Source organism: Streptomyces sp. NBC_01003 (assembly GCF_045162695.1).
GTDB lineage: Bacteria > Actinomycetota > Actinomycetes > Streptomycetales > Streptomycetaceae > Streptomyces.
Window position 1 is genome coordinate 9,667,083 of sequence record NZ_CP108707.1, and the last position, 454,252, is coordinate 10,121,334.

Sequence of the window (454,252 nt, forward strand, 5' to 3'; positions counted from 1 at the left end):
GACAGTGTTCGATCGCATGGAATGTTCGTTACTGTAGTTGTCATGATTCATTCGCTTCGAAACGCTCGAATAGCGACCTTTGCGTATTTCGTGCTCTGCGGCACCGTGATGGGTACCTGGGTGGTGAACATCCCCGCCATCGAGGAGCGCGTGGGCATCAGCCACGCGACGCTCGGGGCACTCCTGGTGTTGTTGGGCCTCGGCGCCTTCATCGGCATGCAGGTGGCCGGGCGCCTGACCGACCGCCTCGGAGCGCGCGTCGTCGTCCCCGCCACCGGTGCACTGTGCAGCGCGAGCCTGGTGCTGCCCGGCCTTTCGCGAGAGCCGTGGACTCTGGCAGGTGCCCTGCTGGTCCTCGGTTTCTGCAACGGCTGCCTGGACGTGAGCATGAACGCCCACGCTGTGCAGGTGGAGAAGGCGTACGGCCGACCTGTCATGTCGGCTTTCCACGCCACGTTCTCGGTCGGCGGCGTCCTCGCCGCGGTCGCCGGAGCGGCTACGGCGGGCGCCGGCCTGAACCCTGCCGCGGGCATGGCCGCCATGGGGGCCCTGGGTATCGTGACCGCCCTGGTGTCGGCACGCACCCTGCTGCCGGCCGCCCTCACGGCTGCCGACACCGACGCGGTGGAGGAGGCCGGGCAAGCGCCGGCCGCCAAGCGCCGGAGCGCCGGCGGACGTATCTGGCTCCTCGCCGCCCTGGCTCTGATGGTCATGCTGTGCGAGGGAGCCGCCAATGACTGGAGCGCCCTGCACCTGGAGGACGTTCTCGGCGCATCCGCGAGTACGGCAGCCTTCGCGTACGGCACCTTCGCGGCGACCATGACCATCGGCCGGCTCCTCGCCGACCGCCTCGTCACCCGCTTCGGGGCCATGGCAATCCTCCGTTACGGCGCGGCCGCGGCCGCCGTCGGCATCACGGTCGTGGCTCTGTCACCGTGGATGTGGGCCGCGTTCGCAGGCTGGGCGCTATTCGGTCTGGGGCTGTCCGGCTGTGTCCCGCAACTGTTCAGCGCGGCCGGGCACGCCGATCCCTCCGCTGCAGGGGCCAACGTCTCCCGCGTCGCCGGGCTGGGCTATGTCGGCATGCTCGCCGGCCCCGCCGTCATCGGCTGGCTGACCCACCTCGTCGCCTTGAACCACGCCTTCGTACTGCTGACGCTGCTGTGTGCGATCACCGCCGTGGCCGCCGGGGTCCTGCGCACCGGATCCGAGCGCCCGCGCGAGGCGGCAGCGAGCAGCAACTGAACGCCCCTCGGGATCCGAAGGAACTCACGACCATGTCCACCGACCGGAGCATCGTGCTGTTCGACCTATTCGGGGTCATCGCCCGCCACCAACGCCCGGGCGCCCTGGAAGAGATGGCCGCCCGCTGCCACGCACCCACCGACGCCTTCACCACGGCCTATTGGGCTTGTCGCCCGACCTACGACGCCGGTCAGCAGTCCGCGCACGAGTACTGGAACGCCGTACTGCGATGGCTGTCGCGGTCCGCCGATGCCGGCACGATCGAGGAACTGCGCCTCACCGACATTGACAGCTGGTCACGCGTCGACACCCGGATGGTCGCCTACGTCCGGTCTCTGCGCGGCGTCGCCGAGGTCGCCCTGCTGTCCAACATCCCCTGCGACCACGCGGACGCCTTCCTCGCCGCGCAGCCCTGGCTGCACGATCTGGATCACGTCGCCTTCTCCGGGAAGATCAAAGCGGCGAAACCGGACCCGGCAGCCTTCCGACACTGCGCCGTCGCCATGCGAGCCGCCCCGGCCGACTTCCTCTTCGTCGACGACCGAGAGGAGAACGTACGCGCCGCACAGGCCACCGGTATGAACGGGCACGTCTTCACCGATCGCGACGAGCTGGCAGCCGTCATCGACCACTGGTTGACGACTCGACGACCTACGGGGAAATGACACCTGACATGAGGGCGGGACTTCAGGAGTGCGCCGACTTCGGCCCGATTGCCCATAGACCCAGCGCAGGGATACGGCGTGGCCGGTGGGTGCCCCTGCCCATACACCTCACCACACATGCTCCCGGAACCCCGGCCGCCATCGGCCGACTGCCGGATGCCCCACGCTCGACCGTGTCGAGAGGACCCGGACGCGGGTGGCGGAGCGAGGCAGGTGGGGCGAGGATGGCGCGGAAGGGAGTCCCAGGAAGGTGGTGCGCGCATGGCGGAAGAAGCCGGTGGACCGGCGGCTGACGCGTTCCTCTACGGCTCCCCGATGGCCTTCTGCCTGGAGCAGGTCGCGCGGTCCACCCGCGAGGGGATCCCTGCGCCGCCCGCCGCCCCGTTCGACGCCTTCAGCCACGCCACGGCGCCGGCCGGACCGCGGGACGCGTTCGTCAGGGACAACAACGACACGCTCTACTCCTCGACACAGCTGGACCTCAACGGCGGTCTGCTGCTGCGGCTCCGTGACACGGCCGGGCGTTACTGCGTGATGCAGTTCGTCGACACCTGGATCGACCACTTCGCCTACCTCGGCCACCGTGCCACCGGAACCGGAACAGGCACCTTCCTGCCCGTCCCGCGTGAGTCCCAACCGCGCCCGGAAGCCCTCGACGGCTCGTGCACCCTGCCGCCCCTCAACACCGCTCAACCGGCGTGAAACAGTCGGACAGGAGGGACGCACGTGGTTGACGCCGACCCCCACCGCGGCACGGAAGCATCGGACTCGGCCGTGCTGGAAGCACTGTTCACACAAGCACCGCTCGGCCTCTTCCTTCTCGACGAACAGCTGCGGGTGCGTCGCTACAACACATCGTCCCGTGGCCTGCGTGGCATCTCTGCCGAGCGGGTACTCGGGCGGACGTTCGGAGAGGTCAGTTCGGGCCTCGACACCACGGAGCTCGCCGCCCTCGCTCGGGAAACGCTCCGCACGGGTCAGTCCGTGCTGTGGCACACCCTGAAGGGCACGCCGGCCACCCGACCGGACGAGGACTTGACGGTCTCGGTGTCCATGTACCAGGTGGACGACGCGGCCAACGGGCAGCCCGGTGTGCTCCTGGTGGTCGAGGACGTGACCGAACGTGAGGCGGCCCGGGCGCGGCTCGATCTCCTCTACGACACTCGCCGGACCGTCGGCACGACGCTGGATGCGACGACTACCGCCCGCGAACTGGCGAGCGCGGTGGTGCCGGCCCTCGCCGACGCCGTGACCGTGCACATCCTGGATGGGGTACTGCGCGGTGAGCCTCGCCGTCGGGGACGGGTCGACGCCGCAGAGCCGCTGCGCCGGGTGGCCTTCCTGAACGGGCCCGACACACACGCCGGCGGAAGGGACACGATCCTTGAGACGCTGCCCCTGGCCACCCCCTTCACTCGGAGCCTCGAGGACGCCACGCCCCGCCTGGTCACGCACCTGGACGCCGAGGGGGTCTGGTCCCCCGAGCTGTCCGAGCACGCCGACGCACTTGCCGCCGCGGGCGTCCACTCGTTGATGGCCGTGCCCCTCGTCGTACCCGATGCCGTGCTCGGTGTCGTCACGCTCTACCGCTCGGAGCGGCCCCAGGCGTACACACAGCAGGATCTCGATCTGGCGGTGCAGGTCGCCTCCCGGGCCGCCCTCGGCATCGACCACGCGTCGAGTTACACACGTGAGCGGAACACAGCCATGGCTCTCCAGCGGCATCTGCTGCCGAGCCGTATGCCGGAGTTGACGACTGTCGAGACGGCGCATCTGTCCTTGTCCTTGACGGCCGGCGGGGACTGGTTCGACGTGATCGAACTGTCCGGAGCCCGCGTCGGCCTCGTCGTCGGCGACGTCGTGGGACACGGGATCGAGGTCGCTGCCATGATGGGGCGACTCCGTACCGCCCTGCGCACGCTCGCCGAACTCGACCTGGAGCCGGACGAGTTGCTGACCCACCTCGACGAGATCGCTGCCCGGCTCGCCAGCGAGAACGTCGACGCCAATGGGTTGGGCCACGATGAGGACATCCCTACCGGCGGACGGGTCGCCACCTGCGCGTACGCCGTTTACGACCCGGTGAAGCGCCGGCTGACCCTCGCCTCCGCCGGGCACCCCGCCCCGCTGATCGTCTCGCCGGCCGGAGAGGTCACCACTGTGGAGGCCGACGCGGGCGCCGCGCTCGGCACGGCCCACGGCACATACGAGACAGCCACGTACGACCTCGACGACGGCGCCGTCCTCTGCATGTACACCGACGGACTGCTCGCGGGCGGTGACGAGGCGGCCGACACGCTCCGGCGGATTCTCGCCCACCAGGACCGCGCGCTGCCCGAGATGGCCGACGCGATCGCCTACGCCCTGACCGACGAGCAGGCCGAGGACGACGCCGTGCTGCTCCTCGCACGCGCCCACGGTCTCGCCGATGACCAGGTGGCCCAGTGGGACCTGCCGTCCGACCCGTCGGTGGTCGCCACGGCGAGGTCCCTGGGCGAACGGCAGCTGGCCGGCTGGGGGCTGGAGGACATCGCGTTCGAAACCGAACTGATCATCAGCGAACTGGTGACGAATGCCATCCGATACGGCGAGGGCCCGGTGCGTCTCCGGCTCATCCGCGACCGGCACCTGACGTGCGAGGTCACCGACGGAGCCAGTACCTCGCCACACATGCGCCGCGCCCACGACACCGACGAGGGCGGTCGCGGACTGTATCTCGTGATGACCATGAGCCACCGCTGGGGCACGCGCTACGCCGCGCGAGGCAAGACGGTCTGGGCGCAGCAAACCCTTCCCGCCCGGACCGACGAGGGCGCTCGATCGGCACAGTGAAGCAGCCGACCGCCATGCAGCTCCGCACGGCCAACGGCCTCATTGCACTGCTGACCGCAACGTCCCTGCCCCGATGACCCGCAGGCCTCCTGAACCGATCGGGTCACGGACCCAGTTCTCCGCAGTGATCGCCAAGCCAGGCATCAAGACCGCGACGGCCAGTAATGCGGGTGGCGATGCGGCGGCGCACTACAGCCGGCGGGGTGCCGCGCTCGGGCGTGGACACGGACACGATCGCGCCATCCCCAGAACTGGATCACGCTACGTCGTCGCACGACGTCTGCGACGGTCACCAGAGCGGACCCGCGACCCGGCCGGAGGGTGCGCTCCGATCTGCGAAAAGCGCGGTGGCGCTGGATGAGCTGCCGGACGGGTGCGCCCTGCGCTCGTACTACGCTGCCAAGGTGACGAACCCCAGCGAGCCCCAGGACCCGCAGTCGGCCGCGCGGGGCTCGGCCGTGGTGCGGGGCGGCCGCACGAGCTCCGATGGCAGCGGCGCTGTCGGCCAGGGCCGCCCGGCGAACCAGGGGCGGCGGGTCGCGGCTCGCAACCGTTCCGCTCTCATCGTCGCAGCCCGCGAGGTCTTCGCCGAGCAGGGCCTGAACGCCCCGCTGTCCGCCGTCGCGCGCCGCGCGGGGGTGGGGCAGGGCAGTCTCTACCGGCACTTCGCCGACCGCTTCGCGCTGGCCTCCGCCGTCCTGGACGAGAACGTCCAGCAGATCGAGCGGGCCGGGGCCGAGCCGGGCGCGAGCCTCAAGGGCGTTCTGGGCGTGGTCACTTGGCACCTGACCCGCTCGACGGCATTCGTCGACCTGCTGCGCGTGCGCGGGGACGGCGAGCAGGCCCGCGCGCTGGCCGAGCGCGTCCGCACTGTCCTGGCCCGGTGCCTGCCCGCCGGGCATCGCCTGTCCGCCGACGACGTCATGCTCGCCGTCGCGATGGTCTCCGGCGCCGTCAGCGGCCCCACCCCGGCGGAACGAGCGCGCGTCGCCGTTGCGGCTTGGGGACTGCTCGGCGTCGAGGTGGGGCCATTGCGGCCTTGCGAGGCGGTCGTGGACGTGTGACCGTCAGCCGCCGTTGGACTGGCGGATGCCCTTGGCCAGTGCGGTGAACGTGAAGACGTACCCGCCGTCGGGGCCGCTGACGGTCATATAGGCCTTCGTGCCGCCCGGAGCGATCGCGACGTTGGTCGCCGATTTGAGACCCTCGGCGTCCTTGGCAGGGACCTCGGCGGTGGCCAGACGCGCCCCGTACTTGCTGTAGACGGCGATGGCGGGTCGGCCGTGCAGCGCCTGGTAGAGGTTGCCGTCGGCGTCCACGGCGATGGAGTCGGTCTGGGCCAGGCCGCCGTCGACATGGATGGCCTCGTGCCGGGAGGTCACAGCGGCCTTGCCGGCATCGAGCAACAGGTAGGAGATGGTGTCCTCGGCGAGCTCGCTGATCCACAGGCCGTGCAGGCCGGGGTCGAACATGACTCCATTGGGCTGGGCGAGCCCGTCGGCCAGGACGCTGCTCTTCGTGCCGTCGCGGTCGATGCGCACGATGCGGCCGTCGGTCTCGTCCGGCTCCGTGCCGTGCGCGTCGCTCACGTACAGATTGCCCTCGTCGTCGAAGGCGATGTCGTCAGGGGTCATCTTGGAGCCGTCGACCGCACCGGAGAAGAACGTGCGCGGATCCGAGCCGTCCGGCGCGAGGCTGACGATCGAACCGGTGGCGAAGTCGGTCAGGTACAGGCGGCCGTCGTGCGGGCTTGTCTGCGCGGAGGTGTAGGCGCCGGTCCTGTCGGTGTAGACGCCCTTGTGCTCACCGGTGGCCACATCGACGGAGATGAGCTTGGGCTCGCCCGGGGGCGCGGTGACGTCCACGACGTACAGCCGGCCGTCCTCGTACAGGACGGGGCCCTCCAGCAGAGTCATGCCGGTGGCTTCGTGCACGTCGGTCACGTGCGCGAGCTGGGTGGCACGGATGTTCCTGCCCTCGCCGGGCGGCATGGGGTTCTTCGAGGCCGGGGCGCCGCCGGTCTGAGTGCCGCAGCCGGTCAGTGCCAGCAAGCCGACGGCGGCCAGACCCGCCAGGGCGCGGGGCGTGCGGTACGTGGTCATGCGGTGATGTGCTCCTTCCTGTCATCCGGGAGATCCGGACGTCGTGACGTGCAGGAGGCGTACTCCCGGCCGTGGTGCGGGTGTTCAGCAACTGGGCTCTCCCGCCGGGAAGTTCGGCACGAGGGGGGACGACCCGGCCGGGCAGCTGTCAGGCGGCGGACCAGCCGCCGTCGGAGGGCAGGATCGCGCCGTTGATGTTCACCGCGTCCTTGCTGAGGAGGAAAGTGATCGAGGCGGCCAGCTCCTCGGCCATGGCCAGGCCGGGGATCGCGACGCGCATCTTCGCGGTCCGGGACGAGCCGTACGGGGCGGCGGCGGGGACGTGGATTCCGGTGGCCACCGCGCCCGGTGCGACGGCGTTGACCTGCACGCCGGTGCCCGCGTACTGGTAGGCCGACGATTTCGTCAGGCCCACCAGCGCGTGCTTGGAGGTGGTGTAGGCGGCACCGGCCGCCGAGCCGCGCAGGGCGGCTTCGGACACGATGTTGACGATCCGGCCGCCGCCGGCGGCGAGCATGCCGGGCACGACGGCGCGCATCAGGCGCATGGGTCCCTCGACGTTGATGCGCATGACGCGATCCCAGATCGTGTCGTCGACCTCATGCACGGCGGCGTCGTCGTCCATCACGCCCGCGACGTTCGCCAACGCGTCCACGCGACCGCCGGCGGCGGCCAGGACGGCGTCGGCGGACGTGGGCGAGGTGATGTCGGCGGTGACCGGCGCGACCGCCTCTCCCAGGTCGGCCGTCAGGGCCGCGAGGCCGTCGGCGGAGACGTCGACGGCGATCACGCGGCCGCCCTCGCGCACGACGCGCGACGCGACGGCCTTGCCTATGCCGGAGGCGGCGCCGGTGACGACGACGGTCTGGCCGCTGAAGCGACCGTGCGTGATCTGTTCGGTCCACGGTTCGGGGGCTGCGATCTCGACGCCCAGGTCGGGTTCAACGGCCACTGCGGTGCCGGCCGGGGGAGCGGTGGGCAGGCCCTCGGGGACCCGGCCGGTCTCAGCGGCGGTGACCAACGCGCCCACGAGCTCCGGCGGGAACTTCCCGCCGGACACCTTCACAAGCTGCTCCAGCGGCACGCCGAGAGCGGGGGCCAGGGCCTGCTCGCTCTGCCCCTGGGAGGCCAGCAGACCTCGCAGGACCTGCCCGGCGGCGTGATCCGCCAGCCAGTCGCGCAGAGGGGAAGCGGGGGTGAGGTTCGACATCGCGGGCCCTTCGTGTCGTGGGGCTGGGGCGGGGCTGTTCGAGACAAAACCCGCACCGCAACCGGACAATGCTGTCCGGTTCTTGGGTTACGGTACCGGTGCCCTCGCGGGACGCCCCACGAGGGCACCGCCCCATCCCGCGCGGCTACTTGCGCACCTCCCCCACGAGAGGAATCCGCCACATGCCCCTGCCTCAGTGCGACACCCCACCCACCCCGCAGGAGACCGCTGACCTGCGCGAGCGCTATCGCGTCGAGCGGGAGCGCCGCGTGCGCCCCGAAGGCCCGGGCCAATACCGGTCCACGGCCGCGGAGTTCGGCTACTTCGCCGCCGATCCGTACGTCGACGAAGTGGCGGAGCGCGAGCCGCTGCGCGACGTGGTGGACGTCGCGATAGTCGGTGGCGGTTTCGGCGGGATCCTGGCGGGCGCGCGCCTGCGCGGCCAGGGCGTGGCTCGCGTGCGCGTCATCGACAAGGGCGGTGACTTCGGAGGCACTTGGTACTGGAACCGCTACCCGGGCATCCACTGCGACGTCGAGTCGCACGTCTACCTGCCGATGCTCGACGAGACCGGATACGTGCCCGAGTGGAAGTACGCGCCGGGAGAGGAGATCCGCCGGCACGCGATGCGCATCGCCGAGCAGTTCGGCCTGTACGAGGACGCTCTCTTCTCCACCGCCGTCACCTCACTGGCCTGGGACGAGAGTGCCCAGCAATGGGTGGTCGCCACCGATCGCGGCGACAAGTTCCGCGCCACCTACGTCATCACGGCAACGGGCACGCTCACGGAGCCCAAGCTGCCCGGCATCCCCGGCATCGAGGACTATCGAGGCCACACCTTCCACACCTCCCGCTGGGACTACGGATACACCGGCGGCAGTCCCGAGGGAGGCATGACGGGCCTGGCCGGCAAGAGGGTCGCTGTCGTCGGCACCGGAGCCACCGGCGTGCAGGTCATTCCGATGCTGGCCGAGGACGCCGGGCATCTGTACGTCTTCCAGCGCACCCCCTCCGCCGTGGACGTGCGCGGTCAGCGGCGCATGACACCTCAGGATGTCGGCGCGGACCGCCCGGGATGGGCGGCCGAACGCCGGGAGAACTTCCTGCGGATCGTCTCCGGGGAGGGTGCCGGGCAGGACCTGGTCGCCGACCGCTGGACGGAATCGGCCGGCCTGCTGGAGAAGCTCCTGCCCAGCTTCCGCCGCGACGGCGAGCCGGACTTCGAAGCCGCCTACGAGGCCGCCGACCACGCCACGATGAACCAGGTCCGCGAGCGGGTGGCCGCCGAGGTCACCGACCCCGCCACGGCCGCGGCACTCAAGCCCTGGTACCGATACGCGTGCAAGCGTCCCACGTTCTCCGACAAGTACCTGCACGCGTTCAACCGGGACAACGTCACTCTCGTGGACACCGCCGACGCCCATGGCATCGAGCGCATGACGGAGCGCGGCGTTGTCGTCGGCGGGGTGGAGTACGAGGTCGACTGCCTGGTGTTCGCCACGGGGTTCTCCGTGGGAGTTTCCGGCATCACCTCAGGGAACCTGCCCGTGACCGGCCGGGAGGGGGTTCAGCTTCTGCACGCGCGGGCTCAGCAGGGCCCACGTACTCTGCACGGCTTCACCAGCAACGGGTTTCCGAACCTGATCCAGATGGGCTCGTTGCAGAACGCCAGCAGCGTGAACTTCACGCACATCCTGGACGAACAGGCCGTGCACGCCGCTGCGCTGGTCACCGCCGCGGAGGAGAAGAGCGCCGTCGTGGAGCCCACTCCCGAGGGAGAGGCCGCCTGGACAGACGTCTGCGCCAAGGGCGCCCCCGACCATGAGTGGTTCCATGCCGACTGCACCCCCGGCTACTACAACCGCGAGGGCCGCGGGCGCCCCAACGGTCCCACCGCCTACCCGCACGGCGCCGTCGCTTTCCATGACCTCCTGCGCCGCTGGCGTGAGGAGAACATCACCGAGGCACTCCAGGCCAAGGCCACCGCCTCGATCTGATGCGTCGACCGGTAGGGGCGGCGCCCCTCACCGTGCGGGAGTGAGTCCTGTTGCCAGGTCTCGTGCTCAGCCGAACCCCCCGAGCGGTGTTGGGTGTTCTGGTCGCCCGCGTACGCTCCGCGTCCGGGCGGCACGGATCGTGTCCGTGGCCCGGGGATGCGGGGAGCCCTCACGCCCCGGGGCGTCCGGTCCGGCCTGGGCGGTCCGATGCCCGTACCCATCGCTGTGGTGGTACGGGGCGGTGTCGTCCGTCGCCGGATCGGGTGCCCCAGGGCGCGCCTTCTGATCGCCATGGCGGCTGCTTCGTGGCGGGTGGGTTTGCGTTTGCTGCTGGTCAGGGGCTTTTGCCAGTGCTGGGCGCCCCCTTCCGAGGTGTAGGCGGGGTCGACGGCCACGAGAGGGATGCCGAGTTCGGCTGCCATGGAAACCAGCCGGGTTCTGCAGGGTGGGTTTCGGCGTCGCCCGTGTAGTGGTTGGCGGTGTGAAGGCCGGGTACTCGGGGTGCACGTGAAGGATGGCGAGACGGAGAGTCGCCCGGCGGCGTACGTGGTGCTCCTCGATTCCGGTGAGGAGGCAGTGCCCGAGATCAACCAATTCTTGCCCAGTCCCTGCTGGCGGCGGTCTGCCGGTGATCGCGTCGGGTGATCTGTCTCCTCGGCCCGACCGGCACCGCCGTGTCCGGCCTCAGCCTCTCGAGCCACGAGAGGCCATGCCCGCCCGGTATCCAGCGGCCTCCGGAGCCGAGGACGGGAAGCGGCCTCCGTAACCCAGGACGGGAAGGAGAATCCGAACGATGGCGCGGATTTTCGTTGATGGCGATGACTTGGTTGTGTATCTGTCATGGCGGGAAAGGGCAGCCGCCCGCCACGGCAATGTGCGCGCGCCGCTGACCGCGGTGATCCGGGTGACCGTCGAACCCGACTGGTGGCGGGCTCTGCGTGGTGTCCCCCATAGAGGCGTATGGATCCCAGGGACCTGGTGCATCGGCACGCGCAGCCACCAAGCCGGGATGGATTTCGTGGCCATACGGTCCGGCAGGCCGGTCGTGTGTGTCGAACTGCGGACCTCTTCCCCTGCTTCCTTCAGCCTCCTCGGCGTCTCTGTTGCCACCCTCGCGGAAGCCACGAACACGGCACAGTCAATCCGCGGAAAGGCACCAGAGATCGACACATCCACGCCTTGGCGGCAGCCGCTTCCGGTCCCCGGGGAGAACTCGGCCTGAGCAGCCGATCGCCGGTTGCCGAAGAGGCGTCGCCGACGAGCATGTCGAAGGTCAGCTCATAGCGGCGATCCCGCGCCGGCCGCCGCACCACGGCTTCCTCAACCGCATCACGGTCTGACCGGGCCAGTAACGCCGTCGCCCGGACTGAGGTGGCCGCTCACCGGGAGCCGGTCTTGCGGCCCACGCCCCCGTAGAACCCGATCCCCTCGGATCCGGCCGGCGGCGGGATGTCCGGGCGCCAGAACGGGGCCTGGGCCAGGCCGGGTTCGACCAGTTCGAAGCCGGTGAAGAAGCGCTCGACCTCGGCGCGGGACCGCAGGTTCAAGGTGGCTGTGGCCTTGCTGTAGACGGCCTGAGCCGCACTGCGGTCGGCGAAGTCGCCCGTGGCGTGGGAGAGGACGAGGAAGCTGCCGGGTGCCAGGGCGTCGCGCAAGGTGGCGACGATCCGCTCGGGCTCGTCCGCGTCGGTGAGGAAGTGCACGACGGCGACGAGAAGCAGGGCGACCGGCTCGTCGAAATCGATGACCTGACGGACGCCCGGGTGGTCGACGACGGAGCGCGGGTCGCGCAGATCGGCCAGGGCGATGCCGGTGGCGCTGGAGCCACTGAGCAGGGCGCCCGCGTGTGCGCTCACGATCGGATCGTTGTCGACGTACGCGACCCGCACGTCGGGCGCGACGGCCTGCGCGGTCTCGTGCACGTTCGGCGACGTGGGCAGGCCCGTGCCGATGTCGAGGATCTGGCGGACACCGCTGTCCACGACGTGCCGGACGGCGCGCCCCAGGAAGGCGCGGTTGGCCCGCAGGCCGATGCGTACCTCGGGCGCGGCGGCGGCGAGTTCGTCACCGGCCCGCTGGTCCACCTCGTAGTGGTCCTTGCCGCCGAGCAAGTAGTCGTAGATCCGGGCGGGATGCGGCTTGCTGGTGTCGATCTCCCCGGCGCGGAAGCCGTCCTGTGTCACGCTGAGCCCCTCCCGGCCTCGATGATCCCCCAGCCTGCCACATCAACCGCCGTACTCCTGACGGTAGTTGTTCTGGTCGTCACAGCACGCGGCGAACACTCCGTTCCCACTACTCTTTGATGCTGCCCTCGGTCATGCCTGTGCGCCAGTACCGCTGCAGCACGAGCATCGCCGCGGCGAGCGGGATGACGGAGACGAAGGCGCCGCCGATGGTGTACTGCATGAGCTCCGGCACCCGGTCGGCAGCTGTCTTCCACGTGGTGAGGCCGAGGGTGACCGGGTACTTCCGGTCGTCGGAGAGCATCACCAGGGGCAGGAAGTAGTTGTTCCAGATGCCCACGAACTGGAACAGGAAGACCGTGACCAGGGCCGGCGACATGATGCGCAGGACGAGCCCGAAGAAGATCCGGCCCTCGCGCGCCCCGTCCACCCGGGCGGCTTCCAGGAGAGTGTCCGGCACCGCCGACTCGGCGTAGATCCGGCAGAGGTAGACGCCGAACGGCGAGGCGAGGCTGGGCAGGAGGACCGCCCAGTACGTGTCGACCAGGCCGATCTTGCTGAACACGAGATAGAGGGGAAGGGCAAGCGTGCTCTGGGGGAGCAGCACCCCCGCCAGGACCGTCTTGAACACCGCCTCCCGGCCGGCGAACCGGTACTTGGCGAGTGCGAACCCGGCCGCGGCGGCGAGCAGCGTCGCCACGGCCCCGCCGACCCCCGCGTACAGCGCGGAGTTGAGCACCCAGCGAAGGTAGACGTGGTCGTCGTAGGTGAAGACCTTGGTCAGGTTGTCCAGCAGCTGGGCGTGGTCGAACCAGAGGCCGGAGCTGCCATAGACCCGGTCGGTGGACTTCGTGGCCGCGATGACGAGCCAGTACACCGGCAGCAGGAAGTAGCAGGCCGCGACCGCGAGAGAGGCGACCAGCAGGATCCGGCCGGGGCGCAGGGTGCGGCGGGGCAGGGCCGGGGCGGCGGGGACGGGGGGCGTGTCGACCCTGGGCAGGTCCGTGGTGGTCGTGGCGCTCAACGTCCGCTCCTTTCCTTGCGGGTGACCAGGCTGAGGAACGTGAACGACAGGGCGCAGGCGACGAGGGCGAGGATCACGGACTTCGCGGCGGCGAGATAGATATTGGCGTTGGCGAAGGCGTCGTTGTACGCGCTGAGGTTCGGCGTGTAATCGTTCGTGACAGCGGGCGCCTGCAGCTTGATGACGAGCGGCTCGGCGAACAGCTGCAGCGTGCCGATGATCGAGAACACGCAGGTGAGGACGAGGGCCGGACGGATCAGCGGGAGCTTGATGTGCAAGGCCGTCTGCAGGGGACCGGCCCCGTCGATCTGCGCTGCCTCGTACAGCTCTTGCGGGACGGACTTCAGCTGGGCGACGATGATCAGCATGTTGTAACCCGCGAACTCCCAGATCACGATGTTCGCGATCGACCACAGCACGCCGTGGTAGCCGAGGAAGTCGGGAGCCGCGTCGCCGAGTGCGTCGGTGATGGGGCTGATTCCGGGGACGTAGAGGAAGCCCCACAGGATGGTGGCGATGACGCCCGGCACGCCGTACGGCAGGAAGAACGAGGCGCGTAGCACGCCCGACCAGCGGCGGCCGACCTGCTCCAGCATCAGTGCCAGTGACGTGGCGAGGAACAGCATCAGCGGTACCTGCACGATGCCGAAGAGCAGCACGCGGCCGAACGACTCGAGGAACGCGCCCTGTTGGAGGGCCAGGACATAGTTGTCGAGACCCGCGAAGCCGACCGTGGGCGCGCCCAGGCCCATCGGGCCGTGCCGGTCGACCTTGAGCAGGCTCTGGTAGATCGCATAGCCGATGGGCACGACGAAGACGAAGGCGAAGACCGCGAGGAAGGGACCGAGGAATGCCCAGGCGGCGCGGTCGGGGCGGGACGACCGGTTCTTCGCGGCCCGCAGGGGAGTGGTGTTCGTCATCGGGCGCTCCTCGCCTTGAGGCCCTTGGCCCGGAGGTCGTCGACGACCTTGCCCTGCGCGTCCTTGAGCGCGTCCACGAGGGTGCCGCCGGTGGCGATCGCCCGGGCGATGCCGTCCTGAATGTGTGCGAAGGACTGGCTGGTGGTCGGCGACCACTGCCAGGAGGTGTCGACGTTGCGGTCGGAGGTCTGGAACACCTCGTTGTAGACCTGGCCGCCGAAGAACGGGTCCGGTTTGCCGAGGGCCGTCTTCTTGAGGTCGATACGGGCCGCGGGCCAGCCGTATCCGGCGGCCACGAGCAGGTCGATGCTGCGCGGGTCGGTGTTCAGCCAGTGCGCGAACTCGAGGGCCTCGACGGGATGCCGGGTGCCCTGCAGGATCGCGGTGGAGGAGCCGCCGTAGTTGCTCGACGCGTGCGCGCCCGCCTCCCACTGCGGCAGGCCCGTGACCCGCCACTTGCCCTTGGTGCCGGGCGCGTTGCCGCGCAGCAGCGCGTCGCCCCACTGGGCGGAGATCCAGGCGGCGAGCTGCCCCGTCTGGATTGCCCGGTACCAGGGCGCCTGCGTGTCCGGCATGATCGTGACGAGGTCGTCCCGGATGACGCCGTCCCAGAAGTCGGCGACTTCGAGGGACTCCTTGCTGTCGATGTCGACGATCCATGTGTCGGTGTCCGGGTCCGTGCGGATCCAGTGCGCGCCGCGCTGCCACACGAGGGTGGAGAACCAGGAGGCGGTGGCGGGAGCGAAGGAGCAGATCCGTGCCCCGCCGCCGCGCATCCTGATGATGCGTGCCGCTTGCCGGAACTCGTCCCAGGTGCCCGGGACATCGGCGTCCCAGCGTTCGAAGAGGTCCTTGCGGTAGTAGAAGCCCATCGGCCCGGACGCCTGCGGGACCGCGTACACCTTGCCGCCGAACACCCCTTGGTTCCATTGCCAGTCGACGTAGCTGCCCTTGAGTCTGTCGGCGCCGTACCCGCTGAGGTCCGTGAGGCCGTTGACGAGCATGAACTCGGGCAGCGCGTAGTACTCGACCTGGGCCAGGTCCGGCGGATTGCCCGCCTTCAACGCCGCGTGCATCTTCTGGTACCCGCCGGACGTGTTGGCCGGGACGATCTGCACTTGGACCTGGACGTCCGGGTGGGTCCGGTTCCAGAGGGCGACGGACTTCTGCAACGGGACCCAGGTCCACAGGACGAGCCGGACCTTCCCGCCGGGGCGGCGCCGGGTCTCCGCGCTGAGCCGGGCGGCGCCCGGTGACTCGCCGCAGGCGGCGAGCGCGGGCGCGCCGGCAGCGGCCGCGGCGCCCCACGCCAGGACCTTCCTTCGAGAGGGCATCCGACCTCCTTGTCCGTGCCTTGGCCCGCGCCCCGGCAGGGGCGCGGCGGTGCACTCGCAGGCGCTCCGCCTTGGGCGCCGATGCTGTCGACGGCCTCAACTATCAATTAATTACGAAGTATTGTGAAGGCTCGTGACGGGACGAGACCCGCAGCAGCCCCGAAGTCGATCCCAAACAGCTCCCGAACAAACCGCAGACAGATCCCAAACAAATCTCAAACAAATCCCAAACGGAAGGAGCTGCTTCATGGCACCCCCTGGTACAGCAGACCGCTTCACCGGGCGCACCGCGGTCGTCACCGGCGCCGCAGCGGGTATCGGCGCGGCCACCGCGCGCCGCCTTGCCGACGAGGGAGCCGCTGTCGTGATCGCCGACGTCGATGAGACGCAGGGCGCCCTCGTCGCCAAGGAGATCCGGGAGTGCGGTGGCCGGGCGGCCTTCGTCCGCGCCGATGTCGCCGACGAGGAGAGCTGGGAGCAAGTCCTCGCCGCTGCCCACACGTTCGGTCCGGTCGGTGTCTTGGTCAGCAACGCGGTGAAGGTCGAGGTTGCCCCGGTGCACGAAACATCTTCCGCTTCCTGGAACCGGCAGCTGTCCGTAGGCCTGACTGCCGCCTTCCTCGGCGTGCGCACCTGCCTGGATGACCTGCGGGAGGAGCGTGGCGCCATCGTCCTCGTCTCGTCCGTCCACGCCCACCACGGCATCCCCGGTCACCCCGCCTACGCGGCGGCCAAGGGTGGACTGCTCTCCCTGAGCGGTCAACTCGCTGTCGAGTACGGGCCGGAGGTGCGGGTCAACACGGTGCTGCCGGGGCCGATCCTCACCGGCCTGTGGGAGCGGGTACCCGACGACGAGCGTGTGGCCAGTGCCGCCGAGACCGCGGCCGGCCGCCTCGGCGACCCGGTAGAGGTCGCCTCCGCCATCGCATTCCTCGCCTCGCCGGAGGCGTCGTACGTCACAGGCTCCAGCCTCCACGTCGACGGTGGCTGGAGCGTCGTCAAGTCCTCGGCGTGACCGGGCGTGTTCCTGGTACGCGAGCCGTCTTCCCGGTGCGAGAGGGTGTGTTCCCGGCGGGACCGGGATACTCGGCGACGCCGTCCACCCACGACAGATCGGCAGGCAGACATGTCGGGCTATGCGCGGCGCGGGGTTCACGGTCAGACCGTGGAGGCCATCGCCCACCGGGTGTTCAGCGGCCGGATCGGCGAGGGGGACACGCTCGACCTCGGCGCGCTCCAGGCCGAACTCGGCGTCAGTCTCACCGCGTTGCGAGAATCGCTGAAGGTGCTCGCGGCCAAGGGGATGGTGGACGCGCGGCAGAAGCGCGGCACCTTCGTCCGGCCCCGCGCGGACTGGCATCTGCTCGACGGAGACGTTCTGCGCTGGCAGTTCGAGTTCGCCGGACCGCCGGCGGCCGGCGCCGCGCATCCGTTGCTGCGGGATCTCGGCGAGGTCCGTGCGATCGTCGAGCCTGCCGCGGTCCGGCTCGCCGCCCAGCGCCGCACGGAACAGGACATCGCGGCGCTGCAGACGGCGCTCGACGCGATGGCGCAGGCGGCGGACGGCGGCGCCGACGCGGTACAGGCCGACCTCGCCTTCCACCGCGCGCTCCTCGCGGCCTCCCACAACGAACTGCTCGAACGCATGGAGATGGTCATATCCAGCGGCCTGGCCGTCCGCGATCGCCTCGTCCACGGCTCCGACCGCCCCGAGGATCCGGTCCCCAGCCACCGCGCCGTGCTCGACGCCGTCAGGGCGCAGGATCCCGACGCGGCCGAGTCGGCCATGCGCACCCTGCTCGACCAGGCCGTCCGGGACCTGGGCAAGGTCCAGGACGGGCACGGCCCCGGCCTGGACTGAGCGGACGGCTCCGCCGCCTCGCGGTCGGTCAGCACCTGGAACAGCAACTCGGGGCCATGCCGGTCGTCTCGACCAGCGGTCCGTCGACCGCCTCGCGTCCCCCGACGGCAGCGGGCCCGTCAGCGGTTTCCCCGGCCTGGTGCAGGACGTGCTCGCCGGAGCCCTGCCCGCGGCCCTCGCCGAAACCGTCGGCGCGCGGCTGTCCGGCCGTGCCGGACAGGTCCGGTCGGCCGCCCGGGGCACTGGATGCGAGCTGCTCTCGCCGTGGGCCGCACCCACCCTCCTCGCCCCCATGGCCCGCGACGCGCCGCCGAGCGAGACCGGCCTGTGGTTCAGCGTGTTCGAACCGGGCGCGGGCTGGGGATCCGACACGCAGTTCACTGCCCGCTACGCCTCCGAGACCCCCGCCCTGGCCGTCTTCCGCGAGGACCTGTACTGCGTCTACCAGGGCCGGGGCGACAACCCCGACCTGTGGTGGACCGCGCACCGCGCGGACGGCAGCTGGTACGAGGACCAGCCCTTCCCCGCCCACCACACCCTGGGCAGCCCGGCTCTGGCCGAGTTCCAGGACCGGCTGTACTGCGCGCACCGCGGTGGCTCGGGCGACTGGAGCATCGCGCTGACCGCATACGACGGCACCACTTGGACCCCGGACCAGCCGGTCCCGAACGCCGAGAGCGTCTACGGCCCGGCGCTCGCCGTTTTCCGCGAGGCCCTCCACCTCGCCTTTGCCGACGCCGCCCAGCGCATCATGGTCACCACCAGCCGGGACGGCCGCACCTGGACCCCACCCGAACCAGTCCCCGGCTGCGCCACCACGAGGTCGCCGGCCCTCGCCGTGTACGACGGCGCTCTGCACCTGCTGCACGGCAACCCCAAGGACGGGGCGATCCACTGGACCCGGCTGCGTGACACCACCTGGAGCTCCGAGGGCGCACTGCCCGGGCAGCGTACCCGGAGCAACATCGGCCTCGCCGTCTTCGACGGCAAGCTGATGTGCGTCCACCGCGACCCCGCCCGGCAGCAGCTGCGGTGGTCCGTCTTCGACGGCGCCGGGTGGAGCACGGACACCGAACTACCCGGCCACAGCAGCAAATACGGTGCAGCACTGGCCGTGCACCGGGGGCCGACCGGCATCCGCGACCAACTCCTGTGCGTCCACCGGGGCCACGCCCAGCGCTTCGTCACAGCGACCGGGGAGCTGCTGATCGACGAGGACCCGGCCGGTCTGCACGAACTCGACGATCCGAACTCCGTCGCCGACTGAGACCGGCCCCACGGCGACTGGCATCGTCCTGGCGGAGGCCCGGACCACCATCCCGCGCCGCCATACCGGATTCACCCGCGCGAGCCTGCGGATCGTCCCTGAAACGGGTCGTTACGCCGTCCCTACGGCCAACTGCGTGCACCCCACCCGCGAGGACCGCGGTTTCGCGGCGCTGGGGCGGGCGTTCCACGAAACGGGCGGGTGAGGGCGTCCCTGGTCCTGTACGGGCGGCCTTCACGGAAGACGGCCCTGCCCGTGGGTGGCACATACCGACGGGCGCAGGGGCGAAGTTTCACAGGAGCGTAGCGGAGCTCCTGGCGCCCCGGAGGAGCTCACCTTCGTCGACGGCTGCCGACACCGCACCCCCTCAGCCGATGCGGCCCATGTCCGATGCCGGGACCAAATCGCCGGGTTTGTGCCATATTGCGCACATGCCGTCAACGAAAGGGTTGTAATGAAGTTCGCAGTCATCGGTGGCACCGGACTGATCGGTTCGCAGGTCGTCAAGGATCTGAACGCCGCCGGGCACCAGGCGGTACCGCACTCGAAGTCCACCGGAGCCGACGTCATCACCGGCCAGGGACTGGACGAGGCCGTGGCCGGAGCCGACGTCGTCATCAACCTCACGAACTCCCCGACCTTCGACGAAGCCTCCCCGGCCTTCTTCCAGACCTCCATGGACAACCTTCTGGCCGCGGCCCACAAGGGCGGCGTCGGCCATTTCGTCATCCTCTCGATCGTCGGCACCGACCAGGTCCCGGAGCTGGACTACTACCGGGCCAAGACGCTCCAGGAGAACATCCTCGCGAACGGGCCGGTCCCCTTCTCGATCGTCCGAGCGACGCAGTTCATGGACTTCATGGACGCCGTCATGTCCTGGACCACCGACGGCGACACCGTCCGGCTGCCCGCCACGCCGATCCAGCCGATCGCCTCAAAGGACGTGGCCGACGCGGTGGCGGAGGTGGCCGCGGGCGCCCCGCTGAACGGCATCCGCAACATCGCCGGTCCCGAGATCTTCACCCTGGACGAACTGGGCCGGATCACCCTGTCCCGCAAGGACGACAGCCGCACCGTCGTCACCGACCCCACCGCGGGTATGTTCGCCGCCGTCAAGGGTGACGTCCTCACCGACAAGAACGCCCACCTCGCCCCCACCCGCTACACCGACTGGCTCTCCTGACTCGCTCGCGCTTTACCGGGCGCGCGGGCCGCAGATGAACAAGCCCTGGCAGCCGTGGACGACGGCAAGAACTCGGCGCGGCGGCCAGGAGACAGTGGGGTCGGCCATTGCATGCTGCGGTGTCAACGCCTGCTGTCCGGAACGGACTGGAGGGTGACGCGACCGAGGTGGGCCGAGCCGGCAGACGGTCTACCGGTGCTTTGTCCAAACGACCGCGAGGCGTGGGAGGACTCCGGTACCAAAGCTGCCGTCGGCAACACGATGACCATCGCGGACGGCGGCTACCCGGGCACAAGGACTTGTGCCCACACCGGCCTGAAGATTGTTTACAGGCAAGCCTTAAGGCTGCGCCCGGCTATTTCTTGCCCTTCTCGTCGTTTTCCTTGAAGCAGACGACGAACCAGTTACCGGAGCCTGACTGGGTGAGTGAGCCGGTCGTGCCGGGGACATCGGAGCAGGAGAAGGTATCGACGACTCCGTCCTTGTCCATCTTCAGGACCTTGTAGTCGGCGTGCGGGTCAGTGCAGTCGAGCTTCTTGGTCTTCGCTTCCTTGTCCGTCCCGATGTTCTGGAAGCAGTCACCGGCCTTGAGTGTCGCGGACTGGTCCTTCGTGTCGTACGGGCCCAAGGCCCAGAACGTCACCATGCCCGCGAGCGCAAGGACCAGACCGAGGAAGATCAGTCGGTTGCGTCGTATCTGCGCCGAGGTGTACGAGGCGTTCGGGCCGCCCAGGGGCGGTATTTGGGACACGGGTAGTTCCTCAGGCCGTGGGGGCTTGCGCAGGCGACCACAAATTTAACCAAGCTGCCTGTACTCGTCGTTCGCCGCCCCCTGTTGGTCCTGCCGGTCGACATCGGGGCTTGCTGTCAACGGGCGCGGGGACACGGCTGGCAGCAAGCGCGAGCCCATGTTGAGCACGTCTTCGCGCGTATCAGTTGGAAGATCAACGGGACTAGCCTCTCTCGAACCCGTGTAGCCGTCCGGTGCTGACCAGGAACTTCTGCCCGGGCCTGCGGCGTTGGGCGCGCCGCCAGGAGAACCATCGCACCGGTCCGGCACCAGCCATGCCCGCCTGTGCCCCCCGACCGCCTGGGTGACGCTCCCGCCCACCAGTTGCCAAGTCACCGACCAGCGCTACTGTCACCCCGACACCAGATCAAGCCCGAGCGCCCCGCGGACACGGAGACCGGGACGAGCAGCTCATCCCACCGGCAGGTGTGCGACCACGGGGCAGCAGATGTTGCCCCGTCCGCAGCACAGCCATCCTCGTGCAGTCGGCTCACATCACCAGGCAAGCGCCGCGTACAGCGACGCCAGTACGGCTCTTCGAACCTGGTGTCATCCGGATCGCAAACAGGTCGTGGTTGCAAACTCGGGCGAACATTCAGTGCCAACTGTCGCAGCCCTAGTAGGACTCCGTTAGGTCTTTCGGTCGGTCGTGTTCAGGAGCATGGTGAGTGTGTGGACGCACATGAAGTGAACCGTGCTCGGGCGAAGTTGGCGTTATTCGTGGCTGATGTGTTCGCGTCGGTGCCGCGCAAGGATCAGCGGGCGAAGGGTGACTGCTATCTGCGGGGACTGATGACGGACGGTCGCCGCAAGTCCATCCAGGCCATGGCGGAGCGGCTGCCGGACGGCAATGAACAGAACCTGCAGCAGTTCGTGAACCAGTCGACCTGGGATCCGGTGCCGGTGCGGCGGCGGATCGCCGAGCGGTTGGTGCCGCTGATCGGCCCGGATGCCTGGGCGGTCGATGATGTGTCGTTTCCCAAGGACGGACGGATGTCGGTCGCTGTCGCGCACCAGTACTGCGGGGCTCTGGGCAAGCAGGCGAACTGTCAGGTCGCGGTGAGTGTGCACGCGGTCTCCGATGTCGCGTCCTGTCCGCTGCAGTGGCGGTTGTTCGTGCCCCAGGAGTGGGCGGACGATGCCGGACGGCGGCAGAAGACCGGGATACCGCAGGAGGCCGGGCACTGGGAGAAGTGGCGGCTGGCCCTGGACACCTTCGACGAGCTGGCCGGGTGGGGGCTGGTGCCGCCGGTGGTGGTGGCCGACGCCGGCTACGGGCAGAACGCCGACTTCCGCGACGGCCTGAGCGAGCGGGGCATCAAATATGTCGTGGCGGTCCGTTCGGACGTGACCGTCCATCCGCACGACGCGCAGCCCACCGCCCCGGCGTGGTCCGGCAACGGCCGCAAGCCGCAGCCCCGCTACCGTGACAAGGCGTCCTCGGTGGCCGCGCTGGCGGCCGGCCATGGGCGGCAGGCGTTCACCGAGGTGACCTGGCGGGAAGGCTCCCGCGGGCCGATGCGCTCGCGCTTTGTGGCGCTGCGGGTGCGGCCGGCCGGGGTCAGGGCCCGCCGTCTGGCCCAGGCCGCCGCCACCGCCGAACACGGCTACTGGGACGGTGTTCTGCCCGAAGTGACGCTGCTGGTCGAATGGCCCGAGGACGCCCAAGAACCCACCGGCTACTGGCTGTCCAGCCTGCCCGCCGACGCCCCGCTTGCTGAACTGGTCCGCCTGGCCAAGATCCGCTGGCGCATCGAGCACGACTACCGGGAACTCAAGCACGGCCTCGGCCTGGACCACTTCGAGGGACGTTCCTGGGCCGGGTGGCATCACCACGTCACCCTGGTCACCGCCGCCCACGCGTTCCTCACCGAACAGCGCCTGGCCCCAAAAGCCGATACAGCGGACTCAGCCTCTACCAGATCCTCGACGCCATCCAGGACCTGCTGAACTGCTGGACCGGCACCTGCACCACCTGCCACCGCCCCTTGCCCAGAACATCCACCGCCAGCCAGAACCCAAGATCCAGAGCGACCTAACGGAGTCCTACTAGTAGCCGTTCTTGAGCGGTACCCGGAGTCGGCGCTCGCCGCGTTGGCGACCGGCAGGTCGAACTGCCTGGCAGTTGCGGTGCCGGATCGGCCGATCACGCGCTGGTCTGATCACATGGCAGGTGGACACGGCCTGTTCACTTGGCTGATCATGGTCTGATGTCGCTCCGTACGTATGAGGCCGATCTGTTCGAGAGTTCCCGGGGTCGGCTGGAGGCGATCGCCTATCGGCTGCTCGGGTCGGCCGGTGATGCCGAGGACGCGGTGCAGGACACGTTTCTGCGCTGGCACGCCGCGGACCGGGAGTTGATCGTGACACCCGAGGCGTGGCTGACGAAGGTGCTCGCCAATCTCTGCCTCAATCAGCTCACTTCGGCGCGGGTCCGGCGGGAGACCTATGTGGGGCAGTGGCTCCCGGAGCCGGTGCTGGCCGGAGACCCGATGCTCGGGCCGGCCGACACCGCCGAACAGCGCGAGTCGGTCTCCCTCGCGATGCTCACCCTCATGGAGCGGCTGTCGCCCAATGAGCGCGCGGTGTACGTACTGCGCGAGGCGTTCGGCCACCCGCACCGCGAAGTCGCGGAGATCCTCGACCTCACCGAGGCGAACTGCCAGCAGATCCACCGGCGTGCCAAGCAGCACCTCACCGCCGAGCGGGCCCGCACCGAGGTCGACGCGGACGCCGCGCGCAAGGCGGTCGAGGAGTTCCTCGCCGCGGCCCTCAGCGGCGACACCGAACCGCTGATCCGGCTGCTCACCGCCGACGCGGTCAGCGTCGCCGACGGCGGCGCCAAGGTCCAGGCCCGCAGGACCCCGGTCATCGGCGCGCTCGGGATCGCGCGCTACCTGCGGGGTCTGTTCCGGCCCGGCGCCGCCAAGCGGGCCGCGGTCGGTGGCAGCGCGGCGGCGCACGCCGCCGTCGTCAACGGCGGCCCCGCGCTGCTGATCACGGCCGGCGAGCGCGTCGTCGGCGTGATCTGCCTCCACGCGACCCCTGACGGCGTCGGGGCGCTCCACATCCAGGTCAACCCCGACAAACTGGAACGCTTCACCAGCCGGTGGGCGGCCGCCGGCGCCCACCGCCCGCTCAGGGAGATCTGGTGACCCACGTCACAGGCAATACCTGTCAGGGATCGCGTGGCTGTCCGGTTCAGGAGGTGAGTCCAACCGGATAGGGAGCGAACCATGAAGCACCGCATTGTCGTCCTCGGGGCCGGATACGCCGGAGCCATCACCGCCGGTCGCCTCGCCAAGCGGCTGCACCGCGACGACGTCGAGATCACCCTCGTCAACGGCGACGCCGAGTTCGTCGAGCGCGTACGTCTGCACCAGCTCGCCAGCGGGCAGGACCTGCCGAGTCGGCCGCTCCGCAACGTCTACGCGGGCACCGGTGTGCGGGTCCGGCAGGCATGGGTCACCGCGGTCGACGTGGACCGCAAGACCGTCGATGTCGCAGGCGGGCACGGCGCCGAGACCCTCGACTACGACACCCTCGTGTACGCCCTGGGGAGCACCGGTACTGACCACGGCGTCCCCGGTGTCGCCGAGTACGCCCACAGCGTCGCCGGGAAGCAGGACGCGCTGCGGCTGCGCGTGCGCCTGGGCGAGTTGGCGGCGGGCGGGACCGTGCTGGTCGCGGGCGGCGGCCTGACCGGCATCGAGGCGGCCGCCGAGATCGCGGAGGCACGCCCGGACCTCAAGGTCGCCATCGCCGCCCGCGGCGGCGTCGGCGACTGGCTCAGCGACAAAGCCCAGCGCCACCTGCGCGACGTCTTCGACCGGCTCGGCATCACGGTCCACGAACGGGCCGACATCACGCGCGTCCGGGCGACCGGGGTAGTCACCGGTGCGGCCGGGGAGATCCCGGCCCAAGTGACCGTGTGGACAGCGGGCTTCACCGTGCACCCGATCGCGGCCGCCAGCACGCTGGAGGTGTCCGACACCGGGCGCATCGTCGTCGACGGCACCATGCGCTCGGTCTCGCACTCCGATGTGTACGCCGTCGGCGACGCCGCGTTGGCCGAAGGGGCGGGCGGCAAGCCGTTGCGGATGTCCTGTGCCACGGCGACCCCGATGGCATGGCAGGCCGCCGACGCCCTCGCCGCCCGCCTGACCGGCCGCAAGGTTCCCGAGGCATCGATCGGCTACAACGCCCAGTGCGTCAGCCTCGGACGCAGCGCGGGAATCCTCCAACGTGTGACCGCCGACGACCAGATGACGTCGAGCGTCTTCACGGGTCGGGCCGGCGCCCGCATCAAGGAGCTCATCTGCGCGGGCGCGGCCTGGAGCGTCTCGCACCCGACCATGATGCTGCCGAGCCGCCGCCGCCACCTCGCGGTGGCCGTCGAAACGGAACCCCGACCCGTCACCCTGTGAGAGGCCGGGTGGTGCGCGGCGTCGAACGCGACCGGGTTGGATGGCAGGGCTACTGGATTGGATGGCAAGGGACATTGGCCCTGATGTCCCTTCCCGAAAGATCTGGCCCCGTCTCAAGTGACCTGGCCTGATTCGCCTGTGGTCTCAGGTGACCTGGTTCGCCAGTCGTCTCGTGACAGTGCATCGTGTTCGAGAGCCCCGAAGGTCGATCAGTGGGGGCACGTGTCGCCGCGTCGTTCTGGCATTCATCCTCTGGCGTTGGTGACCCCCAAGCCGTCCATGTAGTCGCGGACCCGCGTGATCAGTCCGCTGTGGACGCGGAGTATCAGGAGACCGGGGACGGTGAAGGTGGTGGGGCTCGTCGGCAGAGTTCCCACCACGACATGCTCGGCGATGATCACTTCCGGATCGGCGGTCTCGTATGCCGCGATCTTCCTGATCTCCTTCACCTGGGCGGGACTGGCGCCCCAGGCCGCCCGGTATCCCGCACGCACGGCCTCGCGCCCCTCGTAGCGTGGGGGAAAACCGGGAGAGGTGAACGGGAACTCGTGCACCGCGTCCACGGCATACAGATCGGCGAGATCGTCTGCGGACTTGTCGAGCATGGCCTGGTAGTAGCAGGCCAGCACCTCGCAAGGGGTGCGGACAGCAGGTGTCTCCAGATTCGACACAGGGGTCACTCCGTTCGCTCAACAGTTGTTGACTCACTCTCCGTTGGTCCAGCTGGAGGTTCGGTGGCGGAGAGAGCCGGGCCGAGGTTTCCCACGGCAGACGAGTGGGGCGACTCCAGGATGGCACCGGGCACTGACATCGTTCCCCGGACAGCCGTGTGGTCCAGCCTCTTCACAGGAGAAGGTCGAGCCACAGTCCGGCAGTTCGTGCACGACGCGGGGTCGTGCACGCCGTCACGCCGGGAACGACTTGTAGCCTGCCACGCCGCACGGTGTCGCGGGGTGAGTCGGTGCTTCCCTTCCCGCCGGGCGGGTGTCGGTGCTGGCTACGGTCCGCCTCGTGCCGGTGGTGTTTCTGACTGGGCAGCACGGCCATCGCCTGCAATAGAACTTCGCGCGTGCCGCCGTCCGGATGGTGAGGTGGCACGGTGACCAACCACGATGAGGAGGCGGCCGTCAGGCCGTTGGCACTGGCTTGGGTGAGCCGGCACCTGGAGGTCGGCGAACGGATAGTCAGAACTGAGGCGCTGCACGGCGGCATCACTGCCGACATGCGGAGGCTGACCATCGGCACACGGGACGGAGGCACCCGTGACCTGGTGCTGCGGACCTTCGTCAACATGGAGCACGCCGAGGACTGGCTGAACAGGGAGGCCGGCGCCCTGACCCTGCTCCCGGGGACCGGCGTGCCGGCTCCTGGAATGGTCGCGGTTGATCCGACCGCCGCGCATTGCGAGTATCCGTCGCTCCTGATGACGCATCTGGTGGGCCGGACGGTCCTCGACGATGAGGGATTGGAGACGCGTGTCCCTCTGCTGGCGCGTCAACTCGTGGCGATCCACACTTTGCGACCTGCCGAGCGGCCCCGGGGGTATGTGGCGTTGATGACCGGCGACACCGTCGTGACTCCGAAGGGCGCCGATGCGGCGGCATGGGCCGCGGCGATCGACGTGGTCCGCAAGCCCGCGCCGCCCTATGAAGGACGATTCCTGCACCGGGACTTCCACCCCGGCAACGTGCTGTTCGACGTGCCGCCCTCAAGGCCGGCAGGTGCCCGGATCACCGGCGTCGTCGACTGGGCGGCTACCTCCTGGGGCCCGGCGGATCTCGATGTGGCGCACTGCTCCACCAATCTTGCGCTGCTCCACGGTCCGGCGTGGGGTCTGCGGTTCGCTGAGGCGTATGAGGAGGCCGGCGGGGTGCTGGCCGCGACCGCGAGCGAGCGGTTGTACTGGCGGGTGAGGGACGGGCTGGCGTGCTCGGAAGAAGTGCAGTTGGTGTCGCAGCCATGGCGGGAGGCAGGGAGGACAGAGCTGACGACGCGAGCTGTGGAGGAGCGGCTGGATGCCTATGTGACCGCCCTGATGGACGCCCTGGGCTGAGCCATGGCGGTCCGGGGCGCGACCCCGACCTCATCGTTCGCAGCTCAACCAAGTGGGGAATCGAGTAGACCCTGGGGAATTTCGGATTTCGGGAATCCCCATCAGACCGCCACGACGGCGCATCAGATCATGCTGCCTGGCTGTATCTTCCACACGCTCACTGGATCGCCCCCGCGTCTCGCGCATCCGGCGATCGCGCCCGCGACAGTCTCACAACGTCCGCAGTGCCGGCGATTTCGCCGCCGCATCCTGCCCGCCGAGGCCGACCTGCCCACCCGCACCGCGCGCAGGATCTTCTACGAGCACGGCGTCGATGAACTCGTCCAGTGGGCGCTCGTCGGGGTCAGTGGGCTTTGACCTCGTCGACGTCCAGGCCGCGGTCGACGCCGTGGGGGACGACGTTCTGCCCAGGCTCGAGATGCAGGCGCGTGCCATCGAGATAGACCTCGACCTTGTCCGCTTCGAATGACACGAGGTCGCTGATCCGGTCGACCTCCTGGTAGGCGTTGGTGTACGACCAGGCGGCGTGACGCGCGTCGCCGATGTCGTAGTAGTTGCACAGGCCCTTGTAGGGGCAGAAGGTCTGGCCGTCGACGGGGTGCAGCTGGGTCTGGTCGACGTCGGCGCGCGGGACGTACCAGCGCGGGGCGAATCCGGACTCGAAGAGCACGAGGGGGTGCTCGGAGCGGGCGATGCGGGTGTCGCCGAGGCGGACTTCCAGGGTGCGGGAGGTGTTGCGGATGTCGATGCGGTGGTACGGGTCCGCGGCGTGTCCCAGGATGCGTTCGTCCTCCTCGTAGAAGGCGTCCATCGCCCGCCAGGCGAAGGCGATGCGGCCCTGGAGGTCGGCGGCGTACCCGGGCAACGCGGTGAACTTCCAGGCGGCGCCTTCGGTGGTGCGCTCTCCGGCGTGCACGGCGTACCAGGCGGTGTCGCCGAGGTCCTTGTGGTGGGTGACCTTGCTACTCGGGATCAGGGACTGCTCGTCGACGTCCTCGCGAGGGAAGTAGGCGACGGGGTACCGGCCCGGCTCGTGGAGAACGATCACGTTCTCGCTGTCCGCGATCCAGGCGTCGTTGAACTTCACGCGCATGCGGCGGCGCAGGCGCTCGGCGAACAGGAGGCGTTCGGGGAGCGGTTCGGAGGTGAGGAAGTGTCCGATCGCGCCGGCGGAGAGAGGGCCTTGCTGCCAGGACAGTCCCATGGCGGATTCCTTCCGGGTGCGGGGGGTGGGCGGTGCGCGGGTGGACGCACCTATTACGGGGCGGTTGTTGTTGACGGTCAGGGCGTGACGGCGCAGCGGGAGACGTGGGCCTCGGGGCGACGGAAGCAGGCCCAGACGGCCTTGCCCTTGCCGGTGAGGGCCCGCACTCCCCATTCGTTGCAGACCTCCTGGACGATGCGTATACCTCGCCCGGCTTCCCCGCTCAGTGAGACAGGCGGGATGCGGACGCGGAAGTAGCGCGCACTGTCGTGGACTGCGACGTGGAGGCAGTGTGAGTGCCGGATGAGGCGCACCGGGTAGGCGCAGCCGTCCGGGCTTCCGTGCTGTACGGCATGACCGGCCAGTTCCGAGACACGGGCCCGGATGTCGCCGCCGCGCTGGCACCCGCCCCAGCTGTCGAGGGCAGCCTGCATCGCGAAGTCGCGGGCGGTGCGCCCGGTCTGCGGGCCGGCGCTGAAGGTGTGTCGGGTGAGGTGTCGCATGGTGGGTCCATTGCCGACTGCGGTGGGGGAGGGCTGTGCGATCCGCTGCCGACTGCGGCGGGGGAGGGCTGTGCGATCCGCGGCCGCCACAGCCGCCCCGACACTCTGCGCATCAGGCGAGGACGCGGGCCAGGAAGTCGCGGATGTGCTCGGTGATGGTCCCGAGGTGGCTCTCCAGGGCGAAGTGCCCGGACTCGAGCAGGTGGATCTCCGCGTCGGGGAGGTCCTGGGCGAACGCCTCCGCGCCCGCGGGGCCGAAGATCTCGTCGTTCGCGCCCCAGACCGCCAGCAGCGGGACCTGGGAGTCGCGGAAGTACCCATGGACCTGCGGGTAGAGGTCCACGTTGGTGGGGTAGTCGCGGAAGAGCTGAAGCTGGATCTCGTCGTTACCGGGGCGGTCCAGCAGCGCCTGGTCGTGGACCCAGTTGTCGGGGCTGATCAGGCTGGGGTCGGCGACACCGTTCACGTATTGCCAGCGGGTGATCTCGGGGGTCAGGGCGCCGCGCATGGGGGCTTCGGTGTCCGGTCCCGGGGCCTGGGCGTAGGCGAAGACGCCGTCCCAGAAGGGCTTGACGAAGCCCTCGTCGTAGGCGTTGCCGTTCTGGGTGATGATCGCGGTGATGCGGTCCGGGGACTGGAGGGCGAGCCGCCAGCCGATGGGAGCGCCGTAGTCCTGCACGTACATCGCGAATCGGTCGATGCCCAACTGCTGGAGCAGGCCGGAGGTGACCTCGGTGAGGGCGTCGAAGGTGTACGGGAAGTCCTGCAGGGCGGGCATCGCGGACTGGCCGAACCCGATGTGGTCGGGGGCGATCAGGTGGTAGCGGTCGGCGAGTGCCGGGATCAGGTGACGGAACATGTGCGAGCTGGTCGGGAAGCCGTGCAGGAGCACGACTACGGGTGCCTGGGGGTTGCCGGCCTCCCGGTAGAAGACCTCAAGGCCGTTGACGGTGGCGGTGCGGTGGTGGACTGCGGAGACCATGTCCCTAACCTCTCTATCTATCTTCACTGGTTACATATAGAGTCGAGCACCTGAAATCTAACCTGTCAAGATGCTTTTATGGGTTAGATTGAGATTGTGTTCGGGGGCGCAGCCGCACCGGGGCGGCGGAAGGTCGGCCCGTCTTCAGCCTCCGCCCGTGAACGGCCATCAGCCAGCGCACCGCCCACCTCAAGCCGGCTCAGGGAGCCGATGTCCGGCGGCCTGCGCAGTGAGCGCGCACGTATAACCTGCCAGGTGAACCAATTCGGTTAGGAGGTGCGATGGTGACCGACCAAGAGCAGCAAGACGCACTGCTGGAGCTCCTCAACGGCACGCCGGTGGTCAAAGGCGTCGTCCAGGACCAGCTGGCAGATCCGGAAGAGGCCAGATCCTGGCAGCAGGCCCACGGCGGCAGCGGAAGCGCGGACGAGCTGCGCAACCTCGTGCAGGCACGCGATGCCCTTCAGGACGTGGTGCGCGGCAGCCGGCCCGCCACGTCGCTGGCCCCGCTCCTGAAAGGCGTCACCTCCCGCCCGCACCTCTCGCCTGAAGGAGTGTCGTGGGCCCTGGACGCCCCCGCGGAGCGTCGGATGGCGGTGGAAGCGGTCATGGCGTGGAGCGCGGTGCAGCAGACAATGCCCGGACGGCTACGACCGTGTGCCAACCCGGAATGCCGGCGGTTCCTCATCGACCGCAGCAAGACCAACAAGGCCCGCTGGTGCTCGATGGCCGTCTGCGGTAACCGTATGAAGGCACGGCGCCACTACCAGCGCACCCGCGACGCCACAGCCGAGTAACACCTCCGGCAGGCGTTCGGTGCCGGTGAACAGTCCCGATCCGCGATCCTCCCGGAAGGCTCGCCGGGGAGGCCATCGGCGGTCACGACGGACGTGCCACCAGATGACATTGAACAAAATGGCCACGAGTTCGAAGGCGGCGCCAAACAGGACGACAGCGGTGCGCTGCCCGTGTCCGTCGCGGAACGTCTCGGCCAGCACGGAGGCGTCGAACGGCAGGAACGCGACGTCCATCAGCAGCACGGTGTTGAGGAAGAGCACCACTCGGTCGGCGCTGCGGATGTGGTCGAACATGATGTGATGGTTGGCCCACACCTGCCCGATCAGCAGGAAGGCAAGGACATAGGCCAGGTAGGACGGCCAGAGCGCGGCAAGGCCGTGCAACAGGCTGCGGGTGTCGTGCGGCGGGCGGATCTCCAGGACGAGCAGCGTGATGGCGATGGCGATGACGCCATCGCTGAACGCAACCACCCGGGCAGGATCGCGCTCGACACCGAAGGACGTCGCCCCGCCTCCTGGCCCAGGCGTAGTCGCGTAGTCGCGGAGCTCCGGACGCCGGAGTCGAAGCGGCCCTGCCACGTGTCGAGAGGCACCCTGTGCCTGATCTCTCCGACATCCACGCCGAGCCCCACCAGCTCGGACCGCGCAGCTTCAAGATCAGAGACCACCAGGTGCAGGCCCTTCACCGAGCCAGGCTCGGCTTCGGAGAGACCCACTCGATCTGCACCGAGCACGCGGAGCCGGGAGGCGTCAGCTGCACGACACGGAAATCGGGGCTGGGCCCGTAGTCCACGCGCAGGTCGAAAACCAGACGCTCGGTACAGAAGGCCAAAGAGCGGTCGACATCGCTCACGGGCAAGATGGCGACCTCGAGCATGTACTCCATGTGATCACTCTGGTGAGTGCAGCACGACAGCCGCGCCACCTTGCGAGCACGCACGACACGAATGATCCGACCAGGAACAACGAACGGACATGGCTTTCCGGGCCGGTACCTCCGTTCGAAGGATCTCAGCGAATGCACCAGGATTCATGATCACGGAAACGCGGCGGCGCCGACACGAGAACTAGGATCGGCCCTGGCGCACAGATCACAGCGCCATGATGGGCTGCCCGAGCCGGCCACCCCGCAGGAGGTCCGCAATGGCGACGCTGCTGTCCGTCAATACAGGTATGCCCAAAGACGTGTCCTGGCAGGGCAGGACCGTCCACACCGGAGCATGGAAGGCCCCCGTCCGAGGCCCCCGCATGGTCCGGCGGCTGAACGTCGATGGAGACGGTCAAGGAGACCTGGCTGGGCACGGCGGTGAAATTCGAGCCGTCCTCGTCTACCAGCTGCAGTCCTACCAGTACTGGCAGAAGCACCTCGGCCGCGACGACCTGACCTTCGGGGTCTTCGGGGAGAACTTCACCGTCGACGGTCTGCTCGACGACGAAGTGTGCATCGGCGACCGGTACCGTATCGGCGAAGCCGAATTCGAAGTCACCCAGCCCCGCGTCACCTGCTATCGCGTCGGCATGCGTCTGGGCGAACCCACCATGGCCTCCCTCCTGGTCGCCCACCACCGCCCCGGCTTCTACCTGCGTGTGATCAACGAAGGACGCGTCCAGGCCGGCGATGAAATCACCTTGACCCGCAAGGGCCCTGAAGAACTCAGCGTCGCCGACACCGACGCACTGCTCTACCTCCCCGACCGCGACCCCGCCAAGCTGCGCAAAGCACTGAACATCCCCGCACTCAGCCCCGGCTGGCAGCAGTCCTTCCGTGAACTCGCCGCCGCCCAGCAGCCCCAACAGGAACCGGGATGGCCAGGCGAACGCGCCAGCACTCAGCAACCCAGAGAAGAACCGGGATGGCCCGGCTTCAAGACCATGCGCGTCGCCCGCGTCGTCCCCGAAACCCCCACCATCTCGTCGATCTACCTCACCACCACCGACGGCAGCCCCCTACCCGAGGCACGCCCAGGCCAGTACCTCTCCATCCGCCTCACCGTCGGCGAAGCAGCCCCCGCAGTGCGCAGCTACTCCCTGTCCTGCGCGCCCACAGTCGGCACCTACCGCATCAGCGTCAAGCACGAGCCCCACGGGAAAGTCAGCAGCTACATCCATGCCACGCTGCACCCCGGTGACATCGTGGACATCGCCAGCCCCCGCGGAACCTTCGTACTCGAAGAAGGCACCCGCCCGGTCGTCCTTCTCTCCGCAGGGATCGGTGCCACTCCCGTGCTCGCCATGCTCCACCAACTCGCCGCCACACGAGACCCACGCCCCACCTGGTGGATCCACACCGCCCACGACCGCACCCACCACGCCTTCGCGGAAGAGGCCAAGGCGCTTCTGGCCCAACTCCCCAACGCCCACGAGCACATCTACTACACCGCCGAAAACCCACATCGCGACGAGCCCCACATCAGCCATGGCCGCCCGACCGCCCAATCACTCAGCGCCATGGGCATCCCCGCGGACGCCGACGCCTACCTCTGCGGACCACCCGCCTTCATGGACGACCTCGGCGGCTTCCTACGCGATCACGGTCTGCGCCCCGAACAGATCCATACGGAACAGTTCAGCGCTCTCCCCGCCATCAACCCTGGCGTCACACCCACCGCGGCGATCCGGCCGCACCAACCACCCGGTCCCAGGGGCACCGGCCCCCTCATCACCTTCGCCCGCAGCGGCATCACCGCTCCATGGTCACCCGCTCACGCATCCCTCCTCGATTTCGCCGAAGCCTGCGACGTTCCCACCCGCTGGTCCTGCCGCACCGGCGTCTGCCACACCTGCATCACCCACCTCGTTGCAGGCGACATCACCTACACCACTCCACCTCTCGAACTCCCCGAGCCCAGCACCATCCTCGTCTGTTGCAGCCAACCGACCACCGAAGTCGTCCTCGACCTCTGATCGGCCGTCAACGGCCCGTCACCAGGATTGCGGAAACCACACATGTGCCAACGCAAGAACACCGCCGGGAGACAGCTCAGCCACCCGGTCGACGGCTTCGTCGATCGCGCGGATCTGGGTGTGGGAGGTGGCGAGGCGAGTGGGGAGGGCCCTCGATCGCGGCGGTGAATGTCGGGCGGGTCGGGGAGTGCTGAGGGCGCGACGGAGGCTGCACGGTCAGGGGGTTGAGCAGCAGCCGGCAGTGGCACGCTGTCCGTCCAGATGTGCCGGGGTCGCGAAGTCGCCGTGCTCGCGGCGGCCTTCGCCGGTGCAGTCGGGTCTACGGAGCGCTGCGCGCGGCCTTGGCCCGCTCACGCACCTGGTCCGGATAGCGCTCCGTGAAGCGGACCGCAAGGATCAGCAGGACCACCGGGATGATCCAGTTGAACCAGTCGGCACCGGACGTCGTGTGCACTGCGACCAGTCCGAGTGCGGCCATGGCGACGAAGACGCCGCCCCAGACCAGGGTGAGCATCCGGTTCACGTGCCGGAAGAGGGGAGTGCCCCAGACCTCCGGGGGTGTGGACTCCCGAGCGTACTGCTCGGTGAACGGCACGAATGCCAGCGATCCCAGGGCCACCACCGCGATGACCGAACTGGACAGGACCTGGGCGTACGTCTCCAGCCAGAGCATGTCCTTGCGGTCGAGAAGGAGTGCCAGCACGGCGATGACGCCGAAGAAGAGGATGCCGGCGACCTCCAGTGCCTTGAAGGAACCCCGGCGCAGATCCGGCAGGTTCAGCACCACTGCGGCGACGAGGGCCGCCAGCGCGGCGTACTCCCAGGTGCTGGGAGACGCGACGACGTCGAAGATGATCCACGGGGCGAACGCGAATAGCAGATTCCCGGTCCGACGCCCGGAATTCGCTTTCTCCACCGTGCACCTCCGGTGTCTGGCCCGAAGCGGCACGGGGCCGCCTCTCCATGGTGATACCGAGCCGCGACGCCCGCACCATCTCACCCACGCGTTGCAGCAGGTCCGCTCCGGCGATCGAATGGAAGATCACGGTCAGCGGGGTCAGCGGGGTCAGCGGGGTCAGCGGGGTCAGCGGAGCCGACGCCGGATCTCTCTGACCTCCGGCGATGTCGGCGGTGTTCAGCTGGTCTCTTCATTGCTGGCGCCGACCAGTGTTTCCCAGGAGTGGCGGACGCGGGCGCCGTGATCGCGAAGCTATCTGATGTTGCGATGCCGCAGCTCTGACTCTTGGCCCCGGACATGCCCCTTGAGCTGGGGTTGGTGCAATCCAAAGCCCTTTCCTGGAACCGAAGTTGCTGAGACGGAACCCGGACATTCGCAGGATCATTTCAGGATCGACCCGGCCTAGTGTCATCGGTGTCAGCAGGAAACACCGCAACCCGACAGCCGCTGGAGATCATGATGCGTTCGCGTCTCGCCGCCCGTTCCGCCCGTCTCGTCCTGGCCGCCGCGGCCGTGACGGCCCTCGCCGCCACCACCACCGCCTGCGACAACGACGACGCCGCGGACGCCGGCAGCTCCGCGGCCCCGTCCGCCGTCGCCTCCGCCGGCAGCGGCGGGAGCGGCAGCTCCTCCAGCGACAGCCCCTCCGCCAGCGGCTCCTCCACCGGCGGCTCCAACTCCAGTGGCTCCGACTCCAGTGGCTCCACGGACAAGACCGACTCCGACGACGGCAAGAAGGGCGGCTACGGACAGTCCTGCGGCACCAACGACCTGGACTTCACGGTCACCTCGGAGTCCCAGGCCGGCGGCTACTACCTCGTCACCGCCAAGGCCAAGTCCGGCATCACCTGCTACCTGGATGTCAACACGCCCAGTGTGTCCTTCGGCTCCGGAGCCGAAGGCGTTGCCTCCCCCGTCGGACAGGGCGGCGAAGACCCCATCAAGCTCACCGGCTCCGCCGTCGCGTACACCGGTATCAGCCCCAAGACCACCAACAGCAACGACGGCAAGGAATTCGAGAACGTCATCATCGCCACCACCGACGACGACCCCGACCCCGCCGAACTCAAGCTCCCCGACACCGCCAACGTCGACAAGCCCATCGTCACCAACTGGTCCACCAACCGCGCCGAGACCGTCCCCGTCATCGTCTGACGAACCGGACCGGGACCGTCGACGTCGCGCTCTGCACCACGACGTCCGTCGACGCGGTCATCCCCGAGCACACCTAGGTGTTCGAACGCTCCTGGTAGTGGATCACGAGGGCCCGGCGCCACTGCCGGGACGCTGAGAGACTGACAGGTCAGCGAGGGCCATCGGCGCAGCGAGTGGAATTCTGCGTGGGTCGGATGGAGCGTGGCGCGGGAGATGATGTCGAACCCGGCTCGTTCCAGCATGCCTTCCATGATCCAGACGTGTGTAGAGAACTCCTCACGGATGTGGGCTTCGAAGTCGTCGCTGGTGAAGCCTTCTCCTTTGGGGCGGCCGGCAGTGTCGATCCATCGCTGCAAGTGCGTTTCGGCGGTGGCCGGTTCAAAGCTGAAGATGACGTCCCACGGGTAGAAGGTGCCGCCGGGGCGGAGCATCCCGGCTGCGTCGAGGAGTGCCTACTGTTTCCGGAATCGACGCCGTCGGCGTGCGTGAGGCAGTTCGACGACCTGCCTCACGGCGTCGAGATCCTGCTCGCCAGGGAAGTCTTCGGCGACGTCGAGCTCTCCGGTGGGCAGTGGCAGCGCCTGGGCTGCTCCCGCACACACTCGTGTGATAACGATGCAGGGCGTGTCTGCGGGCACCTTGAGCTCCTCAAACGACACGGGTTCTATGACATGGCGCGGTGTGGTCCACAGGTGCCTTGCGCAGGATCTCGGCCCTCTGCTTCTGCGTCAGCTCGCGGTGTACCAAGGCGGAACAGCCGGCGATCTTCTGAAAGAGGACCTCGGCCGGGATCGCGGGTAGATCGCCGAAGAGTGGGTGGTTGTCGCCGGCGCCTTCGCCGAGCCGGGCGTGAAGTTGGCCGCGATCCGCCGGAGCGGGTGAACATCACCCGTCAGGACCACTGGCTGGGGCGGCTGCACTGAAGACGACGCTCCGCGGTCGCACGACGAACCCGCACCTGAGTCCGTACCAGCACAACCCTGAGGGCCTTTCGGATGTCCCACAGGTGAACTCCACACCTCGGACCTCTTGGAGCCCACGTGCGCACACGGATACGGAAGTACGCCACAGCAGCCACCCTTGTCGCTGCGGCTGCTGCCGGGCTACCCTTCCCGGCTTCGGCCTCTGTTCCCGCGCAGACCGATGGCGACTTCAACGGGGACGGGTACGCGGACCTCGCCGTGGGCGTGCCCGACGGCACGGTCGGCGGCAAGGCGAGAGCCGGCTACGTCAACATCGTCTGGGGCGGCCCGAAGGGAATCGGCGCTCACGGCAGCATCCGCATCAGCCAGGCCACCCCCGAGGTTCCCGGGACACCGGAGACGGGCGATCGCTTCGGGGGCTCCGTGGCTCTCGTGGACACCAGCGGCGACGGCATCGCGGAACTCCTCGTCGGCGCCCCCGGCGAGGACGTCACCGGCCGGGGCACGGACGCGGGCTCGGTCACCGCGGTGGGCGGCGCCAGGGGCGGTCCGGGCCCGGGCTCCGTCGTCCTCAACGGCCCCTCGGCGTCGGCGGCGTTCGGCCTGGCGGTCGCCTCGGCCGACCTGACCGGCGACGGCAACAAGGAGATCGTGATCGGCGGCACGGACAAGGTCGTCGCTCGTGTCGCCCAGGGCGAAGACAGCATGGTCACCACCGTCGTCACCGCCCCCATGGGTGGCCACGCCCCCATTCTCGCCACCGGCGACTTCACCGAGGACGGCACGGCGGACCTCGCGGTCGGGTACTGGACGAAGACCCCGTTCACCCAGTCCCACGTGCGCCTGTGGACCTGGGACGCGACCGAGCAGGCCATGGCCAACACCTGGAACACCGACAATGCCGGCGTCTCCGCCCTCGCCGCGGGCGACTTCGACGGCGACGGCCACGACGACCTGGCTCTCGGCGAGTGCCGTGAGATCGCCGACGAGAACATCGACGACCCGTGCGGCCCCGAGGAACTGGCCAAGGGCGGCGGCATCCACGTCCACTACGGCAACGCAACGCCCGGCAGCTTCGGGTTCCGTCGGCAGACCCTCAACCAGGACACGGTCGGCGTGGCGGGCGTCGCGGAGATCGGTGACCACTTCGGCGCCGCCCTTGCCGTCGCCGACATCGACAACGACGGCCGCGACGACCTGATCGCCGGCGCCCCCGGCGAGGCGATCGGTACCCGCTCGGGCGCGGGCGCCGCGACCATCCTGCTCGGCGGCCCGACCGGCCTCGTCGACGCGCGGGGCGAAGGCCACTCCGTCGGGGTCCAGCAGGACACGCCGGGAGTGCCGGGTGTCGCGGAAGCCGCCGACGCGTTCGGTGCCGCCGTCGCCACCGGCGACTACGACCGCGACGGCAGGGCGGACGTGGCGGTCGGCTCTCCGGGCGAGAACGCAGCCTCGGGCGGCGTGTGGCTGCTGCCCCGGGGGAGCGTCAACGGCTCCTCCGCGTTCACGCCCGCCGAGCTGGGCCTGCCCTCCCCGTCGAGCGCGCTCGCGTACGGCAGGTACCTCGGCGACCAGTGACGTCCACCGGACCCGTCCGGAGGCCGGTCGGTCGCCGGACGGGTCCGGTCGCGATTCACTGTCGACCAGCCAGTGATGTGCGGTCCGAGGCGAGTTCTTCAAGGCCGTTCCGGAGGGCATGCTGCCGACAGGCCTTTGTGCGTCGTTGCGCAGGGGTGCGGGGCAGCGGCGGGCAGGAGGGCACCTCCACCTTGCCCGGCTGCAGCCGATGTACTGCAGAAGCAGCAACGGGGCCAGGACGCCGGCTGGTCGGATCCCGGCAAGGCGGCCCGCAGGTGTCCAGTCGCCGTTCGGCAGAACGGGCAGGGGGATGGCAAGGCCGCCCGCAGTTCTGCATGGCTCGGAACAGGCTTGCCGGGTCCTCCCGACAGCCCCACTCCTGGTTCTCCCAGCAAATTCATTCGTTGCGGCACGACAGCCCCCACAGACCCCGCCCGTGATCACCGTGATCCGGTGTCTGTGGGATCTTCACCTTCCGTACAGGAGTGAGAGGCAAGAGCTGCAGCGTGGGTCTCTTGGACCCCCAGTTGGTTCCCCAGGGGTTGTCTCCAAATGTCACGCCCGCATCAGACTCTGCCGTGAGTGGCGTGGGTGAACTGTCGTGTGCGTGCGGGCGTATCCGGGTGCGTGCGGGTGTATCCGGGTGTGGCCGGCCGGTGGGTGGGGAACGGCTGTCGGGTCCAGAGCAGCAGTAGATGCCACTCACCTGGAGATCCGCATGACCCTCGGTTCCGACGCGCGGCAATGTCCATTCGACTTTGCCGAGGCCCTCGAGTTCGATCCGGTGCTCAGACAGCTCATGAACGAGGGGCCTGTCTCCCGGATCCGGCTGCCGTACGGCGAGGGCACGGCATGGCTCGTCACCGGTTATGACGACGTCCGGACGGTGACTACCGACCGGCGTTTCAGCCGTCATGCTGTCGCCGGCCGTGACTTCCCGCGCATGACACCCGAGCCGATCGTCCAGTCCGAGGCGATCAATCTCATGGACCCCCCGGCCGGCAGCCGCCTGCGCAGCCTTGTGTCGAAGGGCTTCGCCCCGGCTCACATCGAACGCATGAGGCTGCGCACTCAGAATGTCGTCGACGAGCTGCTCGACCAGATGGCCGGACGCGGTACACCCGCCGACATCATGGAGCACCTTGCCGGACCACTGCCTCTGATCACGATCTGTGAGGTTCTGGAGATCCCCGAGGCGGACCATGCACAGCTGCGCGCCCACGCCCGGACGATGATGGATGTCGGGGCCGGAAACCGGGACGCCGCGGTACGGGCGAAGGCCGAGTTGCGCGCCTACTTTGCGACACTGACCGCGCAGCGCCGCAAGAATCCCGGTGACGACCTGATCAGCGTGCTGGCGACGGCCCGCGACGGCGACGAGATCCTCAATGATGAGGAGTTGGCCGTCATGGCCATGGTCCTGCTGATCACAGGGCAGGATACGACGACGTACGAGATCGGCAACCTGACCTACCTGTTGCTCACCCGGCCCGATCTGCTCGCGACCGTGCGCGAGCGCCCCGAGTTGCTGCCCGGGGCGATCAACGAACTGCTGCGCTTCATCCCCTTCCGCAAGGGGGTCGGTATCCCCCGGGTGGCCATGGAAGACGTGCTCCTGAGTGGGGTGGCGATTCAGGCGGGCGACATCGTGCACGTCTCCTACCTGACCGCAAACCGGGATCCACGTAAGTTCGACCGCCCCGACGAGGTAGACCTGGAACGTTCCGGCCCGCCTCACATGACCTTCGGCTGGGGCGCCCATCACTGCCTGGGTGCACCGCTCGCCGCCGCCGAAATCGAAATCGCCCTCGGAACTCTCTTTGAGCGCTTCCCTCGCCTCGCACTGGCAAAGCCCGCCGAAGAACTGCAATGGAACGCGACATCGATCTGGCGCTATCCAGTCGCCTTGCCCGTCACCTGGTGACAGGCCGGCACATGACCGCGGGACCGAGCGGGGACACCTCTCGCGCGTAACACTGCGCTCCCCGCTCGGCGCGACCGCGACCATGATCGGCACCAGGGGGGCAGTGGCCCCACGCGGTCGTCCGCAGCCGACGAAGGACGGCGGCTTCACCCTGCTCACGCCGACTGCGGGGAGCAGCGGTCCGACGTGCGGCGGTGATCCATCTGGCGTACGTTGGGATGCGCTGGCCAACTCCAGCGGCGGCGACTCTGTCAGGCCTTGCCGCCCGGCCGGGACGCATTTGGTGACGGTCCGGTCGACCGCGTTCCCCTCAGGTATTCCACGTGCGCGCCGTCTTTGAGCGCCCGGGGCAGCAGGGGCTCCCTTCGAAGCGCTGAACCGCAGGACCGGTCCCGGCCGCGCCCGGGGCCACCAACTGCAAGGAGTCACTCCCATGGCAGTTCTGTGCAAGCCGGCAATCGCGATACCCGAACACGTCATCACCAATGAGGAAACCCTCGAACTCGCGCGGAGGCTGCACCACGACCATCCGCAACTCGACCTGGCGCTGAGCCTGATCGAGAACACCGGGGTGCAGAAACGGCATCTGATCCAGCCCATCGATGTGGTCCTCAAGCATCCGGGACTGGATGCGCGCAGCACCATCTACGAGAGGGAGTCCAAGGCCCGCGTCCCGCAGGTGGTTCAGCGTGCACTGGACCAGGCTCAACTCGAGCCCCTGGACATCGACTTGATCATCTACGTGTCCTGCACCGGCTTCATGATGCCCTCGCTGACCGCGTGGCTCATCAACACCATGGGCTTCAAACCGCAGACACGACAGCTGCCCATCGCCCAACTCGGTTGCGCTGCAGGCGGAGCGGCCGTGAACCGGGCGCACGACTTCTGCACGGCATACCCCGACGCCAATGTCCTGATCGTGGCCTGCGAGTTCTGCTCACTGTGCTATCAGCCGGGCGACATCGGTGTGGGATCGCTGCTCTCCAACGGCCTGTTCGGTGACGGCATCGCCGCCGTTGTCGTCCGGGGCAACGGCGGCACCGGAATGCGCCTGGAGCGCAACGGCTCGTACCTCATACCCCACACCGAGGACTGGATCTCCTACGCGGTCCGCTCGACCGGTTTCCACTTCCAGCTCGACAAGCGGGTACCGAAGACGATGGAGCCCCTCAGCCCCGCGTTGCGCGCGCTGGCGGAAGAGCACCAATGGAACGTCGGCAAACTGGACTTCTACATCGTCCACGCCGGCGGGCCGCGCATCCTGGACGACCTGAGCCGCTGCCTCGACATACCGCCCGAAGCGTTCCGCTTCAGTCGGGCCACACTCACCGAGTACGGAAACATCGCCAGCGCTGTCGTCCTCGACGCCCTCGACCGCATGTTTGACGAGCAGTCGGCACTCGAGGGCCACCAAGGCCTGATAGCCGGTTTCGGTCCCGGCATCACCGCCGAGATCGCCCTGGGCACCTGGGCAACGGACAGGTAGGGCGCTGCTGCCTGACCCCTCAGCCGAGGAGCACACGAGGCGCTGGACCAGCCGGGCACCCCGTCGGCCGCCTGCCGACGGGGTGCCCGGCGGCCGTCCCTGGACGCCGAATTCTGGGTGCCCTGGTCGGCCGTTGTCGCCGGCTGCCGGACTTCACAGATGTGCCTCGGCGGCGTCGAGATCCCCCGCGCGCCGGGCGCCGAGTGCCAGGACGAGTTCGGCCGTCTGCTCCGCCGGCCGGCTGCCCTGCTCGATCGCGATCCGCAGCGCACGCCGGTGGAACTCCCCGGCTTCCTCGTACCGCTCGGTGAGCAGGGCGATCCGGCCGAGGCCCGAGAGCTGACGTGACTCCTCCGACCACATCTCCAGGGACCGCGCCAGGCGCAGGCCTTCGCGGTGCAACTGGGCCGAGAGGTTGTAGTCCCCGTTCACCTCAGCGTGCACATCAAGGGTCTCCGCCGTCTTCAACTGCCCCCAGACGGCGACGTGGTCCCCGGGCTTCACAGGTGGACGAGCAGGTGGCGGGGGCCGCGGAGCATGGCGTTCTGCCGGTAGGGGGGCGGGTCCTGGACAAGGTGTGCCGTGCTGAGGTGGGGGATCAGCGCGCCGAGCGCGGCCTCGGCCTCGGCACGGGCGAGTGGTGCGCCGTAGCAGAAGTGGATGCCGCTGCCGAAGCCGAAGTGCTCGTTGTCCGGGCGGGAGGGGTCGAACCGGTCGGGCTCGCGGAAGCGTCGGGGGTCGCGGCTGCCCGAGGCCAGCCCCAGGACGATGGATGTGCCGGCGGCGATCTTGGTGCCGGCGACGTCGACTAGGGGGAACCGCTCGCGCATATGGACCGGGGGCTCGTAACGCAGCAGTTCCTCCACCGCTCGCGGCAGCAGGCCGGGGTCTTCGCGCAGACGGTCCAGTTGGTTGGGGTGACGCAGCAGGGTGAGCACACCATTGGTGATCAGATTGACCGTGGTCTCGTGTCCGGCGAGGAACAACAGGACGGTGGTGGCCGCCAGTTCCTCTTCGGTGAGCCGCAAGGCGGGGTCCGGTTCGTTGATGAAGTCGGAGATCATGTCGCCGGTAGGCCGGCCACGACGCTCCTCGGCGAGGGCGACCAGGTTTCGGTGGTGTCACTTTCGGGCCCGATGGCTGCGCCCGCGATGATCGCGACGGTCCATGCGTGGAACAGGTGCTCGTCCTCGGGCGGGACGCCGAGCAGGCGGCAGATCACGGTGATGGGCAGCGGGTAGGCGAAGTCGTCGACGACATCGATCTGCAGGCCCTCCTGGAGATCTTCCGCCAGATCCTTCGTGAGCTGGACGATCTCGCCGCGCAAGGCAGCGACCCGGCCCGGGCTGTGCGGCGGACCGAACGGTCGCATGGCCGCGTTGCGCAGCCTGTGGTGCTCGGGGTCGTCGAGTGCCACGAAGGGCGGCTGCAGGTGCACCTCGTAGGGAGAAGGTGTGGTGCGGGAGCGCGGATCGGCACTCATCCGAGGATCGTGCAGCAGCGCGGCGACCTGGTGGTACGTGCTCCGACCATATAGCTGCCATCCGCCTGCTGTACCACGGGACCGGCCTCGCGGAGTTCGGCGTACAGCGGATAGGGATTGGGGCGGTTGGCGTAGTCGGTGATCCGGGCCAGCAGGGTGTCGGAGGCCATGGTGGCTCCTCGTGGTGGGGCGGGACGTGGGTCAGCCGGGGTGCACCAGCGTCAGCCGGCGGTCGGGCAGGTATCCGGTGAGCGCCACGGTGGGGCCGTGGGAGAGTACGGAAGGATCCGGCACATCGGAGGGGATCGGTACGTCGGCCGCGATCGCGCGGTCCGCCGCGCCGGGTGGGGGCGGGAACGGCGCGGCCGTCTCGATCAGGTGCCGGTAGTAGTCCAGTGACTTGGCCATGTCGACGGTGACCGCGGCGGTGACCCGCCCCTTGTAGCCGTAGACCATTGCCAGGCGGCGCGCCTCCAGGGAGCCTTGGGCGATGACCACGTGGTCGGAGTAGGTGGGCACGCCCACCGATTTGATGTTGAGCCCGAACTGGGTCGACCAGAACGTCGGGATGGCCAGGTGCGGGCGCCGCAACGGCCCCGGACTGACCATGTTGTGGGCCGCCACCTCGGCCTGTTCGACCGCGTTTCCCCAGTGTTCCAGGGAGAGCATCTGGTAGCCGAACAGCGGGTGCGGGAAGCGGGACACATCGCCGGCTACGAAGACGTCGTCGGTGACGATTCCGTACATGTCGAAGGCCCGGCAGCCGGCGTCGCAGGCGAGCCCGCGCGGGCCCGCCGCCAGCCCGGAGTCCGCCAGCCACTCGACGTTGCGGATCGCGCCCAGCGCCACGACGCACACGTCGGCGTCGACGCGGCTGCCGTCGGACAGCTCCGCGCCGGTGAAGCTGCCGTTCCCGTGCAGGGCCGTGACCGTCACCCCGGTGCGCAGGTCGACGCCGTGGTTGCGCTGCATGGCGGCCGCGAGTTTCGCGAGGGTGCCACCCAGCGCTCCCACCAGGGGTGCGGGGCCGCGTTCGGCGACCGTGACCTCCAGCCCCCGTTCCCGGCAGGCGGAGGCGATCTCCGAGCCGGTGAAGCCGCCGCCGATCACCAGCACGCGCTCCGGCCCGGCGGCCAGCCGCTCGGCCAGCCCTGCGCCGTCCTCGCGGGTGCGCAGGGTGAACACCCCGTCCAGGGCGCCCTCCTCCACGTTGGGCCAGGGCCGCGCGCGGGTTCCGGTGGCGATCAGCAGCCGGTCGTACGGCAGCGACTCGCCGTCCTCCAGCAGCACCTGTTTCGCGAGTGGGTCCACGCCGGTGGCGCGCACGCCCAGCCTCCACTCGGCGTCCGGGTCCCGGCGCATCGGCAGCCCGGTGGTGTCCGCCGCCGCCCGCCCGAGCAGCACCTGCTTGGACAGGGGTGGCCGGTCATAGGGCGGGTGGGGCTCGTCCCCGACCACGGTCAGTGAGCCGGTGAAACCCTCCTCGCGCAGCGCTTCCGCGGCCCTGAGCCCGGCCAGCGACGCTCCGACGATGACGATGCGGCCGTCCTTGAGGTCACCGGGCACCGCCGCTCACCTCTTCCCCGAGGAGGATCGCCTGCACCGGGCACGCCGCCGCGGCCTGGCGCACGTGCCCGACCTGGTCGTCGGGGACGGCCGTGGCGTACAGCAGCCCCTCCTCGCCGTGCAGCTCGAACACCTCCGGCGCGAGAAAGACGCACTGTGCGTAGCCCTGGCAACGTGTGAGGTCCACAACGGCCTGCATCCCCGCCACTCCCTCCGTTGTTTCACCCCTCCTTCCAGCATGGGGCCAGACCTGGGGGCCCGCACGCCAGCCTTCCCGGGGGCGGAAATCGGCCCGTGGAGGCATGCTCGCAGCGCTGCCCCGATCAGTGAGACTGATCCGGCACCGGTCGAGGAGACCGCCGAGAACGCCGCGGCGGACACCCCGACAGGGCGGCGTGCCTGAAGGTTCGACGGCCGGTCGAGCTCGGCCGCGAAGAAGGCGGAGGCAGCCTTGAGGCTCTCGCTGACGCGCCGCAGTTCACCGTACTCAGCCCCGAGCCACTTGATCGCCGGGACCGGAGCGGCCCGACATCAATGAGCAGATGTTCGCCACCCTTTGCTGGAGGGCATGCCCGGCCTGGCCGTCACAGGCCACGTTCAGGCCGACGTCACGCTGACCAAGCACGAGGACAACGCCGAACCGTCGCTGGACATCCTCGCGACCCCCGACGGACAGCGCCTGGTCGCGGCGGAGTTCACGATCCTCAGCACCGACGCCACCTACGACGACCCCGGCAACCTGGGGGCGAAGGTCATCGACTCGACCGGGAAGGTGTACGCCGGTAAGTCCGGCGACCCCACCGTCGGTGAGTCCCTGGACCTCGCCCTGACCCTCCAGCCGGGCGAGAAGACCACCGGCTGGGTGATCTCCAACGTGCCGCAGGACTCGAGGATCACGGCCGTGACGTGCCGGACGGACTCGCTCGCTCCTGCAGACCAACGGAGAGCACACGGCCAGGTGGAACCTCGCCGCCTGAGGTGATCGCGTACCGAGCACCGTCTGCTTCCGTTGGAGTGAAGAAGTGGATGAGCAGTCGATGAGCCGCTGCCCTCGACGCCTCGACACGTAATGGTTCCTCTGAGGCAATCAGGAGCGAAGAGAACAGGGTTGTGCATATGAGGCGTATCGGAACAGTCCTGGGCGCTGCCGCGCTCACCATGCTGACCATTCCGGCGAACGCTCACGCCGCAGCAGTCGCCTGCGGCGGTGGTGTGTCGACCGGCCGGGTGGCCGTCAACGGCTGCATCAGCGCCCAACGCGGAAAGGAAGGCCGAATTTACACTCGGGAGATCACGGCGCACATCAAGGCGCGCAACACGGGGCCGAGGGCGGTGAACGTCTCCTACGAGGCGTTCTTTCGTGTCGTCGACGGTGGTTACTGGGTGAAGTTGGGCAGCGGTCGCACCTATGTCCCGGCGGGTGGGACCGTCGAGCCCACGGAGGTGGGAAGCTCGACTCGGGTGTGCGCGCCCGGTGTGAAGGTCGAGATTCGCGTACACGCCCGTGCCGACGGGGCAGCCTGGAGCGGCTGGTCCACCGCCGGCACGGCGCAGTGCCAGACCTGAGCGGCTGAACATGCGATGCCCGAAGGCCGGGGGTTGATCCCGGGGAAGCTTCACCCGAAGTGCGCGCTGGTCCCGGCGGGCCGCAGTTCGTCTCGCCGGACCGGGTGAGGAGCGTCCGGCGGGGCGACGGACATCTTGAGGGCGACGCACCGGCTGGGACAGTCCACCTCGATCACCGGCGTCCCCGCCCGCGTGTGGCGGCACATCGAGAACCGACGACTGGCCGACATCACCGACCGCGCCGGCATCCCAGCCGGCGCCACCTCACCGGTAGGACCGACGTCGAAATCCGCTGCCACCACGAGTACTTCACCGACGAACGGCCCGCCGATTCGACTGCACGGCCTTCGATCTACGGTTCGCGGCTTTCGCCCTCGCTCGCCGTAGGCAGGAGCGCCGCGGCGGGGTGAGTGCGGTGCGGCCATCGAGGCGTGAGCTCTGGGCAGTCCCTCAGGGTTTCGGCCTGGTCGGGTGGCGTCCGATTTGTGCTTCAGTGAGGCGGCCTTCAACAAGATCAAGACGGTTCACGTAACCGCCATGCCATAGGAGGGCGGCGGCGTCCTCGTCGCGGTGCGAAGCCGCGCCCGCCCGCCCTTCGTCCCGGCCCTTGCTTCACCTATCGAAAATCGATAGATTCTCATCGTAACTCGATGGAAGGGTGGGTCGTGGGAAAGCTGACAGTGCGTGCGCTGCGCGCCGTGCTCGTGGTGGTGCTGACCGGCACCGTGTTCGTACAGGCATCGATGGTGTGGGTGTTGGTCAGCGGGAGTGACCCGGAGGACGGGTCGCTCCCGCTGACCCCACTACGCGTGATCACGATCCTGGGCATGGTGTCGGCCCAGGTCGCCCTGGTCTGCGTATGGCGGCTGGTGACGATGGTGCGACGCGGAACCGTGTTCTCCCACGCCGCCTTCCGGTACGTGGACGCCGTGATCGGCGCGATCGTGGCGGCTGCCCTTTTGTGGTTCGCGGTCACGGTCCTCAATGCGCCGGGCCAGCGGGACGACCCGGGCGTCACCGTCATCATGGGCGGGGTTGCCCTGGCCATCCTGGGGGTCGCGCTCATCGTGCTCGTGCTGCGGATGCTGCTCGCCCAGGCCGTCGCGCGCGACGGCGAAGCGGCGCAGATGCAGGCCGAGTTGGACGAGGTGATCTGATGGCGATCGCCGTCGACATCGACGTGATGCTGGCCAGGCGGAAGATGTCCGTGGGCGAACTCGCGGAGCGCGTAGGGATCACGCCCGCCAACCTGGCGGTACTCAAGAACGGCCGCGCCAAGGCGGTGCGCTTCGCGACGCTCGCCGCGCTGTGCGAGGTGCTCAAGTGCCAGCCGGGGGACCTGCTGCGATGGGAGGCCGAGGACGCCGCGGGCGGATGACGTGCCCCGGGGCGGGCGTGAATGCGCCCGCCCGGCACCACCGGCCCGTGACACGGCACGTGGACCGCATGGACGTGGACGCCGAGACCGTGCGGCCGCTGCTCTGGGCCTTATGTGCCCTGGTGTTGGGGCTGTCCGCAGCTGACGAAAATCGGGTGACCTTGGCGCACCATCTGAGTAAAGTCGGGCAATGCCCGAGCTGCAGCGGCTGCATGCCGACCACGCCTCGGCGGTCCTGGCCTTCGAGCTGGCGAACCGCGCCTACTTCGCTGCCTCGGTCTCCGACCGCGGCGACAACTTCTTCGACCAGTTCACCGACCGGTACAAGGCCTCGCTGGCCGAGCAGGAGGCCGGCATCTGCGCCTTCTACGTGCTCGTCGCCGAGGACGGCTCGGTACTCGGCAGGTTCAACCTGTACGACTTGGAGGACGGCACTGCCAGACTCGGCTACCGGGTCGCGCAGCACGTCGCCGGACGCGGCGTGGCGACCGCGACCGTCCGGGAGCTGTGCCGGCTCGCGGCGACCCAGCACGGGCTGCGCACACTGCGGGCGGCCACGGCCCGCCAGAACGCCGCGTCCCAGAAGGTGCTGACCAAAGCCGAGTTCGTCCCTGTCGGCCCGGCCGACCCCGCCCACCTCGGTGGTCAGCCAGGCACCTGGTATCAGCGCGACCTGGTGCTCCAGCCGCACAGCACGAACTGACTGGGGGATCGACCGCGGGAAGGCGGCGGCCACTGCTGACCATCGGTATGCGAAGACTGAGATCTTGCGATGGCCGCTGGTCACAACGGAGACCCTGCCTGGTGGCAGGAGGCGCTCGAGGTCCTGATGGGCGGGATGGCCGGCCGGTTCTCGCAGGTGGAGCTCCGGCGCCGGGTGAGGGGCTGGGTGCTGGGGCTGCTGTCGGACCTGCCGCGCAAGAACTGCTGGACGATTGCGGAGTGGGCCGGTGAGACGACCTCGCACGGCATGTGTCACCTGCTGTGCCGGGCCTCATGGGATGCCGACGCCGTGCGTGACGATGTGCGTGAGTACGTCGTCAATCATCTCGACGACGCGGCGGCGGTGCTGGTTGTGGACGAGACCGGCGACGAGGTCTCCGGCGGCAACCCGAAACTGTGGGCGGCCCCGGAAGAACGCGGCCTGGGCTACGTGCCTACGGTGGTCTGCTCGGCCGAAGTCACCACCAGGGCAGGGACATTTCGCGCGGACGCTGGCCGCGAAGCTCCCAGGGGGCCTGGCAGAAGCTGTCGGCCGGACCGGGCGGGGAGGGCCACCGCTACCACGCCGGGGCCGTCATCGACCTGGCCGACCCTGCGCCGGGACACCGTCAGTTGCTGATCAGACGCAGCCACACCACCGGCCAACTCGCCTATCACCGCTGCCATTCCACCGTGCCGGTCCCGCTGCGCAGCCTGGTCAGGGCGGCCGGCTCCCGGTGCCGCATGTGCGCTGTCGCCCGACTTCACCTGTCGGATCAGGGTGCGATGAGAAGGCGTTCGATGAGGTGGTCGCGGAGGGTGAATGCGTAGCGCAGGTCGACGGTGCCACCGGGGAAGTCGCCTTCGAGGTGGTGCGTGGCGGTGTAGTGGGTGGCGTCTGTCTTCTGCGTGCCGGTGAGTTCGATGGTGTAGGTGAACTCGGTGGCGGACCGGCTCAGCCACTGCTCGATCGCCTCGGTGCCCCGGTAGGTGGTGCCGTCGTCGGTGACGGTGGCGTCGGGGGTGAAGGACGAGAGGGCGGTGGCAGTGTCGTGGGCCCGGTGGGCGTCGAGGTAGCGGGTGATCGTCTCGGGCAGGGCGTCGGGGGTGAGCGCCGTGTGGGTCTGGTGGTCGTGCATGGCGGGTCCTCGGAGTGGTGGCGGGTTCAGACGGTAGGGGTGGTGCCGCCGTCGATGACGTGTTCGGTGCCGACGATGGACGAGGCGCGGTCGGAGACGAGGAAGGCGACGAGTTCGGCGACTTCCTCGGGCCGGTTGGGGCGGCCGAGGGGGATGCCGCCGAGGGAGTCCATGAGCCGGTCCAGCGCCGCTCCCTGCGTGATCTCGGCTTCCGCGGCGATCCGGGCGACCAGATTGTCGGCGGCGGTGGTCTGGATGAATCCCGGTGAGACGGTGTTGACGCGCACCCCGTGGGGGGCGACCTCGTTGGCCAGGCCCTTGCTGTAGGTGGTCAGCGCGGCCTTGGCGGCGGCGTAGCCCAGGGTGCCGTTCCACAGGGGCATGCGGCGCTGGATCGAGGTGAGGTGGACGACCGCGCCCTTGCCGGCCGTGATCATGCCGGGCAGGAGGCCGCGGTCCAGGCGGACGGCGGCCAGCAGGTTGGTGTTCAGCTCCCGGACCCAGTCGTCCTCGCCGAGCATCGCGAAGCCTCCGGCGGGCGCCTGGGAGCCGCCGAGTGTGTGGACCAGGATGTCGACGCCGCCCACCCGGGCCTCCACCTCGGCGACGACGTGGCCGGCGCCGTCCGGGCTGGACAGGTCGGCGGCGATGAACGTCTTCTCCTCTACGTCGGCGGGGCGGCTGCGGGCGGTGACGAGGACCGTCGCCCCCGCCTGCGAGAGCCGCCGGGCGATGGCTGCTCCGGCGCCCTTGGTGCCGCCGGTGACGAGAGCGCGCCGGCCTTCGAGGGATTCGCTGGGCGTTGTGGTCACGATGGCTTCCGTTCCCGGGGGCGGTCGGGCGAGCGCCGCCGCCCTCTGTCAGTGCTAAAATAGAAGTCAGTTACTTCGACTTTAGCACCTACCAGGGAGAGTGCCGCGATGGCGAGCCGGATCAGGCTGGAGGACCGGGAGTGCCCGCTGTCTACGACGGTGCAGCACGTCGGCGAATGGTGGACGCTGCTACTCCTCCATGACGCCTTCGACGGCTACACCCGCTTCGACCAGTTCCAGGAGAACCTGGGTATCTCCTCCAGCATGCTCACCACCCGCCTGAAGACCCTCGTCACGGACGGGCTGCTGGAGCGCCGGCCTTATCAGACCAACCCCGTACGCCACGAGTACGTACTGACGCCCCTGGGGCGGTCCCTGCGTCCCGTGATCGTCGCCCTGGCCGCGTGGGGCAACTCCCGCCTCGCACCGGAGGAGCGCAGCATGATCCTCGTCGACGCCGGCAGTGGAGAGCCGGTCGAGCCCGTGGTCGTCGACGCCGGAACCGGCCGCCGGCTCGACGACAGCGACGCGTACGTCTTCACGGCAGGCCCCGCGGCCAGCGACGCCATGCGCGACCGCTATACGAACCGACCGACGGGTCCAGCCGACATCGCTCCCGCCACTTAGCACTGCGAAAGGGGCTTGCCTCCAGGACGCCCACAAGGTCGTCGCCACTCTGCGCACGCTCTCATGAATCCACCCGGTCAAGATCACTCGGACGGGCACCCCGTTCGACCGGAACCGGCCTCGTACGCCATGGAGATTCGGCATCAGGCGGTGAGCATGTGCTCGCTCAGCTCCCAGAGCCGCCGGGCGGACTTCGGGTCGATGGAGTGGGACGCGACTTCGGACGGGATGCTGTCCGCCGTGAGGGGCTTGGGCTCGTCGTCGAGCCGTGAGATGTCGCTGTCCTTGAGGTAGACACCGCCGATGTCGGCCAGCAGGGGACTGGTCGCCGCGAACACGATGGTGGCGGCACCCTGCTGCAGGGTCTTCTTTCCCACCTCGGGGTCGATGATCGGCTGACCGGCCTCGTCGATGAGCCCCATGGCCCGCAAACCCTCCTGGCCCGCCGAGCTGTTGAGGCTCGTGCCGACCACCACGCCCGGGTGGGTGGCGTAGCCGCGGATCCCGTCCTTGGCCCATCGGCGGTCCAGCTCGACGGCGAAGAGCACGTTGGCGGTCTTGGACTGGGCGTAGGCCGCGGTGGGTCCGTAGCCGTCGGCGAAGTGCAGGTCGTCCCACCGGATGTCGGAGAACCGCTGGGCTCCGGAGGTCACGTTGACGACGCGGGCGCCGTGCGCGGCGCGCAGCGCGGGCAGCAGGCGAAGCGTCAGCTGGAAGTGGCCCAGATGGTTGGTCGCGAACTGCGCCTCGTAGCCGCGCGCATCCAGTTCGCGTTGCGCGGGAGCCGGCAGGCCCGCGCAGTTGACGAGGATGTGGAGCGGGCGGTGGGTGCCGAGTCGGCGTTCGGCGAACGCGTCGATCGAGGCCGGATCCATCAGGTCGAGGCGGCCGACCTCGACGCCCTCGATGTCTGCCAGCGCTTCCTGTGCGCGCTGCGGATCGCGCGAGCCCACGGTCACGGATGCGCCGGCGTTGACCAGTACGCGGGTGGCCTCGCGGCCGAGACCGGCATGGCCGCCGGTGATGATCACGTTCTTGCCGGTCAGGTCGATGCCGGCGGCGACCTCTTCGGCTGTCGACGCGGCGGTGAATCCCGACCCGATGGGGTGCTGATTGTGTGTCATGAGAGGTCCTCTGTTCCGTCGTCGTCTGGTGGCGTGTGACGGCCGATGCGCTCGCTGTGTGTCGACTGCCGGGCCCGGTGGGTGTCGGCATGCGGCTCGCTCGGCGCCTGCCGGCTCACTTGGCTTCGGCGTGTGTGATGGCGTGGGGGCCGCGGGTCGGTTCGTCGTGCGCCGCCTGCCAGGCGTTGTCGTCGCGGTGGAACCGGTGAGCAGGCAGGAGGCGGCGCAGAGTTCGTCCGAGTACGAAGTGCACCACGGGGCTGCGGGAGAGTACGGGGCGGACAGGCCGGCCGCGCCGGTGAAGGACATGGATGCGTTCATCCTGTGCCTTTCCCGTCAGGAGCCTGTGCCGCTGTGTCATGGGTGTGGCGGCATGGGAGGCGGTCAGGCGCGTCCGGCTCCGACTGAAATGGAAGCGGAACATCGCTCCATTTAGAATACGGAGCATTGTTCCGGATCGCAAGCGGGGTGACGATCCGTGTCGGTAATGGCCGGAGGGAGGAGGGGCGTGGTGCACGCTGCGGGACAGTCGCGGTTTTGGGATCTCGTGCCCGGGCTTCGGGTCGGCTCGTGCCGTCAGGGGTCGGATCGGCGCGTGAGCGAGTGAGCCGCGTCGCGCGGCGGTGCGCCAGATCGCTTTGCCCGGGGGCGTGCTGTGCAGAAGGGGGCTGCATGCCGAGCAGTCGACGGATCGTGACGGGAGCGGTCGGTGACGTTCTCGTGCGCGAGGTGCACGAGCGCCTCGCCGTCGCGTACGGCCAGATGGGCGGCTTCCGCGAACTCGCGGGAGGGCTGGCGCAGTTGGGCCTGGGCGGCCGGGAACGGGTCGCAGCTGCCGGGCGCTGCCCGCGTGTGCGGAGCATGCCCGGGGATGGGGCACGTGGCGCGGCGTGAGAGGAGGCCGGGCCGGTCGGCGATCGGAGGCGGCGTCCAATTCCCGTTGGATGGCGGGCAGTTCGAGAAGGGCGAGCCTGCGTTCCGGTGGTCCGTGCTGGGGGCGCTCGTCGCCCGTTTCCACTGCGTTGCGTCGCGTCTCGATGGGCGGGACACGGCACCGACTGGGTGGGGTGGGCGCCCCTATGTGTTCGGTCAAGGTGGTGCGTCAGGATGGCGGCATGACGATCTGGTTCCGCACCTACAACGCCGCGGGTCCCATGGACAACTGGCAGGACCAGCCCGAGGCAGCCGAGATCTCCGCGGAGGAGTTCGAGCGGCTGTGGACCGAAGCAAGGCGGGCTCTCGGCAATTCAGCCTGACCTGGCGGGTTGGGGTTCGTGGAAGGCTCCGTCACGGAGCATCGCGAAGAGGACGTCGGCCCGGCGCCTGGCAATGCAGAGCAGGGCCTGGGTGCGGCGCTTGCCCTGGGCGATCTTCCTGTCGTAGTGGGCCCGAGGTGCCGGGTCGCCCAGGGCGGCGAACGCGGAGAGGAAGAGAGCCCGTTCGAGCTGCTTGTTTCCCCTTGAGCTGCTCGATTCCCCGCCGGGACGGCTGTTCACCGCGGAGCGATGAGCCCGAATTTCGGGTCGCCCGGGCGAGAGGTGGGCGACGTCAATAGGCCGGGGCCCCAAAGGAATTACGGAGTCGCGTCGAGCTCCACGCCCAGGTCCTGCGCCGTGTTCCAGAACTCGGGGCCCGCCTTCTGGAGCCGGGCCGCCGCGTGTTCGAGGTGGCGGCGGGCGGCCGTGCGGGCCGCTTTGGCGTTGCCCTGCTCGATGGCGGCCAGGATGGCGTGGTGCTCCTCGCGGACCGCGTCGAAGAAGTCGCCCCGGCGGGCCTCGTTGGCGCGGGTGACGCGGATGCCGCTGCGGGAGACCTCGCCGAGGTAGCGGACGGTGGAGACCAGGACCGCGTTGCCGGTCGACTCCGCGATGGAGCGGTGGAAGGCCAGGTCCTCGTCGACGCCGTCGCCGCCGGCCGCGACCGCCGCGTCGATCGCGTCGAGGGCCTGGCGCATCCGGGCGTGGTCGGCGGCGGTGGCGCGGGTGGCGGCGAGCTCGGCAGCCTCGCCCTCCATGGCGCGGCGGACCTCGACGATCTGCAGCACCTTCGCCTTGGTGTCGGTGGTGCTGGTGGTGTCGGCTTCGAGGTCGAGTGGCCGGGTGCGCCGGGGCAGGACGAAGACGCCCCGCCCCTGGCGCGGTTCGACCAGGCCCGCGTTGGCCAGCCGGGACACGGCCTCGCGGATCACGGTGCGGCTGACGCCGAGCTGCTTGACCAGCTCCACCTCGGTCGGCAGTTTGTCGCCCGTGGTCAGCCGCCCGGACTCGATCTCGTCCGCGAGCATCGCGGCGACGCGGTCCGCGAGCCGGACGGGCCCGTCCACCTTGGTAAACATGCTCGTCAGTCTATCGGCGTGGGCTTCGCCGCCGCGGCGGTGACGGCCTGCGCGTGGTCGGCGACGTACTGGTGGACCACCGCCGCGAAGTCCGCGTCGGGCTCAAGGCCGAGCCAGGCAGCGCGGGTGTTGTCGAAGGCGGCCGGCCAGGAGCCGACGATGGCCTCGACGGCCGGGTCCGGCGCGACCTTCACCAGGTCGGCGACGGCGTTCCCGGCGACCTGACGCAGCGTTTCGAGCATCTCGGCGACCGTGACCGTGAGGGCCGGGAGGTTGACCGGGAGGCCGCCGGACAGCTGCCCGGGGCCCTCGCCGCGCTCGGCCTGGGCCACGCGCAGAATGCCCTCGACCGTGCGGCGGGGGGAGGCGAGGGCGACCCGCAGGTCCGGGCTGACCGGGCAGATCGCCTCGAGGCCGGCCAGCGGCTCGCGGACGATGCCGGACAGGAAACCGGAGGCTGCTGCGTTCGGCTTGCCGGGGCGCACCGAGACCGTCATCAGGCGGGTGACGCGGCCGTCGAGGAAGCCGCGGCGGGTGTACTCGGCTATCAGCTGCTCGCAGATCCGCTTCTGGACGCCGTAGCTGGACTGCGGCGTGGGCAGCGTCGACTCGCTGACGACCTGCGGCAGCGCCAGCGCGGGGTCCGAGCCGTAGACGGCGACGCTGCTCGCGAAGACCACCCGTACCTTCGGAAGACCTGCGGCCGACTGGGCGCGCGCCGCCTGAAGGAGGGCGCGGGTCGTATCCAGGTTGGCGCCCATGCCGAGGTCGAAGTCGACCTCGCACTCGGCGGAGACCGCGGCAGCGAGGTGGATGACCACGTCCACGGGCTGCGCGAACAGGTCGCCGAGGCGCTCGGTCAGGTCGCCCTGGACCACGTCCACGAGCGGGTCGGCGGCCAGCGGCGACTCCTGCGGTACGAAGAGGTCGGCGAGGACGAGGCGGGTGATGGGAGCGCCCTCGAACGTGCCCTGCTCCAGCAGGGCCTCGGCCACCTGGCGGCCCAGGAAGCCGAAGCCACCCGTGATGACGATCCTCATGCGTTGTCTCCTTGGAACTTGTGTCGCCAGCCGAGACCCTCGCTCGTGCCGGCCTTGGGGAAGTACTCGCAGCCGATCCAGCCGTCGAAGCCCAACTCGTCGACGACGGACATGAGATGACGGAGGTTCAGTTCTCCGGCATCGGGCTCGTGACGGTCGGGCACGCCCGCGATCTGAAGGTGGGCGACGCGGCCGGTGGGCAGGTCGCGGCGGAGTGTGGCGGTGAGGTCGCCCTCGACGATCTGGCAGTGGTACAGGTCGAGCTGGACCTTCAGGTTGGGGGCTCCCACCTCCTGGACGACGGCGTGGGCGTCGGCCTGCCGGCTGAGGAAGTAGCCCGGCATGTCGCGGCCGTTGATCGGCTCGATCAGGATGTCGACGCCCGCCGCCGCGGCCTGCTCGGCGGCGTACGCGAGGTTGGACAGGTACGTCGCGCGGTACGGCGCCGGGTCGGCGCTCTGCGGGACCAGGCCCGCCATCACGTGCACGCGCGGGCAGTCGAGCGCGGCGGCGTACTCCAACGCCCGCTCGACGCCGTCGCGCACCTCCATCTCGCGTCCGGGCAGGGCCGCGATCCCGCGTTCACCCGCGTCCCAGTTGCCGGGCGGCGCGTTGAACAGCACCTGCCGCAGGGCGTGCACGTCGAGACGGCGCCGCAGCTCGGTCGCCTCGTACGCGTACGGGAAGAGGTACTCGACGGCCTCGAAGCCGTCCGCCGCGGCCGCGGCGAAGCGGTCGGGGAAGTCGTGCTCGGGATACAGGGTGGACAGGTTCGCGGCGAACCTCGGCATGGTGACTCCGTAAGGTGTGAGGCAGGCTCGGTCAGCGGTTGACGACGCTCTTCTTGGTGGCGAGGACGGCCGCGGCGCCGATGATCAGGCCCAGCGCCAGGACGTACATCGGGACCGCCGTCGAGTCGGTGGCGTCCTTGAGCGAGCCGATCATGTACGGGCTGACGAAGCCGGCCAGGTTGCCCACCGAGTTGATGACGGCGAGCCCGGCGGCGGCCGCGGTGCCGCTGAGGAAGGCGGTCGGCAGCGACCAGAACAGCGGCGCGCAGGTCAGCACGCCCGCGGCGGCGATCGACAGCGCGACCAGAGACAGGGCGGTCGACCCGGTCCAGCTCGCGGCCAGCGAGAAGCCGACGGCGCCCATCAGGCTCGGGATGATCAGGTGCCAGCGGCGCTCGCGCCGCTTGTCGGCGGAACGGCCGAAGAGGTTCATCGCCACGAGCGCGGCCAGGTACGGCACGGCGCTGAGCGCGCCGATCGCGAAGCCGCCCTCGATGCCGGTGGACTCGACGAAGGTGGGCATCCAGAACGTGAGCGCGTACTGGCCCATCACGAAGAAGAAGTAGATGAGGCACATGAGCCACACCTTGGGGTCGCGGAACGCGTCCCATGTCTTGCCGTGCTCGCTGTGGTGCTTGGTGTCCTCGGCGAGCGCGCGCTCGATCGTGCTCTTCTCCTCGTCGCTCAGCCACTTCGCGTCGCGCACACTGTTGTCCAGGTAGAACAGCGTCATCACGCCGACCGCGATGGCGGGCAGCGCCTCGATGAGGAACAGCCACTGCCAGCCGTTCCAGCCGCCGGTGCCCTCGAAGACGTCCATGATCCAGCCCGAGAGCGGGTTGCCGAAGATGCCCGCCACGGGGATGGCCGACATGAACAGCGCGATCACCCGGGCCCGCCGCGCGGACGGGAACCAGTACGTGCAGTAGAGGATCACGCCCGGGTAGAACCCGGCCTCGGCGGCGCCCAGCAGGAACCGGAGCACGTAGAACGTCGCCTCGTTGTTGACGAAGACGAACAGCGCCGAGACCACGCCCCAGCTGATCATGATCCGGGCGATCCAGGTGCGGGCGCCGACCTTCTGCAGCATCAGGTTCGAGGGGACTTCGAACAGGAAGTAGCCGATGAAGAACAGGCCGGCGCCGAGGCCGTACGCCGCCTCGCTGAAGCCGAGGTCCTCGGACATCTGCAGCTTGGCGAAGCCGACGTTGACCCGGTCCAGGTACGAGACGACGTAGCAGAGAATCAGGAAGGGGACGATGCGCCGGATGACCTTGCGGAACACGGCGTTCTCGCGGGTCAGTTCGGGGCTTTCGGCCGTGGGGACGGTCGTAGGCATGAGGGGCACTTCCTTGTGCGGCTCAGGGTTTTTCGAGCGGATGGGAACGGGGCGGGGTTCTACCAGGAGGCGCCGAAGGCGGTCCTCAGTTCGGCGATGGCGTCGTCGGGGAGCGGCTCCGGCCTGCGGTCGGTCGTCAGCCAGAGGCGCGCGGTCTCCTCCAGCTCCTCCAGTACGGCCAGTGCGGACGCGGCGTCCGGGCCCCAGACGACGGGGCCGAGCCGGTCGAGGAGCACGGCCCGGATCGGAGTGCCGTTCGCCGCACGGGAGTTGATGCGGTCCGTGACCAGGTCGGCGACGCGCGGGTCACCGGGACGGTGGTACGGGACCAGCGGGACGTGGCCCACCTTCATCACGTAGTACGGGGTGAGGGGCGGGAGCACGTCGTCCTGCTGCCACACGCCGGCCAGCGTCAGCGCGACCAGGTGCGTGGAGTGAGTGTGGATGACGAACCGGGCCGTGGGGTCGGCCGCGTAGATGCGCCGGTGCAGTGTGAGCGTCTTGCTGGCGCGGTCGCCCGCGAGCTGCTCGCCGGCAGCGTCGACCTGCGCGAGCCGGTCGGCGTCGAGGAAGCCGAGGGCCGCATCGGTCGGCGTGATCAGGTGGCCGTGGCCGTCGTCGAGCTTCGCGCTGATGTTGCCGGCGCTGGCGTGGACGTAGCCGCGGCCGAACAGGCTGGTGCCGACGCGGACGATCTCGGCGCGGGCGGCAGCCGCCTTGAGGTCCTGTGTCTTGAGGCCCTGAGTCACTTGGACTCCTCGTTCAGGCGGGCGAAGGCTGCGGTGAAGAAGTCCGGGCCGCCGAAGTTGCCCGACTTGAGCGTGATGTGGAGGGTGTCGCCACCGGGCAGCGGCGCCGCGCACCACGGCACACCCGGGTCGATCTGCCCGCCGATGCGCAGGCCCGTGAGGCCGAGCGCCTGCACGACGGCGCCGGAGGTCTCGCCGCCCGCGACCACGAGCTGTCGTACGCCGCGCTGGATGAGTCCCTGGGCGACGCGGGCGAGCGTCTGCTCGACCAGCTCACCCGCCTCGGCGGCGCCGAGCCGACCCTGGACGGAGCGGACCGTGTCCGGCGACTCGGTCGAGTAGACGAGCACGGGCCCGTCGGCGAGGTGCTTGTCGGCGAAGGCGAGCGCCTCGGCGGCGACGTCCTCGCCGGCGGCGATCCGAAGGGGGTCGACGCTGAACGCGGGGCGGCCGGTGCTGAGGAACTCCCGTACCTGGCCGTTCGTGGCGGCGGACACCGAACCGGCGACGACGGCCTGCCGGCCGGAGGCAGGGGGCAGCTGGGCGGCGGCCGGGGACGGTTCGAACCCCCAGTTCGCGGGCAGCCCGATCGCCAAGCCTGAACCGGCGGTCACCAGCGGCAGCTCCTTGACCGCCGCACCGAGCCGTAGGAGATCGTCGTTGGACACGGCGTCGACGATCGCGGCGCCGACCCCGTCCGCCCGCAGTTGCGTGATCCGGGCCCGGACCGCGTCAGCGCCTTCCGCCACCACCTTGTGGTCGATGAGGCCGACCGGCCGCGTCGTCTGCGCGTCGAGCACGGACACCAGGTTGGAGTCGGTCATCGGCGTGAGCGGGTGGTGGCGCATGCCGGACTCGCCGAGCAGGACGTCGCCGACGAAGAGGTGGCCCTTGAAGACGGTGCGACCGTTGTCGGGGAACGCGGGCGTCGCGACGGTGAAGTCGGTGCCGAGGGCGTCCATCAGGGCCTCGGTGACCTGGCCGATGTTGCCGGCCGGCGTCGAGTCGAAGGTGGAGCAGTACTTGAAGTAGATCTGCTCGGCGCCCGCGGCGCGCAGCCATTCCAGGGCGCGAAGGGACGCCTCGACAGCCTCGGCCGCCGGGACCGTACGCGACTTGAGGGCGATGACCACCGCGTCCGCGTCGACCGTGGGATCAGTCGTGGGGTCGGTGCCTTCGGCCGGAACGTCGATCAGCTGGAGTACGCGCATGCCCGCGCGCACCAGGTTGTTGGCCAGGTCGGTGGCGCCGGTGAAGTCGTCGGCGATGCACCCGAGGCGGACGCTCACGTCAGTCCTCCTTCTTGGGCTGGTTGGTCGGCTGGGGCTGGTTCGCGGGCTGCGGCAGGTCGATGCCGGGGAAGATCTTGATGACCGCGCTGTCGTCCTCACCGCCGAGCCCGGAGGCGGAGGCCTGCAGGAACATCTGGTGGGCGGTGGCGGACAGCGGCAGCGGGAACTTCTGCGGTCGGGCCGAATCCAGGACGAGCCCCAGGTCCTTGACGAAGATGTCGACGGCGGACAGCGGCGTGTAGTCGCCCGCCAGCACATGTGCCATACGGTTTTCGAACATCCATGAGTTGCCGGCGCTGTGCGTGATGACCTCGTAGAGCGCCTCGGCCGGAACGCCGGCCTTGATCCCCAGAGCCATCGCCTCGGCCGCCGCGGCGATGTGCACGCCCGCGAGCAGCTGATTCACGATCTTGACCTTCGAGCCAAGACCGGCGTGGTCGCCGAGACGGTACACGGTGGCGCTCATGGCTTCGAGTGCCGGGTCGGCGACGGCGTACGCCGCGACGGAACCCGACGTCATCATCGTCAGCTCACCGGCGGCCGCGCGGACGGCCCCGCCGGAGATGGGCGCGTCCAGGTAGAGCACGCCCAACTCGCCCAGGCGGCGCTCCAGTTCGGCCGACCAGTCCGGGTCGACCGTGGAGCACATCACGTAGACGGATCCGGGGCGCAGCCGCTCGGCCGCCGCTCCGGCGCCGAAGAGGACCGACTCGACCTGCGCCGCGTTGACCACGACGCCGATCAGGACGTCCACCTCGGCCGCCAGCTCGGCGGGCGACGCGAACGCCGTCCCGCCGTCCCGGGCGAACCCGGCGGCAACCTCCGGCCGCAGGTCGTGGACCCCCACGTGGTGTCCGGCGGTGCGCAGGCTGCGGGCCATGCCCAGGCCCATGGCCCCGAGCCCCACCACACCCACGCGCGGCCGCGCCGGCCGCTGCTGGTCGTTCATGTCCGCCCTCGTCATCGTTGACTCGTCGACTCGTACGTGTGTCGTTGTGCTGCTCCAGTCGCAAGCAGCGATCGGGTCATATGATGACCTGCGGACATCGCGGAGTACAGAGTGATGCCGGTCACACCCAGGGCGCCGCCCCTGCTGATACCAGGTTCGGCACCGGCAGGGGCGGCGTGGGCGATAGACGGGGCGGCCGCCGCAGGCGGGCCGTGCCGTCAGCGCACCCCCCCGGTACGAACACAAGGCTGACGGGGCCGATCAGCGCGGCAAGGGAGCCCGCGACGAACAAGGCCGTGCAGCTGCGCCCACCACCACCGCCGATCGCGAGCAGCAGCGGCGCCACGGTGGACGCCGCCTTCGCCACGAAGCACCTGTGGGTCACCCGCTCCGACCCCGCCGAGCGCTATCCGGCCGGCGACTTCGTCAACCAGCACCCCGGCGGCGCGGGCCTGCCCGCCTACACCGCCGCGGACCGCGACATCGACGGCTGGACCCGCACCGTGTGGCACACTCCGGCCTCACCCACGCGCCGCGCCCCGGGGACTGGCCGATCATGCCGGTCGACCACACGGGCTTCACACTCAAGCCGTTCGGCTTCTTCGACCGCAACCTCACGCCGGACGTACCGCCCTCTACCGGCGGCCACAGGTCCTGTGAGGCGGGCGGGACGGGCAGCTGAGCCGGCTGAAGTGCTGTGGCTGACGGGCCTGTTGGGCTGCGCCCTGCGCCCTGCGCCCTGCGCCTGGCAGCCCACGCCCGCGGTCCGCGCCGGGGGTGGCTGTCCGGACGCGCTCGTCGGCGACACGCTGCTGAACACGTTCGTCGGATTCCAGAGGGCGGACGTGCCGGCGTACCCGGGCATGCCGGCGGCACGGCAGACGGAGATTCTGGACGGGTTGTCGGGGACGTGGACGGGGTGTCGAGGAGCCGGTTCTGCAACTGACCGGTGAACGGTTCCTCCGGTGTCGGGCAGGTCACCCCGAGCCGCCGCTGGACCGAACGGCGGCTGTGCCCTCCAACCGCCATCGTGCCCCATCGGTCACATGCCGGATGGCCCGGACAACGCCGACACACCATCACTCGCCCCGGGCCTGCCCGGCATGCCTCCGCCTGGGTTCACCGACCGGCGCTGGTCGTGGGAGAGAACCTGGTCAGCGACCACACGATGAGGAGATCGAGGGCCATGACGGTGATGGACCAAGCGGGGTAGTACGGAATGAACATGAATTGGGTGATCAGGCTGATCGCCGCCGCGGCGATGCCGGCCCCGCGCCCCCAGGTCTTGCCGGCCGCAACCCCTAGGCCGGCGACGACGAGGGCCACGCCGATCACAAGATGAATCCAGCCCCACGCGGTCAGATCAAACCGGTAGGTGTACCGAGACGCAGCGAACACGGTATCGCCTGCGATGCCGGATGCGCCCAGCAGAATGCTGAGCGGCCCGCTCACCAACAGGGTCACCACGGCGAACAAGGTCGCTCCGGTGATCGTTTCGCTGCCGGCGGGGCTCTCCGGTCCTCGCGGCACCTTGTTGGGCGTTGCTGCCATGCCGTGGCCTTCCTGTCCGGCGCGGCGACTGACGGACACCGCCCGTGCGAGGCCGGCCGCGCTCCCGTGCCATCTTCGCCTCAGTCCTGCGCCGTCGCGACTGCAAGCCGCCATGCGGGGACCTCGGGCTCCTACCGCCGGTGCTCGGCCGCGGGCGGGAGCCGGAAGCGGCCAAGGCAGGCGTGGCCGGTTCGGGCTCTTCGACCTCGGCGAATATGTGGTCGACCGTGACGACGGAGGCGCTTGCCTTGGCCCTTGCCAGGTGACGCGTGGTGATGACGTGGTTCCGGGTGGTTTCCGGGCCATTTCGGATACGGCGTGGAGCGGGGGCGCTCGGCGGGCGACGGACGGCGAGATACGACGGGTCGGCGACGGCGACGGCGACGGCGCCGACGACGCCCGTCACCGTCAGCGCTCCGGTATCTGGATCTACGTAGGCGAGGACGATCCCGCGCCCACCTGCCGTGATGGCGAGCGGATGCAGGCCCGCCCCATGCCCTTGTCATCCACACACGGCCTCAGCCCTGTCGCACGCGTGGCGATTCCGGCTGCGGTCTCGTGGCTGCTGCTCCGGGCGACGCGGACGCCCTCGCGTATTCACCAGTTCGGGCAGTGGGCGCCATGCGCTGCCGCCCAGTCCTGTGGCAGGGACGCGTCGGCGGGGTCAGGCTGGGAGCAGGGGGCCGAGTCATTCATGGGAGGCGCCGTGCGCAACCTGGTCGTCGTGGGGGTGGATGGCTCGCGGTCCAGCCTCGCAGCGGTGGAGGTGGCGGCTCGAGAGGCGCGATGGCGGCGTGCCGAGCTTCGAGTCGTGTATGGCCTCTGGCCAGTGATCACGCCCGGGCCCGTGCCGACGGCCGCGGCGCCCTTCGGCCCACCCGAGGGAGTGTTGCCGGACGAGGTCGAGAGCGCGCTGACCGAGGCGCTGCATCGTGCCGGCAGCGTGGCACCTCAGGTGGAGATCACCCATGACGTGGTGGCCGGCGAGGCGCTGACGGTGCTGGAGGTTCAGTCGCGTGATGCGGATCTGGTGGTCGTCGGATCCCGGGGCAGGGGAGGCTTCGTCGGGATGCTGCTGGGATCGACGGCGGTCTACCTGACGGCCCACGGCCACTGTCCGGTGATGGTGGTGCGCGGGGAACCGGACGCCGCGGGGCCGATCGTGCTGGGCGTCGACGGGTCGCGGGCCGGCGAGGAAGCGGTCGATTTCGCGTTCGCCGAGGCCGCGCTGAGGGGTGCTGAAATCGTCGCCCTGCACGCATGGACGCCGGACAATGTGCCCCTGCCGCTGGCTCCGCCGCAGTTGGCGGACGTCCCCCAGGCGGGCGCGGTCGCCGAGAACGAGGAACGTCTGCTGGCCCAGGCACTCGCGGGTCGTCAGGAGAAGTATCCGCAGGTCCCGGTCAAGCACGAACTGGTGCTCGGCGTGACCCACGAGGCGTTGATCGAGGCGAGCAGGACCGCCCAGCTCGTGGTCGTCGGGGCCAGGGGGCGGGGTGGCTTCACCGGGCTGCTCCTGGGATCGGTCAGCCAGGCACTGCTGCAACAGGCTCACTGCCCTGTCACGGTCGTCCGCGGCAAGGAGTGACGCGCTTTCCCTGAATCGGCCCATCGCCATGGGCCTGTGTCGCGGAGGCAGGCTGGTATGGAGCGGATGACGAGCGCGCGGGCACGGGTCGTGGCGTGCCGGGTCGGCGACGGCGCGAGTCTCGCTGCGGCGGGCGGGCCCCAGGAGGTGGCGCGGGAGGCGGAGCCGCCGGCCATGAGCCAACCCAGCAGGGCGTACCGGTTCGCGTCCCGGTTTCTGGGGTGTGCGGTTGCGCAATACGGCTCGGTGCAGGCCGACTTGGTCACCATCGCCTGCCAGCATCAGCTGCCTCTGATGTCCGTGGAGGTCGACCGCTCCACGATGGTGCCCGAACGAGTCGTGGCCAAGATCCGCCGCTACCAGCAGCATGTCGAGCGCCGAGACCGGCAGGGGCGCCTGTGGTGGTGACCTCGCCGATACTTGTCCGAGGAGCAGACCTGGCGGTCAACCGACTTCTGGGCGGGTCCGTTCACGCCTGGTGAGCATGGTCGGAGCGAGATGTCGTCGGAGATGGTGTGGACGGTGACTTCGGTGCCGTAGACCGGGACGTCCTGATGGTCCAGCTGCCTTGCGGGTCGACCAGGCTCTCGATGATGGGAGACGACCCGTTCAGCCCTTCGCTGCCCGGTCTGTCCGATTGATCGGAGGTATTGAGGAGGATTCTCTGCCTTCGCTCTGGCGCTGCCCGGGCTGACTCAGTAACCTCCCCTCCAGTTCACGTGGTCTACACCACGAGCCTCGGAGGTGGCCAAGTGCCGCGCAGGGCAAGTCGGTTGATAAGCGCGGCTGCGGCCGCCCTCGCGGTCATCGGGGCGCTGTCGGCCCCCGGCGGTGCCTCCGCGGCAGCTCCTGCGGAGGTCGCTGCCGCCCCCGCCGTGGTACCACCCTTGCAGAACTGGTCGGGTGGAAGCGGCCAGTTCACGCTCACCCGGCAGTCCCGGATCGTCGTTGACGGTGCGCCCGGCTCCCGGCTGGTCGCCGACGCGCGTACGTTCGCCGACGACCTGGCCGCACTGGGCGTCCGGCGACTGCCGGTCGTCGTCGCCGGTGGCACGGCGCGCAAGGGCGACATCGAGGTCACAACGCGGGACAACGTCGGCGAGGGGTTCGCAATCGACGTGACCCGGGACTCTGTCCGCCTCTCCGGTGACGGCCCGGCCGGTGCTTTCTATGCGGAGCAGTCGGTCGAGCAGATGCTGAAGACCTCCGATGACCATGCCTCGCTCCCGGTCGGCGCCACCCGAGACACCCCCGCGCAGCGGACCCGGGGCCTCATGATCGACACCGCTCGCACGTACTGGTCGGTGGAGTCCATCAAGCAGACGATCCGTCAGTTGGCGTGGACGAAGTTCAACACCCTGCACTGGCACCTGACCGACTCGGAGTTCTTCCGGCTCGACCTGCCCGGCTACGAGGGGCTCGCGGCGGCGCAGTCGTACACCCCCGCCGATCTCCGCGCCGTGCAGGACTACGCGGCCCGCTTTCACGTCACCGTGCTCCCGGAGTTCGACATCCCGGCGCACGCCACCGCCATGTCGAAGTACCGGCCGAGCCTGCGCTGGGACTGCGCGTCCATGAATGCGATCATCGACACCGCCCGGGTCGACCCCGGGTTCACCATCGACATCACCAAACCGCAGAACGTGGCCTGGCTCGACGGGCTCGCCGAGAAGATCGTGAACCTCTTCGACTCACCGGTCATCCACCTCGGAGGCGACGAGACACCACGCGCCGCCACGCAGGACAAGTGCCCCGAACTCGCCGCGTACGCAAAGGCGCAGGGCTATTCCAAGACACAGGACGTCTTCCTCGCGTACGAGAACCACCTCAACGCGCTGCTCGCCCGGCACGGCAAGAAGATGCAGATCTGGGGGTGGTGGCCGCAGGCCGGGGGAGCGGGCTCGGTCACCGTCGACAAGGACATCCGCATCCAGGCGTGGCTGGGCGATGAGCAGACGTTCATCGACCAGGGCTACGACGTCGTGGTGAGCAACGAGTTCTCGCGCCTGTACGTCGTCCCCAAGGCCATGCCGGGCACGGCCAACGGCCAGTACATCCCGGACGACGACGCGCTCTACCGCACGTACGCCGTGAGCACCTCGGACCGGGTGCAGGGCCTTGAGATGGCGCAGTGGGGCGACCGCCAGTACACGGCGCCGGAGGCGTACTCGCTGACGTATCTGCGGCGTCCGCTGCAGATCCTCGCCTCCACCGCGTGGGGCAGTCCGCGCAGGGCGGGCTATCTCGACTACGAGGCGATGGCCGACACCGTCGGGACCGCTCCCGGCGTCGCCGAGCCCACGGACCCCGACGCGCGGCCGGTGAGCGCCACGGCGTACGGGCCCGCGGGTGTGGCGAACGCCGCCGACGGCGACCCGACCACCGCGTTCGCCGCGGATACCGCGGGGGCGGCCGTCGGCCTCGATCTCGGGGAACACGGCGCGGTGCGCCCGGCCGCGGTGCGGTTGCTGCCCCGCAGTACCTCGACAGCCGACCTCTCCTCGCTGGTCGGAGCCAGGATCGAGGGCTGCTCCGCCGGGCCGGACAGCGGGTGCGCGACGCTGACGAGTGTGGAGTGGACGCCTACCCGCGATTGGCAGACGCTGCCCGTGGACACCGCGCACGCCTACCGGTGGGTGCGCCTCGTCGGCGCCGCGAAGGCGAAGCCGGTCCTGGCCGAACTGGAGGTTCTCGCCGCCCCTCAGGACGTACACGTCACGGTGAGAGCACCGCGCGACCTGTCCCAGGGCGACCGCAGCGTCGTCGAGGCCGAGGTGACGAACACGACAGGCCGGGCCCTTCCCCGAGTCGAGGTGCGCCTGACTGCGCAACACACGCGCGACAACACTGCCCTGGCTCACGTGATTCCGGCGCGGCACGTCACCGTACCGCCGCATCAGCGCCGCACCGTGCGGTTCACCGTCACGCTCGACGAGGCCGCGCACGCGGGCCCCTACCGTCTCGTGGCGACGGCCGACTTCGCCGTCGGCGAGGGTGGCCGAAGGGTGCGGGGCTCGGCGCTGTCTGCGCTGCCGCTGCGGGACCTGACCGAGGCCTACGACAACATCGGCATCACGCAGGACGGCAACCCGCAGCGCGGCGACATCGACGGTGCGCAGTCGAGCCTGTCCGCCGAGGGCCTCGCGGCGGCGGGCGTCGAGCGGGGCGGCACGGTCTCGGCTGATGGATTCGCCTTCGTCCTGCCGTCGCCGGATGCCACCGACCGGGACAACGCCGTGGCCGACGGTCAGCGCATCCCGCTTACCGGCCACGCGGCCCGTGTCGGTCTCCTGGTCACCGGAACGTACGGGACGGCCGCGGGAATCACCGGCAAGGTCACGCTCGCCTACGCCGACGGCACCACCGCCACCAGCGAGGTGACTGTGCCCGACTGGGGCGCCGCGACGGGTTCGGCCGCCGTGATCGCCGCCGACGCGGGAAGGGTCAACGGCAGCGGCCGAGCCCAGACCACCCGCCCGGCTCGGTTGTACGCCGTCCACGTCGACGCCGACCCGGCCAAGCGCCTTGTCTCCGTCACACTGCCCACCGCGTCGGGACCTCTCGGCGCCAAGGCTCCGCTGATCCACGTGTTCGCCCTCGCCATCGACGACCGGCAAAGGACCTCCTGATGCGTCACCGCCTCATGCCAAGTCTGAGACGCGCAAGGACCGTTGTGCCCCTGGCCCTTGCCGCCGTCCTCGCGGGCGTCCTGCTTCCCGCGGGCGCCGCCACGGCCGGTGAACCGCCCGCCGTCGTACTGCACGCGGCCCCTGGCGGGGGCGGGAGCGCATGCTCGTCCAGACATCCGTGTTCGGTGGAGGGCGCCAAGGACCGGGTGCGGCATCTGCTGCGGTCGGGGCGGGCACGCGACGTCGTGGTGGAACTGGCCGACGGGACGTATCGCCTCGACAAGCCCCTGGAATTCGGGCCCGATGACTCCGGCCGCGGCGCCCACCGGGTCACATGGACGGCGGCACACGGTGCGCATCCGGTGCTCAGCGGAGCGCTCAAGGTCACACACTGGACGCTGCGCGACAAGGACAAGAACATCTGGGAGACTCCGCTGCCCAAGGGCCTCGACACCCGTCAGGTCTACGTCGACGGCAAGCGTGCGCCCATTTCCCAGGTGACCCCGGCCGACCTGAATCTGTCCCTCTCCGCGGCGAGCGGCGGCTACACCACCACACCCGCCACCTGGGGCCAGGACCTGCTCAACGCCGTCGGCGCGGACGCACTGCGCAGGGTCGAGTTCGTCTACACCGGCGGCAACGGCCCCTGGACGCAGTCGCGCTGCCGCATCGAGTCGGCGGAGGTCTCAACTCTCCTGATGCAGCAGCCCTGTTGGGGCAACGTCATGAAGCGGCCGACGTTCACCCAGGCGTCGGGTTCACTGCCGTCGATGAAGGCGGGCACGGCGCCGACCCGCATCGAGAACGGCTATCCGTTCCTGCATCCCGGGCAGTGGTACGTGGACCAGGAGCGCGGCGTCCTCGACTACATCCCCGCCGCCGGTGCCGACATCCACTCCCTCGACGTGGAAGTGCCCCGTCTCAGCACGCTGGTGAAGGGTGTCGGCACGCTCGACGCACCGGTGCGCAACCTCACCCTCTCCGGCCTCGACTTCGCGTACGCCACCTGGCTGGAGCCGAGCAGCCCCGCCGGATTCGCGGACGTACAGGACAACTTGCGACTCACCGGGGACGACCCCACCCGGCCGCAGGGCACCTGCACCTTCGGCACGCCACCGGGCACGTGCCCGTTCGGCGCGCTCACCCGGCAACCCGGCAATGTGCAGTTCACCGCCGCCCACAACATCGTCCTGCGCGGCAACACCTTCACCCACCTCGGCGCGGCCGGACTCGTCCTGGAACACGGCAGCCGCGACAACACCGTCGAAGGCAACACCTTCGCCGACATCTCAGGGAACGGCATCATCCTCGGCAGCACCACCGACCCCCATCCCTCCGATGCCGGCGCCGACGACCGTGAGATCAACTCGGGCAACACCCTGGCGAACAACCTCATCCACCACACCGGCGCCGACTACCCGAGCGCGGCCGGCATCACCCTCTTCTTCACCCAGCACACCCAGGTCACCCACAACGAACTGCGTGACCTGCCCTACACCGGCATCTCCGCAGGAGTCATCCAGGGCCACGTCGACAACGCCGCACACCCTGAGAACACCACCAACATCAACAGCGGCAACACCATCAGCCACAACCTGATCCACCGTTACATGCAGGTCCTCAAGGACGGCGGTGCGGTGTACGTCGAGGGGCATCAGGGCCAGACCGTCAAAGCCGCCGACGGTTCGGTGGACCGGGCCGCGAGCATCGCGCACGGCCTGACCGTGGCGGGCAATGTCGCCTACGACCAGGGCAACGTCAACTTCACCTGGTACGACGACGCCGGGGCTCAGTGGTTGAAGTGGACCGGGAACCTGGAGTGGGGCGCCAAACAGGCGCAGGGCGGCTGCCAGACCACCGGCCGTCTCGACTACGTCGGCAACGTCCAGTCCGGCCTGACCGGCGAGTTCCACTGCTCACCGCCCGTACCCGTGGACACCCGCATCGAAGGCAACCGGGCCATCCCCAGCGCGCCCGACGCCGCCGACCTGCCCGCCGACACCGTCGCACAGGCCGGGCTGACCGGCCGCTGGCAGCGCCTGACGACATCGACGCTGCCCGGCGTCGGCTACGCCCACAAGGCGACGGACGGAGGGGATGTCCTGGTGGCAGGCCATGGCTTCGGCCCCGGCACCCGGGTCGACTTCGACGGCGTACCCGCTGCACGGATCACCGTCCTGTCCAACGGTGTGCTCCACGCGGAACCACCGTCAGCCACCGACCCGGTTCGGGTGACGGTGACCACGCATGCCGGCAGCGTCACGGCCGTGCTGTCGTGACAGGCACCCGGAATGTGTCCTGAAAGGGACGCCGGCCGATCCATCGATTCATGGGGCGAGGGCCGGATCTCCGCCCGTGCCTCGCAGGGCTCCAGAGCCGAAACCCAGGAGGACAGCATGAAAGACAACGGGATGTCACGCCGCAGCCTCATCCGCACCGTGGGCGCGGCCGGGGCCGTCGCCGCACTGCCGGGAACCCTTGGCTACGCCGCCGACTCTGCCGTCGCAAGTGCCCGCCCAGCACTCGTCGACCCGGCGACCCCGCTCGACGCGCAACCACGTGTCGGGCCCTCTGCAACACGGGCCGCGTCGACACTCGTCTTCAGCGACGAGTTCACCGGCACCGGCGTGGACACCAACAAGTGGAACATTCTCGACGTCGACCGCGGCGACTACTGGTACAAGGCCTCCAACGTCCGGGTGACGAACAGCGCGCTCGCCATCGACATCAGCAACGTCGGCGACGGTACCTACGGCGGCGGCCGCATCGACAGCCAGGGCCAGTTCGACTTCACGTTCGGCACCATCGAGTACAGCATCCACATCCCCCCGACTCAGGGGCACTTGGCCGCCGCGTGGCTGCAGGCCAGCAATGGGGTGACCCCCGGCGGCGTGGCGGACGGCACGGCGCGGGACGGCGCCGAGATCGACATCATGGAGACCTTCAGCACAGCCAACCAGTACGGCGTCACCGTCCACTGGGACGGATACGGAGCCGACCACCAGCAGTCCGGCACCAACGTCAGCGCCCCCGGCCTGCACGACACCAACTGGTACCACACCGTCACCCTGGACTGGACATCCACTCGGATGACGTTCAGCTACGACGGCACCGTGGTCCGCACCGTCACCGACCCCAACCTGATCAGCCAGGTTCGAGAGTTTCCCATCGCGTCCCACGAGGTCATCCCGTACGCCCAGGGCAACATTGCGGACGCCCCGCTGGACTACACCTCCACCATGTATGTGGACTACATCCGCGTCTGGCAGTAGTCACTCAGCCGATGACGAAAGTGAGTCAAGACGACTCGGTCACGAAGGAGGAAGCTTCGCCTCCGGCGCCGAACTCGACGGTGACGACGCCCGGTTGAGCACCTGGGAGGTGCTGGGCGAACTGGTCCGACCCGCGCCTGCGCGGCCACGCCACCTGGTCATTATCCTGTGCGGAGGACTTCGGGCGGCTCCACCGAGTCGAAGCGCTTCGACAGGCTTATGGACAGGCGGCCGTCGATCCCCATAGGGTCGACAGGTCGAACGGTCACAGGCAACCCGTGCCTGTCGAAGCGCTTCACTTCGGCGTCCCCTCGTCACGGCTCAGGAGAACGACATGGTCACGCTTGCAGAGGTCGCCCGGCACGCCGGAGTCTCCGCCAGCACCGTGAGCTACGTCCTCAGCGGCAAGCGGTCCATCTCCGCGGCCACCCGCGAGCGCGTCGAGAGCAGCGTCCGCAAGCTGGGGTACCACCCGAACGCGGGAGCCCGGGCGCTGGCCAGCAGCAAGTCGAACATCATCGCCCTGATGGTGCCGCTGCGCACCGACATGTACGTGCCGGTGATGATGGAGATCGCGATGGCCGTCGCCACCGCCGCCCGCACCCACGGCTACGACATCCTGTTGCTCACCGGTGAGGAGGGCGCCGAGGCGGTGCGCCGCATAGAAGGCAGCGCGCTCGCCGACGCCATGATCGTGATGGACGTCGAGCTGGACGACGAGAGGCTGCCGCTGCTGCGTGCCGCGAACCGGCCCGCCGTCCTCATCGGTCTGCCGTCCGACACCGCCGGACTGAATTGTGTGGACCTCGACTTCGCCGCCGCCGGAGCGGCGTGCGCCGAGCACCTCGCCGACCTCGGGCACCGTGAGATCGCCGTCATCGGCGAGGCCGCCGCCGTGTACGAGCGGCACACCGGATTCGCCGAGCGGACCCTGACGGGCCTGCGGGAGCGCAGCGCCGAGCTGGGCCTGCGGCTGCTCCACCGCCCCTGCGAGGGCAGCTACGCCTCGGTCTCGGCAACGTTGTCGCGGGTCTTCGACGAGCGCCCCGGCACGACCGCGTTCGTCGTACAGAACGAGGCGGCCACGGACCCGCTGCTCGCCCTGCTTCGCCAGTCGGGCCGTGCCGTCCCCGAGGACGTCTCCGTCGTCGCTGTCTGCCCCGAGCAGGTCGCCGCGCATGCGTCGGTGCCGCTCACCTCGGTCGCGGTGCCCGCGCAGGAGATGGGGCGGCGCGCCGTGGAGCAGGTCATCGCGAAGATCGAGGGGCGCGGCTCGGACGAGGAAGTCGTGCTGCTGGCACCGGAGTTGACGGTGCGCGAGAGCGCGGCCCAGGCGCCCGCCGGAGCCTGAGCCGCGCGTCCCGCTGCGTGCGGGATCAGCTGCTGGAGACCTTGAAGCTGTTGGTGGTGAAGTCCAGACCGCCGGCCGACAACGTGATCTCGTAGCCGAACTGCACGTCACCGATGGTCTCGTCGCCCCACCAGCCCTTGGTGTCCTTGATCCACTTGAGGATCGGCAGGATGCTCACCGTGCCGGACGTCGAGTCCGAGGTGCGAAGGAACGAGTAGACCTCGTTGGCCCCGTTGTTGCCCTTGTAGACGGTCCAGGTGTGCCCGCCGAGCGTGACGTTGCCCTGCGAGGTGCCGAGCGGCCCGACGGCACCGTTGTAGTTGACCCAGAGCATGACCTCGTAGTCGTAGTCGCTGTCCCAGATGTCGTACGACGTGTTGTACGCGCCCGACGACGGCACCGTCACGTTGTAGCTGCTGGTGAGGGAGGACAGCGAACTGATCGACTTGTTCACGACCTTCTTCGCGTTCGGGTAGGACTTGATGCCGCCCGTGTTCGGGTGGTCCGCCCAAACGCCCCAGTTCGACGAGGAGTTGGCCCAGATCGTCTGTGCACCCGCGCCCGAGCCCCAGATGTTGTTGTAGAGGGTGTAGCCGTCCGAGGTGGTGTAGTTGCCCCACTGGTCGGAGGAGGACCAGATCGCCGCCTGTGCGGGGGAGGTGGCGAGGGCGAGCAGTGCACCGCCCGCGAGGACGGAGCCGAGGAGCGTGCGGCGGCGCAGGGAGTGTCTTGCGGTGGGTGCCATGGTGTCCCTTCCATGGTCGGAGGAGCCCGGTGGGCCCCGGTGGGGGGAACTAGCGCGTACTCATGGTGAGTTCGCGGTCCTCGCCGGCGATCAGGCGCAGCGGCCCGTCACCACCGGCCGGGGTCTTGAGATCGATGTGCGCGTCATGCTCCGGGCGTACGACGGCCGTGCAGCCGCCGCCCGCCCACGTCAGGTCGACGCGGGCGCCGAACCGGGTGCGCAGGCCGCGCACGGAGCCGCGCCGCCAGGCCGCCGGCAGCGCGGGCAACAGCACAAGGCGGTCGGGCGTGGACTGCACGAGCGCGTCGGTGAGCAGCGCCGGCAAGGTGTGCGCGGCGTCGGCGTTGTAGACGTCGCGGTCCGGGTAGTGCGAGCTCATCAGGGAGTGGTGGAAGTAGTCGCCGGTCAGGACCTGGCGCAGCGCCGCGGCCACCCGGTGAGGGTCGCGCAGTCGGGCCGCGATCAGGGCATGGTGCAGATGGCCGTGTGCCGAGTGGTTCTCGGCGCCGCGCAGTTCGAGCGCGCGGTGCGCCGCCTTCGCCAGCTCCGGGGTGTCGTAGGGGGTGATGTCGTGGTGCGGCCACACCGGGTAGAGGTGGCTGAGGTGCCGGTGGTCGTAGGAGTCATCCAGGCCGGGCCAGGCCCATTCGGCAAGCGCGCCGTCGGAGTTGACCCGGTAGTCGGGCAGCCGGTCCGCGAGCGCGTTCCAGCGGTCGCCGTCAGGTCCCGGGTGCCAGGTGGCGGCGGTGCGCAGGGCATGCCGGGCCGCCGCGATGTCCATCGTGGCGTTGAGCGTGCCCCAGCTCGCGTTCGCGGGCCGGTTCTCCGGCGAGTACGACGGCACGACCACGAGGCGGCCGTCCGGTCCTGTGCGGGTGAGGAAGTCCTCGTAGAACAGGGCGAGTTCGCTGAGGGCGGCGGCCAGCCACGCGGGCCGCACCCCGGCCGTCTCGGCCTGCTCGACGAGCGGGGTGAGCAGCCAGTCGGCGCCTGCCGTCCACAGGTGCATCGGCCACTCCCGCTGGAAGTGGTACGTGTGCCCCGACTCGCCGTCGGTGTGTGCGGGCGCGACGATCCCCCGCGCCCCGAAGATCTCCCGTGCGTTGTCCCGCCAGTCAGCCAACTGCCCTTGAATCAGGGCACTTTGCGCCTGCGTCACCTCGGGCAGGTCGCAGGCCGCCGCGGACGCCGTCTGGAGATTGAGGTTGGCGTCCGTGGTGAACGCCCCCGACCAGGCCGTGCCCCACTCGCCGGTCCACAGCCCGGTGAGCCGCGGCGGCAGCGCGCCGGACGCGCTCAGCAGGTGGTAGCGGCCCGCCGCGAACAGCCGCTCCAGCAGGGCCGGGCTGTCGATCCGTTCGAGCAACTCCGAGCCGGGCAGGCCGCGTTCGGAGCGTGGCGCGTCGAGGGTGAACGTGACCCGTTCATAAGCGGCGCGGTGCGGGGCCTCGTGCCGGGCGAGCAGGGTCTCGTAGGTCTCCTCCAGGTCCGGGGCCGCCAGTGAGGCGAGCGCCGCCGCCTCGGCGCTCGCGTCCAGCTCCCCGAGATGCCGCCGCACCCGCGTGAGCAGCAGCAGCCCATCGGCGCCCTCGATTCGTAGCCCCGCGGTGCCCACCGAGCGCCGCCCGCCGTGCGCCAGCGCGACCGTCACCCCGGTGTACGCCAGATCGCTGTCCGGGTAGCGGCAGCGGAGTGTCAACTGGGCGCCCTGGGGCGTCAGGACGACGCTGTGGCCGACCCCGAGCCCGCCAGGCACACCGGCGAGGCGGGGGTCCAGGGACACGTCGCCGTCCAGCCCGGGCCCGGTGACGTACTGCACGACGACATCGTCGGCCCGCGACACGAACACCCGCCCGCGCCACCCGCTGCACTGCGCCTCGGCCACCCCCGTCGCGAAGGCGACCGCGCGCCGGTAGCCGCGCCACACCACGCTGTCCCGCACGAACCGCACCTGGAACGCCGGATGGAACGCCTGCACCCAGCGCAGCGCTCGGCCGTCCGTGAACCGCTCGGCCGCCGTGACGTCGCCGGCAAGCAACTGTTCCTGGATATACGGGAGGTGAGCGGCGAGCGCAGGCGGCCGTGGACGCGGGCCGCCGTCCGGACGGACCAGCGCGTGATGAGTGACGATCACCCGGTCGTCGTGCGGGTCACCGAACACAAGAGCGCCGTGGGTGCCGTTGCCGCTGAGGAAGGCGTCCTCCCAGCGCGTGGCCGGCGCCCGCTCCCAGGTGCCGTGCGGATGGTCAGCCGGCACCGTGCCCCCGCCTCGTCGTCCCGAAAGCGAGAACCGCGACACCGAACCGCCCCAGAGTCACCGAGCCGTGGTGCTCGGCGCCCGTCAGCAGATCCCGGTACGTCGTGTCGTCCGGCAATGCGACAGTCACCTCGTCCCGTCCATGGTGCAGTAGGAACAGCAGCTCGCCGCGGCGTACGGCCTCCACACCTGCGGGGAGGCCGGACAGCGGAGGCCGTACGCCCGCCTCGGCCGCCACGTCCTCGAGCAGTGAGCGCAGCGCCGGGGGTTCGGGAAGCGTCGACAGGTACCGGGCCCGGTCGCGCCGCAGCACGGCCGGCAGCCCGTCGAGCTCGCCACCGCGGTACACGGCACCGACCTCGGTGCCGGGTTCGGCCGTCAGCTCCTCCGACCACAGGGTGCCGGTGAACTCCCCGCAGTCCACGGTCTCGTCGGGATCAAGCGGCCACCACTCGTGCACCGTCCGGATCCCGAACAGCGCGCGCAGCCGCGCGTCCATGCCGCCGGGCCGCACCCGGTCGTCCGCGTCGGCGACCCCGGTGAAGAACCCGGACACGAGCGTGCCACCGCCGCGTACATAGGCCACGAGATTCTCGATCGCCGCGTCCGTGAGCAGGTAGAGGTGCGGCACGACCACCAACTTGTAGGCGGACAGGTCGTGTTCGGGGTGCGCGAAGTCGGTGGCGAGGTGTGCCTCCCACAGGGCACGGTGCCAGGCCCGCACCACGTCCTCGTACGCGACGTGTGCCGACGGCCTGCCGTCCTGGCAGTCGGCCCACCAGGAGTGCCAGTCGTGCAGCACGGCGACATCGGCGGCAATTCGTGTGCCCGGTACCCGCAGTCCCAGCTCTGCCAGGTCCGCGCCGATCTGCTTCACCTCGGCGAACGCACGGCCCTCCTCGCCCGCGTGGCCGAGCATCCCCGAGTGGAACTTCTCGGCGCCTTGCCGGGACTGCCGCCACTGGAAGTAGCAGACGGCGTCGGCGCCGCGCGCCACCGTCTGCAGCGACCAGAGCCGGTTGAGGCCGCGCGGCTTGGGGTGGTTCACGCCGCGCCAGTTGACCGGCCCCGCCGCCTGCTCCATCACCATCCAGGGGCCGCGTGCCTGGCTGCGCGTCATATCGGCGATCATCGCGTTGTACTGACCGCCCAGCGGGTCCCGCGGATCCGGGTACACGTCGACCGACACCACGTCCTCCCGCTCCGCCCACGCCCACGCGTCCTGGCCGATCCAGAACGGCATGAAGTTGGTGGTGACAGGGACGCCGGCGGGGGAGTGCCGTCGGACGATGTCTCGCTCGGCCGTGTAGCACTCCAGCAGCGCGTCCGAGGTGAAGCGGCGGAAGTCGAGGACCTGTGTCGGATTGTGCAGGTACTGGGCGTGGCGCGGCGGGATCACATCCGCCCACGTCTCCAGGTGCTGACTCCAAAAGGCCGTGCCCCAGGCCTTGTTGAGAGCGTCGAGGGTGCCGTACTTCGCGCGCAGCCAGTCGCGGAAGGCGTGCGCCGCCTCGTCGCCGTAGTCGAACGTGCAGTACTCGTTGTTGATGTGCCACATCCGCAGGGCGGGGTGGTGGCCATAGCGGATCGCGAGGTCCTCGGTGATCGCGGCGGCATGGCGGCGGTATGCGCTGGAGGAGTGGGCGAACTGCTGGCGTGAGCCCCACCACACGGTCTGCCCGTTCTCGTCGCGCGGCAGCGTCTCCGGGTGCAGCCGCCCCAGCCACGGCGGCGGTGACGCGGTCGGCGTCGCCAGGACGACACCGATGCCGTGCGCGTGCATCAGGTCCATCAGCCGGTCCAGCCAGCCGAACTCCCTTGCCCCCGGCGTAGGTTCGAGCTTCGCCCAGGAGAAGACGCCGAGCGTCACCGAGGTGACACCGGCCTCCTTCATCAGCCGGACGTCGTCGGCCCACACCTCCTCGGGCCACTGCTCGGGGTTGTAGTCGCCGCCGTACAGCAGGCGGCCGTCGTGTGCGATGGTCACCCCTTCACCGCCCCCGTGAGCATGCCCTTCTTGAAGTGGCGCTGGACGAACGGCGAGGCGATGGCGACCGGGATCAGGGCGAGCACCATGACGGCCATCTGCAGTCCGAGCGCGGAGAGTTCACCTGTGCGGACCGCTTGCTGCAGGCCGGTCGGTGCCTCGGTGTGTTTCTGGACCAGCTGGATGAGGACGTTCTGCAGTGGCATCATCTGCTGGTCGGTGAGGTAGATGGAGGCGTTGAACCAGGCGCTCCAGTACCCCACCGCGTAGAACAGGGAGATCACGGCGAGCACGGCCCGTGACAGCGGCATGATGATGGTGAGCAGGATGCACAGGTCGCTCGCTCCGTCGATGCGGGCGGACTCGGAGAGTTCGGGGGAGATCCCCATGAAGAACCCGCGCAGGACCAGGATGTTGAAGACGCTGACGGCACTCGGCAGGATCAGCGACAGATAGGTGTCCGTGAGGCCGAGCGACTGCACCAGCAGATACGTCGGGATGAGTCCCGCTCCGAAGAACATGGTCGCCATCAGGATCATGAGGATGACCCGGTGCCCGAGACTCCCCGGCCGCGACAGACCGTAGGCCGCGAGGACGGAGACCGTCATCGAGAACAGGGTGCCGACGAGGGTGACGCCGAACGACACCATGAGGGCCCGGCTCACCTGCCCGCCGCCGAGCAGCTCCGTGTAGTTGACGAAGGTGATGCCCTCGGGGACGACGACGAGACCGCCGGCGCGGTCGATCACGGGCTTCGGGGAGAGGCTGGTGACGATCACGATCCACAGGGGGGCGAGCACCGCGAGGCAGCACAGAGCGAGGAAGCCGCCTTTCATGGTGAGCCCGGTCCTGCTCGGCGCCTCTTGCCACGCGGGGCGAGGCGGGGCCTGCAAGCTGCGGATCAGCTGCGTGTTGAGGCTCATTTCCGGTACACCCCCTGCTCACCGAGCAGATGAGCGAACTTGTTCGCACCGAGCACCAGACAGATGCCGATGACCCCCTTGATCAGCCCGACCGCGGCCGCGTAACTGAAATCGCCGAACTGGATACCGACGTTCCACACGTAGGTGTCGAGGACCTCGCTGGCCCCGCGGCCGACCGCGTCGCGCTGGAGCAGGAACTGCTCGAAGCCGACGGAGAGCGCGTCGCCCACCCGCAGGACCAGGAGAAGCGCGATCACCGGGCGCAGCGCGGGCAGCGTCACGTGCCACATTCGGCGCCGGCGCCCCGCGCCGTCCATGGCGGCGGCCTCGTACAGGTCGGTGGAGACGGCGGCGAGCGCGGCGAGGAACACGATGATCCCCCAGCCCGCGTCCTTCCACACGGACTGCGCGGTCACCAGGAACTTGAACAGGGACGCGTTCGTCATCAGGTCGAAGCCGCCCCAGCCGTGCTGCTCCATGGTCTGCGCGATGATGCCCGCGCCACCGAAGATCTGCTGGAAGACGGTGACGACGAGGACCCACGAGAAGAAGTGCGGCAGATACATGATCGCCTGCGCCACGGCCCGCACCCGGGGCCGGATCACGCTGTTGATGAGCAGCGCGAGGGCGATGGGGATCGGGAAGAACAGCACCAGTTGGAGCAGGAACAGCACGATGGTGTTCTTCACCGCGGTCCAGAACTCGGGGTCGTCGAGCATGCGGGAGAACTGCTCGATGCCGACCCAGGGGCTGTGGAAGATCGCGGTGATGCCGTTGCTGGAGGCGTAGGGGTCGTAGTCCTGGAAGGCGACCACGTTGCCGAGCAGCGGTACGTAGTTGAAGAGCAGGAGCAGTCCGATGGCGGGCAGCGTCATCAGGATGAGCGCGCGGTCGCGGCGCAGCCGGACCCGCCACGGGACCTTGCCGGCCGCGCGCTTCTCGGGAACCGCCTTCGCGGCGAGGGCGGCCGCCGGTTCCTCGACGGGCGCCGCGGGACGTGTCCCGTCGGGCCTGCTCCCGGCCGTGAGAGACATCAGTTGCCGCTGCCGTTCTTTTCGATGAGCTTCTTGTACCAGTCGCGCAGCTTCTCGCCGCCGCCGGACTTCCAGGTGGAGATGGCCTGCTGCAGGTCGGACAGCTTCTTGTTGCCGCGCACGTAGTCGATCTCCAGCTGCTCGAACGGCGAGGCCAGGTTCGCGTAGCGGGACGGTTCGACGATGTTCATGCCGTACGTGGAGGTCTTCTTCGTGAACGCGCCCATCCGCTGCTCCCACTCCACCTGCTTGCGGGTGACGTCGGGGAGGTCGGGGTGGGCCAGGTAGGGGGCGGGGGCGGCTAGCATCACCCAGGCGTTGATGGCCTCCTGGTTGCCCTGGTCCGTCTTGACGGGCAGGCCGTCCTCGACCGTGTAGTGGGTGCCCTCGACGCCGTAGTCGACGAGCATCCGCTCCTTCGTGCCGTAGGGCGCCGCCGCGAAGTTGGCGGCGGCCAGAGCGTTCTCGACCGTGGCCTTGGAGGCGCCCTTGCGGACGAACGACCAGATGGTGGCGGGCTGGCTCGCGTACAGCGTCGGGTCGCCGCCGTCGGCACCGAAGATGTCGATGGCCTCGCAGACGAAGTCCGGGTTGGCCTTGGCCTGTTCGGCGCTCTTCACGTACCAGTGGGAGATGTCGTTGTTGTAGACGAGGATCTGGCCTGCGGTGAAGCGCTGGCCGGCGTCGCCCGTGCGGGCCTTGTCATCGGGGTGCACGACGCCCGCGTCGAACAGCTTGCGGGTCCACTCCAGCGCTTCCAGGTATTCGGGCTGCTCGATGCGGTACGTCAGCTTGCCGTCGTCCCCGATGTTCCAGCCGAGCGGACCCGAGGCGCGGACGCCGAAGATGTTGAAGGCGGTCCAGGACATGTCGCCGCAGGCGTAGACCTTGGACTTGGCGCTCGTGGCGTCCTTGGCCCAACTGGTGAACTCATCGGGCGACGTGGGGACGTCGTAGCCCTTCTTGTCGAAGAGGTCCTTGCGGTAGTAGGGCACGATGAAGGTCGCCCTGGCGGACGGCATCGGGATGCCCCGCAGGTCGCCTCCGAAGATGCTCATGCGCCAGGAGTCCGAGGGGATCGCGGCGAGATTCGGGTACTTCTTGACCTTGTCGCCCGCCAGGTAGGGGCCGAGGTCCATGAACTTCGCCGCGACCGCGTTCGGGATCTTGCCGGTCAGCTCCCAGCTCGGCACCACCACCATGTCGGGTATGGAGCTGCTCGCGAGGACGGCGCCGAGCTTCTCGCCGTAGGTGGTGCCGTCCTGGTTCTGCCAGGTGACCTTTGTGCCCGCCCCCGTGTCGACCGCCTTGTAGTAGGCGCAGTCGCCCTTCGGAGCCGTGCCCCAGAGCGGAGACATGATCTTGATGGGCGAGCCGGTGCCGAGCTTGTCCGGCGCCGAGGTGGCCAGCGCCGACAGGGCCACCTTCCCGGTGTAGCCGGAAGCCGAGCCGTTCTTCGACGGCACGTCGGGCCTGGCGAACTTGCTGGCGACGAAAGTCGGCAGCAACTTGTCGGCGGCCTTCCCGGAGGTCGTGCCTTCCCGGTCCTTGTTCTCCGACCCGCCGCAGGCGGCGAGCAGCGGCATCCCGCCGGCCACCGCTGCGGCGGCCACGGCGGTGGAGGCGAGGAAACTTCTCCGGCTGGGAGCGGAGGCGGAGGGCGAGTTCGGCGTCATTGCGGTAACCCTTCGGGGAACGCGTCGCGCATTTGTCGAAGCGCTTCGATGTTGCAGCGAGGTTAAGGGAGCGCTTCCACGGTCACAAGAGCGGGGCACAGAATTCCTGAACGTACTTTCCCTGTCGGCCACTTGACACCTGCCAACCTGACTGCGGAGCATCGAAGCGCTTCGAAGATTCACTGACCTCTTCCGCCAAGGGACCCGCACGTGACCGAAAGACTCCCGCTCCACCCGGACGGGGCACCACCCACGGACAAGCGCGTCGACGACCTGCTGTCCCGGCTCACGCTCGACGAACGCATCGCGCTGCTGCACCAGTTCACGCCGGGTGTGGAGCGGGCCGGCCTCGCCGCGTTCCGCACCGGGCAGGAGGCACTGCACGGCGTCGCGTGGATGGGCCCGGCCACCGTGTTCCCGCAGTCCGTCGGGCTCGGCGCGACCTGGAACGACGACCTGGTGCGGCGGATCGGCGACGCCGTCTCCACCGAGGTGCGCGCGATGCGCGAGCGCGACGACCGGATCGGCCTCAATGTCTGGGCGCCCACGGTCAACCTCCTCCGCCACCCGCTGTGGGGCCGGAACGAGGAGGGCTACTCCGAGGACCCGCACCTCACCGCCGCCATCGCCACCGCCTACACGCGCGGCCTGCGCGGCACCCACCCCACGTACTGGCGCACCGCCCCCGTCCTCAAGCACTGGCTCGCCCACAACAACGAGACGCTCAGGGACACGTCGAACTCCTCCGTCCGCCCCCGCGTCCTGCACGAGTACGACCTCAAGGCCTTCCGCGCCCCCGTCGAGGCGGGCGCCGTCGCCGGCGTCATGCCCGCCTACAACCTGGTCAATGGCCGGCCCAACCACGTATCGCCTTATCTGCGCGAGCAGTTGCGGACCTGGACCGGCCAGGAACTCCTCGTGTGCTCGGACGCGGGCGCGCCCAGCAACCTCGTCGACTCCGAGCACTACTTCGACACTCACGAGGAGGCCACCGCCGCCGCCCTCGTCGCGGGCGTCGACAGCTTCACCGACCACGGCACCGACTCCTCGACGATCACCGGACGGATCCGCCGCGCCCTCGACCAGGGCCTGATCTCCGAGTCGGACATCGACACCGCCGTGCGCCGGCAGCTCGATGTGCGGCTGCGCCTGGGCGAGTTCGAGGACCACGACCCCTTCGAAGGCGCCGGGGCCTTCGACACGGAGGAACACCGCGCCCTCGCGCAAGAGGCCGCCGAGCAGGCAGTCGTGCTGCTCAAGAACGACGGCCTGCTGCCACTGCCCGACACCACCCGCATCGCCCTGGTCGGCCTGCTCGCCGACGAGTGCAAGACGGACTGGTACAGCGGCACCCTCATCCACCGCTCCACCCCGCTCGACGGCCTCCGCGAGCGGTTCGGCACCGAGCACGTCACCTTCGCGGAGGGTGTGGACCGGGTACGGCTGCGGTGCGACGCCGGATGGCTGTACGTGCCCGAGAGCGACGCCGACGCGAGCGTGCGCGGCGCCGAGGGCGCCCTCGACCCCGCGCTCCTCGCCGGCCGCACCGACCTCGCGCCGCTCACCACCGTCACCGAATCGGGTACCGAACTCGCCCTCGTCGACTGGGGGAACGGCGTCCTCACCCTGCGCGCACCCGACGGCCGCTACCTGTCCGTCGCCGAGGACGGCTTCGTGCGGGCGTCCGCCGAGCAGCCCGGCGGCTGGGTCGTCCAGGAGACGTACACCCTGGAACGGCACGGAAACGCTCACCTCCTGAGGCACACGGGCACGGGCCGATACGTCTCTGTCGCCGCCGACGGCGTGAAGGTTGCCGAGCAGGGCACGGCTTTTGAGGTGGAGTACGTGGAGCGCGGCGCGGACGCCGTGGCGCGGGCAGCCGCCGACGCCGACGTGGTGATCGTCGTCGCGGGCAACGACCCGCACATCAACGGCCGCGAGACCGAGGACCGCACGACGCTCGCCCTCCCCGACCACCAGGACCGGCTGTGGAGAGCGGCCCGCGCCGCCAACCCGAACACCGCCCTGGTCTTGATCGGCGCTTACCCCTACGCCGTGCCCGACGCGGACACCGAACTCCCCGCCCTGCTGTGGACCGCCCATGGCGGACAGGCCGCGGGCCGTGCCCTCGCCCGGGTCCTCGCGGGCGACGTCAGCCCCGCCGGACGCCTCCCGCAGACCTGGTACGCCGGCGACAGCGACCTGCCGGACCTGCTCGACTACGACGTCATCGGCTCCCGCCAGACCTACCTCTACTTCGAGGGCACACCGCTCTACCCCTTCGGACACGGCCTGTCCTACGCCTCGTTCGACTACGACGGACTCTTCGTGCACCGCCGCGCGGACACACTCGAGTGCACCTTCACCGTCACCAACACCGGCACCACCCCGTCCGACGAAGTCCCGCAGCTGTACGTCCGCCCGCTCGACACGTCTGTGCCGCGCCCGCGCCGCCAGCTCCTCGCGCACCCCCGCATCGCCCTCGCCTCGGGGGCGTCGGAACGCGTCACCTTCTCCGTGCCTGTCGCCGACCTCGGCCACTGGGACGTCGCCCGCGGCCGCTGGAGCGTCACCTCGGGCACGTACGAACTGCTCGTCGGCGCCGCCAGCGAGGACATCCGCCTCACCACGCGCCTGACCCTAGACGGCGACGAGCCCGTGCCCCGGCCGGTGCTCGTCGACGGCCTGGACGCGGCGGCGTACGACGAACAGCGCGGCACGGCGATCGTCGACCGCACGAAGACGTCCGGCGACGCCGTCACCGCGACCGGGCCCGATGCCGAACTCCTCTACAAGGCTTGCGACCTGGGCACCGACGGAGTCGGCGCAGTGCGCTTGACGGTCGCGGGCGCGGGCACCGTCGCGATCGGGGACGGCGGCACGGTCACCGTCCCGGCAACCGGTGGCCCGTACAACTACGTCACAGTGGACGCCGATTTCACCGCCCGCGGCGTACGTGACCTGCGCGTGCGGCTCGGCGGCGAGGTCCGTCTGGCCCGGCTCACCTTCATCAAACGGGGGACCACCGTATGAAGTTCACCGACGGTTTCTGGCTGATGCGCGAAGGGGTCCACGCCGCGTACGCCACCGAGGTCCGCCAGATCCTGGCCGCCGACGACCGGTTCACCGCGTACGCCGCCGTCCGGCACGTCCGCGACCGCGGCGACACCCTCAACCAACCTCTGATCACCATCGACTGCTTCGCCCCCGCCGACGGCGTCATCGGCGTCCGCTTCACCCACCACGCGGGCAAGCGGCACCGGGGCCCCGACTTCGAGCTGCTGCCCTCCGAAGGCGGCGCCGGCGCGCAGGTGACCCGCGAGGGCACGGTCACCGAGCTGAAGACGGGCCCGCTCACCGTCCGACTGGACACGGCAGGGGAGTGGGGCCTGGAATTCCTCGACTCCTCAACAGGGCGCCAACTGACGGCTGTTGAACACAAGGGCACCGCCTTCGCCACCACCCCCGACGGCGCACACCACATGGTCGCCCAGCTCGCGCTCGGCGTCGGAGAGCACATCTACGGCCTCGGCGAACGCTTCACCCCGTTCGTCAAGAACGGCCAGACGGTGGACATCTGGCAGGCCGACGGCGGCACCAGCAGCGAACAGGCCTACAAGAACGTCCCCTTCCACCTCTCCTCACGCGGCTACGGCGTCCTCGTCAACCATCCCGGGAAGGTCGGCTACGAGATCGGCACGGAGTCCGTCGGCCAGCTCCAGTTCAGCGTCGAGGACCAATCGATCGAGTTCTACGTCGTCGCGGGCCCGACCCCGAAAGACGTGCTGCGCCGCTACACCGCGCTCACCGGCCGCCCCGCCCTCCCGCCCGCCTGGTCGTTCGGCCTGTGGCTCACCACCTCCTTCTGCACCGAGTACGACGAGGAGACGGTCACGTCGTTCGTCGACGGCATGGCCGAGCGCGACATCCCGCTCACCGTCTTCCACTTCGACTGCTTCTGGATGCGCGAGTACCAGTGGTCCGACTTCACCTGGGACCCGGACGTCTTCCCCGACCCGGTCGGCATGCTGCGCCGCCTCAAGGCGCGCGGCCTGCGCATCAGCATGTGGATCAACCCGTACATCGCCCAGAAGTCCCCACTCTTCGACGAGGGACTGGCGCTCGGCCATCTGGTCCGCAAGCCGAACGGCGACGTCTGGCAGTGGGACCTGTGGCAGCCCGGCATGGCGCTCGTCGACTTCACCAACCCGGGCGCGCGCGACTGGTACGCGGGCAAGCTGCGCGGCCTGCTCGACATGGGCGTCGACAGCTTCAAGACGGACTTCGGCGAGCGCGTTCCGACCGATGTCGTCTGGCACGACGGCTCCGACCCCGAGCGCATGCACAACTACTACGCGCACCTCTACAACCGCACCGTCTTCGAGCTTCTGGAGAAGGAGCGCGGCAGCGGAGAGGCGGTTGTCTTCGCCCGCTCGGCGACGGCCGGCGGCCAGCAGTTCCCGGTGCACTGGGGCGGTGACTGCTTCGCCTCGTTCACGGCGATGGCGGAGTCGCTGCGTGGCGGCCTCTCCCTGTCGCTGTCGGGCTTCGGCTTCTGGTCGCACGACATCGGCGGCTTCGAGGGCACCCCCGACCCGGCCGTCTTCAAGCGCTGGCTCGCCTTCGGGCTGCTCTCCTCGCACAGCCGCCTGCACGGCAATGTCTCGTACCGCGTGCCGTGGGCATTCGGCGAGGAAGCGGTGGACGTGGCACGGAAGTTCACGCGTCTCAAGCACCGCTTCATGCCGTACCTGTACGGGGCGGCGGTCGAGGCGCACCGCACCGGCGTCCCCGTGATGCGTCCGATGCTCCTCGACTTCCCGGACGACCCCACGTGCCGGGTCCTGGACCGCCAGTACATGCTCGGCCCCGACCTGCTCGTCGCGCCGGTGTTCTCGGCGGACGGCGACGTCGAGTTCTATCTGCCCGAGGGCACGTGGACGCGGCTGCTGACGGGGGAGCGGGTCGAGGGCGGGCGCTGGCTGCGCGAGACCCACGGCTTCGACAGCCTGCCGCTTTTCGTCCGTCCCGGTGCGGTCGTCCCGCTCGGCGCGGACGACCGGCGCCCCGACGGCGACTGGGCCGACGGCGTCACCCTGCTCGTCGCGCCGGGCGCGCGAGACGTGACCGTGACGGTGCCGGACCACGACGGGAGCCCCGCCGCCGCGTACCGGGTGCGCCGGTACGCCGTCGACGGGGCGGTCACGGTGGAGGTGACGGGCACAGAACTTCCGTACGAGGTAAGGGAGTTGTAGCCCGTCCGGGCGTGCTTGGTCAGGAGACGGCGGTGCCGGTCACCGTGTCTCCCGACCGCGTCACCTGGTACGTGACGGTGGCGCCGCTCCAGAAATGGAAGGTGAGAGTCACCGGCACACCGTCCTTGAGGGAGTTCAGGAAGTCGGCGGTGAGCCTGAGCGTGCCGCCGTCGTAGTCCGGGGCGAACGCGGTGCCGAACTGCTGGTACGAAGTCCAGTCGGCCGGACCCGCGTCGGTGCCGTCGGCGTACTCGGCCTCCATGGTCGCCAAGGAGTCGCCCCGGAACTGGGCCGGGGCCGCGAAGGAGCCGGTCGTCCCCGCCGCGTCCGTGAGGAGTGGCGGGTCATACGTCGTCACGTCGATCCGCCACGGCACCCCGGACGAGAACCGGGCCTGAAGCGTCGCGTTCACCCCGTACGCGCGGTCCCCCGTCAGCCGCGTCAGAGCGGCCGCCGTCAGCGTGAGCCGGTCACCGGACACGGTGTAGTCGACGCCCTGGGCCAGCTTCGTGCCGCCCAGCCAAAGCCCCCTGAACGACGTGCCGTTGAGGTTCAGGGTGAGCGACCGGTCCGTGACCGGATCGGCCTTGCGGACGTACACCTTGTCGGACGAAGCGGTACCCGAGCGCGTCGTCCAGCTCGACTTGACGAGAGCGAAGAGGGCGGGGTCGCGCCACCGCAGCGTGTCGCGGTTCAGCAGCGAGAAAGGGTCCCACAGCGCGGTGGAGACGCCGTTGACGCGGGCTGTGTGACCGAGCTCCTCGAAGTACTTCAGGGCCTCGCCGCGCTCGACGTAGTCCTGATGCGTGTAGTCCGGGTAGCTCAGGAGCCCGTACTCGCCGAGGTACACCGGAATGCCCTTGGCGACGAACGTGTCGTGCATCCGCGCGAAGGCGTCGGTCATGTCCTGCTGGACGGTGGCGTCGAAGCGGGTGTAGCCGGCGATGTTCACGCTGAACGGCCAGAAGCTGTAGTAGTGGACCGTCGCGACCAAGTCGGGGTCGTCGAGCCCGTCGATGGTGGCTGCCAGGTCGTCCATGAGGGTCTGGTCCGGGGTGGCGCCGACGGTGGGCAGGACGAGGAGGCGCTGCGCGTTCGCACCGCCCGACGTGCGCACGATGCTGTGGAACGAGGTGTTGAGCTCGTCGACCAGCTCCATCTTCCGGGCGTCGTCGGCGTTGTCGAAGGCCGGTTCGTTGATGCTCTCGAAGAGCAGCGTGCGCGGTTCGTCCTTGAACGTGGTGGCGATCTGCTGCCAGGTCGCGCTGTAGCGGGCGAGCACCTGGTCGTGGTCGGTGGCCATCTTGTTGATCCACTGCCAGGAGTCGTGGTGCACGTTCAGCACGACGCGCAGACCGTCCGCCTGCGCCCAGTCGACCACCTGCCGAACCCGGCTCAGGAACGCGGCGTCGATCGTGTAAGGCGCCTGTGCCGACTGGTGGTTGCCCCAGGTGACGGGGATGCGCACGCTGCGGAACCCCTGGCTCTTGACGGTGTCGAAGAGCGCCTTGGTGACCGGCGGGTTGCCCCAGGACGTCTCATCGGGGATGGCGTCGAGGGTGTTGCCGAGGTTCCAACTGGGCTGCATGGCGGCGACGGAGTCCATGGCGGAAGCGGTCGCGGCAGGAGCGGGGCGGGCGGCCGCCACGGCCCCGGTCCGGGAGGCGCCGACGGTGGCGAGTAAGGCCAGCAAGAGGCCCGCCACCCATTCGACGCGGCGTCTGCAGCTCCGTGCTTGTCTCATGCGGGGTCCCTTTCAGCGGCTGAGTTCAGTGGTTCCGGTCAGCGGTCGAGTTCACCGGCTCGTAGCGAAACCAATCGAAGTGGGCGGTGCCGGTCGCGGCGTACAGGCCGATGACGCGGCCGGTGAACCCGCCGGCCACCTCGGTCGACAGATAGCGGCCGTCGAGGGCCGCGAGTGCGGTGAACGTGCCGTGCGGATCCTCGACGCCGAACGCGAGCGTGTCGGGGCCGGTGCGCGCGTCGCGCGGGCTGTCCGTGGGGGTCACGTCGACGCCGAGCACGAGCGGGCCGCCGGCCGTCGCCCGGGACGTGGAGGCCACCACGGTGCGCAGCGGTCCGACGCGGGCGATCACCCGTACTTCGGCGACGTCGGCCTCGATCTCGTAGTGGTGCCGCTCGTCGAGCCGGACCGCAAGGCCGCCGGTGCCGTCCGCCGGGTCGAGGTGGGCACGGACGCGGCAGGAGAGGTGCTGCTGCCGGTGGCCGACGAAGGTGACGTCGGCGGCGTCGGGACCGACCCCGAGGGCGTGGAGCGTCAGCCGGCCCGGCCGTTCCTTCGTGGTGCAGTGCCGCGGGGAGCGGTGGCGGAGCGAGATCCAGGAGGGCTGCAGATCGGCGTCGTCGAAGTCGTCCGTGAAGGGTTCGGCGGAGGCGGGCGCGGGCCCGGCCGTCGCCGGCGGGCCGACGACCGGCCAGCCGTCCTCCCAGGTGACCGGCGCGAGGAACGTCTCGCGGCCGAGCACGTGCCAGCCGGGGGTGCCGCCGCGCGGCCGCACCCCGAGGAACACCATCCACCACGTGCCGTCGGGCGCTTGGACCAGGTCGGCGTGGCCGGTGTTCTGGACGGGTTCGTCGGTGCTGCGGTGGGTCAGGACAGGATTGGCCGGGCAAGGTTCGAAGGGGCCGGTGGGTGCGGGTCCGCGGGCCACGGAGACGGCATGCCCGCGCTCCGTGCCGCCCTCGGAGATCAGCAGGTACCAGTGGTCGCCCACGTGGTACAGGTGCGGCGCCTCCGGGGCCTTGGCGCCGGGCGTGCCGGACCACAGCCGGCGCGGCTTGCCGAACGTCTCGCCGGTGTACGGGTCGATTCGGACCTGGGAGATCCCGGCGACCGTGACCCAGCACGCGCCGTCCTCGTCCCAGGCGAGATCCGGGTCGATGCCGGGGACGCCGGGCAGCGGGACCGGGTCCGACCAGGGGCCCGCCGGGTCGGTCGCGGAGACGAGCAGATTGCCGCCGCCCAAGCTCACATTGGTGACGACCAGCCAGAAGCGGCCGTCGTGGTGGCGCAGGGTCGGCGCGTAGATCCCGGCGGAGGAGGGTGTGTCCCAGGGCAGCCGCAACTGGCCGGGCCGGTCGAGGACGTTGCCGATCTGTCGCCAGTGCACCAGGTCGCGACTGTGGAAGAGCGGCACCCCGGGGACGTACTCGAAGCTCGAGCACGCGAGGTAGTAGTCGTCGCCGACGCGGCAGACGCTGGGGTCCGGGTGGGATGACCGGGCGTGGGTCTGCCATGCTGTCTCTCTCCATGGTGTCGAAGCGCTTCGATCCGCGGGGAGGATATGCATGGGGGTGATGGCGCGCAAGGGGTTGGACAGAACAGCAAAGGGCCCTGAAGTCCCGTCATACTTACGGGACTTCAGGGCCATGGCATCATCGATGCGCTTCAACTGGCAGTCGTCGGGCTTCCGTTCAGGCGGAGTGGACCGCGGCGTCCTCCGTGCTGAGCTGGGGGAAGCCCTTGGAGCGCAACTGCGCAGCCGCCGGATCCACGCGACGCCGCGGGTGCCAGTCCGTCACCGTCCGGCACGCCGCCGCGACCTCTACCAGGAGGTCCTGCTTGTAGGGCACGCACGGCGCAAGCCTGGTCTGCCTGTGACGAGTGCGAGCCTCATTGTGGAACCGGCTGTCAGTACGCGCCGTTCACGTTGTCGATCGAGCCGTACTTGTCGGCCGCGTAGTTGCAGGCGGCGGTGATGTTGGCGACCGGGTCGTAGCTGTCCATCGACGTGCCGGGCACGTGGTACGCGGTGAACGTGGGGTCGATGACCTGCAGGAGCCCCTTGGACGGGGTTCCTGCGACAGCGTTGGAGTCCCAGTTGTTGATGGCCAGCGGGTTGCCGGAGGACTCGCGCATGATGTTGCGGTGGATGCCCTCGTAGGAGCCGGGAATGTTGTGCTTGGCCATTATGTCGAGCGACTCCTTGATCCAGCCGTCGAGGTCGTTGGTGTAGGACTTCTTCGCCGGGGCAGCGGCGAGCGTGGTCCGGACCTCGGAGCGGTCAGCCCGCTCGGCGGACGCCCTGGTGGCTGCCGGCTTCTGTGCGGGCTTGGCCGGGCTCTTCTTGCCGAGCGTGAGCTTGACACCGGGGTGGATCAGCCCCGGGTTGTCACCGACGGTGGCTCGGTTGTCCTGGTACAGCTTCTTCCAGCCGCCGCTCAGAGAGTGCTCTCGGGCGATCTTGGCGAGGGTGTCGCCTGCGGCGACGACGTACGTCGTGGGGACCGCGGCGCTCTTTGCGGCCGGGGCGGCCTGCGCTGCGCCGGCGCTGGTCGCGCCGAGCACCGGAAGAACGAGCACAGCCGCGCCCGTGCCTGCGGCGGCGATTCCCCGGGTGAGCGAGATGGACTTGGGGCGGCGGTGCTTTCCCTTTGAGGGCATGACGAGTTCCTCTCCGTCGCCTGCGAGGTGAGCTGTCGGGTTCGGACGGGAGATGTCCGGTCGCACTGCGAATGCGACTTCACCCCGAGCCGTTCCGGAAACCAGATCGGCGGCTTACCTGGGTCCCCCGCTCCTGCCGTGCGTAACCGAGTGGGTGGGAGGGATTCCGGACAGCGGCAGGATTCGGCGTTCCATCCGGATTGACGGTGACATTAGGCGAGAAAGCACGGACAGAACAAGACCAGAATTCCGATAGTGGAATGTGAGAGCCCTGACTCTGGTGATCAGAACCCGCCGCTCTCTTTGATCGAAAAGCCCAATCTTCTTTGGGCGCAAGGGAAGTGGGCTCAGCGGAGTTCGGGGCCCGCGTCCGTCCGTGTGACATGGTTCACTGAATAGGATGCGGGTTGGGATGACGGTCGATGTCATATCGGAGTGCGAAATTTCGCATGAACGCTCGCGATACAGGCAGATCTCCCTGTATATCGTTAATTATGCGAAAGGGTATTTTTTAGCCCAAAGATGGACATAGCGCCATGCCGCTTTGGGTGCCAGAGGGGGCGTATCGCCATCAATGCCGGCCCGGTCGCGCGGACCGACGGGCGTCCCAGCTGCAGAGTTCATGCGCGGGTGTCGATCGGATGGTGCCTGAACGTGGTCTTGTGCGGTCCGGCTGAGGGATCGACTGAGGTGAGGTCGGCGGACTCGATCATCGGAGTGCACTTCCCGCCGACCTGCTGGGCTCGCGGGATACCCGGGGGCGGGTAGATGAGGCTCCGATGTTGTACTGGGAGATTTTGCCGGCTCAGGATGTGAGTGAGCTCAGAAGGCGGTCTCCATGTGATGGGGATTCAGTTGCCGATCGTCGCTGGTATGCCAGTGAAGGTTTCGGCTTGGGTCGGGAGGAGGCTGCTGAAATCCTCTGCCGACTACGGTTTTCCGGGCAGCTATCTCTCTGCGTGGTAGGCCTGTTCAATCCCGGGCCTCAGTGGTCGACGCGGCGAGGAACGGGAACTCCGCACGCGCCTGCGCCGGGTCGAACTCGAACCGATGGTCCGCCGCGAAGAAGCGCAGGAATAGGGGCAGTTACTCGGGCGCATGGAACATGACGGCAACGTCGGAGTTGCGGCGCGGGTGCAGACAGAGGAGCGGACACCCCGACTCACCGCACTTCGACGACCAGGCCGAACGCCACGCCAAGGGCGACCTTCGGCCGGCCTACTTCTATGCGGATGGCCTGAAGGCTCACATCGAGCGTAGGTACTGGCCGGGCGGGTGAGGCCGGTCGCCCTGGCCGGGGCGGGCACAGTGCGGACATTCGCGCCGCACGCGCGTCTGCCTGCCGCTCGCGGTGAGGGGCGCGCGCTCCCCGGGCTCCCGTACGAGAGCAAGAAGGGGAGGGGCTTCTCTACTCCCTGAGCCGCCTGTGCCGATCACCTTCAACTCCCGGCTGATCGACGTGCGGGGCCCAACTGTCAGGCGGTGGACTGCCTGTGGCCGCCGCAATGATTGATTCTGCTTGGAGTCGCACGGTTGCGAGCATGTATTGACACTCCTCGGGTGGGGCGCCATAGTCTTCCGCAGGCAATTGGGCTGCAGGGTTTTGACGAACGAAGAATGTGCCTGCTGGTGCGGCAGCTGTCGCTGCAATGCCCCTTCGGGGGCACGTAGCAGCACGCTGCGCGGGAATTGACCTTGTCAGGTGCATGGCGATTTGTGCTCGGTGGTGGCCTTCCCCTCGCTCCACGTCGATGGGAGAGAACTCGGCACTGGGGCACCGGTGCCCGGAATGCGCGTAGAAGCGGGAAAAGGAGTGGGCGACGGCCCAGGAGTTGGGGCGACAGAGCCACCTCAGCCGTGTCGCGGACACCGCGGCGCAGTCGTTACCGCCTGCAGCACTCATGCGAGTAGGCGGTGCCCAGACGTTCACCACCCCGCTCACCTCCAACACCCCCTTGAGGAGCATCAGATGAAACGAGCGTTGACACGCATTGCGGTAGCAGCCCTCGCCGCACTCGTCCCGTTCATCGCGGCACCTGGCGCACAAGCGCAGACCTTCGGCGGGAACGAACTACTGTCGTGGACGGTAAGCGGGGCTCCCAGCGAGGGACTGACATCCCTCAACTTCCCGATCACCGTGAACACCGGCACCGCCCATGTGTCCGGGACCTACTTCGCGATGCAGTACGGGTTCACCGGACAGAGCGACATCGGGTACGCAGGACTGCAGCCACGGCCGGATGCGAACGGGCACCAGCGCCTGCGTGGGGTGTTCTCCTCCTTCATCAGCGGCACGACAAGCACCCACGCCAACTGTTCGGACGGGGCTGACGGCGGCGCCGGCGTCAGCTGCGGAGTGGACTTCGACGCCGTGTACGGCCACACCTTCCGCGTCGAGATCGCCCGGGTCGGCACGGACACCTGGTCGGGCACCGTCGTCGACACCAACAACGGTCAGCAGATCCCCGTCGGCACCTACAAGTTGCCCGCCGGCTCCGGCAACCTGAAGGCCTCCCAGGCGGGCTTCATCGAGTATTACAACGTTCCGAGCTGCGACCAACAGCCGCGGTACGACGTCACGTTCGGCGGACCGTCCTCCGGATCCCTGTCCGGTTCGACCAAGTGGGTCAAGGAATACGGAGAGTGCGCCGGCTACGGCAGCACCCAGGTGACCACGGTCGGCGCAGGTGTGCACGTGACCCGCGGCAGCGCGGGTTAGCACGCCTGCGGCAGGGCTTTGGTGTCGGCCCTTGGGGCGATGTCGCGGCTGCTGGATCGACCTCGGGCCGATGGCTTGCCAGGGGCGGCCTCTCCGAGGCCGCCCCTCGATCACGCGCCTGCCGCCGACGCAACCTGTAACGTCGACATGCATGACAGCAGAGTCACCGGCGCAGGCTGTGCAACGCTTGTTCCCGCTGCTCGCCGAGGGGAAGAGCGCGGAGGCGGCGGCGCTGTTCGCCGACTCGGTGTCGTTCTCCATCCCGCACCCGCCAGGCATTCCCTGGGTACCGGAGGTCGACTCGGCGGAGGGCATGCGGAGGTTCTTCGAGCTGCTGCAGACCCATGTGCAGGCCAAGGAGTTCGACCTCCGCCAGGTCATCGCCGAGGGCGAGGATGTAGTGCTCATCGGACGCATGGTCTCCGAGGTCAAGAAGACGGGCCGGGACATCGACACCGCGTTCGCCCTGCACACCACAGTCCGGGACGGACGGATCACCCGCTACCACCTCTACGAGGACAGCTACGCCGTCGCCAAGGCCTACTTCGACGACTGATCGCCAGGCGGGCTCGCTCAGCTTCTGACCTCAGGCCTCGAACGTCGCATCGCACGCACTCACGGACGCGCTGCTCTGTGAGAAGAGGCCGGTGACCTCGCCAGTCGACCCGGCGTTGCCGGCCGAACACCGGCGTGAGCCGCCTACTGCCTGCTGCGGCCTGACGGCCCGGCCCCACATCAGGTGCCGGGCGAAGAACCGGTCCCCCTCGTCCACCTCGAATCACGGGGTACCAGCGTCCCCGCCCAGATTGGCGTGCAGCGTCTTCTCCTTGGTGCCGAAAGCATCGAACAAGTCCAGGGCCAGTTGCCGGTCGTTGCCTTCGTCATCCCACTGCAGCAGGAACCGCACCGGAATGGTGACCTGATGGACCTCCTCGCGCTGGGCGCGACGCACGTAACTCCCGGCGAAGAGACCGGCGGCTGAGATGCGCGGCTCGACCACCGCCAGCCGAATGCCGATGACGGCCATCCCCGAGTCCCCGACCCGGCCGCCGATCTCGGGCAGCGAAAGGAGGGCGTTCAGGATGGTCCGCCATTCCGGGACCGGCGACGTGGTCCACGGCGGCAATCCGAAGCTGCGCACCACCATGGAGGAACGCGGTACTGGCTACGTCCTCGCGGTGGCCCGCACCCACGAAGGCACCACCCAGGCAGGGAAGTTCCGCGCAGACGCCCTTGCCGACAAGCTACCCAAGCGGGCCTGGCAGAACCTGTCCGCCGGGGCTGGTGCAAAGGGGGAGCGCTTCTACGACTGGGCCCACATCGACCTGCATCGCCGGCCCGATTCCGACGGGCCGGCGATGCCGCGTGCTCGGGATGGTGGTGTCACCACTCGTCGTGGTCGCAGATCACCCGGAAACTGCCCACGACCGCGTCCTCGACGAAGACGCCTCCCTGGCCGCTCCCATGGCCGGTCCGGGGCGCGACACCATAAGTGGCGCCGTAGGGGCCGACCGTGGCCACCGGCGCACCGTTGTCGCAGTTGAACCCGCGGTAGACCTCAACGGTCGCGTCGCTGTCGTTGTCGATGCTGAAACTGCTTGAGCCCAGCCCACTGGCAGCGGGGATGCAGCCCTCCGTGCGGGCGGAGTACGTCCGTTCGTTGAAGTGGATTCGTCCCTCCTTCCTGCCGCCGTAGCCACGGTCACGGCCCTCGTGGCCACGACCCTCGTCACCCCTGCCGTCAGCGCTGTCGGTACCGAGGGGAGCCGTCGCGGGGGCGGCCTGCTTGGCGGGCGGGGCAGCCTGCTTGACGGGCGGGGCAGCCTGCTTGGCCGGAGGTGCGGCTTGTTTGGCCGGAGGGGCGGCCTGGGTCGATTCGGATTGCGCGGCATAGGTGATGCCGGCGGTGGCAAGGACCGCTGCGCCTACCATGGCGGCGGATACGGCGAACAATCGCGTGGGCATGTCAATCCTCCCTGTCTCGGAGACGCCAGCTGGACAGCCGACATGCAACGAACGTAATAATCGGCTCATCGACTGTCATTTCAGGACGGCTCAAGGTGTGACATCAGGCTGCCGATCGAGTGGAATCCCTGAGTTTGGTGCATTACTCGGAGTTTTCTGACATGGCGCCAGAATCCCGGTCCAAGCGAGGCCGCAGTGCAGCCGGGGATGACAGCGGTACGGCCCGGCTGCCGCACATCTGACGGCAGCAGGCCACGCGGGGAGCGGGATGCCGGCCGGACCGGCCGGCCGCGTGATCCGTGGTGAGCCGTGTCCCCCACCTCGCAGGGCAGTACAAATAGGCTCCGGGTAGCGGAACATCTTCAGGTTGCAACGGCCACCGAGCGCCGCGATGACGCGAAGTGTCTCGCTCAGCCAGCGCCGCCGACCTCATGCACACCACGGTGCCCGGTCAGGTCCCGCAGTGTGGGCTCGATCCGCTCGCGGGGCCTGACCGACGCCACCCCGGCCGATAGGTCAAGTACCTGGCCCGTGACTACGGCAGCGCCGCGTGTCATCGGCGACTGCAGAGTCCGGCTGGCTGCGAGAACCGAGGGGTCGCCGTGGAGGACCTGTGGGTGGCGGGACTGGCGCGCAGCAAGCTGGCCAAGTCCGTCCACGACGTCGGCTGGTCCTCGTTCGTGCTCATGCTTCAGCGGGTTCTTGCGAGGAACCCCTCAGGCGTTCACGCCCTGGAGGAATCGCATCCACGGGGTGCGACGCGGAGCGTCGCCGTGATGTGCCGCAGGACAACACGGGCCGCGGAGCGGCCGGGAGGCGTTCCGGCGGAACGGGGCTACGGCGGTGTGCGCGTGGGAGGGGCGGGGCGGGTTTCGCTCGTTCGGGTGGGGCGGGGGCGAACGTGTGGTGGGTCTTCGTCCAGGTGTATAGGTTCGCTGGTCGTGAAGCTGGTGGTGCGGGTGAAGCTGCTGCCGACGCCCGTACAGGCGGCGGCACTTGAGGCGACCCTGCACACCTGCAACCAAGCGGCGACCTGGGCCGCGTCCGTCGCCTTCGAGAAGGAGGCGCGACGTCCGCTGGAGCTCCGCAAGCACACCTATGCCGAGATCCGCTTCCGGTGGGGACTGGGCGCGCAGGCCGCCCAGCACGCGATCAAGAAGACCTGCGACGCCTACACCGCCCTGAAGGCGAACCTGCGTAACGGCCGCTACGGGCGGCCCGGTTCCAGGCGGCACACTCGCGCCTCGGGCAAGCCGGTGGTTTTCCGGCCCCAGGCGGCGCAGCCTTACGACGACCGGATGCTGTCCTGGCAGCACGAGCAGCAAACGGTGTCGATCTGGACCACCGCAGGCAGGCTGAAGAACGTGGCGTTCACCGGGCAGGCCGAGCAGCTGGAAGTCCTGGCTGCGCACCGGCGGGGTGAGTCCGACCTGGTGTTCCAGGGCGGGAAATGGTTCTTGATCGCGACCTGTGAGATCGCCGAAGCCGCCCCGAACACTCACCCGGCCGGATTCCTCGGCGTCGACCTGGGCGTCGTGAACATCGCGGTCACCTCCGACGGCGAGCGCCACTGCGGCAGGCGGATCAACCGCAAGCGGGAACAGGATCGCAAGCTGCGGTCCGAGCTGCAGAAGAAGAACACGAAGTCCGCCAGGCGGCGGGCGAAGAGGCATGCGGGCAAGGAAGCCCGGCGCGCCAAGGACATCAACCATAAGATTTCGAAGCGGATCGTGGCGGAGGCTGAACGCACCGGTCGCGGGATCGCCCTGGAGACACTCACGGGCATCCGCGAGCGGGCACGGCTGAGAAAGCCCCAACGCACCACGCTCCACTCCTGGCCCTTCGCCCAGCTCGGCGCCTTCATCGCCTACAAAGCGAAGAGGGCCGGGGTGCCGGTCGTCTACGTCGATCCGGCCTACACCAGCCAGGAATGCTCGAAGTGTCATCACACCGCTCGCGGAAACCGGCCCTCCCAGGCCGTCTTCTCGTGCCGGGTCTGCGGATTCGTTGATCACGCAGACCACAACGCGTCCCACAACATCCGCCAACGCGGCTGGATGGCGTGGGTCTGGGGGGCCCGGTCAACGGCCCCTGAACTCACCCTCATCACGTGAGAACTGGACGCAGCCGAACCCATCACAGCCAGTGATGACTCGAGCAGCAAGCCCGGTCGTTCACGACCGGGTAGTTGACTCCGAAGTGCAAGTCAATCACGCTGAGTTATCGGTAGAGTCCGGCCGCCCTCGGATCGCGGCAGATCCGGATGTCTGATCAGGGCGCATCGGCTTCCAGCCGGCCGCTGGCCGCAGAGCAGTCGGTCACGTGCGGGGTCGGCTGGTGATGCCGTCCAAGACGGTGGTCAGGTTGTGGTCGAAGGTTTCCTCGGCATCGAGGTGGGCCCCGTCGATGACGAGCCGGGCGACGGTGGGGTACCTGCCGGTTTTCAACATGCGTGTGAGGTAGGGGCCGAGGCTGGCCTGAAAGGCGGCTTCATCGGTGCCGGTGGAACGGGCGGTGCGTCGCTCGGTGACCTCTCTGCGGATCGCTCCGATGATGAAGGCGTTGAGGGCGCCCAAAGCCCGCTGGAGATCGTCGATGCCGCGCACGCCGGGGGCCTGGCTCAGCGCCGCCGCGGTCGCTTCGCCCACGGCGAGCGCGTGAGGTCCCAAGTGCGGCCTTCCGCCGAGCAGGTCGGAGAACCACTCGTGATCAAGGGCGGCATCGCGGGTCGCGTGGGCGATGGCCAGTACCGTGGCGCGCCACGCGGAGAGCTGGGCGGCCTCGGCGATCCGGGCATAGACGACGTCGACCATCAGATCGAGCAGTTCGGATCTGTTGATCACGTAGTCGTAGAGCCGCATCGGACCGACGCCGAGTTCTTTGGCGATCTTGCGAACCGACAGGCCGTCGAGGCCGTGTGCGTCGGCAAGCCGGATCGCCGTGGCGGCGATCTTCTCGCGGTTCAACGGCACTGGCGCCGCCCGCGGCTGAGGTTCGGGCCGTTCCCAAACGGGCAACGATTCGTTACCGTACGGTGTATCCACAAGGACAGTGTACGGTAACGGAGTGGGAATGCGAATTGCGATCGCCGGTGGCGGCCTTGGTGGGCTGACGCTGGCACGAATCCTGCATCAGCACGGCATCGATGCGGTGGTGTACGAGCGCGAGGCAAGCCGATACGCGCGGCCGCAGGGCGGCGCGCTCGACCTGCACCCGGAGTCCGGGCAACAGGCGCTGGCTGAGGCGGGTCTCGCCGGCCGGTTCCGGTCGGAGGCGCGGCCCGAGGGCGAGGAACATCGCATCGTCGACCCGACCGGACGGACCCTGGTACACCATGAGCCGCAACCTGGCTCATTCTCCGGACGTCCCGAGATCGACCGGAGGGCACTGCGTGATCTTCTGCTCGATTCCCTCCCCGGTGACACGGTTGTCTGGCGGCACCGGCTTGTCGCGGCGATCCCGCGACCTGAGGGGGGCTGGGAACTGACGTTCCATGGCGGCCACCGAGCCGACTGCGACATCCTCATCGGCGCGGACGGCGCGCGCTCGATCGTCCGGTCGCTGCTGACCGACGTCCAATTGTCCTATGTGGCCACGCTCGTAGAGCTGAACATCGAAGACGTGAACCGGCGCCATCCGGATCTCGCCGAGCTGGTCGGCCCCGGGAATTTGTGGTGCGTCGGCGTGAATCAGATCCTGGCGGCACAACGCCTCGGCGACGGCAGCCTACGTGTCGGGATCTCGCTGCGCGCAGAGGATCGCCCCATCGACACATACCGTAGTAAGCGCGCTCTGCTGGACGTGTTCGGTGGCTGGGACCCACGCCTCACCGCACTCATCGAGGCCGGCGACAGCGCGCCGACGCAGCGCTCGATCGAAGCGATGCCCATGGGTACGCGCTGGTCCAGCCGGCCGGGCGTCACCCTCATCGGCGACGCCGCGCACCTCATGCCGCCGGTCGGCGAGGGCGCCAACCAGGCCATGCTCGACGCCGCCGAACTCGCCGGCCGACTCGCCGCCAACCCCGCCGACCCGGACTCGGCGATCCGGACGTACGAGGAGGCGATGTTCGCCAGGATTCACCCGATCGCCGAAATGTCCGCACGAGTCCAGGCGATGATGCTGTCCCCAACAGCAGCGGAGGACATCGTCCGCTTCTTCACGGCCCGGCCCGCCGAACCGGCATCCGCAGACTGAGAATGCCTGTGCAATCGATCGAGGCGCAAACGCCCGAACCCTGCCCTCTACAGACCCGCATCTGTTCAGATCGCCGCGTCGTGGAGCGGGGCCGTCAGTCCGTTTGCTCCCTTGCGGGGGTGAGGAGTTGGAGCCGGTCCGGCGCGTGAGCCTCGCGCCCGGGGCCGTGTGTGCTCGGCCTGCCGCATCAGCTGTTCACAGTCGGACACGTGCGTGGGAGCCGGCGTCTCCGGGTGCTCGTACCGGTGGAACAGCAGCGTGCCGGCCATCTCGAGGGCGTCGTCGCCGGGCAATACCGAGCGCACCGAGTCCAACGTCTGCCACAGCCGCTGTGCCCGGCGAGGATCCCCGGCGCCATGCGCACGCGCCGCAGCCAGGCTTCGACCCCGCGGTCCATCGTGGTCAGGGTGCCTTGAAAAGAGCCGGGAAACGCGGAGCGAGCCAGGGCTTGCGCCCCCCGACCAGGATGCGGCCCTGAGCGAGGGCGCCCCACTGGCCACGGCGCCCGAGCGCCATCAGGAGAAAGGTGACCGGCTCGATGAGGATCGTGCAGTCCGCGCGCCCCGGCAGTCGCTCGCCGACCGACACCGCGCCCCCGGCCACCTGCACGTCGAACCGGCCGCCACCCCACAGGCGGATCGTGTAGCGGACGCTCAGCCCGGCGGTGCCGGACGCGTCGGTCACCCGTGGCATCGCCGTCAGCATGAAGGGCAGCGTCAGCCGCACCCGCTCTCGGTCGATCATGTGCGCATGTCCCAGCGCGCGGGCGAGATCGTATCCGTGTCCCAGCATGTGCGTGAGCAGATACGAGCCCAGCGCATCCGGTCCCATCGGACCCAGCGGACTGACCACGGTCCCTTCCGTGCCCCGCTCCTCCAGCGCCCTCAGACATGCGGCGGCCTGCTTCACGATCATCCCGGCCAGCGGCTCGGCCTCCCGCTCACCGAACGCGGCGAGCGCCTGCTCGTTGGCCGTGGCAAGACTCTGCGGTGTGCCGTCTCCGTAACTGCGCGCATGTCCCGCCGCGATGTCCGCCATCAGTTCGTTGGCCAGCGCCAGATGCGCGGCCGCCTCGCCGACGCTCCACTGCGACCCCGGCACCCGAAGCCCCATGTCGGCGCCCGCGCGCAGCAGTGTGGCTATCTCCTCGGCCGTGTCTCGTATCGCCGCACCGAGCCCCTCGGGCACCGCGCTCCGCGTGTCCGGCCCCACCACTGGTTCCATGCCGTCCCCCTCATTTGCGTTCCCGCACCCGGTGTTCCGCCCGCAGACTCTCACGGATCACCCGGCGCGCCGACAGCCCGGAGCCCTGTGCGGCCCCTGCCAGGTTGTGGAGAGCCTCTAAGGGGACGGTTCGGTGAGCGCTGTGCTGGTACAGACGTACTTTCTGTTCCTCGAAGGGGACATGGACGACGCGGTGATGGCCTTTGGTTCAGTCATGGGCGCGCGGCCCGACGTGGCATGGGGCGCTGCACCCCGGTTCAGCGATGCGCGCTTTCTCGGCGCGGTGAGTGCCGAGCCGCTGGCCGAGGCGTGGCTGCGGACGTTCGACTACGGCCACGACCTGGACACCGACGAGATGCGTAAGCGGTTCGCGGCCCTGGCTCGATGCCATCGAGGTGGCGTCCGAACGCAGTCCCGTCCCGGAGTCGCCGGCCTCCATGGCCCGGCTGCCCCGGCCCTGCGGCCGCTACGAGCTGTCCATCGCCCTGCGCGACCGCGCCGATGCCGTCGATCGCGTCGTGCGGACCGCGGTCACACGGGCGACATCTGGCGTGTGATGGGCGACCTGGACCAGGCTGCGGCGGCCTTCGCATGCGCCTTGACCCTGGCGCTCCGCCGACTGGTCCTTCTCCCTGGACCTAGAGGACCGCTCAGGATGGCGACAGGTGAGCGGGAACGGCGCACTCATCCTGTTCATCCCATGGCCCCCGCCGCGAGCCGATCATCCTCTCGCTCCTGACCACTCTGATCGTCACCGCCATCGCAGTCTGCGACACAATCCACGGGCGCGCAGGCGACAGGGCGCAGCCACTGCCCTAGCGGCTCGCCCCCGGTCACCGTCTGCCCTCACGCATGCTGAGCGACGACGAGGCGCTCGCCGTACTGCTCGGCCTGGTCGCGGGGCGGTGCGCCGGCCTGATGACGGCCACCGGCACAGCGGGCGAGACGGCGGTGGCCAAGATCCGGCGGGTGCTGCCCAAGCGGCGCGGCCGCAGGCTCGACATCCGGTATACCGCCTGAGACGGTCGGCGCAGCGAGCGCATGCTGCACCAGTACGGGCTCGTCGTCCCTTCCCGCAGGTGGTACGTGACGGGTACGGATCCCGCGATCGGCGAGGACCGGACGTTCCGGCTGGACCACTTCACCTACGCGCGGCTCCTGCCCGGCTCGTTAGGACCGCCCGCCGACCTCGACCCTTCGCGGCGCGTCCTGTCGGGGCTCGCAACAGCTCCGTACAGCCACGAGGTGGCCCTGCGCGTCCAGGGAACGCCCGAGCACATCCGCTCGCGACTCCCCGCCGACGTCGCGACCGTGGCAGAGCTGCCCTCCTCGCACGGCGTGGAGGGGGACCAGGGACCCCGCCCTGGTTCCGCGTTAGAGCTGCAGGTGGAGCGGTTCGACCGGCTGCCCGCCGTGCTCGCACCGCTCGACGGGCTGTTCGTCATCGAGCGGCCGGAAGAACAGCGGGGACTCGCCGAGGCGCTCGCCGCCCGGTTGGCCCCTTCGGCACGGCGGAGACCGCCTCGCGTGTGATCACGCCCCAGCGCCCGAGGCAGGCTGTCGGAGGCCGGGTCCGTCACCGCCGTGCGTCCCGCGATTCCATGCCCTGGGAGGTGCGGCCTGTGGCCGCTCAGGATCGCCAGTGCTAGAAAGGTCACATGGCGAATCGTTTCGCCGACTTGAGAAGTCTGTTCAGGTCCCTGGTCAGCAGAAGCCCGCGAAGCGTAGCCGGGCAGGTGTTCGTACTCCAGGTGGCGCTGGTCGTGCTGCTCGTCGTCGCTGGCGTCTTCGCCCTGGTCCTCCAGTCGGACCGGGACACCAACGCCGAGGCCAAGCGCCGTTCCATCGCCGTGGCGCAGACGTTCGCGCACTCTCCCGGCGTCGTGGCCGCACTGGAGAGCCCCGACCCGAGCAAGATCCTCCAGCCGCTCACGGAGGCGGCACGCAAGGCTGCGGGCGTCGACTTCATCGTGGTCCTGGATACCAAGGGCATCCGCTACACCCACCCCCTGCCGAACCTGATCGGAAAGCAGTTCGTGGGCACCATCGGGCCGTCGCTCGAGGGGAAGGTGTACACGGAGAGTGTGATGGGCCCACTCGGCCGGGAGGTCCAGGCCACCGTCCCCATCGACAACGCCGATGGCAAGGTCATTGGGCTCGTCTCAGCGGGGCTGAAGGTCAAGAACGTGGCCAGTCAGGTGGCCCGGCAACTGCCGATCATCCTGGGCGCCGGTGCCGGCGCACTCGTGGTGTCCACCGCGGGCACGGCACTGGTGGGCCGACGGCTGCGACGGCAGACCCACAGCCTGGCCCCGGACGAGATGACCCGTATGTACGACCACCACGACACGGTGCTGCACTCCGTGCGCGAAGGGGTGCTGATAGTCGGCGGTGACGGGCAGCTGCTGCTGGCGAACGACGAGGCCAAACGGCTGCTGGAGCTGCCCCCTGATGTCGAGGGGCAGCTCGTGTCGGAGCTGTCGAGCCTCGACCCCGAGACGGCGGAGCTGCTCGTCTCCGGCCGCGAGGTCACCGACGAGGTGCACTTCGCCGGAGACCGGCTGCTGGCGGTCAACCAGCGGCACACGGACAGTGGCGGCGGCCCCATGGGGACCGTGGTCACGCTGCGCGACTCCACCGAGCTGCAGGCGGTGACCGGCAGGGCGGAGATCGCGCGGGAGCGGCTCAAGCTGCTGTACGACGCGGGACTGGGCATCGGCACCACCCTGGACGTCCTGCGGACCGCCGACGAGCTGGCGCAGGTCGCCGTCCCCCGTTTCGCCGACTTCGTCACCGTGGACCTGGCCGACGCCGTACTGCACGGTGAGGAGCCGGCCCTCACCGCGACGGACATGCGTCGTACGGCCGTGTACGGAATCCGGGACGACCACCCGCTCTACGAGACGGGCAGGCTGATCGACTACCTGCCGTCCACCCCCCAGGCCCGCGGCTACGGGAGCGGCCACGCCGAGCTGGTGACCGAGCTGTCGACCGCCACGGGCTGGCACGCGCAGGACCCGGAGCGCACCAAGAGGATCATGGACTACGGCATTCACACCCTCATCGCCGCCCCGATCAAGGCCCGCGGTGTCGTGCTGGGCATGGCCAACTTCTGGCGCTCCCAGCAGCACGGGCCCTTCGACGAGGAGGATCTGTCGCTTGCCGAGGAACTGGTGGCCCGAGCAGCGGTCAGCATCGACAACGCGCGCCGCTACACCCGCGAGCACGCCCTCGCGGTGACCCTCCAGCGCAGCCTGCTGCCGCGGGCCCTGCCCGAACAGAGCGCCCTCGAGGTCGGCTTCCGCTACCTCCCCGCCCAGTCGGGTGTGAGCGGGGACTGGTTCGACGTGATTCCGTTGTCGGGCAGCCGGGTCGCGCTGACCGTCGGCGACGTGGTCGGCCACGGCCTGCACGCCGCCGCCACTATGGGCCGACTGCGGACCGCGGTGCACAACTTCTCCTCCCTCGATCTGCCGCCCGACGAGTTGCTGAGCCACGTGGACGACCTCGTCGGCCGTATCGACCAGGACGAGTCGGATACGCAGAGCGCCACGGGCATCGTGGGTGCCACCTGTCTGTACGCGATCTACGATCCGGTGACGCGCCGCTGTGTCGTGGCTCGAGCCGGGCACCTGGCGCCGGCGCTGGTTCTCCCCGACGGCACCGTCACCTTCCTGGATCTGCCGACAGGGCCGCCCCTCGGTCTGGGCGGGCTGCCGTTCCAGACCGCCGAGCTGGATCTTCCGGACGGCGCCCAGCTCGTCCTGTATACCGATGGCCTCATCGAGGACCGCAGGCGCGATCTGGATGTGGGCATGGAGCTGCTGCGCCAAGCGCTGTCGGGCCACCCCGACAGGTCGCCAGAGGAGAGCTGCCAGGCCGTGCTCGACGAGCTGCTGCCCGGGCGTCCCAAGGACGACGTCGCCCTGCTGATCGCCCGCACGCAGGGGCTGCCGCGCGACCGGATCGCCGACTGGGACGTGCCGGTCGACCCGGCCGCCGTCGCGGGGATGCGCGACGCGGTGGCCCGCAAGCTCGACGAGTGGGGCCTGTCCGAGCTGGCCTTCAGTGTGGAGCTGATCCTGAGCGAGCTGATCACCAACGCCATCCGTTACGGCTCGGAGCCGATCCACGTACGACTGATCCGCGACCGTACGCTGATCTGCGAGGTCGCCGACGGCAGCAGCACCTCCCCACACCTGCGGTATGCCGCGACGATGGACGAGGGCGGCCGCGGCCTGTTCCTGGTGTCGCAGATCGCCGAGCGCTGGGGCACCCGGTACACGCCCCAGGGCAAGGTGATCTGGGCCGAACAGGCTCTTCCCGAGGTCTCCGGCACGGTGGCGGCTCCCATGGGGGAAGAGGCGCCCGACCGGGACGGGGCTCAGGGCGAGGGCCCTCAGGGCGGCGGCGCCCAAGATCTCGCGTGAGGCCCAGGCTTGAGGCCGGGCGGCCCCAGTGTTCATGTGCTGGCCGGGGTGAGTGTCCAGGTGTTGTTGGTTCGGGTGAGTCCGAGGTTGATCAGTCGGCGGAGGATGAGCGTGGCGGCTCGGGTGTGGATCCAGGTGTTGTTCTTGATGGTGCCGCGGTAGGGGAGTTTGCGGTTGCCTTGGTGGACGAGTAGGCGACGGCGCGTTCGACCGGGGGTCTCCGGCACCGGTAGTCGGCTTGCCGGTTGCGGTCGTCTGCGGCCTGGTGGCGGGCAGCGGCCTGCAGGTTGTGGGCCGGGCGGATGGTCACGGTGCGTCCCGCCCTGGCTGGTGCACCGCTCGCGAACGGGGCATCCGGTGCACAGGTCCTGGAAGGCGGCCTCGCGCTGCCGGTGTCGCAGCCTTGCCCGCCTGAACTGCTGTGGACGGTGAACCGACACGCTGCGGTCCACGGGCTCGGCGGATCGCTGGTGGATGCCGAAGGAAGGCTCCGCAGCGCCGGGGATGTGCTGTCCCAGCTGACGGATCGCATCACGCCCGCGCTCCTGGAGGCGGGCGACAGCCGTGAACTCGCCGCACTTTTGCACTGCCTCCTCCACGAGGGCAAGCCCTCGGACCGGACAACGGCGTGCTCTGGGGGACGGAGACATGTGGGCAGTCACCGACATGATCATCGCGCAGACCGCGGCGGATTGAGCGCTGAACGAAGAGGGTGCTCACAGGCATCCTCATCGCGCAGTGCTGGGGCGTTGGCGGCAATTCGGGTGGTGTGAACGGGAGTTCGTTACGCCTTCGGGCGTAGCTCAAAAGGGAGACGTACTGGACAACCTCATACTGGACATGGAGCACAGCGCGATATGGGACCAACAAGGCCTCTGACGGCCGCGGTTGGAGCAGTTGCGTCTCGAACTGCGGCCGCCGGCTTCCGGCACCGAAGACGGCCAGTTCATGGTCACCCTGCGGGCTCCGGATCGTCGATGACGGAGCGCCCGGCTCGCGGCCTGTCTGCGACACGCGTACGTTCGCCGACGACCTTGCCGCGCTGGGCGTCCGGCGTAGCGGGCCGCGTTGTCTGCGCAGCGCGGAGATCTGCGGGGGTGTACGACTGCGCGGGGGTGCGGTGTACGTAGAGGGGCATCAGGGCCAGACGGTCAAGGCCGCCGACGGTTCGGTGGACCGGGCCGCGAGCATCGCGCACGGCCTGACCGTGGCGGGCAATGTCGCCTACGACCAGGGCAACGTCGACTTCACCTGGTACGACCAGGCCGGGCGTAATGGCTGAACTGGACCAGAAATCCGGAGTGGGGCGCCAAACAAGTACAGGGGGCCGCCGGACCACCGGGCATCTGGAGTTCGTCGGGAACGTCCAGTCCGGCCTGACCGGCGAGTTCCACTGTCCACCGCCCGTACCGGTGGACACGAGACCTGCATCGAAGGCAACCGGGCCGTCCTCAGCACGCCGGACACCGCCTAGCTGCCTGCCGACACGTCCCACGGGCCAGGCTGACCGGCCGCCGGCAGCGCCTCTGACGACATCGACAGCCAAAGCCGGTTCGACTGCACCAGTCCCTCACCTGCCGCTGCACTTACAGCCGCTCTCAACTGGGCGCCGCCTGGATCCGCCCTGATGAGCCCATCGCGGTGGTAGGGGTCGCCGGCACGGAAAGAGGGCAGTGGCAGACGTGTCGGCGCGTCATGAAGGAGCCGGTCGGGCCTGCGGGGAAGATCGGGTCATGGTCGACGCGATGAAAGCAGTTCTCGAGGGCGGTCCTGACGATCTTCCTGAGCGGATCGTCTCCGTCTCCACGCCCGGGCTCGACATCAAAGTTCCCTTGCGTGGGGGTTACGAGCACTTCAAGGTCACGACACGTCAGGAGGAGACCGCACAGGGCCTGTTGCCCGTGTACGAGTGGTGGGAGCGCACGGAACTGCCTGGGTAGGTTTCCGCTCGCAGCGTGGGGCCCGAGCGCGGCGGGTGCCAACCACCCTCACTCCGGCCAGTTCCGGGCCAGGTAGAGCTCGTCAAGGGCTCAACCATGCCTCGCCGCGCCCGCGCGGGCGCGCTTGGGCAGCGCGTGGAGGGCGAGTTCGAGAACCGCGCGTTCGTCGGTCGCATGAAACGGATTGCGCAGCGGGCAGCCGCAGTGCGGCCCCTGTGTGGAGGGGCCGCAGCCGACAACGTCAGTTCTGGTTGATGGCGGGCGGGGCGGTGCTGACGCCCCAGGTCGTGGGCTTGTCGGAAAGGTCGATCTTGATCGTGCCGGAGCGGAGCAGATCCTTGTGGGAGAGCCAGCTCTGGTGCAACGTGCCCTTGCCCGTGTTCACGGAGGACACATACTGGAGCTTCGACGCATCGGCGCCCGGCGCCTCGATGTTGATCTTGCTTCCGTGTTCGGGCCGGATCTCGACCTTTTCGAACATGGGCGCAGTGACGATGTAGTTGGCGGAGCCGGGCTGCGCCTCAAACACGCCGGCCATGGCGAAGACGAGCAACGACGACGTGGCGCCGAGGTCGTCGTTGCCGGGCATGCCGTACGCGTCGTCGGTGAAGAGCGTCCGCATCGCACGCAGCACCGCGGACGTCTTCCACGGGGCGCCGGTCCACGCGTACATCCACGGAGTGTGGAAGTCGGGCTCGTTGTTGGGGTTGAAGGCGAAGTTGTTGTGGTAATCGTACGCGCCACTCACCCACGACTCCGAGGCGGCCTTCGCCGGGTCCGTGAGGACGGTCGGCATGTCGAAGAACTTGTCCAGCCGCTGCTCCGCAGCCGCCTGGCCGCCCATGAGACCGAAGAGGGTCTGCGGGTCCTGCTGGGCGAGCCACTGGTACTGCCATGCGGTGCCCTCGTGGAACGCGCCGGCCTGGGTGGGGTCGGGATCACCGGCGACGGTCCCGTCCTCGTTCTTGGCGACGGGGAACCCTGAGAAACCCTGCGACGTGACGCTCGGGTCCCACAGCTTGGCGAAGTTGTCGCAACGCGAGGCGAGCGTCGCGGCCTTGTCCTGGTAGCCCAGGTCGCCGGCCATCGTGGACAGCGCACAGTCGCCGAGTGCGTACTCGAGCGTGGCCGAGCCAGACTGGCGGCTGTCGCCGTACAGATAGCCGGGCAGGTTCTGGTACCCGACCCAGCCGTTCTTGACATACGACGGATTGCCGTCACGGCCACGGAAGATCGACTGGTCGGTGGGGACGTCGTTGGCGTTCTTCCACAGGGCGTCGAAGAGCTGGTGCGAGGTGTGCTTGTCGAGCAGCCCACGCTGGTAGATGTCGACGATCCACGGGGTGATGGGATCGCCGCTCATCACATTGGTCTCGCCGCCGCCGAGCCCCCAGCGCGGCAGCCAGCCACCGTCCTGGTAGATGTGCAGCACGGACTTGGCCATGTCCGCGGCCTTGTCCGGGTTGAGCAGGGCCACCAGCTGGTTCTGCGAGCGGTAGGTGTCCCAGAGCGAGAACATCTGGTAGTACGTGGAATCCGCTCGGTGCACCTTGTCGTCAAAGCCGCGGTAGCGGTTGTCGACGTCGGAACCGATCGACGGGTGCAGCAGCGAGTGGTAGAGCGCGCTGTAGTACGTGCGCTGGTCGGCGGTGCTGCCACCGGCCACGCGCATCCGGTTCAGCTCGTCGCGCCAGGCGTCGTGCGCGCCGGCGCGAGCCTTGTCGAACGACTTGGGCTGCTCGGCCCTGCGGTTGAGGCGCGCGCCGTCGATCGAGGTGTAGGACAGGCCCACCGACGTACCGACCTGGTCGCCCTCGGCCGGGTCGAACGTCAGCCAGGCACCGGCGCGCTTGGTGCCGCGCGTTGCTTCGCGCTGGTTCGGCGTGAGGGTGCCGTCGGTCCAGGTGCCGAACTTCGAGAATGTCCGGTCGAACTTGGCGCTGAAGTAGACCCGGTAGCGCTCCTTGCCGGTCTCGCCACAGAAGTTGCCGCCCTGGACCCAGCCTTCCACGGTGTCGTTGCCGACCACCTTGACGTCGCCGGCGTAGGTGCTGCCGTTGCTCTCGCCGGCCTCGATGAGCACGTTCTCGGAGCCTGATCCGCCGGGGTAGGTGTAGCGGTGCTGGCCGGTCCGCTGCGTGGCGGAGAGCTCGGCCTCGATGCCGTTGTCGAACTTCACGCCGTAGTAGCCAGGCGACCGGGTCTCGTTGTCATGACTGAACTTCGCACCGTACTGCGCCGGGTCGGACGAGGTGACCGCACCGGTGGTCGGCATGAACCGGATGTTGCCCATCGTCTGGCAGCCGACGCCCGAGAGGTGTGTGTGGCTGAAGCCGAGGATGGTGTCCTGCGCGTAGTCGTAAGAGGCGTACTTGTTCAACTGCGTGTCAGGACTCAGCTGCACCATGCCGAACGGCGCGGCCGCGCCCGGGAAGGTGGTCCCGTCACCGTTGTTGCCTATCGACGTGTCGACCAGCGTGGTGGGGTCATCGGCGAACTTCGGTCCCTGCTCCTTGGCGTTCGCGACGCCGGCGGTGGCGGAGGCCGTGGCCATAGTGGTGACGATCAACAAGGCGGTGAACACGCGTCTCAGCGCTCTCATCGCGATCCTCTCGTTCGACAACGTTGTCAAATCAGTACCTGCCGATCTTTGCCCTTCCGATGTCGTTCCGTCAATCCATCGTTTTCCGTGGCCGGTTGGGCGTGGGGAGGGGGAGGGGCACTTGCCTGAGTGGCTTCGTGAGGGCGTGCTGGTTCTGCGGGAGTGTCGCAGACTCACCCTCACGGCCCCCTCCGGGGCGTCGTCCGACGTGTGGCAGGCGACGCCGGGCGACGGCCTCGCCGAGACGCCGCCTGACCTGGATCTCCGGAGGGGTGGGCGGGTGGTCGTTCAGATGGCGTCCAGCGCCAGCCCCTTCGTCTTGGGGCCGAGGAGCCCCACGTTGAGGCACAGCAGCACCATGAGTGCGGCGGAGCCGGCGAACACCGCGGTCGCGCCCAGGTCGTCGAGGACACTCAGTGCGATGAACGGCAGGATCACGGAGACCAGCCGCGACAGTGAGTAGGCGATGCCGATGGCGCTGCTGCGCAGGTTCGTGGGGAAGATTTCGGCCTGGTAGACGTGGAACGCGTTGGAGAAGACGTTACTGCAGAGTGTCAGCAGGAAGCCGCTTCCCACGATCAGCCAGGCCGCGTCGGCGAACCCGAACAGGACGCCGAAGAAGGCCTGGCCGAGGGCGGCGACGATGATGAGGGTGCGGCGCTCGAACCGCTCGATGAGCGGAATCGACAGAGCGGAACCCAGTGGGTAGCCGCAGAAGCTGAGCGCCGCGTACCCGAGCGAGGCGGTCGTCGAGTGGCCCTTGGCGGCGAGGACGACGGGGGCCAGAGAGCCGAAACCGTAGTAGCCGACGGTCTGCAGGACCTGGAAGATCCACCACATGACGGTGCGGCGGCGGTAGGGCGGCTGGAACATCCGGCGCAGGGGAACCCGCACGGTGGGGACCGCATCGGTCTCCGTCTCGGCCTCGGCCTTTCGTGGTGCGGGGTGCGTACCGGCAGTCCTCGGTTCGTTGACTGTCTCGATGTGCGCGACGACGGCCTCGGCCTCCGCGCGCCGTCCCTTGGCCTCCAGCCACCGCGGGGACTCGGGGAGGGTGCGCCGCATCCATTGGATGCAGAAGGCGCCGAACGCGCCCGCCACCAGCAACCAGCGCCAGCCGGAGACCCCGGCGATCTCGTGCTCGGCCACCAGGCGTGCGCCGAGGAGCGCCGCCAGTGGCACACCGAGGAAGCCGACGGTGTAGGCCCAGGCGATGTAGCGTCCGCGCACGGCCGTCGGCAGCAGCTCGGAGAGGTACGTGTCGACGAGCACGAGTTCGGCGCCGAGCCCGAGTCCGGCGAGGAACCGGGCCGCGATGAGCCAGTTCACGTCGGGCGCGGCGGCGCACAGCAGGGAGAACGCGGAGTACGTGGCGAGGTTGACCAGGAACATCCGGCGTCGGCCGAAACGGTCGGCGAGGAGTGACATGACGTTGGCGCCGACGAACATCCCCAGGAATCCGGCGGCGATGATCCACGACTTCTGGGTCTGGCTCAGATGCCAGGGCTCGGCGAGCGCGGCGGCGAGTACACCGCCGAGGAACACCTCGTAGAGGTCGAAGAAGGCACCGATGCCGACGATCGCCGTGAGCCGTCGGTGCCAGGGGCCGGGCCGCAGGACCTCGAGGCGGCGGGACACCGGTGAGGGAGAGCCGGCGGTGGAGGGGGTGGTTTGCGTCATGCGCCTGTCAGCTCCTTTCAAATGTCTGCAAGGTACACGCATCCGATGCGACGTGACCATGGTCGTGACGTGGTCGGATACCCGACTCGCGGCCGTCGCGACGGGCTGTGCGGCCGGGCGTTCGGCCTGTGCTCGTGCTCCGTGGTGTGGCGGTCGTTCGGGGAGGGAGTCCATCCACGAGGTGGGATCGGGAGGGCCGTGTGACGCGCGGGGGGAACGCAGCGCCGGCGAAGGGCTTTGCGGGCCAAGGGAGTTGTCGCCGTGTTGGTGCTGCCGCGCAGCTCCTCGGCGAGTGACCCGGACCGGACGAAGGCGTGTCAGCGGGACCTGGCAGGACGCGACGGCCGCAGGCGGTGCGACGGGTGACCGCCGGCTGGGTGTTCTGGCCTGCCACGCGTGAACTCGTCGACTTCGACAGCCCGTTCGCGCAGTGGCAGTCGGCCGACGAGCCGGCCGGCCAGTCGGATCGTCATGTGTCGCGTAGGCATTCACCGATGACGGGTATGCACCACACCAGCGCGAACTGCGTCGAAAGCCAGAGAACAAGCAGGTGTTTCCGATCTCGACCGGATGACCGGCCGTGTGGACGACAACCCGAAGGATCTGCGCGTCGTTCTCGACTCTCCGCTGCCGGAGCGGAAGCATGTCGGCCATGAAATGTGAGGCTGAAGTGGGGCGACGTAAGATACTGGGTGGTATTGCAATCCTGGGTCTTGGCGCTGCCGCCACGGGTTGCATCATGGGACAGGGCTCGGCGGAAGCCGGTGCGAGAGAATCCGGTCCCGGAAGTCAGTATGTTTTCGGGTACGGGTCATTGATTCAAAGGGAATCCCGACAGGAGACGTGGCCGAAAGCCGGCAAGTCCCTCCCGGTCTCCGTCCAGGGCATCACGCGTGGCTGGTACGACCGTGTCGACACTGCCAGTTGGGGCCCCACGTACTTGGGGGCATTTCCGGATCGGAGTTCGACCTGCAACGGCGTGATCTTCCCCGTGTCACAAGGTGAATTGAAGGCATTCGCCGATAGAGAGAAGGGCTACAAGCTGATCCGTATTCCGCCTGGTGACATCACCATGCTGGACGGAAGATCGGCTCCACCGACCGGAACTTTCTGGTACTTCGGAAGCACGTCGCGAAGGTACGTCAGTAAGGAATTCCCCATTGTTCAGTCGTATGTCGATGTATGCGTGAGTGGATGCCTGGAGGTCGAGGGTGAATTTCCGGCGTCTCGCGCAGCGAAGTTTGCGCAGAGATTCTTCACCGCCACGACCGACTGGAGGACTCCATGGATCAATGACCGCATTTTTCCGTGGAGACCCTTTGTCCATGTTCCGCAAGCCAACAGGATCGACCGTCTGATCCGGGATCAGCTCGGCGAGGACATGTTCCGCTCCATCTCCCTTCCCGGTGCCGGGGCCTGAGCGCTGTGCCGTGAGCGATCTAGAGGATGTCGGTTGGCCGGCCGGCGGGGGAGCGGGGTTGCACTGGCACTTCCAACTCAGGCCGGCGGGCGAAGAATGGCGGGTCCGGGTCCGCCGGACCACCTACTGGGCGCTCAGCCGGGACCGGCTGACCGGCCTCGCGGCCGCGGCGGGGTTTACGGACCGCGGGCGGCGGATGCCGCGGGAGACAGGTTTCTTCCAGCCGCTGCTCGTGGCGCGTGCCGGCCCTTCCTCGGGCCTGGCCGTCTGACTGATCACCACCGCCACGTCCAACGCCTTTGTCAGACCTCTAAGACCCTTCCAAGGAAGGATCCTTCGAAGGCGCGCCCTTCGGATAACGGACGAAGAGGACGCCCTGGACCTCGCCGTCCGGCGCGCTGTAGAAGTGCGGGGCGTCGGCCGGCCAGCGGGCGTGACCGCCAGGTCCGGCCGTCTGCGGCGCGTCCGGTAGCCCGACGACCGCTGTTCCGGAGAGCACCATCAGGCTCTCCGTGGTGTGCGGGACATGCGCGGCCGACTCCTGGGTCGCGCCGTCGGCGATGGTGACGCGGAAGACGTCGGTGGCCGCGCCCTCGTCTTCGTACCGCTCCAGGAGGACCGCGGTGACGGCGCTGCCGGAGACTCCGCCCGCGCCCGCCGCGACGCCGGGTGGCGGGTCGTCGAGGACGGCGCTGACCGGGCGGCCGAGTGCGGTGGTCAGGGCGTAGAGCGTTTCCAGGGTGGGGTTGCGCCGGCCCGTCTCGAGTTCCGAGAGTGTGCCCTTGCCGACGCCTGAGCGGCGCGCAAGCTCCGACAGGGAGAGGCCGGTGTCCTGCCGCAGCCGCTTCAGCCTGCGGCCCACCTCGTCATTGAGACCCATCCGCCCGGTTCCGTCCGTTTCTGCGCCCACCGTCGCTTTGACGTGCCGCCACCTGCGTCCTTAGTGTTCCACAAACAGAACGTTCCGTTTATGGAACGCCCGGAACTCGCTCTCCCGCACCCCTTTTCGGAAGTGATGCCCGCATGTCCCCGCTCGCCCGCATACGCGCCACCGCACCGCCCTCGGCCGTGGTGGCGGGGCTCATCGCGGTCACCGTCGGCGTGACCAGTGCCGCTGCCATCGTGTTCACCGCGGCTCGGGCCGCCGGGGCGGACGCGCGCGAGGTGTCCTCGTGGATGCTGGCGCTCGGCGTCGGGATCGCCGTGACCTGCGTGGGCCTGTCGCTGCGGCACAAGGTCCCGATCGTCACCTCCTGGTCGACACCGGGAGCCGCGCTCCTCGCCACGAGCCTGAGCGGGGTGTCCATGGAGAAGGCCGTGGGCGCGTTCGTGTTCAGCGCCGTGCTGATCATGGTGAGCGGTCTGACGGGGTGGTTCGCGCGGATCATGGACCGGATCCCGGTGCCGCTGGCATCGGCGCTGCTCGGCGGTGTGCTGCTCGAGTTCGGGACGGGGCTCTTCTCCCAGATGGGCGGCAGTTTCGCCATCGCGTTCCCGGTGTTCGTGCTGTATCTCCTCGGGCGTCGACTGCTGCCGCGCTACGCGGTCCTCATCGCGCTCGGCGGCGGAGTCGTCGCCTCCGTCCTCACCGGGGGCTGGCATCTGGAACGGGTCCGACTGTCGCTCGCGCAGCCGGTGTTCACGGCTCCCGAGTTCGACTGGAAGGTGCTGATCAGCGTCGGCGTGCCGCTGTTCGTCGTCACCATGGCTTCGCAGAATCTGCCGGGGGTCGCCGTGCTGCGCGGGTCCGGCTACGAGGTGCCCGTCTCGCCGGTCCTGACGTGGACGGGTGCGGTGCAGGCGGTGCTCGCGCCGTTCGGGGCGTTCGGCATCAACCTGGCGGCGATGACCGCCGCGATCTGCACCGGCGACGGGGCCCACCCCGACCGGCGGCGGCGCTACCTCGCGGCCGTGTGGGCGGGTGTCTTCTACCTGTGCGTCGGCCTGCTCGGCGCGACCGTCGCCTCGCTGCTCACCGCGATGCCGCACGCGCTCGTCCTGGCCGTCGCGGGGGTCGGCATGCTCGCCACGATCGAGGCCTCCCTGGCAAGTGCCCTGTCGGACCCCGGATCCAGGGAGGCGGCCGTCGTCACCTTCCTCGCCACGGCCTCCGGCGTGACGCTGCTCGGCATCGGATCCGCGTTCTGGGGGCTGCTCGCGGGCGTGCTCACCAGCGTCATCGTGTCGGTGGGACGGCGGCGCGGGGCCGCCGCGTCCGCGCCCGCTCCGAAGCCGGTCACGGCAGCCTCGCGCACACCTGAGCGAACCTCCGCGTGAATACCGACCACGCCGAGACCGCCGCGCCCTCGTCGGCCACGGCCTCGGCGTGCAGCCGGTCCCTGTCATAGCCCTGCCGGGCCAGCAGCTCCCGGTCCCACTCTGCGATCCGGTCGGCCTCCGCCTCAGGGTGAAACTGCACACCCCAGGCCCGCGCCCCGACCCGGAACGCCTGGTGGGGGCAGGCCGCGCTGGACGCCAACCAGGTGGCGCCCGGCGGGAGTTCGGTGATCGCGTCGACGTGCCGTTCGATCGCGGGCGCCGTCGCGCCGAGCCCGTACAGCAGCGGGTCGTCGGCGGCTTCGGGGCGCAGCCGGATCTGTGTGCTGCCGAACTCGGGGTGCCCATGGTTCGCCCGTACGCTGCCGCCCGCGACCTGTGCGAGCAACTGGCCACCGAGGCAGATGCCGAGCACGGGCGAGCCGTCGTCCAGTGCCTGCACGACGAGCCGGCGCGTGGCCGGGAGCCAAGGGGCGCGCTCGTCGTCGTCCGGCAGGAAGCCGCCGCCGAGCACGAGGAGCGGCCTGCCGTCGAGCGACTCGGGCAGGGCCTCACCCTCGTACGGACGCAGCACTTCGAGACCGAGTCCCGCGTCGCGCAGCCAGGCCCCGACCCGGCCGGGACCGCCGCTCCTGGTGTTCTGTATGACCAGGGCGGTCTGTGCGTGTGGGCCCTGTGCGTGCGAGGACGTCATCGCCTCAGCTCCCCTGCTCGGCATCTGCGTTCGCTGCGTTGATCCCTGCGTTGGTCAAGGCAGCAGATCAGGGCGCGACGCGCGACGTCAACGGTCCGTCGGCCGCCCTGCTCCGAGGGGCAGAGGGTCCGGAACTGCGGGTCGCCGGGGCGAGCCCGTCCTAGGAGGCGAGACGGCGGTCGGGAAGCATATTTGGCAAGGCCCTTGACTAATCCCGGCCCGAAGCCGAAAGAATCAGTTCGCTCAAGTTGCTTTCTGGTGAGTCGTGTTGGCTTCGAGGGGACCCGTTCATGCATGTCACCCGTAGAACCGTGCTGGCCGCGAGCGCGGCCGGCTCCATGGCCGGGACGTTCGCGGTGCCCGCACCGAGCGCGGCCGCCGCTGACCGCACCGGTCCGGTCGGCCGCCGCACCGTGGACCTGGCCGACGGCTGGCGCTTCGCGCTCGTCAGCCCCGACGGCATCACCGACCCGATGGGCGCCTACGCCGACGCCGAGCGCCCCGACTTCGACGACGCGGACTGGCGTGCGGTCGCCGTCCCGCACGACTGGAGCATCGAGCAGACCCCCACGACGGAGCACAACACGACCAGCGGCACCGGCTTCCTGCCCGGCGGACTCGGCTGGTATCGCAAGAAGTTCACCGTCCCCGCCGCCTACGCGGGCAAGCGAATCTCCGTCGAGTTCGACGGCGTCTACATGGACGCGAACGTCTACGTCAACGGCGAGCTCGTCGGCAACCACCCCTACGGATATACCGGTTTCGCCTACGACATCACCGAGCTGCTGCACTCGGACGGCGCCACCGCCAACGTCCTCGCGGTCGAGGTCCGCAACCGACTGCCCAGCAGCCGCTGGTACTCGGGCAGCGGCATCTACCGCCGCGCCCGCCTGGTGGTCACCGAGCCGGTGCACGTCCAGCGCTGGGGCACCCTCGTGACCACGCCCGACCTCGCCGCCGACCTCGACAAGGGATACGCGACGGTCGACGTCCGCACGACCGTCGTCAACGACTCCGGTGAGACCGCGCCGGCCGTCACTGTCGTCTCCACTGTCCGCGACGCCAAGGGGCGACGCGTCGCCCGCACCGAGTCCGTGCTGCGCGACGTGGGCGCGGACCCGGCAACGGCCCACGCCCGACTCGCCCTCCGCAACCCGCAGTTGTGGTCCATCGACACGCCCGGCCACCGCTACACCCTCGTCACCGACCTGCGTGTGGACGGCCGCACCGTCGACACGTACCGCACCCGGTTCGGCGTGCGGCACGCGACTTTCGACCCGGACCACGGCTTCTCGCTCAACGGCACCCACGCCAAGCTCAAGGGCGTCGACCTCCACCACGACCTCGGCGCCCTCGGTGCCGCCGTCCAGCCGGACGCCGTTCGCCGCCAGTTGACCATCATGAAGTCCATGGGCGTGAACGCGCTGCGCACGTCCCACAACCCGCCCGCCCCCGAGGTGATCGAGGCCTGCGAGGACCTCGGCATCGTCATGCTCGTGGAGGCCTTCGACTGCTGGCGCACCGGAAAGAACCCATACGACTACGGCCGGTTCTTCGACGCGCACAGTGACGCCGACATCGCCGAAATGGTGCGCGCCGCCCGCAACTCGCCCGCCGTCCTGATGTGGTCGATCGGCAACGAGATCCCTGACTCGACCCGGGCCGAAGGCGTGGACATGGCGCGGCGGCTCGTCTCTGACATCAAGGCCCTCGACACGACCCGGCCGATCGTCATCGGCTCCGACAAGTACCGCTCGCTGCCCGCCGCCGGGTCGCCCGCGGACCTGATCCTGGCCGAGCTGGACGGCCTCGGCCTCAACTACAACACCGCCGCGTCCGTCGACGCGCTGCACGCCCGCTACCCGCACCTGTTCCTCTTCGAGTCGGAGTCGTCGTCGGAGACGTCCACCCGTGGCGCATACCAGGAGCCCGAGCACCTCAACACCGGGGAGAACCACACCCCGGGCCGGCGCGCCACGTCCAGCTACGACAACAACCTCGCCTCGTGGACGATGAGCGGCGAGTACGGCCTGAAGAAGGACCGCGACCGGCGCTTCTTCGCGGGCGAGTTCCTGTGGTCCGGCATCGACTACATCGGCGAGCCGACCCCGTACGACGTGTTCCCCGTGAAAGCGTCGTTCTTCGGTGCGGTCGACACGGCCGGGTTCCCCAAGGACATGTACCACCTCTTCCGTAGCCAGTGGACCAATGAGCCGATGGTGCACCTGCTGCCGATGGACTGGACGACGCACAAGCCCGGCCAGGAGGTGGAGGTGTGGGCGTACGCGAACGTCGCCGAGGTCGAACTCCTCCTCAACGGCCGTTCCCTGGGCGTGCGTTCCTTCGACGCGAAGAAGACCGTCGACGGCCGCGCCTACCTGGAGACCACGGAGGCGACACACGACGACAAGACGGTCACTTCCGGTCCCTACCCCGGCAGTTACACGTCGCCGAACGGCAGCGCCGGCAGGCTGCACCTGTCGTGGAAGGTTCCGTACGCGGCAGGCGAGTTGAAGGCCGTGGCCCGCGCGGGCGGGAAGGTCGTGGCGACGGACGTGCTGCGCACCGCCGGGACGCCGCACGGCGTGCGCCTCACCGCCGACCGCAGGTCCGTCGCCGCCGACGGGCGTTCGCTGGTCTTCGTCACGGCCGAGGTCGTCGACGCGCGCGGCGTGCTCGTCCCCGATGCCGAGCACCTCCTCGAATTCGCCGTGAAGGGCGGTGGGCTGGCAGGTCTGGACAACGGGCGGCAGGAGAGCGCCGAGCGGTACCAGGCCAGTACGCGCACCGCCTTCCACGGCCTCGCGCTCGCCATGGTGCGGGTGGGCACCGAGCCGGGCGCGCTGACCGTCACGGCCGCTGCCGACGGGCTGCGCACCGGCAAGGTCTCCGTGCGGGTGGCGGGACCGGCGGGCGGGCCCGTCACGCGGGCCGAACCCTTCGCCCCCGACCCCGGTCCTGGAGCATCCAAGTACCCACTCGCCGACGCGAGTTACTCCGGCGCAACCGGCACCCTCCCCGCCGCGATGCTCGACGGGGACCCCGCGACCCAGTGGTCCAACTCCTTCCAGAAGGCGGCCACCGCCCTGCTGCCCGCCTTCGCCGGCGCCCGGCCCGCCGACTGGGTTTCGGTGGCATGGGCGCAGGAGCGCGAGATCGGCCGGGTCGAAGTCTCTTTCACGGTCGACGCGAAACACTCCCTGCCCGCCTCGGTCGACGTGTCGGTCTGGGACGGAAAGGGCTATGTCGCCGTGCATGACGCCGACATCGACTGGGCGGCTGCGTCCGGTGAGCCGACCGTCATCACCTTCGACGCCGTACACGGCAACCGTCTCCGCCTGGACCTGACCAGCGGCAGGCCCGGCGACCCCGCCGGGGCGTTCGGGATCGTCGCGCTCGATGTGGCAGCGTCATGACCGACGCGAGCGGGCTCGACCACGCCTGGCTGCCCGACGAGGCGCTGCGCGGCATCGGATCACGGCGCGTCATGATCGAGGGCGACGGCCCGCTCGTCGACACACTGCGCGCCGAAGTCGCGTACGCCCAGGGCAACGTCGGCGCATCGCAGAGTGACGGAGACGTCATGTTCCGACTCGACGGCGATGCCGACACCGGCCCCGAGGGTTTCACTCTGACGCGGTCCGGCGGGCGCACCACCGTCACGGCCGCCGCTCCGGCCGGCCTCCTGCACGGCTTCTTCCATGTCGTGCGCCTCGGCGCCGCCGCGTTCATCGACGCCCCCGAGCAGACCCACCGCCCCGCCCTCTCCCGGCGCATGCTCAACCACTGGGACAACATCGACGTGCATCCCGTGATGGGCCAGGTCGAGCGCGGCTATGCGGGCGGCTCGCTGTTCTGGGAAGACGGACGGGCGCGCGGGGACCGCGGCCGGGTCCGCGCGTACGCACGCCTCCTCGCGGCCTGCGGGATCAACGCCGTCTGCGTCAACAACGTCAACGTCCATGCGGCCGAGGCCCGACTCCTCACGGACCGCATTGGTGAAGTGGCCGCCATCGCAGGAGAGCTGGGGGAGTACGGCATCCGCACCCACCTCTCCGTCAGCTTTGCCGCGCCCGTCGTCCTGGGTGGGCTCGACACCGCCGACCCGCTCGACGACCGTGTACGGGACTGGTGGCGGACGGCCGCCGACCACGTGTACGCGCACATCCCCGACTTCGGTGGCTTCGTCGTCAAGGCCGACTCCGAAGGACAGCCGGGTCCCTTCGCCTACGGTCGCAGTCACGCCGACGGCGCGAACCTGATCGCCGATGCGCTCGCCCCGCACGGCGGCACCGTCCACTGGCGGGCCTTCGTCTACAACCACACACAGGACTGGCGCGACCGGACCACGGACCGGGCGCGTGCCGCGTACGACCACTTCGCCGCGCTCGACGGGCAGTTCAAGGACAACGCGGTGCTCCAGGTCAAGCACGGACCGATGGACTTCCAGGTCCGCGAACCCGTCTCGCCGGTCATCGGCGCCCTGCCCCGCACCCGGGTCGCGGTCGAGCTGCAGGCCACCCAGGAGTACACCGGACAGCAACGGCATGTGTGCGCGCTCGCCCCGATGTGGTCCGAGGTGCTCGGCTTCCGGCCCGAGGGCGAGGATGGCGCCACCGTCGGCCAACTCGCGGGCAGCGGTGGCCTGGTGGCCGTCTCGAACGCCGGAGCCGACCCCTACTGGACCGGGCACCCGCTCGCCCAGTTCAACCTGTACGCGTTCGGCCGCCTGGCCTGGCAGCCGGACGGCGCCCCGGAGCAACTCCTCGATGAATGGATCGAGTTGACATTCACGCCGGAACGCACCGGCGACCCCGAACGACTGCGCTCCGGACTCCGTGCCGTACTGCGCGGCTCCTGGGCGACGTACGAGAAGTACACCGCGCCGCTGGGCGTCGGCTTCATGGTGCAGCCCGGGCATCACTACGGGCCCAGCGTCGACGGGTACGAGTACAGCCCCTGGGGCACCTACCACTTCGCCGACCGCGACGGCATCGGCGTCGACCGCAGCCGCGCCACCGGCACCGGATACGCGGCGCAGTACGCCAAGCCCTGGTCACAGACGTACGAGACACCGCAGGACTGCCCCGACGAACTGCTGCTGTTCTTCCACCACGTGCCGTACGGGCACGTCCTGCACAGCGGCAGGACCGTGATCCAGCACATCTACGACACCCACTTCGAGGGCGTCGAGGAGGCCGAGGCGGCACAGGGAGTGTGGGCGTCGCTGGCCGATCTGGTGGCGCCCGCTCGGCACGCCCGGGTGGCCGAACTGTACGAGGAACAGCTGCGCAGCGCCCGTGAGTGGCGCGACCACGTGAACAGCTACTTCCTGCGCAAGTCCGGGATCCCGGACGCGGGCGGGCGCCGCATCCACTAGAGGGGTCCGGCGGCGGTCTGCTCGAGGCGCAGTACGCACACGCCCAGCGGGTCGAGCGTGAGGGGCTCGCCGGGCGCATACGCCTTGCCCGTCAGGAGGTCCGTCGCCGACTCGTGGACCGTCAACTCCACGTCCGATGAAGTGTGGTTGAGGAGGAACAGCAGGTGCGCCCCGTCGGGAGTGACACGGGTCGCCGTCTCCACGCCGGCCACCTCGGCGTACGGACCGACGAGACCGTGCCGGGACAGCACCTGGCGCACCACCCGGTCCGTACCCGCGTCGTCGAGCTGCGTTGCCACGTACCAGCCCTCGCCGCCTCGGTCCCCGAAACGGTTTCGGGTGACGGCGGGCGTTCCGGCGTAGAAGTCGGCGGTGTAGGTGGCGACGGGCTCGGCGCCCTGCGGCACGACGAGCTCGAAGACCAGCCGGGCCGGTGAGCACAGGTCGCCGAAGTCGACCGGGTTCGTCACCTCCGCCGCCCGGGAGTCCCACTCGTCGACCCGGACGCCCATCAGCGGCCCGAGCGGGCCTGGCACATCCGTGAGGAAGGCGCGGTCGTGCTCGTCGCCGCGCCCGGACAGGTAGGTCGTCACTATGGTGCCGCCTCGCTCCACCACCGCCTCCAGACGCGCGGCCAGGTCTCCCTTCACCAGGTGCAGCAGGGGTGCGAGGACCACGTCGTACGCCGAGAGGTCCGCTGTCACGGGGACGACGTCGACGTCCGCGCCCGCCGTGCGCGCGGCCCGGTAGTAGGAATGCACGACATCCTGGTAGCGCACCAACCGCGACGGGCCGTCCGACATCTCCAGCGCCCACCAGCTGTCCCAGTCGAAGAGCAGAGCGGTCCGGGCGGGCGTCCGGGCGCCCAGCGTCACCCCGCTCGCCTCGCCCAACTCCCTTCCCAGTTCCGCCACCTCCCTGAAGACGCGGGTGTCGTCGCGGCCCGCGTGGCCGATGACCGCCCCGTGGTACTTCTCGCACGCCCCGCGCGAGGCCCGCATCTGGAAGTACAGGACCGCGTCCGCGCCGTGCGCCACCGCCTGCCAGCTCGCGAGCCGCAACTCGCCGGGCCTGCGCAGCGGATTGACGTCGCGGCAGGCTGTGGTGGACGGCGTCTGCTCCATCAGCCAGAACGGCGCGCCGCCCTTCAGGCCGCGCATCAGGTCGTGCGCGAGGGCCGGCCAGGTCGGCGGCGCGTCCAGCGGCGGATAGCTGTCCCACGACGCGAAGTCGAGATGCGGGGCCCAGCGGTGATAGTCCAACGGCCGGTACATTCCCATGAAGTTGGTGGTCACGGGGGTGTGCGGACTGTGGGCGCGCACGGCCTCCTTCTCGGCGACGAAGCAGCCGAGCAGCGCGTCCGTGGTGAACCGGTGGTAGTCGAGCGTGATGCCCTGGAAAGCGGTGTGGTCCGGTCCGCGCCAGTGCTCGGTGAGGGCGCTGGGCGGCTCGATCTCGGACCAGTCCGTGTAGCGGTGCGACCAGAAGGTCGTCCACCATGCGTCGTTCAGGGCGTCCAGCGAGCCGTACTTGTCGCGCAGCCAGACGCGGAACGCCACCGCGCACAGACCGCAGTAACAGGCGCCGCCGTACTCGTTGTTGATGTGCCAGGCGAGCAGGGCCGGATGGTCCGCGTACCGCTCGGCGATCCGTCCCGCCAGTGTCGTGGACAGGTGGCGGTACGCCGGTGAGCTGGGACAGAAGTTGTGCCGCTGCCCGTAGCTGTGCCGGCGGCCCTCGAAGTCGGTGCGGTTCACCTCCGGGTGGGCCTTCGCGAGCCAGGGCGGCAGCGCGGCCGTGCCGGTGGCCAGGACGATGCGCCGCCCCTCGGCCGCCGCCCGGTCCACGATCCGGTCGAGGACGGTGAAGTCGTAGATGTCCGGGGCGGGTTGGAGCAGCGACCACGCGAACACGCCCACCGTCAGCGTGTCGATCCCGGCTTTGCCGAACAGGCGGTGGTCAGCGTCCCAGACCTCCTCGGGCCACTGCTCGGGGTTGTAGTCACCGCCGTAGGGGATGGCGGTGGTGGCGGGCACGCCGTTCATACGGTGAAGTCCTCCTGGGTCTCGGCGATGATCGGACGGCTGGTGTGCAGCAGCGACAGGAGCAGCACCGGAGCGAGCAGCAGAGGCAGTGCCTCGGTCCACCACAAGGTGGCCGCGGTCGCGACGACGAGCAGACTGGCCGCGCCGAGTGTCGCCCGGCCGTGCCGCAGCAGGAAGTACCCGGAGAGTCGCGCCGTGTCGACGGCCCGGAACGTGAACAGGGACGTAAGCACGAGCGCGTGCGCGCCCCAGAGGAGCGCGCCCACGCCGATGACCCCGAGCAGTACCGCCCACCAGCCGGGCAGTCCGGTCGAGGCGAAGTGGGTGAGGCCGTACGCGATGACGGTCAGCCAGGCGAGCAGCGGAACCCATATCCGCAACGCTGCGGCGGAGTTGAGGCGTAGCCCCCGCAGATATGCGCGGGCCGGACGCAGTTCCGTCAGGTCGCGGCTGCGGTGGTGCAAGGCGTACAGGGCGGCGGACAGGGCCGGGCCGAGCGGCGCGAGGCACAACGCTGCCAGCGGCAGGTTCGCCGGGTCCGCACCGAGGGACAGGAGCCCGAGCAGGCTGGGCGCCAGCGTGAGCAGCAGCAGGCCCTCGACGGTCAGAAGCGTGTGGACGAGGGCGCAGGCCCGCGACAAGGGTCCGTCACCGAAGACGCGGGAGGCGCGCGGCAGGCCCGCCCCGGGGGAGCCGGCCTGTGCGGCGCTCATCCGGAACCCCCGCCCCCGAGAATCCGGCCCTCGTCCCACCAGTCGGGAGACTCCTCGATCACCGGGCTGAGCTCGACCAGCGTCACCTCGTGCCGCTCGAGCGTGAGGTCGACGTCCGCCCTGAACTCCTCGATGGGCAGCCGGAGATGGCATCTACCCGGTTCCGCAGCGTCGTGCAGCATGTCGAGCTGGTGCGGGCGAGGTGAGCGCGGGCTGCCCATCCGGCGCCACGCGGTGTACGCGTTGCCGCGCTCCTCGTCGACGCTGGAGCGACGCAGGAAGACCGCGCCGCGCTCGGCGTCGCCGACCGGGACGGACAGCCGCAGCGTGTGCAGGTCTGTCCCGGTCGGCGCCCACGCCAGAACCGTGACCCGCCCGTCGGGGTGCCGGGTGACGAGATGGTCGTCACCACGGGCCAGCACATCACGGCCCATGCGGGCCAAGAACGCGTACAGGTGGTACGTGGGCTTCCTTACCTGGCGGTGCGTCAGAAGCCCGAAACCGCCGTGGAACAGAGCCGTCGGAACCCCCACCTCCTCGAACATGTCGCTGAACGTCCAGTACGAGAAGGAGTCCACCAGATCCCCGCCGGCCGCCAGGACCGGAGCCAGGTACGCGGCGTGAAAGGCCGTGTCGTGGACCGGGTTGTCCGGGCGGTAGGCGGAGTTGAACTCCGTGATGTGGACCGGAAGGTCGGCCAGCGATGTGCCCTTCAGCTCGCGCCGCGGGGCCCCGAACTGCTCCAGCAGGCGCTCGGCCGGGGCCAGCGTCTGGTACGTCCCGAACGGCACCGGCTGCGCGGGCCCCGAGGTGTACGCGTGGCGTGACACGAAGTCGACCGGCAGGTCCCGCCGCTCCACGAACTCCGCGAACCGCCCCAGCCAGCCCTCGTCCGCGCCGGGCGACAGGGCGGGCCCGCCGACCTGGAGCGACGCGTCGACGTCCTTCACCGCATGCGCCGTCACCTCGTAAAGACGGTGGTATGCCGCCTGGTCGGCGCCCTCCCAGAAGTCCGGCAGATCCGGCTCGTTCCACACCTCGACGGGCCAGTCGCGCACCTCCTCCAGGCCGTAACGGTCCACGAGGTGGGTTAGTGTCGCGCGCACCAGGTCCGCCCATTCCCGGTGTGAGGAGGGCGGTGTCACATTCCCCTGCCACCAGAAGACGGTCTGCCCGCCGGACGCCAACTCGCGTGGCATGAAACCGAGTTCGAGGAAGGGGCGGATGCCGAGGGCGAGACAGGCGTCGACGACCTGATCGACGTAGGTGAACGAGTGATGCACCTGCCGGGCGCCCTGCCACTCGTACGGCCGGTACACGCCCATCCCATCGCTGAACAACCCGTGCCCGCGGATGTGCCGGAAGCCGATCTCCTTCTGGAGCAGCGTGAGGGAGTCCTGGTAGTCGCGGCGCAGGGCGAGTTCGAGGCGGCCCGTGCCGACGCACGCCCGCCACGCCTCGGAGAGGACGCCCTGCGACTCGGCCGGGACGCGGATCATCCGTTGTCCTTCTTGTACCGCTCGTAGGCCTTGTTGTACAGATCCACGAGCTGCTGCATGTTCTTGGCCTTCAGCTCGTTGACGTAGTCGTCCCACTCGGACAGCGGCCGCTTGCCGAGCGCGAACTTGAGGGTGTTCTGGTTCATGTGGTCCGTGAGCGGCGTCTCCCAGAGCGAGGCCTGCTCCTGCTCCGCGGACAGCAGCGGGTGGGCCGGGGCGATCGGCGTCTGCTTCCGCGAGGCCATCACGTCCTGGAACTTCTTCTCGTCCGGGCCGAAGGAAGAGGACACCAGCTGCCAGCTGCCGCCGTAGGTGAAGACGCCGTTGAAGAAGCCGTAGTCCTTCTGCAGATCCTTGGGGGCCTTGGGGTCGGAACCCATGAGGCTGATGCCGGGCTTCAGTTTGTACTGACCGCCGGACCCGGTGTACGTGACGCCCTCGACGCCCCACTTGCAGAACGCCTGGCCTTCGTCCGAGTAGAAGAGCCAGTCCGTGAACTGCATCAGCGCGACGAAGTTGTCGCTCTTGAGCGCCTTGCTGGAGATCATGAGGCCGTTCTCCATGCGGATGCCGCCGAGCACGACCTCACCGGCCGGGCCGATCGGCACCGGAATCATCTCGATCTTCGCGCCCTTCACCTGCCGCTCCAGGTTGAAGCGGTACTTCTGCACCAGCTCCTGTGGGTTCGCGCTGATCGCGAAGGACTTCTCCGCCAGCAGCTTCTTCACCGCGTTGTCGTCGGTCTGGGTGAAGCTCTCCGGGTCCATCAGCTTCTCGGCGACCAGCTTGCGCAGATACTCGATGACCTGCCGGAACTCGTCCCTCGCCCCGGTGAAGACGAACTTCTGCGCCTTCGTGTCGAAGGTGATGTTCTCGTACGTCCAGCCGGCCCGGACGCCGTACGCCTGCCCGAGATAGCTGAGCAGGGCGCCCGCCGGGAAGACCGTGTTGGTGCTCCAGCGGTCGGAGAGGGGGTAGCTGTCGGGGTACTCCGCCTTGATCGCCTTGAGGACGTCGTACACCTCGTCCCATGTCGACGGCAGGCTCACGCCGATCTTGTCGAGGACGTCGGTGCGGAAGGACAGCGAGTATCCGGACCTGGGCTTCTCGTGGAGCCCGGGCAGCAGGTAGTACTTTCCGTCGGACTGGCGGATGGAGTCCAGCTCGGGCTCCAGTTTCCACCGCTTCACCTTGTCCTGGAAGTTGGGCATCAGGTGCACGTACTCGCTCACCGGCAGGATCGCACCCGACGACACGAACGCGACCTCGGAGGGGTGGTACGTCTTGGGGATCAGGAAGGGGGCGTCACCAGAGCCGATCAGCAGGCTGCGCTTCTTCTCGTAGTCGCTCAGCGGGACGTCGACGGGCTGCAGCGTGACGCCGGTGCGCTTGGTGACCTCCTTCCAGAACAGCCAGCTCTTCTTCGTCGGGTACGTCGGGTTGTTGTTGTGCAGGACGGAGAAGGACAGCGCCTTGGTCGCCTTGAACTGCTCGCCGGCGTTGTACTTCTTCATGGCGCCGTTCCGCTTCTTCGACAGGTCCTTGCTGTCGCCGCCGTCGTCACCGCTGCCGCAGCCGGTGAGTACGGCGAGTCCGGCGAACCCCGCCGCGGCGAGCAGTGACCTTCTTGGCAGCTGGCCCGTGTTCGTCACGTGAACTCCCTTGTTCTACAAGTCTGTTGAGGCGTGATTGCGTTCATGTGTGAAGTGGTTGCGCTCAGCCCTTGACCGCGCCGAGCATCACGCCCGAGACGAAGTACCGCTGCACGAACGGGTAGACGGCGAGGATCGGCAGCGCCGTGAGCACGATGGTCACGGACTGGATGTTCGCGGCGGCCTGGGTGAGCTGGTCGGCCGCCGCCCCCGCGTTGCCGCCCTCGGTGGCGCCCGCGATGAGGTTGCGCAGATAGACGGTGACCGGCATCAGATCTGCCCTGTCCATGTACAGGAACGCCGAGAACCATGAGTTCCAGAACGACACCGAGTAGAAGAGCACCATGGTCGCGATGACCGCCTTCGACAACGGCAGCACGATCCGCAGCAGAGTCCCGTACGTGCTGAGGCCGTCGATCTGCGCGGCCTCCTCGAGTTCCGCCGGCATGTTCTCGAAGAACGCCTTCATCACGAGGAGGTTGAAGACGCTGATGGCGTTCGGCAGGGCGATCGCCCAGATCGAGTTCTTCAGGCCGAGGCTGGTGATCAGCACGTAGTTGGGGATCAGGCCGCCGGAGAAGAACATCGTGAAGACGGCGATGCCGACGAGGAACGTACGCCCGCGCAGGTCCTTCTTCGACAGGACGTACGCGTAGATCGTGGTGAGGGCCATGGCGACAGCGGTGGAGAGCACCGTATAGAGGACGGTGTTCCCGTAGCTGCGCCAGAACGTCCCGTCCTGGAAGACGATCTTGTAGGTGGTGAGGTTGAAGCCCTTGGGCCACAGCGTCACCTCGCCCGCCCGGATCTGGTGCTCCCCGCTGAACGAGCGGGCGACGATGTTGATGATCGGGTAGAGCGTGACCACCACGACCAACGTCAGGATCACGGCGTTGACGCCTTGGAAGACACGGTAGCCGCGGGTCGGGCCGGTCACGGTCGTTGCGGCGCGGGGCCGGGTCTGGATGCTCACCACAGGCTCGTCCCCACGGTCTTGCGCGACAGCCGGTTCGCGGACGTGATCAGCAGGAGGCCGATGACCGCCTCGAACAGGCCGATGGCGGCGGCATAGCTGAAGGAGTTCGACTCGACACCGGTGCGGTACAGATAGGTGGAGATGACGTCGGCCGTCGGGTACGTCAGCGGGTTGTAGAGCAGCAGGATCTTCTCGAATCCGACCACCATGAACGTGCCGATGTTGAGGATCAGCAGCGTGATCATGGTGGGGCGGATGCCGGGGAGCGTCACGTGCCAGGTCTGCTGCCAGCGGTTCGCGCCGTCGATCCGGGCCGCCTCGTACAGGTCCTCGTCGATCGTGCTCAACGCGGCGAGATAGAGGATCGTGCCCCAGCCGGCCGTCTGCCAGACCTCGGAACCGACGTAGATCGTCCGGAACCAGCCGGGCTCCTGGATGAACCGGACCGGATCGTGGCCGAAGGCCGTGAGCATGTGGTTGATCGGGCCGTCCGACGCCAGCATCTGCACCGTGATGCCCGCGACGATCACGATGGACAGGAAGTGCGGCAGGTACGAGATCGACTGCACGAACCGTTTCAGTGCGGTGCGCCGGACCTCGTTCAGCAGCAGGGCCAGCACGACCGGCACCGGGAAGCAGAACAGCAGCGTCAGCAGGCCCATCCAGAGCGTGTTCCGGAAGACCTGCCAGAACGACGGGTCGCTGAGGAACATCTGCACATAGCGCAGGCCCACCCACTCCTCGCCGAGGATCGAACCGCCCGGCTCGAAGCGGCGGAGGGCAATCACGTTGCCGATCATCGGCAGATAGCGGAAGACCAGGAAGAACAGGATCGGCAGCACCGCAAGGGAGTACAGCTGCCAGTCGCGGCGCAGTGATCGGCGCCAGGAACGACGGCCGGACGGAAGCTTCTTGTCGGGCGGCGGGTCGGGTGGGGCGCCGGTGCGGGGCTGGCTGCCCGTCATGGTGGAGGAGCTCATGCAGGGCCTTTCGTCACACGGGCAGGCAGAGGTCATCACAAGGGCGGGGAAAGCGGTACCGAGAACTTTCGGGAATCTTCCGGTAACGTCGCCGCAACCTAAAGCCGCTCCCGACCCCTGTCAATGGGTCCTGCGTCAAAGGGAGTTGGCTCCGTGACCGGCTGTGAGGTGCCTGTGCCCGCCTTCGACCTGCCTCTGGACGAACTTCAGCGCCACCGACCCGAGCCCGACGAACCCGCCGACTTCGACGCGTTCTGGCAGGCCACGTTGAAGTCCGCCACCCACCCCGAACCCTTGATTCGCGTCCGACCTGTCGACAGCGGCCTGCGGCTCGTCGAGAGCTGGGACGTCACCTTCCGCGGTTTCGCCGCCGACCCCGTCCGCGCCTGGTACACCCGGCCCGCGGACGGCGGCGAACTCATGCCCGCAGTCGTCGAGTTCGCGGGTTACGGCCGCGGCCGCGGCCTCCCGCACGAGCGCCTCACCTGGGCGAACGCCGGATACGCCCATCTGCTCATGGACAACCGTGGCCAGGGCGACCAGTACGGCAACGGCGGCGCCACCCCCGACCGGCACGCGGCCGCGCCCGGCGGCCCGGGGCCTGCGGTGCGTGGGCTGCTCGACCCGCACGACTACCACTACCGCCGCCTGATCACCGACGCGGTGTGTGCCGTCGCCGCGCTGCGAGCCCTGCCCGGCGTCGACCGGGACCGGATCGCCGCGGTGGGCAACAGCCAGGGCGGGGGAGTAGCCCTCGCCGTCGCCGGACTCGTCGCCGATCTCGCCGCCGCCCTGGTCACGGCGCCGCTGCTGTGCGGTATCCGGCGCGGCCTCGACCTGACCGACGCGGGGCCCTACGGCGAGATCGCCGCCTACCTCGCCGTACACCGGGGCGCGGAGGACGCCGCGTACCGCACGCTCGGCTACGTCGAGGGCATCTCGTTCGCCCGCCGCGCCCAGGCCCCGGCCCACTTCGGAGTCGGCCTGCGCGACCAGGTCTGCCCGCCCAGCGGTGCATACGCGGCGTACCACCGCTACGGCGAACTCACCGGCGCGGACCCCGTCCGGGAGCTCCACGCCTACCCGTTCAACGGCCACGAGCACGGCGACGCCGTGCACGTTCGTCGCCAAATGACCTGGCTGCGCGGGGTGCTGGAAGCAGGGGACGCGTAGATTCAGGCCAGGCGTTCGGCGGGTCGGACAAAAAATCCGGCTTGACCGGCGCGTGGTCGACGGCATGTCCTACGGTTTCCGGAAGACATCCGGAGATCTTTCAGGATGCAGAGGTCGATGGAGGTGAGGAACGTGGCCCGGGTTGGCGGCAGAGGCAAGGCAGCCACGCAGAGCCCGGACGGGCCGGCCAAGGTGACGATCACCGAGATCGCTCGGGAGGCGGGGGTGTCGGTCCCGACCGTCTCGAGGGTCGTCAACGGGCGCTCCGACGTATCGCCCGCCACCCGGGCGCGGGTCGAGGATCTGCTGCAGCGGCATGGGTACCAGCGGCGCCCGCCTGCGCCCGGCGACCGGGCGGCGCTGCTCGACCTGGTCTTCAACGACCTGGACAGCCCTTGGGCAGTGGAGATCATCCGGGGCGTCGAGGAGGTCGCGCACGAGGCAGGGGTGGGCACGGTGGTCTCCGCGATTCACGACCGGGCGGGCGCGGCCCGGCAGTGGATGACGAATCTGCGGGCCCGCGCGTCGGACGGGGTGATCCTCGTGACCTCGGTTCTCGAACCGGGGCTGCACGACGAACTGCGGCGCCTGGGCGTGCCGTTGGTGGTCGTCGACCCGGCTGGTTCGCCGGCCACCGAGGCGCCGACCGTCGGTGCCACGAACTGGGCGGGCGGGATGGCTGCGACGGAGCACCTGCTGGGGCTCGGTCACCGCCGGATCGGGTTCATCGAGGGCCCGCCCCGGCTGCTCTGCTCGCGTGCCCGGCTCGACGGGTACCGGGCCGCGCTGGACGTGGCCGGTGTGCCGGTGGATGACGGGCTGATCGTCCCCGGCGACTTCTACCACGAGTCCGGATTCACCGGCTGCAACCAGCTGTTGGACCTGGCCGAGCCGCCCACCGCCATCTTCGCCTCCAGTGACCAGATGGCGCTCGGGGCGATCGAGGCGCTGCGCCGGCGCGGACTGCGGGTGCCGGAGGACATGAGTGTCCTCGGCTTCGACGACCTCCCGGAGGTGCGCTGGTCGGCGCCGCCGCTCACGACGGTCCGTCAACCGTTGGCGGAGATGGGCAAGCTGGCGGCGCGCTTCGTCCTCGACCTGGCCCGGTCCGTCGCACCGGCCTCATCGCGGGTGGAGCTCGCGACGGAACTGGTGGTCAGGGCCAGCACGGGGGAGCCCCGGCAGGTCTGACGCGCTCGGCATCCATCGGGGGTGTCAACGGTCTTTTTTGTAAAGGCCGTTGACACCCCCGTCGCGTGTCCGTAACTTCCGAGGCCGTCCACCGATAGTTTCGGACCTCTTCCGGAAGGCGTGTCATGCCAGCCTCCGTATCCCTGTCCAGCCGCCGCGCCCGGGCTGCCGTCAGCGTGGCCGGCCTCGGCGCCGCGGTGCTGACGTCCCGCGGTGACTCGGCCTCCGGCTCCAAGGACGGCTCGGGCCGGAGCGTCGTCGAGTGCCGGCACGTCCGGACCGCCGAGCCCGTCGGCAGGCGCTTCGTCGGCGCCGCGCACTCCACGCCCAACTGCCGGTGACCACCGTCACCCTGTGCGGCTTCTTCCGTGATCCCCGACGAACTGGAGGAGGTGGCCACCCTCGACGGCTGCTCACCGTCCGGCTGCTTCTGGCGGGTCCTGCCGCCGATGGCGCGGCCCGCTCTCGGCACAGCCTCCGTGCGCGCGGTCGTCGGCAGCCGGCGCAACTTCCTGCTGCCGAAGCTCGTGTTCGGCGAACCCACCTGGTGGACGATCCCCCGTCGGGGTCCAGCGGTTCCAGGGCCGGTACGTCACCGGCCTGGTGGCGCGTCCGTGCGTACTCGGATCTCGCCATGGTGCCTGCGCCCGCCTTCTGCACGGTGGCCGAACGGCGGCTGACCGGCGGCATCACCAAGGGCGCGACCAGGGACTGACCGGCTACCGGCCCACCACAGGTGCGACAGCGCCGTCGCCCGAACTTCACCTGCTCGTACCGCACTTGAGGAGTTCCATGGCTCAGCCCTGGCAGGACACCGCCCTGCCCGCCCACGTCCGGGCGGCGGAACTGCTCGCCCGGATGACCTCCGAGGAGAGGACCGCCCAGCTGTCCAGCGTGTGGCTGGGCGCCGACATCGACACCGACACCGCCGCGGTCGCACCGGGCCAGCACGCGTACGTGGCCCACAGCGCTGCCCTCGACGCCTTGCTCCCGCACGGCCTCGGACACCTCACCCGCCCCTTCGGTACCGTCCCCGTGGAGCCGGCCGAGGGCGCCGCCCGGCTCGCCGAACTGCAGTCGCGGATCCGCGCGGGCAACCGGTTCGGCGTGCCCGCCATCGCCCACGAGGAGTGCCTGACCGGATTCTCCGCCTGGCAGGCCACCGTCTTCCCGACCCCGCTGGCCTGGGGCGCCACCTTCGACCCGGCCCTGGTGACCGAGATGGCGCAGGCCATCGGCACGTCGATGCGCGCGGTCGGCATTCACCAGGGCCTCGCTCCGGTCCTCGACGTCGTACGGGACCCGCGCTGGGGCCGGACCGAGGAGGCGATCGGCGAGGACCCGTACCTCGTCGGCACCATCGGTACCGCGTACGTTCGGGGCTTGGAGGCCGCCGGGATCGTCGCGACCCTCAAGCATTTCGCCGGGTACTCGGCCTCGCGCGGCGCCCGCAACCACGCCCCGGCCCCGCTCGGACCGCGCGAGCTCGCGGACGTCATCCTGCCCCCGTTCGAGATGGCGGTGCGCGACGGCGGCGCCCGCTCCGTCATGCCCGCCTACAACGACATCGACGGCCTGGCCGCCCACGCCCACCCCGGGCTGCTCACCCAAGTCCTGCGCGAGGAGTGGGGGTTCACCGGCACGACCGTCGCCGACTACTTCGGCCTCTCGTTCCTGGAGTCCGCCCACAAGATCGCCGACTCGCCCGCGGAGGCCGCCCGGCTCGCGATTGCGGCCGGGGTCGACGTCGAACTGCCCACCGCCCGCTGCCTCGCTGCCGCAGACCACCTCCCGGAGGACCTCCTCGACCGGGCGGCATTGCGCGTCCTCACCCAGAAGTGCGAGCTGGGCCTGCTCGACCCCGACCACGAACCGGCCGCCGGCGACGACGTTCCCATCGACCTGAACTCCCCGCACCTACGCGATCTGGCCCGCAACGCGGCGCAGGAGTCCGTCGTGCTGCTCGCCAACGACTCCGGTGTCCTGCCGCTCGACGACGGCCTCCGCATCGCCGTCGTCGGCCCCCTCGCCGACGAACAGGCGGCCATGCTCGGCTGCTACACGTTCCCCCGGCACGTCGGCGTCAACCACCCCGAACTGCCCACCGGCATCGACGTACCGACGTTCGCCGAGGCGCTGCGCGCGGAGCTCACCGGGGCCTCCTTCGTCGATGACCCGGCGGCGGCCGATGTGTGCCTGGCCGTCGTCGGTGACCGCTCGGGCCTGTTCGGGCGCGGCTCGTCCGGCGAGGGCTGCGACGCCGAGGATCTGGAACTCCCTTACAGGCAAGGGGAGTTGTTGGACGAGGTGCTCGCCTCCGGGACGCCGACCGTGGTCGTCGTGCTCAGCGGGCGGCCGTACGCGCTGGGCCGCTGGGCGGACCGGGCCGCCGCCGTCGTGCAGGCCTTCTTCCCCGGACAGGAGGGTGGCGGCGCCGTCGCGGGCGTCCTGTCCGGGCGTGTCGAGCCGTCGGGCCGGCTGCCGCTCGGCGTCCCGCGCACCCCCGGCGGCCAGCCCGCCCCCTATCTCGCGCCGCCGCTGGGCCGCCACGGCGACCCCAGCAACGTGGACCCCACCGCTCTCTACCCGTTCGGGCACGGCCTGTCGTACACCACGTTCGCCTGGGACGTCGAGCAGTGCGACGCCCCCGAACTGCCCACCGACGGTGAGACCACCCTGCGCCTCACCGTCCGCAACACCGGCGACCGCCCCGGCACCGAGGTCGTCCAGCTCTACCTCCACGACCCGGTCGGCACGGTCGCGCGGCCGGAGATCCGGCTCGTCGGCTACACCCGAGTCCCGCTCGACGCGGGGGCGTCCGCGGAGGTCCACGCAACGTTCCCGGCCGACCTCGCCGCGTACACCGGCGCCGACGGCCGCCGAGTCGTCGAACCCGGAGCCCTCGAACTGCGCGTCGCCGCGTCCAGCGCCCACATCCACCACACCGTGCCGCTCACCCTCACGGGGCCGGTGCGGGAGGTCGGGCACGAGCGGCGGATGCGGTGCGAGCTGCGCGTGAAGTGACGCGCGCGGCGCCGCGCGAAGCAAGGTCAACCACCTACCCCGCCCTTCAGCTGAGGAGCCGCCCCATGCGCACACCCGCACGCCGTACCCGAGCCAGAGTCGCTGTTTTCGCCGCGTCCACGGCCCTGCTGCTCGGTCTCGCCGCGGTCCCGGCCGCCCACGCGGACGGCGCCCGGCACCGCGCCGCCACGCTCGACGACCTGGCCCAGCGGACCGGCCGCTACTTCGGCTCGGCCGTCGACAACCCCGAGCTCGACGACACCGCGTACGCCGACCTGCTCGGCAGCGAGTTCGGCGCCACCACCCCCGGCAACGGCATGAAGTGGTACGCCACCGAACCCCGGCGCGGCGTCTTCGACTTCACCGCCGGCGACGAGATCGTGGCGTACGCGAAGGCCCACCATCTGAAGGTGCGCGGCCACACCCTGCTGTGGCACAGCCAGCTGCCGAGCTGGCTGACGGACGGCACCTGGACCGCCGACGAACTGCGCTCGATCCTCAAGAACCACATCACGACGGAGGTGAAGCACTACAGGGGCAAGGTCTTCGCCTGGGACGTCGCCAACGAAATCATGAACGAGGACGGCACGTACCGGGAGAACATCTTCTACAAGACGCTCGGCCCCGGCTACATCGCCGACGCCCTGCGCTGGGCGCACACCGCCGACCCCAAGGTCAAGCTGTACCTCAACGACTACAACGTCGAAGGAATCGGGGCGAAGTCGGACGCCTACTACACGCTGATCAAGCAGCTCAAGGCGGACGGTGTACCGATCGACGGCTTCGGCATGCAGGCCCACCTCGCCCTGCAGTACGGCTTCCCGAACGACATGCGGGGGAACATTCAGCGCTTCGCCGACCTGGGCCTCGACGTCGCGATCACCGAACTCGACATCCGGATGATCCTGCCCGCCGACGCTGCCTTGCTGACCCAACAGGCCGACTGGTACGCCCAGGTCACCGACGCATGCCTGGCCGTGCGGCGCTGTGTCGGCATCACCCTGTGGGGCTACTCCGACCGGCACTCGTGGATCCCGTCGGTCTTCCCAGGCCAGGGTGCAGCGCTGCCCTGGGACGAGAACCTGAGGCGCAAGCCCGCGTACGACGCGATCGCCGGCGCGCTCGTGGCCGCCGCGAACTCGCCGGCCGGACACTGACCGCCGGGTGACGACCGGGACGCGTACCCCGAAGGCCCCATAGGCCCTCGGGGTACGCGCGTTCGTCACCCGAGGCCGTGGCTCACGGGATACGAGTGGCCGACCGCGATCTCGTCGATCCTCAGCTGGTGGTAGAAGGGGACGACGGTCGCCGCCGACCAGGTGCTGTCCACCTCCAGCCTGATGTAGCGGGCCGTGGTGTCCAGGTCGACGTAGCGGGTGCTGCGGGCGCTCTCCATGACGCCGGTCTTCACCGGCTCGCCCCAGTGCTCGCCGTCGTCACTGACGAAGACCTTGTAGTCCTTGATCCGGGCCGAGTCCTCCTTCCTGCCGAACGACTCACGGTTGTAGGTGGGCGACCACTCGGTCTGGTTCACGGCCAGGTACCGGGCCTTCTTCACGCCCCCGAGATCCAGCGTGACCGAGACGGGCACCTGAGCGTTCGAGTCCCAGTACCGGGTGTCATCACCGTCGGTGAGGTTGGTCGCCGGATGGCCGTCCTTCGATGAAGTGGCAGTGGCCCGCACCGTGTTCGAGGGATACAGGCCCTGGCGGTGTCGCTCCGTCTCCACCTTGAACACCGTGTCGTACGGGTCCCAGGTGGTGATGCCCTTGAGCGTTACGCTTCCGCCGCGCTGGTCGAAGGCGATCCGCTCGCCGGTGCGCAGATCGCTGATCCGCTTCACCTTGGTGCCGTTGTCGCGAAGGCTGAGGGTGCCGGTGTCGGCGCCGCCCGGCGACGTCGTGACGTGGATGTACTGGCGTGTCGGGTCCTTCTTGCTCACCGTGGTGTAGCCGTACGCCCCGTCGTTCCAGGCCCCCGGACGCAGCCCGCCGTACAGATAGCCACCGCCCTCCACGCCGTGCAGCGACTCCCGGATCGGGTCGAGATACTTCGACATGTAGTCGGTGAACGCCTGCTGCTGGGGCGGGAACGTCCCGTTCACCTGGGCCTGGAGGTCCATCAGGGACTTGTACGACGTCCCCGCGTTGGCCACGTAGCGGCGGATGTTGAGCGCCGTGTCGACCGGACGGTCCTGGCCGTCGTACCACCAGGCGCCGCTCGAGGGCACTTTGTAGCAGGACTCCGTCAGACGCGGCATGGACGTCCAGTACGCCGCCGGCATGTCGTAGTCGGGCGTCATGCCGGTCTTCTGCTCGTTGGACACGGTGTCCATGATCGGTGTGTCTTCGTTGTTGTTGCTCAGGAGCATGTCCGGGCGCTGCTCACGGATCTGCTCGTAGAGGTGGTGCTGCTCCCAGTACTCGTTGTCGTTGTCGATCCAGAAGCCCTTCAGGTCCGGGTAGTTGTGCATCACTTCGAAGAAGTTGTCGTAGCTGAACTCGCCGAAGCCGGGCCGGGTCGTCAGATCGACGTCCTTGCCCTTGTAGGCGGAGTAGGCGGCGGAGTCGAAGGACTCGCGGCCCTGCTCGTCGTGCCACTGCGGATCGTCGGTCATATAGAGGATGACCTTGATGCCCTTGGCCTCGGCCGCCTTGATGAGCTCACCGAGGATGTCGCGCCTCGTCGAGCAGCTGCCGGGGATCTTCGACGGCCAGGGGCGGGCGTAGCCCAGGCGGCTGTGGAAGGTGGCCAGGACGATGTAAGAGCCGTGGATCTTCTGCGTCTCCTTGACCCAGTAGTCCGGGTTCCAGCCGCTGTCGTTCACGGCCTTCTGCCAGGAGTCGCAGTCGTAGTGGGCGGGCTGTGTGTACATGCCCCAGTGCAGGAAGAGGCCCGCGGTGGAGTTGCGCAGCCAGGTCTGGCGTGGGTTGAACATGCCCGGCACCGGGTCCGCCTGCGCGGTGGCGGTCGTGCCGGTGGCCGTGGCCGCGGGGGCGGATGCGGGGGTGAGCAGGAGGGGGCTGAACAGGGCGAGCAGGGCCGCCCACAGGGCCCACAGGCGCCGTGGCCGGCGCGCCGGTCTGCTGGACATGAGGGGTTGTTCCTCCTTCGGGTGCAGCACCGCGCGGGCGCCGGGACAAGGAACGTGCTGTGCAGGCGAGTTGGTGGACCTCCTCGGGGTCGGTCGGGTGGCCGGACGGTCAGCAGCCCGGAGGGCGGTACGTCGAGGCGGACCGCGCCTGGGCCGAGGGTGTGCGGGCCCGAGTGGGTGACCCGGCCGCGCGCGTCGTACGTGGTGAGCGTTGCCCGCACCGGGGCGTGCGGGACGACGCAGACCAGGCCGTCCGCGGCGGTGGCGTTCACCAGATCGGCCCGGGGGTGGCGCATCAGGTCGAGCGGGACGGGGCGTTCGGCGTGGGCGACGATCATCTGGACGTCGCCGGCGTGCGCCCGGACAAGGGGGTACGGCTCGTCCGGACGACCCGGCTCCACCTTGCCGTCGAGCAGCACCGGGCGCAGCCGCTGCCACTGCCGCAGCCAGAACGCCACGACCTCGCGGTGCTCTGGAGTCAACCCGCCCAGAAAGCAAGAGAGTTGTGGAACTGCGTGCAACACGGACTGGATCTGCCGGGCCGTCGCCTCGGCCGATGCGTCCGGGTCCCACATCGGCATGTCCGAATGGACGGCGCCGCCGGTCGCGCAGAGCGCCGCGCCGATCGTGCGGATCCGGTTCGCGGTGGCGTCGGCCGGGCAGTCGGCGGCGCGCAGCAGATTCCCGTAGGCGCTCATGCCGGGGCCGAGACAGGGCTGGCGCAGTTCGACCGGCGGGCAGCGCGGGCACGGCGCGCCGAGGGAGGCACGCAGGTCCCCGAGCACGGGGCCATCGCGGGTCCGACCGGGTCGCCGCCGTCGGCCGCGTACACGGTGGCGTCGTCGAGGAAGTCCAGCTTCAGGCCGTCGAGCCCGTGGTCGGCGACGAGCTGGGGGCACGCCTCGAGGACGTGCGCGCGCACCCGGGGCTCCCTGGGGTCGAGGGCGTGTGCGCCCGGCGCGGTCGGGCTGGGGATGCGGGCGTACGGGTAGAGCCGCTGCCGCTCGGGGGAGTCCGCGCTGCCAGCCGGTGTCCGGGTGCCAGTAGCCGACGGCGTCTCGCAGCGATGTCTCCAGGCGGATCTCCGCGGCGTCGCCCTCGAGGGCTGCCACGTCCAACACCCGTACACTGTCTTGGAGTTCACGGCCGACGGGCTCCGTGGGGGGCTCCGTCGACGAGCCCAGCGACGCGGACCCGGTCGATGAGCACGCTGGTGGGCGCGGGTGGGCGTTCTGTCGTGGTGACCGGCGATCGACGTCACGTACGTCCTCCGGGAGGGCGACTGCAGAGACGGGCTGCCAATTCGTGAGCGTTCCCGTGAGCGCTCACGGAGTACCTTGAAGCCGCCGCATGTCCCCGTCAAGACCGATGCGAGGGATTGCTGGACTCCACCTTGATCGCTTCAATTACCTTACGAGTGAGGGCCGTTGACAGCAGGGAACGAGCTGCTCATCATGTCCGTGAGCGCTCACGTGAACCATCCCGCAGCGACCGCGGACGACACTTGGGCAGGCAGAGAGGAGCCTTCCCGAGATGCCCACCCCCCGTACGTCCCGGCGCGGGCGTCACGGCGTCACCATCGACGACGTGGCCCGCTCCGCGGGTGTCTCCCGGCAGACCGTCTCCCGCGCCATCAACGACAAGCCGGAGATCGACCCGGACACCCGGGCACGGATCCTGGAGGTCGCCCAGACACTCGGCTATCGGCCCAACCGGCATGCGCGCGGCATGGCCGGCCCGGCGACGACCATGCTCGGCCTGGTCGTCGCCGATGTGCTCAACCCGTTCTTTCCCGAGGTCGTGGCCGGGGTGATGGAGGCGGCCGACGAGCGCGGCTGGCAGGTTGCCGTGTACAGCACCGGGTCGGCGCTCGAACGCGAGCAGACGGTGGCGGCCACTGTCGCCGACCATGTCGACGCGTGCGTCGGCTACTTCTTCGCCGAGAGTGCCATCGAACGGGTGCGGGGCACCGGAATCCCGCTGGTGCTCCTGGACCACGACACTCGGCCGCCGGCCGCCGGCGGTGTCCGTATCGACTTCGAGTCCGGGATGCGGCAGGCCCTCGCGCACCTCATGGCGGCCGGACACCGGCGCGTGGTCATGCTCGATGACAAGGCCCGCGGAGACGGGGCAGACCCGCACTCCCGGCGCGCCCTGTTCCTCGCCCTGGCCGCCGAGCGCGGCCTCGACGCCGAGGGGACTCCGGTCGTGTCCGTGGCCAACTCCGTACAGGGCGGCGCCGACGGCATGGACCGCGTGCTCGCCGAACACCCCGGCACCACCGCGGTGCTCGGCTACAACGACCTGATCGCGGTCGGCGCCATGCGCCGCGCGCTGCGCCGGGGCCTGGCCGTACCGGGCGACTGTGCCTTCGTCGGGTGCGACGGCCTGATGCTCGGCGAGCTCATGGACCCGCCGCTCACCACGCTGCACGTCGACAAGCGCCAGGTGGGCCGGGCGGCCGTCGAGCAGGTCGCGGCGCTCGTGCAGGGCCGCGGCCCGCTCGCCGAGCGGGTGATCGTGCCGCGTCTGGTGGTGCGCGAGTCGGCCTGAGCGGCTTCTGGTCAGTGCGGGCCTCAGGGGCGGGGGAGGGTGGCCAGGTATGCGCGCCAGCTGCCGTATGAGGTGATCTCGTGGGCACCGTCGACGGCCTGTGGCTCGCAGAGGAAGCCGGTGACGAAGCTTCCGTCCGCGAGTTCCACGCTTCCGAGCGCCATCGGGCGGGGCAACGCGGCGAGGAGCGTACCCAGTCCCTCGGCGGGCAGTTGCCACACCTCGGCCTCGATCGTGCCTCCGCCTCCGCCTCCGCCTTCGCCTCCGCCTTCGCCTCCGCCTTCGCCTCCGCCTTCGCCTCCGCCTTCGCCTCCGCCTTCGCCTCCGCCTTCGCCTCCGCCTTCGCCTCCGCCTCCGCCTCCGCCTTCGCCTCCGCCTCCGCCTCCGCCTTCGCCTCCGCCTTCGCCTTGGCCTTCGCCTCCGCCGACCCGGACCAGTCCCGGCTTCGGCGGCAGGGTGTTCAGTGCGTACAGCCGGTAGGTGGGCGCCGTCGTGGTGGTGCGCACCAGCCGCCCGCCCACGGCGAGCAGTTGGCCGTTCAGGGGCTGTCCGGACAGGTGCGCGCCGATCACCGCGAGCCGCAGGGGCGGGGAGGTGAGTAGCCCGGCGATGCGGACGAGCCGCTCGTCCGTGAAGGCCGGGCCGATCAGCATGACACCGAACGGCAGCCCGTTCACGTCGCCTGCGGGCACGGCGACCGCCGCCTGGTCGAAGAGGTTGGTGGAGTTGGTGAAGCGGCCGAGCCGGGCATTGACGCCCAGTGGGTCGGCCGCGACGTCGGCGATGGTGGGGTGGCCCGGTGCGGTCGGCAGGAGCAGGGCGTCCGCGTCGCCCAGGGAGGCCTGGGCCCGGACGCGGAGAGATGCCAGCTTTTGTTGGTCGGCGTAGAGCTGGTGGGCCGGGATGTCCCTGGCCCGGGAGATGATTCCGGCCACGGTCGGGTCGAGGTCCGGCGAGTCCTTGTGCCCGTCGATGAAGGCGCCGACGGCTGTGTAGCGCTCGGCGACGAACGCGCCCTCGTACAGCATCGCCGCCGCCTCCGTGAACGGTGCGAGGTCGACAGGCAGGAGCTCGGCGCCCGCGTCGGCGAGCCGCTGCGCCGCCGCTTCGAACGCCTCGGTCCAGCCGGTGTCCAGCCGGCCCAGTTGCCCGAGTTCCGGGACGGCGATCCGCCACGGTCCGGGGCGACGCGCGGCCGGAGCCGACCGTGCCCGCCCGGACGGCGCTGCCATGAGGGACAGCGCCTGCTCGGCTTCCGGGAGCGTGCGGGCGAAGACCGTGACGCAGTCGAGCGAGGCACAGGCCGGGACGACGCCCTCGGTCGGGATCAGGCCGAAGGTCGGCTTGAGACCGACGATGCCGTTGAAGGCCGCCGGGATACGGCCCGAGCCCGCGGTGTCCGTGCCGAGTGCGATATCGGCGATGCCGAGGGCGACGGCGACCGCCGAGCCGGACGAGGAACCGCCGGACACGTGTTCCGGGGCGAGGGCGTTGCGGACCGTGCCGTACGGGCTGCGGGTGCCGACCAGGCCGGTCGCGAACTGGTCGAGGTTCGTGGTGCCGAGGACCACGGCGCCCGCAGCCTTCAGACGGGCCACGGCCGGGGCATCGGTGTCCGGCTCGTAGGCGTAGGCGGGACAGCCGGCGGTGGTCGGCAGTCCGGCCACGTCGATGTTGCCCTTGACCGCCAGCACCGTCCCGGCCAGCGGCAGCCGGTCACCGGCGGCGACCTTCGCGTCGACCGCGGCGGCGTCCGACTCCGTATCGGCCTGCGGGCGCAGACCGATCCACACCTCGGGCCGGTCCACCTGCGCGATGCGCGTGTAGGCGGCCCGCACCCGTTCCACTGCGGTGATCACGCGGCTGCCTCCACGGTGTCGACGGGAGCGAGGACGACGAGGGCGGTGCCCGCCTCGACCTGGCTGCCCGGCTTGGTCAGGATCTTTGTGACGATACCGTCGGCGGGGGCCGGCACCCGGGACTCCATTTTCATCGCTTCCAGCGCGAGGAGCGGTTGCCCGGCCGAAACATGGTCGCCGACCTCGACGTTGACCTGCCAGACGGAGGCGGTGAACTCGGCTTCGACCAGGTGGCTGCCCTCGGGGACCTTGACGTCGATGGACGGCGGAGCGGCCTCGGTGGCCGCCTGCTCGCGGGTGAACTCGCCGGCCGCTTCCCAGGCGTCGCGCTCCGCGTGGAACGCCGCGCTCTGCCCGGCCCGGAACCCGGCGATCGACTCCGCGTTCTCGGTGAGGAACCGCTGGTACTCGCCGAGAGAGAAGGAACCCTCCTCGATTCTCGGTACGAACCGGCCGGACGTGATGTCCGCGCGCAGTTCCAGGAGTTCCTCCGCCTCGACCGGGTACCACCTGATCCGGTCGAAGAAGCGCAGCAGCCAGGGCCTGCCCGGCTCGAAGGCGCCGCGCTGCTGCCAGCCCGACCACACCTGTGTGGTGCGGCCGACGAACTGGTAGCCGCCGGGGCCTTCCATGCCGTAGACGCACAGGTACGCGCCGCCGATGCCGACCGAGTTCTCCGCGGTCCAGGTGCGGGCCGGGTTGTACTTGGTCGTGACCAGCCGGTGCCGCGGGTCCAGCGGGGTGGCGACCGGTGCGCCCAGGTACACGTCTCCCAGCCCCATCACCAGGTACTCGGCGTCGAAGACGGTGCGGTACACGTCCTCCACGGTCTCCAGGCCGTTGACGCGGCGGATGAACTCGATGTTCCAGGGGCACCAGGGGGCGTCGTCGCGCACGCCGGCCATGTAGCGGGCGATGGCCTCGCGGGTCGCCGGGTCGTCCCAGGACAGCGGCAGGTGGACGATTCGGCTGGGAACCACCAGCTCGTCGGGGGCGGGGAGTTCCTCCTCCACGCGCCGGGCGATCTCGAGGAGCTTCTCCTGAGGCAGGACGTCGGGATCTGTCCGGACCTGGAGGGAGCGGATGCCCGGAGTCAGGTCCTCGACGCCGTCGAGCCGCTGCCCGGCCAGCGCCTGCGCGAGTGCGTGGATCCGCATGCGCAGGGCCAGGTCGAGCTGCATCGGTCCGTACTCGATGAGGAGGTTGTCGTCGCCGCTGCGCCGGTAGGTGACCGACGGGCGGGTCCCGGTCTGTGGCAGTCGGGCGAGGATGCCGCCGTCGACGACGGCCTCCCGGTCGGCGCGCGGGGCCGCTGCCGGGTTCCGCCGCAGCCCGGCGGCGGTCTCGGCGGTCACCGGGACGAAGCGGACTGTGTCGCCGGGACGGAGCTGGCCGAGCTTCCAGCGCTGTCCGGTCACGATGGTCGCCGGGCAGACGAAGCCGCCCAGCGAGGGCCCGTCCGGGCCGAGCAGGACGGGCATGTCGCCGGTGTAGTCGACGGCGCCGACGGAGTACGGGGTGTCGTGGATGTTGGACGGGTGCAGGCCCGCCTCGCCGCCGTCCGTGCGCGCCCACCGCGGCCTGGGGCCGACGAGGCGCACACCGGTGCGCGCCGAGTTGAAGTGCACCTTCCAGTCCGCGGTGTAGAAGTCGCGGATGTCGTCGTCGGTGAAGAACTCGGGGGCGGCGTGAGGGCCTTCGACCGCGCCGATGTACCACTCGCCGGCGAAGGCCGGTCGCCGGTCGAGGGGCACGACGGAGGTCTCCGGGCGCTGCTCGCCGCCGTGCAGGACGTCGCCCGCGCGCAGGGCGCGGCCGCCGTGTCCGCCGAACCGGCCGAGGGTGAAGGTGGCCGCGCTGCCCAGGAACTCCGGTACGTCCAGGCCGCCCGCGAACAGCACGTAGGTGCGCAGGCCGTGCCCGTCGGGTGACCCGACGGCCAGGGTCTGCCCGGCTTCGACGGTGACCGGCTCCCACTGCGGTACGGCGACGCCGTCGACGGTCACCGGTGCGGGGGCGCCGGTGACGCACACCGTCGTCGGGTGGGTGAAGCGGAGGGACGGGCCCTGGAGGGTGCACTCGAGGCCGGGTGCGCCCTCGGTGTTGCCGAGCGCGGTGTTGCCGAGCCGGAAGGAGAGGTCGTCCATCGGTCCGCACGGGGGGACGCCGACCTGCCAGTGGCCGGTGCGTCCGGGCCAGTCCTGCACGGTGGTCAACGTGCCGGGCGCGACGATCTCGATGCGCGGCGTCGGGTCGCTGATGGTGGCGAGCGAAACGGTGGAGTGGGCCGCTCGGCGCACGTCGGCGTCCTGGAGCGCGGCGCGCACCAGACCGAGGTTCGTCTCGATGCCGTCGAGGCGGGTCGCGGCCAGGGCCGCGTCCAGCCTGTCGAGCGCCTCGGCGCGGTCGCTGCCGTGCGCGACGACCTTGGCGAGCAGTGGGTCGTAGGAGGTGGTGACCTCGGTGCCGGTCTCCACCCAGGTGTCGACGCGGACACCCTCGGAGAAGGCGACGCGGGTCAGCAGGCCCGCGCTCGGCCGGTGGTCGCGGGAGGGGTCCTCGGCGTAGATGCGTGCCTCGACGGCGTGGCCCTGCGGTGTCAAAGGCACGCTGACGACCGTGGTGTCGCCCTGCGCGAGGCGCAGCATCCACTCCACGAGGTCGACGCCGTAGATCTCCTCGGTGACCGGGTGTTCGACCTGGAGGCGGGTGTTGACTTCGAGGAAGTACACCTCCTCGCGGGCGGCGTCGTACACGAACTCGACCGTGCCGGCGGAGCGGTAGTTCACGGACGCGCACAAGTCCCGTGCCGAGGTTGTCAGTTGCTCGCGTACCGCGTCCGGGAGGCCAGGGGCGGGCGCCTCCTCCAGGACCTTCTGGTTGCGGCGCTGCAGCGAGCAGTCGCGGTCGCCGAGGGTGACGACGCGGCCCTCGCCGTCGCCGAAGACCTGCACCTCGACGTGGCGGGCGCGCTCGACGAGCCGTTCCAGGAAGACGCCGGCGGAGGAGAAGGAGGCGGCGGCCACGCGCTGTACCCGCTCCCAGGCGTCTTCGAGGGCGTCCGCGTCGTGGCACGCCTGCATGCCGATACCGCCGCCCCCGCCGGTCGCCTTGAGCATGACCGGGTAGCCGATTCCCTCGGCCGCCGCGAGGGCGGCGTCCGTGTCGGGCAGCAGCCCCGTGCCCGGGGCGAGAGGCACACCCGCCGCATGAGCGGCGGCGCGCGCGGTGTGCTTGGCGCCGAACAGCTCCAGCTGTTCGGGGGTGGGGCCGACGAAGACCAGACCCGCTTCGGCGCAGCGGCGGGCGAAGCCGGCGTCCTCGGACAGGAAGCCGTAGCCGGGGTGGACGGCGCCGGCTCCGGTGTCCTCGGCGGCCTTCAGGATCAAAGCGGCGTTCAGGTAGGAGTCCTTGGCAGGGGCCGGGCCGAGCCGTACGGCCTCGTCGGCCAGCCGAACGTGCTCGGCGCCGCGGTCCGGGTCGGAGTAGACCGCGACGGTGCGCAGGCCGATCCGGCGAGCGGTGCGGATGATGCGCGACGCGATCTCGCCACGGTTGGCGACCAGCAGGGTGTCGAACGTCATGGGCTTCAGCTCTCGTCCGGCTCGGTGATCGTCGTCTGCAGGGCACTCGGGTGGAATCCGTTGCAGGGGTTGTTGATCTGCGGGCAGTTGGACAGCAGCGCGATGACGTCGGTCTCGGCGCGCAGTACGACTTTCAGGCCCGGGGCCGAGATGCCGTCGACGATGCCGAGGGTGCCGTCCGTCTCGACGGGCACGTTCATGTACCAGTTGATGTTGGAGACCAGGTCGCGCTTGTCCAGTCCGTGCTTGCTGCCCTCGGCGAGGAAGTTCTCCACGCAGGCGTGCTGAGACCAGGTGTGGTGTCCGTAGCGGAGGGTGTTGGACTCCTTGGAGCAGGCGCCGCCCACGGTGTCGTGCCGACCGCAGGTGTCCTCGACGACGGTCATCAGCGGTGTGTGCTCGTTGGACAGCAGCACCGAGCCGGTGGTCAGGAAGATGTTGCCCTGGGCCTGGATGGTGTCGGGGGCGCTGTAGCGCACGGAGGTGTCGTGGGCGTCGTAGACGAGGAAGTCTGCGGCCTGGTTCCCGTGCAGGTCGGTGATGGTCAGCAGCTGGCCCGTGCGTACGACGGCGGACCAGGCGGAGCGGGCGGGGACGGTCCGGTCGTGGACGACGCGGCCCGCAGGGGCGCTGGTGACGGTCATGCGATCCCCCTGGCGTTGAGGTGCTCGGCGGTGTTGAGGAAGGCGCGGCGGCCCTCGGGCGTGGCGTCCCACAGCGTGTCGCCGGGGGTCGTCGGCCTTGCCTGGTACGCGAGGACCTCAAGGGGTCCGCAGATGTACACGGGCCGCGGGTCCAGTGGATGGGGGACGTTGGCGATGAGTACGGTCAGCGGTTGCTCGGCGCGCAGCGTGACGGACGTGCCGGCTCCCGCGGAGCCGGTGAAGCAGGCGGTGCCGTCCTCGCTGATCCGTACGCCCTGGAAGAAGGAGACGGACGGCGGGATGTCCCGCGGGCCGAGGCCGTTCTTGAGGGCGGCGAGTTTGAACAGCTCGCGTCCGGCCGGGGCGGCCGACTGGGGAGTTCCGTCCCCGTACCGTTCGGTGTTGCGGACGAGGGTGGACGTGCCGCTGAGGGCGTCGTGCCGGCCGGAGGTGTCCTCGGTGACGGAGGCGAGAACCCGGCCCTGGTCGGACAGGAGCAGATGTCCCTCGCCGAGGTAGGCGTTCCAGAACACCTTGACCGTGTCGGCCGCGTTCAGCCGCTCCCAGGGGCGGTCGGCGCAGTACAGCAGGACGTGTGCGCACGCGTCGCCGGTGAGGTCGGTCAGGCGCAACTCGGTGCCACGCGCAAGGATCTTGTGGGTGTAGTTGCCGCCTGCCAGGGTCTCGGACCACACGAGATCCTCGGCTGCGATGCCCTCGGGGGGCGTCGGCCAACTGCTGGCCGGGAGTACGGGCATGGTGTCGCACTGTGTGCCGTCCTGGGCCCGGGCGTGATCGCGGGCACCATAGGCCGACGCTGTCTCCGAAGCTGTCGCCACGGTTGAACCTCCGGCTCGACGCTATTTCTGTCGTGCGACAGAAATTAGGCTCAGGCCAAGTCGGGGCCATTGCCCGGGCATTTCGGCGCGGTAACCGGCATCTCACCTCGGCAGCTCGGCCCGCGGGGATCTCGCGGGCCTGTGCGAGGATCACGGAGTGAGCCCGCCCACCACCAGAAAAGTCGGCCGCCCGCGCGCCCAGGCGCGTCCCGCCAGCGGGCTGGAGCCGCGCGAAGAGGTTCTGGCCGCCGCGGCCGAGCTGTTCACCACGCACGGCTACACCGCGACCTCCACCCGGGCGGTCGCCGAGCGCGCCGGCCTGCGACAGGCGTCGCTGTACCACTACTTCGACGGCAAGGAAGCGATCCTCGCGGCACTGCTCGAAGGGACCGTCCGTCCCTCGCTGGAGATCGCCCGAGACCTGGTGGCCCGTACAGGAGCAGCCGCCGAGGCGAGGCTGTGGGCCCTGTGCCACTCCGACGTCACGCTGCTGTGCCGTGGCCCGCACAACCTCGGGGCCCTGTACCTTCTGCCCGAGGTGCAGACGGAACGATTTGGCGTCTTCCACCAGGTACGGACCGAACTGAAGGCGTCCTACGGGGAGTTGCTGGCGGGCATGGAGCCGGGCGCGGCGCTCGGCGCCGAGGAGCTGGCGCTCCGAACGGACCTCCTCTTCGGCCTCACCGAGAGCGTGATCCTCATCCGGCGTGCCGACCCTGCCCGCGACGCGTCGGCCCTCGCCGTGGCGACAGCCGACGCGGCCCTGCGGATTGCGGGCGTGCCGCAGCGCTCCCTGGCACGGCTGCGCCGCGAGGGGCAACAGCTCCTCGCGGCGCAGTGATTACGACGCGGCCGGGCGTGTGACCGCTCAGATACGCACGGCCTCGGCCGGCTCCTTGCGCCCCGGACCCTTGGCCGCTGGGGCAGCCCCTGCGCGGCTCCGGTACACCGCACCGGCGGCCACCGTGGCGCCGACGAACAGGACGGTGAACCAATGGAAGTACCAGTGGCCCCCTGCCGGGTCGTACACCTGCGCGCGAGGCCAGGACAGATTGATCGTCATGAACAGCCCGTAGACGACCGCGAGCGCGTTGACGGGCAGACCCCAGCGGCCGAGGGAGAACAGTGGCCTGCCCAACTCGTCACGGTCTCCGGAATCCGTCGCGGGCCACCGGCCCTTGAGCCGGCGGACCAGCATCGGCGCCGTCACCCCGAGGTACGCGAGATACAGCATCGCGATGCACGTGGTGCCGATGGCCACGAACGCCTCCGGGGAAGCGAGGTTGAGCAGCGCGAGCGCCGCGGCCAGCCCGCCCACCACCAGCGCCGGGACGAAGGGCATGCCCGTGCGCGGCGACACCTTCGCCAGCCGTGCGGAGAAGGGCAGCATCCCGTCGCGCGCCATCGAGAACAGCATCCGGCTCCCGGCGGTCTGGATGGCGAGCGTGGCCACGGAGACGGCCACCGCCACGTCCGCGAGAAGGACCTTGCCCACCCCGTCGCCCAGACTGCTGGTGAGTACGTAGCTCAGCCCCTCGGTGGCGAGGCGGCCGTCGGTGAGGCTGGGTGCTGCGAGGAGGCCGCCGAGCAGCAGCAGGCCGCCCAGGGCACCCGCCGTGGCGAGGGCGCTGAGGATGGTGCGGGGAGCGGTGCGACGTGGGTTACGGGTCTCCTCGCTCATCTCGCCCGCACTGTCGAAGCCGATGAGGACGTATGCCGCGGTGAACGAGCCCACCAGCAGCGCCGCCACCGTGCCGTCCTGGCCGCCTGTCTTCAGGGTCACTCCGGCACCGCGCTCGACGTGGGTGAACAGCAGTACGACGATGAGGATCGCGCCGATGATCTCGGCGGTGACGCCGATCCGGTTGACGGCCGACATGACCCGGTTGTCGAGCACGTTGACGGCCGTGGTCAGCGCGAGCAGTACGAGAGCCAGAAGGGCGGCGTTGGCCGCCCCGGTCGCCGTGGTGGGCGCCGGGTCGCCGCCGACGAGCTGGAATCCGGACCAGATCGGGGGCAGAACGACCTGCAGTGCGAGTGCCGCGGCGGCGACCACGACCACCTGGCCGATCACCATGATCCAGCCTGTGAACCAGCCGAAGGCCGGGCGGCTCAGCCGGGTCGACCACTGGAAGATCGCCCCGGAGATGGGGTAACGGGCGGCGAGTTCGGCGAAGCACGCGGCGACCAGCAGTTGGCCGATGAGCACGGCGGGCCAGGTCCACAAGAACAGCGGCCCGCCGAAGGAGTAGCCCAGGGAGAAGAACTGGAAGACCGTGGTCAGGACGGAGATGAAGGAGAACCCGGCGGCGAAGGACGCGTACCTCCCCATCTGCCGCCGCAGCTCCTGGCGGTAGCCGAAGGTGGCCAGAGTGCCGTCGTCCGTGACGCCGGCCGACGGAGGGGGAGGTGGTGTTGTGGAGTCGGTGGTCACGGTCATGGCGGTCCCCTGTCGCGGAGGCGTGATCCTGCGGAGTTCCTGTCGTGCGACAGAAATTAGGGACCACCCGTTTCTGCCGGGTGTCACCGCCGTGTCCGCTCCGTTAGTGACTCCTCTCCGTGGCGGGAAGTCGCGCCCTGCCAGGTGCTGTGGGCGGTGAGGGCGATTGGGGATGTTCCGGGTCCGTCACGCACGTGCGTGACGGACCCGTCTTCGTGTGCCGCCTCGTGCGAGGTTGTGTGGCCGCCGTTCGTCAACTCGGTCGGCTGAGGGTCACTGAGTGAGGATCCCCTGCTGGAGGTGGAGCGGCATCGAGTCCTCCCCTTGTCTGTCCGTCAGCCGTTACTTGTCGGACCCGTCCGCCTTCGTCCTCCTGGGCGATCTGCGAACCTCCGAATCGCTCGTCGAGACCAGGGGCTCAGCGCCAGTCGACCCCGCCCGCGCCCGTGCCCTGAGTCAGTCTTGCCTCGATCTCCTCGCGCACCTTCTGCATCACGGTCACAATCCGCCGCTCGCGCTCCTCGGTGAGCCGTGCCACCGGCACCGAGCAGCTGATCGCGTCCTGCGCCGGCGCTTCGCCGTTCACGCGCAGCGCGAAGCCGAATCCGACGATGCCGGTGACGCCCTCCTCGCGGTCGATCGAGTAGCCGCGGGCCCGGACCTGTGCGAGGTCGGCGACGAGCGCGGCAAGGGTGGTGTGGGTGCGTGGGGTCAGTGCCTCGTACGGTGCGTCGGGCAGTGCCGCGTCGGGGTGTTCGGCCAGCAGCGCCTTGCCGAGTGCGCCCGCGTGGGCGGGAAGCCAGCGCCCCACTCGGCTGATGGTGCGCAGATACTCGTGCGACTCGCGGGTCGCGAGGTAGGCGATGTCCATGCCGTCGAGGCGGGCCAGATGGATGGTCTCGCCGAGTTGCTCCGAGGCATCGTCAAGGTACGGGCGTACCACGCGGACCACGGGGTCGGTGTCCAGATAGGTGGTGCCGGTGAGCAGTGTGCGCAGGCCGATTCCGTAGAGCGAGCCGGTGGCGTCGGTGCGCACCCAGCCGCGTGCGATCAGGGTCTGCAGCAGCGCGTACATGGAGCTGCGAGGGACGCCCAACTCGGCGGCGAGTTCCTGCAGTCGGGCGGGCCGGTCGCCGCGATCGGCGAGGAGTTCGAGCAGCTCGACCGTGCGAGCGGCCGACTTCACCTCGCGCACGCCGGACTCGGACGGCCGGACCACGGGCTCAACAGATTCGGACATGGGTCGATCGTACGTACCGTCCCGAGCTGCGTGTCCTCGCCTGCACTTGATGCCGAATCGCTTGCTCGAACCCATTGACGGGGTGGTCTCCCGAGCCTACTGTCCATCCCCATGTGCGAACGTCATCTACATACGGAGACAGCATGGTGGCTCGGACCCCCCTCACCGGCACTGCGGCGCGGCTGCGCGACGGCATGGCCCAGGGTGTGCTGTCGTTCCCGCTCACCAGCTTCCAGGCCGACGGATCACTCGACCTCGACGGCTTTCGCAGCTATCTCGCCGGGCAACTGGAGACGAACCCCGGCGCGCTCTTTCCGGCCTGCGGCACGGGGGAGTTCAGCGCGCTCGACGAGGACGAGTACGGCCAGGTCGTCGCGACCGCCGTGGAGGTGACGGCGGGCCGCGTCCCGGTCGTGGCCGGTACCGGCTACGGCTACGCCCAGGCGCTGCGCTTCGCCCGTATCGCCGAAGACGCCGGAGCCGACGCACTCCTCGTCCTGCCGCACTACCTCAACAAGGCCCCGCAGGACGGGCTGGTCGAGCAACTCCGCCGGATCGCCGACCGCACCCGGCTGCCACTCATCGCCTACCAGCGCGACCACGTGACGTACGACGCGCAGACCGTGCGCCGGATCGCCGCGATCCCCGGCGTCATCGGCCTCAAGGACGGCCACAGCGACCTCGACCGGCTCCAGCGCAGCACCCTCGCCGCCCCCGACGGCTTCCTCTTCTTCAACGGCGCCCCGACAGCCGAGCTCCAGGCCCGCGCCTATGCGACGGTCGGCATCCCCGCCTACTCCTCGGCCGTCCACGCCTTCGCCCCGGAGATCGCCAACGCCTTCTTCCAGGCCCTGTCGACAGGCGACGACGGCCGCGTCGACAAGCTGCTCGCCGACTTCTACGTGCCCTTCGTGGAGCTGCGCGACCGGCGGCCCGGGTATGCGGTGTCCCTGGTCAAGGCGGCGGCCCGGCTGCGCGGCCGCCCCGTCGGACCGGTCCGCGCGCCCCTCACCGACCCGCCCCCCTCAGACCTCGCAGACCTCGAAACACTGCTCACCACCGGCCTGAACCTCGTTGGAGCCGCCCGATGAACGACCTGACGGTCACCGACGTCCGGCTGACCCCGATCCTCGTCGCCGACCCGCCGCTGCTCAACGCCCAGGGGGTGCACCAGCCGTACACCCCCCGCCTGATCATCGAGATCACCACCGCGGACGGAATCACCGGCCTCGGCGAGACCTACGGCGACACCAAGTACCTGGAGCTGGCCCGCCCGTACGCAGAGAAGCTGGTCGGCCGGTCCGTCGCAGACCTCAACGGCCTGTTCACCCTCGCGGACGAGGTCGCGGTGGCCGAGGAGCGGGTGACGAACCAGGTGGACGTGGGTGGCCTGCGAGGCGTTCAGACCGCCGACAAGCTGCGGCTGTCCGTCGTCTGCGGCTTCGAGGTCGCCTGCCTGGACGCGCTCGGCAAGGCACAGGGCCTGCCGGTTCACGCCCTGCTCGGCGGCAAGGTGCGCGACGCCGTCGAGTACAGCGGCTACCTCTTCTGCAAGTGGGGCGAGCACCCGAAGGGGGTCGACTCCGAGGTGGACGACTGGGGCGAGGCCGTCGACCCGGCCGGCATCGTCGACCAGGCGCGCAAGTTCACCGAGCGCTACGGCTTCCGCTCCTTCAAACTCAAGGGCGGCGTATTCGCGCCCGAGCAGGAGATCGCGGCGATACGCGCCCTCGCCGAGGCGTTCCCCGGAAGCCCGCTGCGACTCGATCCCAACGGCGCCTGGTCCGTCGAGACCTCCATCAAGGTCATCGAGGCGCTGCAGGACGTCCTGGAGTACATGGAGGACCCCACGCTCGGTACGCCCAACATGGCCGCCGTCGCCGCCCGTACCGACGTGCCGCTCGCCACCAACATGTGTGTGACGACCTTCGACGAGGTCAAGGAGGCGTTCACGTGCGACGCCGTCCAGGTCGTCCTGTCCGACCACCACTACTGGGGCGGCCTGCGCAACACCCGCGAACTCGCCGCCATATGCCGCACCTTCGGCGTCGGAGTGTCGATGCACTCCAACACCCACCTGGGCATCTCGCTCGCCGCGATGACACACGTGGCGTCCACCGTCCCGAACCTGCACCACGCCTGCGACTCGCACTACCCCTGGCAGTCCGAGGACGTGCTGAACGAACGCATCACCTTCACGGACGGCAAGGTGACCGTCTCCGACGCCCCCGGCCTCGGCGTCACCCTCGACCGCGACAGGCTCGCCGTCCTGCACCAACGCTGGCTTGACGACGACGGCACGATGCGCGAACGCGACGACGCGGCCGCGATGCGCGTCGCCGACCCGGCCTGGGAAGCCCCGTCCTTCCCCCGCTGGTGACACCAACTGCCTGACGGGAGCCGGGAGTTCGTACGTCCCGGCTCCCGGCTCTGGTTGCGGGCGTTCTCCGCCGGGAGCAGTTCTCCTTCCCGGCCCCGGCGACTCCCGCCCTGCCGTACCCCGCATTCACGATCGGAGCCGCTCGTGTCCGCAGTACCCCAGAGCGCCGTCAACGGCGCCGTGCAGCACCCCCCGGCCGTCGAGTCCGCCATCAAGAAGATCTTCAAGCGCGTCATACCGCTGTTCTTCATCATGTTCGTCGTGAACTACATGGACCGGGTCAACATCGGCTTCGCCAAGGACGAACTGAGCGCCGACACCGGTCTGTCGGCGGCCGCGTTCGGTGTCGGTGCGGGCATCTTCTTCATCGCTTACGCGATCTTCGAAGTGCCCTCCAACATCCTCATGGAGCGATTCGGCGCACGGATCTGGCTCACCCGGATCATGATCAGCTGGGGGGTCGTGGCCACCGCCATGGCCTTCGTGAACAGCGCCGAGATGTTCTACGTGCTGCGCTTCCTCCTCGGCGTCGCGGAAGCGGGCTTCTTCCCCGCGGTCATCTACTACTTCTCCCGCTGGCTCCCCGACTCCCACCGCGGCCGCGCCACCTCCGTCTTCCTCATGGGCTCCGGCACGGCGACCGTCATCGTCGGCCCGATCTCCGGCGCGCTCATGGAGATGCACGGCCTCCTCGGTCACGCCGGCTGGCAGTGGATGTTCTTCATCGAGGGCCTCTTCTCGATCGCTCTCGGCTTCGTCGTCTACCGCTTCCTGGACAACAGCATCGAGAGCGCCGACTGGCTCACCGACGAGGAGAAGCAGGGCCTCGTAGCCACCATCGACGCCGAACAGGCCGCCCGCGAAAGCAAGCGCGGCAGCGCGAAGGTCTCCCGCTGGAAGCTGCTCGCCGACCCCCAGATGCTGCTCTTCCTCTGGATCTACTTCGCGATCAACGTCGCCCTGTACGCGGTGACGTTCTGGCTCCCCTCGATCGTCGACGACGTCGGCGACCTCTCCGAGTTCCAGGTCGGCCTCCTCACCTCCGTCCCCTGGCTGTTCGCGATCGCCGCCGTCTGGGTCTCCGGCCGGCTCTCCGACCACATGGGCAAGCGCCGCCCCCTGCTGATCACGTTGCTGCTCATCGGCAGCCTCGGCACACTGCTCGCCGTCTACGTCTCGCCGTGGCTCGGCCTCGGCGCCCTCTGCATCGCCGCGGTCGGCTTCAAGCCCGCTTCCCCCATCTTCTGGACCATTCCGCAGAACTACCTGGACGCCCGCGCCGCTGCCCCGGGCATCGCGCTCATCAACTCCATCGGCAACCTGGGCGGCTTCGTCGCCCCGACCGCCTTCGGCATCCTGGAGACCACGACGGGTTCCACCAAGGGGGGCCTGGTCGGCCTGACAGTGGTGGGAATCCTGGCCGCACTCAGCGTCCTTCTCGTACGAGGGGGCGGCCGGAACGACAGCGCAGGAGGCGGGGCGGTGGACTCGGCAGCCGACGCCTCGGCGGCAGCCGATCCCACACCCGCTTCCGCCTGACAGCGAGGATTGGCCGCTGCATCGCCCGGAAGCCCGACTCTCCGCCTGACTGACGCTTCGACAGTCCCGGGTGGCAACCGTCAGGCTTCCGGGCGATGCCGCCTGGCGCGTGGCCGTCCGGGCTCCCTGACGCGGGGCGCGGGGCGCTCGGGCACCTCCCTCGCGCGCGACGCGCAGCCTCATTTCTGCGGGTGGGCACGAGCAGGTCCTGAGGCACGGTCACTGTTCAGTGGAGGCGCCGTCGCCCGCGCTGCGTTCACACAGGCGGCCCTCGGTGTCCCAGCGCGTGCGCGTGGTGGCGGCGAGCGCGTCGGTCCACATGACGACACGGCCGACGGCGTCCCGGTGGCAGACGGTGCGGGTCTGGTGTGCGTCGACGAGCGCGTGCGGGGGTGAGGTGCTGGAGGTCGGCGGCGAAGCGGGGGAGGGTCTCGACGGTCGGCACGGTGATCTCCTCCGGGCAGCACGACGGAGCCCTCGGCGGTTGTTGGTGGCTGATGCAGGGCGGTGCTCGTTGGTGGCTGCGGGTTGCTTGGAAGCTGTGTCACAACCTCGAAGCGCTGGTCAGCCCAGTGCGACATCGGCGCCACGCAGGTTCTCCCCATCTCCCGCCGTTGACGGCGGGAGACTCGGCAGGCCGCGGACGCCCGCTGTACTCCCTGGGAGCTGCGGGCGCGACCCGGCTGACGGGGTCGGCGGGCGCGCCGGGGCGGCGACGGCGGCCGCGATGCTGAGCACGAACGGCAGGACGTCGACGAGCGTGGCGGCAGCGGCAGTGCGATGATGGATCGTCCAGCAGACCTCGTCGGTTGGCGCGATGACCTGCCGTGTCTGACGACGTCGCGCGGTCGAGCGTTCGCCGTGGGCCCTGACACCCACCGGCCGGAGCGCATGCCGGCGATGCCGGGTGAGAACGGGCACATGGCCGGTTTCGCCCCGCGCTTCTACCGGCCCCACCACGGGTCCCATAGACGTTGATCCGCGTAGCGCTAGCTGTCCCCCACCGCGGGAGGTGTGCCGCATGAGCTCAGGACGGCCGAGTATCACCACACCCGGCAAGGCCCGGTTCGACGACATCTACAATCAGCCGGATCCGCGCGCCTATTTCCACGGGCTCGCACCACTGGAGTACGAGATCCCGCACCATGGCCAGGAAGTATTCCGTCGCGCCCGGGCCGACCGGGCAGCCGTCCACGGCACGGACGGCCCCGTCACGGTGCTTGACCTGTGCTGTTCCTACGGCATCAACGCCGCATTGCTCAATCACGACCTCACGCTCGCCGAGCTGTACGAGCACTACACCGGCCCCGAGGCGGAATCCCTCACCACCGCTGAACTCATCGAGGTGGACAAGGAGTTCTACGTCTCACGGCGCCGCCCGGACGCGACACCGGTCATCGGACTCGACGCGGCGGACCAGGCCGTCCGATATGCCCTCGACGTCGGCCTGCTCGACGAGGGCTATGGCGAAAACCTGGAGCAGGCTCCGCCCGGACCAGGCCTGCGGCGCGCCGTCGAGCGTTGCGGGCTGATCACCGTCACCGGAGGCATCGGCTACATCACCAAGAGCACCTTCGAGGCGCTTCTGGAGTGTGCCGAGGTCCCGGTCTGGGTGTACGCGTTCGTGCTGCGGACCGTGCCGTATCACCCGGTGGCCGCCGCTCTGAGCACCTTCGGGCTGGTCACGGAGACGGACCCGGCGCGGACCTATCCGCAGCGCCTGTTCACCGGTCCGGCGGAGCAGCGCTACGCCATCGAGCAGGTTCGTCTCGCGGGTCACGACCCGATCGGGCTGGAGACCGCGGGCCGGTACCACACCCAGCTGTACCGGTCCCGACCCGGCACGGTCTGAGGGCCTCGGCGCCTCCGCATGGTCTGAGGGCCTCGGCGCCTCCGGACGGCCGGAGGCGCCGAGGCCCTCACTAGGCTCCATGCCATGACCAGTGGTCTCGGATTCACCTGCGCGTGCTGTGGCGTCTACCGCCCTGAGCCGCTGATGAACTACACGGCCGAGCCCCCGGCCCTCGCTTGCGACGGGCGGCCGTGATGGAAGACGCACGTGTGTCTATGGCGCCTGAAGGTCTGAGCCGGCGGGCCCGGTGCTTCGTTGAGGTGCACGGGCTGCGTGCGCCTCGGCCGGATATGCGGCGCAACCGGGACGTGTGGCTCAGTCACGGGATACCCGCTGCGGAGATCGACCGCGCCGTGGCTTTCCAGGATCGCTGGGGTGGCATCGCTCTGCCGCCGGCCCCCCGCGTACGAGGGCGGCCCACGCGTTCTGAACGCCGACGTTCCCGAAGACCGAGCGGATGACGGCTGGTTGATTCCGGCCGGGGACTGCCGGGTGTCCATGGCCTACGGATTCATGATCGGCCCAGGAGGCGAGTTCGGCATCGACGCCCACCGCTGGACACCCTTGTACGCCAGCATGGACGCGTGCGCGTGCAGAGCGGATAGATGAAGGTCAGCCTGAAGGCGCAGGCAGGCACTGACAACGACGGGTGGCTACGCCTGGTCGTCGGGCCACTGCTTCATGGCCTCATAGTTGTCGCCGCCCCGTTCCGAGAGGACGATCTTCGCCTCGGCTATGGCGCTGTAGCTGCCGATCCACGAGGTGAATTTCCGCTCGGCGCTCGCGAGATCGGGCCACGCTCCCTGCATGACGACAGCGCCCGCGTTCGTGAGGGTGAGCCGGTAGCGCTTCAGGTCGGCCATACCCGCACTCTGTCACGCCCCGCGCGGCGGGTCGACGGAGCGTGTACGGCTTGACAGTTATCTGGCCGTCGGGTTCGACGTAGTGGACCTCGCCGATCCGGATGAGGTCGATGTCGCGGTACGGCACGAAAGAAACGATCTCGATCGCCTTCGCCATGGGCAGGGGCAGGTCGGACAGGTCCTCGTCAGTGATCGCGAAGATCGTGTCCCTCGAGACCTCATCCCCTTCGCCGATCTCCTCGGCGCCGAGCTCGCGCTCCTCGATCCCGCAGAACCTCTTGGTACGCACTCTGGCCATGTCGTCCAGGTGGTGCTGGTGGAAACGCACGCTGTGGTCCTCCGTGGCTGTGGTCACCTTGATAGGGATCGTGACCAGCCCAATGCTGATGGCGCCGGACCAGACAGCGTGCGGCGTGAGGGACCTCCGATACGTGCCCCGAGACCTCCAGTAGGGTCTCAAATTTCGTGTCGGAATCCCACGGCTGGTGCCGGAGGGAAGTCGGATCCGACGTGGCGCTGAGACATGCAGGTCGCGCCTGTACCGTGTTCGAGTTCTCGCGCCGACGCCTGGGAAGCCCATCGGCCTCGCCGGGAACAGCCGGTCCGGGCGGCACTGTTGCATCGATCGAGGGACCGGCGTCGCACGGGTGGGAACAAGATCATTCACCCTGGCGGGATCCGGGCCCTCGGGATCGCGGTACGCCCGCCGCGCGCTCGGATCAAGACGTCTTTCTGCAGGAGGAATGTTTCATGACTGACCGGCCCTTGACGCTCATGGCAGTGCACGCCCACCCCGACGACGAGGCCACCGGAACCGGAGGGGTCCTTGCGCGGTATGCGGCGGAGGGCATCCGCACGGTTCTCGTGACGTGTACCGACGGCGGTTGCGGTGACGGACCGGGGGGTGTCAAGCCGGGTGACCCCGGGCACGATCCGGCGGCCATCGCCCTGATGCGCCGTCAAGAACTTGAGGCGAGCTGTGACGTCCTGAAGGTCAGCGATCTGGAGATGCTGGACTTTGCCGACTCCGGGATGATGGGCTGGCCGAGCAACGACGCCCCCGGATCCTTCTGGCAGACCCCCGTGGAGGAGGGCGCCGCCCGACTTGCGGAACTCATGCGGCACTACCGGCCCGATGTGGTCGTCACCTACGACGAGAACGGCTTCTACGGCCACCCCGACCACATCCAGGCCCACCGCATCACGATGGCGGCGCTGGAGATGACCGCGCTGACACCGAAGGTGTACTGGACGACGATGCCCCGCTCGATGATGCAGCGGTTCGGGGAGACCCTGCGCGAGTTTCATGAGGACATGCCGGAGCCGGATCCTGCGGAGGCCGCCGCGATGGCGGAGATCGGCCTCCCCGACGATGAGATCACCACGTGGGTGGACACCACCGCATTCAGCGGTCAGAAGTTCGATGCGCTGGCCGCGCACGCCAGTCAGGGCGAGAACATATTCTTTCTCAAGATGGGCAAGGAGAGGTTCGGCGAGTTGATGGGCATGGAGACCTTCGTACGTGTCAAGGACGCCACCGGCGCGGCCGTACCCGAGAACGATCTCTTCGCCGGACTGCGCTGATCCGACCGTCCGACCGGGGCCCGGGAAAGGTCATCGGCCGTACGGCGTGATCGAGCGGGTCACACACCCGGAGGCTTGACCACGCGAGTTCCGCTCCGGCAGCCCGCGACCACCTGGCAACCGTACAGGTGGGAGACCTGCGGGCTGCCGACTCGGAAGGCGCGCGACAACCAAGGTCACAAGCCCGGCGGTACGCTCCGATCAACCACTAGTTGGCAGGTCATGGTCCGCAACCCGGGTACAGAGGCCATCACCCTGACCGCGATCGCGTACTGCTCACCAGGTACCGCCACGTAGTGATGGTCTGCCGATCCGGGCGGGCGCTCAACTCCAAAGGCCGGGAAGGATGACAGCGCACAGGCGGATTCCCTCCGGGATCGATGTGGTGGCGCTGCCCGTGGGGGGCGGATAGTCACCCAGGGGCGCATCGATGTCGATCGGCTGGGCTCGGGTATGTCTACGCTTCGCCGCAGGTAGCACACCGCCACTTCTGACACAGCGCCCGTCTCAGCCACCGCTACGGGCATTGCCATCGCCCGCCCTCGCGCGCTGTGCGGCGTCGATGGGGCCTGGTCTGATGTGCCTTGTTTTGGTACCCCACCGCAGCATGTCACCACGTGGAAGCGGGTACTGCCGTCGAGCGATCCACCCCGGGCCCCGCAGGTGGGGCCGAGTGCGACTGCACACCCTGGAGCCGGCTCGTAACTCAAATGGCGCGTACGTCACCTTGCGTGTCGGTGTGGAAGGAGGAAGCTCCATCCACGCATGTCTCAGAGGAGTCGCCGTCATGGGCGGTATGTGGGGCAAGCGCCAGGAACCGGGCAAGGGCCGCGAGGAACAGGAGCGCACGCGCCGCTCAGACCGCGAACCCGCTCACCCTGGCACAGGCGAGGAGCGTGTACGGGGCAAGGGCCCCGAGGATCTCAAGCACAGCCTCCAGGATGAGATGACTCGTCAGCGCGGCGAGGACGAGATGCGCGACGACGAGCACTGAGCGCGGCCAAGCCGCCACACCCACGCACGCAGGACCCGGCCGGGGCCCATAGTCGCCACCCGGCCGGGTCCTGTCTCGTGCCCCTCCGCATGGGGCGCATCACGCGGGCGGGACTGGATCCGCACGAGATCGATGTCGGCGATGGACAGCACGAGATCACCCGTGAGCACGGCCCCGCCGCTGAGGAGGCGGTCCAGGAGGTCGATGAGCCGGTCCGGCAGCGGCTCGAGGTTCAGGAGGGGACCCGCCGAAACGGAGGGCCCAGTGCGTGTCGCGTTCCTGTCCAGCGTTTCAGGTCAGGGGATGAGCGAACGGGGCCGTCCGGTTCGGGAGGAGTCGGCTGCCCTGCCTCCCGTGGTCAGGCCACCGAGTTGGTGGCCTGAATGCCCGCTTGGTCGATCTGGTGTCTGATCCGCTGAGCTTTGGCCTTCAGCCGCGCCCGCTGCTCCGTGTCGGTGGCTCGATCAGCTGCTTGATCCAGGTGATGGGCCTTGCGGCGCATGACCTGGATGCGGTCGCCCCGTCGTTCGAACCGCCCATAGTCGCTCCGCCTGGGGCGACTGCACAACAATCCGTAGCAGCAAGGCAACGCTCAGACGCTCCCGCACCTTGAGGGTGACGGGCTCGCCGCGTCAGCACCACCCGATCCCGGACGCCGAGCCTCTCACCGGAGCGGCCTTCGTCAGGGGCCTCGCCGCCCGCACCGGGGCGACCCTCGCCACGACCCGCTGGGACACTGGATCCGTCCCTGGTTGCGGCCATCCCCCTTGCCGGCCGCGGCCTCCTCACCGGTGGCTGTCCGAGCGCCCCTCTAGCTACGCGCTCCTGTTCGCGGCGCTTGGAAACGTATGGGTGCCGCGGTGCCGCGCGCTGCTGTCGGATCGTGGACACGGGGTTGCGGGAGCAGCATGGAAGGGAAGGCCTCAAGCAGCACGCGTCCTGAGTGGGCTTGCGCTGAGGAGGGAGCTCTTCAGGATGGATGTCCACGAGTCACGCCCGGAGCGGGAGCGGGAGGGGGAGGTGGACGGCGGGGCGGGGGCGGCGCCGCCGGGAGGGTTGCTCGATCTGCTCAGCGTGGCTGCGGTCGTTCTGGACGCCAGTGGGCGGATCGTGTTCTGGAGCCCGCAGGCCGATGAGGTGTTCGGGTACACGGCCGAGGAGGCTCTGGGCCGGTACGCGGCAAAGCTGCTGGTCCACGAGGAGCAGCGGGACGTGGTGGTCGGGCTGTTCGCCGAGGTGATGGGGACCGGCGAGAGCTGGGCGGGCGCGTTCCCGATCCGGCACAAGGACGGCAGTACGCGCCTGGTGGAGTTCCGCAACATGCGCCTGGTGGACGACCTCGGCGACATCTACGCCTTGGGCATCGCTGCCGATCAGAGCACCTTGAAGCGGATGGAGACTGACCTGGCCCTGTCACAGCGCCTGATCTCGCAGGCTCCCATCGGCATCGCCCTGCTGGACACGGACCTGCGCTATGTGCTGGTCAACCCGGAGCTGGAGCGCATCAATGGCATACCGGCGGCCGATCACTTCGGCCGGCGCCCGCATGACATCCTCACGTCCCTCGACGTCGACTCGATCGAGTCCGCGATGCGCCGGGCGCTGCTTACCGGCGCTCCCCTGATCGACCAGCACACCGTCGGCCGCACCCGCGCCGATCCGGACCACGATCACGCATGGTCGGTGTCGCACTACCGGCTGGAAGACGCGAGCGGGCGGGTGATCGGTGTGGCGAACTCGGTCATCGACGTCAGCGAACGCCACCGGGCAGCTGCCGAGGCGGACCGGGCCCGGCGCCGCCTGACCATGATCGCCGACGCGTCCGCCCGTGTAGGCACGACTCTGGAGAGTGAACACATCGCCCAGGAACTGGTGGGGGTAGCGGTGCCGGACCTGGCCGACGTGGCGTCGGTCGATGTCCTTGACGCCGCTCTGGCCCTGCGCCCCTCGTCTCCCTCCAGGGGCCCGGAGCTGTTTCGCTCGCTTGCCGTGTCCGCGGCCTATGCCACTCCCGCCGCGGGTGCCATGCAGACCGTCGACCGCGCCCCGTACGGCGCGGACCGGCTGATCACCCAATGCGTTCACACCGGACGGCCCGTCGTCGTCACCCACGCCGGACAGAAGGACCTGGAGCGCATCGCCCTCGGCACCGACAACGCGGCAATCTTCGCCCAAGCGGGCATGCACTCCTACCTCGCGGTCCCGCTGATCGCCCGCAACGAGGTCCTCGGCACATTTGCCCTGTTGCGGGCCCGCAACCAGCTCCCGTTCGACGATGACGACGTGCTGCTTGCCGTAGAGCTGGCCGCCCGTGCCGGCGTCGCCATCGACAACGCCCGCTTGTACCAGAGCGTCCGCAACACCGCCGAAACCCTCCAGCGAAGCCTCCTGCCCGGCGAACTCCCGCAGCCCACCGGCCTGAACGTCGCCTCCCTCTACCAACCCGCACAGGCATACAGCGAGGTCGGAGGCGACTGGTACGACGTCATCCCCCTTGCGGGCGACAAGACCGCACTGGTGATCGGTGACGTCATGGGCAACGGCATCGACGCCGCCGCCACCATGGGCCGCCTACGCACCGCCACATCTGCGTTCGCCGACCTCGACCTGGCTCCCACCGAGGTCCTGCGGCACCTCGACAAGATCACCTGCGGGATCGAGCACTACATCGCCACCTGCATCTACGCCACCTACGATCCGCACACCCACCGGTGTCACATCGCGAACGCCGGACACCTCCCGCCCGTCCTCGCCTCACCCGGACGGCACCCTCAACTGCTCGAGCTGCCCCCGGGGGCACCCCTGGGTGTCGGCGGTGTCCCCTTCCACACCACCGCGTTCGACCTGAATATTGGCGACCGGTTGCTCCTCTACACCGACGGCCTCGTCGAAACCCGCCACCAACCCATCGACGAGCGCCTGAACACTCTCCTGCACACCCTGGACGAACCCCGCAGACCACTCGACGAAACCTGCCGGTGGCTCCTTGACACCCTGCGCGACCCGGACGACCACGACGACGTTGCCCTCCTCATCGCGCAAGCCACATCCGTGGTCTCCCAAGCGCACCCCACCTGACCCGACGCCCCATCTGATGCGCACAGACCGTTTCCGTGGCCGTTGATTCACTGCCTGTGGCACGCAGTCGGGGATGGCAGTTCCGTCGGTGCGCAGCCAGAAGCCGCCGAAGCGTCAGGACCATTGAGTCGCCGAGCGTACGAGGACCCGCCCGCTTGCCACCTTTACGTTCCAACTCGGCTCGACGACGGTCGCCGGTCAACCGCACGACCTCGCCGTCCGACAGCCAGAAGGCGCTGCCGTGCAACGGGCATCGGATGCACCCGTCCCCAACGGTCTTTCCTTCGTCGAGCGAGCCGCCGGCATGGGTGCTGGGCGAGGCGTTGTCATTCGGTCTCGTTGTCAGATGGTGGATGGGCGCCGGCTTACCGGGGTCGCTCTTCGTTCCCCTTGGTCCGGGCGAGGCTGTGACGGGCATGGGAACTTCGGCGGTCGGGCAAGGAGCTCCGTGGACACGCCGCCGCGTGCGGGTGGGCACGTCCGGTGTTCGTGCCCTTCGGTTGGCTGCGTGCTGCCCAATGCCGTCACCCGCAGGGTCCATCAGTCCGGCGGCTCCATTGGGTGAGGCCGGCCCGGCTTCGGCTCCGGAGGGTCGGGCTCATCCGGGGTGGGGGGCGCAGGCGGCTCAGGCGGCGGGACGGGTGAGCCGGGCGGTGTCGGGGGATCCGGTGGGCTTGGCGGGTCGACCGGTTTCGGCCCATCGGGTGGTTCGCCGGGGTCTGGGGGCTCTGGGCGTGGCGGGGGTTCGGGCGGCGGCACGGGGGTGACGTCAGGGTCGGTTGGTACAGGCACAGTTCCCATGATCACGGCTCCTACCGGCCGAGGCTGTGTTCGAGTTTCGATGAGGATCACTTTCGCGGCGCCGGCTCGCGGCCTCGCGCACCGCTCCGTTCAGGCCGATCCGGCCGCGGGCGATCAGCGCGAACCCGTCGCCACGGGCACCGAACGCAGCAGCGCACGCGCGCCCAATGCCACTGCTGGTGCCGGTGGTCACCACCGTGCAGCAAGCGCCTGCGTGATGTGTCATACGGTGCGGGTTTCCCTGATCAACCCCGGCAAACGGCCGTGGGGACCGCGCCGTGGGGGTGGGCTGATCGTAGGGTCGAGAACACAGGCAAACGAGGCTCGAGCGAGGGAGGCAGCAGATGTCGGTCGTGACGCCGCTCCATGCAGATGGACCTCCACTCGTCATGAGCCACTGGCACCCGATCGCCTGGATCGAGGCGCTTGCCCAGTTCCGCCACAGTCGGGCGATAGCGCGCATCCACGGAGTGAGCGGCAGGTGCGGTGACCAGTTGCTGGACAACGTGCCCGCCAATAGTGAGGACCGTGGCGGGGCCCGGGCGGTCAGAACGGCGAATCAGGCGTTGTTCGCCCGGCTCTGGCCCCCCATGCGGCCCCTTGGCAGTGCGTCTGGGCTGCTGCGGACGCTGAAGAGGCGCGGCTGGACGATTGTCCTCGCTTTCTTGGGCTCGGCGAGGGACCTTGCGGTGATGTGCGGAGTCATGGATGCGGATGACAAGCTCGACACCGGTACCAGCGCGGAGGGTGTGGACAGCGGCAGGCCCGCCCCTGATCGCAGGCCTGTTGCTCTGAAGAAGGCGGGCGTGGGGTCGGCCCGAGCGCTGTTCGCCGGCGGCGACAGCCTCACAGGGCGTGCAGGCCGCGACCCGGGCCAAGGTGCCGTTTGTCGCGGTGCCGTCCCGCGGACTCGAGGAGCGGGCCCTGCGCGCGGCCGGCGCCTGGAAGGCCACGTCGGTGTTGCCGAACTCCTCGCCGGTCTCAACGGTGGTGCGCTCGCGGACCCTGCCCGCTACGCGCCCGGATTCGTTTGGCCGCAGTGCCGTGAGTGACATGTCCGGCGCCGACTACACGGTCTCTGTCGAGTTCTACGATCTGCTCCAAGCCGAAACCGACCGCCGTTCGGCAGAACGGCGCTTCGCCGAGGCGGCCCGCCACGCCCGGCACGGGATCCTTGATGTCGGCGCGGGTACCGGGATCGTCACCGAGACCCTGCTGACCGCCTCCGCCGCGCCGATCCACGCTGTCGAGCCGGCGGCCCCGATGCGCGCGGCCCTGCTCTCCCGCCTGGCTGGTCTGGGCGCTGACCAGCGTGCCCGCGTCACCCTTCACCCTGAGTCCATCGAGAGAGCGGGACTCGAGGAGGTTGCAGACCTGGCCGTCGCCTCCAATGTCATCGCCTGCCTCGACCCCGCCACCCGACGCGCCACCTGGCAGGCCGTCAGCTGTGCGCTCCTGCCCGGCGGGCTACTGCTCTTCGACCCTCCGCCCACCGAACTGCCGACCGGGCGCGAGAAGGTGGGACGGCTCGGGCCGGTCCGGGTAGGCCCGGATCTCTACGGCGCGGACATCACCCGAGAACCCGATGCGGGGATCGTGCGGATGGTCTTCACCTATCACGTCGAACGAGACGGACGGGTATTGCGCCAGCAGCGGGAGACATTCGAGCTGTGGCCGGCAAGCGCTTCGCAGATCGGCGCAGAACTCGAGGCACAGGGCTTGCAAGTCGTGCACGCCCCCACAGCCGATCTTCTGGCCGCGCGCCGTCCCGCACGTTGAGGACGACGTGTGCGCCGGCGCCGGCGCACACGGGCCTGTTGCGAAAGTTGATTCTCTTCATTGATGGGCATGGCTCGTGCGATGTGATGCCGCCTCTGTTACAGGCGAGAGCGGTTCCTGGGGAAGCCGTGCGCCTTGTCGGCGCGCACGCGGTTCGCCTTGCATCGCCGTCCCCGGTACGCCCGGGCGTACCGGATTGCGTCTGGCACGGTCTCGGGGCTGCGCTCGGCCCGCGAGCGACTCCTCGGCGGTCTCCGCCTTCGGCGCCAAACTGAATCGATGGCATAGAAACGGGCACCGCCCCGATTCCCCAGCCACGGGGCGGGATCCACAGAGCCCGGTTGGCTGGGCACCCATTGTGGCGGCGGCCGCTGACAGGGTGGTCCACGGATCCCATGACCCCAAAATACTGCGCGACCCGGCCAGGATGAGCCGATGGCCCACAGACCCGAAATGCGTGTGAGGAGACCGGTGAGAGTCAGTCCGGGGAGCGTGAACAGGACGCCGACGAGCGGGAGTTCACATCCCGTCCGTGCAGTTCGTCATCCGTAGGGACGCGGCAGTTCGTCATCCGTAGGGACGCGCTGGACGTGCTCACATGCGAGGGGCCGTCGCCGGCTTCGTCTGCGGAGAGTGAGCAGCGCTGCTGTGCAGCAGTCGCAGCTGCTCTCGGGCTGGGGGAGTACTTCGGTGCGGTGGAAGCCGAAGAATCCCTGCTGCACACCGCGTTGCGGGGAACGTACTTGCCGCTGTTGGAAGGAACCCAGGATCTGTTGAGGGAGCTGGCCGGCCGGGGGACCTGGCTGAAGGCGCTGCGCCGTGCCGTCGACCCGGACGACTTGATTAACGGGGGCGGCGAGCGCGGACGACGTGGCCCAGGACAAGCCAGCCCGATCCGGTTCACCGGGCGCTGGAGCTGGCGGAGACCGACGCCTGGCCAACTCGCAGACTTTGCGGTGGCGGATCCGGCCGCCGTCCTCGATGCGGATCTGGCGGAAGCTGATGCTGTGGCTTTCGGTGGCTGCCTCGAGCTTGCAGGGCACCGTGACCAGGCCGAAAGAGATCGCTCCGCTCCAGATCGGACGACCGGGCATCAGTGCCTCCAGGGCCTACCAGTAATGTCGCCGACCTCCGACCGCGTGTCCCAGGGAGCCGAGAAGGAAGAAAATGGCTCCGATCGCGACGAGGATGATGCCGATCGTCCACAAGATCGCGATGTTCGCGACGAAGCCGATGATGAGCAAGATAACGCCTAGGACGATCATGGTCACGCCCCTTGGCCGCTTCCGATTCCTCTTCAGGCTGGTCCCGCCCAGTCGGGCTCCGCAGCCGTTCAGGCAGTGAGCAGACGGTTGAAGAACGACCGATAGTGGCGCAGGGCCATGCGCAGGTCTTCGGTGTCCGCCCGCTCGCCCCGGCTCCACTGCTCTTCGAGCTCCTGTTTGCGCTCGGCGAACGTCGTGGCCAGGGTCTGCATGACCTCCGCGACCAACGCGTCAGCGGAATGCACGGCGTCACGCGGATCGTCCACGAACTTGCTCTGGACCTCTTGCCAGCGTGAGCGGAAGCCTTCCTCGTCCTCCGCACTGAGGAGCTGGGTGGCTTCCTCCTCGGCCGGTACGTCCGTTTCCGTCTTCTCGCCCTCGGTCTCGGAACGTTCGGCCGACGGAACGGGGGTGCTCTCGCCGGGGAAGGTTGGGGCCTCGTTCCGCGCTTCTACGGCTTCGTCCTGTGATCGGTCGGTACGGTCCGGGGTCTGGGCGAGGTCCTCCGTTGACAGTCCGCTCGATCGGTCAGATTTGCCGTCGCTCTGCATGTCTCCTCCGTCCCTGGCCGCGTGGTGGCCGCATCTCACGAGAGTGAGGTTGTTCAGGTACGGGCGTGGCGGGCTTGGCCGCCGCCGTTGGAGAGCAACTCGTCGAACAGGGCGCGGTAGTGCACCATGGCGCCCCGTAGCTGCTCGGTGGTCGCCCTGTGCTCAGTGCTTTGTGCGTCGACTTCATGGGCTGCCCGGTAGTGCTCCAACGTGCGCCCGTGTTCGACCGAGAGATCATTGAGCTGTTGCTCGAAGTTCTCGGTGGGATAGCCGCGCTCACGCATCAGGGAAGTAACCAGATGGTCCGCATCATGCACCGCGCCCTCGGGCCGGTCCACGAACTCTTGCTGGACATTGGTCCAGTCCCGGCTGTATCGGTCTCGGGCGCCACTGTCCAAGGGCTTGATGTCCAGCGAGTCGTGGTGTTTCTCGCGCGCCCTGAGCTCGCCTTCGCCGGCCCTGCGACTGTCGGCACCCTCGATCGTTCGCTCGTACTCCGGACCGAAACGCTCGCGCAGACGGCGACGGCGCACAAGCAGAAAGCCTGCCACTGCGATCAGCGCAAGCACCACCACGACGGGGATGATGATCGCCAGAAGTGTCCCGGTCGACATGGGGATGAACCTCCCTCTATGCGCTAATTACGCCCATTTTAGCTTTGCCTCCTAATATGAGCGATACATGCAATGCCGTCCGTAACACCTCCCGCCAGATGTGTTGTGTCAGGCGGGGCTCAGGCAGCGTCGCGAGGTCGCGAACAGGGCGAACGTTGCCTGATCCGGCACCAGGCGCGGGATCAGGTGCAGGATCAGAGCCGGCGCACGCGCGGCAGCGGTGACGTCCAGTGCCCGTTGCAGCCGGCAGGGCGCCCCAGGCAGCGTGAAGGTGACGTCGTCGCCCACGTGGCCGGGCTGCAGGCGGAACAGAGGGGTCACCCAGCGCGCGGGCTCGGTGTCCACGGGCCTGCGCAAGGCAGCCCGGGCGACGCCGACAGTCAGGGCCGTCGAGAGGAAGCCGTCGCCGGCGTTTTCGTAGCCGAGGTCGGTCAGGGTGGGGACATCCAGGGTGGTGGCGGGTCGGTTCAGGGCGGTGACCAGGCCGTGGGTGCGAGCGCAGGAGGTGTCGTGCTCGCGGCCGGGACGGACTGGGGAAGCCCAAATCGGCCAGCCGTCGGGGGCGGAGACGACCTGGATGTCCCGCCGTGGTGCTGTGCTTGCCGGACCACCACAGGTCGGCGCCACAGGGGCCGGCGACGCGGTCGGTGCGGATGACGGTGCCGTTGAGGTTGGGGTTGGGGTTGAGGTGTGTAACCGGCCGCCGTGCCGCGTTCCAGGGCGGTGGACAGATCGGGGGCGTGGTCGGCCAGCACGTTCAGCCCTTTGCATAGGTAGCGGTAAGCCGCGGGCAGGGAGATGTGGTTGTCGCGGGCGAGCTGGGCCAGCCGGGTCTCGCCCAGGAACCAGCGCAGGACCAACACACCCTGCTTGAAGGGGCCGAGCGCACGGGTGGCCTTGCGGGTGCCGAGCCGTTCACGGTGTTCGTCCAGCAGCTTCGCGAGGGTCTCGGTGGTGGCCCTGCCGATATCGAGGACGCCGGTGTAGTTGATGCCGGTCAACGCGTGCAGCCTCTCGGTGTCTGGAACCTGTTCTTCGCAGACCTGTTCCTCACAGGAGCTTGACATGTATCTGATGTCGGGTCATGCCCGACTGATGTCCCTGGTCAAGAAGATCCCGGATCTGTCGGACGGGCGACACGAGCCAATACTCTGAGTCCCGTCCGCACTATCTGGGAGAGCCATGACAAGTAGGTTCACTGAGTTGGCCGTCGACTGCCATGATCCGGAGAGGCTCGCGTCCTTCTGGTGCGAGGTCCTGGACTTCAAGGTGATCGACCGGAGCGAGGGCAAGGTCGAGATCGGCTCCTGGGTGCCGTCCGTTGAGGATGTTCGGGCCCGCCAGATGCCGCCCACCCTTCTGTTCATCCAGGTGCCCGAGGGCAAAGCCGTGAAGAACCGGCTTCACCTTGACGTCAGCCCGATCGACGGCAGCACCGAGGACGAGGTGACCAGATTGCTCGGCCTCGGCGCCACCAGGACGGATGTGGGCCAAGGCTCGGACCGGAACTGGGTGGTCATGGCAGACCCCGAGGGCAACGAGTTCGACGTCCTACGCACCCTGGCTCCGCCGAACTAGGGGGTGTCCGGCGGATCATCGTTGGCTGCCCTGGCGGGTGTTGCCTTGTCGGGCTGCCATGGAAAGGATCGGGTAGTTGCTGTGCTACTTGATCGGGGGCCATTGTGAGTCTGACCGGACAGATACTTCCGCTCGTGGGCGTCGCCCTGGGGGCTGTCACGTCGTTCCTGGTAAGCAGCTTGAACGAGCGGACGAGGTGGCGCAGGCAACAGGCTGTGCGGTGGGACGAGCACCGTCTGACGGCCTATGCCGAGTTCGCCCACGCCGTCAAAGAGCTAGCGGCTCGCTATCAGATGATCGCTGCCGCCCGCGGTTTGGTGTCAGGGCCAATGCCGTTGGAGCCCACGTCCGAAGTGCTGGCGGAGCTGGGCGAGTTGGAGTCTCGCCGTTCTGCACTGTCGGAGACACTCGGGCTACTTGGTGACACAGAGGCAAACACCGCGTCCAAGACACTGGACCACTGTTTGTGGCGGTTGGAGTGCTTGGCTCGGGGCATCGCCACAGAGGTCGAACAGAACTGGGATCAGGCGTATCTGGAGTTTCGGGATGCGCGGAGCCGCTACGTTGAACACGCCCGGGCCAGCCTCGGTGTGTCAGGAGCCGTTGCCCGAGACGTTGCCTGGCCAGCTGCATGGCGTCCTGCGGCCCGGTCATCATCTTCACGATGATGCGTAGAGAACGGATCAGGAACGGAGCCAGAGTCGGATTGCGGCGACGGTGACGGTGCCGTGGAAGACGTAGGCGCGCTTGATGCCCCTATGGATGTCAATCGGCAGGGGCTGGTGCCAGGGATTGCCTCCTGGAGGGGAGGAGGGCTTGGTAGATCTCGCGGGCCACGTAGCGTTTCAGGCATCGGATGGCTTCGCGTCGTGTCTTACCCTCGGTGACGCGTCGTTCCACGTAAGAACGCGTGCGCGTGTCCCAGCGCAGGCGGGCGATGACGATGGTGTAGAGCGCTGAATTGGCCTGGCGGTCACCGCCGCGGTTGAGCCTGCGGCGCTGGGTCTTTCCAGACGATGCTTCCACAGGGCTGACGCCGCAGAGGGCGGCAAAGGATGCCTCGCTGGCCAGGCGGTCGGGGTTGTCGCCGGCTGCTGTCAGCAAGGCCGCGGCCGTGTCCGGACCGACGCCGTAGAGACCCAGGAGCTTGGGTGCGCAGGCATCGATCGCGGTGCGGATCCGGGCCGTGAGGTCGTTGATCTCCTCGGTGAGATGCAGGATCCGCTTGGCCAGGAGCCGGAGCGTATGGCGGGATGCCGCCTGCGGCCCCGTGCCGGGCGCGGGCCGCAGCTGCGAACACCGGCGGATGAGTTTGGGGTTGCTCAGCCCAGCCAGGGACTCCCGCAGAGCCGGCTCTGCCGCCACGAGTACGGCCTTGAGCTGGTTGATGGCCATGGACCGGGACTTGACCGCGGAGGCCTTGGCCATCTTGAACAGCCGGATCGTCTCCACCGGTCCGTCGGTCGTCTTGGCGGTGGCCGTGGCCCGGCCGGAGAGGACCGCCCGGGCGGCGGCTGCCGCATCGATGGAGTCGGACTTGCCGTGCCGACGTCGGGCGGCCTTGTCGGGTTGGTTGACCTCGGTAACCGTGACGCCTTCATGGTGCAGATAACGGGTCAGGGCGGCTCCGTAGGAGCCGGTGCACTCCACCCCGGCCCGCTGTAACTGCCCGAAAGCACGGGCCCAGGAGAGGAGTTGGCGATAGCCCTCCCGGGTCGTGGGGAAGCCTCGCGTGTCCAGCAGAAGACCGGTGCTGGTGATGACCGCAGCCACGTGGACGTCTTTGTGCGTGTCGACTCCGAGCAGGACGTGTTCGTGCTGATCAGCCGTGTCGTGACGTGGATGGCTTTGCTGAGTCATGCTGGGCATGGTCGCCTGTCTCCTGATCGCCTCGGGAACATCGGTGGCCGACGCCGGAACGGTGTGGCGGTCAGGACTGTGATGGTGCCTGTCGCGAAGGCCCCTATCGGGACACGCCCACCGTTTCGGTGGCAGCACGCACCGCCTCAGACGGCGGTCGGCAGATCAAGCTCAAGGCACCAGGGCCAGTCGTATCGCGGGCCAGACCACCGCCCGAGGCGGCACCCCCACATCCTCACAGTCGTATCTCGTAGCCACGGCCCGGAAGTTCTTGAGCCGGTTGATCGTCCGCTCAACTTCGTTCCTGCGCTTATAGATCGTCTTGTCGAAGCCCATGGGTCGGCCTCCTCGGCTGCCGCGGCGCTGGCGGTTGGCCCGTTGGTCCTTCGGCTCCGGGATGGTGTGCTTGATCTGGCGTCTGCGCAGGTAGCGGCGGTTTTGGCGGGAGCTGTACGCCTTATCGCCGCCCAGGTGGTCGGGGCGCGTGCGCGGATGACCATCGTCGGGCCGCTTGACCCGGATGCGTTTGAGGACGGGTATCAGCTGCGGACTGTCGCCCCACTGGCCGGGAGTGATCAACAGGGCCAGCGGGCGGAGGCCGCCTCCTTCCCCCCGCAAGGTGGATCTTGCAGGTCAGACCGCCCCGGGAACGACCGAGTCCTTCGTCGGGGCGGTGTTGCCGAGGCGTTGTTCTTCTTTTCGAGATCCGTGGCGTGCTGCGCGGCGCCCCGGCGGCGTACTGATGAGCCTGGCACGAGGTGGAGTCCACACTCACCATGTTCCAGCCGACCCACCCCCGGGCGTCGGCATCAGCCTGGATAAAATGGGGGATCCTGCCCCAAGTGCCGTCCGCTGACCAACGGCGGTGGTGCTCATACACGGTCTTCCAGTTCCCGAACCGCTCCGGCAGGTCCCGCCACGGGACGCCTGTGCGGATCCGGAACAGGATCCCGTTGATCACCTTCCGGTGATTGCTCCAATGCCCGCCCCGGTGCCCGGACTTCGGCAGATGCGGCGCAAGTCGCGCCCACTCGTCGTTTGTCAGATCGCCCCGCCCCACGACCAGAACAATGATCCCAACGCGGGGCGGTCACATGATCCGCCGGACAGACCCTAGGCCGCGAGCGGGCACCCACACCCCGTCACACACCGCAAGCGTCACGTTGCCGAGAAGACCTCTGTCCTCGTCGCCATTCCATATGGAGGGCAGCAGTTCCCGGAAGCGCACATGTTGAGGGAAGTCCGGGCCCACAGTTACGACACGCATCGCGTCCTGTACCAGGGCGCGTGCTTTCTCACGCGGCGAGATGAGCAACTCGCACGCGGACGTGCTCTGATGGCCTGCTTGTCCGTGCTTGGTTGCGAGGGACGTGACCCTTGATGATCAAGGTTCTCGAAGCTGTTGATCACGAACAGAGGGTCGCGTTCGCGAGCCATCGTCCCTGATCGACGTTCTCCAGCGCCGCCGTGAGGACGCCGACCTGCTGCACGAGTCTGCAGAGATGTCCGAACTTGCCGCGCTGTGCGAGGTGTTGGACCGGCTTGCCGATCCACGACGGGTGGGTGCGAGGCCGCCGCTACCGGCTGGGGTCACTGCTCGCCCTGTGGATGCAGAACGGCCGTTCGCACAGTGGCTACTGCTGCTCCCACTGTTCCTTGGTGATCTCGTACCGCACGCCCCCGTGCTCGGAGCCCTCGATCATGTCCATGTCGGGGGGAGTGGGGATGGTGTCCGCGAGCGTCATTTCGAGCTTCTCCATGATGTTGCGCGAGCCGTGGTTCACGGCCATCGTCTCAGCCCAGACCATGCGCACACCGAGTGCTGTGAACGCCTTGCCCAGCAAAGCCCGCGAGCCTTCGGTGGCATAGCCGTTACCCCAAGCCGCCTGCCGCAGCCGGTAGCCGAGTTCGACCTCGTCCAGCGGGCCCTGCGGCTCGGGACGCAGGCAGAACCAGCCGATGAACGCGCCGCCGTCCTTCTCGTGCGCGGCGAACAGTCCAAGATCGCCGCGCCACTTCTCGTAGCCGGCGACGATGTTTGGCAGGTGGCGCTCGCGGACAATCTCCGGGGCGGTCGGATTGCCCCCGGTCAGATAGCGCATCACCGCAGCGTCACTGTCCAACTCGATCAGCAAGTCCGCGTCGTCGGCAGTGAAGCGGCGCAGGGTCAGGCGCTCGGTCTCCAGATAGGTGTCCACAGAGTTGATCATGCCCAAAGCAGGGCGGGCAGTTCAACGGCTTTACTCGGATACTGTCGGCGAAACCCCGAGATGCTGCCGCGGAATCCGCGCGGAAGTCGGCACCGCAGCGGGGCGCTTGCGGACCTCGGCCGTGGTGGGCGCTTGACCGTCTTGCCAGCCTTCGGGCCCGGTCTTCGTCCCGCTCCTCGCCGAACCCGTGCGGGACCACCGGCCGGTTGAGGCCCTGCACCACGTGCGAGATGTCACCCTCCGCGAGGACGCCTCCCGCGTCCGCATCGGCACCGCCCCTCGCGCCATGGTCACCCTGCGCAATCTGAACCTCGGGCTCATCCGCCAGTCTGGCTGGACGAACATCGCCGCCACAACAGGCCACTACCGGTCACGCCCCGACCACGCCACCGCACTTCCCGATCTCGCAGTCTGAGAACGCATCAGCCCTGAGCCCAGCCCCTGTTGGCACCGCACCGCACCGCATCGACGACCAGGCGAGGCCGACCGACAGACACCAGGTACGCAATAGGGCGCTGGGGCAGGGGAGTTCAGCCGGGTCGCGGTGTGCACCCCGACCGCCCGCCATTGCCGACGTCGTACGTCCACGGCCAGCACCCCACCGACGGCCACGCCCACGACACAGTCACCTCACCGCCTACATGCCCTCCGGCGACCGACCACGACCAAGCCGTAGGACGGCTCCGGAGAACCCGGCCGCCCGCCTGAACGCGGGAGCGCGGCGATTTGGGGTCGGAGAGCCTGACGGCGGGAAGGGGAAGCAGCGGTCGTGCCGGCCGGCACGACGGGGGAGCGGCGGGCGTCTTCCGGCTGCCTCCGGCCCGGAGCCCGGATTGCACCTCTCCCAGCGCGCGTCCTGCTGCGCAGGAACGACGCGCCGACGCTTTTCGTCGGCGGGCCAGGAGCCGCGGGGGTGACCGGCGGGGAACCGCTTCAGAACGGTGCGGGAGGGCGAGCCGACGGTTTGCTCCTCGAGCCGAACGGAAGTTCGCGCAGTGGCACGCTTTCCACGACCGAAAGCCAGTCGAACCAGTGCTTTGCGCACGGCGCTGCACGGTCATGGGACTGCGCACAGGGGCACAACATAGGTTCCGAACACCCTTTGCCTCCGACATTCACCCCCATGGCCCACTTCTGTCACCCGGTTGGAGTGCGTGGCTGCGCCTGCCGGTGCGGATGGGTGAACTCTCAGATGCCGTAGGACTCACGGAAAGCGAGAACAACATGGCAGCGTTTCCGGTCCCCGGTTCACGGCGCCGAATACGTCGCGCACACGTCATGGCGGCCGGGTGCGCCGTGGCCCTGTGCACGGGCGTGGCGGCCCCTGTCGCCGCGGACGATGGCACGACCACGGCCAAGCCCACCATCGTGCTGGTGCACGGGGCGTTCGCGGACGCCTCCAGCTGGAACGGGGTCGTCGAACGGCTCCAGCGCCGTGGCTACACCGTCATCGCTCCCGCCAACCCGCTGCGCGGGCTGTACAGCGACTCCGCCTACATCGCCTCCGTGCTGGACAGCATCAAGGGCCCGATCGTGCTGGCGGGTCACTCATACGGCGGCGCGTTGATCAGCACGGCCGCCGCGGGCAACCCCCAGGTGAAGTCCCTGGTGTACGTGTCGGCGCTGATGCCCGACGTGGGCGAGAGCGGAATGACCCTGGGGGCCAAGTTCCCCAGCGAACTCGGCACCGCCACGAAGTCCGTCCCCTACCGGGCCGGTGGCGTCAGCGGGACAGACCTGTACCTCAAGCCCGACAGGATCCATCCGGTCTTCGCCGCCGACCTGCCGGAAAGCACCACGAGGGTCATGGCGGTCACCCAACGGCCCGCGGCAACGACTGCGTTCTCGGAGACGGCCAAGGTGGCCGCCTGGAAGGACATCCCGTCGTGGTTCCTCGTCGCGAAGCAGGACAAGACCATCAACCCTGACCAGGAACGCTTCGAGGCGAAACGCGCCGGTTCACACATGGTGGAGATCGACTCCTCCCACGTGGCCATGATCTCCCACCCCGACGCGGTCACCGACCTCGTCCTCCAAGCCGCCACGGCGGCCGATTCCGCCCGGCCTGCTCTGGCCGCCACCGGAACCACTCACGACGCCCGGGCCGAGACCGCACTCACCGGCATCGCCGCCGCCTCGTTGACCGCCGGCGCAGGAGCCGTCCTCCTGGGTCGGCGCCTGAGGCGCTCCCGGCCCTGACATTGCTCCGGGACGGCGTCATCCTGCGGTGGCGTCCCGGGCTGCGGCCCGGGCCTGGGCGATGGCGAGACGGCAGGGTTCGGTGCCGGTCTGGATCAGGCTGCCGCCGAAGGTGAGCCGATCGACTATGGCCGCGCAGAGCCGAGGATCGGTGAAAATCCTGGTCCAGCCGCTGAAACTCTCGTTTCGAGGCGATAGCGACGCTGTTCTTCTTCTCACGCTCCGTCAGAACCTGGAACCGTCCTGCCCGCAGGAGGCGAAGATGCCTCTCCGCGCCTGGCGCGCGGGGCCGGACGGCGTCGATGAGGTCCGCCGCCTGTCAGGTCGGCGGACGCCCGGGGTCGGGGTCGTCAGTTGGTGTCGCGGGCATAGTCGATGGTGCGGCACATCGATTACGCCGTCGACCTCGTCGGCCCGGAGCACGTCGGAATCTCGAGCGACTACCCGTTCGACCACGAGGACTTCAACGCGATGGTCACCCAGAACCCGAAGTTGTTCCCGACTGCTGCACGGGCTGGGGGCCGATCCATTTCATGCCCCCGGAAGGGCTGTTGACGGTCGAAGACGCGCTTCTTGCATGGCGGAGACGAGAGCGAGGTCGACTGCGGCGCCAGCGCCGTGAGGAGCGATCTTCGGTGGCGATACGTACCGGCTCGTAGCGTCGCGAACCTGTGGAGGCGACCAGCCCGGGTTGCCGGTCTGCAGTTCGTCGGCGTGGCGCTCGAAGTAGTTGCGCTGGAGGGCAGGCGGGCGGTCCCCCTCGATGAACAGCAGACGGATGCCATCCGGGAGCAGCCTCTGAGCGTTGAGGAGACGAGTCAGGACCCCTTCTCGCAGAGGTGCGAAGGCCCCTGAATGATCGACCTTGCGAGAGCCGATGCGAAGCGCACCGCTGGACGATCACGCGGGAACGGCTTCCGTCCAACGATCGGTCCAGCTCACCTGGCCGGGTACCACCCGGCGCGGATGCCGTTCGGCCGGACGAGTGACAGACTGAAGCTCGAGTTGGCGGTCTGCGCCAGAGGACGTGGGGCCTGTCCTGGCCGTCCACTCCGTCTTGCATCCCAGCAGCGATCGATTCGTTCGCTGACCAGATGGGAAGTGTTCATGACTTCCGAAGCGCCGTACCCCCCGGACCAAACCGCTCTTCTGATCGTCGACCCGTACAACGATTTCCTTTCCGAAGGCGGCAAGCTCTGGCCCCGAGCAAAGGAAGTGGCGGAAGGCGTCGGCCTGCTCGACCACATGCGCACCATGCTCGCCACGGCCCGCAGCCAGGGCTTTCGCGTCTTCATCGTGCCCCACCACCAGACGACGCCGAACGACTACATCACGTGGGACCACCTGTCCTCGACCCAACAGCGCATCCTGACCCAGCAGACCTTTGCCGAGGGCAGCTGGGGGGCCGAGTGGCACCCCGACTTCCGCCCCCGCGAGGACGAGCTCGTCATGCGCCAGCACTGGGCCTCGAGCGGCTTCGCGAACACAGACCTCGACTTCATGCTCAAGCAGCACCACATCCGGAAGATCCTGCTGATCGGTATGCGGGCCAACACCTGTGTGGACACCACCGCACGCTTCGGTCAGGAGCTGGGCTACCACGTGACCCTCGTCCGCGACGCCATCGCCTCCTTCAGCTGGGAGGAGATGGCAGCGACATTCGAGCTCAACGCGCCTCTGTACGCCCACGCCATCCTCACAACAGATGAGTTCGTCGATATCGTGAACGTCGGGGCCGGCAAGGGCTCCCCGTAATGCCAAATCCCCGGCATCCGGGTTCGGTCGGCCGGGCGCCGGGCCGGCCCGCCTCGGCGGCTGGCCTGCGAATCCTGCGCATCCCCGGCGCGCAGGAGCACGGCACGAACCTCTTGACCGCGAGGCGCGGGGCCGCCGTTGGAGTGGAGGGATGAGCGCCGGGGGCGGGAGCACAACGGGAGAACGAGCGCCCGGACGAAGTGGAGGCGATCATACGGGGCGAGCGGAGGGACGTACGGAAACCTTGTTCTGAGGGTGGTGACCCCCTGTGAATGGGACCGATGGAGGAGCCGGGGGAGCGCGCGGAGGGCTGGCCGGGCAGACGGTCGTGGTGGTGGGAGGCAGCGCGGGCATCGGTCTGGAGACCGCGCGACAGGTGCGTGCGGCCGACGGCGAGCTGGTGCTCGTGGCGCGCGACGCCGAACGCCTCGAGCGGGCGGCGGACGAACTGAACCCGCTGAGCACGGCCGCATTCGACGCCCAGGACACCGACCGCCTGGAGCGCTTTCTCGGAGAGCTGCCCGGGCAGGTCGACCATGTGATGGTCACGGCAGGCAGCCCGTCGTACACCCCCATCGCCGAACTCGACCTGGCCGAGGCCGGGCATGACTTCGGCGGGCGTATCGCGATGATGCTGGCGGCGGCGCGGGCGAGCCGGGAGAAGGTCAGGGCCGGGGGAACGCTGCTGTTCATCGGCGGCACCGGTGGCCGGCGGCCCGCGGCCGGGATGGCCGTGATGGGCGCCCTCACCGCGGCGCTGCCGGCGCTGACCGCCAACCTGGCACTGGAGGTCGCTCCTGTCCGGGTCAACCTCATCGCGGCCGGGTTCGTGGACACACCGCTGTCGGCCTCCCTCCTCGGTGACCAACTCGAGGCGCGGCGCGAGGAGTTGAGGAAGACGCTACCCATTGGCCGGGTGGTCGGACCGGCGGATGTCGCCGCCCTCGCACTGCACATCATGGCCAACGGCGCCCTCACTGGTGCCACGTACGACATCGACGGCGGCCAGCAGCTCGTCGCACACTGACCGCCCACTGCCACTGCCACTGCCACTGCCCTCGGCCCAGGCCGCAGTCGGCCGTCGAGCGCGCGCTCCCACAGGCAGCACCGCCTCGTCCGGCGCCTTTCGTGATCCACCGCCGGCGAAGTGGGAGAGCGTCCACATGCGGCCTCATCAAACGCGTGTCTACGCTGGAACACGACACAGCCCGTTCGACAGGGCGTCAGGGCGCTGCCGGGCCGGGCGTGAGACGAAGCGCTCGCAACGCGTTTCGAGTGCCGCGGGATGCGTCCTCCATGCCCGGCGCCACCGCGGATCCGGTCGTCGCCGGCATCCCCTCCGAGACGGGAGGCGCAAGCCATGGACATGAAACTCGAGGTCGTCGTGGTGCCGGTGTCCGACGTCGACCGGGCCAAGGACTTCTACACGGCACTGGGCTGGAGGCTCGACGCGGACATCGCCCCTGACGGGGACTTCCGGGTGGTGCAGGTGACCCCTCCGGGTTCCCCGGCGTCGGTCATCTTCGGCAGATCGGTCACCGATCAGGCCCCCGGCTCGGCTCGAGGCTTGCACCTGGTCGTCGACGACATCGAGGCCGCCCATGACGAGCTGATACGACGCGGCGCCGACCCGAGCGAGGTGTTTCACGACGCAGGCGGCCTCTTCCACCACGCCGGCGCTGACGCCCGGGTGCCCGGTCCTGATCCACAACGCGGCAGTTATGGCTCCTTCCTGTCGTTCAGTGACCCGGACGGCAACGGCTGGCTCCTGCAGGAGGTCACCACACGGCTTCCGGGACGGCTGGATCCCGCCACCACGTCGTTCGCCTCGGCCGAGGACCTGGCGGGCGCCCTGCGGCGGGCCGCGGCGGCGCACGGTGACCACGAGGCGCGCATCGGTGCGGAGGACCCGGACTGGCCGGACTGGTACGCGCGGTACCTGGTGAGCGAGCAGGCCGGGACGGAACCCCCCTCGTGAGCGGTCGGAAGCGCGGTCCACGGCCGTAACAGGACACGGCAAGGTCAATCCGGTCGATCGCTGACCGCCGTCCGAAGTCTCCTCCGCCGCCAAGTCCGCAGGCAGGAAGGCCGGGAGGAGGAACCGACCGCGTGTGTCATCGACTCCCGGAGCATCAGGACCTCCACCAACGTGCCTGCCTTTGAGCAGGGCATCGACGCCGGCAAGAAGATCGTCGGACGCAAGCGCAGCATCGTCATCGACACCGTCGGACTCCTCCGCGGAGTCCTCGTCACAGGTCGAGTGTCCTCTCACCCTCACGGTGAGGTCGAGATTCCCGCGAAGCCGACGCCCACACGGCAACACAAACCGATGCCATGCAGGGCATTGCCCTTCCCTCACCCCTACAGCGCTCTCGTCCTCAGGAACTTTGTGTGGTGCCGGAGCCAGGCCGGCGAAGGCCGCGAACCGGTCCGGGCCGGCGAACGAAGACAGATCGCTACCGATCGCAGCGAGGAACTCGACACCCGGCAGCGGGCCAATGCCGGGCATGCCGACAACGACCTCGGCCCGCTCATGAGCCGGTATCTGGCCACGAACACCCGGTCACCCTCGGCGACCTACTCATTCAGACATCTACAAGGCGTTCGGACTGACTCCCGTTATCGCGCAGCGGATACGTCGGCGGCCATGGAGAATTCCCCGCGCATGGCCACCAGCATCGTGACGCTCCGTCGACATCGCGCGAGCTCGGATTGCACGGTGCAGGTCAGGCCACAGGTGCCTTGTCGGCGAGGTCGACGGCGGCGCGGACGTTGTCCCTGTCGGCGGCGGCCGGGGAATACCGCTCTGTTGCTGAGCCGTTGGGTGCGATGGCACGGTCGATGTGTAGCCTCCCGGCGCGTGGCCGTCCAAGCCTTGTACGACCGAGGAGAGGGTGATCACGCGATGAAGGCGGTGCGGTTCCACGAGTACGGCGGGATCGATGTGCTGCGGGTGGAGGAGGTGGAACGTCCGGTGCCCGGCCCCGGGCAGGTGCTGGTCGAGGTCCGCGCGGCCGGGATCCAGCCGGGCGAGGCGCATATCCGCACGGGCGCGCTGCACGAACGCTGGCCGGCGACGTTCCCCTCCGGGCAGGGCAGCGATCTGGCCGGCGTCGTGGTGGAGATCGGTCCGCACGTGCGCGGCTTCGCCGTGGGCGATGAGGTGTTGGGCTTCACCCATCGCAGGGCGAGCCATGCGGAGTTCGTCGTGGTCGACGACGTGAACGTGGTCTCCCGTCCCAAGGGGCTGTCCTGGGACGTGGCAGGGTCGTTGTACGTGGCCGGCACGACCGCATACGCCACAGTGTTCGCGGTGGACCCCGAACCTGCCGGCACGGTCGTCGTGTCCGGCGCGGCGGGCGGCGTCGGGTCTCTTGCCGTGCAGCTCGCGCGGCGGCGTGGCGCCACGGTGATCGGCCTGGCGAGCGAGCGGAACCACGCCTGGCTGAGGGATCGTGGAGTTGTCCCGGTCGCGTACGGGGAGGGCGTGGCGGACCGGATCCGGCAGGCTTCCGGCGGGAACGTCGACGCGTTCATCGACACGTTCGGCGACGGCTACGTGGAACTGGCAGTGGAGTTGGGCGTGCGGCCCGAACGGATCAACACGATCAGCAATTGGCAGGCCGCGGCCAAGGTCGGAGCAGGGACCTACGGAGAAGGTGCGGCGGCGTGCGCGGTCGTGCTCGGTGAACTGGCCCGGCTTGCTGCGCGGGGGGAGCTGAAAGTGCCGATCGCCCACACCTACCCGCTCGAGCGGGTGCGCGACGCGTTCCGCGAGCTGGAACGGCAGCACACCCACGGCAAGATCGTTCTCCGGCCGTAGCCTCGGCTGCCCGAGGCAGCCGTCGGACAAGCGCCCCGCACCACCGACGCAGTGCGCCCGCGGCCGGCCAGACGACTCCCGTCAAGTGGCCGCCGGCGGGCAATCACGACTGGCCAAAGGCCGCAGACTCACACGCGACTCCACCCCGAACTGGCGCGACTGGTGCGACACCTGAACCACGAACCAAACAACCCAACCAGGATAGATCGCTCTTTCAGCGGCCGGAGTTCACACCAGACTGGTGTTGCCGATAGATACGGCGTGGGAGGGCTCAAGCCCCCTGGTGGTCAGGGAACCCGAGTCCTCCCACATGCCGCCTGCGCCGGATCAGATCGCCATGAGTCTGCCGCGCTTCAGTCGGACCACTTCGTCCGAGGCGTCGGCGACCTCACGGGAGTGGGTCACCAGGATCACGCACTTTCCGTCGTCGTGCGCCAGCTTGCGGAACACCTCAATGATTCCGTCGGCGGTGTCCTGATCGAGGCTGCCGGTGGGTTCGTCGGCGAAGAGGATGTCGACCTCGCAGGCCAGGGCGCGGGCGATGGCGACGCGCTGCTGCTGGCCGCCGGAGAGCTCCAGCGTGCGGCGGTGCTGGTCGTCCTCGTCCACGCCCAGCAGGCCCAGGAGTTCGACGGCGCGCTGCTTCTTGTTGCCGCCCTTCACCCCGGTGATCTCCATGGCGCAGGTGATGTTCTGCACTGCTGTCATGTAGGTGAGCAGATTCAGCGACTGGAAGACCGTCGCCACGTGGCGGTTGCGGTACCGCCCGAGGCCGATCTCGGCGACGTCTTGGCCGCGGAAGCGGACGCTGCCCTGGGTGGGCGAGTCGAGTCCACTGGCCAGGGAGAGGAGGGTGGTCTTGCCGCTGCCGGAGGGGCCGATGACGGAGTACATCCGGCCTTCGTCGAAGGAGTAGTTGACGTCCTTGAGCACGGTGCGGCGGCTGTTGCCGGACTGGTAGGCGCGGCTGACGCCGTTCAGCTGGAGGATCGGGGTGGTCACGTCAGTCGCCCTTCGTGAGGATGTCGCGCGGGTTGAGGCGCAGGATGCGCGTGCCGGGGACGATGGTGGCCAGGGCGGCGATGCCCAGGCCGGTGGCGCCGACCGCACCGATGTCGCCCGCGCCGAGTTTGATGTCCATGGAGTCGATGGGCTTGCTCTGCGGGGTATCCTGCTTCTTGAGCCCGTTGGGGTCGGACGGGTCCTTCTGGGGGCCCTGGTCGGCGGCTGAGTCCTCGGCGGAGGAGACCTGGCTGGAGAGCAGCTGGTCGCCGATGCCCTGGGCGATGAACCGGCTGCCTGCCGCGGCGAAGCCGGTCGCCAGGAGTGCGCAGGCGACCACCTCCACCAAGTGCTGACCGAGCAGCTTGGGCTTCTTCTCACCCAGCGAGAGCAGAATGCCCAGCTCCTTGCGGCGTTCACGCATGTTGGAGGCGATGATCAGGGCGAGGATGACGGTGCCCGCGACCGCGACCAGCCAGACCGTAAGGGAGGCGAAGTCCGCCGTCTTGTTGATCGGGCCGACCAGAGCCTCGTACTGCTTGTCGTTGACGCTGATCGGGAAGATCTTGAGGTCGGCGCCGGCCGCCTTCGCGTCGTCCTTCAGCTTGCCCAGGTCGTCCGGGTTGCGCAGGGTGAATGTGGCTTCGCGGAGGGCCGCTCCGCCTGCGGCAGGTTCCTTGCCCTGCAGGCGGGTCGCACCTTCCGGGGTGACGTAGATCTGGTTCGAAGGGTCGGCCACCGCCGGTACGTACGAGCCCGTGTCGGCGGTGTCGTTCTTGTAGATGCCGCCGACGGTGAACTCGACCTCCTTGGTGCTCATCCCGCCCTTCTCGGGATCGATCTCACCTACCCTGAGCTCGATCTTGTCGCCGACCTTGAGACGGTTGTCCTTGGCCACCCGCTCCTCGATGACGATCACGTCGCTGTTGCTGTCCCGCTTGAGCCCGGAACCGGAGACGATCTTCGAGTCGCCGTTGTGGAACTCCTTGACCGAATCCAGGTCCCGAACACCGGACGCCTTGAACAGGTCCGTGCCGGTGGTGTCCTGCCCGGCCGGCGCGGGAACCGGCTGATGGAGCTTCAGCCGGCGGGTGGGGGCCGCCCCACTGTCCACGGTGTAGTTGCACTGCGCCACGACCGGCGACTTGCAGATCTTGTCCACGAGCTTGCTGTGCAGATCGCCCTTCGAGCCGACAGTGCCGGGCTGGGCACCATTACCGGCCGACCCCCCGCCCGAGTCGATCAGCGCGTCCACGTCCAGCTGCATCGTCGCCACAACGCCCACGCTGCCCTTGGCCGAGTCGGCGGCGCGAGCCGCGGCGGACCGGATCAGGAACCCGGACAGGACCAGGGTGCATATGACGAAGAACAGTCCTACGAGCATTACCGTTTTGCCCAGATGGCCTCGCAGTCGCCACCAGGCTCTCTTGAAAAGGTTCACGAAAACCACGCTAGTAGGGCCGGGTTTTGAGGGGTGTTTGCGGGTTCCTGCCGTTGCCGCACAGCTCATACACGAATCAAAGATGCCGTCTGATAAGACAGATTCGGCATGATTCAGATATCGCGGAGCAGCGCCGGGAATCGTCCCGGTAAATTCAAGAAAAGAAAAGGTTGTCGCGCGTGCGGGTGCTGGTGGTCGAGGACGAGCAGTACATGGCCCGGGTCCTGGAGATCGGGCTGCGCAAGGAGGCCATCGCGGTCGATGTGGTGCATGACGGGGCGGCGGCCCTGGAGCGGGTAGCCGTCTACGACTACGACGTGGTGGTCCTGGACCGGGACCTGCCCGAGGTGCACGGCGACGAGGTGTGCCGTCGCATCGTCACCATGGACCTCGGCTGCCGCATCCTGATGCTGACCGCCGCCGGGCGCCTCGGCGACAAGGTCGAGGGCCTGGGGCTGGGCGCTGACGACTATCTCGCCAAGCCCTTCGACTTCCCCGAACTCATCGCTCGCCTGCGTGCCCTGTACCGCCGCACACCCATGGCCCACGCCCCCGTCCTCACCTTCGCCGACGTCCGCCTGGACACCCACCGTCGCCTCGTCACCCGGGCAGACACCGAGGTGAGGCTCACACCGAAGGAACTCGCCGTCCTGGAACTCCTGATGCGCGCCGACGGCGGGGTGCTGAGCGCCGAGTACCTCCTGGACAAAGCCTGGGACGCGCACACCGATCCGCTCACCAACGCGGTACGCCTCGTCGTGCACACCCTGCGCAAGAAACTCGGCGAACCACAGCTGGTGCACACCGCGATCAGCGCCGGCTACTACCTGGGGACCGAGTGATGCGGCCGGTCCGCGTCCGGAGCCTGAGCATCCACACCCGCCTCTTCCTCGGATTCGCGGCGGCACTCGGGGTGTGCGCCGCGCTGATGGTCACGATCATCTACACCGGGATGCGCTTCCTGCCGACGTACGATCTCAGCACGACGGTGACCGCGCCGCCCGGCTCCTCGTTCATCCAGGCATCGCCCGGGACACCGGCCAACCCCTCGCCCCGAACCCCCACACCACAGCCTTCTCCCATCCAGCCCTCCGACATCCAGCCGGGCTCGAAGACGAAAAACCTCGGCGACATCTCCAGCAAGGAAGACGTCTGGAACACCGTCCTGCTGGTCTCCGTCAGCGGGGTGCTCCTGGTCCTGACGATCGGCCTCGGCGCCGGCTGGCTGCTCTCCAAGCGGCTGCTCGCACCCCTGCACTCCATCAGCGAGGCTGCCGCCAAGGCGGCGGACGGCAACCTGAAAGACCGTATCCGCGCCGAAGGCCCCGCCGACGAGCTCAAACGTCTCGCCGACACCTTCGACACGATGCTGGCCCGCCTGGAGGAGTCCTTCGCCGCGCACCAGCGGTTCGCCGCCAACGCCTCCCACGAACTGCTCACCCCGCTGGCCACCACCAGGGCCGCGCTCCAGGTCGCCGGCGACGACTCCACCGGCGAGACGTTCGCCGAGCTCGCCCCGATGCTGCGGGAGACCAACGAACGCAACATCAGTGTCGTACGCGCGCTGCTCGACCTGGCAAGCGCTGACCACACCCCCTTCGACCCGGATCCGGTAGACCTCGCCGAACTCGCGGAACGGGCCGCCGCCGAACGCTCCGCGCAGGCGTCGGCACGCGGCATCCGTCTCGACGTGGACACGGAATCTGGCTGCGAGAGATGCGAGGTGGCCGGAAACGCCACCCTGCTGCGGCAGTTGGTCCTGAACCTCCTCGACAACGCCCTCGTCCACAACGTTTCCTGGAACGGCGACGTCCACCTTTCCGTCTTCCGGGACCGGGACGCAGCGGTGGTCATGGAGGTCGAGAACACGGGCCCGCGCGTGGACAAAGCCGTTGTGGACCAGCTCTTCGAACCCTTCTACCGGGCCCGGTCCCGGGTCAGCAGCGACCGTTCGGGGCACGGCCTCGGCCTGGCCATCGTCCGCTCGATCGCTTCGGCCCACCACGGCACGGCCACCGCGAGCGCGAACCCCGAGGGCGGACTCACAGTACGTATCGAACTTCCAGTGCCCTCACTCCCACGGGGATGACCGGACCAACAAGGGGGTCCGCACCCAGTCAGCTGTCGACCGGGCGCATGGCCGGAAGGCGTGTGTGCAGCGACCACGACGATCACCCTTGGCCTTCATCCGCTTACTGGCCACGGACAAGACCTGCTTATGGCCCGTTCAGCCGAGCGCGACCGAGCTGGGCAGCGCAGTACGCGACCGTCTGACACAGAGCGCAGTGTGACTCCGGCGGAGACGTCTCCGTCGACAGGCCATGGATGGTGCCTCACCATGGGTGACCCGGGTCGTCGTTGAGTACGTCCCCTATTAGCGTGCGGTCCTGGAACACACCGCGATGGCTGAGCCGCCGTGCCCGCGCCCCTCGCCAAGCCGACGAGCAGTTGGCCACCGTGCCACTTGCCGTCGCGAGGTCCTCGGGGGGGTCCTGGAAGAGGCCCCCGCCCCCTGCCTTGCGGCCACGATTATCGGGGGATGCCGCGGGAGCGTCGCCGTAGGCGTAGGCGGTGCGGATGTGCCCGTCGCGGGCGTGGACGACGACTCGCGCGGGGGTGTGCTCCTGGCCGGCCAACTCGCAGACTTTGCCGTAACGGATCCGGCCGCCGTCCTCGAGGTGGATCTGGCGCAAGCTGAAGCTGCGGCTTTCGGTGGCTGCCTCGAGCTTGATGGGCACCGTGACCAGGCCAAATGAGATCGCTCCGCTCCAGATCGGACGACCGGGCATCAGTACCTCCAGGTACCCCCTGGCGTCTGGCCTCAGACGTGATCGCACACCCGCGGGCGGAACACCCGGCGCAGAAGTTCGACACCCCCGCCCCGATTGCCGCAGTCCTCGACATCCTCGCCGGACGCATCCCGTTTATCGCTGCCGACCGGGCCGACACCACGTTCGAGGTCCTGCTTGCGGATACCTCGAAGGGCGGGATGTGAAGGCGGCGGAGCAGGTCACGGTCGCATGCGAGGCGCCCGGACCCCGACCGCCGAGAGATCACCCAGCAGGTGGAGGGCCGAGCAGGAAAAAGCGCCGAATGAGCGAAAAAGCCGCAGGCTGGATGTGACCAGCACGCCCACGTATCTGCCGATCAGCCGCGAAGCTGCCCCGCCGCGACCCTCCGTAGCAGCGGGCCCTACCTCGCGGCGCGACGAACACACCGATCGAAAGGCGCACGCAGCTCATGAACGACGTCACAGGTAAGGCGACCACCACGGATGCCGGGATTCCGGTCGAGAGCGACGAGCACTCGCTCACCGTCGGCGCCGGTGGCCCGATCCTCCTGCAGGACTCCTATCTGATCGAGCAGATGGCGCAGTTCAACCGGGAGCGCATTCCTGAGCGGCAGCCGCACGCCAAGGGGAGCGGCGCCTTCGGCCACTTCGAGGTCACCGGAGACGTCAGCGCCTACACGAAGGCCGCGGTCTTCCAGCCCGGCACGCGCACCGATCTGGTGACCCGGTTCTCGACCGTCGCCGGCGAGCGCGGGAGCCCGGACACCTGGCGTGACCCGCGCGGATTCGCGGTGAAGTTCTACACCACCGATGGCAACTACGACATGGTGGGGAACAACACCCCGGTCTTCTTCGTGAAGGATCCGATGAAGTTCCAGCACTTCATCCGCTCCCAGAAACGTCGTGCGGACAACAACCTCCGCGACCACGACATGCAGTGGGACTTCTGGACCCTCTCACCCGAGTCCGCGCACCAGGTCACGTGGCTCATGGGCGACCGGGGCATCCCGCGCAGCTGGCGCCACATGAACGGCTACACCTCGCACACGTACATGTGGATCAACGCGCAGGGCGAGCGATTCTGGGTGAAGTACCACTTCAAGACCGACCAGGGCATCGAGTTCTTCACCCAGGACGAGGGTGACCAGATGTGCGCGGTCGACACCGACTACCACACCCGGGACCTTTTCGAGCACATCCGGGACGGCGATTACCCGAGCTGGACGCTGCACGTGCAGGTCATGCCGTACGACGAGGCAGCCACCTACCGCTTCAACCCGTTCGATCTGACCAAGGTGTGGCCGCACAGCGACCACCCGCTGATCGAGGTCGGCAAGATGACCCTCGACCGCAACCCCACGGACAATCACGCCGAGATCGAACAGGCCGCGTTCCAGCCCAACAACCTCGTCCCCGGTATCGGCCCCAGCCCCGACCGCATGCTGCTGGCACGACTCTTCTCCTACGCCGACGCGCACCGTTACCGCATTGGCGGCAACTACCAGCAGCTTCCGGTCAACGCTCCGATTGCGCCGCTGAACACATACTCCAAAGACGGAGCCATGGCGTACCGCAAGACCGAGGACCCGGTCTACGCCCCCAACTCCAAGGGCGGCCCGGCAGCCGACACGGGCCGCTACGCGCCGCCCAGCTGGCACGCGGACGGCGACATCACGCGCGCCGCGTACGTCGAGCATGCGGAGGACGACGACTGGGGCCAGGCGGGCACGTTGGTGCGCGAGGTCCTCGACGATGCCGCGCGCGCCCGTCTCGTGGACAACGTCGTCGGGCACCTGCTCAACGGAGTGAGTAAACCCGTCCTCGCCAGGGCCTTGGAGTACTGGTCCAACATCGACAAGTCGCTCGGCGACCGCATCCAGCAGGGCGTGCGAGCCAAGGCGGACGAGAAGGACCCCAAGGCGGCGGAGCAGGCCAACCCTGCCCGGAGCAGCATGCAGAGGAAAGCCTGAGCTCTCGAACTCGCGGCCCGCTCTGAGACCAATTCTCGGTCTCGCTCCATGGACCGCACGTTGCCGGCGCTACGCATCAGAGCTTTCGCCAGCGGGCGCTGGCCCAGGAGAACATCCCGTAAGCCATGAGTCCGACCGCGATGAACATCAGAAGCCAGGGACCGACAGGTGTATCGGCGAAAGAGCGCAGAGTGTCGTCCATACCCTTGGCCTTGCCGGGCTTGTGCTGGACGGCCGCCGTGAGGGCGAAGCCGCCCGCGACAGCGAAGACGACGCCCCGAGCCGTGCCGCCGAACACCCCGAGCGCAGTGACCATCTGACGGGTCTTCGGTGACACCCCGGACATCTTCAGGTGCTCTTGGAACTTGCGACGTAGGGCCCTCACTGCGATCCATGCACCGGCCGCGGCCACCGCGGCGCCGGCGATGGCGACGATCCACTGGCCTGCCGGCCAATCCAGGGCATTCGCCGTAATGTCGCGGGAGTTCTCGTCCGAGGCACCGCTTCCGCTGCGCTTGTCACCAGCCGCGTAGGACAGCACGGAGTACGAGACGAATCCGTAGAAGACAGCACGGCCTGCGGCCATCGCCCGCTTGTTCGCCCTCCTGCCATTGGGCCCTGTTTGGCCGAACGCGGCCCCGGACAGCCTCCACAGGGCCATACCAGCCAGGGCTGTGCCGAGCAGCCAGAGCAGAGCGGCACCGAACGGCTTGCCCGCGATCTCGGCGATGGCTCCGCCCCGGTCCGCCTGCTTGCCGCCCCCGCCCGAGAAGGCGATCCGCAGCGCGAGAACGCCGATCAGGACGTAGATGATCCCGCGAGCGACGAACCCCGCACGGGCTCCCGCCGCAACTGCCGTGCTGTTCGCGGCGCGTCGCGCCTGACCGCGTCCGCGTGCCGCCACCGATCCAGGAGTCATATCCACCGTCTGCCCCCGCTGGAGGAGCCGACCCCTGGCACATTCCCGAGTCGTGTCTTCCTCGCTTACGCAGAACGTTCCCCGAGGAGGTCGGCGTCGTCCCTGAGGAGGGGGCTTGCGGACGGTAAAGCTCCGACTGGGGAGATGACAGAAAGAGCAACGTGGTGACGCTGCTGGGCGTCGGAGTCGAGATGTTCGCCGCCAGTCTTCGCCCCCTGTCACGTCGGCGGAGCAACCTCGGTGAAGGCAGGGGTGTGGATTGTCGGCGCATGGGCCGCAGAGAGATGGGCACACGGACAAAGCACGGCAGAGACCAAGCGGCCGCAAGAATTGCTGGTCGCGGGTTTTTGACCCGTTCCCGGCCTGCAGACGGCGGGAAGCGGATGCCGTCGGGCTGACAGAAAGCCGACGCATACCGACGAGACTTGATGAGAGGAACACCCATGATTGTGCTCGGAGCCATTCTGCTCGTAATAGGCCTGTTGGTCGGTATCTCGTTGCTGACGACGGTCGGCGGCGTCCTTGTCGTTGTCGGTGCGGTCCTGTGGGTCCTCGGCACCAGCGGGCGCGCAGTGGGTGGACGTAAGCACTACTTCTAGGGAAGCGTCGATCGGTGTCCCCGTGGACACCGACACCACGCACCCATAGGGCAGACCGGGACCCTGCGGACCTTCGCGTTCCGCAGGGTCCCGGTCTGCGTTTCCCGCGCGCCCTCGCCTGCTCCCTCTCGCCGCCGATTCGGCGTGCATCAGGGTTCTACGCCAGGGCGTCGTGCTCCCGCACGGGCCATCGCGGACGTCAACGGAACCGAAGAGGACCGACTATGACCCGTAGAGCCGGTAGCAGGCGCCGTCTGGGAGGTTCTGGTACGGCGTGACTGTTGTGACGACATGACCCGCTCGACGGGATGTGAGACCTCGGCTGGGAATTGTGGACGACGAGTTGTTGAAACTGATCAATCCGTTGCGGTCTGCCTGGCCGCAGGGGGCAGGGGGCAGGGGGCAGGGGGCAGGGGGCAAGGGGCACCGGGATGCTCGTTCTTGTCATCGGCAAGGAGGCCCGCGCCGCACAGCCATGGGGGCCCCACAGCACCTGCCCGTACGTCACCTGTGCGCGGGCGACTGACCTGCTGGCCTCAGCCCTTCGTCGGCGAGGCGCCGCAGGGTCGCTCGGTGCCGCACAGCGCGGAGTGCACGACGCGCAGGGTGCCGCCGGGCCGCAGCACGCGGGACGCCGCCGCGCAGACGTGGTCCACGACGGGACGTTCGTCGATGCCGCCGTCGCAGGTGAGGGCGGCGCCGCCGCTGTCAGGTCACCGCGCCGGGTGGACAACTGCTGCCGGGCCTGGACAGCGTTCAGCCGCGCAATGAGCATGGCTCTGCGGGAGATGTCGACCCCTTGGCCCGCGCCCCGAGTCAACGCGAGCGCGTGGACTGGGTTCGTGCCGAAGCGCCTGACGTGCGTCCGCGTGCCCTACCCGGCGTGAACCGCACATCCTGTCCCGTTGGTGGCTGAGCTACCCGGCGGTTCCTCTTGGGCCTCGCCTCCGGAGTTTGAGAGGCCATCGTCAGGACACCGTCCAGTCTTCGCTCCCGCCTGTGCAGTAGACCTTGGAACGGAGCCGATTGTTCCGGAAGAGAGGTTTCGTCATGTTCGCGGCCATCGCCGACGTTCTGCGTGCCATCGGCGGCGCGATTGCCACGGTCGTCACCCTGCCCTCCGAGCCGTGGCCCGCCTCTTCGGCGGGGCCGCTGACAGCACACACGGCTGGCACTGAAGACTCCGACGGCGCGCGTGACTATGCGGGGGTCTGTACGGTGAGTTGGTGAGTGGTGTAACTCCCGGGCTGGAAGCGGCAGTTGATGACTGACGTGGCGTGTGACATCAAGGCCTAAAGATTGTTGTATGCGAGTTCAGCGAGTGATCGAACTGACCGGGTGGGAGCCGCTCGGGATCTCCGCCGTGATCCTCGCGCGGGTCGGCGTCGACACCTGGCAGCGGCTCGCCCAGGCGGAGTCGTCAGCGGCCGTGGTCGACAGGGCGAATGGTGGAGCGAGGGCTAGGTTCGTGCGAGGCGCCTTGGTGTGCCTGAGGGGGGTGTCCTGGGCATGGGCATGTCGTGCAGACTGCGGGCATGTTTTCCTGGCGGAGCTACGCGTTGGCCGCGGTCCTGGCCATACTCATGGCGTCGACCGGCGCGTGGCGGGCCACGGCCGGCACGGGGTCGCACGACGTCAGCAGGCCGGTTTTCTATCTGAGCCTGCACCCTGAGACAGCCCCGCCCAGCAGCAACGTGCTGGCCGTCGAGGTCGATTACGACGGACCCCTGCGCACCGGCCGGATCACTGTCGACGCCAGCGGTATCAAGGGCGTGGCGCAGATCAGCGAGGGGGGCGACGGCTGCTCCCCGCGGGACGGCGTCTTCCGCTGCGACATGTCCCTGAAGCCCAAGTCGCAGGGCTCGTCGAGCAGGGAGCTGATCATGCGTCCGGCGACGGGTGCCAAGGCCGGGGATTTTGGAGTGCTGCGGTACACGGTGACCGCCGCGGGTTCGTCCCCCGTCCGGGGCAGCATCACCGTGATCGCCGGACGGCCGGAGCTCCGCGTCAACGAGGGGGAGGACGTGCGGGGACACGGCCCCGGCGACGCGTTCGACGTACCCGTTCTCATCCGCAACACCGGTGATGTGCCCGCGCGCGGTGTGGCGTTGGGCTTCGATGGGGCCGGGGACGTGCGCCCGGCGACGGGCCACCGCAACTGCGCACGGCTGTCCGACAGCGGCGAAACCAGGTGTCTGTTCCCCGACGCCGTCATTGCGCCGGGCGAGACGTGGCGCGTGGCTCCCCTTCCGCGGGTCAGGACGACCGAGGACGCCGTGGACGCGCGGCTGAGCTATGCGGCCTCTGCGTACAACGCCGACCTCAAACCGGGCGACCTGGGACGTGATCCGCAGCGCGGCAAGGGTCCGGCGCTACGCCTGGAACGGGATCCCGGCGACGGCGGCGACTGGTTCTTCACCACCGATACGGGCCCCGCCACCATCGATGTCCCGGTGACCAACGCCGCGGACTTCGAAGCGCGCGGCGATTCGCTGAGCGGGAAGGTCGGCACTGAGCACAAAGTCAGCATCGGATACGTCAACCATGGCCCAGCCGATCCGAATGTGGCCAAGGTGCGGGCGGTGTTCACGGTGCCGCCCGGGGCGAAGGTGGTGCAGCCGCCTTACGACCCTGAGCTCGAGGAGGAGGAATGGGAACAGCACTGTCTGACCCACGATGGCGGCCGTACGTACAGCTGTGACGGGAACACGAAGGTCGGCCGCGAAAACCTCTTCGAGTTCACGCTGCGGATCGTCAGGAAGGACAGCCGGCCGGGGTCCGTGGCCGTGTCGGTGGAAGTCGTCCATGACGATGCCCGCACGCGGCTGCCGGATCCGCGGCCGGGCAACGACATGGTCGCGGTCCGGCTGACGGCGTCCGGCCCCGCCCCGGCAGCGGACAGTGACGCCGGCGGCCTGGGGGGATGGACGCTTACCGCTGGAGCGGCGGCTGTGGCGGCGGGTGGTGTGCTGGTGATGCGGCGGATGCGCAGGGAGCCGTCGGCGGACCCGGCTGCAGAGGGCGAGTCCGGCAAGGGTGCGCCCGGGGCGGGATAGGGCTTCCCCGGAGTCGTCCCCGCTGTCCTGGCCGGAGTGCCACCACCGAGACCGTCGCCGATATGCCGATGACAGAAACCGAGCCTTTCAGTGGCAGCGCTGCGGGATCCAGGTTGTCCGCCTGCCAGTCGAGGACCTCCAGCATGGCGAGCAGCTCGCCAACCCGCGCAAGGAGGAGCTGTTACGCGAGCGGACCGCGTGGCGGATGTGCCGGGACAACCGCTGGTGGAGTGTCTTGAGGAAGAAGCGCGGCAGGGGCAGGAAGTCCGGTTCGCCGGTACATGGCGACCTCGTGCGCCGTGACTTCACCGCGGACGAGAAGGTCGAGTGGTGGGCGGCGTACGGCGGTCGCAGCGCATCCGCCGTACGCCGCATATCAGGAAAAGACTGACCGGGTGATCCCCGTCTTGGTGCTGGAACCCTCGCATGCGGCAAGGCCGGCCGATGCCCCAGCGGCGTCCGGTTGGCTCGGGCACTTCCTCGCGCGGGCAGTCCCGGCGGACGGAGCCGTATTTAGTTTCAAGCGATACCGTATCGAATGAGTGGACGGCTGGTAAAGTTCCCTTATGGCCGCCGATGTTCCTCACCAAGCCATCGCCTCGCGCGCGACCGACCGCCCTGGGGATGAATCGCCTTTCGCTCTCGGTTTGCTGCTGCGCCGGGCGCACTGGCGCGCGGCCGCCGTGATGGGGGAGGCGCTCCGGCCGCTCGGCATCGAGTTGCGGCATTTCGCCGTGCTGATCGCCCTGGTCAACGACGGGCCCACAGTTCAGCGGGACCTGGCGACGGCGACGGGGTCGGACAAGGCGGGAATCATGCGGGTCGTGGACGATCTGGAGCGCATGGGGCTGGCCGTACGCAAGATCGTTCCGGGGGACCGGCGGGTGCGGGCCGTGGAGATCACACCTCAGGGCGTCGAGCTTTTCGATGCGGCACACGTGGCGGCGGAGCCGCTGGCTGACCGTCTGGTTGCCGAACTGGGAGCGGGCGAGCCCGAACAGCTGAGGAATCTGCTGACCAGGTTCGCCTATCCCGCAGACGACGAGGTGTAAGGGCGCCCGTGCGCACCGGTCGTCTGCCGCGCCGGCGCCCTTCGTTTCGTACGGCTTCCGTGGCGACCCCGGCCTTGAGGGCAGCGGCCATCGTTGCCATGCATCGGCCCTGGCTGCAGGCGGCTCTCGCGGCTTCGTCGCCGACGGGGTCGAGTCGTCCGCCCTGCTGCCGCGCCGCATGTACTGGTCGGCGTGTTCTTCACCTGCGCATCTCCGTTCACTACGCGCCCGCTGACAGGTCGCCCCCCCCGGCCGCGCACAGCGCCGGGCCATCTGTCCCGAAGTACGGAGGGCCACAGGCACCATCGGAGCGGGTGCAGGCGCCGAGGACGCAGTGTGACGTCCTGGGGTGAAGCGTCACAGGGCGTCCTCGGCCTGGCGGGTTACGAGGCGAGGCGCTGCGCGAGTTCCTTGGCCTTGGTGGTCGCGTCCTCGAAGGCGCGCTCGCGGGAAGCCTGATACAGGGGGATCAGTTCTGCCATGGCCGCGTTGCGGGGTGCCATGGTGAGTTCCGGGACGATGAAGTCGAGGTCCAGGCCGAGGGTGCCCTTGAGGACGGCCTCCAGGTAATTCTGTACGAACTCGTAGCCCTCGCGCGGGGTGCCCGGCGCGTAGGAGCCACCGCGGCTGGCGACTACGACAACCGGGGTGCCCTGGGCGGAGGGCGTCTCGCCTGCGGTGCGACCGAGCAGGAGCACGCTGTCCAGCCAGGCCTTGAGGGTCGAGGGGATCGAGAAGTTGTACATGGGGGCGCCGATCAGGACGGCGTCCGCCTGCTCCAGTTCCTCGATGAACTTCAGGCGCGCGGCGAACGCGGCGGACTGTTCCGGGGTGCGCTCGGACGGGGCGGCGTAACCGGCGGACCAGGCGTCAGCAGTGATGTGCGGGACAGGGCTGGCCGCGAGATCGCGGTAGATCACGGTGCCCTCCGGGTGCTGCTCCTCCCAGGTCTTACGGAAGGCGGCCGACACGGAACGGGACAAGGACGCCTCGCTGGGGAACACAGACGAGTCGATGTGCAGCAGTTTTGCCATGGGCCTTCTCCTAAGTGCAGTGCCCGAGGCGGGGGAGCCAGGGGCTGAGGATTCATGCTCGGCGATAGTCAAACACGAGATGGTCGCGAGTGATACTATCTTGCTTGTAACGGAAGTGGATGCGTCGAGCAGACGGGGAGACGGGCGGTCATGGATGTCTACGAGGCAGTCGCCAGCCGACGGGCGGTGCGCGGGTTCTCCGACCGGCGCGTCCCGAGGGAGGTGCTGGACCGTGTGCTGTCCGCCGCGGCCTGGTCGCCGTCCGGATCGAACATCCAGCCATGGCACGTCTACGTGCTGACCGGCGGGCCGCTGGCCGAGGTCAAGAAGCGCGCCGGCGATCGCCTGGCCGCGGGCGACCCGTGGGACGAGCCGGAGTACGAGCAGTACCCCCTCGTGCTGAAGTCCCCGTACCGCGAGCGCCGGTCCGCCTTCGGTGAGCAGCGCTACGGCGCGCTCGGCATTGCGCGCGAGGACCTGGAGGCGCGCCAGCGGGCCGCTTCCGCCAACTGGGACTGCTTCGGTGCGCCCGCCGCACTGTTCTGCTACATCGACCGCGACATGGGCCCGGCCCAATGGGCCGATGTCGGCATGTATCTGCAGACCGTCATGCTGCTGCTCCGTGCCGAAGGGCTGCACAGCTGCCCGCAGATGGCATGGGCGAAGTTTCACAGGACCGTCGCGGAGGTCGTGTCACCCCCGGACGAGCTCATGCTCTTCTGCGGCATGTCGATCGGGTTCGAGGATGTCGCGGTGAGTGACGCCCGTACGGACCGGGCGCCGCTCGACGAGACGGTCACGTTCGTCGACGGTCTGTGACGCCGTCTACCCCTCAACTGCTCAAGGCGCCATTTCTTGCTGCGCCCACATATTCGTTCATGTGCCACATTGCGCACGCAATCCCCATGAAAGGCATGTCATGAAGATCGCAGTCATCGGCGGTACCGGGCTGATCGGTTCGCAGGTCGTCAAGGATCTGAACGCCGCCGGGCACCAGGCGGTACCGCACTCGAAGTCCACCGGAGCCGACGTCATCACCGGCCAGGGACTGGACGAGGCGGTGGCCGGAGCCGACGTCGTCATCAACCTCACGAACTCCCCGACCTTCGACGAAGCCTCCCCGGCCTTCTTCCAGACCTCGATGGACAACCTTCTGGCCGCGGCCCACAAGGGCGGCGTCGGCCATTTCGTCATCCTCTCGATCGTCGGCGTGAACCAGGTGCCCGAGCTGGACTACTACCGGGCCAAAGTGCTCCAGGAGCAGCTCCTCGTGGACGCGTCGGTTCCCTACTCGATCGTTCGGGCGACGCAGTTCATGGAGTTCATGGATGCCGCTCTGTCGTGGACGGCCGACGGCGACACCGTACGGTTGCCTGCCACACCTATCCAGCCGATCGCCTCCAAGGACGTGGCCGACGAGGTGGCCCAGGTCGCCGCCGGCGCCCCTCTGAACGGCATCCGCAACATCGGCGGCCCCGAGATCTTCACCCTGGACGAGCTGGGCCGCATCACCCTGTCCCACAAGGGCGACAACCGCACCGTCGTCACCGACCCCACCGCGGGTATGTTCGCCGCCGTCAAGGGTGACGTCCTCACCGACAAGAACGCCCACCTCGCGTCCACCCGCTACACCGACTGGCTCTCCTGACCCCCTCCCGCCTCTCCAGGCGGCACAGAACTCCTGGCCCGCCATGGACGATGGCAACAACTCGGCACAGCGGCCCAGGGACGGAGCTGCGAGTGTGACAGCGTGTGACACCGGTCCGGCCGCCCCCATGTCCGGGCGGCCGGTCGCCTTTCACGGTCACCTTGCCGATGACCGACCAGCCGGCCGGCCAGGGTGAGCGCGTACGGCAGCGGTCGCGCGATGCCGTCGGGGCGGGCAGCCTTGACGTCGACCACCAGGCGCAGCCGCTCCCGCCCTCGCGGGGCGCCAGTCCGCCCGTCGCCATCCGTGTCCTGGAACGCGGACTCGACAGCGACCTGGGTGACCGTCGCGGGCTGGTGGCGCTGGCCATCCAGTACGGGCACCTGCGCACCGCGATGAGCGCCGGATACGCCGCCCGCGGCCCGCGACGGCATTTCACGAACTGCTCTACATCGAGACCGCCCGGGCCACCGCCGACACGCTGACCACCCTCCACGACGACCTCACCCACGGGGCGGGCATCTCCGGGCCGGCCGCGCGGCGCGCGATCACGCGGCGGCGCAGGCACCGGCGTTCGCCGGTTCGATCCGCACCCACCGGCAGGCCCGCGACATCATGGGCAACCCCTCCTGCAGCACGCCCGAGCCCTGGAGAACAGGCCGCCTCCGAAGCGCTACCCGGTCCGCTCGCCGACCGGCTGGCCCGGCGCGCCGTGCAATTGCGGGAGCCGGCCGACCGCCATGGTCAGGACCCACGCCGCGTGCAGGAGCCGACCGCATGAGTCCAGCCCTTGATGAGCGCGATCGCATCCGCGCGGCGATGGACCGCATCCTGGACGGCACGCCCGAGCGCTGGAACGGCGCGCTGAAGATTGTGGCTCTCGCGGCCGAGGCCCAGGTTCCCCGCAACGCACTCACCCAGCGGCACCCCGACCTGAGGAACGAGTTCTACGACAAGGTGCGTGCCCGTGGGCAGACGCCGGACGGAGAACGACGGCTGCGTAAACAGATCCAGCGGCTCAAAGAGTTGCATACCGCGGACGCCGAAGAGATCGTCCAGGTCAAGACCGATGTCGAAGCCCTCGTGGGCGCTCTGCACCAGGCCACAGTCGCGAGCCGGTTTCTGCGCCAGCAGCTCGCTGACCGCGGCGCCATCGTCCACGCACGGACCCCGCAGCCTCGACCGCTCACGGCACACGCGGAACGCGGCGATCGTGGCAGTTGAAGCCGGCCCCGGCCGGGCGACCTAAAGGATCATGCAGGTGGTGGTGGCGTGGGCGATCAGTTTGCCCTGGTCGTCCAGCACCTTGCCCTCGGCGGTGGCGGTGCGGCGACCGGCGTGGATGACATTGCCCTCTGCGGTGAGTATCTGTCCGTCGGTGCGGGCGGCGCGGATGTAGTTGACCTTGAGTTCGAGGGTGGTGTAGCCGGCACCGGCGGGGAGGGTGGTGTGGACGGCGCAGCCCATGACGGAGTCGAGGAGGGTGGCGGCAATGCCGCCGTGGACGGTGCCGAGGGGGTTGGCGAAGTCGGGGCGGGTGTCGAGGGAGATGACGATGCGGCCGTGGTCGACCTCGTCGAAGCGCATGCCGAGCAGGCGGCCGATGGAGGGGATGTCGGTGGGGCGTTCGGTCTGCATCCAGCGCATCAGTTCAAGGCCGGTCATGGCGGTGAGGTCGGTGGTGGTCACGGTCGTTCTCCTTGCATGGTGCTGGTGTTGCCGTTGCACGGGGCGGGGTGTTCGTCAGGTGGGGAGGGGCTGGATGCCGGCGGGCACGTGTTTGTGCCAGGGGGTGCCGGTGATGGGGTCCTTGGCGATGTCCTTGAGCACGGTGCGGGCGCGCGGGACTGCCAGGGGTTCTTGTTGAGGGAAAGCGAGATCTCGGCGCGGGCGAAATCTCCGGTCGTGTGGCCGCCGGTGAGGTGGGCGTCGACGAAACCCTCGCCGGTCTTCTCCTGGGCGAGAGGGTTGGAACGGTAGCGGGCATCGAGGGCGCAGCAGGGCGCCGCTGCAGGCGCCGCCGAGGTGGTTGCCCTGTCCGCCGCCGCCGTGGAAGAAGATCGATGTGCCGCCGTGGGTGTCGCGCACGATCTTCAACCGGGCGGCGATCTCGCGTATGGCGGTGTCCCGGTCGATGGGGGTGGAGCTGCCGTCCGGCTCCCGGCGCAGCGGTGCCGTCAGCCGGGCCCCGCCGTTTTGGTTGTGGTCCAGGCGCAGGACCTTGTTGCAGGTGTATCCGGCGGTGGCGACGTGCTCCTTGTCGCCGCGGATCTTGGTGAAGCGGCGGCCGTCGGTCTGGATCTGGTTACCGCAGTTGTTCTCGCACAGGATCCACGCGCTCTTGCCCCAGGCGGCGGTCATCGGCGCTGTCTCCTCATGCGGTGGGCAGCTGGGGCAGCCCACGCCCCGGGGTGGCAGCGGCCGGGACGCGGGGTGGTGCGGTCGGTGAGGTGCTGGTCAGCCGAGCGGGTTGGTGGTGTCACGGAGGGTCGCCAGGGCAGGGGCGTACATGCGGGCCTTGATGGTGCCGAGGGTGTCGCCGGCCTTGTTCACCTGCGTCTGGGCGATCTCGATGGCGGTGGAGCGCACGGCGTCCTCGGCGATGGCCTGGTCGACGATGCCGGCGGCCGCGGCGTCGGCACCGCCGTAGCGGCGGGCGGTGAGCATGGCCTCGTGCGCGGTCTGCGGCGCCAGTCGGGACTGGATGAGGGCGGCCATGCCGGGGGTGAAGGGGATGTTGATGTCCGCCTCGGGCAGGCACCAGTAGCCGCGGTCGGCCCGCATGACGCGGAAGTCGTGGGCGAGGGAGAACATCGCGCCGGCGGCGAAGGTGTGCCCCTGCAGTGCGGCCACCGTGATGATCGGCAGCGACAGAATCCGCGCGAACAGTTCATGGACGGAGACGACGTAGTCCTGGTGCTGGTCGGCGTGGGCGAACAGCCAGTCCAGGTCGAGCCCGTTGGAGTAGAACTTGCCGGTGGCGGCGGTGACCAGGGCTCGGGGGCCCTCCGCCTTCTCCACCTCGTCGAGCGCGGCGCCGACGGCAGTGAGCCAGTCGGGGTGGAAGCGGTTCTCTCCGTCTCCGAGGTCGAGGACGAAGACGTTGTCCTGACGGTCGAGCGAGGGCATGGCGACTCCTTCGAGCTATGTAGGTGAAGCGGCTGGGCGTCTGCGGGCTACGGACGGAGCCCAGGTTCGGCACCGGGGCGGTCGCGCAGGGCGTACAGGAGCAGGTCGTGGATCTCGGCGGCAGCTGCCTCGATCGGAGCGGCGCTCTGCTCGGCCCGGCACATGATCAACGCGCCCTCGACCGCAGCGATGATGAAGGCAGCGAGTCTGCGGCTGCGTTCCTCAGTCAGGCCGTGCCGCAGGAAGAGGGCCGCGAAGGCCTCCTGCCACCGGGCGAAGACGGCGCCGGCGGAACGGGCCAGCTGAGGTGCGTCGTCGTTGGTTTCGACGGCCACCGCCACGATCGGACAGCCGGCCCGGAAGCCGCTCTCCACGAGCCGGTCGCGCCACAGCATGACGAATGTGTCGACGGCCTCCACCGGATCATCCGCCTGCATGGCGGCATCGATCTGGCCCGCGACGAAGTCCCCCGCCAGCGCCACCGCTTCGTCGATGAGCTGCGTCCGCCCGCTGGGGAAGTGGTGATACACCGAGCCCCGAGGGGCTCCGCTGTGCGCCAGCACCCGGTCGATGCTGGTCGCGCTCGCCCCGTACTCACGCAGCAGAACAGCAGCACTGAGGATCATCCGGTCACGGCTTTCACTCCTGCGCGGGCTCACCGGCACACCACCTTCCGCATGACAACGCAGCCCGCCAAGCGAGCTACCCGTAAGTAATATATGGAGTATGCCATAGACCATACAAGAGGGTCTGTGGCGGTCATTCATTCGGTTTGCCGGCAGAGGGTGGAGGCGGAGGCGGACAGGGGCAGGCGCGCGTCCTGGCGGAGTCGAGCGCGAAGGCCGCGGCCGCTTCGCAGGTCAGGGGGCAAGCAGATGCTTGGCCGGGGGAGCGAAGTAGGTGGCGGGGTCGGCGGGCGTGCCGTCGTGGCACTTCAGGCACATCCCGTGCGTGTTGAGCGGTACTGGCGCAGAGCACTAGTTCCTCAGCTGCCGTGTTCCTCGGCGAGAAGGTTCGTTGGCCCCTTCTGCGTGGCCCTGAGCCTTGGGAATCCGCAGGTCGAAACCGGGGCCCGTACGGAACCCTGCACACGTGATCGAAGCGAGAAGCCGCAGTCCAGGCTGTAGAAGAACAGCTGGAGCGCGACTGTCAGCAGTGGCGGGCTACGGGTGTGGACACGATGCGCATGGCTGTAGTCCATGGCGAGGAGCACGAGCTGGTGTGAATCGTCAGCTGGGATTCCGAGGAGTTCGTGCGCACTCGGAACTCGCAGTTCATGCCGGCTGGCAATGGGCCGTACCTGGTCGACCGAGTCGACGGGGGACTGCACCAGATCGGCGTCGTCTCCGCGGCAACCGGAGGGTGGGAGGCCGACTACCGAGCCCGGATACGAGTCGATGCAGCCACGCCGCCAGGGCCGGCGGCGACCGAGCAGCAGCTGCATGCCGGCGTTCCGGTCCAGCGCCGGACAGTCGTCCGTGACGAGCAGCCAAAGCAAGAATGACGTGAGCGGCACACGAGCATGGGACCTACCGATCGACTACGTGGCGCGTGGCGGGAAAGCCGGCGATCACCACCCAGCCAATGACAACTACAACTGGCCCCGCCGGACTCGCGGCCTTCCCCTCGTAGCGTAGAGACCGTGACTGCAGGGGAAGTTGAGGGTCATGGCGGGCAAGAGGTAGAAGTTCGACGCGGAGTTTCGTGAGGGGGCTGTGTGAATCGTGGCCGAGACCGGCAAGTCGATTCCATAGGTCGCGAAGGACCTGCGGGATCAACGAGACGACGGTGGCCACCTGGGTGTCGAGGGCGCGGGTGGCCGGCAGGGCCGGGCCTGCGGGTGAGAGTGATGAGCTCGCTCGGCTGCGGCGGGAGAGCGTTCAGCTCAAGCGGGACAACAAGGAGCTGGCCATGGAGCGTGACGTCCTCAAACGCTGCATGGTTCTGTGGGTGAAGTAGCTGTGGCGGACCCGGCGGCGGTCGTCGGGGTGATCAGCGACCAGAGAACCGGGTTCAAGATTCCGCACCGCACTTCCTGCCGGGCCCTTGGAGTGTCAGGCGTGGTTCTACAAGTGGCGGCGCCGACCGGCCGAGCCGGCGAAACGCGAGGTCAGACGGACACCGTTGGCCAAGCGGATCCGCTGCTTCTTCGACCGTTCGGGCCACACGTACGGCTCGCCGAGGATCACGGTGGACCTGTGGGAGGAGGGCTGGCGGGTGTCGCAGCCGCTTGGTGATCGAGTTGATGGAAGCGGCCCGGGTCGGGCACCAGGTCGCGGGCGGCACGGATGAGTGCAGCGCCCGGCCCGGCGAGCACACGTGCGGACCGCGGCCCCGCGCCACGGTCCGTACCGGCGGTGCAGCGCTCAGGTGGTCAGCGGGCCCGGTTCACCGCGCCCAGGGCCTGCCGGAGTCCGGGGCCTGCGAGAGTCCGGTGGCCCACAGCTGGTCGACACGCGAGCGCTCGGTGGCGTTCGGGTAGCGGTTGGTGCAGGACGGGCCGGGGCCGCCGCCCGACATCAGCTCACTGCACGGCCCGCTGTAGTTGTCCGGCAGGCCCAGCACGTGCCCGGTCTCGTGGGTGGCGACGCGGACCGAGTCGTTTTGCCGGCTCTGGGTGTAGTCGAGGAAGATGTAGCCGCTTCCGTGGCCGTTGGTGGAGGCGTAGGACCCGTCCGGGTTGTTGCCCTCGCGGTAGGAGAAGTCGCCCCCACTCGACGTCGCCTGGAGCTTGATGTTGGATTCGGAGCTGTTCCAGATCGAGGCCGCGCTCGATATCTGCGAACGGAAGCTCGGTGCCTGGGAGGCGTTGTAGTAGACGGTCACGGCCTGCGCGTATGGCTTGGCGGCACGCTTCTCGGCGACCGATTTGAGCACGGCCTGGAAGAACGCCTTGTTGTTCGCAGCCTCCTTGACCGACCCGGCGTACCGCGCCACGGAGGTACCGGCGGCAGCGGACGGGGTGGCGGCCGTCTGGGCGCTCGCCGGCACCGCCGCGCCCAGCGCGCTGGAGGCCAGACCCAGGCCGAGAGCGAGGGCGAGGAACCTCGCGGACGTTCGAGACGGTTTCATACGGGGAGCTCCTACTCGCTCGGTGACGCCGAGCGCCCGGTGCGTGGTCGACTCTGAACACGGGTTCCGAACTGCGGCGATGTCCTGTGGATCGTCATTCTTAGAACGGCTCGACAGGGAGCACAATGGGTCCCGCCACTACGCCGCCTCGTAGGTCCCGGGACCTCGCCAGGGCTGTGTGCGGGGCTTCGGTCCGTACATGGCGGCAGGACGGGAAGCTGTCACGGCGTCAGAAGCGTTACGCCACGGGGCAACGGGCGTGTGGGTCGGCCGGGCCGCATCCCGGGACGCGCGGCGGAATTCGAATCAGGGCAAATTGGACAAATGCTCAGATGCCCGCCATGTCGCATCTACTAAGCGCGCCGGTTGATTGGCGGAGCGCTGTGACTGATGTCATAGAACATGGGCTTCCGTTGCTTTCGTGCCACACCGGCCCCGGGGCGCCCCCAGGGAGTCACCTCGGCGCTGGTCGGCACCCCTCATCGCTGAGCCGCCGCCGCTCAGTCCTGATCCGGATGGAGGCCGGGCCCGCCGTGCAGCCCGGTCCGTCGAGTGGTGCTCCGGGACACCGGTGTCCTGTCTCGGCTGGCTTGCACGTCGATGCCTGGCGGGATTCGGGTCATGGCGGGGTACGTGTGGCCGCGTGGTGTCGGTGATCCGACGCCAGCGAGCATCCGTCGTGCGTGATCGGCCACGATGGCGGCGTTGCCGATCGGCGCCGCCGTGACCGGCCAGGGCGCCGGGCGGCAGCCCTTTGGCGTCTGTGGGCAGACCGACGGAGCACCGATGCGTTGGGCTTGGCCGAGACCCGCTGCCCATGGGCGCACCTGTCACGCTGCGGGCGCCGCACGGTGGGGCGGCGCCCGATGGGTTCCGCCCCACCACAGGGAACAACTACTGCTCGCTGCCCGGGAGTTCGAGGAGGTGGTCGACGAAGCTCTTGTAGGCAGCGGAGTCGCGGTACTTGGATGTGAGCTCTTCCTCCCTGCTCCGCAGACCGGGGGCGAGCTCGGTCTGCATGAGGAAGTCGCGCAGGTGCAGCCCGCCGGTCCAGCGGCCGAGGTCGCTGGTGGCGGAGGCCTGGTCGCTGAATTTCCCCATCTTGTCCTCCTGTTGCATGTTCTGCAGAGCTGCCGCTGCGGCCTTGAACTCTGGCTGGCCGGGGCCCGGGGTACCCCGCCGGTCGTAGTCCCGGCTGACGGCGGCGATGCTGTCGATGTCCGCCTGACTGACCTTGGCGCCTTCGTACAGCGATTGCCGGAACGCCTTGCTCTGCTCCATGCCGATGCTTTCGTACATGATGGTCTTGCCGGCCGACAGTGCCTCGGAGGTGCTCTGGTTGCCGGTCGTCATCACGATCGGCTCGCTCGCCTTGATCAGCGTCAGCATGTCGTCGTGCGGGACCCGGTCGGTCGTGATCCAGTGCATCGTCTTGCCGGCGCCGCCGGTTTCCTGGACCGTGACCGCCGGGGTTCGTGTCTTGGAGGACACCTCCACAAGCCGGACCTTGGCCACCCCGAGTCCCGCGAGGTCGCGCTTCGCGGTGGAGTCGAGGGCCGGCATCTGCGTGGGCGAGGACTGGACGACGTGCACATCGTTGCTCTTGCCGTTCTCGACCTCGGCCACGGTGAGCGCGAACCGCATCGTGCTCTTGTTGGAGTAGGCGAAGTACAGCCGGGACGTAGCGGCGGCGGCATAGTCCTTCGCCGCCTGCTCCTGGTCCTCGGGGAAGAGCGCGGTGAGCAGGTCTTTGGACTTGAGAGCCTGGAGGTTCTCCAGCCGGGCGGCCCGCTTGTTCTCCTCGCCCTGGATGCTGTCCTGGTGCTGTTTGTAGGCCCGCAGAGCGGCGTCGAAGGTGATGCCGACCTCGCCCGCCCCGAGTCCGGTGGTGTAGCCCTTCCCGGCGGCGCCCAGCGGCAGCGACTCCTTCTTGGAGTACTCGGTCATCGCCGAGACCTTGCTGCCCCACGTGCCGACGCTCTGCTGGAAGTTCTTGGTGGCGGCCAGCTGCGGGGCGACGATCGCGTGGGTGGGGGCCTTGCCGGAATCGAGTGGCGGAGCGGCGGGGGTGGCTCCGTCGAGCACCGTGAACGGGTGCCCGGAGTCTGCGAAGACCCCCGGCTGCTTCTTGTGCGCTGCCTCGGCGGTCAGCAGCGCGATGTCGTTCTTGTTCGCCTCGGTCCGCGGGAAGTTCTCGCGCAGTGCGTCGGCGGTCTTGACGCCGAGCATCAGGTCGCCCTTGCCCTGGGCCTCATGGGTGAAGACCGCGATGGGTGCCCGGCCGGTCCACTCCAGGCAGCTGTAGAGCTGGTCGATGAGGTGCGGCAGGAGCTGGTTCTTGTTGCTGAGCTTCACAGATTTGGCCATCTGCTGGAACACCGCGTCGTTCAGCCGGCTTGCGGCCCGTCGGCGCAGGTACTTGTGGGGGGCGGCCCGCTCCTTCGCCAGTTCTTCCCGGGCCTGCGCGGAGTTCGCCGCGAAGTCCTCCACCGAGACCTGCTCGGCGGCCCCCTTCTCCCGTTCCTCGACCGGCGCCGGAGGCGGGGCGGTGTGGGTGTGTGCCAGGGCCGGCGCCGGCGCCGGCGTTGAGGTTGAAGTCGAGGTTGAAGTCGAGGTTGACGTCGAGGGGACCTGCTGCTGGGTGGCCGCGGAGCTCGGTTGCTTCCCGAACCGGGTGAGCCCGGCCGGTTTGCGTCCGGGCACCGGCCGCGGGGGGCGGGCCGGGGTGGTGGGCTCAGGGGTGGTGGACGCCGCAGCGGCTTCCGAAACCGGCGTGGCCCCGGACTGCTGCGGCGGCTGGAGACCCAGCGCCGACGCGAGGCCGCCGAGAGTGTCGTAGACCGTCGCGCCGGTACGTGCCGCATCGACCGCACTCCACTTCGGCGCCGACCCCGGGACCTGCCCCTTCAACTCCCTCACCGCCTGGGCGGTGTCGTAACCGTTCAGGCCGCCCTCAAAGACCCGCTGCACGGGGAGCGACGACACACCGTCCCCGCCGCCCGACGCGGGAGACGCGCCGGCACCCGAGAGGCCGCCCTGCGGGGCAGGGCCGGTCATCACCCGGCGGGCATTGACCTCCGCCTCCCGCTCGAACCGGTCGGAAGGATCCGACACCCGCAGGCCCGCACCGTTGTCGGCGCCGGCGACCGCCCCCTGCCGCTGCTGGATGACGTGCGTCAACTCGTGTGCCAGGGTGTGCTTGTCGGCGCCGCCCTCGCCGACGACCACATGGCTGCCCGAGGTGTAGGCCCGGGCGCCGATCTCGGCGGCGGAAGCCTGCGCGGCCGTGCCGGTGTGCACGCGGACCTCGGAAAAATCCGCGCCCAGGCGTGCCTCCATGTCGGTACGGGTCTCCTCGTCCAGAGGTTTGCCGGGGGTGCGCAGCACGTCATGGACGGCGGAACGCTGCACAGCAGAAGTTGTCTGTTCGGTCTGCTGCCCGCCGGGGTCGTACTCGTGCTGGTCTTGCCCTTCCAGGTGTCCGGCTCGGCGGAGCATCTGGACGACGGTGTCGTTTCCGGCCGTGGCCTGCAAGGCGAGCAGGCCCACAGGCTGCTCACGCGGCGCTGCCGCGGGCTTCCGGGTGGATGCACGGCCCCTGTCGGGCCTGGTGCTTTCGCGTAGGTTCTCGTGATCGCTCAAGACCTGCTCTCGCCATGCAGAGGGACATCAACTCCTCACGCTTACAGGGCCGATCGGGGCTGATTCCATGTACGCAAGGGCAGAACAGGGTGACAGACAAGGTGACTGGAGAGACCCAACGGCGGCAGTCGGCGGTGAGCCGCAGGACACCCGCGGGCGCTTCCCGGCCAGGGCGGCGTGGTTCAGCCGGTCAGCCCGGCTTGATCGCGGTTCATGGAGCGGAGCTGGATGTGATGCTCGTGAGGGCGGCGGGCCGTGCGGGTGGGACGTGTTGGGGTCAGTCGGCCTTTTGTGGTCACAGTTGCGGGTTGGTTGTCCGTGCTCACCAAAGCTGGTCGGCGGATCTCGGCCGGGTATCCGGACCGTTCCAGCAGGGCGAGGATGGCCGGGTGTTGCAATCGCGGTCCCATGACCCGTTCCAGCGAGGAGTGGATCTGGGTGAGCAGGCCGTGGATCCGGTTGGTAACCCGGGTGGCCTCGCCGGCCAGGTCGTCGTCGAATTCGACGATCATCGCCAGCTCGGCGATCGTCTCGTCCTCGCAGCGGCTGTGGCAGTACGGAGCCCGGCCGCCAGAGATGGAGATCGAAGGTAACCGTCTGGTGAGCTGGGGAGCCACGGACAACGGCGAGTACCTGTTCTGGCCCGTGGCGCCGGGCGACGACCCCGACTCGCGCCCCATCCTGATCAACGGCGCGTCCGACGAAGACTGGGAGCGCTACGACCTGACGGTGACCGGCTTCCTCACCGCTGTCCTCTGCGAGGAGATCAGCTCAGAGGTCCTGTGGAGCAACTTCCCCCTGCCCGTACACGAGTTCCGGACCGCACATGAGATGGCGGACTGACAACAGTCGCCCCTTCACGCCGAGTCCGCCGTCTCGGTCAGTACCTTGAAGGGCTGCCAAGCGGCGTGAGCAGCACGTCGCTGCGCCTGCCCGGACCCGATGGCCCTCCAGCGTCGCAAGGGTGCGGGCTGCGTGGTGGGCAGCGCGGATCTCGCCCGCTGCGGGAGCGGCTCACCAAGGCAGCGGGGCAAGGTGTGCGCCACGGCGGCCGGCGTCCGCGCTGCTGTGCTCCCATGAAGACAACGCTCGCCTCGCATCAAGGTTGCCATCACTTCGGATCACCGACAGCGGTCCCGCCGTCCAAACGGAAGGGCGCATGGAACCTTTGGCCATGGATATTCTTCGACGATGTCGAATCAGTCAGTTGCAGCGGGAGTCCGTCTCGCTGGTGTGATGGCTCACTGCGGCGGACGCCCAGCCGTTGCCGTGGAGTTCTTGGTGGGGGCGATAGCCTCCGCACCGGCCGCCCCGGAGCCGTATGCAGCGCTCGCCGAGTTGTGGCGGGACCGGCGCTCGGAACTGGAAGAGGGATTCGAAGGAAACGGCTCCTTGAGCGCGGTGCTGGCACAGGCGTACTTCCTGTTCCTGGAAGGGGACATGGATGACGCGGTCATGGCCCTCGGTTCGGTCACGGGTGTGCGGCCGGACGTGACGTGGAGTGCTGCACCCTGGTTCGGCGATGCGCGGTTTCTCGGCGGGGTGAGTGCCGAGGCGCTCGCCGAGGCGTGTCTGCGGACGTTGGACTACAGCCACGACCTGGACACCGACGAGATGCGGGAGCGGTTCGTGCCCTGGTTTCACGCCCTCGACGTGGTCTCCGAACGGAGTCCCGTGCCGGAGTCGCTGGCCGCCATGGCCCGGCTTCCCCGGGCCTGCGGCCGATACGAGCTCGCCTTCGCCCTGTGTGACCGCGCCGATGCTGTCGAGCACGTCATGTGGACCGCGGTCGCACGGGCAGCCACCTGGCGCGTGATGGGCGACCTGGACCAGGCTGCGGCCGCTTTCGAAAGCGCCCTGGTCCTGGAGCCTGCCAACTGGTCCCTCCACCTGGACCTGGCGGACGTGCGTGCCGAGCAACGCGACTTCGCTGCGGCCTTGGGCCTCGTCGAACAGGGCCTGCAACACGAACCGCACGAAGTCTCCCTGCGCGCGGCGGGCGCCGCCTACCGCACACGCCTGTCCGGCTCGTCCGAAGACCTGCGGGCCCTGATCGCCCTGGCGCCGGAGCTCGTGGACACCACCTACCGGAACCTGCTGATCGATTACGCGTGTGCAGGGCCGAAGCTGCCTCGCGGACTCGTGGCCGAGGCCCATCGCATCCGCAGGAAGTCAACCACCCGGGACTGAAAGTCCCGGGCTTGCTCAACGGGCGCCACTGGCTGTGGTGTTGCGTTTGCGTGGCAATCTATGTCTGTCGTTGCCGGATTCTTCCGGGAGACCTGCGCGCGCCTCGCGCTGCCGGCGCGCTCGTCCACCTCGCCGTAGCCCAGGGCCGGCCAGCCGGGCCCTGCGCCGTGTCGCGCCGAGCGATCGTTGGGAGCCAAGAGACGCCGGCTTGAGCAATCACCCGCCCGCTTACGGTGACGTCAGAGGTACACGCCCGAGCCGAGCTCTGGACGCTGCAACTTTCCATCAACATGTCTGGACATCTCGATCAAGAACCGATGCCAGGCCCGTCGACATCCGCTCTCCACTCGCCTACGAAGCCAAGGAGCCAGCTGAGTACGGGCTGCAGCAGCCCGCGGGCCGTAAGCACGCTGAATGCGGAAAACAGTTGAGCGCCCTCTCGCAGGAGGTGCTGCCTTTGGTGGAGCTGACCTCTTCAAGCCCGTCCAATTCGACTGGTCACATGCTGCGGCCCCCGACCGGGCCCTGACTGTGCGCCACGGGGGCGGCTTGTCATCCAGGTGTCTGCCGGGGCTGGGCTGATCGGTAGGGTCGCAGGCAGCGTAGAAGTAGAAGGGGTGTGCCCGATGGGTCTGGTCAGCAGGCAGCAGATGGATGCGGACGTCGACTTCTACGCGTTGTGGCTGGAGGATGCGGACGACACGAGTGAACGGGACGAGCCGGAGGATGGCGCCTCGTTCGTCGCCGCATGCGGCCAGCGGGTCTATCTGCAAAGCGGCGGCCACACCCACACCCCGGCCTTGTCGGTGGAGGTGTGGGACGACCAGCCGCCTGCGGACGGCGGGGTGTGGGAGGCCGAGGGCGAGGCGGGCATGGATGTCCCGTCCGGCCAGGTCGGGGTGTGGACCTACGGTGGGCCCTGCGAGGACGCGATTGAGCTCGGTGAGGCGGGTCGGCGCTGGCATGTACGGGTGTACGTGAGCGGTCGCGAGCGGGTCCGTGAACTGGCCGAGCAGCAAGTCCCGGTCCACGCCGAGCGCTACCTGCTGCAGTTCTGGCCCGCGTGACACCTTCCGGTCCCCGCTGGGGGCGGGGACCGGGGGCGTGGTGGCGTCAGGAAGCCTTGATGATGTAGCCGTCGTTGGGGCCGTCGATGATGCGGTTGAGGCGGTGGAAGTCCGCGATGATGCGCCCGTCGGCGCCGTTGTCCTCCTTCGGGATCGGCCGTGCGGAGAAGTTGTTCTTCGGAGCCTTGTGCTGCGGGTCGTACTTCGTCAGCGCCTGGGCCGCGCCCTCATACGTGGCGGAGAAGGGGAACTCGTCGCATTGCTTGCCGCCCTGCGCGTAGTTGACGCCCCAGTTCTTCTTGCAGACTTTGATCGCCTCGTTGCGGCTGGCGTCCCGTCGGGGGTTTCGCGTAGAGGCGGGTCAGCCGGTCGGCGGTGCGCCCGGGGATGGTCTTGCTTGTGTTCGCCGGTTTGGTGGCGGACGGGGTGTTGTATGCATCCTTGATGTACTGGGCCGCAAGCCGCTCGGGGGAGCCGGTCTTGGTGCTGAAGGGCATGGCCACGACGTAGCTGAACACCGCGCCTCCCGCCCTGGGCACCAGGTAGCTGGCGGCGTCCCAGGGGGCGCGAGGAAGTACGGCTTTCCGGACAGTGCGCCGCTCATCTTCCAGCCGCCGCCGACGCGCATTTCAGGGTCGCGTGGGCCGGCCTGCTGCGCGACTGTGCCCGCCGCGGCATGCACGCCCCGGTCCTGGCCGTCGGCGACGGCGCACTCGGGTTCTGGAAAGCCCTGCGCTAGGTCCTCCCCACCACTCGCGAACAAAGGTGCTGGGTCCACAAGACCGCCAATGTGATCGACTCCATGCCCAAGTCCGCACAGCCCGCGGCGAAGAAGGCCCTGCAGGACATCTACAACGCCGAGGACCGCGACCACGCCGATCAGGCGATCAAGACGTTCGACAAGCTCTACCAGGCGAAGTTCCCCAAAGCCGTCGCCAAGGTCACCGACGACCAGGACGAACTGCTGGCCTTCTACGACTATCCAGCGGAGCACTGGGTCCATCTGCGCACGACCAACCCCATCGAGTCGACCTTCGCCACCGTCCGCCTCCGCACCAAGGTCACCAACGGCGCCGGCTCCTGCGCCGCCGGACTCGCCACGGTCTTCAAGCTCGTCGAGGCCACCCAGGCCCGCTGGCGAGCGGTCATCGGCGCCCACCTCGTCCTGTTGGTCCGCGCCGGGGCCGTCTTCGAACACGGCAAGTTGGTCGAACGCTCCGGAGAACTGGCGGCGTGACGGGCCCATTGACCTGCGGTTCCTGCCAGCCGGGCCGAGCTGGATTACGCGTATCGGTCGAAGAGGACCTGGAGGTAGTCCTCCAGCCTGTTCGTCAGCACGGTGGTGGTCAGATCAGCACGGCCCAGTTCACGCCAGGGGACGGCAACCTTCTCAGCGTCTGGAGCAAAGGCCAAGGCGTCCAGCAACCGCCAGTAGAGGTGCGCGGCCTGATCTTCGGCCAAGGCCCCTCCCGCTGCGACGTATCGGTCGGCGAGGCCCATGCCGGCAGGGACGCCGTGCAGCAGAGCCAGGGCAGTCGAGCAGTGGGCCACGTCCAGGTCGGCCGGCCCCCAGGACGTCTCCACCCAGTCGACGACGCCGCTGATCCGCAGGTTGCCGCCGGTGCCTTCGAAGAGGACGTTGCCGGGATGGAAGTCCCGGTGCAGGAAGCAGGGCAGATAGTCGGGCGGCTCACGCCGAATGACGTCCACGGCCCGCTGCCACAGGTCGGGCCGCTGGGTGGCTCCGGGCGGGCTTACCCGTTCAGGCGCTGTCCACGCCTGATAGGTGCGCGGCCGGGTCTCGGCAGTCACCTGCACCCGGTGGATACGCAGCAGCTGGCGAGCCAACAGGTCGACACGCCGACCGGCTTCCTGGTCGGTCAGACGAACGGACCCAGGCAGTAGCGACATCAGCAAGGAGGGGTAGTCGCAGTACTCCGCCGTCGCGTCCACGTCAAGGAGCGTGGCGGCGGGAACATCCGTATCGCCGAGCTGACACAGAATGCGCGCCTCCCGCGTCAGCAGACCCTCCGCATGCTGCACGAAGAACGGCTTGACGAAGGACCGAAGGACCATAGACCGCTGGTCGCCCGGCCCGGAGATGTCCAGCCGACGCATCTCCGACGTCCAGCCACCACGCAACCGCGCGACATCTTCGATGCGCTCCGACTCGAGCAGTCCCTTCTCGACCCAGGCGCGCGTCGCGGCCCAACCATGGCCATCGACATCTCCACCGACGCGCCCTGCACCCTCACCCATGAGAGGCAGGCTATCGACTACCCAACGGACACACGCCGTGGGCCTCCCACCCACAACTATTGACAATTACTCCTCGAGGAAGCGATGACGACTTTGGCTCTTACCGGCGCGACACCTGTGGTGGCGGCGATGGCCACACACCTGGCAGACCACTCGCACCGCCATGGCCGGTGCCGCACGTTGAGGGTGCGGAAGGAAACGTCACGCTGGAGCGGTCGGGGGACCTGGGCTTGGTTGAGGGGATGGAACTCGACGCGGGTGCCCCGGCCTTGCCGGTTGAGGCGGGCCAGCAGGTGCTGGGCGACGTTGTGGCGGCGGACCTGCCGGTAGGCGGCTTCCTGCTACGCCATGCTGTTCCCCGAGGGCGAGGCCTTGCCCTCGGCCCAGCGTTTCAGCGTGCGGTCGGTGACGGTGAGGCCGGCCTCACGCGCAGCCGGATCGCCGGATCCATAGGGCGGGTCGGTGCGGCAGGCGACATCGCGGTCATGGAGTCCTTCTTCAGCCTGCTGCAGAGGAACGTCCTCGACCGCCGCACGTGGGCCACCCGTCAGGAACTACGGATCGCGATCGTGACCTGGATCGAACGGACCTACCACCGACGCCGCCGACAGACCGCGCTCGGCCGAATTGCGGCCAGGACGATCACCCGAGACGGCGGAGGAGCAGACCACAGGCAGGTGGTGAACCGGCCGTCTCCGGGAACACCGCCGACAACTCCGGGCGCGGGGGTGTGACAACAGGCCGTGAGCGGGTACGGCTGACATACTGCGGCGCTGGCACGAGCATGATGTCGTAGGTCAGCAGGTGAATTTACGAACCTTCCGGCTCCTCGGCGACAGCATTGAATCAGCCACCCGAGCTGACTCGCTCACGGTGATTCAAACGCCACCGCGACCTACTCGAAGGCGTCCACGCCGTCACCAACTCTCCGGTTGACGATGGGCGGGTCGCCGCGGTCAGCCGGGCTTCTCTGCATACCGATCTCACGAACGCGCTGGAGGGCAACAAGCGCCTCACCGCACGGGTCCGGCAGTTGGAGAACCGCCTGTTCTCCCAGCTTGGCGATGCCGTCCAGGCCGAATCTGGCCTTGGCGCCCCCGTCGACATTGACCAACTCCGACGCCGCATCGCTCTTCTCGAGCAGGAGGTCGCTGCCACGTAAGGCGCGCTCGACGAGCGGACAGAGGAGTTGGAGGCGGCCCGGGCCGCGAACCGGGAGTTGACCCGGGCCCTGAACCATCGGCCTTGATCGCTTCTGACCACTCGGATCCGTTGCCAGGTCACAGCCACGGCGGTCCCGGCGCACTGCGACCGCTTCTCCCGCCAGCTACTGGATGCGCCCACGAGCGGGTTGCATAGGATCCCGTAATGGCAACCACCAGTCATCTCCTGCAAGGGCCACGAGTAGCCATACGTCGCGTCGGCCGCCAGGACTACGCAGAGCTCAGCGTGCTGCAACAGGAGAGCACGGAAATGCTTCGACGCTGGTTGGGAGCTCGCGAGATGACGGTGGAGGCATTCGAGAGTTCCCTTGCGCGATTCGAGCAGCCGACCCATGAGGGCTTCGTGATCTGCCTGCGTGACACCGACGCGATCGTCGGTGGGGTCAACATCAACAACATCGTCCGGGGCAGCCTCCAGAGCGGGACCCTGGGCTATACGTCCTATGCCTCGACGACCGGCTGCGGCTACATGACCGAAGGGCTGGGGCTCGTGCTGCAGTTCGCCTTCGACCAGCTGGAACTGCACCGGCTGGAGGCGAACATCCAGCCGGACAACACCTCCTCGCTGAACCTCGTCAAGCGCCTGGGCTTTCAGCGCGAGGGCTACTCGGCCGCCTTCCAGTTCATCAACGACGAGTGGCGGGACCACGAGCGCTGGGCCATCACCGCCGGGACGGCCCAGAAGGCGAACCACAAGATCGAGCGCTAGCGCCACAGGTGTCGTGATGCATAGACCCAGCGACCAAATCGCTGAGCTGCATCAACGTGAGACTGAATCCACGGCAACAGCCTCGCCCCCAGAGAATCGACGTCCTCATTGTCGGCCTGCAGCATCGGATGGTCGCCGATCGGAGTGGTCTGCACCGGCTGTAGGGGTCCGCGATCTGAGGCGCATCGTCGGCGTTCGATGTGCAGTGGAGGCGCAGGTCGGGGATTCGGTGCGCAACGACTACGAGACGTGACTGCCGGCCGCAGCGGGATGCGGTCCTGGGGGGTGGCGTGCGATGCGGGGTGCCGCGCTGTCGACGTCAACGGCGTCGTGACTGATGATGTGTTCGTCGCAGGCGACGGAGCAGACACGCGAAGGCCATCGCCGACCTGGGCCAGTACTTCGCCGAGCTTCTCGACGCCCGCCACGGCCGAAGGGGCGACGACCTGCTCTCGGGACTCCTCAACGGGGACGGCGACGAGGCGCCGATGTCATCCGAAGAGATACTGAGCAACACGGCCCTGCTGCTCGTCGCCGGCCACGAGACGACCGTCAACCTCATCACCAACGGCACGCTCACCCTCCTGCGGCACCCCGAGGTGCTGGACCGGCTGCGCCGCGGCGACGAACCCGATCTGGCCGCCCGGGTGGTCGAGGAACTCTTGCGCTACGAACCACCGGTGCAGTTTCTGTCCAACAACCGGAACACCCTCGACGACATCGAGATCGCCGGCACCACCATCCCCAAGGGCTCACCGGTCACTCTCGTGCTGGCTTCCGGCAGCCGCGACCCAGACTTCGTCCCGGACCCCGACCACTTCGACCCCGATCGCGAGCACAACGAGCACCTCGGCTTCGGCGGCGGTATCCACTACTGCTTCGGTGCCCCGTTGGCCCGTCCCGAGACGCAGATCGCTCTCACCGAGCTGGCACACCGGTTGAAGAACCCCCGACTCGTCGCCGACCCACCGCCCTACCGCGCGAGCCCCAGCCTGCGCGGCCCCCGCCACCTTCTGGTCGAGATCGACGGCGTCAACCCCGCCCGCCCTGACCAGGCACCGCACCCACCTGGGCACACCCCGCCGTAACGTCGACTCCGGGTCCTTACGACGAACGCGTACCGACAGCCCCTACCGACCATGACCAACCACACTGCCCAGGTCGCCCCGGATTGCGCGTACTTCACCGACGCGACGAGTGCGCATCGCACGCTGATGTTGGACTTCTTTCCGGATGCGCGGGTGATGGGCGAGCAGCCTGCGTATGCCTTCAAACCGCAGGCGTCGACGAAACGGGAGTGGTCATCCCCGATCTCAGCCAGGAGCCGGGCCGCGAGCTGAGTGCCGAGCCCGGGGAAGCTCAGCAGGATCTCGGAGTCCGGGTGTTGAGGAAGCGCTTCATCCACCGCCTCGGCGAGGCCGTCGGCAGCGGTGCAGGCGGCTTCGAGGTGGAGGAGAAGGGCGAGCATCTGTTTGCCAAGCGCTTCCTCGAGCATCTGAGGCTGGTGTGCCCAGTCGACGCGGAAGGCTTCGCGTAAGCCGTCGGCATCGGCCGCGATGGGGCGCCTGCGGCCGGCCCGTTTGAGAGCGGCCTGGATCTGTGGGCGAGTCATCCGTGCGGCCTTGGCTGGCGTCGACGCGGCCTTCAGGAGTTCGCGGGCCTCGGGACGACACAGGCCGTTGTCCCAGTTGGCGAACTGGCGTCGTCGGCGGCATGACCGTCCCGACCGAGGTCGACCAGGCTCGTTCTTCGGCGCGGTGCTGGGCAAGCCGGTCGACGTGGTGAAGTGCGAGACGAACGACCTCGAAGTGCCGGTGTCCGCCGAGGTCGTCATCGAGGGGCACCTGTTCGCCACGCGTGACGCCGTGGAGGGCCCGTTCGCGGAGTTCCACGGCTGGGCCCTGCCTGAGACGTCGCCGCAGCCTCTCTTCAGCATCGACGCGATCACGTATCGCAACGACCCGATCTGGCCGCTGGTCGCCGCCGGACGGCCTGTCGACGACTCGCACGTCGCCCCGGCCGCGGGTATCTCCGCCGAGGTCGTTGCAGCCCTGAAGAACGCGGGGCTGCCCGTCACGACGGCCTGGCTGCCGCTCGGCGCTGCCTGCTTCTGGACGGTGAACACGGTCCCGTCGAACTGGCGCGACACGGCGATCTCGCCACGGCCCGCGCCGCCGTCCGCATGGGCGTGCCCATGGCCTCCTCCACCCTGACCGTCGACCGGCTGGAGGAGGTCGCCGAGGAGTTCGGAAACACCCCGAGCTTCTTCCAGCTCTACGCCCCCACCGACCGGGAGCTGGCCGAGAGCCGCGTCCACCGTGCCGAGCAGGCCGGGTTCAAGGGCGTCGTGGTCACCCTGGACACCTGGACACCTGGATCACCGGCTGGCGCCCCCGCGACCTGAGCACCAGCAACTTCCCGCAGCCGCGTGGGAACTGCCTGGCCAACTACACCAGCCACCCTGTCTTCCGTGCCCGCCTCGCCCGAACCCCGGAGGACGACCCGGCCGCCGCGGTCTCCGAGCGGGTGAAGATCTTCGGCCATCCGCTCACCTGGGACGACCCGGCCTGGCTGCGCGGGATCACCGACGTGCCGCTGGGTCCGCGAGGGAGGGATAGCCGTCGACGGCCATGATCAGGTCACTCCCGACGCACTCCACCGCCTCACCTGACACCCGCCAACCAGCCGGCCAGATGCGCCGACGATCCCTCGCCCACCGAGTGGGTCGCCAGGGCCCGCTCCCTCAGCGAACCTGGCCAGGCCTCATACAGGCCTGTCACCGAACGGACCACATTTCGCGACGGTCCCCTTCTTGTCCAGCAGGATCAGATTGGCGCACCAGTTCTGGCGTCCCCACGACGCTCAGGAAGGCATTCGTGCCTTTCCCGAGAAGCTCTCACCCGTCTGGCGGGCACGTTATGCCCGCAGCCCCAGCAGGAAAGTAGATGGCCACCATGACAGCGCAATCCACCGTCCGTAGCGTGACGTACGACCTGCTGCGGGCCCTGAAACTCACCACGGTCTTCGGTAATCCCGGCTCCACTGAGCAGCCCTTCCTCCAGGATTTCCCCGACGACTTCACGTATGTCCTGGCGCTGCAGGAAGCGTCCGTCGTTGCCATGGCCGATACGTTTGCCCAGGTGACCGGCCGCCCCGCACTGGTCAACGTGCACTCCTCGGCCGGGCTGGGAAACGCTGTGGGCAACCTGGTTGCGGCGTATCACGGAAACACGCCCCTGATCATCACCTCGGGACAGCAGCATCGGGACCTGTTGATCGGGGAGCCGTATCTCGGCAACCGCGAGGCCATCACACTGCCGAGGCCATGGGTGAAGTGGTCCTATGAGCCGGCCCGCGCCGAAGACGTCCCCGAGGCCTTCATGCGCGCCTATGCGGAGGCGCTGCAGCCGCCGGCGGGACCGGTCTACCTGTCGATTCCCATGGGTGACTGGAAGGAGCCCCTGTCCGATTTCACCCGGGTGCGGACAGTGAGCGACCGCGTGGCCCCGAGCACCGAGCGGCTGCGCGCATTCGCCGACCGCATCTCCGCCAGCAGCCGGCCCGCACTGGTCTTCGGGCCGGAGGTCGACCGCAGCGGCGGATGGGACGCCGCCGTCTCTCTGGCAGAGAAGCTGCGTGCGGCCGTCTACGGCGCCCCGCTGCTGGACCGTGCATCCTTCCCCGAGGACCATCCCTTGTTCGGGGGCCCGCTGGGGATGTCGGTGAAGACCATCAGCGACCGGCTGACCGGGCACGACCTAGTGGTCGTGATCGGCGCTGAGGTGTTCCGCTACTACCCCTACGTGCCAGGCGACTACCTCCCCGACGGCACGGAGCTCCTGCAGATCACCGGCAATCCGGGGGTTGCCGCGGCGGCACGTGTGGGCGACAGCCTCCTGGGCGATCCCGCGATTGCGATCGAGCTGCTCCTGGACATGGTCGCTGAGGGATCGACGCGAACCGCTCCGGAGTCGATGGCACGGCCCCGTGAGCTGCCGCAGGAGCCGAACAGTCCGCTCACCCCACCGGAGGTCTATGCCACCCTGAGCCGGGTTCGGCCGCCCGACGCCGTCATCGTCAACGAATCGACGTCCACGATGGCGCAGCAGATCGAATGGCTCCCCACCACCCGGACCGGATCGTTCTTCGCCACGGCCAGCGGCGGGATCGGCTGGGGCACCCCGGCCGCGGTGGGCGTCGCGCTCGGCGACCGGGACAGAGGTGTCCAACGTCCGGTGGTCGGCCTGATCGGCGACGGTTCCTTCCAGTACTCCGTGCAGGCCATCTGGACGGCGGCCCAGCACAACCTCCCGATCGTGTATGTGGTCATGCGCAACCAGGAGTACTCCATCCTCAAGTCGTTTGCGGTGCTGGAGGAGACCCCGGGCGTTCCGGGACTCGACCTGCCCGGGCTGGACATCGTCTCCGTGGCCCGTGGCTTCGGCTGCCGCGCGGTCGACGTGGAGACCACTCAGGACCTGGAGCGGGAGTTCAAGGCGGCCCTGGCCGCCGACACCACTACTGTCATCGTGGTGCCCACGCAGCCCCAGAAGGCGATGTTGTAGGCCATGCGGCCCTCAGGATCGGAGAGGGGAGAGCAGCCATGGACCTCGGCCTGAAGGACCGGGTGTACATCGTCACCGGTGGCACCCGTGGGCTGGGCAGGGCCGCCGCGCACGAGTTGGTGGCGGACGGTGCGAGAGTGGTTGTCAGCGGGCGCAGCGAGAAGTCGGTGGCCGCGGCTGAGGAGGAACTCGGCGGTGCGGGGCGGGCAATCGGTGTCGTGGCCGACAACGCCGCCACAGGGACTCCCGACCGGCTGATCGCTGCGGCACGCGATGCCTTCCAGCGGCTGGACGGGGTGCTCATCAGCGTCGGCGGGCCGCCGACAGGTACGTCGGACACCATCGACGACGACCAGTGGCGCACCGCATTCGAATCGGTCTTCCTCGGTGCGGTGCGGCTGTCCCATGCTGTCGCGGCGGAGCTGGGCAAGGGGGGTGTCATCGGCTTCGTCCTTTCCACCTCCGTGTACGAGCCGATTCCTGACCTCGCGATCTCCAACGCTTTCCGGCCGGGCCTGGCCGGCTACGCGAAGAGTCTCGCGAACGAGTTGGGCCCAAGGGGTATCCGTGTCGTCGGCCTCGTGCCCGCCCACATCGAAACCGACCGGGTTCGCGAACTCTACGGGCGGAGTGGAGACGGCGACGCCGCCCGCGAGCGTGCGACCGCCGACGTCCCCCTGCGCCGCTACGGAACCCCGGACGAGTTCGGCCGGAGCGCCGCCTTCCTGCTGTCGCCCGCCGCGTCGCATCTGACAGGAGTGATGCTGCCGATCGACGGAGGCGTGCGCAGAGGCTTCTAGCAGGGTCCAGGCGAGTGGCACGTCCGAATCTGTCACACCGAGGGGGTGTCAGAGAGCCAACGCCTGAGTCGTAGATCTCTGCGGACCTCCGTGCTCCGGACCGGACTGATCCCTACAAGCACCCCATCGGGAACGGGCTTCTGGCCCGTTTCAACCGAAATCCCTGGCCGAGGGGACGTCAACAGCCGCTGCGTGCTCACGGATCGGACGTCCTCCAGGCGCACATGGGGTCACATTGCGCTCCGGGCGGGAGAATCCCACGACAGACTTCCTCCCTGCTGATAGCCCCCTCCTTCTATTACAGGTCAGGGGTCTGCCTCGTGGGGACGGCATTCGACATGCGGTGGAACGTAGTTGACCGGTCGGATAGCTTCGCTGGTGTGGACGGATTGGCTTCTGGTCCAGTTCCTCACGGCGGCGCGGAGATGCACTACGAGCGTTTGCAGCCGGGGAGTCCGCCGTCCAGTCGGGCCTTCCATTCCCAAACGCGGCTCTATTTCTCCGGCTGCCCTCGCCGTCGGAGCCAATGTTCCTTCGAACCCGGAGTGAAGCGATGAACGACGACAGTCGTCAGGACGGCATTTACCCCTTCCCGGCCGGTATGCAGTCGCGTGAGATTGAAACCAACGGTGCCAAGATCCATGTACGCGTCGGCGGGCATGGTCCAGCGATCGTTATGCTGCACGGCTTCGGCACAACGGGCGACATGTGGGGTCATTTGGCGAGCGCACTCATCGACGACCACATGGTTGTTGTGCCCGACCTGCGTGGATTGGGTCTCTCGTCGAGGCCTGATGGCGGCTACGACAAGAAGAATCAGGCGGCGGACGTGTGGGGCGTCCTGGACGTCCTGGGAGTGCCTGCTATCGAGTTGGTGACGCACGACATCGGCATCATGGTCGGCTTCGCAGTTGCCGCCACCCAACCCGAGCGCGTGAGCCGATGGGTGGCGATCGATGCGCCGCTGCCCGGCGTTGGACCCTGGGATCAGATCACGCAGGATCCGGCCATGTGGCACTTCGGCTTCGGTGGTCACGACATGGAGCGCCTGGTTGCCGGTCGCGAGCGCATCTATCTCAACCGCTTCTGGAACGAGCTTTCCGTGGATCCGAGTCGGTTTGATGAAACGAAGCGCCAGCATTATGCGGCGCTCTATGCGCAACCCGGTGCAATGCGAGCGAGCTTCGCCCAGTTCCTGGCGTTCAGCCAGGATGCGGCCGACAACAGGACGTTCCTGGCGCAGGGCAAACTTCAGATGCCGATCTTGGCCTTCGGTGGCGAAGCTACATTCGTCCCTGGTATCGGCGAGGTGCTGCGATGTGTCGCCGATGACGTCGAAGATGCGATCATTCCGGATTGCGGGCACTGGATCACAGAAGAGCAGCCACAGGCGACGACAGACCTGGTCGTCGATTTCCTGCGCCGGGCGCGTTGACGGCCGTCCCTGCCTGGCAGCGTCGCCGTTCAGTTCGAGCGGGACGGCGTTGGCTTTCACCACCGTCGCCACCTCCTCGGGAACCGGCGCAGTCGACGTCCTCGTGACCCCGCCGCCGGCCCCGTCGACCTCGCCAAGGACTCCTTCACGTACGGCTCGAACCTCGCGTTGCCGACGACCGCGTCCGCAACCTGCGTTTGCCCGAGTGGAGGGGGCCGCGTCGTGCTGCGGGTCGACCGACCATGTGGTGGACGAACGCTTTGAGGCGTTTGCGCGGCGTCTACTGTGTCAGGACGCCGGTACCCAGGGCCTGGTGCCGCCGTCCGGCGACGTCGGCGATCACCGCGTCAGCCAGACAGTTTGACCACTCTTCATGAGAGATCGGAGAGGCCCCCTGGCGGGTGGGTGAGGTCGGTTGCGGTCAGACGGGGAGACCGAGCATGGTGGCGCTTTCGCGCCACAGGAGGCCGCGGGTGTGGTCGTCGCGGGCGAACAAGGATGGGTTCGGTTCGGTGTACGCGGGCTCGTCCTGCCGCCCTGCCCGGTCGGAGCCCGGAAACGGATAGCCGACCGGTCGTATAGTTGCCGTATGGGCAGGATCAGTGACGCCGGGGAGAAGGTCCTCGCGGCCGGGCGGTCGCTCTTCGAGGCACGTGGTTACTCGGCGCTGGGAGTGGCCGAGATCTGCAAGGCGGCCGGCGTGCCGAAGGGCAGCTTCTACTACTTCTTCGAGTCGAAGGAAGCGCTCGCGCTGGCCGTTGTCGACGAGCACTGGGCGGACCAGCGGCGGGAGTGGACGCGCGTCCTGAGCGGCGACGGCGAACCGCTGGAGCGGCTGCGGCAGTTGTTCGCGGAGACGGAGGCCGGGCTGCGTACCGGACAGCAGGACAGTGGCATCGTGCCGGGCTGTCTGTTCGGCAACCTCAGTCTGGAGATGAGTAACCGGACCGAGGCCGTCCGCACACGACTGCAGGAGATCTTCGACGCCCAGGTCGAGATGGTCGACGCGGTCGTCACCGAGGCCCTCGAGCGCGGGGACGTCACCGTGACCGACACCCGGGAGGCGGCGCGGTCCGTCGTCGCCCAGCTGGAGGGCCAGGTGATGTTCGCGAAGCTCTACAACAACACCGGGCGGCTGAGCTCCCTTTGGGCCAACTCCCTGGCCCTGCTGGGGGTCCGCGCCGCCTGATCAGCGACCGGGGTCGTTCGGGTGGGACTCCAGCGGCGTCACGGTAAAGCTCATCCATGGGCTCAGCGGCAGGGTGCCGAGCACCTTCTCGTGGAGTTCCGCCTCGTCGGCGGCGCACCAGACGCCGACGCTGCGCAGCTCGCCCACCGGGCGCCACAGTCTCGCCAGGTGGCCGATGGCGGCCAGTTCCCGGGCGCGTACGGCCTCGGCGGCGCGGCGCCGGTCGACCTCGTCCTGGCTGGTGCCGTCGGGGATGGTCGTGGTGATCTCGACCAGGAACTCCTGCATGCTCTCGCTCCGTTCGGGCCCGCCCCGCCGGACGGCGGAGCGCCGGGCTTCCCTGCCCTCCAGCCTTGTCCGCTGCGGGCGCGGGACGCCACGACAGGTTGCCTTCCTACTGAGAGGTACGGCCTCTCAGCCCGCGTAGCATGACGGGCGTGGAGCTACGCCAGTTGAGGTATTTCGTCGCGGTCGCCGAGGAGCTGAACTTCGGCCGCGCCGCCGAGCGCCTCCTCATCGCCGGACCCTCCCTCTCCCAGCAGATCAAGGCCCTCGAACGCGACCTCGGTGTACGACTCTTCGACCGCGACCGCCGCTCGGTGTCCCTCACCCCGGCCGGCGCCGCCCTGCTCCCGCACACCCGGGCGCTGCTGGAGCGGGCCGACGACCTTCAGCTCAGGGCCGGCCGGCTGGCGGGCTCGGAAGCGGTCCGGCTCGGCTACGTCAACTGGCTCCCCGCGGACCTGACCACGCGCACCGCCGGGGTCGCCCGGCTGCACGTCGACGCCTGGATCGCGCCCTCCCACACCCAGGCCGCCCGCGTCGCCGACGGCAGCCTGGACCTCGCCGTGTGCTGGGTACGCGAGGAGGAGCTGAAACGGTATGGCCTGCGCGCCCGCCTCCTCGGCGCCGACCGGCTCTACGCCGTGGCCACGGGCGCCGACACGGCAGACGTGCGCGCCCAGGACACCGCCGTCCTCCTCGACGACGACACCACTTCCTGGTCGTCCTGGAACGCCTACGCCGAGCAGCTGTGCCACGACACCGGGGCCCACGCGGTGCGCATCTGCGACGGCGGCATCACCGGCCCCGCCTTCTTCGATCACGTCCGCCGCAGCCGCCGCCCGGTCGTCAACTCGCCCAAGGGGCAGACCACCGCACTGCCGTCCGATCTGGTGCGGCGCGAGGTCGTCGCGCCGACGGTGCACTGGACCTGGTCGCTGGTGTGGCGCGAGGGCGAGACGCGTACCGCGGTGCTCGCCGTCGTCGACGCGCTCTGCGCCGGCGTCGACGACCTAGGACTCCGCTCCCCGGACGCCTGGCTGCCCGACGGGGACCCGCATCGCTGACGTGCGTTGGGAGACCGGGCCTCTCAGCAATGAGGATTCCGGTCCTGGCGAAAGACCCTCTGACCTTTGACTTCGTCTTTGCGGGACGCCTAGCCTTCTGAATAGGCGACCGGTCGGCTAGTACCGGCCGGGGGCACCTCAGCCACTACTCGGAGAAGGTCGTCATGAGCTCTCAGAACCAGAAGGTCGCGATTGTCACCGGAGCCTCACAGGGCATCGGAGCCGGCCTCGTCGAGGCCTACCGCAAGCTGGGCTACGCCGTCGTCGCCACCTCACGCACCATCGCGCCCGCCGACGACGCGGACATCCTCACCGTCCAGGGCGACATCGCCGACCCGGCCACCGCCGAACGCGTGGTCGCCGCCGCAGTGGAGCGGTTCGGCCGGATCGACACCCTGGTCAACAATGCGGGCGTCTTCCTCTCCAAGCCTTTCACCGACCACACGGCCGACGACTACGCGACCGTCACCGGAGTGAACCTGGCCGGGTTCTTCCGGATCTCCCAGCTGGCCGTTCCGCACATGCTGGCCCAGGGCGGCGGACACATCGTCAACGTCACCACCAGCCTGGTCGACAACGCGGACTCCCGCGTCCCCTCCGTCCTGGCCTCGCTGACCAAGGGCGGCCTGCAGTCCGCCACGAAGTCCCTCGCCATCGAGTACGCCACCCGCGGCATCCGCGTCAACGCCGTGTCACCGGGCACCATCCGGACCCCGATGCACCCGGAGGAGACTCACCAGGGCCTCGCCGCCCTGCACCCGGTCGGCCGGATGGGCGAGGTGGGCGACATCGTCAACGCCGTGGTCTTCCTCGAGACGGCTCCCTTCGTCACCGGCGAGATCCTGCACGTCGACGGCGGTATGAGCGCCGGACACTGATCCTCGGCTCCGTCCGACACCCCGGCTCCGCTCCATTCGACGGGAGAAACCCGATGAGCACTACGACGAACACCACGACGGACGACGCGGCGATCCTGCGCGGCGTCCTCGCCCCCTGGAAGGCGGCGGTCGACGCGCACGACCCGCAGCAGGTCGCCTCCCTCTACACCGAGGACGCGATCTTCCAGGGCCTACACCCTTACACCGTCGGGCACCGGGGCATCGCCGAGTACTACGACTCCCAACCCCTGGGCATGACTGCCGAGTACCGGATTCTCGAAACCCGGCGGTTGGCGGACGACCTGGTACTCGGTTACCTGGACGTCGAGTTCTCGTTCACCGACCGGACCCCGGTTGCCGTCAAGCTCGCGATTGTGGTGCGCCGGGTGGCGGACGGCTGGTCCATCGTCCACTACCAGGTGTCCCGGTTGGACTAAGACGTTGTTTCAGATGGCGAGTCTGCGATAGCGGACGAGTCCGCTGTTGGTCTCCGCCAGCAGTGTGAAAGCCTGACCTGATGAGTGCTGATTTCGTCGACTGGCCGTCGATCGCGGCCGACGGCTTCCCCTTCCCCGAGGCCGTACCGGCATCTCAGCTCGCCGACGAGCTGTCGGCCATGCTGATCTCGCCCGACCCTGAGATCCGTGACGACTACGCCTACACCGCCGCCGCCCGCTGGATCAGGGAAGGACATCTCGACGAAGTCCTCGAGGCGCTCGGCGACACCGCCACCAGCCGATTCATCCACCCTGAGGTACAGGCCCGGACCTTCGCGCCGCTGATCCTCTGCTCCGTTGTGACGCGCGGACACACTGTCCCCGGCCTTGTGCCGAAGGAGGCTGTGGAACGCTGGTATGCCGAATTCTCGGCTTGGTATCCGGTAGAGCAGGACACTCGCGGCTGGGACGACTCCCTGGGCTGGCTGCACGCCGTCGCACACGGGGCTGACGCCACTGCCGCGTTCGCAAAGGCCCTGCCCGACCGGCGCACTGAACTACTTGAACTCTGTGCCCGCAGGATGACGGCTGCGCAGACCGACTACCGATACGCGCAGTTGGAAGACGCGAGGCTTGCCCGTGCGCTCATGCGTATCCTCCAGGCCCCTGGCCTGAAGCTCGAGCAGGCCACCGGCTGGCTGACCGCGGTGGCGGAGGTCCTGGACGGAGGGGGCCCCGGGCCCGTCCCGATCTGGGCGTTCAACACCTTTGCCACCCTCCAGTCCCTCCACCTGCACCTGGCTCGAGGCCTCGCCGACGAAGGCGTCCCGCCGCATGCCGAGGTGGTTGCCGCCCAGGCCGCCGATCTCCTTCGCCTGCCCTGCTACTGGCTCGCCTGACGCGGCGGCTCCGGCATCGGCGCAGGCCGTTCCCCTGCTGCGCGTGGCCTTCGACGTGGTTGCACTTGGTCGGTCGGCGGTAGCCGATGAGAGCAGCGGCTATGCCGACGAAGGCGAGGAAGTGCTCGGGCTTGCGTTCGTAGCGGCGGTGCAGGCGGCGGCAGCCTGCCAGCCAGGACACGGTCCTCTCGACGACCCAGCGGTGGCGACCAAGCCACTTTGATGACTCGATTCCCTTGCGGGCTATGCGGTGTCGGATGCCACGTTTACGAAGCCATTTCCGCAGGTGGTCGTGGTCGTAGCCCTGTCAGTCTGCCGCGGGACCGGCCGATGGCATGGTCGTCCGGCTCGCCAGCCGGGGCCCTTTTTCGGGCCCCGGCCGCGTGTTGGTGTGCGCGCACGATGGTGGAGTCCACCGAGACGGCCCGGTTGAGGTCATTCTCGGCGTCGGCCTGCGCGATCAGCGCAGTGAACATCCGCTCCCAAGTGCCGTCGATGGCCCACATCCGCAGCCGGTTGTAGACGCTCCGCCAGTTGCCGAACTTCTCCGGCAAGTGGACCCACTGTGATCCGGTCTGGAACTTCCAGGCGATCGCGTCGATTACTTCACGGTGATCCCTTCATCCGCCCCCACGCCTCGGCCTGCGATCCGGGAGTAGCGGCTCGATCCGCGCCCATTGCGCATCAGTCAACGGCACATCCGACCCAACGAGGAAGGCAGCCCGGCCGTCATGTCTAGTCCCACCAGAACGACCAGGAAGTCCGCCCCACGAGGTCCGTCGCGTACTCGGGGAACGGCGTGGGCGGGTCATCGACGATGTTGTCCGCGGTCGACAGCACATGCTCCAAAGCGAGCCGGCTCGCGTGCTCTGCTTCAACGAGAGGTCTCGCGACCGAAACGTGCAGCTCGCTGCCGAACACCGCCACGACCTGGGCACCGAAGCGGTCCTCCCAGCTCCGAAGGAGTGCACACAGCAGAGGCAGTGGCGCCTCCGCGGACCAGCCGATCAACGCCAGAGCGTCACTGCTGCGATGGGCAGGGACGAGAACGAGGCAGCACTCGTCCAGCCCGAACTCGCGCGTCTCGATGAGCCCGGCCAACAGGCTTGACGCAGCCTCTTCGGGCGTCGGGCCCGCGGACGTAACCGGCATCGCCGGTGTCAGGCCCGGCCACTGTTCGAAGGGCGGCCCGGGGGCGTGTGGCCACGGCTCGACTCCCTCAGGTACCGGGGCCGGAGTCGGGTCCGTCCAGAAGGGCAGCCTCCTGCGGCGGTACTCGATGAAGTCCGCAGCCAGCACCTCCTCCAGGCGGACGGCGTCGACGTGGTCCGGGCTGAGCGGTCTTCCCATGGCGGCGGGCCAGCACAGGAGCGGAACCAGGCCGCGTGCTCGTTGCTCGCTCATCAGGCTGGGCCACAGCTCTTCGATGTCTTGAGGGAATTCGTCAGAGACCCACACGGGTACGGGATCACGAGACAGGAACCGGCCGGGAGGCAGACCATCGGGCAGGATAAACATGATCGCACCGTAGACCGCAGGACCGACATCGCAGCCACCTACGGCTCCACACGGCACCTCCGCTCTCAGTGATCCAAACGAAACTGCCTAGGCCGCTGCGTCACCGATCGCCTGCACCTCTTCCTCGTCGAGGCGCAGTGACGCGGCCGCGACGTTCTGTTCGAGGTGGGCAATCGAAGTCGTGCCCGGGATGGGGAGCAGGACGGGCGAGCGCGCGAGCAGCCACGAGAGTGCGACCTGTCCTGGGGTCGCGCCGTGGCGCTCAGCCACCGCTGCGACCGGTCCACCAGGCTCTGCGAGCTTTCCCCTTTCCAGCGGGCGATAGGGTATGAAGCCGATCCCGTGCGCCTCGCATTCGTCGAGCAGGTCCGCCCTGCTCGTGTCCGCGAGGTTGAACGGACTCTGGACGGTCGCGATCTCGACGATGGACCGCGCGACAGCCAGTTGCTCCACTGTGGCGTTGCAGAGGCCGACGTGGAGCACCTTGCCTTCCTGCTGCAGCTCCCTCAGCGCTCCCACCGACTCTTCGAACGGAACATCGGGATCGGGCCAGTGCAGTTGATAGAGGCCGATACGGTCGACCTTGAGTCGACGCAGTGAGCCCTCGCAGGCCGCTCGGAGCTGCTCCGGCCGACCCGCATGCGCCCACCCGAGGAGCTCGCCGTCCTCCGACCAGCCGCTCGGCCCTGTCCGCTGCCAACCGCCCTTGGTCGCGATCAGCAACCCTTCGTAGGGGTAGAGCGCCTCGGCGATCAGTTCCTCCGAGACGTTGGGGCCGTAGGTGCCTGCGGTGTCGATGAGCTGAACGCCCAGCGCCGCCGTCCGGCGGAGCAGTGCCACTGCGGCCGCGGGGTCGGCGGGCGGCCCCCAAGTTCCCTTGCCCGTGATCCGCATTGCTCCGAAGCCGAGGCGGTGGACCACGCTGGTCCCACCGAGAGCGAAGGTCGTCATGCCTTCAGACGTTAGCGATGGAGCGCCTCTGCAACGAGCGCAGCGCGCGTCCTCACTCCACCTCGCAGGCATCTTCATCTGGTCAGCCCGATGATCCAAACGAAACGACCTAGTGCTCTGACCGGGAAGGTTCGCCGGGTTCGCGGGCGGGTGGATGGCAAGTGACGACTTCCGACGACCGTGATCCGCCCCATACGATCTTGAGTCCAGACCATGGATGTCGGAGGGCGACGATGGAAGAGCCGCGGATACGCCTCGGCAACGATGATGTGTGGCTGGAACTGGCTCGGAACGGTGGGGACAGCTGGCAGATCACCGCAGACTGGTCCTCCTGGCTGACAGCTGACTTCACCGCGGATCTCAGCGCTGCGGAGGCTGTGGACTTCGCAGCGCGGATGCTCTCTCACCTGCGCGCGCCGTCGGGTGAACGCTTTTCGGCTGCGGTGACTCCCGGTCGGAACAATCCGCTGACGTTGAAGGCGGTGCCGGTCGGGGACGGTTTCGCCCTTTTCGTGCGCCTGACTCCCAACGGCGGTGACGACGTGTGCCATTTGCAGATGGAGATCGATCCGATCGCCACGTTGGAGCTTCGTGAGACCTTCAGTGCGCTGCACGCGGCGCTGGTGGTCTGACCCCCCCGGAGCGTTTTGGTCAGGCTGCCGTCGTGAGCGGGCGTCCGCCCCAACGCATGCCCTTCTCGCTGCGTATGCGGGCGCGTTCCTTGCGTACGGAGGCCAGGACGTCGCGGTGGCGTTGCGCCAGCGCAGGTAGGCGTGCAGGGCCCGGGTCCGCCTCGGGTGGTTGGAGTCGGCGATGGGCGGTGGTAGGTGGCCGGGAACCGGTCGGGATGTTTCCGTTCGGCCCAGCCTGAGCCCGCGGTGGGCCGGATTCCGAGCGGTCCGAACTCATCGAAGGCGAACACCCAGTCGGGGAAGCGGTCCAGGACCTCCTCGATCCGGATCAGCTTCGCCTCACGGTCCGGGTCGGGGGAATCCTTCCATGTCTTGGTGCGCTGGAAGGTGACACCGCGGCGGGCGAACAGGCCGCGTAGCGCCTCACGGCCGATGCGGATCACCTGGCCGTGGACTTTCCGCAGGTAAGCGACGAGCCTGCGCAGTGACCAGCAGGTGAATGGCTGGCCGATTCTGGTGGGGCGGACGGTGGCCGTCGCGATGACGAAGTCCTCGTCGTCAGGGCTGAGTTGGCGGGGACGGCCTCCCGCCCACCGAGGGTCCAGGCAGGCCAGGCCGATCTCGTTGAACCGGTGGATCACATCTCGGACGGTGTACTCGTCGGCCTGCACCAGCTGGGTGATCACCGGCACGCGGTTGCCGGCGGCCGAGGCCAGCAGCATCATCGCGCGCCGATAGGACACCGAACTCGTGCGGCCCGGCGCACGATCTGCTGCAGCCGCTGCCCCTCTTGGTCGGTCAGTCTGCGCACACGGACAGGCTCGGCCACCGCGCCTCCAGCGGTCGGATCGGACGTCACTGCACATCCAACCGCCACGACGGCCAAACCCGGCGAACCCATGCGGTCAGAGCGCTAGCGGCGTCCCGCTGGTTTGTCGGCGCTCCGGCATTCAGCGGGGGAGAGGGGTCAAGGTCTGTCCCTGCATCTTCCCTGTGACAACTTCGATGTAGGTGTGGGCGACGTCGCTCAACGGCGTGCCTTCACCGTTGTCCATACCGAGCCTTTCGAGCGTCTCCTTCACCCACCCTGGGCTGACGACGTTCACCCTTACCCCGCGGGGCATTTCGATGGCTGCCGCCCGGACGAACGCCTCCAGTCCGGCATTGACCAGAGCGCCGAACGAACTGCCTGGCGTGGGCTCTTGGAAGGTGCCGCTGGTGAGTGTGATGGACCCACCGTCCCGCACGTGGTCCAGGGCCCGGCGTACCAGCCTCACCTGTCCCAGCAGCTTGCCTTTCAGACCGAGGGTGAACTCGTCGTCGGAAGGGAAGGTGAGTGGGGTCAGCTGACCGCTGGCCGCGCAGCAGATGACCGCGTCCACCTTGCCGACGGTGTCGAAAAGGGCGTCGATGGAGGCTGGAGTTTCGAGGTCGACCCGTGTGCTGCCGTTGCGCGAAGCCCGTATCACCTCATGCTCGGTCTCCAGCGCGTCTGCGACCGCACGGCCGATGGTGCCGGTTGCTCCGATCACAATGATGTTCATGCTGTTTCCTTCTGTCATCGGGCGAGGCGGGCTGGAAGGGGTGCCAGCGGGACGTTGGCCCAGACATAGTTGTCCATCTGGTGCTGGTCGCCGCTGAGGTTGATCACTCGATCGACCTGGCCGTCGGCGTCGAAGTGCCATACCAGTGCCCATATCGTGTCGACCTGGCCCACGCCCTGAGTCGTCCAGCCTCGGTGGATGTCGACGACGTACTCGCCGTTGCTGCCGAGAAACACGGGTTCGGCCTGGAAGCCCGCCTTGCCGAGCTGGTCGAGGAAGCTGACCACTTCGTCGAGTCCGTGCTTGGTGCCCGACAGAGGGTGGTGGCCCGGGACGGTCCACTCCATGTCCGGAGCCAGGACCTTGCTCATCGCTTTGACGTCATTGGCGGCGTAGGCGGAGAAGAAGTGGTTGATGGCCTCGACCTTGGGGTCGGACACGGCTTCACTCGTCGTCATCTGGATGCTCCCCGGCGGGTTCGGTACCGGGCTGTCCCGGTCGCGTGATCAACGATCTCGCCGGGCCGCTGTAGTCGTCCAATACCTGCTTCCATAACCTCGCGGCATGGATATCGACACCCGTCAGTTGAGGTACTTCGCCGCGGTGGTCGAGGAAGGCAACCTCACGCGGGCTGCCGAGCGTCTGTACATCTCGCAGCCCGCGCTGACGAAGCAGATCCGGCAGCTGGAAGCCCAGTTGGGAGTGGACCTGTTCGTCCGTTCCCGCGCCGGGATGGCCCCCACCGAGGCTGGTGAGGCTCTGGCCGCCCACGCCGGCGCCGTGCTCACCGCTTGGGAGCGTGCGCTGCGCGTCACCCGCGGCGCCACGACCCGGGCCGCACGCACGCTACGGGTCGGCTTCGTCGCCAGCGCCGCCAATGAGCGCACCCAGCTGATCATCGCCGACTTCGCCCGGCGGCGCCCCGGCTGGCGGGTCCAGATGCGGCAGACCGAATGGACCGACCCCACCGCCGGGTTGGCCACCGGCCAGGTCGACGTGGCCTTGCTGCGCCTGCCAGTGCCCGCGCAGAGCGACTTCGACGTCGAGGTGCTGCTGACCGAGCCACGCTGGATCGCCCTGCCTGAGGGGCATCGCCTCGCAGGGGAGGACCGGATCCGGTTCCAGGATCTGTACGACGAACCGTTCGTGGCGACCCCCGCCGAGTCAGGGGAGTGGCGCGACTACTGGCTCGCGGCCGACGAGCGCGAGGGCCACCCTGTGCGTATCGGCGCGGTCGCGCACCACCCCGATGAATGGCTCAACGCGATCGCCCACGGCCAGGGCATCAGCCTCACCCCAGAGGCGACAGCCCGCTACTACCAGCGCCCGGACGTCGTCTACCGGCCCGTGACGGGCGTCAGTCCCAGCCAGATCGGTGTCGCCCGCCCGCACACCCAACTGGTGGACGACGCCGTCGACGCCTTCATCCTTAGCTGCCGTGCCGTATGCAGCGACACTGCCTCGCAGGCACCGGGCTGACCATGGACAGATGACCACGACCAAGCCGACATCACGCATCGGGCAGCTCGCCCTGGACCTGCTGCTGACCTGGATCCGGATACGGTTTTCGGCAGGGTGAACGGGAGCTGGGGCGACGGGAACGGGAGCCGCGTTGCTCCATCCGTGATGGGGATGGACGCGCCACAGGTCCGTGATCGGCAATGAGATCGGGAGCCACTTCTATCGGGTGACTTCCAACCCGGTGCCGATATGTCGCGAGGTGTCTGAGTTCGGTGGTGGCGGGATGCCGGTAGCTTGGCGGTCCCGGGTCCTCTCGGGCTGTGTCCCTGACAGGCACGGCGCTGGAGGGCCCGGCTCCGTTCCCAGGGCCGTGAAGATCTGCGGTCTGTCGAGCTCAGCGGCGGGACATGTAGAGGTCGAGGGCCTTGTGGAGGAGCTTGTTGAGGGGGAAGTCCCACTCTCCGATGTATTCCACGGCCTGACCGCCGGTGCCGACCTTGAACCGGAGCAGGCCCAGCAGGTGGTTGTTCTCCTCCAGGGTGTCGGTGATGCCGCGGAAGTCATAGACGCTCGCGCCGAGGTCGTGGGCGTCGGACATCATCCGCCACTGGATGGCGTTGTTGGGCTGGACTTCGCGCTTGCGGTTGGTGGAGGCGCCGTAGGAGTACCAGACGTGCTCACCGACAGTCAGCATTGTGGCTGCCGCGAGTACTTCGCCCTCGTGGTGGGCGAGGTAGAGGCGCATGCGGTGGGGGTCCTCGGCTGTCAGCGCGGTCCACATGCGCTGGAAGTAGGCCAGCGGGCGTGGGATGAACCGGTCGCGTTCGGCGGTCTCGACGTAGATCTCGTAGAAGGCGGGCAGATCGTCGTAGCCGCCGAGGACGACCTTGACTCCTGCCTTCTCGGCCTTCTTGATGTTGCGGCGCCACTGCTGGTTGAGGCTGCGCTGGATCTCCTCCAGGGACCGGCCGGCGAAGGGAACTTGGAATACATAGCGCGGCTGGCCGGCGGCGAAGCCGTCCTCGCTGCCGGGCTCGGTCTGCTGCCAGCCCATCAGCCGGAGCCTGTCAGCGACGTCGAACGCTCGCGGCTCGTGCATGGTGGCCCGCGCATCGCGCAGTCGTCTGGCCTGCGGGTCGGCGATCGCGGCCTTGACCGCCTCCGCGCTCCAACGGCGGGCAACGACCGGCGGACCCATCTTCACCGAGAACACGCCCTGGGCCTTCAGATAGGCGAGCATCGGCTCCAGCCACCGCTCAAGATCCGGCGCGTCCCAGTCGATGACCGGCCCCTCGGGCAGATAGGCGAGGTACCGCTTGAGCTTCGGCAACGGCCGGAACAGCACCAGCCCCACGCCGACGAGACGGTCACTGTCGTCGAACCAGCCCAGACTCTCCGCCCGCCAGTCCGGCTTCACATCCCCCCAGGAAGGAACCTGCATGTGACTCGCCGAGGGCCTGGCGGTGACGAAGGCCAGGTGCTCCTCGCGAGTGATCGGCTTCAGGCGGAAACTCATGTGCAGTGCTCCTCTGGTCGACCGTGCCAGCCTACTGAGGAGCCGGATTGTGGCTCGGTCTTCTCCCATGAAGAGACCGGGCTACACAGTCATCCAGGCCCCGATTTCAGTGACTCGTCGTCTGCTTGTATCTCGCGGATCACCCGTTCGGCGAGCGGCTGGAACCTGGCTATCAGCGTCCCGGCAGCGTCTCCTGCAGCCAGTCGAAGACGACGTCGCAGTGCTGCTGCGGTGCCATCGGGGAACAGTGCAACTGCGCGCCGGTGGCCGCGGTGAACTTCACGTAGTCCTTGGGGGACGTCAGCTTGTCGAACATGGTCCGCGGCTGCCCGGGATAGAACTGCTCGTACTCGTAGTCAAGGACCAGGGTGGGCATCGTGATGCGGCCTACCACGCTCGTGATGGCCAGTGACTCGATGCTTTTGGCGGGGGTGTAGAAGTCCGTGAAGACCTTGCCCTCGCGGGCAGCGAGCATCGCCGGGATGGAGGAGGGCTCGAAGCGCTTCTTCATCGTCGCGGCGGCGGCCGCAGGCAGCTCAGGGACGACCTCTTTGTTCCAGATATTGTTGGTCTGCTCCTTGTTCGGGGTGAGGATCTCCCGAATCTCCGGCGGGAAGCCCAACCAGGGTTTCAAGCATCCAGGCATCGCCACCAGGGCGGCGACGCGCTTCTCGAAGGCCGCGGCCCGGGGGGCCAGGTTGCCCGCCATACTCAGCCCAGTCAGGGCGATCCTGCCGGCGTCCACGTCGGAACGGGCGACCAGCCAGTCGACGAGCGGCGTGACCACCGTCTCCCAACGCGGTGTGAAAACCACCCGGTTCACAAAGAGTAATTGCCCCTGGCCCGGCCCGTCGTATACGAGGGCATTCCAGTCACGCTCCAGGGCGGCCGAGACGCCATAGGCCCACATGTCGACGTTCTGTCCATCGCTGCCGTTCGTGAGGATCACGGTGGGGCGCTGTTTGCCGGAGTTGTCAGGGCGGAACAACCACACCGGCAGGGGGGTCTTCCCGTAGGGGATGCTCGCCGTCACCGGTGCTGGGTCGCACAGTTCACAGAACTTGTCCCAGGCACCGCGCCCGGCCCTGTACAGCTCTTCCTCGCTCTCGGGGGCGTCGGAGCCGAGGACGAAGAACAGAGCCTGGGCGTAGTACTGCGCCGCCCGCAGTGCGCGCAGGCGCCTGGTCTGCCGGTCGGGCTTGCTGCCGTCGGGCGCCCTCATCAGCTGGTCGCCGAGCTTCTTGAAGGTCTCGACGTACGTCTGCGAGGAGAGGCCGGCTTTGTTGATCGTGTTCACGGCGGTGAGTACCTCGCCCACCTCGCTGCCGCCGAATCCGGCCCCGCCGAGGGCCCAGAGGGCACTGAAGTTGAACGCCGGGTCCCGGAAGAGCGTCATCACCCCAGGCGTGGCACCCGCCGACGAGCCAGTGGCCGACGCCGTGGGCCTGGGTGCGACCCCTTGTGAGGAGGTTCCGTTCGAGGAGGTGCAACCGGTAGCCAGTGCGACCCCGGTCCCACCGACGAGCCCGGCGAGTGCGGTACGCCGGCTCAGGTGGGATGCGTCCTGCGATTCGTGCGTCATGCCAGCTGACCGTAAGGCCCGCGCCACCCGCGCCGCCCGCACTTGCCGGCACGACACAGCTCGTTCCCCCAGCTGGAACATCCGGTCAGCGACCCCGTGCCGCAATCCGGGCGGCCACCGCGGAAAGAGGCACGGCGGCGGCCCAGCTGTAGATCGCAGCTGTGGGCGAGACTCGCGCAATCCCCACCGAGAGCAGATACACGACGGCCTGAGCGGGAAGTGGGACGCGGCGCCAGGGCGCGCCGGCGGAGCGGCTGGTGTGCAGGTCCATCGTATGAAGCACCAGTGCGGCCGTACCGATGACGGCCCCGTACAAACCAGGACCGCGAACTGGTCGCCGTAGTCCTCAAGAACCTTGGTGGGAAAAGGAATCGACGACACCAGTAGCAGGAATGCCACGTTGAGTCAGAACAGGTACGAGTCGATCGGCCCCGCGTTCCGCAGTGCCGCGTGGTGGGCGCGCCAGAAAAGCGCGATCACCACCGCACTCAGCAGGAAGGTGCCCCCGCCTGGGACTGAACTCGCGTCCTCAGACGCGTTGTTACTGGTCATCAGTGCATCCTCCATGATCAGGAGTTACACCGTTCTTCTTGCAGTCCCGTCGTCTCAGTCGGATCGCGAGCCGTGGTTCGGGCAGCCCTCCGGCCCGGCTGCGCATCAGAGTCTGGTGGTGTGGTCCAGGATCGCGGCGGCGAGCGGCGTGTGCACCTCACGTGGGAGTGCGTGCCCCATGCCGGGGATCTCGATGATGCGTGCGCCTTGAATCGCCTGGGCGAGGTGGTGGGGATGCGGCGGCGGGTAGACCGGTTCTGCAGGAGCAGAGATGACGAGGGTGGGGACTGCGGTCTGGGCGAGTTGCTCGGTGCGATTCAGGTTGGACGCGTCGGCGCGGGCATGCGCGGTGCTGGTGGCGTAGTGCCCGGTGTGCTCAATGATCTTCAGCTCCAAGGCGCGGGCGTATTCGGCGTCGAAGGGAAGCTGATTGCCACCCAGGATCAGCGAGTGCTCGACCCGCCGTTCCAACTCCGCTTCCAGGCCGAGGTCCGCCACGGGGCGGGACCACATGTCAAGCAGGCGAGGAGCGATACCGGGGAGTTCCTCGGGCGGGATCCGGGTTCCGTCCGGCTGGACGTAGTGGGCGGTGCTGAGCGCGCTCGTGCCGAGCAGCGTCGCGCTGAGCAACCGGTCGGGATGGTCGGCGATGAGGAGTTGGGCGAGCATGCCGCCCAGTGACATGCCCACTATGTGGGCGCGTTCGACGTCGAGGCCGTCCAGCACCGTGAGGGCGTCTTCCGCAAGTTGGCTGAGGGGATAGGGCCTCTGGTCGAACGCCCAAGTGGAGCGACCGGTGTCGCGGTGGTCGTAGCGGATCACGCGATGGCGGGAGCTGAGTGTGTCCACCAGTTCGTCCGGCCAGCCCAGGCCGGGTGCTTGCGCTCCCATGATCAGCAGTAGCGGAGACGCGCCGGTGCCACCCCGGTCCTCTATCCAGAGGCGTACACCGGGTGCTGCGTCGATGAAGCGTTCCATGGTGTTCCTCCAGGGCAAGACTCGGATAAGACGAGACGTATCGTATCGCGTTGGGGGCGGTGCGGCGATCAGTGCGCGAGACTACGAGCGCCCGCAGGGACGACTCGGGTGCGTGGGGTGGCTGGCAGGGCCCTCGGGCCCGGGCGGGCGGGAGGCGTCAGGCGATGGAGTCCGCTGTGTCCCCGGCGCGTCGGGGAGAGACGCGCAGCGACCGCAGGACAGGCCGACGACACGTACCGTCGCACCCGCCAGAGCGCCCCGATGTCACCGCAGGACGGCGAACGCCGTGGCGGTGACGCCGCGTTGCGGCTCACGCTTGTCGGCGGCGCGGTGCGGTTGTGCTGCGTCATGTACATCTGACCGGGAAGAGGGCCTGCAGACCTTGACGAGTGGGTCCATCGCTCCGCGGGCGCCTTCTGCGTCGCCCCCCGACAAAGAATCGGCCCCGCCGCACCGCACCGCACGAGCCGATGGTCTTCGACAACCGCGAGCTGCACCAGAGGCCCTGTCTTCATGCGCGCCCGGACCCAACATCACCCGATCGAGCCGCCACACTCGACCCCACGATCACCATGGTCGGTACGACCGTGCCTTCTTCAGGCCGGCGAAGACAACCGCGGTCATCACGGCCAGGGCTGCGGTGTGTGTGAGAGGGAGACGAAGTCCCTCTCAATCGCGGCGGTGACCTTCCGATCAGCTTGCTGACGCCAGCACATTGTAGGATCCGCAGGGTGGCAGAACTGATCAAGACCAGTGCGATCCCGCCTGACGATTGCTCAAGCCAGCCCACCCGCGACCAGGTCATTGGCCGGATCGCCGATCACCTTGCGGCCCAGGACCCCGGGCATCCGCTTCGGGTCGCGGTGGACGGTATCACCGCTGCAGGGAAGACAACCCTGGCCCGTGCACTGGCATCTGCGGTCGCCGGTCGCGGCCGACCCGCGATTCACCTGTCCATGGACGGGTTCCACCACCCGCGCGCCCACCGCCACCGGCAGGGCCGCGACTCAGCACTCGGCTACTACCAGGACGCCTACGACTTTCCCGCGTTCGCACGGACAGTACTCACACCTCTGGGCCCAGGCGGCGACCGCCGATACCGCGGTCGCATCATCGACCTGGCCAGCGACCGGCAGATCGACGAACCCCCAGTCACCGCGCCGGCCGACGCGGTGCTGATCGTGGACGGCAGCTTCCTCCAGCGCAGCGAACTGGCCCACCTGTGGGATGAGGTCGTGTTCGCCGACACCAGCTTCCTCGTCGCCCGCCGACGCGGCACTACGCGGGACGCCGCGCTCTTCGGCGGACTTGAACAGGCCGAGAATGCCTTCGACAACCGCTACCACGCAGCCTGTCGGCACTACCTGGCCGAAACCGACCCGGCCACGCGAGCAAGCATCGTCATCGGCAACGACGACGTCGACCACCCTGAACTACGCCGTATCGGTGCCCTCCGACGGCCCCAGTAGCCGGCCGTCCACCCAACTGATCCTCGAACCGATGTCCCCCCCCGTGATCGGAAAGACAACGGCTTCTGAGCACTCCAGTTGGCACCATCCGCCAATTCGATTGCTCAGCCGGCGACCCCGAGTGGGCCTCACGGGCCGATTCGAGGATGACCGTGCGTTCAGGCTCCGCCCTCGCCTCAGCGTGTGGTCGATCGCGGCTTATGATCGCCCAACCGAACAGGGGGCGGACATGGTCTGGTTGGCGTGGACTACCAGCGGTATGGCGTAGGCCTCCATCGCGTGTATCGCGTGCGTCTGCCACTCCTCTTCGCCTGGGTATGAGTTAGCCTCGCCGTTTCGGTTGGGCTGAGGCGGCGTCGCTGATCGCCAACTGTTGGGTGGCCGACGTAATTTCGGTGCTTGGGCAGGTCGGAGTCCCGACGCGTTGGTCGGATTCTCCGGGTTCTTTCGGGTCGTGGGCGGACGGGGGTTTGCCAGTCAGCTGGCGGGTCGGGGCAGTGCGGCGAGGCGGTGGAAGGCCGTGGTCAGTTCGTGTCTCCAGGGCCAGGTCGCCGATATTCGCAGGTGGAGGCGGCGGCCGCCGCGGGTGAGGCGGGCGGCGACGTGCAGGAGCCGGTAGCGGAGTTTCTTCGGCTCGGCGGTGGCCAGCTCCCCGTCCAGGAGGAGGACACGGGTCCAGGCGAGCAGGTCGATCGCGGCGAGGCTGAGTTCGAGCCAGACGGCGTTGACGCCGAAGTCTCGGGAGGGGAAGCGGCCGAATCCGGTGGTCTTGCCGCACCGGATGTGGTCCTCGACAGTGGCATGTCCGCGGTGGCGGACCTCCAGGAACTGGGCGGAACCGTCACCGGAGTACGGAGTGTCGGTGAGGAACACCTGATGCCGTAGGCCCTCGTCCTGGTCGAACAGGGACAGCTGTGCTCCGGGGTGGGGCCGCTCACGGCGCACGATGATGCGGGTGCCGGCTGGGTAGCCGTCCAGATCGACCATGCCGGTCAGCTCGGCGACTTCGGCGCCATCACGCAGAGTCCCGTCCTGGTCCAGGGCGGGATGCCAGAGACGCTCGGGCATGGCCCGGACAGCGCGGCGGACCGGCTCGGTGATGGCGTATCCGACCGAGAAGAAGGTACGGATTCCTCGTTTCCGCACGTGGCGGACGTGGGCGAGGAAGGCTTTCGCGGATCCGGCACTGTCGGTGCGGACGAGGATGTCGGTGCCGTGCCGGTGCCCGTCGGGGATTTGCGCGAGTGCCTGGTCGAACACCGTGATGTGGTCGCTCGCGGTGTTGGCACCGGCATTTCCAGGACGCAGTCGGCCCGACAGTGCCTCGCCGGTGTTGGCCAGGAAGCACAGCAGCGGGTGGAAGCCGAAGCCGCCTTTATAGGTGGGTGCGGCCTGCTCCTTCTCGGAGTGGCAGGTGATCAGCGTGGCGTCGAGGTCCAGGACCAGCCCGGGCAGAATGCGTCCCGCGGCCCGGACTGCGGGTATGCCCTCGCCTTGCTCGGCGGCCTGCATCCAGGCGACTTCCCGAGCTTGGGCACGCGCCGAGCGCAGAGAAGCCAGTGTCCTCTCGTCGGTGTCGGCGAGCATTCGCCAGGCCGTCGGTGTCGAGGCGACCGAACCGAACACCCCTGCCTGGTCCCGCAGTACGGCCAGGTCCGCGATGGCCTCACCGCCGTCGGCGAGCATCACCGCCAGGTCGGTGGCGATCCGGCCGGGATCATGCCCAGTCCCGCGCGGCCGAAGCGGCCTGAGCGCGGTGGAGTACGAGGCGGTGAGCCCGGTGGCATCAGCGAGATCAGCCAGTAACCGTGCCCCGGCATGACCGACCACCCCCGAACCATCTGCACTGACCTGGATCTTGGGACGCAACCCGATAGCCTGCACGTAGAAAGTGCCCTCCGCCTGGACCGACAGAACCCCTCAGCAAGGTTCATCGTCCCAGGTCAGGAAGGCACTTTCGCGTTTCCGCCCCAACAGCCGCCGTCCCCAAACGAAACGGCGAGGTTAGGCACTGTTTCTCGGATCTCCTTACGTGAGCGGGGTGTTGGGGGCAGGCTGGCTGTATGGGCCGTGGAGATCTGACGAATGCGGAGTGGGATCGACTGGAGTCGTTCTTACCGGTTGGTGGGACGCGTGGGGGCCGGTGGAGTGATCACCGTCGGGTGATCAACGGGGTGTTGTACCGGGTGCGGACGGGGTGCAGTGGCGGGATCTGCCGGAGCGGTTCGGGCCTTGGGAGACGGTCTACAAACGGCATCGCCGCTGGTCGGCGGATGGAACGTGGCAGATGCTGCTGTCGAAGCTCCAGGCTGCCGAAGATGCCAGGGGCGGGATCGACTGGGACGTGTCGGTGGACTCAACAGCGGTGCGGGCTCACCAGCATGCCGCCGGCGCCAGGAAAGACTCGCCCACCACACCGCCTCAAAAGGGGGCAGTCCAGGGGGCGAACCGGGCCGATCCAGTGCTCCGGAAACTCATCGTCCGGCTGGAGGAGGTGGTCAGATCGGCGAATGCCTGGGACGTTCCCGCGGCGGCTTCACGACCAAAATCCACCTCGCAGCCGACGGGCGATGCCGGCCCCTCGCCCTCGTCCTGACACCCGGCCACTACGGTGACGGCCCGCAGTTCGAGCACATCCTGCAGCAGATCTCCGTGCCACGCGCCGGAGTTGGTCGACCTCGCACCCGGCCCGACAGTGTGTTGGCCGACAAGGCCTACACGTCCCGCAAGAATCGCCGCTATCTGCGGCGACGCGGAATTCGGCACACCATCCCCGAGCGCCACGACCAGCAAAGACACCGACACAATCGTGGCTCCCGAGGCGGCCGTCCCACCGGGTTCGACAGCGAGCACTACAAGAAGCGCAACACTGTCGAACGCGCCATCAACCGGCTCAAGGGCTTCGCTGACCATCTGCTGTCAGCGAATCCGCCTGGCCGGGCGGTGATCCCGGTGCTTGTGTGTCGCTATGGAGATCCTGGTTCTGGGCGGAACGGCATGGGTGGCTCGGGAGCTGTCGCGGCAGGCGATCGAACGCGGCCATCGGGTGACCTGCCTCGCGCGTGGCGAGAGCGGAGAAGTCGCGGACGGAGCGACACTGGTCGCCGCCGACCGGCGCGATCCGTCGGCGTACGAGCCTCTGGTCGACCGGGTGTGGGACGCGGTCGTCGAGGTGTCATGGCAGCCGGGCTTCGTTCGTGGAGCGCTCGACGTGCTGGGCGACAAGGCCGGGCACTGGGTGTATGTCTCGTCCGGCAACGCCTACGCCTCCCACGCCACGCCGGGGGCAGACGAGTCCGCGGCCCTGCTCGCCCCGACCGACCGGAGCGAGGTCGACCGCGAGTTGTACGGCGAGGCGAAGGTCGCCTGCGAGCAGGCGTCGACGGCCGCAGTGGGCGACCGACTCCTCATCGCACGAGCCGGGCTCATCGGCGGCCCGGGCGATCACAGCGGGCGTTCCGGCTACTGGGTCGCCCGCGCCGCACGCGATCCGGATGGGCCGATGCTGGTCCCCGACACACCGGCCGTGTCCACCCAGGTGGTCGACGTGCGGGACCTCACCTCCTGGCTGCTCGACTCCGCGGAGACGGGAACCACCGGCACATACAACGCTGTCGGCCCGGTCGTTCCGTTCGAAGAGTGGATCGAGGTGTCCCGCGCCGCCGGCGGGCACACCGGTCCGGTGGTCACCGCCGAATCGGCGTGGCTGCTCGCCAACGGCGTGGCCCAGTACATGGGGTCCGAATCGCTGGCGATGTGGCTGGTTGAGCCGGGCTGGGAAGGGTGGTCGGCCCGGGACGGGTCCTCGGCGCGCGCCGAGGGGCTGCGTCACCGGCCCCTGGCGGAGATGCTGGCCGACACACTGCGCTGGGAACGCGAGCAGGGGCTGGACCGGGCAAGGCGCGCAGGCCTCAGCGCGCAGCGCGAGCGCGAGTTGCTCGACGCACTCGGCTGACGGCGCTGGACCGGTCTCGCACACCCGAGCGTCCCTACAGGCACCTTCCGTGCTCTGTGACGGATCGCGCTCTGACTTCTCTGCCTTCTCCATAGGCGGAGCAAAAGAAGGACCCGCCCCGAGCCTCCGTTCACGGGCTGACCCGCGATTGATCTTGGCGCGTGCCGGCCTGGGGTTCGGCCAGCTGGTGTTCACTCGCACATCGGCCCGTTACTCGTACCGGTACTTCAGCGAGTCCGCCTCCGCCTGCTCGATGTCGGCGATCGTCAGCTCCGGCATCCGCAGCTGGGCCAGCGTCACCTCGGCCGAGGTCGGCTGGGCGTCCGCCGGCAGCCACTGCTCCGGCTTCCAGGCCCCGCTGCGCAGGAGCGCCTTGGGGCAGTGTGGGTAGACCTCCTCAATCCCCAGCACCAGCGCACTGGCCGGTGGCTTGCCCACGGCGGTCAGCTGCGACAGCAGTTCCGGGCGGGTGGAGACGACAGCCCGGCCATTCACCCGCAGGGTGGTGGTCCGCCCGGGGATGACGAACAGTAGCCCGGCCCGTCCGGTGGCGATGACGTTCTGCAGGGTGTCCAGACGCTTGTTGCCGGTCGCGTCCGGTATCGCCACCGTCCGTGCGTCCAGGACGGCGACGAACCCGGCGGGGCCGCCGCGCGGGGAAACGTCGCAGTTGCCCTCGGCGTCCGCGCTGGCGACCAGGACCAGCGATGAGCAGCCGATCAACCGCCGGGTGTGCTCGGTGAGTTCGGTCATCTGCTTGCGCACGGCCGCGTCGCTGGGGAGTTCGTACGCCCGGCGCAACGCCTCCTGGTCGGGCACGGCGTCGAGGCGGAGCGAGTCGAAGGCACTGCCGGCAAGGGGTGTCGTCATGCCTCCGACCCTAACGAGCCGACCTGCGACTGATCTTGGTCGGTGGGGGCGGGGACATAGAGACGGCCAAGCAAGTTGTCCGGTGTGTGACGATCAAACAGGCCCGCGCGGCCATGTCCCATCCTGCCTTCTGCGGGCTGTCGCGCCAACATATAGGCGAGTTGGCCGCGGAACTCGCCCCGCGCTGGGTGGCGCGCTGCGAGTCCGGGCGTCACGGGCGACGTGAGGGCGACCGTCGGCGGGAGGCGGGAGGCGGGAGGCGGGAGGCGGGAGGCGGGAGGCGGGAGGCGGGAGGCGGGGGCCGGGCCGAAGTACGAACTGGTCTTCATCGACCGGCTCCTGGCAGCCCGAAGGCGTGCTGCGCTGCACCCGGCCCGCCGGGCACTACGGCGGGCACCGGCATCTTCGCGGTGGGCCACCGGGTCATCGGACACTCAACTGCCCACCGGGACCCGGCACGTCACCACCTGCGGCGGATAGCATCACATGCCCCTGTCCTCCACTCCTGCCTCTGGAGCCCCCATGAGCCGCACCCCTGGCTTCCCTCTCTCGCGCCGCGGACTCATACGCACCGGTGCCGGCGCCTCGCTCGCCGCGCTCGGTCTCGGCGCCGGCGCGCAGACCGCTTCCGCCGCGGTGGCCACCACCAAGCGGTTCGATCTCACGCAGCCGTCGTACGACCTGTTCCGGTCCAAGGACTTGCACGGTCCGCGGGTCCAGCAGAGCTTCGCCTTCGACTGGGTGAACAAGTTCCTGTTCGTGGCAACCAAGCGGGATGGAAGCGCCGAGTCCGCCGGTGACCTGTGCATCAACAAGATGGACTTCGACGGGAACTACATCTCGTACATGCACCTCAACGGCTTCGGCCACGGCGTCGCCTTCGCCGCACTGCCGGATGGTTCCGGCACCGAGCTGTGGATCGAGTGCGCCACGAACACCAGCGGGTACGGCACCGCGCTCGCCCCCATCCGCTACACCGCCAACACCACCCTGGGCTCGCCGGCCGCCTCGGCCGCCTTCCGGCCGATCTCCGGAGCCGGCGAGTACACGTGTTCCGTCGACCCGGTCTACCAGCGCATGATCGTGCGCTACCACACCAGCGCCGGCAAGCGCATCGCCGTGTACCCTCTCTCGGCCTTCGAGACGCGCAGCTTCGGCTCGCCGCTCGTCGACTTCAAGCAGCCGACCATCTCCGGCACTTCACAGGGCTACACCCTCTACGGCTCGTACATGTACTTCCTGACGGGTGACGCATACCCCGGCGACGGCACCCCCACCGGCGACGGCAACACCTACGTCACCAGCATCGACATCAACACGGGCACCGTGAAGCAGGGCCCCGTCCTCACCAAGGCCGGCTCCACCCTCCACCACCGCGAGCCCGAGGGCCTGGCTATCTACCGCACCGACGCCGGCGAGGCCCGCCTCTTCATCGGCTTCGCTACTGGCCTGGAGGGCGACCGCCGCTCCAGCATCTTCTACAAGAAGGATCTGGTCTGAGCCATGCCCCCGGCACCCGGCTGTCAGCCCCCGGGCGCCGGGCACCAACCTCCGGATCTTCAGGCCGGCAGCCCCGCGGCCTCGTGGCAGAGCTGGGTGGGCCGGTCATTCCCTGCGGCCGACACGCTGTAGCCCGACGGTCAGTTGGTCCAGTACGGCGTCCGGATGCAGGTGTGGACCTTTGCTGCTACACGGCCAGAGCCCATGATGTAGGCGCCTTCACAAGGCAGTTCAAGCGAAGGAGTCCAGCACCGAGACCAGCGGGGTGTCACCCGCCGGGTGCACCTCGAGCGCACCTTCACGGTTGACCAGAATCCGGCACCGGGATAGGTCCGCTCGGCGATAGCCGAAGCGCTGCCAACGACCGGCCGCGGTGGGGAACTGCATCGGGCTCTGCAGGATGCCGGAATCTCCTACCGTGCCGCTGCCTCAGAATCTGAAACACCTACGCGTGATGCCGTGGGGGCGGATTGCACGAAAGTCATCGGCCGGGCCGTCTCGTGTATGCCGAAACCCAGGCGACTCGTGGGGTGCCGCTTGGCAAGATCCGCGTCGCCGCAGTCCCCTTCCGCGGGGACGAAGTCGCCCTGGTCCGCCGCACCAAGAACGGCCAGGACCAGTACACGCTGCCCGGCGGGAACGTCGAGGACGGCGAACCCGTCCCCGCCGCGCTCGCTCATGAACTGGACGAGTAACCGGCCTGGCCCTTGAGCAGTTGTCGGACAGTCCCCCCGCTCTGTGCCGAGGCGCTGAAGTAGCCGCGCCCCTCTCCGTCGCCGAGCGGCGCAACGTCAAACGGGGGTGGCTTGGTTGCGCACCAGAGAGGCAGGATCGGCCCTGTGATACGCCATGCCCACGAGGATCCCGAACTGCTGGCCTTGGTTCGCCGCTACGTCACGCCCGAGCGGCGCTACATGAAGCTCGGCGGCAGCTTGCTGCGCATGCAGAGTCCTGCGTACGACCGATTCCTGCGACAGCTGAGCGAGGACGCCGGAGTCATCACCGCGAAAGAGATCGCCACCCTCCTTGAGGGCGGGTGGCGCGAGCGGAGAACTGCGGCGTGGCTCGTGGTCGTCTCCCGCCGGACCGAGTTCCGTGAGCGCCTGGGGGAGCTCCTGCTGGCCAGCGAGGTCTGCTGTGCTGGCCTGGCCTACTGCGTGGCCCTGGCCAGTTTCGGAACGCCGCGCGACGCCGATCTGCTGGGCGCCTACCTGGATCGCTACCTTCGGCGACCCGACCTTGCATACGACCAGACTGTGGCCATGGGCGCTCTCTTGTTCATCGACCTGAATCTCAAGGGCGACCAAGCTGCCCGTTTCCTGGCCCCCGGCGCCCTGTGGCAACAGTGGCTCCAGGGTGCGTCTCACATGCAGGACACCACGGACCCCGCCTCCTACCTGAGCCTCATTCGGCGGCTTTGCGCCGTCGTTGAAGAGTGCGTCGAAGCGAGTTGACGGCAACACTCTGTGTGCAGGGCGCATGTCCGTGACTGGCTGTGCACGCGGTAGAGGGAGTCGTTCTGACGCAACTTTGGGAGTCACTGCGAGGCTCCATCGCTTGATCAATGTCATCGAGTTCGGGAGTCACTGCGGTCTTCCTCGCACGCCGGGTGTGGCCATCGCTCGCTCCCCTCCGGGTTGAGAGCAAGGGGGCTGAATCTGCATGGCAGACTCGGGCTGTGATCGACATCGACGAGTTCATGAGCGGCTGTCGGCCAGCGGTCCGGGGGCTGGTGGAGCAGTTCGGCGGCGCGGAGGCTGCGCTCGAATTCGACACTGACCCACTGAGCGCGGTCGGCGTCCTGGACGGCTACGTGCAGAGGCTGCCGCTGGACGAGTTCGAGGCGGAGGACTGGATTGCCTTGCACACAGACCTGTCCGCGTTCGTCACGGTGGTGTTGCTGGAGACGTATGGAGGCGCCTGCCGGGCACGCCTGGACGATGCACTGCCGACGGGTTGGGAGCTGGTGGTTGACGTCGTCGGCTCGGACGCCCAGCACCGTGTGATCGCGCCGATGTCTTTGGTGTACGAGTATCTGGTGACGGTCCCTCAGAGAATCCCTCGCCTGATGGAGGCCGTGGCCCACCAGGCGATTGGTTGAGCCGTTGGCCGGATGCGCGGGGTGACTCCCGTTCTCGCGTACATCGGCTGTCCGTATGAGCGTGCGACTCCCCAATCCGCGTCGAAACGACGTCGCGACTCAGGCTCTGGCCCACTTCGTGTGGTCGCGTACACGGGGTGACTGTTGATCTTCTCCTAATGGTGGTTCTAGCGGTCGCAGGCGGTCCGTGCGCGCATGACTGGCTGGCCACGCATGAACCTGTCTCCCCTCATCAGGCCCCTTGGATCGATCATCTAGGCTGGCGCGGTGACTGATGGGCAGGAGCGGGTGCAGCCGTCCGGAGTGTGGGCCACGTCGGTGGGGGTGGCCAGGGTGCGGGCGCTGGAGACCGAGCGGGAGAACGCGCTGTTCCGCGACCCACTGGCACAGGCCTTCGCCACCGCCGGCGGCCTGTGGCCCTCCTCGCCGCCGCCCGATGACGAGGCCGCGCGACGCCGTCGGCTGGCCGTGTCGTTCTCCATCGTCATCAGGACGAAGTTCCTCGACGACCTGTTGCAGGAGGCCTCCGCGTCCGGGGTCCGGCAGGTCGTGCTGCTCGGCGCCGGGATGGACAGCCGGGCCTTCCGGATGGACTGGCCCGAGGGCACCCGGCTGTTCGAGGTCGACACCGCCGCGCCACTGGACTTCAAGGCTTCGGTGCTGCGCCAGGAGCGGGCCGTCGCACGCTGCGAGCGGATCACCGTCCCGGTGGATCTGCGTGAGGACTGGCCAGGCGCGCTGGCCGCCGCAGGGCACGACCCGGCCGTGCCGACCGCTTGGATCGCCGAGGGACTACTGATCTATCTGCCCGAGGACGCGGTGGAGCTACTGCTGGCCCGGATCAGCACACAGTCGGCGGCAGGAAGTCGGATGGGGCTGACATTGGGCTCGCGCGGCGTGATCGAGCGCTTCGGCGCGGACGCCGCGCCGGGATCGGCGGCGTCCATGTGGGTCTCGGAGATGCCCGACGACCCGGTGGGCTGGCTGGTCGGGCACGGCTGGGAGGCCGACAGCCACACCCTGCGCGAGTGCGCTGCCGCCTACGGCCGCCCGATCAGCACCCCGCCGCAGCGCGAGGAGCGGCCCGGCGGACTGATCTCGGCGGTCCGCCGGTAGAGCGCCTCCCGGTCCCTAGATGATCGATTCCAAGGGGGCCTGATGAGTGGAGCCAGGTTCCTACGCGGCCAGCCAGTCATGCGCGCACTGACCGCCTACGACCACTGAAGTCCGCCCGAAAATCGCCTGGCTGGATGGTGGTGTGGTCGACACTCCTTCGCCGTGAACGACGTACTGCCGCAGTTGAACGAGTTGCTGTTTTCCTCGGTCGAGGGCGTGTTGGTGGAATCGGTCGAGGTGATCGACACGGTCGCCCGGGTCGAGGGCCCGTACGACCGCAGGGCGGGCCCTCGACCTCACGCCCACTCTCCTGTAGAGCGCGACTCGGCTCAACTCATCCATTCCGTCTCGTACTTGGCGTACGTCCCGTCGTGCGTCGCCAGATGCACGAACTGGGTCACGTACTCCTGGAAGTCGCTGTCGCCGCGCGGCGTCGCGTACGCCTTCTCGGCGAACGTGAACGGCTTGTCGGGGTGGACCGAGCACAGCTCGGGGTGGAGCTTCGCCTGGTAGAGCGTCTCGCTCGCGTCGGTCATCATCACGTCTGCCCGGCCCGCCACGATCTCGTCGAAGATCGTGGTGTTGTCCGGGTGGACCTTGATGGTGGCCTGCTTGATGTTCGCGCGGGCGAACTGCTCGTTCGTGCCGCCCGGGTTGACGACCACGGTCGTCCCGGCCTGGTCGATGTCCTTGAGCGTCTGGTACTTGTCCTTGTCCGCGCAGCGCACGATCGGCGTCTTGCCGTCCTCGCGGGTCGGCTCGCTGAAGTACACCTGGCGGGCGCGGGGAAGCGTGATCGAGACGCCGCCGACGCCGATTTCGCACTTCCCGCCCGCCAGGTCCTTCGTGAGATTCGCCCATGTGGTGTCCACGAAACGGGCCTTGGCGTCCAGGCTCTTCGCGAGGTCCTGGGCCATGTCGATGTCGATGCCGCTGTACGAACCGTCCGTGGGGTCCTTGTACGTGAACGGGCGGTAGTCGCCCGTGGTGCACACGCGCAGCACCTTGGACTTCGGCACGGCGTCCAGCAGGCTCTCCTGCTGCTTCTTCGCGGGGCGGTCCGCCGCCGACGGCGCGGCGGGCGCGGCGGCGGTCACGGCCAGCAGGCAGACCAGGGCGGACAGGGTGGCGGCACGTTGTCTGGATGCGCGGCGGCTCATCGCGACTCCTCGGCACAATGGTTGCAGGATGAAGTGATCACCCTGGCAGAAGAGTTCACGCAGGTGAAGACGGTGTCCACGGGTCGGGAAGCCTGAGCCGTGCGGGACGCGTCCTACCTGGGACGGAGAAGCATGACGCGCATGGAGGCGCCGTTCGGGCCCTGAGAGCCAGGGCCGGTGAGCGAGGTCGCCACCCGATTCGCCGCGTGGTGCAACGCTGTGCGATCCCCTCGAACCGGCCGATCTTCTTCCCGGTCTTCAACATGCACCGGCTGGTGCGGGCACTGCTCGCGTCCCCGCCAGACCAAGCAGCCGCCCCGGCCCTGCCGCGAATGCGGCCGCGTGCGACGGCATGCCGGGGGGACTGTGCTCAACCTGTCGGCAGCGTCATCCCGAACGGCCCTTCGTACGAGCGGAGAGGCCTGATCGCCGAACTCGGTGAACCCCCGGACTGGCTGCGGGACTTCGCGGCTGATCTCGCCGCCGAGTACTGGTCAGCCGTGTCTGCACCATGATCACTTCCCTGGGACGACTTCTCCTGGACGAGCAGCCCAACCACCCGCAGGCTCTACTCGAACGCTCTCGTCGTTCGGGACGCTCGATGGGCTCCCTCGCCCGCGCGCTGGAAACCTTCTTCACCGGTCACGGGATGGCTGTGGCCACCGATCAGGCCGGACGGCTCGCGGCCGGCCGCAGACAGCGCCGCATCGAGCGGGCCTCGACGCCGTCGGACGGGCCGACCCACAACGGCTCGGTCGCGCCGCGCAACCCTGCGCCGCTGCCGTCGCGACCCAAGTCGGCCGGTGTGTCGGGGAGTTCGAGGGTGCGCGCAGACGACGGCGAGCAGCGTGGGGACGCCCCACTTCGACAGGCGGGCCTTCCAGCGCGAGGACAGCGCCTCATCGCAGAGTGCCGTGCTCGGCAACCTACGAGGCCAGACGCCCGAACTCCCGAGCGCGTACGGGCAGGGTGCCCTCTACGCGGCGCACCCTGCAGTGCGCTGCACAGCTCAACGGCTGCACTCCGCGGGCCGACCGGAGTGTCCACAGTCGAGACCAGCACCACCGTCTGGCGGACAATCAACTGGGGCGCGGGAATCCGGCCTCGACTCGCTCGGCGAGGCGACCGCCCTCTGAAGTGGACTACAGCCGCAGCCCTGCGTACGCGACTGCCAGCCCGTCGTGGGGAGCGTGGAGGGCTCCTATCCCGTCTGCCGTCGCCCCAGGCAAAGCCGTCCAGTCGCGGTCGATGGCGTCAAGGTTGTTCGTACAGTGGCGCGCTCCAACTGGACGTCATGAACCACGCCCGTTCCGCGGAGTGTGGGTCGACGGAGGACGGGATGGGAGCTGGGGCGAGTGGTGGGTTGGGGTGAGTTGTAAGCCCGACCAGGCTGGCAGGATGCGACTATTCCCTGAGTACACGATCAGCACTGAGAGCGGCAGCGACTGGCCCGACGTACCCGCTGGCAACCTCTCCAGTTACCTCCTGCCGAGGTCTCTGGAACGCGAGATCGTGGACGACAGCGATGCGTTGGTCTTTCGCGTTGATAAGGCCACTGTCAGTGTCTCTTGGGAGCTTGCCGGTACCTGGTACGTCGACGTCGAGGGTTGCGAGGTATCCGAGTTGGCGGATCTGATCGCTGCGGAGATCGCCCAGCAACTTGGTGATGCGACTGGAGAGCAGGCTGTTCGCTGCAGGGTCACCGACTGACGGGCTGCCACGTCCTCTTGTCAAGGCTGCGCTCGGCCGCTGACACCAGTGCCTGACACCAACGGCGTCGGACGAGCCTGAATCGGCGCGAACTTCAGCAATTGTCCCAACGTGGTGCGACGACCGGATACCAGCGTCAAGGGTCCGTGGCGATCGACCTGATAGGGATGAGGCCATGGGGCCAAATCCTGTCAGCCGCACTGAGGCCACGGCACAGGGCCGGCCCCGTGGCAGCAGTCGCCCCGGGGCCGGCCCTGGCCGGGACAGCTCAGCCCAGGTAGAAGTCCCTGCGGGCGGCCACGAACGCCTCGATCGACTGGGCGGGGACGCCCGTCACGCGCTCGACGTCGTCGGCCGTGCGGTCGTAGTGGTTGTGCCGGTGCAGATGGGCCATGGTGGCGACGTGCTGTTGAAGATGCGATGGCATCCCCAGCTTCGGGAGCTGGGCCTCCCACCGCTCCAGTGGCACGTCTACGTAGGACACCGGACGGCCCAGCGCCGAAGAGAATTCCGCGGCCAGCTCCGTCATGTCGACCGAGCGGGGCCCGGTCAGCTCGTAGATCTGCCCGATGTGCGAAGCCGGATCGCGCAGCACGGTGGCGATGACCCGGGCGACGTCGTCCACGGCGACCGGAGAGGTGCGTCCGGTGCCGAACGGCAGCGCGATCGTGCCGCTCTCCTGAATCGAGCGCGCCGCCATCGTGGTGAACAGGGGTGTGTCCAAGAACGCCGTCGGCCGGATGTGCACCACGGGCAGGCCGGACCAGTTCAGTACCTGCTCCGCCAGCCAGTGCAGCCGCTGCTGGTGCGACTCGTCGGTGCTGGTGGTGGTCATCTGCGACACCGTCATCTGCGACAGGTCGACCAGGGCCTCCAGCTTCCCGTACTCCCTCGCAACGGAGGCCACCACGGTCGCCGCCAGCAGGTGGTCCGGAGACACGCGCATCGCGAAGTACATCCGCGTCACGCCCTGCAGCGCGGCCGCCACCGTCTCGGGCCGGGTCAGGTCGCCGATGACGACCTCCGCGCCGAGCGCCCGTAGCTCAGCCGAACGCTCGTCCTCGCGGCGGACCATGAAACGCACCGGCACATCCTGAGCACGCAGTTGCTCGAAGACCGAACGGCCCACGCCGCCAGCACCGGGGATGAGAACAAGGTTGTCGGCAATCATCAGTCGATCTCTTTCGGAGTAATGGAACAACTGGGTTGAGGTGTGATCAGAGCGTCAGTGGAGCTGTCGGCGAGCAGCCGCAGCGCGGTCTCGATGACGGGGGTGTCCGCGGCGGCACTGCGGGAACGTCCCCGCCGGGCGGTCGCCTCGGCGTCTCGCGGGACGGTTCGCGATCACCGTTGGGCTCAGACGGTCTGGCGCTGGGACGTATCACCGCCAGCGGCCATTGCGGTGTCCTTGCCCGGCAGGAAGAGCAGCACGACGACCGCGCCGACCAGTGCGACGGCTGCCGACCCCATGGCGGTGATGTGCATGGCGTGGATGAAGGCGCTGTGCGCGGGCTGCACCAGTGCCCTGCCGGCCGGTCCCAGCTTCTCGGCGACGGACAGGGTCGCTTGGACTGATTCTCCTGCGGCGTGCCGGTCGGAGGCGGGCAGTATGCCCAGGTGGCCGTCGATGCCGTTGCGGTAGGTGGTGGACAGCAGGGACCCCAGCACGGCGACCCCCATGGCCCCGCCGACCTGCCGGAAGGTGTTGTTGACCGCGGATCCGGAGCCGGCCTTCTCCCGCGGCAGCGACGACATGATCATGACGGTGGCGGGCGGCATCACATGGGCCATCCCCGTGCCCATCAGGAAGAACAGCAATTCCAGCACCCAGATGGGGGTGTTCTGGCCGAGGAGCAGGAAGCCGGCGAAGGCCACGGCGGTCAGGACGAGGCCGGCGGCGCATACGGCTCGGGCGCCGAAGCGGTTGACGACCAGCCTGGCCCGCGGGGCGAAGAACATCTGGGAGGCGGCCAGCGGCAGCACGAGCAGACCGGACTGCAGGACGCTGTAGCCTCGCACGCTCTGGTTGTAGAAGACGCTGAAGAACGTGACGCCCATGAGGGCGAAGAAGACCAGGCCGATGGCGGCGACGGAGGCGGAGAACCGCCGGTTGCGGAAGTAGGTGACGTCGAGGGCCGGATGGCCGCTGCGGGCCTCGTACACCACGAAGCCGGCGAGGACCGCCAGGCCGCCCAGGATCGTCGCCCAGGCTTCGGGCCGGGTGAAGTCGCCCAGCTGGCCGCCCTTGATGACGCCGTAGACCAGCAGTGCCAGACCGACGATCGACAGCAGCACGCCGAACGGGTCGAGCCTGCCGGGCCTGGGGTCCTTGGAGTCGGGGACGATCGCCACCATCGCGGCCATCGCGGCGACCACGATCGGCACATTGACCAGAAAGACCGAGCCCCACCAGAAGTGCTCCAGCAGAACGCCGCCGGCGATGGGGCCGGCGGCGATGGCGAAACCGACCACACCGGTCCAGATGCCGATGGCCTTGGGCTGCTCCTCGCGCTCGAAGACGTTCATGATGATCGCGAGAGTGGCGGGCAGGATGAAGGCGCCACCGAAGCCCATCACGGCGCGGAAGGCGACGAGCTGCCCGGAGGAGTCCGACAGCGCGGACAGCACGGATCCCGCGCCGAACACGGCCATGCCGAAGAGCAGCACCTTCTTGCGGCCGAGCCGGTCACCCAGCAGACCCGCGGTGAAGAGCAGTCCGGCGAAGACCAGCGTGTAGGAGTTGACCGCCCACTCCAGCTGGGCCTGGGTGGAGCCGAGTCCGGTGGGAACGGGCTGGGCGATGGTCTTCATCGCCACGTTGAGGATCGAGTTGTCCAGCATCACCACCAGGAGGCTGCACGAGAGCACGGTCAGGATGGCCCAGCGCCGGCGGTGGACCGCCTCGGAAACGCTTCGCCGCTGGGCAAGCGGCGCGGATGGCGTGGACGCCGCGGGCGTCGAGGACTCGGTGGGTGGTGATGGCACAGGGGTCTCCAGTGCTGTCGGTGGTTCTGCGATGGCCGGGCCGGAGGCCGTCGGCCTCAGACGGTGGGAGGTAGCGCAGGGCCCTGCTTGCTGCCGGGCGATCCCGCCGACCTCAAATAGATGTCGTTATGAATCTAAACGGAGGCTAGGATAGATGGCAAGCAACATCTATTCGAGGAAGTGATTCCATGGGCCGCGTGTCCCAGGCGCAAGCACAGGAGAACCGGCAGCGCGTCGTAGCCACCGCCTCCCGGATGTTCCGCGAGAAAGGCACCGCGGTCAGCGTCGCCGACCTGGTGAAGGCCGTCGGGCTCACTCATGGCGGGTTCTACAAGCAGTTCGCCTCAAAGGAGGACCTGGTCGACGAGGCCATCGCCCACGCCTTCGCCCACAGGGCGCCACACTCGGCGGTGGCGCTCGAGGAGCACGCTGCGGAGCGCGAGGCCGCCCGCCGGACGCTGATCGAGGACTACCTCTCGGTCTGGCACCGCGATCATGCTGGAGACGGCTGCCCCGTCTCCGGATTCGCCGCTGACCTGGGGCGCGAGCCTGACCAGGCCGCCCGCGCACGCGACATCTATATCAACGGGGTACGGAACCGCGCCGCTCGGCTGGCCACCGGCGACGGCGACGGCATGGCCCAGCTCTGCACCATGGTCGGTGCCCTCGTCCTCGCCCGCGCCACCCGGGGCAACCCGCTCTCAGAAGAACTGCTGCAGGCCGCGCGCACGGCTCTCACCAAGAGCGACACCGGGCAGTCCGAACCGCAGCAGCGCACGGACTGACCGGGGGACAGCCGACGGCGTCGCCGGCCGCCCGGGCCCCGGCTGGACGACCGACCGGGGCCCGCAGGCCGGCACCAGGCCGCGCCCAGGCAGAAGACCGGCCTTGACCACCTCGGCGTGGAGTCGAGTCCACGGAGCAGGTGAATGCAGCCACCGACCGGTTGAAGAGTGCCGGACTGGCCGACTTCGGGGAGAACGACACCTCCTGCTGCTACGCCCTCCAGGACAAGTTCTCGGTGCACCGACCCGGCCAGGAGCCCTGGGAGGTCTACCTCGTGAAGGCCGACGCCGACACCCTCGGCAAGAGCGCGGACCCTGACGTCGCGGGCGACGTCTGCTGCACCAGCCAGCCCACCCGGGCGACAGCGGCGGCAACGGGCTGTAGCTGCGGCTGACGGGGGCGCGAGGCCGTCGCCCGCCAGCTCGACCAGCTCGCCGGGTTCATCGCCACACCCGTCACCCAGCGCCGCGGCATGCTGGCCCGCCTGCACTACCTCACCCGCACCGACCCTGCCCGTGCCGCTGCGCGCGAGGCCGGCCTCAAGGTCACCGACTGCACCCTGAAGCGCTGGGCTGAGGGCAAGGACTCACCGTCGAGGAAGAGCCTCGCGCAGCTGGAGGTCGCCTGCCTGCAGGTGCGCCGCCACAACGTCGCCCGGCATCTGCTGCAGCGCCTGAACAGGGATGGCCGCGGTACCCGGGTGGAGTTCAGCGGGTTCTTGTGAGGAACCCCGGGCGTTCACGCCCGGGAGGAATCGTATCCACGGGGTGCGACGCGGAGCGTCGCCGTGATGTGCCGCAGGCCATCACGGGCCGCGGAGCGGCTGGGAGGCGTTCCGGCGGAGCCGGGCTAGGGCGGTGTGCGCGGGGGAGGGTCGGGGCGGGTTTCGCTCGTTGGGGTGGGGCGGGGGCGAACGTGTGGTGGGTCTTCGTCCAGGTGTATAGGTTCGCTGATCGTGAAGCTGGTGGTGCGGGTGAAGCTGCTGCCGACGCCCGTACAGGCGGCGGCACTTGAGGCGACCCTGCACGCCTGCAACGAGGCCGCCACCTGGGCCGCCGAGGTTGCGTTCGAGGAGAATGCGCGTCGCCCGCTGGAGCTCCGCAAGCACACCTATGCCGAGATCCGGGTCAGGTGGGGGCTTGGCGCGCAGGCCGCCCAGCACGCGATCAAGAAGACGTGTGACGCCTACACCGCCCTGAAGGCGAACCTGCGTAACGGCCGCTACGGGCGGCCCGGTTCCAGGCGGCACGCCCGGGCTTCGGGCAAGCCGGTGGTCTTCCGGCCCCAGGCGGCGCAGCCTTACGACGACCGGATGCTGTCCTGGCAGCACGAGCAGCAAACGGTGTCGATCTGGTCCACGGCAGGCCGGCTGAAGAACGTGGCGTTCACCGGGCAGGCCGAGCAGCTGGCTGTGTTGGCCGGCCACCGCAGGGGTGAGTCCGATCTGGTGTGCCAGGGCGGGAAATGGTTCTTGATCGCGACCTGCGAGATCCCCGAAGCCGCCCCGAACACCCACCTGGTCGGGTTCCTCGGGGTGGACCTGGGGATCGTGAACATCGCCGCGACGTCCGACGGCGAGCGCCACTGCGGGCGTCGGATCAACCGCAAGCGGGAACAGGATCGCAAGCTGCGGTCCAAGCTGCAGAAGAAGAACACCAAGTCCGCCAGGCGGCGGGCGAAGAGGTATGCGGGCAAGGAAGCCCGGCGCGCCAAGGACATCAATCACAAGATTTCGAAGCGGATCGTGGCGGAGGCTGAACGCACCGGTCGCGGGATCGCCCTGGAGACACTCACGGGCATCCGCGAGCGGGCACGGCTGAGAAAGCCCCAACGCACCACGCTCCACTCCTGGCCCTTCGCCCAACTCGGCTCGTTCATCGCCTACAAGGCGAAGCGGGAAGGGGTGCCGGTCGTCTACGTCGATCCGGCCTACACCAGCCAGGAATGCTCCCAGTGTCATCACACCGCACGCGGAAACCGGCCCTCCCAGGGCGTCTTCGCGTGCCGGGTCTGCGGCTTCGTTGAGCACGCAGACCACAACGCGTCCCACAACATCGCCCACCGCGGGTGGTACGTGTGGGTCTACGGGGCCCAATCAACGGCCCCTGAACTCACCCTCATCGCGTGAGTCCTGGACGCAGCCGAACCCATCACAGCCAGTGATGACTCGAGCAGCAAGCCCGGTCGTTCACGACCGGGTAGTTGACTTCCATCCGCTCAACCAGTCCCAGGTGAGCCGTCCGCACCACCGTGCCATTTCCTTCCGCACGCTCAATGTGCGGCACTGGGACCGGATGGTCGACACATGGGCGGCCGACGGCGACGCCCAGCGGTCCGGGCGGTGGGCCTTCGGGCGGCGGACCTGGGTCTCGGTCCCGTCGATCCGGAAGATCACGTCCTCCGCATCGGCGTAGGCGAACACGTGGGCCAATGTTCGCAGTCGCAGTCGCAGTCCGGGCTGGTCGGGGACTGCGAAGCCGCGGGCGGCGAGCAGCGGGCGGATCTCGCCGATGGCCGTCGGTGACGGTGGAACGACCGACCCCGTACAGCTCGGCGAGCGCGGCGTGCGGGAGCTGAGTGCGCAGGTGGACCAGCGCGACCAGCACCCGGTCGGTGAACACCAGCTTGTGCTTGAGACCCGCCCCGGCGGCACGGGGACGCTTCCCGCCCCGCCGCTGATGCAATGCCGATTCCCGCCGGGACTGCCACGGCCCGGCCAACTCCTCGATCAAACGGCCGAGATGTGCACGCGAGACGCCTGTGAAGGCAGGATGGGACAAGGCCGCACGGGTCCACTTCTTGGTCACACTCGAGGAACCCGTGCGGCCTTCCGCGCGTTACGGCCTGTGACCGCGCTCATGGTTGGCGGGCAGGACGGAAGTTCTCCTAGAGGAACGCCGAAACCGTCTCAGTGAACGCCTCCGGCGCTGCGTGGTGGATCAGGTGTCCGACCGGGATGGTGGCCACTCGCCCGCCGGGGATGCGGTGAGCCAGCTCGGCAACGCCGTCCTGGGGGACATGGCTGTGTGGGCCTCCGGCGAGCACGAGGGTCTTGGCGGTGATCTGGCTGAGTCGCTCCAGCCACCTGGGGTCAGGCACATCGATCTGCCGCCTGACGGCCAGCACCATCTCCCAGTCGAAGGTCATGGCGCCGTCCGGCCTGGTCGGGGTGGCCCGCTCCCGGGGACGCGGGATTGGAACGTCCTCCAGGATGAGCCGACTCACCCGCTGCGGATGGCCCTCCGCGAGCAGGTAGGCCACGATCCCGCCCATGGAGTGCCCGATCAGATCCACTGGGCCAAGTCCCAGTGCGTCCAGGAACCGGAGCACATCGGCCTGCATGAGTTCGAGCGAGTAGTCCCCCGGCCAGTCGCTTCGGCCGTGACCGCGAAGATCCACGGCATACACCCGTCGACCCCTGGCGAGGGCGGGCACAACCGCGTCCCAGTCGGTGGCATCCTCGCCCAGAGCGTGCAACAGGACGAGCGGCGAAGCATCCGGCGGACCCGATATCTGATAGGCCAGCCGGACCCCGCCAACGTCGACCGAGCGTTGATCAACCATCTCCGGAGGATATACGGACGGGTCCTGCCGGAGGATCGGCGTTCACCAGCGGCCGAACCACCATCCCCAGTGTGCACCTTACTGGCTCTGACATAAGTTATTGATCACGCGACTGTTGGCTCGTCGGGTCGTTGGTCTGTTCATGGGGAAACGTCAGTCGCGGCCATGGATCGTGTCGGACGAACTGTGGTCGCTCATCGAGCCGTTACTACCCAAGCCGGGCCCGAAACTGGTCGAGGGCCGACCGCGGGTACCGGACCGGCAAGCGTTCTGCGGGATCCTGTTCGTCCTGCACACCGGCGTCCAAGGGGAGTACCTGCCCCAGGAGTTGGGCTTCGGATCAGGCATGACCTGCTGGCGGCGCCTGGCCGCCTGGAACGAGGCCGGCGTGTGGGACCGGCTCCACGCGGTGCTGCTGAAGGAACTGCGGTCGAAGAGGAAGCGCACTCAATTCCTGGAGTTCTGCCGCTACCTGCGCACGCTCTACCCAACGGAGGTGCGGATCGCCATCGTCTGTGACAATTTCTCCCCGCACCTGACCGCGAAGAAGTGCCAGCGGGTCGGCACCTGGGCGGCGGCGAACAACGTCGAAGTCGCCTACACCCCGACGAACTCCTCCTGGTCGAACCGGATCGAGGCCCAGTTCACGGCCCTGCGCTACTTCACGCTCGACGGCACGGACCACGCTGACCACAAGGAACAGGGCAGCATGATCCGCCGCTACGTCATCTGGCGAAACCGCCACGCCGACGACCGGCGCCCGCGCGCCGTCGTCGAGCGGGCCAACACTGCCTGATCCGGAAGCGCTATACGCCGGTGGTGCCGTCGACGCGTTCCCGGAGCAGGTCGGCGTGGCCGTTGTGGCGGGCGTACTCCTCGATCATGTGGACGTAGATCCAGCGGAGGCTGACGTCCTGCTCCATGAAGCGGCCGGTGTCGGTCAGAGCGCGGTCGGCGCAGTGCTCGCGGGCGCGGGCGATCTCCGCGTGCCAGGTGGCCAGGGCGTCGCGCAGGGTGGCGCCCTCGGCCAGCTCGAAGCCGCCGTCGGGGCCATCAGGGTCGGCCTTCGAGCCGTAGATGGGCGGGGCCTGTTCTCCGGCGAACACTCGGCGGAACCAGTTCCGCTCCACCTCCGCCATGTGCTGGACGAGGCCGGTCAGTGTGAAGGCGGACGGCGGCACGGATGCGACGGCGGCCTTCTCGTCGTCCAGGCCCTCGCACTTCATGGCGAGGGTGGTGCGATGAAAGTCGAGCCAGCTTTCGAGCGTGGTGCGCTCGTCGGCGTTCAGGGGCGGCATAGGGCGTTCGATGATGGCCATCGGTCGATTATCGCCAGCGGCCGAATCCGTCGACAGGCAGGACCTCACAACGGGGCGGACGTTGCCTGATGCGGCACTAGCTGGCACTTGAGCACTTCAGCGGGTTCTTGCGAGGAGCCCCGGGCGTTCACGCCCGGGTGGAATCGCATCCACGGGGTGCGACGCGGAGCGTCGCCGTGACGTGCCGCAGGCCATGACGGCCGCGGAGAGGCCGGGAGGCGTTCCAGCGGAACGGGGCTACGGCGGTGTGCGCGGGGGAGGGGCGGGGCGGGGGCGAACGTGTGGTGGGTCTTCGTCCAGGTGTATAGGTTCGCTGATCGTGAAGCTGGTGGTGCGGGTGAAGCTGCTGCCGACGCCCGTACAGGCGGCGGCACTTGAGGCGACCCTGCACGCTTGCAACGAGGCCGCCACGTGGGCCGCCCAGGTCGCGTTCGAGGAAAACGCGCGACGTCCGCTGGAGCTCCGCAAGCACACCTATGCCGAGATCCGGGCCAGGTGGGGACTGGGCGCGCAGGCCGCCCAACATGCCATCAAGAAGACGTGTGACGCCTACACCACCCTGAAGGCAAACCTCCGGGCGGGACGGTACGGACGGCCCGGCACGAGGCGGCACACTCGCGCCTCGGGTAAGTCGGTGGTCTTCCGGTCCGAGGCGGCGCAGCCGTACGACGATCGGATGCTGTCCTGGCAGCACGAGCAGCAAACGGTGTCGATCTGGAGCACGGCAGGCCGGCTGAAGAACGTGGCGTTCACCGGGCAGGCCGAGCAGCTGGAAGTCCTGGCCGCGCACCGGCGGGGTGAGTCCGATCTGGTGTGCCAGGGCGGGAAATGGTTCTTGATCGCGACCTGCGAGATCCCCGAAGGCGCCCCGAACACCCACCCGGCCGGATTCCTCGGCGTCGACCTGGGGGGCGTTTCCCCTTGAGCGTGGACACCCTGATCATTGGATCGTGATGATCCATAGGACAGGAGTTCCCGTTGGGGACGTCGAAGTACTCGCCTGAGTTCCGGGCCGATGCTGTCGTGCTGTATCACTCGAGCCCGGGTGGGACGTATGCGTCGGTGGCCAAGGACCTGGGCGTCAACCACGAGACGCTCCGCACGTGGGTGCGGGATGCCGAGCAGGGTGCCCGGCCCGGGGCGGTGGAGGTCACCGCGATGGAGACGGAGAACCGGCAGCTGCGGGCACGGGTGAAGGTACTCGAGCTCGAGCGGGAGATCCTGCGGAGGGCCGCGAAGTATTTTGCGGCGGAGACCAGTTGGTGAGCAGCCGCTTCCAGTTCGTCGAGGATCACCGTGGCGCCTTCGGCGTCAAGCGGCTGTGCCGGATACTCGCGGTCTCGCGTTCCGGCTTCTACCGGTGGCTGGCTGGCGCATCCGTGCGGGCCGGCCGGGCGAGAGCGGATGCCGAGCTCGCCGAGCACATCAACCGGATCCATCAGGAATCGGACGGCACCTATGGGGTTCCGCGCGTCACGGCCGAGCTGAAGGAGGCCGGGCGGCCGGTCAATCACAAGCGGGTCGAGCGCGTCATGCGCAAGTTCCACATCGTCGGGCTGCACCTGCGCAAGAAGGTCCGCACCACCATTCCCGAGCCGTCAGCGACACCGGTGCCGGACCTGCTCCAGCGGGACTTTGCTGCCCAGGAGCCGAATACCAAGTACGTGGGAGACATCACCTATCTCCCGATCGGCAACGGCCAATTCCTTTATCTGGCAACGGTGTTGGACCTGTGCTCGAAACGCCTGACGGGCTGGTCGATCGCCGACCACATGCGGACCTCGCTGGTCACCGACGCGCTCAGGGCCGCAGCGAGGGCCCGTGGCGGGGACGGTCTGCGCGGGGCGATATTTCACAGCGACAACGGGGCGCAATATGTGTCGAAGGAGTCCGCCCAGGTCTGCTCGGAGCTGGGCGTGACCAGATCGCGCGGCGCGGTCGGCACAAGTGCGGACAACGCCGCCGCGGAGAGTCTGAACGCGACCATGAAGCGCGAGACGCTCCAGGGCCGCAAGCGGTGGAACGGGGCCAGCGAGGCCCGCCTCGCAGTCTTCCGCTGGGCGACCCGCTACAACACCCGCCGACGGCACTCCCGCCTCGGCCAGATCAGCCCGATCACCTACGAACAGCGATCAACTACGCTGGCCACCGCCGCATGACAACCGGTGTCCACGATCACGGGGAAGGCCCCGGGGATCGTGAACATCGCCACTACCTCCGACGGCGAGTGCCACTGCGGCAGGCGGATCAACCGCAAGCGGGAACAGGACCGCAACATGCGGTCCAAGCTGCAGAAGAAGAACACCAAGTCCGCCAAGCGGCGGGCGAAGAAGCACGCGGCAAGGAAGCCCGGCGCGCCAAGGACATCAACCACAAGATCAGCAAGCGGATCGTGGCGGAGGCAGGGGGGCACCTCCCTGCTCGAGCGCAGCCGAGAGCTTGGGGGAGCACCGGTCGCGGGATCGCCCTGGAGACACTCACGGGCATTCGCGCGCGGGCACGGCTGAGAAAGCCCCAACGCGCCACGCTCCACTCCTGGCCGTTCGCGCAACTCGGCTCGTTCATCGCCTACAAGGCGAAGCGGGCAGGGGTGCCGGTGGTGCACGTTGATCCGGCGTACACCAGCCAGGAATGCTCGAAGTGTCATCACACCGCACGCGTCAACCGGCCCTCCCAGGCCGTCTTCTCGTGCAGGGTCTGCGGATTCGTTGATCACGCAGACCACAACGCGTCCCACAACATCCGCCAACGCGGCTGGATGGCGTGGGTCTGCGGGGCCCGGTCAACGGCCCCTGAACTCACCCTCATCGCGTGAGAACTGGACGCAGCCGAACCCATCACAGCCAGTGATGACTCGAGCAGCAAGCCCGGTCGTTCACGACCGGGTAGTTGACTTGGCACCGCAAGCGCTCGACTTGTCAGTGCACGGGTTCCGTGGAGGCCGTTGAGCTGGCGCTTACCCTTTCGAGGGACGCAGCGTGGTGGTCAGAGTGCGCGGCGTCGTGCAGCGAAGAAGATGAGGACCGCTGGCGCTGGGGCGATCAGCCGGCAGATGGTCGCCACGGGCCACGGGGTGTGGAGAGCTTGGGGAAGCCAGCCCACGAGGAAGATCCAGCCCATCACGAGTGGCAGGCGCACGCGGTAGATGCGGTGGGTGCGGATGGTTTCGGCAGGCCCGTCGGGACTCGCGCAGTGTCCGAGCGCGGCCATGAGAAGAAGCGCGGCGCCCATGCTGCTGATCGCCCACGGTACCCAGCTCACGTGTTTCCCCCTGCCTGATCGGCCGGTCATAAGCTACGACGGGTTGGCAGGACGCACGCGAGAAGCTGCCCACGCGGGACTCCAATTGCACTGTTGAGCACGCTACTTGGCGTGCGGTGCCAACTGGAGTGCTCAGTCATGGGAGCTGTTGTGCCTGAGCGTTTTACTTGGCCCCTGAGTGCTCTGTTGGCCCTACTGGGCGGCTTACGTGGCCCGCAGTGTCCCGTCCCAGATATCTGTAGGCAGCGCGGCGGCCCTGACCAGCGGTGCCTACAGATGGGCGGGTCGGGCGGCGTACATCGAGGGGAACTCTGCCGGCGATGCATCGATGTCGTACCCCGGCTTCTATGCTCCTGCGATGACGTCTCACGAAGGCACGCACCCCACCGTTCTCGTTCGGGTGGGTAGCCGGCACGCTCAGATCGATGAACAGCTCGCTCCCGCGATCCAGATAATCTGGGAGTGCGGGTTCGACACCTTCACGTGCTGTCAGGACCTGACCGAGAGCAACGCGGACTGGCCGGAGAAGCTGCCGCACATGGCCAAGTGGGTGGAGTCCCGCCGAGGCTGGATGCTCATCGACTTCCCGGTCGACAGCGGCCTTGGTCTCCTTGAGGCCGTGGCGAACGCCGGCCCGCGAGATGCCTTCTACGTGCGGATGACGCATTGGGCTGCTCCGGACGCCTGGGACGTGAACATCAAGCCGACGGACGCGGCGATGTTCCAGGAGGACAGACCGTCCCACTTCGGCCTGCGCCTGCTCCAGGTGAGCTTTCCCGCCTACGACCTGCCGGAACTGACCCGGCGCCTCCGCGAGCATGCTGCCGGCCGCACGGTGCCGCTTGCCCCGGCCGACTGGAGCACCGTTGGCCGTTAGTTCAGGGTGGCGGCGGCCCGGAACCGGTTGAGCGCCTGTCTGGCCATGCGGGCCAACTAGGGCGCTCAGTCACAGTTCTAGTTGGCCGCTGAGCGTTGCAGTTGGCCAGTTGTCCTGTCTCAGCCAAGTGTGGGGAGTCTCGGAGTTTTCTCGGCAACTGGGGCCACGTCTCGCGGAAGTCTGGGCAAAGGATGCGGTGTCTCAGTCTTCTCTGGGCATCCTGGCCTGGGAGATCACTGCCCTTTCTGATGGAGACCGTTGCCCGGAGTCAGTGGCGGTACGGTCCGCTCCGGGGCGTGTGCGGCGGGGAAGCCATGGGTTGGCGACGAGTGCGGCGGGCTGCAAGGACGCAGACCTTTGGTGATCTGTTGATGCGTCCGAGTCGGGTGGTGATCAGCCGTGGATCGTCAGCGGCGCATCCAGATCTTGCCACTGGTGTCCTCGTCGTAGCCTTCGCAGCAGACGCCCACGGCAACGACCTGGGACGTGCCGGGGATGACAGCAAGGCCGGTGATTGAGTGGTCGGAGGCGACATGCTCGCTCGACCACTTCCGGCCGTCGTAGTGGAAGACCAGATCGTCTCCGCTCGCGGAGAATGCGGAGACAAAGACCCCGCCGTGCCCGTCGGCGGCGGCACTGACGAACTTCCCGGCGACGCCGGAGCCGACCACACTCACCCACCTGTGCCCGTCCCAGCGCACCGCGACAGGCCCGACGGCGCCCCCCATTCGACCCGTGCGGCCGACCGCCCAGAGCTGCGTCGGCGACTGTGCAGCGAGACCGCGCAGCTCTCCGGTTGGCCCCGCGACCGCGGGCGGCAGCGGCACCGTGCGCCACCTGTGCCCGTCCCAGTGCAGAGTTACCGGTCGGCCCCGGCCCTCGCCCACGGCCCAGACATCCCGAGGCGACAGGGCATGCATGGCATGCACGCACACCACCGACGGCAGGTCGACGGCCGACCAGCCCGCAGCCGTATGGTGCCGGAGGAACGAACGACAGGTGCCGTCACCTCCCCGCCGCCGAGCCGCCACCCACACGTCGCCGGGCCCCGCGACGGTTGCCGCATCCACCAAGGAGTTGGGCTCACGCCAGGCGGGTGTCCACCGGCTGCTGTTCCACCGCGCCGCTCGGGACTCCTGGCCGCCGGTCAGCCCCCCGGCACCGAAGACCCACACGTCACCCGGCCCCGAGGCTGCGACGACGCGCAGGCTATTCAGGCCGAGCTGCCCGGGTACCTCGACACCCGTCCACGTCCCGCCGCGCCACCGCATGACGACCGGCTCGTCGTTGTCGTCTCCCACCGCCCATGCGTCTAGCGCACCGGTAGCCACCACGCCGTACAGGTTCCCGGGGTTGCCGGTGTGGCCCACCGGCCGCCACGGCCCGGAGCCGGCCATCCCGCTCTGACGCGCCGTCGGACGCGTGGCCGTGTCCGTCGCACAACCACCGACCGTCATCGCCAGGACTGCGCTGAGCACAGCAATCACAAAGCGGCGCACTGGCCGCACCCCCCTCGTCGCCCCCACCTGAAGCGGGATCGTACGAGAGTTGACAGCTTTCGTCAGCCAGAGCGCCCCCACTCTTTTGCGCACTGCCTCCAGCGCGTTCGTGTGGTGATGGGGAGCGACGCACGCTGCGGTGCCCACAGAGAAGGTGCGTGGCACCGCGTCTCAGGCAACTCTGGGCACTGCAGGTCAGAGACTCGCCCTGCCCACACTTATCTGAGACAGGACAACTGGCCTGTCCCTCTGACGTCCGGGCATTCTTGGAGATCTCCGGGCCAGTGAGCTGACGTCTCAGTCATGTCCGGGCTTTTGGGGTCGTCGAGGCCCTGCCGGCTGGGGCATCGGCATCGTACGGGGGGGCTACTCGAGCAGGTCGGAGAACCTAACCCGCACGGCGACGACGGCGCCTGATGGATCAAGGTCAGCAAACACCGGGAAGTAGCCGTCTCCCCAGCTCGTCATCGCGCAGAGAAGGCGAGCATCACCGATATCTACCGTGCCGGCCTCTACTTCGGAGGCGCGGACCTGGCGCATCACCTGCCAATGGTGGGAATGGGGCCGAAAGTCCACCATCATGCGGCGTCCGCTTTCTTCCTTCCATCTCAGCAGAGCGCGGGCCTTCTCCATCGCCTCCGGCATAGCCAGCCCGCTCCAGCCACGGACACCGTCCTCACCGGGTTCGCCCAGTTCAGGTGCTGCGAACGTCACGGCGGCTTCGTCCGCGGCAGCACCCCAGAACGCGACGTCGGCCAGGCCGTCCACAGGCTCGTCGTGCTGCCAGGAGTTCAGGGCATCGGTATCGCCGAAGAGCACTCGGGCCCAGTCGACTCCGATGTCACCGAGCGGCATCGACGATTCCACTGGAGCATCGCTCACCCGAACCGATATCTCCAACCACCGCGGTCCGACGCCGTTGCCAAGGTCGGCCCGCGAAGCCATCACCGGCAGATGCCGGTCGCGGGGCACCCCGCCCACCGCGACGACCGGCACCCCGAACATCAGGAAGCTGCCACCGCCGTCAGCGGCGGTGCGGCGTACGCGTTGGGCATGTGATTCGCGGCTCGGCAACGCTTCCAAGCGAGCGTCCAGGCCAACGGCCAGGTAGTGTTCTTCGAACAGCGTGCCAAGCTCCGCTGCCCGGGAGGCCGGGATGTCATGGAGCAACGCGCCTGGCTGTCGGTCGAAGCTGCGGACCGCGGCCGAGGCATCCGACCCGACCGCGGCGAAGTCGATCGAGTTGAGGACATCTTCGGCCATTGCTGGGTTGTCAACGCCGAGGAGAGCAGGATCAATCTCCGCCGGCGACCGCTCTCCGCTCCACAACCCCAGATGACCGCCATCAATGACGACCAGGGTCCCCGACGGACAGCTGATCTCGCCGAGCTTGAAGATCTCTTCCATGGCGCGGGAGTCTATGGCCGCCCCTCCTGCCCTGAGCAGGCGGACCGGGTCAGTCCCGCGAGGCGACTGCCCAGACTTATGCGAGACGCCTCGGCTCCCAGCGTCTCAATCAAGTCCGGGCACTGCAGGTCAAGACCTCAACATGCCCGGACTTCCCTGAGACAGGACAAGCGTTCTAGGCGGCCCGCAGGGTAGCGGCGCTGCCGGCCACTCGCCGGGACCTCGCGCGGCCCCTCCCAATGAGCGCTGCCTGCACGAAGATTGTTTGCGAGGCATGAAGATCTCGACCTGAGCGGTCGTCCCCGTCCCGGTCTTCCAGTCCCGGTGCTGCAGCCCGAGTGCCTCGCCCAGGCGCAGGCCGGTCTCTTCCAGCAGGGTCCACAGCAGGCGGTAGCGCAGCTATCCCGACCACGTCGCGTCGGTGGCATTCCACGCCGCCTCCGCCTGGCGAAGTGCCGCCATCTGTCCGGGGAGCAGGACCGGGACCGGTTTCACCCGCACTCGGATCCGCACGGCACTCGACCGCCGCCCGTGCCTGCGCGCCACGTGCTCGAGGAACGGCAGGTAGCTGCCTGGTCGGGACGGCACCGTCTCGTACAAGCGGCTCGCCACCTCCACACCTCGCGCGGCGTGGTATTAGTAGAAAGCCATCACCGAACGGACTCGGCTGGCCACGGTCGAATCAGGCGCCCGTTCCTGGGCCCGGAGCTGAATGATGTCCTCCGCCACGCTCCTGCGACGCAACTGTCCGACAAACACCCCAAGATCGTCGCTCCGACCGAATCCCACGCCTCTCGCGGCGCTCGAGGAACGACCACCACAGCGCAAGGCCCCTGGCGTAGCTCCTGACCGTGTTTGGTGACGACTCCGTGGATCGCAGGTACTCCAGGTACTGCTTGACCGGGCCAACTACGGAGCAGTCCCCGGCCGACACCGTCCATGCCGGCCCCTCCACAGTCGCCATCCGCTGAGTCGTCGCCAAAGCGTTCTCCCGCCACGTCATCTCTGTCAGCGGGACAAACCACTGCACTGGATAACGCACCGCCCACAGCGAGGAACCGGACCATCCACCGGCTGTCGCAGACGTCAGCGGTGGCTTCGTCAGGGTGCGGATAACACCGCGTACCGCTCGCCGAAGCGTGGCACTCCGGCGCCAGGAAGTGGACCGCGAAGGAGCGCGAGGAATACGCCAACGATCTCGGCGACGACCGCTCTCTGATCGTGGTCTCCGCCAAGACGAACCGGTCGAAGGCAGACCAGGACCCGTCCACGTGGATGCCGCCGTTCGAAGGCGACCGGTGCGACTACATAGCGGACTGGATTGCCGTGAAGGTCCGCTGGCAGCTCGCCATCGACCCGTCCGGAGAAGCGGCTCTCGGCGAGAAAGCGACCCGCTGCCCCAACGCACCGGTCAAGGTCACGCTCGCCCGCTGATCCGTTCCAGAGTCGCGCCGTCGGATTGCTCTGCCCGTCCAGAAGACGGCGTGACCTCCATTCGGCTAGGGCCTGTCGTGTGGATCATCCCGGCGGCGCGGGGTCTGGCAAGAGGTACCGCACCTCACAGCCGGGCTGATCCAAACGACGGCCCTGGTGCTGCGCCGCGGAAGTGCCGCCGATGAGTTTCCGGCGGTTGTGCCGTCTACCCGTCGACGAAGGGAGCGCACCATGCGCAAGATCATCGTTTGCACGTTCCTGACGCTGGACGGCGTCATGCAGGCGCCGGGTGGTCCGGACGAGGACGCTGAGAGCGGCTTCGAGCACGGCGGCTGGCAGAAACCGGTGGCCGACGACGAGGTCGGCACGGCCATCGCCGGTTGGTACGAGCACTCCGACGCGATGCTGCTCGGGCGCAAGACGTACGAGATCTTCGCGTCGTACTGGCCGACCGCCGATCCCGACAACCTGTTCACCAGTCGGATGAACAGCATGCACAAGTACGTGGCGTCTCGGACCCTGACGTCCGTCGAGTGGCAGAACTCCACGCTGCTGGAGGGCGACATCGTCGATGCCGTACGCAAGCTGAAGGCGTCCGACGGCGGCGACATCAACGTCGTCGGCAGCGGCGACCTCGCCCAGACCCTCATGCAGCACGGCCTCGTCGACGAGTACCGGCTGACCATCCATCCGGTGATCACCGGCGCCGGCAAGCGGCTGTTCGCCGACGGCGCGATCCCCACTGCGCTGGAGCCGGTCAGCGTTTCGACGACGAAGGGCGGCACCATCGTCGGCGTCTACCGGCCGAACGGCAAGCCCAGCTACGACAGCTACTAAAGCCGTGCCCCGACGCATGGGAGTCCTCGACGTCTCGTCACCGGCCGACGAGCCCGTCCCAACGCAGTTCGGGTCCCGCCGACTCCGATGTCGTACAGGAGGGTCCCTGGACCGCCACGGTCCCAGACCCTGGGCTCTGTGGGTGGCGTGCATGACGCGCGATTGCGTGATGTGTGGCGCGACCTACTCAACGGAAAGGCGACCGCCGGACGGACAGGATCGCGACGTCGTCGTGCTGACCTCGCTCTCCGGCGAACGCGCTCGCGTCGTCAAAGAGGGCGTGTGGCAGGTCGGTGGGGGAGAGGGACACCCGCTCGGTGAGGCGTTCGGTGACGGGGTAGAACGTGCCGTCGACGCCGCGGGTCTCGGTGAGCCCGTCGGTGGTCAGCAGCAGCGTTGCCCCGGCTGGGAAGGTGAACCAGTCGACGGTCACTGGTTCGGTGGCGAGTTCTGCGAGACCGAGGGGAACGCCGGAGTCGAGGGCGGGCGTGCTGATGGTGGCGTTGTGCAGCAAGTGGGGCGCGATGTGTCCGCAGTTGATGACTTGTACCTCATCGTGCGCGTCGACGTTGAGGATGAGCGCGGTGACGAACCGTTCGTCGTCGCCGGTCTGCGCGGCGTAGGAGTTGTGCCGTACAACAGAGGCATCGAGTGCGTCGACGAGCGCGGTCAGGGTCGCCTCCCGGTGGGCCGCTTCCCGGAATGCGCCGATGACCGCGAACGCGGCACCGACCGCGGGCAGGCCCTTGCCCTGGACATCGCCGATCAGAACCCGGGTTCCCCAGGGAGACTCGACGACGTCGTAGATGTCGCCGCCGACGAGCCGGTCCTCCTGTACGGGCTCGTACGCGCCGTCGACCAGGACGTCGTCGGTGAGCAGAGGCAGTGGGCGCAGGATGTGTCGCTGCATTGCCGTAGCGGTGGAGCGCAGCCGCAGCATCTCGTCCTCGCGGCGGATACGACGGTGGCAGGCATAGACGGAACCCGCGCCCAGGGCGAGGGTGAGCAGCATCATGAGGCTCCTGTCGAGCCACGACCGCCCGTCACCGTGCCGGAGCAGCACGATGACGACGACCACAAGTGCGATCCACGCAGCCACGAACTTCGTCTGGCGCACGCTGCACAGCGCGGACGCAGCCGCCGGCAGGAATACAAGGAGCCCGAGAAGCCACACGGGGGACTCGGACAGGGCACCGAGGAGCAGCATCAGGAAGGTCACCGACGCGACGCCGATCACCACCTCGACGTTGCGCGGTGGTTCGATACTCTCGACGGGTCGCGCGAAACGCTTCGGGTGCTTTTGCGGCACGGAACCTCCCGGGCAGGTGGTGTACTCCCCGTACGTTAGGCAGGCCCGGACGTGGGTGAGCCGCGCCCCGCCGGTCGATGCCCCGGTGCGGTGACCGGCGTGACCCGGGATCCGAGATCCGGGTGAGCGGGCCATGCGAGGCACACCCCTTTGGGGCGGCTCAGATGCGTCCACAACAAGCACCGGACAATGGCGACTTCCTGACAGTGGGATAATGTCCGGCCGCGAAGAATCTGCTCGGTCCACCCGAGCTACGCCAAGGCCAGACACGGCGGCCGCCCGAGGGGGAGCTTGATGCTGCAGGCATTGGGATTGGGCCCGGACGAAGAGGCCGTCTACACCGCGCTTCTGGCCCGTCCGACTGCCTCCGCGCAGGAACTCGTCCGGCAGACCGGACTTGAGAAGGCCGAGACCACCCGCATCCTGCTCGACCTGACGACACGTGGTCTGGTCGCGGTCACCACCGAGGCCGGGAGCGGGGTGTCCGACCCGGCCGACTGTGTGTCCGGCAGCCGGCCCGCCCGCTACCGGCTCACACCACCCTCGGTGGCCCTGGCTCCGATTCTCGTCGAGCAGCGCAACGCACTGCACCGGGCCGAGACGGCGTTCTCGATGCTGACCGAGCAGTACCGCAGTACCGCCGCGCACCCCGCGGGTAGCGTCGTGGAGGTGGTCGTAGGCGTGGAGCAGGTGGCGCACCGGTTCCACCAACTGCAGCGCGGCGCCCAGCGGGAGTTGCTCGTCTTCCTCGTCGGCGCTCCCACCGCGGTGCCGCGCGACGACGCCGACGTGTCGGAGAGTTCCGCCCTGGACCGCGGAGTCGACTTCCGTGTTGTTGCTGCCAAGGACTATCTCGACGGTCCCGACATGGCGCGGGACGTGAAGGCCGGGATCGCTGCGGGCCTCGAGGTTCGCCTCGCCGACTCGTTGCCGCTGAAGATGGTCGTGTCGGATCGGGAGCGTGCCATGGTGCCACTCGACATGACGGACGCCGGCGGTGAGCCGAGCGCCATCGTGGTGCACCGCAGCGGTCTGCTGACGGCCCTGGTCCATCTCTTCGAGAGGGAATGGGCCGAGGCCCGGCCTCTGTACGCCACCACCACGGGTGTGCGGGCGCAGACGACAACCGATCAGCAACCGACCGAGGGGGAACTGGAGGTCCTCGCCCTACTGCTGGCAGGGATCTCCGACCGGCGTGCGGCCTCCCAACTCGGCCTTTCCATACGCACCGTGGAGCGACGGACACGCCGTCTCATGGATCTTGCAGGAGCGGACTCGCGCCTGCAACTGGGGTGGCACGCGGCACGTGCGGGCTGGCTCTGACGCCCTGACCGATCCTGAGAGCCCTCTTCCTCGACGACCTCGACGACCTCGATCCGGCCGAGGTTGCAGCGTGCGGCCCGAGTCTCCACCGAGCTGAGGAACTCGTAGATGTGACCGCATGACGGAAAACCGACATGCGGGAAACCCGTCACGCGCGGCATCACTCCACGATCTGGATGTCTGCCAGGCTGCAGCGGCAGCACGGCATGTTCACGGTTTCGAGTGGGGAGATCCATGCGCTCCATAACGCGTATAGCCATGGGCGCGGCTACCGCCGCCGCCCTGGCCGTCACGGCGGTCGCGCCTTCCGGGGCGGCGGATACGCCGCCTGACGGTGCCTCGGGGAAGAGACCCGTCATCGGCAGCGGGGCCAGGGCGACGGGTGGCAAGCAGACGACGGTCACGCTCGTCACCGGCGACAAGGTGGTGGTGACCACCGACAGGTCGGGTCACAGCTCCGCGGCCGTGCTGCCCCGCGAGGACGGCACGCAGCCGATGGTGCAGACCTACCAGCTGGGCAAGGACCTCTACGTCTACCCCGAGGGTGTCTCCGAGGCGATCGCCGATGGCAAGGTCGACGAGCAGCTGTTCAACGTCACCGGGCTCATCCGCCAGGGATACGACGACGCGCACACCGACTCGCTGCCGCTCATCGCCACCTACAGGAACAGTGTGGACGTCGCGAAGAGCGCGCCGGCGGCCCCTCGTGGTTCCGAGCGGGGCCTGAGCCTCCCGGCGGTGGACGGCGTCGCGCTCAAGGCGGGCAAGGACACCGCCGCCACCTTCTGGCGGGACATCACCGACGCCCGCTCACGTGCTGCCTCCCCGGTGAAGAAGCTGTGGCTGGACGGCAAGGCCGAGGCCACGCTGGACCGTTCCACCGCGCAGGTGCACGCACCGGAGGCCTGGGCAGCCGGCTATGACGGCAAGGGAACCAAGGTCGCCGTGCTGGACACCGGCGTGGACGCCGAGCACCCGGACCTGGCGAGCCGGGTCGCCGCGTCCAAGAACTTCACGGACTCCAAGACCACCGATGACAAGGTGGGCCACGGCACCCACACCGCCTCCACGGTCGGCGGGTCCGGAGCGGCCAGTGACGGCCGCAAGAAGGGCGTCGCCCCCGGCACCTCCCTGCTCATCGGCAAGGTCCTCAACGACCAGGGCTACGGCCAGGACTCCTGGATCATCGCCGGTATGCAGTGGGCCGTCGACCAGCAGGCCGACGTCGTCTCCATGAGCCTGGGCAACCCCACGATCCGCGACTGCGCCGACCCGATGGCCCAGGCCACGCAGCAGCTCTCGCAGAACACCCACACCCTGTTCGTCGTCGCCGCCGGCAACGCCGGTTCGGCCACAGAGACCGTCTCCTCGCCCGGCTGCGTGCCCGGCGTGCTGACCGTCGGCGCCGTCGACCGCGACGACACCACCGCGCCGTTCTCCAGCCGCGGACCCGTGGCCGTCACACACACCCTCAAGCCCGAGATCGCCGCCCCCGGCGTCGACATCTCGGCGGCCAGCGCGGGCGGCCGCGGCGTCTACGCCTACCGCACGATGTCCGGCACATCCATGGCCACCCCGCATGTCGCGGGCGCCGCGGCCGTCGTCCGTCAGGCCCACCCGGACTGGACCGCGCAGCAGATCAAGGCTGCCCTGGTCTCCTCAGCCCGCACCGGAGGCAAGGTCGCCGGCGCCGACGAGACCGGCGCTGGGGTCCTCGACGTGTTCGGCGCGGTGAACCAGAAGGTGCTCTCCGCGCCCGCGGTCCAGGCCGGCAGCTACAACTGGCCGCAGGATGCCTCGGACCGCACCACCGTGCAGGTGCCCTTCAACAACACCGGGAAAAGCGACCTCACCCTGAGCCTGAAGGTCAGCGGTGTGCACGGCAACGACGGCAGCGATGTCCGCTCCGGCATCGTCAAGCCGGCGGAGGACAAGGTGAAGGTACCCGCGGGCACCACCGCTCAGGTGCCGTTGCGGATCGACCCCACCGCCCGTCTGACGGACGCCCAGTACGGTGCGGTCACCGGCCGGATCGTCGCCACCGGCGGCGATGTGCACGTCTCCGTGCCCGTCACGCTCTACGTCCAGCCGCAGACGGTCACGCTCCGGGTGAAGGCCATCGACCGTGACGGCAAGCCCGCAACCGGCTCTTCCTCCCTCGACCTCGTCAGCCTCGACACGGACAAGGGCGAGCGCCGTACCAACTCGGGTGCGACCGACCAGACGTACAGCGTGCGCCCGGGCGACTACTCCCTCAGCAGCTTCGTGACGACGTACGGCGCGGACAACGCGCTCGAGTCGGTCAGCTACCTTGCGAACCCGCAGCTGCGGATCACCCATGACACCACCGTCGTCCTCGACGCCCGCAAGGCCCACCAGGTGAGCGTGAGCACGGACCGCCCCTCGACGGTGACCAACACGACGCTCAGCTATGCCCGCACGTGGGACGACACCTGGGAGATTTCCGGGTCGCTCATGGTCGACAAGACGGTCCAGAAGTTCTATGCGGACATTGATGGACATGCCGGGAACGGCACCTTCGAGTTCCGGCCCACCTGGCGCGCCTCCGGCTCCGAGGACGGCTCGCCGTACGTCTACAACGTGTCGTTCCCGACTCGGGGTCCGCTGCACTCCGACCAGGTCTACAAGCCCAAGGTCTCCAAGCTGGCCCAGGTCACCGAAACGTGGCACGCCATGGGCAAGGAGGCCGACTACGTCGACGCGATGTTCATGCGCCCCGCCGGCAGCAGCGGCGCTTACATCCCCGTGAGCCCGTTCGGCTCGGTCCATGTGCCCGGTACCCGCACCGCCTACTACACGACCGGCGACGACGCCTGGTACCACGGCGCGATGACGAGCTTCCCCTTCGCCGCGTTCATGGGCGACCAAGAGCGCACCTACCGTGCCGGCGAGCGGCGTGCCGAGAATTGGTACGGCGGTGCCCTGCGGCCGGCCGCGCCGCGCGACGCCGACGGCAAGCTGATGCTGGCCGCCGAGCGGCAGGGCGACCTGATCGGCTTCCAGAACGCGCTCTGGGTCGACGGATCGGGCGACCACTGGTCCTACGGCGGGTCGTTCGGCGACCTCGGCAATCTGGTGCTGAAGCGCAACGGTGAGCCAATCGGCAGCAGCTACGATCCCTACGGCGTGTTCGAGGTGCCGGACGAGGACTCCGCGTACGAGCTCACCCAGCGGCTGGAGAAGATCTCGTCCGCGGACCGGAACTGGCTGCGCTCCACCGCTGCCACCACCACATGGAGCTTCCGCTCCCACCGGGAGCCGAAGGTCTACTCGCGCGGCCTGCCGATCCTCTCCCCGGCGTACGACCTGCCGGTGGACGGCCTGAACACCCTGCCCGCCCGGAGCGGCATCAAGGTCGGCCTGTCGGTCGAGGGTCACGCCGGGTACACCCCGGGCGCGATCACGGAGGCCTCGCTGTCCTACTCCTACGACGGCGGCACCACCTGGATCCAGGCGCCGACCCAGAAGAAGGACGGCAAGTGGACGGCCGTCGTCGACCACACCGGTGCGACCGGCAAGCAGGTCATGACGAAGGCCGAGTTCACCGACGCCAACGGCAACGCGGTCACCCAGACCATCACCCGCGCCTACGACGTTCGCTGACCACGCGGTCTCCTGCCCGCCACCCGTACGGCTCGTGTGAGCCGTACGGGTGGCGGGCGGCGCGCGCCGGCGAACAGTGTTCCGAGGGTTGAGACTTGCGGGCTCGCATGTTGAGGTGTCGCGTATTCCTCGGTGCGCCTGAGAGCGTTTTGACCTGGGGTTCGTGAGAGCAAGAGCCTTCGGCAGTCGTGTTGATTACTCGGCGCAGTACGGCCGCCAGCAGGTCGGCGCCCAGCGCCGTCAGATCGGGCAGATTGAGGGTGCAACGAACGTAACGACCCTGCCGCCGGGCCGTGAGCAGGCCCGCGCGGCGCAGGACAGCGACGTGACGGGAAACCTCCGGGGGCGAAAGTTCCCACGCGTGGGCCAGCTCGCCGTTGGTGTGCGGGCCACGGGCCAGGGTGCGCAGCAGCCGCAGCCGTACCAGATGCGCGAGTGCCTTTACTGTCCCTAACAAAAGCTGTTGATCATGTGACTGGTGGCTTGCCTTCTCGTTGGTCTGGTCATGGGGAACCGTCAGTCGCGGCCATGCATCGTGTCGGACGAACTGTGGTCGCTCATCGAGCCGTTGCTGCCCAAGCCGGGCCCGAAGCAGGTCGAAGGCTGACCTCGGGTACCGCATCGGCAAGCGTCGTGCGGGATCTTGTTCGTGCTGCACACGGGCATCCAATGGGAGTATCTGCCCCAGGAGTTGGGCTTCGGCTCGGGCATGACCAGTTGGCGGCGTCTGGCGGCGTCTGGCCGCGTGGAACAAGGCCGGTGTGTGGGATCAGTTGCATGCGGTGCTGCTGGCGGAGCTGCGGTCGAAGAACCAACTGGACTGGTCGCGGGCGGTGATCGACTCCTCCCATGTCCGGGCCGCTCGACTGGGCCCAAAAGCGGGCCCAGCCCGGTCGACCGTGCCCGGCCGGGCAGCAAGCATCACGTCATCACCGACGGGCAGGTATCCCGCTCGCGGTGTCGCTGACCGGCGGCAACCGCAGCGACGTCACCCAGCTCCCGCCGCTGCTCGACAAGATCCCACCGGTCCCCGGCCTCGTCGGTCGCCCGTGAAGGCGGCCGGACATGCTCTTCGCCGACCACGGCTACGACCACGACAAATACCGCCGCCTGTTGTGGCAGGGCGGCATCCGTCCGTGATCGCCGAACGGGGCCAGGAACACGGCACCGGTCTGGGCGTCTTCCGCTGGGTCGTCGCACGGACGATCTCCTGGCTGCACGGCTTCCGCCGCCTACACATCCGCTGGGAACGGCGCGACGACATCCACGAAGCCTTCCTCGGACTCGCCACCTGCCTCATCACCCACCGCCACGTCCAACGCCTTTGTTAGGACCTCTTAGGCGTACTCGTCGCGCAGAAACCGCCGCTACCTGCGAAGACGCCAGATCAAGCACACGATCCCGGAGCCGAAAGATCAGCGGGCCAACCGCCAACGCCGCGGCAGCGACGGCGGCCGGCCCACCGGCTTCGACAAGACGATCTTCTAGCGCAGGAACGAAGTTGAGCGGACGATCAATCGGCTCAAGAACTTCCGGGCCGTGGCCACGAGGTACGACGAAAGGGCCTGCATCTTCCACGGCACCGTCGCCCTCGCAGCGATCCGACTCTGGCTCCGCCCATGATCCACCGGGCGGAACCCAGTAGTGCTTCGCTGGGTCGGGGCTGCGCTGGTGCTGTGCCTGTGAGGGGCTCCGCCCGGATCAACGCCCGGGCGGACCGGCCGTCACCCCTTGGAAGTGGCCTCCCGGATCAGCGGCTCGAACTCCCGCCGCACGTAGGTGTCGAACGGCTCCGTCAGCGCGCCGTCGATCACCCGCCGCACCCGGTGCTCCGCCGCGAACTCCTTGATCGCTACACGGGAGTCCGGCTCCACACCCCCGCCAATGATCAGCACACCGAACTCCTCGGTCTCCAACAGCTTCCGGGCCTCCGCGTCGGTGCTCACTCCCTCCACGTCAAAGCCGTCCGCGCGCAGCGTGGCCAGCACCTCCGTCACCCTGGCGGGCGTCCTTCCCAGCACCAGCGTCCTCATGGCCGTTCCTCTCAGGTACATCGACATCGGCGCACCCGAGCCTAAAAGCTCAACTCGACTTGAGGTCAACTCCTAACTCCCGCCCCACCTCGGCAGCCACATGATCCGTCGGACAGGACCTGACGCCCACTCACATCGGCTCGATGATGTTCTTCCGCAGGTGTCCGTAGATCACCGAGGTGCGTACGTCTGCGAGTTCCTGTCGCTCGGTCAGCTTGTCCAGAACCACGGAATGCAGCTGGTCGGTGTCGCGAACCGCGACATGGAGGAGGAAGTCGTCGGTGCCCGTCAGCACGAAGACCGCGATCACCTCGGGCATGCGCGCCACGAAGGCTTTGAACTCCTCAATGACCGCACGCGTCGGCGGCCGTACCCGCACGGCGATCATCGCTTGCAGCCCTCGGCCGAGCGAGGGGAGGTCTACCTCAGCGTGGAATCCGAGCAGCACACCGCGCTCGCGGAGGGCGCGCACTCGCTCCAGGCAGGTGGAGGGCGCGATGCCCAACTCCTGTGCCAGGTCCCGGTTTGTGCGCCGACCGTCTTGCTGCAGAAGTCGCAGCAAGGCCGAATCTAGTTCGTCCACATTCCGCCCCACTCCTCAAGTTCCGAATTATGTTCGGCCAGCTTGCCACTTCATCGGATTGCTTTCTAGCGTATCCGCCGATATCCCGTTCATGATTCGTTTCTTTGCTGTGCGGTCAGGGCGGAGTCGGGGGTTCCGGGCGAGAGGGCATCAGCGGTGGAAGAACGTAAGACGAGGGCTCTGGCGATCTGTTCAGTCGTGGCGGCCGCGCTGCTGTGGAGCAGCTCGTACGCGGTGACCAAGGAGGTGCTGGCGGACGTCGGGCCGCTGACCATCGGGGCCATCCGCTTCACCGTCGCCGCCGTGCTGCTCGCGATCATGGCGCGCATGCGCCGCAACCCAGCCGCCCCGCCGGATGCCCGCCAGCGGCGGCTGATCTACCTGAGCGGCCTGCTCGGCATCACGGCCTACTTCGTGCTGGAGAACATCGGCGTTGAGCTGTCGACCGCCTCAGACGCCTCCCTGATCGTGGCCACCTATCCGCTGATGACCATGCTTCTGGAGCTGGCACTCCTCCGGACCAGGATGCCGCTGGTCCGGGTCAGCGGCGTGGTGCTCGCCACTCTGGGAGCCTTCCTGGTCGTACGCAACGGGGCAGAAGTCGGAGGCAGCGCACGCTGGTTCGGTGACGTGCTGCTCCTGCTCGGCGGGCTGATGTGGGCCGGATACAACGTGCTCGGCAAGTACGCGGGCCGGGGGCAAGACGCGGTGAACCTCACCTATCACCAGACTGTGGCAGGCGCCGCCGGCTTCCTGCTCGCCTCGCTCCTGGAGATCGGGGACTGGCGGGTGCCGGATGCCTCGGCCTCGGTGATGCTCACCTATCTGGCCGTGGCGTGTTCTGTCGGCGGTTTCCTCCTCTACAACTACGGCCTGCGCCGGATGACTTCGAGCGTCGCGGTCAACATCCTCAACCTGGTACCGGTGTTCGGTGTGCTCGGTGCTGTGTTGATCAACAAGGAGACGGTCCGGCTCGCCCAGGCCCTTGGCGGCGTGGTCATCATCGCCGGTGTGGCACTCGGATTGGTCGAACGCCGAACAGTTGTCGAGAAGGCCGCGGTTCCCGAGCCGAGCCCGGTCACCGAGCGCACCTGACGGCTCAGGAGGCTCTGCTCCCCGGAACCTGAAACCGTATGAGGGCCAGCACGCGGCTGGGACCACGGCCCGCCGAACTCGCGCCGACCGGGGCGGAGACGCGGCCGATCCGCCGAGTCGACCACTGCCCACCAGGCCGGCGTGCACGCCTTCAACCAGCACCCCGACCAGGCATTCAGGGTCCGTGAGCTGCACGAACTCCTCGTATGGAGCCTTGGTGTCGATAGCAGTTCGGGGAGTGCCATCCGAGCGAGGGCGGCAGGGCAAGACAGGGCATCGCACTGGTCCATGGCAGGAGCGGACCTCGCCTTCCACGCCAATCGCCTTTGTGCTCCTGACATCTGGCGCCCCAACGGGCTCCCCGGCGCACGACGTCAGGGGCTTGCCTTCCGCATGGTCCGCCGGGAGAGCATCCCATCACCCAACACCAACCATCCGTCCCGAGCAGGGCGAGACTCACGTGATGTCGAGGCACATGGAGATCGGCGACATTCGGGGCGTGACCTGCCCCGAGCTTGAACGCTGTTGGGGAAGTCGACGTCGAGGTTGCTGGTCACGACCGCGGTCGCCGAGGCCGCCGGGCGACGTACACGCCACGGTGTCGGCGCTCTGCGCAGTGACGACTGGCTCGAGCAATGGGCTGACCTCTGTAAGCCAGGGCATCCTGGATTGGCAGGTTGAGGTTGGTTCATGCGCCACGCCATGGAGGATGGCGGCGTGCTCGACGAGGTGCTGACGGTGGTCGGTGTCGACCCAGGTCTCCCGGATCGTGCATCGCAGAGCCGATCATCGAGCTTCTTCTCGGCCTCGGCTGATCCATCCTATGCTGGCCGGGTGAAACTTGAGGGGGTCGGCCTCCGTTACGGGTGGCGCGGCCCATGGGTACTGCGCGACGTGCGTCTGGATTTGCCGCCGGGTCGGTTGATCCGGGTTCACGGTGGCAACGGTTCCGGAAAGTCGACGCTCCTGCAGGTGGTCGCAGGGGCCACTCGGCCAGGTCGGGGGCGGGTGCTCGCACGTCCGGCGCGCACTGCCTACGTGCCGGAGCGTTTCCCGCCCGCGTTGCCCTTCACCGCGCTGGAGTATCTGCGGCTCATGGGCCGGGTGCACGGATTACCGGGCGCGGAGACGACGCGCCGAGGTGTGCGGCTGCTGGCACGATTCGGCGCCGAGGGGCACGCGGACCGGCCAATGGCCCGGCTATCCAAGGGGATGTGCCAGAAGGTGGCGGTGGTACAGGCGCTCGTTGCCGATCCGGGGCTGCTGGTGCTGGATGAAGCGTGGACGGGGTTGGACACAGAGTCGCGGACCGCCCTGGACGAGGCGGTGGAGGAGCGGGTGGCCCAGGGCGCGACCGTGGTCTTTGTCGACCACGACCCGGCCCGACTCACAGAGCGCACACACCTACGGTGGACCGTCGGCGGCGGCACGGCGGCCGTGACACAGCAGGTCGCCGCAGCTGCGGTGCGAATCGACTGTACTGGCGTCAAGGGCGGACGGGAGGGCCTGTCTGCCCTGCCGGGCGTCCGGGCGGTCAGCACGCTTGCGGACGGCGGCGTTCGGCTGGAGACGGACGAGACCCACTCGGACGCGCTGCTGCGCGCACTGCTCGCTCAGCCGGGTACCCATATCCGCCGCGTGAGTGGGGGACGGCGGTGAGAGCGCTGCTCCGCTATCAAGGCGCCCTGCTACTGCGCTCCCAGCGCTGGCTTCCACCCGTGCTGCTCTATGTGGGGCTGGTGGCGATCTCGCTGGACGGCCAGTCGCAGCTGGGCAGCCAGCTCGGCTGGAACGCCGCCATGCTTGTGCCCGCCCTTGCCTGGCTCACCCGTGCCCAGCTGGTCGCGGATCCGCCTGCCGCCCGCGCCTGCCTCGCCGCCGCGGCGGGCGCTCGCCGCCCCCAGTACGCCGCGCTCGCAGTCCCCCTGGCCGCCGGCCTACTGCTCGTGCTGCTCGCGGCGGCGGGCTCGGTGTGGGCCTGCCCGGCGCCACCGGGAGTCCCGTTGGCAACTGTGCTTGGCGATGGACTGGCCGGCGGGATGGTCTGCTCCCTGACGGGCAGCGCGCTCGGGGCAGTCTGCGGCCCGCCGCTGGTGCGCACGACAGCAGGCGGGGTAGGAGCGCTGGTCATCGGCTCGGTGATGCTGTTGGTGCTCTCCACATCACCGGCGAACGCCGCAGTCCGCGAACTCCTTTCCTCCGGCCGGACCGGTGTACGTTTCCCGATGCTGCCGTTGCTGGCGGCGCTTCCCTTGGTCGCGGCCTGCTGGTGGGCCTCCGCCTGGGCGGCCGGCCGAGCCGGCGCCGCTTCTGGCCGGGAGTCCGGTTGACCTTCCCTGCTTTGTCCTCAGCACCGGTCGTCCGACGGTTCGCGCAACGGCCCGGAGCCCGGCGACGCGATGTTGTGCTCGAAGTTTGATCATGAACCGGGACGGTCGCGGCACCCGGGTCGAGTTCCATCGTCTGAACCAGTCTCAGGTCACCCGCCCCCACCAGCGCGTGGTGTCCTTCCGTACTTTGAACGTGCGGCACTGGGATCAGACGGTCGACGTGTGGGCGGCCGACGACGACGCCATGGACGAGGTCCCGCTGTTCCCCACCCGCGCGCACTTCCCCACGACGTCCCCGGGGAAGCTGTCGCCGCGCTCCCTCGTCCTGGGCAAGCGCCCGCCACCGCTGAAGGTGGCGAAGTCGGCATGTCTTCCCCACCGGGGAACGGCGTGCGGTGGAGAACCTTGTGGCTGTGAACGACTTCTCTGGCCCCAGCGGAACGAACCTTTGGGCCCCAGGGGCTTGATCGCAGTTTGAGTGTTCGTCAGAAGTGGCCCCAGGGACGGTCTTGCAGTGGGAGCATCGATGTGCTTCCGACAGTCAGGGGGCTCGCATGGACGGCCCGAGAACCAAGGTTGAGCTCTTCGCGGCGATCCGCCGCGACTCCCGTACCTCCGACATCGACGTGAAAGAACTGATCCAGGAGGGCAGTCTCGTCCGTGGTGGGCATGAGCGGCGAGGTGGACTCAATGGCCCTGTACGCCGGGCAATTTGCCGGACTGGTCTACGAGGTTCTGCCGGCAACAGCGATCGTCGCCCGGCTGGTGGCCGAGGCACAACGTGTGATGGCCCCGGGGTTCTGCGCCGCGGCAGGCTCTGGGCACGAGGGAGGATCCGGCCCCTGAGACCTCGCCCGCAAAGCGAAACAGCACCGACCGGCAGCGAGAGCGGGAGAGGCATTCATGCGCGCCATGACATACGAGCGTTTCGGCGGCCCGGAAGTCCTTGCGGAAACGGAGGTGAGGGACCCCGAGGCGGGACCGGGCCAGACGGTAGTCCACGTGGAGGCCGCTGGTGTCAACTTCGGTGACATCAAACAGATCGCGGGCGCGCACGTCGACGGCCCCTACGCCCCCAGCGGCCCTTTCCCGCGGATCCCGGGCATGGAAGTTGTCGGACGAACCACAGCAGGCCGACGAGCCCTCGGCTACGTATCGCAGGGTGGTTACGCCGCGAAGACGGTTGTGGCCGACCGTGACCTGATCGTCCTGCCCGATGCAGTGAGTGCGGGCGAAGCGCTGGCTGTCCTCGTACAGGGGCTGACGGCATGGCATCTCCTACGAACTGTCGCACGCATCAGGCCCGGTGAGACCGTGGTGGTCCATGCCGCTGCGGGCGGCACCGGCAGTCTCCTCGTCCAGTTGGCCCGGCAATTCGGCGCAGGACGAGTCATTGCCACCGCATCGTCGAAGGACAAGCGCGCCCTTGCCCTCGGACTGGGGGCGGATGCTGCGATCGACGGCGACGCGGAGGGATACCGTGAGCGCGTCCTCGACGCCAATCAGGGACGCCCGGTCGACATCGTCCTGGATGCCATCGGCGGACCCGTCCTCGACTCCGCACTGGACACACTCGGATATCTCGGCCGACTGGTGACCTACGGCACTTCGTCCGGCCAACCCGCCGCCGCGATCGCGCCCAGCCGGCTTGCGGTGGACACCATCACCGTCGCCGGCTTCTGGCTCGTTCCACTCATGGCCCGGCACGGAGCCGCCGGCACAGCGCTGAAGGAGCTGCTCGACCTCACAGCACGCCACCGCCTGCGGCCACTGGTCGGCGCGGAGTACGACCTGGGGCGAGCCCGCGACGCACATGAGGACCTGCTCGGCCGCCGCACGAAGGGGAAACTGATCCTGCGCCCTTAACTTGCTACGAGACCGGGGCGACCTCCGGCGGCGTGACTACACAGCCCCCATCCCGAGTCTGCCGACGTCGTCGCGCTGTTGGACCGTGAGCTGGTCAGCCCTGCGACGCACGTTCGACACCCACTGCCCCAGGCCGACGAGCACGGTGTTCTCAGGGGTGATCTCGCGGCCGGTGGCCGGTGGCCGGGGGCCGCGGGTCCGGCGAGGGCGACGGGGACTTCCTCGACGTGCTTCCTCGCGTCGTTCAAGTGCCCCTCCCGGGCGTGGAACTGACGAGCCGCGGCGATGTCGAGCATCCACTTGTGATCCTGGGTCCGTTTCACCGGCCGCTCCTCCTCACTCGCTGTCTCCAGGCCGAGGACGTTCTCCAGCAGCCACGCCTGAGTGAGTGTTTGACATCCCTGGTCGTACGGTCAGGGCCGTCGGCTTCTTATGCTGTTTGAGCAGTTCGGTGAAGAAGTCGGTGAAGATCTGTTCGCCTTTACGTCGGGCCGCTCAGACGAACCAGTCGTTGATGGCCCGGCGAACCAGGCCGATGACACCCGGCGCTCAAAGCGGGGCCCTCGTTCCTGCGGCGGGGTGGTGGAGAAGAGGTTGATGCCGTCCCTCGCTGAGTTGTCGCGGGGTCCCGAGTGCGTGCCAGGTGCCGCCACTACCTCACGGGTCAGGCGCCGCGTCCCGGCCGGACATGCAAGTGCCCCTCTGTCGGGAAGGCAGGCAGCTGGGCCGGAAGTACGGCGCGCAGAACGTACTGGCATTTATCTGCTACTCGACACGAACCATGGTTGCCCGATGCATGCAGCAGATCGAGGCGAGTCACAGGCATCACGCGCTGCGGGCCGAGCACCCACGCAGATACTGCCTCCAGGGCACGGGGAGCGATTGCCCGCCCCCTGGCCTGGGTCGATGTCCAGTAACCCACTTCTGCTGAGGTTTTGGTGGGGTCGCTTCCTCCCTTGACCACGATGTGGCCGACCGGACGCCCTGCGTAATTCTCGGCGCCTTGGCACTCCAGCACGGCGAAGCTGAGCCGGACGCCAGTGGCCCACGCCTCACACTGATCATCGATCCATCGACGGGCATCCGCCTCGCTGTCCAAGTGAGTAGTCAGCCAGCGGCGCAGAAGCGGATCACGATGAGCCGCCACCAGGTCCCCCGCGTCCTCGCCCTGCCACGGGCGCAGCCTCAACGCAGGCGCAGACACCGTCGGTTCCACGAACAGGCTGACGGACATGTGACTCCTCGGTCGGTTCGGCAGGTGATCAACAAACCTACTCGCGGAGCGCTGGATTGGTGTGCCCACGTGGGAACAGCCATTCGGACAGCCCTTCACTGGCCATCCAGGCGACCCGTGGACTTGTCGTGCAGGCATCAGACACAGATTCTGAGCTTGGCATTTAATCTCTGGGGCGGTCGCGTTCAGTGATGCTCTCGGGTCGTCTGGTTCTTTTCCCACGTCGAAGCGGCTCACAGGGCAGCGGTTCTTCTGGCCGGGAGGGCGCCCTGTGCCGGGCGGGGTTGGTTTGGGCGCACGGGCCGGGCAGAGCAAGTACGGGCGGAGGTTTCTCCCAGGGGCGGCGGAGGTCGGCGGGGGCTTCACGGGTGAGGCGTGCCCGTCCTCCTCACCGCCACCCGCCCGCTGGCACAGCCAGTAACCACAACCAGACATGTCCGGTGATTCTTGAGAGTCATACAGTGAGTTCCTCGACGACCCGGCGGGAGTACGTCATGGAGATCACCGTCCAGTGGATACGGACATCCTGGACGAAGGAGTCCCGGGGAGGAGAGGCTGCCTCGCGCAGGAACGCGACCCCGATCGGCTTCGCTCTCCCACCTGTCGAGGCCACCATCTTCGCCCACGTGATTCGCATGCAAGAGCGTGACGGCTTCAAGCCCTATGCCACCCAGGAAGACCCCGGCAAAGTCGATGTCCAGCTCCGGGAAGCCGACGGACGGCTGCGGGTCTTCCCGCGAGTCCAGCCCTTGTTCGCCCTGCCGCCCCGGCCGCGACGGCCCCCGGCAGTGCGACTCGCCCCCGGCCAGTGGGTGCGCTGGCAGCTCAACTACCGCTTCAGCAGTGCACTGGGGATCCGGGGATGGTCGTACTGGCTGGACACGTTCAACATCGCCTACGGCCCGGTCAACACCGATGTGTTCCTGTCCTCGCCCACCGTGTTCATCGACGAACAAGGGCCGCTCCGATAACCCTGTCCTGAGCGTCGACGATGGTCTCAGATGACGTTGCGTCACCGAGGCCGAATGCCGTTGATCGCCCTCACGGAATTTGTGCCTGATCCCACTGAAGATGAACGAAGCCAGTCGGCTGGCTGTCAGTGACCCTTCTTATGCTGACGCTATGGAGATCACCAAGCGGACACTTGCGGAGGCATGGCAGCGGACGGTGGCCGGACACGCCCTGCTCCACGAGGTCGGGCTGCCCCCGGTGGCGCTCTCGGACGACGAGCTGGAGGGGTGGGCCGAGCGCGCTGAGGAGGCGGAGGACGGCGGCCTGTGTCTGCTGCTGGATGAGGACGGCACAGTGCGCGGCCATGACGGTCCCTACCGGGAGGTCTTTGCCACCCGCGACCTCGAACAGGCGCTTTACCTGATCACCGAGGCCGCGATGCGTCGGCGCGGCGGCAGTCTCGAGGAGGTGGCCGCCGCGCTGGAGCGGATCGATCCGGTGTGGGGCAGACGGTTCCGCAGTGGCGGCCTGGACGACGCGGGGACGGTTGAGGCGTGCGGGCGCGACCCACTGGAGGGGCTTGCCTGGATAGCGGGGTCCTGGCGTGGGCAGGACCCATACACGACCCTTGCCTTCTTCCGTGCGGCGCCCGGACAAACCGTTGACGCCGAGCGGCTGGCTCTGCTGTACGGGGCCGATCCCGCACAGGTCGCGGCCGGCACCCGCCTGAAGGACCTGCAGGCCGTGGACAGCGGCCGGGCCTACTGGGATCGCCAGTGGGAGAGCTGCTGTTTCGGGCAAGCAGGCGGGTGGACGTTCCTGCTGCACCACGACACGCCGCCTGGGTCCTTCGCTGACAAGGAGGCATACGCGGCGCTCGGGATTACGGAGAGCGTGTGGCTGACCGCCACCTCCGCGAAGGCCATCTACACCTTCGACTACATGAGGGACGGTCGCCGTGTCGACGACGAGTGGGGCCTGCTGGAGCTGATCTGGTACGAGCGTGGCCGTGCCCCCTATCTGCGGGGCGGCGAGCTGGATTTCCTCAACCGTGCCGTGCGCCGTGCCGAGCTGGACCACCCGGAAGTGACTGACACGTTCGAGCTGTACTTCCACGCCTTGGAGGAGTCCCTCGGCCTGCGTCTGCCGCGCCGGGACTTCGCGGAGGGGGAGGTGCGGGCGGCATTCTGGGCCGGGGAATAGTGGTGAGTACGGCGAGGGGGCGCTCATGGAGCAGAAGCAGCTTCTGGAGCGCGTATCGAAACTACTTATCGGGCCCCTTGTCGCGGTGGCAGTAGGTGAGGCGGCCGACGCCGATGACTGCGCCCAGGTGCAGTTAGCGGCCGCGGATCGCGGCGGCGATCAGCGGGTCACGCAGGGCGGGGCGCTCCAGCTTTTGCCCGGCGTGGATCAGGGCCTAGCCCCGCACGGCCAGGGCCGGGGCCTGTTTTCAGGGTTCTTCCCGGCGAGGATGCAGGTGGGCTGACGGATCGTGATGCTGCGGATCCAGTCGCCCTCGGGCAGGGTGGCGATGCTCATGCGGCTCGCCCCCCGATTCCGGTTCCGGGGCGGGCGGCGCGGCGCCCGTTGATGGACGGGTGCCTTGCGTGCCGGGCGTCGGCGAGGACTGCGTGGCCGGAGTGCTTGCCGTCGTACAGGGCAGCGTCGGCGGCCTGCTGGAGCACGGACAGGTCGCGGGTGTTGAGGATGTCGGGCGTCGCTGCGCCGACGGAGGCGGCGACGTCGACGGCCTGCCCGTCGTCCAGGTGCACCGGCGTGTGCAGCATCTTTATGAGCTGTGCGAGGGGGTACTCGCGGCGGCCGCGGGGCGCCTGCAGGACGATCGCGAACTCTTCTCTGAACTACCGGAGGCAGCACGACAGCTGCCGGTAAGCCAGTGGCATTTTCGTGGACGGACCTCATAGCTTGTGCGTTCGTGACTGGTGATCCGAAGATGCGCCCAAATCGACACGACCTCGGACGAGTGTTCAACGAGGTGCCGGAGCTCTACGACCGGGTCCGGCCGCAATACCCCGACGAGTTGTTCGCGGACCTTGGCGCCGTCACCAGCATGGACGAACGGTCGTCGGTGCTGGAGGTGGGCTGCGGTACCGGGCAGGCGACGCGCTCGCTAGCAGCGCTCGGATGCTCAGTGACTGCCGTCGAGCCTGGGGCAGACATGGCCGCACTCGCTCGCCACCGGATCGCTTCCTTCCGCAACGTCGAAGTCGAGACGTCGACGTTTGAGGAGTGGGACAACCGCGGTCGACGCTTCGATGTCCTCGTGGCTGCGTCGTCGTGGCACTGGGTTGACCCGTCGATCGGCTGGCAGCGAGCGCACGACATGCTCCATCCCGGAGGCTGGATGGCGCTGCTCGGCCACGTCGTTGTCCGCCGGCCGGGAGAACCGGAGGTGTATGCCGAGACCGCCGATCTCCACGAGCGGTTCTGCCCAGGGAACCCTGATTGGGGTCATCCGCCACTCGAAGAAGACGTGCGCGGCACCGATGAGGGTTGGGGCCTGGTCGACGATCCCGGAGAATTGTTTGGCCCAACGATCGTGGCTCAGCGAAGTTAGTGGGGTCTGGCTGGCACAGCGCTCCACTTGGCCATTCGGAGACACGGCCGTCTCGGCCGGCGCCACGGCTGGGTCAGCCCGGCTTGACCGCCAGCGTCGCAAAATAGTTCGACATGTATTGAGCGGATGCGTTGGATTGGTGCGGCGCTTCCGCGAAGCCGGTGAGGACGAACCCCGCGGCGAGTTGCCCGCCGATCTGGTCGGTGAGGGTGTGGCTGTATTCAAGAGGGGCATCCGCGCCGAACTTCGTGGCGCGTTCCTCGGCGGAGTACTGCGTGACATCGCTGTAGGGCAGCTTGTGCACGACGATCAGCTCGCCGCGCTCGTCGAGCGCCTCGTGGTCGAACAAGTACACATCAGGGTTGAGGAAGCCCACGAGCAGAGTTCCGCCCGGTCGCAGGACGCGGAAGCACTCACGCCACACCGGTGCCAAGTCTGGTACGAATAGGTTAGAGACCGGATGGAATACGACGTCGAATGTTGCGTCGCCGAAGGCGCTGAGGTCGCGCATGTCGCCTAGGACGGTGCGCAGCTCGAGTCCGTCGCGCGCCGCCACCATCTGGTCCTGGCCGAGCTGGCGGGGTGAGTTGTCGAATACGGTGACCCGCGCCCCTGCGGCGGCGAGGATCGGACCCTGCTGGCCACCGCCGGAGGCCAGGCACAACACGTCCTTGCCGGTCAGGTCCGTCGGCAGCCAGGAGCGGTCGACTGGCTCACGCCCGATGAGAACAATCGACCAGTCGCCCATGCGGGCGCGCTCGACATCCTCAGCACTCACCGGCCTCGACCACTCGTTGCCCTCTTGGACACACTTGTCCCAGGCTGCCCGATTGTGGGCAACGGGGTCGACAACAATGTCCTGCACGTTTAACTCCCTGCTACAGCCAAGCGGACACCTGCGGTACTGACAGTTCGGTGCCGCTAGCCAACACGATTGCAGGGTGAGGGCTCAACGATATTAGCGGGCATCGAGGTGTCCACGGCGAGCGACGCCGGCACGCCAGCTCGTCGCAGCGCCAGCGGCGCTTGGCCCACACCAGCCGCGGTCGGCGGCCACCGACCGACAGGCCACGCGGCCGGGTCACCCGCCGGCCCTTCGACCGCCGCGCCCGGGTGCCGCAGTCTGGGCAGTGGCGTGCCCGCTCATCAGCGGTGACCAGGTGCACCACCGGCCCGTCGGTGTCGTCGGCGACCGCGACCACGGCCAGGCCGTCAAGGCCCAACAACCGCGTCGTATCGTCTGCCACGTCCATAGCTCTTCTGTTGTGATCATCTTGCTTCGACAACAACATGATCTACGAGAGCTGCGGGCATCTATCAGTCAGGCTCCACAGTGGAACCCCGTCCGGCGCTCAAACCCCCACCAATTTCGAAGAGCCACGATCGTGCGCTGGTATCCAACCGTTCAGTGGTTCACCGGGGACGGCTTTGCCGATCGCCTTCGCTCGTTGTCGCTGTACCGGAGACTCGATCGCGACGTCCGTGAGCCTTTGCTCGACGCCGTCGCCGAGCGGATCCGCACGCGGATGGGCGACCGGGCATCACGCCGTTGGGCAACAAGATCACGGTCGACACGCCCGCCAAGTACAGCGCCAACGCCAAGTGCGGGGTCTACCGGCTGAAGACCGATGGCTACAGCCAGTGGGTCTACGCCAACTGCACCAAGGGGGCTAAGCACAGCGCGACGCTGTACACACCCCGACCGCGTCGGCTGGTACATCTGGGAGACCCACTAATGCCCCGGCGGCTCCTCGCGAGGCTGCCCCTTCTGCCCGCAGTCATGCTGCCGCTCGTAGTTGCCTGCTCGCCCGACCACGCAGCCTCCGGTAGGGCCTCCAAACCGGCTGTCCCCAGCAAGTCCGCATCCGCCACCCCCGCACAGGAGTCAGTGAAGTCCCCGCCCGAGTTGGACGGGACCGAGACTGTCGCCGGTCGCCAAAGCGGTACTCGTGGAGGACGGACCCCGAGTACCGCAAGGGCCGGAACGGGCAAGATCTCATCGTTGCCGTGCGATGCCGAGGCAAGGGGGAGATCAAGGTCTCCCTGAATCCGGTGAAGGTCGGCTTCCCGATGAAATGCGTCGATGGTGAAGTCACCACCATCTACAACCAGGTTGGCGTCGCCGAAGTAGAGAAGGAGGGCACGGTCTCGGTCCAAGCTCTGTCAACGGTGCGCTGGTCAATGACAATTGGCCGCGGTGAGCCGCCGGAAGGCACGGGGTAGGGCAGCCTGCCCCACCAGAGCAAGTGCCGAGTTTCTGGCGCGATCACCGTCCGGCCCCATCCCAGAGGTCGGGCGGTGATCACTGTGCTCCGGTGACCGTGGCGTGCCGTGTGGTGGCACGCGCGCAAAGCCACGCTCCTCCGGTCGACGACTCTCTGCCTCTTCGGAGCCCTCTGTAGGCCGAGCCGACGAAGAGACGGCCATGCAGGCGGTCACGTATTCCGCACCCCCTCGCATCGGAGGTCAGTTGGTCGGAGACCGCCGCGGGCATCGGGCTGGCCCTCGACGGTCCGTGCAGGACCATGTCAGAAGAGGTCCAGTAGTTCCGTCAAGGACGCGATGGAAGGCACATCCGAAGTTGTCGAGTTGCGGCAGACCGCGCGTCCTGCATATCCGAGTGTGATCGCGGCGGCGACCAGGCTCGGATCGTCGTCGACGAAGAGGCATTGTGCGGGCTCGAGATTCAGCGCGGTGCTGGCGTGGTGGTACATGCGTGGGTCCGGCTTGTCGCAACCGAGTTCGGCGGAAATCGCGTACGCCTCGAAGAACTTGCCGATCCCAAGTCCGGCGTGGAGGTCGGGCAGATCAGGCCAGGCATCCGAGACCACCGCCATCCGCACACCCCGCCGGCTCAGCTCTTCCATAGTTCCCACGACCTCCGGGTACGACTCCAGGACCGTGGCAGGCGGGACCTCACGACGCAAGTCGGCAAGGAGCTGCAGGGTCGGTTCCACGCCGAGGTCACGAAGCATCACCCGGTGGTAGTCGTCATAGTCGGGTGTCGACGACGAGGCAGCGAAGAACTGGTCGCCCGCGACGATGGCCGCCGCGAACTGTTCCGGCGTGATCGAGGGGACGTAGGAGAGGATGGTCTGCTCGAAGTCGGCTCGTGGGTTCCACCGGCCGCCAATCGGCTGCATCAGCACGCCGCCTGAGTCGAAGAGAACAGCACGGAGATCATCAGGGGAGGATGGTCGTGTCATCACCCGCCCAGTTTGGTGACCGGACGCCCCGCTGGTCGCCGAAACGGCGCCCACTGGCATATGCCGCCACGGCGACCGGGCAGGATGGGCCCATGCTCGCCGTCCGGATTCGGCCAAGTCCTCCTTCGCCCAAAAACCACCTGGCGATCGAGCGGGCATGAGGCCCGGCAAGGACGAACACAGGTCACTGGTGCTCTGGGCTGCCGATTGCGCCGAGCATGTACTCGCCTCATTCCCAGGGCTCGCTCGGCACCAACGGGCTGGCAGCGGTGTCCCCCTCCGCCGTCAGCTCAGCGTAGGACGGCAGTTCGCGCATCCGGCGCAGCGGCGACAGGAATACGGGCAGGAAGGTGAGTGACTGGCCGACCGCCCCGGCCAGCAGCGTGCCGCGGACGCCGATCGTCGAGCCGAGCAGGCCGCCGAGCAGCGCCCCGAAGGGCATCGTGCCCCAGACCAGGAACCGCATCGTCGCGTTCATCCGGCCGAGCAGCCCAGGCGGGCACAGCGCCTGCCGGAAGCTGACCTGGTTGATGTTGTAGACCACGATGCCCATCCACATCGCTATCTGCGCTGCCGCGAGCAGCCCCACCGTCCAGTCGCGTTGCACGAACGGGGTGACCAGCGCGCACGGTCCGGCGACCGCGCTCGCGATCCAGATGGCCGGGCCCTGGCCGACCTTTGCCGCGAACCGTCCGGCCACCAGCGCACCGATCAGTCCACCCACCGCCGCGGTCGAGGTGAGCAGGCCGATGACGCCCGGCGAGAGCCGCAGTTGGCGGGCGAGCAGCACGTAGAAGACGGCGGAGATCACCGAACCGAAGAGGTTGGCCGAGCTGGTGCACATGGCGATGGCGCGGAGTATCCGGTTGGAGAGCACGAACCGCAGGCCGTCGCGGATCTCCCGGAGCAGGTTGGGGTCGGGGCTGCGCTCGGGGCGTGGCGGCCGGACCTCGATCCGCGTCACCCACACGGCCGACCACAGGAAGCTCACCGCGTCGACGAGCACCGCGTAGGGCGCGGTGAGCGCCTGGACCAGCGCGCCGCCGAGGCTCGGGCCCGCGATCTGGCTGACCGACTCGCTGGCCTGGAGCTTCGCGTTGCCCTCGACCAGCAGCTCCCGGTCGATCAGCTGGGGCAGGTAGGACTGGTAGGCCACGTCGAAGAAGACCGTGCTGACCCCGGTGGCGAGCGCGACCACGTACAACTGCTCGATCGTCAGCACGCCGAGGAGCTGAGCCACCGGAACCCAGGCCAGCAGGGCGGCCCGACCCAGGTTGTTGACGATCAGCACCCAGCGGAAGCGCATCCGCTCCACCCAGGCGCCGGCCGGCAAGCCCACTGCCACGAACGCTGCGGTCTCGCACGCCGCCAGCACCCCGACCTGCCAGGTGCTGGCGTGCAGCACCAGGATGGCGACGAGGGGAAGCGCCAACTGGCTGACCATTGTCCCGAACTGACTGACCGTCTCACCGACCCACAGTCGACGGAAGTCGGCGTGCCGCCACAGTCCGCCGCGGTTGGCCGGTCGGTCGGGCGAGGGCTCGGGAGCAGTCATGGGAAACTACCGTGGAAGAGTGATTGGGTTTTGTCAATCACTTATCCTCCCGGCCCTTCAGGAGGCTGCTGACCATGACCGAACGCCGGCTGGCGACCGACGCGGAGGCGAAGGCGCTCGCCTCCGCGCTCCGCCTGCGTATCCTGCGTATTTGCCTCGGCGAGGCGCGCACCAACAAGGAGATCGCGGCGATCCTTGGCGGCGATCCCGCCAGCGTGCTGCACCACACCAGGACGCTGGTGCGCACCGGTTTTCTGGAGGCCCAGGAGGAGCGACGCGGCGCGCGCGGCGCACGGGAGATTCCCTATCTGGCGACGCGGAAGTCCTGGCAGCTCGATGCTGCCGCGCAGGACCGGTCGATGCTCGACGCGTTCCTGGAGGAGCTGGCCCTGGCCCCCGCGGCCGAGGTCGACAGCACCCGGCTCGGGCTGCGCCTGCCGCCGGCAGAGATGGAGGAGTTCCAGACCCGGCTCCGCGCTCTGCTCGAGGAGTTCGCCGCCCGACCGGACGACCCGACCGCGCCCGCCTGGTCGCTCTTCATCGTGGTCCACCCCGACCCGAACCGGCCCTGACGATCCGACCCGGCCCTGACCGGACACGATCGCCTCCGAGGTCCGCTCCAGCCAATTCAGGTAGCGGCGGATGCCGTCCTCGATATCCACCTGCGGGACCCAGCCCAGCACCCCGACGCATGCGGGTGGTGTCGGCGCAGGCACCGAGCGGGTCTCGATGATTTGCGCGTCGGGATAGTGGCGGCGCACCAGGTCGGCGGCCTGCCTGATCGATGTGGCGCGGCCGGTGCCGACGTCGAGTGTCGCCCCATCGGCGCCCTCGGTGATGGCCACCAGGAGGGTCGCATCGGCCATGTCGTCGATGTGCACGAAGTCCCGGACCTGACATCTGCCACCGTTGAGGTGCAGCGGCAGCCCGAGCGTGGCGCGCATGGTGAACCAGGCCGCCACCCAGCTGTGGCTGTTCTCCTTGACCACCTGCGGTACTTCTCCGTAGACGGAGAAGTACCGCACAATTGCGTACGAGCCATCGGCACCGCCCAGGGCCAGTGCGGTCTGGTGCTCGCCCCCACAGCTTGGTGTTGGCGTACACCGACCTGGGCGTCCCTGGATCGGCTTCGCTGAACGGGGCGGCCCCCACGTTCGAGGAACCCACCGATGCCGTAGACGCTGGCCGAGGAGACGAACACCAGCCGCTTCACGGTGCTTGTGTGCCGGGCTGCGGCATCCAGCACGGTTTGGGTGCCGTGAATGTCGGCCTGGAGCGCCGCCGCCGGGTTGCGGGTGCACGCCGCGACGTCGGCCAGGACCGCGGCGTGGATGACGTAGTCGCTGCGTGCCAGCAGGTCGTCGATCAGCGCGGCATCGGTGATGTCGCCGGCGATGACGTCCGAACTCCCCGGAGAGATGTTGAACACGGAGGGGTAGACCGACGAGCCGTAGGCATCGAGGCGGCCCACCGCCGAAGGCTTGGCGCCGACCGCGCGGAGCTTGTGCACGATGCGGCTGCCGACCAGTCCAAAACCGCCGGTCATGGTGACGGTGGCGCCGGACAGGGCAGTAGAGCGATCCATGGATTTCACGTGGAACCGACCCTTCTTGACGACGCCGCGCGGCTGCGCGTCGTAGCGCCGCCAGGACATCACCGGCGATCCACCCGGCCCCAGGGGATGACAGTGTGTCCGGTGTGTGTCCCGCGCCAAAGAAGCCGCCTCAACACCGCCCCGGTGCGGCATGGTGGAGGGGAGACAGCGGTGGCGATATCCCGGGAGGCGGCATGGATCTCGAGCGGCATCCGCTGGCGCATCTGCGCCGCCAACACCGCTGGTCCATGCCCGACCTTGTCCGCCTGCTCCGCGCCCGGGCCCAACGCCGCGGCTTGCGCAGCGGCATCGACCGCAACCGGATCTGGCTCTGGGAAGCCACTGGCACCTCCCGTTGCTTTGACGGGAAGGGAGAGCTCCGGTGACGATCGCAGCCCGCGAGCACTGGGAGGAGCACTTTGCTGCCGGGGACGGTTTCCTCGGCGTGACCGCGGCGGAGATGCGGATGTTCACGGAGCAGGTCGCGCCGGCCGCTGGTGCGAGCGTGCTGGACATCGGTTGCGGGCTGGGCGGGTACGCCGCCGAACTCGTATGGCTGGGCTGCCGCACGATGGCCACGGACTGGGCGGCCTCGTCGGTGGCCGCAGTCCGGGACCGGTACGAGGGCCTGCTGCCCGGCCTGACCGTTCAGCGCCTGGACTTCGAGGACGACCAAGCCGTCGGCTTGCTGCCACAGGCCGGGTTCGACGTGGTGACGATGCGGCTGGTGTTCGCGTTCATGCGGGACAAGGAGGCGGCCGCCGAGCGGGTGCGTCGCCTGCTGGCGCCGGGCGGAGTGTGGGTGGTGACCACGTCGCTCGCGGACCGCCTGTCGGCGCGTCGGCATATCGGCATCACTGGTAAGGAGGTGGCCGGCCTGTTGGAGGGGTGGGGGAGCGGGGTCTGGTATGACCTGGAGCCGGGTGGGGTGCGGTGTTTCGTGCTGCGTCGGTGACGGAGTTTCAAGGCGTCGGCCTCAAAGCGGGGTTGGCGCCCCTAACTTGATCTTTAACGTGCGGCGTCGAATGGTCCGTCGAACTTGATCACTCGGTTTGGTATCTGCCGGACATGAAGGCGGCCTTCGTCTGAACATGTGCTCCGACCAAGGAACACACACATTCAGCACGAAGGCCGTGAGGATGAGTCTGCTGCATCACGACGCCCGGCGAGAGTCGCTCGCACAACTGTCATGCTTCCGGGGCGAGTTCTATGCCTGCCTGACCTCCCGTTCGGACGTGTTGTTCGAGCTGGCTGATGCTGTTCTGTGCGGCGACGGGCCGGTGAGGTCGCTGGCCGAACTGTCGTTGGTGGGTGAACACCGCCGCGGCCATGGAGGGCTCTACGCAGCCATGGCCCGTGGACGCATCGATGACGGCCGGCTGCGGCGGGCACTGGCAGAGGTGCCACTGCCGCGGTCTGCCGACGGCCGGCTGGTCCTGGCGATCGATGTCACCTGCTGGCTGCGGCCCGACGCCTACACCTCACCCGAGCGGATTTTGTGTCACACCTATGGCCGGGGCAAGGACCAGCACATCCCGGTCCCCGGCTGGCCCTACTCGATCGTCTGCGCGCTCGAGCCGGGCCGTAGCTCATGGACGGCGCCGCTGGACGCGCTGCGTCTGAAGCCTGGCGACGACACCGCAACCGTCACCGCCCGGCAACTGCGCGATCTGCTGCAGCGACTCATCGCAGCAGGGCAGTGGCAGGCGGGCGACCCCGACATCCTCATCGTCGCGGACGCCGGATACGACGCGCCCCGCCTCGGCTTCCTCCTGGGTGACCTGCCGGTCCAGGTGCTGGCCAGGATGCGATCCGACCGCGTCCTGCGCAGAGCGGTCCCACCACGGCTGCCACACACTCAGGGCCGACCGCCCCGGCACGGCGGCGAGTTCGTCTTCGGACAGCCCAACACCTGGAGCATCCCGGACACCGAAACCATCACCGACACCCGCCTCTACGGCACTGCCAGGGCCCGGTCCTGGAACCGGCTGCACCCCAAGCTGACCCACCGTTCTTCCTGGGCAGCCGCAGACGGCACCCTCCCGATCGTGGAAGGAACGGTGATCCGCCTGGACATCGGCCATCTGCCCAGCGGAGCAACACCCAAGCCGGTCTGGCTGTGGTGGTCAGACACCGATGCCACCCCGGACGACGCCGACCGCCTCTGGCAGGCATATCTCCGGCGCTTCGACATCGAGCACACCTTCCGCCTGTTCAAACAGACCCTCGGCTGGACCTCCCCAAAGCTCCGCACCCCCGAGGCAGCCGACCGATGGACCTGGCTGATCCTCGCTGCCTACACCCAACTGCGGCTCGCCCGCCCACTCGCAGCCGACCGGCGCCGTCCCTGGGAGAAACCCACCTCGCCGGACAGACTCACCCCCGCCCGAGTCCGCCGCGACTTCCGGCACATCCGCCCGCAATCGGCCTGTCCAGCCCAAGCACCGAAACCTTCGCGCCCTGGCCCCGGACGGCCGCCGGGCCAAAAGAACACACGACCCACACCCCGCCACGACGTGCATACACCCCGCAAAACAGCGGCAGCGAAAAAGAGAACGACGAAGTCAACCACCCCACGACCACGCCGCACAGGTTAAAGATCAAACTAAGGGCTGTCCCATAAGACTGTTCAGGCCCTTCGTGATCTACGTCTGGCCTTGGCGGCGTACCTGCCGGGCTGCGTTAGGTCAGGACCATCCATCGTCGGCCGTCGAGGAGTTCTCGTGCCGCATCGAGGTGGCCGGCATGGCACGCAGTCTCGGTGATGACGTGCAGCAAGACGTCTCGAAGGGTGTGCAGGTGTGGCTCGCCGAAGAGGTGGTGGGGCCACCAGGCCAGGGGAGTGTCCGAAGCGGTGGCACTGATGATGGTGTCTGCGAGGTCGGTCTCCGTGCGGTATCGGTCGAGGATCGCGGCGGCGGGAACCTCTGGCCCGACCTGCCATGCGTCGCCGCCGTGGCCCAGAGACTTGATGACGTCTTCCTCGCCGACTACCACCGCACGGAACCAGAACTGCTCAACGTCGAGGGCGAGATGCCGGACGAGGCCGAGGCAGTTCCATCCTGATGGCAGCACGGGCTGGCGCAGGGCATCCGCGTCGAGGCCGTCGGGTATGCCGAGGACGTGGCGGCGCTGTCCATGCAGGAACGACAGGAGTGTCCGGATCTCGAGGCCCGGCGCCGCAGTCACTTGGCGATTTCCCAGATGTGGCCGCCGGGATCGCGGAAGCTGGCGGTCCGTATTCCCCAGGGCCGGTCCATGGGGCCATTGAGCAGTGTCACGCCGCGGGCGGCCAGTTCCTTGCACATCGCGTCCACATCGTCCACGGGCAGGGTGAGCTGGAGGCGGGAGCCGGCGGCAGCCTCGGCAACGCGAGCGGGTTCGATGAGCTCGGGCGCTGCGGTGGCATTCAGTAGGTTGATGATGGTGTTGCCGAATTCGAAGACAGCCGAGTTGTCATTCTCGAAGGCCACCGGCAGTCCGAAGATCTCCCGGTAGAACCGTTTTGTGGCGTCCAAGTCCTCGACGAAGAGGGTGATCGCGCTGATGCCTGTGGGCCATGAGTGGGCTCTCGCCGTGTCTGTCACAGCTACAGAGGATCTACGAGCGGGAGAGCCACGTATAGAGGTCGGATCGAGCGATCTTCTCGCGACGGGAATGGCGTTACCCGGCGAGTACGAGGTTGTACGGACGAGCGATGCCGAGTACGGCCTCGTGTACGCCATCGCCCTTGAGCCTGCAGTCGCGCAGGATCTTCCACGTCTTCATGCGGGCGAAGACGTGCTCGACGCGGGCCCTGACCTGTTTGTGGAACTTGTTGTGCGCCTGCTTCCAGGCGGGTAGTTCCTCGCCTTTGTGGCGACGGTGCGGCATCACCAGCCCGGTGCCCGGATAGCCGCCGTCGGCGATCGTGGTGGTCCTGCCGACGGCGGTCCGGATGCCCTCCTGGCCGCCTTTGATGCCCCAGACCAGGTCCCCGACCCCGTCCTCGACTGGCTTATCGACCTGCCGGACGCCGGAGGCCACGGACCCCGCGGCCTGCGCATGCACCTCATCACCCGACCGCCTCAGTCTTGTTGGGACCCGCAGTCGCTCCCCGACAGCAACCCCTGACCGCTGTCCTCGACCGGCTACGAACTGACCGCGCCGGCCTTCTCGCGCTTGTTGCTGTCCTGCTCGGTTTGGGGCAGCACGGGAGCCGGGGCCTTCTCAGTCGCGGCCTGCACGGCAACTGAGGTGTAGAAGACCGAGCCGCTCTGCTTCGAGCGATGAGCCTGGCTCTTGGCGACAAGATTCTCGAGTGTGGTGCGCACGACGGTCGACTTGATGTTGCGCTGGGGGTGGGCCTGGGCCAGCGCCGAGGTGACCTCCGCCGCGGAACGGGGTTCTTTCTGCTGGTCGAGGTGGGTGTGGATGAGCGCGATCAGCGTGGGCTGCGCCGATGCCGTAGCCGCCTTCGGCTCCGCGTCCTGGGTCTTCTCCTTCTTGGCTTGCACAGTGGTCTTCTTTGCGTTGGGGGCCTTGGCTGCAGTCTTGGACGGGGCACGCCGGGTAGTGGTGTTCTTGCCGGATGCCTGCTGCGGGAGGGACGTCGAAGGCTCCGGGGTGCTCGGCGCGGCTGCCGGTCGGCTGCCGAGCGTCTTCTGGATGCTGTGCAGCACACTCTGGTCGTCCTGCAGGATGCGCAACTGCGCCTGCAGGGCGGAGAGCTCCGCGCCGATACGTTCCTGCTCTTTGGTATTGAGCTCGAGGTCCTGTGCGACCTGAGTGGCGTACTGAGATGTCACGCTGGTGACGGTGACGGGGTTGTCAGTCATGGTGTTGGCCTCTTTTCAATGCGGCAGCAATGGCGCACCACCGTGAGTGCAACCGAAAGTAGGTGCGCCCGCCTGTTCATGTATTGCCGCGGCGAACGGTGGTGTGGCGGCGTAGCGATAGTACGCATGGGTGATGGCTCATGTTCCCATCGAGTGATGGTTCCACCCTGCATTCAGGGTTGAACCTTTGCGCAGGGCGGCCTGATCCGCGAAGCCGTCGACCGGACGCTGACGTCGAAACTCGTTAACAAACGCTGTCGCTGTCGCTGTCGCTGTGAGGTCTCAGGACTTCTTTGACGGTTTGTCGTCAGCAGATCCTTGACGGTCTCTGTGCGTGCCCATGCCTTTGACGTAGAGCCTGGTGATCGGTCCGGGGTTCTTGCGGGGCCTGACAGCGAGTTCGTCCTCGCCATGCAGGATCCGGAAGTACGCGGCGCCGCACATTGCTGGGCTGTTCGCCGGCGCCGGACGCACCGAGGAGGCCGGGGGAATGAAGCGCAGATCCTCGACGTCTTCGCCGACGCTGCTGGACCGATGCGTGCCCGCGACCTGTGCCAGGCCCTGGACCTCCCGCTCAAGCCGAAGAACATCGAGAGTGCCCGGCACAAGCTCAAGCGCCTGGTCAGCCTGGGCGTCCTCGCCGAGACCGAACCGGGCCTGTTCTTCCAGCGCCGCCCGTAGCAGCCCTCCGTTCCAGGTCACCCGTCCGTCACGGCTGCCGCACTTGCCATCCGGCTCACGACGCTAGTGACCCGTCATGCGGAGCCACTGCATCGTTGTGACGAGCTCTTCGCCGAAGTCCTCGCAGAGCGCGAGCAACTCGCGACCCGTGGACGAGTCGAGCAGCCCTGCGGAATCGGGGAGAACCCCGAGAGCACCATGGCAGGCGGTCTCGACGGCGATGTGGCGCGACGCGAAATAGCCCTCGCTCGTCCGGTCCGCCAGGTCGGCGAGGTACTGGCGGTGGGCTTCCTCCGCGGGGTGAGAGTAGAAGGAGCCCTCGACGAGACCGTCGAGGTAGTTCGCAAGGCCGGCCGAGGCTTCGACTACTCGCTCGACTTCGTCCACGCCAGGCTTGTCCAGCAGTTCGCCGAAGGTCAGCATGTTGCTGATGGTCTCCAACTGGAAGAGCTGGACCGTGTCCGGGTCGACTTCAGACGTGAAGAGCGGGGCCGTGCACAGCTCGGCGATTGCTCGCCGGTATGCGCGCTCCGACTGTTCACCAGGGGGTGATGCTGCCAGTCGGAACAGCGACTCCAGCACGGACTGGTCGACGCCCCACTCTGCATTGAATTCGAACGCGAGTATCGGCGCGCGCCACCGCCACAGGGCCAGGACGGCCGCCTGACGCTGGTGAACGGGCTTCAGGTCCGCCAATCGCTCGATCCGTACCACGTTCTTGAGTCAGCCCTTCTGATCTACCGTCCCCGCCCGCCCCCTTTACCTCGGGACACTGTAGAAGCCGCCGAAGGACCACGTGACCGCCAGGACGGTAGCGGGCACAAGCCAACTGCGGGAATCGGCCATACCGGTTCAGAATGCCCTCTGAGGCAGCTGCGCCTGGGCGAACTTGGCGCGGCCGATGATGAACGAGGCGGGCATCAACCACTTGAGCTCGTTGGAGAACTGCTTGGGCGGAAACGCCGCCATGGTGTGGGCCCGGGGATTCAGCACGAGTGCGGTGCGGATGGCCGGCGACAGATCGCTGTCAGCGCTGATGACCATGGCCGAGGTCGCCGTCTGCTGGGCGATGTCGGCCACCAGCGAGACCGCGATGTTGACGGCGGCCTCTTTCTCCTCGTAGTGCGTCCAGGTCGCGCCGAGCGATCGTGGGAGCCGAGAGGCGCTGGCTTGAGCAATCACCCGCCCGCTTGCGGTGACGTCAGAGGTTGTGTCGTGCGTTCGCGGTGACGGAGCCATGGATATGCGCCATTTGGCGGGTGAGGTCATGGCCAGTCGTTCGTGCATATGCGGAACGGACGTGCGGAAGGCACGACCCAAAACCTCTCCACAGGGCATCGCCGTTAGGCAACTCATGCACCCGGAATTTCGCATCAGCCACCGTGACGAGACGGGCTGGACCGTCGTCGAGATCCATGGCGAGGTCGACGTCTCCAGCGTGCCTCAAGTCAGGGAACACGTGTTCACCTGTATCGAAGTGGGCCGGTATCGCCTCATCGTGGACCTGAGGGGGGTCCCGTATATCGACTCGACGGGCCTTGGGGTCCTCGTCAGCATCGCCAAGCGGATTCGTACGCACGTCGGTGACCTGAAGCTGGTGATTACGAACCCGGACATTCTCCAGATCTTCCGCATCACCGGCCTGCACCGGGTCTTGCAGATCTCTGACTCGGTGGAAGCCGCGATGGAGTGACATGCGAGGTGACGACGACAGACGCCCGGCGCCCAACTCGCAACTGAGGGGCACCTATTGGCTGAGTAGCTCTGACACCGACTGCCCATGGTGCCGACAGCTCCTTCTGCCACGCAACGGGCGCCCCGAACCGGATGGGGATGCGTCACCACCGGGGAGGATCGATCCCGCTGGCCGGCGGTGCCGGACGGCCCGCCTGATCGAGCGTATGCGGGCCGTCATGGTGATCCTTGCGGCGATCACCATAGTCGTCGCCGCGGTGGTGACCGTGTGGCGGAACTGACTGAGTCCCACAAGGCCGCACTGGAGGGCCGCTGGAAGACCTGCATGCGGTTCTTCGCTGGCCCGAAGCTCCTGATCATCGACGAGCTCGGCTATCTGCCGCTCCCCGAGGACGGCGCGTCCGCGCTGTTCCAAGTGATCAACCAGAGGTATCTGTGGTCGAGCACGATCCTGACGACCAATGTCGGCATCGCCGACTGGGCCGGCGCCTTCGGCGACGCCACCGTTGCGGCCGCGATGCTAGACCGGCTCCTGCATCGGGCCGCCGTCGCGGGGATCGACGGCCCCTCCTACGGGCTCCGCGGACACCAGAACCAGGCCGAGACGCTGTGCAAGGGAGTGAATGCCCGTGTCTCCTGACACCGAAAGGCACCTGCCTCAAGGCCCCGAGAGCGCCAACTGCCCTGTCTGTGAAGGAGAGTTCGTCCCTCACCCGCGACAGATCTACTGTTCTCCTCGCTGCAAAGTCCTCGCCCGGCGCACGATCCCCGCCGAACCGCAGGCGCATTCCTGCCCAGCCTGCGGCGCCGAGTTCACTGCCAACCCCCGCCTGTGGCAGATTTATTGCCCTCCTGCCTGCCGCCGAGAGGCGGAAAGCAGCGGGACCGTGCGCGCGGCGAACAACGCGCCCGCCGACTCGGCGAGACATCACCGCCAGCGCTGCCGGAACTCCCGCCGCCGCCCAGATCCACATCCCGCGGCGGACCACGTCCAGCTGTCCCGAAACGCGATCTGCTGGAGCCGACCGCCACCCGGAACTGCCCGCACTGCCAGCAGCCAGTCACCATCGTCGCCCTGCTGGCCACCCCCGAAGCTGCCCGTCCCGCTATGCCCACAAGCCCGGACGTCATCCCACTGCGGAGGACCCCTTGAACGAGTCCGTCTGACCGTCATTGATCGTCAGGGCCCGGCGGCCTCTGGGCCCTGACCCAATATCAGAATTGCATGGTCAGGCCACCATCGCGCAGGGCAATTAGGGCCCTGCCAAGGCACTCAGCAGCTGAGCTACCGTCCGCCCGCAGCCCGTGATGCAACGGCCCGCCACTGGCAGCAAAGGTCCATGGGGGCTGACCAGCGCGCATCCGCTCGGCATCCACCCTGATCATGGCGTCTACACCCTGTTCGCCGAGCCATTCCAAGAGGAGTAGCGACGCATCCTCCACCCCGCTCTGCTCGTCAAGCCTCGGCCACCGGCCCCTCGAACTGGTCACGGTCACGACTCTACTCAGCGCCCGCACAGCTCAAGCAGACAGCAGGCGCCTCAATGACAGACACGCTCGTCGCTCCCCACTTTCCCCACACATTTCAAGATGCAACGAAATGGAGGGAAGAGCGACACCAGCCAATTTCCAGAATCCTCATCAGAGACCGGACAGCCGTAGTTGGCCCTGCCGGCCAAGTGCACTGTCCCTCGTCATCCAAGCGAGGCGTTTGACAGCGAACCCAGCCGTGTCGGCGTCCGTGACAGTCGCGTCCGCCTCACTGTCACCGCCCTGTCATCCGGCTGCACGCAGCTCCCAATGTCAGTGACACCAGCGACAATTCTCTTCGACAGCGCTGGTGGGGCAGGGGGATGCCCGCGCATGCAGACAGATGACTTCTTCCGCAGGCCCGATGAACACCTGGACTGACCCGACCACAGGCCGGGTGAATGGGTGTGTCAGCTGTGGGAGCTGGATGTCGAGCTGATGGAGTCCCCGCGGTTCGGCCCCGTGCCCGACCACCTGCACCTGGAGGTAGCCGCGGCCCTGACCCGGCTGCTGCACGAGGACTTCGTCGCCCGGGGCACACGCCACGACGAACGCATGAATGACGAGGAAGTCGTCCTCGCCGTCAAAGCGCACCGTGCGGTCCTCGAACGCCTGGGCCTTGAGCCGCCGAAACTGCCGTTCCGCCATCACAGCGGGTTCTACCACTACTGGCGCAAGAACGACATGTCCGGGGGCGGCGGCTGGCAGGCGCACCGCGAGTGCATCGAGGGGCTGCTCGGGCCGACCCGGCAGGCCCTGGATGGCTTTGGTCACGTTCAGCAGCAGCGTCTGTCTGCTGGTTTGGGCGTCAGTTGGTGATCACTGAGTTTCGGAATGTTCACGAGAGACAGCGTCAGCGCATGGTGTCCTGTCGCAGCGAAGTTAGTCGCCGGGATCCCATGGACCAGTGCGGCCTGGACCGCTGGCTCGGATGGCAGGGAAAAAGTTGGCGCGCCGGAAGGGCGCTTGCCCCCTGCCGTCTAACCTCTCGGCTTGAGGGTGGGATTATGGAACAGTCGATCTTGGTTGAGTCCATCAGGTACTCCGCTGTGTGCCAGAGGTGTGGTGCCGAGGCAGAATGGTGCGGCGTTCAGGCGCTGGTGGGCGAGGAACTATGGTGGGATGTTGAGTCAACGTGCCCGACCTGCGGGTTTGCCCTGGCTGTTTGTGGCGGTGACTCGCCGGATGAAATGCGTGGACGGCTGCTCTCCGAGCACGGGCGGGCAAGGTTGCAGGTAACCCCGCCGACGAGGAACGCCGCCATCATGCGGGTGCTGCGGGCGGAACTCGGCATCGGTCCGGACGGCGTCCGGGCCGTGCTGGAGCAGGTCCTGACCGGGCAGTACTCAGGGACCGCACAACAGCCGTCCCCGCACCGCGAACAAGCGGTGCGGGGACGGCTGTTCTTGTATCAGCGCAGTTTGTTCACCGCGGTGACCGTCGTCTTCTTGAAGGCGGCCACCCGGGCGTCGGCGAAGGAGCCCATCTGTCCCCACTGGACGACGGTGACGACGTTCCCGTCACGGCCGACCGAGAACAGACTGATGTCGGACGCGCCCCACGTCGTCGTCGTGTGCACCCCGTACACATACGCGCCTTCCTCCACGGCGAGGCGCCCGTAGTACTTCTGCTTCGCGCTGGTCTCGGGATCCTGCTCCATCACCTTCTTCGCGCACCCGGCGAGGTCCTTGCGCAGCAGCGCTGCGAACGCCTTGGCGCGCAGGACACTGCGCTCGACGACCGTCACCTGCAGCGCGCCGGTGTCGTAGTCGGTGCGGTACGTGCGGTGCACCGAGGTCGACGGCAGTGCCTCGCCCACACACATGGGCAGCGGGTCCGGCTGCCCGGCCGTGACCGGGCCGGCGAACCAGGCGGACGCCGGGTGAGGAGGCAACTCGGACGGTGCCAAAAAGCGCGGGGTACCGGCCGCGGCGGCCGGTGTCGTCAGCGCGGCGGCGCCCGACGCGGCAGCCACCAATGCGGCCAGGGCCGGCAGTACCCGGCGCATCCGGGTGCGTGTACGGATCATCATGGTCAGTTCCCCCGTGTCGTCGTCTTCGCTGGTCTGCAGGGCGATCGCCCTCACCGCATACGACCCGTGGTGCTGCCAACTCGTTGTCCGCGCCCGTGTCACAGCTGTGTCACCGGCGGCCGGGCATGGGCCACCCGGCTGTTTTTAGGCGTTCAGGTAGGTGCTGATCACATCCGGGTCGGGATCCATGCCCAGCCCAGGACCCTGCGGTACATCGACCCGACCCTGTTTCAGCGACTTCTTGTGAGGAACCCCGGGCGTTCACGCCCGGGAGGAATCGCATCCACGGGGTGCGACGCGGAGCGTCGCCGTGATGTGCCGCAGGACATCACGGCTGCGGAGCGGCCGGGAGGCGTTCCGGCGGAGCGGGGCTACGGCGGTGTGCGCGTGGGAGGGCCGGGGCGGGTTTCGCTCGTTGGGGTGGGGCGGGGGCGAACGTGTGTGGGTCTTCGTCCAGGTGTATAGGTTCGCTGATCGTGAAGCTGGTGGTGCGCGTGAAGCTGCTGCCGACGCCCGTACAGGCGGCGGCACTTGAGGCGACCCTGCACACCTGCAACGAGGCCGCCACCTGGGCCGCCGAGGTTGCGTTCGAGGAGAATGCGCGTCGCCCGCTGGAGCTCCGCAAGCACGCCTATGCCGAGATCCGCTTCCGGTGGGGACTGGGCGCGCAGGCCGCCCAGCACGCGATCAAGAAGACCTGCGATGCCTACACCACCCTGAGGGCGAACCTGCGTAACGGCCGCTACGGGCGGCCCGGTTCCAGGCGGCACACTCGCGCCTCGGGCAAGCCTGTCGTCTTCCGGCCCGAGGCGGCGCAGCCGTACGACGACCGGATGCTGTCCTGGCAGCACCAGGCACACACGGTGTCGATCTGGTCCACGGCCGGCCGGCTCAAGGGTGTGGCGTTCACCGGGCAGGACGGGCAGCTGGAAGTCCTGGCCGCGCACCGGCGGGGTGAGTCCGATCTGGTGTGCCAGGGCGGGAAATGGTTCTTGATCGCCACCTGCGACATCGACGAAGCCGCCCTGAACGCCCACCCGGTCGGATTCCTCGGCGTCGACCTGGGCATCGTGAACATCGCCACTACCTCCGACGGCGAGCGCCACTGCGGGCGTCGGATCAACCGCAAGCGGGAACAGGACCGCAACTTGTGGTCCAAGCTGCAGAAGAAGAACACCAAGTCCGCCAAGCGGCGGGCGAAGAAGTACGCGGGCAAGGAAGCCCGGCGGAACAAGGACATCAACCACAAGATCAGCAAGCGGATCGTGGCGGAGGCTGAACGCACCGGTCGCGGGATCGCCCTGGAGATACTCACGGGCATCCGCGAGCGGGCACGGCTGAGAAAGCCCCAACGCGCCACGCTCCACTCCTTGCCCTTCGCCCAACTCGGCGCCTTCATCGCCTACAAGGCGAAGCGGGCCGGGGTGCCGGTGGTCTACGTCGATCCGGCGTACACCAGCCAGGAATGCTCGAAGTGTCATCACACCGCACGCGGAAACCGGCCCGCCCAGGGCGTCTTCGCGTGCCGGGTCTGCGGCTTCGTTGAGCACGCAGACCACAACGCGTCCCACAACATCGCCCACCGCGGGTGGTACGTGTGGGTCTGCGGGGCCCGGTCAACGGCCCCTGAACTCACCCTCATCGCGTGAGAGCTGGATGCAGCCGAACCCATCACAGCCAGTGATGACTGGAGCAGCAAGCCCGGTCGTTCACGACCGGGTAGTTGGCAATCAGTTGGTCGCCGTAGATTTGCGCCTCGAGATCGAAGTAGCGCCATTCGATCTCGAGTCGGCGGTTCCCATGACGGCGACTCGCTACGCCGCCGCGGCTTCGCGACGGACCAGCGCGGCCCGTAGAACGTTCAGGACGCCCACGGTGTCCGCGTGCGTGGTGTGGCCGCACGAGACGCAGTGGAACTTTTCCTGTGTGGGCCGGTTCTCCGTGCTGGTGTACCCGCATTCGGGGCGCTGGCGGGACGTGTTGCGGGGGGCCACGGCGATCGGCAAGCGCGGCGAAGGCCTGGAAGGCGAGACGACCGCCGGGGTCGTGGTGTCCAGGTTCTCGTGCAGTGCGATGAAGCCGAAGTCACGTGCTGGACAGACGATTTCGGGAGACCTAGCTAAACCCCCTTGCGCAATGGTCAAGAATCGTTGACCATTGCTCGCATGCCTACCGATGATCTTCCCGAGACGTTTCACGTCACCACGGACGAGCAGCTGCGCGCCGTCTCGAATCTCACGCGCCACCGGATCATGGCCGTGCTCCGCTTCGAGCCGGCGACGATTACGCAGATCGCCGAGCGGGTGGGCCTTGCGAAAGGGAGTTCCAGCTACCACGTGCGGCTGCTGGAGCGGGCCGGCCTGGTGAAGGTGGTACGGACGCGGAAGGTGCGGGGTGTCACCGAGCGGTACTACGCGATGGCCGCACGGTCGATCGAGCTGCCGGACCCGGGCGAGGGAGGGCCGGATGTGATGATGCGGCATGCGGTGGCTGACCTGGAGGCGTCGCCGGTGGATGGCGAGCGGCACGTGCGGATGGCGCATCTGCGGCTAACCGAGGAGCAGTTCGCGCAGCTGGGGGCGCGGCTGCAGGCACTGGCAGACGAGTACCGGGAGCTGTCCGATCCGTCGCTGCCCGACGCGTCACTCATCTTCGCACTGTTCCACCCGGCACCGCGGGAGCAGGCCGAGGGGGGCGCCAAGTGACCTCAGGCGTTGCGAAGTTGCCGACCGGGTTCGGACGGCTGTGGACTGCGCAGACGGTGTCCTCGCTCGGTGACGGGGTGTCGCATGCCGCGCTGCCGCTGCTCGCGCTGACGTTGGCGCGGGATCCGATGGCGCTCGCCGTCGTCACGGCCGCCGGGACGCTGCCGTGGCTGCTCTTCGGGGTGCTCGGCGGTGCGCTGGTGGATCGCTGGGACCGTCGGCGCACGATGTGGGTCGCGGACGCGGCGCGTGCGGTGCTGCTCGCGATACCGGCGGCAGCGGCCGCGCTCGACGTGCTGAGCATTCCGCTGCTCGCGGCCGTCGCCTTCCTGCTCGGCCTCGGCGGACTCTTCTTCGATACGGCTGCCACGGCCTATCTGCCGGATCTGCTCGGCCGCGACCCCGCACTTCTGGAGCGAGCCAACTCCCGCCTGCGCGGAGCCCAGACCGCCATGTCCGGCTTCGCGGGGCCGCCTGCGGGCAGTGCGCTGCTCGCGCTCGGGCGGGCGGTTCCGCTGCTCGCCGACGCGGTGTCGTTCCTGCTCTCCGCACTGCTCGTCCGTACGCTGCCCGCCATGCCCCGCCCCGTGTCGGAGGTCCGCGAGTCGCTGCTTCGGCAGGCGCGGGCCGGGTCCTCGTACGTGTTCCGGGACCGGTTGCTGCTCGGGCTCGCGCTCCGCCCGGCGGTCGGGAATGTCGCCTTCCTCGCTGTGGAGACTGTCCTCGCCCTCTTCGCGCGCGACCGCCTCGGCATCGACACCTACGGCTTCGGCCTGCTCCTCACGGCGGAGGCCGCCGGCGGTCTGCTCGGTGCGGGCATCGCCTCCTCCCTCGGCCGACGACTCGGCACCGGCACCGCATTGACCTGCACGGCCGCAGTAGAGGGACTCGCCATCCTGGGCCTTGCCGCCGCCCCGAACCCGTACGTCGCCGGTCTCTCGCTCGCCGTCTGCGGAGCGGGCATGGGCGCCACGATGGTGCTCGGCCCCTCCCTCCGACAGTCGATCGTCCCCGCCCACCTGATGGGCCGGGTCGCCTCCACCTCCCGCATGCTCGCTATGTGCGCCGCCCCGCTCGGCGCCTTCCTCGGCGGCTGGCTGGCCACCACCTACGACGTGCGCACCCCGCTCTACACCGCCGCCGGCCTCCTGCTCACCATGACCGCCGTCACCTCGACCATGACCAGCAACCGCCAGGTCCAGGCAGCACTGCGTGCCGCCGCACCGACCGATGCCCCAGAACACCCGGCACCCTTGGATCCCGCTCAGGAAGGTGCCATTCAGGGGCTCCACGAGGCCGTTGAGCCAGTGCCAAGTGATCGGATCCGGAAGCCCTTCGGGGTTGACCGGGTGTCAGGTGGATGTGCCGTTGAGGAGGGTCTCGGCCGCGGTGGTGCGGGCGTGGAGAACGGAGCGGCCGCAGCGATGGGCCGGGCGGTCCGACGTGGCGAGTGCGTCGATGGTGAAGTCACCACCCCCCACAACCAGGTTGGCGTCGCCGGAGTGGAGAAAGGGCACGGTCTCGGTCCAAGCACCGTCAACGGTGCGCTGGTCAATGACAATTGGCCGCGGTGAGCCGCCGGAAGGCGCGGGGTAGGGCAGCCTGTCCCGCCAGAGCAAGAACTCCTAGCGAAATGATCCCTTCTCTTGAGCGCAGACCCCCTGCTATCGCTCGGGGTTAGCTCGCCGGTCTCAGGTCCGGCGGGCAGCCTCAGGCGACGCAACGCCAGTCAGCCAGCGGCGGCCTGCTGCTCGGCACGGGCGCGTGTGGTGGCGAGGCGGTAGGAGCCGGCGCCGGTCTCGATGATGGTGCCGTTGAAGACGAGTCGATCGACGATGGCGGCGCAGAGCCGAGGATCGGTGAAGGTCTTGGCCCAGCCGTCGAACGACTCGTTCGAGGCGATGGCGGCGCTGTTCTTCTCCTCGTTCCATGTACCCGATTCGTCGATGCAGAGCAGGTCGACGCGGCCGTACCGGGCAACCACCTTAGTGGCGGATCGGCTGCGGCAATCGAGCGCACGTGTCGGTGGGAACCTGGCGACGGGCCGGGCGGATACTCGACGGGCGCCCATCGCCGGGTTCCCACCGACTTTGCTGGTCCGACTCGCGCCGCCACCAGGGGCTATCACGCACCGGCCGTTACCGGCAACAGGCCGCATCCCAGACATGAAGATCACGATCTACAGCTGGAGTACTAGGCAGAGGCCTCGACTTCAAGCGCCTCCATGATCACCGACCAGATTCGTTTCATCTCGCCTGCCTCAACGCGGATAGATGACAGGGGCACCCACATGCTGAGAGTGGACGGCTTGACGCCATGAACTTCCATACCGTCGAGGTTCTCCGTCCATTTTTCCCAGGTCGGCATTTCGACGATGAGGTGGCTCAAGAGGTCGTCGGTTGCCCACACTTGCGTGGCACACACCCGCACCTTCCCTGCGTTACCAGGAAGGATCAGTGTGACTTCAGGGTGCGGCAGAGGCACGTCGAACAGGCCTTTGATGGAGCTCATGGAGCCTGCTTACGTCAAGCCATTCGAGTGGTCGACGCGACGCTCCGATCGACCACCCAGACGGGTTACGCCGCGCTCCGCTCCGCTCCGCAAGCGGCAGGCCGAGGAGGGCGGCATGTCCGTGCTGGGCCTGGCAGTTGGGGCAGCGCAGGCCGAGCATGTCGAGGGTGAATGCGAGGGGCTGGTTGTACGGGCAGATGACGTAGACGCGGCGGGCGTTCGCCGTCGATGAGGCGGCGGGCCTGACCGACGGTGGATCGGAGTTCGTCGGCTATCTCGCGGATGGCGGGGTGTTCGTCGCAGAGCCATGGGAGGTTGAGGCGTAGGAGCTTCGCGTATCCGTCGACGACGGCCTCAACGCACCCGTACTCGGTGAGGGGACAGTCCTCCCGTTCGCAGAGGTCGGCGGCCCAGCCGGCGAGGGTGGAGGAGCGGATGCTGGCCTGGGACATCCGGCACTTTGGCCAGCCGGGAGTCCCAGACGAGGGGGAGCTCCCGTGGGCGGCGGTGAAGCGGGACAGGCGTTCTGGCCATGCTGCCTCGTAGTGGTGGGCTGCTCGCCGTACCCGCCCTGGCCGTCGTCAACAGCTCGTTCGGGCGAGATCGGCGCCAGGCTCCGCCACTCCGTCGGCACGGTCAAGGCGCATCTCTCCAGCGCCCTGGCCAAGCCCGGCCTCGACAACCACATGCAGCTCGCCCTCCTCGTCCATGACGCGGGCGCCCGCTGACACACGCCGCCCCCCGTCCGCCCGGCCGGTCCGACTCTGGCCAGGTGACCGGCAGGCGTGGACTTTCGGCCGATGTCCGCGCCGCCCGGCGTCCCTAGCGTCGACGTCATGCTCCACGAACTCGGACCACGTCACCGCCTCCTCCTCGCGGCCGCCCTGTTCCTGCTCGCCCCACTGGTGGGCGAGTTCCTCCTCGGCAACCAGCCGGTCACCGCGCTGCCCTCACTCGTCCTCCTGGCCCCGATGTACGGCGGCGGGGCCCTGCTGATCCGCGAGGCGACCCGACGCGCGGGGCGCGGCTGGCCGACGATGATCCTGCTCGGCGCGGCCTACGCCCTGCTCGAGGAGGGCCCGATCGACCAGATGCTGTGGAACCCGCACTACGGCGGCTTCGACATGGGGCTCGCCTACGCCGGAACCCATGTCCCGGTGCTCGGCGTCAGCGTGGAAATGGTCCAGGACGTGCTGTCGATGCACACGGTCTGGAGCATCTGCGTGCCGATCGCGATCGTCGAGACGTTCAGCCGCGACCGTACGCGTCCCTGGCTCGGCCCGGCCGGACTCGGGGTCACGGGCGTCGTGTTCGCCGCCGGGTCGCTGTTCCTGGCCTTCGCCCAGGCCGATTCCGAGCACTTCATGGCGTCACCGGCCCAGTTCGGCGGCGCGGCGGTCGTGATCGGCGCGCTGGTGGCGGCGGCGTTCACGTGGCGCCCCCACTCGGCCTCTGCGACCGGGCGCACCGCTCCGTCGTCGTGGGTGGTGGGCGCCACGGCGTTCGCCGCGTCCAGCCTCTACTGGGGCCGCGAGTTCCTGCCGGACGGGGTGCCGGCCTGGGGCACGGTCGGCGCATGGTGCGTCCTGGTCGCCGCGGTCGTGGCACTGTGCGCGTACTGGTCGCGCGGCCGGGGCTGGGGCGCGCGGCACCGCCTCGCCCTTGCGGGCGGCTCGCTGCTCACCTACGTGTGGGTGGGGTTCCGGCACGCGCGCGACATGGGCGTCCCGTACACGACGTCTCTGCTCGGCAATGTCGTCCTCGGCGTGGGCGCGCTCGTTCTTCTGGTGGGGGCGGCGGCCGTGGTGCGCGGCCGCGAGAGCGCGCACCACGGACCTGGAACCCGTACAGCGCTGATCACTGCGAGAAATGAGTGAGTTGAGATGCGAGACATCATTCTGGGCATGTCGGTTTCCCCCGACGGTTACATCGAGGGACCGGATCGCGACATCAGCTGGCACCGGGTCGACGAGGAGCTGCACCGGCACTTCGAAGTCATTTCATTTGGGGAGTCTGCAGTGGCAGGGCAAACAACGTGGGCAAGACGACCAGACGCCCCGGCACCATCGCCGAGCGTGACCAGGTCAGACCGCGAATCGGCGAGCAGGGCGTGCACCCACTGGTCTTCGCGTTGCTCGTTGTATTCGGCGTCGTTTCGCCAGGTGTCACCGTGGCCTTGAGCCCACAGCGTTGCCCAGGGCCGGACACCTTGGGCCGCTTGGTCTCGCAGGAAGTCGTGCATGGAACGCGTACGGCGCCCCAGCAGAGGGACCAGTCGGCGACGTTCGGACTCATCGAGACCGTACACGTACCCAACTGCATCTGACCCAGCGGTTTTTGGGCTGGCCGGCAGCTGACTGACAGCGCAGCCCCCGCTGGCCGACAGATGCCAGTAGGCGGGCGCCTGCATGGCCCATCGGTGAGCCTGGCTCCAGAGGAGACGCCCGCCAGGCTGAGCGTGCCACACGGGTTGAGGAGTTCCCCCGGCAGCCAAAGAGGCAGCGGGGGCACTCGGCGAAGCTCGCCGCTCAGTCAGGAGGCGTGGGACGCAACGGCTAGCTTTCCTGCAGCCATCCCTGGCCAGGCACGACGCCAGCCTTCTGAGTGTAGGTCAGAAGCCTAACGAAACCTCGATAGACCCCGCGTCCCGCAGGCGTTTGTCGTTCACGACTTGGGGCCCGGCGAAGCCGACCGAAGTCTGCGCCGCTCGTACCAAGCGGTCGACGAGGAGCGATGGGACGACGCGAGTGAAATCGGCCTATCCATGGACCTGGAGCCGGGGCGTCTCGCCTTCGCCGCCCTTCAACTGCGAGCCCCCGAGCCCGTCGTGACGGCGGCGCAGGAGGTCACCGACGCGCTCTTCGACCGCGCGCACGACTGCGTGGCAGGGCCATGGCCACCGCAAGGCTGGCCGATCCCACGGTCAGGAGAACCGCGCCCAGCAGCGCGTGGCCTGCCGCACCGTGTGGTGGGTTGAGCACATGCCGCCCATGCCGCCGGCCAGGAACAATGCGGCCATGTCGAGTCCGCCCGCGGCTCCCTGGGTGACGTGCAGGACGCCGGTGACCACCTGAGGGGGTGAGCGCGGGGAATAGCCCCGTGACGGACCAGCTCGCCACGAGGGCGGGTACGGCGGCCAGAAACCGGCGCCGGGAATCCTTGGGGGAGCCCCGCCCTGGGACGGAGGGAGACGGGGGCGCCGACCGGCGACGCCACCTCTCGGGGATGAGCCAGATCGCCACCGCGAGGAGCACGAAGACCCGGGTGAGGACGGAGAAGACGGCGGTGTCGGGGTGGGGGACCGACTGGACCAGCAGCCCCACCACCGCGGCGCCGGCGGCCAGGCCCACACTCGTGCCGACCGCCGTCACCGTGCTCCCTACCTGCGGGTGTCTCGCCGGGGAGAAGTCGACCAGCCCGGCCGCTAGCCCACTGATGGCGGTTCCCCCAGGCGATCGCTCGCGGCACCGAGGGTCAGGAGGGCACCGAGCAGCCCCACGACGTACACGGCGAAGACGACCGTCACCATGGTGACCGAGAAGTCCCAGCGCTCCCGGTAGAGGGGATAGATCGGTGAGGGTGCACTTGCAGTCGGCATCAGTACGACGGTGGTGACCGTCAGAACGGGGAAGGCGGCGCGTCGTCCCAGGGGACGAGGTCCGCGGAGGGAACCGAGCGGTTTCATCGGCACGCCGGGACTGCTGCTGGCTCACTGCGACCAGGGCGCATTGGTGATGCGCTCAATCACGGACGTGCGGTGGAAGCCGGGAACGAAGCGTTCCAGGTAGTCCGCATTGATGGTCCCGTACGTGGTGTCCGGACGGTCCTTGAGTCTCGACGAACGTTTGTACGAATTCTTCCTTAAAGTTTCCGCGCGGATGAGCGGCGACGATCTCGTCCACCTGGTCGCCCTCGAGTCCGTCCAGGCCCCAGCCGACCGCGTCGGTCAGAACGCCGTAGTTGGTGGCAGCGATCTCCGGGCCCATCCGGCCGGGAATCCCCGGCGTCGTGTGCAGCGCGATCGCCGTCCAGACCACTTCGGCGGCGCTCTCGGGGAACCCGCGGTCGAGCAGGAACTTGCGAGCGTGGTCGGCGCCGTCGAGCTCGAAACGCTGTTCCTCCTCGGAGAACGGGGTCAGGAGGCCGGTGTCGTGGAACATCGCGGAGATGTAAAGCAGCTCGGGATCGGGCTGCAGGCCCAGCTCGCGCGCGTGCAGGGAGGCGAAGAGAAAAACACGCCGGGAGTGATGGAAGATCAGGGGCGTGATCGTTTCCCGGAGGTGGCTCGTGGCCTCCGCCACGGCCGAGGTCTCGGGAATTTCCACCCCTGCGATGATGTCGGTCATGCGTCCCCTCTTTCCGATGCGATCTGTTACGAGTGGACTGTGCGTCCGTTGTTCTCATAGTCATTGGGGTTGACGCCGACCCGGTGGTTCCAACCTCCCCTGAAGTCCACGGTGATGCATGAGCCCCGGATCGTGAGGGGCATATTGATTGCGAGCATGCTGCACGGGATCTCCGCGCCGATGGGTGGCAGCATTGGCATGCTTGTTCCCTTGTCGAGCGTGCGGGCGTGGCCAGAGCAGACCTACCCTTGGATGCCGTCCGGCCGAGGCGAAACCACCACACCGTGCGGACGTCTGAACTCACACGCTCAGCGCAGTCGGAACGCACACGGCCCGGTACTCCAGGAGCGTCCCGGGGTGGATCAGCCCCGAGCAGTACCGCACCGGTGCCGGCGACTGCGGAGTCCGACGTCACCCACCTATCGCCGCACGACCTCGGAGGCTAGCGCGTGTCCAGCCGACGAGACCCCGCCAACTAGACGACGCCCGCTGGCGCATCGGCGCGATGAGCCCCCACGCGGCCCGCGAGTACGCGATCAGCGTGTGGGCGTACGGGATGCACACCGCCGAGCAGCCCGGCGAGCACCTGGACGACGACCTGGGGGAGTGGGACATGGCCCTGGCCACCCTGACGGCCGTGCGCGAACACCCGGCCCGGCGCGCCGATTGATGCGTGCCCGTCGCGGTGCGACCCGATGGCCCTCAGCGGCTGGCGGACGTTGTGCTGTCCACGGCCGGCGCCCGGGTTTCGGATACCAGGCGGGCGGCGAGCAGGAGCGCAAGCGGGCCCGCGGACAGAAGAAAGCGGCCCTGCTCTGCGCCGGCGAGCGCGGCGTCGAGGGGCCACCATTCCAGCTTGAAGTCCTTTTCGCCGTCGGTCAGTTCCTGGGGCCCGCGCGTGAGCCCCCTGGCCAGGAGCAGGTCGATACGGGCCGTTGAGTTGAGCGTCATGGCATAGCTGCCCAGATGCGTGAAGGAGGAGGCCGTGACTCCAGCCTCCTCCTTCAATTCCCGCCGGGCGCAACTGGCCGCGTGCTCATCGGCCTCGCGCCGTCCGCTGGGCAGAAAAACGTACTCGCCGCCGTGCGCGGGGAAGTCGGCGCTGAGGATCGCGACATGGTGTGCCTCGTCGAGCGCGACGACCACGCAGGCATCGCGGGTGGGTGTATCGCTCATGGGCGGTGAGCGTACCCGTCACGAATGCCACCAGGCGGCATACGGCACGGTCGTCACGCTGGGGTGAACTATGCCGCGTCCGTGGAAGCCATCGTCCCCGTAGGCGTCCCCGTGGTCGGCGCACAGGATCACCAGCCACGGCCCTCTCGCGGTGAGCTGGTCGATCAGGCGGCCGAGATGAGTGTCGGCATAGGCCAGGGCCGCTCGCTGGGAGGCGACCGTGTCAGTGCTCTGGCCGAGGTAGTGCCACACCGGCGACCGAGTGGCCCTGATGGTTCCGTATACTTCCATGCTCGACGTCCCGTACGAGCTCGTCGAGCATGTCTCCTGGCTCATCTACGCCCGAAGGCGTGAACTCCGATCGCCTTGGCGGAAGTTGAGCTGCTTCAAGCAGGCCCTGCTCACTGCCGTCCAAGCGGATGTGTCCAGGTGATCAAGCTGCGTAGAGAATAGTCGCGATCACCCACGGCCGCGGGGTTCCTGTGTCCAGGACCCGACTCACCCTCCTTTCACCGGATTCCTCCGAGGATGCCGCGGCCTTCAGGCCGGGGAGGAATCGGACTCCTGCGGAGCAGGGCAGGAGAAGCCGATTCGCCGGCAGGGCGGGTCGGCGTCCACTCGTCGTGGTGGTGAGGCGGCCCACATTGGATCGGAACTCTCAACTGTCAGTCCTCCCGGATAGGTTGCTGTTCATGATGACCGCGGTGCAGGAGACGGCAGGTGTCGGGCATGCCCGCTACACCTTCCGCCTTCGTGTGTCGTCCACCGCAACGGGCGCCCTCGAAGCGGAATGGGCGCGGTGTCGGTGGCTGTGGAATGAGTGCTGCGCCCGTTCGAAGAGGGCGCACGCTGAGAATGAGAAGTGTGGTCCGGCTCGGCTGGACAAGATGCTGACCGAGGCGCGTACCTGCATGGGCTGGTTGCGCGAGGGCTCCAGTGTTCCTCAGCAGCAGGTGATACGCGATTTCGCGAAGTCGAGGGCGAAGGCGCTGAAGGACATCAAGGCCGCTTTGCCGATGCGGCGGCGGGCCGGGATGCCCAAGTACAAGAGGAAGCACCAGGACGACTTGTCGCTGAACTACACCCAGCGGGGTTTTCGGCTCAAGGACGGCCGCCTGCACTTGGCAGGCGGCATCGCCGTGACGGTCGTGTGGTCGCGGGCCCTTTCGAAGCCACCCTCCAGCGTCCGCGTCTACCGCGATGGCACCGGAGTTTGGTACGCGTCGTTCGTCGTGGCGAGCGTGACCGAGACGCTGCCGGGAACCGGCCGGGTGATCGGGATCGACTGGGGTGTGAAGGAGACCGCGACCACCACCAGCGATGACCACGACCTTGCCCACCCGCAGCACGGGAAGAACGCCGCCCAGCGCTTGGCGCACTATCAGCGGATGATGTCCCGGCGTAAGCCGAAGCGTGGACACGCCGGATCGAAGGGCTACCGCGAGGCGAAGCGGCAGACGGCGAAGCTGCACAAGAAGGTGGCCCGGCAGCGTCAGGACACCGCCCGCAAGTGGGCCAAGATGGTCGTCCGCGATCATGACGCTCTGGCCGTGGAGGACTTCCGGCCGAAGTTCCTCGCGAAGTCCACCATGGCCAAGAAGGCCGCTGACGCGGCGATCGGCGCGACGAAGACAGCCCTGGTCGAGATGGGCCGTAAGCATGGCCGGTCCGTGCACCTGGTGCACCCGGCGCACACCACGATGGACTGCGCAGACTGCGGAGCGAGAACCAAGCACGCGCTGCCTCTCTCAGAACGAACGTATACGTGCACCGCGTGTGGAGTGTCCCGGCCTCGGGACAAAAACTCAGCCCGTGTGATGCTCGTCCGGGCTGGTCTCTGTCCCGGCTAGTGCTGGTCGTGTAAGACCTGTATCTCCGTCGGGGATCAGGCGACGTGAGCTAGGAATCCCCCTGCTTTAGCTGGGGGAGGTTTCAATATCTGTGACGGTGTGACAGGTCGACTACAGCCAGACCCGCTCAAGCTCCAAGACTCGCCATCGGGGCCCTTCGCGCAGCCGGAGTGAAGACATCACGGCCGGCCTGCGCCGCAACGCCTGCAACCTCCGCCTCCCCCTCGCACTCCTCGGCTTCGAATGAGCGCGAACCGGACATCATGCGACTACGTCGAAGCCTTGGCTCCCGGAACAGCGATGACAGGGACCAGGGCTGCGGTGTCAGTCTGCTGAAGTATCCTTCCCGCCACCGCACACCGACTGGGAGGACCAAGAGAATTGACTGGCCTGACTGCTTTCCCGCTGCCCTTTCATGCTTCCCGTTCCATATCGTTCGCGACACCCCGAACGCTGCGGGAACTTCAGATGATGCAGTGCAGCTCACTCATTCGGGCGAAGCCGGGGTGGTTCGACAAGATGAACGATGCCGACATCGTCGCCAGGTGGACGCAAGAAGCGGTCGCCCAGGGCCTCACCGAAGCGCAGGTTCGTTACGTACTTGCCGAACTCCTGCATTACGCCGCGCTGCGGGACGGACGAACCGGCGTCGAGGTGTCCGCCGTCGATGGGGTGTGGCAGTCGGACACGCTGGTCGACGACAAGCTCAGATCCCGGCTGTGCGAAGCGGTTCGGGTTCTGGAGCAGGTCCCCGAAGCAGAACAGGACTGGCATCCCGGATCCGACGGTCAGGTACTGGATCTGGTTCATCCCTCACTGTTCTGCCTGGTGAGAGAGGTGAGCGGTGCGCCCGAGAGGGCTTGGCAGAACCCGACGGACCGCTACTCGAGGTACGAATTCTCGGAGAAATTCCAGTGGCTACCCACGGACGTCGATGTCAGTGACGACGGCGATGTCGCCTTCCGTTCGTACGTCAACAACGTCCACCCCGAGACTCATCGCGAACTGGCCTCCGTCCTGCCAGACTTGTTCGCGCGCTTGCGCCCGCTGCTGGAGAACGTGCTCACCGATTTGCGGCACCCGCGGCCCCTGCGGATCGAGGCCGATCCTTACGGGTGGTACGAATCGGAGCCGGAGTATCCGCCCAAATCCTCCTACAGTGATGATGGGGCCCACGCAGAAGCCCTCCGTGCATGGGAAGAGGCCCAGGACGACTGGTGGGAAAACCGCCGCCCGGCCATCCCGGACGCCCCGGCCTTCACCCCGCCCGAGTTGCCCGATGAATCCGCCCGAGTCGACCTGCGCGGCCGCCGTCTCCAGGTCATCGTCAAGCTCGCCACCATTCATCTCACCCCGGACAAGCCCGAATACCCCGGCGGTTCCTGGCATGTCGAGGGGATGATGAACGAGCGGATCGTCTCGACCGGCATCTACTACTGGGACAGCGAAAACATCACCGAAAGCCAGCTGAGTTTCCGGGCGGCACTCGACGACCCAAACTACGAACAGAACGACGACAACGGCCTGCGTGAGGTCTACGGCCTGGAGAACGAAGACGCACTGAACCAGATGCTGGGATCGACGTCGACCCCAGCGGGCCGCTGCCTGGCGTTCCCGAACATCCTGCAACACCGCGTCGGCTCATTCCGCCTCACGGACCCCAGCCGCCCGGGATATCGGAAAATTCTCGCGTTCTTCCTGGTCGACCCGTCGGAAAAGATCGTCTCGACATCCGATGTGCCACCGCAACAACCATGGTCCGACACCTCGACCATGACGCTTGAACAGGCCAAGAACTACCGCGAACAACTCATGCAGGAACGCAAGTTCTTCGTCGACGAACACAACGAGCAGCTCTACGAACGAGAATTCTCCCTCTGCGAGCACTGAGAGGGTGTCTCACGTGGCAAGTTTCGGGAGCTTCTTGTAGCCGGTCAGGGCGGCGGCCAGGCCGAGGAAGGCGAGGAAGTGCGAGCCCTTTCGTTCGTATCGGACGGTGAGGCGGCGGTAGCCGAAGAGCCAAGCGATCGACCGTTCGGTCTTCCAGTGGTGCCGACCGAGGCGTTCGCCGGACTCGATGCCGGGCCGCGCGGTGCGCGCGACGAGCCCGCGCTCGCGCAGCCAGGCCAGGTGTTCGGCGGAGAAGTACGCCTTGTCCGCGCGGAGTTTGACGGGTCGGCGCCAGTGTGGTCCCCGGCGGGACCGGACGGCGGGTATGCCGCGGATGAGCGGTTTGAGGGCGAGGCTGTCGTGCATGTTCGCGCCGGACACGGCGACGGCGAGGGGGATGCCCTGGGCATCGGACAGCACGTGCAGCTTGCTGCCCTTCTTGCCGCGATCGACCGGGTTCGGCCCGGTCAGCGATCCCCCCTTTTGGCGCGGACGGAGGCCGCGTCGACGATCGCCGAGGTCCGGTCCACCTCGCCCGGGGCCCCGAGTTCGTCCAGCACCGCCCGGTGCAGCCGACGCCACAGGCCGGCCTCGGTCCATACCGTGAGGCGGCGATGCGCGGTGGGGGGTGGGGGCGACGTGCCGGACGTCGGCGGCAGATGCCGCCAGGCACAGCCGCTGGTCAGCGCGTACAGCACTGCCGTGAAATCGGCCCGCTCGTCACACGGAGCGGTCCCACCACCTTGCGGACGAGCAGCGAACGACGGCAGCAACGGGGCGGCCAGCTCCCAGAGTTCATCAGGAACCAGACGCTTCGACAGATCAGCACCCACGACCGGCATGCCGCACGAGCATCAAGTCACGTGAGACAACCTCTAAGCCTTGATGGGTGCGGCCGACCTGGCGGCCTGCTCGATCTTCGCGCGGTAGGCTGCACGGGCTTCCTCGTCGATCTGCTTCTCGAGTTCGGCGCGCAACCCGGTCCGGCCGTCGAGGCCCTCGCGCAGGATATCGGCGTGCCCGGCATGCCGGATGGTCTCGCCGAGGACATGGACCATGATGGCGAACAGGTTCGTGTTCGGATAAGGCTCCGGCCACCACGGCACGTGGCCGGGGGCGTCGAGGGGAAGCTCGTTGATCGTCGTGTCCGAGTGTTCCCACGTGCGCCGGTAGAACCCGATGATCTGATCGCGGGTCTCGTCCTCGGTCGCCCACTGATCGCTGCCGTTGGAGTCCTGCCACCGGGGCAGCGGTTCCGGGGAAGGGCGGTCGAAGACCTCGCCGAAGTACCTGGCCTCGACGGTGGCCACGTGTTTGACCAGGCCGAGGAGGTTGGTCCCGGTCGATGTCAAAGGTCGGCGGGCGTCGTATTCGGACAAGCCGTCGAGTTTCCAGAGCAGCGCCTTGCGGTCCCGCCGCAGTCTCCCGTGCAGGTTGTCTTTCGCGAATTCATCGATCATGCGGCATGAGCCTGCCATGGGCTGCTCGTGGTCTCAAGATCCCGTACGTGGTCCGCAACGACTGGCAGAGCCGAGGCTTGGCCATGGCCGCCGCCCTGACCTGCTACAAGAAGCTCGCGAAACTTGCCTCGTGAGACAACCTCTAAGCCCGGAGAGCTGGCAGGCGTCAGACGTGAATTGGCCTCCTAACTGCGCCTTTGATGCCGGTAGGAAGCCCGTCACAGTGTGCTGGGCCGTCTCTGGGCCGTCAGGCGCCCACCTCTCTTCGCCCCGGCTGGCCGCGCCCGGTGGCGCCGCTGCGTGCATGCGGGGGGAAGCGAGAATGTCATCCGCGGGCCAAAGGCATGCCTCCGGCGGGGACGCTCGGACTCTGGGATGGGAGGGGAGGGGCGTCGTGCGCGAGTGCCGGCCGGTTCGTGGTGAGCGTTGTGTGCTCCCATCCCGTCCACCGTCGCCCCAGGCAGAGCTGAGCAGACGCGGCCCGTGGCGTCCAGGTCGTTCGTACAGTGGCGCGCTCCACCTGGACGCCAGGAACCACGCCCGATCCACGGTGTGTGGGTCGACGGCGGACGGGATGGGAGCTGGGGTGAGTGGTGGGTTGAGGAGGAGGTGGGGGCATGGGTGAGAGAGCGTCAGCGGGATCGGCGCAGCACTGCCCAGCTGCCCCATCCCGCATTGGCTTCGACAGCCTGCCAATCGCCCGGCAAGGCATCGGCGACGTCTGTCGTAGGCAGGTGCAGGGGGCCGTCCTCACCGAGTTGGTTGATCCACAACAGCACGCCGTCCGGAGCTAACACGCGAACGATCTCGGCAGGAAACAGCAGCATGTCGATCGCGGCGATGGCTGACACTTGGGCATTGGTCAGGGGGAGCGCGGCGGCATCGGCGCGGACACGAGCTGGTGAGCGGCCGACAGCTTGGTGGAGCATCTGTTCGGAGAGGTCGACACTGATCACGCGGGGGAACTCGCTGCGGAGTAGCTCGGTGAACAGCCCTGTTCCTGATCCGAGTTCTAGGCACACGCCATCAGGGAAGGGTCCGCCACGGTCCAGAGCATCACGCAGCGGTTCGTCTCGACCCGTTGCCAACGTGGTGTCCCACTCGGCGGCCATCTGATCGAACTGGTCGGCGATGAAGTGGGACGTCTTGCCATCCCAGGACCGGCACCCAACAGCCAGCTCGCGGGCAAAGACGCGGAACACCTCGGCCGTTCCCCTTGAAGGAATTGGCTTGCCGTCCAAGCTGGGCCAGATGCGAGGCAAGAAAGAAGTCACGAGCCCATGTCAGCAGAAGCAGGCCCTGCATGGATCGACCCCGGGGTGGAACGCGACTTGCACCCCAGGGTGGAGCTCGTCAGGAAGCCGCTGTCAGCACCAGTCTAGAGCGAGTCCGGCACCTCGAACGTGCTTGGGGGCAGCTCTTCGCTCACCCAGGAACCCACCCACGACTCGTCCTGCAACTTTCGCGACTCCAAGAACTGGTCGGTCAGACGCCCACCGAGCCACGCCTCCAGCCACTGAGGGAAGGTCAGATCCAGCTTGTGCCGATCCCCTTGATCCCAGAGCCACATCTGCCCCTCGGGGTGGCGGAAGTCCAACAGCATCCCCGACATCTCATGTTCGAAACAGAAGAACAACACCCCAGCGGGTGTGGGTGGTGGGTCCGTTGGGGCCAAAACACAAGTGAGGAACTCGACATAGCCGACGAGCATGGCCCCTGACCCGGGCCCGTCGAGCAATGGGTAGAAGCCGCTGAACGGGCCGATACCTCCGTCGGCTACCTCAAGATAGAGACGACGCACCAGCGGTGGTAGGGGGTAGCCCACAACTCGCTCCACCTCCTCGACGGCGCTGAGGGAAGCGGGTTCGGGCACCGTCACCTCGGAAGGTTCATCGGTTGGGCGTCCCGCCCTGACCCGGGCCCGGACAGCCTCGAACAGTTCGTCATCGGTCATGTCGCACTCCTCCTGGGCTAGGCGGGCATTGTCCCGGCATAGCGCGGCCCACGACCCGCCGTAGCCCGCACCTTTAAAGATCTCTAGCCGGTGCCTGACACGAGCACAGCGAACCCAGCCGGACGGAGCGAGCCGCCCATGCCCCGCCCGGGCCGTCTCTGGGCTGTGGGAGGACGCTCAGCGATGCCTAACGATGACAACCGCCCACACCTCGAAGGCAGGTCACGTCACGGATCAACTACGCATCCGCTGGCGGAAGTACCGCTGTCCAAGTTGAGGAACTCCAGAGGTCTCCAGGTACGCGAGAGCTCCTGGCCACCTGGACCCATGAACCACGCCCGCTCCACAGACGTGTGGGTCGACGGCGGACGGGATGGGAGCCGGGGCAGCGGGGGGCGAGGGACCGACTGTGCGTCGGACCGACTCTTCTGGCGGACGTCGCAAGGGCCTTGATGTTGTGTTAGCCGATGGCGTCTGACCTGGGGAAATGCCCAACTCGTCGCAGTTCCTCAGGCGAAGGGTCCCTCGTACTCTGGCTCCGCACCTGATCCGAGAAACAGACCCTAGTACTGCAACGGTCTTTGGCGTGACTGGTTGCCAGGGTGGTCGTTGGTCTGGTCATGGGTGGGGTGTTGGGTGATGTGAGGACGTGGGCGTCGGGTCTGGGTGAGGTGCATGAGTGTTTTGTGCACCGGTTTGCTCGGTCGGAGCCGCGGGAGTCGGCCCTGGCGTATATGCGGGGGCTGATATCTCCGTTGGAGCGGAAGAACGGCTGGACGCTGGCCGAGGAGGCCGGTCACGCGGCTCCCGACCGGATGCATCGGCTGCTGAACCGGTGTGACTGGGACGCGGACGAGGTCCTCGACGACGTCCGCGACTATGTCGTCGAGCATCTCGGCGACCCGGAGGCCGTCCTGATCGTGGATGACACCGGCTTCCTGAAGAAGGGTGTCCGTTCGGCCGGGGTCCAGCGCCAATATTCCGGGACGGCGGGGCGGACGGAGAATTGCCAGGTCGGTGTCTTCCTCGCCTATGCCAGCGCTCGCGGCCGCACGCTGATCGACCGCCGGTTGTATCTGCCCACGTCATGGACCGATGACCGCGAACGCTGTCGGGCCGCAGGCATCGAGGACACGGTCGCCTTCGAAACGAAAGTGGTCATTGCCAAGGCGATGGTCCGCCGGGCGATCACCGAGAAGATCCCGTTCCGGTGGGTGACCGCGGACGCCGCTTACGGCTTCTCCAAGGGCTGGCGGACCGAGCTCGAGCGGGCCGATGTTTTCCACGTCATGGCCACCACCCGCCACGACACCGTCGTCACCCGCTGGGCCATCGATCATCCTGTCCACGACCTGTTTCCCGGACTTCCCAGGCAGAAGTGGAAACGCCGCTCCTGTGGCAACGGTGCCCACGGACCACGCGTCTACGACTGGGCGAGGGTCGAGGTCCGGCCCTGGCACCGCGAAGACCGTCGGCACTACGTGATGGCCCGCCGCAGTGTCAGCCGGCCCCAGGAGATCTCTTACTACATCGCCTACTGCCCAGCAGACACCACACTCGACGAGCTCATCCGCGTCGCTGGCAGCCGCTGGGCGGTCGAGGAATGCTTCCAAACCGCCAAGCAGGAATGCGGCCTGGACGACTACCAGGTCCGCCGCTATCCCGGCTGGCACCGCCACATCACCCTCGCCATGGCCGCCCACGCCTGCCTCACCGTCCTGCGGGCCCGCGCACTCGATGCAGGGAAAGCAGAAACGGATCCTCCCAGCTCATCCCTCTCACCCTCCCCGAAATCCGACGCCTGATCACCCGCCTCACGCACCGCTGCCCGGCCTCCATCGGCCACGTCCTGCACTGGTCACACTGGCGCCGACAACGCCAGTTCCAAGCCCGTGCCAGCCACTACAAACAACGCGGCCACACACCACCCGAAACTGCCCACCAGTCACGGCAAAGACCGTTGCAGTACTAGTAGGACTCCGTTAGGTCTTTCGGTCGGTCGTGTTCAGGAGCATGGTGAGTGTGTGGACGCACATGAAGTGAACCGTGCTCGGGCGAAGTTGGCGTTATTCGTGGCTGATGTGTTCGCGTCGGTGCCGCGCAAGGATCAGCGGGCGAAGGGTGACTGCTATCTGCGGGGACTGATGACGGACGGTCGCCGCAAGTCCATCCAGGCCATGGCGGAGCGGCTGCCGGACGGCAATGAACAGAACCTGCAGCAGTTCGTGAACCAGTCGACCTGGGATCCGGTGCCGGTGCGGCGGCGGATCGCCGAGCGGTTGGTGCCGCTGATCGGCCCGGATGCCTGGGCGGTCGATGATGTGTCGTTTCCCAAGGACGAACGGATGTCGGTCGCTGTCGCGCACCAGTACTGCGGGGCTCTGGGCAAGCAGGCGAACTGTCAGGTCGCGGTGAGTGTGCACGCGGTCTCCGATGTCGCGTCCTGTCCGCTGCAGTGGCGGTTGTTCGTGCCCCAGGAGTGGGCGGACGATGCCGGACGGCGGCAGAAGACCGGGATACCGCAGGAGGCCGGGCACTGGGAGAAGTGGCGGCTGGCCCTGGACACCTTCGACGAGCTGGCCGGGTGGGGGCTGGTGCCGCCGGTGGTGGTGGCCGACGCCGGCTACGGGCAGAACGCCGACTTCCGCGACGGCCTGAGCGAGCGGGGCATCAAATATGTCGTGGCGGTCCGTTCGGACGTGACCGTCCATCCGCACGACGCGCAGCCCACCGCCCCGGCGTGGTCCGGCAACGGCCGCAAGCCGCAGCCCCGCTACCGTGACAAGGCGTCCTCGGTGGCCGCGCTGGCGGCCGGCCATGGGCGGCAGGCGTTCACCGAGGTGACCTGGCGGGAAGGCTCCCGCGGGCCGATGCGCTCGCGCTTTGTGGCGCTGCGGGTGCGGCCGGCCGGGGTCAGGGCCCGCCGTCTGGCCCAGGCCGCCGCCACCGCCGAACACGGCTACTGGGACGGTGTTCTGCCCGAAGTGACGCTGCTGGTCGAATGGCCCGAGGACGCCCAAGAACCCACCGGCTACTGGCTGTCCAGCCTGCCCGCCGACGCCCCGCTTGCTGAACTGGTCCGCCTGGCCAAGATCCGCTGGCGCATCGAGCACGACTACCGGGAACTCAAGCACGGCCTCGGCCTGGACCACTTCGAGGGACGTTCCTGGGCCGGGTGGCATCACCACGTCACCCTGGTCACCGCCGCCCACGCGTTCCTCACCGAACAGCGCCTGGCCCCAAAAGCCGATACAGCGGACTCAGCCTCTACCAGATCCTCGACGCCATCCAGGACCTGCTGAACTGCTGGACCGGCACCTGCACCACCTGCCACCGCCCCTTGCCCAGAACATCCACCGCCAGCCAGAACCCAAGATCCAGAGCGACCTAACGGAGTCCTACTAGTGCTCTGCGAGGTCGTTAAGTCCGTTTCTAGTAGTGGCCTTGAGCGGTTGGGTGGGGAAGCCTTGGCGTCCGAGGCAGCTGCGTGTGACGTTCATGTCTGGGCCGTCGGTGGGCAGGCCGAGTAGTCGTGCCGTTCGCAGACCCTGAATGTCTGGTCGGGGGTGCTGGTTGAAGGCATGCACGATCTGCTGGTAGGCGGTGCCTTGGCCGTGAGGGCCGGACCGTGATCGGATATTCGGTGTTCTGCCCGCCCCATGAGGACACAAGATGGTGCGCATGACTTTGGCCACCCCCATACTGCACACCGCTCGTCTGCGACTGCGACCCTTCACCGACGCCGACGCGGACCCCCTGTTCGCGCTGCACAGCAGCACCCACGTGATGCGCTACTGGGACTCCCCGCCGTGGACCGACCGGGCCCGCGCCGAGCGTTTCATCGCGATGTGCCGGACGATGGCGGACGAAGACACCGGGGCGCGGGTGGCCATCGACCGTGCTTCTGACGGAGCCTTCGTCGGCTGGTGCGGTCTGACCGGATGGAACCCGGACTACCGCAGCGCGTCGTTGGGCTACGTCCTCGACGAAGCGATGTGGGGCCACGGCTACGCGACGGAGGCCGCGCACGCCGTGCTGCAGTGGGCATTCGACACACTGGACCTGAATCGAGTTCAGGCCGAGACCGATACGCGCAACGTGGCATCTGCCCGGGTCCTGGAGAAGGTCGGATTCATGCGTGAAGGGACGTTGCGGGAAGATTGCGTCGTGAACGGCGAGGTATCCGACTCGTGGGTGTTCGGGTTGATCAGGCGAGAGTGGCGGCCGGCGGCCGTGCCGATACCGGCCCGCAAAGAGCGGCTTTAAGTCCGTTTCTGGTAGCGGCCGCGTCCAGGCTGAGTGAGGAAGCCTTGACGGGTGAGGCGTCCGAGGTGGCTGCGGGTGACGTTCATGGCTGGGTCGTCGGTGGGCATGCCGAGGAGCTCGTGCAGCTCACGGACCCGGAACGCCTGGTCGGGGTGGGTGTTGAAGGGCGTTCACGATGGCCTGGTAGGCGGTGGTCAACTCAGGCGGTTCGGTTCCTGCCGGTGCGACTTCTGCGATGACCTTTCGGGCAGTGGCCAGATCGGCAAGCCGTCCTTCGGTTTTGGCCAGGGCGGAGGTCAAGCGCTCTATCTGGTCGTGTAGTTCACCGGCCCGGGCGGTGGTCTCGTCGTGCTGGGCCTGGAGGTCTGCCAGGAGTTCGTTGACGTTCATGTGGCCAGTCCGAGGGTGTCGCGCCAGGTCGGACTCGGGGTGGTGAGGCAGCGGGTCATGTTCGCGATGGGCATGCTGAGCTGGCCGGATGCAGGCAGGGGACGGCCTGGACGAGACCGGCAGCTTGACGCGAACCCCCAGCGGCTCCAAGAGACCCAATCCGCTTGTGTGATGGGATGCCCACCGGCGCCACGCGGTTGCGTCGCGACAGCTGCAGGAACGAGGGAAGAGGGAGAGGGGTCATGGCGAGCGGGCACGAGACTCACGGGGCAGCCTTCAGCCCACGGCCGCTGCAGACGCGCGCCCTGACCCGTGAGGCCGGGCAGGCACGGCAGCTCCTGGCCGCCGGGGAGTGGCGCCCTGCCGCGGCGGACTCCCAAGCGGCAGCGGCCGTCCTGGACCGCCTCGCGGCCCCGCTCCCGGCCCGGCGGGCAGCGACCGCACGGACGCTGGCCACGGACCGCGACCGGCGACTCCAACGCCTCCTGCGTACTACCCTCCACCACCTCGACGCAGGCACCGTCAGCCCGCCCACAGCCGCCCTCTTGGCCGCAGTCGCCCGCGCTTTCCTGCCTTGGCACGCCACCCCGAACCCTCCGGGCGCAGCGGCGGCCCCGAGATACGGGACCCCGGCGGGGACGGCAGACGGCACGACCGTGCCACCGACAGAGGCTGGCGAGGCCCTGCTCCCCGATTTGATCGCACTGTTCGCCGTGCTGGCCTCGACAAGCCTGCCCGGGACCGTCCCGCTCACGCCCCCGGTCGAACCCTGGCAGGTCCGGTACGCGGGCCGCTTCCGTCGTTATGGCAGACCCGCTTTTGGGGTGTGGACGGCCGAGACCGTCGCCTGCCCGGCATGCGGGGGTATGGCCGGCCCGTGGACCGTGACCTGCGACTGGCGCCTGATCTCGCTGGGCTGCCCGTGCGGGGTGGTGACCCACGAGCACCGCCTCGCCTTTTCTGAAGTCTGGCTTCTTCTACCGGACATGTGACCAGGCGTCGTGGCTGACCGCCCGCACAACGACGCTCAGTGAGGCTTTTCGAACCTGGCTGTGCAGCAAGCCGATTGGTCCAGGGCGGCGTTGAGGAAAAGATGAAGCTCATGGTGGATGGGTTGTCGACCAAGATCAAGCTGACCGCCCGGAGCTTCACGTGCTTGTCTACCCATCGGGGATCCATCTGTCCAGCTCGACCCTGCGCTACCTGTCCGACCTGCTGGCGCCGCCTGACCGCGGACCGACAGGCCCTGCTCGCCTTGGCCCACCTGCGCTGCGGGCACACGTACGCCCAGCTCGCGGCCGGCTTCGGGATCGGGCCGGCCACCGTCTGCCGGTACATCGCCGAGGCGGTTGAGGTCCTGCCCGCCCTCGCCCCCACCCTCCAGCAGGCCATGACCGTCGCCGCCAACAAGGCGTTCGTGATCCTGGACGGCACCCTGCTGTCCATCGACCGCATCGCCACCGACCGCCCCTACTACTCCGGCAAGCACAAGCGCCACGGCATGAACGTCCAGGTCATCGCCGATGCGTTCGGACGCATGCTGTGGACCTCACCCGCGCTGTCAGGTGCCGTTCACGACATCAAGGCCGCACGCACGGCATCATCGAAGCGCTCACCCAAGCCGGCTCCGGACGTGGGCAGACAAGGGATATCAAGGAGCTCGGGCACGATCCGGGTGTCTTACCGGGGCCGTTGGAGCACGCTCCCAGCCGGGAAGCGGCGGTGAACTCCTCCCACGCCAGGATCCGAGGCGCCGGAGAACAGGCCAATGCCACCCTGAAGAGTTGGCGGCTCCTGCGCAAACTGCGTTGCAGCACCGCCCGCATCACCGACATCGTCACGGCTGTCCTGGCCGTGCACCTCGCCACGGCAGCCTGAGGTCGCTGCGGCTGGAGGCATGGACAAGGACAGCGCCGCCATCAACGACAGCAAGGGAGCCCGTTCACCGTGGCAGACGTCAGAGTCACCTACGACAAGACGGTGGACGCAGCGTACGTGTACCTCACCGAACCGCAAGCCCGCGTGAAGTCCGCGCGTATGTATCCCTGCGATCCGGTGGACGTTGACGCCATGATCAACCTCGACTTCGACGAGCAGGGCCGCCTCATCGGCATCGAGGTATTGGCGGCCAGTTCAAAACTGCCCGAGTATCTGCTCCAGTCCGCGGAGCGGCTGGATACCGAAGGTGGATGAATGAAACAGTCGAGCACCGCGCTCGCGGCGACCGCGGTGCGCCTTGCAGCAGGTTGGAAAAGGCTCAGTCTCACGGTCCGCTTCATATCGGCTGCACTATGAGGTGAACCGCAAGATGCGGCACGCCAGCAGGTCAGCGGGCTAGGCCACGGACAAGGCACGGCAGCCACCAAACACGAACTGGCCCGATGCGTGTCGCTGGGCCGTCAGGACGCGTTCTCGATCGCTTGTCGGGCTGCGCCGGTGAAGGCGGTTCGCTTGACCAAGCGCATCATGGGATTAGGGCCAAGCTCCGGATCGCACAGTTGTACAGCCCTGCGGCTGTCGCCGATGTTGCCGTCCAGCACCTGCATGATGGTCCCGAACTCCTTATTTGCGTAGAAGTAGAGTTCTGCTGCCTCCGTATCGATGGACGACGGGCCGTGCAGGCAGGCGACGTGGAGGGCGTGGTCGAGTCGCTTGAGAGCCGATAGGACTTCGCCGGCCTCCGGGTGCATCGGGGCGTCCCCGTTTTGCGGCGGTATAAGCCTCCACATCGCGTCGATCGCGAACCATGTTTCTGTCGAAGCGGAGAGCAAGTCGGCATACGCCGCACGACGTGCCTCCTCACGGGCACGCACTCGCGCAGCCGCAGCCTGCCGACGCTGCAACCGGAGGGTGATGGCCCCGGTCAAGCCAGCCGCGAAGAGTGTGGAGAGCGCCGTGATCAAGGCGACTGCGACGGTGTCTCGCATGGCGTCAGTCTTCCGTATCTGAGCCCGACTTGACGCTCTTACGGAACACCTCATCGACGACCTTCCTCGTACGGAGGACGGACTCGTCGTCAGGCGATGGGTGACGGGGCGCGCGGGGCCCGGGGAGTGATCTTCTGACGTCTGGTCATGCGGGCTGCCCCTGCTTTTCAAGGTCTGCCCGAAGAGCTGTGTCGATGGCGCGCTGAACGATCGAGCGCAGCTCCTCGGGGGACAGGTGGTGCTCCCACCGGGCGTCGTGGTGGGCGCAGTGCAGGATGCTGCTGCACCAGCCGTTCGGTGTAAGAAGCAAGGTCTCGACCGATGGCTTGGCGCGGCAGGAGCCGTGGCGTTGATCGGCCAGTTCGATCTCCGACAGCGTGCGTACATGGCGTTCCGCAACGTTTCGCAGGGATAGACATGTTGGGCACCCCGTCTGCTCGCGGCGCAACTGTGCCATGGCGCAAGGGCGACATGTGCGACCCCTTGAACGACGGCCGGGGAGGCCGGAAGATCCAGTGATCTTTCGCTCTTCGCCGCGTCTCAGGAGTCTTCCTTGCCCAAGGTCCCCATCCCCCGGCCCGGGCCGATCGCCCTCGCCGTGGCGGCCGCGCTAACACTCGGCGTCATACCGGCGACTGCCGCTGTGTCCGCGTACTCCGCCGGTGAGGTGTCGCACAACGACGCCGGACACCAAACCCCCGGCGATGCCGGCACGCACACCGTCACCCTGATCACGGGTGACAAGGTCACCATCGGGACCGCCGCCGACGGCACCGTCGTGCGCTCCTTCCAGGCCGCGAGCGGAGCCACCACCGGCTTCCACCGCGCTGTCGTGGACGGCGCCACCTATGTCTACCCCGACGCCGCCCTGCCGTACGTGAGCGCCGGCAAACTCGACAAGCAGCTCTTCAACGTGACGCGGCTGATCAGCGAGGGCTACGACGACGCGCACAGCTCCCGGCTGCCGCTGATCGTGCGCTACACCGGAGCCGCCGCCAAGGCCCGCACCCGGACGAAGATGGCCGGCTCGACCGACGTCCGCCGCCTGGACAGCATCCAGGGCGCGGCCCTCGCGCAGAACCACAAGCAGGCACCGGAGTTCTGGTCCTCGCTCACCGGGGGTTCCGGCGCGGCGGCCCGGTCCGCGAAGCCGTCCTTCGCGGGCGGCGTCGCCCACGTGTGGCTCGACGGCAAGGTGAAGGCCGACCTGGCCGACTCCACCGCCCAGATCGGCGCGCAGAAGGTATGGGCGGAGGGCGACACCGGCCAGGGCGTGAAGGTCGCGATGCTCGACAGCGGCGCGGACACCGAACACCCGGACCTGGTCGGGCAGGTGTCCGACAGCGCCAGCTTCGTCCCCGGCGAGGACGACATCGCCGACTACAACGGCCACGGTACGCACGTCGCCTCGACCATCGTCGGCACGGGCAGTGCCTCCGACGGCAAGGAGCGGGGTGTCGCCTCCGGCGCCCGGCTGGCCGTCGGCAAGGTGCTCAACTCCGAGGGCAGCGGCCAGGAATCATGGATCATCGCGGGCATGGAGTGGGCCGCCCGCGAGCAGAAGGCCAGGATCATCAGCATGAGCCTGGGCGGCAGCGGTGACAAGACCGAACCGATGAGCCAGGCCGTCGACGAACTCAGCCACGACACAGGCGCGTTGTTCGTGATCGCGGCGGGCAACGGCGGCCCGCACTCCATCAGCAGCCCCGGTGCCGCAGACTCCGCGCTGACCGTCGGTGCCGTCGACTCCACCGACACGCTCGCCGACTTCTCCAGCCAGGGGCCGCGTGACGGCGACGGCGGGCTGAAGCCGGAGATCACCGCGCCCGGCGTCGACATCGTCGCGGCGCGCTCGCACTACAAGCGCGGCTCCGGCTACTACACCACGATGAGCGGCACGTCGATGGCGACGCCGCACGTCGCCGGTGCCGCCGCGCTCCTCGCCTCAGAGCACCCCGACTGGACGGGCACCCAGCTCAAGGAGGCGCTGGTCAGCAGCGCCAAGGCAACCCCGGCGTACACCCCGTACCAGGCGGGCGCCGGCCGGCTCGACGCGCTGGCGGCCGTGCACACCACGGTCTTCGCGACCACGAGCGCCTACTCCGGCTTCTACACGTGGCCGCCGAAGCCGGGGCAGACCGACATCCAGACAGTGACGTACACCAACGTCGGAGACGCACCGGCCAACCTCAACCTGGCGGTCAACGGCACCGTCCCGGCAGGGTTGTTCAACCTCTCCGCCGACCACGTCACCGTGCCCGCCCACGGCACCGCCACGGTCACCCTGACGGCAGATCTGGACAAGTTGGTCGGCGACCAGTCGGTCAGCGCCATGATCACCGGTACGGACAGCAGCGGAGCGGTCCGCGCCCGGACCCTGATCGGCGCGGCCCGCGAGGGCCAGCGGCAGAATCTGACCGTGGTCGCCAAGGACCGTTCGGGCAAGCCGCTGGAGGGCCGGGTCGTCCTGACCGCCGAGCACCTCTTCACGGTGATGGACCTCGACGCGTCCGGCACCGGCACGGCGCGGCTGCCCGTCGGCAGCTACAGCGGCTGGCTCACCGGTGACGTGCAGGGCGCCGAAGGCCCGCACTCGCGCGGCATGGTGCTGCTCGCCTTCAACGACGTGAAGCTGGACCAGGACCGTACCGTCACCCTGGACGGCCGCAAGGCACGCCGGATCCTGGCGCGCGTGCCGCAGCAGACCACCGCCGTCGCGCCGCGCCTGGACGCCCACCGGTCCTTCACCGACAGCCTGGTGGAGACGTCGATGCTGCCGGACCCGTCGTACGACAGCATCTGGGCGCTCCCGACCGGCAAGAAGGTCACCGACGGCGAGTTCGAGACCGGCGCCCGCTTCCGCCTCGAGCAGCCCGCGCTGACCGTGAGCACGCAGTCGACGACCTTCAACGACCCTCTGGTCAAGCGCGCGGCCACGCCGCTGCCCGCCGGTACCCGGAACCTGACGGCGGTCTTCGCCGGTGACGGCACGGCCGAGGAGCTCGCGCGGCAGAACGTGCGCGGCAAGGCCGTCGTGGTGCGCGGCGCCGGCACGGAAGGGATCAAGGCCCAGGCGGAGGCCGCCGCGGCCGCCGGCGCCCGGCTGCTGCTGGTCGTCAACGACGGCGTCGGCCGCCTGCAGCCCTGGGACGAGAACCCCTGGAGCCCGGAGAGCCCGGCCCCGGTGACGGTGGCGACGCTCAATGCCGACCAGGGCGCCGACCTGCTCGGCCGACTTCGGCATGGCGCGGTCTCGCTGAAGGTCACCTCGCACCCCACGACCGACTACGTCTACGACGTCGTGCACCACTGGACGGGCGCCGTTCCGGCGGACCCGACCTGGCGTGAGGAGTCCAAGGACCTCGGCCGGGTGAATGTCTCCTTCCGGAACTACCGGCAGGGCAAGGCGATGGAGTTCCGTCCGGACGTCTGGCGCGGCTGGGCCGTCGGCAACCAGCTCACCGCGCCCGCCCAGGGCGAGCGCACCGACTGGGTCACCGCCGGCACCACGTGGCTTGACGACGCCTTCATCCGGGGCGAGACCGGGCAGCACTCGATCGACCCGCTGAACTACCCGGCGCGCAAGACCGGCAAGGTCAGCTGGTTCGGCCCGATCCAGCGGCCCCGCATGGGCCCGATCAACTACCAGCCGGTGCGCTACCTCGACACGATGTACATCACCGCGCCCGGCTGGGGTGACTCGGGGTCCGGCCACGTCGGCGAGGCCGGCGCGAACTTCGACGTCAAGGATTGGATGTCGCTCTACCAGGGCGACCAGCAGCTCGACTGGGGCAACGCCGAGTACCTGCAGGTTCCCGGCCTCGGCGCCGAGCGCCTGCCCTACCGTCTGGTCCTCGACAACGACCGCGGCACCTGGGCCAACCCGTACTCGACGCACACGCTGACCGAGTGGGACTTCACCTCCGCGGTCACCGGCAGCGATGCGGCGGTGTCCCTGCCGCTCATCCAGCTCGACTACGGCGTGGACACCGACAAGTCCGGCCGTGCCGACCGGCACGCCGGCCTGACGGTGACCGCCTCGCACCTGCCGGGCACCACCGCCACCATCGGGAAGCCGACGGTCGAGGTGTCGTACGACGACGGTGCGACCTGGCAGCGGACCGACCTGAGCCGGTGCGACGACGGATGGCGGACGAACCTGCGCGCGCCGAGGTCCGCCGACTTCGTCACCCTCCGGGTCGGCGCCCGGGACAGCGCGGGCAACACCGTCTCGCAGACGATCACCCGGGCCTTCGGCCTGCGCTGACGTCACACCCCGGGAGGTCACCTGGGACAGCACCCCGTGGGTGGGACCGCAGCCGGCGGCCCCGCCCACGCGGCGATCCCAGTTGTCAGAGGATCTATGAGGACACCTCGTCGCAGAACGGGAAGCGAGTGCTCGTGGACCGCCTGTGGCCCCGCGGAATGAGCAAAGAACGGGCCCACCTGGACGAATGGCTCCGGGACGTGGCGCCGTCGGCGGACCTGCGCCACTGGCGCCACCACGACCAGGAGCGCTTCGCGGAGTTCCGGGATCGCTGCATCGGCGAACTGGAGGACGCCGATCACCGGCCAGCCGTGCAGCACCTGTGTGATCTCGCCGGCCACGACAAGGTCACCTTGCCCGGCCGGATCCGGCACCGGGATCACGAACCCGTCACCCACACGGTGTGCGGGACCTGCGGCGGGCGGGTCCACGGGGACGATGTCCACCGTGATGACCTCGTACCCGGCTGGGACCAGTCGGGCCCTGTGACGACCCCGTAGACCGAACGGTCCCCACCTCAGCGAAACGAAGGTCCGGCATGATCAACGGCGCCCACGTCATCCTCTACAGCCAGGACGCGGAGGCCGACCGCGACTTCATCCGCGACGTCGTCGCCTTCCCCGGTGTCGACGCGGGCGGCGGGTGGCTGATCTTCAAGCTGCCCCAGGCAGAGATCGCCGTACACCCCACCGAGGGCGCCCCCAGCACGAGTTCTGTCTGATGTGCGACGACCTCGACGCCCAGCTCGGGGAACTGCGTGCGCGGGGCGTCGAGATCATCCGCCCGGGCAGCGAACGGTGCTGGGGCAGGCTGACGGCGGTGTGTCTGCCCAGTGGCGCCGAACTGCCGCTGTACGAGCCTCGCCACCCCGTGGCCCACAGTCTGTGACACTCGAGCGGCCCCGCCGTGGGTCCACCGGATGTGCTGACGGCACCGCCCCGTCACGGTGAACCAGATCGCCGGTGACAACCGGCATGGTGTCTGGTCGCAGGGTCTGGTGGAATCATCCGCCGGGCCGACCGCGTTTTCCCCCACGCGAACCCGGGCGGAGCCGGCCCGGATGCTGAGAAAGGTGGCGACATGTTGGAGACGGTGGGCCTGACGGCCGACGAGAGCGAGGTGTACCGCCTTCTGGTCGCCACGGGGACGGCGTCCGCTCAGGACATCTCCGGCCGCTCGGACCTCGACGTCGTGACCGCGCGGCTGTTGCTGCGCGCGCTGGAGCGCAAGGGCCTGGCGTCGGCGGCCGAGGACAGTCCCGAATGGTTCACGGCCGTGCCGCCGCAGGTGGCCCTTATGCCCCGGCTCCAACGCCACTTCGACGCCCTGGAACAGACCCGGGCCGCCGTCTACGAACTGGCGGAGACGCACCGCCGCAGCGCATGGGCCCGGAGCACGGACGAGGACGTCGAGATCATCACTGGCGCGGCGGCACTGCGCCAGCATCTGCGTCAGCTCCAGCACGGCGCCGGCCGCGAGATGATGTGGTTCGTGAAGGCCCAGTACGTGGCCATGTCCCCGGAGAGCAATCAGGAGGAGTTCGACGCGCTGGACCGGGGCGTGCTCTACAGGGCCCTGTACGAGCAGGCGTACTTCGACGACCCCGACGCGGTGGACTACGTCGTCAAGGGCGTGTGCGCCGGAGAGGTCGCCCGGGCGGTGCCTCTGCTGCCGCTGCGGATGGCGATCGCCGACCGGTCGGTGGCCATCCTGCCGCTGGCCGCCTCGGGCACGTCCCGCAACCCCCGGGAACTGCGGGCCGCGGTGGTGCGGGAGAGCAGCCTGCTGGACGCGCTCATCGCCCTGTTCGAACACCACTGGGAGATCGGTGCCCCGCTCCGGGTGACCGAGGAGGGCCAGATCGGTGGCGCCGGCACGACGGATGCCGCCTCGCCGGTCGGGGAGGACCGGCACCTGCTCTCCTTGATGGTCGCCGGCATGACGGACGAGGCGATAGCCGGACAGCTGCGGGTCAGCAAGCGCACCGTCCAGCGGCGCATCCAGGGCCTGATGAGCCTGGCGGGCGTCGCGACCCGTATGCAGCTGGGCTGGCACGCGGCCCGCCGCGACTGGCTCTGAGAGTACGGCGGACGCCGCAACGCACACGAACAGGGCCCACCGGACGTGTCCGGCGGGCCCTGTCCCCGTTCGTCCGGCCGCTGCGGCCGGGCTGCGCCACTCGCGGAAGCAGTTACCCGAGGACGTGGCTGCTCCGCGAAGGCGGCTACTTGAGCAGGTAGCCCTTGATGACGGTCTCCTTGAAGGAGTTGCCCGCCGCGTCCTCGACGTGGACACGCAGGCTGACCGAGCCGCCCGCGGCGCGGCGCGGGTGCTCCACGGTCACGGTGCGCTCCATGCCGGAGCCCTCGACCCGCACCGACTGCCAGGTCTTCCCCTCGTCGAAGGAGGCCTCGGTGGTGAAGACGCGGATGGGCGACGCCGGGGCGCCGGCCGTCCGCTGGATCAGGACCGGGATGTCGAGCTTGCCGCCGGCCTCGGCCCGGTTCCACTCGTCCAGCTTCGGCGACATGCGGACGGCGTACAGCGGCAGCGCCTGCCGGGTCGCCGTGGTCTGCGACCGGAACCGCCATTCCGCCCGCACACTCGTGGAGACAGAGCTGGGGGCCATGTCACGGTTGTGCTCGACCGTCAGACGGTAGTCGGCGGGGGTGGCGTCGGCCGGGACGTCGCTCATGCTCCAGTCGTGGGAGACCAGCTCGCCGTTGCGCCACAACTTCACCTCGGGCAGGCCGGACGTGGTGTCGGCCACCAGGTCGAGGTTGCCGTTCGCGGCCGACTGGAAGGGCCGGTACATCGTGTCGCCCTCCCGGAAGGCAGCCATCTGGGACGAGAGGCCCACGGCCTGGATCCCGCCGTTCCAGCGCTCCTCGACCTGGGAGCCGGACTTGTAGCCGTGCAGGTCGCTGAGGTAGCTCTGTCCGTGCTTGTCCGGTTCGAGGAAGCTGTTCTGGTCGAAGGCCGTCTGCCAGCGCAGGCCGTCGGCCGCCGAGAAGTAGTCGACACGCCGGGCCGGGACCGGAATTCCCTCCATCGCCCGGCCGCTGAAGCGGACGTTGCCGACGTACGTCCACACGATGCGCGTGGCCGTGGTTCCCGGCGTGGTGGCGGCGAACGTGGTGTTCACCCTGGCCAGCTCCGACTTGCGGGGGTTGTAGGCGGGATCCGCCGGGATGGCGCCGTGCACCGGTCGCGTGAGGTAGTAGACCGAGGCGGGGTTCCCGTCTGCGCCGGACGGGTCGCCCCAGACGCTGGTGACGAGGTACGTGAACTTCGAGTCCTTGTACTGTGCCGTCGGCACCGCGTACACACCGTCGATGTGGTCCGTGCCGATCGCGTTGTACATGGTGACCGAGAGAAGCTGGTCGGCCATGCTGATCGTGCCGATCTCGGCCGACATGATGCGCGCGGAGCGGCTCGGTGCCGACACCGTGACGGGCTTCGCCTTCCGGGCGTCGATGGTCACCTGCCGGTCGGCGCTCATCACGACCTTCGGCACACCGACGATGGTGCCCTCGGTGAAGGAGGCGTCGAAGTAGAAGCCGCTCACCGAGTAGGTGTCCTTCGGCAGTCGCACCACTGTGCTGCTCTTGCCGAGCGCCTCGACCTCGTACGCCTTGCCGTCGGCCGAGTTGACCAGCAGGTAGGCGTTGTCGGGGGCGGCGCCCGTGCGGCTCTTCATGGCGATGCGCAGGTCGTAGGACGGCTGCTCGACGTCCATGCCGAACGGGACGCGCACCGACACCTGGTTGTCCGTGGTGCTCGCGGTCACCACACCGCTGTAGGCGGCGTACGTCGTGGTGGCTTCCGGGGTCGCGGTGAGGGTGACGGCCGCGGTTCCGTGCGCGGGCACGGTGACCGTGTCGGCGCTGAGCCGGAACAGGCCGGCGGGAGCGGGCACGTCCTTCTTCCCGCTGCTCGGGTTGTCCTTCAGCCGAAGGGTGACCGGCGCGGCGCCCGGGTTGCGGTAGGTGATGGTCTTGGTCACAGGAGGCCGCTTGCCGTCCGTCCAGCGGATCAGCCCGAAGTCCAGTGCGGTGGTGTCGGCGGTGACGTCCTGGTCGACCGCCCGGGCGACGTCGACGCGTCCGGCGCCCTGGAAGTAGGCGCCGTGCTCCTTGGCGCCGGTCGCCGACTGCATCAGCTGACGCTTGACCTGCTCCGCCGTCCAGTCCGGGTGCTCCTGGAACAGGATGGCGGCGGCTCCGGTCACATGGGGCGTGGCCATGGACGTGCCGCTCATCGCGACATAGCCGTCGTCAGCGGTGGTGCCGCCCGCCCTCGCGGCGACGACGTTGACGCCGGGGGCGATGATGTCCGGCTTGAGGCCGGAGTCGCCCACCCGCGGGCCGACCGAGCTGAAGACGGCGAGGTCGTCGTCCTCCTCGGCCGCGCCGACGGCCAGCGCCCGGTCGTCGGAGGCGGGCGAGGAGACCTTGTCGGGACCGCTGTTGCCGGCCGCGGCCACGACCAGCGTGCCGTAGTCACGGGTCACGGTGTCGACCATGGCCTCGAGGGCGTCGGTCTCCGGTGTGTCCGTGTCGCCCAGGCTGAGGTTGATCACCTTGGCGCCGTGCCGGGCGGCCCAGGCCAGGCCCTCGACGATGTCGGAGTTGTCGCAGTTGCCGTCCGCGGTGCACACCTTGCCGGACAGGATCTGCACACCGGGTGCCACACCCTTGTAGCGGCCGTCGGAGGCGGCGCCGGAACCGGCGGCCGTGGAGGTCACATGGGTGCCGTGACCGTTCAGGTCGTCGGTGTTCGGCTCGGTGGTGAAGTTCGCGGACTCGGTGACGAGGCCCTTGAGGTCCGGGTGGTTGGGGTCGTAACCGGTGTCGAGCACAGCGACCTTGACGCCGGTGCCGGTGTAGCCCTTCTCCCAGGCGTGCGGGGCGCCGATGCGCGGCACCGTGCTGTCGAGCTGAATCCTGGAGTGGCCGTCCAGCCAGACCCGGCGCACACCCGCTCCGAAGGACGTGGCGTCCGCCCGGCCGGGGGCGATGCCCTTCCAGAACCCTGCGGCGTCCGCACGGTGTTCGCCGAGGGTCGCGAAGGGGGTCCCGCCGATGGGGCGGACGGTGTCGGCACCGGCGGCGGTCAGCTGTCGCCGGGCGGTGCCCGCGTCCCCGGCGTACTCGACGATCAGCGGCAGGCTCGACCGCTGTGCGTACTTGCCCCGGACCAGGGCGGAGACGTTGAACAGCGCCTTGTCGAGGCGGCCCGTCGCGAGCAGCGGGAGCGTGTCGGCGGGTATGACCGTCCAGTCGCGACCGGCCTGGCGCTTGATGAACGCGACTCGTTCGCGGCCCTCGGAGGGCTCGACCGACACACTCTGCTTGCCCGAGGTGTCCGTCTCCAGCGTGACGCGGTCGCCGGTGATCAGGGTGAGCTGATGCCGGGAGATGATCGGCGACCGGGCCGCACCGGTCTGCGCGGCGGCTTCCGTTCGCCCGGTGTGCGGGCCGAGGTCCTGAGCGGCGCCGGGGGCGGCGGTCAGACCGGCCACGAGCGCCACGAGGGCGGCGGCTGCCACCGTATGCCGAGGCCGGGGAGGGCGGATCCCGCGGCGCCACCTGTTGTTCATGTCTCTCATGGGAGGACAGCGTGGTGCCGTCAAGTGCCGAGGTCAGCACTTTGCCCTGTCCATCAGGCGTCAAGTCACCTTTACGCCAACTCCTTTACTTCATAAAGAGGGTAAAAGTGGCCAGGTTGGCGGCTCATGGACGAACCGAGCGAGCCGCTCCCCGGGTGGTGCCAAGCCGACCGCCGGAGATCACGCACAGTCTTTCCTTCCCGGCTCGACCGGAAGCCGGGCGCGGATGACGCGGCGATCACGCAAGCACTGCGTTCCGTACTGGCGGACGCAGACTGAGCCGACTTGGTCCGGAACTCCCGGGGCATGTCCCAGCCCGCCTCCGCCAGGACCGCCGCCCAGGATTGGCGGCAGTTCGAAACGACGGAGCCTGACCAGATCAGCTGAGACAGCTTCCGGCATCCAGTCACCCAGGACCGGATCAGCCGAGATCCTCGGCACGCTCATGTCTCAACTCATCTGGTCGCCCCAGGACACAGGTCCGGGCCGGGACCAGATCGTTCGAGATGGGACAGCGCCCGATCTCCTCCGATTCGCTTGTGGTCTCGTTGGATCGGGATCGCTGACTTGTCTGCAGCGAGTCGTTGCTCGAGGGCTGCGCAGGCATACCGGCCGTGGGCTTCGACTTCCGCCGCCCCAGCCCGGCAGGAGCCGACGGCTACGGGCCTCGCCTGGTCGCACCGCCTCCTACACTCACGGGATGAACAGCTACACATGCACCCAGTGCAGCACCGTCGGTCTGGTGGAGGGTTTCGTCGAGGACGCCGGCGAGCACTCACGCGGGTACGCACGCTGGATCGAGGGTGCGTTGGAGCGGGGGATTCTCGGGGGCGCCAAGCGGATGGGCCGACTCCGGCGGCAGATAGAGGCGTTCCGCTGCCCCAAGTGCGGGCACCTTGAGCTGTTCGCCACAGGCGAGGTGTAGTTGGCCCTCGCTCTCCGAGACTCCACTACAGGAAGCCGTGCAGGACGTCGGTGTCGTCGGTGAGGAGCAGGTGGTAGTGGCCTTCTCTCGCGCCGCTCATGACGGCTCCCTGGGGTGCCCAACTCGTGTGGCGCGGGCGCGGGCGAGGGTGGCGGCGGTGATGACGTGTGGTCCGAACCGACTGCGAGCGGCGTCTGCGACAGCTTCGACGCGGCGAGCTTTCTCGTCGCCGTCGTCGAGCAGCAGTTGATGGTGCGCAGTTTCGTCTGGCCCGAGCCGGCCGGCGCGCATGGCGAGGGCGTACTCGGGCCCGCTCGCCCCAGCGAGGTGTAGACGCTGTAGGCGAGGGTGGTGAGGGCGGGGGAGTGGGCGCTTGGTTCGGGCAGGGCGCGGCTGCGGGTGGTGCTGGTGCGATCGGCGTAGCGCACGGTGAGCGTCAGCCCCCGGCAGACCTCGCCGGTTGTGCGCAGGCGGGCGCCGGGCTCGTCGGCCAGGGTAAGCAGCTCCCGGCGGTGGGCGACCGGGTCGAGTTCGGCGGCATCGAAATTGTGGCTGGTGCTGGTGGAGCGGAGCAGGGCGGTGCGTCGGACGGGCCGGTCGTCCAGGCCGTGGTCGCGGGCGTGCAGGTCGCGGGCGGCGTGTGCGCTGAGCAGCCGGATGAGGGGACTGGCGCAGGTGTCGGCGAGCTGGCCGATGGCGGTGATCCCGAACCGGTTCAGGGTTTTGGCGGTCGCGGGTCCGAAAAAAATCGAACAGTGCCAAGTCCTCGGTCCCGCGTGGTCCCATGGGACTGATGTGATCTGACTGAGCGTCGTAGCTGGCCCCTGTGGCCAAGTACAGCGCTCAGAACGTCCCAAGGCCTTCACTCGGGGGCGGGCCCCTTTGCCGCGCCGGCCACCCGCCCACGGGCACCGGCTGGGGTGCCAGTAGCGTCCGTTCCATGATCGACCTCGATTCCCTCGTACGCCTCTGCCCGCCGCCTGTCGGGCCACGGCCCGCAGTGGACTGGGCGCAGGCCGAGCGCTCCATGGGTACGGGTCTGCCCGCTGACTACAAGCAGCTCGTCGAGACATACGGCGATGGCATCTTCGACGACACGATCTGGCTACTCGTCCCCGACTCCGCCTACAGCGACTGCGACCTGCGCGCGCAGACGACGGAACGGGACGAGGTGTTGGCCGACCTGTGGGAGTTCGAGGCGAAGCCTGCCGGCCTGCTGGAGGCGGGGGCGCGGGTCCTGCCGTGGGCATTCGAGGAGGGCACGGGGGCCTTCCTGTACTGGCTGGTTCGGCCCAGCCAGCCACCCGACGAGTGGACCGTGCTCTACAACGAGGGCCGCGGACCCCTGTGGGAGCACCACGACATGGGGTGCTTGACCTTGTTGCTGGCGGTGCTCACAGGAACGGCGGAGACGGAGTACTTCGGCTATCTCTACGACGTGCTGAAGCCGGCGGAGCACCGCTTCGCGACGGCCGACCAGGCCCTCGCAACGTCTCGCCGCTGACGCCGTCTGAGCGCCGTACCTTGCCCGGCTGGCCAAGCACGTGCTCAGGTCTCGCGGGCCATGTACTTCTGGAGTCGCGGCTGCCAGAGCGACACCCACAGCCAAGAGGTGCCGTGGGCCCGCTGCACCAGGTCCTTGCGCACGTCCAGCCAGCGCTTCAGCGCGGCCCGGGTCCGCGCCGAGGTCTCGACCCACTCGCCCTCGACGGTGCCGCTTGATGAGGCTTTGGCAGTGACACGCAAGGCAGTGACGGCACCGAACACTTAAAGTAACTGAACAACTACAAAGCGTTCAGGATGTGTTCAGGCGATCACTGCGAGCGTCGGACACTGCGGCAGCCGTCGCCGGGCGGCTGCCCTCCCTCGCAGAACCAGGAGTGCCCGACCTTGGAGAATCCGGAACTCATCCCCGACCTCGACGTAGCGGACACGCATCAGTCGGCCGTGACCACGACCAAGTCGGTAATGAAGAAGCTGCCCGAGGCCACCCTGGCCTTCTGGATCATGAAGGTGGCCGCGACGACTCTGGGCGAGACGGCAGGCGACCTCTTCGCGCAGACCCTGAAGATCGGTTACTTCCTCACCACGATCGCCCTGTTCCTGCTCTTCGTGGTGACCCTGGTCGTTCAACTGCGCTCCCGCCGCTACAACCCGTTCTTCTACTGGACCGTGATCCTTTCGACCAGCATGGCCGGCACCACCATGTCCGACTTCATGAACCGCGATGCCAGCACGAAGTTCCTCTCGGACGGCACCACCTCATTGGGCTGGGGCCCGCAAGGCCTGGGCCTGGGCTATCCGACCGGTGCGGCCATCCTGATCTCGATCCTGGTGGTCATCTTCGCGATCTGGAAGCTGACCGGCATGACCTTCCAGATCCGCGACATCGTCACCTTCCGCGGCGAGGCTCTGTTCTGGTCGGCGATCCTCGTCTCCAACACCCTCGGCACCTCGATGGGCGACTTCCTCTCCGACAGCTCAGGCCTCGGCTACGCCGGCGGCGCGGCACTCGTGACCGGTGTTCTGCTGGTGCTGGTGGCCCTGATGAGGGTGCCCGCGGTGCCGAACGTGCTGCTCTTCTGGATCGCCTTCGTGCTGACCCGTCCGCTCGGCGCCACCGCCGGTGACTTCCTCACCAAGCCGGTCGCCAAGGGCGGCCTCGACCTCGGTACGGCGGGTTCGTCGGCGGTGCTGCTGACGATCCTGATCGGCCTGATGGGATACGCCTACTTCCAGGAGCGCCGCAGCCTCGCCCCGTCGCCGTCGGTGCTTCCGGAGACAGGCGAGCGCGATCGGGTCACCCGGCGGGAAGACTGACCGCGGACCGTGCGTGCGGGTCAGGCAGGTGCCCCGTGCGCGTCGCGGGCGACGGCTTGGAATGACGGCTCGCGCTGGGCCGTTGCGACCCCGGGCAGGTGGTCGGACACCCGGTGGAAGCGGCGGAGGAAGAGGGCGTACTGGCGGCGGGGACGGCGACCAGGGCCCGCCGGTGCCGTTCGGTCCGAGCAGGGAGAAGACTGTTCCTTCGGGGAGGGACTGTACGGTGAGTTCGCTCCACAGACCCGCTCCGACCGTGACATGGGTAGCAGCGAGGCTGAGAATGCCGCCCAGACGATCGTCGCCGCCGTTACAGCGGCCGGGGCTGCCGCCCACTGCGTCAACGAGGCGGACGAGCATCAGGTGGTGGAGCGCGCACCGGGCGGCACGGTGACGCGTCCCCCGAACGTACACCCCGCTGCTGCGCAGAACCGGCCGCGAGCAGCCGGCTGCCTACGTCTCCGACACCTCGAGGAGCTCCGTGTCCGACGAACTCGCCAGCGTCGCGGCGGCGGTCATCCGGCTGCGACCGGACTTCCGCCCCACCACAATCCTCTCCCGCACCGAGAAGTCCCTGCTCATCGCGGGAGAATGCGAGGACGGACCGGCCGTTGCAAAGCTTCTGACCAGCCGGGAACCGCTCTGGGCGGAGAAGTTCGGCGCGGAGATCGAGGCCTACCGATGCTTCACCCACACTCCGCCGCCGGTGCGCGTCCCCGCCCTCATCGCCGCAGACGAGCAGCACGGCGTACTGCTGATCGAGCACGCCCCGGGCCGTCCCCCTGTCCCAGGCCGAGACCGGTTCCCGTCGCAGGCACTGGACCCGGCACACGTCACCGCGATGATCGAGGCGATGACCGACCTTGCCCGGTGGCGGCCCCCTACCGACGTGTTCACCCGGACCCCCGACTACCCCGGACGCCTTGACGGCGATCACCGCCAGGGCTTGACGACCCGGCAGGACCACCAGGCCCTGACCGACCTGTTCCACCAGGTCGGCACGGACATGGTGCCGGGCCACGGCGACCCGCTGCCGACCAACTTCGTGTTCGGGTTCGACGGACGGACCACGCTGATCGACTGGGAGCACGCGGGACGCTACCTGCCAGGACACGACTTGGCAGTGCTCTGGACCGTCCTGGCCACCTCTGCGGAAGCCCGCACACAGATCGAGGAATTGGTAGCAGCCGGATCCTCATCCGCCCGTGCCGCCTTCACCCTGAACCGGGCCGTGCTGCTGGTGCGAGAACTCCGCAACCACCGAGCCGTTCTCCCCTCCACCTGGCGGGACGCGCGGGTGGAAGCGATCGATAGTGACTGGCAGGACATCCGCGAGTTGCTCCACGCCCGGTGAATCCGAACTGACTGGGCACGACATACGAACCCTGGCCATCGACCCCGCTGCCCGGTGCCTGTACGCAGGCCTGCACGGAGGCAGCGTCCACCGGCTGCCCTGTAACACAAGCCCCGCACTTCGGGCTCGGCGGTCCCGGCCCGGACAGCCGGACCGGGACCGCGGAGGCTCTCCTCGAGCTGCTGCGCTTCTGAGCGGAGGGCGAGTGGAGACCGGGGGAGCCAGCAGAGTCTGCTGCGTGACAGGCACGGACCGGCTCGCTCACACTGTGGCCGCGGCCGGCCCGACTTCGAACCCCGGCATGTCCTCCGCCGTGGCGTGCGTCCAGGCGCAGCCGCTTGAAGCGCAGCGGGTGGCGGAAGACGCCGCCGTGGTCCACGGCCCGGTCGGCGCTGATTTCCGCCACCAGCTCGGGGCGGACCAGCACCGCGTCCAGGACGTCTCGGGACCCCCAGGCCGCGGCGAAGCGCGCGCCGGTCCATGGGTGTTCGGCCGCGGCGGCGGTCAGGTGCTCGGCCGGCGACCTGCCGGGCAGCCTCCGGGCGCAGGGCGACGGTGCGGCCGACCGCCCGGAGCCGGCCGGTGTGGTCGTGGCGGCCGAGGACGAGGGGCTGTGGGCCGGGTCGAGGTTCCCCACGGTGCTCACGCTGCTGATGGCCACACAAGGGACAGCGAGGCCTCACGGCTTCGCAAGCGAGCCGGCCTCACATCAAGGCAGCGTCCGCCGAACCGGATGAACGATAAACTAAAGAGCCAGCGGGAGCGCGAGGAGTACGCAAACGATCTCGGTGACCACCGCTCTCTGATCGCGGTCTCCGCGAAGACGGACCTGTCGAAGGCAGACCAGGACTCGTCCACGTGGATGCCGCCGTTCGAAGGGGACCGGTGCGACCACATCGCCGACTGGATCGCCGTGAAGGTCCGCTGGCAGCTCGCCATCGACCCGTCCGAAGAAGCCGCTCTCGCCGAGAACGCGACCCGCTGCCCCAACGCACCGGTCAAGGCGTGCGTCAAGGTGAAGTGACTCTCCTGGGGTTCGAGGCGCGCGCGGTGTGGGCGGACCTCGTTCGCCTGGGCCGCTGCGCGTTGAGCCGGGGGCCCGTTCGTGGGCAAAGGTGAGTTGTCACTACCCGAGATGGCTCAGGCATGTCGACCGGGTTCAGAATCCCGAGGTGTCGACCGAGATCATTCTCGCGAACAGCACTGTGACCTGATGGGCTGGCATCGGCTTCATCCGGTGGACTACGTTGTGCAGCCATGACTACCGGGACGGCATTGCGCCACACACTGATTGGTGACCCGGTGCTCTTCTGAGCGCCGTACGGGCCGGTGCCGGCCCGCTGTTGGATCGAGGATCTTGCGCTGCTGCGCGGGCTCCGCCTCCGTCGTGTTGATCACAGGCTCGACACGTCAACCACGACAGGAGAATTCATGCCCACCAAGATGCTGCAGATTCCCACCGCGGACGGACAGGCCGACGCGTTCGCCGCTTTCCCTGATGGTGGCGGGCGGCACCCGGGGGTGCTGATGTACGCGGACGGCTTCGGGATCCGGCCCGTGCTGCGGGAGATGGCCCGCGAACTGGCCGGGCACGGGTACTTCGTGCTCGTCCCCAACCTTTTCTACCGGTACGGCCCGGCACCGGTGATCGAACTTCCCGAGCACATCGGAGAAGAGGTCCGGCCTGCAGTCTTCGCCCAGTTGATGCCCTTGATCGAGGCGCACACCACAGAACGTGTCCTGAGCGACGCCGACGCCTATCTCAAGTTCCTCACCACTCAGCCCGAGGTCAGCGCCGGACCTGTCGCGGTGACCGGCTACTGCATCGGCGGCCTGCTGGCGACGCGCACCGCCGCGGCCCATCCCGGCCAGGTAGCCGCCCTCGCTGCATTCCACGGACCGGTGGGAGTCGACGGACTTGACAGCCTCTCCAAGCTCACCGCCGAGGTCCACTTCGGCCACGCGGAGAGCGACTTGACGCCCAAGGCCCTCGGCGAGCTCAACCAGGCCCTGGACGCGGCGGGTGTCGGCTACACCTCCGAGATCTACCCCGGCACCATCCACGGCTTCACCATGTCCGACACCGATGCCTTCAACCCCGCCGCACTGCAGCTTCACTGGGACCACATGCTGCCTCTTCTCGGCCGCACCCTGACCAAGAGCTGAGGTTCCGGCCCGGAAATCAAGCCCGAAGTACACGTCTGCGGAGTCCTGGCGATGTTTCGGAGTCGGTGGAGGGCGGGCGACGCCCGCCCTCCACCGAGGGGTCCTTGAGGCACAGGTGGCCCGTCCGGCGGGCGAGCTGTGAGGCAGGGCTGATGATCAGCCGACTCCCTCTCGACCAGCAACTTGAGTCCCTTCGCGCGGTGCTGTCCCGTAAGGACATGTTGACGGTGGTCCTATCGCGGGCGGCGACGCTGGAGCTGCCGGGTGGTATGTAACGGCCGGCTGCCGGTTCCACACCGTGTGGAACGTCGTCACGGGCAGGCCGTCGACGAACGGCATCAAGGACTACGACCTCCTCTTCGCGGTTCTACCAGCGCACCGTGAAGGACACCGACGGCCGGAACCGGCCGATGTGGCGCACCCGCTGGAGCGGCCCCCAAGGCCAGCGGGGCGTCTCGCTGGCCATGCCGCCGGTGCTGCTCGTCCTCCACCAGATCGGCGCCCGTCCGGCGCGCACGCAGATGCAGAAAGTCGCACGCCTCACCCGCGAGCACTGGCAGGGCCGACGGGACAGCGACGATGCGTTCCACACCTGCGAACAGAAGATCCCCATCGTGACGACCACGCTGGAGCTGCTACGCGAGCAAGGCCCGCACGGGAAGATCTTCTGGAGGTTCAACCGCCGACATCTCAAGACGTTGTGGGATGCGATCGGCAACCCCCGCATGGACGCTGCCCTGGAACGCCGGCGCGAACAGCAACAGGCCCGGCAGGAAGCCCACCAGGCTGAACAGAAACGCCTCGCCGCGCAGCAGGCCGCGGAACACGAGGCGCGGCGCCCGGTGTGCACGGTGTGCGGGGCGAAGTTCCCCGACGACCGCTGGAAGATCGTGCAGCGCTACCCCCGCCCCAGCCACGGGTGGCGGCCGCAACTGTGTGAGTCCTGCGAGGCCGCGGCACTGCAGGAAGAGGCGGAGAAGGAACGCCAAGAGGCCGCAGTCCGCGCACAGGCGGAAGCGGAAGCGAACGAGCCCCGCGGTCTGTTCGGGCGGCGCCGGTAGTCGCTGCGGGGCCTCCGAGATCTTCATCGAGTGGGAGCCTCCATTTGCTCCGTTCGCTACTACATGCGCCGAAGAATCTGCGCGCCCGCTCTTTCGACCGTTGTGCGGCTGTAGACGTGTACCAACGCGAGATGGAAGAGCGCCGGCGCAAGTGGAGCCCACCGATGAATCCGATCGGCACGGAGTATGTACTTGACTACTGCTGTAGGGCGGAAAGACACGTAGTCGATGGTCTGATGTTCCCATCTGTCCGCGACTCCTCTGCTCATACGTGCCTGCAGGCCTTCGCCGGTCAAGTCCTTCAGCCTGGCGTAGAAGTGAGCGCTCCAGTGACGTTTGTCGATGTCCAGTACAAAGGCAAGCAGTTCAAGTGAGTACTCGTTCGGCTCGATGGAGAGTTCCTCCCGCATGCCACGCCGGGCGACGGCATACAGGTCCGGGGCGCTCCGGCCGGATGAGTCGATGTGCCGTGACATGCCCTCGTTCACAGAGGAGTTCCAGACACCTGGCGCCATACGGACCCGGTCGCTGCGCTGGCTGACGACCAACATATCGTCGGCGGTCACCACCGCAACGTTGATGGCGAAACTGCACTGAAGAAACGCAGGTGCCTGCAGCGGATCGTCCGGGTCGAGGTAGCAGGACCGAGGAGTTGTACCGTCGGCCAGCCGTCGGTCGAGCTGCTGAGCCGCAAGAAACGTGTAGTAGTCCGTCGGGCGTAGCCGCAGATGGACTTCGGGCTGTTCGTCGAGGGCAGTGCGGGAGACGTCGAACGATTCGACTGCGTAGCGAGGACCGTTCCACAACGGCGTTCGGCCCTCCGCACGCAAGCGTGCGCTCTCAGCCTCGATTTCAGCGAGCCATCCGACCATGTCCGAGGGCAGCTCGATCTCCTCGTCGAGCACTTGGATGTATATGGCGTCGGCGGGTATGGACGACTCGCCATCTCCCTCCACAACCAGGGCGGAAGTATGGAGGGGCCCCAGAGAGAAGGTTCTCCACGCGGGACTGGACTCCTCCCGCTGTCTCAGGCTGCGTACCGCTCTCGTGGAGCGAGTCCGGAGTCTGTACCAGCTGTTCTGTAACGGCTGTTGAAACAACACCGCGAACAGCATCCCCAACATCGCGCCAACGACTCCATTGGCCACATCAATCCCACCCATGTCAGGCAGGGTAGGGACGCAGAACACCCCGTGTGCGATCTTGTCTCTTCCGTTACAGCGCGGAGCAGGACCTCCCCAAGTCTGAAGTGGCGCCCCGGACACAGCGACCGGGGCCCAGGCCAAGGAGTCAGCCCGTACGTCGGCTTCAGCGGGTTCTTGCGAGGAACCCCGGGCGTTCACGCCCGGGAGGAATCGCATCCACGGGGTGCGACGCGGAGCGTCGCCGTGATGTGCCGCAGGCCATCACGGCTGCGGAGCGGCCGGGAGGCGTTCCGGCGGAGCGGGGCTACGGCGGTGTGCGCGGGGGAGGGCCGGGGCGGGTTTCGCTCGTTGGGGTGGGGCGGGGGCGAACGTGTGTGGGTCTTCGTCCAGGTGTATAGGTTCGCTGATCGTGAAGCTGGTGGTGCGGGTGAAGCTGCTGCCGACGCCCGTACAGGCGGCGGCACTTGAGGCGACCCTGCACGCTTGCAACGAGGCCGCCACGTGGGCCGCGTCCGTCGCATTCGAGAAAGAGGCGCGACGTCCGCTGGAGCTCCGCAAGCACGCCTATGCCGAGATCCGGGAGCGGTGGGGGCTTGGCGCGCAGGCCGCCCAGCACGCGATCAAGAAGACCTGCGACGCCTACACCACCTTGAAGGCGAACCTGCGTAACGGCCGGTGCGGGCGGCCCGGGAGTAAGCGGCACACTCGCGCCTCGGGCAAACCGGTCGTCATACCGGCCCCAGGCGGCGCAGCCTTACGACGACCGGATGCTGTCCTGGCAGCACCAGGCACACACGGTGTCGATCTGGAACACGTCCGGTCGGCCGAAGAACGTGGCGTTCACCGGGCAGGCCGAGCAGCTGGAGGTCCTGGCCGCGCACCGGCGGGGTGAGTCCGATCTGGTGTGCCAGGGCGGGAAATGGTTCTTGATCGCGACCTGCGACATCGACGAAGCCGCCCCGAACACCCACCCGGCCGGCTTCCTCGGCGTCGACCTGGGCATCGTGAACATTGCGGCCACCTCCGACGGCGAGCGCCACTGGGGGCGTCGGATCAACCGCAAGCGGGAACAGGATCGTAAGCTGCGGCGCAAGCTGCAGAGGAAGAACACCAAGTCCGCGAAGCGGCGGGCGAAGAGGCATGCGGGCAAGGAAGCCCGGCGCGCCAAGGACATCAATCACAAGATATCGAAGCGGATCGTGGCGGAGGCAGGGGGGCACCTCCCTGCTCGAGCGCAGCCGAGAGCTTGGGGGAGCACCGGTCGCGGGATCGCCCTGGAGACACTCACGGGCATTCGCGAGCGGGCACGGCTGAGAAAGCCCCAACGCGTCAAGGTCCACTCCTGGCCGTTCGCGCAACTGGGCTCGTTCATCGCCTATAAGGCGAAGCGGGCCGGTGTGCCGGTGGTGCACGTTGATTCGGCGTACACCAGCCAGGAATGCTCGAAGTGTCATCACGCCGCTCGCGGAAACCGGCCCTCCCAGGCCGTCTTCTCGTGCCGGGTCTGCGGATTCGTTGATCACGCAGACCACAGCGCGTCCCACAACATCGCCCGCCGTGGGTGGTACGTGTGGGTCTGCGGGGCCCAGTCAACGGTCCCTGAACTCACCCTCATCACGTGAGAACTGGACGCAGCCGAACCCATCACAGCCAGTGATGACTCGAGCAGCAAGCCCGGTCGTTTCACGACCGGGTAGTTGACGGAGGGGTTCTGAGACGTCAGAGCTGCGGCTGGTCAACGAGGCGCCCCATCAAACGAATCGCCGTGAGGCCCCGGCCGCGACCAGCTGGAGGTCTCGATGAGTCTTCGCGTGTTTGCGGGAGTACACGACGATTACCTGATATTCGAGTGGCTGTTTCAGTGACCGCTCGTGTGGGTGCTGATCTTGCGTATCCCGTTGCGGGGCTTTGGTGCGGTGATCGAATTGGTTCTACGGGGGCGGGCTGACCAGTTGCGATGTCCGTGATACGCCGACTGAATCGAGTCTGAAGCCACGGGGCTTTGCCTTGTCTGCGTCACGGTGCATGGCCAAGCCCCGGCGCGTGGGCCCGGGATGGCAGAGGTCTTGGGCAACAACGAACAAGAGGTAGGGCTGTGCACCTGACTCCACATGAGCAAGAGCGTCTGATGATGCATGTGGCGGCGGATGTCGCCGAGAAACGCCGGGCCCGGGGGGTGCGGCTGAACTATCCGGAGACGATGGCGCTGTTGATCGTGCATGTCCTTGAGGGGGCCCGGGACGGAAAGACGGTCGCCGACCTCATGTCTTCCGGACGGAAGGTGCTCACCCGGGAGGAGGTGATGGAAGGCGTCCCGGAGATGATCGAGAACGTGCAGGTGGAGGCCACGTTCCCTGACGGCACGAAGCTGGTCACCATCCACGACCCGTTCCCGGAAGCGGGCAAGGGCGAGGAGCCCGCCGTCTGGCCCGGGAAGACCGACCTGTCCCCGCTGGAGGGAGACGAAGTCGTTGTCTTCAACCAGGGCCGTCAGGTCGCAGAGCTACTGGTCAGGAACCCGACCGATCGCCCCATCCAGGTCGGTTCCCACTATCACTTCGCCGAGGCCAACGACGGGCTGGAGTTCACTCGGAAGGAAGGGTGGGGCCGGCGTCTGAACGTCCCCGCCGGCAGCTCCGTCCGCTTCGAGCCCGGCATCGAGCAAAAGGTGGAGCTCGTGCCCATCGAGGGCGAGCGCGTCATCCACGGCCTGCGCGAGAAGAGCAGCGGCTCACTCGACAACACCAAGGGTTCGTCCAAGAAGAAGCGGGTGTGAGTTCCATGGCTGAGTGCCCCGAGTGTTCGTGCTGTCAGGAAGAGCTGAAGCCCTTCGCCCCGTTGCCTCGCGCCGATTACGCGGACCGGTTCGGCCCGACGACCCGTGACCGTATCCGCCTCGCTGACACGGCGCTGCAGGTCAAGATCGAGGACGACTGGTCAGGCGGCCCGGGACGCAGCGGCAATGAGATGGTCTTCGGCGGCGGCAAGGTGATCCGGGAGTCGATGGGACAGTCCATCCTGCCGCGCGATCCGGGCGTTACCGGCAAGGCCGCGCGCAGCCGTGTCCTGCCCCCTGACACCGTCATCACCGGGGTGGTCGTCCTGGACCACTGGGGCATCGTCAAGGCAGATGTCGGCATCCGTGACGGCCTCATCGTTGCGCTCGGTAAGGCGTACAACCCCGAGACGATGAACCCACTGCACGAGGGGGCCGGCGGCCACAACGGTGTCGGCCCGACGCCCATCGACTTCGTCGTCGGACCGGACACCGAGGTCATCGCGGGCAACGGCAGGATCCTCACCGCCGGCGGTATCGACACCCACGTCCACTTCATCTGTCCCGACCAGATCGGTGAGGCACTGGCCGCGGGTGTCACCACGCTCATCGGCGGCGGCACGGGGCCGGCCGAGGGCAGCACCGCCACCACCGTCACCCCCGGGTCCTGGCACCTCGAGCGCACCTTCGAGGCGCTGGACGCTTTCCCGGTCAACATCGGGCTGCTTGGCAAGGGCGCCACGATGTCCAGGAAGTCGATGGAAGATCAGGTGAAGGCCGGTGTCATCGGCTTCAAGGTTCACGAGGACTGGGGCGCCACCCCTGCCGTCATCAACGAGTGCCTGAAGGTCTGTGAGGCGAGCGGGGTCCAGCTCGCGCTCCACGCCGACTCGCTGAACGAAGCCGGCTTCGTCAAGGACACGATCGACGCCATCAAGGAGCGCTCCATCCACGTCTTCCATGTGGAAGGTGCCGGCGGTGGCCACGCCCCCGACATGATCAAGATGGTGAGCGAGCCGAATGTCCTGCCCGCTTCCACCAATCCTACCCGGCCGCTGACCGTCAACACGGTCAAGGAGCACTTCGACATGGTGATGGTCTGCCATCACCTCAACCCGAAGGTCGAGGAGGACCTGGCCTTCGCGGACTCCCGGATCAGGCCCTCCACGATGGCTGCCGAGGACATCCTGCACGACCTCGGCGCTATCTCGATCATGTCCTCGGATGCCCAGGCCATGGGCCGCATCGGCGAGATGATCATGCGTACCTGGCAGACCGCGCACGTCATGAAGGTACGCCGCGGCTTCTTGAGGGAGGATCTGCCGGAGGACGAGAAGGCGAAGGGCAAGGCGGAGCCGGCCGACAGGACGCCGGAGCCTGAGCCACCGCTGGCCGACAACAGGCGCGCCCGCCGGTACGTCGCGAAGTACACCATCAACCCGGCCCTCGCCCAGGGCATCGACCAGGTGGTCGGATCGGTGGAGACCGGCAAGCTGGCCGATCTGGTGCTGTGGGAAGCGAAGTTCTTCGGGGTCAAGCCACACATGGTCATCAAGGGTGGGCAGATCGCGTACGCGCAGGTGGGCGACGCCAACGCTTCCATCCCCACCCCGCAGCCGGTCCTGCCTCGCCCCATGTGGGGGTCCACCGGCCTGGCGCCCGGTGCCATCTCCTTCAACTTCGTCACCCAACACGCCATCGATCACCTTGCCACCCAGCGGGCCGACGCCGCCAAGAAGGCCAAGGACAGCGGGCGAGCCGAACGGCGCAAGCTGAACAAGCAGTTCAAAGCAATCACCAGCACCCGCGGCGTCTTCAAGCAGCACATGAAGGAAAACAACGCCACCCCCGACGTCGAGATCGACCCCGACACCTACGAGGTCATCATCGGTGGCGCCAAGGTGACGGACGTGACGACCTTCGTCGAAGGTCAAATCGTCGACCGCGCCTACGCCTCCGAACTGCCCATGGCCCAGCGGTACTTCCTCTTCTGAGCATCCGACAGGGTGAAAGGTGACGTGCGAAAGTTGAACCGTGCCGCGCTGTTCGTCCTGGCCGACGGCCGGTTCCCTGCCGGAGGGCACGCACACTCCGGGGGAGCCGAACCAGCCGTGGCTGCAGGCCGGATCAAGGATGCGGACTCGCTGGAGGACTTTTGCCGGGGCCGGCTGCACACCACGGGCCTGGTCGCGGCGGCGTTGGCCGCTGCGGCTGCCGCCGGCCACGATCCGCTCGAGCTGGATGAGGCCGCCGACGCCCGGACCCCGGTGCAGGCCCTTCGGATCACCGCCCGCAAACTCGGGCGGCAGATGATGCGGGCGGCCCGCGCCACGTGGCCGTCAGCCGAGCTGGAGCAACTGGCCGCGGCCAGGCCCCAGGGCGCACACCAGCCGGTGGTCCTGGGACTGGCGGCCCGGTCGGCCGGGCTGGCGCCGCTGGACGCCGCGTATGCGGCGGCGTACGAAACCGTCAGCGGGCCGGCCACCGCGACAGTCCGGCTGCTGAGCCTGGACCCGTTCGACGCCACCGCAGTCCTCGCCCGCCTGGCCCCCGACCTCGACCGGACCGCCGCCACAGCCGCGACCACTGCACAACGCATTGCCAAGGAGGGGATCGACGTGCTGCCTGCCGCCTCCGCGCCGCTGCTCGACATCACCGCTCAGCAGCACTCTGCGTGGCCGGTACGCCTGTTCGCCTCCTGACCCCCGCACCACGAGATCACGCACATGACGACACAAGACAGGGATCCGTATGCACCTTGACCACGATCTCGACGACAGGTTTCCCGAGCGGCACACCTACAGCGCCGCCGACCCGAAGCGCCCCGACGGTGCCCGCCGAGCCCTGCGTATCGGCCTGGGAGGCCCGGTCGGCTCGGGCAAGACCGCCACCGTCGCCGCCCTGTGCCGGGCGCTGCGCGACGAGCTGTCCATCGCCGTGGTCACCAACGACATCTACACCCGAGAGGACGCTGAGTTCCTGCTCCGTGAGGCCGTGCTGCCCGCCGAACGCATCAAGGCCGTCGAAACCGGCGCCTGCCCGCACACCGCCATCCGCGACGACATCTCCGCCAACCTCGAAGCCGTCGAGGACCTGGAGACCGAGGTCGGCCCGCTCGACCTGATCTTGGTGGAGTCCGGCGGCGACAACCTCACGGCCACCTTCTCCAAGGGCCTGGTCGACAGCCAGATCTTCGTCATCGACGTCGCGGGCGGCGACGACATTCCCCGCAAGGGCGGCCCCGGCGTCACCACCGCCGACCTCCTCATCGTGAACAAGACCGACCTTGCCCCCTACGTCGGCTCCGACTTGGAAAGCATGGCCCGCGACGCCAAGCGCCAGCGCGGCCACCTCCCCGTCGCTTTCACCTCCCTCAAGAGCGAGGGCGGCGTCAAACCGGTCGCCGACTGGGTCCGCGAACGCCTCACCAACTGGACCGAAGGCACCGCATGACGCTCACAACTCCAGAAACCGTGCCGCCCGCCCAGCGGACTGCGGTGGGCATACGAGCCACCGCTCGCATCTCAGCAGTCTCCAGGGGCGGCATCACCACCCTGCCCGTCCTCGACGGCGACGGACCCTTCGAACTGCGGCGCCTGCGTTCACGCCGGACCGAGGCACGCGTGTGCGTCGTCGGCGCCATGAGCGCCCCGCTCGGCGGCGACCGGCTCCGCATCGAAGCCACCGTCCAACAGGGCGCAGCACTCCACATCACCTCCGCCGCCGCGACCCTCGCACTGCGAGGCCCCACCCCCGAACACGCCACCTACGACGTACACCTGACCGTCGCAGAGCATGCGGAACTCCACTGGCTGCCCAAGCCGCTGATCTGCGCCGCCGGCAGCAACCTGCGCCAGACCTGGACCGTCGACCTTGCCCCCACGGCACGGCTCGTACTGCGCGAAGAACAGATCCTGGGACGCACGGGCGAACCGCCGGGCCATGTGGCCACGCGGCTCATCGTTCGACGCGGTGGGCGCCCTCTGCTCGACCAGGAAGCCGAGTACGGGCCTGGTACACCCGGCTGGGACGGCCCAGCCGTCCTCGCCCACCACCGCGCTACCGGGCAACTCCTCGTTGTCGAACCGGACTTCGAGAATAAGCCCCCCGAAGTCCAACTCTTCGGCGACGCCCCGGAAGACGGCCAAGCCGTGCTGACACCGCTCGCCGGCCCTGCCGCACTGGTCACGGCCATCGCCCCGGAGGGCCTCCGCCTGCGCCACCTCCTCGACACGGCACAGTCCAACTTCCGCCATCCCGTCCCAGGCGGCCATGCGCACGGAAATCGGCATCAACAATCACCCGGCCCCGGCAGTTCAGTGGCAACCTGAAGCGGAAGGTCGTGCACCACGCCCCAAGACAAGAGCGACGAACCTCCAGTCTGGCCATAGCGAATGGGCCACACCCTCCCCGACAGCCGAGCAGCGGATGGGCCACGGATCCTGCGCGGTGATGCCACCCGTGAGGTCGCAGCCAAGCTGGCAGGCCACCCGGCTCTGGCTGAGGAAATGACACGCGCCTGAGACAGCAGCCCAGCGACACGACCTGAGACGAGGAGAAGAACGCCAGGTCACGGGGTCGCCGCCCGACAGCGAAGCTGAGAACCTACAATTGGGCTGGTATCGCCTTCTCGGGCGGCCGGTTACCCGTCAACCGGCGTTCGGCCAGGGCCAGTTCCTCACCGTCCATCAGCTGTGCCCACGCCAGCTCTACCTCGGCCTCGGGCTCCACACCGGGGCGCCGGTAGGCAGTCAGGAACCGTACATTCTCCAGCAGTACCCGATCCGTTCCAGACCAGATCTCTACTCCCAGCCGTGCTGCCGGAATAGTTCTCCACGCCAGGCCAGGGCTTCCGCGATCTCCGGGTCCTGCGGCCGGTCCGCCGGTTTGACGTTGACCACCCGAACCGTCCCCGAGCGCATGACCAGCAGAAAGTCCGGGACATGATGCCGTAGCCGGTCACTGACACGAGCCGCAAGTCGGCACGGCTGAGCGAAGATCCCCTGCACCGCAGGATCGAAGTCGGCCAGCAACAGCCGGGCCAGTTCCAGGCGACTCTCATAGACCACATGGCCACCCGTCGTGGTGGACGAGTACTTGCCCGAATAGTGGCGACCGTCCGGTCGCGGTCTTCGAGGTGACCGGCGTGCGCGTTGTCCTGCTGGCGCAGGTGGACCTCGCTCACGTCGTGGACGAGGGGGAGGGGCATACCAGCGTGGCCGAGTGGGCAGAACCTGGCCCGGGACACGCAGGCCGCGGTCACGGAGTACGCGAAGGAGCAGGGCGTTCCTCGGCACGAAGTCGAGCAGGACGTGAAGACAAAGGCCCGGGGCGGCTTCTGAGTTGACGGCAGCTACGCCGCGCTGTCAGGCCACGCCTTGAGTTCGATCCACGACTCGTCCGCGGCCTGCTCGGCCAGGGTAAATCCGGGCGCCTGGAGTGCTGCCGTAGCTGCCGATCCGGGCCTCGCGGGCATGCTCGCTGCGGAACGGACATGGACGGAGAGGCCCGTCAGGTGTGGCTTTGTTAGTGAGTTACGAGAGCGCCTGTAGTTCAGGGGCGAGAGCACTCTCTTTCACGGGAGAGTGATGTCGCTGAGTTTTGGTTCTGGCTCAACTTCTGTGGAGCTGTGCAGTGCGCGTTCGTGACCGCATCGGACCAACGCTCTGACCTGCCGGTTCCCTGCATGCACCGACCTGATCTATCGAGCGTCCGGGCGTCACCACAGAAGTTGAGCCAGAACCTGAGTTTTGAGAGCACCTGGATGCTTGCCGGGATGCTTGTGCTCTGCACGACGAGGGGGCCGGGGTCATGGATTAGCCCCAGCGCGCCGAGCCTTTGCGCGGGGCCAATCGACGTCCGGGTCGCCGTTCCCTATGCCGCTGCGACGACGTCGGGCGAACCCGCCTTCGCCGTATTGATGAGGTCCATGCTTGCTTCCACGAGTTACGCCTCCTGGAGCTTGGCCACGATCCATTGACCGAGTTCTCGGGTCATGAGGTGTGGCCTTCGTTGGTGGTGGCGCAGAGGAAGCCGTGGAGGTCGCTGAGCTCGGGGTCGACCTTGCCGTACAGGGCGGCATGGTCGTCGATTTCGGCCGTCGCCACGGCGCTGATGGTGGGGACGAACGTCGAGGTGTTGTGGGCGAGATCCGCCGACTGCTTGTTGACGATCTCGGCCAGCATGGCGGCCATGCCGAAGTTGGCGGCGTCTTCCAGGAGCGGGGCCTTGGGGAAGAGACCGCCCGGAGCGCCGTCGAGTTCGGGGAAGCCGGTGGTGCGGATCTCCACAGGACTCTGGCCCGTCTTCTCCATCCGGGCGACGGTCTGCGATCCGCTGCCCTGGGTGTAGAGGCGGCCGGCCAGCTCGGGTCCGTCGGCGGCCATCGCGGTGTCGCCGGCGGGGATGCTGTTCCCCACGCCGGTGCCTGTTCCGTTGGCGACACCGAGCAGGCGGGGGATCTGGGGCCAGCTGCCCACTCTCTCGAGGGCGTTCAGGAAGTCGGTCCGCTCCTGGTCTTGGCCGGCGGCGACCTCGAGGGTGGCATCGGCGCCGGTTCCCAGGTGCCAGCGCAGCATCTGACGGGCGGCCGGGCTGCTGACCAGGTCGGAGTAGAGGCTGAGGAGCGGGTTGGCGCTGCCCCAGTGCTCCTTCACGAAGTGCGCGAACGCCTGGACTCCCAGCGGCAGCCACGCCCCGCGGTGCGGGGTGTCGTAGGACATGCTTCCTCCGGATCAAGCAGATCCAGTATCAGCGTGTCCACCACTCAGGGGGAGGCCCCTCCACCCTGCATTCAGGGTTGAACCTTTGTGCAGGGCGGCCGTTTGGGGGCTGGGGCCGATGCGGGTGGACGCGGCAGGTTGGTGGTTGTTGGCAGGCGCCAGCAGACGGTGCTGCGGGCCTTCCCTCGTGGAGGTGGGCACGCGGTTTTTGATCTCGCGGCGAGCGTGAGTTTAGAGGTGTGGTGTCGGTGTTCGTATTCGTTGGGGCTGAGGTGGCTGTTGGCGGAGTGCCGGCGGCGGGTGTTGTAGCGGGTCAGTCAGGCGAAGACGGTCCTGCTGCAGGTGTCGGAGTCGCCGTAGCCGTAGGCGCGCTGGAGGGTTTCGCGTCGGCGGAGAGCACCCTGACACCACCTCGCCCGGGAGGCCTCGCTCAGCCGGAGCGCGGAATCTTTGTTACTCACTTTCGGGTGAACGGGTCTTTGCTGGCGGGGTGGCACGGCGTGGCGCAGGGCCACGGCAGGCCTGTGTTTTCTAGGGATGTGGGCCTGACAGGGCGTCAACTCGATGCATTTAGCCACTAAATGGTCATTGCAGGCGAATGTCACAAGAACCTGTGAAAACCATGACGACCTTCGCGTTTCCTTCACATTCCGGGGGGTGGGCTGCAGGGTGTCGGTGTGCGGCCAGCCGGCCGCCCACCAGCACAACACACCCCACCGGCCTGGGGTTTTCGCTGCCGCGACCTGGCCTGGGTGTGGGCGCCATGTGAAGGAGGACCATCGTGTCCGTTTCTGCTTCTGTGCGCCGTCTGACTGCTGTCGCCGCTGTCGCGGCCGCCACCGTGGGCGCGCTTGCGCTCCCGGCCACGGCCGCCGGCCACCCTGCATCCCGCCCGCACGGCACGATCTACATCTCCGGTGTGCAGTATGACTCTCCGGGCCGTGACGACCGCTCCAACCGCTCGCTGAACAACGAGTGGGTCAACATCACCAACCCCACCCGCAGCGCGGTCAACCTCAACCGCTGGACCCTGTCCGACCGGGACGGCCACACCTACACCTTCCACCACTTCACCCTGCGCGCCCACGCAACCGTCCGCGTCCACACCGGCATCGGACGCGACACGCGCACCGACCTGTTCCAGGACCGCCGCGCCTACGTCTGGGACAACAACGGCGACACCACGACCCTGCGCAACGACCACCGCCGCATCATCGACGCCGGCTCCTGGGGCCACCACCGCCGCTGATCCCCGGCCACCGACGCCGGTGCCCTACAGCCAGCCAGCCAACGGCGGCGCGCGCCCTGCGCGCCGCCGGTTGGCGCGAGTTGGCGCAGGGCCAAGCGTCATGCAAGGCCGTGCACGCAGCAGTGGATGCAGCAGCGACGGCTTTGGCGGTGGCCGCCCTGCTGGCCCCCGCGAGCGCGCACACGGCTCCGGCGGCTTTGGAATCGCTGGGCAAGCCGGGTGACATCTCACGATGCCGTTGCAGACCGCGCTGAAAGCGCTGCCCCTCGCAGATGAGGACCGCACCGGCTATCAGCGCACCAGTATCTCGACGCCGACAAGGACGGCTGCAACACGCGCCGAGGCCCTCAAGACTTGGCGCGTCACATCCAGAGAACTGTGCGCATCATGGCGTATGGGCGTCGATCTGGAGCTGCACGCATCGCGGCCGCCGCGTAACTGGCGCAAGTCTCGCGCAACACTCCTGCGGAGCTCTCACGGACATGGCGACGCGTTGGCCGATGTACTCGGCTCGCTCCAGCTCCTCGGAGTAACCGGGAGGCTCACTGCCGTCGATCCGTACGGCGATACGTTGATGAACGAGCAGGAGTCTGCCGCCGCCCTCCAGGAGATCCACGATCTGCGGCAAAAGTGCGGTGATGAGCGTCAGCTCGCAGCGCTGGACGATCTCGCGACGATGCTGGAATAATGCGCGGCCACCCCAGGCAGTTACCTGTGGTTCGCGGGCGACTGAAGCCCGTGCCACAAACGTGCCAGATCCAGCGGGGAGCCACGGGGAATTGTGGAGCTTGACGGGCGCTCAGTTGGGCTGCCACCGAGGCTGGGATCACGCAGGTCAGCCACGACGCCGCCCCACCTCGCTCCTAAAGCGGGTGTCAAGCAGGCTGGGCCGTCACGTACTGGGGAGGCGAGCATCCAGCCCGATTCGCGGCCAGCGTACGGGGACATGATCTCTTGCCGTAAAGCAGCTCCCGCCCAAAGCCGCTCCGTAAGTTGTTTGGCGGTCCGGAAGAGTGGGGTGTGGCTCTAAAGTCGCTTGCCCCCGGTGGCTCCGGTGGAGTGGCCGCCCCGCTCTTCGGGACGCCTGGCCGCTGATTGAATCTGCGCATGGATCGCTGTTTACGGAGCTGACGGCGGGTGTTCCTCGGGCCGAACGGCATGCTGCCTGAACCGAGGAGACGCACATGGCCGAGCAGCTGACCCAGTTATGGGTCGGGACCGACGCCGGTAAGGCCCATCACTGGCTCACCGCGGTCGACGAAACCGGGGCGAAGCCGTGATCATCAACAACGCCTTGAACGAGCTGTGCAACGGCTTCAACCTGTCGGACGACGAGCTGCGGACGCGCAGCGGATATACGCGCGAGGAGATTCGCTCCGTCCTAGGGATGATCAACGACGCCATCCCGCCTCTGGCCATCTGAGCTGACGGTGATCCAAGGAGCGCCCACACAGGGTCGGCATAAGGCTTGTCCCCCAAAAGCCGGCACCCATCGACCACGTCCTGCACTGGTCACACTGGCGACAGCGACGACAACACCAAGCCTGCACCAGCCACCAACGCGGACACTCACTATCCGAAACTGAGTCCCCATCACACAAAAGACCGATCATTGGTCGAGCCAGATGAGGGTGTCGTCGAGGGCGAGGGCGATGGCGGTGAGGTCGCGGTGTCCGGCGGACCAGGGCCCAGTCAGGTGGCGGGCAGCGGTCGGTTCCCATGCGGGTGCAGGCGGTCGGTGAGGAAGGCAAGTATCTCGTCGCGGGCCCGGACGGTGGGGTGGCCGGCCTCGTCGACGAGATGGGCGGTGACGACGCTGTGCGGGGTGCCGACATGATCGGCGAAGAAGGGCGGCGGAGCCGGGTTGGCGGCGCTGTCCGGGAGGACACGCCCGTCGAAGGCGTCGCCCAGTAGCGATCGGTAGGCGGCGAAGCGCTGCCCCGTGCACCAGCGATCGCCCTCGAAGCGGTAGGCGAGGACGGTGAGTCCGTCGCGGTCGAGCCGGTCGCGCACCGCGCGCGCGTCCGCCGCGTCGAGTTCGAGTCCGCCGGGGTCGTCGAGCGGCAGCGAAGGGTGGTTGACCACCGGGGCGATCACCGCCGGCTCCAGGGCCATGGTGAGGGCGAAATTGCCGGTGAAGCACAGGCCGATCGCACCCACCCCTGGCCCACCGCACGCGGTGTGGGCCTGGCGCGCCAGGCCGCGTAGCCAGACCGTCACCGGGCTGGTGCCGCCCCCGGCGAAGGCGCGGAACTCGGCGCTGACACAAGCGCGGCGGACGACCTCCCGGCCGCCCTCGACCGTGGGGAAGGCGCCGTCCGTCCCGAACAGGGAGGGCACATGGACGGTGAAGCCCGCGTCCCGCACCCAGCGCGCGAGCCGCAAGACGTCGGGACTGATGCCCGGCATCTCCGGCAGCACCACGACCGCAGGCCCGACCCCGGCTACGTACACCGTCTTCTCCACCCCCTCCACGGCCACGCTGCGGCGGGTGAAGTCGGTGATCGGATCGTCGAAGCTCATGGGGCCAGCCTGGCCCCGGAGCCGGCCGCCGGGTGAGGAGCGGGATCGCCAAGGACAGGGGTAATCTCGCCACACGCTAGGAAGGCGAGCGGTACGCGGTCGGTGACACGGGGCCAGGGAAACCAGGGGGTACGGGAGGAGCGATGGCCGAGGCGACGCGGCAGGCAAAGGAGCGTGCGGGTCCGGTCGCCGGGCCGGATGCGCTGCGGGTCGGGGTCCTGGCGTACCCGGACTGCTTCGCGTCCGAAGTGTTCGGCGTCCCCGACCTGATGACGATGGCCGGGCACGTCGCCGGACCGGACGCGCCCGGCTACCGGGTGTCGGTCATCTCGCCCCGCCGCCGGGTCACCGCCTCGGGCGGCGCGAGGCTGGACGTGCGTCCCGTGCGCGAGGTCGACGTCCTCGTGGTCCCCGGCTTCGAACTGCGCCCGGACACGGACCTCGACGCGCGGCTCGCCCGGCTCGCCCCCGAGATCGCGGCGATCCGCGCGCAGGCCGCCGCCGGCACCGCCGTCGTCTCCCTCTGCGTCGGCGCGTTCCTGCTCGCCGAGGCTGGGCTCCTCGACCGGCGCCGGGCCACCACCTCCTGGCTGCACGCCGGCGAACTGGCCAGGCGCTGCCCGGACGCCGACGTGCGGTCCGAGCACCTGGTCGTCACAGACACGGGGGTGACGACCACGGCCGCCTTCAGCGCCATGTACGACTTCGCGCTGGACCTGATCCGCCGACACAACGGCGCCCGGGTGGCCCGCAACACCGCACGGTTGGCGCTGGTCGACGACGCGCGGACTTCCCAGACCCCGTACGTCGACCCGCGACTCCTCCCGCAGCCCGGCGGGGAGTTCTCCCAGCGCGTCATGCGGCGGCTCGACCAGAACCTCGCCGAGCGGTACGACCTCGCCACGCTCGCGGACGCCTTCCGGGTCAGCACCCGCACGCTGCTGCGCCGCTTCTCCGAAGAGGCCGGACGCAGCCCGCTGGCCCATCTGCAGGCTTCCCGGGTCCGCCGCGCCCGCCATCTGCTGGAGACCACCGACCGCACCGTCGCCGCCGTCGCCGCGGCCGTCGGCTACCAGGACCCTGGTACCTTCGCCGCCCTCTTCGCCCGCCACACCGGCCACCGCCCGAGCGCGTACCGCGCCGCCTTCCGCCGCACGGCCCAGGCGTCCGCCCAGGACGGCGGCGCCTAGGTTCTGCCTCTTGGCCAGCGTTGTGCCCAGATGAGGATGCCGGCGAGGTGGAGTGCGGCCTGGTAGGCGATCGCGAGCTTGTCGCATCGCATGGCCAGGCCGCGCCACTGCTTGAGGCGGTTGATGCAGCGTTCGACGGTGTTCCGCTGCTTGTAGGCCTCGCGGTCGAAGCCGGGTGGGCGGCCGCCTTGGCGGCCTCGCCGGAGTCGGTGTCCGATCTGGTCGGACGGCTGCGGGATGACCGCGTGGATTCCCCGGCGCCGAAGATGCGCCCGGATAGCACGCGAGGAGTAGGCACGGTCGGCCAGAACAGCGTTGGGCCTGGTCCGAGGCCTGCCCAGGCCCGCTCGGGGCACGCGGATGCGGGCCATCACCGTCTCGAAGGCCGGCGCGTCACTCAACGACTACGAGACCGGCGGCACGGACCCGGAAGACGGCGAAGCCGTCCTGCTCATCCAGCCTGGCGGCCGAATACCCGAATTCGCCGCCATCGGGCCGGCCGGGACGAAGGGGCGCTCTCTGTGGCGGTTCGGCCCTGACGAGGAGCTGCTGCCTGTCGAGTTCCGGATCGAACTACTGCCGGTACCGGATGAGGTAGAGCGGGACAGGGAGCTGGACGGCATCATCAACGCCGACAACTATTTCGGCGGCCGCCCCTTCTATCCCGACTGGGCCGGGGTCGAGGCGCCCTGGCGCTTCTACTTCTGTCTGGCAGGCGCAGACATCGACGAGCAGTACTTTCTGAACTTCGCCCATGGCTACGGATACGCCTACCTCAGCCCAGACCGCCAGGAGGGCCGCTTCAGCTGGGGAGCGGCGTAGCGACGTGGCGGCATGCCGCTCACTACCATTCCAGATCGGGCTACGGATCAGAGAGCTTCTGACATCCACAGCCGACATCAACGACGCCGGACAGAGGCGCACACCAGCGTCTCAGTCCGGCCGTAGCATCAGTCGAAGGCGGCAGCCGAAGCAGGACCGGATCGAACTCCTAAAGCGGGTGTCGCACGTTCGAATCCTGCCGGGGTGCCAGGGCAAAGGCCCACCATCCACGGTGGCGAGGCCAGGTCTGCGGCGCGGTGAAAAGCCCACGGCCGCTCAGCGGGGCAGCCTCCAGCGGGTGAACACGCATGGGTCGGGGCCGGCATGAACTCCGAAGGGAGCTCGATCCGCTCGAGAAGGAATCCCTCGCCGGGGACGTGCACGGTGTATCCGCAGCCCTTGTAGAAGGCGCCCAGGTCCCGGTCGGTCTCGAAGGACCCGTACAGCAGGAAGTAGTCAAGCTGGTCGTAGACCTGCCAGGCCCGCTTCAGCCTCGCGCAGACGTTTTGGACAGTACGGATTCTGTCTGGCAACGTCGCCTGTCCGATCCCCGATGACACCGGAAGGCGGTGCGGAACATGACCGAGGTGAGCACGCGCAGCGTCCGGGACGCCGCTGTCGCCGCGCACCTGCGCAGGACGACCACCCTCGACGTGCCCGCGGAGTTCGAGACGTGGTCCGTCGCGGACCTGGCGGACTGGCTCCACGACACGGAGGACGACCCGCAGGTGTCCGACGAGGACTTCTACCAGGCCCGCAAGGCCGTAGAGATGCTGGGAGTCGAGGACGTCTGACCGGTGGGCATGTCCGCGCGGTCTCGCGCGGACATGCAGCATTCGCACGGTCCAGTCGGCGCCCGGGTGCTGCTCGTGCAGCAAGGCCGGCCTCCCTGTGCAACGGGCGGTTCGTTACGGGATACGCGGCGTGCATCTCGTAACCGCACTCGTCACAGGCCAGCGGTGCGGGCAGCCGGGCCTAGTCCAGCCCCAGATCTGCGGTTGCCCGGAGTGGCTCCGTTACTCTCTCGACTCGCATCGCGGAGGCGGCCCGCATCTCGCCAAGAACCCCTTCGCGTTTGACGACGCCCTCGGCAGCTGATCGCGAATGGCGACCCAGTCGGCGCGGGGGCTGGCAGCGGCCTTCAGCATCACGAGGGGCCCAGCCGTCAAGCTGGGTGCGCCGGTGACAGCCTGTACCGTGCGTCAGATCTGGTCCGCGAGGCGCACGTAGTCGTAGTAGAGGGGGTCCCCGTCCTCGTCCACCGGGTACTCGTAGCTGCTCTGGTTGGCGAGGACGATCTTCAGCTCCGGCAGCTCGTCGAAACCGAGGTCGTTCTCGGTGATCTCGTGGCCCCGCTCCGCGAACAGCTCGAAGAGGTCCACACTCGGGGTGCGGAAGACGTCGAGACCGTCGAGGAGCACTCGTACGTCGGCGTCCTCGTCGAGGAACCGGAACAGCTCCACGCCGCTCAGCGCGCCCTTGGTGAAGCCGAGCATCACGTTCAGGCCGGACGCGTCGTGCTTGAGCAGGATCTGCCCGGGCTCCGGATCACTGGAGGCGACCCGCAGCAGCCCCCACGCCTGGACCGCGTCGCGCGCCTCCTGCGCCGACATGCCGAGCCGCAGCGGCCCGACACCGACCAGCGGCAGTAGTTCCAGTTCCATGTTCCGTCCTTCGCCTTTCTCGATGCCTTAGTGACGTGCCGCGGACCTCATGCGAGAAGCGCGGCCTTGTCGATTTTCCATCCTCGCGTCTTGAGCATGTCCTGGAGGGGCTTGTTGTCATCCAGGCTGGCGACCATGTCCTTGATGTGCTGATCGTAGGTGCCGGGGAAGCGCCGCTTGATGTCGTCGATGTCCATGCGCATGGCGTCGGTGATCCGCCCCGAGTTGATCAGCTCGCGCTGGTACTGCTGCCATGCCTGCGACTGCAGTGAGTACCCGGTGCTGTACAGCTGCTCGTGGTGGTCGCGCTGCATGCGGATGGCCGGGCCGTTGTTGACCTTCTGCTTCTTGTGCGGCTTGTTCGCGATGTAGAAACCGGGCTCGATGACGTCCTTGTACGCCGACTTGGCCGGGATGTGGTTGACCTCCATCGGCTGCGGGTACTTCGACCCGTCTTTCTTCGTGTTGGCCGGCAGCAGGCCGCCGTACCAGCCGCTCTCCTGCGTGCAGCCCTTCGCGACCAGGCCCTCGGGGTCCATGAACGTAAAGGGATTGACGACGTACGCGGCCGGGTTGGGCGCGGGCACCAGGCCGAGCGGGTCGGCCGACACGTAGCGGGCCGTCTCGGGGTCGTAGTGCCGGTTCAGGTTGTAGTGCAGGCCCGTCTCCGGGTCCGCGTACTGGCCGGGGAAGCGCAACGGTGTGTGTGCCTGGGCGTCGCGGTTGCGCGTGGTGATGCCCCAGACCGTGGACCGCTTGTACCAGGCGATGTCGCCCTGCTCGCCGACGAGTTCCGTCGGGGTACCGATGACATCGGTGACGATGGCGAAGAACCGGCTGTCCACCTCGTGCTGTGCGGCGTCGGCGGGAATCCGCCGCTCCAGCTGCGACATCGGCTGCAGGCCCTCGTACTCCCAGGTCAGGGTCACTCCGGTGGTCGAGTCGGTCTCCTCGGCCAGCTGGGTGCCCTCCCAGGCGAAGCGGACCGTGGCCACCACGCCGCTTCCGTCCGCCGCCATGCGGTGCTTGGCCGTGCGGCGGCCCACGGCGTCGTAGGTGTAGCGCCACTCGGTGCCGTCCGGCGTCGTGCACGAGACGAGACGGTCCTCCGCGTCCCAGGCGTAACGCCAGGTGTCGGGCTTGCGCGACAGCCGTCGCTTCTGGCGCAGGACGACCCGTCCGGCGTCGTCGTAGGCGTAGCGCAGCCCGTCCGCACCCAGCAGCCGGGTGCCCTCGTAGGCGCGCTCACCGCGGCTCCCGGTGGACCGGGCGTCGGGCCAGTGGGCGTCGGTCTGGTTCCCGGCGTCGTCGTAGGCGTAGCGCTCCGCCCAGTCGCCCGCGGTGACGCCGACCGGACGCCCCACCGGGTCGAGCTCGAACAGCTGATCCGTTCCGTCGTGCCGCTCCGTGACCCGCGTCAGGAATCCGTCGGCGCGGTAGCCGTAGGAGCGGTCGCGCAGGGGGCCGCGGGCCGTGGTCAGCGACCGGGCCGCCAGCCGGCCGAGCGCGTCCCACCGGGAGGCGAGCGTGACCGGCGCGTCCGCGGGGCCCAGCGTGCGGGCGGTCTCGCGGCCCAAGACGTCGTGGGTGAAGTCCAGCGGGTGACCGGCGAGATCCACCCGGGTCCGGTTGCCCGCGGTGTCGTAGCGGTACGACGTGACGGCACCGGTGGGGGTGGTGCGCGAGACCAGTTCGCCGTGCGCGTCGTAGCCGAAGCGCATGCTGTGCCCGTCGACCGTCTCGGTGAGCAGCCGGCCCATGCCGTCGCGCTCCAGGGACAGCGACGAGGTCGGCGACACGGCGCCGATCAGCTGGTCGGCGGCGTCGTAGGTGTAGCGGGTGAGCACACCGGCGGCGTCCTTCTCCAGCACGTTGCCCACCGCGTCGAACGTGAAGGCGACGCGCTGCCCGAGCGGGGTCGTCCGGGCGACGAGGCGGCTCGCCGCGTCGTACTCGTACGTCGTCGTGCGGCCGTCGAAGTCGGTCTGGGACTCGGTCAGACCCGAGGGCCCGTACCGGTAACTCCACGTCCTGCCCTGCAGGTCGGTCACCCCGGTGAGCCGGAGCTCGGTGTCGTACGCGAACTCGTACCGCGCCCCGTCCCGGCCCGTGCGGGCGGCCAGGAGGTCGAACCACGTGTACTCGAAGCGGGTCACGCCACCGGTGGGACCGGTGTGGGTGAGGCAGTTGCCCTCCTCGTCGTACGTCCACCGCTCGCTCGCCCCGTCGGCCGCGGTGCGCCGGGTGAGCCAGCCGTCGGCGGTCCACTCCATGCGGGTGACGGAACCCGCCGGGTCGATGCTCTCCAGCGGTCGCCCGAAGGGGTCGCGCCGCACGGCGTAGGTAGCGCCGTGCCCGTCGGAGACCGACAGGACCAGGCCCGCCTGGTCGTTGGTGCGGGTCTCCGTCGCGCCGTTCGGGAACGTGGCGGTGGCGAGCGCGCCCGACGCGTCGTACGTGAACGTCGTCGAGGTGCCGTCGGGCGCGATCATCGCGGTGCGGTTCCCGCGGTCGTCGAAGCGCTGCCGCCACACCGAGCCGTCCGGCCCGGTGATCGTCTCCGGCAGGTGCAGGGCGTTGTACGTGGTCGAAGCGTGGCGCCCGTCCGGGTACGCGATCGTGCGCAGGTTGCCGGACTCGTCGTACGTGAAGCGGGACGTGTGCCCCAGCTCGTCCGTGCGGGCCAGCAGGTTGTCGTACCGGTCCCACTCGAAGTGCACCGTGCTGCCGAGCGGGTCGGTCTCGCTGACCGTCTGGCCGAGCGGGTTGAGGCGGGTGACGGTGACCGCGCCGGCCGAGTCCGTGAAACGGGTCTCGCGGGCCGCGGTGTCGTACTCGAAGCGCGAGGACAGCGCGCCGTCGGGACCTACCGTCTCCACGACGCGGCCCGCGGCGTCGTACACATAGCCGTAGGTGTGGCCGTTCCGGTCGGTCCAGGACGTCACACGGTTCTCGTCGTCGTACGTGAACCGCAGGGGCACCTCGCGCGCACCCGACACCCCGGCCAGCCGGTGGTGCTCGTCGTAGCCGAACGAGGTGACGCGGACCTGGCCCTCGGGCGTCTCGACGTCGAGGGCCGTGACCCGGCCGAGCTCCGGGTCACGGGTGACGCGCACCCGGTAGCCGCCCTCATGCAGCACCGTCGAGGGCAGGCCCTGCGCGTCGCGCAGGAACTGGACGCCGTTGCCGTTGCGGTCCTCGATGTCGCTCAGCCAGTACAGGCTGCCCGAGGAGTATGGGTTGCCGACGAAGCGCCGGGTGAGGCCCGAGCGGACGTCGGCCGTGACGTAGGTGATGTCGCCGAGGGCCGACTGTCCGGCGTACGTGAGGGGGATCCGCTCGCCCTCCAGCGGCAGCACCTCCTCGCCCTCCTCGCGCGGCAGCCGGGGGTACGCGAGGAGCGAGCCGTCGGGCCGGGCCCAGACCGCGCCGCTGCCGGACAGCTCGAGCCGCTCGTCCAGAGTCGAGGCCCAGCTCGGCCCGAAGGCGTGGCCGTAGTGGTAGCCGGATATGTGGGTGCGCTCCAGCACCAGGGGCAGGACGCCCGGCAGCGTCAGGTCCGTCTGGTTCAGCACCATCTCACCGCTGGCGACGTCCACCGGGTCGGTCTTGCAGCGGCGCTGCCCGAGGGCGATGGCCTTGTCGCGGGCCCTGTCCCAGGCGTCCTTCGTGGAGTCGGGCAGGCGCTTGACGAAGTCGTTGATTCGGGTGCGTGCACCGCCCTTGCCGTCGCCGTCCCCCTTGCCTCCTGCGATGGCATTGACCTTGTCGCGGACGTCGTGGTCCTTGCCCTTGTGGGTCCGGGACGCGCCCTTGACTCGCTCCGGCACGGTCTCGGTGATGTGCTTGCTGATCTTCTTCAGGGCTTTTTCGGAGCCCTTGATCGCGCCGTGCAGCACGCTGTCGAAGGCCTTCGTGAAGGGGTCGCGGCCCTTGCTGCGGCCGAACGCGCCCTTGACCCGGCCCAGCGGGTCGGAGGCAGCCGTATGCATGTCGCTGCCGTGCCGGGAGACCTTGCCCGCGCCGTCCTCGAACTCGACGTGATTGATACGGGTGACCTTGTCCGGGCCAGTGCTGGCACCGCCGGCCGAGTCAAGGTGCATTCCGCCCTTGCCGCCGTGCCCGCCGCCGGCGCTACCGTTGGCAGGCGGCATGTGGAACGCGCCGTCGGCCAGGTCCAGGACCATGTCCTCGACCATCGCCTCCAGCTTCGCATTGACCGGTTCGGTGAGCTTCGCGATCACCTCGTCGACGATCCGGTCGACCGCTTCGTCGACGATCCGCTTGACCACCTGCCGCATCGCCTGGATCTCGGCCGCACCGAGGATCGCCGACAGACCGCCAGTCACCCAGGCGAGGCCGATGGACAGGCCCACCGAGCCTGCCATGATGGCGAGTTCGGCCTCGGCCTTGTGCTTCATCCACTCGATGATCTCGGCGAGGGTGTCGCAGGCGTCCGCGAACAGCCGGGCCAGCTCAGGGAGTTTCTCCAGGTGACTGGCCTTGATCTGGTTCCAGTGCTTCTCCATGGAGTCGACGGCCCAGCCCTCGGAGGAGGACAGGATTCGAGAGAACGCCTTGTGCGCGTCGCCGCCGTGGCCCTCGAACTTCTCCGCGAACTCCCGCATGGCGTCAGCCATGTCGCGGTAGTCGTCCTCGTCGACGTTCGGGAAATTGATCCCGATGAAGTCCAGAATCTCGTCCAGCCAGCCCGGAATCGTATAGCCCATCCCCGTACCTCTCCCCGTGTCCCACGCCCTTGATCGCAGGCGCACAGTTCCTGCGCATGCGATCAAGAACTCTAGTGGACGGCAGTGACGCGGGTGAAAGAGGCAAGCCAGCCGTTCTGGCCATGCACCAGGCCGCCGAAGCTTCGCGGTCAGGGCAGCGGGGACCAGCGCATGACCACGCTGTGGGACGTAGACGGGGAAGGCCACACGGCTTGGAGCATGCCGCCCGCAGTTCCGCTGGGAGATACGCGACGACATCCACGAGGCTTTCCTCACCCTCGGATGCGCACTGCTCTGCGGGTGACGCGTGATCTCGGCTGTCGTCGGCTAGTTCTTCTGCAGGGTGCGGGTGACACCCGCGAGGATTGCGGTCGTCAGCATCCAGCAAAAGCGACCAGTAGGTGGCAAGCCACTGAAGGCTGTCATTCGACCAGTACCAGGCTGTGCGTTGCCCCAGTCCGCCGATGGGGATCAAGAGATCTAGTGTGTAGACGAGGGGCTGGAACAGAGCACCTGCGCCTCGTTGGACCGGGTTGGGTGAGGCGGTGCCGAATGACAGCGTGCCCAGCAAGGTTCAGCTACCTGCGCCGATTGCGCGATGCGTCCGCTATGGTCCGCAGCTCAGCTTGTCGATATCGCCCAGGCCCATAAGTGCAAGCTCAGGCGCCGCGCTTACGCATTCCCCCTGCCGCCAGTACCACCGTCGGCACCGACACCAGCACCGCCCATCCCAGGCGTCGTGTCTGGAAGGAAGCACACGTGGCGTTCACTCCCTCCTCCATCGATCCGTATCCGGGGCTCCCGTCGATGCCGAGAACGGCGTGGCACTCGGAGCGGGGGTAGTCGGAGCTGATGTCGGGTGCGCTGGTCAGCAGCCACAGGGTCACACCGAACCCCGCACACGCGAGCAGCCATATGAGTTTTCTGGTCATAGCGTGACCTTAGAGCTCGATCTCTGGCCCCTGAACCGGCATTCGGTGAGCATCTGGGGGCGATAGACGAGGACAGGCCAGGGACGAAACAACCTCACCCCCGAGGCGCCGCGCAGCGGCCTGTGGGCACGCCGCACCTTCTACCTGCTGCCCCACGACCGACCCAACTGCCCCGACGACCCCGAGTGCCCCTACACGGTGGGCTCACCACTCGAAGCCATCGACCCCGCACCATCGCACCCGGCAAAGTCGGACAGAAGACGGCGCGGTCCCAGAGCACTCCAGACGCTGTCCCCGTCGGCTCCTGAGCTCCGACAGCGCCGACCAGCGACCCAAGCGACTGAACGTGCATATAGGTGACGGCGCTACGCCCGCGCACCAAGCTTGCCGCGCGCATCCCCTTGGAGAACTGAGGCGCCCGTACACGGCCCAGCCCGGCGGTGCACGGATATGAGTAGGTCCGTGCGGGTGCTCTGGCAGCTCTTCTAGATGCTCTTGAACTCTGGCGGTCGTTACCCAGGACATGAACTCGGATGCCACCAGCCTGGTCCCGGCGCAGGACACCACAGCGCGCCGTCTGAAATTGCTCACCCTCGACGAAGTCCATGACCTGCTACGTCTTCTTCAACTGATCGCTGCGGAGGGCCTGGACGAGCTGAGTGAGGAAGCCGAGTGGTTCGCCCGGGAGATCGCCGCACGCATCCCCTCGGAGAGCTGAGTTGTTGGCCTCGCGGCCATGGCCGTCTGGCTCCTGCGTCGGCTCATCACCGGGCGGCGCGCTGGACTCGGTCGGCACCTCGGTCGGCATGCCGGGATAGTTCGTGTCGCCCTCGGAGCGCATGCCCGCTCGGGAGCAAGGCGGAGCCGACGTCGGCGGCTCGGTCATCGGCGGACGGGATGTCGGCGGCTGACTCGTCGGAGGGCGGGACGTCGCCGGGGGCCGTGTCGGACCCGTGCTGCTGCCGCCGAACACGGCGCACGCGGCGACGCCGACGACGACCAGGACGGCGCCGACGACCAGGGCCACCGTGCGCTTCGAGGGTCTCGTGTCAGTCATGCGGGGCGGGTTCCTTCCATGCAGGGATGAGGTCGCCGGAGGGTGCCGGTCCCGCACGGTTTGCGTCGCTGGTGAAGCCTTCGCCCAAGCTGGCGGCCCGGGGCGCGGCTGCGCCATCCTGTCGCGGTGGATAGCGAGGAGCCGCTCGAGGAGTGGGCGCGTAAGCGCGAGGAGCGCCGCGAGCGGGCCCGGGGCCGGCTGCGGGCAGTGCCGCTCACGGAAGGACCGCACCGCGGTGCACACGTCGACCCGGGCGCGCCCCGCGCGATCCAGGAGTTCAACGGCACCGAGTGGGTCACTGTGAGCATTGCGGACAGCCTCAACGCCGCTAAGGCCATCCTTTATCCGCCCAGCCCGGTCGAGGAGCGGCCGGTCCCCGGCCCGTCGTTGGGGAAGGGCTGGGGACGGCACCGACGGACCGCCCCGCCGGAGGACGCTACTTCCTGAAGACAGGCAGCAAAATGGCAGGACTCATTGATCCTGAACGGGGAGCGCCCTTGTGAGCCACGGATCTGGAGGCGCTTGTCCGCGTTGGAAGCACGTCGATCGTCTTCTGGGACGTCGCGTCGGGCGTGTGGCGTAGTCGGGAGAAGAATTGGGGCACTCCAGCTGGAAGGGAGCGCTCACGCCTCGAGCTTCGGCCCCTGCCCGCACTTTGGGGCGCAGCAAGCGGCGCCTAGAGTCGAGGCATGAGCAGCATCCCGGAGTAGCCGCAGCCGGCGCGCCCGTGGCGCCCTGGCTTTATTCACGAGTAATGAAGGCAGTTGTTCACGGGTTCGGGAGGCGCCTAGATCCATGGTCGTGTGATGTTCACGAATTTTGAAGGCGCTGGGGTTCTTGCCAGGAGAGCATCGGGATGCTCCTGGCGAATGGTCCTGTTCATGCCGCAGATGTCGAAGGTTGACGCGGCGATCTAGCGTGATCACCGTGGCGGCATGAATATGCGGGAGTTTGAGCGCAAGTGCCACGTGTCGTAGGGGACGGTCTGCAAGGCTTTGACTTCATCTGGCCCGAGCGCCGGAAGAAGCTCCCGCCAACGGGCGACGGCCTGCCGGAAGGCCCTGTGTCCACTCCGCGCCCGCGATCTCGGGCGTGCCAGAGCCGAGCCGCACGCTGCGGCGGTCCGCGCCCCCGCGCTGCCGCCTTGGCAGGGCTCCGAGGCCGTGAAACGCTCGCTTTATGGCTTATCTGTCCCACGTCTGCACACCGATCTCGAACGGGTGAGCCCGGCTGCCTGTCGGGAGTCCCCCCGGATCCACGCTCCCGTTCGGGAGTAAGGAACAGCCATGACGACGACCGAGCATGCTCACGACCGCGACGACCACAGTGACCCCACCTTGTACCGCACTCCGGCGGACGCCGTCGCCGCGCCCCCGGAGAAGCTCGCCTACGTCGTCGGTTTCGACCCCACCGCACAGCGCGCGGACGCGTTGTTCACCGTCGGCACCGACCCCGAATCCCCCGCATACGGCCGCGTGACCTCCCACGCCGAGCTGCCCGACCTGGGCAACGAACTGCACCACTTCGGCTGGAACGCCTGCTCGAGCGCGCTGGCGCATGCCGGTCATCATCACGCTGCGCGGCGCTACCTCATCGTCCCGGGACTGCGCTCCTCCCGGCTGCACGTCTTCGACACCAGCCCCGATCCCGCCCGCCCGCGCCTGGTCAAGGTGATCGAGCCCGAGGAGTTGGCCGCCAAGGCCGGATATTCGCGTCCGCACACGCTTCACTGCGGCCCAGACGGAATGTTCCTGTCCTGCCTGGGTAGCGCGGACGGTGCGGACGGGCCTGGCGGCGTCGCGCTGCTGGACCACGAAAGCTTCGAAGTGCTGCGCGCCTGGGAGAGCGATCGCGGACCGCAACAGCTCGCCTACGACGTCTGGTGGCATCTGCGCCAGAACATCGCCGTGACCAGCGAGTGGGGGAGCCCCTCGATGATCGAGGACGGCCTCCTCCCCGAACTGCTGCTGGGTCGCCAGTACGGCCACTCGCTGCACTTTTGGGAGCTGGACTCCGGCCGGCACCTGCAGCGCGTCGATCTGGGGAATGAGAACCAGATGGTGCTGGAGCTGCGTCCCGCGCACGACCCCGAGGCAACGTGGGGGTTCACAGACACCGTGGTCAACGTGGAGGACCTGTCGGCGTCGGTGTGGCTGTGGAACCGGGAGGGCGAGGACTTCGTGGTCCGCAAGGTGATCACCGTCCCTGCCGAGCCCGCGCAAACGCAGGACCTGCCCCCGGCGCTGCAGCCGTTCGGCGCGGTGCCCCCGTTGATCACCGACATCGACCTGTCGGTGGACGACCAGTGGCTGTACGTATCCGCATGGGGAACCGGCGAGCTGCTCCAGTACGACGTGAGCGACCCGTTCCATCCGAGGCAGACCGCGTCCGTGCGTCTTGGCGGCATCACCGGCCGACAGCCGCATCCCGCCGAGCCGGAAACTCCGCTGACCGGCGGAGCGCAGATGGTCGAGCTCAGCCGCGACGGGCGGCGCGTGTACCTGACGAACTCCTTGTACGCCGCCTGGGACGCGCAGATCTATCCCGCGGGCATCGACCCGTGGATGGTCAAACTCGACGCCGACACCTTGCACGGCGGGCTCTCCATCGACAGCCGCTTCTTCCCACACGGCCCGGACTTCCTGGGCTTGCGCGTGCACCAAACGCGCCTGGAAGGCGGCGACGCCTCCTCGGATTCGTACTGCTACCGCCGCTGACCGCTTGTGCTCCGCGAGAGCCGGCGTCGGCGCTCGCGGCGTTTGCTGCCGCGGTGGCGAGGCCTCTGCCTGTCAAGCCGGCCCCCGGGCGTTCCGGGCGCCAAAACACGGACAGCCTCCACGACACCGGGCCACGCCGATCTCAGGCGTGGCCGCCCCCTGGCAACGCCCGCCCGGAATAGCGCAGCCTGCACAGTGAGTGTCCATGCCTGAGCCCGGACACTGCATCGCCGCCATTTCTCACGAACATCCCAGAGCCCTTGGATCGCCAACCGCTGCTGCAACTCATCGATAAATGCTGTCGCTGGAAGTGAACGAAGCCAGCTGGTGACCGATGTGGTGAGTGCCGTGGTGAGTGAACGAGCCAGCGGCCGGCGGTGAGTTGACGGCCAGCAGATCCATCCACAGGCAGAACCCCGCACCCTGCCCGGACCGGGGCACCAAATCTGGCCTGGTTAAATCGAACGGCACGGTCATGCCGCTGCGGGTAACGGGAAGTAGATGCCACAGAAGAACCTCCAGTTCGGCCGGTTCGGTGCGAGCGGTATCAAGGGCGCTGACGCGGCAGCTCGATCAGCTCGCTGGGTACATCGCCACGCCGGTCACCGCCCGCGGGGCCTGATAGCCCGCCTGAACTACCTGACCCGCTCGCCCATGAGCCTGCGCGCGGCACGCGAGGCTGGCTTGACCGTCACCGACCGCACCCTCAAGTCGTGGATCGAGGGCCACCGTTCCCCCGTCGAAGGCGAACCTGGAGCGCATCGACCGCGCCTACATGGCGGTGGGCCGCCAGAACGTCGCCCGCCATCTGCTGCAGCGTCTCAACCGTGGCGGCCGAGGCACCCGCGTGGAGATACACCCGGTCAACCAAGCCCAGGTCCCGCGTCCGCTGCAGCGGGTGGTGGAGTACCGGACGATGAACGTGCGCCGCTGGGACAGGATTGTGGGCGCGTGGTCGGCCGGCGACCATCAGGGCCTGGATGCCGCATGGACAGCCGACGTCCTGCCGGACCTTGGCTCGCAGTGGGGCCAGTACGAGTACGTCACCAACGTCGGTTTCGCCGCGTAGCAGCACCTGGCGTCGTGTAGGGTCTCGCGGCTGATGTCGTAATCTCACGGGCGGTGTCGTACCGATGTCGTATACGACATCACCGTGAGACTAGCGCGTGGGTGCTGCTGCTCAGCGCCTCGTCTCGTACCTGGTCAGGACCACGCCGCCGGGAAACGTCCGCGTCTCCACCAGGTTCAGGTTCACCCAGCTGTCCAGCGCGGTGAAGAACGGCGTGCCGCTGCCCACCAGGACCGGATGGGCGGCGATCGCGTACTCGTCGATCAGCCCGGCGCGCATGGCCGCCCCGGCGAGCGTTGCGCCGCCGATGTTCATTGGGCCGCCGTCCTCGGCCTTGAGCCGGGTGATCTCGGCGATCGCGTCGCCGGTGACCAGGCGGGTGTTCCAGTCGACCTTGTCGATCGTCGAGGAGAACACCACCTTCGGCGTGTCCCGCCAGTTCCGCGCGAACTCGATCTCCGCCGGGGTGGCGCCCGGCTGCTGGTCGCCGGTCGGCCAGTAGGAGCTCATCCTCTCCCACAGCTTGCGCCCATACAGCGACAGGCCACTCGCCTGCTCGTGGTCGAGCCACCACTGGAACAGCTCGTCGCTCGGCGGTCCGCTCCAGCCGATGTCGTCGCCGGCCGCGGCGATGTAGCCGTCCAGGGTCAGGTTCATGCCGTAGATCAGTTTCCGCATGGCGCAGCCTTCCGTCCGTGGGTGTCCGGCGTATAGACCAGCGCGGCGCGGGAAACTCATCGGTGCGCGATCTGGGCTCGCCGGTAGCCTTCGTGCTCGGGGCTCAGCGTGGTGTACTCGGCCGACTCGGACAAGCCGCCTGATCTCGACCTCGACCTCGCCCTCGCGAGGAAATGCCACGGATTTGAGACTGATCATGGGTGACAAGGCCGTGAGACAGCCAAGAACGCCCAGGTCACGCAAGATCGACATGTCACGAGCGGCGAGACCCTACAACACGTGTGGGATCTCAGATTCCGTGGCCAAATCTCACGAACCGTGGCCACCCGATGGCCAGTTGGCCACGAATCTGAGACTGGCCGGTCAGAGGTCCCGGGCGCCCTCACCCGCAAGGGTGAGGGCGCCGCCCTCGGCCATCTGGGCCCCGGACTCCTCCCTCGGACACCAGGCGCAAAGCAGGCACGTCTTCGCTTTGCTGGTCATCGGTTCGGCCGACGGTGAGGGAAGAACGCCGTCACCGGCCGCAAGGGACAAGTACCGGGAAACGAGGGTCTGTCGACACTCAGCCGGCCAGAGAGTTTCCGCAGGTCGGCAGTGTCGGCAAACGGTGGGCGTCAACAGTCCTACTCGCGGGCTACTTGTCCCCTGTCCGAGGTGGGAGTCCCGGGCGAAAACCGCCGCTGTTTTTCGCTCTCCTGCCGTAACCGCAGCGAGGTGGGCGGGCCGGGCGTTGATTTGCAGGGCCGACCGGGCGCGCGTCACCCTGATAGTCGAGGGTAGGTGCTGACGTGCATACCAGCGACGAGATCTACCACCGGGTGCTCTGGGACCCGCGCTTCGACCCCGAGCGGTTCGTGATGGGGGTCGCCGAGCGCGGGGCCCCGCCGAAGCGGGTCCTGCTCGGCGACTTCGTGCCGGGCGGGGAGATCCCGTGGCACCGGGTGGTGTTCTTCGAGGCGGACGGCCAGGTCGTCTGGGACCGCGCCTGCGGTGTCGACCGGCTCGACGAGACCCTCGTCGGGCAGGTCGGTCCCGTGCCGGCCCCGGCACCCGGCGACGTCCTCGCCGTCCCCTCGACGAACCGCACCGCTGTCGCCTGGCTGCCGCCAGCGGAGTTGTGGCCGCCGATCCAACACATTCGCCGCGAACACGACCGGCAGATCCGCCGCTGGCCGCCGCACGTCAACGTACTCTTCGGTTTCGTCCCCGAGGCCGAGTTCGCCCGGGCCCTGCCGCTGGTCGCCGCGGCGCTCGCCGAGACGCCGCCGTTCTTGGCCCGCCTGGCGGGCGTCCACTGGTTCGGACACCGCGAGGACGCCACGGTCTGGCTCGACCCGGCCGCCGCCGACCACGAGCCCTGGGCGCGGCTGCGGGAGTCCCTGGAGCTCCGCTTCCCGCTGTGCGGATCGCACTCGCACGGCTTCACCCCGCACCTGTCCCTCGGCCGTACCCCGGACCCGCACCTCCTCGCACGCAAGGTGGAGGCCCTCCTCGGCCCCATGACGGCCCGGGTCGACGAGCTGGTCGCGCTCTCCCGGCGCGGCGACGAGCCGATGCGGGTCCGGGCCCGCGTCCTGCTCGGCAGCGGCGACATACGTCACCCGGAAAATCCGGCCCTTCCGGGCAACCCTCCGCCGTCATCGTCCGTCTAGTCAGACGCGCTCGGGCTTCGGCCGGCCCGGCCGGCATGCAACGAAGTCATGAGTACGCACCCACGCCTTCTGCAGCGACGCGGCCGAGAAGGCGCTCGCCGATCTTGACCGGGGCGAGCGGGCCGCCGTCGAAGCGGTGCGCCGGCTCATCGAAGCTGGTGACAGTGTTCTTCCCTCACCGTCGGCCGAACCGCTGACCAGCGAAGACACACCTAACCCTCGTCTACGCCCTCGGCAGCCAGGTTCCTCCGGCTTCGGCGGCGGAGCGACCTTTGAGTGAGTCGCTCTGGTCCGTGGGTGAGTTCCGGCGGGTGGGGTCAGGTTCCGGTGGGCCGGGCGCGCAGCCCGTCGAGGATGAGGTTCAGCAGGCGGGTTGCGCGGGCTGTTGCGTCATCGCCAGGAGGGATGCGCTGGGCAGCGTCCGGGACAGTGCCGCGAGGGCGGCGTACGCGGCGTCGAGATCGCGGCGTGCAGCAAGAAGTTCGCTGGGGAAATCTTGCTATAGCCCGATATTAGTTCGACTACGCGCCGCTCCCGACGTCTTCCGGGGAGGTCAGGCGCGGCAGTGCGAGGGCTCAGACCGTGACCGGATCTGGCCCCTGAGAACCACAACTCCCCACAGATCCTGATGGGTTGTCAGTGGTGGCTGCTTTGCTGGTGGGTCCCGTGCGCGAGGGACGCACCGGTCTGGACGGGGGAGCAGTTAGTGGTGCACGTGAGGGAGTACGTTCGCGCGGACGGCACGAAAGTCCGGGCGCACTCGCGATGGGCGGCCGGCGCACGGCATGAGATGACCGTCCTGGCTGTCATCGCCCTGGTGGTCGTCGGCTTCGCCGGCACCACAGGGAGCGGCAGCGCAGACGGCTCTGGCAAGAAGGTGCCCCGGCCTCGGCCGACGGCCGTGTATCCGGTGAAGTTCCCGGACTGGGACAGGCCGCGGCCCCGACCGACGCCGACCGTCTCGTATCCGATCCCGTGGGACCGGAGCCACTGAGCGAGAGCACCCACAATGTGAGCAGGGTCCGGCACGCAAGTCGTTCCGCGAAAGCGTTCCCAACTGCGCAGATAACAGTGGGTGATTGATCGAAATGCAGGGGGTGGCGAGGCCTGTTTCGCTGATGTGACCCGCTCTTCCTCATCCCCCAAGGAGTGATCATGAGTGCTGCAGGCGAGTCCGGCCGTGCCCAGCAGATCCGTGCCAAGGCCCAGGACCTGGAACAGGCCGCGGAACGCGCCACTGACCCGCAGGAGCGTCAGCGCCTGAAGGACAAGGCACGCCACCTCAAGGAGCAGAGCGAGCAGGCAGGCGATACGGGCGAACCGGACATCCACCCGATGTAGTCCCGGCAGTTCCGAGCACAGACGACCGGCCGAGGGCCGACCTCCGTGGCTCTCCGGGCACGCGAGAGGCCCCCGGCCGGTCACTGCTGTCTCCGCTCAAGAACAACGCCTCCGCCGCTAACCACACCGGCAAAAGATCACCACACTCCCGGCAGCACCGCCCAGCCGTCCCGCCAGCCACTCAGCCACCCTGGTGCGCGCGTGCCGCCGACCGGGCCGAGATCAAACGGACCTCCGGACAAGGCACTGCTGCACACCGCAGAGCACTCCACGATCACCTTCAGTTCCACCAGGATCACGGGAACCCCGCAGTCCTTCGAGATCACTGGGGAGCGCACCGTCAAGGGCCAAAGCCACCCGGTGACGGTGCCGGGAAGGGAAATGGCGGCACGCTCTTGCGCGGCTGGGCGACCCTTACGCCGTCCACATGGGGAATCAGGCCCTACACCGCATTCCGGTCGACGGGCCGGGATAGCCGCCGAGGGGTGGGCCACGCGAAGAGCCTCGCCAGCCGATCGCCGACGCCCGGCCGCAGACTGCGGGCGGTTCGAATGCGCGACCGCCTACGCTAGAGACATGAGCGAGATCGTCGTCGTGTACGAGCTCGACAAGCCGGTGGCCACGGGTTCCTCTCCGGGAACACCGAGCGGTGAGGAACGACTCGTCCGCACGGTGCACGCGGCGCCCGCAGCCCCAGGGGCGCCCACCCCAACGGGGCCGAGGACCCTCTGCGGCAGGGACACCTTCGCTATGGAGACGACCCGCTGGAACCCCTCCGAGCACCCTGGAGCGTCCTGGTATCCCGTGGAATACGCATCCGTGGTCTGCCCCGACTGCGATGCCGTGATCGAGACCTGACCGGCATACCGTCTGCCTGACGCCGCACCCACCGTTTTCGAGAGCCTCGTCTCCGAGTCCCGCAGGCGGGTGCGGTAGCCCGCGGCTTCGCCTCGGACCTTCGCCAGTTCCTTGCGAGCCCAGTCGGGCAGCTCGACTTCCGGGGTGCTCGACGATCCGCCGGCCCCCCCTCCGTCGTTCGACCTGGGCCGCTGCGCGAGAGACCCGAGACGTGAATCGCGCCGAGGAGACGAGTTGATCACGGAGTACCAGCAGAAACTGCGCGAGCGCTACCTCGCCGCCCCCGTCAGCAACGGACACTCAGGTTCCTATCAGCTTGAGATTTAACCTCTGCCTGGTTCGCCAGCCGCGCGGAGCTGCTCCCTGCAACTACCAGGCTTCTCAGGCGTGGTCACGGCTGGGTACCTGCGGTGTCAGTGGCGGCTGCCAGGATGACGCTTATGACGATCAAGGACGTAGCCCGGCATGACGTGAGTGAGCCGCGGATCGAACAGGCGCTGGAGAACATCCTGCGGCGGGCCCGCCGCCGCTGGCACACGATGCAATACGACTGCTACTCCGATGAGGAGCTGCAGGGAATGCGCGACGAACTCCTCGACCACCTAGCCGCCCGCACGGTGGCGGACCCCGAGCCTGACGCCGCCCCGTCACGCATCATCCTGCGCACCGCGGCCGAGTGCGCCCTGGGACTCCTGAGCCTGGGCTGTTACCCCAACGGCGACCAAGAGATCTCCTTCACCCTCATTGACGAGAAGCTCAGCAGCGAAGACATAGCCTTCGAGGCTGTGGTGGAGCAGGCGGCCACCGCGAGGACCTGGCTGGACGCATTCGCTTTGTCTGTGATCAGCGGCATGGTCTGGGAACAGGATCTGGTCATCGGGCTGCTGCTGCGCGGCGACTATGCGCCTGACATCCGTAACGGTGTGCCGCACTCGAATCTGGAATCGAAGTCGGACCCGGGCGAACTGGCGGAGATGGACGCCTTGTGCGGCTACCTCACCCGGGCCGAAGGGCATCTGCCCCGGCACTGGCCGTCGGTAACGCTGTGCAAGCCGAATGCCGGCGAGCGCACCGATGCAAAGCGGCAGCTGGATACTCTCGATGCGCTGACGCCAGATCAGCGCCTCCTGCACGTGCTTTTGGAGGATGACCAGTTGGCCTTCGAACAAGCCCTGGAGCATCGTCTTGTCCAGCACCGGGAGAGCGCACCCTCCGATGCGGCGCCCCGCAGTCTCCTGCCGCACAAGAGCATCGCGCTGGCCGCCCTGGCAGTCCAAGCACACGGCTGGGACTTGCGCGTCCAATCTGCCTACCTGCCGCAGGCCATGCTGAGTGCCCCCGAAGGCGCGCCGTCGGCCAGTAGCTGAACCTATGCCCTGACCACTGTCTCGAGTGCTGCCTCAGCATGAGTCTTGACGGCCGACCGACTGGCTCGCCTCGTCTACGCGGTGTTCCCCGCCGGTTCTGCCTGATCCGGGGCGGACCACAAGAGGTTCCGGAACACCAGGGCACCAGCCGGCCCACAGATGTTCCGCAACCGCCCTTCCCGGAGCACCCGAGATGTGTGGAAGCCTCGTGACGCCAGAAGTTGACGTACGTATCACACGGTCGGTCCCCAGTGGCCGACTCCTTGCACATTGACGGCGATGAGGCATGGCTCTGCTGGAGAGGGGAGCCAGCCAGAGGTTAAAACTCAAGCTTATGAACTGGGCTTGGTGCGGGTGGCTCCGCCGCGTTGGCGCAGGGTGACGCCTGCCTCGGTGAGGATGTGGTGGACGAAGCCGTACGAGCGTCCTGTGCTGTCGGCGATGCTCCGGATGGAGGCGCCGCCTTCGTATGCGGCCTTCAGCTCGACGGCGAGCTGCTCGCGCTCCGCACCGGTGATCCGCTTGCCCTTGTCCATGACCATCCCCCTCACGGTTCGAAGGGCGATCATCGCGCACCCCGCGGCGGCCCGTCAGGCAATCTGCCTGGTTCGACTGCGGCCCGTTCGTATCGGATGCGGGCGCGTGCCGGCGAGGGGTGACTGCGGAACCGGGAGGTGGCGCTGAGACTGACCTCTCGCTGCCTGGGACAGGTGCGTCGTCAGGTGGTGGGGGGCACGGCGCGGGTCAGGGGCTCGAGGTCGCCGTAGAGGGCGGCGTGCAGGGCGGCGGCCAGTTCCCGGGCCCGTCCTTCGCTGTCCACGTCGTGCAGGACGAAGTCGACGGGGCCGGCGGTGGAGTCGGGGCGGATCTCCCGGGTTCGGATGAGGAGGGCGACGGCCTCGCGCACGGCGTTATGGGCGGTGGTGGTGATGGTGTGCTGCGGGGCGGTGAGCGCGTCGGCCTTGACCGTCCACAGCGAGCCCCCCTGTTGCTCGACCGCGATGAACACGACACGCTGCTCTTTGGCCTCCTTGCACGCGGCCTCGAACGCGTCGAGACCGGTCGCGTCCGGGATCCGGTCGGCGGGGCAGGGCGTCGGCAGCGGCTCCATGACAAGCATCCTCCCAGAAGACAGACGCAGGCGCCGCGTGGCCCGGAGCGTGTCCCCCGCGGGGCAGGCCGGGCGTTGAGATGGTGCGCGACAACGGCCCCGGTTCCCCTTCCCCGGACCGCGTGACCGACAGCCCTGGCCGCGCCCGTTTGGGTGCGCGGCCAGGGCTTCATGCTGGGGGCGGGGTTCTGGCGAACCGGCCGAGGTGATGGGCTGGTGGGGCTGCCAGAGCGGCGGGGCCCCAAGCTCGGTGCCACCAACGGGCAGCCTGGAGCGCGGCGCCGACGGGGGTGGCGCCTGCGGCCTCCTGGGGGTGCGGTGCGGGCGCGGTGGGGGGCCCGCACCGCGCGGACCAGTACATCGCCGCACACGCGACCGAACAGCCGCCCTCTCGGCGCCCCGATCACCGGCCCCAGCGTGGCCTGGAAGTGCGACGCGACCGGCCCAGGACCGGCCGTGAGCTGCCGTAACGCCGCCCGACTGTCATCCTGGAAGGCCGTATTCCGTCCCTCCAGCCCGCCGGACGGAGTACGGCCCAAGGACACGGCGAGCGGAGGCCATCATGCTGATCAGCCACAGCGTCGACGGCGACGCCCTGCACGTGACGCTGCACCACAACGTCGACGTCAACACCCGGGTCGCGGCCGCCGTGGAGATCGAGGCCCTCGTGCACACCCACCGGCCCAGTCGCGTCACCGTCCAGGTCCCCGCCGGGGAACCGACGCCCGCCACACTCAGCGTCCTCGTCCGGCGGGACTTCACCGCTTCGCGTCCCGGGACGCGGCTGGTCGGCGACATGACCGAGCCCCCCGCCCGTACCGCGTCCCCCGCCCCAGGTCGGTCTGTCCTACATGCCGGGCGACACCCTCGTGCTCTGCACCGACGGGCTCATCGAACGCCGTGACGAGGACATCGATGCCGGTCTGGCCCGCCTGATCTCAGCCCTCGCCCAGGACACCGCCCTCCCCTCGACGAGTTGGCGGACGCATTGCCGGCCCGGCTGGGAGTCACCAGCGAGGCCTGCGACGACATCGCTCTGGTCGTCATTCGCCTGTGACGCTGCGAGACCCGAGGTGCGACGCCAGTGCAGCTCAGAGCCATCGGCGGCTTTCTCTGCGAGCGGCACACAATGGCCGCATCGCCGTCGTGCACGGTGGCAGCCACTCCTGCTGTCCCTGCGCTGTTGCGAAGGGAAGCGGCCTTGCGTTGGAATCAAGTGTGAGGCTCTTCGGCGGTGCCGTGTCGGCTGGTCTTCCCGCTCCGGGCACAGGGTCCGGCCGGAAGGGGCTCAAGAACGATGCCCTGGGCATGTTCTCCTCGGTCGTCATGGGCCTGGCCTCCACCGGCCCGGCGTACAGCCTCGCCGCCACGCTGGGCATCATCGTGGCCGGAGTCGGATTGCAGGCTCCGATCGTCACCATGCTGGCTTTCGTCCCGATGCTGCTGGTCGCGTACGCCTTCCGGGAGCTCAACGCGAGCAACGCCGACTGCGGGACCACCTTCACCTGGGCCACCCGCGCCTTCGGACCGCGCACCGGCTGGATGGGCGGCTGGGGTCTCATCGTCGCCAACATGATCGTCATGGCTAGCCTCGCGCAGATCGCCGCTGCCTACGGCTTCCGGTTGATGGGCCTGGACGCACTGGCGGAAAACCGGCTGTGGACCACCGCGGCAGGCGTCGTCTGGATCGCCGTGCTGACAGTGATCTGCTACGTCGGCATCTCGTTCTCGGCGGCTGTACAGCGCTGGCTGCTGTGCCTGGAAGTGGTGATGCTGATCCTGCTCGCCGTCGCCGCGCTGGTCAGGGTGTACACCAGCCCTCCGCCGACGGCGATCCATGTGTCAGCGTCCTGGTTCAACCCCTTCGAGGTGCCCTCGGTGACGGCCATGACCTCGGGCATCCTCGCGGGGGTATTCATCTACTGGGGCTGGGACACCGCGTTCTCGGTCAACGAGGAAACCGTCGACAGCACGCGCATCCCGGGTCGTGCCGCGGTCTTGTCCACCGTGCTGCTCCTGGTCATGTACGGGCTGGTGTCCACGTCGGCTCAGGCGTTCGCGGGAGTCGGCACCTCGGGCATCGGACTCGGCAACGCGGACAACGCGGACAATGTGTTCTCCGGGCTGGGTGAGGCCGTGTTCGGGAGCCACGGCACGGGGCTGTTCCTGTCGAGACTGCTGATCCTGATGGTGCTGACCTCCGCGTTGGCCTCCGCCCAGACCACCATCCTGCCCCTGGCCAGGACCGTCTTCTCCATGGCGGTCCACAAGGCCGTCCCCTCTCGGTTCGCCCGGGTCCACCGCAGGTTCCTCACCCCCACCTGGGGGACCATCGGCATGGGAGCGGCCTCGATCGCCCTGTTCATCCTGCTGACCTCGCTCAGCCAGAACGTCCTGGCCGACTCGATCGACTCGGTCGGTCTCGCGATCGCGTTCCAGTACGGACTGACCGGCTTCGCCTGCGTCTGGTACCACCGCAAGATCCTCACCCGCAGCGTCAAGGATCTGGTCTTCAAAGGCGTGCTACCGGGGCTCGGCGCGCTGTTCATGCTCTTGCTGTTCCTCTACGCCACCTTCGTCGTCTACGCGGAACCCCGGTACGGCACGACCGCCGTCGACCTGCCGCTGATCGGCAGGACGGGCGGGGTCACCGTCCTGGGCCTGGGCGCCCTGCTGATCGGTATCCTGCTGATGCCGATGGTCACCCGTGGCCACAGCGTGGCCCTCAAGCTCCAGCGGAGCCTGCTTCCACGCCACCTGCCGCCGCACGCCGCCGTCGACACGGCGAGCCGCTACCTGCCCGCCGACAGCGGGTCCGGGGTGGGCGGCGACTGGTACGACGTCATCCCTCTCTCCGGTACCCGGGTCGGCCTGGTCGTCGGGGACGTGCTCGGTCACGGCATACACGCCGCGGCCACCGTGGGACGCCTGCGCACGGGGGTGCGCGTCCTGGCCCGGCTGGACCTGAGCCCGGACGAGCTGCTGTCCCGCCTGGCCGACCTGGTCGAGCAGACCACGCACGAGGGCGAAACCGGCCGCGGCCCGGGCCACCTGAAAGCGCACGCCGACGCGGCTCTGGGCGTGAGCTGCCTGTACGCGGTGTACGACCCCGTCTCGGGGGAGTGCAGCATGGCACGAGCCGGGGAGCCGGTGCTGGCGCTCGTCGAACCGCACACGGGCGTCGTCGACTATCCCCAGCTGCCGCCAGGACCGCCGCTGGGAATCGGCGGCCTGCCCTACCAGAGCACGGAACTGGAGCTCGCGCCGGGCACTGTTGTCGCCCTCTTCACGAACGGCCTCCTCCAGGCGGCCAACGACCGCGAAGCCGGGCTCGCGCAGCTCTCACAGGTCCTCTCCGACGACCGAAGATCCCTGGAAGAGCTGTGCGACCGGGCGGTGGCCACCATGCTGCCCGGGGCGGTGGACGTGGACGCGACGATGCTCCTGGTCCGCACGCGCCTGCTCGCCCGGAATCGGTTCGCCCAATGGGCACTGGCCCCGGACCCGGCGGCCGTGGCCGCCATCCGCTCCGCCGTCGGGAAGCAGCTCGGCGACTGGGGACTGGACGACGTGGCGTTCACCACGGAACTCATCGTCAGCGAACTGGTCACCAACGCCATCCGCTACGCAGGTGGCGGCCCGATCCAGGTGCGCCTGATCCGCGACCGGACCCTGACCTGCGAGGTGTCCGACACCGGCCACACCGCGCCCAATCTGCGGCACGCCGCGAGCGACGACGAGGGAGGCCGGGGCCTGTTCATCATCGCCCAGATGACCCACCACTGGGGCACGCGCTACACGTCCACCGGCAAGACCATCTGGACCGAGCAGGACCTGCCGCAGCCGGACCGCCAGTAGCACCGAGGGGCCACCAACTGTTGCGTGATTCATCAGGGAATCTCAGCCTTTCTCATCCGCTATCTTGATTGCGTGAAGCTTTCTGAGTGGGCGGCGCGCAATGGCGTGCACTACCAGACCGCGTGGACGTGGGCGAAAGAGGGCCGGATGCCGGTCCCAGTGCGCCAGACGCCGTCCGGCACGTGGCTGGTCGACGAGCCCGCTTCGGAGGCGCCTGGCCGCGTCGTGGCGTACTGCCGAGTGTCGTCGACGGACCAGAAGTCGGACCTTGACCGGCAGGTGGCCCGCGTGGTCCAGGGGGCCACTGGTCTCGGCCTGCCGGTCGCGGAGGTCGTGACCGAGGTCGGCTCGGGACTGAACGGTCGTCGGCGCAAGCTGCACCAGGTTCTGTCAGACCCGCAGGCGGTGGTGATCGTGGTCGAGCATCGAGACCGGCTGGCCCGGTTCGGCGTCGAGCACCTCGAAGCCGTCTTGTCCGCGTCTGGGCGTCGCCTGGTTGTCCTCGACCCCACCGAGACAGCCGATGACCTGGTGCGCGACGTCACCGAAGCGCTGACGTCGATGTGCGCGCGCCTGTACGGGCGGCGGGCGGCGAAGAACCGGGCCGCCCGCGCGGTGGCCGTGGCGACCGGTGAGGCCGCCGAGTGAAGAAGTTCCGACCGCAGCCCGGGTTCGTGGTCCAGGCGTACCGGTTCGCTCTGAACCCGAACGCCGCACAGCAGGCCGCGATGCGTTCGCACTGCGGCGCCGCACGTGCCGCGTACAACTGGGCTGTGGGCTGGGTGACCGCCTCGTGGTGGCAGCGCAAGGCCGAGGAGACGTACGGCGTGCCCGAGGCCGGGCTGACGCAGTGGCGGCCGTGGTCGTTGCCGTCGCTGCGCAAGGCATTCAACGCCGCCAAGCACACCGACCCCAGATTCGCGGACTGGTGGGGAGAGAACTCTAAGGAGGCGTACTCCACCGGGCTGGCCAACGCGTCGGCCGCGTTCGACAACTACTCCAAGTCCAAGCAGGGCAAGCGCCACGGCCGGAAGATGGGTGCGCCGCGGTTCAAGTCGAAGCGGAAAGCGCGCCTCGCCTGCCGGTTCACCACCGGCACGATCCGCGTCGATGCCGACGGCCGGCACGTCACGCTGCCGAGGCTGGGCACGATCCGCACCTACGAGCCCACCGTCAAACTCCTCACCCGCGTCCAGGCCGAAAAGGCCCGGGTTCTGTCCGCAACTGTGCGGCACGAGCGGGGGCGCTGGTTCGTCTCCTTCCAGGTAGAGGTGAAGCAGGACCTCGGCCGGGTCGCCCGGCCGGACACGGCGGTCGGGATCGATCTCGGCGTGAAGACCCTCGCTGTCATGGCCGACACCACCGGCGAGATCCGCGTTGTCGCCAACCCCGGGCACTACGACCGGGCACGCAAGCAGCTGCGCCGCGCCTCCCGCGTCGTCTCCCGGCGCCAGGGCCCCGACCGACGCACCGGACACAAGCCCTCGAAGCGGTGGGAGAAGGCCAACGCCCAGCGGAACAAGGTCCACCACCGCGTAGCGAACCTCCGCGAAGACGCCCTACACAAACTCACCACGAGCGTCGCGGCCGAGTACGGCACCATCGTGGTCGAGGACCTCAACGTCGCCGGGATGCTCCGCAACCGGCGCCTGGCCCGCCGGATCGCCGACGCCGGATTCGGCCAGATCCGCCACCAGCTCGACTACAAGACCCGCCAGCGCCACGCCACCCGCATCGTGCTCGCGGACCGCTGGTACCCCTCCTCGAAGACCTGTTCCGAGTGCGGCGCAGTGAAAGTCAAGCTGCCGCTGCACGTCCGAACCTACGAATGCGACGCCTGCGGCCTGGTCATCGACCGGGACGAAAACGCCGCACTCAACCTCGCAGCCCTCGCGGCAGCCGCAGTAACTGGTACCGGAGTGGCCGGAGACCAGGACACCGCCCCGGCGGCGTCGAAGCCTCGTGGAGCCGACCGTAAGACCCGCGCAACCGCCCGCAGCCGCAAGGCCACGGACGGGCGGGCAGGTGGCGCAACCCTGCCGCATCAACGGCAGACGGAAACGAGAGACCGTACTCAAGCCGAAGCACTCACGCTTTGGTGATGAGACGGACCTTCCGGGCCGCAATGCCCGGAATGCTGAGAGCTACTGAGGCTCTGAGCAACGGGTACATTGGACGGCCGAGTCGAGTCGTCGTCGCCGGCCGCGGCGTCTGTCGTCGCGGGTCAGGTGCTGACGAGTTTCCGTGTCTTCGCTCCCGTGGCCAGCGCAGCTTGGAGCGCGCGAAGTTCCTGCTCTCGATGATGCGTTGGCGATGCTCTTCGGGCAGTTTGCCGTCGTCGAGGAGCTTCTCGGCCACTCCGGTGAGCTCCTTGCGCGGCAGTGTTCCTCCCGCGAGCAGGGCGAGTCCCTCGGTCGCCAAGGACGCCGCGTCCAGGCCGGTGCTGTTGCGGGTGAAGTGGGGCGAGCCGGCCGTGCGGTCGAGCACGGGCTGCAGCAGTGGCCGCAGGCGACGGAAGTCGTCGGCCGCGGCGAAGTGCTGGGTGCTGCGCAGCAGACCGGAGCGGACCACCTGCCGGTCCTCCAGCAGTGCGGTGAGCTCGGACTGTGTGAAGCCGTGGATTCTGCTCCACAGGCCGACATAGGCCCAGTTGGGTTCCTGCGCCTGCAGGGCAACCAGTCGTCCGATCACCTCCAGCGGGGTGCGATCGGTGCGCCTCAGGAGGAACTGGCGGTCCATCAGCGCCCGGTTCAGGACCTGGTGGGAGAGTGTGGTCACCGCAGCCGCACCGAGACATTGCCCCGGTAGGAACCTTGCAGCAGGGAGAGGAACGCCTGCGGCACGTCCTCGATCCGGCTCTCGAGGACTGTCTGCGGGTAGACGAAGCGGCCCTGGCTCAGCCAGGTGCTGAAGTGCTCGCGCCAGGCGGCGATCTGATCGGGCGTGTGATGGCAGGAGAAGGGCAGCAGCTCGATGCCTTTGGCCTCGGCCGCCGTGCGGTCGGGCTGCGGGAAGCGCTCCGACGCGTCGCCGAGCTGGCTCGACAGGGAGCCGCACAGGGCGAAGCGCGCTTCGGGCCGGGCCGCCTGCAGCGCAGCGTCGTACTGCTCACCGCCCACGATGTCGAAGGACACAGAGATCCCCTCGGGTGCGAACTCTTTGAGCCGTTGTGCTGCCGGGCCGTCGTGGTAGTCGAACGCGGCGTCGTAGCCGAGCTCGTTCACCAGGTAGTCGGCCCTCGCCGGGCTGCCGGCGCTGCCGATCATCCGTGCCGCGCCGAGGCACTTGGCGATCTGCCCGGCCAGCGAGCCGACCCCGCCCGCGGCGCCGGAGACGAAGACCACGTCGCCTTCGCCGACGGCTGCCACATCGGCCATCCCGTAGTAGGCGGTCGGTCCCTGGCCGAGGTGGTAGCCGGGGTCGGCGAAGAGGTCACGGTCGAGCTTGAGGTACGAGCCGGCCGGGTCGGCCGAGTACTGGCTCCAGCCGGTCATCGACTGGACCAGGTCGCCGACCTCGAGGTCGGGCCTGTCGGATCGGATGACGGTGCCGATGGCGGCCACCCCTACCCGCTGCCCCGGCTGCCAGGCCGACACCGGGATGGTGCAGTCGGCCCGCATCAGCTCCAGGTACGTCGCGGCGAGCCCGACCTGGTGGCTGATCAGCTGGAGCCAAACCTCTTGCCAAGCAGAAACTTTAGGGTAAATCATTTCAGCGGTTAGATAGATGCTGGCCGAGGTTCCAGGTCGGTCCCAGAGCTCGACGCGCTCCGCGCGGCAACGACCGAGAGTGTGCAACCGGTTGGGCGCGGCCGGGTCCGCGCCCTGAGCCGCCGCTCGCGCCTGCAGTGACGCCGACTGACCGCCCCCGGACTGATCGAGGTCCGGGGGCGGTCCGCGTGCGCGGGGTTGGGAACGGGGAGCTCGTGAGGAGAGGACATTCATGCTTGAGGCGCTGGGTCTGAGCACGGCCGAGTCGCAGGTGTACCAACTGCTGGTGGGGTCCGGGCGCTGCCCGGTGGGCCGGCTGGAGCAGCGGGCCGGCCTGACCGGGGCCCAGCTCGAACAGGCGGTCGCGGCACTGGCCGTGAAGGGGCTGGTCACCCTCACCGACGACCTGCCCGCGCAGCTGATTCCCGCCCCGCCGGACATCGCTGGGGAGACGCTGTTGCTGGCGCGCATGAACGAACTGCAGTCCGCCAAAGGCGTTCTGCAGCGACTCACCAAGGAGTACCGCGAGGCGCTCCGGCCGGCAGCCCTGGAGGAGATCGCCGAAATCGTGCCGGCCGAGGCGTTGGCACAGCGGTACGAGCAGCTCCAGCTCCGCGCCCGCCGGGAAGTACTGCGCTTCGACGCCCCGCCCTATCTGCTGATCGAGGAGTTCAACGTCGCGGAGCTGGAGCAACTGGCAGCGGGGGTGCGCTTCCGGACGGTGTACGACCGGGCCGCGATCGAGGGGTACGCGGTGCAGCTGGAGATCCGCCGGTACATGGATGCAGGTGAACAGGCCCGCGTGCTGGCCAGACTCCCGGTCAAGTTGATCATCGTAGACCGGTCCACGGCCATGCTCGCGGTGCGGACGGACGACGGGCGGCCACCGGGCGCCGTCGTGCAGATCCACCAAGGCCCCCTGCTCGACGCTCTCGTCGCACTGTTCGAGCTGATGTGGGTCACCGCGCTCCCCCTGGATCCGTCAACCGGCGAGACGCACCGCGGCGAACTCTCCGGCTCGGACACCCATCTGCTACTCCTGCTCCTGTCCGGTCTCACCGACGACGCGATCGCCCGCCTCATGGGGATCGGCAAGCGGACCGTCAACCGCCGGGTACGCGGCCTGATGGATCTGGCGGGCGCTTCGAGCCGGATGCAACTCGGCTGGCACGCCTGCGAACGCGGCTGGGTCACGGCCGGGGACCTGGACGGGCTGCAGCCGCCGGGTATCGGCCAGGACACATAGGGCCGCATCGGCGGCCCGGCGCCGCCCACGTCGCGGACCCACGTGGCGGGTGTGCGCCATGTGGCGCGTATCCGCCACACCACCTCTGGAAGACGCACCGGCCGGAGAGCTAGATTCCGAGCGGCGCGCGGAGTCGGCCGGACGTTCGGTCGGTCCCCCTCGGTATCAATTGCCCCGCAGCGCCCACCAGTTGAGCGTGAAAGGACAACCGATGCAGAAGGCCCGCCTCAGACGGGGGCGTACCGCCCTCGTCAGCGGGATCGCGGTGACAGTCGCCCTGTCACTGACGAGCCAGCTCGGAACCGCGACAGCCGCCATACCCTCGGTGCCTCTCGACCTGAGCAGCCGCCCGACGTTGCAGAAGCAGGCGGCGACGGCGGCGGCGGTGACTCTGATCACCGGCGACACGGTCTCGCTGACCACCGAGCCCGACGGCAGGCAGGCGGTGTCCGTCATCTCCGGGGCGGGGACGTCCAAGACGTTCGAAACCGTCAGCGGACAGAACGGCGACCTGTACGTCTACCCGGACGACACCACGGCCGCGGTCGCCTCGGGCACGGTGGACCGTGAACTGTTCAACGTCAGCCGGATGGTCCGGGACGGGTACGGCGACGCGAAGACCGACGAGGTCCCCGCCATCGTCGACTTCCAGGGGAAGCCGACCGCCGCTGCCCTGACGCAGAAGACCGAGGACCTGCCGGGCAGCGACAATGAGCGGGTCATGCCCCGACTGGGGCTGTCCGCGGTGCATGTCGACAAGCACAGCGCGAAGGGCTTCTGGCAGGCCGTCAAGCCCGTCCAGGCACGCAGCAGAGGCGCCCAGGCCGTCACGGTCCCCGGCACTGCCGGGGTCTCCAAGCTGTGGTACGACGGCAAGGTAAAGGCCGCACTGGACAAGAGCGTGCCGCAGATCGGCGCTCCGCAGGCATGGGCCAAGGGGTACGACGGCAAGGGCGTGAAGGTCGCCGTGCTGGACACCGGTGCCGACCTGAACAACGCCGACATCAAGTCCGAGATCGTCCAGAGCCAGAGCTTCGTCAACGGCCAGACGGTCCAGGACGGTCACGGTCACGGCACCCACGTCGCATCCACCATCGCGGGCAGTGGCGCCAACTCCGACGGCAAGTACAAGGGCGTCGCCCCCGGCGCCGACCTGCTCATCGGCAAGGTGCTCGCCAACAGCGGGCAGGGCCTGGACTCCGGCATCCTGGCCGGAATGGACTGGGCGGTCGAGCAGGGCGCCGACGTCGTCAGCATGAGCCTCGGCGGCACCGACACCCCCGGCGAGGACGCCCTGACCAACGCGGTCAACTCGCTCAGCGCCTCCTCGGGCACCCTCTTCGTCATCGCGGCAGGCAACGACGGCAGGAAGGGCGAGGCGACAATCGGCACCCCCGGCGCCGCCGACGCGGCCCTCACCGTCGGCGCCGTCGACAAGTCCGACGCACTCGCCGACTTCTCCAGCCGCGGCCCGCGCCTCGGCGACATGGCGATCAAGCCGGAGATCACCGCCCCGGGCGTGGACATCGTCGCCGCCCGCGCGGCCGGCACCATCATGGGCACCCCCGTGGACGCCAACTACACCTCGGCCAACGGCACCTCGATGGCCACCCCGCATGTGGCCGGCTCCGCCGCGATCCTCAAGCAGCGCCACCCTGACTGGACCGGTCAGCGCATCAAGGACGCGCTGACCGCGCACGCCAAGTCCGCCGCCGACCAGACCGTCTACCAGCAGGGCTACGGCCGGGTCGACATCCCCGCCGCCCTCGACCCGTCGCTGGAGCTGTCCGGTACCGCCGACTTCCGCGTCATACCGTGGCAGAAGGGCACCTACCCCACGCGCAGCCGCACCCTGACGCTGCACAACGACGCCGCGACCGACACCGTGGTGACCGTGACGGCCGCCGCCGAGGACGCGAGCGGCACCGCGGTCCCGGCGGGCACCCTGTCGCTGTCGGGAGCGGGCCTGTCCGACGGCCGGGTCACCGTCCCGGCCGGCGGCACGGCCGAGGTCACCGTCACGCTCGACAACAACGGCCTGAAGACCGGCCAGTACGGCGGATCGGTCACCGCCACCTCCGACAGCGGCGAGTCGGTGCACGCCGCGCTCGGCTTCGTCACCTCCGTCGAGCAGCACGATGTCACGCTGAAGGTCACGGACCGCTTCGGGAAAACCCCCAGTGCGCTCAGGTTCACCCTGCACGGGATGGACAACCACTTCTGGCAGAGCCAGACCATGTACGCCAACGGCACCGCCACCCTGTCGGTGCCGCTCGGCAAGTACTCCATCGAGGGCTCGCTCTACTCGGCAGACCCGGCCGGGGGTGCGGTCTCCTACGCGGCCGACCTGTTCAGCGTGCCCAACATCGAGGTGAGCGACCGGGACCAGACCTTCACCGTCGACGGCACCACCGCCACCGACCTCAGCGTGAAGATCAAGGGTGAGAAGCGGCCGCTGGAGAACGGCCAGGTGACTACGTTCGTCGTCCGTGACCCCGGCACCGCAGGCGGTTACTCGAGCTTCGCCGGTATCGGCAACCTGCTCAACCTCGCCGACACCAGGCAAGGCGCCATCCCCAGTGCCGGCGCCACCACCGGCGCGCTGCGCCTGGAGACTGCCCTGGTCCGGCGTGAACCGCTGGTCCAGCTGGAGGTGACGGCCCCCGGGCACGTGACCATCCCGCTGAAGTCCTCGGTGAACGCGAAGCGCTTCGAGGGCACCAAGCGCACCGAGCTGGTCGACCTCGGCGCCGGCACCGAGCAGGACTTCGCCGCTGCCGACGTCAAGGGCAAGACCGTTCTGGTTTCCGTGGCCGATGTCAGCAAGGCCGACGACCAGGCCACCAGGGCCGCGGCTGCCGGAGCCGTCGCAATGATCGTGGCCCCGGCCGACCCCGGGCCGAGCGGAAGCGGCGTCCCCGCCGGACAGACCATCCCGGTCGCCCACGCCACGTACGACAACGCCGCAACCCTCAAGGGCTTGCTTGCCAAGCACAAGGTCCGGATCGCCCTGAAGGGCGTCCTGGAGTCGGGCTACACCTACAACCCGCACTTCACCGACGACCGGATCCCCGCCGACCTGGCCAAGACCGTCGACGTCAAGGAATTCGCCAAGGTCACCAACACGTTCCACTCCGACGGCGCCCGGCGTCTGGGCGCCGAGTACATGAACGTCTGGGGTCCCCTGCAGGTGACCACCGGCTCCGTCGGCCAGCCCCTCTACCAGGGCACCACCCGCGACGACTACTTCCTCGCGGGCACCGGGGTGACATACCAGCCGAGCGTGTCGGCCAACTTCAACTCCTCGACCTGGCAGATGAACGGTCAGCGCGCCACCTACCTCACCCCGGGCAAGTCCTATACCCGGAGCTGGTTCGATGCGCCGATGCGCCTGTCCCAGTACGAGTTCGGGCCGTGTGTGTTCTGCCGCGCCGACGTCTGGCAGAAGCTGCCCGGCAGCAACGGTGCCGACAACGATCCCACCCACACCCTGTCGGGCCTGACCGGCACCTGGAGTTACTACCTCAACGGGAAGCCGATCACCGGCTTCGGCCAGCTGGCGCAGGAGAAGGCGGACTACCGGTACGTCCTCGACCAGAAGCTGACCACCGACGTCCCGGGCGTCACCCTGGGCCGCCAGATGCGCACGGAGTGGAACTTCAGCCAGGCGGCACCGACCACCATGGCCATCAAGGACTGCGACACGGCGTTCATCCCCACGCCCAAGGTCTGTGAGTCCATGCCCGTGATCCTGCTCGACTACGACCTGCCGCTGAACGTGCTCAACCAGGCACGGGCCGGACTGCCGTACACCTTCACCGTGGACGCGGGTCGCCCCAAGGGCTGGACCGGCTCCACCGCGATGGCCGGCGCCAAGGTCTCCGTCTCGTACGACGACGGCGCCACCTGGAAGGAGGCGAAGGTGCTCCGGAAGGACAGCAACTCCTTCCAGGCCCTGCTGCGGCACCCGAAGCTCGCGGACACCAACGGATACGTGACCCTCAAGACCGAGGCCTGGGACGCGGGAGGCAGCCGCACGACCCAGACCATCACCCGGGCATACGCCCTCAAGTGAGGCGCTGAGCACCTCGTACGACAGAGCGGCCCCCGCCGGGTGGTGACATCCGGCGGTGGGCCGCTTTCCGGCATCACGGCGAGACTTTCGCGCACCGGACGGCGTCTTGGACACGCAACCCGGCCGGCTGGTCGTCGAAGAGATACAGGGGCCAGAAGTCCGGCTCCGCCATTCGGGCGGCTAGATCGTCGTCAAGGGGCATGCGGCCACGCTATTGCTAGGTCAGAAGTCTGCAGAAGCTGATGCTGAGGTCACGAAGCAACACGATCGTTTCGATCCGCAGAGTGACCCAACTCAGCGCGCACTCCCGGAGTCGACGGGGCGGTCGTGGTCGACGAACGGCAACGAGGTCAACTCCTGCGAGAGTTGACCGAGGAGCCGCGGTTTAGGCCACTACCGGTGCGGCGAGTGCACATCCCGAAGGCGAACGGCAAGAAGCGACCGCTAGGCATCCCCACGATTCGGGACCGAGTGGAGCAGGCCAGGGTGAAAAGCGCCCTGGAGCCGGAATGGGAGGCACGCTTCGAAGGGCGAAGCTACGGTTTCCGACCCGGACGAGGGTGCCATGACGCGATCGGCGCGATCTTCCAGACACTGGCCCGCAAGGCGCCAAGAAGGTCTGGATCCTGGATGCTGACCTGTCCAGCGCGTTCGACCGCATCGACCATGACCGCTTACTGGATGCCATCGGCGACTTCCCGGCCTGCCGGGAAGTCAGAGGATGGCTGAAGGCCGGGGTGATGGAGAACGGCAGGTTCGCCCCTACCACGGAGGGAACGCCGCAAGGCGGGGTAATCAGCCCTCTGCTGCTCAACATCGCACTCCATGGCATGGAAATCGCTGCCGGATACGACCCGAGCCTCACGCAACTGCAGAGGTCACGGAGGAATATCCCGACGCTGATCCGCTACGCCGATGACTTCGTCGTCATGTGCGCGACGGAGGCGGAAGCGTGGCAAATCAAGGAGAAGCTCATCGCCTGGCTGGAGCCGAGAGGGCTGACCTTCAACGACGAAAAGACCCATGTGGTCCACGCATAGGAGGGTTTCGACTTCCTCGGATTCAACGTCAGGAGGTACGGCGAGAAGATGGGACTCCTGCGGTTGACTGTCTTCGCTCATGCGTCGAGCTTCCCTACAGGACCTGAACACCTGGCGGATTGCAGGTCTCATCGACCGGCCGCGTCCCTCCTTCAGCCGAGGCGACGTCCAGGGGATTGGACCTCCTCACGACAGTGCGATCCGGAAGGCTTCGTGCATGAGCGCGCCGTCCTCGACTCCAGCGCCGGGAAAGCACCAGAGAATCTCGCCGTTGCGGGAGTCGTTCTGCGAGCGACGTCCGCCTACGCAGCCGCTGAGCTCCGTGATAGACCCTGGGGCGTTACGAGGTGGAGCACGATGGTTAGTGAGGTCAAGTGCTAGAGCGACGACCGCGGTTGAGGGTCCGGCAAGTCACTCCGCGCCCCCCTATGGCTGTCACCAACCGGATACGTGGGTCGGGCCGCATCGCTCGCCTCAGGCGCTGGTATCAGCGCTCCGACTGGGCCAGACACACAGCCGTGCTTGCGGCTGTTGTGGCCGCAGTCAGCCTGGCGATCACCGCCTGGGGGACCTACAAGTCCGCTCAGGTCGCGGACGATCAACTCGCTCAGTCCAAGGAGGACGCCGAGAAGGACGAACGGAGCCAGGCCGCCCGCCTTTCAATGTGGGGAAATATCAAGGTCTCGGTTGTTGCGAACCGTTCCCTAGACCCGGTGTGGGCAGCCTTCTGAGGCGCCCCGAAGTTCTCGGACAGCGGTCCCCATAGGATCGAAGTCCAGAACGGCGGAGAGAGCACGTGGCACAGAAGCGTAGGAAGTTCAGTCCTGAGTTTCGGGACGAGGCGGTCAAGATGGTGGTCGTGGAGTCCCGCCCGATCGCCGAGGTCGCCCGAGAGATACAAGTGAACGAGGGAACGCTGGGCACCTGGGTCAGCCGGTACCGGCAAGAGCACGCCGGGGAGGAGCCTCCCCTGAACATCAGCGAACGCGCCCGCCTGCGCGAACTGGAACGCGAGAACCGGGAACTCCGTATGAAGACCGAGTTCCTGGGAAAAGCGGCGGCCTTCTTCGCCCAGGAATACAGGTGACGGAGAAGTACGAGTTCATCGACGGCGAGGCCGACAACTTTCCCGTGCAGCAGATGTGCACCTGGGCGGGAGTATCCACGTCGGGCTTCTACCACTGGAGGTCCAGGCCATTGTCGGCCACCGCGAAGCGCCGTGCGGAACTGAGGGCTGTCATCCTCCAGGTCTTCTCTGACTCGCAGGAGACCTACGGCTACCGGCGTGTCCACGCCGCGCTCCAGCGGATGAACGTGCAGGCCGGAGCGGAACTGGTCCGCGCGCTGATGCGCGAGCTCGGCCTGGTGCCATGCCAGCCGCGGCCCTGGCGGGCGACCACGATCGCCGATGATGCGGCGCCGGCCACGCCCGACCTGCTGGCCCGTGACTTCACCGCTGACGCTCCCGGGCGCAAACTGGTCAGCGATATCACCTATGTTCACACCTGGGCCGGGTTCCTGTATCTCGCGACCGTCATCGACTGCCACACCAAAGCTGTGGTCGGCTGGGCGATGGCCGACCACATGAAGACCTCTCTCATATCGGATGCACTCGATATGGCGGCCCGGAACATCGACCTCGCCGAAGGCGGAATATTTCATTCCGATCGCGGCAGTCAATACACGTCTCGGGAACTTCGTTGCAAGCTCCGCTCGTTGGGCCTGCGAGCGTCGGTCGGCCGCACCGGTGTCTGTTGGGACAATGCGATGGCTGAATCATTTTTCGGCGCCCTCAAGAACGAACTCGTGCACCGAACTACGTTCCCAACACGCGCACATGCCCACCGGGCGATCGTCCGCTACATCGAGATGTTCTACAATCGAAAACGCCTCCACTCCGGCCTCGGCTACAAGACTCCCGCAGAAGTCCACGCCGAGTACGAGGTGTTGCAGGCAGCGGCATAAGGAGAACCCTCAACACCGCTGTCCGAGAAGCGCAGGGCCCCTCATTCTTCCTGAACGACAAGCAACGGCGAGAGAAGCATGACAACTCGGTCACGTACGTCTTTGTTGGGGTTCTGCCGCCCTGCACGGCCGTCAGCGTGCCGAAGGCCGTCACCTTCGCCCAGGCGGCGAGCTTCGCCGCGTCCCCTGGGCCCCACACGGGTTGGATCTTTCAGGGACTGCACTTCATGGATAACAACGGCCAAGCATGGGTGCGATGGAACGGCGGCGAACTGACCAAGACCGCGGGCCCGCCCTCGAAGAAGGTCATCCTGCAACAGAAGGAGGGGGGCCTGATGGCTGATGATCGGGCGAAGCTGAGTCACCTCTCGGAGTGCGGCAAGTCAGACTGAGATCCAAGATCGTTCTTGCACAATTGTGCAAGAACACCGGGTCAGCTCCCAGGTACTCGCGCATGCCGTGGCGCCTCCGCCCCCTTCTCGAGGACGTCGGTGTACTCGTGCAGCACCGCCAGCACTGACACCTCATCGTCTCCGGCGACCTTGTGTACGGGGCTGGTTGGCGACAGGGAGATGCCTTCGCCCTGGTGGAGCTCCACGAGAGTTGCGGCGCGGTACGACCCGATCGCCGGGCGGTCGGTCCGCCCGGTGATCGGCACTGCGTAGGTCGCACCGTCATCGAATGCGCCGGTGACGGTGAACGGCACTTCTGCCTCCTTATCGAGTGGACATCAGGCCAAGGAGCGACGCCCGGAGGTCGTCGTCTATCAGCGAGCGTCGCGGCCACAGCGTCGGGAACTGCCGCCCCCTTGACGTGGCTCAGGAGGCGGGCGGATGCCAGGAGCGCCCCGACTGTCGCGCCGTCCCTGTCCTGGGCAACCAGCGGCAGCGACAGTGCAATGGCGGCGTCTAGCATCTTCCCGTCTGCGGCTGCGCGGACCAGGGGCTGCGTCAAGGTGTTGCTGCCAGCTGCAGGGCTTCCAGCAGCCACGCACCACAGCGGCCCGCCTCCACCTCGTCAACATGTTCCTTTTCGATGTCCTCCGTCGCTAAGGCCAGCAGCTCACCGAACCGGGCGCCGTCCTCGGGACGCGCCAGCCGCACGCCCGGGTAAGCCGTCGATCAGCCGATGCCTGGGCAGCTCCACTGAACGAACTGGACGGGCCCGAACGACTCCTGCGGCGTGACGCCGCGATCCGCTTGGTCCAGATGGCTCGTGGCGGATCACGAACCGGCGCGGCTCGGTACCTCGGCATTCCGCCAGGGACTCTGCAGTCCACCACCCTCCGGATCCGCACTTGGCAGAATCAGCCCGGCAATGCCCAGGCGTACCAGGAAGCGCTTGGGCGCATCGCCGAGATCGCCGCAGCGGCCGGCATCGAGGCACCCTCTGCTTCTGCAGACAGTTGACGCGTGTTGGACCTGCGACTGATGACTGGCGTCCAGGACACACTTCCATTCGTCAACTTGACCGAGATCCCTACCGCCTCAGAGTGGTGTCAGCGATGGAACGGCCGACGGCACTCCTTTCACCACGTTAGTGAGGGCGGGTTTGATGCCCGGCGGTGCGCGGTCGAGATGCTGCCAGAGAAGGCGGCGAACGCCGTGATCATGCTGGGAAACCTGATCAAGATGATCCTGTCCGCCCTCGCCGAGAAGATCGCCGAGGGCGGACAGGATGCTTTGCTGGCCGAACACGCCAATCTCAACGCCTGCTGTCGTTCAGCGGCTGCTCGGACACCTGCACGCCAGTTCCACGATGCGGTCTCTGCGCTACATCCGGCGGACGAACCTGCTGGTTGCGAGGGCGATTGCGGAGTGAAGCGACCAGAACAAGACCTACGCCGACTACGCGAGCCGTCTGGCAGAACGGCAGGCGGTCTGATGCCCAGACGAGGAGAACGCGGGTTCCGGCAGGCGGCGAAGCCGCTTGAGCGGGGCGGGCAGGTGTCCCGGATCGAGACGCGTGAGCTGATCTACACCAATCCCAAGGGCACGGCCATGCGGCGCGTGATCCGCCATGGGAACTATCGGTGCTCGCAGTTGGTCGCCCAGTTGGCGCACGCCTGGATCGCCCACCACCGGGCTACGGCCTTGACGAACAGCCAGACCCAAACGCGCGTGACCAGGCTGCTTGCCGAGTTCACCGACGGCTGCCTGGCGCCCGGGGGCTGGAGGCGGCCGAAGCACGACTGGACGGAGCGGTCATCGACCTGGCGGAAGTGATCTTCGCCTTCGAGAAGGACGTGCAGGACCGCTACCCCACCGGCTCGCCAACGGGCTCACTTGGCGAGTCCTTTCCGTGATCCGTCAACCGTTTGCTCAGGCGGGAAGTTCGGTGATGCTGAGGGCGAAGTCCAAGTTCCCCACCCCGTGGTTGGCGAGGCCCACCGTGACCACGCCTGCTCCTTCCAGCCAGTGCGCCATTGTCAGGCCGCCGACGTCCAGCGGGCGCAGCCCGAGGCTTTCGATGAACGCTTCCACACTTGCCTTGGCTTGCGCATTGTCGCCGGCGATGAAGACGTCGGGCCGGCCCTTCTCCAGGACGTGGCGGAAGATGGTGTTGAACGCCTTCACCACGCTGGCGCCGGCTGGGGCGGCCTTGGCGACTTCCTGCGCGATCGAGGTCTCCTCGCGGTGGGCTAGCCCGTCGAACGTGGAGTTGAAGGGGTTGCTGATGTCGACGATGACCTTGCCCGCGAGAGCGTCTCCGTACTGGGCGATGGCCGGCACGACGCCGTCGTACAGCAGGGCCACGATGACGATGTCGCCGGCCGGGGCGGTGCCCCATTCTCCCGTCGTGGCGCCGCCGCCGAGAGCCTTGGCCAGGTCAGTGGCCTTGGACTGATCGCGGCCCATGACTTCGACGGTGTTGCCGCCCGCTATCGCCCGCGTTCCGATGGTGCGGGCCATGTTCCCGGTGCCGATGATGCTGATGTTGCTCATGAGATGTCCTGCCCTGGTTGTGGTTGTTCGGTTTAGATGGCGGTGGTGCCGCCGTCGGCGACGAGTTCCATGCCGTTGACGTAGCTGGAGTCGTCGGAGGCGAGGAAGAGGGCGGCGGTGGCGATTTCGTCGGGGCGGCCCATCTGGCCGCGGGGGATGAGGGACTCGAACTGGCGCTTGGTGGCCTCGTCGAAGAGTTCTTCCTGCTTGGCGGTGGCGACCTGGCCGGGGGTCAGGACGTTGACGCGGATGCGGCGGTCCTTGAGCTCGTTGAGCCAGACGCGGGCCCATGCCTGCTGGACGGCCTTGCTGCCGGCGTAGACGCTCCAGCCGGGGAAGGCGCCGAGGGAGGCGTTGGAGCCGGTCATGAGGATGGAGCCTCCGTCGTTAAAGAGCGGGAGGGCCTTTTGGACGGTGAACAGGGTGCCGCGGGCGTTGAGGTAGAACGCGGCGTCGAAGTGGGCCTCGGTGATCTCGCCGAGCGGGGCGGGCTCGCCCCCGCCTGCGCTGGCCCACAGCACGTCTAGGCTTCCCTTCTCCCGCTTGACGGTGTCGTACAGGCGGTCCAGGTCGTCCAGGTTGGAGGCGTCGCCCTGGACGCCGGTGACGTTGCGGCCGATCTGCTTCACGGCCTGGTCCAGGGCGTCCTGGCGGCGGCCGGTGATGAAGACGTGCGCTCCCTCGTCGACGAACAGCTTCGCGCCTGCCAGCGCCATGCCGGTGGTGCCGCCGGTGATGACCGCGACCTTGCCGTCGAGCTTTCCCATAGTCGTTTCCTTGGGTCGGTGGTGCCGTGTGTACCTGGGGGTGACGGTGTTAAGTACACCGCACTGTGTGCTTACGGTACGGGGCGGGTGGCCGGGGGCGCAAACTATGTACACCGGTCGTTACCTAGCCGCGGTACGATGGAGGCATGACGGAGTTGGAGAAGGGCCCCACGGGTCGGCGCCGCGGCCGGGGCGCTCGCGAGCGCATCCTCAGCGCGTCCCAGCAGCTGTTCCGCGAGCAGGGCATCAACGGCACCGGCATGGACCAGCTTTGCGCGGTGGCCGAGGTGTCCAAGCGCACGGCCTACCAGCACTTCGGCGGCAAGGACGAACTCGTCGCCGAGTACCTGCGCCGGTTCGACCCCTCCGTTCTGTCCGGCGTGTTCGACCGCACCGACCTCACGCCCCGCGAACGGCTCCTCGCCGCCTTCGACATCCCCCCCACCACCCCCTTGTGCCCCTACATCGGCGCCGCCGTCGAACTCCACGACCCCCAGCACCCCGCATCCCAGTACGCGCGCGACTACAAGAAGGCCGTCGCCGCGCGGCTCGCCGACACCGCCCGCGAAGCCGGGGCCGCCGACCCTGAACAGCTCGGCGAGCAGCTCGCGTTGCTCATCGACGGCGCCGCGGCCCGCACCCGGGTCCTCAACGCCGACGCCTTCCCCACCGCCGCCGCCATCGCTGCCGTCCTCATCGACAACGCGATCCCCGCCACAGCCGGCGATGACCTGCGAGGGGAGGACGTGTCGAGTTGACGTGGCACTCCGCGGCTGGGCTGGACGCGCTGCCGGTCGGGGCTGCACTGGCTGGTACGACACACCAGCCGCCCGGCACTTGGCCCGTACCTGCTGGCTTTTACGGAACTGGCCGCCCGCCTGCTGACGGCCGCAGCAGACGCCGCCGGGGAGACCGGCGACCCCCGAGGGCTTCAGGAGTTCGAGGCCGTCATCCCGGCTCAGGGCGCTGGCGCGCCGCGGTTCGAACAGACGGCTGATCGCATAAGTCCGTGCGCGGTGGCGCATGAAGAACTCGTACGCAGCTGGGAGGTTGTGAAGATGCGGGTGGCCCGCCAGCGACGCTGGCGGGCCACCCGCATCTTCAGGGCCTGTAAACCATTCACGCTGATCATCAGTGCGCGGCCCATCTGGGTCACACCAGTCCGAAACGAAGGCCAACAGGCGGCCAGCCAACACGTCCGGCTGAAACTCGACGTTGGGTTCCGGATCCCACGGACCGACTCCTGCACACTACGAACGGCAGACGCAGTCGAACTGCTCAAGCGCGCCTTGTGACGGCATCGCCTCCAAGCTGCCACATCTCATAGTTCCCACATTCTGCCGTGATCTCGGCCGTCGACTGAGCCGCAGTGACGAAGTCATCTACTACCGGCGAGGTGTGCGATGCCGTCACCGCGAGGCACACCTGTTCGGGCGCCAGATCCGGGATGGGCACATAGACGACGTCCGGATGCGAGTAGAACACGGACGCCGAACGGGCCAGGAAGGAGATGCCCCGTCCGGCCGCGACATGCTCGAGCGTCTCGTCCACCCCGCGCACCGGGTACCCGGCATTGGGGAGCGGGCGCTTGGTGGGCTGCGTGCTCGGGTCACCGTGCCAGACCAGCGTTTCGCCGGCCAGGTCGGCCTCGGTGACCTCCTGCTTGCCGGCAAACCGGTGTCCGGCGGGCAGTACCGCTACCCGCGGCTCGGTGTACAGCGGGGTGACGCGCAGGCCGGCCTCGTCGATGGGCAGCCGCACATAGCCGACGTCGATGCGGCCGTCGAGCAGCATCGCAGCCTGGTCGTCCCCTTCGATCCGCTGCATGTCCACGACCACGTCCGGGTGCCGGTCCTCGAACGCACGGGCCGCCGGGGTGACGGCAATGCCGGCCCGGAAACCGACCATCAGCCGCCGCTTGCCGCTGGCGGCCGCGGACACCCGGCGGCGGACCGCGTGGGTTGAGGCGAGCAGCGGACCGGCGTCGGCCAGCAGTTGCCGGCCCGCGTCTGTCAGCTCTACGCCGTGCCGATCCCTGGTGAACAGCGAGGCGCCGAGATCCTGCTCGAGCGCGCGGATCTGCCGGCTGAGCACCGGCTGTGCGATGTGAAGCTCATCGGCGGCGCGGCCGAAATGCAGCCGGTCGGCCACGGTGACGAAGTAACGCAGTTTGCGCAGATCCAGATCCATAAAACCCCCAGCCCGGTGATACCTCCAGGGTATCACCGCGGCTTCAATAGGTCTTGGACGCCACTCGGACCGGATGGCAGCATGAAAAACAGGCGCTTAAGGGCGTCGAAGTGAATTCGGCACAAGAATTCGACTCTGGAATTTGACGGCAGGGCCAAAGCCCGGAAAGCAGGAACATCGATGAGCAGTATCAGCATTATCGGACTGGGAAACATGGCCCGTGCTTTGGCCGGCCGGGCGCTCGCCGGCGGTAACGCCGTCGAGATCATCGGCCGCGACCAGGCCAAGGCCAAGGAATTGGCCGCCGCGCTCGGCGGCGCCACGGTCGGGATGGCCGGGGCCGCCCCGGCCGGGGACATCGTGATCCTCGCCGCGCCGTACGCTGGCGCGGCGGCGGTGGTGAGGGAGTACGGGGACGCACTGCGCGGCAAGATCATCGTCGACATCACCAACCCCGTAGCCCCCGACCTGCAGGGCTTCGTCGTCCCCGACGACAGTTCCGGCGCACAGGAGATCGCCAAGGCGGCTCCCGACGACGCGCATGTCGTCAAGGCGTTCAACACCGTGTTCTCCCACGTTCTGGCGGCTGGCCCGGCCGAGGACCGCCCTCTGGACGTGTTCATCGCCGGCGACGACGCGCAGGCGAAGGCACGCGTGTCGGCGTTCGTCGAGAGCCTGGGGCTGCGCCCCTGGGACACCGGGGAACTGTTCATGGCGCGGGCACTGGAGAACGTCGGCCTGTTGGAGTTGGACCTCATGAACCACTCCGTCAAGCACGCCAATTTCTCCCTCGGCATCACCCTTCTCGGCTGAGCGCACCACTACCACTACCTCTCGTGCCGCATTACGCCAGTTCACTTACGGCACGAAAAGAATCTGCACCTACCCTCACAAGGACAGTTAGATGCGCGTATTCGTCGCTGGGGGGACCGGCCATTCCGGTTCGTACATCATCCCCGAACTCATCGCCGCCGGGCACGAGGTCACCGGCCTGGCCCGGTCGGACGCTTCCGCGGCGACCCTGTCCGCGCTCGGCGCGAAGGTGCGTCGCGGCGACCTTCAGGATCTCGACGGGCTCAAGGAGGCAGCCTCGGGCTCCGATGGCGTCATCCACGTCGCCCACAGGCAGGATCTGCTGCCCTCCGGCGGGATGGACGCCGTGGCCGCTGCGGAGCTCCCGATCATGCTCGCGTACGGCGAGGCACTCGCGGGAACCGGAAAGCCGCTGGTCACGGCGGGAAGTATAGGCTCGCCCGGGAACCTGGAGCGGCCGGCCACCGAGGAGGATCCGGCCCTCCCCGCCGGCGAGGAGCACAAGGGCACCCTGCGGGTCCGCAACATCGTGGAAAGAGCCGTTGTCGACCTCGCCGAGCAGGGGGTGCGGTCTTCGGTCGTACGGATCGCCAACATCGCGCACAGCACGACCGATCGTGCCGGCTTCCTCCCCACGCTGATCGCGCTCGCGAAGGAAAAGGGGTTCGTCGGCTACCACGGCGACGGCACGAACCTGTGGAACGCCGTGCACATCCGAGATGCCGCCACCTTGTTCCGCCTGGCGCTGGAGAAGGGGCCGGCCGGCAAATACTGGCACGCGGTCGAGGACGGAGGCATCACGTTCCGCGACATCGCCGAGGCCATCGCCAGCCGCCTGGGCCTGCCCGCCGTGAGCGTTCCCAATGATGCCCTGATGACGCCGGGGTACTTCGGGTTCCTCACGAATATCGTCACCCAGAGCTACCCATCGTCCAACCTCATCACCCGCCGGGCCCTCGGCTGGGAACCCGCCCGGCCCGGCCTGCTCGCCGATCTGGACAACGGCCATTACTTCCCTGCCGGCTGACGGCGGGAACCCGGATCGTAACGAGCCCGCCAACCGGCAAGTTCGGCTCTTCTGAAGGACGTTGAGATTATGACGACTGTGGGATTCATCGGAAGCGGAAGCATCGGCAGGACCCTCGCGCGACTCGCTGTCGGGGCCGGGCACCAGGTGGTGCTCAGCAACTCGCGCGGTCCCGAAACGCTCGTGGACACGGCCGAGGAACTGGGGCCGCGGGCGTCCGCGGCGACGAGCGAAGAGGCCGCGGCGGCCGGTGACATTGTCGTGGTCACGGTGCCGGTCAGCGCCTTCCCCCACGTGCCCGCCGCGCCACTGGCCGGGAAGACGGTCATCGACACCTGCAACTACGGCCCCGAGCGTGACGGGCACATCCTCGAGCTTGAGAGCAAGTCCCTCACCTCAAGCGAGCTGCTTCTGCGGCACGTCCCGGACGCCCTGCTCGTAAAGGCGTTCAACAACATCTTCTTCAAGCACCTGCTGTCACTCGCCCGCCCGGCAGGGGCGGCCGACCGCTCCTACCTGCCGATCGCCGGGGACTCCGCACCGGCGAAGGCGGCGGTGACCGAATTCATCGACTCCATCGGCTACAGCGTGGTAGACGCGGGAAAGCTGGCCGACAGTTGGCGGCAGGCGACGGGCACGCCGGTGTGGGGAACACCATACGGGCCGTACTCGAACGAGAAGGGCCAGCCGGTCGGCGAGGACGCCATCCGCGCGGCACTGGCCACCGCAACGCGGTAACCGTCAATTGTCGCGGACCGCAATGTGGTCCGGCCGTGCCATGCCCCCGCCCGGGGGATACCGGGTGGGGGCACATTTCGCACGCAAAGGCGTCGAATCCAGCGAAGTGTTTGCCCCTGCGTCTCGTCGCGCGGAGTCAGGTTCGACGTCGCTGGGTCAGGTCGCGGACTGCTCCCTGGGCGGCCAACTGCCCGGGCAGATTCGTGTTGGCCTCCTTGAGCTGGTGGTTCTCGATCTCCAGGACGTAGACGATCCGGGCCATGAGCTGCGCCTGGCTACGCAGATCGTCGAGTTCGGCGCCGACCCGGGCCAGATCCTGTTGCTAGAACAGGTCCTTCAGGCCGGTGTGCTTGTGGGTGAGCTTGTTGCCGCGCAGGTCGGCTTCCGCGGCGAGGGAGACGATGGTCAGCTTGCCGTCGGAGTGCAGCGGGGCGCCGATCAGCAAGGCGCACCGTGGCGTCGGTGATGGCTCTGATCTCTGCGGCGGCCGCGTCGATCCGCGCGACCTCGGCCCGTAGGGCGGCGATCTCGCTGTCAGCGCGGCTGCTGGTAGCGCACGCCGGATGGCGTGGTTGACCGCCTGCTGCCGGATCAGCAGGCCAAGGAGATCGAGCCGGGGAGACCCCACCCGTTGAACAGCACGGTCTCCCGGAGACATCACCAGGCAGCTCTCGTATGCCCGCAGGGCCTGGGAGGCCGGGGCGAGGTCTCGTGCGCTTCGCAGTCCCGCCGGATCCCGGGACGATCTATGCGGGCAGGTGGGAAACCGAGAGCAGCAGCTCGCAACACCACCGTCTTGATCGCCTGCACCTTGCGCCACTGACCCTCGTAGCCGATCACGTCTCCTGCCTGCACGACGGCGGCAAGGCTGGTCGGCGTGGTCACGACTCGTCCTTGACAGGCCGGGCTCCGACCCGCCGGATGCAGGTCAAAACGGATCTGGCCCCATGCCATGCCCCTGACCTGTGGAGACCAGACAGGGGAGACACGCAGCCGAGCCGAATCTCAGTTGATCTGGGTCCGCGGAGATACTTCGAGGGCGCACCGAACGGGGATCAGGGCCCTGCTCTCGTATCGCCACCAAGCTCTGAGTGCGCGAGGCGAGACACCGGGGAGGGCTCAGGGACGCAACGCATCGGGAAGAAATTTTCCGGACTCCGGTCACATCGAGGTGAGTTGGTCCGTCAGTGCCGTGAGAACGCCAAACAGGCCGATATGAAGGAGTCCAGTCGTGACCAGCACCCCGATCTCCCGGATGCCGAACCCGACCGAGTTCGTTCCCGAGCTGAACGACATCACCGCCGCCCTGTTCCGTGCCACGGGCAACCGATCGGTGCCGCGCACCACGATGAGCCTGGTGCACCTGCGGGCCGGACAGATCGTCGGTAACACATACCTGACCATCCTGAACACCGGATTCCTGCGCAAGGCGGGAGTATCCGAGGAGCGCATCACGGCCGTTTCCTCGTGGCAGGATGCCCCCTACTTCACCGACGCCGAGCGCGCGGCGCTGTCCCTGGTGGAAGCCACCCTCCAGCCTGCCCCGCATGGCCAGGAACGGGTCACCGACGACCTGTACGCGGAAGTGGCCAAACACTACGACGAGAAGGCCCTGGCCACCTTGACCATCGCAATCGGCCAGATCAACTTCTTCATAGCCCTGGCCGTCATCGGCAAGCCCGCACCGGTAGCCTCCCTCGCCGACGAGCAGTGGGACTGACCCGACCCTCCCCTCCGGCCCGGCAGCCCCACCCGAACGAGTGAGGGACCCCGACGGCTCAGGCGGGTATCCGCGGGTGATAGAGGGACACATGCGGTGTTCGCCGCGGCGACCGGTCCGCTGTCACTCCACGAACAGCAGCTCATTCCCGACCTACTGGGCCGACTCGAGCCAGGAACGCTCCTCAGCGCACGTTCGACAGGGACGCGGCGCTGGAGGCGGCCACCCGGCTGTTCTGGGAGCGCGGCTTCGAGGCGACCTCGCTGGGCGAGCTGACGGAGGCCATGGGTATCCGTCCGGGCAGCCTGTACGCGGCCTGCGGCGACAAGAAGGCGCTCTTCAAGGCGGCCGTCGACGTGTACGGCCGCTCGCCGGTGGGGTCCTTCCCGGCGCGCGCTGGCCGAGGAGTCGACGGCTCGCGGGGCCGTGTCCCGGATCCTCCGCGAGGCGGCGGTGGTCTACTCGGATCCGTCCCACCCGGCGGGCTGCCTGGCCATCAGCGCGGCCACCAACGTCACCGTGCAGGACGAGGAGATCGCGAAGTTCCTGCGCGACGTGCGCAACGCCGGTCTCGCCACCATCGAGGAGCGGCTGCGCCGGGCCGAGGAGGAAGGGGAACTGCCGGCCGGGACCGATACGTCGGCTCTGGCGTCCTACTTCGCCACGATCGTGCAGGGATTTTCGCAGCGCGCACGGGACGGGGCCGATACGGACGAGCTGTCCCGAGTGGCCGAACTGGCACTGGTCGCGTGGCCAAGCGGCGATTGACGGGGGCATCGACGGCGCCCCGCGCTGCCCGGACCCATCGCGGCAGAGCTTCTCCCGCAGGAAGGCGGGCCCGCGTCACAGCTCATGGAGTGGACGCCGAGCCCGCCGCCTTGTCGGTTGTTCGCGGGGATGCCAACCGTCGCTTACGTCACCGCTACTCCGTGGCGTCGAGGTCCGTGGCGACGAGCGCGGCCAGTTCGTCGATCGCGGCATCCGCGCCGTCGCCCTCGGCGGCGAGCACCACGGAGTCGCCGTGCTTGACCGCGAGCGCGAGCACGGACAGAAGGCTGCGTGCGTCGACCGGGCTCTGCCCCTCGCGGGCCACCGTCACCTTGACCGGCTGCTTCGAGGCGGCCCGGACGAAGACGGAAGCAGGGCGGGCGTGCAGCCCGGTACGCGAACCGATGACGACTGTGCGCTGAGGCATTAGTTGATCCTCTTTCTGACTGCTGACTGCTGACTGCTGACTGCTGACTGCTGACTGCTGACTGCTGACTGCTGACTGCTGACTGCTGGTTTGGATCCCTGAAGACGGATGTGGGTTTACATCCGTTTCATGTCCACTGCTGCGTGTTTCCCGGGATGCTACGGGGATAGTGCGGTGAAGTAAACAGATACGGGCATGAAACAGAAGTGACCGGGCTCCGCGCCGACCGGCATCGGCGTGCGTGGTGGCTGCCCGCTGATCTCGTCCGGGATGACCCGGGCGCTCTACGCGCCGGGAGGCGCCGCACGGATCGGGGAAGGGGCTATGGATGCGTTTGGTGCCCGAGCGGCTGGAGAAGCTGACGAGCCGTGTCCCGAGAGGCCGTCGGCTCGTCCGGTCCGTCCTATGACCACGGAGGTAGGGCCCGTGACCACCGACCCGCAGAATCTCACCGACTCCGCGGCGTCCGCGGAACCGCCAGACACGCCATGACGTGTTGTCAGCTTTCCCTGGTGGGTCCCACTCCCGGCGGGCGCCCGGGGACGTGATCGCCGGATTCCGCGGCAGTGGGGCGGGCTGCGGGGGAGGGGCTAACAACTGCTGCGGGATGCATAGTCGGATCTCAACGAACGTCTTCTTTCTCTGACGCTTGGGGTGCTCGTCCCGCCAGGCATCCAGGGCTTTCGCCTCTCATAGGAGGGTTCGTCTGATCTTCTTAGGCTTGGGAAAGTCTGGGCTTTGGCGGTGGAGGTTGTAGAGGGTGCGCCAGGCGATTTCCAGCCGCTCGCAGGCTTCACCGCTGGTGATCCATCCGTTGATCTGTTCCCTGATCCGTAGTGCATAGTCAATGACTGGCTGGTGAGGGGGTGTTCAGGGTGAAGAAGTTCCAGCCGCAGCCGGGCTTTGTGGTGCAGGCGTTCCGTTTCGCCCTGGACCGAATGCGACTCAGGAGTCCGCGCTGGGGTCGCACTGCGGGGCTGCTCGGGCCGCGTACAACTGGGCTGTCGGCTGGGTGACGGCCTCGTGGTGGCAGCGGAAGGCGGAAGCCTCGTACGGGGTCGCGGAGGAGGAGCTGACGCCGTGGCGGCCGTGGTCGCTGCCCGCGCTGCGTAAGGAGTTCAACCAGGTCAAGCGCACCGATCAGCGCTATGCCGACTGGTGGCACGAGAACTCCAAGGAGGCGTACAGCACCGGCCTGGCCAACGCGGCTGCCGCGTTCGACAACTACACGAAGTCGAAGAACGGCCGCCGCAAGGGCGCCCGCATGGGTACGCCACGTTTCAAGTCCAAGCGCAAGGCCCGTCTTGCGTGCCGGTTCACCACCGGTAGCATCCGCGTGGCCGACGACCGGCACGTGAGGCTGCCGGTGCTCGGAACCATCCGCACCCATGAGTCCACCGTCAAGCTTCTGGCCCGCGTGCAGGCCGCAATGGCACGCATCCTGTCCGCGACGGTGCGGCATGAGCGGGGCCGCTGGTTCGTTTCCTTCCAGACCGAGGTCGAGCGGGAGATCACCCGCGTGGCCCGTCCTGGTGTCGCCGTCGGTATCGACCTCGGGGTGAAGGTGCTCGCGGTGATGGCCGACAGTGCCGGGGAGATCGGTTACGTCGACAACCCCAAGCACTACGAGGGCGAACGGAAGCGGCTGCGGTGTCTGTCCCGTCGTGTGTCGCGCCGCCAGGGGCCGGCCGTGCACGACCCCGCCACCGGCAAGACCATCCGCCGGGAACCGTCGAAACGATGGGTCAAGGCGAACGCCGAACGCAACCGCGTGCACCACCGCGTGGCGAACCTCCGCGAAGACGCCCTGCACAAGCTCACCACCGCCGTGCGTGCCGAGTACGGCACCGTCGTGGTCGAATACCTCAACGTCGCCGGCATGCTCCGCAACCGCCGTCTGGCACGGAAGATCGCCGATGCCGGATTCGGAGAGATCCGCCGTCAGCTCACCTACAAAGGCCGGCGCAACGCCTGCCCCACGGTCGTCGCCTCGCGCTGGTACCCGTCCTCGAAAACCTGCTCGTCGTGCAAGACAGTGAAAGCCAAACTGCCCCTGCACGTGCGAGTGCTCTCCTGCGACGCGTGCGGCCTGGTCATCGACCGGGACGAGAACGCCGCCCGCAACCTCGCCGACCTCGCATCGGCCGGCACAACCGGTACCGGAGTGGCCGGAGACCGGGGCACGCCCAGCGTGCCGAAACCGCGTGGAGCCGTCCAGAAGACCCGCGCCAGCCGGGCCAGCCGCAAAGCTGACCCGGTGCGGGCAGGTGGCGCAAAACCGCCCCACAGGCGGAAGGAACCGCGAGACCTTCAACAGGACACCACCGCCCAGCTCGGGCTGTGGTGACACCGTTAAGGACCATCTGTGCGTAAACGCACGGATTGCTGAGATCTGACTATGACCTCAGCAACGGAAGGGAAAGGGGACGTCTCGGCCGCAGTCGACGCCGGTGTACCCGGTCGAGTTCTGGTCTACCTATTGATCTTGGCCAGTGCTCCGGCGTTTACGCCGGGGGTGAGGCCATCTCAGGACTGCTCTGACTCGCAGGTGAGCACGGGCCGGCACTGTTCACCTCGGCCTACGGGGCGTTTCTGGTTCTCGATGTATTGGCGTACGACGGTCAGGGGCGCACCGCCGCAGCTTCCGGCGAAGTAGGAGCCGGACCAGAAGTGGCCGCCCCACAGGTGGCGGCGGATGTGCGCGTCGTACTCCTGGCGCAGACGCCTGGAGGAGACGCCTTTGAGGGAGTTGGCCAGCTTGGAGAGCTGAACCTTGGGCGGGTAGTGCACGAGCAGGTGCCCGTGGTCCTCCTCGCCGTTGAACTGCTTCAGCTCGGCCTCGAAGTCCGTGCGCACCTCCCTCATGATCTCTTCGCAGCGCTTCAGCATCTTGTTCGTGAACGCCTTGCGCCGGTATTTGGTGACGAACACCAAGTGGACGTGCAGATTGTGGACGACGTGGCGGCCGGTTCTGACATCGGGGTTCGGCTTCCATCGTGGTGAGATAGACCAACTGTAGGTTGATCGCCATGGGTGAACTCGGTTTGGAGGAGCGGCAGTTCGGGCACCGTGCCCGACTGGGACTGTCCCCTCCGAGAATCTCCTCACCGATGAGCAGGCGCACGCCGCCCGCGCGATGTGGAACTGCCTGCACGCGTGGTGGCAGATGATGCCGAAGGACAAGCGGACTCTGGCGAACGCGGACGCCGCGATACGCCAGGCCCGCAAAGAGATCGGGCTCAGAACACCGACAGCCCCGTCAGTGTCGTGAAGCGGTCCAGGGCCGCGACGCCCGCCACCGAGTTGCCTCGCTTGTCGAGTCCCGGGCCCCACACGGCCAGCGTGCAGCGGCCGGGCACGACCGCCACAATGCCACCGCCGACGCCGCTCTTGCCAGGCAGTCCCACGCGGTACGCGAACTCGCCGGCCGCGTCGTAGGTGCCGCAGGTGAGCATGACCGCGTTGACCTGCTTGGCCTGGCTGCGGGTGAGCAGCCGGGAGCCGTCGGCGCGGATGCCGTGCCGGGCAAGGAACCCGGCGGCGAGCGCGAGATCGGCGCAGGACGCCTCGATGGAGCACTGGCGGAAATACTGCTCCAGCAGCGCGGGCACCGGGTTGTCGATGTTGCCGTACGACGCCATGAAGTGGCCCAGTGCCGCATTTCGGTCGCCGTGCGCGGCCTCGGAGGAGGCGACGTCCCTGTCGAAGGCGAGCTCCGGGTTGCCGCTCTCTGCGCGCAGGAACTCCAGCAGGATGCCGGCCGCGTCACCGGTCTGGGTCTGCAGGCGGTCGGTGACGACGAGGGCGCCCGCGTTGATGAAGGGGTTGCGGGGGATGCCGTTCTCGTACTCCAGCTGCACCAGGGAGTTGAACGGGTTACCGGAGGGTTCGCGGCCCACGTGCTCCCACAGCTCGTCGCCCTCGCGGGCCAGGACGAGGGCGAGCGTGAAGACCTTTGTAAGCGACTGCGTGGAGAACGGCTGCTGCCAGTCCCCAACGCCGTACACCGTGCCGTCGAGTTCCGCGACCGCCATGCCGAAGCGGCGCGGGTCGCAGGCGGCGAGCGCCGGGATGTAGTCCGCAGGCCGCCCGCGGCCCGGCGTCTGCTCGATCTCGGTGGCGATGCGTTCGAGGACCGGCTGGAAGGCCGGCGGCGACGTCGTGATCACCGGATTCCTCCGAGGATGCGCCGGCCTTTGGGCCGGGGAGGTATCGGACTCCTGGGGAGCAGGGCAGAGATAGCCGGATCGCTGTCAGGGCGATCCGGTGTCCACCCCGCGTGATGATGAGGAACCCCACCGAGATCAGTTGTTCTCAACTGTCAGTCCTCCCAGATAGGTTGTGCTTCATGACGACCGGAGCGTTGACGGCCGGTGACGGGCACGCCCGCTACACTTTCCGGCTGCGCCTGTCGTCCACGGCCATCCGCGCGCTGGAAGCGGAATGGGCGCGCTGCCGCTGGGTGTGGAACGAGTCGGTGGCCAAGTCGAGGGCCGTGCATCTGCACAACAAGGCCACCGGCGAGACGACAACGTGCGGTCCGGCGCAGCTCGACAAGATGCTGACCGCGGCCCGTACCGCGAACGCGTGGCTGCGTGAGGGCTCCAGCGTTGTGCAGCAGCAGTTGATACGGGACTTCGCGAAGTCCCGGGCGAAGGCACTGAAAGACATCAAGGCCGGGTTGCCGATGCGGCAGCGGGCCGGTATGCCGAAGTACAAGAAGAAGCATCAGGCCGGCCCGAGCCTGAACTACACCCGGCGCGGTTTCCGGGTGAAAGACGGCCGTCTGCATCTCGCCGGCGGCATCGCGGCGACGGTCGTGTGGTCGCGTGAGCTGCCCGAGCCGCCGTCCAGCGTGCGCGTCTACCGCGACAGTCTCGGCCACTGGTACGCCTCGTTCGTGGTCGCCACCAGCACCCAGGCGCTTGTCGAAACCGGCTGCGTGATCGGCATCGACTGGGGTGTGAAGGAGACCGCGACCACCACATCCGACGACTACGACCTTCCCCATCCCGAGCATGGCCACCAGGCCGCGCAGCGCCTCGCCCGCTACCAGCGGATGATGGCCCGCAGGAAGCCGAAGAAGCAGCCCTGTTCGAACGGCTACAAGGGCGCCAAGAAGCAGGCGGCGAAGCTGCACAAGAAGGTGGCCCGGCAGCGCCAGGACACCGCCCGCAAGTGGGCCAAGCGTGTGGTCCGCGACCACGACGCCTTGGCGGTAGAGGACTTCCGCCCGAAGTTCCTGGCGAAGTCGACGATGGCCCGCAAGGCCGCTGACGCTGCGATCGGCGCGACCAAGAGCGCCCTGGTCGAGATGGCCCGTAAACACGGCCGCGCCGTGCACCTCGTCAATCCCGCGCACACCACCATGGACTGTGCGCACTGCGGTGCGAGAGCCAAGCATCGCCTACCTCTCCGAGAGAACGTATACGTGCACCGGGTGCGGAACCGTGTCGCCCAGGGACAAGAACTCCGCCCGCGTGATGCTCGTCCGGGCTGGTCTCAACCCGGCTAGTGCTGATCTTGTAAGCCCTGCCACCTGCTAGGTGCCAGGCAAAGTGAGCTAGGAATCCCCCTGCTTCAGCGGGGGGGAGGACGTCAATATTTTGCCTCCCGGCCGGTCCTGGTGCGCGTTCGTGGTTCAGGCGTGCGCGCAGCCGCTGCCCGCGAGGAGTTCCGGACGCAGCAGCTCGGCGAGCCGCTCGGCCGGCAACAGCCCTTTCTCCAGCACGAGTTCGGCGACGCCGCGTCCGGTGGCGAGGGCCTCCTTGGCGATGTCGGTGGCAGCCGTGTACCCGATGTGCGGATTGAGGGCGGTCACCAGGCCGATGGAGTTCTCGACGGCCGCGCGCAGCCCCTCGGTGTTGGCGGTGATCCCTACGACACAGCGCTCGGCCAGGGTCAGGCTGGCGGTGCGCAGATGCGTGATGCTCTCGGACAGGGAGTGCAGGATGATCGGCTCGAAGGCGTTGAGCTGGAGCTGTCCCGCCTCGGCCGCCATGGTGATGGTGACGTCGTTGCCGATCACCTCGAAGGCGACCTGGTTGACGACCTCGGGGATCACCGGGTTGACCTTACCGGGCATGATGCTCGAACCGGCCTGCACCGGCGGCAGGTTGATCTCGTTGAGGCCCGCGCGTGGTCCGGAGGAGAGCAGGCGCAGGTCGTTGCAGCTCTTGGAGAGCTTGACGGCGATCCGCTTGAGCACACCCGACATCTGGACGAAGGCGCCGCAGTCCTGGGTCGCCTCGACGAGGTTCACGGCGGTCACCAAGGGCAGCCCGGTGATGTCGGCGAGGTGGCGGCGCGCCGCCTCGGCGTATCCGGCGGGGGCGTTGAGGCCGGTGCCGATGGCAGTGGCACCCAGGTTGATTTCATGGATCAACTCGACTGCCTCGTCAAGACGGCTGCGATCCTCGTCAATCATGACGGCAAACGCAGAGAACTCTTGACCGAGCGTCATGGGTACCGCGTCCTGCAACTGTGTACGGCCCATCTTGAGCACGTGGCGGAACTCGACGGCCTTGCCGGCGAAGGCGTCCTGCAGTACAGCCATCGCCTTGAGCAACCCGCGCACCGCGAAGACGGTCGCTATCTTGACTGCGGTCGGGTAAACGTCGTTGGTCGACTGGCTCAGGTTGACGTCTTCATTGGGGTGCAGGAACTCGTACTGGCCCTTCTCGTGGCCCAGCAGCTCCAGCGCCCGGTTGGCGACGACCTCGTTGGCGTTCATGTTCGTCGAGGTGCCGGCGCCGCCCTGGATGACATCGACGACGAACTGGTCGTGCAGCTTGCCCTCGCGGATCTCGCGGCAGGCCTCGACGATGGCGGCCGCCTTGTCCGGGGCGAGCAGGCCGAGTTCCTCGTTGGCGCGGGCGGCGGCCTCCTTGACGGCGGCGAGGGCGTCGATCAGGTGCGGGTAGGCGGAGATCGGCGTTCCCGTGATGGGGAAGTTCTCCTTGGCGCGCAGGGAGTGAATGCCCCAGTACGCCTCGGCGGGGACGTCGCGGTCGCCGAGCAGGTCGTGCTCGCTGCGGTGGGATGCGGCGGTCATGGCTGTGCGGGCCTCTTTCGCAGGTGTGTGGATCAGGTGTACGTGGGGTGGGTGAGCGGGGCGAGTGCGCGGGCGGGCTGGATGCTGCCGACCACCTCGCCGCCGCCTAGGAGCGGGGCGGTCGCGAACTCGGCGAGCGCGGCCGGGTCGACTCCGCAGCGCGCGAGGGCGGCCGCGGCCACCGGGACGCGTGCCCGGTCCGCGCCGTCGGCGATCTTCACGGCGACGGCCCGGCCGTCCGGGAGCGCGGCGACCTGCACGCCTTCGAAGCCGTCCTTGGTGAGCAGCCCCGGCACGGCCCGCATCAGCGCCGCGACGTCCCGCCCCGATCCGGAGGCCATCTCGGGGTGCTCGCGCATCGCGTCGGCCACCATGGCCTCGGGGGTGCCGGGCGCGGCGGTGACGATGCGGGCGGCGGCGCGGGCGAGGCCGTGCAGCGAGACAGAGAACAGGGGCGCGCCGCAGCCGTCGACGCTCACCTGGGCGATCCGCTGTCCGGTGAGGCCCTCGACGATCTCCGCGATGGCCTGCTGGAGGGAGTGGGCCGGGTCGAGGTAGTCGTCGAGGGACCAGTCGTTGAGCCACGCCGTGCAGAGCATGGCCGCGTGCTTGCCCGAGCAGTTCTGTGCGAGGCGGGAGGGCAGCCGCCCCCCGCGCACCCAGTCCTCCCGGACGACCGGGTCGAAGGGCAGGTCCGTGACATTGCGCAGCTGGTCCTCCGATAGACCGGCCAGCTCCAGGATCCGGCGGGTCCCGGCCAGGTGCCGCTCCTCGCCGGAGTGGCTGGCGGCGGTCAGCGCGAGCAGTTCGCCGTCCAGCGGCAGCCCGGTCCGCAGCATCGCCACGGCCTGGACGGGCTTGAGGGCCGAGCGCGGGTAGAAGGCGGCCTCGATGTCGCCGATCTGAAGGTCCACGCTGCCGTCGGCGCCCAGCACGACCACCGAGCCGTAGTGGATGCCCTCGATGACTCCGCCGCGGACGAGGTGGGCGACCGGCGCGTGGAGCGGTTCCCGGATCACCGGGGCCTCGGCCACCGAACTTCCGTACATCACTGCCTGGTTCACGCGTCCGCTCCGTCGCGTATCCCCGCCACCCGGCGGCGCACCCCGTACCAACCCGCGACGAGCGCCGCCGCGATCAGCGGCAGACACAGCACGGTCGTACGTCCCGCGCCTCCGTCGGCGTACATGAGCACCAGCACGCAGACCAGGAAGACGATCGTCACGATCTCGGTCCACGGCGAGCCGGGCAGGCGATAACTGGGCCTGGTCAGCTCGCCGTTCTGGGTCTTCTGCCAGAACTTCAGGTGACAGAGCATGATCATGCCCCAGGTGGAGAGGATGCCGATCGCCGCGAAGTTCAGCACGATCTCGAAGGCGTCGGCGGGGACGATGAAGTTGAGGCCGACGCCGATGACGCAGATGCCGCTGGTGAGCAGGATGCCGCCGTAGGGGACCTGACTGCGGCTCATCACGCCGGTGAACCTGGGTGCCGAGCCGGACATCGCCATGGAGCGCAGGATGCGGCCGGTGGAGTACAGGCCGGAATTGAGGGACGACATGGCCGCGGTGAGCACGACCAGGTTCATGACGCCGCCCGCGGCGGGGATGCCAATGTTCGACAGCACGGTGACGAAGGGGCTCTGGGCGGCGCTGTACGAGCTCCAGGGCAGCAGCATCGACAGGAGGACCACGGAACCGACGTAGAAGAGGCCGACGCGCCACATGATCGAGTTGATCGCCTTGGGCATGATCTTCTCGGGGTTCTCGGTCTCGCCGGCTGCGACGCCGACCAGCTCGACGGAGGCGTAGGCGAAGACGACGCCCTGGATGATCAGCAGCATCGGCAGCAGGCCGTTGGGGAAGATGCCGCCGTTGTCGGTGATCAGGGACGGGCCGGGGTTGTGGCCGTCAACGGGGTGCTGGGTGACCAGCAGGAAGATGCCGATGAGCATGAAGACGACGAGCGCGCTCACCTTGATGATCGCGAACCAGAACTCCAGTTCGCCGAACATCTTCACGGATATGAGGTTCACGGTTAGGACGACGGCAAGTGCGATGAGCGCGATCACCCACTGCGGGATGTCGGAGAACATGCCCCAGTAGTGGGTGTAGACGGCCACGGCGGTGATGTCGGCGATGCCGGTGGTGGCCCAGTTCAGGAAGTACATCCAGCCCGCGATGTACGCGCCCTTCTCGCCGAGGAACTCACGGGCGTACGAGACGAAGGCGCCCGACGACGGGCGGTACAGGACGAGTTCGCCGAGCGCGCGGACGACGAGGAAGGCGAAGAGGCCGCAGACCGCGTAGGCGACGAAGAGGGAGGGTCCGGCGTCGGCGAGGCGGCCGCCGGCGCCGAGGAAGAGGCCGGTGCCGATGGCACCGCCGATGGCGATCATGTTGACGTGCCGGGACTTCAGGGACTTGCTGTAGCCCGCGTCTCCGGCGTCGACGTGTCCGGAGGCCGGCTTCTCGCTACGCAGGGCGTCTTGCTGAAGGGATCGCTCGCTCACGCCTGGGGTCCGCCTTCCGCGGGTGGGGCCGCGCGCTCGGGGCGCACGATGGAGGTGAGGGTGGTCTGGACGCGGTCGAGATGGTGGGCCATGGCCTCCACCGCGTCGTGTTCGCTGCCGTCCATGAGGGCCTCGACGATCGCGCGGTGCTCGCGGTTGGACTGCTCACGGCGGTCGCCGAGTTCGTTGAGGAAGGCGGACTGGCGGCCCAGCGCATCGCGGATCTCCTCGATGACCCGGCGGAACACCGGGTTCTGCGAGGCCTCGGCGACGACGATGTGGAACAAAGTGTCCATGGCGACCCAGGCGGTGGTATCGGTCTCCCGCTCCATCCGCTCCAGGAGGTGGGTGAGGTGGTCGAGGTTCTCCGGGGTGCGCCGCACCGCCGCGTACCCGGCGACCGGGATCTCGACGTGGCGGCGCACTTCGAGGAGGTCGCTGGCCGCGTAGTCCCCGAAGGTGGGGTCGTCGACCGTGTTGGCGACCACGAAGGTGCCCTTGCCGGTGCGGGACACGGTCAGCCCCATCACCTGCAGGGCCCGCAGTGCCTCGCGGAGTACCGGTCGGCTGACTTCGAGGCGGCGGCAGAGCTCCGCCTCGGAGGGGAGCTTGTCGCCGATGGCGTACTCGCCGCGCTCGATGGCGCCGCGGAGGTGAGTGAGCACCGCTTCCATCGCGCTGACGCGCCGCGGCACCGACCCACCTGTCTGGCTGTCTGACAGGTTCATGTGAGTGATCCTGCGCGGAACGGGACGGGGCTGTCAAGGGGCACCGAGGCCCCCATCCTGAGCCGAACAGGCGGTGCCGCCCGCGCCAGTCGACCATTTCCATAAACTATGAATATAAAAATGCTATGCTTCGAGCATGAGTCGTCAAGACACCGCTCCTGGCGCGTCCGCCGCCATCGGGGCAGCCCTCTACAGCCTGGCCACCAGGGCCGCGAGACGCCTGCCCCGGGACATGAGCCTGACGTCCGCCGCCACCCTGGCCACCCTGGACCGGACCGGCCCGCGGCGCATCACCGATCTGGCCGCGGTCGAGGGCGTCACCCAGCCCGCGATGACCGCCCTGGTCCGGGTGATGGAGGAGTCCGGCCTGGTCGAGCGGCGGGGCGACGCGTCCGACAAGCGGGTCACGCTGGTGTGCCTGACCGAGGCCGGCGCCTCCTATGTCCGGACGCGGCGCCAGGCGGGCGTCCACGCGTTCGAGCGGTTGATCGGCGAGCTCACCGGCGACGAGGTCGAGGCGCTGGTGGCGGCCCTTCCGGCGCTGAAGCATCTGGCAGAGCTCGAAAGCCAGGACCGCGAAGGGCCGAAGCAGTGACCGGGCAGCCGGTCGGCGGGGTCGCGGTGAAGGCGTTCCCGGTGGCGCGTTCCGAGGCGCGGCTGCTGGTCCCCGCCCTGATGTTCATCGCTCTGGTCGTGGCGGCGGTCGCCAGCCTCGGGACGCCGCTCATCACCAGCGTGGCGACCTCGTTCCACGTCTCGCTCGGCAGCGCGCAGTGGACGCTGACCGTCGCGCTGCTCAGCGGCGCCGTCGCCACGCCGGTCCTGGGCCGGCTCGGAGCCGGCCCGCACCGGCGGGCCACGATCCTCGCCACGCTGGTCGTCGTCGTCGCCGGCAGCGCGCTCACCGTGCTGCCGCTGCCGTTCGCGTGGCTGCTGGCCGGCAGGGCGGCCCAGGGCGTCGGGCTCGGGCTGACGGCGCTGATGATGGGCGTGGCCCGGGACCACCTCCCCGAGGAGCGCAGCGGGGCCGTGATCGCCCTGATCTCGGTGGTCTCGATCATCGGGGCCGGCGTCGGCTACCCGCTGGCCGCACTGCTCGCCGAGCTCGGCGGGGTACGGGCCGCCTACGGCCTCGGCCTGGTCGTCACCGCCGCCGCCTTCCTGACCGCGTGGCGCTCCATGCCCGAAGCCCCCGAAGGCCGCTCCGCCCACGTGGACGTGGCAGGCGCGGTTGTCCTGGCCGCTGCGCTGCTCCTGGTGCTGTTCCTCGCCGGCGAACGGAATCTGTGGAGCCGGCACCTCGCCGTGGCGGCGGGCCTCGCCGTCGTCGCGGTGGTGCTGCTCTGCATCTGGGCCGTCATCGAGCTGCGCAGCACGACGCCCCTGGTCGATGTGCGGGCGGTGCGGCACCCGGCGGTCGCCGGGGCGAACCTCGCCATGTTCGTCGGCGGGATCGGCATGTACCTCCTGCTCACGCTCATCACCCGGTACGCGCAGACGCCGCACGGCGCCGGCTACGGCTTCGGGCTGACGACCTTCGTCGCCGGGCTGGTCCTCATCCCGTTCTCGGTGCTGGGGTTCGTCGCCGGCAAGCTCACGCCGCGGGTCCGGACGCGGATCGCCGACCCCCTGCTCCTGGCCGGCAGCGCCGTCGTGGTCGGCGGCGGGTTCGCCCTGTTCGCGGCGGCCCGGTCGGACCTGGCCGAACTGTTCGCGGCGATGGGCGTGCTCGGCGTCGGCGTCGGCGGCTTCTCGGCCGCGATGCCCGGCGTCATCCTGGCCGTCACCCCCAAGAGCGAGACGTCGAGCGCCATGAGCTTCAACTACGTCGTCCGCAGCGTCGGGTACTCCCTGGGCAGCGCCATCGGCGGCCTGATCCTCGCCGCGGGCACCGGCCCCGGCCACCTCTTCCCCGACGACAGCGCCTACACCACCGCGGCGCTGGTCGGCATCGGCGCCATGGCGATCACGACGCTGACAAGCCTCGCTCTCGCCCGCCGACGCTCGTCCGAGACCAACCCGTAAGTCAGATGCACTCATCCCAACACTGGAGGTTCCATGCCCAAGGGCTACTGGGTCAGCGCCTACCGCACCATTTCAGACCCTGAGAAGCTGGCTGCTTACAACAAGCTGGCCGGTCCGGCCGTCGAGGCCGGGGGCGGTCGGATCCTCGCCCGTGGCAGTCGGGTCGTGGCGCATGACGCCGGAATCGCCGAGCGCACCGTCCTGATCGAGTTCGACAGCTTCGAGCAGGCCGTCGCGGCGCACGAGAGTGCGGCCTACCAGGAGGCGCTGGTCGCCCTCTCCGACGGCGTCGAGCGCGACTTCCGCATCGTCGAAGGCATCGACTGACCGAGGTCCAGTCGGATCTTCACTGAAGATCCACCATCTTGGTTTTCGCTGGTGCGGCTGCTGGTGTGGCGGGGTTCGTGGGTGCTCGTGCTGGTCGTGGGCGGCTGTCTTCGGTCTTGATCGTCTGTCAGCGGTCGAGTTCGAGGTTCGTCAGGACGAGCAGGGCGCGGAGCAGGTTGGTGGCGCGGGCGGGGCTCGTGCGGAGTTTGGTGAGGATGCGCCAGGTCTTCAGGTGCGCGAAGCCGTGCTCGACGGGGGCGCGGCCGGCGGCGATGATCCGGTTGGCGGTCTTCTGGCCGGTGGTGAGCTTGCGGGCGCGGGTGGCCTTGTAGCCGGTGACGACGACTTGGTCGTTGCAGTCCTTGTCGAGGCCGAGGAAGCCCAGGTCGGCCAGGGAGCCGAGGCCGGCGGCTTTCAGGTGCTCGACGATGTGGTCGTGGCGGGCGGCGGTGATGTTGGTCGACGCTGCGCTATCTCGTCGACACCGGCTGCAAATGGGCCGCGCTGCCGCAGGATTACCCGCCCTTCAAGACGGTGTTCGGCTTCTTCGCCCGCTGGTCCACCGCGGGCGTCTTCAACCTCATACGCGACCAGCTGCGACGCCGGATCCGTCGCACGATGGGCACATCACCGAACCCGGTGGCGGCGGTGATCGACTCCCAGTCCGTCAAGGTCGCGGCCACCGTCCCGCGCTCCACGTCCGGATACGACGCCGGAAAAAGACGCCGGGCCGGAAGAGGCACATAATCGTGGACCTCAAAGGGCTCCCGCTGTTCGTGATGGTCACTCCGGCCGACATGCACGACAGCGTCGCCGCCCGTGAAACCTTCTTCCGGCTCCGGCTGATGCACCCCGAAATCACCATCGTCTGGGCCGACTTGGCCTACGCGGGCACCTCGTGGCCTGGGCCAAGTCCTTCCTCCACCTGACGATCAAGACCGTGAGCAGGCCCAAGGGCGCCAAGGGCTTCGTGATCTTGCCGAGGCGTTGGGTGGTAGAGAGGTCACTGGCTTGGTTGTCGCATGCGCGTCGGAACGTGCGCGACTACGAGACCCGGCCTGAGCACTCCGAGGCGATGCTTACCCTCGCCTCGATCACGCTCATGACCCGCAGGCTCACCCGGCCCGCCGTCCAGCCCAACGCATCCATGCCCCGATCTGCCGAACCCGTCCACGCTGCTTGAGGCGTCCCAGGCATGACACCGACCAAGCCTGGTGCCAGCATGTTTGCCTGGGTCATGCCCCCAGATCCTCCGTCACGGGCAGACACTCGGCGAGCAGGTCGACGACGTCGCGCCAGGCTCGCTGCGCGTGCCGCGGGTGGTAGCCGACGCCGGGGACAACGGGGTGGTCGACCGGCGGATGGTGGAAGGCGTGCAATGCGCCGCCGTAGACCGTGAGGCGCCAGTCGACGCCCGCGGCCTGCATCTCAGCGGTGAACGCCTTGCGTTGCGCGGGCGGCATGATCGGGTCTTCCGACCCGACCCCGGCCCACACCGGGCAGCGAATGCGCGCTGCCTCGCCCGGTCGGCCCGTGGTCAGTGCGTTGACTGTCCCGATCGCGCGCAGGTTGACGCCGTCGCGCCCGAGTTCCAGCCCGACGGCGCCCCCGGTGCCGTAGCCGACGGCGGCGATCCGGTCGGAATCGGTCCGCGGTTCGGTGCGCAACACGTCGAGCGCTGCATGGCCGATGCTCCGCATCCGGTCGGGATCAGAGAGCAGTGGCATGCAACGGGCCAGCATCTCCTCGGGGTCGCTCAAATAGCGCCCGCCGTGGAGGTCGAAGGCCAGCGCAATGTATCCCAGCTCGGCGAGAGCATCGGCCCGGCGGCGCTCGACGTCGCTGAGCCCCGTGCCCTCTGGTCCGAGCAGCACTGCGGGCCGGCGGTCGACACCGGCCGGGAGCGCGAGGTGCCCGATCATCGTCAGACCGTCGGCCGGGTACTCGACCGTACGCGTCGTAATCGTCGTCATGAGACTGGACTGTAGTGATCGTCGAGCCCGGTCCGGCCGCTGTTCTGCCGCTGGCAGAGCAGCGCGGGTATCCCCCTGAAATACGACGAGGGCTCACAAGAACCGTCACAAACCTCGTCCCCACGGCGATAGCAGTAACAGCGAAAGGCGACACCCGGCGAGGCTAAGACCGTGTCCTATGTGGCCGTTGGTCGTTGGCCTGTTCATGGGGCGGGGTACGTGGAGTTGGATTGTTCCGGACGGACTGTGGGAGATTGCGGAGCCGCTGATCCCGCCCTCGAGAGTGAGGCCGCAGGGCGGCGGCACGCAGGACACGCCTGATGAGACGCTGTTCGCGGCGATCATCTACGTCCTGGTCAGCGGCTGCGCCTGGCGGGCTCTGCCGCCGTGCTTCGGCATATCGAAGTCGACCGCCCACCGCCGGTTCCTGATCTGGTCCCGGGCAGGTGTGTGGGGCCGGCTGCACGAGGAGATCCTGCACCGCCTCGACGACGCCGGCCTGCTCGACCTCTCCCGAGCGGTCCTCGATTCCGCCCATGTGAGGGCGAAAAAAGGGGCGAACTCACAGGTCCGAGTCCCGTGGACCGGGGCAAGCCGGGTTCCAAGATGCACGTCTTGTCGGACGCGAACGGACTGCCCCTCGTCGTCGCCGTCTCCGCGGCAAACACCCACGACAGCCTCGCGCTGAAGCCCATGGTCGCAGGTCACCAAACGAGACACGACCCCCACAACGGGCGCTACTTCAAACCGCAGCGTCTGCACGCAGACAAGGCCTACGACGTCCCTCACCTGCGGAAGTGGCTACGCGGCAAACGCATCGGTGTACGGATCGCCCGCAAGGGCATCGAGTCCAGCGAACGGCTCGGCCGCAGAAGGTGGGTCATCGAACGCACCATGTCCTGGCGCACCGGCTACCGCCGACTCAACCACCGCTACGAACGCCACCCCCGCAACTACCTGGCCTTTCTCGGCCTCGCCGCAGCCATCTGCTGCTACAAACGCCTCGCCGCCTCACCACATAGGACACGGTCTAAGTGACCTCAGCCCGTTGATGGCGCGCCGTGAAGACGGCGGCCTTAGCTATGTCAGCTTTCGCGTCGACCCTGCGCTGGCCTCGCTGCCGTGGCCCGACGATGTCCTCAAACAGTTCCTCTTCGATCACGGTGACAATGCCGCTTTCGTGTATGACTACGGCGGCATCGACCTGTCCGAGATCATGTGGCGGCTCGAGACGATCCCGGCCGCGGCCTTCAGTGGGATGCCGACCGGAGCCTCCGATGCCGGCTGTGTCGAGAGCTTCGCCGAGAACCCGGTGCACTGGGTCAAGGTTCGCCCCGCAGAGGTCGGCCGCCACTGGGAAGAGCACGGGACGTGGATGCGCCCGCTGATCCTGATCGACCGACGACTCCTGGACCCGTCAGACAGTGGGTTGCAGGTGGTGGAGGGCAGAACACGCGTCGGTGTCCTACGCGGCCGCCTGGGCGAGGGACTGCACGTCGCGTCTAACCATCAGGCCTGGGTCGGGCACCTACGACAGTGCCAACCGTGCCCCTCAGCGCAGCAGAGTGACGGCGGCCCGGCCAGGCGCCTGCGGGGATGGTCCGCCCGCGCAGACCTATGACCGGCGTACAGCGCCGTCGTCCCCGTGCCTGCGGGGATGGTCCGTGCGGTGACACGGCCGGCCCGTTCGGCCTCAAATGGCTCCCAAGGGAACTCTGTCCAAGGACCCACGGGCCATCGCACCGGCCCGGTTTTACTCCTCATACTGGCTCAGCCATTCCTTCTCCTGACCCGGGTCGGGCAGGATCTGGCCGGCTTCGACAGCGGAGCGCGCGGGACCGTCCTGGATCACCACCAGGATGTGGTGCTCGGGTATCCCGGTGATGCGGGATGCGGCTGCCGACAGTTCGAGTGCCAAGCAGGTCGTTTCCTCCTGCGGGTGGCCGCGCCGTGCCCAGCCGCCGATCAGGAGCGGCGTCCCTGGTTCTCCGCCGACGTAGACGCTGTCCTGAGGCAGTTCGGAGAAGACCACGTTGACGTAGGCGGGCGGGACGTGATTGATCTCCGCGTGGATCCTGGTGATTTCGGCGGCCAATTCCCCCTTGGCGCCGGCCCTCAGCGTTCCCTGGGCGCTCGTGCAGGTATAGATGGGCACGTCGACTCCTGAGATGTGAGAGCTGTGGGCGTGCCCCCAGGGCATCGGGGCCACGGCTGCGTTGGGGAGGGTTCGTCTTGGGGGAGGGGCGAGGGGCCATCGGGGTGGTGGCTGGTGGCGGGGCCCTCGTGGTGTGTGGGGATGGTTAGTTGCTGTGGTCGGTGAGGGTCTTGAGGTCGGTGACCGTGTAGGCGAGGTCGAAGTGGAATCCCTTGCCGGTGCGCTGGACGGGCAGGTCGGCGAGTTCTTCGCCGTGGGCGGGGAGGAAGGCGAGGTCGGCGGTGCCGGCCCTCTCCGCCGTTCCAAGATCGGTTGAGATACGGCTTCGCAATACAACTCGTCGCGCGGCGGGCCTCGCCTGACGAATTCACCGTGGACGTCCGGCACCGTTTTGGCGCTCCGTGGACACCCCTGTCGGTTGCGCTGCCCAGACGGTTTTTCCCTGGGCTTGGTATCGGGTGCCCCACTGGTCCGAGAGGCTTGAGATGATGAACAGTCCTCGGCCTGTCTCGTCGATGGTGCGGGCATGTTTCACCTGCGGGGCGCTGGCTGCGGTGTCGCTGACCTCGCAGGTCAGCATCCGCTCGAAGACGAGGCGTAGTTGCAGGGGCGGAGCGCCGTAGCGGACCGCGTTGCCGACGAGCTCGCTGACGATGAGCTCGGTGGTGAACGCCGTTTCCTCGTCCACCCCCCAGACATCCAGTTGGCGGCGGGTCGCTGCGCGGGCGATCGGTGCGGCTTCGGGGCCCGCGGGCAGCGGGAGGGTCAGTACCCGGTCTTGGGGCAGCGCCTTCGTGCGGGCGAGCAGCATCAGTGTCTCGCCGGTCCGGTTGCCGTCGGGGAACGCGTGTGCGATGTCGTCGCGCAGATCAGGCAGGGGCCTTGTGCCGGCGCTGTCCAGGAGAGGGCGCAGTGGACCGGACGGCGCCAGGACCGTGTCCGCGAGCGCGGCCGTGCCCATCGCCAGAGTGCTTCCTTCGGGGAGGTCGATGGTGGTCGCGGGGAATGGGGCGTTGCCTGTTTCGGCGAGTGGGGGACCGGGGGGATGGGCAGGTCGGCCGAGGTGCCGTCGGGACGGACTGCGACCGGCTCGGGGAGGCCGGCGCGGGCGATGGTGCAGGTGAGTTCGACCGGGTCGTAGATCGCGATGGCGCAGCCGGCGGTGAGCGGCTCACGGCTCAGGGGATCCGTGGGAGGCAGCGTTGCGCGCGCGGCCACGAGACGGGCCACGGTGTCGCTGAGGCGGGCCAGCAGGTCGTCGGGCTGCAGGTCCAGGGCGGCGAGTGTGTGGACGGCCGTCCGCAGAAGTCCCATCGTGATGGCGGCGGCGATGCCTTGCCCTGCCACGTCGCCGACGATCAGCGCGGTCCGTGCGCCGGGCAACGCGATCGCGTCGGACCACGCCCCGCCGCCCTGCGAAGCGGGAAGGTGTAGTTGGGAAACGTCGATGGTGGCGTGTGTGACAGGTGGCTCGGGGAGAAGCCTGCGCTGGACGGTCTGCGCGATGACCCACTCGCGCATGAACTGACGGGCGTTGTCGATGCAGAGCGCAACATGGGCACACACTGCGGACGCCACCGCGATGTCCTCCTCGTCAAAGGGGTCTTGTCGCTGGTGGCGGTAGAAGCTGACCACGCCCAGAGCGTGGCCGCGCAACGCCAGCGGAGCCACGATCAGGGAGTGCGAACCGGATCGCCTGATCACTTCGGCTCGGGCCGGGTCGGCGGCAAGCCACGAGCTGTCCTCCTCGATCGATACGAGGCGCGGCCGAAGGTCGGACAGGATGTCGGAGAAGGGGGTGCCGATTGGCAGGGGGCGGACGACTCCGACTGGATGATCCGCTGCGATTTGGCTTTGGAAGGCTGTTCGGCGCAGTGGAACATCCCGGTGGACGGGCACCGGCGGGGGCTCGTTTCCGCGGATGACGTCTTCGATCACTTCGACGTCGGCGATGCCGGCGAAGGAGGGCACCACCGCGTCCACCAGTTCCTGGCAGACGGTGCCCACGTTCAGCCGGTGCCCCACTCGTGTGCGGACTGTGTCCAGGAGGGCCAGCCGGTTCTGTGTGTTCTCCCGGTCGGTGACATCGACCGCGGACGCTACCAGTCCGGCCACATCGCCGTGGGAGTCCTCCAGGCGGAAGTAGGAGACGGAGCGGATGAGGCGCGCGGGTCGGTCCGGTTTCCTGATGCGCCGGACGAGCCGGTTCACCACCGGTTCTCCGCTCTCCAGGACCCTTTGCGCCACGGCGACTTCTTCTTCGGGGTCTGCGAGTTCGTACGCCTCGGTGAAATGCTTGCCCAGCAGGTGCCTCACCGGCGCGTCCTCCAGCCCGGCGGTGGTGGTGCTGGTGCGGACCACGCGCAGCTGATTGTCGAGGACGTGCACTACGACCGGGGAGTGGGCGAGCATGGCCTTCAAGATCGCCACGTCCTGCCCCGACATGGCGTCCGCCGCCGAGAGCACCTGCCACACCACGCAAGTACCTCGCAGCACCGGCTTGACCAGCACCGAGGCCGTCTCCGAGAACCGTTCCCGCTGCCGTTTGCTGTCAGTGGCGGCCTCACACATGAGCGCGGTCACGGACCGGCCGACGGCCTCCTCGGCGGACCACCCGAACAGCTCCTCAGCCAGATGCCCCCACTCGACCACCCGGCCACTGTCATTGATGAGTGCGAGCATGTCGCCGCTGGGCATTCGAAAACACCTCCGCCGCCATCCTTGCCCACCCCGTGCCGACGACAGGCCCCTTCATCCGGTAGCTACGCCGATTGGCTCAGCCCCCTTCTCGCCGGAGCTGTCCAGGGCTATTTGTCACTGCTGGTCCCCGCCATCGTGCGGTCGTGGCGGGAACAGTAGCCGTGCTGGCTTGGGGGAGGGGCACAGTGCCTCTGTCAGGCTCGGCGCGAGCGCGGTCAGCCCTCCATCGCCTCGACGAGGACGCCGCAACCGCCGCTTTCCACGACCTCGCCCGCTACGCCGACGGCTGCGCCACCCACCTCATACCGGCATGGGCACACCTCTTCCTGCGCGCCGCAGCATGCTTTGCCCCCTCACTGGCTGGCAACTCCTGGCCTGCCAAGGCGACCGGCCTTAGCTGCTGCGCCTCGCCGAGAGCGCCAAACCTCCGCCCGCCCCAGTCCCTGGCCGTGCCAGAAGTTTGTTCTTCTCGCGGTTCTACGACGGATTGCGATGCCGGTATGGCTGTGCAGCTTGCGCGTGGCAGGGGAGCTGAGCAAACGGTTCGGTACACGCCGTCGAGTGAGCGCTGGAGCACATCAGGAGCTGTCCCCGGCTGGCCGGTGTCCGCGGTGAGTCAGGGGCGCGGTCTGGGTCGGGCGATGAGTACGGACACGTCGTCGTGCTCGTCTGGATCACACAGTGTTTCCAGGAGCCGGTCGCAGGTTGCTTCCAGGGGAAGGCCGTGGTTGTCGAGTACGCGGAGGAGGAGGTCGAGGCGTTCGTCGATGGCGTCGCGGCGTGTTTCGACCAAGCCGTCGGTGTAGAGGACCAGTTGATCGCCGGGGTGTAAGGGCACGGTGGCCGTTTCGAAGGGGACGCCACCGACCCCGAGGGGTGCACCAGATGGTAGGTCGAGCAGTTCGGGGGGCCCGCCTGCAGGTGTCAGTGCGGGGGGCAGGTGTCCGGCTACGGCGATTCGGCACCGGTCGCTGTGCGGGTCGTATTCGGCGTAGATGCAGGTGGCGATGTAGGGGTCCAGACCGGCGGTGATCTTGTCGAGGCGTTGCAGCACCTGGGCGGGCGGGAGGCCAAGGTCGGCCAGGGTGGCGGTGGCGGTGCGCAGGCGGCCCATCGTGGCGGCCGCGTCGATGCCGCTGCCCATCACGTCGCCCACCACGAGCGCGGTCTTGTCCTCCGTGAGGGGGATGACGTCGAACCAGTCGCCACCGACCTCGGCAGAGGTTCCGGCGGGTTGGTAACGGGTGGCGATCTCCAGGCTCTCGGGTGGCGTCGGCTGGGGCAACAGGTGGCGCTGGAGGGTCACAGCAGTGTTGCGGACGCTTTGGTGCAGGCGCGCGTTGTCGAGGGAGACTGCAGTTCGGCTGGCGAGCTCGGCGGCCAGGGTGACGTCGTCCGCATTGAAGGGCAGTTGATTGCGGCCGCGCATCAGCCCCAGGACGCCGAGTGCCTGGCCCTGGACGGCCAGCGGTATCGCGATATATGAGTGGATACCGACACTGGCCAAGACAGCGGCGGCCCCGGCGTCACGGGCGATGCGCGCCAGATCCCACTCGTCCACGCGAGTCACCAAGATCGGCTGACCGGTCCGTACGCATTGGGTGGGCAGTCGATCGGCGTCATAGCTGACCAGTTGGTCGGCCGTGCCGGCGGCGCCGGTCGCCTCGGCGAGGTAGGCGGCCTTCACAGCGAGGGTGCGAAAGAGCGCCGGACCGCTGTCGGGTGTCGCGGGGCGGCGATCGTCCAGGAGGAGGTGCCGGTTCCCGTGCCGGGGCCGGGTGAGGTGCTCGTGCGCGTGCACGCGGTCGGCGTCAACCCTCCTGACCGGTACGCGCGCGAGGGGATGCCCGACATACCCCCCGAGATCAGGCCTCAGTTCCATCTCCCCCTGATTCCGGGGACCGACGTCTCAGGCGTCGTGGAAGCCGTCGCCGCCGACGTCAACGGCTTCGTGGTCGGAGATGAGGTGATCGGCCTTCTGCGCTTCCCCACCGTTCTCCAGAGCAGCGCGTACGCCGAGTACGTCACCGCGCCGGCGTCCGACCTCGCGCGCAAGCTGGCTGGCATCGACCACGTGCACGCCGCTGCCCTGGTCATGTCGGGGTTGACGGCGTGGCAGTTCTTGATCGAGCTCGGGCACGATCATCCCTCGCCGTTCCAAGAGGCCCAGCACCGCCCGATGGCACTCGACAGCGAGAGCACGGTGCTCATCAACGGCGCTGCCGGTGGCGTGGGGCACCTCGCTCTCCAGCTGGCCAAGTGGAAGGGGGCCCGCGTCATCGCCGTGGCCTCCGGTGCCCACGAGACGTTCCTGCGTGAGCTCGGCGCCGACGAGTTCATCGACTACACCAAGGAGCGGCCCGAGGAGGTCGTCCGTGACGTCGACCTGGTCCTGGACACCGTCGGGGGTCCAGGCAGCAGGCGCTTCCTGCGCACCCTCAAGCGCGGCGGGTCCCTCTACCCGGTGTACTTCGGCCAGTTCGACGACGAGGAGAACGCGGAGCTGGGTGTCACGGTCACGGCCGTGTCGGTCCGCTCGAGTGGCGCGCAGCTCGCCGAACTGGAGAGCTTGGTTGACGCGGGGAAGATTCGCGTCGCGATCGACAGCACGTTCCCGCTCGCGGATGCCCGGGCGGCGCACGAGCGCATCGCCCGGGGGCACATCCAGGGCAAGATCGTGCTCACGGTCGCTTAGGAACGAGCCGTCTTACCGATGCGTGTGGCTGTGGCGTTGTCCAGTCGCGTGGGTGTCAGGGAACTCGACAGCGCCGCCCCGCATCGCCGCCGAAGACCTGATCGAGTCCGATCTGCAGCGCCGTATACGGCCGCCCGTTGTCGTCGTCCACGACGCTCAGGCGCTGCGGACAGGAAGCATTGGGGTGGCTACCACCAACCCCAGCATGCCCTGACACACTCTCACCCGCCGGCGTCACGGCTGACTTGGCAGCCCTCGGCTGGCTCGGCGTCAGCCCTCCGCGCCCTTCCACAGGGCCTGCGCCTCCTCCATGAGCGAGGTGCGGGCCGGCTTCCCGGTCGTGGTGCGCGGGAGTGCGATGGTCCGCAGGACGATGCGTCGCGGAACCTGGTAGGCGGCGATCCGGTCCCGGCAGAAGGCGAGCAGCGTCGCCTCGTCGGTGTCGTGCGGCGAGGCGGTCCTGACGAACGCGATCGGCACCTGGTCGGCCTTCGGGTCCGCGACGCCGACCACCACCGCTTCCTCCACCGCGCCGTGCGTGAGGAGGAAGTCCTCGACCTCGAGGGGTGAGACGTTGATCCCGCCGGTCCGGATCATCTCCGACGCCCGTCCGGCGAAGTGCAGCTCACCGCCCGCGTCGAGGTGCCCCAGATCGCCCGTGCAGAACGTGCCGTCCGGATCGAAGGACGCCGCGGTCTCGTCCGGCTGGTCGAGGTAGCCCGGCGACGTGTACCCGGAGACGACGATCTCCCCGAGTTCCCCCGGCGGCTGCACTCGACCGGTCTGCGGATCGATGATTGCGACCCGGTTACCCGGTAGGGCGGAGCCCTGCCCCGTGCACCGACGGTCGAGCGGCCGGTCGTGCGGGGTGACCGTCGCTCCGCCGTACAGCTCCGTCGAGCCGTAGGCGTTGCAGATTTCCGTGACGCCGAGTTCGACCTCGGCCGCCCGCACGTCCGACGGTGGCCCGATGGTCATCCCACGGCGCAGGGTGGCGACGGCCTCGCGGGAGAACGTTGGCTCCCCGAGGAGGGTGCGGGTGATCGATGGCAGCGTGTAGAGGACCGTGCACCGGTGCCGGGCGATCTGGGTGAGCGCGCCCGCGGCGTCGAAGGTCTCCTGGAGCACGACCGTGCTCCCGGTCACCAGAGCGACCATCAGAGCGTTGGCACCGCCGTAGCTCCAGAACAACGGAACCGTGAGCAGGATGCGGTCGTCGTGCCGGACGCCCATCCGCGAGGCGACCTCGCGGGCGTGACCGATCGCTGCCTGCTGCGCGAGGCGGACCGCCTTGGGCCGGGCTGTCGAGCCGGAGGTGTAGAGCACCAGAGCGGAGTCCTGCGCTGCGGATACCGACCCGCCGACGTCCGCCGCGCCTGATCCCAGGTCGGCGAAGGAGCGCGCAATCGAGCGCGAGCCCGAGGGCACCCGGCCGATCACGACGAGCTCGCGCAGCGCGGGGTAGGTCGCCGAGCGCAGGCCCGGCCGATCGGTACCGGAGATTTCCGGTACCAGCTCGCTGATCACCGAGGTCAGATCGGTGGTGCCGACGCGGTCGGCGGTGAGCAGCACCTCGCAGCGGGAGTGCGCGATGAGATGATCGAGATCCCAGCTCGTGGCCCAGGTAGGGAATGCGGCCAGCGTCGCCCCGACCGCGAGGGTGCCGTACGCCGCGGTGACCCACTCGACCCGGTTGGTGCACAGGAGCCCGACGCGCGATCCCGGGCCCACCCCGAGTCCGGTGAGGCCGCGCGCCACGGCGGCCACCTCGGTCGCCAGCTCCGCGTGGGTGCAGGTCCGTTGCTCGTCGATGATCGCCGGGCCGTCCGGGCGTTCATCGGCGTTGCGCTGCACCACGGCCGCGATCTCACCGGTGGGAGACCACCCGCCCGTCATCGCGTCGTCTCCTGCCGGGCGGCCGTCGTGCTCCGGCGTGCGGGGAGGCGGTCGACGAGACCGGCGACCACAGGGACGTGCCGAGGAGAGAGATCGCTGCGCAGTGCTTTCCGCAGTCGAGGTTCGAAGTCCCCCAGTGTCGCCCCCGGCGACCACACGAGGAAGCAGAGCAACTCGCCCTCCTCCTGCGTGCCGAGCGCCGTGGTGTCGATCGCCAACGAGTCGCTGACCTCGTCGAAGCCCTCTATGACCGTGTAAAAGTCCGCGGTGCCCATCCGCACCCCACCCCGGTTCAGAGTGGAGTCGGAGCGCCCGTGGATCACGAAGGAGCCGCGTGACGTGGCGTGGACCCAGTCCCCGTGGCGCCACACCCCCGGGTTGCATCGAGGTGGGTTCCGGTGTGCCCGGAGAGCGCGATCTGCTCGTTGACGAACGACACCCGCCCGAGCTCGGGATGTTTGCCCATCCACCGGGCGGTCATGTCGTGGGCGAGCAAACCCTCGCTCGGTTGCGGGGTTCCGATCACCACCGGTGCACGAGGTCCGGACACTCCGTGGCGACCGCTCGGACGCCCTCGACGAGATCCTCGCCGAACAGTGTCTCGGCACAGAGGAGCACGCGGGAGCCGGGACTGCCGGAGGATGTAGTCGAGGCCGCCGGCCGCGTACCAGGTGTCGAGTCCCACGAAGACTGCATCGGCGCGGCAGGCCGCGAGGTAGGACACGATCCATTCGGCGCTGTTGGCGGCGAGCGCTGCAACCCGGGCACCGGGCTCGACACCGAGCCCGCCGACGACGCGGTCGATCCGGTGGGCGAGCTCGGACCAGGTCGGGCGGGTCTGCGCATAGGCCAGCCCGAGGTCGTGGACGGCCGTGGGCGCGTTCCTCGGCCAACGTGCTGAGGGTGCTGCACATGAGCTCATCCGCGTCCGCTCGTCGCCGCGGCCTTCTTGGCCCGGTTCAGGTCCTCGCGGATCGCGAGACCGTACTCGCGAGGGTCGAGCTCGAGCGCGTAGCGGCCGCCCTTCGGGTACAGCCGGGCCATCTGGCGGTGCTCGTCGGCGATGTGGGTCGCCATCGCCGGCTCGTCGGGCAGTGGCACCTCGCCGTCCACGACGGCGCCGAGCCACCGGCTTACCTTGTCGCACCTCATTGGTGATGCCTGAGGCCCCCAGCTGTGAGGTGAGACGCCGGGTCCCAAAACTGAATGCAGTCGGCACAAGGCTCACCCCCGAATCGCAACGGCGACCGCCTCCGCCTGCCCGTCCCACCTAACCCACACGTGAGAGGGCCTCATGAGGTCTCGATAGCTGTACAGGAAGAACTGACGAGCCATCCCTGGGGCCAGGTCCGCATCCCGTACGCCGACCCCATACCGCTTTCTCGACTCGTTCAACCGGGCGCAGGTTCTGGTTGAGCGCTCGCTCGCCTTACGGCGTCGGTACGGCACCGATCTGCTGCATCACCCCGAGGAGGTCGGGCTGCCCCCGTTCCCCGATGATCCGGCCGTCGGCCAGATAGTAGAAGTTCATGGCCTGCACCGAGATCTTGTTGCCACTCGCCGGAATCCCGAAGAATTCGCCATCGTGGGTGCCTCGCATGGTGAACCGCGCGGCCACGGTGTCACCTTCGGTGACCGTCTCCTCCAGCGTCCACCGGACGTCCGGGAAGCCGCTGCGCATCATCCCGATGACTTCCATGTACCCAGCGGGTCCCCGCAGTGGTTCCGGGTGACTCGGTGCATGGAACACCGCATCCGGAGAAATGACCTTGCGAGCAAGGTCCTCGTCTGCTGTATTGATGAACTCGACGAATCGGTTCATCACTGACTCGGTGGACTGCAGTGGCATCTCGCTCTGCCTCTCAAGAGACGTTGGTGGAGCCTTGGAGCGTAACATCGAATCGATGTGTACATCGATTCGATGCGGCTGTGCGACAATGAAACCATGCTGGAACTAGCGATACTCGGCTTCCTGGCCGAGGGCCCTCTGCGCGGCCATGAGCTGCGCCGCCGCGTCGCACAGTTGACCGGGTACGCCCGGCCCGTGAGCGACGGCACCCTGTACCCCGCGATCAACCGCCTCGCCAAGACCGGCCTGCTGGAGCGGCGCACCGATCCGGGCGCCGGTGCCGCACGCTATGTGCTGAGCCTGACCGCCGACGGGCGGGCCGAGATGCTGGAGCGCCTGCGCAAGCCGGCCGACCACGAGATCACCGACTTCAGCCGGTTCTTCACCATCCTGGCGTTCCTCTCGCTCCTGCCTGACATCGCCGACCAGCACGCGGTGCTGCGCCGGCGACTGGACTTCCTGCAGGCGCCGGCGAGCTTCTTCTACGACGGCGACGAGCCGCTGCGCGCAGAGCAGGTCACCGACCCCTACCGGCGCGGCATGCTCCTCACGGCCCGCGCCACCAGCCGCGCCGAGCGCGCCTGGCTCCGTGACCTCCTCGGCGAGGGCGAGGCGGGGCCCGATGCCGCGCGCACCCGCAACGACCCCCCTACGCTCGAAGAACCCGCGGACTGAAAGGTGACGGAGGTTCCCGCATGCTTGCCTCCTGGTACGACGCACAGGGCCCCGCCGGCGAGGTGCTGCACGTCGGTGAGCTGCCCGTCCCCCGGCCCGGCCCCGGCGAGGTGCGCGTCCGTGTGACCGTCTCGGGCGTCAACCCCGGTGACACCAAGAAACGGCGTGGCTGGCTCGGCTCGACGATGCCCTTTCCCCGCGTGATCCCGCACAGCGACGCCGCCGGGGTCGTGGACGCAGGTCGGGGAAGGCGTCGACACGCGCCGTACGGGGGAGCGGGTGTGGGTCTACGGCGCGCAGTCTTACCGGCCCTTCGGCACCGCCGCCCAGTACACCGTCGTCCCTACCGACCTGGCCGCTCCCCTGCCCGACCACCTCGGCGACGAGCTCGGGGCGAGCCTGGGCATCCCCGGGATCACCGCCCACCGCACCGTATTTGCCGACGGCCCGGTCGACGGCAAATGCGTCCTGGTGCACGGTGTGCTCGGCGGGGTCGGCTCCCTGGCCGCCCAGCTCGCCCACTGGGCCGGGGCCACCGTGCTCGCCACGGTCCGGCACGAGGGGGACCTGGACTGCGTCGACCCCGGCGTGGTGTCTCATGCCGTCGCCCTCGACTCCGGCGACCCGGCAGCGGAGATCCGCACATATGCGCCGAAGGGAGTCCACCGCATCGTCGAGGTGGCCCTGTCCGACAACGCCGACCTGGACTGCGCCGTCGCCGCGAACGAGGCGGTCATCGCCGCCTACGCCACCCGCGCCGACCGGACCGAACTTCCCTTCTGGCCGCTGTTGTTCAACAACGTCACCCTCCGCCTGCTCGGCAGCGACGACTTCCCCGCCGAGGCAAGACGGCAGGCCGTCCGCGATCTCACAGCCGCGGCCGCCGTCGGCGCCCTCACGGTGGACATCGGCGACCGTTTCCCGCTGGAGGAGATCGCCCAGGCGCACGACCGCGTCGATGCCGGCGGCCGCGGCCGCACTCTGGTCACCATCCCCCAGCGATACAGCTGAGCCCACGCGACGGACGGCCACAACTTCCGGCGGCAGAGGGAACAGGAGCTCCTTCAACCACATCCCGGAAGGCCCGCCCGGCCTGTCGGCCTTGCTCGGCGTAGAGCCCTGTCGGCCGGTGTCAGCCGGCGGCCGTGTCGCGTGCTTCTTCGGCGGTGGCCGGTGCGGGGGCGGCGGCGCCGGTCCAGCTGGCGAGGATGCCGAGGGCCTCGGCGGAGGGGGAGGCGGGCTCGGGGGTGAGGATGACGAGGGACTGGGTCCTTCTTCTCCGGGATCACGTGTCGGGTGCTGCGTCGGCGTAGGTAAGAGCGGATGGCGCGGTTGCTGTACGCCTTGTCGGCACTCAGACTGTCGGGCGTGCGGCGCGGGCGGCCCGATCCGGTGCGGGGCACCCGAATCTGCTCCAGCACGGCCTCGAACTGGGCGCAGTCCGCCCGCTGGCCTGGCGTGATGACCAACAACAGTGGACGGCACCTGCCGTCAGCGGCGAGGTGGAGTTTGCAGGTCAGCCCGCCGCGGGAACGGCCGAGTCCTTCGCCTGCCGCACCGCCTCCGCCAGCAGGCAGCGCAATTGAGCGCGCACGTGAACTGTTCTTCCTGTAGCCCCTTTTGAGGCGGCCGACGGTGCGGGCGGCGCCTTCTTCGGGGCTCCGGCGGCATGCTGGTGTGCACGCACCGAGGTGGAGTCGACGTTGATGTTCCAGTCGATGTCCCCGTCGGCGTCTGCCCGGGCCTGGACGTGTTGGAGTACCCGATCCCAGGTGCCATCAGCCGACCACAGCATGTGTCGCGGATGATCACGGTTCTGCTCTTGGCAATTTGCCAGCCGTCCAAATCTGGCCCGGTGATTGACCGACCCCGGGACCAGATCAATTGGGATTCCCGGTAACTGGCGTCCACTGGTACCAGGTTGAGGATGTTGACCGCGACGCTCGAAGTCATCCGGCGCAGGCCGTAGTTGTAGAGGAGGAAACCGCCGACGGAACACGCCACGGCCAGATAGGTGAGCATCGCAGAGGCCGATGCGTCCGGCATCCGCCACTCGCCGATCTCCAGGAGTGAGGCGAGCAGGAAGCCGGCGGCGCCTGCCACAGTCTGGTGGTAGGTGAGGTTCACCGCGTCCTGGCCTCGACTCGCGTACTTGCCCAGCACGTTGTATCCGGCCCACATCAGCCCGCCGAGCAGGAGCAGCACGTCGCCGAACCAGCGTGCGCTGCCTCCGACTTCTGCCCCGTTGCGTACGACCAGGAAGGCGCCCAGGGCGGCGAGCAGCACGCCGCTGACCCGGAGCAGCGGGCATCCTCCATGATCAGGAGTTACACCGTTCTTCTTACCGTCCCGTCACCGAAGGTGAGAGAAGGGCCGTGGATTGGACAGTTTCTGCGAGAGCGGTTGAATACCGGTGTGGCACGAAACGCGGTGGGATTCGGCGAGGACGAGTTGCGGACGTTGGCTGGTGCACGGTCCTTCGAGCGGGGCGTGGGCTATCTGGATGCGGTCAGCGGCCTGGAGGTGGGTGACGACGCGGTCATCGCCAGGGTGCACGGTAGCGACGTCTATGAGGTGGAGCTCACCCTCGGCGACGGCACCAAAACCGGGGTCTCAGGATGGTGTGACTGCCCCTACGGGCAGGAGGGCAACTTCTGCAAGCACTGCGTAGCGGTCGGATTGACCGTGCTGCGGCAGGCGCCGATTCCACGTCAGCGGGCCGCCGCCCGGGCACGGACCTCGGGCTTGCAGGAGTGGCTCACACAACTGTCTCGCGACGAGCTTGTGGCGTTGGTGCAAGAACAGGTCGCCGCAGACCGGGAGTTGCGCAGACGCCTGGAGCTGCGGGCTGCGGCCGCGCACTGTGATGTGGATACGCTCCGGGAGCGGATTTTGGCGCTGGTCGACCCGCGGCCGTTCGAACAGTTCGGGTACGTGGAGTATGCGGACGCCCGTGGGTATGCACGGCAGGTCGAGGAGGCGGCGGACGCGCTGCGCGCCCTGACCGCCGGGGGGCAGGCGGCGCAGGCGGTCGGATTGGCTGAGGCGGCGATCCAGATGCTCGGCGAGGTGTATGGGGAGATCGACGACTCCGACGGCGTGGTCGGGCAGGCCGCCCATGCGGTGGTTGACGCCCACATGCAGGCATGCCGGGCAGCGCGCGCCGCCCCGGAGCGGCTTGCCCAGTGGCTGGTCGCTCACATGCTCGGGGACGCAAACGACGTGACGGACCTGGATCCGCTCGACTATGCCGATGTGCTGGGGCCCACCGGACTGGCCCGCATGCGGCAGCTGGCGGCCGAGGCGCTGCAGCGCAGCCCACGCGGCTGGGCGCAGCAGTACCTGATGGAACGCCTGATCAAGGCGGAGGGCGACGTGGATGCACTCATCGCCCTGTATGCAAAGGACTTGCTCCCCTGCGGTGCCACGCATCTGCGCATCGCCGAAGAACTCGACGCGGCGGGCCGCGAGAGCGAGGCGCTTGCCTGGGCGGAGCGCGGGCTGCGAGACACCTCCACCCAGGCGCATGTCGACGGCCACCTGGTCGATTACCTGTGCGCCCGATACACACGGACGGGCCGGACGGCGAAGGCGGTCTCCCTCCGACGAGACCGATTGCGGGCGGAGCGCTCCCTGACCGCCTACCAGCAGCTGCGCACCGCTGCTGGGGCCGTGGGCGGCTGGGAAAGTGAGCATGAGGCGGCGCTCGCTCTCCTGCGGGAGGACGCCCGCCAGGGGCTCGGCGGCCGGCTCGGCGGGTCTGTGCTGATGGACGCGCTGCTGGATGACAAAGATCTGGACGCCGCCTGGCGGGAGGCGTCCAGTGGCGCCGACGACCGGCAGTTGCAGCAGCTCGCCGACCTCTCGCGCACGACGCGACCGGCCGACGCGCTTGCGGTGTACCTGCGGTTGGTCGAACAGTTGAAGGAGCCGACCGGGGACCGCGTCTATGAGCGCATGGCCCTGCTGCTGCGGGGCGCCCGTGACTGCCACCGGGCGCTGGACACCATGGGTGAGTTCACCGCGTACGTCTGCGCACTGCGGGCGGAACTGAAGCGCAGGCGCAAGCTGATGACCATCCTCGACCGGCACGGGCTGTGACTCACCCCGTGCACGGGGCGCTGGTGCCTTTACGGACCCTCCATCAGGGCGGTAGTCGACCGCCGGGCGCGAGGGCTGCCCTGGTCTTGCGGATCGGTCAGGGGTGATGCGACGGGGCGTTTCCAGGACGTGCGTGGTGGTGATCGCGGGAAGCAGGTTCACGGCTCCCTCTGATCTGGTCAGGCCCCCTTCGTACTGCCCACGGCTCGGTTCAGCGCATGCGTCGAAGGACAGCCCTACATCGCAGGCGGGGAAGAGCCGGACGGCCTCGCTCCGAATGCGACGCGGGCCCAGACCAATGGTCCGTGCCCGCTCGACGCTGGCCGACCGGCAGGCCTCCACTGGCTGACCGGGCGGCATCCGGAAGGGGCGCCGGCCGAGCCGGAGCCCAGTCGGGCGCTGCAGCTGTCCGGGTCACAACCCCGGGCTGGGAGTATCGCTCGTGCTGTAGAAGATCCGCTTCGGCTGAACGGCACTGCGCCGAAACGGGCATGTGATCACTGAGGAGCTGCGCAGAGTGGTTCCGCCTTCCCGCGGCCTGGTGCGCAGTGCGACCGGTGCCCGGGTTACGGCCTGCGGCTGCGCAGCGCCCCGCAGGAACCCGTACTCGGTGCGCAGTGCGCAGTGCGCAGGTGTTCGGGCTCGCTGCGCAACGGGGGCTTCGGGAGTTGCGCAGCAGGCCCGCCCGGTCCCGATTCCGACTGCGCAGTGCCAACGAGGGCGCGTTGCGCACCGGGTACTGCGCAGCCCGTACCGGTCGACGGTGAGCGGTCGGTACGCATATTTTGCGGCGCCCGCCAAACGCGTACCGGGCGGCTGGAGCGGTACGGCGAAAACGCGTACCAGTACCTGAGCGAACCGGTTGCGTTCTGCTGGCCATAGGTACGTCTGACAGGTCTGTGACCTGGCTGTTCTAGAGACCGGTACGCGTTTCGGTACGCGCTTTTTCGCCCCTTTCTGTTGGGTGCCGGCGTGCTGGGCGTCGTGTTCTTGCTGATGATCCCCTTCACCCCCGAGTGATCGGCTTCGGCGACGTGAAGCTCGCCCTCAGCGCTGGCGCGACGCCCGGCTGGTGGGGATGGAGTGTGCTGCTCCTCGGTCTCTTCGCCGGCTGCCTCACCGTTGCTCTTTGCCGTTCCCGGTCATTGGCGCCGCTTTGAGCCCGCCTGTACGAGCGCGGACTGTGCAACCGGACGTGGCGGAACACAGCCCGTGGTGGCAGTTCCCAGCCTCTGGACCAGGCACTGGGCTGACCTTCACCGCTGGCCGTGTGACGGCCTGCAAACCGGATGAACAACCCCACTGCCCTTCATCGGCCGGGCACCGGTCCGCACGCAGAGGGTCCGGGGCACGTCCGTCCGGACGTCGGGAAGACCGAGCTCGGCTACCTGCTCCTGCCGCAAGCGTGGGGACACGGGTACGCCACCGAGGCGTGCGCAGCGGCACTCGACTGGTTCGCCGACGCGCTTCCCGGCGAGGCGGTGGTGCTGCGCACCCAGACCGCCAACGAGCGCTCGATGCGCCTGGCGGCAAAGCTGGGGTTCACCGAGGTGGAGCGGTACGAGGACTACGGCGCCGAGCAGTGGTTCGGCGTGTGGAAGGTCGGTCACGCCGTCCGATTGAGCTCGTGCTCGACCACGCGGATCCGCAACTCGACAGCACCGCTGCGACGGAGCCCAGCGCTGTTGAACTCGTGAACATCTCACCAGGCGGAGACGGCCGAATGCCTCCCGAAGCGCTGTGGAAGCGCTGTCCGTTCTCGTGGACGAAGCCAGTCAGAGCCCGCAGGCGCGTTGGGCCTGGGAGGCGGTCATGACGCGCTTCGCGTCGGCGTCCTGGAGTGCCTGCAGCTCGGACTTGTCCGGGTGACCGTCATCTGCGATGCGGCGCTCCAGGTCCTTCTTGATGGCGTTGTAGTCGTTCTCGGCGCTGTCGGCGGCAGCCATCGCCGTGGTGCACACGTCGCGCGTAGCGATGGGAGTGGTGCGGCCGGCGGGAGTGGCATGGGCCATCGGGGAGAGCGCGAGCACCACCAGGGCGCCGACCGCGATCGACGGCAGTCGCAGGGACATCATGGGGGAGGGCCTTTCGGTGGCGGAGCCGGTCGGGTCAAGACGACAGCGTGACCAGCCGGGTGTGGTCCTGTGCGTCGACGCACGCCTGGTAGGGGTTGGGGTCGCCCGGCCGCTCCTGGCACTGCCACGTGATGCCCGCCCTGCGGACCTGGACGGGTTTGGCCGCCGCGCCGTGCCAGGCCTTGGTGTAGGCGGCCGCCGCCTGCAGCGCGGCGCCGCAGGACACGTTCCCGGTCGCCGACACCGCGAGCCCGGTGGCCCCATCCGTCCCGCAGTAGGCGGCCTTGGGGGCCGTGCCGGAATCGGCGAACGACTGGGCCGGAGCAGCGAGGCAGAAGACGGCGGCGCCCAAGAGGACCGCAATCCTTCTCATCCTGATCGAGTGCACGTCGATACCTCCTCATTCCGAGTTCTCTGGGTTGCCTGGGCTGTGCGCTGTCTGGAACCGAGTACCTGGTCGTGCTCCGCGCAACCGTCTCACTGCGTACCGGCATCCTGGGTGACCGCGGTCACCGCGTCGCCCGTGGGGCGGGGATCGGGTCGATAGCGGGCTGGTCGTCCGGGTTCGGGTTCGGAATCGGGTTGACCGTGGGTTGGGCGTCGTGCACGTCCTGGCGTCCGCCCCCGTGAAGGCATGTCCGGCCACGGCCACGGCCGCTGCCCCGGCCCCGCGACCGACCGCGCCCAGTGTGCGCCCCGCCCCATCGGACGGCTACCGCCGAGCCCTCGAAGCGCATCGCCGGGCCGCGCCGCCGTCCCGGGTGGACCCGGCCATCGCGGAGGCAGTCGAGCGGCAGACCACCGCGATGCGCGAGCTCAGCCGTCGAGCGTTCCCCGAACCCGAAACCGTGCCAGACGATGCGCCGGCCGCGATCGAGGCGGCCCGCGTCCAGCGCCGCCGCCAGGGCGCGGCGACCGAGGCCGCCGCCCTTCGCCGGGCCCGTGCCGAACGGTCGGGAACACCGTCTCCCGTGACCGTTCCCCGGTCGTTGGGGAGGACGGCGTAAGCGACGCGGAGATGACCTAGCGGCCGAGGGCCTGTCGCACCGTCAGGTTGTGGTACTTCCGCAGCCGGTACAGCTCCCAGCACGACAACACCGTCACCGACACCGGGGCGCCGAGCAGGCACGATCCGGGCAACGACGGGAACCTCGGCGTTCGCGTTGCTGATCACGTCGACGGCGGCCATCACCCACACCAGCAAGGTGGCGAGGATCGGCGGCAGCACCTCGTGGATGTCGGCGGTGCGGAACACGTGCATGAGGCAGAGCGCGATCCCGTACAGGGCGAAGCCCACCGACCACGCGCACAGGGTGAGTGGCCGCGCTGGCTGACCGCGCCGAGGTGACCCGCAAGGACGCCGACGCCGTGCTGGCCGCGTTCGCCGAGACGGTCGGCGAGATCGTTGCCAAGGGCGACGAGAAGGTCACCATCCCCGGCTTCCTGACCTTCGAGCGCACGCACCGTGCCGCTCGCACCGCCCGCAACCCGCAGACCGGCGAGCCGCTTGAGATCCCCGCGGGATACAGCGCGAAGGTGTCCGCGGGCTCCAAGCTCAAGGAAGCCGCCAAGGGTTAGTAGTACCGGCACGCGCCAACACTGTCCCCGGGGAGTGAGCCCACTCGGCTCGCTCCCCGCCAGTGCCGGTCCTCCAGCCCCACTCGCAGCCCGCAACCTGCCGGCTTTCTGCGGCCGGCCGCTTTGGGACTCTGGTCAGCCCGCTGGCGCAGAGATAAGGGCGCGCCTTTGGGCCGAGGACGGGGCAGCCGCATGCGATGCCCTGTGGGGGATCAGCTGACAGTCCAGTCGCGGAGCCGGCGAGCGATGCCGGCTACACCCAGCTGTGTGGAAGCGGCGTCGCGGACGAGATCGACTGCAGCCTTGACGGGGTAGTCGAGGCGGCTTCCGTTGAGGATCAGATACGCCTCAGTGGCGTGCCAGGCGAAAGCAGCATTCGAGTGCTCGAGGCAGGGGAGCCGTGCCAGGGTCTGCAGGAGTGCGCCCGCCTTCAGGTTCAGCGTTACGTAGATGTCGTGCTCCAGGGCGCGCGCATTGACGCGTGCGACGGCCGCGTACAGAGGCCCGTAGTCGTCGACCTGGGGGTCGCCATCGAGGAGCTCGGCGGCGTGGAGTAGGAAGGTCACGTCGAGCGGATGCTCGGGGACGGGCTGGGTCACGCGGCGTGCTCCTGCCCGTGGGCATCGAGATCACGCCGCGCACGCTGTTCGGCCGTCCGGTGCTCAGGGCTCGGGTCCAAGCTGTCGGACGCGGCGCGAAAAGCGTCACCGCTGCGGGCCTTGGACTCCTCGAATGCCGCCAGGAACTTCCGCTCGACCGCAGTCGCCTTATCAACGGCGGCGGAGAGGATGTACTCCTGCAGGCTCATCCCTTCCTGTCGGGCGGCCGTTTCGATTGCTTCGCGCTGCGCCGGGTCGGGGAACCGCAAGTTCAGGGCCTTCGGATTGCTCGCCATGGTACCGATGGTACTACTGGCCCCAGCCTGGGGGCTAGGTGCGCCCCTGGCGGCGACCGGGGCGGCCACACCGCCAACGTGGGCGCTTCCTGACGCGCCTTGGAAAAAAGTTGCGGGCTGCTGTCGATCCGGCCACGCCCCGTTCGACGTCATGATGTGCGGCGCCTCGCCACACGATGACGCGACAGGACCTGACGAGGAAACACGTGGATCAACTGCTGAGAGTCATGAACTTCACCGTCTCGAGTGACGGAATCGGTGCCGGTGAGGACCAGAGCCTTGAGAGTCCGTTCGGCCACGCCGTCGACCCGGCGAGACTGTTCGCCTGGGCCGGTGCCACGGCGAGCTGGCCCATGCGCACGGATCCCGGGGGGAGCCGGGGCCTCGACGACTACTTCACGCGAGACTTCGCACGCAACATCGGTGCCGAGATCATGGGCCGCAACAAGTTCGGGCCCCAGCGCGGGCCCTGGCAGGACCATGAGTGGCGCGGCTGGTGGGGGGAGGAGCCCCCGTTCCACACACCGGTGTTCGTCCTGACCCACCACACGCGTCCGTCGTTCACGCTCTCCGACACCACGTTCCACTTCGTCGACAGCGACCCGGCCACGGTCCTCGAACAGGCGCGGGAAGCGGCGCAGGGCAAGGACGTCCGACTCGGCGGCGGGGTCACCACCATCCGGCAGTTCCTTGATGCCGACCTCGTCGACACCATGCATGTGGCGGTCTCGCCGGTAAAGCTCGGGTCCGGACTACGACTCTGGGAATCCACCGATGAGCTGCTCGACCGGTTCCACCTGGAGATCGTGCCCAGCCCGAGCGGCGTGAAGCACCACCTGTTCTGGCGAAGGTGACGCGAGGGCCCACTCGAGTTCAGGCTGCGACTGCGAAGGGGCGTCCGCCCCAGCGGATGCCCCTCTCGCTGCGGATGCGGGCGCGTTCCTTGCGTTGCGCCAGCGCAGGTAGCGGTGCACGGTCTGGGTCTGCGCGGGATGGCTGCGGTGGTTGGAGTTGGCCAGGGTGAACTGGCGCAGCGGGCCGAAGTGGGCCTCGATCGGGTTGGCCCAGGAGGCGTAGGTCGGGGTGAAGCAGAGTTCGACCTTGTTCTTCTTCACCCAGCGGCGGATGTCGGCGCCGGTGTGGGCGGAGAGGTTGTCCAGGATGATGTAGACCGGGGCTCCGTCGGGTCGGGCGGCGCGGATCGACTTCAGCGCGGGCCGGTCCCGGGGGTGTCGACGATGCGGGTGGCCGTCGCGGGCCGGCCGCAGGCGACGCACGGCTGAGGGGTGCGGCCGATCCTGGCGAAGGGCTCCGCTCCACTGGTCGTGTCCGGAGCGGGTGGGAGCTGGCGGGGGTCGACGTTCAAGATTCGCAGCGTGCTGCTGGCGTCCATCGCTGCTCTGTTCTGTTCGCTCCCTGGCTGCCGTGGTCGGCGAGCAGTCATAGTATCGAACGCATGAGCGACTCCAGTGCTCCGACACGCCTTGACATGCTGCGCTTCCTGGAGCGTGTGCAGGTCGGAGACTTGGACCGTACCCGCCGATGGATAGCCGCCGAGGAACGCCGCGAGACAGAACGCCAACGTGGCGCACAGGCCCATGCGCCGGCCCCGGGCTGGCTGATCGAGATGGGCCTGGGCGGTCGTGACCCCGTGTACGTCCACGTTGGCGGTTGCCACATGGGCAGGCAAACGATCGCGTGGCGCCGACCGAGATCAGGCTCTCCGCGCGGTGACCGAGGGCGTCGACGCCTGCCCCCGCTGCAGACCCGACACAGAGCTCGGGCTGCTCGACTAGCAGGACGAGAGCACACTCAACCAGATGCGTGGATTGCCGGTCGTTTCGTTGACGGGCCGTGCAGGCCGATCATATTGATCGTTGATTGGGTATGGAGATTCACCGACCGCACCCCCGTTCGCGCCGAGCTCCTCGGCGCCTACTGGCTCGACTCACCCGTCCTCAACGGCGATGCTTGCTGTTGTGCGGCCCAGGCTGCCGGGTCCGAGACCGGCCGGACGAGCATGTTGCGGCCGGGCCGCCCAGACGTCGGTGTCCGGCCACGATCGTGTCGCGCCGCGCGGTGTGCGCATTGCCCCCGCACGGGTGAGGCTGGGGGCAGGCCCACTACGGCTGAGCTCCTTGCTCACCGGCAGTCCCGCGTGGCTCACGGTGACGGCCGCCGCCGTCTCCTAGATCAGCTCGCGGCCGGCCCGGTGGGCGCGAGCGACGTCGGTGTGGGACAGGTAGTGAGTGCGGCCCGCAGTGTCGGCTGCGTGGACGATGTGGAGTCGGCTTCCGCGCCGCTTGGCCTCCGCGGCAGCCCACAGCGTTGCTGTCCGCGCGGATGCCGAGCCGTTGACGCCCACGACGAGCGAGCTAAGTGCGGAGTAGAGGGTGATGCCTTCCATGATTCGTCCTCATCGGGGTCCGAAAGGACCGTCAAGGACTGCTCTCCCACTGCCATCCACAAGCGCTGAACGAGAGCGACAGCGGCAGGGCAAGTTCCACAAGTCCCCTGCGCCGTTGCGTCCAGGCCGGCGTGGGTGCGATGGACCCGGTCGGTCCTGGCGAAGACCATTCGACCGCAGCCCCTGGCAACGACGCCGTTCCCTTCCCGGCGCCGCCGATTCCCGCATCGTCACGAGGGCTGCCGTACGGCACACACCTATGGCGAGTACTCACAGACAGGATGAACCGTGTCCCCCACAGAACAACTCGACGCGGCGGTCGTGACGTCGCTGGTCGAGGACGCTGTGACGGCGCCCTCCATGCACAACGCACAGCCCTGGAAGTTCGTCCACCGCACCGGCAGCCGTTCCCTGGCGCTGTACGGCGATCCAGACCGCACGCTGCCGCACGGCGATCCGGAGCACCGCGCTCTGCACCTCGGGTGCGGTGCCGCCCTGTTCAACCTGCGCGTGGCCGCCATCCACAACGGCTGGACCGCCGACGCCCGGCTGCTTCCCGACCCCGATGACCCGTGGTACCTGGCCGACGTACGCCTCGACCGGGCCGACGTCGTGGACCACGGTCTCGCGGACCTCCATCCCGCTGTACGGCGGCGGCACACCAGCCGTTTCCCCTTCTCTGAGGAACAGATTCCCGAGCCGATTCTCGATGGGCTTCGCTCGGCCGCTCTCCTGGAAGGCTGTCGGTTGATCACACCGGGCGCCTGGCATGCCGACGCCGTCAGGGAACTCGTGCACGACGCCGAGTTCCTCGAGGCCGGGAATGAGGCCGTACGCGCGGAGATCGCGACGTGGACGCGCACGGGCAGGACCGGTGAAGGCCTCGCCACCGAGGGCATTCCGGCGGACGCCCTCGGTCCACGGCAGTACGGTGTGAGCTCCCCCGTACGGGATTTCGACGCCCCGCGCCGGGTGGCGGACCGCGCCGTGGCCAACTTCGAGAAGCACCCCCAGATCGGGCTGCTCGGCACGGTCAAGGACGCTCCGGCGGACTGGCTGCGAGCAGGTCAGGCGATGCAGCGTGTGCTCCTGCAGGCCACACTCGACGGCCTTGCGGCCTCGCTGATGTCGCAACCTCTCGAATGGCCCGAGCTCCGGTCGTCCGTACGCGATCCGACCTCTGCGACCGGCTTCGTTCACATGGTGTTCCGTCTCGGCTACGGCCCCCCAGGCACGGCGACACCACGTCGGCCTGTGGCCGAAGTCCTCAGCTTCAAATGATGCAGTCGGCGAGTCACCGCCCCCTTCACCGCCACAACAGGTGACGGCGGGCCCCACTGCTCGGGACCCCGGCAGCGGAAAGGACTGACGCAAGTCCATGAAACCGAACATTGACTACAAAGCGTTGTTCACAGTCACGCCGAGTCCGTATCTGGTGCTGGGGCCAGACCTGGTGATCGTCGACGTCAACGAGGCCTACCTCCATGCCACCGGTCGGAGCAGGCAGGACCTGGTCGGCAAGTACCTGTTTGATGCCTTCCCAGACAATCCGGCGGATGAGAGCGCGGACGGGGTGCAGAACCTGGACGCCTCGCTGCGCCGGGTCCTGCGGTGGAGGCAGCCTGACACGATGGCGGTCCAAAAGTACGACATCCCCGTGCCGTCCCGGCCGGGGGCGTTCGAGGAGCGGTGGTGGTCGCCGATCAACACCCCCGTGCTCGGGCCGGACGGGCGGGTGGCGTGGATTATCCACCGGGTGGAGGACGTGACCGAATTTGTCCGCTCCAGACCACCCAAACCGACAGGAGGACCACTGGATAGGCGAGAAGCGATGGAGGCCGAGCTGTACGCACGGGCGCGGGAGCTGCAAAGGCTGAACGAGGAGCTGCGCCAGGCGCATGCCCGGGAGCGCCAGGTCGCCCTCACCCTGCAGGGGGCCATGCTGCATTCGCCCGACCTGGACCGGCACCGGAATGTCGCAGTGCGCTACCTGCCCGCAGTCGGGTCGCTGAACGTGTGCGGCGATTGGTACGACGTCGTTGATCTGCCCGAGGGCTCATTCGGCGTCGCGGTCGGCGACGTCGTCGGCCACGGCCTGGAGGCCGCCACCGTCATGGGCATGCTCCGCAGCGCGCTGAGCGCCGCCGTCCGGGCCCTGACCGAGCCGGCCAAGTCGCTGGAAGTCCTCGGCCTGTACGCCCGCTCGGTCGAAGGCGCGCTGGCAACCACCGCCGCCCAGGCCGTGATCGACACCCGCCACCAGCGGATCGCCTACAGCAGCGCCGGCCACCTCCCACCCGTCCTGGTGCACGCCGACGGCACCTACGACCTGCTGGACCAGGCCACCGACCCGCCCCTCGGCGCCCGCCCCGAACACGTTCCCCGCCCGCAAGCCTCCCTGCCTTACACTCCTGGTGACATCCTCGTGCTGTACACAGACGGGCTCATCGAACGCCGCGGCGAAGACATCGACGTCAGCCTGCACCGGCTCACCAACGCCCTCGCCCCTCATACCCGCATGAGCCCCGATCGCCTCGCCGACGCCCTGCTGGCCCGCCTCGGCGTGGCCGGCGGCGCCCGGGACGACATCGCTCTGATCGTCGTGCGCCTCTGACGGCGCGCTGACGCCGTGAGGTCACTTCTCCAGGTCCTGGTGCAACCGCAGCCGCAGCATGAACACTGCCCTGGCGTCCGCCAGACCTGCGAAGCGTTCGAGTAACGCCTCCAACAGGGCATCGTCTCCATCGCGCACCGCCGACACGATCTCGTCCATCACCTGGCGTAACTCAAGCGGCGCGATCGGCTCAACGGAATCCGCCATCTCCACCCGCTACCCACTGCTCGCTTCGCGAGCCTCACTCAATCGAGTGAAGCTCGCAGAGCGAGGCCACCCGGGCGTCGCGGTGAAGTACGTGCAGACCGCGACGCCCGGACCAGGACCTGTCCCGTATCCGCCTCGACCGCAGCGGCATCGACGAACGCACCGCCCACGGCACGGCCCTGGTGCGCCGCATGCTCCGCGAGGACTACTCGACCCGTGCCCCGCACGTCATCGCCGTGTTCCGCACCGCCTACCGGGGCCTCGGACCCGACGAAGCCCACCGGTTTCGAGTCGGACTGGTCCGCGTGGAAGCACCTGCAGAACCTCTCCTGCAGCGCCGCGTCGGACTTCGAGGCCGGGGAGGTGAGTGGACTCCCAGCGGGGCGACACGTGGGTCATGCTCCTGATGGTGGGGCCGTGCCCGTTCGCGACATGGCGAGGCACCGTGACAGCCCCCGATCCGGCCCATTCTTCCCGCCCCGGGGGGAGGGGCAAACGGCTGGGTGAACGTCTCACCCGTCCGCTCCACCCCGAGGGGCCTTATGGGCGGACAGGTGGTGCGATGGAAAGGTGGGGCCGTCTACCAGGGAGCTGGACATGCACGAGATGTGGGTCGGAGTGGACGCCGCGGGCGGTGGACTGGTGTGGCACGTACTGGCGGCCGACACGGCCGCCACGCTGTGCGGACAGCGCAGGCAGCGTGAGGGTGTCGCCGGACACGACTCGACCGACCGGCACTGCCTGGAGTGCATGACAGCGTTCCAGGACATCTTCCAAGCGTCAGCGAGGGCTTGATGAGTAGCGGTGGCCACAGGGCGCCGAAAGGAAGTCAGGAAATCGCCGACACCCGGATGGTGGCCCCATCCTGCGCGCTGGTGTCCGCCGCCGGGCCCCCGGAGGGGAGCGCATCATGGGTCCACGGGCAAGCCCCGTACACGCCAGCAATGCGCAGGCCCCGCATCAGCGCACTGGTCGGGTGAGAAGGGATGGAAGGTCCACTTGATCACGGACCGGAACGCACAGCCGCTGTCCGATTCGATGGGGTGCTCGTGATTTGCCAGGCTGACGGGCCAGTTCAACGTCGACCGATCAGGGACGTGCCGGTCCGGCCCTCACACGCATAGGGGCCGCGGCCCCAACTCACCGTTGCCCTCGAGTTACACAAACACCCCCAAGGGGAAAAACGCTCTTTCAGTCCTGTGGGGTGACGTTGGTGGGGCACGGTACGACGGCTGTCACTGTCTTGCCGGTCGCGTGGACGTCGACCCGCACGTTCACTGACAGCTCCTGGACCAGATGCCAGCATCCAGCCCGCGGCCCTCACCTGCGAGCCGGCCCCGCAGCGCGCGGATGGCCGTGAGTGCCGGGTAGGTATGGCCACCCGTTCCGCCGCCGGTGACGAGGAGGCGGAACGGCGTGTGCGGAGCGCGGCTGGTGTCGCTGGTCACGAGACGTCCAATCTGGCTGCGCGGGCATCGCCCGTCGTGCCCTCAACTCCCGCCGACGAAAGGCGGTCTGCGAGGTGCAGCCTTCCATACCGGTGGCATGCCGCCCTCACTCCCGTTCGCACCTGTAGGCATCGTTCCGAAAGGATCAGTAGGGTCGTCGGCGTGCACGATGTGCGGGTGGTATTGATCGGCGGGACGTCGAACGTCGGAAAGTCGACCGTTGGCCATGCGGTGGCGGAGAAGGTCGGGTTCGATTGCCTGACCACTGACGGGCTGGCGCGGCACCCCGGGCGACCCTGGAGAACCCCGGAGTGGGAGGTGCCGGCACACGTCGCCGAGCACTACGGATCACTCACGGTTGACGAACTGATCGCGTCCGTTCTCGGCCACTACGATCGGCTGTGGCCCCGCATCGAAGAGCTGAGGCCGACGCCGAGCGGGTCATCGGTGGAATACCTGAGCATGATGTCGCACCGCTCGCGTTCGCCGCCGGACAGGGTGACGAACCCCCGTGCGATGCCTTCGAGTTGACTGTCACTGTCAGGATTCACCCTGACCATCCTCTTCCCCGTTGCAGCCGCACGCCGACGACTCGTGTGCCTGGCACGTACATCTCAAAGATTGAACCTAGCCACGTAGCCGGGCATGTCCCGGACACCTGCCGGGTTGGGCGCCAAGCCTTCGCAACGTGTTCAGAAAAGTTCACACGCCACCTCACAGCCGCATCCTCAACGACGTGCGTACGCGGGCAGGACGGCAGGCCGATCCGGCGCGTGTATGCCGCGCGTCGACGCACCTCCACGCCAACGCCGGACGCACCGTCCTCGTCCGGGTTCGGCACCCCACCCGCAGATCACGATCACGTGGGCCATGAGCACGCCCATGTCCAAGGGCCCGCCTTCGCGAAGGCGCGACATGCCAACCGCGGTGCGCTGCCGGCGCGGTGCGTAGCACCGCGCAGATCAAGGCCGACCCGGCCGTGGCGAACGGTGCGGTTACGGCAGTCCGGTCGTGGGGGCGCCGCTTCACGGGAGACCGTCAGGAACTGGGCTTGTTGCGGGTGGCTCCGCCGCGTCGGCGCAGGGTGGCTCCTGCCTCGGTGAGGATGCGGTGGACGAAGCCGTACGAGCGTCCCTTGCTGTCGGCGATGCTCCGGATCGAGGCGCCGCTTTCGTATGCGGCCTTCAGCTCGGAGGCGAGCTGGTCGCGTGCCGCACCGGTGATCCGCTTGCCCTTGTCCATGACCTCTCCTTCGCCGTTCGAAGGGCGATCATCGCGTACCCCGCGGGGGCCCGTCAGGCAATCGGCCTGGTTCGACATTGGCCCGTTCGCATCGGATGTGAACCCCGTGCCGGCGATATGCAGTTGCGGTCCAGGGGGTGTAGCGCTGCGATTGGTCTTGCTGCCTGGGGGGTCAGGACGCGTGGGGTACTGCGCGGGCGAGGGGTTGGAGGTCGCCGTAGAGGGCGGCGGCCAGTTCGCGGGCCAGTCCTTCGCTGTCCACGTCGTGCAGGTCGAAGTAGACGGGGCCGGCGGAGGAGTCGGGACGGATCTCCTGGGAGCGGATGAGGTGGATGACGGCCTCGCGCACCGCGTTGTACACGAGCAGTGTTCTGGGCTGTCGTCTTCGCCGCCATGGTGGCCGCCAAGCTCCGGGCCCGCCCCACGACCGCGCGCGGATCCGCCGGTGCGGGGCAGACGGGCCGCCCGCAGAGCACACGGCCTCGACGGCGCCCGGGTCGCTGCCATAGGAATGGGTGCCCGTGCGGCGCGAACCCAGCTGCCCGTCGGCAAACAGCCGGGTTCGCGCCGCGTCCGTGTCATGCGGAAGCGGCGGCCCTGTCATCCGCGGGCGCGCTCACACTGCCGGACAGCATGGCGCAAGGAGTGCCAGGCGACCACCGCCCAGGCGGCGACGAGCAGGGCATACAGGACGACAGCGATCCAGACGAACAGCTGCG

Annotated in this window: 390 protein-coding genes, 69 pseudogenes and 1 riboswitch (1 of these 460 running past the window's edge); of the genes and pseudogenes, 246 read left to right on the forward strand and 213 right to left on the reverse strand. The window is 68.5% G+C overall.

The features are described from left to right. Positions 1-42: 42 nt before the first annotated feature. From OG698_RS44480 to OG698_RS44500, 5 genes are all read left to right on the forward strand, one after another. Positions 43-1,245 carry an MFS transporter gene (locus tag OG698_RS44480; RefSeq protein WP_406109832.1) on the forward strand — a complete coding sequence of 401 codons (1,203 nt, stop codon included), beginning with the start codon at positions 43-45 and terminating at the stop codon, positions 1,243-1,245. A 32-nt stretch (positions 1,246-1,277) separates the two neighbouring features. Next, positions 1,278-1,910: an HAD family hydrolase gene (locus tag OG698_RS44485; RefSeq protein ID WP_406109833.1), complete on the forward strand. Its 633-nt coding sequence runs from the start codon at positions 1,278-1,280 to the stop codon at positions 1,908-1,910. Positions 1,911-2,171: 261 nt separating this feature from the next. Next, a complete protein-coding gene (locus OG698_RS44490; RefSeq protein ID WP_406109834.1) occupies positions 2,172-2,612 on the forward strand; it encodes a DUF1254 domain-containing protein in 441 nt (146 codons plus the stop codon). Positions 2,613-2,636: 24 nt separating this feature from the next. Beyond that, positions 2,637-4,742, forward strand: coding sequence for a SpoIIE family protein phosphatase (locus OG698_RS44495; RefSeq protein WP_406109835.1), 2,106 nt, complete (start codon positions 2,637-2,639; stop codon positions 4,740-4,742). Between the two features lie 461 nt (positions 4,743-5,203). Then, complete coding sequence (locus OG698_RS44500) at positions 5,204-5,806, forward strand: TetR/AcrR family transcriptional regulator (RefSeq protein WP_406111633.1); 603 nt, start codon at positions 5,204-5,206, stop codon at positions 5,804-5,806. Positions 5,807-5,809: 3 nt separating this feature from the next. Here the strand turns inward: OG698_RS44500 and OG698_RS44505 are convergent, their stop codons facing one another. Continuing rightward, on the reverse strand, positions 5,810-6,844 hold the full coding sequence (locus tag OG698_RS44505; protein ID WP_406109836.1) for an SMP-30/gluconolactonase/LRE family protein: 1,035 nt from the start codon (positions 6,842-6,844) through the stop codon (positions 5,810-5,812). Positions 6,845-6,992: 148 nt separating this feature from the next. Next, the gene (locus OG698_RS44510; RefSeq protein WP_406109837.1) at positions 6,993-8,054 is read right to left on the reverse strand and encodes an SDR family NAD(P)-dependent oxidoreductase; all 1,062 of its coding nucleotides are present in this window, start codon (positions 8,052-8,054) and stop codon (positions 6,993-6,995) included. A gap of 182 nt (positions 8,055-8,236) precedes the next feature. On the opposite strand from OG698_RS44510, the gene OG698_RS44515 reads away from it, so the two are divergent. Continuing rightward, positions 8,237-10,051: a flavin-containing monooxygenase gene (locus OG698_RS44515; RefSeq protein ID WP_406109838.1), complete on the forward strand. Its 1,815-nt coding sequence runs from the start codon at positions 8,237-8,239 to the stop codon at positions 10,049-10,051. A 70-nt stretch (positions 10,052-10,121) separates the two neighbouring features. On the opposite strand, the pseudogene OG698_RS44520 reads toward OG698_RS44515, so the two are convergent. After that, positions 10,122-10,518, reverse strand: a pseudogene (locus OG698_RS44520) (IS200/IS605 family accessory protein TnpB-related protein); the annotation flags it as partial. Between the two features lie 326 nt (positions 10,519-10,844). Between OG698_RS44520 and OG698_RS44525 the strand changes: the two are divergent. Then, positions 10,845-11,273, forward strand: a complete 429-nt coding sequence (locus OG698_RS44525) for a hypothetical protein (RefSeq protein WP_406109839.1) — start codon at positions 10,845-10,847, stop codon at positions 11,271-11,273. A gap of 157 nt (positions 11,274-11,430) precedes the next feature. On the opposite strand, the gene OG698_RS44530 is transcribed toward OG698_RS44525, so the two are convergent. The 4 genes from OG698_RS44530 to OG698_RS44545 all read right to left on the reverse strand — a co-directional run bounded on the left by OG698_RS44530 (position 11,431) and on the right by OG698_RS44545 (position 15,512). Next, positions 11,431-12,234: an SAM-dependent methyltransferase gene (locus OG698_RS44530; RefSeq protein ID WP_406109840.1), complete on the reverse strand. Its 804-nt coding sequence runs from the start codon at positions 12,232-12,234 to the stop codon at positions 11,431-11,433. A gap of 109 nt (positions 12,235-12,343) precedes the next feature. Further along, on the reverse strand, positions 12,344-13,258 hold the full coding sequence (locus OG698_RS44535) for a carbohydrate ABC transporter permease (protein WP_406109841.1): 915 nt from the start codon (positions 13,256-13,258) through the stop codon (positions 12,344-12,346). After that, entirely contained in the window at positions 13,255-14,178 is a 924-nt protein-coding gene (locus tag OG698_RS44540) for a carbohydrate ABC transporter permease (RefSeq protein ID WP_406109842.1), read from the reverse strand. The genes OG698_RS44535 and OG698_RS44540 overlap by 4 nt, the downstream gene beginning before the upstream one ends. Beyond that, entirely contained in the window at positions 14,175-15,512 is a 1,338-nt protein-coding gene (locus OG698_RS44545; protein WP_406109844.1) for an extracellular solute-binding protein, read from the reverse strand. Before OG698_RS44545 ends, OG698_RS44540 begins: the two co-directional genes overlap by 4 nt. Positions 15,513-15,759: 247 nt before the next feature. Between OG698_RS44545 and OG698_RS44550 the strand changes: the two genes are divergently transcribed. From OG698_RS44550 to OG698_RS44565, 4 genes are all read left to right on the forward strand, one after another. Further along, on the forward strand, positions 15,760-16,527 hold the full coding sequence (locus OG698_RS44550) for an SDR family NAD(P)-dependent oxidoreductase (RefSeq protein ID WP_406109846.1): 768 nt from the start codon (positions 15,760-15,762) through the stop codon (positions 16,525-16,527). 111 nt (positions 16,528-16,638) lie between these two features. Then, a complete protein-coding gene (locus tag OG698_RS44555; RefSeq protein WP_406109848.1) occupies positions 16,639-17,373 on the forward strand; it encodes a FadR/GntR family transcriptional regulator in 735 nt (244 codons plus the stop codon). 139 nt (positions 17,374-17,512) lie between these two features. Next, entirely contained in the window at positions 17,513-18,640 is a 1,128-nt protein-coding gene (locus OG698_RS44560; RefSeq protein ID WP_406109850.1) for a hypothetical protein, read from the forward strand. 454 nt (positions 18,641-19,094) lie between these two features. Continuing rightward, a complete protein-coding gene (locus tag OG698_RS44565; RefSeq protein WP_406109852.1) occupies positions 19,095-19,823 on the forward strand; it encodes an SDR family oxidoreductase in 729 nt (242 codons plus the stop codon). Positions 19,824-20,178: 355 nt separating this feature from the next. Here the strand turns inward: OG698_RS44565 and OG698_RS44570 are convergent, their stop codons facing one another. Then, the gene (locus OG698_RS44570) at positions 20,179-20,574 is read right to left on the reverse strand and encodes a hypothetical protein (protein ID WP_406109854.1); all 396 of its coding nucleotides are present in this window, start codon (positions 20,572-20,574) and stop codon (positions 20,179-20,181) included. Between the two features lie 711 nt (positions 20,575-21,285). Between OG698_RS44570 and OG698_RS44575 the strand changes: the two genes are divergently transcribed. From OG698_RS44575 to OG698_RS44585, 3 genes are all read left to right on the forward strand, one after another. Next, positions 21,286-22,563: an IS701 family transposase gene (locus OG698_RS44575; RefSeq protein ID WP_406102818.1), complete on the forward strand. Its 1,278-nt coding sequence runs from the start codon at positions 21,286-21,288 to the stop codon at positions 22,561-22,563. 260 nt (positions 22,564-22,823) lie between these two features. Next, positions 22,824-23,768, forward strand: a complete 945-nt coding sequence (sigJ, locus tag OG698_RS44580) for an RNA polymerase sigma factor SigJ (protein WP_406109856.1) — start codon at positions 22,824-22,826, stop codon at positions 23,766-23,768. A gap of 81 nt (positions 23,769-23,849) precedes the next feature. Then, positions 23,850-25,040: an NAD(P)/FAD-dependent oxidoreductase gene (locus OG698_RS44585; protein WP_406109858.1), complete on the forward strand. Its 1,191-nt coding sequence runs from the start codon at positions 23,850-23,852 to the stop codon at positions 25,038-25,040. Between the two features lie 245 nt (positions 25,041-25,285). On the opposite strand, the gene OG698_RS44590 is transcribed toward OG698_RS44585, so the two are convergent. Next, positions 25,286-25,711, reverse strand: coding sequence for a nuclear transport factor 2 family protein (locus OG698_RS44590; protein ID WP_406109860.1), 426 nt, complete (start codon positions 25,709-25,711; stop codon positions 25,286-25,288). A 479-nt stretch (positions 25,712-26,190) separates the two neighbouring features. Between OG698_RS44590 and OG698_RS44595 the strand changes: the two genes are divergently transcribed. Next, positions 26,191-27,093 carry a phosphotransferase family protein gene (locus OG698_RS44595; protein WP_406109862.1) on the forward strand — a complete coding sequence of 301 codons (903 nt, stop codon included), beginning with the start codon at positions 26,191-26,193 and terminating at the stop codon, positions 27,091-27,093. Positions 27,094-27,222: 129 nt separating this feature from the next. Then, positions 27,223-27,450, forward strand: a complete 228-nt coding sequence (locus tag OG698_RS44600; RefSeq protein WP_406109864.1) for a hypothetical protein — start codon at positions 27,223-27,225, stop codon at positions 27,448-27,450. On the opposite strand, the gene OG698_RS44605 is transcribed toward OG698_RS44600, so the two are convergent. The 3 genes from OG698_RS44605 to OG698_RS44615 form a co-directional block, all read right to left on the reverse strand. Next, a complete protein-coding gene (locus OG698_RS44605; RefSeq protein ID WP_406109866.1) occupies positions 27,437-28,297 on the reverse strand; it encodes a DUF427 domain-containing protein in 861 nt (286 codons plus the stop codon). The genes OG698_RS44600 and OG698_RS44605 overlap by 14 nt on opposite strands. A 77-nt stretch (positions 28,298-28,374) precedes the next feature. Beyond that, the gene (locus OG698_RS44610) at positions 28,375-28,800 is read right to left on the reverse strand and encodes an ATP-binding protein (protein WP_406109868.1); all 426 of its coding nucleotides are present in this window, start codon (positions 28,798-28,800) and stop codon (positions 28,375-28,377) included. Between the two features lie 112 nt (positions 28,801-28,912). Further along, on the reverse strand, positions 28,913-29,782 hold the full coding sequence (locus OG698_RS44615) for an alpha/beta fold hydrolase (RefSeq protein WP_406109870.1): 870 nt from the start codon (positions 29,780-29,782) through the stop codon (positions 28,913-28,915). A gap of 281 nt (positions 29,783-30,063) precedes the next feature. On the opposite strand from OG698_RS44615, the gene OG698_RS44620 reads away from it, so the two are divergent. After that, positions 30,064-30,579 carry a CGNR zinc finger domain-containing protein gene (locus OG698_RS44620; RefSeq protein WP_406109872.1) on the forward strand — a complete coding sequence of 172 codons (516 nt, stop codon included), beginning with the start codon at positions 30,064-30,066 and terminating at the stop codon, positions 30,577-30,579. Between the two features lie 273 nt (positions 30,580-30,852). Here the strand turns inward: OG698_RS44620 and OG698_RS44625 are convergent. Continuing rightward, positions 30,853-31,158, reverse strand: a pseudogene (locus OG698_RS44625) (TMEM175 family protein); the annotation flags it as partial. Between the two features lie 103 nt (positions 31,159-31,261). Further along, positions 31,262-31,465 (reverse strand): hypothetical protein, encoded by a 204-nt coding sequence (locus OG698_RS44630; RefSeq protein ID WP_406109874.1) that lies wholly within the window; start codon positions 31,463-31,465, stop codon positions 31,262-31,264. 257 nt (positions 31,466-31,722) lie between these two features. On the opposite strand from OG698_RS44630, the gene OG698_RS44635 reads away from it, so the two are divergent. Then, positions 31,723-33,483, forward strand: coding sequence for an MOSC domain-containing protein (locus tag OG698_RS44635; protein ID WP_406109876.1), 1,761 nt, complete (start codon positions 31,723-31,725; stop codon positions 33,481-33,483). A gap of 319 nt (positions 33,484-33,802) precedes the next feature. Here the strand turns inward: OG698_RS44635 and OG698_RS44640 are convergent, their stop codons facing one another. Beyond that, positions 33,803-34,399: a hypothetical protein gene (locus tag OG698_RS44640; protein ID WP_406109878.1), complete on the reverse strand. Its 597-nt coding sequence runs from the start codon at positions 34,397-34,399 to the stop codon at positions 33,803-33,805. Between the two features lie 501 nt (positions 34,400-34,900). On the opposite strand from OG698_RS44640, the gene OG698_RS44645 reads away from it, so the two are divergent. The 4 genes from OG698_RS44645 to OG698_RS44660 all read left to right on the forward strand — a co-directional run bounded on the left by OG698_RS44645 (position 34,901) and on the right by OG698_RS44660 (position 41,507). Further along, positions 34,901-35,596, forward strand: coding sequence for a DUF4232 domain-containing protein (locus OG698_RS44645; RefSeq protein ID WP_406111635.1), 696 nt, complete (start codon positions 34,901-34,903; stop codon positions 35,594-35,596). A gap of 1,040 nt (positions 35,597-36,636) precedes the next feature. Next, the gene (locus tag OG698_RS44650) at positions 36,637-38,097 is read left to right on the forward strand and encodes an FG-GAP repeat protein (RefSeq protein WP_406109880.1); all 1,461 of its coding nucleotides are present in this window, start codon (positions 36,637-36,639) and stop codon (positions 38,095-38,097) included. Between the two features lie 718 nt (positions 38,098-38,815). Next, positions 38,816-40,021, forward strand: a complete 1,206-nt coding sequence (locus OG698_RS44655; RefSeq protein ID WP_406109882.1) for a cytochrome P450 — start codon at positions 38,816-38,818, stop codon at positions 40,019-40,021. Positions 40,022-40,454: 433 nt separating this feature from the next. Next, positions 40,455-41,507, forward strand: a complete 1,053-nt coding sequence (locus tag OG698_RS44660; protein WP_399983818.1) for a type III polyketide synthase — start codon at positions 40,455-40,457, stop codon at positions 41,505-41,507. Positions 41,508-41,660: 153 nt separating this feature from the next. Here the strand turns inward: OG698_RS44660 and OG698_RS44665 are convergent, their stop codons facing one another. The 4 genes and pseudogenes from OG698_RS44665 to OG698_RS44680 form a co-directional block, all read right to left on the reverse strand. Beyond that, on the reverse strand, positions 41,661-42,011 hold the full coding sequence (locus OG698_RS44665; RefSeq protein ID WP_406109884.1) for a tetratricopeptide repeat protein: 351 nt from the start codon (positions 42,009-42,011) through the stop codon (positions 41,661-41,663). Continuing rightward, a pseudogene (locus OG698_RS44670) lies at positions 42,008-43,160 on the reverse strand (cytochrome P450). The gene OG698_RS44665 and the pseudogene OG698_RS44670 overlap by 4 nt, the downstream one beginning before the upstream one ends. 31 nt (positions 43,161-43,191) lie before the next feature. Continuing rightward, a complete protein-coding gene (locus OG698_RS44675; protein ID WP_406109886.1) occupies positions 43,192-44,556 on the reverse strand; it encodes an NAD(P)/FAD-dependent oxidoreductase in 1,365 nt (454 codons plus the stop codon). Continuing rightward, complete coding sequence (locus OG698_RS44680; protein ID WP_406102798.1) at positions 44,546-44,755, reverse strand: ferredoxin; 210 nt, start codon at positions 44,753-44,755, stop codon at positions 44,546-44,548. Before OG698_RS44680 ends, OG698_RS44675 begins: the two co-directional genes overlap by 11 nt. Before the next feature lie 369 nt (positions 44,756-45,124). Between OG698_RS44680 and OG698_RS44685 the strand changes: the two genes are divergently transcribed. The 6 genes and pseudogenes from OG698_RS44685 to OG698_RS44710 all read left to right on the forward strand — a co-directional run. Then, positions 45,125-45,538, forward strand: a complete 414-nt coding sequence (locus OG698_RS44685; protein ID WP_406109888.1) for a hypothetical protein — start codon at positions 45,125-45,127, stop codon at positions 45,536-45,538. Between the two features lie 134 nt (positions 45,539-45,672). Then, positions 45,673-46,122 (forward strand): hypothetical protein, encoded by a 450-nt coding sequence (locus tag OG698_RS44690; protein WP_406109890.1) that lies wholly within the window; start codon positions 45,673-45,675, stop codon positions 46,120-46,122. Positions 46,123-46,787: 665 nt separating this feature from the next. Beyond that, entirely contained in the window at positions 46,788-47,279 is a 492-nt protein-coding gene (locus OG698_RS44695; RefSeq protein ID WP_406109892.1) for a DUF2975 domain-containing protein, read from the forward strand. Beyond that, positions 47,279-47,500 (forward strand): helix-turn-helix transcriptional regulator, encoded by a 222-nt coding sequence (locus tag OG698_RS44700; RefSeq protein ID WP_100595344.1) that lies wholly within the window; start codon positions 47,279-47,281, stop codon positions 47,498-47,500. The genes OG698_RS44695 and OG698_RS44700 overlap by 1 nt, the downstream gene beginning before the upstream one ends. A 190-nt stretch (positions 47,501-47,690) precedes the next feature. Next, positions 47,691-48,203 carry a GNAT family N-acetyltransferase gene (locus tag OG698_RS44705; protein ID WP_406109894.1) on the forward strand — a complete coding sequence of 171 codons (513 nt, stop codon included), beginning with the start codon at positions 47,691-47,693 and terminating at the stop codon, positions 48,201-48,203. 126 nt (positions 48,204-48,329) lie between these two features. Continuing rightward, positions 48,330-49,024, forward strand: a pseudogene (locus tag OG698_RS44710) (transposase); the annotation flags it as partial. Here OG698_RS44710 and OG698_RS44715 read toward each other — a convergent pair. Together OG698_RS44715 and OG698_RS44720 are read right to left on the reverse strand one after the other, a co-directional pair. Then, positions 48,979-49,341, reverse strand: coding sequence for a nuclear transport factor 2 family protein (locus OG698_RS44715; RefSeq protein WP_406109896.1), 363 nt, complete (start codon positions 49,339-49,341; stop codon positions 48,979-48,981). The pseudogene OG698_RS44710 and the gene OG698_RS44715 sit on opposite strands and share 46 nt — an antisense overlap. Before the next feature lie 26 nt (positions 49,342-49,367). Then, complete coding sequence (locus OG698_RS44720) at positions 49,368-50,153, reverse strand: SDR family oxidoreductase (protein WP_406109898.1); 786 nt, start codon at positions 50,151-50,153, stop codon at positions 49,368-49,370. 108 nt (positions 50,154-50,261) lie between these two features. Here OG698_RS44720 and OG698_RS44725 point away from each other — a divergent pair, with 108 nt between their 5' ends. Further along, positions 50,262-50,780: a winged helix-turn-helix transcriptional regulator gene (locus tag OG698_RS44725; RefSeq protein ID WP_406109900.1), complete on the forward strand. Its 519-nt coding sequence runs from the start codon at positions 50,262-50,264 to the stop codon at positions 50,778-50,780. A 143-nt stretch (positions 50,781-50,923) separates the two neighbouring features. On the opposite strand, the gene OG698_RS44730 is transcribed toward OG698_RS44725, so the two are convergent. After that, on the reverse strand, positions 50,924-51,904 hold the full coding sequence (locus OG698_RS44730; RefSeq protein WP_406109902.1) for an SDR family NAD(P)-dependent oxidoreductase: 981 nt from the start codon (positions 51,902-51,904) through the stop codon (positions 50,924-50,926). Positions 51,905-52,576: 672 nt separating this feature from the next. On the opposite strand from OG698_RS44730, the gene OG698_RS44735 reads away from it, so the two are divergent. Together OG698_RS44735 and OG698_RS44740 are read left to right on the forward strand one after the other, a co-directional pair. Continuing rightward, positions 52,577-52,798, forward strand: a complete 222-nt coding sequence (locus OG698_RS44735; RefSeq protein WP_406109904.1) for a hypothetical protein — start codon at positions 52,577-52,579, stop codon at positions 52,796-52,798. Between the two features lie 221 nt (positions 52,799-53,019). Further along, complete coding sequence (locus OG698_RS44740; protein WP_406109906.1) at positions 53,020-53,160, forward strand: hypothetical protein; 141 nt, start codon at positions 53,020-53,022, stop codon at positions 53,158-53,160. Here the strand turns inward: OG698_RS44740 and OG698_RS44745 are convergent. The 8 genes and pseudogenes from OG698_RS44745 to ltnD all read right to left on the reverse strand — a co-directional run. Next, positions 53,152-53,440: pseudogene (locus OG698_RS44745) on the reverse strand (IS110 family transposase); the annotation flags it as partial. The gene OG698_RS44740 and the pseudogene OG698_RS44745 overlap by 9 nt on opposite strands. Before the next feature lie 37 nt (positions 53,441-53,477). After that, the gene (locus OG698_RS44750) at positions 53,478-54,239 is read right to left on the reverse strand and encodes a FadR/GntR family transcriptional regulator (RefSeq protein ID WP_406109908.1); all 762 of its coding nucleotides are present in this window, start codon (positions 54,237-54,239) and stop codon (positions 53,478-53,480) included. A gap of 5 nt (positions 54,240-54,244) precedes the next feature. Then, positions 54,245-55,279 (reverse strand): D-erythronate dehydrogenase, encoded by a 1,035-nt coding sequence (gene denD, locus OG698_RS44755; RefSeq protein ID WP_406109910.1) that lies wholly within the window; start codon positions 55,277-55,279, stop codon positions 54,245-54,247. Continuing rightward, a complete protein-coding gene (gene otnI / locus OG698_RS44760) occupies positions 55,276-56,070 on the reverse strand; it encodes a 2-oxo-tetronate isomerase (protein WP_406109912.1) in 795 nt (264 codons plus the stop codon). Before otnI ends, denD begins: the two co-directional genes overlap by 4 nt. A 31-nt stretch (positions 56,071-56,101) precedes the next feature. Further along, complete coding sequence (locus OG698_RS44765) at positions 56,102-57,409, reverse strand: MFS transporter (protein WP_406109914.1); 1,308 nt, start codon at positions 57,407-57,409, stop codon at positions 56,102-56,104. Between the two features lie 59 nt (positions 57,410-57,468). Next, entirely contained in the window at positions 57,469-58,158 is a 690-nt protein-coding gene (locus OG698_RS44770) for an aldolase (RefSeq protein ID WP_406109916.1), read from the reverse strand. Next, the gene (otnK, locus tag OG698_RS44775; RefSeq protein WP_406109918.1) at positions 58,155-59,447 is read right to left on the reverse strand and encodes a 3-oxo-tetronate kinase; all 1,293 of its coding nucleotides are present in this window, start codon (positions 59,445-59,447) and stop codon (positions 58,155-58,157) included. The genes OG698_RS44770 and otnK overlap by 4 nt, the downstream gene beginning before the upstream one ends. 1 nt (position 59,448) lies before the next feature. After that, the gene (gene ltnD, locus OG698_RS44780) at positions 59,449-60,399 is read right to left on the reverse strand and encodes an L-threonate dehydrogenase (protein ID WP_406109920.1); all 951 of its coding nucleotides are present in this window, start codon (positions 60,397-60,399) and stop codon (positions 59,449-59,451) included. 83 nt (positions 60,400-60,482) lie between these two features. On the opposite strand from ltnD, the pseudogene OG698_RS44785 reads away from it, so the two are divergent. Further along, positions 60,483-61,081: pseudogene (locus tag OG698_RS44785) on the forward strand (hypothetical protein). 437 nt (positions 61,082-61,518) lie between these two features. Here the strand turns inward: OG698_RS44785 and OG698_RS44790 are convergent. Further along, entirely contained in the window at positions 61,519-61,950 is a 432-nt protein-coding gene (locus OG698_RS44790; protein ID WP_406109922.1) for a hypothetical protein, read from the reverse strand. Positions 61,951-62,656: 706 nt separating this feature from the next. On the opposite strand from OG698_RS44790, the gene OG698_RS44795 reads away from it, so the two are divergent. The 6 genes from OG698_RS44795 to OG698_RS44820 all read left to right on the forward strand — a co-directional run bounded on the left by OG698_RS44795 (position 62,657) and on the right by OG698_RS44820 (position 71,790). Beyond that, positions 62,657-63,538, forward strand: coding sequence for a universal stress protein (locus OG698_RS44795; protein WP_406109924.1), 882 nt, complete (start codon positions 62,657-62,659; stop codon positions 63,536-63,538). 174 nt (positions 63,539-63,712) lie between these two features. Then, entirely contained in the window at positions 63,713-63,946 is a 234-nt protein-coding gene (locus OG698_RS44800; protein ID WP_406109926.1) for a replication-relaxation family protein, read from the forward strand. A gap of 467 nt (positions 63,947-64,413) precedes the next feature. Next, the gene (locus OG698_RS44805; protein ID WP_406111637.1) at positions 64,414-67,167 is read left to right on the forward strand and encodes a family 20 glycosylhydrolase; all 2,754 of its coding nucleotides are present in this window, start codon (positions 64,414-64,416) and stop codon (positions 67,165-67,167) included. Positions 67,168-67,211: 44 nt separating this feature from the next. Then, on the forward strand, positions 67,212-69,446 hold the full coding sequence (locus tag OG698_RS44810; RefSeq protein WP_406109928.1) for a right-handed parallel beta-helix repeat-containing protein: 2,235 nt from the start codon (positions 67,212-67,214) through the stop codon (positions 69,444-69,446). A 117-nt stretch (positions 69,447-69,563) separates the two neighbouring features. Next, entirely contained in the window at positions 69,564-70,439 is an 876-nt protein-coding gene (locus tag OG698_RS44815; RefSeq protein WP_406109930.1) for a family 16 glycosylhydrolase, read from the forward strand. Between the two features lie 334 nt (positions 70,440-70,773). Next, on the forward strand, positions 70,774-71,790 hold the full coding sequence (locus tag OG698_RS44820) for a LacI family DNA-binding transcriptional regulator (protein ID WP_406109932.1): 1,017 nt from the start codon (positions 70,774-70,776) through the stop codon (positions 71,788-71,790). Between the two features lie 25 nt (positions 71,791-71,815). Here the strand turns inward: OG698_RS44820 and OG698_RS44825 are convergent, their stop codons facing one another. Genes OG698_RS44825 through OG698_RS44850 form a run of 6 tightly spaced genes read right to left on the reverse strand, consistent with a single transcriptional unit; the run spans position 71,816 to position 80,412 of the window. After that, a complete protein-coding gene (locus OG698_RS44825) occupies positions 71,816-72,535 on the reverse strand; it encodes a GH12 family glycosyl hydrolase domain-containing protein (RefSeq protein WP_406109934.1) in 720 nt (239 codons plus the stop codon). 49 nt (positions 72,536-72,584) lie between these two features. Then, complete coding sequence (locus OG698_RS44830) at positions 72,585-74,792, reverse strand: glycosyl hydrolase family 95 catalytic domain-containing protein (RefSeq protein ID WP_406109936.1); 2,208 nt, start codon at positions 74,790-74,792, stop codon at positions 72,585-72,587. After that, the gene (locus OG698_RS44835; protein WP_406109938.1) at positions 74,782-76,779 is read right to left on the reverse strand and encodes a beta-galactosidase; all 1,998 of its coding nucleotides are present in this window, start codon (positions 76,777-76,779) and stop codon (positions 74,782-74,784) included. Before OG698_RS44835 ends, OG698_RS44830 begins: the two co-directional genes overlap by 11 nt. Then, positions 76,776-77,702 carry a carbohydrate ABC transporter permease gene (locus OG698_RS44840; RefSeq protein ID WP_406109940.1) on the reverse strand — a complete coding sequence of 309 codons (927 nt, stop codon included), beginning with the start codon at positions 77,700-77,702 and terminating at the stop codon, positions 76,776-76,778. The genes OG698_RS44835 and OG698_RS44840 overlap by 4 nt, the downstream gene beginning before the upstream one ends. Further along, complete coding sequence (locus OG698_RS44845; RefSeq protein WP_406109942.1) at positions 77,699-78,736, reverse strand: ABC transporter permease; 1,038 nt, start codon at positions 78,734-78,736, stop codon at positions 77,699-77,701. The genes OG698_RS44840 and OG698_RS44845 overlap by 4 nt, the downstream gene beginning before the upstream one ends. Continuing rightward, the gene (locus OG698_RS44850) at positions 78,736-80,412 is read right to left on the reverse strand and encodes an extracellular solute-binding protein (RefSeq protein WP_406109944.1); all 1,677 of its coding nucleotides are present in this window, start codon (positions 80,410-80,412) and stop codon (positions 78,736-78,738) included. The genes OG698_RS44845 and OG698_RS44850 overlap by 1 nt, the downstream gene beginning before the upstream one ends. 210 nt (positions 80,413-80,622) lie before the next feature. Between OG698_RS44850 and OG698_RS44855 the strand changes: the two genes are divergently transcribed. Then, complete coding sequence (locus OG698_RS44855; protein ID WP_406109946.1) at positions 80,623-83,445, forward strand: glycoside hydrolase family 3 C-terminal domain-containing protein; 2,823 nt, start codon at positions 80,623-80,625, stop codon at positions 83,443-83,445. Beyond that, on the forward strand, positions 83,442-85,667 hold the full coding sequence (gene yicI, locus OG698_RS44860; RefSeq protein WP_406109948.1) for an alpha-xylosidase: 2,226 nt from the start codon (positions 83,442-83,444) through the stop codon (positions 85,665-85,667). The genes OG698_RS44855 and yicI overlap by 4 nt, the downstream gene beginning before the upstream one ends. Positions 85,668-85,686: 19 nt before the next feature. Here yicI and OG698_RS44865 read toward each other — a convergent pair whose 3' ends face one another. The 4 genes and pseudogenes from OG698_RS44865 to OG698_RS44880 form a co-directional block, all read right to left on the reverse strand. Next, a complete protein-coding gene (locus OG698_RS44865; protein ID WP_406109950.1) occupies positions 85,687-87,411 on the reverse strand; it encodes a cellulase family glycosylhydrolase in 1,725 nt (574 codons plus the stop codon). A 25-nt stretch (positions 87,412-87,436) separates the two neighbouring features. Beyond that, a pseudogene (locus tag OG698_RS44870) lies at positions 87,437-88,900 on the reverse strand (glycoside hydrolase family 43 protein); the annotation flags it as partial. Between the two features lie 202 nt (positions 88,901-89,102). Next, positions 89,103-89,261 carry a hypothetical protein gene (locus OG698_RS44875; RefSeq protein WP_406109952.1) on the reverse strand — a complete coding sequence of 53 codons (159 nt, stop codon included), beginning with the start codon at positions 89,259-89,261 and terminating at the stop codon, positions 89,103-89,105. 58 nt (positions 89,262-89,319) lie between these two features. Continuing rightward, complete coding sequence (locus tag OG698_RS44880) at positions 89,320-90,072, reverse strand: transglycosylase SLT domain-containing protein (protein ID WP_406109954.1); 753 nt, start codon at positions 90,070-90,072, stop codon at positions 89,320-89,322. 4 nt (positions 90,073-90,076) lie between these two features. Further along, positions 90,077-90,271: riboswitch (cyclic di-AMP (ydaO/yuaA leader) on the reverse strand. 1,770 nt (positions 90,272-92,041) lie between these two features. Between OG698_RS44880 and OG698_RS44885 the strand changes: the two genes are divergently transcribed. Both OG698_RS44885 and OG698_RS44890 read left to right on the forward strand, forming a co-directional pair. Continuing rightward, positions 92,042-92,791 carry a hypothetical protein gene (locus OG698_RS44885; RefSeq protein ID WP_406109956.1) on the forward strand — a complete coding sequence of 250 codons (750 nt, stop codon included), beginning with the start codon at positions 92,042-92,044 and terminating at the stop codon, positions 92,789-92,791. Between the two features lie 151 nt (positions 92,792-92,942). After that, positions 92,943-93,347: a nuclear transport factor 2 family protein gene (locus OG698_RS44890; protein ID WP_406109958.1), complete on the forward strand. Its 405-nt coding sequence runs from the start codon at positions 92,943-92,945 to the stop codon at positions 93,345-93,347. 222 nt (positions 93,348-93,569) lie between these two features. Here OG698_RS44890 and OG698_RS44895 read toward each other — a convergent pair. Continuing rightward, positions 93,570-93,896 (reverse strand): annotated as a pseudogene (locus OG698_RS44895) (alpha/beta hydrolase); the annotation flags it as partial. On the opposite strand from OG698_RS44895, the pseudogene OG698_RS44900 reads away from it, so the two are divergent. Beyond that, positions 93,895-94,138, forward strand: a pseudogene (locus tag OG698_RS44900) (IS701 family transposase); the annotation flags it as partial. The pseudogenes OG698_RS44895 and OG698_RS44900 overlap by 2 nt on opposite strands. Before the next feature lie 36 nt (positions 94,139-94,174). Here the strand turns inward: OG698_RS44900 and OG698_RS44905 are convergent. Then, on the reverse strand, positions 94,175-94,756 hold the full coding sequence (locus tag OG698_RS44905; RefSeq protein WP_406111780.1) for a hypothetical protein: 582 nt from the start codon (positions 94,754-94,756) through the stop codon (positions 94,175-94,177). Positions 94,757-95,697: 941 nt separating this feature from the next. Here OG698_RS44905 and OG698_RS44910 point away from each other — a divergent pair. Further along, positions 95,698-96,870 (forward strand): RNA-guided endonuclease InsQ/TnpB family protein, encoded by a 1,173-nt coding sequence (locus OG698_RS44910; RefSeq protein WP_406109960.1) that lies wholly within the window; start codon positions 95,698-95,700, stop codon positions 96,868-96,870. A gap of 204 nt (positions 96,871-97,074) precedes the next feature. On the opposite strand, the gene OG698_RS44915 is transcribed toward OG698_RS44910, so the two are convergent. Next, the gene (locus OG698_RS44915; protein ID WP_406109961.1) at positions 97,075-97,800 is read right to left on the reverse strand and encodes a TetR/AcrR family transcriptional regulator; all 726 of its coding nucleotides are present in this window, start codon (positions 97,798-97,800) and stop codon (positions 97,075-97,077) included. Positions 97,801-97,828: 28 nt separating this feature from the next. On the opposite strand from OG698_RS44915, the gene OG698_RS44920 reads away from it, so the two are divergent. Then, positions 97,829-98,953, forward strand: a complete 1,125-nt coding sequence (locus OG698_RS44920; RefSeq protein WP_406109963.1) for an FAD-dependent oxidoreductase — start codon at positions 97,829-97,831, stop codon at positions 98,951-98,953. 65 nt (positions 98,954-99,018) lie between these two features. On the opposite strand, the gene OG698_RS44925 is transcribed toward OG698_RS44920, so the two are convergent. Both OG698_RS44925 and OG698_RS44930 read right to left on the reverse strand, forming a co-directional pair. Next, positions 99,019-99,258, reverse strand: coding sequence for a hypothetical protein (locus OG698_RS44925; protein WP_406109965.1), 240 nt, complete (start codon positions 99,256-99,258; stop codon positions 99,019-99,021). Between the two features lie 97 nt (positions 99,259-99,355). Next, on the reverse strand, positions 99,356-100,177 hold the full coding sequence (locus tag OG698_RS44930; protein WP_406109967.1) for a maleylpyruvate isomerase family mycothiol-dependent enzyme: 822 nt from the start codon (positions 100,175-100,177) through the stop codon (positions 99,356-99,358). A gap of 395 nt (positions 100,178-100,572) precedes the next feature. Between OG698_RS44930 and OG698_RS44935 the strand changes: the two genes are divergently transcribed. From OG698_RS44935 to OG698_RS44955, 5 genes and pseudogenes are all read left to right on the forward strand, one after another. Next, positions 100,573-100,734 carry a hypothetical protein gene (locus OG698_RS44935; RefSeq protein ID WP_406109969.1) on the forward strand — a complete coding sequence of 54 codons (162 nt, stop codon included), beginning with the start codon at positions 100,573-100,575 and terminating at the stop codon, positions 100,732-100,734. 262 nt (positions 100,735-100,996) lie between these two features. After that, positions 100,997-101,710 (forward strand): annotated as a pseudogene (locus OG698_RS44940) (helix-turn-helix transcriptional regulator); the annotation flags it as partial. 125 nt (positions 101,711-101,835) lie between these two features. Beyond that, entirely contained in the window at positions 101,836-104,607 is a 2,772-nt protein-coding gene (locus tag OG698_RS44945; RefSeq protein ID WP_406109971.1) for a SpoIIE family protein phosphatase, read from the forward strand. Positions 104,608-105,727: 1,120 nt separating this feature from the next. Continuing rightward, positions 105,728-105,889: a hypothetical protein gene (locus OG698_RS44950; RefSeq protein WP_406109973.1), complete on the forward strand. Its 162-nt coding sequence runs from the start codon at positions 105,728-105,730 to the stop codon at positions 105,887-105,889. Between the two features lie 451 nt (positions 105,890-106,340). Next, the gene (locus OG698_RS44955; protein WP_406109975.1) at positions 106,341-106,547 is read left to right on the forward strand and encodes a DUF5988 family protein; all 207 of its coding nucleotides are present in this window, start codon (positions 106,341-106,343) and stop codon (positions 106,545-106,547) included. Between the two features lie 241 nt (positions 106,548-106,788). Here OG698_RS44955 and OG698_RS44960 read toward each other — a convergent pair whose 3' ends face one another. Further along, positions 106,789-109,101: a GH92 family glycosyl hydrolase gene (locus OG698_RS44960; protein ID WP_406109977.1), complete on the reverse strand. Its 2,313-nt coding sequence runs from the start codon at positions 109,099-109,101 to the stop codon at positions 106,789-106,791. 336 nt (positions 109,102-109,437) lie between these two features. After that, the gene (locus tag OG698_RS44965) at positions 109,438-110,829 is read right to left on the reverse strand and encodes an MFS transporter (protein ID WP_406109979.1); all 1,392 of its coding nucleotides are present in this window, start codon (positions 110,827-110,829) and stop codon (positions 109,438-109,440) included. Positions 110,830-111,472: 643 nt separating this feature from the next. Between OG698_RS44965 and OG698_RS44970 the strand changes: the two genes are divergently transcribed. Both OG698_RS44970 and OG698_RS44975 read left to right on the forward strand, forming a co-directional pair. Next, complete coding sequence (locus tag OG698_RS44970; RefSeq protein WP_406109981.1) at positions 111,473-112,249, forward strand: gamma-glutamylcyclotransferase family protein; 777 nt, start codon at positions 111,473-111,475, stop codon at positions 112,247-112,249. Positions 112,250-112,307: 58 nt separating this feature from the next. After that, a complete protein-coding gene (locus tag OG698_RS44975) occupies positions 112,308-112,520 on the forward strand; it encodes a hypothetical protein (RefSeq protein ID WP_406109983.1) in 213 nt (70 codons plus the stop codon). A 39-nt stretch (positions 112,521-112,559) separates the two neighbouring features. On the opposite strand, the gene OG698_RS44980 is transcribed toward OG698_RS44975, so the two are convergent. Continuing rightward, a complete protein-coding gene (locus OG698_RS44980) occupies positions 112,560-113,129 on the reverse strand; it encodes a helix-turn-helix domain-containing protein (RefSeq protein WP_406109985.1) in 570 nt (189 codons plus the stop codon). Between the two features lie 143 nt (positions 113,130-113,272). Between OG698_RS44980 and OG698_RS44985 the strand changes: the two genes are divergently transcribed. After that, entirely contained in the window at positions 113,273-114,526 is a 1,254-nt protein-coding gene (locus tag OG698_RS44985; protein ID WP_406109987.1) for a benzoate/H(+) symporter BenE family transporter, read from the forward strand. Here OG698_RS44985 and OG698_RS44990 read toward each other — a convergent pair. Continuing rightward, positions 114,486-115,220 carry a type 1 glutamine amidotransferase gene (locus tag OG698_RS44990; protein WP_406109989.1) on the reverse strand — a complete coding sequence of 245 codons (735 nt, stop codon included), beginning with the start codon at positions 115,218-115,220 and terminating at the stop codon, positions 114,486-114,488. The genes OG698_RS44985 and OG698_RS44990 overlap by 41 nt on opposite strands. Before the next feature lie 290 nt (positions 115,221-115,510). On the opposite strand from OG698_RS44990, the gene OG698_RS44995 reads away from it, so the two are divergent. Together OG698_RS44995 and OG698_RS45000 are read left to right on the forward strand one after the other, a co-directional pair. Continuing rightward, on the forward strand, positions 115,511-118,636 hold the full coding sequence (locus OG698_RS44995) for a glycoside hydrolase family 2 TIM barrel-domain containing protein (RefSeq protein ID WP_406109991.1): 3,126 nt from the start codon (positions 115,511-115,513) through the stop codon (positions 118,634-118,636). Beyond that, positions 118,633-120,600 carry an alpha-glucuronidase gene (locus OG698_RS45000; RefSeq protein WP_406109992.1) on the forward strand — a complete coding sequence of 656 codons (1,968 nt, stop codon included), beginning with the start codon at positions 118,633-118,635 and terminating at the stop codon, positions 120,598-120,600. The genes OG698_RS44995 and OG698_RS45000 overlap by 4 nt, the downstream gene beginning before the upstream one ends. Here OG698_RS45000 and OG698_RS45005 read toward each other — a convergent pair. The 6 genes from OG698_RS45005 to OG698_RS45030 all read right to left on the reverse strand — a co-directional run bounded on the left by OG698_RS45005 (position 120,597) and on the right by OG698_RS45030 (position 128,465). Further along, positions 120,597-122,645: a beta-galactosidase gene (locus OG698_RS45005; protein WP_406109994.1), complete on the reverse strand. Its 2,049-nt coding sequence runs from the start codon at positions 122,643-122,645 to the stop codon at positions 120,597-120,599. The genes OG698_RS45000 and OG698_RS45005 overlap by 4 nt on opposite strands. Then, on the reverse strand, positions 122,642-123,358 hold the full coding sequence (locus tag OG698_RS45010) for a hypothetical protein (RefSeq protein WP_406109996.1): 717 nt from the start codon (positions 123,356-123,358) through the stop codon (positions 122,642-122,644). Before OG698_RS45010 ends, OG698_RS45005 begins: the two co-directional genes overlap by 4 nt. Beyond that, a complete protein-coding gene (locus tag OG698_RS45015; protein WP_406109998.1) occupies positions 123,355-124,857 on the reverse strand; it encodes a GH39 family glycosyl hydrolase in 1,503 nt (500 codons plus the stop codon). The genes OG698_RS45010 and OG698_RS45015 overlap by 4 nt, the downstream gene beginning before the upstream one ends. After that, positions 124,854-126,509, reverse strand: a complete 1,656-nt coding sequence (locus OG698_RS45020) for an extracellular solute-binding protein (RefSeq protein ID WP_406110000.1) — start codon at positions 126,507-126,509, stop codon at positions 124,854-124,856. The genes OG698_RS45015 and OG698_RS45020 overlap by 4 nt, the downstream gene beginning before the upstream one ends. Positions 126,510-126,573: 64 nt before the next feature. After that, positions 126,574-127,482, reverse strand: coding sequence for a carbohydrate ABC transporter permease (locus tag OG698_RS45025; protein WP_406110002.1), 909 nt, complete (start codon positions 127,480-127,482; stop codon positions 126,574-126,576). Beyond that, positions 127,479-128,465, reverse strand: coding sequence for an ABC transporter permease (locus tag OG698_RS45030; protein WP_406110004.1), 987 nt, complete (start codon positions 128,463-128,465; stop codon positions 127,479-127,481). The genes OG698_RS45025 and OG698_RS45030 overlap by 4 nt, the downstream gene beginning before the upstream one ends. Before the next feature lie 174 nt (positions 128,466-128,639). Between OG698_RS45030 and OG698_RS45035 the strand changes: the two genes are divergently transcribed. From OG698_RS45035 to OG698_RS45060, 6 genes and pseudogenes are all read left to right on the forward strand, one after another. Then, positions 128,640-129,638, forward strand: coding sequence for an acetylxylan esterase (locus OG698_RS45035; RefSeq protein WP_406111639.1), 999 nt, complete (start codon positions 128,640-128,642; stop codon positions 129,636-129,638). A gap of 132 nt (positions 129,639-129,770) precedes the next feature. Then, complete coding sequence (locus tag OG698_RS45040) at positions 129,771-130,829, forward strand: LacI family DNA-binding transcriptional regulator (RefSeq protein WP_406110006.1); 1,059 nt, start codon at positions 129,771-129,773, stop codon at positions 130,827-130,829. Positions 130,830-130,954: 125 nt separating this feature from the next. Next, positions 130,955-131,170, forward strand: coding sequence for a hypothetical protein (locus OG698_RS45045; protein ID WP_406110008.1), 216 nt, complete (start codon positions 130,955-130,957; stop codon positions 131,168-131,170). After that, positions 131,161-131,544 (forward strand): annotated as a pseudogene (locus OG698_RS45050) (ABC transporter permease subunit); the annotation flags it as partial. The gene OG698_RS45045 and the pseudogene OG698_RS45050, both read left to right, overlap by 10 nt. Positions 131,545-131,621: 77 nt before the next feature. Beyond that, a complete protein-coding gene (locus OG698_RS45055; protein WP_406110010.1) occupies positions 131,622-133,853 on the forward strand; it encodes a glycoside hydrolase family 3 N-terminal domain-containing protein in 2,232 nt (743 codons plus the stop codon). A gap of 65 nt (positions 133,854-133,918) precedes the next feature. Continuing rightward, positions 133,919-135,010, forward strand: a complete 1,092-nt coding sequence (locus OG698_RS45060; protein ID WP_406110012.1) for an endo-1,4-beta-xylanase — start codon at positions 133,919-133,921, stop codon at positions 135,008-135,010. 65 nt (positions 135,011-135,075) lie between these two features. Here OG698_RS45060 and OG698_RS45065 read toward each other — a convergent pair whose 3' ends face one another. Further along, positions 135,076-136,947, reverse strand: a complete 1,872-nt coding sequence (locus tag OG698_RS45065) for an alpha-L-fucosidase (protein ID WP_406110014.1) — start codon at positions 136,945-136,947, stop codon at positions 135,076-135,078. Positions 136,948-137,641: 694 nt separating this feature from the next. After that, positions 137,642-137,869: a hypothetical protein gene (locus tag OG698_RS45070; protein WP_406110016.1), complete on the reverse strand. Its 228-nt coding sequence runs from the start codon at positions 137,867-137,869 to the stop codon at positions 137,642-137,644. A 611-nt stretch (positions 137,870-138,480) separates the two neighbouring features. On the opposite strand from OG698_RS45070, the gene OG698_RS45075 reads away from it, so the two are divergent. Next, positions 138,481-139,500, forward strand: coding sequence for a LacI family DNA-binding transcriptional regulator (locus OG698_RS45075; RefSeq protein WP_406110018.1), 1,020 nt, complete (start codon positions 138,481-138,483; stop codon positions 139,498-139,500). 23 nt (positions 139,501-139,523) lie between these two features. On the opposite strand, the gene atzF is transcribed toward OG698_RS45075, so the two are convergent. Genes atzF through OG698_RS45095 form a run of 4 tightly spaced genes read right to left on the reverse strand, consistent with a single transcriptional unit; the run spans position 139,524 to position 146,345 of the window. Then, positions 139,524-141,359 carry an allophanate hydrolase gene (gene atzF, locus OG698_RS45080; RefSeq protein ID WP_406110020.1) on the reverse strand — a complete coding sequence of 612 codons (1,836 nt, stop codon included), beginning with the start codon at positions 141,357-141,359 and terminating at the stop codon, positions 139,524-139,526. Then, positions 141,356-144,943, reverse strand: a complete 3,588-nt coding sequence (gene uca, locus OG698_RS45085; RefSeq protein ID WP_406110022.1) for an urea carboxylase — start codon at positions 144,941-144,943, stop codon at positions 141,356-141,358. The genes atzF and uca overlap by 4 nt, the downstream gene beginning before the upstream one ends. 5 nt (positions 144,944-144,948) lie before the next feature. Further along, complete coding sequence (locus OG698_RS45090) at positions 144,949-145,587, reverse strand: urea amidolyase associated protein UAAP2 (protein ID WP_399978547.1); 639 nt, start codon at positions 145,585-145,587, stop codon at positions 144,949-144,951. Beyond that, on the reverse strand, positions 145,584-146,345 hold the full coding sequence (locus tag OG698_RS45095; RefSeq protein WP_406110024.1) for an urea amidolyase associated protein UAAP1: 762 nt from the start codon (positions 146,343-146,345) through the stop codon (positions 145,584-145,586). Before OG698_RS45095 ends, OG698_RS45090 begins: the two co-directional genes overlap by 4 nt. A 238-nt stretch (positions 146,346-146,583) precedes the next feature. Between OG698_RS45095 and OG698_RS45100 the strand changes: the two genes are divergently transcribed. Next, positions 146,584-147,267 (forward strand): TetR/AcrR family transcriptional regulator, encoded by a 684-nt coding sequence (locus OG698_RS45100; protein ID WP_406110026.1) that lies wholly within the window; start codon positions 146,584-146,586, stop codon positions 147,265-147,267. 27 nt (positions 147,268-147,294) lie between these two features. On the opposite strand, the gene OG698_RS45105 is transcribed toward OG698_RS45100, so the two are convergent. Together OG698_RS45105 and OG698_RS45110 are read right to left on the reverse strand one after the other, a co-directional pair. Continuing rightward, a complete protein-coding gene (locus OG698_RS45105; protein ID WP_406110028.1) occupies positions 147,295-148,866 on the reverse strand; it encodes an amino acid permease in 1,572 nt (523 codons plus the stop codon). A gap of 418 nt (positions 148,867-149,284) precedes the next feature. Continuing rightward, a complete protein-coding gene (locus OG698_RS45110) occupies positions 149,285-150,106 on the reverse strand; it encodes an IclR family transcriptional regulator (protein ID WP_406110030.1) in 822 nt (273 codons plus the stop codon). A gap of 143 nt (positions 150,107-150,249) precedes the next feature. Between OG698_RS45110 and OG698_RS45115 the strand changes: the two genes are divergently transcribed. The 4 genes from OG698_RS45115 (at position 150,250) to OG698_RS45130 (ending at position 155,877) form a co-directional block, all read left to right on the forward strand. Beyond that, positions 150,250-151,197 (forward strand): 5-dehydro-4-deoxyglucarate dehydratase, encoded by a 948-nt coding sequence (locus OG698_RS45115; protein ID WP_406110032.1) that lies wholly within the window; start codon positions 150,250-150,252, stop codon positions 151,195-151,197. After that, positions 151,194-152,486, forward strand: a complete 1,293-nt coding sequence (locus tag OG698_RS45120; RefSeq protein WP_406110034.1) for a glucarate dehydratase family protein — start codon at positions 151,194-151,196, stop codon at positions 152,484-152,486. Before OG698_RS45115 ends, OG698_RS45120 begins: the two co-directional genes overlap by 4 nt. Positions 152,487-152,630: 144 nt before the next feature. Further along, a complete protein-coding gene (locus OG698_RS45125) occupies positions 152,631-154,025 on the forward strand; it encodes an MFS transporter (protein ID WP_406110036.1) in 1,395 nt (464 codons plus the stop codon). 1,021 nt (positions 154,026-155,046) lie between these two features. Beyond that, a complete protein-coding gene (locus OG698_RS45130) occupies positions 155,047-155,877 on the forward strand; it encodes a hypothetical protein (RefSeq protein ID WP_406110038.1) in 831 nt (276 codons plus the stop codon). A gap of 653 nt (positions 155,878-156,530) precedes the next feature. On the opposite strand, the gene OG698_RS45135 is transcribed toward OG698_RS45130, so the two are convergent. Next, positions 156,531-156,740 (reverse strand): hypothetical protein, encoded by a 210-nt coding sequence (locus OG698_RS45135; RefSeq protein ID WP_406111782.1) that lies wholly within the window; start codon positions 156,738-156,740, stop codon positions 156,531-156,533. A 55-nt stretch (positions 156,741-156,795) separates the two neighbouring features. Next, a pseudogene (locus tag OG698_RS45140) lies at positions 156,796-157,362 on the reverse strand (Ku protein); the annotation flags it as partial. 128 nt (positions 157,363-157,490) lie between these two features. Here OG698_RS45140 and OG698_RS45145 point away from each other — a divergent pair. Together OG698_RS45145 and OG698_RS45150 are read left to right on the forward strand one after the other, a co-directional pair. Beyond that, positions 157,491-158,324 carry a PIG-L family deacetylase gene (locus OG698_RS45145; protein ID WP_406110040.1) on the forward strand — a complete coding sequence of 278 codons (834 nt, stop codon included), beginning with the start codon at positions 157,491-157,493 and terminating at the stop codon, positions 158,322-158,324. A 787-nt stretch (positions 158,325-159,111) separates the two neighbouring features. Further along, a complete protein-coding gene (locus tag OG698_RS45150) occupies positions 159,112-159,318 on the forward strand; it encodes a hypothetical protein (protein WP_406110042.1) in 207 nt (68 codons plus the stop codon). Here the strand turns inward: OG698_RS45150 and gvpJ are convergent. Both gvpJ and OG698_RS45160 read right to left on the reverse strand, forming a co-directional pair. Next, on the reverse strand, positions 159,279-159,554 hold the full coding sequence (gene gvpJ / locus OG698_RS45155; RefSeq protein WP_406111641.1) for a gas vesicle protein GvpJ: 276 nt from the start codon (positions 159,552-159,554) through the stop codon (positions 159,279-159,281). The two genes, OG698_RS45150 and gvpJ, sit on opposite strands and share 40 nt — an antisense overlap. 122 nt (positions 159,555-159,676) lie before the next feature. After that, positions 159,677-159,907, reverse strand: a complete 231-nt coding sequence (locus tag OG698_RS45160) for a DUF6381 family protein (protein ID WP_406110044.1) — start codon at positions 159,905-159,907, stop codon at positions 159,677-159,679. A gap of 386 nt (positions 159,908-160,293) precedes the next feature. Here OG698_RS45160 and OG698_RS45165 point away from each other — a divergent pair, with 386 nt between their 5' ends. Then, positions 160,294-162,396 (forward strand): SpoIIE family protein phosphatase, encoded by a 2,103-nt coding sequence (locus OG698_RS45165; protein WP_406110046.1) that lies wholly within the window; start codon positions 160,294-160,296, stop codon positions 162,394-162,396. Here OG698_RS45165 and OG698_RS45170 read toward each other — a convergent pair. Continuing rightward, positions 162,350-162,937 carry a Rieske 2Fe-2S domain-containing protein gene (locus OG698_RS45170; protein ID WP_406110048.1) on the reverse strand — a complete coding sequence of 196 codons (588 nt, stop codon included), beginning with the start codon at positions 162,935-162,937 and terminating at the stop codon, positions 162,350-162,352. The genes OG698_RS45165 and OG698_RS45170 overlap by 47 nt on opposite strands. Before the next feature lie 1,115 nt (positions 162,938-164,052). On the opposite strand from OG698_RS45170, the gene OG698_RS45175 reads away from it, so the two are divergent. After that, positions 164,053-164,976 (forward strand): class I SAM-dependent methyltransferase, encoded by a 924-nt coding sequence (locus OG698_RS45175; RefSeq protein WP_406110050.1) that lies wholly within the window; start codon positions 164,053-164,055, stop codon positions 164,974-164,976. 929 nt (positions 164,977-165,905) lie between these two features. Here OG698_RS45175 and OG698_RS45180 read toward each other — a convergent pair. From OG698_RS45180 to OG698_RS45205, 6 genes and pseudogenes are all read right to left on the reverse strand, one after another. After that, positions 165,906-166,070 (reverse strand): annotated as a pseudogene (locus tag OG698_RS45180) (Ku protein); the annotation flags it as partial. A gap of 15 nt (positions 166,071-166,085) precedes the next feature. Continuing rightward, positions 166,086-166,241 carry a DUF6131 family protein gene (locus OG698_RS45185; RefSeq protein WP_406111643.1) on the reverse strand — a complete coding sequence of 52 codons (156 nt, stop codon included), beginning with the start codon at positions 166,239-166,241 and terminating at the stop codon, positions 166,086-166,088. 68 nt (positions 166,242-166,309) lie between these two features. After that, a complete protein-coding gene (locus OG698_RS45190) occupies positions 166,310-166,792 on the reverse strand; it encodes a hypothetical protein (RefSeq protein WP_406110052.1) in 483 nt (160 codons plus the stop codon). Between the two features lie 53 nt (positions 166,793-166,845). Then, positions 166,846-167,406, reverse strand: a complete 561-nt coding sequence (locus OG698_RS45195; RefSeq protein WP_406110054.1) for a hypothetical protein — start codon at positions 167,404-167,406, stop codon at positions 166,846-166,848. A gap of 108 nt (positions 167,407-167,514) precedes the next feature. Further along, on the reverse strand, positions 167,515-167,751 hold the full coding sequence (locus OG698_RS45200; protein WP_406111784.1) for a hypothetical protein: 237 nt from the start codon (positions 167,749-167,751) through the stop codon (positions 167,515-167,517). A 51-nt stretch (positions 167,752-167,802) separates the two neighbouring features. Beyond that, positions 167,803-168,407, reverse strand: a pseudogene (locus tag OG698_RS45205) (transposase family protein); the annotation flags it as partial. A gap of 181 nt (positions 168,408-168,588) precedes the next feature. Here OG698_RS45205 and OG698_RS45210 point away from each other — a divergent pair. Further along, positions 168,589-168,984, forward strand: coding sequence for a VOC family protein (locus tag OG698_RS45210; protein WP_406110056.1), 396 nt, complete (start codon positions 168,589-168,591; stop codon positions 168,982-168,984). A 765-nt stretch (positions 168,985-169,749) separates the two neighbouring features. On the opposite strand, the gene OG698_RS45215 is transcribed toward OG698_RS45210, so the two are convergent. The 4 genes and pseudogenes from OG698_RS45215 to OG698_RS45230 form a co-directional block, all read right to left on the reverse strand. Next, positions 169,750-170,844: an IS110 family transposase gene (locus OG698_RS45215; RefSeq protein WP_406100911.1), complete on the reverse strand. Its 1,095-nt coding sequence runs from the start codon at positions 170,842-170,844 to the stop codon at positions 169,750-169,752. Between the two features lie 240 nt (positions 170,845-171,084). After that, a pseudogene (locus tag OG698_RS45220) lies at positions 171,085-171,505 on the reverse strand (IS5 family transposase); the annotation flags it as partial. A gap of 6 nt (positions 171,506-171,511) precedes the next feature. Then, a pseudogene (locus tag OG698_RS45225) lies at positions 171,512-171,904 on the reverse strand (IS5 family transposase); the annotation flags it as partial. A gap of 574 nt (positions 171,905-172,478) precedes the next feature. Then, on the reverse strand, positions 172,479-173,042 hold the full coding sequence (locus OG698_RS45230) for a GNAT family N-acetyltransferase (protein ID WP_406110058.1): 564 nt from the start codon (positions 173,040-173,042) through the stop codon (positions 172,479-172,481). 235 nt (positions 173,043-173,277) lie between these two features. Here OG698_RS45230 and OG698_RS45235 point away from each other — a divergent pair, with 235 nt between their 5' ends. Beyond that, entirely contained in the window at positions 173,278-173,469 is a 192-nt protein-coding gene (locus OG698_RS45235; protein WP_406110060.1) for a hypothetical protein, read from the forward strand. Between the two features lie 809 nt (positions 173,470-174,278). After that, a complete protein-coding gene (locus OG698_RS45240; protein WP_406110062.1) occupies positions 174,279-175,253 on the forward strand; it encodes an alpha/beta fold hydrolase in 975 nt (324 codons plus the stop codon). A gap of 18 nt (positions 175,254-175,271) precedes the next feature. On the opposite strand, the pseudogene OG698_RS45245 reads toward OG698_RS45240, so the two are convergent. Next, a pseudogene (locus OG698_RS45245) lies at positions 175,272-175,491 on the reverse strand (ATP-binding protein); the annotation flags it as partial. Positions 175,492-175,628: 137 nt separating this feature from the next. Between OG698_RS45245 and OG698_RS45250 the strand changes: the two are divergent. From OG698_RS45250 to OG698_RS45270, 5 genes and pseudogenes are all read left to right on the forward strand, one after another. Next, positions 175,629-175,808, forward strand: coding sequence for a membrane dipeptidase (locus OG698_RS45250; protein ID WP_406110064.1), 180 nt, complete (start codon positions 175,629-175,631; stop codon positions 175,806-175,808). Positions 175,809-176,360: 552 nt separating this feature from the next. Continuing rightward, on the forward strand, positions 176,361-177,008 hold the full coding sequence (locus OG698_RS45255) for an isochorismatase family cysteine hydrolase (protein WP_406110066.1): 648 nt from the start codon (positions 176,361-176,363) through the stop codon (positions 177,006-177,008). Positions 177,009-177,276: 268 nt separating this feature from the next. After that, positions 177,277-178,035 carry an SDR family oxidoreductase gene (locus tag OG698_RS45260; protein WP_406110068.1) on the forward strand — a complete coding sequence of 253 codons (759 nt, stop codon included), beginning with the start codon at positions 177,277-177,279 and terminating at the stop codon, positions 178,033-178,035. Between the two features lie 333 nt (positions 178,036-178,368). Continuing rightward, positions 178,369-178,986, forward strand: a complete 618-nt coding sequence (locus OG698_RS45265; RefSeq protein WP_406110070.1) for a VOC family protein — start codon at positions 178,369-178,371, stop codon at positions 178,984-178,986. 96 nt (positions 178,987-179,082) lie between these two features. After that, positions 179,083-179,265 (forward strand): annotated as a pseudogene (locus OG698_RS45270) (IS5/IS1182 family transposase); the annotation flags it as partial. Positions 179,266-179,409: 144 nt separating this feature from the next. On the opposite strand, the pseudogene OG698_RS45275 reads toward OG698_RS45270, so the two are convergent. Beyond that, positions 179,410-179,517, reverse strand: a pseudogene (locus OG698_RS45275) (transposase); the annotation flags it as partial. Positions 179,518-179,913: 396 nt separating this feature from the next. On the opposite strand from OG698_RS45275, the gene OG698_RS45280 reads away from it, so the two are divergent. After that, positions 179,914-180,831 carry an NADP-dependent oxidoreductase gene (locus tag OG698_RS45280; RefSeq protein ID WP_406111645.1) on the forward strand — a complete coding sequence of 306 codons (918 nt, stop codon included), beginning with the start codon at positions 179,914-179,916 and terminating at the stop codon, positions 180,829-180,831. 327 nt (positions 180,832-181,158) lie between these two features. Here the strand turns inward: OG698_RS45280 and OG698_RS45285 are convergent, their stop codons facing one another. Together OG698_RS45285 and OG698_RS45290 are read right to left on the reverse strand one after the other, a co-directional pair. Further along, positions 181,159-181,833, reverse strand: coding sequence for an ABC transporter ATP-binding protein (locus OG698_RS45285; RefSeq protein WP_406110072.1), 675 nt, complete (start codon positions 181,831-181,833; stop codon positions 181,159-181,161). 1 nt (position 181,834) lies between these two features. Further along, positions 181,835-183,274 (reverse strand): ABC transporter permease, encoded by a 1,440-nt coding sequence (locus OG698_RS45290; protein WP_406110074.1) that lies wholly within the window; start codon positions 183,272-183,274, stop codon positions 181,835-181,837. Between the two features lie 179 nt (positions 183,275-183,453). Between OG698_RS45290 and OG698_RS45295 the strand changes: the two genes are divergently transcribed. Together OG698_RS45295 and OG698_RS45300 are read left to right on the forward strand one after the other, a co-directional pair. Next, positions 183,454-184,116 (forward strand): response regulator transcription factor, encoded by a 663-nt coding sequence (locus tag OG698_RS45295; protein ID WP_406110076.1) that lies wholly within the window; start codon positions 183,454-183,456, stop codon positions 184,114-184,116. Beyond that, complete coding sequence (locus OG698_RS45300; protein WP_406110078.1) at positions 184,116-185,363, forward strand: sensor histidine kinase; 1,248 nt, start codon at positions 184,116-184,118, stop codon at positions 185,361-185,363. Before OG698_RS45295 ends, OG698_RS45300 begins: the two co-directional genes overlap by 1 nt. 244 nt (positions 185,364-185,607) lie before the next feature. Here the strand turns inward: OG698_RS45300 and OG698_RS45305 are convergent, their stop codons facing one another. Further along, positions 185,608-186,063: a Ku protein gene (locus OG698_RS45305; protein ID WP_406110080.1), complete on the reverse strand. Its 456-nt coding sequence runs from the start codon at positions 186,061-186,063 to the stop codon at positions 185,608-185,610. A gap of 41 nt (positions 186,064-186,104) precedes the next feature. Here OG698_RS45305 and OG698_RS45310 point away from each other — a divergent pair. Next, positions 186,105-186,292, forward strand: a pseudogene (locus tag OG698_RS45310) (hypothetical protein); the annotation flags it as partial. A gap of 222 nt (positions 186,293-186,514) precedes the next feature. After that, positions 186,515-188,035 carry a catalase gene (locus tag OG698_RS45315; RefSeq protein ID WP_406110082.1) on the forward strand — a complete coding sequence of 507 codons (1,521 nt, stop codon included), beginning with the start codon at positions 186,515-186,517 and terminating at the stop codon, positions 188,033-188,035. A 76-nt stretch (positions 188,036-188,111) separates the two neighbouring features. Here the strand turns inward: OG698_RS45315 and OG698_RS45320 are convergent, their stop codons facing one another. Beyond that, a complete protein-coding gene (locus tag OG698_RS45320) occupies positions 188,112-188,954 on the reverse strand; it encodes a DUF1206 domain-containing protein (RefSeq protein WP_406110084.1) in 843 nt (280 codons plus the stop codon). A 443-nt stretch (positions 188,955-189,397) separates the two neighbouring features. On the opposite strand from OG698_RS45320, the gene OG698_RS45325 reads away from it, so the two are divergent. The 5 genes and pseudogenes from OG698_RS45325 to OG698_RS45345 all read left to right on the forward strand — a co-directional run bounded on the left by OG698_RS45325 (position 189,398) and on the right by OG698_RS45345 (position 193,661). Next, complete coding sequence (locus OG698_RS45325; RefSeq protein WP_399978431.1) at positions 189,398-189,553, forward strand: DUF6131 family protein; 156 nt, start codon at positions 189,398-189,400, stop codon at positions 189,551-189,553. Between the two features lie 1,050 nt (positions 189,554-190,603). Continuing rightward, positions 190,604-190,731, forward strand: a pseudogene (locus tag OG698_RS45330) (LPFR motif small protein). A 357-nt stretch (positions 190,732-191,088) separates the two neighbouring features. Beyond that, positions 191,089-192,609 (forward strand): hypothetical protein, encoded by a 1,521-nt coding sequence (locus tag OG698_RS45335; protein WP_406110086.1) that lies wholly within the window; start codon positions 191,089-191,091, stop codon positions 192,607-192,609. A gap of 307 nt (positions 192,610-192,916) precedes the next feature. After that, positions 192,917-193,151: pseudogene (locus tag OG698_RS45340) on the forward strand (nitroreductase/quinone reductase family protein); the annotation flags it as partial. Positions 193,152-193,175: 24 nt separating this feature from the next. Then, positions 193,176-193,661 (forward strand): MarR family winged helix-turn-helix transcriptional regulator, encoded by a 486-nt coding sequence (locus OG698_RS45345; protein ID WP_406110089.1) that lies wholly within the window; start codon positions 193,176-193,178, stop codon positions 193,659-193,661. Positions 193,662-194,044: 383 nt separating this feature from the next. On the opposite strand, the gene OG698_RS45350 is transcribed toward OG698_RS45345, so the two are convergent. Beyond that, positions 194,045-194,695, reverse strand: a complete 651-nt coding sequence (locus OG698_RS45350) for an FMN-dependent NADH-azoreductase (protein ID WP_406110091.1) — start codon at positions 194,693-194,695, stop codon at positions 194,045-194,047. Between the two features lie 150 nt (positions 194,696-194,845). Between OG698_RS45350 and OG698_RS45355 the strand changes: the two genes are divergently transcribed. From OG698_RS45355 to OG698_RS45370, 4 genes are all read left to right on the forward strand, one after another. Next, a complete protein-coding gene (locus OG698_RS45355) occupies positions 194,846-195,514 on the forward strand; it encodes a nitroreductase (protein WP_406110093.1) in 669 nt (222 codons plus the stop codon). A gap of 100 nt (positions 195,515-195,614) precedes the next feature. Then, positions 195,615-196,343: an SDR family oxidoreductase gene (locus OG698_RS45360; protein ID WP_406110095.1), complete on the forward strand. Its 729-nt coding sequence runs from the start codon at positions 195,615-195,617 to the stop codon at positions 196,341-196,343. Between the two features lie 167 nt (positions 196,344-196,510). Then, complete coding sequence (locus OG698_RS45365) at positions 196,511-196,828, forward strand: hypothetical protein (RefSeq protein WP_406110097.1); 318 nt, start codon at positions 196,511-196,513, stop codon at positions 196,826-196,828. A 292-nt stretch (positions 196,829-197,120) separates the two neighbouring features. Next, positions 197,121-197,567 (forward strand): hypothetical protein, encoded by a 447-nt coding sequence (locus OG698_RS45370; protein WP_406110099.1) that lies wholly within the window; start codon positions 197,121-197,123, stop codon positions 197,565-197,567. A gap of 21 nt (positions 197,568-197,588) precedes the next feature. Here the strand turns inward: OG698_RS45370 and OG698_RS45375 are convergent, their stop codons facing one another. From OG698_RS45375 to OG698_RS45390, 4 genes are all read right to left on the reverse strand, one after another. Beyond that, the gene (locus OG698_RS45375) at positions 197,589-198,032 is read right to left on the reverse strand and encodes a PaaI family thioesterase (protein WP_399978407.1); all 444 of its coding nucleotides are present in this window, start codon (positions 198,030-198,032) and stop codon (positions 197,589-197,591) included. Between the two features lie 54 nt (positions 198,033-198,086). Further along, the gene (locus tag OG698_RS45380) at positions 198,087-198,704 is read right to left on the reverse strand and encodes a hypothetical protein (protein WP_406110101.1); all 618 of its coding nucleotides are present in this window, start codon (positions 198,702-198,704) and stop codon (positions 198,087-198,089) included. 96 nt (positions 198,705-198,800) lie between these two features. Then, positions 198,801-199,472, reverse strand: a complete 672-nt coding sequence (locus OG698_RS45385; protein WP_406110103.1) for an enoyl-CoA hydratase-related protein — start codon at positions 199,470-199,472, stop codon at positions 198,801-198,803. A 47-nt stretch (positions 199,473-199,519) separates the two neighbouring features. After that, positions 199,520-200,131, reverse strand: coding sequence for a TetR/AcrR family transcriptional regulator (locus OG698_RS45390; RefSeq protein WP_406110105.1), 612 nt, complete (start codon positions 200,129-200,131; stop codon positions 199,520-199,522). Positions 200,132-201,260: 1,129 nt separating this feature from the next. On the opposite strand from OG698_RS45390, the gene OG698_RS45395 reads away from it, so the two are divergent. Next, on the forward strand, positions 201,261-201,431 hold the full coding sequence (locus OG698_RS45395; RefSeq protein WP_406110107.1) for a hypothetical protein: 171 nt from the start codon (positions 201,261-201,263) through the stop codon (positions 201,429-201,431). Positions 201,432-201,860: 429 nt separating this feature from the next. Here OG698_RS45395 and snpA read toward each other — a convergent pair whose 3' ends face one another. The 3 genes and pseudogenes from snpA to OG698_RS45410 form a co-directional block, all read right to left on the reverse strand. Then, positions 201,861-202,544: a snapalysin gene (gene snpA, locus OG698_RS45400; protein ID WP_406110109.1), complete on the reverse strand. Its 684-nt coding sequence runs from the start codon at positions 202,542-202,544 to the stop codon at positions 201,861-201,863. A gap of 894 nt (positions 202,545-203,438) precedes the next feature. After that, positions 203,439-206,093: a DUF4157 domain-containing protein gene (locus OG698_RS45405; RefSeq protein ID WP_406110111.1), complete on the reverse strand. Its 2,655-nt coding sequence runs from the start codon at positions 206,091-206,093 to the stop codon at positions 203,439-203,441. Between the two features lie 428 nt (positions 206,094-206,521). Next, positions 206,522-206,722, reverse strand: a pseudogene (locus OG698_RS45410) (IS110 family transposase); the annotation flags it as partial. Positions 206,723-206,786: 64 nt separating this feature from the next. On the opposite strand from OG698_RS45410, the gene OG698_RS45415 reads away from it, so the two are divergent. The 3 genes from OG698_RS45415 (at position 206,787) to OG698_RS45425 (ending at position 209,443) form a co-directional block, all read left to right on the forward strand. Continuing rightward, the gene (locus tag OG698_RS45415; protein ID WP_406110113.1) at positions 206,787-207,029 is read left to right on the forward strand and encodes a hypothetical protein; all 243 of its coding nucleotides are present in this window, start codon (positions 206,787-206,789) and stop codon (positions 207,027-207,029) included. A 393-nt stretch (positions 207,030-207,422) separates the two neighbouring features. Then, positions 207,423-208,376, forward strand: a complete 954-nt coding sequence (locus OG698_RS45420; protein ID WP_406110115.1) for a tetratricopeptide repeat protein — start codon at positions 207,423-207,425, stop codon at positions 208,374-208,376. A 626-nt stretch (positions 208,377-209,002) separates the two neighbouring features. Further along, the gene (locus OG698_RS45425; protein WP_406110117.1) at positions 209,003-209,443 is read left to right on the forward strand and encodes a hypothetical protein; all 441 of its coding nucleotides are present in this window, start codon (positions 209,003-209,005) and stop codon (positions 209,441-209,443) included. 227 nt (positions 209,444-209,670) lie between these two features. On the opposite strand, the gene OG698_RS45430 is transcribed toward OG698_RS45425, so the two are convergent. Further along, positions 209,671-209,961 (reverse strand): hypothetical protein, encoded by a 291-nt coding sequence (locus OG698_RS45430; protein WP_406110119.1) that lies wholly within the window; start codon positions 209,959-209,961, stop codon positions 209,671-209,673. Positions 209,962-210,080: 119 nt separating this feature from the next. Between OG698_RS45430 and OG698_RS45435 the strand changes: the two are divergent. Beyond that, a pseudogene (locus OG698_RS45435) lies at positions 210,081-210,680 on the forward strand (transposase); the annotation flags it as partial. Positions 210,681-210,724: 44 nt separating this feature from the next. Here OG698_RS45435 and OG698_RS45440 read toward each other — a convergent pair. Beyond that, entirely contained in the window at positions 210,725-211,702 is a 978-nt protein-coding gene (locus tag OG698_RS45440) for a phosphotransferase family protein (protein ID WP_406110121.1), read from the reverse strand. 56 nt (positions 211,703-211,758) lie between these two features. Continuing rightward, positions 211,759-212,136: pseudogene (locus tag OG698_RS45445) on the reverse strand (hypothetical protein); the annotation flags it as partial. 9 nt (positions 212,137-212,145) lie between these two features. Between OG698_RS45445 and OG698_RS45450 the strand changes: the two are divergent. Next, positions 212,146-212,436 (forward strand): annotated as a pseudogene (locus OG698_RS45450) (hypothetical protein); the annotation flags it as partial. Positions 212,437-212,597: 161 nt separating this feature from the next. Here the strand turns inward: OG698_RS45450 and OG698_RS45455 are convergent. Beyond that, a complete protein-coding gene (locus OG698_RS45455; protein ID WP_406110123.1) occupies positions 212,598-212,942 on the reverse strand; it encodes a hypothetical protein in 345 nt (114 codons plus the stop codon). A 128-nt stretch (positions 212,943-213,070) separates the two neighbouring features. On the opposite strand from OG698_RS45455, the gene OG698_RS45460 reads away from it, so the two are divergent. Together OG698_RS45460 and OG698_RS45465 are read left to right on the forward strand one after the other, a co-directional pair. Then, complete coding sequence (locus OG698_RS45460; protein WP_406110125.1) at positions 213,071-213,634, forward strand: GNAT family N-acetyltransferase; 564 nt, start codon at positions 213,071-213,073, stop codon at positions 213,632-213,634. A 353-nt stretch (positions 213,635-213,987) separates the two neighbouring features. Then, positions 213,988-214,722: pseudogene (locus tag OG698_RS45465) on the forward strand (cytochrome P450); the annotation flags it as partial. On the opposite strand, the gene OG698_RS45470 reads toward OG698_RS45465, so the two are convergent. Next, positions 214,608-215,039, reverse strand: coding sequence for a transposase (locus tag OG698_RS45470; protein WP_406111647.1), 432 nt, complete (start codon positions 215,037-215,039; stop codon positions 214,608-214,610). The pseudogene OG698_RS45465 and the gene OG698_RS45470 overlap by 115 nt on opposite strands. Here OG698_RS45470 and OG698_RS45475 point away from each other — a divergent pair. The 7 genes and pseudogenes from OG698_RS45475 (at position 214,932) to OG698_RS45505 (ending at position 221,623) form a co-directional block, all read left to right on the forward strand. Beyond that, a complete protein-coding gene (locus OG698_RS45475) occupies positions 214,932-215,171 on the forward strand; it encodes a hypothetical protein (RefSeq protein ID WP_406111786.1) in 240 nt (79 codons plus the stop codon). The two genes, OG698_RS45470 and OG698_RS45475, sit on opposite strands and share 108 nt — an antisense overlap. Before the next feature lie 19 nt (positions 215,172-215,190). Continuing rightward, complete coding sequence (locus OG698_RS45480; protein WP_406110127.1) at positions 215,191-215,847, forward strand: UbiD family decarboxylase; 657 nt, start codon at positions 215,191-215,193, stop codon at positions 215,845-215,847. After that, positions 215,781-216,244, forward strand: a pseudogene (locus OG698_RS45485) (alpha-hydroxy-acid oxidizing protein); the annotation flags it as partial. The gene OG698_RS45480 and the pseudogene OG698_RS45485, both read left to right, overlap by 67 nt. Positions 216,245-216,588: 344 nt before the next feature. Next, positions 216,589-218,199: a benzoylformate decarboxylase gene (gene mdlC, locus OG698_RS45490; protein ID WP_406110129.1), complete on the forward strand. Its 1,611-nt coding sequence runs from the start codon at positions 216,589-216,591 to the stop codon at positions 218,197-218,199. 38 nt (positions 218,200-218,237) lie between these two features. Then, positions 218,238-218,999: an SDR family oxidoreductase gene (locus tag OG698_RS45495; RefSeq protein WP_406110131.1), complete on the forward strand. Its 762-nt coding sequence runs from the start codon at positions 218,238-218,240 to the stop codon at positions 218,997-218,999. Between the two features lie 553 nt (positions 219,000-219,552). Continuing rightward, positions 219,553-220,434 (forward strand): alpha/beta fold hydrolase, encoded by an 882-nt coding sequence (locus tag OG698_RS45500; protein WP_406110133.1) that lies wholly within the window; start codon positions 219,553-219,555, stop codon positions 220,432-220,434. Between the two features lie 589 nt (positions 220,435-221,023). Continuing rightward, positions 221,024-221,623 carry a TetR/AcrR family transcriptional regulator gene (locus OG698_RS45505; RefSeq protein WP_406110135.1) on the forward strand — a complete coding sequence of 200 codons (600 nt, stop codon included), beginning with the start codon at positions 221,024-221,026 and terminating at the stop codon, positions 221,621-221,623. Here OG698_RS45505 and OG698_RS45510 read toward each other — a convergent pair whose 3' ends face one another. Continuing rightward, a complete protein-coding gene (locus tag OG698_RS45510; protein WP_406110137.1) occupies positions 221,624-221,911 on the reverse strand; it encodes a muconolactone Delta-isomerase family protein in 288 nt (95 codons plus the stop codon). A 140-nt stretch (positions 221,912-222,051) separates the two neighbouring features. Between OG698_RS45510 and OG698_RS45515 the strand changes: the two genes are divergently transcribed. The 4 genes from OG698_RS45515 to OG698_RS45530 all read left to right on the forward strand — a co-directional run bounded on the left by OG698_RS45515 (position 222,052) and on the right by OG698_RS45530 (position 225,186). Continuing rightward, a complete protein-coding gene (locus OG698_RS45515) occupies positions 222,052-222,972 on the forward strand; it encodes a LysR family transcriptional regulator (protein ID WP_406110139.1) in 921 nt (306 codons plus the stop codon). Between the two features lie 164 nt (positions 222,973-223,136). Next, entirely contained in the window at positions 223,137-223,850 is a 714-nt protein-coding gene (locus OG698_RS45520; RefSeq protein WP_406110141.1) for an SDR family NAD(P)-dependent oxidoreductase, read from the forward strand. A 53-nt stretch (positions 223,851-223,903) separates the two neighbouring features. After that, entirely contained in the window at positions 223,904-224,287 is a 384-nt protein-coding gene (locus tag OG698_RS45525) for a YybH family protein (RefSeq protein WP_406110143.1), read from the forward strand. An 80-nt stretch (positions 224,288-224,367) separates the two neighbouring features. After that, positions 224,368-225,186 (forward strand): DUF2785 domain-containing protein, encoded by an 819-nt coding sequence (locus tag OG698_RS45530; protein WP_406110145.1) that lies wholly within the window; start codon positions 224,368-224,370, stop codon positions 225,184-225,186. A gap of 67 nt (positions 225,187-225,253) precedes the next feature. On the opposite strand, the pseudogene OG698_RS45535 reads toward OG698_RS45530, so the two are convergent. From OG698_RS45535 to OG698_RS45550, 4 genes and pseudogenes are all read right to left on the reverse strand, one after another. Then, positions 225,254-225,493: pseudogene (locus OG698_RS45535) on the reverse strand (transposase); the annotation flags it as partial. Next, a pseudogene (locus OG698_RS45540) lies at positions 225,453-225,791 on the reverse strand (transposase); the annotation flags it as partial. The pseudogenes OG698_RS45540 and OG698_RS45535, both read right to left, overlap by 41 nt. A 130-nt stretch (positions 225,792-225,921) precedes the next feature. Next, complete coding sequence (locus OG698_RS45545; protein WP_406110147.1) at positions 225,922-226,590, reverse strand: DUF4253 domain-containing protein; 669 nt, start codon at positions 226,588-226,590, stop codon at positions 225,922-225,924. A 201-nt stretch (positions 226,591-226,791) separates the two neighbouring features. Continuing rightward, the gene (locus OG698_RS45550; protein ID WP_406110149.1) at positions 226,792-227,655 is read right to left on the reverse strand and encodes an aldo/keto reductase; all 864 of its coding nucleotides are present in this window, start codon (positions 227,653-227,655) and stop codon (positions 226,792-226,794) included. A gap of 233 nt (positions 227,656-227,888) precedes the next feature. On the opposite strand from OG698_RS45550, the gene OG698_RS45555 reads away from it, so the two are divergent. Next, complete coding sequence (locus OG698_RS45555) at positions 227,889-228,287, forward strand: hypothetical protein (protein WP_406110151.1); 399 nt, start codon at positions 227,889-227,891, stop codon at positions 228,285-228,287. Positions 228,288-228,306: 19 nt separating this feature from the next. On the opposite strand, the pseudogene OG698_RS45560 reads toward OG698_RS45555, so the two are convergent. The 3 genes and pseudogenes from OG698_RS45560 to OG698_RS45570 form a co-directional block, all read right to left on the reverse strand. Then, positions 228,307-229,116, reverse strand: a pseudogene (locus OG698_RS45560) (transposase). Positions 229,117-229,237: 121 nt separating this feature from the next. Further along, positions 229,238-229,831 (reverse strand): short chain dehydrogenase, encoded by a 594-nt coding sequence (locus OG698_RS45565; RefSeq protein ID WP_406110153.1) that lies wholly within the window; start codon positions 229,829-229,831, stop codon positions 229,238-229,240. Positions 229,832-229,845: 14 nt separating this feature from the next. Then, positions 229,846-230,289, reverse strand: a complete 444-nt coding sequence (locus tag OG698_RS45570; protein ID WP_406110155.1) for a nuclear transport factor 2 family protein — start codon at positions 230,287-230,289, stop codon at positions 229,846-229,848. Positions 230,290-230,395: 106 nt separating this feature from the next. On the opposite strand from OG698_RS45570, the gene OG698_RS45575 reads away from it, so the two are divergent. Beyond that, positions 230,396-231,310 (forward strand): LysR family transcriptional regulator, encoded by a 915-nt coding sequence (locus OG698_RS45575; RefSeq protein ID WP_406110157.1) that lies wholly within the window; start codon positions 230,396-230,398, stop codon positions 231,308-231,310. A gap of 376 nt (positions 231,311-231,686) precedes the next feature. Here the strand turns inward: OG698_RS45575 and OG698_RS45580 are convergent, their stop codons facing one another. The 4 genes from OG698_RS45580 to OG698_RS45595 form a co-directional block, all read right to left on the reverse strand. Beyond that, a complete protein-coding gene (locus OG698_RS45580) occupies positions 231,687-232,808 on the reverse strand; it encodes a lipid II:glycine glycyltransferase FemX (protein WP_406110159.1) in 1,122 nt (373 codons plus the stop codon). A 172-nt stretch (positions 232,809-232,980) separates the two neighbouring features. After that, positions 232,981-234,390, reverse strand: coding sequence for an alpha/beta hydrolase family protein (locus tag OG698_RS45585; protein WP_406110161.1), 1,410 nt, complete (start codon positions 234,388-234,390; stop codon positions 232,981-232,983). 405 nt (positions 234,391-234,795) lie between these two features. Continuing rightward, entirely contained in the window at positions 234,796-234,942 is a 147-nt protein-coding gene (locus tag OG698_RS45590; RefSeq protein ID WP_406110163.1) for a hypothetical protein, read from the reverse strand. A gap of 105 nt (positions 234,943-235,047) precedes the next feature. After that, on the reverse strand, positions 235,048-235,920 hold the full coding sequence (locus tag OG698_RS45595) for an alpha/beta fold hydrolase (protein ID WP_406110165.1): 873 nt from the start codon (positions 235,918-235,920) through the stop codon (positions 235,048-235,050). Positions 235,921-236,651: 731 nt separating this feature from the next. On the opposite strand from OG698_RS45595, the gene OG698_RS45600 reads away from it, so the two are divergent. Continuing rightward, a complete protein-coding gene (locus OG698_RS45600) occupies positions 236,652-237,389 on the forward strand; it encodes a hypothetical protein (RefSeq protein WP_406110167.1) in 738 nt (245 codons plus the stop codon). Between the two features lie 477 nt (positions 237,390-237,866). Here OG698_RS45600 and OG698_RS45605 read toward each other — a convergent pair whose 3' ends face one another. Next, positions 237,867-239,303 carry an IS1380 family transposase gene (locus OG698_RS45605; protein ID WP_406110760.1) on the reverse strand — a complete coding sequence of 479 codons (1,437 nt, stop codon included), beginning with the start codon at positions 239,301-239,303 and terminating at the stop codon, positions 237,867-237,869. Positions 239,304-239,452: 149 nt separating this feature from the next. Between OG698_RS45605 and OG698_RS45610 the strand changes: the two are divergent. Both OG698_RS45610 and OG698_RS45615 read left to right on the forward strand, forming a co-directional pair. Next, positions 239,453-240,293, forward strand: a pseudogene (locus OG698_RS45610) (IS5 family transposase); the annotation flags it as partial. A gap of 64 nt (positions 240,294-240,357) precedes the next feature. Continuing rightward, a complete protein-coding gene (locus tag OG698_RS45615) occupies positions 240,358-241,344 on the forward strand; it encodes an oxidoreductase (protein ID WP_406110169.1) in 987 nt (328 codons plus the stop codon). Between the two features lie 210 nt (positions 241,345-241,554). Here the strand turns inward: OG698_RS45615 and OG698_RS45620 are convergent, their stop codons facing one another. Beyond that, entirely contained in the window at positions 241,555-242,214 is a 660-nt protein-coding gene (locus OG698_RS45620; protein WP_406110171.1) for an MSMEG_1061 family FMN-dependent PPOX-type flavoprotein, read from the reverse strand. A 522-nt stretch (positions 242,215-242,736) separates the two neighbouring features. Between OG698_RS45620 and OG698_RS45625 the strand changes: the two genes are divergently transcribed. The 5 genes from OG698_RS45625 to OG698_RS45645 all read left to right on the forward strand — a co-directional run bounded on the left by OG698_RS45625 (position 242,737) and on the right by OG698_RS45645 (position 246,931). After that, complete coding sequence (locus OG698_RS45625; protein ID WP_406110173.1) at positions 242,737-243,714, forward strand: teichoic acid biosynthesis protein C; 978 nt, start codon at positions 242,737-242,739, stop codon at positions 243,712-243,714. 530 nt (positions 243,715-244,244) lie between these two features. Then, entirely contained in the window at positions 244,245-244,409 is a 165-nt protein-coding gene (locus tag OG698_RS45630) for an NUDIX domain-containing protein (RefSeq protein WP_406110175.1), read from the forward strand. Between the two features lie 144 nt (positions 244,410-244,553). Further along, positions 244,554-245,168 carry a DUF6000 family protein gene (locus tag OG698_RS45635; protein WP_406110177.1) on the forward strand — a complete coding sequence of 205 codons (615 nt, stop codon included), beginning with the start codon at positions 244,554-244,556 and terminating at the stop codon, positions 245,166-245,168. A 224-nt stretch (positions 245,169-245,392) separates the two neighbouring features. Beyond that, on the forward strand, positions 245,393-245,815 hold the full coding sequence (locus OG698_RS45640; RefSeq protein ID WP_406110179.1) for a hypothetical protein: 423 nt from the start codon (positions 245,393-245,395) through the stop codon (positions 245,813-245,815). A 303-nt stretch (positions 245,816-246,118) separates the two neighbouring features. Beyond that, entirely contained in the window at positions 246,119-246,931 is an 813-nt protein-coding gene (locus OG698_RS45645) for a class I SAM-dependent methyltransferase (RefSeq protein ID WP_406111649.1), read from the forward strand. Positions 246,932-247,260: 329 nt separating this feature from the next. Here OG698_RS45645 and OG698_RS45650 read toward each other — a convergent pair whose 3' ends face one another. Beyond that, entirely contained in the window at positions 247,261-248,091 is an 831-nt protein-coding gene (locus tag OG698_RS45650; protein ID WP_406110181.1) for a transporter substrate-binding domain-containing protein, read from the reverse strand. 1,398 nt (positions 248,092-249,489) lie between these two features. Here OG698_RS45650 and OG698_RS45655 point away from each other — a divergent pair. Further along, on the forward strand, positions 249,490-249,801 hold the full coding sequence (locus OG698_RS45655) for a hypothetical protein (RefSeq protein WP_406110183.1): 312 nt from the start codon (positions 249,490-249,492) through the stop codon (positions 249,799-249,801). 268 nt (positions 249,802-250,069) lie between these two features. On the opposite strand, the gene OG698_RS45660 is transcribed toward OG698_RS45655, so the two are convergent. Together OG698_RS45660 and OG698_RS45665 are read right to left on the reverse strand one after the other, a co-directional pair. Further along, positions 250,070-250,972, reverse strand: coding sequence for an NmrA family NAD(P)-binding protein (locus OG698_RS45660; protein ID WP_406110185.1), 903 nt, complete (start codon positions 250,970-250,972; stop codon positions 250,070-250,072). A 185-nt stretch (positions 250,973-251,157) separates the two neighbouring features. Beyond that, positions 251,158-252,786 carry an MFS transporter gene (locus tag OG698_RS45665; protein WP_406110187.1) on the reverse strand — a complete coding sequence of 543 codons (1,629 nt, stop codon included), beginning with the start codon at positions 252,784-252,786 and terminating at the stop codon, positions 251,158-251,160. Positions 252,787-252,974: 188 nt separating this feature from the next. Between OG698_RS45665 and OG698_RS45670 the strand changes: the two genes are divergently transcribed. The 5 genes and pseudogenes from OG698_RS45670 (at position 252,975) to OG698_RS45690 (ending at position 255,986) form a co-directional block, all read left to right on the forward strand. Further along, on the forward strand, positions 252,975-253,571 hold the full coding sequence (locus OG698_RS45670) for a TetR/AcrR family transcriptional regulator (RefSeq protein WP_406110189.1): 597 nt from the start codon (positions 252,975-252,977) through the stop codon (positions 253,569-253,571). 90 nt (positions 253,572-253,661) lie between these two features. Then, a pseudogene (locus OG698_RS45675) lies at positions 253,662-253,966 on the forward strand (glyoxalase/bleomycin resistance/dioxygenase family protein); the annotation flags it as partial. After that, positions 253,967-254,281, forward strand: a pseudogene (locus OG698_RS45680) (transcriptional regulator); the annotation flags it as partial. It abuts the pseudogene before it with no gap. Positions 254,282-254,527: 246 nt separating this feature from the next. Continuing rightward, positions 254,528-255,700 carry an RNA-guided endonuclease InsQ/TnpB family protein gene (locus tag OG698_RS45685; protein ID WP_406110191.1) on the forward strand — a complete coding sequence of 391 codons (1,173 nt, stop codon included), beginning with the start codon at positions 254,528-254,530 and terminating at the stop codon, positions 255,698-255,700. Positions 255,701-255,803: 103 nt separating this feature from the next. Beyond that, on the forward strand, positions 255,804-255,986 hold the full coding sequence (locus tag OG698_RS45690) for a hypothetical protein (protein ID WP_406111788.1): 183 nt from the start codon (positions 255,804-255,806) through the stop codon (positions 255,984-255,986). Between the two features lie 156 nt (positions 255,987-256,142). Here the strand turns inward: OG698_RS45690 and OG698_RS45695 are convergent. Beyond that, positions 256,143-256,379, reverse strand: a pseudogene (locus OG698_RS45695) (IS5/IS1182 family transposase); the annotation flags it as partial. 79 nt (positions 256,380-256,458) lie between these two features. Then, positions 256,459-257,136, reverse strand: coding sequence for an alpha/beta fold hydrolase (locus OG698_RS45700; RefSeq protein WP_406110193.1), 678 nt, complete (start codon positions 257,134-257,136; stop codon positions 256,459-256,461). 142 nt (positions 257,137-257,278) lie between these two features. Here OG698_RS45700 and OG698_RS45705 point away from each other — a divergent pair. Continuing rightward, positions 257,279-257,569, forward strand: a pseudogene (locus tag OG698_RS45705) (transposase); the annotation flags it as partial. Positions 257,570-257,581: 12 nt separating this feature from the next. Next, positions 257,582-257,932: pseudogene (locus tag OG698_RS45710) on the forward strand (transposase); the annotation flags it as partial. A 10-nt stretch (positions 257,933-257,942) separates the two neighbouring features. Here OG698_RS45710 and OG698_RS45715 read toward each other — a convergent pair. Continuing rightward, positions 257,943-258,455: a DinB family protein gene (locus tag OG698_RS45715; RefSeq protein WP_406110195.1), complete on the reverse strand. Its 513-nt coding sequence runs from the start codon at positions 258,453-258,455 to the stop codon at positions 257,943-257,945. Between the two features lie 319 nt (positions 258,456-258,774). Here OG698_RS45715 and OG698_RS45720 point away from each other — a divergent pair, with 319 nt between their 5' ends. From OG698_RS45720 to OG698_RS45730, 3 genes and pseudogenes are all read left to right on the forward strand, one after another. Beyond that, the gene (locus OG698_RS45720) at positions 258,775-259,380 is read left to right on the forward strand and encodes a hypothetical protein (protein ID WP_406110197.1); all 606 of its coding nucleotides are present in this window, start codon (positions 258,775-258,777) and stop codon (positions 259,378-259,380) included. Between the two features lie 53 nt (positions 259,381-259,433). Further along, positions 259,434-260,614 (forward strand): IS3 family transposase gene (locus OG698_RS45725; RefSeq protein ID WP_406110199.1). Its coding sequence is split into 2 segments (ribosomal slippage): positions 259,434-259,701 and positions 259,701-260,614, totalling 1,182 coding nucleotides; the frame shifts between segments, so codons are not numbered across the junction. A gap of 33 nt (positions 260,615-260,647) precedes the next feature. Then, positions 260,648-261,270: pseudogene (locus OG698_RS45730) on the forward strand (RNA-guided endonuclease InsQ/TnpB family protein); the annotation flags it as partial. Between the two features lie 170 nt (positions 261,271-261,440). Here the strand turns inward: OG698_RS45730 and OG698_RS45735 are convergent. Continuing rightward, a complete protein-coding gene (locus OG698_RS45735) occupies positions 261,441-261,716 on the reverse strand; it encodes a hypothetical protein (RefSeq protein WP_406110201.1) in 276 nt (91 codons plus the stop codon). Positions 261,717-262,074: 358 nt separating this feature from the next. On the opposite strand from OG698_RS45735, the gene OG698_RS45740 reads away from it, so the two are divergent. Further along, positions 262,075-262,593: a hypothetical protein gene (locus OG698_RS45740; protein ID WP_406110203.1), complete on the forward strand. Its 519-nt coding sequence runs from the start codon at positions 262,075-262,077 to the stop codon at positions 262,591-262,593. 407 nt (positions 262,594-263,000) lie between these two features. Here the strand turns inward: OG698_RS45740 and OG698_RS45745 are convergent, their stop codons facing one another. The 3 genes from OG698_RS45745 to OG698_RS45755 all read right to left on the reverse strand — a co-directional run bounded on the left by OG698_RS45745 (position 263,001) and on the right by OG698_RS45755 (position 266,502). Further along, a complete protein-coding gene (locus tag OG698_RS45745; protein ID WP_406110205.1) occupies positions 263,001-263,894 on the reverse strand; it encodes a hypothetical protein in 894 nt (297 codons plus the stop codon). A 564-nt stretch (positions 263,895-264,458) separates the two neighbouring features. Next, positions 264,459-265,499, reverse strand: coding sequence for a hypothetical protein (locus tag OG698_RS45750; RefSeq protein ID WP_406110207.1), 1,041 nt, complete (start codon positions 265,497-265,499; stop codon positions 264,459-264,461). A 682-nt stretch (positions 265,500-266,181) separates the two neighbouring features. Continuing rightward, positions 266,182-266,502, reverse strand: coding sequence for a site-specific integrase (locus OG698_RS45755; RefSeq protein ID WP_406111651.1), 321 nt, complete (start codon positions 266,500-266,502; stop codon positions 266,182-266,184). A 125-nt stretch (positions 266,503-266,627) separates the two neighbouring features. On the opposite strand from OG698_RS45755, the pseudogene OG698_RS45760 reads away from it, so the two are divergent. Then, positions 266,628-266,933 (forward strand): annotated as a pseudogene (locus tag OG698_RS45760) (HNH endonuclease family protein); the annotation flags it as partial. 231 nt (positions 266,934-267,164) lie between these two features. Then, positions 267,165-267,770, forward strand: a complete 606-nt coding sequence (locus OG698_RS45765) for a dihydrofolate reductase family protein (RefSeq protein ID WP_406110209.1) — start codon at positions 267,165-267,167, stop codon at positions 267,768-267,770. A gap of 187 nt (positions 267,771-267,957) precedes the next feature. Here the strand turns inward: OG698_RS45765 and OG698_RS45770 are convergent, their stop codons facing one another. Continuing rightward, positions 267,958-269,079, reverse strand: a complete 1,122-nt coding sequence (locus OG698_RS45770; RefSeq protein ID WP_406110211.1) for a PP2C family protein-serine/threonine phosphatase — start codon at positions 269,077-269,079, stop codon at positions 267,958-267,960. Between the two features lie 294 nt (positions 269,080-269,373). On the opposite strand from OG698_RS45770, the gene OG698_RS45775 reads away from it, so the two are divergent. Beyond that, positions 269,374-270,402, forward strand: a complete 1,029-nt coding sequence (locus OG698_RS45775; RefSeq protein ID WP_406110213.1) for a helix-turn-helix domain-containing protein — start codon at positions 269,374-269,376, stop codon at positions 270,400-270,402. Between the two features lie 234 nt (positions 270,403-270,636). Beyond that, positions 270,637-274,026, forward strand: coding sequence for a S8 family peptidase (locus tag OG698_RS45780; protein WP_406110215.1), 3,390 nt, complete (start codon positions 270,637-270,639; stop codon positions 274,024-274,026). 202 nt (positions 274,027-274,228) lie between these two features. Here OG698_RS45780 and OG698_RS45785 read toward each other — a convergent pair. Then, positions 274,229-274,471 (reverse strand): annotated as a pseudogene (locus OG698_RS45785) (ArsR/SmtB family transcription factor); the annotation flags it as partial. 60 nt (positions 274,472-274,531) lie between these two features. On the opposite strand from OG698_RS45785, the pseudogene OG698_RS45790 reads away from it, so the two are divergent. Continuing rightward, positions 274,532-275,357 (forward strand): annotated as a pseudogene (locus OG698_RS45790) (IS5 family transposase). A 10-nt stretch (positions 275,358-275,367) separates the two neighbouring features. After that, positions 275,368-275,649, forward strand: a pseudogene (locus OG698_RS45795) (IS5/IS1182 family transposase); the annotation flags it as partial. Positions 275,650-275,750: 101 nt separating this feature from the next. On the opposite strand, the gene OG698_RS45800 reads toward OG698_RS45795, so the two are convergent. Both OG698_RS45800 and OG698_RS45805 read right to left on the reverse strand, forming a co-directional pair. Continuing rightward, entirely contained in the window at positions 275,751-276,086 is a 336-nt protein-coding gene (locus tag OG698_RS45800; RefSeq protein ID WP_406110217.1) for a hypothetical protein, read from the reverse strand. Positions 276,087-276,189: 103 nt separating this feature from the next. Continuing rightward, complete coding sequence (locus OG698_RS45805; protein WP_406110219.1) at positions 276,190-276,642, reverse strand: Lrp/AsnC family transcriptional regulator; 453 nt, start codon at positions 276,640-276,642, stop codon at positions 276,190-276,192. 156 nt (positions 276,643-276,798) lie between these two features. Here OG698_RS45805 and OG698_RS45810 point away from each other — a divergent pair, with 156 nt between their 5' ends. The 5 genes and pseudogenes from OG698_RS45810 to OG698_RS45830 all read left to right on the forward strand — a co-directional run bounded on the left by OG698_RS45810 (position 276,799) and on the right by OG698_RS45830 (position 281,933). Next, the gene (locus OG698_RS45810) at positions 276,799-277,737 is read left to right on the forward strand and encodes a DMT family transporter (RefSeq protein WP_406110221.1); all 939 of its coding nucleotides are present in this window, start codon (positions 276,799-276,801) and stop codon (positions 277,735-277,737) included. Positions 277,738-278,427: 690 nt separating this feature from the next. After that, a complete protein-coding gene (locus tag OG698_RS45815) occupies positions 278,428-279,396 on the forward strand; it encodes an ATP-binding cassette domain-containing protein (protein WP_406110223.1) in 969 nt (322 codons plus the stop codon). Continuing rightward, positions 279,393-280,067, forward strand: coding sequence for a hypothetical protein (locus tag OG698_RS45820; protein WP_406110225.1), 675 nt, complete (start codon positions 279,393-279,395; stop codon positions 280,065-280,067). The genes OG698_RS45815 and OG698_RS45820 overlap by 4 nt, the downstream gene beginning before the upstream one ends. 91 nt (positions 280,068-280,158) lie before the next feature. Then, a pseudogene (locus tag OG698_RS45825) lies at positions 280,159-280,320 on the forward strand (transcriptional regulator); the annotation flags it as partial. Positions 280,321-280,970: 650 nt separating this feature from the next. Further along, positions 280,971-281,933, forward strand: coding sequence for a zinc-binding alcohol dehydrogenase family protein (locus OG698_RS45830; protein WP_406110227.1), 963 nt, complete (start codon positions 280,971-280,973; stop codon positions 281,931-281,933). A gap of 664 nt (positions 281,934-282,597) precedes the next feature. Here the strand turns inward: OG698_RS45830 and OG698_RS45835 are convergent. Both OG698_RS45835 and OG698_RS45840 read right to left on the reverse strand, forming a co-directional pair. Continuing rightward, on the reverse strand, positions 282,598-283,167 hold the full coding sequence (locus OG698_RS45835; protein WP_406110229.1) for a GNAT family N-acetyltransferase: 570 nt from the start codon (positions 283,165-283,167) through the stop codon (positions 282,598-282,600). 163 nt (positions 283,168-283,330) lie between these two features. Then, a pseudogene (locus OG698_RS45840) lies at positions 283,331-283,543 on the reverse strand (transposase); the annotation flags it as partial. Positions 283,544-283,661: 118 nt separating this feature from the next. On the opposite strand from OG698_RS45840, the gene OG698_RS45845 reads away from it, so the two are divergent. From OG698_RS45845 to OG698_RS45855, 3 genes are all read left to right on the forward strand, one after another. Continuing rightward, a complete protein-coding gene (locus OG698_RS45845) occupies positions 283,662-284,138 on the forward strand; it encodes a hypothetical protein (protein ID WP_406111653.1) in 477 nt (158 codons plus the stop codon). Positions 284,139-284,289: 151 nt separating this feature from the next. Next, a complete protein-coding gene (locus OG698_RS45850) occupies positions 284,290-285,321 on the forward strand; it encodes a hypothetical protein (RefSeq protein ID WP_406110231.1) in 1,032 nt (343 codons plus the stop codon). A 25-nt stretch (positions 285,322-285,346) separates the two neighbouring features. After that, entirely contained in the window at positions 285,347-285,604 is a 258-nt protein-coding gene (locus OG698_RS45855; protein ID WP_406110233.1) for a hypothetical protein, read from the forward strand. A gap of 49 nt (positions 285,605-285,653) precedes the next feature. On the opposite strand, the gene OG698_RS45860 is transcribed toward OG698_RS45855, so the two are convergent. Then, positions 285,654-285,962: a hypothetical protein gene (locus tag OG698_RS45860; protein ID WP_406111654.1), complete on the reverse strand. Its 309-nt coding sequence runs from the start codon at positions 285,960-285,962 to the stop codon at positions 285,654-285,656. A 92-nt stretch (positions 285,963-286,054) separates the two neighbouring features. Here OG698_RS45860 and OG698_RS45865 point away from each other — a divergent pair, with 92 nt between their 5' ends. Next, positions 286,055-286,696 (forward strand): class I SAM-dependent methyltransferase, encoded by a 642-nt coding sequence (locus tag OG698_RS45865; RefSeq protein WP_406110235.1) that lies wholly within the window; start codon positions 286,055-286,057, stop codon positions 286,694-286,696. 73 nt (positions 286,697-286,769) lie between these two features. Here the strand turns inward: OG698_RS45865 and OG698_RS45870 are convergent, their stop codons facing one another. Both OG698_RS45870 and OG698_RS45875 read right to left on the reverse strand, forming a co-directional pair. Continuing rightward, on the reverse strand, positions 286,770-287,561 hold the full coding sequence (locus OG698_RS45870) for a class I SAM-dependent methyltransferase (RefSeq protein ID WP_351201255.1): 792 nt from the start codon (positions 287,559-287,561) through the stop codon (positions 286,770-286,772). 13 nt (positions 287,562-287,574) lie between these two features. Beyond that, positions 287,575-287,988 carry a transposase family protein gene (locus tag OG698_RS45875; protein WP_406110237.1) on the reverse strand — a complete coding sequence of 138 codons (414 nt, stop codon included), beginning with the start codon at positions 287,986-287,988 and terminating at the stop codon, positions 287,575-287,577. 760 nt (positions 287,989-288,748) lie between these two features. On the opposite strand from OG698_RS45875, the gene OG698_RS45880 reads away from it, so the two are divergent. Further along, the gene (locus tag OG698_RS45880) at positions 288,749-288,919 is read left to right on the forward strand and encodes a hypothetical protein (RefSeq protein WP_406110239.1); all 171 of its coding nucleotides are present in this window, start codon (positions 288,749-288,751) and stop codon (positions 288,917-288,919) included. 305 nt (positions 288,920-289,224) lie between these two features. Here the strand turns inward: OG698_RS45880 and OG698_RS45885 are convergent, their stop codons facing one another. Further along, complete coding sequence (locus tag OG698_RS45885) at positions 289,225-289,962, reverse strand: HAD family hydrolase (protein WP_406111656.1); 738 nt, start codon at positions 289,960-289,962, stop codon at positions 289,225-289,227. Between the two features lie 169 nt (positions 289,963-290,131). Continuing rightward, positions 290,132-291,457 carry an MFS transporter gene (locus tag OG698_RS45890; protein ID WP_406110241.1) on the reverse strand — a complete coding sequence of 442 codons (1,326 nt, stop codon included), beginning with the start codon at positions 291,455-291,457 and terminating at the stop codon, positions 290,132-290,134. Between the two features lie 74 nt (positions 291,458-291,531). On the opposite strand from OG698_RS45890, the gene OG698_RS45895 reads away from it, so the two are divergent. Then, positions 291,532-292,029: a transcriptional regulator gene (locus OG698_RS45895; RefSeq protein ID WP_116502056.1), complete on the forward strand. Its 498-nt coding sequence runs from the start codon at positions 291,532-291,534 to the stop codon at positions 292,027-292,029. Between the two features lie 306 nt (positions 292,030-292,335). On the opposite strand, the pseudogene OG698_RS45900 reads toward OG698_RS45895, so the two are convergent. Then, positions 292,336-292,758, reverse strand: a pseudogene (locus OG698_RS45900) (hypothetical protein); the annotation flags it as partial. Continuing rightward, positions 292,683-293,204 (reverse strand): annotated as a pseudogene (locus OG698_RS45905) (NAD-dependent epimerase/dehydratase family protein); the annotation flags it as partial. The pseudogenes OG698_RS45900 and OG698_RS45905, both read right to left, overlap by 76 nt. A 41-nt stretch (positions 293,205-293,245) precedes the next feature. Here OG698_RS45905 and OG698_RS45910 point away from each other — a divergent pair. The 3 genes from OG698_RS45910 (at position 293,246) to OG698_RS45920 (ending at position 295,648) form a co-directional block, all read left to right on the forward strand. Beyond that, positions 293,246-293,437 (forward strand): hypothetical protein, encoded by a 192-nt coding sequence (locus OG698_RS45910; protein WP_406110243.1) that lies wholly within the window; start codon positions 293,246-293,248, stop codon positions 293,435-293,437. Then, the gene (locus tag OG698_RS45915) at positions 293,434-294,006 is read left to right on the forward strand and encodes a class I SAM-dependent methyltransferase (RefSeq protein WP_406110245.1); all 573 of its coding nucleotides are present in this window, start codon (positions 293,434-293,436) and stop codon (positions 294,004-294,006) included. Before OG698_RS45910 ends, OG698_RS45915 begins: the two co-directional genes overlap by 4 nt. A gap of 184 nt (positions 294,007-294,190) precedes the next feature. Then, entirely contained in the window at positions 294,191-295,648 is a 1,458-nt protein-coding gene (locus OG698_RS45920; protein ID WP_406110247.1) for an NF041680 family putative transposase, read from the forward strand. A gap of 85 nt (positions 295,649-295,733) precedes the next feature. On the opposite strand, the gene OG698_RS45925 is transcribed toward OG698_RS45920, so the two are convergent. The 4 genes and pseudogenes from OG698_RS45925 to OG698_RS45940 all read right to left on the reverse strand — a co-directional run bounded on the left by OG698_RS45925 (position 295,734) and on the right by OG698_RS45940 (position 297,868). Next, entirely contained in the window at positions 295,734-296,240 is a 507-nt protein-coding gene (locus OG698_RS45925; protein WP_406110249.1) for a DinB family protein, read from the reverse strand. Continuing rightward, positions 296,237-296,638 carry a VOC family protein gene (locus OG698_RS45930; RefSeq protein ID WP_406110251.1) on the reverse strand — a complete coding sequence of 134 codons (402 nt, stop codon included), beginning with the start codon at positions 296,636-296,638 and terminating at the stop codon, positions 296,237-296,239. The genes OG698_RS45925 and OG698_RS45930 overlap by 4 nt, the downstream gene beginning before the upstream one ends. A gap of 76 nt (positions 296,639-296,714) precedes the next feature. After that, positions 296,715-296,987 (reverse strand): annotated as a pseudogene (locus OG698_RS45935) (transposase); the annotation flags it as partial. Between the two features lie 194 nt (positions 296,988-297,181). Next, positions 297,182-297,868 (reverse strand): hypothetical protein, encoded by a 687-nt coding sequence (locus tag OG698_RS45940; protein WP_406110253.1) that lies wholly within the window; start codon positions 297,866-297,868, stop codon positions 297,182-297,184. A gap of 534 nt (positions 297,869-298,402) precedes the next feature. On the opposite strand from OG698_RS45940, the gene OG698_RS45945 reads away from it, so the two are divergent. Further along, positions 298,403-298,549: a hypothetical protein gene (locus OG698_RS45945; protein WP_406110255.1), complete on the forward strand. Its 147-nt coding sequence runs from the start codon at positions 298,403-298,405 to the stop codon at positions 298,547-298,549. 63 nt (positions 298,550-298,612) lie between these two features. On the opposite strand, the gene OG698_RS45950 is transcribed toward OG698_RS45945, so the two are convergent. Further along, positions 298,613-299,245: a hypothetical protein gene (locus OG698_RS45950; protein WP_406110257.1), complete on the reverse strand. Its 633-nt coding sequence runs from the start codon at positions 299,243-299,245 to the stop codon at positions 298,613-298,615. Between the two features lie 156 nt (positions 299,246-299,401). Next, positions 299,402-299,836: a hypothetical protein gene (locus tag OG698_RS45955; protein ID WP_406110259.1), complete on the reverse strand. Its 435-nt coding sequence runs from the start codon at positions 299,834-299,836 to the stop codon at positions 299,402-299,404. A gap of 13 nt (positions 299,837-299,849) precedes the next feature. On the opposite strand from OG698_RS45955, the gene OG698_RS45960 reads away from it, so the two are divergent. The 3 genes from OG698_RS45960 to OG698_RS45970 all read left to right on the forward strand — a co-directional run bounded on the left by OG698_RS45960 (position 299,850) and on the right by OG698_RS45970 (position 302,593). Then, positions 299,850-300,242 (forward strand): STAS domain-containing protein, encoded by a 393-nt coding sequence (locus OG698_RS45960; RefSeq protein ID WP_406110261.1) that lies wholly within the window; start codon positions 299,850-299,852, stop codon positions 300,240-300,242. 270 nt (positions 300,243-300,512) lie between these two features. Next, positions 300,513-300,884, forward strand: a complete 372-nt coding sequence (locus OG698_RS45965; protein WP_406110263.1) for an ATP-binding protein — start codon at positions 300,513-300,515, stop codon at positions 300,882-300,884. Positions 300,885-302,236: 1,352 nt separating this feature from the next. Further along, positions 302,237-302,593 carry a hypothetical protein gene (locus tag OG698_RS45970; RefSeq protein WP_406110265.1) on the forward strand — a complete coding sequence of 119 codons (357 nt, stop codon included), beginning with the start codon at positions 302,237-302,239 and terminating at the stop codon, positions 302,591-302,593. Positions 302,594-303,185: 592 nt separating this feature from the next. Here OG698_RS45970 and OG698_RS45975 read toward each other — a convergent pair. Beyond that, a complete protein-coding gene (locus OG698_RS45975) occupies positions 303,186-303,806 on the reverse strand; it encodes a hypothetical protein (RefSeq protein ID WP_362910263.1) in 621 nt (206 codons plus the stop codon). Positions 303,807-304,282: 476 nt separating this feature from the next. Here OG698_RS45975 and OG698_RS45980 point away from each other — a divergent pair, with 476 nt between their 5' ends. Continuing rightward, complete coding sequence (locus OG698_RS45980) at positions 304,283-305,455, forward strand: RNA-guided endonuclease InsQ/TnpB family protein (RefSeq protein ID WP_406110267.1); 1,173 nt, start codon at positions 304,283-304,285, stop codon at positions 305,453-305,455. 165 nt (positions 305,456-305,620) lie between these two features. On the opposite strand, the gene OG698_RS45985 is transcribed toward OG698_RS45980, so the two are convergent. Then, positions 305,621-306,052, reverse strand: a complete 432-nt coding sequence (locus tag OG698_RS45985) for a zinc ribbon domain-containing protein (RefSeq protein ID WP_406110269.1) — start codon at positions 306,050-306,052, stop codon at positions 305,621-305,623. On the opposite strand from OG698_RS45985, the gene OG698_RS45990 reads away from it, so the two are divergent. After that, positions 305,972-306,511 carry an ArsR/SmtB family transcription factor gene (locus OG698_RS45990; protein WP_406110271.1) on the forward strand — a complete coding sequence of 180 codons (540 nt, stop codon included), beginning with the start codon at positions 305,972-305,974 and terminating at the stop codon, positions 306,509-306,511. The genes OG698_RS45985 and OG698_RS45990 overlap by 81 nt on opposite strands. A gap of 17 nt (positions 306,512-306,528) precedes the next feature. After that, positions 306,529-307,788, forward strand: a pseudogene (locus tag OG698_RS45995) (MFS transporter); the annotation flags it as partial. A gap of 452 nt (positions 307,789-308,240) precedes the next feature. Here the strand turns inward: OG698_RS45995 and OG698_RS46000 are convergent. Together OG698_RS46000 and OG698_RS46005 are read right to left on the reverse strand one after the other, a co-directional pair. Further along, positions 308,241-308,510 (reverse strand): annotated as a pseudogene (locus OG698_RS46000) (ATP-binding protein); the annotation flags it as partial. Positions 308,511-308,704: 194 nt separating this feature from the next. Continuing rightward, entirely contained in the window at positions 308,705-309,022 is a 318-nt protein-coding gene (locus tag OG698_RS46005) for a hypothetical protein (protein WP_406110273.1), read from the reverse strand. A gap of 497 nt (positions 309,023-309,519) precedes the next feature. On the opposite strand from OG698_RS46005, the gene OG698_RS46010 reads away from it, so the two are divergent. Both OG698_RS46010 and OG698_RS46015 read left to right on the forward strand, forming a co-directional pair. Then, positions 309,520-309,750, forward strand: coding sequence for a hypothetical protein (locus OG698_RS46010; protein WP_406110275.1), 231 nt, complete (start codon positions 309,520-309,522; stop codon positions 309,748-309,750). 108 nt (positions 309,751-309,858) lie between these two features. Continuing rightward, positions 309,859-310,899 (forward strand): hypothetical protein, encoded by a 1,041-nt coding sequence (locus OG698_RS46015; protein WP_406110277.1) that lies wholly within the window; start codon positions 309,859-309,861, stop codon positions 310,897-310,899. A gap of 221 nt (positions 310,900-311,120) precedes the next feature. Here OG698_RS46015 and OG698_RS46020 read toward each other — a convergent pair. From OG698_RS46020 to OG698_RS46035, 4 genes and pseudogenes are all read right to left on the reverse strand, one after another. Then, positions 311,121-311,327, reverse strand: a pseudogene (locus OG698_RS46020) (aminoglycoside phosphotransferase family protein); the annotation flags it as partial. A gap of 618 nt (positions 311,328-311,945) precedes the next feature. Continuing rightward, a complete protein-coding gene (locus OG698_RS46025; RefSeq protein ID WP_406110279.1) occupies positions 311,946-312,092 on the reverse strand; it encodes a hypothetical protein in 147 nt (48 codons plus the stop codon). Between the two features lie 354 nt (positions 312,093-312,446). Continuing rightward, positions 312,447-312,620: a hypothetical protein gene (locus OG698_RS46030; RefSeq protein ID WP_406110281.1), complete on the reverse strand. Its 174-nt coding sequence runs from the start codon at positions 312,618-312,620 to the stop codon at positions 312,447-312,449. A gap of 111 nt (positions 312,621-312,731) precedes the next feature. Next, positions 312,732-313,368 (reverse strand): annotated as a pseudogene (locus tag OG698_RS46035) (HD domain-containing protein). Positions 313,369-313,873: 505 nt separating this feature from the next. On the opposite strand from OG698_RS46035, the gene OG698_RS46040 reads away from it, so the two are divergent. Then, on the forward strand, positions 313,874-314,038 hold the full coding sequence (locus OG698_RS46040; protein WP_406110283.1) for a hypothetical protein: 165 nt from the start codon (positions 313,874-313,876) through the stop codon (positions 314,036-314,038). A gap of 32 nt (positions 314,039-314,070) precedes the next feature. On the opposite strand, the gene OG698_RS46045 is transcribed toward OG698_RS46040, so the two are convergent. Next, a complete protein-coding gene (locus OG698_RS46045) occupies positions 314,071-314,544 on the reverse strand; it encodes an NUDIX domain-containing protein (RefSeq protein ID WP_406110285.1) in 474 nt (157 codons plus the stop codon). A gap of 18 nt (positions 314,545-314,562) precedes the next feature. After that, the gene (locus tag OG698_RS46050; protein WP_406110287.1) at positions 314,563-314,796 is read right to left on the reverse strand and encodes a sulfatase-like hydrolase/transferase; all 234 of its coding nucleotides are present in this window, start codon (positions 314,794-314,796) and stop codon (positions 314,563-314,565) included. Between OG698_RS46050 and OG698_RS46055 the strand changes: the two are divergent. The 3 genes and pseudogenes from OG698_RS46055 to OG698_RS46065 form a co-directional block, all read left to right on the forward strand. Next, positions 314,793-314,956: pseudogene (locus OG698_RS46055) on the forward strand (IS5/IS1182 family transposase); the annotation flags it as partial. The gene OG698_RS46050 and the pseudogene OG698_RS46055 sit on opposite strands and share 4 nt — an antisense overlap. 283 nt (positions 314,957-315,239) lie before the next feature. Beyond that, complete coding sequence (locus OG698_RS46060) at positions 315,240-316,394, forward strand: RNA-guided endonuclease InsQ/TnpB family protein (protein WP_406111658.1); 1,155 nt, start codon at positions 315,240-315,242, stop codon at positions 316,392-316,394. Positions 316,395-316,775: 381 nt separating this feature from the next. Continuing rightward, entirely contained in the window at positions 316,776-318,284 is a 1,509-nt protein-coding gene (locus tag OG698_RS46065; protein ID WP_406110289.1) for a DUF4246 family protein, read from the forward strand. 9 nt (positions 318,285-318,293) lie between these two features. Here OG698_RS46065 and OG698_RS46070 read toward each other — a convergent pair. Beyond that, a protein-coding gene (locus OG698_RS46070) for an IS5 family transposase (protein ID WP_406111660.1) occupies positions 318,294-319,117 on the reverse strand; the annotation gives its coding sequence in 2 pieces (ribosomal slippage) (positions 318,294-318,769 and positions 318,769-319,117; 825 coding nt in all). 42 nt (positions 319,118-319,159) lie between these two features. Beyond that, positions 319,160-319,744: a DinB family protein gene (locus OG698_RS46075; RefSeq protein WP_406110290.1), complete on the reverse strand. Its 585-nt coding sequence runs from the start codon at positions 319,742-319,744 to the stop codon at positions 319,160-319,162. Positions 319,745-319,749: 5 nt separating this feature from the next. On the opposite strand from OG698_RS46075, the gene OG698_RS46080 reads away from it, so the two are divergent. Beyond that, positions 319,750-319,878 carry a hypothetical protein gene (locus tag OG698_RS46080; protein WP_406110292.1) on the forward strand — a complete coding sequence of 43 codons (129 nt, stop codon included), beginning with the start codon at positions 319,750-319,752 and terminating at the stop codon, positions 319,876-319,878. A gap of 498 nt (positions 319,879-320,376) precedes the next feature. Here the strand turns inward: OG698_RS46080 and OG698_RS46085 are convergent, their stop codons facing one another. Continuing rightward, entirely contained in the window at positions 320,377-320,985 is a 609-nt protein-coding gene (locus OG698_RS46085; RefSeq protein ID WP_406110294.1) for a class I SAM-dependent DNA methyltransferase, read from the reverse strand. A gap of 137 nt (positions 320,986-321,122) precedes the next feature. Further along, positions 321,123-321,698, reverse strand: coding sequence for an SMI1/KNR4 family protein (locus OG698_RS46090; protein ID WP_406110296.1), 576 nt, complete (start codon positions 321,696-321,698; stop codon positions 321,123-321,125). A gap of 620 nt (positions 321,699-322,318) precedes the next feature. Between OG698_RS46090 and OG698_RS46095 the strand changes: the two genes are divergently transcribed. The 3 genes from OG698_RS46095 (at position 322,319) to OG698_RS46105 (ending at position 325,964) form a co-directional block, all read left to right on the forward strand. Continuing rightward, positions 322,319-323,503 carry an IS701 family transposase gene (locus tag OG698_RS46095; RefSeq protein WP_406110298.1) on the forward strand — a complete coding sequence of 395 codons (1,185 nt, stop codon included), beginning with the start codon at positions 322,319-322,321 and terminating at the stop codon, positions 323,501-323,503. Positions 323,504-323,722: 219 nt separating this feature from the next. Then, positions 323,723-325,000, forward strand: coding sequence for an IS701 family transposase (locus tag OG698_RS46100; protein ID WP_406110300.1), 1,278 nt, complete (start codon positions 323,723-323,725; stop codon positions 324,998-325,000). 379 nt (positions 325,001-325,379) lie between these two features. Next, complete coding sequence (locus tag OG698_RS46105) at positions 325,380-325,964, forward strand: GNAT family N-acetyltransferase (protein ID WP_406111662.1); 585 nt, start codon at positions 325,380-325,382, stop codon at positions 325,962-325,964. A gap of 126 nt (positions 325,965-326,090) precedes the next feature. Here the strand turns inward: OG698_RS46105 and OG698_RS46110 are convergent, their stop codons facing one another. Beyond that, complete coding sequence (locus tag OG698_RS46110) at positions 326,091-326,354, reverse strand: hypothetical protein (RefSeq protein WP_406110302.1); 264 nt, start codon at positions 326,352-326,354, stop codon at positions 326,091-326,093. A 242-nt stretch (positions 326,355-326,596) separates the two neighbouring features. Between OG698_RS46110 and OG698_RS46115 the strand changes: the two genes are divergently transcribed. The 3 genes and pseudogenes from OG698_RS46115 to OG698_RS46125 all read left to right on the forward strand — a co-directional run bounded on the left by OG698_RS46115 (position 326,597) and on the right by OG698_RS46125 (position 328,547). After that, positions 326,597-327,346, forward strand: a complete 750-nt coding sequence (locus OG698_RS46115; RefSeq protein ID WP_406110304.1) for a hypothetical protein — start codon at positions 326,597-326,599, stop codon at positions 327,344-327,346. Between the two features lie 160 nt (positions 327,347-327,506). Beyond that, positions 327,507-328,232: pseudogene (locus tag OG698_RS46120) on the forward strand (transposase family protein). A 69-nt stretch (positions 328,233-328,301) separates the two neighbouring features. After that, entirely contained in the window at positions 328,302-328,547 is a 246-nt protein-coding gene (locus OG698_RS46125) for a DUF2283 domain-containing protein (protein ID WP_406110306.1), read from the forward strand. Positions 328,548-328,753: 206 nt separating this feature from the next. Here OG698_RS46125 and OG698_RS46130 read toward each other — a convergent pair whose 3' ends face one another. Both OG698_RS46130 and OG698_RS46135 read right to left on the reverse strand, forming a co-directional pair. Continuing rightward, complete coding sequence (locus tag OG698_RS46130; protein ID WP_406110308.1) at positions 328,754-329,281, reverse strand: hypothetical protein; 528 nt, start codon at positions 329,279-329,281, stop codon at positions 328,754-328,756. Positions 329,282-329,426: 145 nt separating this feature from the next. After that, positions 329,427-329,738, reverse strand: coding sequence for a hypothetical protein (locus tag OG698_RS46135; RefSeq protein ID WP_406110310.1), 312 nt, complete (start codon positions 329,736-329,738; stop codon positions 329,427-329,429). Positions 329,739-329,834: 96 nt separating this feature from the next. Here OG698_RS46135 and OG698_RS46140 point away from each other — a divergent pair, with 96 nt between their 5' ends. From OG698_RS46140 to OG698_RS46160, 5 genes are all read left to right on the forward strand, one after another. Next, positions 329,835-333,548, forward strand: a complete 3,714-nt coding sequence (locus tag OG698_RS46140; protein WP_406110312.1) for a S8 family serine peptidase — start codon at positions 329,835-329,837, stop codon at positions 333,546-333,548. A gap of 92 nt (positions 333,549-333,640) precedes the next feature. Then, on the forward strand, positions 333,641-334,048 hold the full coding sequence (locus tag OG698_RS46145; protein ID WP_406111664.1) for a DUF488 domain-containing protein: 408 nt from the start codon (positions 333,641-333,643) through the stop codon (positions 334,046-334,048). A 38-nt stretch (positions 334,049-334,086) separates the two neighbouring features. Further along, positions 334,087-334,269: a hypothetical protein gene (locus tag OG698_RS46150; RefSeq protein WP_406110314.1), complete on the forward strand. Its 183-nt coding sequence runs from the start codon at positions 334,087-334,089 to the stop codon at positions 334,267-334,269. Beyond that, positions 334,269-334,436, forward strand: a complete 168-nt coding sequence (locus OG698_RS46155) for a VOC family protein (RefSeq protein WP_406110316.1) — start codon at positions 334,269-334,271, stop codon at positions 334,434-334,436. The genes OG698_RS46150 and OG698_RS46155 overlap by 1 nt, the downstream gene beginning before the upstream one ends. A 192-nt stretch (positions 334,437-334,628) precedes the next feature. Continuing rightward, positions 334,629-335,627 carry a helix-turn-helix domain-containing protein gene (locus tag OG698_RS46160; protein ID WP_406110318.1) on the forward strand — a complete coding sequence of 333 codons (999 nt, stop codon included), beginning with the start codon at positions 334,629-334,631 and terminating at the stop codon, positions 335,625-335,627. A 145-nt stretch (positions 335,628-335,772) separates the two neighbouring features. Here the strand turns inward: OG698_RS46160 and OG698_RS46165 are convergent, their stop codons facing one another. Next, positions 335,773-339,150, reverse strand: coding sequence for a S8 family peptidase (locus tag OG698_RS46165; protein WP_406110320.1), 3,378 nt, complete (start codon positions 339,148-339,150; stop codon positions 335,773-335,775). A 709-nt stretch (positions 339,151-339,859) separates the two neighbouring features. On the opposite strand from OG698_RS46165, the gene OG698_RS46170 reads away from it, so the two are divergent. Continuing rightward, positions 339,860-340,084, forward strand: a complete 225-nt coding sequence (locus OG698_RS46170) for a hypothetical protein (protein ID WP_329580114.1) — start codon at positions 339,860-339,862, stop codon at positions 340,082-340,084. Between the two features lie 114 nt (positions 340,085-340,198). Then, on the forward strand, positions 340,199-340,417 hold the full coding sequence (locus tag OG698_RS46175; protein WP_406110322.1) for a hypothetical protein: 219 nt from the start codon (positions 340,199-340,201) through the stop codon (positions 340,415-340,417). Positions 340,418-340,464: 47 nt separating this feature from the next. On the opposite strand, the pseudogene OG698_RS46180 reads toward OG698_RS46175, so the two are convergent. Further along, positions 340,465-341,076, reverse strand: a pseudogene (locus OG698_RS46180) (hypothetical protein); the annotation flags it as partial. Between OG698_RS46180 and OG698_RS46185 the strand changes: the two are divergent. Further along, a complete protein-coding gene (locus OG698_RS46185) occupies positions 341,025-341,588 on the forward strand; it encodes a hypothetical protein (protein WP_406110324.1) in 564 nt (187 codons plus the stop codon). The pseudogene OG698_RS46180 and the gene OG698_RS46185 overlap by 52 nt on opposite strands. A 44-nt stretch (positions 341,589-341,632) precedes the next feature. Here OG698_RS46185 and OG698_RS46190 read toward each other — a convergent pair whose 3' ends face one another. Continuing rightward, a complete protein-coding gene (locus OG698_RS46190) occupies positions 341,633-341,830 on the reverse strand; it encodes a hypothetical protein (RefSeq protein WP_406110326.1) in 198 nt (65 codons plus the stop codon). A 144-nt stretch (positions 341,831-341,974) separates the two neighbouring features. Between OG698_RS46190 and OG698_RS46195 the strand changes: the two genes are divergently transcribed. The 5 genes from OG698_RS46195 to OG698_RS46215 all read left to right on the forward strand — a co-directional run bounded on the left by OG698_RS46195 (position 341,975) and on the right by OG698_RS46215 (position 347,485). Then, complete coding sequence (locus tag OG698_RS46195) at positions 341,975-342,904, forward strand: hypothetical protein (protein WP_406110328.1); 930 nt, start codon at positions 341,975-341,977, stop codon at positions 342,902-342,904. Between the two features lie 481 nt (positions 342,905-343,385). Beyond that, positions 343,386-344,258, forward strand: coding sequence for a phosphotransferase (locus OG698_RS46200; RefSeq protein WP_406110330.1), 873 nt, complete (start codon positions 343,386-343,388; stop codon positions 344,256-344,258). A 733-nt stretch (positions 344,259-344,991) separates the two neighbouring features. Further along, positions 344,992-345,282 (forward strand): hypothetical protein, encoded by a 291-nt coding sequence (locus tag OG698_RS46205; RefSeq protein WP_406110332.1) that lies wholly within the window; start codon positions 344,992-344,994, stop codon positions 345,280-345,282. Between the two features lie 407 nt (positions 345,283-345,689). Then, positions 345,690-346,424 (forward strand): dienelactone hydrolase family protein, encoded by a 735-nt coding sequence (locus OG698_RS46210; RefSeq protein ID WP_406110334.1) that lies wholly within the window; start codon positions 345,690-345,692, stop codon positions 346,422-346,424. A 380-nt stretch (positions 346,425-346,804) separates the two neighbouring features. After that, on the forward strand, positions 346,805-347,485 hold the full coding sequence (locus OG698_RS46215; RefSeq protein ID WP_406111790.1) for a hypothetical protein: 681 nt from the start codon (positions 346,805-346,807) through the stop codon (positions 347,483-347,485). Between the two features lie 59 nt (positions 347,486-347,544). Here the strand turns inward: OG698_RS46215 and OG698_RS46220 are convergent, their stop codons facing one another. Further along, positions 347,545-348,390, reverse strand: coding sequence for a hypothetical protein (locus OG698_RS46220; protein WP_406110336.1), 846 nt, complete (start codon positions 348,388-348,390; stop codon positions 347,545-347,547). A gap of 1,007 nt (positions 348,391-349,397) precedes the next feature. On the opposite strand from OG698_RS46220, the gene OG698_RS46225 reads away from it, so the two are divergent. From OG698_RS46225 to OG698_RS46250, 6 genes are all read left to right on the forward strand, one after another. Next, positions 349,398-350,252, forward strand: coding sequence for an RNA-guided endonuclease InsQ/TnpB family protein (locus tag OG698_RS46225; protein WP_406110338.1), 855 nt, complete (start codon positions 349,398-349,400; stop codon positions 350,250-350,252). A gap of 473 nt (positions 350,253-350,725) precedes the next feature. Further along, positions 350,726-351,406, forward strand: coding sequence for an urease subunit gamma (locus OG698_RS46230; RefSeq protein WP_406110340.1), 681 nt, complete (start codon positions 350,726-350,728; stop codon positions 351,404-351,406). A 5-nt stretch (positions 351,407-351,411) separates the two neighbouring features. Continuing rightward, positions 351,412-353,400 (forward strand): urease subunit alpha, encoded by a 1,989-nt coding sequence (ureC, locus tag OG698_RS46235; protein ID WP_406111666.1) that lies wholly within the window; start codon positions 351,412-351,414, stop codon positions 353,398-353,400. A 33-nt stretch (positions 353,401-353,433) separates the two neighbouring features. Next, on the forward strand, positions 353,434-354,108 hold the full coding sequence (locus OG698_RS46240) for an urease accessory protein UreF (protein ID WP_406110342.1): 675 nt from the start codon (positions 353,434-353,436) through the stop codon (positions 354,106-354,108). A 49-nt stretch (positions 354,109-354,157) separates the two neighbouring features. Further along, positions 354,158-354,859, forward strand: a complete 702-nt coding sequence (gene ureG, locus OG698_RS46245; RefSeq protein ID WP_406110344.1) for an urease accessory protein UreG — start codon at positions 354,158-354,160, stop codon at positions 354,857-354,859. Continuing rightward, entirely contained in the window at positions 354,856-355,737 is an 882-nt protein-coding gene (locus tag OG698_RS46250; RefSeq protein ID WP_406110346.1) for an urease accessory protein UreD, read from the forward strand. Before ureG ends, OG698_RS46250 begins: the two co-directional genes overlap by 4 nt. A 471-nt stretch (positions 355,738-356,208) precedes the next feature. Here the strand turns inward: OG698_RS46250 and OG698_RS46255 are convergent, their stop codons facing one another. Both OG698_RS46255 and OG698_RS46260 read right to left on the reverse strand, forming a co-directional pair. After that, complete coding sequence (locus OG698_RS46255) at positions 356,209-356,475, reverse strand: hypothetical protein (protein ID WP_406110348.1); 267 nt, start codon at positions 356,473-356,475, stop codon at positions 356,209-356,211. Positions 356,476-357,399: 924 nt separating this feature from the next. Next, positions 357,400-358,128: a hypothetical protein gene (locus OG698_RS46260; protein ID WP_406110350.1), complete on the reverse strand. Its 729-nt coding sequence runs from the start codon at positions 358,126-358,128 to the stop codon at positions 357,400-357,402. Between the two features lie 781 nt (positions 358,129-358,909). On the opposite strand from OG698_RS46260, the gene OG698_RS46265 reads away from it, so the two are divergent. From OG698_RS46265 to OG698_RS46275, 3 genes are all read left to right on the forward strand, one after another. After that, positions 358,910-359,377 carry a lamin tail domain-containing protein gene (locus tag OG698_RS46265; protein ID WP_406110352.1) on the forward strand — a complete coding sequence of 156 codons (468 nt, stop codon included), beginning with the start codon at positions 358,910-358,912 and terminating at the stop codon, positions 359,375-359,377. A gap of 232 nt (positions 359,378-359,609) precedes the next feature. Beyond that, positions 359,610-360,065, forward strand: a complete 456-nt coding sequence (locus OG698_RS46270; protein WP_406110354.1) for a hypothetical protein — start codon at positions 359,610-359,612, stop codon at positions 360,063-360,065. Between the two features lie 588 nt (positions 360,066-360,653). Then, positions 360,654-360,800, forward strand: a complete 147-nt coding sequence (locus OG698_RS46275; RefSeq protein WP_406110356.1) for a hypothetical protein — start codon at positions 360,654-360,656, stop codon at positions 360,798-360,800. A 269-nt stretch (positions 360,801-361,069) separates the two neighbouring features. Here the strand turns inward: OG698_RS46275 and OG698_RS46280 are convergent, their stop codons facing one another. Beyond that, a complete protein-coding gene (locus OG698_RS46280) occupies positions 361,070-361,900 on the reverse strand; it encodes a dienelactone hydrolase family protein (protein ID WP_405483428.1) in 831 nt (276 codons plus the stop codon). Positions 361,901-362,043: 143 nt separating this feature from the next. On the opposite strand from OG698_RS46280, the gene OG698_RS46285 reads away from it, so the two are divergent. Continuing rightward, complete coding sequence (locus OG698_RS46285; RefSeq protein WP_406110358.1) at positions 362,044-363,090, forward strand: GlxA family transcriptional regulator; 1,047 nt, start codon at positions 362,044-362,046, stop codon at positions 363,088-363,090. On the opposite strand, the pseudogene OG698_RS46290 reads toward OG698_RS46285, so the two are convergent. Further along, positions 363,087-363,476 (reverse strand): annotated as a pseudogene (locus tag OG698_RS46290) (transposase); the annotation flags it as partial. The gene OG698_RS46285 and the pseudogene OG698_RS46290 sit on opposite strands and share 4 nt — an antisense overlap. Here OG698_RS46290 and OG698_RS46295 point away from each other — a divergent pair. Beyond that, entirely contained in the window at positions 363,451-363,912 is a 462-nt protein-coding gene (locus OG698_RS46295; protein WP_406110360.1) for a hypothetical protein, read from the forward strand. The pseudogene OG698_RS46290 and the gene OG698_RS46295 sit on opposite strands and share 26 nt — an antisense overlap. A 578-nt stretch (positions 363,913-364,490) precedes the next feature. Then, on the forward strand, positions 364,491-364,706 hold the full coding sequence (locus tag OG698_RS46300; protein WP_406110362.1) for a hypothetical protein: 216 nt from the start codon (positions 364,491-364,493) through the stop codon (positions 364,704-364,706). Positions 364,707-365,114: 408 nt separating this feature from the next. Here OG698_RS46300 and OG698_RS46305 read toward each other — a convergent pair whose 3' ends face one another. The 3 genes from OG698_RS46305 to OG698_RS46315 form a co-directional block, all read right to left on the reverse strand. Beyond that, a complete protein-coding gene (locus OG698_RS46305; RefSeq protein ID WP_100598751.1) occupies positions 365,115-365,576 on the reverse strand; it encodes a hypothetical protein in 462 nt (153 codons plus the stop codon). A gap of 47 nt (positions 365,577-365,623) precedes the next feature. Next, positions 365,624-370,306, reverse strand: coding sequence for a DUF6531 domain-containing protein (locus tag OG698_RS46310; RefSeq protein WP_406110364.1), 4,683 nt, complete (start codon positions 370,304-370,306; stop codon positions 365,624-365,626). 659 nt (positions 370,307-370,965) lie between these two features. Continuing rightward, positions 370,966-371,238, reverse strand: a complete 273-nt coding sequence (locus OG698_RS46315; protein WP_406110366.1) for a hypothetical protein — start codon at positions 371,236-371,238, stop codon at positions 370,966-370,968. A gap of 147 nt (positions 371,239-371,385) precedes the next feature. Here OG698_RS46315 and OG698_RS46320 point away from each other — a divergent pair, with 147 nt between their 5' ends. The 5 genes and pseudogenes from OG698_RS46320 (at position 371,386) to OG698_RS46340 (ending at position 376,081) form a co-directional block, all read left to right on the forward strand. Further along, a complete protein-coding gene (locus OG698_RS46320; protein ID WP_406111668.1) occupies positions 371,386-371,598 on the forward strand; it encodes a hypothetical protein in 213 nt (70 codons plus the stop codon). Positions 371,599-371,761: 163 nt separating this feature from the next. After that, on the forward strand, positions 371,762-371,956 hold the full coding sequence (locus tag OG698_RS46325; protein ID WP_406110367.1) for a DUF6417 family protein: 195 nt from the start codon (positions 371,762-371,764) through the stop codon (positions 371,954-371,956). Positions 371,957-372,421: 465 nt separating this feature from the next. Further along, positions 372,422-372,742 carry a DUF6087 family protein gene (locus OG698_RS46330; protein WP_406110369.1) on the forward strand — a complete coding sequence of 107 codons (321 nt, stop codon included), beginning with the start codon at positions 372,422-372,424 and terminating at the stop codon, positions 372,740-372,742. 839 nt (positions 372,743-373,581) lie between these two features. Further along, positions 373,582-375,012 carry a selenium-binding protein SBP56-related protein gene (locus OG698_RS46335; RefSeq protein WP_406110371.1) on the forward strand — a complete coding sequence of 477 codons (1,431 nt, stop codon included), beginning with the start codon at positions 373,582-373,584 and terminating at the stop codon, positions 375,010-375,012. Positions 375,013-375,513: 501 nt separating this feature from the next. Further along, positions 375,514-376,081, forward strand: a pseudogene (locus OG698_RS46340) (transcriptional regulator). 111 nt (positions 376,082-376,192) lie between these two features. Here OG698_RS46340 and OG698_RS46345 read toward each other — a convergent pair. After that, complete coding sequence (locus OG698_RS46345; protein ID WP_406110373.1) at positions 376,193-376,759, reverse strand: dihydrofolate reductase family protein; 567 nt, start codon at positions 376,757-376,759, stop codon at positions 376,193-376,195. Between the two features lie 788 nt (positions 376,760-377,547). Between OG698_RS46345 and OG698_RS46350 the strand changes: the two are divergent. The 5 genes and pseudogenes from OG698_RS46350 to OG698_RS46370 all read left to right on the forward strand — a co-directional run. Continuing rightward, positions 377,548-378,357, forward strand: a pseudogene (locus OG698_RS46350) (RNA repair domain-containing protein); the annotation flags it as partial. A 1,209-nt stretch (positions 378,358-379,566) separates the two neighbouring features. Then, positions 379,567-379,752, forward strand: coding sequence for a DUF6381 family protein (locus OG698_RS46355; protein ID WP_329580061.1), 186 nt, complete (start codon positions 379,567-379,569; stop codon positions 379,750-379,752). A 201-nt stretch (positions 379,753-379,953) separates the two neighbouring features. After that, positions 379,954-380,070: pseudogene (locus tag OG698_RS46360) on the forward strand (hypothetical protein); the annotation flags it as partial. Between the two features lie 258 nt (positions 380,071-380,328). Next, positions 380,329-380,610, forward strand: coding sequence for a hypothetical protein (locus tag OG698_RS46365; RefSeq protein ID WP_406111670.1), 282 nt, complete (start codon positions 380,329-380,331; stop codon positions 380,608-380,610). Between the two features lie 440 nt (positions 380,611-381,050). Then, on the forward strand, positions 381,051-381,977 hold the full coding sequence (locus tag OG698_RS46370; protein WP_406110375.1) for an immunity 49 family protein: 927 nt from the start codon (positions 381,051-381,053) through the stop codon (positions 381,975-381,977). Positions 381,978-382,309: 332 nt separating this feature from the next. Here OG698_RS46370 and OG698_RS46375 read toward each other — a convergent pair whose 3' ends face one another. Both OG698_RS46375 and OG698_RS46380 read right to left on the reverse strand, forming a co-directional pair. Beyond that, positions 382,310-382,513 carry a helix-turn-helix domain-containing protein gene (locus OG698_RS46375; RefSeq protein ID WP_406110377.1) on the reverse strand — a complete coding sequence of 68 codons (204 nt, stop codon included), beginning with the start codon at positions 382,511-382,513 and terminating at the stop codon, positions 382,310-382,312. A gap of 182 nt (positions 382,514-382,695) precedes the next feature. Continuing rightward, on the reverse strand, positions 382,696-383,088 hold the full coding sequence (locus tag OG698_RS46380) for a hypothetical protein (RefSeq protein ID WP_406110379.1): 393 nt from the start codon (positions 383,086-383,088) through the stop codon (positions 382,696-382,698). A gap of 851 nt (positions 383,089-383,939) precedes the next feature. Here OG698_RS46380 and OG698_RS46385 point away from each other — a divergent pair. From OG698_RS46385 to tnpB (OG698_RS46400), 4 genes and pseudogenes are all read left to right on the forward strand, one after another. Continuing rightward, positions 383,940-383,984 (forward strand): annotated as a pseudogene (locus OG698_RS46385) (hypothetical protein); the annotation flags it as partial. Between the two features lie 412 nt (positions 383,985-384,396). Further along, the gene (locus OG698_RS46390) at positions 384,397-386,946 is read left to right on the forward strand and encodes an amino acid permease (RefSeq protein ID WP_406110381.1); all 2,550 of its coding nucleotides are present in this window, start codon (positions 384,397-384,399) and stop codon (positions 386,944-386,946) included. Between the two features lie 72 nt (positions 386,947-387,018). Continuing rightward, a complete protein-coding gene (locus OG698_RS46395; protein WP_406111672.1) occupies positions 387,019-387,594 on the forward strand; it encodes an IS607 family transposase in 576 nt (191 codons plus the stop codon). Continuing rightward, the gene (gene tnpB / locus OG698_RS46400) at positions 387,591-389,048 is read left to right on the forward strand and encodes an IS607 family element RNA-guided endonuclease TnpB (RefSeq protein WP_406110383.1); all 1,458 of its coding nucleotides are present in this window, start codon (positions 387,591-387,593) and stop codon (positions 389,046-389,048) included. Before OG698_RS46395 ends, tnpB (OG698_RS46400) begins: the two co-directional genes overlap by 4 nt. Here tnpB (OG698_RS46400) and OG698_RS46405 read toward each other — a convergent pair. Both OG698_RS46405 and OG698_RS46410 read right to left on the reverse strand, forming a co-directional pair. Then, the gene (locus OG698_RS46405; protein WP_406110385.1) at positions 389,035-389,724 is read right to left on the reverse strand and encodes a DNA glycosylase AlkZ-like family protein; all 690 of its coding nucleotides are present in this window, start codon (positions 389,722-389,724) and stop codon (positions 389,035-389,037) included. The two genes, tnpB (OG698_RS46400) and OG698_RS46405, sit on opposite strands and share 14 nt — an antisense overlap. Continuing rightward, on the reverse strand, positions 389,721-390,656 hold the full coding sequence (locus tag OG698_RS46410; protein WP_406110387.1) for an MDR family NADP-dependent oxidoreductase: 936 nt from the start codon (positions 390,654-390,656) through the stop codon (positions 389,721-389,723). The genes OG698_RS46405 and OG698_RS46410 overlap by 4 nt, the downstream gene beginning before the upstream one ends. Positions 390,657-390,888: 232 nt before the next feature. Between OG698_RS46410 and OG698_RS46415 the strand changes: the two genes are divergently transcribed. The 6 genes and pseudogenes from OG698_RS46415 (at position 390,889) to OG698_RS46440 (ending at position 399,374) form a co-directional block, all read left to right on the forward strand. Next, positions 390,889-391,902 (forward strand): helix-turn-helix transcriptional regulator, encoded by a 1,014-nt coding sequence (locus OG698_RS46415; protein ID WP_329580134.1) that lies wholly within the window; start codon positions 390,889-390,891, stop codon positions 391,900-391,902. Positions 391,903-392,113: 211 nt separating this feature from the next. Next, positions 392,114-395,977 carry a S8 family peptidase gene (locus tag OG698_RS46420; RefSeq protein WP_406110389.1) on the forward strand — a complete coding sequence of 1,288 codons (3,864 nt, stop codon included), beginning with the start codon at positions 392,114-392,116 and terminating at the stop codon, positions 395,975-395,977. Positions 395,978-396,448: 471 nt separating this feature from the next. Beyond that, positions 396,449-397,017 (forward strand): annotated as a pseudogene (locus tag OG698_RS46425) (reverse transcriptase domain-containing protein). Between the two features lie 428 nt (positions 397,018-397,445). Then, on the forward strand, positions 397,446-397,748 hold the full coding sequence (locus tag OG698_RS46430; RefSeq protein WP_406110391.1) for a hypothetical protein: 303 nt from the start codon (positions 397,446-397,448) through the stop codon (positions 397,746-397,748). Positions 397,749-397,813: 65 nt separating this feature from the next. Further along, a protein-coding gene (locus OG698_RS46435) for an IS3 family transposase (protein ID WP_406110393.1) occupies positions 397,814-398,982 on the forward strand; the annotation gives its coding sequence in 2 pieces (ribosomal slippage) (positions 397,814-398,066 and positions 398,066-398,982; 1,170 coding nt in all). 137 nt (positions 398,983-399,119) lie between these two features. After that, the gene (locus tag OG698_RS46440; RefSeq protein ID WP_406110395.1) at positions 399,120-399,374 is read left to right on the forward strand and encodes a hypothetical protein; all 255 of its coding nucleotides are present in this window, start codon (positions 399,120-399,122) and stop codon (positions 399,372-399,374) included. A gap of 41 nt (positions 399,375-399,415) precedes the next feature. On the opposite strand, the gene OG698_RS46445 is transcribed toward OG698_RS46440, so the two are convergent. Next, on the reverse strand, positions 399,416-399,688 hold the full coding sequence (locus OG698_RS46445; RefSeq protein ID WP_406110397.1) for a hypothetical protein: 273 nt from the start codon (positions 399,686-399,688) through the stop codon (positions 399,416-399,418). A gap of 871 nt (positions 399,689-400,559) precedes the next feature. Here OG698_RS46445 and OG698_RS46450 point away from each other — a divergent pair. After that, a complete protein-coding gene (locus OG698_RS46450; RefSeq protein ID WP_406110399.1) occupies positions 400,560-401,207 on the forward strand; it encodes a hypothetical protein in 648 nt (215 codons plus the stop codon). Between the two features lie 96 nt (positions 401,208-401,303). Here OG698_RS46450 and OG698_RS46455 read toward each other — a convergent pair whose 3' ends face one another. After that, positions 401,304-401,927, reverse strand: coding sequence for an NADPH-dependent F420 reductase (locus OG698_RS46455; protein ID WP_405475209.1), 624 nt, complete (start codon positions 401,925-401,927; stop codon positions 401,304-401,306). A gap of 32 nt (positions 401,928-401,959) precedes the next feature. Next, complete coding sequence (locus OG698_RS46460; RefSeq protein WP_406110402.1) at positions 401,960-402,694, reverse strand: SDR family NAD(P)-dependent oxidoreductase; 735 nt, start codon at positions 402,692-402,694, stop codon at positions 401,960-401,962. A gap of 146 nt (positions 402,695-402,840) precedes the next feature. On the opposite strand from OG698_RS46460, the gene OG698_RS46465 reads away from it, so the two are divergent. Then, on the forward strand, positions 402,841-403,452 hold the full coding sequence (locus OG698_RS46465; RefSeq protein WP_406110404.1) for a TetR/AcrR family transcriptional regulator: 612 nt from the start codon (positions 402,841-402,843) through the stop codon (positions 403,450-403,452). A 520-nt stretch (positions 403,453-403,972) separates the two neighbouring features. On the opposite strand, the gene OG698_RS46470 is transcribed toward OG698_RS46465, so the two are convergent. Further along, a complete protein-coding gene (locus OG698_RS46470; RefSeq protein ID WP_406110406.1) occupies positions 403,973-404,884 on the reverse strand; it encodes a LysR family transcriptional regulator in 912 nt (303 codons plus the stop codon). A 135-nt stretch (positions 404,885-405,019) separates the two neighbouring features. On the opposite strand from OG698_RS46470, the gene OG698_RS46475 reads away from it, so the two are divergent. The 3 genes from OG698_RS46475 to OG698_RS46485 all read left to right on the forward strand — a co-directional run bounded on the left by OG698_RS46475 (position 405,020) and on the right by OG698_RS46485 (position 407,462). After that, positions 405,020-405,697, forward strand: coding sequence for an NADPH-dependent F420 reductase (locus OG698_RS46475; protein WP_406111674.1), 678 nt, complete (start codon positions 405,020-405,022; stop codon positions 405,695-405,697). A gap of 91 nt (positions 405,698-405,788) precedes the next feature. Next, positions 405,789-406,724, forward strand: coding sequence for an SDR family oxidoreductase (locus tag OG698_RS46480; protein WP_406110408.1), 936 nt, complete (start codon positions 405,789-405,791; stop codon positions 406,722-406,724). Positions 406,725-406,802: 78 nt separating this feature from the next. Then, entirely contained in the window at positions 406,803-407,462 is a 660-nt protein-coding gene (locus OG698_RS46485) for an NADPH-dependent F420 reductase (protein WP_406111676.1), read from the forward strand. A gap of 136 nt (positions 407,463-407,598) precedes the next feature. On the opposite strand, the gene OG698_RS46490 is transcribed toward OG698_RS46485, so the two are convergent. Both OG698_RS46490 and OG698_RS46495 read right to left on the reverse strand, forming a co-directional pair. Then, complete coding sequence (locus tag OG698_RS46490; RefSeq protein WP_406110410.1) at positions 407,599-407,724, reverse strand: hypothetical protein; 126 nt, start codon at positions 407,722-407,724, stop codon at positions 407,599-407,601. A gap of 60 nt (positions 407,725-407,784) precedes the next feature. Continuing rightward, positions 407,785-407,907, reverse strand: coding sequence for a hypothetical protein (locus tag OG698_RS46495; protein ID WP_406110412.1), 123 nt, complete (start codon positions 407,905-407,907; stop codon positions 407,785-407,787). An 810-nt stretch (positions 407,908-408,717) separates the two neighbouring features. On the opposite strand from OG698_RS46495, the gene OG698_RS46500 reads away from it, so the two are divergent. Next, a complete protein-coding gene (locus OG698_RS46500; RefSeq protein WP_329582472.1) occupies positions 408,718-409,182 on the forward strand; it encodes a carboxymuconolactone decarboxylase family protein in 465 nt (154 codons plus the stop codon). Between the two features lie 426 nt (positions 409,183-409,608). After that, positions 409,609-409,950 carry a TetR family transcriptional regulator C-terminal domain-containing protein gene (locus tag OG698_RS46505; protein ID WP_406110414.1) on the forward strand — a complete coding sequence of 114 codons (342 nt, stop codon included), beginning with the start codon at positions 409,609-409,611 and terminating at the stop codon, positions 409,948-409,950. Positions 409,951-410,104: 154 nt separating this feature from the next. Here the strand turns inward: OG698_RS46505 and OG698_RS46510 are convergent, their stop codons facing one another. Next, positions 410,105-410,377, reverse strand: a complete 273-nt coding sequence (locus OG698_RS46510) for an HPr family phosphocarrier protein (RefSeq protein ID WP_116501785.1) — start codon at positions 410,375-410,377, stop codon at positions 410,105-410,107. Positions 410,378-411,335: 958 nt separating this feature from the next. Between OG698_RS46510 and tnpB (OG698_RS46515) the strand changes: the two genes are divergently transcribed. Then, positions 411,336-412,724: an IS607 family element RNA-guided endonuclease TnpB gene (tnpB, locus tag OG698_RS46515; protein WP_406111678.1), complete on the forward strand. Its 1,389-nt coding sequence runs from the start codon at positions 411,336-411,338 to the stop codon at positions 412,722-412,724. 179 nt (positions 412,725-412,903) lie between these two features. Here the strand turns inward: tnpB (OG698_RS46515) and tnpA are convergent, their stop codons facing one another. Further along, complete coding sequence (tnpA, locus tag OG698_RS46520; protein ID WP_406111679.1) at positions 412,904-413,383, reverse strand: IS200/IS605 family transposase; 480 nt, start codon at positions 413,381-413,383, stop codon at positions 412,904-412,906. Between the two features lie 233 nt (positions 413,384-413,616). After that, a complete protein-coding gene (locus OG698_RS46525) occupies positions 413,617-414,546 on the reverse strand; it encodes a glutaminase (protein ID WP_406110416.1) in 930 nt (309 codons plus the stop codon). Between the two features lie 179 nt (positions 414,547-414,725). Here OG698_RS46525 and OG698_RS46530 point away from each other — a divergent pair. Further along, positions 414,726-415,923: pseudogene (locus OG698_RS46530) on the forward strand (RNA-guided endonuclease InsQ/TnpB family protein). Between the two features lie 95 nt (positions 415,924-416,018). On the opposite strand, the gene aspA reads toward OG698_RS46530, so the two are convergent. From aspA to OG698_RS46550, 4 genes are read right to left on the reverse strand one after another with little or no spacing between them, the layout of a single operon-like run. Then, on the reverse strand, positions 416,019-417,431 hold the full coding sequence (aspA, locus tag OG698_RS46535; RefSeq protein WP_406110418.1) for an aspartate ammonia-lyase: 1,413 nt from the start codon (positions 417,429-417,431) through the stop codon (positions 416,019-416,021). Positions 417,432-417,463: 32 nt separating this feature from the next. Continuing rightward, positions 417,464-418,480 (reverse strand): asparaginase, encoded by a 1,017-nt coding sequence (locus tag OG698_RS46540; protein ID WP_406111681.1) that lies wholly within the window; start codon positions 418,478-418,480, stop codon positions 417,464-417,466. An 11-nt stretch (positions 418,481-418,491) separates the two neighbouring features. Next, positions 418,492-419,943 (reverse strand): amino acid permease, encoded by a 1,452-nt coding sequence (locus tag OG698_RS46545; RefSeq protein ID WP_406110420.1) that lies wholly within the window; start codon positions 419,941-419,943, stop codon positions 418,492-418,494. Continuing rightward, a complete protein-coding gene (locus OG698_RS46550; protein WP_116502170.1) occupies positions 419,940-420,617 on the reverse strand; it encodes a FadR/GntR family transcriptional regulator in 678 nt (225 codons plus the stop codon). The genes OG698_RS46545 and OG698_RS46550 overlap by 4 nt, the downstream gene beginning before the upstream one ends. A 286-nt stretch (positions 420,618-420,903) precedes the next feature. On the opposite strand from OG698_RS46550, the gene OG698_RS46555 reads away from it, so the two are divergent. Genes OG698_RS46555 through OG698_RS46565 form a run of 3 tightly spaced genes read left to right on the forward strand, consistent with a single transcriptional unit; the run spans position 420,904 to position 423,023 of the window. Then, positions 420,904-421,266: a MarR family winged helix-turn-helix transcriptional regulator gene (locus OG698_RS46555; RefSeq protein WP_014173936.1), complete on the forward strand. Its 363-nt coding sequence runs from the start codon at positions 420,904-420,906 to the stop codon at positions 421,264-421,266. Next, positions 421,263-422,696, forward strand: coding sequence for an MFS transporter (locus OG698_RS46560; protein ID WP_406110422.1), 1,434 nt, complete (start codon positions 421,263-421,265; stop codon positions 422,694-422,696). Before OG698_RS46555 ends, OG698_RS46560 begins: the two co-directional genes overlap by 4 nt. Positions 422,697-422,729: 33 nt before the next feature. After that, on the forward strand, positions 422,730-423,023 hold the full coding sequence (locus OG698_RS46565; RefSeq protein WP_059130497.1) for a DUF1330 domain-containing protein: 294 nt from the start codon (positions 422,730-422,732) through the stop codon (positions 423,021-423,023). A 127-nt stretch (positions 423,024-423,150) separates the two neighbouring features. Here OG698_RS46565 and OG698_RS46570 read toward each other — a convergent pair whose 3' ends face one another. Continuing rightward, positions 423,151-423,519 carry a transposase family protein gene (locus tag OG698_RS46570; protein ID WP_406111684.1) on the reverse strand — a complete coding sequence of 123 codons (369 nt, stop codon included), beginning with the start codon at positions 423,517-423,519 and terminating at the stop codon, positions 423,151-423,153. Between OG698_RS46570 and OG698_RS46575 the strand changes: the two are divergent. Further along, positions 423,489-424,146: pseudogene (locus OG698_RS46575) on the forward strand (IS5 family transposase); the annotation flags it as partial. The gene OG698_RS46570 and the pseudogene OG698_RS46575 sit on opposite strands and share 31 nt — an antisense overlap. Before the next feature lie 112 nt (positions 424,147-424,258). On the opposite strand, the gene OG698_RS46580 reads toward OG698_RS46575, so the two are convergent. Further along, entirely contained in the window at positions 424,259-424,996 is a 738-nt protein-coding gene (locus OG698_RS46580; protein ID WP_406110424.1) for a dienelactone hydrolase family protein, read from the reverse strand. A 205-nt stretch (positions 424,997-425,201) separates the two neighbouring features. Between OG698_RS46580 and OG698_RS46585 the strand changes: the two are divergent. Together OG698_RS46585 and OG698_RS46590 are read left to right on the forward strand one after the other, a co-directional pair. Further along, positions 425,202-426,018, forward strand: a pseudogene (locus tag OG698_RS46585) (IS5 family transposase). Positions 426,019-426,047: 29 nt separating this feature from the next. Next, positions 426,048-426,617 (forward strand): hypothetical protein, encoded by a 570-nt coding sequence (locus OG698_RS46590; RefSeq protein ID WP_406110426.1) that lies wholly within the window; start codon positions 426,048-426,050, stop codon positions 426,615-426,617. A 132-nt stretch (positions 426,618-426,749) separates the two neighbouring features. Here the strand turns inward: OG698_RS46590 and OG698_RS46595 are convergent, their stop codons facing one another. From OG698_RS46595 to OG698_RS46615, 5 genes and pseudogenes are all read right to left on the reverse strand, one after another. Next, positions 426,750-427,151 (reverse strand): tautomerase family protein, encoded by a 402-nt coding sequence (locus OG698_RS46595; RefSeq protein ID WP_406110428.1) that lies wholly within the window; start codon positions 427,149-427,151, stop codon positions 426,750-426,752. A 145-nt stretch (positions 427,152-427,296) separates the two neighbouring features. Then, entirely contained in the window at positions 427,297-427,482 is a 186-nt protein-coding gene (locus OG698_RS46600; protein ID WP_406110430.1) for a hypothetical protein, read from the reverse strand. Positions 427,483-427,518: 36 nt separating this feature from the next. Next, complete coding sequence (locus OG698_RS46605) at positions 427,519-427,962, reverse strand: ATP-binding protein (protein WP_406110432.1); 444 nt, start codon at positions 427,960-427,962, stop codon at positions 427,519-427,521. Continuing rightward, positions 427,962-429,848 carry a SpoIIE family protein phosphatase gene (locus OG698_RS46610; protein WP_406110434.1) on the reverse strand — a complete coding sequence of 629 codons (1,887 nt, stop codon included), beginning with the start codon at positions 429,846-429,848 and terminating at the stop codon, positions 427,962-427,964. Before OG698_RS46610 ends, OG698_RS46605 begins: the two co-directional genes overlap by 1 nt. A gap of 619 nt (positions 429,849-430,467) precedes the next feature. Continuing rightward, positions 430,468-431,589, reverse strand: a pseudogene (locus tag OG698_RS46615) (PP2C family protein-serine/threonine phosphatase); the annotation flags it as partial. On the opposite strand from OG698_RS46615, the gene OG698_RS46620 reads away from it, so the two are divergent. Further along, positions 431,590-432,546 carry an NADP-dependent oxidoreductase gene (locus tag OG698_RS46620; protein ID WP_406111686.1) on the forward strand — a complete coding sequence of 319 codons (957 nt, stop codon included), beginning with the start codon at positions 431,590-431,592 and terminating at the stop codon, positions 432,544-432,546. 270 nt (positions 432,547-432,816) lie between these two features. Here OG698_RS46620 and OG698_RS46625 read toward each other — a convergent pair whose 3' ends face one another. The 5 genes from OG698_RS46625 to OG698_RS46645 all read right to left on the reverse strand — a co-directional run bounded on the left by OG698_RS46625 (position 432,817) and on the right by OG698_RS46645 (position 436,264). Further along, a complete protein-coding gene (locus tag OG698_RS46625; protein ID WP_406110436.1) occupies positions 432,817-434,442 on the reverse strand; it encodes a class I adenylate-forming enzyme family protein in 1,626 nt (541 codons plus the stop codon). Beyond that, positions 434,439-434,717 (reverse strand): hypothetical protein, encoded by a 279-nt coding sequence (locus OG698_RS46630; RefSeq protein WP_406110438.1) that lies wholly within the window; start codon positions 434,715-434,717, stop codon positions 434,439-434,441. The genes OG698_RS46625 and OG698_RS46630 overlap by 4 nt, the downstream gene beginning before the upstream one ends. Positions 434,718-434,761: 44 nt before the next feature. Continuing rightward, positions 434,762-435,364 carry an AMP-binding protein gene (locus tag OG698_RS46635; RefSeq protein ID WP_406110440.1) on the reverse strand — a complete coding sequence of 201 codons (603 nt, stop codon included), beginning with the start codon at positions 435,362-435,364 and terminating at the stop codon, positions 434,762-434,764. After that, entirely contained in the window at positions 435,361-435,594 is a 234-nt protein-coding gene (locus OG698_RS46640; RefSeq protein WP_406110442.1) for a hypothetical protein, read from the reverse strand. The genes OG698_RS46635 and OG698_RS46640 overlap by 4 nt, the downstream gene beginning before the upstream one ends. A gap of 277 nt (positions 435,595-435,871) precedes the next feature. Next, positions 435,872-436,264: an ester cyclase gene (locus OG698_RS46645; protein ID WP_406110444.1), complete on the reverse strand. Its 393-nt coding sequence runs from the start codon at positions 436,262-436,264 to the stop codon at positions 435,872-435,874. 123 nt (positions 436,265-436,387) lie between these two features. On the opposite strand from OG698_RS46645, the gene OG698_RS46650 reads away from it, so the two are divergent. Next, positions 436,388-436,966, forward strand: a complete 579-nt coding sequence (locus OG698_RS46650; protein WP_406110446.1) for a PadR family transcriptional regulator — start codon at positions 436,388-436,390, stop codon at positions 436,964-436,966. A 20-nt stretch (positions 436,967-436,986) separates the two neighbouring features. After that, positions 436,987-437,977, forward strand: a pseudogene (locus tag OG698_RS46655) (NADPH:quinone reductase). Positions 437,978-438,030: 53 nt separating this feature from the next. On the opposite strand, the gene OG698_RS46660 reads toward OG698_RS46655, so the two are convergent. Beyond that, positions 438,031-438,549 carry a transposase gene (locus OG698_RS46660; protein WP_406111688.1) on the reverse strand — a complete coding sequence of 173 codons (519 nt, stop codon included), beginning with the start codon at positions 438,547-438,549 and terminating at the stop codon, positions 438,031-438,033. Then, positions 438,458-439,252, reverse strand: a complete 795-nt coding sequence (locus OG698_RS46665; RefSeq protein ID WP_406110448.1) for a DMT family transporter — start codon at positions 439,250-439,252, stop codon at positions 438,458-438,460. Before OG698_RS46665 ends, OG698_RS46660 begins: the two co-directional genes overlap by 92 nt. A 129-nt stretch (positions 439,253-439,381) precedes the next feature. Here OG698_RS46665 and OG698_RS46670 point away from each other — a divergent pair, with 129 nt between their 5' ends. After that, a complete protein-coding gene (locus OG698_RS46670) occupies positions 439,382-441,067 on the forward strand; it encodes an SWIM zinc finger domain-containing protein (RefSeq protein WP_406110450.1) in 1,686 nt (561 codons plus the stop codon). 1,334 nt (positions 441,068-442,401) lie between these two features. Further along, positions 442,402-442,665, forward strand: a pseudogene (locus tag OG698_RS46675) (GNAT family N-acetyltransferase; N-acetyltransferase); the annotation flags it as partial. 177 nt (positions 442,666-442,842) lie between these two features. Here OG698_RS46675 and OG698_RS46680 read toward each other — a convergent pair. Continuing rightward, complete coding sequence (locus OG698_RS46680; RefSeq protein ID WP_406110452.1) at positions 442,843-443,142, reverse strand: hypothetical protein; 300 nt, start codon at positions 443,140-443,142, stop codon at positions 442,843-442,845. 34 nt (positions 443,143-443,176) lie between these two features. Beyond that, complete coding sequence (locus OG698_RS46685) at positions 443,177-443,530, reverse strand: hypothetical protein (RefSeq protein ID WP_406110454.1); 354 nt, start codon at positions 443,528-443,530, stop codon at positions 443,177-443,179. Between the two features lie 929 nt (positions 443,531-444,459). Between OG698_RS46685 and OG698_RS46690 the strand changes: the two genes are divergently transcribed. Beyond that, the gene (locus OG698_RS46690; RefSeq protein WP_406110456.1) at positions 444,460-444,720 is read left to right on the forward strand and encodes an HU family DNA-binding protein; all 261 of its coding nucleotides are present in this window, start codon (positions 444,460-444,462) and stop codon (positions 444,718-444,720) included. Positions 444,721-444,932: 212 nt separating this feature from the next. On the opposite strand, the gene OG698_RS46695 is transcribed toward OG698_RS46690, so the two are convergent. Both OG698_RS46695 and OG698_RS46700 read right to left on the reverse strand, forming a co-directional pair. Further along, positions 444,933-445,319, reverse strand: a complete 387-nt coding sequence (locus tag OG698_RS46695; protein WP_406110458.1) for a fic family toxin-antitoxin system, toxin component — start codon at positions 445,317-445,319, stop codon at positions 444,933-444,935. Beyond that, positions 445,316-445,615, reverse strand: a complete 300-nt coding sequence (locus OG698_RS46700; protein WP_406110460.1) for a DUF1778 domain-containing protein — start codon at positions 445,613-445,615, stop codon at positions 445,316-445,318. Before OG698_RS46700 ends, OG698_RS46695 begins: the two co-directional genes overlap by 4 nt. Positions 445,616-445,821: 206 nt before the next feature. Here OG698_RS46700 and OG698_RS46705 point away from each other — a divergent pair, with 206 nt between their 5' ends. Beyond that, complete coding sequence (locus tag OG698_RS46705) at positions 445,822-446,469, forward strand: dihydrofolate reductase family protein (protein ID WP_326778071.1); 648 nt, start codon at positions 445,822-445,824, stop codon at positions 446,467-446,469. A 19-nt stretch (positions 446,470-446,488) separates the two neighbouring features. On the opposite strand, the pseudogene OG698_RS46710 reads toward OG698_RS46705, so the two are convergent. Both OG698_RS46710 and OG698_RS46715 read right to left on the reverse strand, forming a co-directional pair. Then, positions 446,489-446,829 (reverse strand): annotated as a pseudogene (locus OG698_RS46710) (transposase); the annotation flags it as partial. Next, the gene (locus OG698_RS46715) at positions 446,823-446,981 is read right to left on the reverse strand and encodes a hypothetical protein (RefSeq protein WP_406111792.1); all 159 of its coding nucleotides are present in this window, start codon (positions 446,979-446,981) and stop codon (positions 446,823-446,825) included. The pseudogene OG698_RS46710 and the gene OG698_RS46715, both read right to left, overlap by 7 nt. A 364-nt stretch (positions 446,982-447,345) precedes the next feature. On the opposite strand from OG698_RS46715, the gene OG698_RS46720 reads away from it, so the two are divergent. Then, a complete protein-coding gene (locus OG698_RS46720) occupies positions 447,346-447,411 on the forward strand; it encodes a hypothetical protein (protein ID WP_406111690.1) in 66 nt (21 codons plus the stop codon). A 392-nt stretch (positions 447,412-447,803) separates the two neighbouring features. On the opposite strand, the gene OG698_RS46725 is transcribed toward OG698_RS46720, so the two are convergent. Then, a complete protein-coding gene (locus OG698_RS46725; RefSeq protein ID WP_326778271.1) occupies positions 447,804-448,022 on the reverse strand; it encodes a universal stress protein in 219 nt (72 codons plus the stop codon). Positions 448,023-448,310: 288 nt separating this feature from the next. On the opposite strand from OG698_RS46725, the gene OG698_RS46730 reads away from it, so the two are divergent. Together OG698_RS46730 and OG698_RS46735 are read left to right on the forward strand one after the other, a co-directional pair. Beyond that, on the forward strand, positions 448,311-449,303 hold the full coding sequence (locus OG698_RS46730) for an Acg family FMN-binding oxidoreductase (RefSeq protein WP_406110462.1): 993 nt from the start codon (positions 448,311-448,313) through the stop codon (positions 449,301-449,303). A gap of 97 nt (positions 449,304-449,400) precedes the next feature. Then, positions 449,401-450,636, forward strand: coding sequence for a PP2C family protein-serine/threonine phosphatase (locus tag OG698_RS46735; protein ID WP_406110464.1), 1,236 nt, complete (start codon positions 449,401-449,403; stop codon positions 450,634-450,636). A 21-nt stretch (positions 450,637-450,657) separates the two neighbouring features. On the opposite strand, the gene OG698_RS46740 is transcribed toward OG698_RS46735, so the two are convergent. Continuing rightward, positions 450,658-450,843, reverse strand: coding sequence for a hypothetical protein (locus OG698_RS46740; RefSeq protein WP_393588095.1), 186 nt, complete (start codon positions 450,841-450,843; stop codon positions 450,658-450,660). A 597-nt stretch (positions 450,844-451,440) separates the two neighbouring features. Between OG698_RS46740 and OG698_RS46745 the strand changes: the two genes are divergently transcribed. Continuing rightward, complete coding sequence (locus tag OG698_RS46745) at positions 451,441-451,638, forward strand: hypothetical protein (protein ID WP_406110467.1); 198 nt, start codon at positions 451,441-451,443, stop codon at positions 451,636-451,638. A 497-nt stretch (positions 451,639-452,135) separates the two neighbouring features. Here OG698_RS46745 and OG698_RS46750 read toward each other — a convergent pair. Beyond that, positions 452,136-452,291, reverse strand: a pseudogene (locus OG698_RS46750) (UDP-N-acetylglucosamine--N-acetylmuramyl-(pentapeptide) pyrophosphoryl-undecaprenol N-acetylglucosamine transferase); the annotation flags it as partial. Positions 452,292-452,468: 177 nt separating this feature from the next. Between OG698_RS46750 and OG698_RS46755 the strand changes: the two are divergent. Then, positions 452,469-452,714, forward strand: a pseudogene (locus tag OG698_RS46755) (hypothetical protein); the annotation flags it as partial. 615 nt (positions 452,715-453,329) lie between these two features. Here the strand turns inward: OG698_RS46755 and OG698_RS46760 are convergent. The 3 genes from OG698_RS46760 to OG698_RS46770 all read right to left on the reverse strand — a co-directional run. Continuing rightward, on the reverse strand, positions 453,330-453,533 hold the full coding sequence (locus OG698_RS46760; protein WP_406110469.1) for a helix-turn-helix domain-containing protein: 204 nt from the start codon (positions 453,531-453,533) through the stop codon (positions 453,330-453,332). Between the two features lie 172 nt (positions 453,534-453,705). Continuing rightward, a complete protein-coding gene (locus OG698_RS46765) occupies positions 453,706-453,894 on the reverse strand; it encodes a hypothetical protein (RefSeq protein ID WP_406110471.1) in 189 nt (62 codons plus the stop codon). 239 nt (positions 453,895-454,133) lie between these two features. Beyond that, on the reverse strand, positions 454,134-454,252 hold the 3' end of the coding sequence (locus OG698_RS46770) for a TDT family transporter (protein WP_406110473.1). 961 nt of this gene lie beyond the right edge of the window; 119 of the gene's 1,080 nt are visible here — the last part of the coding sequence; its start codon lies off the right edge, out of view; it ends in the stop codon at positions 454,134-454,136.

What these genes read in the sequence shown, in the direction of transcription:
- OG698_RS46250 (WP_406110346.1), top strand. Translation starts at nt 354,856, where the DNA reads ATGACGCTCACAACTCCAGAAACCGTGCCGCCCGCCCAGCGGACTGCG.
- OG698_RS45315 (WP_406110082.1), top strand. Translation starts at nt 186,515, where the DNA reads ATGAACGACGTCACAGGTAAGGCGACCACCACGGATGCCGGGATTCCG.
- OG698_RS45975 (WP_362910263.1), bottom strand. Translation starts at nt 303,806, where the DNA reads ATGATGATCCGTACACGCACCCGGATGCGCCGGGTACTGCCGGCCCTG.
- OG698_RS45165 (WP_406110046.1), top strand. Translation starts at nt 160,294, where the DNA reads ATGGATGTCCACGAGTCACGCCCGGAGCGGGAGCGGGAGGGGGAGGTG.
- OG698_RS44555 (WP_406109848.1), top strand. Translation starts at nt 16,639, where the DNA reads ATGTCGGGCTATGCGCGGCGCGGGGTTCACGGTCAGACCGTGGAGGCC.
- OG698_RS45320 (WP_406110084.1), bottom strand. Translation starts at nt 188,954, where the DNA reads ATGACTCCTGGATCGGTGGCGGCACGCGGACGCGGTCAGGCGCGACGC.
- OG698_RS46040 (WP_406110283.1), top strand. Translation starts at nt 313,874, where the DNA reads ATGAGCCCCCACGCGGCCCGCGAGTACGCGATCAGCGTGTGGGCGTAC.
- OG698_RS45565 (WP_406110153.1), bottom strand. Translation starts at nt 229,831, where the DNA reads ATGAACATCATTGTGATCGGAGCAACCGGCACCATCGGCCGTGCGGTC.
- OG698_RS44655 (WP_406109882.1), top strand. Translation starts at nt 38,816, where the DNA reads ATGACCCTCGGTTCCGACGCGCGGCAATGTCCATTCGACTTTGCCGAG.
- OG698_RS45650 (WP_406110181.1), bottom strand. Translation starts at nt 248,091, where the DNA reads ATGAGCCGCCGCGCATCCAGACAACGTGCCGCCACCCTGTCCGCCCTG.
- OG698_RS46295 (WP_406110360.1), top strand. Translation starts at nt 363,451, where the DNA reads ATGCGGGCCATCACCGTCTCGAAGGCCGGCGCGTCACTCAACGACTAC.
- OG698_RS45940 (WP_406110253.1), bottom strand. Translation starts at nt 297,868, where the DNA reads ATGACTGACAACCCCGTCACCGTCACCAGCGTGACATCTCAGTACGCC.
- OG698_RS45660 (WP_406110185.1), bottom strand. Translation starts at nt 250,972, where the DNA reads ATGATTGCCGACAACCTTGTTCTCATCCCCGGTGCTGGCGGCGTGGGC.
- OG698_RS46080 (WP_406110292.1), top strand. Translation starts at nt 319,750, where the DNA reads ATGAGCCTGCCATGGGCTGCTCGTGGTCTCAAGATCCCGTACGTGGTC.
- OG698_RS45115 (WP_406110032.1), top strand. Translation starts at nt 150,250, where the DNA reads ATGGTGGCTCGGACCCCCCTCACCGGCACTGCGGCGCGGCTGCGCGAC.
- OG698_RS45355 (WP_406110093.1), top strand. Translation starts at nt 194,846, where the DNA reads ATGGATGTCTACGAGGCAGTCGCCAGCCGACGGGCGGTGCGCGGGTTC.
- ltnD (WP_406109920.1), bottom strand. Translation starts at nt 60,399, where the DNA reads ATGAACGACCAGCAGCGGCCGGCGCGGCCGCGCGTGGGTGTGGTGGGG.
- OG698_RS46105 (WP_406111662.1), top strand. Translation starts at nt 325,380, where the DNA reads ATGACTTTGGCCACCCCCATACTGCACACCGCTCGTCTGCGACTGCGA.
- OG698_RS46640 (WP_406110442.1), bottom strand. Translation starts at nt 435,594, where the DNA reads ATGAGGTGCGACAAGGTAAGCCGGTGGCTCGGCGCCGTCGTGGACGGC.
- OG698_RS46635 (WP_406110440.1), bottom strand. Translation starts at nt 435,364, where the DNA reads ATGAGCTCATGTGCAGCACCCTCAGCACGTTGGCCGAGGAACGCGCCC.
- OG698_RS45590 (WP_406110163.1), bottom strand. Translation starts at nt 234,942, where the DNA reads ATGACCAGTAACAACGCGTCTGAGGACGCGAGTTCAGTCCCAGGCGGG.
- OG698_RS46205 (WP_406110332.1), top strand. Translation starts at nt 344,992, where the DNA reads ATGAACGATAAACTAAAGAGCCAGCGGGAGCGCGAGGAGTACGCAAAC.
- snpA (WP_406110109.1), bottom strand. Translation starts at nt 202,544, where the DNA reads ATGAAACCGTCTCGAACGTCCGCGAGGTTCCTCGCCCTCGCTCTCGGC.
- OG698_RS45425 (WP_406110117.1), top strand. Translation starts at nt 209,003, where the DNA reads ATGGGTCTGGTCAGCAGGCAGCAGATGGATGCGGACGTCGACTTCTAC.
- OG698_RS46430 (WP_406110391.1), top strand. Translation starts at nt 397,446, where the DNA reads ATGGCTGTCACCAACCGGATACGTGGGTCGGGCCGCATCGCTCGCCTC.
- OG698_RS45800 (WP_406110217.1), bottom strand. Translation starts at nt 276,086, where the DNA reads ATGTCGATGTACCTGAGAGGAACGGCCATGAGGACGCTGGTGCTGGGA.
- OG698_RS44985 (WP_406109987.1), top strand. Translation starts at nt 113,273, where the DNA reads ATGTCCCCGCTCGCCCGCATACGCGCCACCGCACCGCCCTCGGCCGTG.
- OG698_RS44620 (WP_406109872.1), top strand. Translation starts at nt 30,064, where the DNA reads ATGGTGACCGACCAAGAGCAGCAAGACGCACTGCTGGAGCTCCTCAAC.
- OG698_RS44955 (WP_406109975.1), top strand. Translation starts at nt 106,341, where the DNA reads ATGGTCGACGCGATGAAAGCAGTTCTCGAGGGCGGTCCTGACGATCTT.
- OG698_RS45945 (WP_406110255.1), top strand. Translation starts at nt 298,403, where the DNA reads ATGCGTGCCCGCGACCTGTGCCAGGCCCTGGACCTCCCGCTCAAGCCG.
- OG698_RS46030 (WP_406110281.1), bottom strand. Translation starts at nt 312,620, where the DNA reads ATGCCGACTGCAAGTGCACCCTCACCGATCTATCCCCTCTACCGGGAG.
- ureC (WP_406111666.1), top strand. Translation starts at nt 351,412, where the DNA reads ATGGCTGAGTGCCCCGAGTGTTCGTGCTGTCAGGAAGAGCTGAAGCCC.
- OG698_RS45895 (WP_116502056.1), top strand. Translation starts at nt 291,532, where the DNA reads ATGACCGAACGCCGGCTGGCGACCGACGCGGAGGCGAAGGCGCTCGCC.
- OG698_RS45185 (WP_406111643.1), bottom strand. Translation starts at nt 166,241, where the DNA reads ATGATCGTCCTAGGCGTTATCTTGCTCATCATCGGCTTCGTCGCGAAC.
- OG698_RS46135 (WP_406110310.1), bottom strand. Translation starts at nt 329,738, where the DNA reads ATGGCACAGTTGCGCCGCGAGCAGACGGGGTGCCCAACATGTCTATCC.
- OG698_RS46735 (WP_406110464.1), top strand. Translation starts at nt 449,401, where the DNA reads ATGAAACCGAACATTGACTACAAAGCGTTGTTCACAGTCACGCCGAGT.
- OG698_RS45855 (WP_406110233.1), top strand. Translation starts at nt 285,347, where the DNA reads ATGGAGCAGAAGCAGCTTCTGGAGCGCGTATCGAAACTACTTATCGGG.
- OG698_RS45360 (WP_406110095.1), top strand. Translation starts at nt 195,615, where the DNA reads ATGAAGATCGCAGTCATCGGCGGTACCGGGCTGATCGGTTCGCAGGTC.
- OG698_RS45135 (WP_406111782.1), bottom strand. Translation starts at nt 156,740, where the DNA reads ATGGCCGACCTGAAGCGCTACCGGCTCACCCTCACGAACGCGGGCGCT.
- OG698_RS45885 (WP_406111656.1), bottom strand. Translation starts at nt 289,962, where the DNA reads ATGCCAGTGGGCGCCGTTTCGGCGACCAGCGGGGCGTCCGGTCACCAA.
- OG698_RS44800 (WP_406109926.1), top strand. Translation starts at nt 63,713, where the DNA reads ATGAGCCAACCCAGCAGGGCGTACCGGTTCGCGTCCCGGTTTCTGGGG.
- OG698_RS45545 (WP_406110147.1), bottom strand. Translation starts at nt 226,590, where the DNA reads ATGAGCGAGCAACGAGCACGCGGCCTGGTTCCGCTCCTGTGCTGGCCC.
- OG698_RS44885 (WP_406109956.1), top strand. Translation starts at nt 92,042, where the DNA reads ATGAAACGAGCGTTGACACGCATTGCGGTAGCAGCCCTCGCCGCACTC.
- OG698_RS45015 (WP_406109998.1), bottom strand. Translation starts at nt 124,857, where the DNA reads ATGATCCGCGTCCCGGCCGAGTCGCAGGGCGTCCTCTCCGAGGCGTGG.
- OG698_RS46165 (WP_406110320.1), bottom strand. Translation starts at nt 339,150, where the DNA reads ATGAACAACAGGTGGCGCCGCGGGATCCGCCCTCCCCGGCCTCGGCAT.
- OG698_RS44880 (WP_406109954.1), bottom strand. Translation starts at nt 90,072, where the DNA reads ATGCCCTCAAAGGGAAAGCACCGCCGCCCCAAGTCCATCTCGCTCACC.
- OG698_RS46470 (WP_406110406.1), bottom strand. Translation starts at nt 404,884, where the DNA reads ATGGATCTGGATCTGCGCAAACTGCGTTACTTCGTCACCGTGGCCGAC.
- OG698_RS44610 (WP_406109868.1), bottom strand. Translation starts at nt 28,800, where the DNA reads ATGCGACACCTCACCCGACACACCTTCAGCGCCGGCCCGCAGACCGGG.
- OG698_RS45365 (WP_406110097.1), top strand. Translation starts at nt 196,511, where the DNA reads ATGACCGACCAGCCGGCCGGCCAGGGTGAGCGCGTACGGCAGCGGTCG.
- OG698_RS45530 (WP_406110145.1), top strand. Translation starts at nt 224,368, where the DNA reads ATGAGTGCTGATTTCGTCGACTGGCCGTCGATCGCGGCCGACGGCTTC.
- OG698_RS44840 (WP_406109940.1), bottom strand. Translation starts at nt 77,702, where the DNA reads ATGAGCCTCAACACGCAGCTGATCCGCAGCTTGCAGGCCCCGCCTCGC.
- OG698_RS45520 (WP_406110141.1), top strand. Translation starts at nt 223,137, where the DNA reads ATGAGCTCTCAGAACCAGAAGGTCGCGATTGTCACCGGAGCCTCACAG.
- OG698_RS46565 (WP_059130497.1), top strand. Translation starts at nt 422,730, where the DNA reads ATGCCCAAGGGCTACTGGGTCAGCGCCTACCGCACCATTTCAGACCCT.
- OG698_RS44605 (WP_406109866.1), bottom strand. Translation starts at nt 28,297, where the DNA reads ATGGGACTGTCCTGGCAGCAAGGCCCTCTCTCCGCCGGCGCGATCGGA.
- OG698_RS44600 (WP_406109864.1), top strand. Translation starts at nt 27,223, where the DNA reads ATGCTGCCTGGCTGTATCTTCCACACGCTCACTGGATCGCCCCCGCGT.
- OG698_RS45195 (WP_406110054.1), bottom strand. Translation starts at nt 167,406, where the DNA reads ATGTCGACCGGGACACTTCTGGCGATCATCATCCCCGTCGTGGTGGTG.
- OG698_RS46580 (WP_406110424.1), bottom strand. Translation starts at nt 424,996, where the DNA reads ATGACGACGATTACGACGCGTACGGTCGAGTACCCGGCCGACGGTCTG.
- aspA (WP_406110418.1), bottom strand. Translation starts at nt 417,431, where the DNA reads ATGACCGCCGCATCCCACCGCAGCGAGCACGACCTGCTCGGCGACCGC.
- OG698_RS45550 (WP_406110149.1), bottom strand. Translation starts at nt 227,655, where the DNA reads ATGACGACCTTCGCTCTCGGTGGGACCAGCGTGGTCCACCGCCTCGGC.
- OG698_RS46060 (WP_406111658.1), top strand. Translation starts at nt 315,240, where the DNA reads ATGACCGCGGTGCAGGAGACGGCAGGTGTCGGGCATGCCCGCTACACC.
- OG698_RS45380 (WP_406110101.1), bottom strand. Translation starts at nt 198,704, where the DNA reads ATGACCGCCGCCTGGGGCAAGAGCGCGTGGATCCTGTGCGAGAACAAC.
- OG698_RS45005 (WP_406109994.1), bottom strand. Translation starts at nt 122,645, where the DNA reads ATGAACGGCGTGCCCGCCACCACCGCCATCCCCTACGGCGGTGACTAC.
- OG698_RS44740 (WP_406109906.1), top strand. Translation starts at nt 53,020, where the DNA reads ATGACGATCTGGTTCCGCACCTACAACGCCGCGGGTCCCATGGACAAC.
- OG698_RS45620 (WP_406110171.1), bottom strand. Translation starts at nt 242,214, where the DNA reads ATGACGACACCCCTTGCCGGCAGTGCCTTCGACTCGCTCCGCCTCGAC.
- OG698_RS46325 (WP_406110367.1), top strand. Translation starts at nt 371,762, where the DNA reads ATGAACTCGGATGCCACCAGCCTGGTCCCGGCGCAGGACACCACAGCG.
- OG698_RS45265 (WP_406110070.1), top strand. Translation starts at nt 178,369, where the DNA reads ATGGACATGAAACTCGAGGTCGTCGTGGTGCCGGTGTCCGACGTCGAC.
- OG698_RS44845 (WP_406109942.1), bottom strand. Translation starts at nt 78,736, where the DNA reads ATGTCTCTCACGGCCGGGAGCAGGCCCGACGGGACACGTCCCGCGGCG.
- OG698_RS45765 (WP_406110209.1), top strand. Translation starts at nt 267,165, where the DNA reads ATGCGCAAGATCATCGTTTGCACGTTCCTGACGCTGGACGGCGTCATG.
- OG698_RS46315 (WP_406110366.1), bottom strand. Translation starts at nt 371,238, where the DNA reads ATGACCAGAAAACTCATATGGCTGCTCGCGTGTGCGGGGTTCGGTGTG.
- OG698_RS45280 (WP_406111645.1), top strand. Translation starts at nt 179,914, where the DNA reads ATGAAGGCGGTGCGGTTCCACGAGTACGGCGGGATCGATGTGCTGCGG.
- OG698_RS44970 (WP_406109981.1), top strand. Translation starts at nt 111,473, where the DNA reads ATGTCGGCCATGAAATGTGAGGCTGAAGTGGGGCGACGTAAGATACTG.
- OG698_RS45515 (WP_406110139.1), top strand. Translation starts at nt 222,052, where the DNA reads ATGACGGGCGTGGAGCTACGCCAGTTGAGGTATTTCGTCGCGGTCGCC.
- OG698_RS45495 (WP_406110131.1), top strand. Translation starts at nt 218,238, where the DNA reads ATGGACCTCGGCCTGAAGGACCGGGTGTACATCGTCACCGGTGGCACC.
- OG698_RS44700 (WP_100595344.1), top strand. Translation starts at nt 47,279, where the DNA reads ATGGCGATCGCCGTCGACATCGACGTGATGCTGGCCAGGCGGAAGATG.
- OG698_RS44815 (WP_406109930.1), top strand. Translation starts at nt 69,564, where the DNA reads ATGAAAGACAACGGGATGTCACGCCGCAGCCTCATCCGCACCGTGGGC.
- OG698_RS46500 (WP_329582472.1), top strand. Translation starts at nt 408,718, where the DNA reads ATGCCGAACCCGACCGAGTTCGTTCCCGAGCTGAACGACATCACCGCC.
- OG698_RS46370 (WP_406110375.1), top strand. Translation starts at nt 381,051, where the DNA reads ATGACGATCAAGGACGTAGCCCGGCATGACGTGAGTGAGCCGCGGATC.
- OG698_RS44545 (WP_406109844.1), bottom strand. Translation starts at nt 15,512, where the DNA reads ATGCCCTCTCGAAGGAAGGTCCTGGCGTGGGGCGCCGCGGCCGCTGCC.
- OG698_RS44630 (WP_406109874.1), bottom strand. Translation starts at nt 31,465, where the DNA reads ATGGAGTACATGCTCGAGGTCGCCATCTTGCCCGTGAGCGATGTCGAC.
- OG698_RS46345 (WP_406110373.1), bottom strand. Translation starts at nt 376,759, where the DNA reads ATGCGGAAACTGATCTACGGCATGAACCTGACCCTGGACGGCTACATC.
- OG698_RS45305 (WP_406110080.1), bottom strand. Translation starts at nt 186,063, where the DNA reads ATGCCCGGTCGTCCGATCTGGAGCGGAGCGATCTCATTTGGCCTGGTC.
- sigJ (WP_406109856.1), top strand. Translation starts at nt 22,824, where the DNA reads ATGTCGCTCCGTACGTATGAGGCCGATCTGTTCGAGAGTTCCCGGGGT.
- OG698_RS46110 (WP_406110302.1), bottom strand. Translation starts at nt 326,354, where the DNA reads ATGAACGTCAACGAACTCCTGGCAGACCTCCAGGCCCAGCACGACGAG.
- OG698_RS46455 (WP_405475209.1), bottom strand. Translation starts at nt 401,927, where the DNA reads ATGAGCAACATCAGCATCATCGGCACCGGGAACATGGCCCGCACCATC.
- OG698_RS45460 (WP_406110125.1), top strand. Translation starts at nt 213,071, where the DNA reads ATGGCAACCACCAGTCATCTCCTGCAAGGGCCACGAGTAGCCATACGT.
- OG698_RS45215 (WP_406100911.1), bottom strand. Translation starts at nt 170,844, where the DNA reads ATGACTCAGCAAAGCCATCCACGTCACGACACGGCTGATCAGCACGAA.
- OG698_RS44945 (WP_406109971.1), top strand. Translation starts at nt 101,836, where the DNA reads ATGGCGAATCGTTTCGCCGACTTGAGAAGTCTGTTCAGGTCCCTGGTC.
- OG698_RS46210 (WP_406110334.1), top strand. Translation starts at nt 345,690, where the DNA reads ATGCCCACCAAGATGCTGCAGATTCCCACCGCGGACGGACAGGCCGAC.
- OG698_RS45385 (WP_406110103.1), bottom strand. Translation starts at nt 199,472, where the DNA reads ATGCCCTCGCTCGACCGTCAGGACAACGTCTTCGTCCTCGACCTCGGA.
- OG698_RS44965 (WP_406109979.1), bottom strand. Translation starts at nt 110,829, where the DNA reads ATGACGCAAACCACCCCCTCCACCGCCGGCTCTCCCTCACCGGTGTCC.
- OG698_RS45715 (WP_406110195.1), bottom strand. Translation starts at nt 258,455, where the DNA reads ATGGCCATCATCGAACGCCCTATGCCGCCCCTGAACGCCGACGAGCGC.
- OG698_RS45835 (WP_406110229.1), bottom strand. Translation starts at nt 283,167, where the DNA reads ATGTCCGTCAGCCTGTTCGTGGAACCGACGGTGTCTGCGCCTGCGTTG.
- OG698_RS44705 (WP_406109894.1), top strand. Translation starts at nt 47,691, where the DNA reads ATGCCCGAGCTGCAGCGGCTGCATGCCGACCACGCCTCGGCGGTCCTG.
- OG698_RS45300 (WP_406110078.1), top strand. Translation starts at nt 184,116, where the DNA reads ATGCGGCCGGTCCGCGTCCGGAGCCTGAGCATCCACACCCGCCTCTTC.
- OG698_RS45775 (WP_406110213.1), top strand. Translation starts at nt 269,374, where the DNA reads ATGCTGCAGGCATTGGGATTGGGCCCGGACGAAGAGGCCGTCTACACC.
- OG698_RS45350 (WP_406110091.1), bottom strand. Translation starts at nt 194,695, where the DNA reads ATGGCAAAACTGCTGCACATCGACTCGTCTGTGTTCCCCAGCGAGGCG.
- OG698_RS45615 (WP_406110169.1), top strand. Translation starts at nt 240,358, where the DNA reads ATGGAGATCCTGGTTCTGGGCGGAACGGCATGGGTGGCTCGGGAGCTG.
- OG698_RS45010 (WP_406109996.1), bottom strand. Translation starts at nt 123,358, where the DNA reads ATGAGCGCCGCACAGGCCGGCTCCCCCGGGGCGGGCCTGCCGCGCGCC.
- OG698_RS46625 (WP_406110436.1), bottom strand. Translation starts at nt 434,442, where the DNA reads ATGACGGGCGGGTGGTCTCCCACCGGTGAGATCGCGGCCGTGGTGCAG.
- OG698_RS45440 (WP_406110121.1), bottom strand. Translation starts at nt 211,702, where the DNA reads ATGGGTGAGGGTGCAGGGCGCGTCGGTGGAGATGTCGATGGCCATGGT.
- OG698_RS44725 (WP_406109900.1), top strand. Translation starts at nt 50,262, where the DNA reads ATGGCGAGCCGGATCAGGCTGGAGGACCGGGAGTGCCCGCTGTCTACG.
- OG698_RS46150 (WP_406110314.1), top strand. Translation starts at nt 334,087, where the DNA reads ATGATCAACGGCGCCCACGTCATCCTCTACAGCCAGGACGCGGAGGCC.
- OG698_RS46005 (WP_406110273.1), bottom strand. Translation starts at nt 309,022, where the DNA reads ATGAGCTCCATCAAAGGCCTGTTCGACGTGCCTCTGCCGCACCCTGAA.
- OG698_RS44960 (WP_406109977.1), bottom strand. Translation starts at nt 109,101, where the DNA reads ATGGCCACGGCCTCCGCCACCGCCGGCGTCGCGAACGCCAAGGAGCAG.
- OG698_RS44715 (WP_406109896.1), bottom strand. Translation starts at nt 49,341, where the DNA reads ATGCACGACCACCAGACCCACACGGCGCTCACCCCCGACGCCCTGCCC.
- OG698_RS45595 (WP_406110165.1), bottom strand. Translation starts at nt 235,920, where the DNA reads ATGGAACGCTTCATCGACGCAGCACCCGGTGTACGCCTCTGGATAGAG.
- OG698_RS46300 (WP_406110362.1), top strand. Translation starts at nt 364,491, where the DNA reads ATGACCGAGGTGAGCACGCGCAGCGTCCGGGACGCCGCTGTCGCCGCG.
- OG698_RS44890 (WP_406109958.1), top strand. Translation starts at nt 92,943, where the DNA reads ATGACAGCAGAGTCACCGGCGCAGGCTGTGCAACGCTTGTTCCCGCTG.
- OG698_RS45990 (WP_406110271.1), top strand. Translation starts at nt 305,972, where the DNA reads ATGCCTACCGATGATCTTCCCGAGACGTTTCACGTCACCACGGACGAG.
- OG698_RS46540 (WP_406111681.1), bottom strand. Translation starts at nt 418,480, where the DNA reads ATGTACGGAAGTTCGGTGGCCGAGGCCCCGGTGATCCGGGAACCGCTC.
- OG698_RS45420 (WP_406110115.1), top strand. Translation starts at nt 207,423, where the DNA reads ATGGCTCACTGCGGCGGACGCCCAGCCGTTGCCGTGGAGTTCTTGGTG.
- OG698_RS45055 (WP_406110010.1), top strand. Translation starts at nt 131,622, where the DNA reads ATGGCTCAGCCCTGGCAGGACACCGCCCTGCCCGCCCACGTCCGGGCG.
- OG698_RS46760 (WP_406110469.1), bottom strand. Translation starts at nt 453,533, where the DNA reads ATGGACAAGGGCAAGCGGATCACCGGTGCGGCACGCGACCAGCTCGCC.
- OG698_RS45255 (WP_406110066.1), top strand. Translation starts at nt 176,361, where the DNA reads ATGACTTCCGAAGCGCCGTACCCCCCGGACCAAACCGCTCTTCTGATC.
- OG698_RS46420 (WP_406110389.1), top strand. Translation starts at nt 392,114, where the DNA reads ATGCAGAAGGCCCGCCTCAGACGGGGGCGTACCGCCCTCGTCAGCGGG.
- OG698_RS46095 (WP_406110298.1), top strand. Translation starts at nt 322,319, where the DNA reads ATGGGTGGGGTGTTGGGTGATGTGAGGACGTGGGCGTCGGGTCTGGGT.
- OG698_RS45750 (WP_406110207.1), bottom strand. Translation starts at nt 265,499, where the DNA reads ATGGAAGAGATCTTCAAGCTCGGCGAGATCAGCTGTCCGTCGGGGACC.
- OG698_RS45095 (WP_406110024.1), bottom strand. Translation starts at nt 146,345, where the DNA reads ATGCCCGTACTCCCGGCCAGCAGTTGGCCGACGCCCCCCGAGGGCATC.
- OG698_RS46605 (WP_406110432.1), bottom strand. Translation starts at nt 427,962, where the DNA reads ATGCTGCTCGCCCGCACGAAGGCGCTGCCCCAAGACCGGGTACTGACC.
- OG698_RS44550 (WP_406109846.1), top strand. Translation starts at nt 15,760, where the DNA reads ATGGCACCCCCTGGTACAGCAGACCGCTTCACCGGGCGCACCGCGGTC.
- OG698_RS45060 (WP_406110012.1), top strand. Translation starts at nt 133,919, where the DNA reads ATGCGCACACCCGCACGCCGTACCCGAGCCAGAGTCGCTGTTTTCGCC.
- OG698_RS45000 (WP_406109992.1), top strand. Translation starts at nt 118,633, where the DNA reads ATGACCGACGCGAGCGGGCTCGACCACGCCTGGCTGCCCGACGAGGCG.
- OG698_RS46630 (WP_406110438.1), bottom strand. Translation starts at nt 434,717, where the DNA reads ATGGGCACCGCGGACTTTTACACGGTCATAGAGGGCTTCGACGAGGTC.
- OG698_RS46260 (WP_406110350.1), bottom strand. Translation starts at nt 358,128, where the DNA reads ATGTCCTACGACACCCCGCACCGCGGGGCGTGGCTGCCGCTGGGAGTC.
- OG698_RS45575 (WP_406110157.1), top strand. Translation starts at nt 230,396, where the DNA reads ATGGATATCGACACCCGTCAGTTGAGGTACTTCGCCGCGGTGGTCGAG.
- OG698_RS45210 (WP_406110056.1), top strand. Translation starts at nt 168,589, where the DNA reads ATGACAAGTAGGTTCACTGAGTTGGCCGTCGACTGCCATGATCCGGAG.
- OG698_RS44525 (WP_406109839.1), top strand. Translation starts at nt 10,845, where the DNA reads ATGGCGCGGATTTTCGTTGATGGCGATGACTTGGTTGTGTATCTGTCA.
- OG698_RS46375 (WP_406110377.1), bottom strand. Translation starts at nt 382,513, where the DNA reads ATGGACAAGGGCAAGCGGATCACCGGTGCGGAGCGCGAGCAGCTCGCC.
- OG698_RS44730 (WP_406109902.1), bottom strand. Translation starts at nt 51,904, where the DNA reads ATGACACACAATCAGCACCCCATCGGGTCGGGATTCACCGCCGCGTCG.
- OG698_RS45240 (WP_406110062.1), top strand. Translation starts at nt 174,279, where the DNA reads ATGGCAGCGTTTCCGGTCCCCGGTTCACGGCGCCGAATACGTCGCGCA.
- OG698_RS45190 (WP_406110052.1), bottom strand. Translation starts at nt 166,792, where the DNA reads ATGCAGAGCGACGGCAAATCTGACCGATCGAGCGGACTGTCAACGGAG.
- OG698_RS44790 (WP_406109922.1), bottom strand. Translation starts at nt 61,950, where the DNA reads ATGGCAGCAACGCCCAACAAGGTGCCGCGAGGACCGGAGAGCCCCGCC.
- OG698_RS44865 (WP_406109950.1), bottom strand. Translation starts at nt 87,411, where the DNA reads ATGAGACAAGCACGGAGCTGCAGACGCCGCGTCGAATGGGTGGCGGGC.
- OG698_RS45755 (WP_406111651.1), bottom strand. Translation starts at nt 266,502, where the DNA reads ATGACGTGGCGGGAGAACGCTTTGGCGACGACTCAGCGGATGGCGACT.
- yicI (WP_406109948.1), top strand. Translation starts at nt 83,442, where the DNA reads ATGAAGTTCACCGACGGTTTCTGGCTGATGCGCGAAGGGGTCCACGCC.
- OG698_RS46280 (WP_405483428.1), bottom strand. Translation starts at nt 361,900, where the DNA reads ATGAGCTTCGACGATCCGATCACCGACTTCACCCGCCGCAGCGTGGCC.
- OG698_RS46745 (WP_406110467.1), top strand. Translation starts at nt 451,441, where the DNA reads ATGCACGAGATGTGGGTCGGAGTGGACGCCGCGGGCGGTGGACTGGTG.
- OG698_RS44635 (WP_406109876.1), top strand. Translation starts at nt 31,723, where the DNA reads ATGGCGACGCTGCTGTCCGTCAATACAGGTATGCCCAAAGACGTGTCC.
- OG698_RS45150 (WP_406110042.1), top strand. Translation starts at nt 159,112, where the DNA reads ATGGGCGGTATGTGGGGCAAGCGCCAGGAACCGGGCAAGGGCCGCGAG.
- OG698_RS46680 (WP_406110452.1), bottom strand. Translation starts at nt 443,142, where the DNA reads ATGATGTCCCTGCGACTGCCGTCGATCGCGGTCGGCGCCCTGGTGGTG.
- OG698_RS46045 (WP_406110285.1), bottom strand. Translation starts at nt 314,544, where the DNA reads ATGAGCGATACACCCACCCGCGATGCCTGCGTGGTCGTCGCGCTCGAC.
- OG698_RS44825 (WP_406109934.1), bottom strand. Translation starts at nt 72,535, where the DNA reads ATGGCACCCACCGCAAGACACTCCCTGCGCCGCCGCACGCTCCTCGGC.
- otnI (WP_406109912.1), bottom strand. Translation starts at nt 56,070, where the DNA reads ATGCCGAGGTTCGCCGCGAACCTGTCCACCCTGTATCCCGAGCACGAC.
- OG698_RS45455 (WP_406110123.1), bottom strand. Translation starts at nt 212,942, where the DNA reads ATGGTTCAGGGCCCGGGTCAACTCCCGGTTCGCGGCCCGGGCCGCCTC.
- OG698_RS46550 (WP_116502170.1), bottom strand. Translation starts at nt 420,617, where the DNA reads ATGGAAGCGGTGCTCACTCACCTCCGCGGCGCCATCGAGCGCGGCGAG.
- OG698_RS46465 (WP_406110404.1), top strand. Translation starts at nt 402,841, where the DNA reads ATGACGGAGTTGGAGAAGGGCCCCACGGGTCGGCGCCGCGGCCGGGGC.
- OG698_RS45740 (WP_406110203.1), top strand. Translation starts at nt 262,075, where the DNA reads ATGACGTCTCACGAAGGCACGCACCCCACCGTTCTCGTTCGGGTGGGT.
- OG698_RS45830 (WP_406110227.1), top strand. Translation starts at nt 280,971, where the DNA reads ATGCGCGCCATGACATACGAGCGTTTCGGCGGCCCGGAAGTCCTTGCG.
- OG698_RS45505 (WP_406110135.1), top strand. Translation starts at nt 221,024, where the DNA reads ATGGGCAGGATCAGTGACGCCGGGGAGAAGGTCCTCGCGGCCGGGCGG.
- OG698_RS44850 (WP_406109944.1), bottom strand. Translation starts at nt 80,412, where the DNA reads ATGACGCCGAACTCGCCCTCCGCCTCCGCTCCCAGCCGGAGAAGTTTC.
- OG698_RS46335 (WP_406110371.1), top strand. Translation starts at nt 373,582, where the DNA reads ATGACGACGACCGAGCATGCTCACGACCGCGACGACCACAGTGACCCC.
- OG698_RS45670 (WP_406110189.1), top strand. Translation starts at nt 252,975, where the DNA reads ATGGGCCGCGTGTCCCAGGCGCAAGCACAGGAGAACCGGCAGCGCGTC.
- OG698_RS46650 (WP_406110446.1), top strand. Translation starts at nt 436,388, where the DNA reads ATGCTGGAACTAGCGATACTCGGCTTCCTGGCCGAGGGCCCTCTGCGC.
- OG698_RS45110 (WP_406110030.1), bottom strand. Translation starts at nt 150,106, where the DNA reads ATGTCCGAATCTGTTGAGCCCGTGGTCCGGCCGTCCGAGTCCGGCGTG.
- OG698_RS45955 (WP_406110259.1), bottom strand. Translation starts at nt 299,836, where the DNA reads ATGCACGAACGACTGGCCATGACCTCACCCGCCAAATGGCGCATATCC.
- OG698_RS46305 (WP_100598751.1), bottom strand. Translation starts at nt 365,576, where the DNA reads ATGGAACTGGAACTACTGCCGCTGGTCGGTGTCGGGCCGCTGCGGCTC.
- OG698_RS45815 (WP_406110223.1), top strand. Translation starts at nt 278,428, where the DNA reads ATGCGCCACGCCATGGAGGATGGCGGCGTGCTCGACGAGGTGCTGACG.
- OG698_RS45090 (WP_399978547.1), bottom strand. Translation starts at nt 145,587, where the DNA reads ATGACCGTCACCAGCGCCCCTGCGGGCCGCGTCGTCCACGACCGGACC.
- OG698_RS46355 (WP_329580061.1), top strand. Translation starts at nt 379,567, where the DNA reads ATGAGTGCTGCAGGCGAGTCCGGCCGTGCCCAGCAGATCCGTGCCAAG.
- OG698_RS44750 (WP_406109908.1), bottom strand. Translation starts at nt 54,239, where the DNA reads ATGTTTACCAAGGTGGACGGGCCCGTCCGGCTCGCGGACCGCGTCGCC.
- OG698_RS44585 (WP_406109858.1), top strand. Translation starts at nt 23,850, where the DNA reads ATGAAGCACCGCATTGTCGTCCTCGGGGCCGGATACGCCGGAGCCATC.
- OG698_RS45325 (WP_399978431.1), top strand. Translation starts at nt 189,398, where the DNA reads ATGATTGTGCTCGGAGCCATTCTGCTCGTAATAGGCCTGTTGGTCGGT.
- OG698_RS45030 (WP_406110004.1), bottom strand. Translation starts at nt 128,465, where the DNA reads ATGAGCTCCTCCACCATGACGGGCAGCCAGCCCCGCACCGGCGCCCCA.
- OG698_RS44540 (WP_406109842.1), bottom strand. Translation starts at nt 14,178, where the DNA reads ATGACGAACACCACTCCCCTGCGGGCCGCGAAGAACCGGTCGTCCCGC.
- OG698_RS46075 (WP_406110290.1), bottom strand. Translation starts at nt 319,744, where the DNA reads ATGATCGATGAATTCGCGAAAGACAACCTGCACGGGAGACTGCGGCGG.
- OG698_RS44645 (WP_406111635.1), top strand. Translation starts at nt 34,901, where the DNA reads ATGCGTTCGCGTCTCGCCGCCCGTTCCGCCCGTCTCGTCCTGGCCGCC.
- OG698_RS46115 (WP_406110304.1), top strand. Translation starts at nt 326,597, where the DNA reads ATGGCGAGCGGGCACGAGACTCACGGGGCAGCCTTCAGCCCACGGCCG.
- OG698_RS45510 (WP_406110137.1), bottom strand. Translation starts at nt 221,911, where the DNA reads ATGCAGGAGTTCCTGGTCGAGATCACCACGACCATCCCCGACGGCACC.
- OG698_RS46415 (WP_329580134.1), top strand. Translation starts at nt 390,889, where the DNA reads ATGCTTGAGGCGCTGGGTCTGAGCACGGCCGAGTCGCAGGTGTACCAA.
- OG698_RS44485 (WP_406109833.1), top strand. Translation starts at nt 1,278, where the DNA reads ATGTCCACCGACCGGAGCATCGTGCTGTTCGACCTATTCGGGGTCATC.
- OG698_RS45145 (WP_406110040.1), top strand. Translation starts at nt 157,491, where the DNA reads ATGACTGACCGGCCCTTGACGCTCATGGCAGTGCACGCCCACCCCGAC.
- OG698_RS46610 (WP_406110434.1), bottom strand. Translation starts at nt 429,848, where the DNA reads ATGCCCAGCGGCGACATGCTCGCACTCATCAATGACAGTGGCCGGGTG.
- OG698_RS44680 (WP_406102798.1), bottom strand. Translation starts at nt 44,755, where the DNA reads ATGCAGGCCGTTGTGGACCTCACACGTTGCCAGGGCTACGCACAGTGC.
- OG698_RS45890 (WP_406110241.1), bottom strand. Translation starts at nt 291,457, where the DNA reads ATGACTGCTCCCGAGCCCTCGCCCGACCGACCGGCCAACCGCGGCGGA.
- OG698_RS44615 (WP_406109870.1), bottom strand. Translation starts at nt 29,782, where the DNA reads ATGGTCTCCGCAGTCCACCACCGCACCGCCACCGTCAACGGCCTTGAG.
- OG698_RS45130 (WP_406110038.1), top strand. Translation starts at nt 155,047, where the DNA reads ATGAGCTCAGGACGGCCGAGTATCACCACACCCGGCAAGGCCCGGTTC.
- OG698_RS44820 (WP_406109932.1), top strand. Translation starts at nt 70,774, where the DNA reads ATGGTCACGCTTGCAGAGGTCGCCCGGCACGCCGGAGTCTCCGCCAGC.
- OG698_RS44510 (WP_406109837.1), bottom strand. Translation starts at nt 8,054, where the DNA reads ATGTCGAACCTCACCCCCGCTTCCCCTCTGCGCGACTGGCTGGCGGAT.
- OG698_RS44905 (WP_406111780.1), bottom strand. Translation starts at nt 94,756, where the DNA reads ATGCCCACGCGATTGTTCGCCGTATCCGCCGCCATGGTAGGCGCAGCG.
- OG698_RS45780 (WP_406110215.1), top strand. Translation starts at nt 270,637, where the DNA reads ATGCGCTCCATAACGCGTATAGCCATGGGCGCGGCTACCGCCGCCGCC.
- OG698_RS45920 (WP_406110247.1), top strand. Translation starts at nt 294,191, where the DNA reads ATGAGTCTGCTGCATCACGACGCCCGGCGAGAGTCGCTCGCACAACTG.
- OG698_RS44565 (WP_406109852.1), top strand. Translation starts at nt 19,095, where the DNA reads ATGAAGTTCGCAGTCATCGGTGGCACCGGACTGATCGGTTCGCAGGTC.
- OG698_RS45845 (WP_406111653.1), top strand. Translation starts at nt 283,662, where the DNA reads ATGGAGATCACCGTCCAGTGGATACGGACATCCTGGACGAAGGAGTCC.
- denD (WP_406109910.1), bottom strand. Translation starts at nt 55,279, where the DNA reads ATGAGGATCGTCATCACGGGTGGCTTCGGCTTCCTGGGCCGCCAGGTG.
- OG698_RS44920 (WP_406109963.1), top strand. Translation starts at nt 97,829, where the DNA reads ATGCGAATTGCGATCGCCGGTGGCGGCCTTGGTGGGCTGACGCTGGCA.
- OG698_RS45105 (WP_406110028.1), bottom strand. Translation starts at nt 148,866, where the DNA reads ATGACCGTGACCACCGACTCCACAACACCACCTCCCCCTCCGTCGGCC.
- OG698_RS45345 (WP_406110089.1), top strand. Translation starts at nt 193,176, where the DNA reads ATGGCCGCCGATGTTCCTCACCAAGCCATCGCCTCGCGCGCGACCGAC.
- OG698_RS44995 (WP_406109991.1), top strand. Translation starts at nt 115,511, where the DNA reads ATGCATGTCACCCGTAGAACCGTGCTGGCCGCGAGCGCGGCCGGCTCC.
- OG698_RS45700 (WP_406110193.1), bottom strand. Translation starts at nt 257,136, where the DNA reads ATGGTTGATCAACGCTCGGTCGACGTTGGCGGGGTCCGGCTGGCCTAT.
- OG698_RS45570 (WP_406110155.1), bottom strand. Translation starts at nt 230,289, where the DNA reads ATGACGACGAGTGAAGCCGTGTCCGACCCCAAGGTCGAGGCCATCAAC.
- OG698_RS46130 (WP_406110308.1), bottom strand. Translation starts at nt 329,281, where the DNA reads ATGCGAGACACCGTCGCAGTCGCCTTGATCACGGCGCTCTCCACACTC.
- OG698_RS46490 (WP_406110410.1), bottom strand. Translation starts at nt 407,724, where the DNA reads ATGGCCCGGATCGTCTACGTCCTGGAGATCGAGAACCACCAGCTCAAG.
- OG698_RS45120 (WP_406110034.1), top strand. Translation starts at nt 151,194, where the DNA reads ATGAACGACCTGACGGTCACCGACGTCCGGCTGACCCCGATCCTCGTC.
- OG698_RS44685 (WP_406109888.1), top strand. Translation starts at nt 45,125, where the DNA reads ATGCCCGGCCTGGCCGTCACAGGCCACGTTCAGGCCGACGTCACGCTG.
- OG698_RS44505 (WP_406109836.1), bottom strand. Translation starts at nt 6,844, where the DNA reads ATGACCACGTACCGCACGCCCCGCGCCCTGGCGGGTCTGGCCGCCGTC.
- OG698_RS46390 (WP_406110381.1), top strand. Translation starts at nt 384,397, where the DNA reads ATGTTCTCCTCGGTCGTCATGGGCCTGGCCTCCACCGGCCCGGCGTAC.
- OG698_RS44660 (WP_399983818.1), top strand. Translation starts at nt 40,455, where the DNA reads ATGGCAGTTCTGTGCAAGCCGGCAATCGCGATACCCGAACACGTCATC.
- OG698_RS45335 (WP_406110086.1), top strand. Translation starts at nt 191,089, where the DNA reads ATGTTTTCCTGGCGGAGCTACGCGTTGGCCGCGGTCCTGGCCATACTC.
- OG698_RS44930 (WP_406109967.1), bottom strand. Translation starts at nt 100,177, where the DNA reads ATGGAACCAGTGGTGGGGCCGGACACGCGGAGCGCGGTGCCCGAGGGG.
- OG698_RS46090 (WP_406110296.1), bottom strand. Translation starts at nt 321,698, where the DNA reads ATGACCGATGACGAACTGTTCGAGGCTGTCCGGGCCCGGGTCAGGGCG.
- OG698_RS45580 (WP_406110159.1), bottom strand. Translation starts at nt 232,808, where the DNA reads ATGAGTTTCCGCCTGAAGCCGATCACTCGCGAGGAGCACCTGGCCTTC.
- OG698_RS45250 (WP_406110064.1), top strand. Translation starts at nt 175,629, where the DNA reads ATGGTGCGGCACATCGATTACGCCGTCGACCTCGTCGGCCCGGAGCAC.
- OG698_RS45850 (WP_406110231.1), top strand. Translation starts at nt 284,290, where the DNA reads ATGGAGATCACCAAGCGGACACTTGCGGAGGCATGGCAGCGGACGGTG.
- OG698_RS46725 (WP_326778271.1), bottom strand. Translation starts at nt 448,022, where the DNA reads ATGGAAGGCATCACCCTCTACTCCGCACTTAGCTCGCTCGTCGTGGGC.
- OG698_RS44515 (WP_406109838.1), top strand. Translation starts at nt 8,237, where the DNA reads ATGCCCCTGCCTCAGTGCGACACCCCACCCACCCCGCAGGAGACCGCT.
- OG698_RS46170 (WP_329580114.1), top strand. Translation starts at nt 339,860, where the DNA reads ATGAACAGCTACACATGCACCCAGTGCAGCACCGTCGGTCTGGTGGAG.
- OG698_RS45910 (WP_406110243.1), top strand. Translation starts at nt 293,246, where the DNA reads ATGGATCTCGAGCGGCATCCGCTGGCGCATCTGCGCCGCCAACACCGC.
- OG698_RS46310 (WP_406110364.1), bottom strand. Translation starts at nt 370,306, where the DNA reads ATGGGCTATACGATTCCGGGCTGGCTGGACGAGATTCTGGACTTCATC.
- OG698_RS45585 (WP_406110161.1), bottom strand. Translation starts at nt 234,390, where the DNA reads ATGACGCACGAATCGCAGGACGCATCCCACCTGAGCCGGCGTACCGCA.
- OG698_RS46510 (WP_116501785.1), bottom strand. Translation starts at nt 410,377, where the DNA reads ATGCCTCAGCGCACAGTCGTCATCGGTTCGCGTACCGGGCTGCACGCC.
- OG698_RS44765 (WP_406109914.1), bottom strand. Translation starts at nt 57,409, where the DNA reads ATGCCTACGACCGTCCCCACGGCCGAAAGCCCCGAACTGACCCGCGAG.
- OG698_RS44735 (WP_406109904.1), top strand. Translation starts at nt 52,577, where the DNA reads ATGCCGAGCAGTCGACGGATCGTGACGGGAGCGGTCGGTGACGTTCTC.
- OG698_RS46270 (WP_406110354.1), top strand. Translation starts at nt 359,610, where the DNA reads ATGCCGTTGCAGACCGCGCTGAAAGCGCTGCCCCTCGCAGATGAGGAC.
- OG698_RS44490 (WP_406109834.1), top strand. Translation starts at nt 2,172, where the DNA reads ATGGCGGAAGAAGCCGGTGGACCGGCGGCTGACGCGTTCCTCTACGGC.
- OG698_RS46590 (WP_406110426.1), top strand. Translation starts at nt 426,048, where the DNA reads ATGGCGCGCCGTGAAGACGGCGGCCTTAGCTATGTCAGCTTTCGCGTC.
- OG698_RS44980 (WP_406109985.1), bottom strand. Translation starts at nt 113,129, where the DNA reads ATGGGTCTCAATGACGAGGTGGGCCGCAGGCTGAAGCGGCTGCGGCAG.
- OG698_RS46160 (WP_406110318.1), top strand. Translation starts at nt 334,629, where the DNA reads ATGTTGGAGACGGTGGGCCTGACGGCCGACGAGAGCGAGGTGTACCGC.
- OG698_RS45875 (WP_406110237.1), bottom strand. Translation starts at nt 287,988, where the DNA reads ATGTTGTTGTCGAAGCAAGATGATCACAACAGAAGAGCTATGGACGTG.
- OG698_RS45625 (WP_406110173.1), top strand. Translation starts at nt 242,737, where the DNA reads ATGAGCCGCACCCCTGGCTTCCCTCTCTCGCGCCGCGGACTCATACGC.
- OG698_RS46460 (WP_406110402.1), bottom strand. Translation starts at nt 402,694, where the DNA reads ATGGGAAAGCTCGACGGCAAGGTCGCGGTCATCACCGGCGGCACCACC.
- OG698_RS46380 (WP_406110379.1), bottom strand. Translation starts at nt 383,088, where the DNA reads ATGGAGCCGCTGCCGACGCCCTGCCCCGCCGACCGGATCCCGGACGCG.
- OG698_RS44690 (WP_406109890.1), top strand. Translation starts at nt 45,673, where the DNA reads ATGAGGCGTATCGGAACAGTCCTGGGCGCTGCCGCGCTCACCATGCTG.
- OG698_RS45170 (WP_406110048.1), bottom strand. Translation starts at nt 162,937, where the DNA reads ATGGACCCTGCGGGTGACGGCATTGGGCAGCACGCAGCCAACCGAAGG.
- OG698_RS45075 (WP_406110018.1), top strand. Translation starts at nt 138,481, where the DNA reads ATGCCCACCCCCCGTACGTCCCGGCGCGGGCGTCACGGCGTCACCATC.
- OG698_RS46480 (WP_406110408.1), top strand. Translation starts at nt 405,789, where the DNA reads ATGCGCGTATTCGTCGCTGGGGGGACCGGCCATTCCGGTTCGTACATC.
- OG698_RS45480 (WP_406110127.1), top strand. Translation starts at nt 215,191, where the DNA reads ATGGGGCGCCTGCGGCCGGCCCGTTTGAGAGCGGCCTGGATCTGTGGG.
- OG698_RS46185 (WP_406110324.1), top strand. Translation starts at nt 341,025, where the DNA reads ATGATCGACCTCGATTCCCTCGTACGCCTCTGCCCGCCGCCTGTCGGG.
- OG698_RS45500 (WP_406110133.1), top strand. Translation starts at nt 219,553, where the DNA reads ATGAACGACGACAGTCGTCAGGACGGCATTTACCCCTTCCCGGCCGGT.
- ureG (WP_406110344.1), top strand. Translation starts at nt 354,158, where the DNA reads ATGCACCTTGACCACGATCTCGACGACAGGTTTCCCGAGCGGCACACC.
- OG698_RS46645 (WP_406110444.1), bottom strand. Translation starts at nt 436,264, where the DNA reads ATGAACCGATTCGTCGAGTTCATCAATACAGCAGACGAGGACCTTGCT.
- OG698_RS46410 (WP_406110387.1), bottom strand. Translation starts at nt 390,656, where the DNA reads ATGATTTACCCTAAAGTTTCTGCTTGGCAAGAGGTTTGGCTCCAGCTG.
- mdlC (WP_406110129.1), top strand. Translation starts at nt 216,589, where the DNA reads ATGACAGCGCAATCCACCGTCCGTAGCGTGACGTACGACCTGCTGCGG.
- OG698_RS44990 (WP_406109989.1), bottom strand. Translation starts at nt 115,220, where the DNA reads ATGACGTCCTCGCACGCACAGGGCCCACACGCACAGACCGCCCTGGTC.
- OG698_RS46155 (WP_406110316.1), top strand. Translation starts at nt 334,269, where the DNA reads ATGTGCGACGACCTCGACGCCCAGCTCGGGGAACTGCGTGCGCGGGGC.
- OG698_RS46450 (WP_406110399.1), top strand. Translation starts at nt 400,560, where the DNA reads ATGCTGCCAGAGAAGGCGGCGAACGCCGTGATCATGCTGGGAAACCTG.
- OG698_RS46225 (WP_406110338.1), top strand. Translation starts at nt 349,398, where the DNA reads ATGCTGTCCTGGCAGCACCAGGCACACACGGTGTCGATCTGGAACACG.
- OG698_RS46555 (WP_014173936.1), top strand. Translation starts at nt 420,904, where the DNA reads ATGAGCCTGACGTCCGCCGCCACCCTGGCCACCCTGGACCGGACCGGC.
- uca (WP_406110022.1), bottom strand. Translation starts at nt 144,943, where the DNA reads ATGACGTTCGACACCCTGCTGGTCGCCAACCGTGGCGAGATCGCGTCG.
- OG698_RS45525 (WP_406110143.1), top strand. Translation starts at nt 223,904, where the DNA reads ATGAGCACTACGACGAACACCACGACGGACGACGCGGCGATCCTGCGC.
- OG698_RS45045 (WP_406110008.1), top strand. Translation starts at nt 130,955, where the DNA reads ATGCCAGCCTCCGTATCCCTGTCCAGCCGCCGCGCCCGGGCTGCCGTC.
- OG698_RS46285 (WP_406110358.1), top strand. Translation starts at nt 362,044, where the DNA reads ATGGCCGAGGCGACGCGGCAGGCAAAGGAGCGTGCGGGTCCGGTCGCC.
- OG698_RS45555 (WP_406110151.1), top strand. Translation starts at nt 227,889, where the DNA reads ATGGAAGAGCCGCGGATACGCCTCGGCAACGATGATGTGTGGCTGGAA.
- OG698_RS46740 (WP_393588095.1), bottom strand. Translation starts at nt 450,843, where the DNA reads ATGGCGGATTCCGTTGAGCCGATCGCGCCGCTTGAGTTACGCCAGGTG.
- OG698_RS44480 (WP_406109832.1), top strand. Translation starts at nt 43, where the DNA reads ATGATTCATTCGCTTCGAAACGCTCGAATAGCGACCTTTGCGTATTTC.
- OG698_RS45065 (WP_406110014.1), bottom strand. Translation starts at nt 136,947, where the DNA reads ATGTCCAGCAGACCGGCGCGCCGGCCACGGCGCCTGTGGGCCCTGTGG.
- OG698_RS45655 (WP_406110183.1), top strand. Translation starts at nt 249,490, where the DNA reads ATGCGACTATTCCCTGAGTACACGATCAGCACTGAGAGCGGCAGCGAC.
- OG698_RS45370 (WP_406110099.1), top strand. Translation starts at nt 197,121, where the DNA reads ATGAGTCCAGCCCTTGATGAGCGCGATCGCATCCGCGCGGCGATGGAC.
- OG698_RS46700 (WP_406110460.1), bottom strand. Translation starts at nt 445,615, where the DNA reads ATGGCGAGCAATCCGAAGGCCCTGAACTTGCGGTTCCCCGACCCGGCG.
- OG698_RS46365 (WP_406111670.1), top strand. Translation starts at nt 380,329, where the DNA reads ATGAGCGAGATCGTCGTCGTGTACGAGCTCGACAAGCCGGTGGCCACG.
- OG698_RS46015 (WP_406110277.1), top strand. Translation starts at nt 309,859, where the DNA reads ATGCTCCACGAACTCGGACCACGTCACCGCCTCCTCCTCGCGGCCGCC.